This window comes from Rossellomorea aquimaris, from assembly GCF_020171925.1.
GTDB lineage: Bacteria > Bacillota > Bacilli > Bacillales > Bacillaceae_B > Rossellomorea > Rossellomorea aquimaris_F.
This window is the reverse complement of sequence record NZ_JAIVAR010000002.1, coordinates 1-461373: the sequence shown is the minus strand read 5'-3', so window position 1 is coordinate 461373 and position 461373 is coordinate 1. Positions and strand designations below refer to the sequence as shown.

Sequence of the window (461373 nt, the reverse complement as noted above, 5' to 3'; positions counted from 1 at the left end):
CCATCATGATGCAGTTTCGGCAATAGGTGCAGGGTTCTTTGCAGCGGAAACAGCGAAAGGTTGCGAAGAGATGTTTTTTTGTGTTGCCGCAGCGGTTGCAGAGATTGTTGGACACTCCTTTATTGTAGGTGATGTAGCCGTTCAAGTGGTGTTCGTGGAGGAGTTCGATGATGAATGGGATTTCGTCTGGGAGTAGGGATCGACCGGTGAGATGGTGTTGGAGTTGGGTGGAGAAGGGGAATGATGGATTGACTGGTATGGGTGGCGGTATTTTCAAGTTGGTGATTTTTTGGAGTCCGGATAGTGTGTTGTTTCGTAGCGGTTCTGGGGTTAGGTGGGTGGAGTTTGGTGAAAAGCGCATAATGTGGTGCCTCCTTTTTGCGTTTTTTTATATAGGGTGTCTTTGATGCGGGTGGTGCTTCAAATGTGGTGCCAGGCTCAAATTGGTGTTTTTGAGCCTGGCTCAGTTTGATACTATTGAGCCTGGCTCGATTTACCTGAAACGAGCCTGGCTCAACAACACCAATCTAAAATCTCCTATCTCGGCATCTCCCAATCTTTAATCCGCAATTTGGATTCAACATAGAATTGAATTTTTTGATGGGGATCTTCTCCGAGCGAATCATACAGTTTCTCTTTATCTGTTATTTTATCATCCTTCATGGTAATAAAACTTCTGTAACTGCTCCATTGATAGTCTTGAGGAGTTATAGAGCACTTAGCTTTGACAGGATTGAGATGGACATAGCTGCTCGTGTCCATGAGGTGCTTCCAATTTTTAATGAGCTTAGCAAAATAACGGTCTTGAAAAACGTGTCCGATATAATCGTATTTATTGTTGAAATATCTAGCATAGAGGGAGTGAATATAGTGAATGATCTGTGCTGGGGAGTGATCGATTGTTTCGATGACAAGGTGAATATGATTAGGCATGAGGCAATAAGAATGGAGTATAAACGGAGTTCTTTTCTTTGCTTGTAAAAGTAGGGATAAATATTTGTGGTAATCTTTCGACTCTCTGAACAAGTTGCCTTTTCTATTCCCCCGGGCTGTGATGTGATAAGTGGCACCGGGGTACCAGACCCTGAGCTTTCTTGCCATGCAATCATCCTTTCTTACTGTTTTTTTTTAATTTACTATTCAACATATTACTATTCGACATATTTTTTAATTCTCCTGCTTTTTGATTATTTCATTTGTCTTTTAATGATGTTGCTGGTGCCTGACTCAGTTGGGGTGATTGGGGCCTGGCTCATTTCAACCGATTTGAGCCAGGCTCAGATTACCGCTTTTGAACCTGGCTCAATACTGACGGTTTGAACCTGGCTCAAAGTGCCCCTTTTGAACCTGGCTCAACTCAACCAATCCCAGCCAGGCACCATTCATACAACACACAAATCCCCCAAACAAAAAAGCCAGACACCAACCAGCGCCTGACCTCTTCCACAATCTATCCACTAATCTTCTTCGCCCAGCCCATCCCCATCGAGCCTTCGCCCAAATGGGTACCGATCACCGGTCCGAAATAACTTACACTAAACTCTACATTCGGATACTTGCCAGCGAGTTCCTCCATCCACTCGACCGCTTCTTCTTCGCGGTTTGCGTGGATGATCGATGCTTGATAAGCTCCGCCATCTTTCACTGCGTCCTCCAATAAGCCTTCCACCCGCTTCAATGCCTTTTTACGAGTACGGATTTTCTCAAAAGGAACGATCACTTTATCAACAAAATGAAGCAATGGCTTCACTTGCAATAAGCTTCCGATGATGGCCTGTGCCTGCGATAAGCGGCCGCCACGCTGCAGGTGCGCGAGGTCATCAACCATGAAGTAAGCTTGGACCGTTTCCTTCATCTCATCTAATAAGCGGACGATTTCAGGGGCTTCTTTTCCTTCACGCGAAAGCTTTGCGGCTTCGATGGCATAGAAGCCCTGGATCATGCAGCTGATTTCGGAATCGTATGCGTAGACATCGATGCCTTCGACCATTCCCCCTGCTTGCACCGCTCCTTGATAGGTTCCGCTGATGCCGCTTGAAAGGTGGACCGAGATGACCGCGTCGTAGTCACGGGATAGTTTCTCGAATAGCTCCACGAATTCTCCTACCGGTGGCTGTGATGTTGTCGGCAGCTTGTCCTGGCTGACGACTTCTTCGTAGAATTCGTTTGACGTGATGTCGATTTCTTCGCGGTATGTTTCGCCGCCGAGGATGACGCTCAGCGGAATCATGTGTATGTTAAGGGACTCGCGCAATTCTTTCGGGATGTAGGCTGTACTATCCGTTACAATTGCCGTTTTCATAGTTGTTACCTCACTTATTTTAGATTTATATGGTCAACAGCCGGCGGGTCAGCCGACTGCTCGTCTACTCTAACCTATGTATCTTTATCATTTTATATGAAAGTTGTTTCGAATGCACCCATTTCACTGAATTTAACATTCGTATTACATCACAACGTTTCTCTCCTTAGGTTTTCGCCGATATCTTGATAGGAGAAGGTTCCCTCCTTCTAAAAAAATAAAACAAACGTCTGTTTAAGAGCGGAACCCCCGCTAGAACTGAGTTCTCCACACTTAATCAAACGTTTGTTTAAATTCACTACCTTGTCCCCATCTGCACACCAACCACCGTTTTCTTCGACTTTCTAGACGACAGGAACACCCCCGTAAATATGATGAACAGCCCAAGGATCAGGTTATGCGTTACAGGCTCTCCAAGCAGGATGAATCCCCAGATCATGGCCGTGCCCGGGATCAGATACGTGACCGTCGACGCAAATTCCGGGCTGCCGTTGGTCATGATGTAAAAATAAAGCAGGGTGGCGATGCCCGATCCGAAACATCCAAGGCCGATGATGCCGAACAGTGGTTCGACGGAAAGCAAGTCACCCACTGCGATTGGCTGGGTGATCAGCATGCCCACAAACCCGATTCCAGCACCGATCAGCAATTGAAACGTGGAGATCGTGACGACACTCGTGCCTACCAGGTATTTTTTTGTGTAATGGGACGAGAACGCATAGCTCATCGTCGCTAGGATCATCGTTCCGACACCGACAAAGTCCGAGCTAAAAATTCCGCTCACTTCAAAGTTCATCAACACAAGGATCCCGAAGAAACCGACCAGGATCCCGATCCACTGAAAGCTCGTCAGCACCGCTGAAAAGAGCAGGAATCCGATAAGTCCCGTCCAGATCGGGGTCGTCGCATTCAGAATCGATGCGGTATTACTATTGATCTGGGTTTCACTTAACGCGATCAGGGTCCATGGAAGAGCCGCATTCCCGATGCCGACAACGATCAGCTTCCCAATCGGTAAAGGCTTCTTCCCCATCCGCCGTCGCTGCATGAAAAAAATCGGAAGCAGTACGAGCGCTCCCGCCAAGCAGCGCAGGAAGACCGTCCCCCACACACCTGCCGGTTCCACCAGCCATTTAATGAAGACAAAGGACATGCCCCAGATGAGGCTCAGTCCGATCAGTGCTGTGTATAGTCTTGCCACTCACGCTACCTCCTTTTCCTTTTTCAATATAGGAAGGAAAATATAATTTAATAGAAAAATGGATGTTATATCGGATGAATGTATACGTTCCATCCTATCTTATTTTCCCCGGCAAAGGTAGCCCCATTTTCACATCATCCGTTACCTTTACAAACTTTTACAAAGAACACTACTTTTCAACCATTTCATTTCATCAATATAGTGCTAATATGTAAGTGTTTGCACCAAAATACATATTTTAGGGGAGATACTGTTGAAAAAAAATACGAAAAAAGTTGCTGGTACTGCTTTAGCACTTGGCCTTCTTATTCCTCAAGCCACTCCTTCCATTACATATGCAGATGTGATGGACCAAGATGTGGTAAAGCTTCGCATTTTTGAAACGACTGATATCCACGTAAACCTTGCCAATTATGATTATTATCAAGATAAAGAAACGAATAGCTACGGACTTGTAAAAACGGCTACCCTTATTAAGAATGCGCGTGAAGAAGTGAACAATAGCCTTCTATTTGATAACGGTGACCTGCTTCAAGGGAATCCCCTCGGTGACTATGTCGCAAAAGTTGATCCCCTTCAGGAAGGTGAGATGCACCCTGTCTATAAAGCAATGAACCTTCTTGATTACGATGCAGGGAACATCGGGAACCATGAATTCAACTATGGACTGGACTTTCTAGGAAACTCACTTCAGGGATCGAATTTCCCTTATGTGAATGCGAATGTCTATAAAGATGATAAAGATGGGGATCCAAGCAATGATGAGAACTATTTCACCCCATATCAGATCCTTGATAAGGACGTCGTCGATGAAGACGGTGAAACTCATACGCTGAAGGTCGGTGTCATCGGATTCACACCGCCTCAGATCATGCAGTGGGACAAGGCCAACCTTGAAGGAAAAGTAGTGGCCAAGGACATCATCGAAACAGCGAATAAATTCATTCCACAGATGAAAGAAGAAGGAGCCGACATCATCGTAGCCATCCCTCACTCCGGAATCGGCACTGTCACGGATGAAGGCATGGAAGAAAACGCGACCTATTCCCTTTCCAAAGTGGACGGGATCGATGCCATCCTGTTCGGGCATTCACATGGGGTCTTCCCTTCTGACTCGTATGCAGGGATTGAAGGCGTCGATGTGAACAAAGGAACGATCAACGGTGTGGCTGCTGTCATGCCAGGCTACTGGGGAAGTCACCTTGGTCTTGTCGACCTTGAACTCGAGCTGAAAGACGGGGAATGGTCCGTGAAGGGCTCTCAATCATCTACACGTGGGATTGTAGATAAAAACGGCAATCCTAGTGTAGAACGTGATGAAGAAGTATTCAGTGCAATTGAGGAAGATCACAACCACACAATCGACTGGGTCAGAAGTGCAGTCGGTGAAACGGAAGCTCCGATCAACAGTTATTTTGCACAGGTAAAAGATGATCCGTCCATCCAGATCGTGACGAATGCACAAAAATGGTATGTAGAAAAATTCATCAAAGGCACTGAATTTGCAGGACTTCCTGTGTTATCGTCGGGGGCTCCGTTCAAAGCGGGAACGCGCGGGGATGCTACTTATTACACGGATATTCCTGCTGGAGAGCTTGCAATCAAGAATGTCGCCGACCTTTATCTGTATCCTAACACGCTTCAAGCCGTAAAGGTCAATGGTGCACAAGTGAAGGAATGGCTTGAAATGTCTGCAGGTCAATTCAACCAAATCGACACCTCAACGTCCGAGGAACAGTCACTGGTAAATGGAGACTTCCGCTCCTATAACTTTGATGTCATCGATGGTGTGACATATGAAATCGATGTGACAAAACCTGCTCGTTACGGAACGGACGGAAAATTGATCAACGAAGATTCCCATCGAATCAAGAACCTGAAATTCAAAGGAAAGCCAATCGACCCAGAACAACAATTCATCGTTGCAACGAACAATTACCGTGCAAGCGGCGGCGGACACTTCCCAGGAATCGACGGGACGAACATCGCCATCGAATCGCCTGATGAGAACCGCAATGTCATCATCGACTACATCATGGAAAAAGGGACAATCAACCCTGAAGCGGACGGCAACTGGAATTTCGCTCCGATTAAAGGTGATGTGAATGTTGTGTTCCAAAGTTCACCTGAGGCTCAAAAATATATCCATGATTCCAGAACGTTTAAATATCTCGGCACGGAAGACAGCGGATTCGCAAAATACTCCATCAAGTTCAAGCAGAGCGATGCAACAAATCCTGGGCAGGAAAAGAAAGAGTCGAAAGGGAACTTTTTAACGAATTTCATTTCCTCTGTTGCTCAAGTTTTCAATTTCATAAAGTAATTTGATAGAGCCTCCTTTACAGGGGGTTCTTTTTTACAAGAGCATCGGCGTATTGATTAATAATTAGCTTGTTCACCAAAACCACCCCATTACCTTTTTCACAGTTTTGCTCCTGCCAACCGAAACCATTTAACTTTCATGGGTTTTCATCATATAATGGGAGGGTAGAATGTTAACCTGAAGAAAAATTATTATGGGACTGATCATGAATGTACAATAAAGAAGCTGTTTATAACGAATTATTGAATGTGATGCATACAGAGAATATCAAGCGCGATGAAATGCTGCGGGATCACCTTTATACGAAGCTCGGCGGGAAAGCGGACTTTTTCCTTACCCCGACAACGTACGAGGAAGTGCAGAATATCGTGAAGCTTTCCAATAAGGTGGACGTTCCGTTCACACTGCTCGGGAACGGATCGAACCTGATCGTGAAAGACGGCGGGATCCGCGGCATTGTCCTTCACTTGAAGAATTTCAAGGAGATCAAGTCAAATGACCAGCAGATTGTCGCTCAAAGCGGAGCTGCCATCATCGATGTGTCAAGAAGGGCACTGGCTGAGCGCCTTTCCGGGCTTGAATTTGCCTGCGGCATTCCGGGTACTGTCGGCGGCGCCCTCTTCATGAACGCCGGGGCTTACGGCGGTGAGGTTAAAGACGTACTTGATTATTGTTATGTCGTCGATCGTCACGGCGAGCTTGTCAAACGCACGGCAGCAGACCTCGAACTCGATTATCGTCACAGCAACATCTCTGAAAACGGGGACATCGTCCTGGAGGCGACTTTCAGCTTGAAGCCGGGTGAATACGAAGACATCAAGGCCGTCATGGATGACCTGACGTACAAGCGCGAATCCAAGCAGCCGCTCGAATTCCCATCCTGCGGGAGCGTGTTCAAGCGCCCTCCTGGTTACTTCGCCGGCAAACTGATCCAGGACAGCGAACTGCAAGGGACGAACTTCGGAGGTGCGGAGGTATCCACTAAGCATGCCGGGTTCATCGTCAACAAAGACAACGCAACGGCGAAGGATTACATCTCTTTGATCGAGCACGTGCAGAAGACGGTGAAAGAGAAATTCGATGTAGAGCTTGAGCGTGAAGTGCGGATCATCGGTGAGGATTTGGATTAATGAAATCAGGGTACCCAACTACGGGTCCCTGTTTTTTTATCTCTTCACTGCGTCCACAATCAAGGACACAACCTTCAACTCCCCATCCGAATTCCGGTGGTCAAAGCGCTTGGAGCGATAAATATAACCATCCTTCTCGTCCCACTCATTGTAAATAAACCGACCGTCTTCGTCGCAATATTCCAAGAGACGGACCTGGAATCCAGCTTCTTCAAACATCTCCGTTAACGTGTGATAGGTATGGACTATTTTATGACTCGCAGCTGGATGATCTGCCGGACCCGGTCCGCCGACCTGTACAATCCGTTGATATTCTTTATCGGGGAAGTTACCGTCAGGCACCGCGCAGCGCACGTAACCTCCTGGCTTTAAGTACTGATAGCAATTCCGTGCTGCACGCACGCCTTCTTCAAACGTCATGTGCTCCCACACATGCTCAGCGAGGATGGCTCCGATGCTATTTTCGGAGAACAGGGCAGCCCAGTCCTCCTCCTTCAACAGATTTAAATCTCCCTCCTGCGTTTCTACCCAACCGGGGTTATTGGAATATTCCCCTGCCCCGATGACCACTCGGATATCCTCTTCGGTTAACATATTAATCAACTCCCTCTAGAGTAGATTCTTTTTCAGGAAGAGATTTTCCTCCTGCATAAAAAAACAGCCTAATCGGATTAGACTGCAGAAGTTCGGATGTTATTTATTTTTCTGAACCGGCACAGGCTTAAGTTTACGGAAGAAGCGGATGTTCGTGTTCTGCGATTGCTGGACTTTCGCATCGATTTCAAACATTTCACGAGCCTTCACGTATAAAAGGGACACAGTCCAAGCCCTCCTTTTCATGGGATACTAGTTTCTCCTTACCCTTACACATTTTTCTAAAACTTACATTTCAAAAATTATAATTCCACAAAATTTTCCATTCATCTTTCTCCCGGGTCACATAACAGATTTGTGTGATTGTCAGCTTGCCGAATTGACTGTCATACATCATTTCCACTTGTGCAGACCTCACATCCTTGAATGCTAGCCCGCCTTTGCTGAACGTAAATTTCTTCACTTCTTCTACCTCGCCGACCTTCACTTTAAACGTATCAACGCCCATATGCCCGAGGAACACATGATTCTTAGTCTGGATATAGGTTGATTTACCGAATTTCTTCTTCATTTCAGAGTGGAACAGCTCCCACGAATTTCCGAAGTCCCCGTTCTGTTCATATGTGTAAAACGCCTCGATGACCTGCTCCGGCGGCTCCCCCCTGTCACTTCCGAGTACACTCACGAAAAGAAAAAGGAGGGTGACTCCTACCATGCCAATCAGTAAAAGAGGAATCGGATTCTTCCGTCTCCGCATCCTTTCACCCCTGTCTTGTACCTATAAACCATTTTTATGAAGGCACCGCGCCAGGTATGAGGTTTTTCAATAAAAAAAGCCTCCCTGATTGAGCGGGAGGTCTGCCTATAAAGTCTGTTGTGTTTGTTTTGATAGGATTTCTTCTTTTTTATCCCTCAAATAGGGTATATATTTTTCATCCTTCACCATCTCGAAAATGACCAAGGACTTTTCAATATAGTCCAGCGCGATGCTAAACTTCCCTTCCAATTCGTAGTTATAGCCGATATGATAATGGAGCTGCCCCAATCCGTACAGATTCTCTTCTTCAATGCACCACTTGATGGCTTCTTTGCAACGCTCCGTCGAAACCTCGTAGTTCCCTAACCGAGTATGCACCCTTGCCATATTATAAAGCATCCTTGTTTTGATCGACTTATCGATTAATTGGTCGGACATTCTCAAGCCTTTCTGCACTTTATTGTAAATGTCCAGCGCTTTCTCATAGTTTTCGCCAGTAAGCTCCAAGGCCCCAATACTAAGGAGGATTTCCATTTCCCGCTCGGACAGCGCTTTTTTACTGTCATATGTCAGGTGGAATGCTTCATAGAAGATCGCGATAGCCTTTTCCCTTTGTTGCTGAATTTCAAATGTATAAATCCCCCGATGCCACAGGAGCAGTTGCAGATTGTAATCATCCTTGAAGAAAATCGGGTTCTTTTCCTCCGCTTTCACCATCTCCATCATCTCTTCATATTGAAGCCTGATGCGCAGCTTCCGCAATTGGCGCTCGACTTCTTTAATATAATCGAGCCTTGGGGTGGTGCCGATTTCAAAGAAATAGTTCACATCCACACCAAGTTTTTTTGAAATTTGATAAAGGGCGGTGGCACTGGGATAGATATCGCCTTTCTCCATCCTGCTGATCAACGCTTGAGTGCAAATGCCTTCTGCAAGCTCCCCCTGTGTCAAGCCGACAATCTTGCGGAGCTCTTTGATTTTCTTGCCTATTAAGGAATAATCCACATTCACTCGCCCCTTTTTCCATCAAAATTAAATATTAATATATTTATATAAAATCAGGAATACTGCCAATCAACCAGAAATATACGCCACGGTCTCTGCTCAAGCCCTCAGATTCGAAATACATCCAAATTCATTCTGTGTTTTAATAAACACAACGACAAATTACAATACCTCTTGATGGCACTTTCCCTTAGTGGAAAGTGCTCTTTTTTTATTTTTTTCAAATGAACCATTATTAATCCTCCATCTTCTCGATTAGCTCCGCTTTCTTAGATGTAATGAAGGACACAAGTTTTTGACTATCATGCATGTCAAACAGCATGGCCGCTCGATCATAATGAGGGATTGATTCTTGATAAAATCCTTGGAGTTCCAAATTGTAACCGATTTGATAGTTCAATTGAGCAAATCCATAGAGGTTCTCCTCTTCAACATTCCAACTCAGTCCTTCTTCGCAATACGTAATCGACCTCTCAAATTGCCCTAATCTGGTCAGGACTCTGGCCATATTATATAGAAGTCGTGCGTTGATGGCTTTATCCTGCAATCGGCTTGTCATCCCAATTGCTTTCCTTACCCGTTCGTATATCTTCATTGCCTCTTCATACCGCTCGCTGCTGAACTTAATGATCCCCATACTGATTGATATCGTCATTTCGCGTTCAGTCATCGTTTTCTTCGCAGTATATGTCAGCATCAACGCTTCTTCCATCATGGCATATGCCTTTTCCCGATCCTTTACAACCTCTTGGACATAAATCCCCCGGTGCCAAAGGAGCAGCTGGCGGTTATAGGGATCCTTCATAAACAGCGGATTCTTCTCCTCCGCTTTGACGATATCTAAAATATCCTCATATAATAATTTTACTCTCAATTTGCGCAGTTGCCTTTCCACTTCCCGAATATAGTCCAGTCTCGGTGTCGATCCGATCTCAAAGAAATAGTTCACATCAACACCTAGTTTTTTTGAAATCTGATAGAGGACTGTGGCACTTGGGTCGGTATCCCCTTTTTCGATGTGACTGATCATGGCCTGCGTGCATATCCCCTCAGCCAGCTCCCCTTGCGTCAAACCCGCTATGTTCCTTAACTCTTTTATCTTTTTACCGATTATATGATAATCCAATCCACCACTTCCTTTTTAAAAAGGCGATTATTAATATATTTATATTTATTAAGAAATGTGCCAAAAAAGGATGACACCTCTAACTCCAGCACTTCAAACGGTCTATCTGTCCGAAATCATGGGTTCTAAATCTATGTTTTAATGGTGGTAACGACAAATTACAATACCTGTTGACGGCACTTCTCTTTGTGGGGAGTGCTCTTTTTTTAACGTTTTTCGGTTTCTCTTATCTTGTCCATGATCTGCTCTTTCTTCTTGATGATATAAGAATGATAGCCATGATTCTGCCTCATTTCAAAAATGATCAAGGACTTCTCTATATAGGGCAATGCATGATGATACTCACCTTGCTGTTCAAAGTTATGTCCGATGTGATAATAAAGCTCACCAAGCCCCCAAAGATGTTCTTCTTTCACACACCAGCGGATGGCCTCCTCACAATAGTTCGTAGACTCTTCATAATGCCCGGAACGACTCAGGCTACGAGCAATATTGTACAGGAGCCTTGTCTTGATGGACTTATCCGTTAAATGCTCCATCGTTTTCAGTGCTACCTTCACTTTCTCATAGTATTCCATCGATTGTTTGAGCTTCCCTACATTAAACGTAAACACACCTAACGTCATGAGGATTTCAACTTCCCGCTCACTCATTACCTTTTTTGGGGCAGCTGTTAGTTGATACGCTTCACGTAAAGATTTCATAGCTTTTTCATGCTCTTTTTCCACTTCAAATAAATAGATGCTTTTATGCCATAAGAGCAGCTGAAGGTTTGCGGGGTCTTTATAAAAAAGAGGATTGCTCTCCTCCAGTTGAACGACCTCCATCATCTCGTTATACTTTAATTTGATTCGGAACGTCCTTAACTGCCGCTCCACCTCTTTGACATAATCCAGCCTGGGTGTCGAACCTATTTCAAAGAAATAATTGACATCGACTCCCAACTTTTTTGATATTTGATAGAGAGAAGTGGCACTCGGATAGATGTCTCCCTTTTCAATACGGCTGATCAGCGCCTGGGTACAGATATCCTTTGCCAGATCTCCTTGCGTCAATCCAACTTCTTTCCTAAGCTCCCGAATCTTCTTACCAATTGCTGAGTAGTCCAAGTCCTTCCCTCCATTCTAGGATATTAGTTTATTTATACTAATAGGTTTCATTTGAATAACGTTCGACCTAGAACCATTTCCTTGAGTAAGATTTGAATCAGCTCACTAACTTATGTTCCATTACATACTGGCTTTATTTTATCAGATTTGGTTGACGTCACATATCTTCTAAAAAGCACCCAAATTCTATGCAATAAACCTACACTTGGGAAAATTACTGCATCCCTTGAAAGAACGACCATTTTTTGTAGATATCCGAGCAACCAAATCTGCACCACATTTAGGACAAATACCATTATTAATTTTCCCGCTCTTTAGCTCTTGTGTTTTCTTAACATTTAATTTATGTTCTTTACCCGCTCCACGGTGAGAAACCTCATTATTCTCCAGCCTAAGTCCTATCCCTTTTATATGAAATTCACTGATGTTCTTCTGCTGATGATTCGCTATTAAATATGGAAGATGCTTAGCAGACACCACATGAAAATTGGGAGATTCCACCGAAACTCGTTTTATGACAGCTCTTGACCCAAATACCACTACATTATAATAAGGGACTTTAATTTGTTCTCCAATAATACGTTCTATAGCCTTTATATGACCATGGTTCTGATAAAAAGGGTTATAAAATTTCTGTTTGCGTTTGTATATGACTTGGGTCCATTGCATACTTTGTTCATTGCCAAATATCCAACCTTTGTAGTTTTTAGTTTCAATGACGAAAATTCCAGCTTGCGAAATGACAATATGATCAATTTGGGTGGTCCCCCCACTACTTGAAGGCAATAATATGTCATGAAAAATTCTATACTTATCAGAATTATTCAATTTCCTTAGATAATATTTAACTTCTCCCTCTCCTATCTTACCTTTCACTGAAGGTGTAGAAAGAAGAACAACTCCAACAATCATTGTAATTACTATAATAATTCCCATAACTGTACTCCTTGAAATTTTTTCGATAGAAATTTATATTAAAAATACCACTTATTCAAAATTCTACCATATTAACTTATCGTTGGGAGATACTATTATGAATGACTACGTTAATACCATGCGAAGATTGATAGGAAATAAAACCCTCCTCACCGTTGGCTGTGGAGCCATCATTGAAGACGCCGAAGGAAGAATCCTCCTCCAAAGAAGAGCAGATGGAGGGAAATGGGGAATTCCTGGCGGATTGATGGAAATCGGTGAGACATTTGAAGAGAGTGCCATAAGAGAAGTTTTTGAAGAAACGAATTTTTCCATCAATCAGTTACAGCTATTCGGATTATACTCGGGGAAGAATGCATTTGCCACGTATCCGAATGGCGATCAGGTTTTCAGCTTACAGATTATTTTCTTTACCAGGAACTTTAATGGGATCTTGAACAGGAATCAAGAGAGTATAGAACTCGATTTCTTTTCACGGGAAGAACTGCCTCAACAAATAAATCCACATCAGGCACCTTTCATCTTGGATTGGGCAGGGAACGCTAAGCTTCCAATCATCAAATGAAATATTAATATTTTAATATTTTCGCAGAATAATAGACGTTTTAACCGCCTTAACGCATTTGTAAGTGGCTCATAACCCGAGAATCGAAATCCATGAAAAAAAGCAATATGCTTTAATAGTACTAACGACAAATTACAATACCTGTTGACGGCACTTCTCTTAGTGGGAAGTGCTCTTTTTTTATCTCATCTTACTGTTCATATAACTCGAGTGGCAATCCATCCGGATCTTCAAAGAAGGTAAAACGTTTCTGTGTGTAAGGATCCACCCTGATTTCTTCGGTCTTAATTCCTTGCCGCTTCAGGTTTGAGATAGACTCTTCTAGATCCTCTACTTCAAATGCTAAATGTCTCAGCCCCCTTGCCTCAGGATAACTCGGTCTTGAAGGGGCATCAGGAAATGAGAATAGCTCGATGACGTACTCTCCGTGCAAGGCAAGATCCAATTTATACGACCGCCTCTCCTCCCGATAAACTTCTTTGATCGGCTGCAGCCCGAGCTTCTTCACGTAAAAATCTTTTGACCGCTCGTAATTAGAGCAAATGATGGCTGTGTGGTGGATACGTTTTAGGTTCATGGCGATTCTCCTTCTGATTTTGTACATTGTATGTGTAGTGTCTGTTCTATTTGGTGCCAGGTACGTTTACGCTATTTTACGCCTGGCACACCCAACAAACAAAAAAAAGAAGCAGCCAAACAGCCGCTTCCCCCAAATAGATTATTTCATTGCATCCGTCAACACAGGCACGATTTGCTTCTTACGGGAAACAACGCCCTTCAACACGGCTGTGTTGTTTTCAAGCTTCACATTGAATGCTTTTTCCACTTCAGCTTGTTTGCTACCAAGTGCAAGTGCAGTCGAGTCGTTTTCAAGGATATCCGTTACGACTAGTAGGAACAGGTCCAATCCTTTTTCTTTGATCAACGTTTCAATCGCTGCTTCAAGCTCCACTTGACGGCCCAATACATCGTTTGTATCAACAACGTTCACTTGAGCGACTTCTACTTTAGCCGCACCCATCGAGAATTCTTTTGCATCAAGCGTCACAAGTTCCGCGATGGATTTAGCGCTCATGTCCGCTCCTGCTTTCAGCATTTCAAGACCATACTCCTGAGCGTCGACACCAGCAATTTCAGCTAGTTCATTCGCTGCTGCAACGTCTTCTTTCGTGCAAGTCGGTGATTTGAATAGAAGGGAATCCGAAATGATGGCTGAAAGCATCAAGCCTGCCATCTCCTTCGTTACTTCCACACCTTTTTCTCTGTAGATTTTATTTAAAATTGTAGCTGTACAACCAACCGGCTCAGCGCGGTAGTAAAGCGGATCCGCTGTTTCAAAGTTCGCAATGCGGTGATGGTCGATGACTTCAAGCACGCGCACTTCTTCGATATCATCCGCACTCTGCTGGCGCTCATTGTGGTCAACTAGGATGACCGTGTCTGTCTCGTTTGCCACTGTTTCCACTAAACGAGGTGCTTCCACCTTGAAATAGTCCAGTGCGTATTGCGTTTCGCCGTTCACTTCCCCTAGACGGACAGGCTCAACATCCATGCCGATCTTTGATTTCAGATCAGCATACACTAGTGCCGAAGTAATCGTATCCGTATCAGGATTTTTGTGACCGAAAATAAGTGTTTTACTCATAATCATTCTCCTTACTCTATGTATTTTAATGGTGTGATTTTTTACTCATTACAGTTACTTATAGTACCATATTTCAATTTTGTTTTCGTTAGTTTGTTGATTTTTGCAGGCAAGAAAATTGCGGTAATGGTACATGTTTTATCTTATTGTAAATTGGGGTGAAAGACAAATAAAAGGAAGGGATTTACCAGTTGGAGAGGCGGAAATATTTTTGGAACTTCGATTCTTTCTTCGCAAAAAATAAGCAAGGGATCGTCCCCTGCTCATTTATCATATTTTAGATTTCTCCGGAACCTTGTATCCAGCCCGTATAATCATCTTCACAGTTTCTTCCGGCATGGCCAAATGCCGAACGTCAGTCCCTCTGATCAGCTCCTGCGTATTCCCATCATCGAATGACAGGTCCCCCGCTAAATAGACTTTGAAAACATCAATCAGACTATTAAGGCGAATTTCTTCTTCATCCAGATGCTCGTCCGAACATTCCACTACAGACAAATTTTGAAATTCAAGAGCGTCTTTCAGCATCTGCAAAAGTTCAGCGTTTGTCGGCGGGTTCGGGTTTGTGATGTGATAAATTTTATCCTTTTCCGCCTTCTGAGGTGCCAGGCTCAGGATATCGGCGACATAGTCGACCGGGACCAGATTGGAAGTCCCGTTCTTGGCAGCGAGCAGCCTGTATTTTCGGTTTTCGATGTTTTTCCTCGCCGTCTTTCGTTTAAAAACAGATAGTGCCCGCATGAAGCCATAAAGCGTAAATTGTGAATCGGCTTCCCCTGTCTTTGAGTCCCCGACAATGATAGCCGGCCTGAAAATAGAAACCTCCATCTGGTCGCGGTAGCTGGAAACGAGATGCTCCGATTTGACCTTGCTCTCTTCGTACGGATTGTTGAATGTTCCGTCCGTTGGATACAGCTCTTCCACTCCGTGTTGGAGCGTCCCGACAGTATAGGCCGTGCTGACATAATAAAACTTCCTGGCATTCAGTTCAGTTGCCAATTCGAGAATATGCTTCGTCCCCTCATAGTTGGCGGCGAACAACTCATCGCGTAAATCCTGATCAAATTTCACCAGTGCCGCCAAATGGTAGACGGCATCGATTTTGCCTGTCAGCCACTCGATATCGTCGGATGACAATCCGGCCATCGGACTGGTGATGTCCCCTTGGAATATATGGACCCTTCTTTGTTCCGAGGGAGCAAATGAATCACGGAGGGTTTCCGCCTTCACTACATTCCTTACTATAATAAAGACTTCATTCTGTTTATCTTGTAACAGGTTCTTGATGAGCTTGCCGCCAAGAAAACCTGTTGCCCCTGTTAAAAATAAGTTCAAATACGTTCACTCCTGTTGTAGTATCGGTACATTGATTTCCCTATCATAGCATAATTCGGGATGTTGTTTGGTGATAGAGATGGTTTTTTGATTCAGAGAGGGGCTGTTGTATTGCAGAACGTTGTTCAGGTTGATAAATTGATGAATTAGAGTGGGCTTTTTGAACCTGCTCGGTAGGAATCTTTCGCTTTTACGCGATAATCTTCGAGTTTGGTGCGTTAATCTTTTACTTTAAGCACTTTATCTTCGAGTTTCTATCATTATTCTTTCAATTCTGCGAATAATTCCAACACTTGGAAAATAAAGGAATAAATACATCGTCAGTCGCAAACAGCTAAAAATCCTGCCGAGCTTCACCCGGCAGGCCTAATTAAAGTAGTCCGTTGCATGATGGATCAAGCTAAATCAATTAGCCGAAACGCGGTCCTACGGGAATCTTTCGTTTTCACACGATAATCTTCGAGCTCAGCACAATAATCTTCCACTTTCCCCACTTAATCTTCGAGTTCACAAAATTACTCTTTCGATTTCAAGAATAATTCCGACACTTGGAAAAATATGAATAAACCACAACCACCTACCCCACACCCAACTAAAAAAACCTGCCGAGCACTACCCGGCAGGCCAAACAAATCAATAACTACTATAAAACTTCTGCGCCATCTGAACTGTATGCGTGCTTCCACCGCGTTCTTCTACGCCCTCAAGCATCATCGCCAGCACAAATTCAGGGTTCTTTTGATCATAGGATACGAACCATCCATTCTCCTTGCCTGTTGTCCCTTGTTCGGACTTGATTTCTGCCGTGCCTGTTTTACCTGCAATCTCTCTTCCAGGAACCTGAGCCTTACCGGCGATCCCCTCAGATACGACCTTTCTTAGGTCCGTCCTCATCAGCGCCGACTGCTCGGGACTCAGCAGATCCTTTTTCCACACGCCTTGTTCCTCGTCCTTCAACAGAACAGGCTTCATCATAGTGCCGTCATTGATGATGCCCCCATAGGCACTGGCAAGATGGACAACACTCATCAGGACTTCCCCCTGACCGAATGCCGAATCAGCGAGCTGGATTTCATTCGAAATCGTTCCTTTATTTGAAATTTGTGACTTTCCAATCGGGTAAGACATCGGAATCTCCTCCCCGAACCCGAAATTCTTCAGTCCCTCAATAAACGTCTCCGCACCCATTTCAAGACCGACTCGTGCAAAGTAGATATTATCCGAGTACTTCAACCCACTTTCCAAATCCACAACACTGTCATTATCGAATACACGGACAACTTCATAACCGCCCCATGACTTATCCTTCTGCCATCTCTTCTCCTTGATTTCAAAGGTTTTAGCAGGATCAAGCTTACCGGACTTCAACCCGACGGAAGCCGTGATCCCCTTCATCGCTGAACCTGGTGAATAGGTCTTGTTGAACCGATTGCGTAGTGGCTGGTCTGGGTCGTTATAGATCTCATCAAACTTATTACCGGTCATCCCAAGTGCAAATTCATTTGGATTATAAGCTGGGACACTAATGAGTGCCAATGTCTCTCCTGTTTTAGGGTCGACGGCTGCAGCCGTTCCGACTTCATCCTTCATTTGCTCATAGATTTTCCGCTGCATTTCGGCGTCGATTGTTAGCGTAATGTTTTGGCCATTTTCCACCTTCTTTTCAGCTACAGTCACTTCTTCACCCGACTCTTTTGTCAGATAGATCCGCTGACCGCTTTGACCACGTAGTTTTTCTTCGTATACATCCTCCGCTCCACCAATTCCAAGTAATGATTGCGCGGTGTAACCTTTATCCTTTAATTTTTCTAGTTTTTCTGCATTAATTTTACCGAGGTATCCTGTTATATGAGAAGTTGCTTCACCATACGGATACTGACGGGCTTCCACTCGTTTTGAATAAAGTCCCGGCAGTTCTATGATGTCCAGTGCAAGCGGACGCTCGGTTATTGGCAGTTTCTTGATTGGTACAAAATATTCAGGTTTTACCCAGCTTTGGTTCAATTCCTTTTGAATTGCTTCAGGAGACATCTCCACTAATGAGGATAGTTTTTCTAAATCGCTCTCGTTAAACTCTTTAGGTAAGATACCGATTTGGAAAGCCTCGCCATTAATGGCCATTGGGTTTTCATTACGATCGTAAATTTCTCCACGTTTGGCAGCGATGCTATCGATGCCTACTTTATCTCCCTGTTCCATCTCGGGAAGAATGAATACCGGCTGCCAATCTATATACCAATTCTCTTCATCGTCTTTTTCTTCTTTTTGAAGAGTGATCGTTTCTTCATAGGAAATCTCACCAGCCATTGTATTCATTGAGATTGTGACAGGGAATTGGGCTTCCGTCTCTTTGTCCCATTCTTTATCTTCCTCTGTTTTTTCAAATTGTATCTTAAGGCCTTTTACCCCAAGATCCTCATATATATCGTTTGTTCGTTTTACAATATCGTCTTTCTGATAGGTCTCTTTTGCCGAAGATGATAAATACACATTGTACATCTTATCAAATTTCTTCTCATTCCACAGACCTACATATTCTTTCAGTCGATCGTCAGGCTGTACTTTTTCCTGGCATCCTGCGATAAAAAAAGTCAACACTGCAAACACACAAAACAACAAAAGCTTTTTACCCATATGTATCGACTACCTCCTTGTTTACCTATTTCTAATTATTTCAAATTGAAGTAACAATTTCAATTTTAGTGTATTCACTATTGTTGGACGAATGTTAAATAAATTCAATTCATTGCTTTTGACACTGCCAAATTCCCCCTCTCCTTCCTGCCACTCCTTTTACTTTTTTCAGTAAACCTGGTGCAACACCTATATTTTTTGCTATAATAGACTGTCGTAAGAGTAATAAGGAACAAGATCCTAAGATTATATCTTGCAAATATAAATCGATAGGTGGAATTAGATATGAGTCAAAAACCTTACAGAGTCCTTCTGTACTACAACTATGTAACAATTGAAAACCCTGAAGAAGTGACGGCAGCGCACAAGGATTTGTGCCAGGAGCTTGGTCTGATGGGGCGCATCCTGATTTCTTCTGAAGGAATCAACGGAACATGCTCAGGTACAATCGAGCAGACGGATGCATACATGGAAGCGATGAAAAATCATCCTTTATTCCATGACACAGTATTCAAGATTGACGAAGCGGATGAGCATGCGTTCAAGAAATTGAAGGTCAAACATCGTCCGGAACTCGTAACACTTCGTCTTGAAGATGATGTGGATCCACACGAAATCACGGGTGAATACCTGGAGCCGAAGGACTTCTTCGAGCAAATCCAACGCGAAGATACAATCGTTCTTGATGCCCGCAATGACTACGAGTATGATCTTGGTCACTTCCGCGGTGCGATCAGACCTGATATCCGCAATTTCCGTGACCTTCCTGAATGGGTCCGTGAAAATAAAGAACTACTTGGTGATAAGAAAATCATCACGTATTGCACAGGCGGGATCCGCTGTGAGAAATTCTCTGGCTGGTTATTGAAAGAAGGCTTTGAGAATGTTGCCCAGCTTCACGGAGGCATTGTCACATACGGACAAGACCCTGAAGTGCAAGGTGACCTTTGGGACGGACAGCTTTACGTATTTGATGAGCGTATCGCGGTGCCTGTTAACCGTAAAGAGCACGTTGTTGTCGGTAAAGACTACTTCGACGGCGAGCCATGTGAACGCTACGTAAACTGTGCACACCCACCATGTAACCAGAAAATCCTTTGTTCTGAAGAGAACGAGCATAAATATATGAGAAGTTGCTCTGACGAATGCCGCAGAAGCCCTGAGAACCGTTATATCATCGAACATGGTTTGACGGAGGAAGAAGTGGCTGAGCGTTTGGCAGTGATTGAGGCTGAGAAGCAAACTGTATAATGTGAGATTTCAAAAAATCCAGACCCTCTAGTTGAGGATCTGGATTTTTTTAGTTATTTTTCTTTTTTCCCTTACCTTGTTGACCAGGCATCTCTGGACCGGCTTGATTCATGAAGAACCACTTTCCATTCGACTTTACCCATCCATTGCGATCTTTCTCATCCGGGCGCAGCCACTTCGCATTCGAGTTGGCCCCTCCGAATTTCAAGGTTCCATCTTCATTCAAGTGATATTTCTTGCCGTTCCAATCGATCTTGCCTGTTTGCATTTCACCATTTTCGTTGTAGAAATACCAGTTGCCGTCACTGTATACCCAGCCGGTCAAGACAGGCTCTTCCTGCTCTTCTTCCTGAACGATTCTTCCTTCGACTTCTGGAGAGACAGGGCTGTTTTGATCAAGGTAATCCGTGAACACTTCGAAATCGACGACGAATAAATCAGTTTGGCGACCTTCTTCCTTCGCCTGTTTGAACATGGTGTAGCCGTCTCCGCCATTCGCCGTGAAGGCATTCGTTGCTACGCGGTATGTTTTATCGAGTTCAAGCTTCTGGAATCCATCAGCCGTATTCACCTCAACGGACCAAACCCGTTCACCCGCCGGCTTGTTCACATCGTATTTAAAGTTGATTCCTGATACTTGGAGGAATTCACCTGGTGCGTCCTCACCTTCCACTCGTGAAACGCTGTGCTCTAGGGCATCAAGGATTTCCTGTCCGGTAAGATCAAGCGTCACCAGTTGGTTTCCGAATGGCATCGTTGTCAATACTTCACCAAGCGTGATATCACCCTGGTCGATGGAAGCACGGATCCCACCGCCATTTTGAAGGCCGATGTACGTTTCAACAAACTCATTCGCTTTCGCTACCATTCCATCTGCAATCAAGTTACCAAGATTCGTTTCTTTACGGCGTACGTCTTGACGTTCGCCATCTAAAGCAACATCTGTCTTACCGACAATTTCACTCTTCAATTCTTCAAGTGGGGCTTTGTACTCCTGAACTTTTGCAAGAGCTGCCGCGTCCGCTTCGAAGTCTTTCAAGTTAAGCACTTCGCCTTCGTAGCCCGTCACCACACCTTCAGGATTGAAGGATACATCCAATAATCCGAGAAGGTTCAAATATTCACCCGCTTGAACGATGACTGTCGGCTCATCCTTCTCAATGACAACAGGCTCTTCAAGAACTGTATGAGAATGACCACCAACGATGACATCAAGTCCTTGGACTGCTTCCGCTAGCTCTAGGTCATTTGAATAACCCAAATGGGAAAGCGCGATGATTTTATTGACGCCTTCATTCTTAAGCATGTCGATTGTTGCATTGGAGCTTGCTACTGCATCTTCGAACACTACATTCTCCCCAGGGTTCGAGATGAATTTTGTATCCGGAGTCGTCAATCCGAAGATCCCGACTTTCTCTCCGTCCACTTCTTTGATCATTGCTGGATAGATGTGGCCACCTGCTCCAGGCGTTCCGATTTCTTTTTTCACCAATGGTTCAAGATCAGCATCACCAGTAACGGTCACGTTTGAAGAAACCATCGGGAAGTTCATTTCTTTTATAAAATTCGCAAGTGTTGCTGAATCTTTATCAAACTCATGGTTACCGAGCGTCATCGCATCATAACCTAGTTCATTCATGAACCAAAGGTCAGCGAGGCCTAAATATTGACGGAAGTAAAGTGTTCCCGAGAACACGTCACCAGCGTCTAAAAGAAGCGCGTTGTCTTTCTCTTCACGTACTTGTTTCACCGCAGTGAACAACTTAGGATATCCTTCAACGTGAGCATGCGTATCATTTGTATGCATGATCGATAAGTCGAATCCTTCATTTTCTTCCGGAGTCAGATCAAGCTGCGCAACATACGCGTCATGATCACTCGCTCTGCCGTGTTCCTCCATATAAGGAGAGTTAAAGTTCACGATATCAAACTCAGCTCCAGCTGCAAGGCGGTTTGATACAAGCATATGATCTAGCACTTGCGCATTCCCTTGATAATTGTAAGTGTAGCGTTGTTCTGCCGGGAGCGTTTCAACTAGGTTCGTCAAGACATCCCCTTTAAGTGTTTGAAGCGGCGCCGAGAATTCGAAGTCGTTCAAATCACCCAATACTACGACATTGGCGTCTTCGTTCTTTTCGTGGATATCACTCACGAACAAGTTGACGATTCTTGCAATCTCAAGACGTTGTTCTTCACTTCCAAGGACAGGAGGCTGATTTTTACCGAATAACGGCTCATCTCCACCTTTGGAATTGAAGTGGTTATTGATTACGATTACTTCTTCACCGTTAAAAACAAATTCTGCAGCTAATGGCTTACGGCTGTCTTCGAATGCCTTGTTCGTCGGATCGATTCTGCCCGGGTTCACTGTCAAGGAACCATCTTCATATGCAACTGCTGTTGTCGCATCACCTTTTTCTCCCTCAGCCAACGTCACGCGCTCAGGGTTGTAAAGATAGCCTACACGGATATTCCCGCCTGGGACTCCGCCGTCTTCTTTATCTTGTGGAGCGATCTCCGTCCACGCGTAGGTTGGTCCACCAAAGCTTGCAACCGCATCGCTCAGCGCTTTATAGTTCGCATCCGCTTTCACTGTCCCATCATCCGTCGTCCCGCTTTCATCGAGCACTTCGACAAGACCGATGATGTCAGGTGAATTCAAGTTTTCTACCATCGACTTGGCAAGCTTGTCACGTTTCTCCGTATCAGAAGCTGCAAAGTTTTCAATGTTGTATCCTGCAATCGTCAGTTCGTCTTGATTTTTTTCAATGGTCGTCACTTCCGGCGTGAATTCACGCTCGTTCAACTGTGGAAGATCCGCTTCATTGACCAAGATTTTGAAGTTACTATATGTGTAGCTGACTACACCACTTACGGTTCCGTTGAACTGATCACCTGTTTTCACGACAAAGTCGCGATTATCGAGTAATAACATCATTTTTTCAGGATTTTGATTTTCTTTTGTCAGAAGAGGAGCCCCTTCTTTTGTATAAGATTTCCCATCCACTTTTTCAGTGATAACCGGGATTTCTCCGTATTTTTGAGGTCCAGTCACCGTTGGGTCCTGAAGTGCAACGCGCATTCCTTCAAGACTTTCGTAGAAATCAATTCCGTCCTGTTCAGGATCGAATTCACCGAATTGATCGTTGTCGATCACCGCTGTTGGAGGAGTGACATCTTCCCCGATGACAAGCGCTTCCGGAAGGTCATTCCCACTCGATACGACAACAACATTACCGTATTGGGCGTTCAGCTCAGTCATGCTAAGGTCTGTCTGTAATTTTTCCCTGTACCCATCAAGGACCCACTCTTTCACCTGTCCATCGACCTTTACATGGTCACCGACCTGTACGCCGTGGGCAGGCTTGTACACAAGCAATGCCTCGGATGTGTCAGGATTTTCATCCGCATTCGGATCTTGCATGTAGAAATTGCTGGCATCATCGACATGAGTGACGATTCCTTCTACTTCTTTTACTTTTTCATATGCGTAAGGAGATGTATGGCTTTCACCTTGGATGTCATGGATGCTAAGGCCTTCAATACCGTCGTATGGAGTTGGTTCATCTGGTTGTTCGCCTTCAATGGAAATAGCCGTTGGTGACTTTAAACCAGGAACAGTGAAATATGCTTCAAGAGATCCTGTTACGATAACTTTCTTTCCTAGATTATCAGGATTTGAAACAAGCCCGAACTTTGCCCGCAGTGAAGACGGCAATTGAACAGGCAGGATTTTAGAAGGATCTTTTTCATCTACACGATCTGCAATCGCAAAATTCGTTTCACTTGTAAAAGGGCCTTCAAATTGATAACTATTGGTTCCTTTTGTGAAACCAACAATATACCCTGCCACCGTACCTGTCCCACTATTATTCTCAATCGCTTCCTGGACCGTCATATAATCAGCCGCAGAAGCAGTTAATCCGAGCGGAGCGATATATCCGACCAGCAAGGCAAAAATCGTCATTAATACAAAAAACTGTTTCTTCATGATCTTCAACCTAATTCCTCCTCTTTAATGGTTTGACCGTAATAAATGTTCCTCATCCGAGCGAACATGCTTGAACCGTATCTTTCTCCGTGAAAAATCAGCCTTTTTCCCCAAAAAGACTTCCGACAACTATTCACTTCACCCTATGAAAACACCTCCATGTCTTCATTCCAGTATCCGCTTAACTTGTAGAAATTTGGTTAAGCATCATTTCAAATATAGCATCTTTCCGTCGAATTTTAAGACATTTTCAATTATTTTACAAAATCAGAACTTTCGGCTTATAAAATTTACATAACGAAAGACTTTATACCTATTTTCTAGGTTATACCAATTTTTTTTCCTCATTCTTAAGAAAGTTGGTACGTCCTTGAGTTTAGTAAAGATGGAAATTGTAGTCATATTTTCACATTTAAATGGTATTTATTAGAGAGACACCAAGAAAGGAGTTTTGCGAATGAAGTGTACGAACTGCGAACACCTGAATGATGGAGGGAATTTCTGCGAAAATTGCGGGACGAGGTTGGTGAGGGTTGATTCACCAGTAAAAGCTGCTGCAGCTCATCCGGCTCCAGCCGTTGCTCAATCCGTTCCTCCTCCACAGCCGAATGTTCATGTCGAGAATGTGAAACAGGCTTCTAGCATGTACTTCCATTATTTTATGAAGGTCTTAAAGAAGCCGGTCTCGGAAACCACCAATGTCCGCGCCGACCAACTGGTGAATGGGCTGATTTCGATCGGGCTGTTTTCTGTCATTATTCCATTGATCATCTATCTCAGTCTTGATTACAAGCCAGATGGCGCATTCTTCTCTGTGTTAGTGAAACCCGCCTTCTTTTATGCTCTATTCATGATCCTGATTGCTTCGTATTCCTATGTTGCCATCAAGCTAGGTAGAGTCGAGGCGAAGTATGCGGATGTACTGGCACGGTTCGGCTCCATGCTCATTCCTTTTGTGGGCATTTTTGTCTTAGCTTTCGTCTTCTCTTTACTGGATATGTTCCTTTACCCGATTCTTTTAGGAGTAGGGTTCATGGGAGCCGTCTTCATTATTCCGGTCCTTGTCATTTCCAGCTTTAAAAAGGATCAGCCTAGCGGACTGGACACTTTGTACGGGACATTGCTGACGTATATCGCTATCTTCTTGACCTTTATTGCCATGGCCGCGATGATCATCTCAACTCTTATCAGCATGGTTGAAGACAAAATCGATTCTTTCTTTTCTCCATTTGGTTAACGGTTGCAGCCCCTTTGTCCTTTTAAAAGGGGCTTTTTCAGATTAATCATGAGAGGTGAGGACGATGAAATTTTGTAAACATTGCGGAGGCTCACTTCAGGAAGGCAAATCGTTTTGTCGACATTGTGGAGAGGCAGTGATCACGCCTGAAGGTGAAAATAAATTTTGTAAAGGATGCGGCGGCCTGCTCAAAGGCGAAGATTGTAAAGAATGCGTTTCGAACGACCAAGTCGAGGTGACAAGCAAGTTCTGTAAGGCGTGTGGGGATGAGCTAGAGGACGATGAAGAATGCCGTCGTTGTGCAGAGCCTTCAACCCGTTACTGCAAACATTGCGGGACAGCGATGGCTGAATCTGAAACGTATTGCGCGGGATGTAACGGATCAATGGATCACCAGCCGGTTATATATGAGTCCACACCGACCATAAAAAAGAAGAAACCTCGCCCACTCTTGATTTTCTTGGTGATTTTTCTGGTTTTCCTTGCAGGAAGTGCTACATACGGGTATTTCTATGTCAAGGACGCCTCCTTACCGTCACACACGACCGATACCTTGTTAACAGCATTAGAGAAGAAGGATGTCTCATCTCTTCAAAACATATTGGCAGATTCATCCGATACACCGTTGACGAGAACCGCTCTCAAGGATTTCCTCGAGCAGTTGCACGGTCATCCTGATGTATACGCTAAACTGGTGAAAGATCTAAAAAGGCAAGAAGACACTCTCACTACATCTACAAAAGATAAAATGGATCCTTTTTTATTTCAGTTAAAAGAATCCTCGGAGAAAAGATGGTTGTTCATCAATCAATATACCGTTGAATTGATCCCCGTCACATTCACGCTCGAGACAGACCGGGATGCAAAAGTGTTCATGAATGACAAGGAAGTTCCGGCTTCAGGGATAGAAGCGCGCATCGTAGAAAATGTGCTTCCAGGAAAATTCACTTTCAAAGCCATTAAAAACGGGGAATGGGGCGAATTCGAGACTTCAGAATCAGTATTTATTTGGGAAAACACCGATCAACCAATCCCACTCTTATTCGATGAACAGTACATCACCGTCACATCTGACTTTGAAGGGGCGGAAATTTATTTAAACGGGGAACCGTACGGAAATATAGAAGATTCCACACTAATGATTGGTCCGGTATCAGCTGGGGATACGGTGGCAGTGAGCGGAACATACAGCTACCCGTGGGAAGATGTGTACAGTGAAGAAGTCACCGCTTCCGCATCCGATACAATACAGCTTGACTTCCCAATCGGTACTTCGGTGGTCCTTGATGATCTCACGAGTGATATCATCAGTTATAACAGCTCCTACATCGAGGCCATCACACGTGTAGACGCCTCCTTATTAAGAAACGTAAAAGGAAAACTGCTCGAAGACCATAACAAAACACTCAAAAACCTGCAAAAAAGGAGCATCACATATGGCGGCTATTTGACCGATATGATCTTTGACAGACAGTCCTTCTCGATTGAAGAAGAGAACGGAGGATACAAAGCCAGCATCAATGTCGAAGAACACTACGCCAGCAGCTGGAACGACCCATCCGACCCCGATGTCGCCGATTTCATCCCTAAAATCTACTATTATACGTACTACTGTGAATACGACGAAGCCGAGGCGAAATGGGTAGTGTATGACGCAAAGGAGCATGATCGGTTGACGATTGTGGATCCGCTTTAACGCACTAAACCAGTGAGGGACGTACCTTTAGCCCGCTAAAGGTACGTCCCTCACTACGTTAACGTGTTAAATTATTGCATCCACTCCGGTTTGCCGAAGCCTTTGAATTCGTCATCAATGACTTTTTCGAATTTGTCCGATTCCACTACTTCCTTGATGTCTTTTGCGAGCTGTGAATCAACATCTTTCGTGTTCATGACGACGCGGTTACGGTATTGGTCCGGCATGTTTTCAAGCTGCAGGGCGTCGAGCAGGTCCATTTTCGCCGCCAGTGCGTAGTTCCCCGGTACGGCTGAGAGATCGACACTTTCGACCGCCCTTGGTAGCTGTGCCGCTTCGATTGGTTTGAACACCAGGTTCTTTACATTTTTGTCGATGTCTTTTTCAGAAACGGTCAAGGGGTCTGTCCCTTCCTTCAATGTGATCAAATCAGCATCTACGAGGATCTGGAACGCACGCGCTGCGTTGGTCGGGTCGTTCGGGATGGCGATGGCGCTGCCTTCCTTGATGTCTTTGAGTGCATCAAATTTCTCTGAATAGATGCCCATCGGTGCGGTCGGCACCACGATGACTTCTGAAAGCTCCATGCCGTGCTGCTCGGCGAATGTTTCCATATAAATCTTATGTTGGAACAGGTTGGCGTCAAGATCCCCCTGAGCGAGTGCGTTGTTAGGCTGGATGTAGTCGCTGAATTCTTTCACTTCAACGGTGTACCCTTTTTCCTCAAGTCCTGGTTTGATGGCTTTTGTCACCATGTCGCTGTAAGGACCGGATGTCGCCCCGATCGTGATTTCTTTTTTATCCTCTGAGCTTGCTTCTTCTCCACCGCACGCTGCCAGCAGGCTGACAGTCAGGGCGGCTGCTAAAAGTAAAAACCATTTTTTCATGAATTTTTCCCCCTGAATGATTATCGTTTATCTACTACTCTTGCAAAAATATCGCCCGTGTACTGAATGAGCTGTACCAGGCAGATCAGCACGACGACCGTGGTGATCATGACCGTATTGTCGTAGCGGTAATAGCCGAAACGGATAGCAAGGTCGCCGATACCGCCTCCGCCTACAATCCCAGCCATGGCGGAATATGCGACCAGGCTGATTGTTGTGATCGTGACAGCCTGGATGACGGCCGGCTTCGCTTCCGGCAGCAACACGTCCTTGATGATCATCCAAGGACTCGCCCCCACCGACACCGATGCTTCGATGACTCCCTTATCAATCTCGCGAAGGGCGGTCTCTACCATTCTTGCGAAAAACGGAATCCCCGCCACAGAGAGTGATACTGAGGCCGCTGTCGGCCCGATCGTCGTTCCCGTTAATAGTTTAGTAAGCGGTAATAGTGCAACCAATAAAATGATGAACGGAATCGAGCGGACCATGTTGACGACGAAACCGACGACCTTTTTAATGAACCCATTTTGCAGGAACAATCCTTTGTCGGTCACAAAAAGGAGAAAGCCTAGCGGCAGTCCCAGCAAAACCGCAATGACAAGCGAAATCCCCACCATATAGACGGTTTCAAGGAAAGCTTTATTCAACTCTGGTAAAATCGCAATCAAGGAATCAGGCAGCACGGTCCAGCACCTCCAGACTTTGTGTTTTGGCCGTTATGTAACGGATTGCGGCCTGTATTTCCGTATCCTCACCGATCAGTTCCATGATAAAAATCCCTAGCGGCGTTTCCTGGATGTATTCGATTTTGCCGTGAAGGATATTGCCACGTACCTTGTATTTCTGGAACACTTCCGACACAACGCTTTCCTCTGCGATCGAACCCTTGAACTGAATTTTGATCAGCTTGCCCCTCCGGCTATTCAGTAAATGAGGCGGCAACTCAAACTGCAGGATATTTTCTATGAACTGCTTCGTGAGCGGCTGTTTCGGGTTCGCAAACAAGTCATAAACCGCTCCCTCTTCCACGATTCTTCCGTCCTGCATGACGGCCATCCTGTCACAGATTTCCTTGACCACTTCCATTTCATGCGTGATGAGGACGATCGTGAGTCCCAGCTGTTTGTTCAGGTCTTTTAACAGTTTGAGGATCGATTTCGTCGTACTCGGATCGAGTGCCGAAGTTGCCTCATCGCATAGCAGGACCGATGGATTATTCGCGAGCGCCCTCGCGATCCCGACGCGTTGCTTCTGGCCGCCGCTCAGCTGTGCTGGATAGGCATCGGCCTTATCGCTCAACCCGACCATTTGAAGAAGCTCTGTCACCCTAGGTTCGATATCTGCTTTTGGCACTTTGGCCGCTTTCAAGGCAAAAGCAAGGTTTTCATACACCGTTTTCGCTTTGATGAGGTGGAAATGCTGAAAGATCATGCTGATTTTTTGACGGGCAAAGCGCAGTTCCCTGGAGTTCAACTTCGTCAAATCCTGTCCATCGATGATGATCTCACCTGATGTCGGTTTCTCCAGTAAGTTAAGGCAGCGGATCAACGAACTTTTCCCTGCCCCGCTGTAGCCGACGATTCCGAAGATTTCTCCCTTTTCAATCGTGACGGAGACGTTATCCACACCTAGCACCGTCTGCTTTTTTGTTTTGTATTCTTTTACAAGATTGTTGATTCTGATCATCATCCACACCCCTTTTCTTTTTCCATGTTGTCTTTTAAATAAAAAATGCTCCTTTCAATTACTGAAAGAAGCATCGCACTTATATCATCGACTTATCTTTCAGAATGAATCCCATTCTGCAGGAATTAGCACCGTTCCATATCGGAGGTTGCCGGACGTCACAGGGCCTGATCCCTCGGTCACTCTTGATAATTTGAAAGTATTTAATTTTTTGATTTTTTAATCATATAGGAGATTCTATATGGATTGTTTTGGAAAGTCAATAAGCGATTGGACGGGGATTTTATTGTAAGCGATTTCTTTGTTGGTGTGGTGGGGAAAAGTTTTTTTTAAAGTTGTTGGTATATTTTCGTGGCTCAGTTAAACACCGCTGCTGATTTCCGTGAAAGACTTCGCTTTCCGCGGGTAGCCCGTGAGCCTCCTCGTTCCTGCGGGGTCTCACATCAGCTACTCTTCCCGCAGGAGTCTTCATCTTGCACTCCAATCAGCAGCTGGAACCGGCTGTAAATAACCACTTCTGTCTTCTTCAAAAGCAACAACGTTTCAAAAAACAGCCGGTTAGAAAAAGAATCCCATTTTAAACAAACGTTTGATTAATCTTTAACTTCCTCAAAAACCAAGAACTCCTGGATTAAACAAACGTTTAACCAAAAAAGCCCACCTCGACGAGTAACTCGAGATAGGCTTTCCTCCATACTATTACAGTACCTCGTAATCCGTTACATTACGCTCCACCACACGCGCTCCCTCGACGCTCACAAGCGCGCCGCCAGCGCTTCCGAATACACCGGTTGCAATCAGGTTGTCCATCGCTGCCTTCACCTGGATCGTATCGATCGGATCAATCGGGTCATTGACGCTGATCTTCGCAGACTTCCCGGTTGCAGTTTTGAATTGTAGTTCGAGAACCTTTGCCATCTTGAAGTCCCCTCCTTTCTACTGGATTTTTCGTTCATTACGCGTTGATGTCAAAGTTCTGGATCTTTTCCACGTTGAAAAGATTTTTCTCCGAAAGACCAGCAAGCGACTGCGCCGCACTGTTCATCTCATCCGCAGTGGCCGAGCCCTTGATGTAGCTGTAGGACTTGTACTTATACTTCGGATTGCCCTTCTCATCGGTGCCATCATTAAACGCAAATCTCAGCTTCGTCGTTTTCAAATCCGCCGTTGCCATGGTGCCTCACCTCCTTTCACCTTTTATATAGGGTTTGGGGGAGGAAAAGGATACCTTGGGGTGGGAAATTTTTTTGGGGTGTGGGTAGGCGATGGCTGAGGTTCAGGTTGTGTGTGTGGATTTGGGAGTTTGCTATGCATAATTGAGGGGTTTTGTGCCTGGCACCAGATATCAGGTTTTTGGAGTGCCTGGCTCAAATCGAGGTTATTGAGCCAGGCTCGATTTCTTATATTTGAGCCTGGCTCAGATCACCGGTTTTGAGCCTGGCTCAATCAAGCCATTTTGAGCCTGGCTCGGACCACCGGACCACCAGATCAACGGACCACACCATCCCCCTACCCCAAACAAAAAAACGCCCTTCCCGGACCCAATCATCCAAAAAGAGCATTTCTACTAACTATTCACTTCACTACAACTCTCCCGCTTCACCAAATGAACCGGAACCACGACTTTCTTCGCCAACTCGCGTTTTGATTGGATCTGGTCGAGCAGCAGTTCGACTGCTGATTCGCCCATGAATTCCGTGTATACCTTGACGGTCGTCAGGGACGGCTGCAGGAATTTTGATGTCGCGATGTCGTTGAATCCGACGATCGAGACTCTTTCCGGGATCCCCACTCCTTCTTCGTGAAGGGCACGGATGGCTCCGATGGCCATCGAATCGGATGCGATGAAGAAGGCGGTTGGGACGTCTTCTTTTTTCAGTGCTTCCTTCATGAGGGTGTAGCCGCTCTCCGACGTGAAGTTGCCGTCGGTCCATATGTATGCCGGGTTATGGAGACCCTTTAATGAGAGGTATTCGCGGAATGTGGTTTCACGTTCGTCGCGGATTGGTTCCTCTTCAAGGACGTATTCTTTCCCTCCGATGTAGCCGATTTTCTCGTGACCGAGGCTCATGAGGTAATCGAGGACTTCTGTCATCGCCTTTCGGAAGTCGACGACGACGGAGTCATAGTCGTCCGACGGTGAGTAGTCGACGAGTACAAGCTGTCGGGCCGCTTTTTCGAAGGCATCGATTTCGGTTTGGCTGTATTTGCCGACGGCGATGATGCCGTCCAGTTCCGAAAGCCTGGATGGATCGATGGTGTTCCCGTTCTTGAATAGCTTGACGAGGTCGATATTCCGTTCCTGACATTCCCGCTCAACGCCGTTCCGGACCGCCATGTAGTACGGGTCTGCCATCTCCTGTTGATCGGAGTACCAGTAGACGAGTCCGAACTGGAGACGGTCCTTGACCTGCTGAGGGTCTTTCCTGTTTCGTAACGTTTTATAATTCATATCCTGGGCGATCTGGAAGATCCTTTTCTTCGTTTCGTCCGCCACGGATAGTGAAGCATCATAATTCAACACCCTTGATACTGTTGCCAGTGAGACTCCCGCTTTTTGTGCAATGTCTTTTAAAGTGGCCATCCCACTTCCCCCTTTAACGCCAATTTGTCCTGGGAGAGAAGCGGGCCGCTCGACTCTCTTCTCTCTTGATCTCTATTTGTTTTATCCCAATTGTTCTGTTTAAAACCTACCACTCTTTACTTTAAAACAAATCCCCCCGGATTTCCATTGATATCGGGGTTATTTCACTTCAGAGAGCTTCCAAACGAGCGATGCGAAATCGCCTTTGATCATCGTCCTGTCCGTTGTGACGGTACCGCTGAACATTGGTGGGATCAGAAGGCCGATGTTCATGAGTTCATCACCGTATGCCTGCTGTCCGGTCGCATCGATTTCGTACAGTGCGTCAGGCTTCAGTCCCTGAAGGCGGATGCGTTTAAGCGACGGATTCGGGACGGCCAATGTCCGGTAGAATGCCACGATCGCTTCACCCTTCTCAACGTCTGCAACCATCCAGGCGGTGTCATTGCCTTCGAACGGGCTGATTAATCGGTAAAAGGAGCCGAATTGAAGGGTTTTGCGGTTTTCTTTTACAAAATTCACTTGCTTCTTCACAGCGATCTTTTCTTCCTCTGAAAAACGGGTCGCGTCGAGCTCGTAGCCGAAGGCACCGAACATCGAGACATTGAATCTCGTATCGAGCGGTGTCGACCGGCCCGTCTGGTGATTCGGACAGCTCGATACGTGCGCCCCCATCGATGAAAGCGGATAGACGAGTGACGTTCCCCACTGGATTTTCAAGCGCTCGATGGCATCCGTGTTGTCGCTCGTCCACGTCTGCGGCATATAATAGAGCATGCCCGGATCGAAGCGGTTCCCTCCGCTTGCACATGATTCGAAAAGGATGTGCGGGAACTTGGATGTCAGCCTGTCAAGAAGCTCATAAAGTCCAAGCACATAGCGGTGTGACACCTCACCTTGACGATCGGCCGGCACGGAGTCCGAGCCGACTTCCGTCATGTTCCGGTTCATGTCCCACTTCACATATGATATAGGGGACGATGATAGAATCCCTGACAGTGTCTCGTCGAGGTAGTCCACCACTTCCTGTTTGGAAAGGTCGAGGATGAACTGGTTGCGTCCGTGGGAAAGGGGCCGGTCCTTCACACCAAGCACCCAATCCGGATGCGCCTTGTACAGGTCACTTTTCTCAGAAATCATTTCAGGCTCAACCCAAAGGCCGAAGCTCATTCCGGTTTCTCCGTTGACCTTTTGGCTCAGTCCTTCGATTCCGTTCGGAAGCTTGCTATGGTCGACGGTCCAATCCCCTAGGGAAGTGGTATCGTCATTTCGTCCCTGGAACCATCCGTCGTCGAGTGCGAACAATTCGATCCCGAGTTCGGATGCCGATTTGCAAATATCAAGGATCTTTTCTTCATCAAAATCAAAGTACGTCGCTTCCCAGTTGTTGATGAGGATCGGGCGTTCTTTCTCGCGCCACTCTCCCCTGACAAGCCTGGATTCATATAGGCGGTGAAAGCTTTGGCTCATCCCGTTCAATCCTTGATCGGAATAGACCATCACTGCTTCCGGAGCTTGGAACTCTTCGCCACTCTCGAGCTTCCATTCAAAGCCGAATGGGTTCATCCCCATCAACGCCCGCGATGTGTCATAAAGATCGACTTCGACGCCGCCGAAGAAGTTCCCGCTGTACACAAGGTTGAATCCGTATACTTCCCCGTGGGATTCGGTCGCATCCTTTGATTTCAAGGCGAAGAACGGATTGTGTAGCGAGCTCGACACCCCTTTTTTACTGTCGATCGACTGCAGGCCTTTCCTTAGTGGGTTCGATGCCACATGCCGTTCGCGGATCCACGATCCATGAAGATGGAGGAATTCGAAGTCGGCGTGCGGAAGATCCACCGATGTACTGAGCAAGCGCTCGATCACCACGTGGTCATCACCGACATTCCGAAGCTTCACACTCCGGACAATCGCATCCCGATCATGATACACCGTATAGAAGAGATCCATCTCGAGACCGGCGACACTATCCTTCAAAGTCACAACGAGCGTCTCTGCCTCATCGTCACTTTCCGTATAAGTAGCCGGCAGCCCTTCGAGACCCGGCTTTCCGTTCAAGATTTCATATTTTTTAAAAATAAAATGAGACGTCCTGCTTCCACTCGCATGCTTGATGACAAAAGCAGGCTCACGGTAATCACTCGTCCCGAATCCAGGGTACTCCTGCTTCAGGAACTCGAGTGAAAAGAGCTGGTTCCCTTCATAAGGGAACGCAGCATTTCCGAGCGGCTCGGCAGGAAGCTGGCGCAGATGGGAAAAATCGTCACGGTGCTTGACTTTTTTTCCATAATAGAGCTGGCCGGGCTGCTCATTTTCCGTCATGGAAAAAATATAACTGACATTCCGACCCTGCAGATGAAATTGTTGTGTTTCTTCATTAACATAGATTGGCATAGTGAGACATCCTTTCTAGTTGACTCGGGCTTCTCTTATTTCACTGCACTTCCTAGCATCCCTGAGATGAACTGACGCTGCAGTGCCAGGAAGAAAATGATGATCGGGATCGTCGCAATCGTGACCCCTGCCATGACCTGGCCGTAATCGATCCGGGAAAGTCCGAACAGACTGGACAATGCAACCGGGAACGTGTACATATCATTGGACGATAAAGCGATCAATGGCCATAGGAAGCTGTTCCATTGATACAGGAACAGGAAGATCGCGGTGGCCGCGAGTGCCGGCTTCATGGACGGCAGGACAATTTTAAAGAAAATCTTCCATTCACCTGAACCGTCGATCCTGGCCGCTTCAATCAGGGAAGTCGGGAAGGCCAGCATATTCTGCCTCATCAGGAAGATCGCGAATGGATATGCGAGATTCGGCAGGATGATCGCTTGATACGTATCGAGCCAGCCGAAGCCCGCCATCATTTTAAACAATGGGATGATCGTCGCGTGATACGGGACCATCATCGATAGCAGGAAAATACCAAAGATGAGGTTTCTTCCTTTAAAACGGAACTTGGCGAACGCATACGCCGCCATCGAGCAAATCAACAAGCTCAGGACCGTATACACGATCGCGACGAACAGCGAGTTGAACATGACTCTTCCGATATTGATCGATTCGTTCAGATTCGAGACATTCTCCACTAGCTTTTCGCCAGGCACAAGGACCGGTGGCTTCGAGAACATCTTACCGCTTTCGTTCGTAGCCCCGATCGCCGCCCAGTAAAACGGGAAAAGCGACACAAGGGCACCAAGGGCAAGGACACTATATAAACCAATTTTCTTTCCTAATTTAGACTGTCTCATTCTTGATCACCCGTTAGTTTGAATTGTATAAACGTCATGATTGCAATCAATACGACAATCACATACGCAATCGTTGAAGCATAACCAAAATCAAAGAAGCGGAATCCGGTCTGGTACAAGTACATCCCGATCGTAAGCGTCGCATCACTCGGTCCACCCTTCGTCAGCACGAACGGCTCATCGAATAACTGCAGCGTCCCGATCGTTGATAATACGACCGTGAACAGGATGACCGGCTTCAGCTGCGGGATCGTGATGGAGAAGAACTGACGCACGCGCGACGCTCCGTCCATGCTTGCCGCCTCGTAAAGCTCCTCAGGAATATTTTGCAGTCCGGCGAGATAAATGACCATGTTATAGCCGACCCATCTCCACGTCATCGCAATGATCAGGGATGCTTTTGCCCAGAACGGATCGTTCAGCCAAGGGATCGCCTTGAAACCAAGCGACGTCAGAAGCTGGTTGACCACCCCGTCATTCATCAGCATGATGGAAAAGATGATGGAGTACGCAACCAGGGATGTGACCGCCGGCAGGAAGAACGTCACCCGGAAGAATCCTTTCATACGTAGGAGTGCAGAGTTTAATAGTGATGCAAGCACAAGCGCCAGGATCACCATGATCGGCACTTGGATGATTAATAGAATAAAAGTATTTTTGAGTGCGGTATGGAAAATTTCATCCGACAGCAGCCGTTTGTAGTTATCCAGCCCGACAAATGTCAGGTTGGCGCCCTGCCCGGTCTGAAAACTGAGGATCAGCGATGAAATGATCGGGTACAGCATGAAGATGCTGAACAGAATGACGGCTGGTGCGATGAATAAATATGGGACATATGTTTTTGACTTCATACATCATCCTTCTCTCTAGCGTGATTTGAATATAGTTGTGTTTGGTTGGGAAGCTACTTTCAGCCCCATTAATTCCGCTGTTGATTTCCGTGCAAGACTTCGCTTTCCGCGGGTAGCCGGTGAGCCTCCTCGGCTTCGCCTCCGGGGTCTCACATTGGCTACTTCTCCCGCAGGAGTCTTCGTCTTGCACTCCAATCAACAGCTAGAAATGCCTTACATTCAGCAAAATATTCTCGTCAAAATCTAATAGGCAGGTAGATTCACAATCTGCTCTTTATTCCCTACCCTAAAGAATTTGATAAAAAAGAGAGACCTAGATCACCAGACGAACCTCTTGGCTCTAAATCTCTCTTTTCATCTTGCCTACTTTGAATTAGTTTGCTTTACGTTTCGTACGGTCTTCCAGTCTCTTCGCAGCATCCTTCAATGCTTTATCAGGTGCTGTACCGTTGAACGTGTCCGCTTGGGCCTTGATGGCTTCATCAAGTGCTACAGAGTAGTCCTTCGTGTAGTACGCAGTCGGTACATCCTTCATTTCGTTTGCGAAAAGCTCCCAGATCTTCTGTCCGCCGAAGAATTCATCTTCGCCTGTGAACACGTCAGAATCGTACGTTGTGTTGAGGGATGGGAACAGACCGTAGTCTTCCATCGCCATGATTTGTGTATCCGTATCCGTTGAGAAGTACTCAAGGAAATCGTACGCAGCATCAGCATTTTCTGAAGCCGCAGGAATCATCCAGCTGGATCCGCCAAGGTTGGAAGCGCGGTTTCCGCCTTCTTCAAACGCCGGCAACGTGAATACTCCCCAATCGCCTTTCGTATCTTTCGCTTGGTCGATGATCGTTCCATAATACCAAGCACCGAATGGAATCGTAGCGACCGATCCGTCAACCGTTGAAGAAACGACACCGTTCCATCCGTCAACATTCTTGATCAGATCCGCATCAGCGAATTTCTTCTGCATTTCCATCGCCTTCACGGCTTCTGGGCTCGTAAGGTCGATGTTGCCTTCTTCGTCAAAATAGAACACGCCTTGTTGGTTCAGCATCATCCTGAATGTCGGATCATCCTTGAACATATCAAGTGGCATCGCGTAAGAACCTGTTTTTTCTTTGATTTTCTTTCCTGCTTCAAGGAAGTCATCCCATGTTTCAATGTCTTCCGCTTTTACACCCGCTTCTTCAAATAAGCTTCTGCGGTAGAACATTCCACCAGGACCTGCATCGAATGGCATCGCGTAGTACGTGCCATCAACCTGTGCCAGGTCATTTTTGAAAGAAGGGAATTTATCTTTATGGTCATCGAATCCTTTTTCCGATAAGTCAAGGAATCCTTCAGGAAAAGCCTGTACGTATCCTTGGATGCGATCATCTTCGACTAACACGATATCCGGAAGCCCGACACCGCCGGCAGCAAGACCGGTCGAAAGCTTGTCATATACATCCAAGCGCCCGATGTCTTCCACTTTCAGCTTCACACCCGGATGATCCTTCTGATATTCCTTCACGGCATCATTCAGGGCGCCAACGTTAACGTTCCAGGCCCAAGCCGTCAGTGTCACTTCGCCATCCTTGCCAGCATCGCCTGAACTGCCCGAGCTGCACCCGGCAATCAACAACGCAGCAATGATGCTCATCATTACGACTAATTTCTTCATACCCTTTGTCCCCCTTGGTTTCTTAGATTAAAAGAGCTGTAACCGTTTTCTTTTACCGACAAAAATAAAACACCCATTAGAAAGCGTTTACATCTTACTTAAGATTTTAGTAAATTATCAGAATAGAGTCAACTATATTTTTAGTAAAATTTTTATTATTTTAGTAAAGTGAGTGGAATGTTGTGCTGGATGGGCTTGGGACGGGGATTTTTGAAGGTTGTGGGGATGGGGTGTTTAATGGTTTGGGTAAAAAGTTTACTAGAGCGGAGCGTTTGGTTTTTTACTGGTACGGCTGTGGAGGGAGAGAGGAATGGTGCCTGGCTCAATCGGAGTGATTTGAGCCTGGCTCAAAATAGGGAATCTGAGCCTGGCTCGTTTTGGGATAAGGATGATTGAGCCTGGCTCAGACTGGGGCCCGTTTAATAGTCGTTGCCAGGCACAAATCGGCTATTTTGTGCCTGGCACCGATCACCATCAAACCAAAAGGGACGATCCTTTATCTAACTAAAGGACTGTCCCTCACTACGTTAATTCAGTAAAGCTTTCCCTGTCTGTACAGGATGGTGGATAGCTTGGTGACGGAGTGGATGTAGCAGTTTTGACGGAGCGGGAATGGGTCTCCGAAGAATTGCGGAAGGACCGTATCCAGCGTTTCCTGCATTTTCTCATAGAGCATCCGGAACACTTCGTCTTCACTGTAGAACTGGGTTTCTCGTCCCTGTAGCCATTCAAAATACGAGACGATGACCCCGCCGGCGTTGGCAAGGATATCCGGTACGATGATGACGCCTTTATCGCTCAGGAATTTATCTGCTTCCGTCGTGATCGGGGCGTTCGCTCCTTCGACCAGGATGCCGGCCTTCACTTTCTCCATATTGTCCCCATGAATCTGATCTTCCAAGGCTGCGAGGATCAGGACGTCGACATCGAGATACAGGACGTCTTCCCGATCCGATATTTCCGCTTTAACGTCGATCTCCCGCAGCTGCTCTTCCGTTGTCGGCAGGTCCCCTTTGTTTCTCATCGTGAATTCGATGAGGGCCGGGATATCCAAGCCGTCCTCATTTCTGAGGGTCACGTTCCTGTCGCTGACGGCGACGACCTTGTTCTGGAGATGGGTGGATTGGTGCGCTTCAAGGGCCGCAACCGATCCGACATTCCCGAATCCCTGCACCGCGATGGTCAGGGGCTTGTCTTCATAAGTAAGGGCTGTTTTCGCAAAAATATTATCCGTTTTGGTGAGAAGGTTTTTGTGATTATGGATAAAATCATGGATCATATAACGGAATGTAAAGAACACCCCTTTACCGGTCGCTTCCCTGCGGCCGAGGGAGCCGCCGTTGACGACGCTTTTACCGGTGAAGCTACCCCTGTAAGGATAACCGGGATGGATGCTCTTATATTCGGCCATCATCCAGTCCATCTCCCGTTCCCCCGATCCCATGTCAGGAGCTGGGATATCCTTATCCGGTCCGAGGACATCGCTGAAGTATTGCACATATTTCTTCGCGATCAAGTTCAGCTCTTTATCCGAGTAATCGCGCGGATTGATGATGATGCCGCCCTTCCCGCCTCCGAACGGGACATCATGAAGCGCGTTCTTCAAGGTCATGAGCGACGCAAGATTGACCACTTCATCCTCATTGACGGATTCATGGAACCGGATCCCGCCTTTATACGGACCGAGTGCGTTGTTGTGCTGCACGCGGAATGCCGGGATCCGGTCGACTCGGCCGTTCTGGAGCGGCACCCTCAAATACGATTTATGTACATGATTCGGCGTCGACAGGATCGCCGTCAATGAAGTGAAGGCCTGTTCTCGCGCCTTTCCCTGTAATTCCGGTAGAAAATGTTCATCTTCCAGTAATGCGTCCAATGATCGCTGGACAATGTCTCGTGTTTGACTGATCATCGTTTCCCCTCCTGCTTCTTAAGTAAAAATTGGTAGTTATTATAAAGTTACCCAATTGTTGCGGAATAAAACGGAGATTCTTGCTGAGAAGGGAATATCACTGTTCATTTAGGAGGATTGCGGTGGGGGAAGTGGGGTGTACCTGGTACAATTCTGCCTGTTTGTACCTGGTACAAGTCAAACTGAATGTACCTGGTACAAATCAAGCTCCTTGTACCAGGTACACACTAAAAACAACACAAAGTCCCCCTCCCCCGGTGCCAGGCACAAAACACCCGATTTGTGCCTGGCACCAAATCAAAACAAAAACAGAGACGTACCTTTAGCGAGCTAAAGGTACGTCCCTCGATGCGTTAATGTATTAAAGCGTTTATTTGGTTGCTGCCGTGAATGTGTAGGTGGTGCTGGCACGGTAGGTTTCGCCCGTTTTTAGGATGATGGACGGGAAACCCGGATGGTTGACGGCGTCGGGGTAGCCCTGGGTTTCAAGGCAGATGCCCGTGTGCCTGCGGGCCGTGTTCCCGCCGCTCAGGCGTTCTCCGGTCAGGAAGTTACCGGTGTAAAGAACAACGGATTCCTGGTCGGTTTCGACGGTCATGATCCTTCCGCTTTCTTCATGCAGGAGCAAGATGCCGCCATCCTTTTTTAAGACGAAGGGATGGTCGTATCCGATTTCCACTTCATGAGACCGTTCCATGCCGGATTGGATGGTGCGTCCCTCTCTGAAATCAAAGGCCGTCCCTTCAACCGGACGAACCTCACCCGTCGGCAGGTTTTCTTCCGTAAGCGGGAGATAGGCATCCGCCTCCATCTTCAAGACGTGCTGTAAGATGTCGCTCTTTGCGTTCCCACTCAGATTGAAGTAGCTATGATTGGTGAGATTGAGCGGGGTATCCCGGTCGGTCTCTCCCTTATAATCAATGTGCAGGCGACCCTCGTTCGTCAGTGTGTAGGTCACATACACCTTTACATTGCCGGGATAGCCTTCTTCTCCGTCACGGCTGAGATGGGAAATCGTGACGCTCACTCGATCATCCTCGGTGGTCATGTCTTCCTCTTCCCAAATCACACTGTTAAAGCCGGTACTCCCGCCATGAAGGTGATTACTCCCCTCATTGGCGGTCAGGTGCACGGTTTCTCCTTGATGCGAATAGCTTGCACCACCGATCCTGCCTGCGACCCTTCCGGCGATGCTGCCGAAATAATGGGTGTGTTCGATGTATTCCTGCAGCGTATCGAATCCGAGGACAACATTTTCTAAGGTGCCATCACGGTCCGGAGTCAGGATCTGCGTAATCGCCCCTCCATAGGTGATGACGGTCACTTCCATGCCGCTGTCGTTTTTCAACGTGTATGAATGAACTTCTTTTCCACGGATTTCACCGAATGTCCCTTTTACAATATTCAACCTCTTACACCTCGACAATCTGGCACTCGTAAGGGGCAAGGCTGATTCCGTCGAATGTTTCCTCGTGGCCGTTATGATTCACGATGACCCGATAGTCCTTACCTTCTGCCGTCCTTGTGATGACTTCAACACCCGAATTGGATGCCAACGTCTTCAGCCCTGCCGCATCCGCGACCGTTTTCGCCAGTGTATCCATGATGTATCCTTGCACGCCTGCGCCGATATAATAAGCCTTCCCTTTGCCGAAATCATTCTCGGTTACGCAGGAATACTCATCATAGAAGCGGTCATCGTAGCGATGAAGCGTACGTGCCGTCAGAGGCTTCACAAGATCACGCCAGTAGACGGCCTCCGTTGCTTCCCCGCCTTCTGCTGGTACAACCGGGGCTGATGTGCCCGCCTGCAGCGACTCGGATTCTTCCACTTCAATACCGAGTAGCGGTGAAAGTTCACCCGGTACCATGCTGCCGAATACGAGGTTGTTATCGCGGTCCTTCACACCTGCGCGGAAGGACATGATGACGGTTCCGCCATTTTCCGTGAATTCCTCGAGTCGTCGCGCCAGATCGCTGTCCATCACCTTGGCAATCGGAAGCAGGAGCACTTTATATTCGGAGAAGTCCTGATCGTGTCGGATGACGTCGATTGTCGTATTTTGTTTATGGAACGGTTCATACAGACGAAGGATTTCCTCCGTATAATCGATGCTAGCGTTTTGCTGCTGATTTCGCCACGACCAAATCGAATCGAAGTCGTATAGTAGAGCGACATCCGCTTTCATAGGGGCGTCGAACAGCGTCTTGTATTCCTTCACTTCATTGAAAAATTGCTGTACTTCCTTGTATTTGCGTGTGGTCCGGTTGTTTGCATCAAGTATGCCGAGGCAGTATTGCTCCGCACCCTTGTTCATGCCGCGCCATCTGAAAAAGAGCATATTCGAGCATCCATGTGCAAAGGCGTGCCACGCCCATGCCTTCGCCTGATTAGGTCGGGGAAGGTACCCGATGATATCATGCCCTTGGGCACCCATCAGCTCCTCAACGATCCAGAAGTTCTCCTTTTTCAATCCACGAACATAATCAAGCGTCATGGATAGATGCGCAGGCGAAATCGGCTCATTCAGGCCGCCCCAGACCGGATAGTTATCATAGGAAACGAAATCGAGATCCCTTGAAAACTCGTTATGGTCGAACCACTTGTCAAAGAATCCACCCGGGAGGTTCGTCGTAACAGTTTGATGTGAACCTTTCAGCTCTTTCACTAGATTGATATGTTTGTGCGCAAAACCAGCGAGTGAAGCCGAGCGGAAACGTGCCCAATCGAGCATCATCGCCGGATTGTGGACAGTGACCGTCTGCTTTGGAACCGGGATCTCTGAGAAGTCGTTGTACGTCTGTCCCCAGAAAATCGTGCCCCAGCGTTCATTCAATTCGTCGATCCCTTTGTATTTTTCCTGAAGGAATCGTTGGAATGCATTCAGACACTGATCGCAATAGCACATATCGCTTCCTTCGTGTCCGAGCTCGTTGTCGATTTGCCAGGAAACGATCGCTTCTTCATCCTTGTAGTGAGTAAGAAGTTTTTCCACGATGCGCAGGGAATATTGTTCGTAGACGGATGAATTGAAGCAGTATTGGCGGCGTCCCCCGAAGGATTTCTTGTTGCCGTTGATGTCTTCGATCAGGATGCTCGGGTGCTTTTTTGAAAGCCAAGCTGGGAATGTTGCGGTCGGGGTTCCGAACATGACGTGGATTCCGTGGTGTTTGGCTCTGGCGATGACGTGGTCGAAGAAGGAGAAGTCGAAGTTCCCTTCTTGTTGTTCCATCAGGTGCCAGGCGAATTCGCCGATCCTGATCATGTTGACGCCCATTTCTTTCATGCGTGTCATGTCTTCGTCTATGAGTGAGTGGTCCCAGTGTTCTGGGTAGTAGTCGACGCCTAGGTACATGTTTATCACCTTTCTCCTCTTGGGGGTTGGTAGTTAGTTTATATTTGAAAATAATAAAATTGTCCCCTAATACCGCTGTTGATTTCCGTGGAAGACTTCGCTTTCCGCGGGCGGTTGGTGAGCCTCCTCGTCGCTTTCGCTCCTGTGGGGTCTCACCTAACTCGCTTTTCCCGCTGGAGTCTTCGTCTTCCACTCCAATCAACTGCTGGTGGGTAGGTCATATCGGTTAAAATTGAGACTTCATTTTTCTTCAAAACATTTAACCATGGAGCCGTCTCAACTTCCCCATGCTTTTGTTGAAGTAACAAAGAAACAATTACTCCCCATCCAACCCATCAACAAATTTCTTGAACGCCTCCATGCCTTTGTCGTCGCGTTTGAATACGCCGGCGTCTTCTAGGACGCGGGAGAATTTGTGGCCGAGTTCCTGGCGGACGATGGTGGTGACGTTTTCTTTGTTGATGTCGCTTCCGTGGCGTGCTTTCATGTCTTCTACCCACGGGAGGTGGATGTCGTTGACGTTGTTTTCGTTGCCGAGCAGGGCATTTTCGACCTCTTGCAGCTCAGCTTTCAGTCGAGCCGGGAGGACGGCGAGGCCCATCACTTCGATAAGGCCGATGTTTTCTTTTTTAATATGATGGACGTCCGCGTGCGGATGGAAGATGCCCATCGGGTGTTCGTCGTTCGTGCGGTTGTTGCGGAGCACGAGATCGAGTTCGTACCTGCCGTCTCTCATACGTGCGATCGGGGTGATCGTGTTGTGCGGCGTGTCGCCGGAGTGGGCAAGGATGTCGACCTCGGGGTCACTGTATCCTTTCCACTGCGCCAGGATATCGTCGGCCGCTTCAACAAGCGAATCCATCTCGTCTGCTGAGAGGCGGATCACCGACATCGGCCATTTGACGATCGATGCTTCCACGCCCCGGAATCGCTTCAATGAAAACCCATATTCGCTTTCCGCTTTCGCCATTGCGAAATCATAGCGTCCGCCTTGGTAATGATCGTGGGACAGGATCGAGCCGCCCACAATCGGCAGGTCTGCATTGGAGCCCGCAAAGTAATGCGGGAACTGGTGGACGAATTGCAGCAGTCGCCTGAAGCCGTCCTTATTGATTTCCATCGGGCGGTGTTCCTTCGATAGGATGATCGAGTGCTCGTTGTAATAGACGTACGGCGAGTATTGCAGCATATAATCACGATCGCCGAGGTTCAAGCGGATCATCCGGTGATTCGCACGGGCAGGGTGCCCGATGCGTCCGGCGTACCCTTCATTTTCAACGCACAGGAGACACTGTGGATATTTCTCGTCCTTCTTCGGCATCGCCCTCTCCATCGCGATCTGCTTCGGATCTTTCTCAGGCTTTGACAAGTTGATGGTGATGTCGAGCTCGCCGTATTCCGTCGGCGCTTTGTAGCTGATATTCTGCTTGATCCGCTTCGTCTGGATGTAATTGCTATCCTGACTCAATTGGTAAAAGTAATCCGTTGCTTCTTCCGGGTTCCGTTGATAGCGACTGAAGAATTCCGCATTGATCACGGACGGTCTCGCGATGAAGGAATTCATTACCTCTGCCGAGAAGATTTCCTTTTTATCAAAAAGATCGTCGACAATCCCTTCTTCCACTGCGTACTCAGTCAAAGCTTCAAGCAAGTCGGGGATCTGAAGATTGTCACCTTCCGACGTCCCCTCAGCCCGGTAGTCCTCCAAATCCAAAAGGGCGAGGACCCGATTGCGTGCATACACTTCATCTTCTTCCGTGATCAGTCCTGCTTTCAGTCCTTTTTCGACTAGTAGGTCAACTGTTTGGAAAATGCTCACGTTCTTCACTCTCCCTTTCCGTCTTCATAGCCTTTCGGATGGTTGCTGTGCCAATTCCAAGCGTCCCCGATGATCCGTTCAATCGATGTACGTGAAGGATTCCAGCCTAGCACGCTCTTTGCCTTTTCAGAAGACGCGATCAGCTTGCTCGGGTCACCGGCTCTTCTTTCGCCGACTTTCGCCGGGATCTCATGCCCCGTCACCTTGCGCGCGGCATCGATCATTTCTTTTACCGAAAAACCTTGGCTGCTGCCGAGGTTGAAGATATTGCTTTCCCCAGTTTCCTTCAAGTAGTTCAGTGCCAATAGATGGGCTTCGATCAGATCATCGACGTGAATGTAGTCACGGATGCATGTGCCGTCCGGTGTGTCATAGTCTTCACCGAAGATCGTGATATGCTCACGCTGCCCGAGCGCGACTTGTAGGATGATCGGGATCAGGTGGGTTTCGGGATCATGGTCTTCCCCGATTTCACCGGTCGTTCTCGCACCGGCCACATTGAAATAGCGGAGCGATACGAATTTGATGCCGTACGCCTCATCGCACCACTTCATCATTTTTTCCATCGCGAGCTTCGTTTCACCGTAGGCGTTGGTCGGTTTCGTTTCCATCTGCTCCGTGATCGGCACCTGCTCCGGTTCGCCGTATGTCGCGGCAGTGGATGAGAAGACGATGTTCTTCACGCCGAATTCTTTCATGACTTCGAGTGTCACCTGTGTTCCGTATACGTTGTTATCAAAGTATTTCAGCGGATTTTCCATCGATTCACCGACAAGCGAATTGGCGGCAAAATGGATGACACCGTCAATGCTTTCTTTTTCAAAAACAGAGCGAAGGAATTCCTTATCGCGGATATCGCCGTTATAGAAGATGGCGTCATCATGGATCGCCCCTTCATGTCCTGTCTGAAGATTATCCACTACGATCGTCCGGTATCCCTTTTCCACCAATTGATAGACGGCATGAGAACCGACATAGCCTGCCCCACCGAGTACTAATACGTTCATACGATCACCTCTTTGTTTAATTCTTTTGCTCCGTCACCGATACTTGCGGTATAAAACGTTGCTTCGTATCCGATTGCTTCCTTATATTCGTTCCCCACTTCTTCGATGAAGCGGTCCACATGTTCATTTTCCACGATTGCGATGGCACAGCCCCCGAATCCGGCACCGGTCATTCGTGCCCCGACAACCCCAGGCTGATTCCATGCCGCTTCAACAAGGGCATCAAGCTCCTTGCCGGTCACCTCGTAATCATCACGGAGCGACACATGCGAGTCATTCATGAGCTCACCGAACTGTTCGAGCTTCCCATCCTTCAAAAACGCGAGCGCCTTCAGCGTCCTGCGGTTTTCATAGACCGCATGCTTGGCACGCTTCCGTTCCGTTTCACTTGAGATGACACCTTTATGATTTTCGAACTCTTCTTCCGTCAAATCGCCAAGGGATCCGATGTCGACAACCCCCTTCAGGCTCTCGAGCGCAGATTCGCATTCCGACCTCCGCTCATTGTATTTCGAGCCTGCCAGTTCACGGCGTTTATTCGTGTTCATGATGATGATTTTATGGTCCTCGAGATCGATTGGGGCATATTGGTACTGAAGGGTATTCGTATCGAGCAGGATCCCTGCACCCTTTTTCCCCATGCCGATGGCGAACTGATCCATGATCCCGCTGTTGACGCCGATGAAATCATTCTCTACTTTTTTACCCGTTTCAACGAGTTCCAGGCGTTCGGCATCCAGATTGAATAAGCCTTGTAACAGCACTCCCGTCACGAGCTCGATCGAAGCAGAAGATGAAAGGCCAGCCCCATTCGGGATATTCCCGAAGTACAGGACGTCCATCCCGCGGTCAATCACATGACCCGCTTCTTTTAAAAAGCGGATCATCCCTTTCGGATAGTTTACCCAATCATGCCCCTCATCAAAGTCGAGACGGTCAAGATCGAACTCGATCACGCCTTTCTCTTCAAAATTCAGTGAATACATCCTGACAAGACTGTCTTCGCGTTTACGTGCAAAAGCGTACGTACCGAACGTGATCGCACATGGAAACACATGTCCGCCGTTATAGTCCGTGTGCTCCCCGATCAAGTTGATGCGTCCCGGTGCAAAAAAAGCCCTGCTCGCCGCTACGCCGAATATCTGCTGAAAACTCTTCGAAAGCCTCTCAAAATCCATTCCCATTCCTCCTATTTATAAAAACAAATCTTACTTTATCTACTCGTTCATCTTGCGGTTTGACTGATAGCGAGACGTTACACCCCATAAATCAGAAACCGCTTCCATTTTCCATGTTAAGTCATGTGATTCCCTACGTCAATAAACTTTTAGTAAAAGTTTTACTAAGTTTTATTTACCTGCTTTTTTCATCGGTTTCATCCATGTTTTGTAACATCGCTGCCGTTGATTTTCGCAAAAGACTTCGCTTGGTGGGATTGCTCGTCGTTACTTTTCCAAAGGTTACGTCTTCCTCGCCAATCACCAATTAGATCCATCACCTTTTAAAAAAACAGCCAGGCTAAAATCACCTGACTGTTCGATTGTCAACGTCTTACGCCCCGATTCCAACCGGAGAGAAGATCATATAAATGATGAGCATCGCGATCGTCGCGGCAAGTCCTACTGGATACACAAGCTTCCACGGCGTCATATCGACTTTATGTGATTCTTCCAGGACAAAATCGGTATTCCTAGGCTTGATTTTGCCGATGATCAGCATCAGTCCGGAACATAGGACGAACAGGATTCCAAGGATATGCAGGAAGTGAAGGCCTGTATCCCAGAACAGCTGCGTCACGGCGTAAATCGTGATGAAGACAAAGAGCGAAACCTTCGCCGCAATCGCCGGTACCCGCTTCGTCATGTACCCGATGATGATGATCGTAAAGATCGGTACATTATAGAATCCGTTTACAATTTGCAAGTATTGGAAGAATCCTTGCGGCGCTTTCTCGATCAGTGGCGCCAGGATCATTGCGAAAACTGCCAGTAGTGTTCCAAAATACTTCCCTGTTTTGACAAGCTGTTTATCAGATGCGCCCGGTTTCATGTAAGGCTTGTAAATATTCAAGATAAATAGCGTGACAGATGAGTTAAGTGCCGAGTTGAACGAGGACAGGATCGCCCCGAACAGTACCGCTGCAAAGAATCCGACAAGCGGCGTCGGCAGGATTTCATTCACAAGTCGAGGATACGCATCCGTCGGCTCAAGATTTTCACCGAACATGTTGAATGCGATGATCCCAGGTAAAATCAAGAAGAATGGGCCAAGCAGCTTCAATCCAGCCGCAATCAGGACACCCTTCTGTCCTTCCTTCAAGTTCTTCGCGGCAATCGCACGCTGCATGATGTGCTGCGCCGTTCCCCAGTAGAACAAGTTAACAAGGAGCATCCCCGTGAACATCGTGCTGAACGGCACCGGATCCTCCGGTTTACCAATCGCATTCAGTTTTTCTGGCGTGTTCTCCATGATGATGTCCACACCGCTGAACAGTGAACCGTTTCCAAGTACGAACAATCCGATCACCGGAATCATCAATCCTCCGATCAGAAGCCCGACCCCGTTGATCGTGTCCGACACAGCAACCGCTTTCAATCCACCGAAAATGGCATACAGTGAACCGATGATTCCGATCGTCCACACCGTGATCCAAAGAGCCGTTGTGCGGTCAACCCCAAGTACTTCCGGTACATTGAAAATCCCGCTCAGTGCAACCGCACCCGAATAAAGGATCGGCGGAAGTAAGTTAAATACATAACCGAATAAGAAAAGAATTGTGACAATTTGCTTCGTGCCAAAATCAAATCGTTCTTCAAGAAAATCAGGAATCGTCGTGATCCCGCCCTTCAAGTAACGTGGCAGAAGGTAAAACGCCACGATGACGAGCGCGATCGCCGAACCGACCTCCCAGCCCATCACCGACATATTGTCGGAATAGCCCTGTGCGTTCAGTCCGATCAACTGCTCCGTCGACAGGTTGGTCAACATCAGCGAGCCCCCGATGACCCATCCGGTCAAACTGCGCCCCGCAAGGAAATAACCATCTTGCGTATTCAAATCCTCGTCCCTCGTCTTCCAATAGGAAATAAAGGCCACGAGTAATGTAAATAATAAGAAGGAAACAACTGTAAATATCATGATGAAACTCCTCTCTCAAACTGCTATTAATGCGCTTTCATTCGTAATCTTTAAAGCTAGTATAAATGAAAGCGCTCTTATAGTAAAGTTTTTAGTAAAATATTAATTAATTTTTACTAGAAACGTTCATCTTGAATAATGAAAAAGAGGAAGCAGCGGGGCTTCCTCCTTCAAACAAAACCGTATGTATTCTAAAATGACTACCGTTCTCTTTGAATATCATAATATTTCTCCAGCACTTTACTTCTCACACGATCAATCTCTTCCCCGATTGCGCTTCCGGTCATGAATTCCTCACTGCATCCTTTTTTCACTACTTTAAATCCAGTACTTTGCAGATCCACCTCTTCATCTTCAGAGGTCTGGTATCCCCCCACTCCGTAAGCCTGAACACATTGATCACTGATCGGTGTCCTGTTTCCTTCTTCATCCACATAAAAATATTGATCCGTCACAAGTCCCGTACTCAATTCTTCCATGGAAGTGGCGAAGTACCCTTCCTCATTGATCGGATGGACACGGTAACCATCCTCGGTTTTGACCTCCGGGGCGCCTTTTACGTTGTAGAAGACATACGCTTCCCCTTCGTAGCCGGCTGGTAAGAGGTAGATATTATTAGTTTCTTCTTGCTTTGAGAAAAGGGCCATTATCCCGGCCACCAATGCTACGGAAACGATTGCGCTTGTAACTCCTCGGACAAGGGGACCCATTCTTTTTGCTTTTGCCAACAGCGAATGAACGCCTAACCAAATGATCCCCACCATAACAGTAAGAGGTACGATATAGAACGCACTCCATATTACACTCTCAAAAAATGAAAAATAATAAACATTCGCTGCCCGCTCCGGACCAGGGACATAGTCGAGGGCAGAAGCGATGACCGATAACAATAGTCCGATTAAGAAAGATCCAATGACCACTTTCGTAAACTTTTTCATAACGACTCCTTTATATCTATATTCATTAGTAGTTTAACAAAATTCGGCAAGCAGTCTAATACCTTCTTATAAAAAAATGCTGCCTATCTAAATGGCAGCAGTCTGGAATCCGTATTTTTTACCAAGCATCATAATGCAGTTTGTTGTTCTCAATCCATAGTTTCGAACTCGCTTCGCCGCCATCACCTGTTTCTACCGGTTCACCGGTATTAATTACGTTTGAGACTAGCTCGGAAGCTTCTTCCCTATTGACCCCGGTATAATGAACATACAAATCAATGAACAGTTCTTTATTCTTCACGCTTGCTGAAAACCCGTAGTTCAAGAAGGCGAGTGGCTTTCTGCCTTCTGCAAAAATGACGGATACATCAGAACTTGGTACGTAGTAATACCGCCCACCATGCTTTCTCGCAATCTCATCGATTTCCTCGTAGCGTTCCCCATAAGGCTTTCGGCTGAAGGTCGTTTGAAAACCGTCGGATGAGGTTTCCACAAACTGCATCGGGAAGGCTTCTTCCTCGGCTTCCCGAACTTTTTGCTCTTCAGCCTTCTTCCGTTCGGCCGCTAGACGCTTTTCCTCTTCACCCTTCTTTTCCTCTAGAGCAAGTTTATTCTTTTCATATTCCCTTGATGCGAGCTGGATGTCTTCCTGTAGCTTTTTGTTTCCATTACTGTATGGTAACTGTTTGACGGTTGCGGATAACTCTGAAGCTTTTTCGTTAAATTCGTCTTGAGGTACAGACAATTTTTCAGCAAGTGTCTTCAGTTCAGTAACTTGATTGAAAGCTTCTCGATAAAGCGCCAAGTTCTTTTTAACTATTTCAACTTGAGGTTGATAGCGATCACTGAAAAAGTCTTTGATGAATAAATGTTCCGAGCTACTTACCTGTTTTGTGAAATCAGATAGTTCCTCTTCTAACGCAACAAGTTGATTAGAAACCACTGGAGCAAGAGGGTCCCTCTCCACTTTTTCAGTAAGATCATTTATTTGACTCTGAAGGCGATTGGCGGCGGGAACGAGTCGATTGTATTCTTCAATACCGCCGATTTTGGCGTTCAGCTCTTGTTGGAGGGGGCTTTGACTACCTCCGCTTAATTCAAGCTGACTCACCTCGGCTGAATTCATTGACAACTGTGCCGATTCCAGATCTCCATCGTTTATAGTCGCTAGCATCCCATCAACTTTGGCATTTTCCATAAGTGATTGCATGTTGCCGTAGACAGACGCTACTTCAGCTTCAGCATCCGCCATGATTTGTTCCGCTTTTCCCTTCTCTATATGAGAGAGGCTGTAAATCGTCACCCCAGAAATAAGCATCAACCCCGCAAGACCTACTACCACTTTCAAAAGTTTCCCTTCATGAAATGCTTTTTTTAACATGCAGTACCCCCGCTTTTGTTCTTTTTATCTATTAGACGGTTCCCGAGCTAAAATGATTTCACTTTTTTCCAATTTTATTTAATTCGTTAACTGTTTAAAAAAATTAGCAACCTTGACAATCCCGACCAATATACTATAATTAATTCATTAAATTCCGATTATTTTAATATGATTTATAAGAAAAGGTGATTATTTGTTCATTGAAATTGAACACCTTAACAAACAATATAATGACAAGAACGGCGCACCCGTTGATGTGTTGAAGGACATCAACCTTGAGATCGATAAGGGCGAATTCGTCTCGATCCTTGGTCCGTCCGGGTGCGGGAAATCGACCCTGCTTTCGATTGTGGCCGGGCTCACGAAAGCGACGGATGGCATCATCACGGTCGGTGGAAATCCGATCAAGAAGCCCGGAAAAGATCGCGGCATGGTGTTCCAGCAGGCGGCCCTTTTCCCATGGCTGAACGTGCGTGATAATGTAACGTTTCCATTAAAGAAGGAAATGTCGAAGGCGGAAGCGAGAAAGCAGGCGGCAAAGTATTTGCAGATGGTCCAGCTCGGAAACTATCAAGACCACTATCCGCACGAGCTTTCAGGCGGGATGCAGCAGCGTGTCGCGATTGCTCGCGCACTGGCGATGGATCCGGAAGTGCTTCTGATGGATGAACCGTTCGGCGCACTCGACGAACAGACGCGATCAAGGCTCCACGGACAGCTCGAAACGATCTGGATGGAAACGAAGAAGACCGTGCTGTTCGTCACCCACAGCATCTCGGAATCCATCAAACTATCAGACCGGATCATCGTTATGGGTACGCGCCCAGGGACGATCCTCGCTGATATCAAAGTGGAGATCCCTCGACCACGTGAAGCTCATAAGGATGAAATGATCAAGATCGAGGAGCACATCATGAGCTATTTGAAGAAGGAAATCGACAAAGTGATAAGCGAGGAATTGAACCATGAACACAGCTCTTAAACGAATCATCTTCTTTGGACTCGTCATCGCCTTCTGGGAAGCGGGCTCCCGCTTCGGACTGTGGACAGAGGTTGTGCTCCCCTCTCCTACTTCCGTTTTCGACTCGCTTGTAACAGGCGTTTCAGACCGGACCCTCATCATCGATTTGATCGCCAGCTTCAAGCGGCTGCTCGTCGGGTTAGGCATTGCGTTGCTGATCGGAACTGGAATCGGCGTGCTGTTGGCTAAATCAAAAACAGCCGACGAAACGCTAGGATCCGTATTGTTGGCTCTTCAAAGCGTTCCGAGCATCGTCTGGCTGCCACTCGCAATCATGTGGTTCGGGTTGAATGAGAAGTCCGTCATCTTCGTCGTCATTCTGGGTGGAACGTTCGTGATGGCGTTGAACATCCGGATGGGGATTAAAAATGTGTCGCCGCTCTATTTAAAAGCGGCACAAACGATGGGATCACGTGGATTGGATCTTTTTATAAGGGTCATCTTCCCTGCTTCAATTCCTTATGTGGTGACTGGTTCACGCCTCGCGTGGGCATTCGCCTGGCGAGCGTTGATGGCCGGTGAGCTGTTGAGCACCGGACCGGGACTTGGCTATACGCTGCGGTACGCATCGGACTTTGGTGATATGAGTCTGGTTATTGCCGTTATGATCATCATCGGAGTTGTCGGCGCGATTGTCGATCAGCTGATATTCCAGCGTGTGGAGAAGTCGGTTATGAAGCGTTGGGGGTTGGAGTCTTAAGGTAGTGGAACGCCGCTGTGGCTTTGTCTCATTGTCGTCGTTGGAACACAAGATTTTGTGTTTTTGATAATAAAATCTCGTTTTTGATAATAAATCATTGGTTTTGGATAATATATTTCGTTTTTTGATAATAAGGTGGCTGTTTTTGATAATAAACCACCCCTACCACACTAATAAGCTAGTAAAAACTGGCGTAAAGTCAGCCATTCACCTATAAAAAACCATTAGGAGGCTACAAAATGAAAAAATTCTTTCTTTTTACTGCGATTTTCTTCCTGTTTGCGGGTATTTTAGCCGGTTGCGGAACATCCGACAAAACGTCCGGATCCTCTTCAGACAAAGAAAAGATCATCATCGGCTACTTCCCGAACATCAACCACGTCCCAGCGATGGTGGCAAAGGATAAAGGCTACTATGAAGAACAGCTCGGAGATGGCACGAAGATTGAATACAAAACGTTCCCGGACGGATCATCTTTCATGACCGCCCTGAAAACAGGCGAAATTGACGCTGGCCTTGTAGGACCTGGTCCTGCCATGAACAACTACATGACCGGTGCAGATGTGAAGATCATCGCTGGTGGATCCACCGGCGGTACGGTTGTACTGGCAAGTGAGCAAAGCGGCGTGACTTCCGTTGATGATTTTGCAGGCAAGTCATTCATCACACCAGCGGTCGGCTGCACGCATGACGTCCAAGTCGAGACATTCCTTCAAGAGCACGGCATCGAATCATCACGTATCGGAGGAACGATGAAGCACGTAACCGGTAACCCTGCTCAATACGCAGGCATGCTGAAATCAGGTAAAGTGGACATCGCCGTCGCTCCTGAACCATGGGCTGCGGTCATCCAGCAAGAAACGGGCGCGAAGGTCATCATCGATCATGACGAAATCGCATTCGGTAAGACACTTCCAGCATCCGTCCTTGTTGCTTCTGGAAAATCAGTGAAAGAGAACCCTGAGCGTATCCAAAGCATCGTGGACGCTCACAAACAAGCAACGGAATTCATCGCCGAAAACCCTGAAGAAGCAAAAGAAATCACCATCAAGGACATCAAAGAAGTAACAAAACAGGAACTAAGCAAAGAAGTCGTCGACCAAGCATGGGAGCGCATCGGATTCACGTATAAAGTAGACTCAGAAGCGGTTCAGGCGTTCGCCAACTCATCCTACGAACTTAAATTCCTAAAAGAAAAACCAGAATTCACAGACCTGATCGACAAACAATTCATCGACTGATTTTGAAGGTACGTCCCTCATCGCTTTAATGTGGTGAAGGGGCGGTCTTTTTTTGTAGGAGGGAGAGGTTATGATGAAGAGGGTTTGGTTATCGCTTTTTACAGTTTTGATGTTGGCGGTGGTTCTGGCAGGATGCGGGAAGGGCGATGTAGAAGCGACGTTTCCGATGAGGGTAGAGGTCGGGGAGCTTGAAGCCGTGGATCAGGACGGTAGCAAGGTACGATTATCAGAACTTAATAAGGACAAAATCGTCATCGCGGATTTCATTTTTACCAGCTGCGATACGGTGTGCCTGCCGATGACGGCGAATATGAAGAAGCTTCAGGATAAAATCAAGGAAGCCGGTCTTCAAGAGGATGTTCAGCTCGTATCGATTTCAATCGACCCGGAAATCGACACGCCCGAGACATTGAACGAGTATAGCCAACGGCACGGCGCAGACGATAACAACTGGACCTTCCTCACCGGCTACACACGGGACGAAATCGAGTCCTTTGCAAATGTCTCGTTTAAAACGCCGGCTGCAAAGGTGGAAGGCTCGAATCAGTTTATCCATGCAACCTCCTTTTTCCTCGTTAGTGAATCTGGGACGCTACTAAATAAGTATGAAGGAGTGTCGGGTCCTCCTTATGAGGAGATCATCAAGGATATCCAAAAGCTGAAATAGCAACGAAAGCCAGATTCCCTCCGCACTTGTCTGCGGAAGGAACCTGGCTTTTTATTTATTCTCCAGCCATGTGTAAAAACCGGCATCCTGTAACATCCGGTCTGCCCTGTTACGAGTGGTGCGAAATGAAACCTGAAGTCCTTCGTGTTTTAACACATGTACCAAATCAAGTAGTCCATACATCCCAAAGCGGTTGATGTACTCCAACCCTCTGATATCGAAGGATATGATTTCTGACTTTCTCACTTCTTCCCTGTAGGAAAGCAGGAACTCATCTAACTGCTCAATGGTGGAAGAATCGAGCTGTCCTGTCAGGGTTACGTTCATCGAGAATGAATCGACCCGGGTGTCTATTCGTAAACTTCTATTATAAAAACGGCTGTTACCCATATTGACGAAAGGATCTCTCCTGAAAGAAGGATGATAGAAGAAACACATCGTTTGTTTGGTTGAAAGATTCATAGGTAGCACCTCAATCTTTTGAGTTAGTGAGTAGTGAGTTCACATAGTATTTTTTACCCATACCCTCTCACACTTAAACATTCATTTGAAAATTTTTATGGTCTTAATAAGATTGATCTTTCCCGAGAATGACATCCACAACGGGATGCTTAACAATGCTCCCAGAATCGATACACTAAAGAATTTCCCTGCCTCTCTTTCATCCATTCCAATCATGCCACACTTCGCTAATACAACACAGTTTGACCATAGAAAAAAGAACAGGCTCTAGTCCCTGTTCTTTTTAACCTATCCCCTAATTGTACTCATACTTTACATCCGTTTCCATTTCACCCCAGATGCTCTTTTGCCCACATGTATGATTGAACGTGTCTTCATCTAAGAATTCGATGTTCCCTACCCCTGTACTTTTTGGATCAAGTTCGACCCTTCCGCTTTTATCGGTCCCTTTCATATAAATCTTTCCATCTATATCAGCTGTTGGGTACCCTTTCAAATTTCCACCAATACACATCTTGGAGTTGTTGCTGACATCTAACTTATTACCATTCCCCTTACCATCGATGGTCAGATTGCCTCCTACAAAAAGAATTGAATGATTTAAAAGGGTAAGCTGCTTCTCAACAGTCATATCGAGTTGAACATAAATATCCGATTCTGAGGCATCTAGATGCCCTTGGAAGTCAGCCTTTCCCTTCACTTCTATGTAGACTTTTTTTGCATTTTGCATATTTTTCTTTACGGTAAAATCTTTTTCGACGTGAATCTTGGAATAGTCAAAGTTATTGGCACTGCTTAGTGTTAAATCATTCTTCGCATAGAGTAAATCTTTATCTATCTTGCCATTATTCCCTGGATATGAGGAATTTTTGTCCAGGACAACCTTATCACACTGTACTTTCTTGTCTCCCGGGTCAATACAAGCTTGATCTATATCCGGCGGAAGCTTGATAAAATCAAATACTGGCTCTCCTTCTTCACTAAATCCGTCTTCTGCGTCAACAGGTATGGTCATGGACACATGTAAGTTCGTCATTTCACCCTCTTGCTCTCCCGTACTTGCAAATCCAATAATAAGCTTGCCTTCTTCCCTATTGAAAGCAAAATCTTGTATGGTGAATGTTGAAAGACCCTTATCGTCAATGCTCATGTAGTAAGGATTCACATCCCCCCCGCACGTTAAAGTACCCAATTGCTTCTTCATTTCACATTCCAATTCTTCAATAATTTCCATATTGTCGGAGGCTAAATCAGGATCAGAAGCAATCTTCTCTTCAATCGGTCCCTTACTCTTTTCATAAGCATCCTTAACGATCAACTTATATTGGGTTACCCCCATCTCCGCCAAAGCGGCCGACTGATAGTTCTCCTCCACTACTTCATTTTGCTTTGTGCTGCTATATGACCTTCCCATGAGATAGAGGGCCATGACCATGAACACAACAAGGATCATGAGAGTCAAAACCAGGGCATATCCCTTATTATTCAGTTTAGGAGTCAACTTAATCCCTCTCTCTCAGCCTGTAAAGCGTGGTATGTAATTCAAATTTATTATCCGGCTTCCTACTATCATAAACTGATAGATTTAAATCGAACTCCTCTGTTGCTGGAGTCACCTTATTACGTTCATTTGAAGAAATACATAGATTTCCGTTTGAAAATAAGGTGTTCTGCGGTGTCTTGTCTCCTGTTATAGGAGTATGGGTTACCTTGACTTCACACCGGTCGCTTACGACTTTGTACGTTTCCGAAGTCTGATGAATCCTGGTCATCTTCATGGCAATGATATTCGCTTCTTGCTGTAACGAGATGTCACTTTCTGCTTTTTTAGAATAAAAAAGCCCTTGAAAGAATACGTTCCACGTGACCAGACCTATAATCGTGAGAATTGATAAGGCCGCAAGCATTTCCACTAATGTTACTCCTTTTTCATTCCTCAAGGCTGCTCCCCCTCCAGTGAAACATATCCGAACGTCTCACTTACAAGTCTCCCTTTCTTATCCTTCAATTCGACCTGGATCAAGTAAGTCTTTCCTGCATCATTATCTAATGTAGGACTTTTATTTATTTTTATTAGTTTGTCGACAGAAGCTTCTTCAATAGTAAAAAGATAGTAGTCTTTACCATCTGACTCTGCTGATTGGTATCCATCCGGAGGCGAGCCCGTCCCGCTACTTAAAACAAATGACTTTACATCCTCACGATTGGACCACTCAACCAATACACCTTTAGCCGTATTCATCCCTTTTAATTTCATCGCATTCTGCTGGTTCATCATCCCGATCTGAGGAAACAAGTTAAAGATGGACACGAGAATGATCGACAAGATCGTAACAGCCGCCAATATTTCAACTAACGTAACTCCCTTTTCATTCCGAACCATCCGAATTCTCCTCACAGGTATTTTCTACTACTATTATATCATTCTAAAAAAAGGAATACGGATAATTACTCGGACTCATTTTTATAATTTTACATTTCCTCAATGTTTTTCCTGATAATTTTTAACTTTTCAACCGTACTGCTTTTTCATTTCTTTGATAAAATAGGGTAATGAATTGGAACAGACTATGGATAAGGAGGGGTATGGAATGAAAGTCACTGTGATTGGAGCTGGGTACGTTGGTTTGGTGACAGGTGCATCACTCTCTGAAATTTCCCACGATGTAACGGTCCTGGACATTGATGAGGAACGGGTCAACCTGTTGAAATCCGGCCGGTCCCCTTTGTATGAGAATGGCCTGGATGAACTCATTCAAAAGCAGCTGGAGAAAGGCACGATTTCGTTCACCACCCTTTACAGGGATGCCATCCCACAAGCCGAAGTCATTATTCTTGCAGTCGGGACACCATCGAACGATGATGGCACCTGCAATCTTTCCGCAGTCGAAGCGGCCGCCAACGCCATCGGTTCTCATCTGACCCTCAATGACACCATCATCGTGACGAAAAGCACCGTTCCTGTTGGTACGAATCAAAAAATTAAAGAATGGATCATGGACTCCCTCACAACGCCTGTTCATTTTTCCGTTGCTTCCATCCCGGAATTCTTACGGGAAGGCTCGGCTCTACAAGATACGTTCCAAGGCGACCGCATCGTCATCGGAACAGAATCTGAAGGGACCGCTTCTAAACTCGAAGAAATGGTCAAACCCTTTCAACTCCCTACTCTGCATACCTCGATTGAAAGTGCAGAAATGATTAAATATGCGTCCAATGCCTTTCTTGCGACGAAGATTAGTTTCATCAATGAAATTGCCAGCCTTTGTGAAAAAACCGGGGGCAATATTGAAGATGTCGCAAGGGGAATGGGAATGGACCATCGGATCGGGCCTCATTTCCTGCAAGCCGGTATCGGGTATGGAGGTTCCTGTTTTCCTAAAGACACGAAAGCGCTCGTGCAGCTTGCCGGAAATGTGGAACACTCTTTTGACTTGCTGGAATCCGTGATCCACGTGAATGCAGGACAGAGGGTGAAGCTTGTTCAAAAGGCTAAGGAACATTTCACATCACTAAAAGGAAAAAAAGCTGGCATCCTTGGTCTCTCTTTCAAGCCTGGAACTGATGATATTCGTGAAGCAGCTTCAATTGAAATCATCAATGAATTGGTTGCAAGCGGAGTGGACGTGACCGTCTATGATCCCGTGGCTATGCAAAAATCAGAACGAATCCTAGGTGAATTGGTTTCCTATGGCTCACATGTTTTTGATGCGATTGAAGATCAAGATATGCTTTTCATCGTGACAGAGTGGGAGGAATTCAAGCTGCTACGCTTGAAAACAATCGGAAAACTGATGAAGCATCCGGTTGTATTTGATGGAAGGAATTGTTTCAGCTTGGATGAAGCAAGGGAAGCAGAAGTAGAGTATCATTCAATCGGCAGACCATCCGTCAGTAATCTTCTACCAAAAAAAATCTGAACCTATAAATCGGTTCAGATTTTTTCTTTTACAAAAGTAACTTCAGACCACAATGGCAGCCCAATCGTAAATGAAGTCTCGTCTTCAGTCGACCGGCACATAATTTCCCCACCGTGCTTTTCAATCAACTTTTTGCAAATGAATAAGCCGATTCCGGTTCCGAGCTCCTTCGTTGTATAGAAAGGTTCAAAGATGGCATTGATTGTCCCCTCTTCGATCTGAGGGCCATTATTTATGATGGAGAGGTGCAGCATTCCCTCTTTAACCGTGGAATGAATCTTTAGCTCACGCTCTCCCGGCACTTGCTGAAGGGCGTCAATCGAATTCATGACCAAATTTAGGAATACCTGCCTCAGTTCATCCTTGTTACCCGAAACGTTCAAGTCTCTGTCGATATCAACCTTAACCGTCACATCCCCATCCAAGAGACTCGGATACAGGAACTCCACCAAATCATCAAACATATCTGCAAGGTTGATCGTCTCCCTCTTGCTCTCGATGATTTCCTTCCTCGACACATGAAGGAATTGTGAAATCCGATAATTCAATTGATCCAGTTCATGCTGCATAATATCGAGGTAAGGTAGGTCCGGATGGTCATGCTGGAGTAATTTCGTGAAGCCGATAATGGACGTCAACGGGTTCCTGAACTCATGGACAAAGCTCGAGCTCATCTGTCCCAAGATTGTCAATCGTTCCTTGTGGGTTTGATCGATATACAGTTCTTTTTCCTGAAGTTGCTTGTCCCGGATATCCGTGTATTGTTTGACGGCCAGATAAGAAAAGCGGTCAAATAATGAGTTGATTTCCTCCAGGTAACGCTGTAACGCATCCCACTCAATCCCAGAACGACTCACCCACTTGATGATTTCACTCTTCCCGACATTCACGTTATAGACAAACTCACTGATATTCACATTCGCTTCCACACGCTCTTGAGCCGTTTTATACGCAAGCATCCTGATTTCCTCTTCACTCAACGGGTTCCGGATCGCACGCTTCACCAACTCATACATCCGGAGTCCATTCCTCAGGACTTCTGTTTTATATAAATCTTCTTCTGAGATGACGATCTTATCTCTCCAATTATGTAAAAACTCGGTTGAATGCTCTTCTAAAAAATCTATGAGCCTATCAGAAGTACTAGTCATATACCGGCATTCCCTTCGCACCCTTATTTTCAACATTCTCTCTTTCCTATTATCATAACAGAAAAGCGTGTTAGCAGAGAGAATTATTCAAAATTTCAATTATTGTTGAAGGTACGTCCCTCGCTACTTTAACGTGATGAAGGAAGAAACTCATAAAAAAGAAGCCTTTTCTTGAAAGTCTTCTTCTCTCAGACTATTAAAGTTGATAGTGAGATGACTGTGGAGATTGGGACGGCATGAGACTTGAATAGATGGACGGTTCGGTTTCTCTACGCTTTTCTCCGATATTGGAGTCTTCATGTACGGAGACAAAGTAATTTAACGTGGCGAATGCCCTTTCCAACTGCGTTCTCAAAACCCTTACAGAACAGGATACCTCAAGCATGGAGCCGTTTTTAAAGTGAACATATGTTTTTCCATTTGAGTGGGAGAAATTCTCGATGTGGGTACAAAATAGCCAGGTGCATTCATAGTTGCGAGGAGACACGGTTGGAAATGCCAGGATGTACGGTTCTTTACTGATCATAACGGGTGTTTTCCTGAAATACGGCAGTACGTGTTTTACGGCTTTTACCCTGCCGTCATAAGAAGCACCGTTTCTCATACATGCTTCGTTCATGAGCTCCATGATCGACCTTTCACTGAAAACATGTTTACCTGTCTGATTCAAAATGACGGATTGATACCTTTCATGATAAGCAGGGTATACCGCCATCGTTCTCCACGTAATCAAATTTTCTCTTTGGTTCATCAATACACCATCCTTTTAAAGATTTTTAGAATCTTAATTTAATCTGAAAAATAAGAAACTTCCTTTCCATTATAACTTACTATACAGTAATTTCCAGTTATTTCTGTAAAAATTTACATTTTTTAGTAATCAACAACCTTAATTCCACCAAAATCACCCTTTTACTATAGTAAACTTTGTATTTCTCTTACCAAAAACGACATATTTATAAGTAAACAGACAATTTATCCTTTTGTTGAATACCCCACCTCCCCTGTATGGTTAAGTTACCCGGGAATAACCGAAAGGCGCGCCATTCAGAAGGAATATAGCTTTGAAGTCTTTCCATGACATTCAAAAACAATTCGACCCGATGATCCATAAAATCATCCACTCTCTTCACATTTACAATGAACAAGAGGAGTTTTACCAAACCGGACTGATCGCCCTTTGGGAAGCGTCGCAGAAATTTGATGCCAGGAAAGGGGAGTTTGCTCCATTTGCATACTCGTATATCAAGGGCAGGATCCTGACTGAATTGAGTGGCAAGGCGATGCATCTATCCCGTCAAACCTATCCAAAAGAAGAATTCTGGGAACTGGTGGAAGATGAATGTTCAGATGTACCATTAGCAAAAGAGACATTGCTTGCTTATTGTGAGCACTTGACGGAGGGACAAATAAAATGGGTGATGTATACGTTTATGAATATGTTCACTATAAAGGAGATTGCAGCAAAGGAGGGCGTTTCTCCAGGGGCTGTTAAGAAGTGGCGGCAGGGAGCCAGAGAGCGGTTGAGGGGGAATATAAAATATTAAAATGAAGCAAAAATAAAAAAACCTTTAAGGTTTTGAGATGTTGTATTGCTATTAAAAAAGATTCGGCAGCTGGCTGGCATTGTCATTAGAACAGAAGCCCCTATAGCTTTGCGTCACCATCTTTCAATGGCTTTGCCCTTTTCAATCTGAGTCTGAGTTAGACTTAACCTAAAATACGCTTACGATGAAATTGAAGAACCTTTATGTATATTCGATTCTCCTCACACCTGAAGAACTTGACCCCCACCATCTTTAAGGGAGTCCAAATCTCTTTCATATAATATACCGGCATCTGTGATCCCCCCTTCAAAAATACATTTAATTCCTTTTGTAGTACTATTATATCGAACAAAATAAGGATTATCTATAAAACTAAGGGAATATTTATAGACAAAAGCAGACAAGATTCTTCAATAGGCGGATGGTGACAAAGAGTCATAAATCAGTCTAAGTGAAGCTGTTTATCCAAAGTTTAAAGCATTTCCACACTGGTTATTTCTATTCGTTTCTTGGAAAGGATTGCACTTTTTTCCTAAGTAGCGATTGACGTTTTTTATAAGGAACAAAAAGACCCCTCATCTAATGATCAGGAGTCTTACTTTTATTCAGAGATTTATTTATTTGTAGATTAATACTTTACCAACCGTACCGTCAGCACTTTCACCAGTCACACGGAACTTGAGACCGTACTTTGGTACGTTACGTCCAGCATCGACCATACCTTTATTACTGTAGTCCGTGCTGTCGTCGAATAATGGAGTACGTTTTGTAAAGTTATCCTTCATCGTAAATATTCCTGGATAATCAAGGAACATCTTTTCTGATTTATTTAGGCTGAATGCTGCATCGTGGATTTGATAGCGAGTAGATCCTACCGTGCCATCGCTCCAAACATTTGTATGCTGATCTGCATCTACAACACCAAGGAATCCATCACCAGGATGTATACCTGTCCAGTTATTGTCAAAGCTATTATCCACATACCATACCAATAGACCCGGATCAAAACTCATCAAGCTATCCCCACGGCGAATATGTTTTAACCCTTCATCTACTCCGTTATGGGATCTCCATTCTAATAAATAATAATGGTCAGAATAGAATTTACCTTGGTCTATCTTGAAACCATTAAATGTGAAGGCAGAATTTCCTTCAGCGTCATCCGTAATCATTTTACTTCCGTCAACGTCGACTGCAATGTCGTCTACATAGAAACCTGGAAGTGCTACATATCCATCTGTCCAATAGTTGAATTCAAGTTCAACCTCTTGTCCTGCATAATCTGACAAATCAAATGATGCATCAACCCAACCACTGGAAGAACCTGTTATACCGTTCCCAGGATTCTGCTCAAACGGATCTTCAGTTGTCGTAATATTACCTTCAATCGATTCACCATTTACTTTCACAGACGCATAATCCCAATCCGTTTCAATATCATACCATGCTTTAAACGTTAAAGTAGCATTTGTTGCATTTGTTAAATCTAAAGTGGTAGTCATGGAGTTATCTAATTCATTTCCACTTCCACTGAAATATTCATTAGAACCACTAGTAGGAGTATTCACGATATTTTCTTTAGCAGGGAGATTTACACGGACAGCATCATTATTCGTCCCTTTAGTAACCGCTTCATCAAGAAGTACTTCAGTACCGTTAGCATTCACATCTTTTGCATCAATCGTTGTTCCACTTAGCCAGTTCCCTCCATGAATTGCCTGTAGCATTTCTTTCGCATAGGCACTCATCCCCGGTGGCTCAGTCCCAGGAATGTCTCCTGCCCAGCTACCGCTCGACATAAGGGACCAATAAGAAACTGCCTCACCAGCTCCCGTATATTGAGTATCGTATTCATCAGGAAGTCCTAAATCATGGCCATACTCATGAGAAAATACCCCAGCAGCTCCATCTTCGGGTTCGATTGTGTAATCCCAAGCAGCTAAAACACCGCCCCATCTATCACTATTAGATGTAACACCCGGAACAGCTACTGGACCTGTGCTAAGTTTTGAACGGTGTGACCAAATAGCATCTCCACCAAGAGTTCCTCCTCCTGCTTCTTCACCCACACCTGCATGAATGACCATCAAATGATCGATGATACCATCTGGCTCATTATAAACACCATCTCCATCATAATCGTCACGATCCCAGGCATCGTATTTAGACAAGTCTACATTCGGGTCTTGAGCGGCTTGAATCAATGCTTCATAAACCAGTGTACGTGGTTTATTATCATTTCCATCTGGAGCAGGGACGTTTCCTCCATAGTAAGCTGCTGGATGATTTGCAGTATACCAGCCTGCAACTGTACCTTCTACAGTGTAACTACCACCGGACTGTTCCTCATAATATTGTTTCATAGAAACAAATGTCTCTCCATTTGGCCCCTCATATCCATCTTCACCAAAGATCATATTATTAAAATGATCATGGGTATAATCTTCATACCAGAAATCTGTTTCCTCTTTTGTTATAGAGCTCTGCTCATAATCTGGGAAATCAATGGCAAGCACAAGGACCTTATCCTTACGAACTTCACCATCATAACCTTCTTCTTGAACACCATCTACTTTATTCTTTTTAGCTTGCCCCAGTTTGTTGCCTTTACCATTTGTAAGACTGCTATTTTTATCATTCTTTCCATCTTTCATTTTGACATTATCTAGAGATGGAAGATTATCTTTCGTTTCACCAGAATTATCAGCTTTCGCCTTCAGATATTTTGTTAATACTTTTTCAGCTTCAGCAGGAGTAGCCCCCTTAGCAATCTTTCCTTCCTTTTTCAACATCTCAATTAATCTCTCATCATTCGCTATACCCAGATCGACGGAAGACCCTTGATAAGTATGGGTTACACCCTTACTCTTCACCTCATTAAGTACCTTCTCCGCATCCACTGTCTGAGCAGTTGACATGGTAGGACCCACTGCCAAAGTACTAAGACCAAGCAGTGTCGCAAGTGCTGCGGATGCAGCTTTTCTTTTCTTCCCCAAACAAATTACCCCCTTAAAATAGTCAGAACGTAGTAAAAAGTTCCTAATAATCAGAATTCTTTATAAGGAACTTTTAATCCTCCTTTAGTTCGCTATTGTAATAAAACTGTAACATTTTAATAATAAAGGAATAATAAGGCTTAAACATGTTTGCATGCTAAGGATGGAACACAGGGACAGGTCTATTGCCCACGTGTTACTTTTCTCCTTTTCTGACCACCATTCAGCGAAAGTCTCTCAATACAATCTTGGTTGAAAACAATACATTATTATTAGCTTCCAAATAACATAAATTATCAGAATAACCAACACACCATCCACATCGTAACCGACATCCAGTAAACAACCTGTTCGATTGAAAATAACGAGCAACCTCGGTGGACATTGCATTGAAAAAACAAAAGAACGTAGTCATTCCCATATGCTTCACAACTGAATAGACAACCACCTCCAACAAACAGAAAGCGAGTGCATGGCCTGCCTTCTGGTAAATATACGTGGGGGCTGTCGAATGGGTAAGAGTTGAGATCAAAGAACGAGGAGATATCCGGATCCGGGTTCCATTTAAACCGTGGAACCCCTTCTTCAAATAACACCTTCAGGCTTTCTGTACAAGTCAAAACAAATAGAAAAACACAGTAACTTATTACGATCATTACGCGCATATCAATCACATCCTTGCCCTCATCCTACCCATGAGGAGTTTAAGGCTTATGATAGAAGAAACATTCGTCCGGTACATCCTGAGATGTGTACACAATTCGAGTAAAAAAAGACAATGGAATCATATAGATTCCATTGTCCTTAGTATTAGAATGAAGAAGTAATCAGTTCATCTCGGATAGCACCCTTGATTGATCTCTTAGCTCAGCTAGCTTCTTCTCATGATACGAAATACTCGCGTGTAATCTCTGCTTAAGCTTGCAATCCAAACAGCATTCCAGCAGTGCGTAATGATAGGACACCCTGAAGGAGTGCCATTTCACTTTTAGCATTGCTAACCCCTCAACCTTTTTCATATACATCCCCCTTGATATAACCATCAGTCACCTTACTAAAATTTTCGCAAGAACTTATAGTTTCATGGGGGTGGGACGCGGGGACGGGTCCCCACATCAGTCGTAAACTGGCTGGCATTGCCTTTTTTGACATTAGCCCCTATAGCTTTGCGTCACCATATTTCAATGGTTTTGCCTTTATCGAATTTAAACATTCTTAATGTTAATTTATGCGCTGTAATTGCCATCTATGTTTTGGCTGAACGATTCCAGTCTATACGCTTCTTTATACCCAACCGGAATACAGAGCAAAATGACTACGACTAGAGCGTACCATAACCTTCAAAAAAATCCATGCTTTATTCCCGAAAGAATATTCTGATAATAAAAAAAGACATCGCCTACCAAAAGGGGCAATGGACCTATCCCCCGTCCATCACCTACTACTCCAGATGGTTAATCCTATTATTACGGTGCACAGATGCCAATTGGGTTATGGGTGAACTGAAAGAATCATATTAAGTCTAAAGGATAGATTCCATCCCTAGAAGAAAGCAGTTTCCGATCGCAAAAGACCGTCCCTCTGGATCGAAATCTCCCTGCACCCTCCACATTTCGACAATATTAACAATATTTATTGATATATTTAAGGATTCATCATACCATTAAAATATGACGATATATTTCTAGGAGGAGCCATGTATAAAAAGGTCGAAACTCCCGAGGATGTAGAATATTTTAATGGAATATGGATGGAGTGCTGGCAAGAAAAAGGCTATGACTTTGAAATCAACCCCCATCATACTGCTAGATTCTTAATTAAAGATCCAAGTGATGTGTGGGTTGGGACGGTTGAAATACAACCTTACTCACTTGATGGAGAATTAGAAGTCAATCAGGCTTATCCATTCAACCATAAACCTCTTTTATTAGAAGACATGTTTCAAACTATCATAATCGATAAGGTTGCTATTCTTAAAGAATATAGAGGGAAAAATTTAAATACGCTCTTATCGGTTATTATTCATCACGCAGAATTACATAGTCAGAAATACTGTGTAGCGCTCCTTGAACGAGTATTTTATAAAGCTCTACGAAATGTTTACAAGGTTCCTTTTGAAATAATAGGGGAAATGAGATTTTATAAAGGAGATTATGTCATTCCATCTGTTATTAATCTTCAAACGATTTATTCCAATAAAGAACAGTTCGATTGGTTAGTCGATATTTCAGAGGCATATGGAATTTATAAGTAAGGAAGGTAACATGTTTATTCAAAGAAAACACGCACTTTCATTCATCATCATTTTCATGTTAATTAATTTCCTATGGAATACCTATTTCAGAGATTTGGAGATAGTCTATTACTTTGGGGGAGTCTTGCTCCAAATCATTGCGCCATTAATAGCTTTCTTATGGTTATTCTCAATTTATCGGAATACGGGCAATCATAATAAATATTTTTGGTTATCCCTATCTTTCGGTTGCTTAAGCTACTTATTTGCCTTGATTATGTGGACGCTCAATGAATTCATCTTCATTAATGGCCCCCTATATCATCCATTGATCCCAGATATCCTGTGGATTTGGCAAAATGTATTTTATTTAATTGGGTTAATCGTCTTAATGTATGTACACAAAAGTAAATTGTTTACACTGCGGATGTTTTTCGATATGGTCATTGTCATGTCAGTAGCTACTGCTTTTAGTTGGAAATTCATTATCAGTCCTTTGCTATCACAAAGTGCCACGGTTTCTTTTTTTCCGGTTTTGTTATATCCAATATTGGATCTGGGTATGCTTTTTGGAGCGTTTAGCATTTTCATCATTTCCCAACGGTTATTAAATAAAAGCTCTACCATACTTCTCATTACAGGGTTACTTATACAAATCCTCGCTGACACTCTGTTTTCCTACGAGAAAGTAATTGGCTCTTATGTTGTTGGAGGGTATAGCGAGCAACTTTGGGTGATTTCACTATTATTAATCGGTCTCGCCGGGGTGTATAATAAACCATCCAATTTTACAGAATCGAAAATTAAAGAGAGTAAAAAAATACATCTATTTCGCCATGGTCTAACTTACTCAAGTTTCGGCCTACTATTTACAGCGATGATTTTCCAATATTCCAATAACCAAATAGATAGTATCTTATTTGGTTTTTTTATCTGTATGGTTCTATTCATTCTGAGACAAGTCATCACACTGCTTGAAAATGATCGTTTAGTCAATGATCTTAAACTCTTAAATGATGAACTAGAAAGTAAGGTCCAAAAAAGAACTGAACAACTTGAAGAAACACTAAATAGCGTTGAATATATGGCATACCATGATATGCTTACAGAACTACCGAATCGAAGGTTATTGGAAAGAAAAATCTCAACACTAATCATGAACCAACAGGAAGGCAAGATTGCGGTTTTACTAATGGACTTAGATCGTTTCAAATATATCAACGACCATTATGGTCACCTCTTTGGTGACTTACTATTAAAAGAAGTTTCCAAAAGGCTAATAGAAAATGCACCTGAAGTAATGATTTCTCGTATTGGCGGAGATGAGTTTGCTTTCATCATTGAATACAAAAGCAATGAGAATATCAAAGAACTCGCGATAAATGTACTGGATGAAATGGCTAAACCGTTTAACATCGAAGGAAGGGTAATACATATATCACCAAGCATCGGGATTGCTTTATACCCCGAACATGGTAGCAACTTCGAAGAGTTACTCAAGTGCGCAGATATTGCCATGTATCAAGTAAAAGGAAGAGGTAAAAACAATTATCTGTATTATCACCCCTCTATGGGGGATCAGAAAAGAATCGAACTCGAAAATGCCTTGCGCAGGGCGATTGAGGCAGAAGAATTCAGCCTCCATTTCCAACCGCAGCTTTCTATAGACACTGGTAAAGTAATTGGAGCAGAAGCGCTGATTCGCTGGAAAAAACAAAATGAAGGGTTTATTCCTCCAAATAAGTTTATTCCGTTAGCAGAAGAAACTGGACTTATCTCACTCATTACGCTCTGGGTGATTCGAACGGCTTGCGAACAGATCAATAAATGGAAAAGCAAGGGATTACCCTTAGTAAAGATAGCCGTCAACATCTCTTCCCTAGATATCCAGAAACCCGACTTTGCCCATAACGTAATAACCATTATCAAGGAGACAGGAGTCGACCCAACGTACTTAGAGCTGGAAATTACAGAGAGCATTGCGATGGATGATTATGAAAACGTCTTAGAGAAGCTTTCCGCTTTAAGAAAAACGGGTATCAAAATTTCCATGGATGACTTTGGGACGGGCTATTCATCGCTACGCTACTTAAGTCAACTCCCTATTGATCGTTTAAAAATCGACCGCTCGTTCATTCACGCCATTCCTGCTAGCGAAAAAGATATGGCAATCGTCAAATTGATTGTTTACATGGCAAAATCGTTGCAACTTAGCGTACTCGCTGAAGGGGTAGAAACTGAAGTCCAAAAAAATTTCCTTCAACAAATCGGCTGCCATGAATTCCAAGGATTTCTCTTCAGTCCAGCCGTTTCAGCTGAAGAATTTGAAAGCATTTTGGCGTAACACAGGGATTTCCACTAAAGCCATAAGGACAGGTCGCTTGGTTCAAAAGGGTCAGTCTGGAATATCCCCAGACTCCTTGTTGAAAACTAACCCTAAAACAAGGAAAAACAAGAACCATAAGTATTGTCACAATGACTTCCAAAACTCTAAAGGCCCGTCCCTCGCAATAATTGAGGAACGGGCCTTTAACATAGTTAAGACTATTGTTCTTTTTGACCTTTTCTTTTACCGGGTTTATCTTTTGATTTGCCTTTTGCTTTACCTTTTTGATCGATTTTAATCACAACCGTAGTCAACGGCTCAATCGTCAACGTATCCTTCTTCAACTTAAACCCAGACCGTTCCTCAACCGGCTTAACACCCGCTTCGTCACTATCGACCAACACTTTCGCGCCTCGGAAGTCGTAATCGCCGATGGATAGCGTACGCTCCTTGTTATCAGCATTGACGAATACGTAGTAGGTGCCCGTATCGTCTGTTGACACGTTTTTGTATGCGAGTATCAAGTCCGTATCCTTGATTTCAGGGATATCGAGCATCGTCACGTTCTGGTCGACGAGCTCCTTATCACCCAGTCGGAAAGCATTTGTTGAACGTCTCAGCTTAATCAAGCCTTCCGTGAATTCCCTCGTTGTCGAGTTCACGGCGAATTCCTCTGCGTTCGTCGCTTTCTCCCAATCAAATTTATTGATGGCATCGGACGAATCGTAGGAGTCGTGGATGAAGTAGCCGAAAGGATTTCCGTCTTCATCTTTTAATTCGTGGTACTTCTGCTCCGGTACCCCCTCACCGAACCACTGCTTCGTTCTACCGTATTCCTGACCCGCATGCAGGAAGGCCGTTCCTTGCGATGTCAGGATCATGGAGTTCCCGAGGCGGATTCGCTTATGGATTTCCAGGTTATTTTCAGGAATGGCCGGATCCTTCTTAATTGATTGTGCAATCACATCGTACAGCGGTAGGTTATCATGCGCTGCGATGTATTGGACCATATCGCCTGGATCGTCATCGGCCGTGTTGCCCGGCTGGCCTTTGATGTTGTTGAAAATGGTGTTGATGTCACGCGGGCCTCCGGTGATGAAACGAGGCTCGCCTTCTGAACCGAAGCCGGATTTCAATTCGTTTCGGATTTCATCGGAGAATACGCCGACATCGTCGGTTTTGTCCATCCAGTCCTGATCGGCACCCATTCCTTTTAACTCAGGGTCTGCCAAGTGACCAGCGAACGTTCTCCATCCTTCCCCGATGAATAGAGCGTCGGGATTGACGGATTCAGCTGCGTCATAGGCGCTTTGTACCGCTGGATAGCTTGCGTCTCCCATCATATCGAAGCGCATGCCGTCGATCTTATATTCCTCGAACCAGTATTTCACTGAATCGACCATCAGCTTTTCAGCCATCTTATGATTCGTGGCCAGGTTGTTCCCGAAGCCTCCAAGGAAGTTGCCTTTGTCATCCTGGAATGCGTAGTAATTCGGCACAATGTCATTCAGCGTGCTTGTTTGTGCCATGTGCGTGTACACGACATCCAGCACGACACCCATTCCGGCATCATGGATGGCGTCGATCAGCTGTTTGAGCTCTTTTACACGAAGTTCAGGATCGGTCGCATCCTCTGAATACGCACCGTCCGGGGAGAAATAACTGTGCGGATCGTAACCCCAGTTATATTCGTTTCCTCCGGCTGAGTATTCAAGCTCCCGCTCATCCATCTTCGTTTCGTCACCGTAGTACCACGCCATAACCGGCAGCAGCTGCACGTGCGTGACACCGAGTGATTTGATGTAATCCAGCTTGTCGATGAAGGCTTTGTACGAGCCCCACCTTGCGTTCAGGTCATCTGCGATCGATGGATCCGACGTGAAGTCGCGGATATGTGTTTCGTAAATGATCGCATCTTCTCGTCTTTCATAGCCATCGATGTTTGCATGGGTGAAGCCTTTTGGGTTCGTCCCGCTTAAGTCGACGATCGCCGCTTTTCCGACTTTATCTCCGTCAGGACCCGCTTCCCCTTTCGTATTGACGGTGAAGGCTGCCATCGATTTGGCATAAGGGTCGAGCACCTTTCTCGTTACCCCGTCATTCGTGACTTCGTATTGATAGTAGTAGCCTTTCAGATCGGATAAGCCAAGCTCACTTGCCTTGACGTCCGCTGACCAGACTCCTTTTTCACCTTTCGTAAGCTCTACACTGCCGATTTCTGTTGCAGCATCTTCTTTATCATAAAATTTAGCGACGACACTGCTTGCTTTCGGAGCCCATAATTTCAATGTGGCATTGCCTTCTTTGTATGTCGCTCCAAGATCGTCCCCATCATATCCATACATGCTATCAAGCATTCTCCAGCCGGATGACGCTGAGATGGTCCTGCCGGAATACGTGATGGTTAGCGGCAGTTTTACCAAGCTGAATGAAGCCTTGACCTCTACCGTTTTATCGCCGGTGATCTCGACGCTTTCAATCGCCACATCACCATCATCACTGTCTTTAATTACCAGTTTTTCTTTTAAAGCTTCGGGCGTCAAACCGTCCGTCATCGTAAATCCGAGGCGGATTTTGTTTTCCGAGATCACCTCTGCGGATGTGATGCCGGATGCCACTTCCCAATACGGTGACACGTACACCGTATCGTCGCCCTGTTTGACCCAAAGACGATTGTACTTATCGAGCAGATTGAACGTTTTGTCGCCGCCGTCCTTGCCCGCATCGCCTTTTGTTTCATCCATGACGATGAAGCCAATTTGCTTCGCATTTTCTTTTAACGGGATATCGACATACGCACCGTATTGGTCTCTACCCGTTAAATCAGCTGCATCGGTTGGCCAGTTTGCTGGAGGCGACGCGACATCTCCCCAGTTCCAGACACCAAAATTGTCATAGTTGGCATCTTCACGGACGTAATGGATACGAACCGTATTCTCTGGCAGGTCGACCGGTTCAAACGTGGACACCTTGTCTGATCCTTGCTCGATCCAGATTTCGTTCATGTCCTCGGAGTTGATCGTAAACCCTTTGTCGCCGCCGTCTTTTTCACCATTTGTGCGGTTCACGACAAGGAAACCGATGTTTTTGGCTCCTTCTTTAAGAGGTACATCAACGTAGGCACCGTAGCGGTCGGTCTTTTCGAATGGAGTTGCTCCTACAGGCCAGTCAGCTGAAGGTGATGCCACATCATTCCATAGCCATGCACCATAATTTTCATAGTTGCCGTCCTCACGCTTGTAGTGGATGCGGATGTTGTTTTCAGGAACAGGCTCCACTTCAGGCTCGGTTCCGTCCCGGGATCCTCGTTCAGCTGCCGTGATGCTACCGCCTGCAACAGTCAAAAGCACGGTCCCTCCATCGGCGATTGCCGGAATAGGAACAGTCACTTCTTCCGCACCGGATGCCGCATACTCTTTTCCAGAATAGTGGTCTGTGATGACCGCATCTGGAGAATCAACGGTTACCTTGATTTCTGTCGCCTTTTCCCCAACATTCAGCCCTACATAAACTGACTCATCTTCATGCTTACGCGCAAACATGAGGAATTGATCGCTATTCGTTCCTCCAATGAACGTTCTTTCTCCCTTGGCAAAAACCTTCGAGTGCTCGCCGCGGAAGTTGAGGATCTTTTTATAATGATGGAGGATATCATTATTCTCCACTTGATCCCAGGCAAAATCATAACGGTTGTCATACTGCGGATAATTATTCTCTCCGCTTTGACCGATCTCTTCCCCGTAATAGACGACCGGCTGACCTTTCGCCGTCGCCTGGAGGGATGCCGCTACTTTCAGCTTGCCTTCATCGCCACCCAATGAGTAAAGGAATCCGTTCTCATCATGACTGCCTAGGAATTGGCCCAGTGTTGCAGTGTTATCGATTTTCCCGTTACGGGCCGTGAGTTTGTCATTGGCCGCTTTCAAGTTACCGTTCACGAACTCTGTTGCAATTCCTTTGAATCCAAAATCAAGCAATGAATCCATCATTCCGGATTCGAGATAGCCTGAGTCGTTGTCGACACTCGCTCCCCAAACCTCACCAATCATCTTGTGCTCCGGCATTTTCTCCGTAATCGCGTTCTTGAACGCCATCCATGTCGGCTTATCGACATGCTTCACGGTATCGACACGGAAGTAATCGATGGTGTTTCCTTTAGCAGTAGTCGCTTTGTCGATCCAGTCTGTCTGCCAATCGATGATCTGCTGACGGACTTCGGGATCTTCAGTGATGATATCCGGCAGGCCAGCCAGTTCCCCGACCACCTCATCAGAACCGACATCCGGTCCTTGACGGACGATATCGCTGAAACGCGTGCGGTCGTCATCCGTTGGATAACCAGCCGGACGCTCTGCTTCAGGAAGCTCCCCGTCCATTTCTTTCAAACCATAACCTGTATGATTCAACACCACATCGACCATGATCTTCATGCCACGGTCATGCGCTGCATCGATGAGTGTGTGGAATTCTTCCATCGATCCGAAATAAGGATTCAGTTGGGAGAAGTTACTCGCCCAGTAGCCGTGATAGCTGAAATACGGCTCTCCCGCTTCCCCTTTACGGACATCGTACTTCACATTCTCCACAATCGGACTGATCCAAATCGTGTTCACACCAAGCTCGTCCAAATAATCAAGCTTGCTTGTGATCCCTTCAAAATCCCCGCCTTGATGGGTACCACGCTTGGATTGATCAGCGTTCAAATCATACGGATCATCGTTCGACGTGTCGCCGTTGAAGAAGCGGTCTGTCAGCATGAAATAGATGATGGACTCATCCCAGTCAAAATCATTCTCACCGACTGCTTGTCTTGTTTTCACTTCGACTTGTGCCGTTCCTTCATAAGGGTTACCGTAGTTATCGACAATCGAAAGCGGGATGTCCTTCGTGCCTGCCGTCACATCATCATCGACTGCGATCGTCACTTCTTTCAAAGCAGGATCGATCGTCGTCTTTTCGGAACCGCCAAGTGACGAAAGATCCGCCGTGATTTTAGAAACCTCTAGTCCCTCAGTCAGCCCATCTACATGAACGGACAACACAGCATTTTCGTTATAATCGATATGTTGCGGCTCCACCGTCCCGCTTACCGTCAATTCCCCTTTTTGAAAATCAATATGGGACTTTCCATCCACCGTATTGTATGGGTCGCTCACTTCAATGGTTTGACCATTTCTCGTTACGAGGAACGAGTACGGTGTCTTGCCATTTGGAATATCTTCATATGAAACCACGAATCTTTCATTTTCGGGCTCATAGGTCATTTCCTTCGTTTCTCCATTTAATTTCAATTCCACTTTTTCAATTGAGTCCATCTCATCGCTTGCAAACAATCCTTTATCACGATAATAAAAAGTGGCATTCCCCTGATCGATGACCGGAGCCGACCCATCAGGAACAATCCGAATCTCTTCGACACCGCTTGTTACGTAAGCTTTGGTGATGGTGTCGTTTTTATTGACCTTAATGTAGCGGTCTCCGAACTCCCTCTGTGCGGTATCCCAGTTATCTGTGCTGCGGAGCACGAATCCAAATCGTTCCGTTTCAGGAGCCACCGCGATATTCGCCGTCGCCACTCCATTCTCATACGAATCAAAATTGAGTTGATCATTCCGCACCCCTGTATACCATGCCCAGATGTTCCAACCGTCGTATTTCTGGTCTTCGCGGATGTATGTGAATCGTACGGTGCGCTCAGAAGACATTTCTTCCCCGCCTGATGCCGCCGTGACCGTTTGTGCCGGGATGTATGGCATCCATAGGCCCACCACCATCAGCAGCGTCATAAAGATGGAAAAACGCCTTTTTGTCCCTTTCTTCATTGTGTTTCCTCCCCTTTGTTTTGGTTAGCCTGATGTTTGTGAAAACGTTTGCACAAAACGGCATAAAAAGAATCCGTCGACCATCATCCTTTTAAAAACGGGCATGCCTGAATCCTCCTACCTAAAATGCAAACGCTTGCAATTGTCTGTATTTTTAAATTTTACATGATGTTGACAGAGGGGGCAATATGACGAAAGACTCAGGATTATTTTTTGGAAATTATCTATACTAGGTATTATTTAAGGGAACAACAAACCATTTTCAGTAATGTGTTTATCTTAATATCACACCCGAAGTAATAGATGAATTGAAGTTGCAATCTACTTACAAAAAATTAAGCATAAACGATATAAAAAAGCTAACTTAAAGATTAATCTTTGAGTTAGCTTAATAGATATCAATTATTTCTCGTCTGAACCCAATCAGTCCCGAAGTTAAAGTATACTGACTTTCCTTGCATTGAGTTCCGGTCAATGCCCGCAGGAGGATTTTTCTTCATTTGCACTGTAAACCCTAATAAAATTGCTTCATCAGGCTTTATTTCTAACCCTAAACTACTGGCATCAAATTGATTGTTTACTAGCTGCGATAATTTCTTATTGTATAATCTATCAACTTGATATAGATCCCCTCCATTTACACCCCTTCTATTAAGCTCTTCTAACATAAACTGATTTACTGCATTTACAAAGGTTGCATAATCAACTTGATATTCAAAGTCTGTAATATTAAAAAAATCGAGAGCAAATTCATAACCTGCGTTTACAACCTCCATAATTTCATCCATTTCGGAAGCATTCTCAAGTGTTATAGGAATGGGAATTGGCCTCATACTAGAAGGGTCAACCCTTTTGATATCCCAGATTTTAACATTTGATTGCAAAGCAAATAATACATCATCTTCATACTGTTGTCCTGAAGTAACTGGAATACCATTGGAATCTACTGGAGTGGCTGTTAATGTTTGTAATCGTGCTTCTAATGTGCCTGTGTTCTTTAAGAATAACCCACGAGTATGTTTATCCCCAGGCGCCCACTCGCCAGTAGCCATTGCACCATAATTCCCAACTGAATTTTCAGAGTAAAACATGGGCCCTACATTTGGCACGTCATCTCGTTTAGCAGTAATTTCAAGCTCACCAGCTGTTACAGTATTAGCATTAGTTGCTCCGTCCTTAAATAATGCATATGTAGCTCCACCTATAGCCAAAGATGTAGCTAACAGACCAGTTGCAGAAAGAAGAGCAACTTTATTTTTTTTCTTCATGGTTAAAAACCCTCCCTACTATTAACATAAAAGGATGGTGTTTTACCACCACCCTACTATTCAGCATTAGCTAATTATTTTATTGCCATGCATTTGGTGCAGTGTCTGTTCCATTTGTATTATTTCTTGCTTGAACCGCCTGAACTACAACCTCAAATGATCCTGTGTCTCCTTGATATGAATTGTCCGCCCCAAGAGGAAAAGCATAATCTACATCAAATGTTGTTTGCCCTCCTGCAGGTACCCTGACTACATCAGTATCTAGTGTAAGGCTAAGTGGAGTATCCCCTCCAAATAAATCTCCTGTTTTGCTTGCATTAGTTGCTGTATCATCAATTTTCACCCATGCATCCAAAGTTCCATTATTTTCGACAGTCATTGAGACAGTACCACTGTCTCCTGGTGCTAAGTTGTCGAAATTCACTGCCTGAGAAACAATTGCTCCACCTGAAACATCATCTAAAGTTAATGTACCAGCTGTAAAAGTATTACCTGTGTTGGCTGCCGTATCTGTGAACAATGCAAACGTTCCCCCACCAATTGCTGCTGCTCCGATACCTGCAGCTAGTGCTGCTGCTCCTAAACTTTTCTTAAGACCCATAATAAATTCCTCCTCAAATTTTCAAATAATTTTTTATTGAAACCCCTACAAGAAAACGTATACTATGTATTTTCAAAAGGGGAAATCAAACTAAGTGGTTTTGGTACCTTCTTTTTCTTCAATGGCTGCAATGGCCTTCCAGGCTGTTAAGATGGCCCAGCCGATTAACATGATCCCTGGAATGATCAGGAATACAATCTTGCCTGCATCTGTGTTATAAAAGCTGAATACTTTTCCAATGAAGGGAACGGTAAAGCCTTTATATTCACCCACCACATTGTGAGATGGTATGGGTTCCCTATCATTTGCATCGTTGTTATCACCTTTCGTGACATAATGAATCTGGGAATCAATCGTTTTGACCTCTATTACTCTATGAGTAATTAACGTGTTGGGATCATCGATTGATTTAAATGTGAGAACATCGCCTTTTTTGTACTTAGTAGGATCGATGGTTTTTTCTATAGCAATAATCGATCCCGTTCTTATTGAAGGTTCCATCGAACCTGACAACACTGATTTTACCTGGTAACCGAAGATTTCAGGCTCTCCCCCTGACACTCTGGAAGAGATGACCGAGTAGAGTGCTAGAAGCATAAGAAGGATAAACAACGCATAAAGAGTCTTGCTGGTCCATTTCCATAACATTTTGCCTTTCAAAAGAAACACCACCTATTGGAATTAATTCACTTTAATTTCATTGTTCTGAAGCTTCTTTGAAACTTTCTTCATCCTTATTGATTTCTTCTGATTCTGAAGTGGTTTTTTCTACGTTAGCTTCTGGACTTTTAGTTGATGCCTCCGCCTCTTTTGTTTCATTTTGAATACTTTTTTCTTCGACAGTATTATCATTTGAGACTGCTTTCTTTTCTACTGCGGTTGTGGAGTTCTTCTGATCAGAAGTTGAAGAGCTTTTTTCAAGGTCCTTCCTTCCTGTTTCGGTGACTGTTTCTTCATTAGTTGAGGTTGCACTTGATTTACTTTCTTCACTTTTTTCTGTTTTATTTGTCTCAGTATCCTGGATTTTAGAAGCAGGGTTTAAGCATGCTTCAAGTTGTTCCTTTGAAATCGTGACTGCATCCTTGGCCCATATTTCCATTCTGTCTGGAAACTCGTAACTTTTAAGTTTTTCACCACCAGGATGCAGAGGACGCTGAAGGACCGTGAATTTATATGTACCAGGCTCTATGTTGCTAAAATTAGGTGTATGACTTAAGCGGTAAAGTTCATTCTTCTCTAATACTGGCAGCTCTTTTTGGTAAACAATTTCACCACGGCTTGTCGGATTAGGATCACCAGTCCCTAAAGGTTTCAATCTCAGCATAAATAAAGACTTTCCACCCATCTTTTCTCCGTCATTCACTATGTCGCTGTAGAATCCTTTCTCACATGAGAAACCATAATGGCTTTCATTTTTTTGATTATCACTGTCCTTTAATTTCCCATTCACCTCAAGATTCCAGAAGGTTAATGAGCTTCGATCCCAGCTTTCAGTCCACTGTGCTCTAATTTCATTTTTATTTGTTGCAGTGTCTGTATAAAGGGCATTTGTGTTTGTGACTACTGAAGTTGATATCAACACTGATGAGTACCATATGACTGCTGCTTGAGTACCTACCAGTAAAGGGCTGAGCTTTTTTCTACGTTTTTTCAATCTAGATTGTCTGATGAGGAATCCCTCCCTGCAATTTATTAAACATCCTGTTCGTTACTTAGGAGGATTTGTTCTCTTTAAAGAACTTTATAGTTAGAGTATAGTAGTCGATTTACGATTTGGAAATGTTCAAAATAGAGGATTTCATTAATTTTACAGAACATTTCCTCATTTTTCCTTCATAATACTACTTTATACTTAGTTTTTTATCTTTTATTAAGAACATTATGTTCTTAATAAAAGATAAAAGGTCTGAAAAACGTTTAGTTTTACAGACCTTTATTGTAATTAAATAGAGCGACCTACCTACGTGACAACATAATTAAATAGCTTGCAACATATTGAAGTGAAGCTTTAGACTTTTTAGCTGCTTTGAGTGCACCGTCCAGTTCACTGCTTACACTGGACATCGAACTCTCTTCACTTAATGAAAATAATACAGTCTCAAGCTTATCAGTAGTCTCAATGTTTTGTGATAACGCCATATCTAATTGAATTTCAAAGAAGGACATTAGATTAGGAGGTAATGATTGATCTCCCAGCATTGATTTTGCAAGCTCTATTAAATCCTTTACTTCATTATTTACATTAACGGCTTCATTGATCGCTTCTTCCACTCCTGATCCTTCACCATTATCGGTATTATTATCCATAGCTTCTATAATACTTTGCTGTGTTTTATTGTTTTTTTCTATAGCTTGACCGAGGATGGTAATAATGTCACTTTCCGCTTGTTCTTCTTGAATCGTAAAGGAAATGGTTTCAATTGTTTCATTTCCTGCATAATCCAGTATTTTAACTGTAATTGAATAGTCACCTGGCTCTTCAATATCAATTGCTTCGTCAAGATCACTCACGGTGACTCCTTCACCTTCATTTAAACGATAAGAAAAATCACGTACACCCGCTTCGTCATCAGTAGCAGTCAGCTGAATGGAAACAGCTTCACTATACGTATTTCCATTGGTGACACCTTCAAAAGAGAGTGTAGGTTTCACCCGATCAGTAGGTATCATCCCCACATGCAAGTCTAGAACTGGTGGCGGAACAGATACTTCATCACTAATAGTCGTTTCAAATCCAGGTCGACTCACAACTACTCGATATCTACCCTCTGCAACATCCCAAGCATATTTACCATCCTCACCTGTCATCTGTGGATTTTGAATAGGTGAAAGCATCCCCGGATATGCTTCATTTGTCATTGTCACCCATGATTCCAGTTCTGGATCAAAGTATTGCAATACAACGGTAGCCCCAGGCAATTCCCAATCGAGTGGAGCCCGACGATCGGGTGATTCTGATGTGCTAGAGTCAAGTGTTGCTTTCTCTGCATTATAGATAATTCCACTTGGATCAATCAGCACAATTTCAAAAGACTGAGCCTCTCCGGTTGTTCCTTCTTGATAAGTTGGTATTAATTGGATCGTTAACGGACTGCCCCATAGCCCTTCACTGGAAGGTATGAAGGTATGTGTCCAGTCTGTTCCGTTATGCGAATTCAATTCAGCCTCATAACGATTGTCATCCGAGTCCGTAGCAATCATACTGACAGAACTTGCATCTGGATATGTGGCTTCTACGGTTAATGGTGCTGTTCTGCCAGCCATAGGGATTCCATCTTGGTCCTCACCTACGCTTCCTCCTACAGAAATATTAGGTGGTACAGGAGCCTCCAATGCTTCAATTGTGTACTCCTCAGTGGCGAACGGTTCAGATGATCCTTCCTTATAAGCATTTACGGTGACTGGGTGAACACCATGTGTATTTGGTTGGACCCTCCAAGTAGTTTGACTAGTTTCCCCAATTTCTAAAGGACCAACTTCATAATCGGCATCATTATCCACAAGCACAATCCCATCACTCGTAACAATTTCCAACCTAACATTGTTTAGAATGTCTCCAGTGTTGTTATTTAAGTATGCAATCAGATTAGTAGGTTCAGATGTCCATTCTGAAGCATTTAATTTTTGTCTGCCGCTCAATACTAGCGTTTCACTGCCGCCAACACCTGTTCTTCCATAATAAGTAGTGATGGTTTTGGTTTCCCCTGGCGCCAGCGTAACAGGATTCCACCACATACCGACAGCACTATCACCTGTATTCTGATTTTCTCGAACTTGATAATCCCACTTTGTACTGTTTATAGATCCCCAGTTTGCAATCACAAAACGGTCAGGTTTTGTTGCTCTCTCTCCCCCCATCGTATAATGAGAACTGATTTGAGGATTATCAAAAGACTCAAATGCTTGCCAGAACTCAGGTACTTCATCACCTGTAAACTCCTTCTCATAATCAATTGAAACAACTTCGTCATTCACAGGGACTTTGAACGGTGCACTGTCATTGCCACCCACCATTGTATCAATCATTAGACGCAGACCTACATCATGATTACTATCTCCTGTATTGGTCATTGTGTAACGTACCTGGATGGCGTCATCTATCCCTGTAGCAGGATTAATTGTCGATTTTAATACTTGTTTAACAGAAACATCTCCCGTTTTCCACACTGTCTGATTCGTTTGGTCATCAATATTCTGAGGCGGAGAAACAACTTCCCCTTCCGGTTGATTCCCAAACACCTTTTCTTTTCCATCAACTTTTAAGGATGTAAAAGATGTTCCTGTAAAACTCCAATCACCATCATAGCCACCATAGATAATTGGGTACCAATTTGATGAAAACTTGTCTTTTAAACCAGCGGTGAATCGACCATCTGAACCAATATTTGCATGTACATGATCATTCCCTATCTCCCCATCCCCAAATGCCAACAAGCTATATGTGTTGGCACTGACTGATGGAAAGGGAATCTCTTTTTGAGGTAGTTTATCTTCTTTTCCTTCTGCAGACCCTATTGTGGGCAAGAATAGTGTAAAGATCAGAGCATATAAAGCAGCAATAGTAACAAATTTTTTAATTGTTAATTTCATTGAATTCCTCCTTAAATATCCTTGGCAAGTCTAAAGCAAATGCAAGCATGATACCCCCTTTTATCAGATTTAAAAATTCAAATAAGTAACTATAAAGAGAACGATACCGTTCTCTTTATAGGTTATAATTCATAACAGGTAAAAATTCAATAAATTTTCATTAAAGGTAAAAAATTGAATTTATAACTGGGTAGATTTTTTTATATATTTAATTAATTACTTTGGTCAAATGAAATTTACAGATTATCATTTTTTGACCCTGAGAATAGTGAGACTAGCGGATGGGGAATTACCTCTATTTGTATTAACTTTGTGAAGAAGCTAAATAACCTGAAAAGTGACAAGATTTATGTGGACCAATCCTTAAAGGTGTCAGGTACTGTTACAACTCCTTCTAAAGAAAAAGCTAAGTCACCTTCCAGCTCTAAAGCTGTAACGTATAAAGTAAAAAAGGCGATACCCTTTCTGCCATCGCCAAAAAATACAATACAACTGTCAGCAAGCTTAAAAAGGCAAATAAACTAATCAGTGACCGAATTTACGTCGGAGAAACCTTAAAAATTCAATAATGATCGAGGGATGGGACAGGGGGAAAGGTCCATTGTCCCGTTTCTTAGAAGCGGGACACGGTACCTGTCCCCGTGTCCCTTCCCAATACAAAAAAGCCAGTTCTATTATTAGAACTGGCTTTGGCATAATCAATAATTGGAGCGGGTGATGGGAATCGAACCCACGACATCAGCTTGGAAGGCTGAGGTTTTACCATTAAACTACACCCGCATATGGAATTGTACTTTGGCAGGGGCAGTAGGAATCGAACCCACACCAAAGGTTTTGGAGACCTTCGTTCTACCGTTAAACTATGCCCCTAGGATATAAATTTGTATCCTTTCGCTGATTCGCTATGAACGTAATGCTTCGTTTCGCTGCGCAAAGGTTAAGGAGGCTTGTTTTCACTCCGCTCTTGCTCCGTGAAAAAAGCTAAATGGAGGGGGGCAGATTCGAACTGCCGAACCCGAAGGAGCGGATTTACAGTCCGCCGCGTTTAGCCACTTCGCTACCCCTCCATGAGAGAAAAAATATGGCGGAGGAAGAGGGATTCGAACCCCCGCGGGCTTTAACACCCCTGTCGGTTTTCAAGACCGATCCCTTCAGCCGGACTTGGGTATTCCTCCGTATGTGTTGGTTGCTAGTCGAGGTTGCTGAGCTTTAGAGTAGTGATGCTCCGCTTCGCTGCGCAAGGTTAAGGAAGGATCTTTTCACTTCGCTGTCGCTTCGTGAAAAATCCATGGTGGAGGATGACGGGATCGAACCGCCGACCCTCTGCTTGTAAGGCAGATGCTCTCCCAGCTGAGCTAATCCTCCGTAAAAAAACAATCATATCGCTTACTGCGACGTATACTAATCTATCAATTTTTCGAAAAAAAGTCAATAACTTATTTAAAGATTTATTAATATACACTTCACTCCCCGTCCCCATAACAGCTATTTTTTGATAAGATAAATTGACAAATTCTTCGCAAGGAGGAGCAACATGGATTACTCTTTGATCGGTAAAAAAATAAAAGAATTGAGAAAGGTCGCCGGCCTTACACAAGGTGATTTGGCCGAAAACATCTGCACCCAAGCTTTGATCAGCCGGATTGAAAAAGGCGACATCTACCCCAGTGCGACAGCTTTATATCAAATCTCCATCAAACTGGGTGTCGACATCAACTACTTTTTTGAAATCGGTACGACTCCGAGGATAGATTATATCAAGGAAGTTGAGAGGCAGCTCAGGTTTCTACGGGACAGCCGTGATTTCGATGGTATGATTGACCTGGTCAAAACCGAAGAGAAGAATCCACTTTTCTATAAAGACAAGGAGAAGCTACAGCTTCTTTATTGGCACAAGGGGATTTATAAGTATGAAGTCGAGAAGGATGCAGAAGCATCCTTTTTAACCCTACAAAAAGCTTATGACCTCACTGCTCATGATAAAAAGGCCATGACAGAAAGGGAGATGCAAATTCTCGCAAGCACTGGAACCATTCATGTAGCCCTACATAATAACCAAGACGCTCTTTATTATTACAAGCAAGTGGAAGTTGCACTGAGGACTACTGAGCATTTGCAAGATAAATCAATTAAGACCCGATTGTTTTATAATATCGCTAAGGTCCTGACACGACTTGGTCAATATGAAAAATCTATAAAATACAGCAAAGCTGCCATCAACTGGTGTTTTGACGAAGAATTACTTTGGGGAGTAGGTGAACTTCATTATCAGATTGGTTACAATTTCGAGCTTCTAGCACACACTGATAAGGCATTTCCATATTACCAACAGGCTTTACATATGTTTGAAATTCGTGAAGATAGTGAATATGTAGATTTCCTCACATCAAAGATTGAAACGATTTCAAAGGGAATGTACGAAATCCCTCATGCAAAATATGTCTGAACTTCAAGGATTTAGATCGTATGTATATTCTCTTTTTAAATATAAATTAAATTTTAATCAAATAGAGAAGCAGGTGGAAAACCCCTGCTCCTCAAAACTCCTCCACTATTTCTTCCATCTTCCTCTCAAACTGTACCTTAAGCTCTTCTTGTCTCACAGATTCAGCCTCGCCTACACTAAGCCTACTTTTCTGATATTCATAGGCGATCTTCTGCCACTCTTCGAATTCTTCCGTCATCCCCTTTTCTTTAATGTCTTCTTTGAAGTAATTGATATACGCAATCGAGGCTCCGATCAAACTTGATTCAGCAGACTCATTATCGAAATGCTCCTTATACTCGGAGCCGTCCTGATAGCTTTCATAGGTTGAATGGACATATGTGCTTAGATCCGTGAATTCTGTCTTTTCGATTTGAAAAGCTTCGATCGGAAGGAAGTCATCCTTTTGATCTTCTGTTAAAATAAGCGGGCTTTCAGGGTCAGGGTATACCCGGCTGCCATCAGCGATTGCTTTTATCACATCTGTGTGACGACCATTCCCACTCAATGAAAAACCATTCAGGTCTTCTTCGCCTCCAAGAACGATCACTTGGTGAAGATCGGCAATCAAACCCACTGAGTAATAATATACTTTGGCTGGATCGGGACGCTCATAATCAGGTGGGAACTTCCTCGAAGTATAAAGGAATTCTTCAAGGAGGACTTCCAGCCGGTCCAAATCCCCCTTCAATTTTTCATTCTCCGGCCGCATTTTCTCCAAGACAGAAAGAACACCTTCAGCCACCTCTTCTTTCGACTGATAATAGTAGCCGTCATGTGAACCCATCGGATAGCTTTTATATCCATTAGTGAATTCATCATAAAAATAGGTGAGAAAATCCTTGATGTCTACCTCTTCCTGACTCATCAGTTCTTCCACTTTCTTATCCAGTTTTTTTTCTTCATCAAGTTCTGTCACCCCCGTTGGTGCCTCTACTACCGGCTCCTGAAGATGTGTCCGTCCTTCTTCCCACTTCTGTAAAAGAAAAAATGCAAATCCTGTGAAGAAGACCATCGCGACAGCAATTGACAGGATCCCTGGAATCAAATTGGGTCTTTTTTGGGTATACACCCTACTTCCTTTATCAAGTTCATCCAGCCAACGCCTCTTTGTTCGTCCGCTATATGGATTCTCCTTAAAAAGTTCCCGTAAAGACTCTTGAATCTCCCGTTGTTCCTGATTATTTCGCAAGGTAATCACATCCTTCCAATTGCTTTCTCAGTAGCTTCCGCCCTCTTTGAAGCCGTGTTTTTGCAGTGGAATGAGGAATCCTCAATAACTCAGCCGCTTCTGCCGTGCTCAACTCCTCATAATAGTAAAGGATGATTATTTCCCTGTATTTAATGGGAAGGGTCATAACCTCGGAAGCAAGTCCACTCTGATCATCTTTTCCGACCACCACTTCTTCTGGTGTCGGTTGGCTTTGATTCACCTTGAAAAACACCCTCTGCAGGAATGTCTCTCTCCTCACCGGCTTACGCAGGAAGTCTTTCGATTTATTGATGGTAATGGTATAAAGCCATGTTTTATACGAAGATTCACCTTCAAACGTGTCCAATTTTCTGTATGCGTTCAAGAACACCTCCTGGACAATATCCTCCGCCATCCCCCAGTCCTTGCAGTATGTATAAGCGAGATTGATGAGCTGCTTCCCGTACAGGTCCATAAGCTCACCAATTGCCACTTTAGATTCCTCCATGCATGCCACCCCATTTCTTTCAAAACCATTTTCTCATTCTGCTTATTAGACGTAGAATGATCCATTTTGGACTCAAAAGTTCCATGGATTTCAACATAAAGAGACATAAGGGCAGGCTCTTTGTTCCTAAACACCGCAGGGACAGGTACCACGGCTCGTAGTGAACCACGGTACCTGTCCCTGCGGTTTCTGGTTTCCTTAAGACTAGTGGCCAAATATGCTTTGAAGGGTTAAGAATAAAAGTACGACTGAAAGTATTATACCGAGTAACCCAAAGGTAGTATAAGAATAAAAGCGCTTTTTGCTTTTCGGAACTTTAAGAAATTGAATTCCCTTATAGCCAATATAAGTAAAAACAAAGCCCATGAATATGCAGTTAGGAAGATTGATCAGGTCCAGCAACAGTTCTTTATGATCATTGAAAAACAATCTTATCATCGCTATGGCTACCAAATTTGCCAAGATCATAACATTTGCCCACAGTAGGATAGACCGTCCCTTTGAAGCGGTATTCTTCTCCACAATCCCTCACTCCTTTGCATTAGCCTGATGGTGGGAAAACATGACTAAAACACTCTTCTAATATATGCAAGTAGCGATGTGGAAAGTGATTAAGGTTAATAATATTTATATAGGTATTAGCTGACAATACCTAAACGTTTACCCTCATTATATTTATTATTTAGCTGGGTGGTGGCCATGTATTGCGTATATGAAAATTCGTTTTTTGTAACAGTACGTTCTACCTAAATCTACGTAATTCTAAATCGCCACAAGCATAGAATCTCTAATCTACAACCCTCGCAAAAACCACGGCACCTGTCCCCATGGTTTCATTGGGTACTTCACTTCACCACCGTAAACAAACACCCACGCTGCATCTTCTCAACACGAAGCCAGCCATACTTCTCCAGACGCTTGATGGACCGCTGAATTCGGGATATAGAGTAATGGTCCATCTTATTCCCATTATAGAACCACATATAATCTCTCAGATTGCTAAGCGTTGCTATGTACTGATCCTTTTCCAGAAAATAGCCTCCCTCATACCCTACTTCTTCCCGTGAGTGCGTCAGAATCCATAAGTAAATCCGCAGATCTTCGGTGTGGCGAAAATTTGTTTCCTGAATCACTCCATTTGTATTTACTATCGGAGTGCCTAAGGGACAGGTCCCTTTGGTTCGGGGTCTGACCCCATTTTGGTTCATTTCAAGATATTCTTCATATATTTATGTAGATGCTAAAAAAAGGAGGATGTTGTATGAAAAAGGACAATAATTTAACTGATGAACTCAAGAAAAAAGACAAGGAATTCGATGAAAAGATGGAAAAAATGGATGAGGAGATAGAAGCATTAAAAAACACCATCCTAAAGGATCTCAAGAAGCCTTAAAATTCAAGGGGACAGGTCCAGCAGTCTTTGAACCACCGTACCTGTCCCCTTGGTCCGCGCCCTTGGTCCGCCCGCGCACCAGGTTTCCCCCCGTCCCACCAAAAAAACGGGACAAATCCATGTCCCGTTTTTCATTCGTTATGAAAAGGCTCATCCGACAGCTTGATTGACTCCGTCGGACAGTCTTCGTATGCTTCTTCAACGTCTTCGAGGTATTCCTCCGGGATGGGGGTTTTGCCCTGGTTGTCATCGAGGAGGACGAATGCCAGTCCTTCTTCGTCGTAGTCATAGACTTCAGGGGATGATGCCCCGCAAGACCCGCAGGCGATGCAGGTTTCCTGGTCGATGATAGTATATTTGCTCATCTCCGCTACTCTCCCTTCCTTATGGGATGCTTCTCCCTTTTTTCCTTATCCAAAATCAGTACAGCCCGTTCATCATGATGATGTTTATCTTTAGGAGTCGACATGCCACAAGACTTGCAGGCTCGGCAGGCTTCCTGGCGGTTCATCTTGTTTTTACACATGGTCATTCAGTCCCCCTTCATCACAAAAGTGTCAGACTGTGCTCGCTTCTTTCGTTTTCTTGTCTCCCATCACACTTGTACTATGAAGGGGCTGGACGCGCGCTGATGGATCCACATACTGCTTCGCATGACTGACGGCGACGGGTGCTTCCCCGAATCCTGTGGCGATCAGCTTGACCTTCCCTTGATACGTAGCAATATCCCCTACGGCAAAAATTCCTTTGATATTCGTTTCCATTTTATAATCGACGACGATTGAATTCTTTTCGATTTGAAGTTCCCAGTCTTTTATCGGTCCGAGTGAAGAGATGAATCCGTAATTAACGAGCACATCATCGACATCGAGGATTTCCGCAGATTCTTTCTTGGCGTGCTGCAGGACAACATGGGAGATCCTCGAACCGGTCATTCCGAGCTCTGTCACATTAAAAGGGGTCATGACCCTTACGCTGGAATCCATCAGTTGCTCCACGCTATGCTCATGCGCCCTGAATTTATCACGGCGATGCACCAGTGTGACTCTTTCCGCAATCGGTTCGAGCATGTTCGCCCAGTCCACCGCCGAATCACCGCCTCCACAGACAAGCACTTTCCTGCCTTTGAAACGGCTGAGGTCATCCACGAAATAATGGAGATTTTCGTACTGCTCATCCATTTTTTCGATACCCAAAGGACGGGGCTTGAAGGCGCCGGCACCCGCTGTGACGATGATTGTCTTGGTTCTGATCATTTCATTACTACTTGTCGTTAATAGAAACGACTCATCCTCTAGCCTTTCCACCTTTTCCACCGTCTGACCAAGGCTGACCGATGGATTGAACTGATTGGCCTGTTCCACCAACCCATCCACTAGATCCTTTGCCAGTACTTTCGGGAAACCGGCGACATCGTAAATATATTTTTCCGGGTACAGTGCTGAAAGCTGTCCGCCAAGCTGCGGCATGCTTTCAATGATTTTCACGCTCATTTGCCGCATCCCTGCGTAGAAGGCCGTAAACAACCCGGCAGGTCCACCGCCAATGATGGTGGCATCGTATATCCGTTCATCACTCATCTGCATAACCCCTTTTCAAAAACGTTTATCCTTTCTTAAGTAAAACAAGCAAATCTGTTTCGACAGCCGCATTGCCTGGCAAGGAACTGACCCCGACCGCACAACGGGCATGTTTCCCGCTATCGCCGAATAGTTCAACCAACAGGTCGGACGAGCCGTTAATCACTTTCGGCACATCAGGAAAGCCTGGTGCACAGCTGACATATCCCGTGACTTTGACGACCCGCTCAATCAACCGGAGACTCCCGATCGTCTCTTTCACGATTGCGAGCTGGTTCAAGGTCGTCAATCGCGCAGCTTCATAGCCCTCTTCAAGTGAAAGATCCTCTCCCACTCTTCCTCTATAAGGGAGGGTGCCATTCCACTTGCAGGTCACTCCGCTTACATACAGGAATGATTCGGCCTGGACCGCCCCAAGGTAATGCCCTGACGGCTTCGGTAGATCGGGTAACGATAAGCCGATCGATTCCAATCGATCTTCAACAGACATCAATTGTTCTCCCACTTCCAACTTCCTTCCCGACGGTTAGCTTCACGCGCTTCCGCTTAAGAGGTTTTTAATAGGTTGTTCTTTTTATTTTTGAATTTACATGGTTTGTGAGAATAATATACGTTGAGGTTTGCCTCCTTGTTGCAAAAAGAGCAATGCATCCCTTTAGGTGCTTTACGGATATGAGGGACATCCAATAGATCAATCGCCTTCGTCACATGCTTTTTACACGCCCACATTCTCTTCACCTCTCCCGTTTGGTATGGAACCTATTTATTCACAACTTGTTTCTGGATTTTATCAGGCTTTCTCTTTTTGACCACTTTCGTTGTTTCTTCATCCCAGGAGATCGTTACGTCGCCATTCGTCACAAATGTCTGGCATCCCAGTCGATATCCTTTTTGGAGCCACTCTTCGCCGAGCTTCCTACGCTCTTGCACTTTCACGTTGTCTAAATACTCGGCTCCATCTTCAATCTTGCAAAGGCAGGTCCCACAGATGCCTCCCCCACACTTATTCGGCAGATCGCCATCATATCGTAAAGACATTCGCAATATATTGGAGTTCTCAGGTACATCCAGCACTTTACCACTCGTAGAATAATTGATTTTAGGCATGAAGTATTCCTCCCTCGATTGTTCTTGGTATACAATATACCACATACACAATATTCTGACAATGATATTTTTAGTTATTTCACATTTTTCTGACTAATTTTTGCAGATCGATGAAGAGATTGATATACTTTTTGGTATACCAAAAGCCGAAATAAAAAAGGAGGCTCTATCATGTTATCAGTCGGATTAATAGGATACGGGGCGATCGGGAAGGATGTCGTCTCCTATTTGAAAGAAAACAAAGTCCCTGGGGCAAAAGTAGAATATATCCTTGTACGAAACCTGGATCAGTATGAGGAAGCAGTGCCTGATGGCTTCATCGTGACGGACGATGAAGAAACATTCTTCTCTTCGGGGTTGGATGTGATCATCGAATGTGCCGGTCACGAGGCAGTTTATCAGTATGCCGTAAAATCCCTGTCTTCCGGGAGTCATTTCATTACGGTATCAATCGGTGCTTTCTCTGACAGGGAACTATATGAAAGCGTCATTGAAACAGCAAAAAGGTCGAACAGGAAACTGATCCTCCCTTCCGCTGCGATCGGCGGACTGGACCGGATTGCGGCTTCTTCGATCAACGAACTGGAGGAAGTGAAGCTCATCACCAGAAAGCCGCCTGCTGCATGGAGGGGGACAATCGCGGAAGAAAGCGTCGATTTGGACACGATCAGTGAACAACATATCATCTATGAAGGGACTGCCCGTGAGTCGGCGAAGCTGTTTCCGCAAAGTACGAATGTATCCGCCGCATTGAGCATTGCGGGTGTCGGGTTTGATCAGACGGAGGTACAGGTCCTGGTCGACCCTGACGTTGAGCATAATACTCATCAAATCATCGCGAAAGGCTATTTCGGCGAGGTGGAGCTGACCATCCAGAACACCCCTTCAGCGGAGAATCCAAAGTCAGGGTATATCGTGGCGATGAGCATCTGCAAGGCATTGAATAATCTGATTTCCCCCGTTGTCATCGGGATCTAAACATACAAAAGACTGTGTCTTTCATTCAGACACAGTCTTTTCTCATTTCTTATTCGCTTTTTCTTTCTGATTCTCAAGGAATTGAATATAGGCCTTCTTCGAATTTTCGATATGGATCTTGGTCAGGAATTCGGCCATATCCACTTCTTGGTCCCGTACCGCCTTCATGATCTGGATATGTTCCTTGATGGATTCCTTTCGTCGACCCGGGGTTTCATAGCCCATATTGGCAGACATTTGGATGTAGTCGGTCAATCCGGACAGAATGTCGAACAGCTTCGGGCTTTTAGCCGCTTTATAAAGCAGGAGGTTCATCTCGATGTGTTCGGTGTCCGCTTCATCGGCCTCGCCTTTCTCCAATGCTTCAAGCTTCTCGATCTTTTCATTGAACTCCCCGATTAGGGTGTCATCCATCTTCTGTGCCGCAAGCCTTGCCGCCAACACTTCAAGTGAAGAGAGAATCGTGAATACTTCAATGACTTCTTCTTCCGAAATATTGGAGACGATGACGCCCTTTCGAGGGACGGTTTTGACGAACCCTTGTGATTCCAGTCTGAATAAAGCTTCGCGGATCGGCGTCCTGCTGATATTCAGTTGACTGGCAACCTCCCTTTCGATGAGGCGGTCGCCAGGTTTATATTCACCGCTCAGGATCAAATCCTTTAAATACAGATATGCGCGTTCACGGATGGATAGTAATTCCTCTTCTTCCCACTTCATTACATGATCTCCTCTTCCGATTAAAAAGTTGCTTTCTGTCTATTTTAGCAGAGACTCTGTTATTTTCACATAATTAAGAAATGTTGAAGTGTACAATTTGTAAAAAAATGACCTTCTTACATCTCTATTAAATTCTGCGTAAGCCCTCCGCTTTCCACAAGCGACTGGTGAGCCTTCCCGTCCGCACCTCACTCCGGGGGATCACCTTACCCGCTTTTCCCGAGGGAGTCTTCGTCTTGCACTCCAATCAACAGCTAGATTCGTTTTATGCTAGATCAGTTTTTATATAAAACAAAAACGACCAAGTAGAAACTTGATCGCTTTTCATCTCAATTCGATAGAAAAATCCCGCCATATACCAGTGCACACAAAATGACGACCGCTGGATGGATCTTTAATTTTTTCATGACGAGGAATCCTGCTGCGGTCAGGATGATGAGCTGCAGGAGACCGCTCTTTTCGAATGCCGTCAAGAAAAATTGATAAGCAAGTACGCCAAGCAGGATGGCGATGACGGGTTGAACGGAAAGGGTCATCAGCTTGACTTGCGGAGAATCTTTAAAGAGACTCACGAATTTAAAGAGGATGATGACGGCGATCGCGGATGGCAGGATGGTCGCTGCAAGGGCAATTACCACTCCAAGCGGTCCCCCTACCTCATAGCCGATGTATCCAGCCATCTTGGTCGCGACCGGACCCGGAAGGACATTGGCGATCGCAAACAGATCCCCAAACTCATTCAGTGTCATCCATTCATAGCGGTTCACCACTTCATTCTGGATGAGTGGGATGGTCGACGGACCCCCGCCGTACCCCAAGAGATTCGATATGAAAAATGCCCAGAAGATATCCCAATAAATCATACGCTCTTTTCCTTTCTCGGCTCGACGTGCAAGTCTTGTGATTCCATTGCGGCTCTCTTCTTATACCCGGCCACGATGAAGGCACCCAAGAGGCACGCCCCGATCATGATCCCCGGGTGAAGGTTCAAGAATTGGATCAGCACGAGCGAAGCTGCGCCGAGTCCAAGCGCGACCGATAGCCCAAGCCCTTTCCTTGCCTTGTCCGCAAACTTATAAGCCATTTCAAGAAGCATGACACCGATGATCGGTGTCACCCCCTGCACCATCCCGCTTACGATCGGGGATGTGCGGAATTGGTAAAGCAGACCAAGCATGAAGAGCATGCCGAACAGGGACGGAAGGATATGGGCCAGGATCGCCACCGCCGCCCCGATGCCACCATTGACCTTGTAACCGATATAGGCTGCCATCTTTGTGGCAATCGGTCCAGGAAGCGTATTGGCAAGCGCGAGCGTCTGTCCGAATTCTTCTTCCGTCATCCATTCGTACTTTTTCACCGCTTCATACTCGATCAGCGGAATCGTGGAGGGACCTCCCCCGTAGCCGGTCACTCCTGTTCTTGCAAATCCAATCGTAAGGTCCACATATGATTTCATCTTGATTCCTTCTTTCTATACATAGTGATTCAGGACCCTATCTCAGATTGATTATTTCTTAATGTCTGCATCCGTTACGACTTCATGATCCTGTAAATGGGCCTCGAGTGCCTGAAGGGCCGCTGTCCCGACGGCGGTATCCTGTTCACCATTTCCGCCGCTGATCCCGATTCCGCCGATGACTTCTCCGTCTACCACAATCGGAAACCCGCCGACGAAGACAGCGAATTTACCCGGCAGCATCTGCTGGATCCCGAATGCTTCGTTGCCTGGCAAGACGGGGCCATTCGGCTCCTTGTTGAATAAATGAGTGGAACGTTTGTGACCGGCTGCCGTGAACGCCTTCGCAATCGCAATCTCAGGACCCGTGATCCTTGCACCGTTCATTCGCTCAAGGGCAATCACATGGCCCCCTTCATCGACAACGGCGATCGTTTCCAGCACATTGATTTCTTCCGATTTCTTTCTTGCCGCTTCAAGCAGCACTTTTGCTTCTTCTAGTTCAAGTCTCAGTATTTGTTTCATAACAACATTTACCCCCAGAATGAATTTAGTATCCTACATAAACGGTCTTGATTTGTGTGAAAAAGTCCAGACCCGCTCTGCCCGACTCCCTGAACGTCGAGGTACTGGATTTCTTGATGCCTCCGAAAGGCGCATTCATCAGGTTACCGGTCGTCGTCCGGTTCACCTTGACCGTGCCGGCTTTGATGTCACGCGTAAAACGCTGGGCAGTCTTCAGGTTGGTGGTGACAATCGATGCGGATAGTCCGTACTCCACGCCATTCGCGATTCTCACCGCTTCTTCATAGCTTGACGCTTCGATGACCGCGATGACCGGCCCGAAGATCTCCTCCTGGGCAATCCTCATCGATGGCGTCACATCCGTGAAGATGGTCGGACTGACATAATAGCCTTTTGAAAAATCGCCTTCCTCCACATGCTCGCCACCATAAAGGAGGGACGCACCTTCCTGTTTACCGATGTCGATGTACTTCAGCACATTTTTCAATTGCTTCTCACTCGCCAACGGACAGATCATGACCCCTTCTTCAAAACCGCTGCCCATCTTAAGTGACTTTGTTTTATCAAGTAATGCCTTCAAGAATTTCTCTTTGACTTCTTTCATCACGATGACACGGCTGGTACCCGTGCAGGCCTGGCCGGACAGGTTAAAACCACCGTTGACCGTCAGCTTAGCAGCAAGCTCGATGTCCGCGTCCTCCATGACGATAAGAGGATTCTTGCCTCCAAGTTCCATCTGCGTCCTCGTATCAAAGGAAACATTCCTCTGGATCCGTTCACCGGCCCCGGTGGATCCCGTGAACGTAACGGCTTTCACTGCCGGATGGTCGACCAAGCTGTCTCCGATGTCACTCGAATGACCCGTGACGAAGTTCAGGACTCCTTGAGGAAGACCACCATGAACAAGGGCCTCCACTAACCGATAGGCAACGAGAGGCGTTTCGGATGAAGGCTTGAATACAACCGTATTCCCCGTGATCAGTGCCGGAGCAATCTTTCTTGCAGGAATGGATAACGGGAAATTCCAAGGAGTGATGACCGAAATGACACCTAGTGGCTCAAGCCGCGTTGAAACGTCCATGTCCGGGTCATCCTGCGGGAAGGTTTCACCGCTGTGACTCTGCCCTTCGACTGCATAATACTTCAATGTCTGGGCGGACCTAATCACTTCGCCGCGCGCCGCATTGACGGGTTTTCCTTCTTCCCTCGTCAACTCTTCCGCAAATTGATCGGCGTGATCGATCAGGTATTGAGCCGCCTTATCAAGGATCGCCGCTCTCTTTGACGGAGCAGTGGCCGCCCACGATTCAAACGCGCGATCTGCCGATTCGATTGCCCTTTTCACATCTTCTTTTGTCGATGCCTGAAAAACACCGACTACTTCTTCTTTATTGGCCGGGTTGATACTACCAAATGTCTTTTCGCTTGAAGATTCCTCCCACTGGCCATTGATCAGGTTCTTATATCGTTCCGCTTTTGCTACTATCACATGGAACATCCTTTCCTGTTTATTTCGGTTGATATGATGAACAAATGGCAGTTCCCCTCAAGGAAACTGCCACTTATTTATTTTTCATTTTGTTCTAAGTATCAAGCTTGTTGAACAAGGCTTCCGAGATCCTGTTCAAGATACTCTCTCCACAATCCGTCCATATACATGCGGCGCATCTTTGCACCGACGCGAACGATTTCCAGGCACTCCTGTTGAAGCTCAGGTGTGTCGGCATGCTCAAGGACAATCTTGAATCCGCGCTCACCATGAATTTCATCCGATACGATGTGAAGATCGAAGAACTCGATTTCTTCATCCGTAAAGCCATATTTCTCACGGAGGACAGGCGTTTGTTTGCGGTAGATATCAGGTACTTGGGATTCAAGTCCGACAACGAGCGCCGCCGTCGCAACCACGAAGTTCTCACGAGCAGCCACTGAGTAGCACCAGCTTTGAAGGCCCAATGTAGTCGCTGCCATATTCTTCGGATCCCTGACACGGTCGGCTGTCGTCCCGCACGCTTCAGCGAAACGGATCAACAAGTCCGTGTGGCGGTCTGCTGCAATCTCTTCCTCATACATATTTTGCAAGGTGAAGTCCTTCGCATCCTCGAACTTCGGATGATCCGGCGTATTGTGATAGATATAAGAAAGATAGTTGGCGAATGGCCCTACATAGTGGTAATGATTTTCAGCCCATCTGGCAAAATGCTTTCTCTCAAGCTTTCCTTCTGCCCAAGCTACTGTAAAAGGAGCCTTTTGACTATGATTCCCTTTGATCGCTTCTTCCAGCTCTTTACGGAATTCATCTTTCGATAATAGATTTGTCATGTACATTCTCCTCCTAAAACTGTGCTACAGATGTTTCTGCACATTGTATTGTGTATTTTGTATACCGAATAGTGGCGAAAAAACAACCATATCTTCTCTTCTGATTGTTACATCACTATCCAAGAGATACAGTCTCTTAATCAACTTTTTCAAATCCGCTATTTGGTATACCATTATCTTTATACTAGCCTATGAATCTAACTTTGTAAATATACTTTTCTGATTTTTTTAAAAATTCCTACTTCATTCTTCTACATGAAGATGATCGCAGCGAGCGTCGCAACCACCAGTCCCGTCATGACCGGGATGAAATTCTTCCTGGCAAGCTCCAGAACCGATACACCGCAAAAACCTGCTACCGCTACCAGCGATGACCAGGCGATCAATGTTCCTCCGCCCGTCCAGACTGATCCCATCTGCCCGATGGCGGCAAGTGTTCCCGGATCGATGCCTGCAGAGTTCGACATCGCCCCTGATAAAGCACCGACCAGTGGAAGTCCGGAGAAGCCCGATCCATCAAGCCCCGTCACGATTCCGACTAACAGGATTCCGAATGCACTAAAGAAAGCGTTTTCAGGAATCGATGCTTGAATAGACTGGACAAGATTGAATAAGAAGGCTGGCTTCGAAGCGTCATCGGCCAACGATAGAATCGAACCCGTGAAATCCGAGCTTCCCAAGAAAAAGAACCCAGCAATCGGAATCACCGGCCCCATTGCACGAAATGCGAAGACGAATCCATCGGTGATATGGTCCCCGATTTTATCAAGTGCATGGATCCTTCCGAATGCGACGGATGCCAGGATAAGCAGAATGGCCGCCACTCCTCCGATAAACGCAGCACCATCCCCGCCAGCAAACGTTCCAGCCTCACTGTCTCCGATCTTGGTCGAAAACATGAAAATCATGACGGCAAGCATGGAAAGGGGCACCAGAACGGCAAATACCTTTCCCCATATTTCTTTTCTCTGGCCGATTGTCGCTTCAGATGCAGCAGACACTTCAGCTTCCACACTATCTTTGTTCGCAGTCATCGCGTTCAATAGATTCACTGCATTTTGCGCTTCTTCACTATTCGGCTTCGCAATCGATTTATACATCATCGTATAGGCAACAGCCACCGCAGTCAAGCCGGTAATGACGGATAAAATCATCGCCTTATCCGCAACCTGCACCGTTTCCATCCCTCCGGATGTCGCCGTCAGCATCGGCGCCACCTGCATAATGTAATCCGATGACAGCGCCATCCCCTGACCAGCAATGGCCACGATCATGGCAGCCCCCATCGCAGGCAGTCCTGCGCGCATCGCCGCCGGTACAAGCAGTGCACAAATGAGCGGCACGGCAGGCGTCGGCCAGAAGAACAAGGAAATCACATACGTCACAACCATTAAAACAAAATAAGCAATATGGCCATTCACCATGACTTTTTGAATCGGCGTGATCATCCTTTGATCCGCCCCGAGATCTTTCAATGAGTTTAAAAGTGCAACCATAAGGGTAATGATTAAAAAGATACTGAATAACTCCCTGGCTGCAACAAGGTTGGCATTAAAGACCGCCATGAAACCACCTATGAAGGAGCCTTTATACACACCTGCAACCAGGAATGTCCCAACGATCGTCGGCAGGACAACCCCTTTTCGAAACAACATCGTAACAATGACAACCAACGTAACAAGAGCATAAAGCCAATGAGCAGCAGATAACTCCAAAAGCGTTCACCCTTCCCCTTTTTTTGTAGCCTACTTCACTAATCCAACTTCGATCCCCAACAATTCCCTTAACGATTCTGTCAGATTCTCGGTTGCCTCTGTTACAATCTGTTCCCCAATTTCTCTCGTTGCTTTTGTCGCGTCCCCGATGCATCCATTCTTCGTCATTTCCTCATAAGGGTAAAAGCCTTGAATGGCCTTTCCAGGTCTTAATTGTCTATATCTCCCCCCTTCACAGAAGTCTCCGGATGTAAGCTTGTCCGGCCTGACAAGATAAGGCGCCAAATACAGTGCCTCCGATACCTCACGCTCACAGCTGTGGCCATAGATCTGAGAGTGAATGTACTGGTTCATCGACTCTTTTGCTGAAGAGGTCGTCTTTGCATAATAAATCTCCACCTCTTCCTCCTCTGCAAGCACCGTGCTTGCCACACCCAAGGTTGCCTGGTTCCCGCCATGTGCGTTAAGGAACAGAAATTTCTCGATCCCTTGATGCTTCAACGATTGAACCATATCCCGCAGTATTGAAATCAACGTATCAGGCTTCAAGGAAATCGTACCCGGGAAGTTAAGATGATGCGGGGATACGCCCATGTTGATGGTCGGCGTAACCAGGACATACGGATACATCCTTTCCGCTACCTTCTTCGCCATTTCGGTCGCAAGGACACTGTCGCAGCTCTCTGCCATATGCGGCCCGTGCTGTTCATGGGCACCAACCGGTATGATGGCCATCCTCACCGTCTTAAGCGCCTCCCTTACTTCCTCCCATGTCATATTCGTCAGTAGATAAGAATTCAATTCCCTCTCCCCTTTACGTTAATACGGTATTTTGTATACCGTTATTCTTTAAAAAAATATCATCATTTCGCCTCTGCTGCTTCCTTCTTCCGTTTCTTCACATCGATTCCCTCTTGTGTCAGCTCGATATCTGCCTTAATGTTGAGCTGGCATGTCAGGCGATAGTGTTCCTTCGTCAGATCGCCAAGCATCTTTTCCTCTTTCCAATTCGGTGGAGCGAGCTCATCCGACCCCTTCAACACCCTACACGTACACTTCGTACACTTCCCCATTCCACATCCGTATTTCAGTTTTGGAAATTGTTTGATCCCAGCAAGGACAACCAAATTCGCCCCATCCTTCACGTCTTGCTCGATGATCTCCCCATCCACATGCAACTTTACATTTGGCATAAAACCACCCCTTCGCGTGACATTTATCACAATTTTTAGAATTTTCTTTAGTATACCGTTGAAACTTTCACGCTGTAAACCCTCCTGTTAGATTTTCTTACGAAGACTACAACCTCATCAACACGTAAAAAACCTGATAGATCAAGAGATTAAGACGATATTTTCGTTAATTATAAAAAAATTCTGAACAATGTGTTGATAAAATGGATGACTTGTTTTAGACTATGAATAACACGGTTTTGGTATACCAAATACAATTGATGACTGTAGAGGAGTGACTTGTTTATGGATAAGTATATCGTGCTGACCAATAAGGAAACCTTTCAAACCGTACTGGAAAATGACGGGTTTCAATCTGTAGAGACGTACCACTTCTATTTCTTTGACAAATTGAAATCATCCTACACCATCGCGAGAGTCCTGGATGATGATGCGAAGATCGAGCTGTACGAGAAGTATGAGGGGAAAGAATATGTCAATCATATCCGGATGAAATTCTTTGAATCATTCGAAACGATCGAAGCGGCCCGTGAAGAACTGTATGAAATCGTCAAAGCGAATGGAAACAGTGAAGACTCGAAGCATTCGAAGCTTGTTAAGTCTGATGAGTTAACTGTTTAATTCTGCTCTTTTTTGGTAAGCGGCGAGAGTCGGCTGCCGCGAATGAATGGTGAGACTCCTCTTTTTCAAGAGGAGTCTTTGTCCTGCAGGTAAAAGAGATAACTCTAACCTAAAAAACCTCCTTTTCATCAATTTGAAAAGGAGGATTTTTTCATATAATCAGTTGCAATAGAATGAGATACAGCATGGTCAAGCAAAGAAACGAAATCGTAAACACCGCGTTCCAATTGGAAACCTTGTAAGAGCTCGTCTTCACAATCGTGGACATGAGCCCGATCGTTGCGTTGTAAGGTCCCATCAAAAAGGCGGATACGGCACCGGCAAGCATCGAGACCGTCAAGATATAAGGAGAAATGTCCAGGCTATGCGGGTCGAGTGTACCTGCAAGCAGTGCCAGGGCCACTGCCGGATGAAGGCCGATGAACGCGAGCGCCAGTGGAATCAATGGGATGAATAAGACAAAAATCTCGATTCCGACCACATTTTTAAACGACGTAATCCACCCGTTCACTACATGATCCGTGCCGGAAAATTCAATGGCCGAGATAAAAAAACCTGCCGAAAGAAAAATAAAGAACTGGTCCTTCATTTTCCACAAATGATGGTTGTAATGATCAACAAGTCCCGTTGTGAACGTTCTTGCTTGTCCCAATAATAGACACCAAGCGAATGAAAAAGGAATCACCAAAAGGGATACCACGATAAGGAATGAGAGGGACAACGAGTGCTCCATAATGGAAATGACGATATTAAAGAGCAGGATGGCGATCAGAATATGAGACAGCTTGCCTGCTCCCTTCCCTTTACTCCCCTCCATCGTGGCAGCCGTTTCATCGATGGCCGAGCTTGTCCGAAAAGGTGTTCGATTTCGCTTGCGATACCCGCCCGTATACCAATCTAGTAAAAGACCGATGACGCTGAGAGGTAGCACATACGGGAGCATCGTCCCCCACTTCACCCCCGTCATGTCGATGACAATCCCCACAATCGGCGTGACCGGCGCCCACATCAAAGGCATCGAAAACCCGTGCGTGATCGCCCTGCTCATGAACCGCTCGCGATTTTCCAGCGGGAACCCGTCCGCTGCCGGCCGGACAGAAAAATAAGTCATCGGAAGTGTAGCCAAATTCATGAAAATGCTGAAAAAGTAAGAGATCCCGGACGTCAGGCTGTATAAGCTTGTAGAAGAGCGAACCCTTCTGGAAATGAATCCTTGGATATGGTCCGAATAGTTTCCGAGCTTAATTGGAAGTGCGAGCAGTGGAACCAAAGCGAACAGCGTCAAGAGATTCAGCATCGGCCCGAAAGAAAGAAGCATTTCCCTTGGTCCTGCATCACCTTGGATCAGCATGATCATTCCGAGGATAATGAAAATCCCCCCGATCACCCTTACAAACCTGCCTACTTTCCAAATCGTCATAAGAACAATGATCAAGCAGATCACCGAAATGATCGTTGAAAGTCCCATTCCCTTGAAAAGCTCATTCAGCAAGTAGAGAATGATTGAAACAGCCGATAACAATTGGATCATAAAAATCACCGCTTTTTTCTGATTATTCTTTATCTTATACTTACTGAGAATGAAAATCAATGATTTGGTATACATTATGGTGATCATCCGGTACGTTCAGGTGGAATCTTTAAATGGCCACTTGTATGCGATTGCTCATTGATAAATGCCGATGAAAGTTGTTATATAAGGGTTTTAAGCAGGTTTTGCTTCTTCATTACCCATCAATATGGTATACCATATTTAGTTTTTACACGGTTATTACGGTTTATTTTATAAAAATATAAGTATTTGGTATACCAAAAGGATTGACTGCAATCAAAAATCATCTTATAATGAAATTAATAAAACGTATTCATTAGGAGGGCTCCAAATGTTCCAATTCTTATTTGGGTCGAAGCATGCTTTAGAGAAGGCGAATCGTAAATTCGCGCGGTTGAAGAGGACGTTGAGGTTTTAAGGAAGAGGAAATACAAGGGAACAGGTATCGTGGTTTACGAACCACGATACCTGTTCCCTTCGCTTTTTCAATTAAATGTTTGTTTATACTCGAACTGCTTTAGTTGCATAGGGTTTATCACTTAATCAAACGTTTGTTTAAAAGGACATGTAAATGCCCCACTCACTACAGACCCTGTTGAAAATAATTGAACTCCTTCAACTTGTGGGGCGAGGTACCTGTCCCCTCGTCCCTTTAAACTATTAATGGTTCTGCTACATTCACTCCAAGGACTGCTTCACTGATGGAACCCATGAACTTCAAGCAGATTTCATTTTATCGACTTCTAGATTTTTCACCATTTTAAACATTGAGTTCATGTCCTGGTGATTATAGGCATCCACAAAGGCACTCACACGCTCTTCAGACTTTGCAAAATACCCTATATAGGTCAGTATACTCTGCCTCAAAATCCTTCCCTACTCCGTATAACTCCCTTCAGTATAGTATGTACGATCACCCATCGTTACCGACCCCTGGGATTTAACCAATCCGATTCCTTTTGCATAGTAGCTTGTAAACGTTGAAGTGTCTTCTCCATCTGAAAAATACGTATTAGTTTTAAAGACCAAGCAATTTTCAAACGTTTTTCCATCTATGGTTATGGTCTTAATTTCATCTAATGTGATTTCTCTTTTAGAGGTCTCATCTCTATATACATATTTCTTTCCTACCTTCATTTTCTCTGGAAAAAATATGTCGGGATCTTCTGTCCAATGAATATCACCATCGTCTATTACCCCTATTTCTTTTATCCCTTCCGATGTATCCGTGCTGAATAAGGAATAAAATATATCATTGGATCCGTTCTCTACTGATTTAAGTTTATAAACGGAATGGCCATCAATCGTTTCGATCCCTTCAGAAGTATACGTTGAAATACTCTCCTCCGGCATTTCACCTTCCTTACCATAGCTTTGCTTCAGTTTATAGGAGGTTCCTTCTTCAACCCCTACATACGGAAGCACTTTAATAGGTACAACCATACCAAGCACATTCTTCCCCATCGTTGTATAGAACAAAAAGCCTCCTAGTAAAACAAGTGTCATCAAGCTTATGCCCAATACTTTCTTCCGTTTGCTTGAAGTTCGCGGATGATCATTCTTTTCTAGTTGGGTCCCACATCCGCCACAGTAGGAACCTTCTTCTACTTGTTTTCCACAATTCATACAAAATTTCATTCTACTCTTCCCTTTCTTGTTGGTGATTACTTCTCATGGTGAGGTTTCATTCCATTTAAAAGTTCGAGGAGAATCCTCAAGGTATCTCCTCGATTTTCTCTATTACGGTTCAATCACATCGGTAATGTACCAAACACGATCAATCTTCATTAAATAGAACACAAGGTCCTGGATTTCACTGGATTGATCCGATTCACTGGATTCTGTTCTTACTTCTGCATGGACTGTCGCTTCCGTCCGCAATAAATCCATATCACTTCCCGTTATTTCCGCATGCATTCGGGAACCCTTATAGCCCAGTACATCTTCTGATATCGGCAGAAAGTCTACTAACAGTTCTGATACATTCACCCCAAGGAGTGCTTCACTGATGGAACCGGTGAACTTCAGCACAGATTTCATTTTATCGACTTCCGGATTTTTCACCATTTCAAACATCGCGTTCATGTCCTGGTGATTATAAGCATCCACGAAAGCATTCACACGATCTTCAGGCTTTGCAAAATACCCCATGTAGGTCAGGAAGACACCCGCACATACCATGACAACCAGAAACAACATCATTCTCTTCATACTGTTTCCTCTTCATTCAGTATTTTAGAAAAAAAGTGCTGTCCTCAAACATCAAAGGACAGCACTCAGTACATTCACATACTCTAAACAGCTACTTTGAACTTAGAATCCTAAATTAAACAATGACTCAAATTCATCCATGAAGTCCAGGACACTCGTGCGAATAATGAAATAGGTGATCAGCACTGAAACAGCAGATGCTCCCAGTGACCAGTAAACGCCCTTTGTTGCTCTTTGACTTTTCACCGCTCGGTCATATACGACTAGAGTAGGCATAAGGACGATGGCGATCAAGAGAGATACCCCTGTAAAAAGAAGGGTAAACTTGATTGAACCCATCAAGCCAAAAAGCATCGCTAATACATTCATCGCTGCCAATGGGACAAGGACCCCACCAAATCTCGCAAGTACCGTTTTAACAGTAAATGCTTCTGACATCAGTTTTGCAGCGAGGAACACACTCACGATGGCTCCAAGGATAAATAGTAGAGCAAACATCACTAATGCGGAATTCATTTGGAAGAATGGAAGGGATTGAGCCTCCATACCATCTCCGGAGAATAAGCTGCCAATGCCACCAAACATCTCTTTATAGTATTTATTAGCCAAAAAGTAGATGCTGAGTGACAGAGCCACTACAAAAATAGCAATTGTGATAATTCCATTTAAAAATTGAGATTCATTACTTGCCAATGCTTTAGAAGGATTCTTCAGTACTCCTAATGCATAGTTCCAGTACTTAGAAACGCCTTCCTTCGCTTTCTGCATATTTTCATTTGTATTCACGGGCGCAGTCTGTGCTGTAGCAGCTGTCTCTGCATGGGCAGCAGGCTGTGGCTGTCCCTCTGTTTCGACTAAGTTTGTCCCACATTTCCCACAGAATTTACCGCCATTCTGCTCATTTAAACAACTAGGGCATGTCATCATGTTCTTTCCTCCATTAAAGTTCATTTCGTTCCGTATCGTTGATCTCGATTGTTTCGATCGTATAAGTAAAACCGTTCTGAATGACCGTGTAAATCTTCTCACGATCATACGTTGTTTGTTCATTTAAGTGATTCGTAAAGATGAACTTCTCTTTCGTCCTGACCTTGAATACCTCAGCATCGACTTCCTTCGTTTCCACAATGGTGTTGTCTGTAAATTTATAAGAGTATTCTTTGTCCTGAAGATCACCTATGTATTCCTTCAATTCTTCCTCTGCGACACTCCCAGGCATCATGTAAGAAGCAATCAACGAATAGTCACGCTTATTCAGTGCCTGCTCATAGGCATCCCTGAAATCCAGGACATGCAGGGCCGCTTGCTGTTCGAATGTTGATACTTCTTCCATTACTGCTTCATTCGGTTCCTCTTCCACGGCAAACATGAATGGAAGCCCTCCAAGCGACACTTCATCCTGAGTGATTGGCTCCGTCTTCACTTTTTTTCCATCCGGTGTTTCCATCTCAGCAAACATCGTCACTTCTTCATCGACCGGGAAGGGTCCAAGGTATTTGTATTCCCCAAGCGTTGAGTTCGTACTTTTCCCATTCACGTAAAGGATCGCTTCAGGTTGATTGGTATCAATCTCATAAGCATTTCCCTCAAACTCCATTAAGTAAGTCGATTGATGATCCTCTGATGATTTCACTTCAATTTCCTCTGCCAAGGTAAATTCACCGAAGAGATTGGACGCTTCCGCTTTCACATTATATGTTCCAGGATAAGCATCACCAAGCTTTACAGGCTCCTCGCTCCCTTTTACATTAATTTTCCTATTTCCTACCTCGAAGGTAGCTGGCTGGATATTGGTCGTAAAGAACACCTGATTAGGAATCGCTTCGATCTTATATGTATCATAAAGTCCGAGAGCCTTGTCCCTCTTCACTTTAAACACATCGTTGCCATAACGATCCTTCACCAATGCATCCGCACTCGACTTACTCTCGGTAATGGACACAAGCTGATCCCTCATCGTTTCCCAATCCATCCCGCTAACAGAAGAAAAATACTGTTTCCTATCCAACAAAGCATCTTCATCAAACGTTATGTACTCAAGAAAACCATCTTCACTATGATTCTGCATCGCATCGTTCATGGATTGAATATCTTTCAAAGGATTATAAATAGAAGATAAAATCAAATGAGTCCCCGTTAAACCCGCAACTAAAAATCCAACCACAAACAACGATACCTTTGCCTTCTTCGACATTGGACGCTTCTCTAGAATATTCTCTTTCTGCGCCACAACTCGTTCTCTCTTTGCTCCACACCCTTCACAAAATGCCGGGTCATTCTCCAGAGCCGTTCCACACACTGTGCAATAACTCATACAGCAACGCCCTCCGTTTCATATTATAGTAATATAATTCCTTCACCCCCAAACGCTACCATTATACCATTATATTTGAATAATGATAGGAATAATTGGCTATCTTATGAAGATAGGTACGTATAAACTATATCGTTCATTATAAAAATGAATGAGGTATTACTATGAATACAAACGTTAGAAGTTTACTAGTAATTGAACTTGAATATGATTAAAGAGCAGCATGGGGAAGGTCCTATTGCTTCCCTTATATGGACCAGAGGGACAGGTACCGTGGATCACGAACCACGGTACCTGTCCCCTTGGTTCGTTAATCAATTTATATAAATAAAGGAAGCAAGGGAACTCCCCTTTGCTTCCTTTATTGTCATTGTCAGTCTTTATCTTCCTGGCCATCCACCCTCGTAAATGGATATTTCTGAATAGTAGGCTGTCCTTGGAATGTGACTATTGTATATACATTCAAGTACTTTTTATCTAAAGTAAGTTGTGCTTTCGCTTCAGTCGGCAAATTGACCATTAGAAAGCCTTCTGTCCAAGGCTGGACATCCCCTTCTTCAGAGTATTTATAGTACATTAATGTGTTCTCTGTACTGCTTGTTGGTTGTAAACTATAAAAACCATCAGTTGCAGCGCTATATGAAAATGAACCCTTGGCATTGAATGCAAATTCCCGAGCAGCTCCGTTTTCTCCCCATACCATGTCATTTGCATTAAGGTCATAAGCTGTTGCAGATTCAACCACTTTATTAATTTTAGCGTTATAAACATAGTAACGACCAACGTTCTCGTCTAAGAACAGGTACGTATTATTAAATCCTTTTTCTTTAGGGAAAGTATTACTTTCCGAATAGCTGAAAATGGTTTTCCCTTCTGAGTCAATAAGGTCACATTCCTCATTCGTACACTCTTTGAAGTAATCCCCTTTAAGTGCGTCTTTTAGAATAGATCGTTTTGGGCTATTTGGATCTTGAGAAGGATAACTACCTTCCTTGATCACTTTTACATCTGTATCTCCACTTTGATTTATTTCTACCGCGACTAGTTGAGAGGTAATAGTGCTACCATCGGCATTTCCTTCTACAATAGAGAATAATACATTCGTACCTGAAAATCCGAAGTAGTACGATTTACCCTGCAAATTCAAGAGGGAAGTAAGATCTATTTTCTTTTCTTTAACAACAAACTTATTATCTTTTACGACAGATAAATTAACGGTAAATGTGTTGGTCCCATCATAAAATAGAACATTTTTATCATATATAGGTGTGAAGATATAGGTAATACCATCCTTATCCGTTATATATGTGTTCTTTGTTAATCCTTCTTCTGTAAAAGCTTCTCCTCCCAATTGCTCAACTTGGCCTTCCAGATATAACATTTTTGCTTCTTGCGTATCATTCTCTTCAGCCTTTTCATCGCCTGTGCTTTCGACAGGGTGCGACTCAGTTTTATTTCCTTCTTCTTTGTCTACCCCTTGTCCGCATCCAACCAGTAAAAATAACACACAAATACTCATGAACCATCTTCCCATGATGCTTCCCCCTAAATAAGTATAAAAGACCTCCCAATATTACTATAATATTACTCTTGTGACAATTTATTTTTATTCTAATATAGTAAAAAATAAGGATGGACCAAGGGGACAGGTACCGTGGTCCGAGAACCATGGTACCTATCCCCTTGGTTCCCCTTACCTAATTATAAATTTACTAATTATACCTTTATGGTAAGATATATCCATAACGCTTACGGTTTTTTATATTAAAGAGTCCTTGAGCTACAGCACTAATATAGAAGGAGCACAGAAATGACCACCTATTGCAAACGTTGCAAAGAGTTACATTTGGAAGAACAATTATGTCCATTTCATGTTAAAGAATTAAAGGAAAATCAGCAGCTTCTTAGTGAATGTGCGAATTTCACGGCTGTTGCAGGACAATATCATTTAATAACTTCCCAAACGTTGGATGGGATTGCACAAAGGATTAATAGTGTCGCAGGTACCAATTTGAGTATAGAAGGCACCCACCAGTATATGAGGGACATCCAGGTTTTCAAGCAACTAAATCTCGATCCGTACTCTAAGTCTGGGGTTTTCAGTAGTACTCAAAGGGCAAAGGATTATTATGATCATGCAACAAAAGGACAATTGGGCATGATTAAAAACAAGTTAAACGGGACGGCACAGGAGATTGATTGGTTACGCTTCAAGCAAGGGAAATTATCAAGCTTATTTACAAAGTCCGAGCTTATTGGCGGAAATGCACCTGGAGTTGATGGTGAAACAATCAATCGTTTAACAGGAAATACAATAAGCAGGACGACTGTGAAAGCTGCTGAAAGCACTGTAGGATTAGGGACTAATGTAAGTGATGTCCTCAAGGCTTTAGAAAAAGGCACGTTAGATCCTAAGGATGTTTTAACAGGAATCGAGGGTACTAAAGATGCTGTACATAAAGCCTTAACTAAGAACATTGAAAAAGCACTGCAGAATGGGAATCACTCCTATGCTGACAAACTGAAACAGGCTCAGGAGCACCTAAAGATCCAGGAACTGAACAATACAGAAGGTGTGAAACAATCGACTAAAAGACTGACAGATAAAATTTCGGGTGGCAAGGGTCATTCAACCGTCACTCTCCAAGAGGCTGCTAAAAAAACCGCCCAAGGGGCAGTGATTGGGGCTGCTGTTGGGTTAACCGTTTCAAGTATTACAAACTACATGAAATTCAAGAACGGAGAAATAACGGAAGATGAAGCATTTCGTGAAGTAGGACAAGAGACGTTAAAAGGAGCCCTGGTCGGTGGCTCCATGACTGCTATGACACTCTTTATACCTGGTGGGCCAGTAGGGTTTATCGCCGGCATGGGGATTGGCATTTATCTCAATAAAACAGTCACCAACATATTGGATGAAGTGTATGGCAAAGGAGCATATGCTGAGATTCTCCATACATCAGGATACATATATGGCATGGCAGTATCACTTGAAGACAGCCTTAAGAAAATCCGGAAAGACGAACAGAACATTAGATCGAATAGAAGAACCATTAAGGTGAAATCAGACCAAATCGAGAAAAATTTTGATGCTTTCGATTTAGTAATGAAAGGGAAGATGTAAGCAATGGCGCAACAGGAATTAGTAATTGACTACAATTATTATCAGACTGAGCAATGCAGCTTTGAAGATTTAATGCTGGCCTCTAATACATTAACAACCGCCACAGAAGAGCAGTTCCAACAGATAAAGAATGAACAATGGTTCCATCGTGTATTTGATATGGTAACACTATCTCAGAAAAATGAAATGCGCATGGCCACGGAGATTGGAAATCTTGCTCAGGCCCAGCAAATCATGATTGACATCCTAGTGCGCTTATCTGAACGCGATTCAAACGTATCCGATTTAGTGAAGCAATCTTTTGATAAAATAGAACGACTATCAAGAAATGATGTTTTGTTGGCTAAAAAGCTGACTACCCTCGAAAAACGTTGCATTCTTGGAATTACAGATGAAACAGATATTGCAACCTTGAATGAAACAGAGCGAGAAATTTTAGGCGGCACGTTCTATGCGCTTATGCACCAATTTGATCAAGTTTCAACCGACCAGCAGCAATATGCCAATAACCTGATGAATTATCTGGATTTTCAAGCCCAAAATATCAATCTACATGAAGCGCTTGCTTCCATCAGCAATATTGAAGTTAAAAGATTGATGCTTACGAGCTGTCTTGAATATTGTTTTTTATCAAATCTTGACTTCAACTTCCCTGAAGGAATCGAGGGAATCATTGAAGAATTCGACTTTGGCAATAAAACAATCCGCGAAATAAAGGCCAGGATCAGTTCCCTATACAATCTCCGAGGAAAGCAAGGCTTTGTTGATAAATTCAATGCTTACGAATACGAGGAAGCCTATGAAGAAGAGTTTTATATCGAAATGCCTGAACGGCAAGTAGAGGAAGAAGTGATAGAACTACAGGAAGTGACGATTTCCAGTATTCTATTCATCCCGCCCGGAGAAAGAAAACTGTTCAAAAACAACATCGTTCACATCAGTGCCTATTTAAACTGTGAGGGTCATCTTGAGTTCGAGAATTGTATCATTCATTATAATGAAACCGATGCTTCAGATGAAATCACATTGTCAGAAGGGGCTAGTATATCGTTTTCTAATTGCCAAGTGAATTGCCATGGTTATGACCAGAACTCATTTATCCAAGCAAAAGGTGAAAATGAAATTCTCATAAAAAATACTGAGTTAAATAACTGCAATCATTTCCTGCAATTAAACGGAGAAGCTCTGTTAGAAATCAAGAACTGTTGCCTTTTCTCACCTGATGAAAACTTTATTAGTTCTACTAGCTGGGGCGAGGTAGTTACAGGTCAAATTTCTGATACAGCGATTCATTTTCTGAAAAATATTGATCGCGAATCAAACACCTTTTTCGGCGCGAGAGATGGCATTATCAATATTGATGGTTCCATCCTGGTTTCCAATTGTGAAATCCTTGGTCTTGAAGAGTATCAAAAAGAAAAGATGGAGTCCTTTACATTTAATATATCAAAAGGAGAATACAAGAATTGCAGTTTTACCAACATCAATAAATGCATTCAACGTGGAGAAGCGATCAGTGAAACGAGCTTTGACTCCTGTACAGAAACCATCGACACTCAGGTATTCCTTTCAGAGAATTTGAATATCGTGAACTGCTTATTCAATGCGTGCGAGAATATCGCAACCGGGGACAATATTGATATCAAGAACAGCCAATTTATTGACTGCAAGAATAGGGTTGCAAATGGAAGAGGAATAACCTTTGAGTTCTGTGAATTCTATAACCTCTCGAGTAATCATTCTAGCGGTATGGATGCTATCTTTGATTTTTCATGTGGAAAAACGTCAGCAACGAACCACATTTCAAAATGTTTATTTGATGGAGTTCAAATAGACCAGAGTTTCCTTATTCAAGGTTCTACATATGAAAAGATCCCTGAATATAAAGTTTACGTGAAAGATTGCGATTTCAGGCATTGTACAACAAATAGAAAAACGAACGTGATTGTGAGTAAATACAACCATTACTATGGCTTGTTTGATAGAAGAATCGAAACAACCCCCGTCTCCATCAGCAATTGCAGAGGTCTTGAGCATGTCAATGATGGCACAGGACATGCCGAAGAGGTCATCATCCGATCCGAAACTCCGACCGGAGTAAAAATCGGCGTAGCCGCAGCTGGCGCACTAGGAGGTTTGCCCGGACTTGCTATCGGAGTCGGAATTGCCAAACTCTTAAAAGACGATGATTTACGAGTAGAATAAGAGGAGCCAGGGGACAGGTACAGTGGTCCAACTCAAACTGGACTAAGGTACCCTTCCCCTTCTCTCTCAATCATCATCCATTTCTGCCAATAATTCAAATATCTCATCATAGTACCCTCTTTCAAAGACAAGCACCGTCTCGACTCTATTATACGTAATGAATAAACTAATACCTAATTCACAAGAAATATAGGTATCTGCTACGTCCATTACCTTTGGGTCGAGTTCCTTTAACACCCGTTTGGCCTCATTACTTTTCATACCCAAAAACCAAACACCAAGAATTTCTGGAGCTCCATTATCCATAAACTCGAAAGCGCTACTGACTCCGCCTTCTTCTCTGTAATAAATGCGTATATCTGCGCGCTTGTAATCCTCGGTATACACATCATCAAGGATAAGTGACGTGGGCTACTCACCTAACACTAACTGGATATCTTCAGATGCCATGCCCAGCTTTAGACTGTCTACACCTGTATACGGAGTTATCTTCATTTTATCCCTCCTATCATTTATGAGTAGGTTATATCAGGTATACTATAAAGACAGTTTCCTTGTTCACTTAAAATTGAACCAAGGTACCTGTCCCTATGGTCACTCCTGAAAAGGCAGAAACCAGATCCCTTTATCGAGCGTGTTGAATAAGGGGATCTGTTTCTGGATCACTACATCGCCAAATAAATCACTACCGGCAAAGTCACAATGCTCATAATAGTTGAAATCAAAGTGGCGCTCGATACACTCTGCGGTTCCGTCTGAAACTGGATGGCGTACATCGTTGTGTTGGCCGCTGTCGGTGTCGCTGCCATGATGATCATGATTTGCTTTGTCATGGGATCAAGCGGAAGTGGCATAACTAGGATCGCTGCAATCATGGGCGATACAATCAGTTTCAATGATAGGGATGAACAAAGCTTTTTCCACTCGATGGCTCCAAGTTTGATATTGGCTAATTGCATGCCGAGTGTGAGCATGATGAATGGAATCGCTGCATCCGCGATGAAATCGATCCCTTTCATGAACGTTACACCGAGAGGCACGTGTAAAAGCTGGAGGCCAATGCCCGCCATCGCTGCGTACACCATCGGCATCCGTTTCACGGTTTGTAACGCCATTTTCACCCCGTTGTTCCCTGCACTTCCCTTCGCTGCATAAAACACGCCAAGAGTGCTCATCAAAAGCTGCTGGATGACCATGAGGATGATGGCGATCTCGAGGCCCGCTGCACCGAAAAGAAAGAACGTCAAAGGCGTGCCGTAATTCCCGTTATTCATGAAGGCAGAGGACAAGACAAGGCCGCATCGTTCGGGCTCCGTGAACTTGTAGAGCCTTGACAGGATGGTTGCGAGCAGGATGATGATCACGCACAGGCCGACCATGTAAACGGTGAAATAGCCATACGCACCGTTGATGGTCTGTTCATAAAACGTCCGGAATACTAAAAAAGGGACCATGACGTAAATGGCCATCTTCGAAAGGTTCTTCGTATCAAGTGACAGGTATTTCTGCGCCACGAACCCTGTCCCGAACACAAAGAAAATCGGAAATAAAATAGTGATGAATGACATCTTGAACCCTCCATCGACATGAAAAAGACTGTTTCCGATAAACAGTCTTTTTCAGCATTCGCTTATAAATTAAATACGACGATCCTTTCTTCCGTCATTTCTTCAATCGCGTATTTAGGTCCTTCTTTACCCGATCCACTCTTCTTGACTCCTCCATAAGGCATCTGATCGACACGGTACCCTGACGTATCATTGATGATCAGTACACCGACTTCGATTTCATCGGCCGCTTTCATCGCAAATGAGAGACTATTCGTAAACAAACCAGCCTGAAGGCCATATTCGGAGTCATTCACCCTTCTAGTCACTTCATCTTCGCTTCCATAAGGCATGACGGCGACAACCGGGCCGAACACTTCCTGACGGCACACCTTCATGTCATCATGGACGTTTGTGAGGATGGTAGGTTGATAGAAGACACCCTCACGCTTTCCGCCTGTCTCGACGAGGGCATTTGCCGTTTCCTTCATTTTCTCCAGAAACTCCTCATAGATCTCTTCATGAACGTATACCCGCTGAACGGATATGCATACTTGACCGGCATTATTGAAGCTTTTCTGTGCCGTCACTGCCGCCGCTTCAGCCACATTCGCATCCTTATGGACAATCGTTGCAGAGTTGTTCCCGAGTTCAAGGGCGACCTTCCTTAATCCTGCCTTCTCTCTGATCAATTGGCCCACACGCGGACTTCCGGTAAACGTGAACATGTTGACATCTTGATTGTCTAGTAACCATCCGCCAATTTCCGCTCCTTCGCCTGTCAGGACATGCAACCGTCCTTGAGGCAGTCCGGCTGCCTCGAACACTTCCGCAAGCACCAGTGCTGTTAGCGGAGTAACTTCCGCCGGCTTAAGGATGACGCTATTTCCGGCGGCAATCGCCGGTCCGACCTTATGGCAGGCAAGATTAAGCGGGACGTTGAATGGGGTGATGGCGGCGATGACCCCGACAGGAACACGCTTCGTATAAGCTTGGCGATTCTCTGATCCGGGCGCTGCCTCAACAGGGATCCCTTCACCATGGATGCGCTTCGCTTCTTCAGCTGAGATTTCCAGTGTCTGAGCCGCCCTTGCAACTTCTCCCCTTGATTCTGAAATCGGCTTCCCGACTTCTTCCGCGAGGATCACGGCAAGCTCTTCCTGACGGTCCATCAACCCTTCAGCTGCTCTTTTTAATACGGTGTAGCGTTCATAAGGTGAGAAAGGAACTTTTACTGCCTTCTTAGCTGACTCAACCGCAGCATCCACATCTTCTTTCATTGAAACGGATACCGTCCCGATCACGTTCCCACTGTACTTATCGAATACGCTATCCCGTTTACTCGTTTCTTTCCATTGTCCTTCAACAAATAGTCCATACTTTCGAGTAGTTGCAATCGAACCCACTTAAACATACCTCCCAATTGGTTATAACGTTACGACCTTTTTGTTTAAAAGTAATTCTTCCGCTCGTCCTTGACTGCCGAAGACACGTATTTTCTCCTGGACTTTTTCCTTCATTCTTCTTCTGCCGTTCCCAAGTGAATCCGCCAGAACGAACTGGTCTGGATCTTCATTGAACACTTCTTGCACCCCTCTGGTGAAAGCCTGGCGCAGCTCCGTATCCACGTTGATCTTCGCCACCCCTAATGAAATCGCGCGTTGAACCTGCTCATCAGGTACATCGGAGCCCCCGGGGAGAACGATTGGACGTTTGACCGCATCGGCAATTTCCTTCAGGCGATCGAATCTCAAGTTCGGTACTTCTTTATAAATCCCATGAGCCGTGCCGATTGATACCGCAAGATAATCCACACCGGTTGCTTCCGTGAATGCCACCGCTTCCCTCACCTGTCTCTTCGTAAACCCATATGTCCCACTTTGTGAAGTGAAACAGTTTGTTCGTTTTATAAATAATACGAAATAGGAGACGGTACAAAGAATCCCGCTTGATCCGACCAACCCTACAAATGGTTCAGCTCACTCACTCCCACTACCCGTCAATATGCTCATGTAATGAAGGGGAAAATGTATTATCGTATCTGTTGAAGAACTTATTGGAAATCTTGGTATGTAAGGGGAATATGTTTTGAAGAAGTTCATTGTTTTAGTTTTATCCATAGCTGTTGCAGCTCCTATATCAGCTATCCTGCTTGTGCTTTCAGATGTTCTCTTGAAGACAGATGAGTACAGCCTTGCTATGATAGTAGGTTCCATTATGACAATTACATTGTACGAAATGATTATTTATTTAGTAGTTGGGATCCCAGTCACACTTATCATCGACTTTATCATTAAGCGCATAAGAAATAATAATAAATGGGATTACCTACTTACAGTTGCTTTGTATTTAATCCCTGCATTATTGGTGGCCCGTCTACTACTAGATGAAATATCGGTAGAGACTTTGACTTTTGTCTTAATTCCTGTGTATGTATATGTGCACGTTGTTTATTTTTTAGAAAAAAAATATGTGTGTTAATAAATAAGAGACCAAATCAATTTTGGTCTCTTATTCAATATTCTCTTTATTTCCAATAGCCTTGAACACTGAATGACTTTTGTCCGTAGATTGGAGGCCCGATCAGTTCGTAGAAGCCCCATTTCCCGATCTTGTCAGTAAGCAGGTGACTCATTGTACTATACTGTACTTCCCCTGCCCAAGTATGCACTTCACCAGGTACAGGAGTAAAGGACATTTCGTGATTAGGCGCTCTATCATGGATACCGTTAATTTGGAAGTAACCAGTCTTATAGACTTCCCCTGAATAACGGTAGTCAATTTCTGGAGCAGGGATCCCCTTTACGCTATGAAGGGGATTACCAGCTTCATGATTAACAGTAAAGGTCGCTTTTGTGCTTCCTTCACTTTTCGATTCTAAATAAACTTTTGACATACTTGTATTTGCAGTTACCCATTGTTTCGTCTTTTTGTGCTGTCCGCTTGTTGGATTATAATCTTTCTTAAACCGCACTTTACTTCCTCCACTTGGAGGGAAAGAAACTCGTAACCAGGTTCTTGTACGGAAATCATCTGAAAGGACATGTTGATCGAATCCGCGTCCATCACCATGGAATCGATGATAATCTGTGATTTTCTCTACTCCCGGAGGAGCAAAAGTAAACACATCCATAGGGATGAAAGTTGAATAGATGAACTCTGCACCAGGGCTTGGATCACTCCAGCTCTCCGCATGAACACTGTTTTCTTTCGCTTCCTTTAACGTTTTAATGGTTCTTGTAAGTTCATATTCTTTATCGAGTTCTTCGACATCTACTAAATTCGGTGATAGATTTTTCTCTTTAATCTTTTGTTTAACTTTTTCTTTTTCTTTTTCATTCAACTTCATTTTTCCTACCAAGGAATAGCGATAGGATGTTTCAGGCTTCAAGTCAGTGTCGATAATGAAATTTTTATTCCCTCGTAACGTTCCAAGTTCTTCATTATCCCTTTTCACTTTGTAGACTTTGTCATCATCAGGAACATTTTCAAAGTAAATTTTCGCTTCACTTTCAGTGAAAATAGCCGTTGTCATTCCATCATCCAAATTGGTTACTGTGTCAATCTGTGTTTCTTGACTGTCAGTAAGCGTTTGGATAACCATCTTATCAGTTACTCTTTCGCCTTCTTTAGCCTCAATGATGATTTCATAAGGATGGCCTGCTTGAAGATCCGGAATGTTGATGGACTCTTCCTTGACCGTGCTGTACTTCTTGCCATCCAATGAAATGACATACTGCTCTGCCACGTGGTTCCCCAAGGAAATTGAGACTGAATCAGTAGTCGTTTCTACATCCACATCTTTTATTTTAAATTCATTAAAACTTGCAAATAAATCACTGTTCAAAACGCCGAAAGATAGACTGGATACTAGTAATATAGTAATAATGATTCGGATTTTCTTCATAATAACCTCCTTATTGGATGACGCCTCTTATATAATCTTCAATTGATTGTGAAACAGAGGCTGTCCCGCCGACGATATAGATATTGTCTAAAAGACCTTCATATCCCAAACCTGTAATGTAGTCATTCACATTCCCAGGTAAAGCAGTTGGTTTCGTTAGCATCATTTGTGAATCCTTAAGACTGCTTAAAAGAGCAGCTGGAACCCCGTCACTTTCATTACTCACTAATACAATTTGTCTCTTCTGAAAATCAAGACCGTACCCAATATTGATCCCTACTTCATATCGATCTTGTCCATCTACCCGATAAACTGATCCGTATTGCTCCAATTCGGCCTCGACCGCTTGGCTAACCACTCCTGTGCCTCCTACAATCGTGAACTCATTAATATTCGGATGATCATTCAAGAACGTCTTAATGGAGCCAGGAAGAGAATCGGGAGTCGTATAAAGAATAGGCTGTTGCGTGTTACCGGCATATGGTGCAGCCATTAAACCGTCCGGATAGTTCTGTCCATTGACAATGATGGCAGAGTTGGAATGTTCGTTAATGATTCTTTCTGCGATGCTGGCGGAAACCGCATAACGATCCAACCCGGAAATTCGTTCAGTTGCTAATCCCATGGTGACCAGCTCATTCTCTACAGCGGAAGAAATACTACCTGTACCACCTAAAATAATCGCTTTGGTCGCACCAAGTCTTGTAATCTCAGATTTAATCGCAGCCGGCAGGTAATCGCTACGAGTTGTTAACAACGGTGCAACTTCCTTATGCCCAAGCACGACCCCCGGCAATCCATCAGCAAAGTTGTAAGCATTTGTAATGATGACTGTATCAATCGCATATCCTTCTTTTTCGATTTCCTTGCTTACATTAACAGCTGTATCAAAACGATCAGCCCCAGATAGTCGCATTACCCCTGGTGATACAACCGTTCTAACATCTGTAATATAGTTTTTATTTGTTAAAGCGGCATAAGTACTTATCGTGTTGCTGCCGAACAATAGATTTAAATTTTTCGAGAAACTACTGGATAACGATATGGGGGAGTTATGATTTAATGTATAGTTAAGTGCCCCATTGCTCGATCCACTAAAATTAATATTGAAATCATCTATGCCAAGACGTGTATGTGCAGCCGAAGGGCTTGTAATGTTCAACGAAGGTAATGTCGCTTGTCCCGTTAGAGCCAAGTCCCCGCTGATTGTAACTTCATAATTCGTTGAGATTTTGCTATTCGGCGAGATCGTAAATTCATATTCACCGACGGGCAGCGTATCCCCACTAATATAGGAATCGCCATCGCCTCCTGCTTCCGTAATGAAATAAACCATATCATTCCCATTTACAAAGTTGACGTTTAACACCCCTTCACTTGCATTAGAGAAATGATACGTATGATTTTGATAGCTTGGCAGATTCCCACTGTATGTAATCGAAGTGGTTGCTCCATGCACAGTAAGCGGATTGCCTTGAGAAATAATGAGGCAAAGCGCAACCGCAGCAAGAAATAAAGACTTAAAATGTTTCAAATTCCCAAACCTCCCATTTTTCATTTTTATTACAACTTCTTTACAGTAAAGGAAGTTCCGTTACAATTCAATGCAACGAATGACTTAATCTGGAATGAGAAATATGGATTATTAGAAGCAATCAGACACAGTGCTTTAGTAGTGATTTCTGATAGTTACTTCTTTCTCTGCTTCAATTTAGCTTACAAATTTTCCAGATGACATCCCCCTGATATTTCTAAGGTCACAAAAAAAGTACCTCTTTTAGAAGTACCTCCTCATGTTTTACCACCTGTAAATTCAGCTGATTAATACTATTTCGTTACTATTAACTTTATCTTCGTAAACACCGAAAGGACACCCTATTATGAAATTTTTTATTGGGTGGCTTTCTGGAAGAGTTTTAAGATGTAATTAAACGTTTGTATACATTTATTATATGCATTTAAAAGATACGGAGCATGCTAACCACATGACCCGTTGTACGGCTTTTGATGATGTCATTATACGTATTTATTAGTTGTAGATTCGTTTGGATGTCCCCTGTGTTGACACCCGTCTGGCTAGCTGGTTTAGACTGGTTGACCAATAGTTCCGCTGTCGATTGATACACCGGGGTCAAAAGAAAAAAGCTTACTCCACCACTGACCAGAATCGCTGTAAGGGTAATCAGAATGATGAGTCTTATACGTTTCTGCAATGTTTCCATTAACTCGCGCAAGCTGATGGTTTCTTCCATTATGTCCTCCTATTAAAGAAAAATATGTAAATAGTAGCAGATCTTGTTGTATTTTCATTGTTTTCTTGTCATAATTTTAATAGAAATGTAATATTTCCATACTTATCTATTAAACTACAAAATCTTGTAAAAATATAGTCTTGTTACAATATTGGAAAGTACTTCTTCAATTTATTTTCATAAGGGAGGAACTCGATGAAAAATTTCTTTTTGATTGTATTTGCACTTATTTGTATAGCGTTTCTATTCATAGGCAACAAACATTGGGACGAACGGATCGCGGGGGTTCCCGCGTTATCCGAAGGAAAAACTGCAGAAGAACCATCAGCAGCCGCTGAAGAAAATAATGTAAGGCCTCAACTATCCAACTGGCCGGAACACGCTCAGCAACGGTTCATGAATGCCATTGAAGAAGAGAGGGACTATAAGGTTGCAATCATAGGCTCCACCGCACTAGGTAAAGGCGAGGACGGCTGGAGTGAGCAGTTGAAGGAGAATCTGACGGTGACGTTCAATGAATTGGACATCAGGATCTACGAAAGCGAAACCACCTCGGTTCAATTCATGAATGACGCTGTGTATGGGGAGATTCTAGAGTATGGTCCTGACCTTGTTTTATTCGAACCATTTACGTTGGTCAATAATTTAAACCTCGTCCCATATGAACGTAATCATGAAGTCATTATGGGCTTTTATAATAATCTCAAGAGTGCGAACGGAGATGTGGAGCTGATCCTCCAGCCTTCCTATCCACTTGCCGGGGCGACGATTTATCCAAAGCAGGTAGAGAAGCTGAAGGAATTTGCAGAAGAGAATGGTTTCACCTTTCTGGACCACTGGACCGCGTGGCCTGAAGCAGAAGAGTTGGGAGACTATCTGACGGATTCGAATGAAAGTCCAAATGACAAAGGACATGAGCTATGGGCCGGCTTTCTGAAAGATTACTTCATCGCAGAATAGAATCTTATCCCACACTTATCAATAGTAAAAAATTTACTATTCAAATCTTCTCGTTTCTGATATGTTATCTAATAGGCTAATGACAAGGTGAGGGAATAACATGAGAGTTGAAAAACATCAAAAGAAAAAACGAAAGTGGCTTCGGGTCATCGGCATCATTCTGCTACTAGTGCTGGTTGGAGGCGGAGCTTATGTGTACAGCATCTATCACTCCTTGAACTCGGCAGTTGAGACGATGCATCAGCCGACAGACCGCGATAAGTCTAGCAAACGTGAGAAAGAAGTCCAATTCAAGGAGCGGGAACCATTCTCCGTCCTCTTGATGGGAGTCGATGAACGGAAGAATGACAAGGGCCGATCAGATACGATGATTGTTCTGACTGTGAATCCGGATACAGAATCCGTGAAAATGCTGAGCATCCCCCGTGATACACTGACGGACATTGTCGGCCACGGAACAAGGGACAAGATTAACCATGCCTACGCATTCGGCGGAGTGGACATGGCGATGGATACGGTCGAAGGATTGCTTGATATTCCGCTTGATTATTATGTGAAGATCAATATGGAAGGGTTTGAAGATATTGTCGATGCAGTTGGCGGTATCACAGTGAAAAATGATTTCGCCTTCAACTACGGGGGTTATACTTTCCCTGAAGGATCCATTGATTTGAGTGGGAAGAAAGCTCTTGCATACACTAGGATGCGTAAAGAAGACCCGCGCAATGATTTTGGCAGACAGTTGAGACAGCGCCAGATCATCCAGGGGATCATCCGTGAAGGGGCAAGCGTCTCAAGTCTCTGGAAATTCGATAATATCTTCGACGCTCTTGGAGATAACGTGAGGACGAACCTGACATTCAATCAAATGGTCGATATTCAGAAGCATTATAAAGATGCGTCGAAGGATATTGAGCAGATCAAGATTGAGACAGGCTCAGGGACAAGGATTGATAATATCTACTATTATCTCATTCCGGATGAAGAGCTAATGTCGATTAAGGAGACTTTAAAAGAGCACCTGGAATTATAGTGAATGAGGCAGTCCACCTGGGGTTAAGTATAAACCCAGGTGGACTGCCTTTTTTCATATACTTACCTATCCAAAATATAAAGAAGCCCTTCTCTATTGGACCCAATATGGGTAATAGAGAAGGGCTGTTCTTTTATTCTTACGCTAATTGACCTTCTTATCTTCTAGTATGACAAGACGGGCACACAGCTGAGGTGGAATCATACTGATCACCGCAGTTCCGACAGAACACAGCCCCCGCTTCACTGCTGAATACGTTGGTCGTGGTTGCCGCTGTTTCTGTTGCAGCTCCACCAATACTTTTTGATGATCCTGCTTTATTCTTCCTTACAAGTCTTACCACAGTGAACAATGTAATCACGTTGAGTAATAAGCTTGCCATGATGAGCAGGTTCGTCAATGAGGTTAATTCTTCAACCATGTAATCCCTCCTAACTTACTTTCTCGTTATCTGATGGTAAGTCTACGAACATTTTCTGTTTCCTGAATACAAAATAGGATACCGTGGCAATACTGATGGCTCCTAATCCTCCAAGAGAACCGGCGAATAATGGTGTATTATTGTACCAGCGTGCAACTAGATTCGTTGTCACGAGGAAGTCATTTACTTCGGTCGTCAATTCATTTTTCGCTGCATCGACTGCCGTGATTTTTAACGTTTGCTTTGAGTTTGAGCTTGGAATCGTAAAGGTATAATTCTCTCCGTCTTCATGATGCTCGACTTTTTGACCATTCACATAAAAAGCGGCATCCTGAAGGACTAGGTTATCCTTGATGGAGATGGTTACGTCTTTGCTATCCACTGCGTATTGCTTCCCACTTTCAATATCAATCGGAACGACGACTGGTGCCGTTTTGTCGATTCCAAATGAGATTTCCGCTTTCTTCGTTTCATCGATGTTCTCGTTGATATTGCCTGCGGCATCTTCAGAGTATAAAGCGACTGTGTATTTTCCGTCACCAGTGAACAAGTCTTTCTTCACCGTATACGTGTACTGACTCCACTGACCTTTACCTCCTGACTTACTGACCGTATAATCGATTCCTTCTTGTAAATCAGTAGGTGTGCCATTCTTCGTCATCTTCAAGGAAATCGATCCGTCCATCAGGCTATCCACATTCGTTTCCGTTAACACGACATCCTTTTCCTTCTGAACGTATTTGCCGATCATCCCTTTCAGCGCGTCATCGAATACGTATACAGAACCGTAACGATTAACAGAGAATTGAATCTGTTCTTTCGTTTCATTTCCGGCAAAATCCGTAAGTGTTGCGGTCAACGTATAAAGATCATCATTTTCCTTCTTCTTTTCAAAATTCTTGAACGTATACACCTGACCATTTACTTCCTTCGAATAGCTTCCAACTGGTTTGACAGAACCTTGGTTGGCTCCTGATAACTCAATCTTCACGCCATTCTCATTGAAATTGGTATCTGAATAAGCGATCACCGGAGCGACATCTCCATTGTTGGCCGATTTATCTTGAACCCCTGTAATGTTCAATTTCGGTGCTGTTTGGTCCACATAGAATTCATCCACTTTATAATCAGCGGCATCATTCCCTGCCATATCGGTGTAATCAATGTCAAAGCTATATAGGGCATCGGCACCGTATTGGATCGTAGCCGTATTCAAATCTCCGTTTCTAGTCCATTTGCTGGTATTCGGGAAAGATACTGCCTTGCCGTCGTCGGTCGCCTTGCCCGTCACACGGATACGTCCCGGCTCGAAATTATGTTCCTTGATTGTGATGGTTGCGGTTCGTGCCTTGTTATAGTAATTTCCATTAAGCGCAGAACCGTTGCTGTACGTAACATTGATCTCTGGTTTTGTCTTATCGATCGTAAATTTATCCTGCTTAACCGGTGGGGCAACGTTGTTGGCGTTGTCTTGATACTTGATATCAAATGTATAATCCCCGTCCGCTGCATACTTCACCGTAGCGGTATAGGTGGTCATATCAGGATTATCTTTATTCACGTGGCTCTTCCATCCAGATAAGGAAGGAATGACTCCATCAGTATTAGTAATCATATGGTCCACATCTTTAGCGTCAAAATTTCGTTCCGTCACTACAATGGTAGCTGTGCGATCTTCTTTATAGAAATCCTTATTAGCAGGATCTGGGGTGTTGTTATCATACGATACATCCACCTTAGGAATCGTCTTATCGATACTGAACTCCATCTCTTCTTCTGATGTATTTCCAGAACGATCCGTCACCTTTACCTTTACAGTAATCTCATTGCTGTTATTTGAGACAGTCAGATTCTTATTCATTTCGTAAACAAGATTTTTCTCTGTCTTTGTTTGTTTCCAACCTTTTGCATCACTGCCGGCTTCATACGTTCCATCATTCTTGATCGTGATGCTGCCGCTTTGATTGTTACCCGTATCATAAGGTGATACGACAGACCACTCAATTTCCCCTAAACCTGAATACGTATCAGTGACGGTCAAATTGACATTCACATTGTCAGCGTATAGGTCTAAACCATTTGTATCCTTCGTGGTCGTTTCCGCCTTCTCTAACGTGATATGTTTCTCTTTCTTATGCTGTGTTTCATTTTCTACGATCGTCCCATCAGGAGTTACATATGCTCCTGTGTTACTCACATTGTCCGTAGATTGCGCGAAGATTTGTCCCTTGAATGCTTCCGGCACATCAAAGCTTATTTCTTTTGTTGCAGGGATCGGAGCAATCTTCCCAATCTCTGATTCTTTTATCTTCTGGGTCTTCCCATTAGAGAGTACTTGATAGAAATTCCCATTCTCATAGTCTTTCAAGTAAACCGTGATGGATTTCACTTTACTTGTGTGCTCATTTTCCACTTGAGGATCTTCAGCCATCACCGTTACCCGGGTCTGCTTCTTGAAGTAGAATCCATACTCCGTCAACTGCACGGAATCGGTTAAGTCCTCTGTTTCCTCGATTTTTTTGTAACTTGTCTTTTGGTCTTTTACCGAGAATACATAATCCATGATTTCCGGATTGGTCTTGTCGATGAATATTTTCTTTTCAGTCGTTTGAGCATTTCCGGCATTATCGATTACATAGACCGAAACATTGTAGGATCCATCTTTATTGATGTTGATCTTTTTATCAGTCGTATGAATCTTATATGATTTCCTACTGATAAGCTTTCCTTCATCAGAGAGATCGTCCTTTTCATACTCATTCCCATTCACAATGATTTTAACGGTATTAATCCCCGACTCTTCATCCTGGGCAGTGATATCAAAAGTCACTTCGCCATTGTATTCCTGTCCTTTTGAGAATACACCTTTGTCTGGAATTACTTTGATCGAAGGCACAGGCTTATTTTTCTCTATCATAATCTCACTGTTGTCGCTCTCGATCTGCGAATTATCCTTTGTAACTAGATAAGTCTTTTTGTTCAAACTATTGTCGGTCACTTCCACATGGAATTTTCCTTTGTATATTCCATCAACCGTAAAGATCGCTTCTCCCGTATAATCATCTTTCTTCAGGGAATCTTTCACCTTTTTCGGCACTACCTTATCACCATCGGTCTTAAGTGCGATATCGTTGATCCCAGAAACCTCATCCTTCACTTTAACGGTTACTTGGATTTCTTTATTGAAAAATGTACCGAATGAAAGAAAATTAATTACTTCCGCAAAGAGGTTATCATTGACTTGCACCATTTGGACGGCTCCTTTACCTTCCACAAGAGTCGCAGGCGTTTTGTCTACATAGAATTCTTCTCTATCATAGTCCTCCGCTTTATTACCTGCTTTATCGATGAAATCAACGTCGAAACGATATAGAGCATCCGTTGAATAGTCAATTGTTGCAGTGTGGACCTCCCCGTTTGTAGTCCAGTCACTTGCAGACGGGAAATTAATTTCCTTCCCTTTTACAATAGCGGTACCGCTTATGCTTACACGGGAGGGGTCGAAATTATGTTCTTTGATTTTGATGGTTGCTTTTCTTACATCATCGTAGTAGTTCTTAGCCGCTGGTGTTTGGTTGTCATAGTCCACTTCAATCTCAGGAGCCGTTTTATCGAGTGTAAAACTGTGCTGAGGGAATGTGGCTGCTGCGTTTTGTGCTTTGTCTTTGTATTCGATATTGAATGCATAGTCACCATCCGCTGAATAGTTGACCGTACCAGTATGGGACGTTAAATCTGGATTTTCTGCATTCGGCGTACTGGTCCATTCGACCTGTACAGGTGTTTCCTCCCCATCCTTTGTAATGGAATATATTACTTCCTCGGGAGAGAAGTTTCGCTCTGTAATCACGATGGTGGCCTTACGATCTTCTTTAAAGAAGTCTTGATGTTTGGAATCATCTTTGTTGTTATCATAAGAAACATCAATCGTTGGCACAGTTTTATCAATACTGAATTTTATTTCATCTTCCGTGACGTTTCCGGCCCTGTCGGTCATTTTAACTTTTACTGCGATATCGTTACTGTTATGGTTGACCGTTAGCGTTTTTGTCATTTCCTGGACGAGATTTTTATCCTTAACGGTTTTCCAACCTTCAATATCACCATCTGTTGGATCATTATCCACCGTGAGTATTCCGTGTTGGTCTTTATTATCATCATATGGACCTTCTACAAACCATTCAATTTCACGGATCCCTGAGTATGTATCAGTGACTTTCAAGTCCACCTCTAAATCTTCAGCGTAAAGGTCCCTATCGTTATTGTCTTTGAATGGTGTTTCTTTTTTAGAAAACGCAATATGCGTTTCCTTTTCATGTTGTTCCTTACTCTCGATGATCGTCCCTGCGGATGTTACAAATCCACCTGTGTTGTTGACATGATCAATTGCTTTTGCAAATATTTCGCCTTTAAAATCCTCTGGTGTGATAAAGCTGATTTCTCCTTCCGAAGGTATCGGAGTAATCACGGGCTGGTTCGTTTCAGGATCCATCGTTACATCCTGAAGTTCTGACAGTGAGCCGTCACTTTCCACTACAAAATAGGTGCCATTGATATCTTTCAAGTAAACTTCCATGGATTTGACTCCACTTCGATAAGCACTATTATTCTGATAGTCTTCTGCTTTTACGGTTACCATTGTCTGCTTTTTGAAGTAATACCCATAGTTTGTCAGTCCAACATATTCCGAGAGAATGTCAGCTTCATCCAAGCTATCATACCCTCCCCCTTCATTTTCTGAAGAAAAAATGTATCCTAGAATTTCAGGGGCAGCTGTATCGATAAAGACCTTCTTAGTTTCCGTATGTGTATTTCCTGCATGATCCACAACACTTACTGTGATTTCAAAAGAACCTTCTTCACTGATTTCTTCAGTATTTGTTATTATTGTATATTGTTGCGATTTGGTTTCTGTCTTAGAATAATTTTCATTAACAGCATTTGTTCCATTAACGTCAATCGTAACGTTATTAAGGCCAGAATCTAAATCTTCAGCCGAAACTTCAAACGTTACGTCTCCACTATAAATCTGTTGATCTTTCTCATCATTATAAGTAGATACATCCTCTGCATGATTAATCCCGATTTCTACTTGCGGAGAGGTTCTTTCTATCATGACGATTCCACTAGTATTGTTTTCGATATTAGAATTGGCATCGGTAACGGATTTAGTCACTTTTCTCTTGACATTGTCAGTCACTTCGACTTCGAATGAACCCGTAAAGCGATCAGCATCAATCAAGAATTTCGCTTCAGCTGACACTCCTTCTTTTTTGAAGCTGTCGGAAACTAATTGAGGTACAACGTCCGGATCATCTGTCTTTAGAGCGATTTCCTTAATACCGGATGCATCATTCTTCACTCTTACCGTAACTTCGATGTTGTCATTGGAGTATGTGCCAAATGATAAAAACCTAAGAACTTTTGAGATATTATCTTTATCCACTATGTCAAATGTAATCGCTTCTCCATCAGCCAATGATGGTTCTTTCTTATCGATGTTTACATCGATTGTCTTTACCGCAGAAACATTGCCTGCTTTGTCCACGGCCCATACGCTGTACACGCCTTTAAAATCTGTATTTTCTTCAGGATCAACCGTTTCAAATGTAAAGCTATTAGTCTCTTGATCAAAGTTCGCCTCATCACCCGTTAAACTTTCCTCATTGGTGAGGTCTCCTTGAGCAAAATAAACCTTATCGATATCTGTTGAATAAGCGACGTCATTAAAGGTGTCTTCTGGGTTAGCAACCTCCCCGGAAACGGTCACTTTCCCGCTAAACCATTCTGAGTTTTCAAAGGTTACTTGGTCAGGCCCGTTAAGTACCATATTGCTGACAACAGGGGATTTCCTGTCAAAAAGAAACAGAACCTTTTCTTGTAGTTCTAATTCCCCTCTATTATTTCCGTTTTTCACCATGAAACTTTCAATCATTGTATTATCTTGGATAGAATATTTCCGGCCATTTTCAGTCCAGTTTTCTCCTGATAATTTCAAGTCATTGTATGGGTCTTTAGTACTCAAATTTACTGTTGCGTCATTTGAATAAACATTTATGGTAGTAATTTCTGTTTCATTAAGAGGTTCAGGTCCTTCAACAGTTAGATACGTCGTCCAGTCCTCTATTAAACTTTCCGCTTTTTCAAATTCCACTTTAATGTTTTTATTTTCCTCAATAGTATCTAAAGTGTAATCAAAGCTCCCAGATTCATCTTCATTATCCTTCAGTCCAGTCAGGGGCTGGTCGATATCATTCACCTTAATTGACTTTACCTTGTATAGGTCATCAGGAGTGATTGTCACATTCACGTCACCATTGTAGTCTACTTGATCTTTATCCAATGAGACTACGCCATTCCCACCAACAACTGACGATGAAATATCATATGAATTAACGGCAAATGTGACTTCGACTAAGTGATTCTCGGTGACTTCATTAAACGTGTATTTGTAGCTGTCAGGATCAATATTTGTAATATGTGAATCAGTCGTTAAATCAATGGATCCTTCATCTATTTTGATCTCTTTTACATGATGCCCTGTTTTAGGGTTGACGGTAAAATAAGTGCTTGACCCATGATCCACCTCGACAATTCCACCATTGGATAAAATCATCTGATCTTTTTCATCCATTAACTCACCGTTTCCATTACTGTTAAAAGTTATCGTATAACTTTTCAACATAAATTCTACGTCGATTGCTACATCTGTAGATATTGACGAGATGGTCCCTGTATAGTTTTGTTTGTCTGTTATGTCTTTACTTTCTCCACCTACGGTCACCGACTTGATTTCATAATTGGCAGCAGGGGTAACAGCGAAAGCTACATCTGCTCCTTTTTCAACTTGAACAGGCGTTGTATACTCTATTCCATCGAGTGAAATATCCCCTGAACCTGTCTTGTTTACATTCACTAAGAATGTTGTTTGAACAAACTCAACTTCGATTACGGTATCTGATGAAAGGGATGCAAGTGTTTCTAAGTATTGCTGTTTATCCGAAATCGTTTTGTTAGAATTGTTTATTTTAACCGTTTTAATTTCATAGTTCGGATCCGGTGTAATATTTACAACGGCGTCTTTTCCATCCTCCACTTGCATTGGAGCAGTGTAATCAGCTCCGTTGATCTTCACTTTTCCTGATCCTGTCTGCGTTACAGTCAGACTATGTGTAACTGCAGGTGGAGTAGGTTCAAACTTTGTCGCTGTTCCAGTTGCAACATCATAAATATAATGATCTGTTGTTCCTTGAGGTAATGTGAGCGAGAACTCATCTAAGCCCACGTAAAAGTAAAATGTATGACTCGTACTCATGTTTAGGTCCGTCACACTTTGAAAGGGAACAACCCCTTCAGCATCTGTCATTCCTGGTTCAGATAATCCAGATGTAGCTTCATCCACCCAAACCTCTGTACTGGGTACGGGATTGCCATTATTCACGATTTGCAACGTGAATTGATTTTGATATTGATCTGTCTTCGCAACTGCAGTAATGAACATGCCAAATTGGATGTTATACATAAACAACAGAAGCGCGATGGTAACGGCTATTATGCGTGTTACCATGGATTTTTTCTTTGTCCCCATTTCTCTCTCTCCTCTAATTAATAATATTCTCATTAAAAAGATTGACACCCTTCTTATATCACTTCTTTGGTGTGTATGAATTTCTCGTCTTTTATAATGTGGAATTCAACAGGTGTAGCTGGTTCTTGACCTTGTAGTTCTTGAGTAGGCTTCAGTACCGTTGTTCCGTAATCTTCAGTTAGTAGCATCGTACCCTCTGACCCTAATATTACCGTTCCATCAGATAAAAGTTCTGTCGCTGCAACTTCTTCCGCTCCTAATACTTCGGTATCTGAATTAATATAGCCCTCATCTAACAATATTTGAGTTTCTTCAGGTAATACATCCGTTGCTGGGGATAATCTCCCCCCTGCAACTGGATGGCTTTCTTGCCCAAGCAAAATGTCAGAACGTTCATTTATCAATGGCATGTCATCTTTCCGGCCATTTACATTCAATTTTCTCTGGTTACGAGCAATCGATTTCCCTAACTTCTTAGAAACCTCAGCTACAGGCTCCGTTAATTTCCCACGTTCTACATTGAATGCATCCGGCTTAAATCGCTTATCTCCCGTTTCACGGTTTTTCTCACGTATTGCTTCGATATGTTTTGCAGCATTCCTGCCTGTCAAATCACCAATGATCATACGGATATTCATCTTGAAAAACATCAGAACTGCCGCAACAAGCAGTACTCCTGAAAGGGAATAACCGATTATGGATATAATCAGCCAAGTCTTTGCATCCATCTATTCGATCCCCTGCTTTCTAAACGCATTTTCAATTGATTTTCCAGTAGATTCAAAACGACTGATCACTTCATTCTTTATCGCATCCGTTTTATCTGTTGTTGCCGCCACTTCATTCGTGCCTCGTTTCACTAGATCGAATACGGAACGAAGGTCGCTTTCTTCTATCCCATCAGCCTTCATTTTCCTTGCGTATGTTTCAATGGAATACATCGATAATTTATAAAGTTCCAACTTAACGATTTCACTTTCATCCGGATTTTTAGCAATCATATTGATTAAATCCTTCATGTTGTCCCAATATGGTTTGTACTTCCCTTTATCCGACGCTTCCTCAATGTGGAGTGTTATGTCCTGGTTGAACTTACCGATATCCCTATAGACCTTGGCCATTTCGAAATAAGCACGGTCTTGAGAACCATACTCCACAGTATCTTCAAACCACTGAATGGAACTTTTCATTCTTGTGATTTGATTATCACTGCTTTCAGATTTGCCATAATCATAGTAGTACCAATAAAGTTTGCCGATTTCGAAAGCAAGATCGGAATAATCCTCGTTTTCACGGATATCCGTCAAATGCGCATTAATCTTCTTCTTGAATTGTTCCTCCTCTTCGACCGAGAAGGCTGCATTGCCTTTGAACGCTTCAACCAATCCCAAATAGGCATCGTTTACATTTGGTTTTATATCTGTCGCCGTTAAATAATAGTCAATTTTGTTCGTATCCGTAGATGCTCTCTCCGCCATTTGAATCATCATGTTGTAATCGGAATTATTCGTTTTTACATTCATCGCTTGGGCAGTAACCCCGATCAGTAAGCTTAGTAATGATGCTCCTGCCACAACGCTGAATTTACGGAGTTTCGCTCTTTGTTTAGCCCTGAAGATATCATCAACTTCCTCATAATGATCCAACGCATATAAAAGTTCTGCACACGACTGATATCGATCTTCAGGATTAAGTTGTGTACATTTCTGGATGATCCGTTCCAGCCCACCTGATAGCTGAGGATTCCAGTGCCTGATAGGATAAAATTCATAAGGTGGTTCAGTCGGATCCTGGCCGGTCACTAAATGATAGAGTGTGACACCGAGGCAATAGACATCGGTTCTGGAATCAGTCTGGCCTTTACCTCCAAATTGTTCCGGTGCAGCATATCCTTTCGTTCCTAAACTCACGGTGTCCCCCAGGTTTTCTTCTTTAAATTCTCTCGCAATCCCGAAATCGATCAGTTTCAGATTACCATCGGGCTTTAACATGATATTGGCGGGTTTCATATCCCGGTAAATAATAGAGGGCTTTCTGGTATGTAAATATTCAAGCACTTCGCAAAGCTGTTTGGCCCACTCAATCACTACCTCTTGTGGTTGGGCCCCATACTCATCAATGATCTTATTCAGAGGTTCTCCTTCAATGTAATCCATGATGACATAAATGACGTCGCTTTCATCGATAATGTCCACAATTCTGGGTAAGGAAGGGTGATCTAGCCTCTTAATCATATTCGCTTCTGCAATCGCACTCTGAATGATGATTTCATTGTTTTTATCCTTTGCTCTTTTTTCAATTTCCTTTACTGCCCACTGTTTATTCAGACGTTTGTCCATTGCCAGGTAAACCTTGGACATCCCGCCTTTACCTATCAGTTTAAGAATCTCATATTTTCCGTCTATAACCGCTCCGACTACTGCCAATCGAACTCTCACTTCCTTACGTCATTTTTATAAGCGCCACTGATATATTGTCCGTCTCCTGTCTTCGCTTGTTAAGCTCAACCAATTCTTTTGCTTTTTCTTTCATGTCCGCTTCTTCGTTTATCATTGTCGGAGAAAAAGACTTATATATTTCTTGTCCAGTTATCATATGTCGGAAGCCGTCAGAACAAAGCATATATACCTCTCCTGGAACTGGCTTTCCCTCTATGAAATCCGGTTCAACCAGTTTTGAAGCTCCTATGCACTGAAGCAGTACATTCCTTCGCGGATCTTTCTCTGCTTGCTCAGGAGTCAGGGCACCCCTTTTTATCTCCCTGCCTACAACCGTTTGATCATCAGTCAAAATCGTGAGACTTTCATTGATTCTGTATACTCGCGAGTCTCCTACATGACCAATAAGCATAAATGATTTATCGATCAGAAGCAGTACAGTCAAAGTAGTGCCTAACTTAATATTGACCTTTTTACCATAAGAAGAAATCCGTTGGTTTTGGTCTCTTATGATTCGTTCCCAGTGAGATTGAATATTACTATAATCCTCTTTTCCAAGCTCTCTTGGGAGCTCATTGTTAAACCAAGAAGAAAACGCGTTGATCACACTAGCACTCGCCACTTCTCCTTTTGAAAGCCCCCCCATCCCGTCACAAATGACGGCCATGACGACTTTCCCGACGGATGTTTCCGCTACTTTAATACACATGGCGTCTTGATTAGTTGACTTCTTTATCCCTATATCGGTATACATTGCGGTTAATACTTCCATCTAAAGGACCTTCCTAACTATATGTAAAATAAAATCTCATATAAGAATTTCACCTTTTCCCGGAGAAAATCCAGCTTTCTTTTTCACAATAATTCCCAAATTATTCATTCTTGTGACAATGTTCTCCTACCTTTTTGTCGCTATGTATATAAACATCTCTCCATTGCTTTCTATATGCCTCATAATATTGGAAACAACTAAATAACACGCTCTCATAGATGAACAAGGGAATTTTATTACTTTAGAGGAAAATAATCTCGTTAAATGTTACAATAAAACATGTCAAAAGTCGAGTTTTTGTAACATTTGTAACATTGATTCACTAAACAAAATCGACATAAATAATATTTTTTAAAATTAATAGTATATATTTCCTATTCTATATTTATTATTGCAAAAGGCGCAATACATATTTCCATGAATTTTCAAAACAAAAAAAACCTAGGAGATTATTAGCCCCTAAGTGTAATTATTACATCTATCTTGATTCTTTCTTCTGTTCCTGCAGGAAGGCTGCCTCTTCCTTCGCCGTCATATTGCCGGTCGCCTTGCCGATCGTGCCGTTTTGTAGGCGCCACACCGCATTATGCTGGCTCGCAGCATTAGAGAAGTCCCCTTCCTTCCAGCTTGTTAAGATGTTCCTATATAGACTCTCATTATCATAATTATTGGCATCGAGCTGGGTCAGTAGAAAGTCGATTCTTTCATCCGTAATCTTAAAGAAAGACCACTTTTCATTTGCTTCTACCTTTTGATGGCTCATTGCGTGTATATATTGCTGGATATGTACCTCTTTCAAAGGTGGTTTGACGCTGTCGAATGGGTTTTTGCCACTTGCTTTTTCATCAGACCTTGCTTTATCAGAGGGTTGGCCGTCCACCGGCTCTGCTTCCGTTGAATCAGCGGTTGAGCTACTTTTACCCGCTCTTGATTCTTCGATAGGTTGACTTATGCCCCCAACTGCTATATAGACCCCAATGACCGTGATCAACAAGACACTCCCCAGGATGCCGAATATAAATTTTTTGTTCATATACGTACTCCCCTCTATATCTGCTCTAGTATCATTTCGATATTAAATCCTCTTTTCCCTCCACCATTCTACCATTTATTTCATAATTTTGTTATCAAAGCTGTATCGGTACATTTTCACCATACTCAAAAGCCGCCGACATCATTTGATATCGACGGCTTTATAACCTATCTTAAAACTTCCTATAACCAGCAAATCGTGGTGACCAGTACGTATTGTTCAACTTAGACACCGTGACTCCGTTATCCGACGCATGGATGAACTCACCATTTCCAATTAGGATGCCCATGTGGCTGATGCCAGCTTTGTATGTGTTCTTAAAGAAAACCAAATCACCCGGCTTCGGGTTGGAGATGCTCGTTGATTTACTATAATAGCCTTCCGTATTGGTACGAGATATGTTCACTCCGGCCTGATTGAATACATAGTAGATGAACCCACTGCAGTCAAAGCCGCTCGGTGTCGTTCCACCCCATTTGTACGGGGTACCGATATATTTCTTGGCAATGTCGATGACGTTCGTTGACTGGCTTGATTCTCCAGTTTGCTTAGTAGAGCCGATGGAAAGTTTCTGTCCTACAAAAATTGTGTCCGATGTAAGTCCATTCCAAGACTTTATCTGAGAAACCATGACGTCAAATCGGACAGCGATATGGGACAGCGTATCACCCGATTGGACGGTATAAGTACCGCCTGTTGATGCCGGTTCCGATGTCGTTGATGAAGCCGAGACCTTCAGGACCTGTCCAGGATAAATGACATCACTAGTCAGGTTGTTCCACTCTCTCAATTCTGCGACATACACATCGAACTGTTGACCAATCTTGGACAAGTAGTCTCCCGATTGTACCGTATATGTTTTTGCCTTAGTGGTGGATGGCGCACTTACTTCGAGCACCTGATTGACGTATATTGTGTCTGATGTAAGGTCGTTCCAGTTTTTTATATTCGAGACGGTTGTATCATATTTATAGGCAATCACCGAGAGGGAATCACCGGACTGAACGCGATAAGTTGCAGCACCAACGGATGTTGCGGCAAGTGACGAGACTAGGGCAGCGGTTGTAGCAGCAATGATTGTTTTCTTCAAAATGAACTTTCTCCTTCTTTATGTAAAATTTTCTTGCGTTACCATTATGAAAGAAGGAGAACGATAGTTTAATAGGACTAATAGGGTAATTCCCCACAAAATGGCTGTGAGCCCTGGTGTTATCGTGTTTAGTAATTGTTGGGTGTATTACCAATTTCAAAGTTGATAAACGTACTTAATGAGCATTGTAGCCCCCTTTCTTTAATGTTCTCTTCCAAGATATTTCAATTACTAAATGAAAACGCTAACCTTACACATTGACAACTTGTATATACATGAATACAATAGGAGTATACCTTGTATATACAACAAGAAAACCTAGAATTTTAAGCGTTTATATATGCTGGTTTTAAGGAAATAGTATCTCCAGCGTTGATTGGAGTGGAAGACGAAGACTCCTAACAGAAAAGCGGAAGGGCTTTGAAGAGAGGCGTGTGGCATAAGACGAATCGGCCTGGAAGGCGTTCTTTGCCTTCTTGGTCGGTTTGGCTTATGACATGTGCCTCTAAGCCCTGGAGCTGGACAATTCCTCGCTCAAAACTAGCGAAGCTCACCGCCCGCCCGCCCGCGGAAAGCGAAGTCTTCCAGGGAAATCATAAGCGGCGTTCAAAGGTTTTTTTACTTTTACTTCAGCATAAATAAACACGTTTCTCACAAACTATTCTAGGGAATTCCATTAATAGAAATGAAAGCGGGTACACAAACGCTTTCGATTATGATACGGATCCAACGAAGGATCCGATAAATCAGGGAGGGAATACCATGAGCGTAACCAAAGAATCCGTACGCGAAATCATTGCTGCGATCGGCGGCGAGGATAACATCCAGACAGCCACTCACTGTGTAACACGACTTCGGTTGGTATTAAAAGATGAGAAAAAAGTAGATAAGGAACGACTAGAAGCAATTGACATCGTTAAAGGGTCTTTCTCCTCCAACGGTCAATTCCAGGTTGTCATCGGACAAGGTCTTGTTAATAAAGCGTATCAAATACTAGCAGAGGAAACAGGCATCGAGCAGGCGTCCAAACAGGATGTAAAAGATGCTGCCAGCCAGAACTTGAATCCCCTACAACGGGCAATCAAGACACTGGCTGATATTTTCATCCCGATCCTGCCGGCAATCGTGACAGCCGGTTTATTGATGGGTCTGAATAACATCCTGACTGGCCCAGGAATCTTTTACGATGAAAAGTCATTCATCGATGTTCATCCGCAATGGGCAGACCTGACAAGCATCATTAACTTGATTGCCAATACCGCCTTCGTCTTTCTGCCAGGATTGATTGGTTGGTCGGCGGTCAAGCGATTCGGAGGAAGTCCATTACTCGGTATCGTATTAGGTCTTATGCTTGTACATCCGGACTTACTCAACGCTTGGTCATACGGAAGTGCTGAAAAAGTTCCGACTTGGAACCTCTTCGGTCTGGAAGTGGACAAGATCGGGTATCAAGGTCAGGTCCTTCCAATCTTATTCGCTTCATTGTTATTGGCGAAAATCGAACAGTTCCTGGATAAAAGGGTACATGATTCAATCAAGCTATTAGTGGTGGCACCGGTTGCCCTTCTGATCACAGGCTTTGCTTCATTCATTGTAATTGGTCCTGTCACATTCTTTATCGGTAACATGCTGACAGACGGCGTCATCTGGGTATTCGACCACGTTTCCTGGTTGGGTGGTTTACTATACGGTGGTCTATACGCCGTTATGGTCATCACGGGAATGCACCATACATTCCTAGCAGTCGATCTTCAATTAGTATCGAATGCAGGCGGCACATTCCTATGGCCAATCCTTGCACTGTCCAACATTGCACAAGGTTCAGCGGCACTTACCATGATTTTCGTAGCGAAGAAAGAAAACGAAAAACTTCGTGGTTTGGCCGGTACTTCGGCGCTTTCCGCATACCTTGGCATCACGGAACCAGCTATGTTCGGGGTCAACCTGAGATATAAATATCCGTTCATCTCTGCACTGATCGGATCGGCCATCGGCGGTGTGCTACTCGCCATGACCAAGACCAAAGCCTTCTCCATCGGTGTCGGCGGTCTTCCAGGTATCCTTTCCATCAAATCGGAATACTGGGTACCATTCGCATTCGGCATGCTAATCGCATTCGTCGTACCATTCGTACTAACATTGATCTGGTCTAAATTTAGTAAAAATAAGCCAGTATAAATTCCAAAGGTACGTACCTTCAAACAGAGAAGATAGTAGACCAACATGTATATACAAGTTAAAATAAGGGGGCGAGGTTGATCAGCATGGATGAATAGATTTCATTGCAGGTCTTCCGCTCTCTTTTTACTTTTTAAATCAAAACATTAGTGTGAGGACGACATCTTATAAGAAGAATGTTACTTCTCATTAATCCTATAAACTCTTCATTAATAACTGTTCTAGCTTTTGATTGGAGTGGAAGACGAAGACTCCTAACAGAAAAGCGGAAGGGCTTTGAAGAGAGGCGTGTGGCATAAGACGAATCGGCCTGGAAGGCGTTCTTTGCCTTCTTGGTCGGTTTGGCTTATGACATGTGCCTCTAAGCCCTGGAGCTGGACAATTCCTCGTTCAAAACTAGCGAGGCTCACCGCCCGCCCGCGGAAAGCGAAGTCTTCCACGGAAACCAAAAGCGTCATTCAAAAGACTTAATACACAACAGAAAGGTGTTTTATAAATGAATCAACCATGGTGGAAAAAATCAGTCGTCTATCAAATCTACCCAATAAGCTTCAACGACACGACCGGTAACGGCGTCGGCGACATCAAAGGCATCACACAAAAACTCGACTATCTAAAAAAACTAGGCATCGACGTCGTCTGGCTAACCCCGATCTACAAATCGCCTCAGCGCGATAACGGCTACGACATCAGCGACTACTTCAACATCCATAACGAATACGGCACGATGGAAGACTTTGACGAACTGCTCCAAGAAGCACACAAGCGCGGCATCAAAATCATCATGGACATCGTCATCAACCATACATCGACCGAAAACCAGTGGTTCATCGAATCACGAAAATCAAAAGACAACGACTATCGTGACTTCTACATCTGGAAGGACGGCAAGCCGGACGGTTCCGAGCCGACAAACTGGCAATCGAAATTCGGCGGAAACGCATGGCAATATGATGAAGAAACCGGCCAGTACTATCTTCATCTATTCGACGTCACACAGGCTGATCTGAACTGGGAAAACGACGAGGTACGAAGAAAGCTTTATGACATGATGCATTTCTGGCTGAAAAAAGGCGTCGACGGCTTCCGTCTTGATGTCATCAACCTCATCTCGAAGGATCAGGATTTCCCGGACGATGACGGATCAGTGGCTCCAGGGGACGGTCGTAAGTTTTATACTGACGGTCCGAAAGTCCACGACTATATGCAGGAAATGAATAAGGAAGTCTTCTCTCATTATGACATCATGACTGTCGGTGAGATGTCTTCCACAACGATCGACAACTGCATCAAGTATTCAAATCCTGACCGTAACGAGCTCAGCATGACGTTCAACTTCCACCACTTAAAAGTGGATTATCCTAACGGGGAGAAATGGTCGGTTGCAGACTTTGATTTTCAGAAGCTGAAAGACATCCTTTCGACCTGGCAGCGTGAAATGCACAAAGGCGGCGGCTGGAATGCCCTCTTCTGGTGCAACCACGATCAGCCGCGTATCGTGTCCCGATACGGCAACGATGGCGAATACCGCACTGAATCTGCGAAAATGCTCGCCACAACGATTCATATGATGCAAGGTACACCGTATATCTACCAAGGTGAAGAAATCGGAATGACCAACCCGAAATTCACCAGCATCGATGAATACCGTGACGTTGAGTCGATCAATATCTTTAATATGTTGAAAGAAGAAGGCAAATCCGAGGAAGAGATTCTAGAAATCCTACGACACAAGTCACGCGATAACTCCAGAACCCCTGTTCAGTGGAATTCAGAAGAAAACAGCGGCTTCACTTCAGGGACACCTTGGATCCCGGTTGCGAAGAACCATAAGGAAATCAATGTAGAAAATGCGCTCGAAGACGAGAACTCTGTATTCTATCACTATCAGAAGCTGAACCAGCTACGAAAAGAGTACAGCATCATCGTAGACGGCGATTACAAACTGATCCTCGACGATCACCCAGACATTTTTGCCTATGTGAGAAATGGAGATGGGGAGAAACTCCTCGTGGTCAATAACTTCTATGGAAAAGTAACAGAGTTTACCCTCCCGTCTGACATGGATATTGACGGGTGGTCTAGTGAGGTCCTTCTATCGAATTACGATGATCCAGCAAACCAATATCATAACATCATGCTTCGTCCTTACGAATCTGTGGTTTTCCGTTTCACTAAATAAATTGAAGGGTACCTGCAATTTTGCAGGTGCTTTTTTTGTGAAGTCAACTAGTGAATAAGTGAAGACTCACAACCATTAAACTCCATGTAAGATACTTTCAGCTATTATTAAACTCCCGGATTGCATTCTTTCTGCTTTTAAGACTAATGGCTTACCACTGTGGATCTATCAAATATTTTTCATCAAAACTTGATTGAACTTATCCGATCAATATTTGTTCACCTACAAAACTTTTATCAACACACCATCGTCTAATTAACAGGTTCATTTTTAACAAGAAACAACCTCTTACAAAAAACTGTAAAGAAAATACCGGAAATTTCGACACATTTCCCGAGAAATATGTCATAATATAGACACAACATCAGGAGGAGGGATTCCATGTCACCTACGAATCAACTGCAGAACCTGCTTTACGAAATGGAAAAAAAGCGTTCAGAACTACAATCCTTCGCTCTTGTCAATGGCTTCACCCATCCTGACACACTCAAGCTCAGTAAGGAACTTGATGAACTGTTCAACCTCTATCGGGAAACCAAAGATACATATACATAATGAAAAATGGACTGCGATCACCATCGCAGTCCATTTTTTTATTCGTTATTTTCTTGATCCTCTTTGCTCGCCAAGAAGAAAATCGCCGCCACTTTCCAGCCATCATCCTTCTTGTGGAAGACGGTCACTTGCTTCCCTGAGCGAGTCACTTCCTTCTCACTGTTCGGATCCTTTGTCGTTGCTTGGATTTCAGCGTACACATCCGCTTTCTTCCCTGCATAGTTAATAATCTTCACATTTTCAACCGAACGCTTCGAATCCACTGAATCAAAGATCTGCTTCACATAACGCTCTTCGTCTGCATACTTGAAATTCACAGGCGTTTTGGAAATCACACTCATATAAGACTCGAAATCCTCTGCGTTGAACGCATCGATATATTGGTTAAAGGCGTCAGTAATAGCCGTCTTCTCCTCGGCAGGAATGTTTTCCGCTTCTTTCAATGCACCCGCATCCTCGACAATTTCCGTCATTTGCGTAAGGGACGCCGCTTCATCGGTAGCCGGATCATTCTTTAACTCCTCATCCGTATTGACTTCTTCCGTATCTTTCTTCTCTTCCTTTGCTTCTTCTCCACCACAGGCACCCAACAGCAGCGTGCTCATTCCGATTCCAATCATGATTTTCTTCCAATGTTGTGTCGACAATACTCTTCACCCTTTTCTAAAATTTGCGCTATCTCCATTCTATTGAAAATATTCGCAACACTCAAGTTCAATCTGATTTCCATACAGCATTATGGTAAAATAATAGATGGTGATCATAATGACAAAAAGCAATAAATACAAACAAATCTTTGAAGACCTATCGGAAAAGATCCAAAATGGTACATACAAAACAAATACCATCCTCCCATCCGAGAATGAACTGTCCGTTATGTATGAGACTTCTCGTGAAACCATTCGGAAAGCGCTTACACTTCTCGCTCAAAAAGGCCTGATCCAGAAGCTTCGAGGCAAAGGTTCGCTCGTTCTCGACGTATCGCGGATGAACTTCCCTGTATCAGGACTGGTCAGCTTCAAGGAACTTCAGTCTTCCATGGGACGGGACGAGATCGTGACCACCGTCCATGAGTTCGGTCTAAGAACGGCAGGAGACACCCTCTCCTCCATATTTGAAGTGTCAGGCGACTCCGAGATCTGGAACGTCATCCGCTCCCGTAAAATTCAGGGAGAGAAGATCATTCTGGACAAGTCCTATTTTCTGAGGTCAGAGGTTCCCCTCCTTACTAAGGACATTTGTGAGAACTCGATCTATGAGTATTTGGAACAGGAACTTGAGCTGCCGATCGATTTTGCCAAGAAGGAAATCGTAGTCGAGGAATGTACGGATGAAGACCGCGAATATCTTGACCTTGAGGGCTATGACCATGTCGTCGTTGTGAAGAATTATGTTCATTTGAAGGATGCGACATTGTTCGAGTATACGGAGTCGAGGCACAGGCTGGATAAGTTCCGGTTTGTGGATTTTGCGCGGAGGAAGCATTAGGGGATTCCACTTCCTGTTATGGGGGGTGGGATTTTTTTGTGGGATTTGGGGTTGGGGAGGCGACGCGATGCCAGGCACAGTTTAAGCTTATTGTGCCTGGCACCCACCCACCAATCATCCAAAGGCTACACCCGCCCACAAATTGAGCCTGGCTCATATGCTCTCTTTTGAGCCAGGCTCAGATTGCACATTCCGAGCCTGGCTCAAACACCCCAATCTAAGCCTGGCACCAACCAACCAGCCACCCTCTTTAAACTACCCTCCAACTCCCAAAAACACAAAAAAACAGCCCTTCCTAAAAGGGCTGCTCTCCTAACAACAAATTACTCTACCTCTAACTCTATTTATCGCACCTCGACCCAGCCATTCTTAATCGCTGTCACAACGGCTTGCGTTCGGTCATTCACATTCATCTTCTGAAGAATGTTACTCACATGGTTTTTAACCGTTTTTTCACTGATATACAGTGCTTCACCGATGCCTCGGTTGCTCTTACCGTCAGCTAGCATCTGCAGGACTTCACACTCGCGGCGAGTCAGCAGGTGCAGCGGGCGGCGAACTTCGGATTGTTGGAATCCACCGGTACCTTGCGCGTTAGCCAATCGCTTGTACTCTGCGACGAGATTGTGTGTCACTTTCGGATGAACATAAGATCCGCCTTCAGCAACCACTTTGACTGCATCGACCAATGCTTCTGAATCCATTTCTTTCAATAAGTATCCAAGAGCACCTGTCTTTAGTGCGTGGTTCACGTAGTTCTCGTCATCATGGATGGATAGGATGATGACCTTTGTATCCGGATACTTGTCCATCAACTCGCGAGTGGCTTCCACTCCGTTCGTTTCCGGCATATTGATATCCATCAGCACGACGTCCGGCTCATGGCTTTCCACCAGGGTGATGGCTTCAGAGCCGTCGTCCCCTTCTGCTACTACGTTGAAAGAAGGTTCAAATTCAAGTATGCGTTTTACTCCTTCTCTGAATAACTGGTGATCGTCAATGATAACAATGTTTGTTGCCATGTCATTCGCCTCCCTAATCCTTCGAAAAAAGATTTACTTATTGAGGGGAACCCCGATGATAACGATGGTCCCTGCCCCTATTTTTGAGTCAATCGTGATGTCTCCTTCGAGAAGGTCGACACGCTCTTTCATCCCCATGATGCCAAAGGATCCGTTCTTCTGTGTTTCTACATCGAATCCTTTGCCGTTGTCTTTGACGACAACTAATATTTTGTCTTTCTTTACTTCTACTTTTACTTGAATATGCGATGCCTCGGCATGCTTCAATGCATTCTGGACGCATTCCTGGACCATCCGGAACAGAGCGACTTCATATTTTGACGGAAGCCTGATGTCTAGGCCGATGTTCACAAATTGAATGCTAGTCCCTTGGTTATATTCTTCGATCGTACTTAAGTATTTTCTGAGGGTCGGAATCAAACCAAGGTCATCAAGCGCCATAGGTCTCAGATCATAGATGATGCGGCGGACCTCGTAAAGCGCGGATCGGACCATCTTCTTAAGGTCTCTGATCTCCTTGATCGCTTCTTCGGATCCCTTCTCCCTGTACACACGGTCGATCAAATCGGATCTCATGAGGACGTTCGCCATCATTTGTGCAGGTCCATCATGGATTTCACGAGATAGCCGCTTTCGCTCGTCTTCCTGTGCCTCAATGATGCGTAGGCCGAAATCCTGCCTCTGCTTGGCATCCTCAAGTGCTTCATTCACTTGTCTCAGGTCACTTGTGAGGTAATTGAGCACAACGGAAATCTGTGTACATAGATGCTCGGCGCGTTCAATCGTGTCGCCTAAAGTCTGCAGGCGTCGTTGAAGTTCATCGCGGCGGTCGCGCAGCTGCTTTTCAAGCTGTCGGTTGATCGAAATCTTCACTTGCAGGTCATGGGCCACTTCATAGGCTTCCCTCACCTGGGACTCAGAGTAAGTCTGGAAATGCTTGCTCACTTCTGAAAGCCTGAGTCGGGCATGCCTTGATTTTCGGGTCAATTCATCCCCTTCATCAATGACCTTGATGACCATTTCTTTTACTTCAGCCAATTCTGTTGTCAGTTCTTCATAATCATTTCGGCATTGTTCACCAATCTGGAAGATTTCGTCCTTTGATTGGTCGACCGTATCCACCATTTTCTCAAGGATTGAATCCAGCATTTTTGTGTTAATTTTTTTCAGTGACATGGTACATCCCTCTTTACGTTCCACATATCGTCTTATCCCTAGAAGTTCACTTGAGTGATTTTCACCACATATTATTCGACTATACTAATAAATCGGTAAATAGTACAATCGTTGGAGCTGTTAACGTGTCCAACTACCTATTAACAAATATATATAATATACCTATAAAAATTTCGATGAAAAATCATGAATCTCCTTTATTCATCTAGGCATATTTTTCTCCTTCAACCTTATAAGGTTTTTCATAAGGTCCTTATGCCGGATTCGGAAGGGTCGGAATAAAAGAGACCATTCACCTACGAACATAAAACAGGAATAGAAAAAGTATTATGTTCAGCGTCAATTATACCATGTCATATATTGTCGGAGATTAAAGTTTCATTACATTGTATTACCATTATTTCATGTAGAACCATATATTCCCTTGTCGAATATTCACAATCTGTGCAAATTTATGCCCAGTCCTTTATAGTAGAAAGAGAAGAAAAATCAACAAACAATACCCTATTTACATAAAATCCAAACCTATTCGTCGAGAGGAGAATGCTATTTGTTACATCGCTATAATACCGTCAAAGGCTACGGAGAACATGAAATCAACATCGAACGCTCACGATTCATCGCTTACGTAAACCGTGCAGAAACCGAAGAAGAAGCACAAAGCTTCATTGCTGAAATCAAAAAAAAGCACCGGGATGCCAATCACAACTGCTCTGCCTATATGATCGGTGAAAATAATCTGATCCAGAAGGCAAATGATGACGGCGAACCAAGTGGTACTGCCGGAGTGCCAATGCTCGAAGTCCTGAAGAAACGAGACCTGAAAGACACAGTCGTCGTCGTCACACGCTATTTTGGAGGCATCAAGCTTGGAGCAGGCGGCCTCATCCGCGCGTACGGAAAATCGACATCAGAAGGGCTCAATACCACCGGGATTGTCGAACGAAAGCTGATGCGGATCATGAAAACGAAGTTTGACTATACGTGGCTTGGGAAAGTGGAGAATGAGGTGCGTTCTTCGCAGTATGAATTGAAGGAGATTCACTATCTTGATGCAGTGGAGGTCGAGGTGTATGTTGAAGAAAGCGCAAAAGAATCGTTTACCGACTGGATGACGGAACTGACGAATGGTCAGGGAGAGGTTGAAGAAGGGGAAGTGGAATACCTGGATACGTTAATACACTAAAGGTACGCCCCTCGTTTTTCTAAAGTGTTTGTAATGAAATTTTCATTTTACGTTTTGGGTGTTTAAGTAGTAAAATATTCTTTGGTGTAAATTTACTTACCAAGGGAATAAAAGGATTAAAGACAGTAATTAGGTATTTATGATTTAGTTGTTAAAGAAAAAAGCAAATCCTATCTACTAAAAGGAGTTTAATTTATGTCAATTGATCGTCACTATAAAAGAATGATTAAGAAGAAAAAGCGAAGAAGGCGCTTTTTATTTTTCCTTGTAATCCCTTCATTAATCATCGCATTTTCAGCAGCAGGATACGGTGCTTTTCTATATAAAAAGGCTGAAACTGTTTTTTCAAGTTCTTATAAAGATGATGGAAGAGATAAATCTGATAAGCGAGAGAAGGCAGTGGACCCAGATAAAGATAATGTATCAATACTTTTTATTGGGGTGGATGGAAGTAACAGTCGTCAGTATGGAGAGAAAACCAGATCAGATGCACTAATGCTTGCTACTCTTAATAAAGCGAAAAAATCCGTTAAGCTTGTTAGTATTCCTCGTGATTCTTATGTATACATACCTGAAGTAGAATATAAAACGAAGATCAATCACGCTCATTACTTCGGCGGCCCCAAAGCCACAATTGATACTATAGAAGAAACAATGGACATACCAGTAGATTATTATGTGAAAATGAACTTCTATGCCTTCATGGAAGTTATTGACGCATTAGATGGAATTGTCGTTGATGTACCTTACGAGATTTCTGAAAAGGATGCGGAAGATCATCATGATGCCATTCATCTCTTCCCAGGAAAGCAAATACTTGATGGAGAAGAAACACTGGCACTAGCACGTACTCGCAAGCAAGATAACGATATTGAAAGAGGTAAGCGGCAGCAGGAAATACTAAAAGCTATAACCAAAAAAGCAATATCTGCAAACTCACTTTCTAAATACGATGATATTATCGAAGCTATCGGAAGTAACATGGAAACAAACATGACTTTTGACGAAATGAAGTCATTTATCAGTTACGGCCTCAACGGAAAAATTAAAATGGATACTCTGACTTTAGAGGGACAAGATATGTATATAGATGGCACTTATTATTGGGAATTGGACGAGGAGTCTGTATCTGAAGTAACAAAGGAATTAAAGAATCACTTGAAGCTACCATAAATTACAATATTAATATATTAAATATTACATCTACCAAATTAGATAAAATAAGTAAAACTTTAATGTATTTACTTATTTTATCGCTGGTCCTCAAATGGCCTATGTGTATTAATTCCTCGTTTCCCTAGGCTAATTGTCTAAACACTTTGCTCCACCCTCACTAAGGGATTATTGAGCTTATCGTTTACGAATATCGCCGCTACAATTCATTAGGATTTGATTTAAGGGGCTTTGAACAATGCAATAGATTAGGCGGCTGACATATTGGGATTGGGATTCAAGCTGGAAATAGGTGTATTCTAATTAACCTTAAAGCACTCTAAAATAAATTAACCTCGACCACACAAAAAATAATAAGCAAGTGTCTATATTATTATTATTTTAATAAGTAGTTAAAGAAGAGAACATTAAATAACAAAGAGGCTGGGACAAAACTAAGATCTCTACAAATAAAGTCGAACAATATCAGTTTCAGTTTTTAATACCGCTAATGTTTTCCGTGCAAAACTTCGCTTTCCGCGGGCGATTGGTGAGCTTCCTTGATACATTCGCTCCTGTGGGGCCTCACCTAACTCGCTTTTCCCGCAGGAGTCTTTGTTTTGCACTCCAATCAACCGCTAAACAGAAGTAAAATCTCATCGTACAGTTATACAAATAATTTAAAACCCGAACAAATTTGTCGCCAATTCCACAAATTCGTTCGGGTTTTGCTTTGTCTAAAGCACATTGTCCCAGACTCGTTCTACTGTATCTATTAGCCGATAAACTTCAGTGCAAATTTTAGCTATTCCTTCTAGTTTTCACTATTTTAAGCAAAGGTTGATAATTTTGACCTACTAACCCTATACTTTCCACAAAAATTTCAATTGCCACAAGTAGAACTGCTATAAGGATAACAGCTCCCCAAAAAGTAGCTTGCGAAAATATTACTGCTGCGAGACCAAATAAAGCTGCGATGGAATAAATAATTAGGACTGTCTGTCTATGGGTATAACCAATTCTTAATAAACAATGATGTAAGTGAGACTTGTCAGGCTCTGAGAGAGGCTGTTTATTTACAAATCTTCTTATTATAGCAAAGAATGTATCAGAAATAGGAACACCGAGTATAATAACAGGTATGATTAGTGAAATAACCGTTATGTTTTTAAAGCCTAAAAGTGCAAGGACAGAGATCATATACCCTAAAAATAAAGCACCAGTATCACCCATAAAAATCTTGGCAGGATGAAAATTATAAAACAAGAACCCTAAAGTGCTTACTAATAACAATGATCCTATTGTAGCAACAAAAGCGTCTCCCATTGTTAGTGCCATCCCAGATATGGTAATTAATGCGATGGATGATACTCCTGCAGCTAAACCATCCAAACCGTCAATTAAATTGATTGCATTAGTTATTCCAACAATCCAAATAATTGTGAGTGGTATACTTAAATAACCAAATTCAATCTGACCACCAAATGGAAAGTTAATTAACTCAAGCTGAGCCCCTCCTAAAAATATTACAAGAAGTGCTGCAGCAAATTGTCCAATCAATTTAACTTTGGCTGATAACTCAAAAATATCATCAAGGATACCTGTTATTGTAATAACAAAAGCCCCTGCTAATATCCCTAATGCATATGGACTTACAGGTTTTAAAATAATATACCCAATGAAGAAGCTCAGAAAAATGGCGAGTCCCCCTAAACGAGGCATCAGTTTAGAGTGTACTTTTCTTTGATTTGGCTGATCTGTTGCTCCGATGAATATGGCAAACCTTTTGACCAATGGCGTTAGTACAATGGAGAGGATGAAGCAAGCTAATAAAACAATGACATACATTAAAGATCCTCCTTGACAAATATGTTACCCATTTATTTATAACAAAAACAGAACATTTTTTGGAAACGACAATTTTCTATACCCTGATGAATTATATCACAGCTAATTAATTATTGGAATAAAGAATATATTACTAGACTTTAAGGAATGTTTACTAGTCAACAATATAGGAAAATATTACAAATTTCAAGAAATTTCTACAAATACTAGATATTTAGTTATTTACCCAAGTAATAAAATAATGTATCCTATATAAAGGAAATTGAAAAGTTTGGAGGAACTCATCTATAATGCTTAAGATTATTAATAATAAGAAATTTGTAAAACTTTTCTTACTATTCATTATATTACAGCCAGTAATCGACATATTTACTACATTCAGCCTTGTGAAATTAAACAGTACAACAACATTTGGTATATTAATAAGGGTTCTTTATATGATTGTTAGCTTACTATTTATATTCCTTAATAAGAAAAACAGTAAACTTGCAAGGAATTCTTTTTATTATCTAATTTTACTTGGAGTTGCTGTATCGGCAAACCTATTAATTAATTATTTTACCAAAACGCCATTTTTCATTGGCTTAGAAATTAAGTTCTTCATCAAAGTTATCTATTTGAACATCGTATTCTTTAATTTATTACTGGTCTTTTCCTTACTAAAGAAATCTGGTGAAAATATAAAAAATAAAGCGATGGAGTATGTCGTCATCTCATCACTAATTATATCTTTTTCGATGATTGTTTCCTTATTGACATCAACAAGCTTGAAAAGTTATGAGTCGGCTAAAATCGGATATACAGGATGGTTCTATGCAGGCAACGAAATTGGTGCCATCATCTCGATTATCCTCCCTGTATTATGTTTGTATGCTATTACAAAGACACGCAAAATTAAACATATATATTATTGGATACCTTCTATTCTAGCTTCTTTTTCTCTGTTAATATTAGGCACAAAAGTGGGCTATGGTTCAATTTTATTGACACTATTGGCTACTGCTTTTATTTGTACAGTTCTTGTGTTTATTCGAAAAGATCTTCAAACTAAAATTAACATAGCAGTTTCTTATTCGCTATTGTTGATCTTATTGGTATCCACACCATTTACGCCTGTATTCAATAACATCAATGTTCATATGGAATTCTTAGGTATAGGAAATGAGACTACATCTGAACAGATCAAAGAAGAAGATTCTAATGTTAGTGAAAAACAAAGCCAGCAGAAGATTGAAAAAAAAGAAGAGACTAAAATTTCTAAGAAACAAGTTCAGAACCTGGTTTTGAGCAGCCGAGAAGACTATCTTGCCCATCATTTAAAAGATTATCTACAGTCACCTATATCTCAGAAATTATTGGGTTTGGGATTTGCTGGCAACTACTCCGCAGAAGACCCAAAAATGATTGAAATGGATTTCTTTGATTTGTTTTTCTCATTTGGAATTATCGGTTTTACATTGTTGATGGCACCTATGATATTCTTCTTAATTAAGGTTACACTTGTTCTTTTTAACAATATTAGAAACTTTTTTAGCCCTAACTACTTTCTTTTACTAACCAGTGTCATTTTAACGTTAGGTATTGCTTACTTTGCAGGACATGTTTTTACTGCACCCGCAGTAAGTATATATTTTGCATTAATATTAGCAATGCTTGCAATAGAATCTAAAGATTCACGGGAAGTAACTTAATATTCAACTAAATAAACCCAAAAACGAGGTCACTGAAAAAGTCCCTTCTTTACAAACAGCGTTTCTTTCTTCCATTTCCCTAAGAAAGAAACGCTGTTTTCTTATGAAATGGAGAGGGGTTGGATGCTTGACCATCGATTATCAAAGAACGTAAGTTAAAAAGGTGGATTGGATGATGTGGTTGTACCAGAAGTTCAACTTCTTCGTAAATCTCTATAAACTTTGGACTTTACTTTTATGTATGACGATTAAAAGGATATATACTATCATACTAATGGGCGTAATGCGTCCATCCAACTCGTCTATTTAACTTTCGTCTTTAAAAACCCATTTATACTTTATCTGTAGTTGATCTTATTGAAAACAGGCGTATAAATGACGTTTAAGTTTTTCTTAGAAATGGCAACATGTATGTATAGGGTTACTTCAAACCTTTAGTTAATCAATAAGTACTCGTCTTCCAGTTGCTTTCGTCTCGAAAGTTGGTCCATAAACTCGGATGGATAACATCACCCGCTATAATCAGTACTCTCCTGTCGAGGTGTTCAGAAATCGTTCTAAAAAAAGGCGCAAAATGATTTATTCCATTGATGAAACGATAAAGGAAAAGTTCAAGAATCTCCCTTATCAAGAATAGTGTTATACCCTGGAACAATAACCAAATCTTACTTGGTCAGTATTAAATTAAAAGAACTTATAAGGAAAAACCAATTTCAAAATAGTGATCGTTCTAAGGAGAGAGCGAATGTGCGATACAAATTTGAAGCGAAAAATAGCAAATTGAAGCACAGATAAGGATATGAGGTCGCCTCACCTTCCGGTCTAATAGGCATCCACATACAAAGAGCCAAGGCATATTCACCGCTAATACAAAAAGAATAATTAAATTAATGGATCTATATAAAAGAGAAGATCTCCTTCTCCATAGAAAAAACGGCCCTTTTGGAAAAAAATCCACTCCAAAACAGGCCGTTTTTCATTCAATTGTATATAAGAGGCGATAGTTCTTCAGTGACCTCCCAAAAAAACTATGATATTCGGGATTTCATTTAAAAATATCTACTAATACAGGTTTAATACTTTCCACCTCATATTCATTAGCTTTATTTAATGAACTACTGACCATGGACTCTTTTTCTTTCGTGTCTAATAATAAATATTGTTTCATTTTATCTACTAACGCTTTACTATTTCCAGGTGGAAACAGAAATCCATTTTGTCCCTCAACAATATAGTCTTTCAATCCCCCTAAGTTACTTCCAACAACTGGAGTACCGCAAGCCATCGCTTCAAGGCCGACTAATCCGAGGCTCTCTCCTTTTCGCATAGTTGGAAAAACGAAAATTTCTATACAATTATAAATATCCGCTAGAGATGTTTGAGGAAGTAGACTAAACCTGATTATTCTGTCCTCTATCCCTAACTCTTTTGCTTTTTTCTCAAATTGAACCCGGTCTTTTCCGTCTCCAACAATAATAAACTTTACGTGTTTAAAAAGCGGATCTTCTTTAATTAATGATATAGCATCCAAAAGGATGTCCCAACCCTTACCTACATCTAATCTACTAACAAATCCTATATATCGATAGTCCATGTCCAATCCGTAAACATCATAAAGTTCCTTTTTATTATTCTTCGGATGAAATATCTTCTTATTCACTCCTCCTGAGGGGAATACTTCAATCGGAGTTGAAGTTAGGCGATATTTTTCTTTCACTAAATCTTTATAATAGAAAGAGGGTGTAATGACTTTATAAGAATTCTCCAAAAGTTTTTTTACATACTTTTGGTACTTCTCTTGAGAGGAAACCTCTGGGACAACATCAGATCCATGTACATTGGTTACAATCTTAATGTTCTTTTTCAACTTTTTAAGTATTAGTAAAGGTAAAGAATTGTGTGCTGCGTAGTGCACATAGGTATAATCATATCGATTAACTAAACCTTTTAATAGGATCTTTATAAAATAGTAAGCATAGCCTGTAATTTTCCCTCGTTTTGAAGTTGCTTTCTTTAAGACCGTTTTATCAACTTGAACATCTGCAGATTCTAAGATCTTCTCCGTGTTTTTGACAAACACGCCATAACTAGGCGCTTCTTCACTCGGATACATATTAGCTATCAAATGTATTTTCATTCAAGTTCACTCCCCTTTTTTATCCCTTGAATCTCTCTCGAGGAACAAGGGTGTCATTCTTAAGAATTCGCTCTAAACACCAATAGAATATAACTGGGATTTAGGTATGTCAATTAATAAAATCAGATTTTATTTGTTATTTCTCTTTAGTATCATCCTTAGTGGATCAGACTTCAAGACTAACAAAATTAGTAAATATATAACCAACCCTACAGTCGATAAGAAGAAAACTTTTAAAAATACATTCATCGTTTGAAAATATCCAACATTTTTCAAAAAGTATAAAATAAATCCTACTGGAACAACTGATACAAGCACTTTTAAATACTCTTTACTTAAAAATCTCAAGTTAAAACCATCGACAATTTTATATAGTATGACAAAGCTTATTGTAGTATATAAGAACCCTATTACAGATGAAGATAGAGCCAAACCTTTATATCCTATTAATGTTGAAAAAATTTCATTGAATATGACATTCAGTATTATATTAAAGTACCCTATTTTTAGTATTAAGTTTCCTTTTTCTAAGGTATAAAATCCTTTGGCGATAATTACATGTATTGAAAAAAACAGGATAGAACCTAAGTAATATAACGCTACTTCACTAGTAGCAATGGTCGCTGTCCTGTCAAATGCCCCTCTTTCAAAAACAATTTGAATGACTTCCTGCATCATCACTGCCATAATTGTCAATGTAGGGGCAAGAAGCAAGATCATGACATTCAATCCTTTTTCAATACCTGACTTAAATAATCTATCATCATTGTTTGCTCTGGCACGTGATAGAATTGGGAATATGATCGTTGCGATTGTTACACTAAAAATAGCTTGAGGTATACTGACAATACGTGAAGCATAATTCAAGTAAGAGATGACCCCTTCTCCAAACTGACCGGCAAACAGAAAGTTAATAGTAAGATTGATCTGTCCTACCATTATGGTAAGACCTACAGGCAAGAAAATTTTATAATAATCATAAACTTCTTTTTTATCTAAAGGCTGTTTCCAATTAATGAAGTTCTTAGGCTTCAAGTAGAATAATTTAATAAAGAACGAGATAACCGTTCCAACTAAGTATCCTAAAGCTAAAGAATATCCCCCCATCGAACTGTGTAGAATGACAGCACTCCCCATTGTACAGAGGACTACTATGGTTTGAGAGAATGTAGCAAATGAGTATTTGTTTTTAGAATCAAAGTACCCTTCATAAATCGCGTTTATCCCCACTAAGAAGACTGAAGCAAAATAAAGCGATGCTGTCCAAATCCCCAAGTTTATCGCTTCACTATTGAATTCAGGATACATAAAATTAAAATACAAAGGAGACAGTGCCGCTCCAATAAATGAAATAAGTAAACCTATGATAAACGTACCCTTAACTATATTTGTTAAATGTTCTTTTCCCCTGTTGAGTTTCTCGTGCTTTATATAACTGGGAACAAAAGCATCTTTCATTCCTGTCAACATAAATAATATGAATGCATTCGGTATAATCATTGCAGCATTATAAGCATCCACTATATAAGTAGCTCCAAAATAATGAGCAATGACTAAATCACGAAACATACTCGAAAACTTCAAAAACAATGTGGAAATAAAGAAGATAATACTAACAAATTTCAACTTAGACATGTAAGATCCCTCTGGTTTCATTTTACTAAACATACTCATTTTATCACATCTTAATTAGAATGTAGGTAATTCTAATACATTATATTCTTTTAATATCAACCTACCACAAACAAAAAACTCGTCAGATAGACGAGTTTTTTGTTTCTATTACTTACTTATATAATATCATTTATTGATATACTGGTACATCAAAAGTTTTAGGTTTTAATCCCAGCCTCTGGTAATATACAGAGAAATAATTTACTGCTTGCTTCTCAGCCCAACCTATGTCGGTAGCATATTGGTGGCTAGCAGGGATTTGAGGATTCCACCTCATCTTATATAAGGTGTTTTGAGCGTTATCTTTCCTGTAAATATACTTCTCACCAATAAACTTCGCTCCCCCTATAATTGCTTGTTCTACAGAGAACCATTCTTGTTTATAAGCAAATTCTGCGGCACATATCGATGGAGATCCTTCACATGTATCAATAGCTGCAATTCCATATACGTTATACACAGTTCTTTCAGGAACAGGATTTCCATCCACTTTATTTACCTTATATCCTTTTAAGAGTGTAGATTCGAGAGAAGTACCTGCACCAGTCTCATGAATTGCATGAGATACAAGATAGATTTCATTAATTCCATGTAGCTTTCCGGCCTCTACAAACGCGTTACCTTTTCCTGTTAAATTACCTCTATTAGTTAACATTTCATTATTTAATTTCTCCCCCTGCACACCAGCTGATTCTGATAAAAGCAGGAATTGGAATCTTGAATGTTCATCATTAACAAAATTGACTGGATTCATAAAGTAAGAGACATCATTTTCACTTGCATATACCCAAGGTCTATATGCAGTATTGTAGCCACCATTACCATTTGGCATGAAGGTTCTGTAGTAGTTGATTTGATACCACTTTTCATATTTCCCATCGACTTTAGTAACTTGTTCCCCAAGTATTTGAACCTTTTCTCCGTTTCTTAATGGTGGGTTTTCTACATTTGTATAAGTTCGAGCGTTTAGCTTCCAACAGTCTGTACTAGGTCCTCCACGCACATTCCAACCATCTTCAAAAACATAACCGTAACCATCTTTAATTTGTCCAAAAGCATCCGAATGAACATAAGCTTTATATTTGGTCGTGTCATATAGCGGAGCAGCTCTATCTAATTGGAAATGTAGAGCAGTATCAAAAGTGTATTCTGAATAACTATTCCTTACAATAGGTCCGATTTGGACACCAGTTTTATAGACATAACCGGTTCTCCCGCCAATGACAATTTCTATCCAGTTACCTTTAGTAGAAACAAACGGGTAGGTCTCCCCTTTTTCTATAGATGCAAATTTGATTAAGCTTCCTGTACTATTGTCATAAACAGGCAAGTTTTGGATAGCAACGAAAGTGTTATCACTTTGAGTAGGATTGACCGCCGGAATAAATTTAGCCTTATTCCCAATTGTCGTTTCCTTCTTCAAGATATACCCATATGAGCTTCCATACTGAATTTTGTGCCAGTCGTTTCTTGAATCTACAATTTCAAACGTTTGACCTTGAATAAGCTCTGCCATTTTTCCAGCATTTAAATCCGGTGACGAATATACATTAGAGACTGAATTAGTAATTTCAAAAAAATCGTCTGACGGCAAGAATTCAATAGAAGTGACTGCTGGACCATAAATATAACCTAATCTTGATCCTATATCGACTCTATACCAATCTCCTACTTTATCAATTACCTTAACACCTACACGAGGTTCTAAAGTTGCAAACTTCACTAATGACCCAGAAGTGTTATCATAAACGCTCATAGTTGAATCTGATTTCGCTTCTCTTGTTCCATTTAATTCAGTATTCAAATTCTTGATTGAAGGTGATAGCACTGGTTTAGTCGATTCTTTCCACACGAAGCCAAAACCATTACCAACTTTTATCTTTAACCAATTACCATAATACTCTTCAATAAGATATTCTTCGTTCTTTGGTAACTCTCCTATCTTAACTAACTTTCCTGTACTATTATCATATAGTGCTAACTGTTTAGGAATCACCTTAAAATATTTATCCGTTGAAACAAAATCCATTCTGGTAGATGGTTCATATATATATCCAACTCTACCAGCGAAGGAAATTTTATACCAATTTCCGACTTGATTTATTATCGGATAGCTTACATCTGGATAGATAGAGCCGAACTTCACCAAATTTCCTGAAGAATTATCGTATACCGTTATGGTTTCTTTGGCCCTTACAATTCTTCCATTATTTGTATTGCCACTCAAGTTATTAATAGAATTTTCCAGTACGGGGCTTGTGGAATCTTTCCATACAAACCCGTACCCTTCTCCAAACTTTATTTTCAGCCAATTACCATAATACTCTTCTATTGGATATTCTTGACCTACCTGAAGTTCTCCCACTTTTACCAAGTTCCCAGTGCTGTTATCATAAACAGTCAGTTGAGCAGTAGATACTTTAAAGTACTTATCTTTAGGAGAAAAGTCCAACTTCACAGCAGGCGCATATACGTAACCAACTCTCCCGGAAAAATCAATCTTATACCAGTTACCAGTTTGATCGATGATAGGGTATTTAATATTTGGATCAATCGAGCCAAACTTCACTAGTGAACCCGAAGTATTATCATACACCGATACATAACCTTGTGTTAAAAAACTCCTGTTACTGTTCATAAGATTATTATTTATATTTTGTATCTCATGAGAGCTGACCGGAGATGTAGATGCTTGCCAGACAAATCCATACCCGTTTCCAAATTTAATCTTTATCCAGTTCCCATAAAAATCTTCTATAGGATAAACTTGTTTGGGTTGTAGTGCTCCTACGTTTCTCAATTTCCCTGTACTATTATCGTAAACGGATAAATACTGTTCACTGTTAATTTTAAAGAATTTATCTGATTCAATATAGTCTCTTTTAGTTGAGGGTTTATATATATACCCTTTCCTTCCAAGAAAATCTATTTTCAACCAACTTCCTTCTTCTGAAACAATTGATAATGGTACACCCTTTAAGATTGTCCCCATTCTCACAAGGCTGCCAGATGAATTATCATAGACAGTCAAGTTTGTAGTTCCATACGCCTTAAATAATTCGCTATTTTCTCCAGAAGATATGTTAAAAACGTTTTCACCTGTTGAAGGAATAGTAGCTTCTTTTAAAACATAACCATAGCTTTGACCCATTTTTACTTTAATCCAATTGCCGGCATCTTCAATGAATCTATAAGACTGATTATTTGCCAATTCACCTACTTTTACCAATTCACCAGTACTATTATCATATAAGGAAACGACTCCGCCTTTTGGAGTAAAGTAGCCTGCTTGATCAAACGTAAGCGTATAAGTCTTAAGAGAAAGTGTTTTCGAAGATTTTTCAACTTTAGCCTGCTCAGTAGTTTTAAGGGATTCATTGATTTCTACCGACTGTAGTTCAGTTGTTAGATCTTGTTGTTTTACTTCTTCAGTAGTTTCATTCACTTTCTTTATTACTTCAGCTTCTTCAATAGTGAATTCAGAAGGAGTATTTTTATCCTGTGTATTTCCCTCCGGTTCATCGTCTGTGACTGTTTCACTAATATCAGCAGTTTCTTTCTTAATTAGAATATCAATCTTTTTAACATATGCTTTCTTGTTACCTATTAAGATTACATAATAATCGGCATTTTCTCCAAATACCGGATAGCTTACTTCTTCAATAGCTGTTCCTATTATTTTCTCAAATTTATTAGTTTCGTATAGTTTTGCTTCTGCCTTAATTATAACTTGTTCAGTAGCTTCATCCACGTAAAATACAGCTTCTTCAGTAGTGGCTTCAGTAGCCATAATTGAAGCTTTCGGAATAACATATGTTGATAACCCTACTTGAATAGAGTATTCTTCACCGTTTTGATATACAAATAGATTTTGACCTTCAGTCAAATTGATACCATTTTCTAGAGCTAGTTCGTTTCGTACCTGTATCTTAATTAATTGATTAGACTCTTCTACGAATTTTTCCGTCTCTCTAAGATTAGTCTCTTCGTCCGTGGCCGCATAAGTCATTGCGGGTAGCATTAACATCAAAATCATTAACCAAGTAAGACTTCTCAAAAACCGTTTTCTTTTTCTTTTGAACCAGAAATACAATGTTGCATCCCCCTAGATATTTGATAAATTTTTGTAACATGCCTTAATATAGTATATTGTGGATAATATTAACTATCAATGGGGAAATATTAACATTTTAGAACTAATTGATGAATCCTGAAGAATTTTGTTCTAAATTGAATAAATATTTAGTCACTAAACAATAAAAAACCCTCAGTGATTTTTACTGAGGGTTTTAAGTGTTATGTTAACTTTAATCAGGATCATACTGGTTAAATAACTTTTTCATATAATTTATTAGATCTTCTCTAAGCTCTTCTTTTTGAAGGGCAAACTCCAAAGTAGTTTGTACAAAACCTAATTTTTCACCTACATCATACCTGTTCCCTTCAAATTCATAAGCAAAGACTCTTTGAATTTGGTTTAGCTTCTCAATAGCGTCGGTTAATTGAATTTCTCCGCCAGCGCCTACTTGTTTTTCCTCAAGGAACTTAAAAATTTGAGGAGTAAATACATACCTACCTATTATTGCCAGGTTTGAAGGTGCAGTACCTTGTGGAGGCTTTTCTACAAATTCTTTAACTTGATATAGTCTGTTCATTTGTTCAACAGGGTTGATAACACCATAACGGTGAGTTTCAGTTTCAGGAACTTTCATCACACCAATTACAGATGACTCGGTTTCTTCATATTGATTAATCAATTGTTTCAAACACGGGGTCTCTGACTGAACTACATCATCTCCCAAAAGAACGGCAAATGGCTCATCTCCTATGAATTTCTTTGCACATAATACAGCATGCCCAAGACCCATTGGAGACTTTTGCCTGATGTAGTGGATATCCACTAAGTTAGTTGCTTTTTGTACTTCATCAAGCAATTCAAATTTTCCTTTTTCAATCAAGTTATTCTCAAGTTCGGGATTACTATCAAAATGGTCTTCAATGGCTCTTTTACCTTTACCTGTTACAATAATAATATCTTCAATCCCTGCTTCGATTGCTTCTTCGACAATGTATTGGATGGTCGGTTTATCGACAATTGGCAGCATCTCTTTCGGCATTGCTTTAGTAGCAGGTAAGAATCTAGTTCCTAATCCGGCTGCAGGGATAATTGCTTTCCTTATCTTTTTATACAATAATCTTCACTCCTAGGAACATAAAGTATTCAAATTCATTATACCTAATTTACCGGAAAATATAAAACCAGAAAGCTTATCATTTTAGTAATATTTGGATTCTTCAGCAATAACTAAACCTATTTTTTTGTTTTCTTTCCAAATCTTATCATAATAGTTTAGAGGTACTTGTCCTTCAAGGATATAAGGACTTATTTCTATCGTAAAGCTTGGATATCCCGTCTGTTTGATGAACCAATCCTGAAAAGCTGCTGAAGGTTGATATACCGCCCTCACTAACGAATAACCAGTAATATCCCCAATTTTAGAAGCCAATTTATAATCTCTTCCATAATTATCCGTCTGGTTGAAAAACCAATAAATAATCTGTCCGGAAGAATGATATGTTGCTGAAGCCTTGAAATTATGCTTGTTTACAAAATTGGCCATAGCAATTGCTTCAGGTTCTGTGAACGGGGCAGTACCTTTATAATTTTTATAAGAAGGCCTCCCTGCATTATTGGATATATTTCCCCAATCTGCCGGGAACTGTCTATTAATGTCGACACCTCTAATATTTGCTTTCCATGAAGAGAAATCTGTGCTCAAATTATTAATTCTTAAAACCTCACTAGGGTTCATTGCACTTTTATACCCTTTCTGTACTAGTGTGACACCATCAGGATTAACCATCGGTACAAACCAAATACTCGTTTCATTCAATATCTTTCGTACATTTTTACCTTCAAATAATTGATTATTATGATAGGCATAAGCATAATTATCTAACATACTCATAACAACATTTGTTGTCATGTGCTCCCTTGCATGAGTTGATCCATCAATTAAAATTTCTTTATTTCCTTTACCAAGTTTTAAAGCATATAGTTTTCTACCATCGATCGACTTACCAATCGTAGTTAACTCAGTATTATCAGGATACATGCTCGCAATGGCATATAAATCCTTTTCCATTTGTTCATAAGAATATACTTGGCGGGGATTGACAATTAGAGAAACCTGTTTCTTTGTTCCCGGAGCATAAATAAACCCTTTTCTCCCGGAGAAATTAATTTCATACCAACTTCCAAGTTTATCTTCTATCCTAAAGGTAGTATTGGAACCAATTTTTCCTATTGGCATAAGTTTTCCATATGAGTTATCATACACACTTAATTCATCGATAGAGGTGACAGTATAACCAATATTTTTTCGAGAAGAGAAATGAGGCAGTGTATTTGATCGATATGGAGACGTTGACTCTTTCCAAACATAAGCATGTTTCCCCATAAATTCAATTGTATGCCAATTCCCAGCATCTCCAATTCTTTTATAGACTTGGCCCTTAGTTAAAGAGCCAACTTCTATTTGTTTACCATTTACATTCATAATAATTTCAGTATTATCATGTATAACTTCAAAATACTGGTCACTAGGTATAAATTTTAATTTCACTGCGTCCTTATAAATGAATCCCTCAATATTAGAGAAATTCACTTTATACCAATTACCCACTCTGTTAATATAGTTGAATTTACTATTCTCCCCCAGAGAAGCAATAGGTTTAAGAGTACCTGTTGAATTATCATATACTGTTGCACGTTGAGATAATGTAAAGGTGTTCCCGCCACTAACGTTGTAAGAATTTTTCTTAGTGATGACGTTAGGGATTGTAGCCTGTTCCCAAACGTATGCTTTTCTCCCCATTACATGAATTACATGCCAATTCCCCGCATCTCCGTCTCTTTTGTAAACCATTCCTTTTTCAAGATATCCTATTTCTTTCTGTCTCCCATTTTCATTTACCACTATTGGTACTATCTCTTTATCTATTTCAAAATACCGATTATGTTGTGTAAACTCTGGTTTTAGAGCTGTTTGATAAATATACATTTTTCTTCCAGCGAAAATCACTTCAAACCAATTCCCAACTTTTTTTAGCACCTGAAGATTCACACCAGAATTTAAGCGGGCTATAGAAACTAATTTCCCTGACGAGTTATCATAAATATCCAAATCTAACACAGTTTGAGCTGTGAATGTTTCTGTAGGCTGATTATAAGTTGGATGAGCAATGTTCGAAACATAGGGATCTGTGGCAGATTTCCAGACATAGGCTCTATGCCCCATCACTTCAATTACATGCCAATTCCCCGCATCATCGGTCCTCTTATACACGTGTCCTTCTTTTAAGTAACCAATTTCTATTTTTTTCCCGTCTTTGTTTATTATTATAGGCACTTCAGGTTGATTCACTTGAAAATACTTATGAGAAGATTGAAACTCAATTTTAACAGCTGATTTATAAATATACGCTTTCCTTCCTAAGACATTTACTACATACCAATTTCCACTAGACTCGATATACTTTAACTCTTGTCCTTTAGTCAGTTTTGCGATCGCCGTCAGTGAACCAGTTGAATTATCATATGCAGTAGCATCTTCTATTAACTTAAAAGTATGTACCGCTTCTTCACTTATGTAATTCTTTGAAGAAATATCCACTAAGGTAGCTGCTGGTTTCCAAACATACGCTGTTTTCCCTGCAAGTTCAACTTCATACCAATTTCCGACAGTCCTAATCTTTCGGAAAATCTCTCCCAATTCCAATTTACCTACTCGGATTAAGCCCTCACCATCATTAGAATATAACGAGGTATTTCTATCATTAATTTGAATATAGTCATAATCGGTATCACGTTTCACAAAATTAACTGAATTTAATGGTAGGAACCCTCTACGCCCTGAAATCTGGATTTCACCCCAACTATTCTTAACATTAGAAAAGCTGAGTGTAGTATCCTTGTTTAGCATTGCAAGTTTTCCAGAACTTAAAGAATTCTCTTCGTATATCGTGATATCTTGTATACTAGTAAAATCTTGATTTAGATTGTTTTCTTCATTTTTGGAAATAGGGACTTCTGTAGAGTCTATAGCCTGAGTAGCTTCTTTCCAAACATACCCGAGTTGATTCCCTATTTTGATTTCTAACCAGTTCCCTAAATCCCTGATCAAACGATACTTCCCATTTTCCTGCAATTTACCAATAGGAAGCAACTGATCGTTTGAGCCTTTTACATAGATTGAAACATTTGATACAAGCACTTTAAACGCTCTCTCTTTTTCGAAGGAATACTGATAAGTATTAGGTTCGCTCTCGGGATTTACTTTCAAACTTTTTACTATCAACTCTTTATTTTGTTCTTTAGAAATTTCATAAGGCTGCTGGCCTATAATAACTTTCCCTTCTGCATTTACTTCTGCTTCCATCTGATTAAGAACCTGAATAGTACTTCCATTCTCTGTTCCTACTAATGTATCACCATTGGCTAAAACTACTTTAGTATAACTTTCATTTACTTCCTCTACCTCTTCAGATTTTTTTAATACCTTGACTGTAGCCGCATTTAAATAAAATAAATTTTTGTTAATTGAAACGGAATAGGTATCGTCTTTGAAATAATTGCCATAGAACACTGAACCCTTACTAATATTAATTACGGAACCATTATCACTCGTAGCTTCAATATCACTAGACGTTTCAAATTTCACATACTCTGCTGCCTCTGCTTGATTTACATTTGAAACTATCGTTATTAGTAATACGAGAACTACTAGAACGTGCTGATACTTAATTCTCAAAACTTTCTACACCCCTCATGTTGTTATTATAGTTAACCAACGTAATTTTATATTTACAATATAAGAATTTCAAGTAAATATTTTCATTATATGACACTCCTATGTATTTCTAAAAATAAAAAAGCTTGATCTCAGAATCTCCCTTCCACTGCAATCAGCGGCTATGAATTATCATTTGTAAAAATTAAAAACCGAACTAACTCCCTTAAGGAAGTTAGTTCGGTTTTCACTTGGACTAAAACACTGTCCCAGTCCCTTTTTATTTAATTTCTGCTTGTTAAAACCGCAATCAAGAATTTTGGTAGAAGTATTTGTCTTTTCCATCTCCAAGGCTCTTTCAGTAAACGATAGAACCATTCTAAACCAAATTTCTGCAAAAATTCAGGAGCTCTGTCTATATTCCCTGCAATAACATCAAATGATCCACCTACACCTTGGTAGATACTAGGGGATGAAGTGTTCATATTTTCCAAAATCCAGTTTTCCTGCTTTGGACTACCTAAAGCTACAAATATGATATCAGGGTTAGCGTTATTAATTTTCTCTTTTATATACTCTTGATCTTGTTCATATCCATCAATTACTCCAACAATTCTTATAGAGGGAAAGTCCTTTATCAGTTTATCTTTAGCTGTTTCAGCCACACCCGGTTTTCCTCCATACAGGAAAATACTTTTACCATTCGATTCACAAACTTTACAGAGATGCATCATCAAGTCAATTCCTGTAACCCTCTCTTTTATCTTTCCGCCCTTAAGTTTGGAAGCGACCACAACACCTATACCATCAGGGATTTGGTAATCAGCATTATTAAGCAGAGTTAGAAGTTCCTTATCTTTTCTGGCTTTCATAATTTTTTCCGGGTTAATTGCAACAATAAATGATTTCTTATCATTCTCTATATCATTCAAGATTGATGTGGAGATCTGTTCATAATTAAATGTACAGACATCCACCCCCAAATAGTTCTCTTTCATATTATCACCTATTCTGGCAGTTAAGAATTGTTAAATGCTTTTTAATATTTTTAAGAGTTTTTAGAGTCTCCCAGGACTCTAACTTCAAATCCTTGTTTCTCCCAACTTTCACGGTTTATACAATTCTTGGTGTCAAACACCATCTTCGTCCGCATGTCATCCGCAATTACAGAAGGATCAAACTTCTTAAACTCATCATGATCAGTTAGTATAAGAATAATATCTGCATGTTCTGTTGCTTCATGGATGTTTTGAGTTTGGCGTTCCAAATTATTTTCTTTTATATGAGGATCATATACCGAATAATCAAGCCCTAATTCTGCTAAATGTTGAAGAACTTCAATGGCTGGACTTTCACGCATGTCATCAATATTACCTTTAAATGCAAGACCTAATACCGCTACACGTCCGTGAATAATTTGTTTATCTTCTAAAAGTGATTGTACTTTTTTAGCTGTGTATAATGGCATACCATCATTTGTATTTCTGGCTAAATGGATGATTTGCGCTAAATCAGGTTTTAATTCAACCAGGAACCATGGATCTACAGCTATGCAATGCCCACCAACTCCAGGTCCAGGGGTATGGATATTTACTCTGGGGTGAAAATTTGCTAATTTAATTGCTTCCCAGGCATTTACTCCCATTGAATCACTAATTTTGGCTAATTCGTTTGCAAAAGCAATGTTCACATCACGATAAGTGTTTTCAATTACTTTAACCATCTCAGCTGTAGTTGCATCTGTTAAATGGATTTCTCCTTTAACAAACAGTTTATACAAATCCTTTGTTAGCTCAGAAGATTTTTCATTAATCCCACCTACAATACGATCATTATTGACTAATTCTTCAAATACTTTTCCTGGAATAACTCGTTCAGGGGAATGCGATATATATAATTCTTCTCCAATATTAAGACCTGTCTTTTCTAACTCAGGCATCATGACTTTTTCAACAGTAAGTGGGGGGACAGTTGATTCAAGTATGATCAGATTTCCTTTTTTTACATACGGAACAATTGCCTCTGTTGCATTACGAACATATTCCAAATTGGCTGACTTATCATCGCGAATAGGAGATGGGACAGCAATAATAAATACATCAGCTTCTTCGGGAGTAGTAGCCACAGATAAGTTACCACTGTCAATTGCAGTTTCTAATTTCTCTGGAAGACCGTTTTCTTCTATATGGAGTTGTTTATTTTTAATTAAACTGATTGCTTTCTCATTAATGTCTACACCATGAACCTTCATGCCATGATTCGCGAACATCACGGCAGTTGGTAAACCAATGTATCCAAGTCCGACTACACACATTTTATTGAACATCTGTAAATCTTCCTTTCACCTTTAATCTATACAACACAAGTATATTTTTCATGCATTATCTATCAATTTCTTTATTTTGCACTATGAATTCTATTACGTCAATATGTTTCCCTTACCAACAAAAATTACAACATTTAATAAGAAGTTTATTTTTCGCAAATAGAGTAATACATTAAGCAAATAAGCTTTTATAGCAACGGATAAATTAGAAGTAAATAATTCCCCTCTATTCAAATTCGATGACCTTCTGTATAATGTAATATTGTGTAATTAAATCTAGACTACAAGTACATTCATATATATTTTTTCTGTTTTTTAAGATTTATTATTTTTTGGAGGGAGTAATAAAATGAAGGTCCTAATAACAACCGTTTTCACTTATCCACATTTAGGGGGACTATCTACACATGTACAAACTTTAAAAGAAGGCTTAGAACAAAGAGGACACGAAGTTGATGTCTTTTCGTTTAATTTATTGCCTGAATGGAAACAAAAGGGACTCGTTCAAATCCCTAGTTTCCTTTTGAATAAAGTGAAAAAAGGCTTGGGCTTCACTTTGACGCATGATATCCGACAAAACCTATTGACTCAATATATTAAAAAACATAATAAAAATTATGACATTATCAATGCACAAGATCCTTACGCTACTCTTGCTTCTATAGATACTGGCATTCCAACAGTTTCAACTGTACATGGTTATTTATCGTTTGAAGCAATAAGCAGAGGAACAATTATTGAAAACAGCAAGTATGATCAGAGGATTCGTGAAATTGAAATACAAGCATATCAAAAAACCTTAAAAAATATCACTGTTGACACTCGCATTAAAAACTATATTAAGGACTGCGCAGACGTCGATGCTCTAGCCATTAAAAATTTTATTAATGTAAACCAATTTAAACCAAGTAAAGATAAGAAAGCAGATCTACGTGATAAATATGGCTTTAAACAAGACCAGGACTTATTGTTTGTACCACGTCGCTTAACGAAGAAGAACGGGGTAATATACCCGTTGCTTGCTTTAAAAGAAGTGTTAAAAAAGAAATCAAATGTTCAATTAATATACGCAGGTACCGGGGAAGAAATGAAGAACCTTAAAAACTTTGTCGAAGAGAATAATCTTACCGAGAATGTTCACTTATTAGGTGCAGTCGATCACAAAAAAATGACAGACTATTATGCTCTTTCCGATGTTGTCCTAGTTCCAAGTGTTTTTAGTTCCGGTGTCGAAGAAGCTACTTCAATTTCTGCTCTCGAGTCTATGGGGTCAGGCTCTCCACTTATTGCAAGTGCGATAGGAGGGTTAAAGGAAATAGTAGAGCATAATGTAGATGGATTGTTAACCGAAGAAAAGAATGTTGAAGACTTGACTGAATCTATTTTATCATTGTTATCTAACCCTGCTTTCGGTGAGAAACTTGCTGAAAATGCCCGACAAAAAATAGAGAGAGAATACTCTCATTTAAGTGCAGCTAAAAAGTTTGAAGAAGTATATATGGTAAGTTTAGGTCAAAAATAAACTTTTTTAGCCAAGGGTCTTCCTGGACCCTTGGCTTTACTTATGACTCGTATTTGTTAAAAACGACTAGGCTACTCCTGCTATTAAAATTTTGCAATTTCATTCTTACTTAGTGAATTTTTAATAAATTCACATTACTATGTTCCTAATATATATGATAGAATGACATTACATTCTACCAATCTATGACAAAAAAGGAGAAAAACAAGTGAAAAAAACGTTGGTTACTGTCGCAGCTACTGCTGTGTTTTCAACTTCTTTTGTTGCTGAAGCCGCCGCCGCTACCTACAAAGTCCAATCTGGTGATTCCCTATGGTCTATTGCACGAAAACACGATATGACAGTCTCACAATTAATGATACTAAATAAACTTCAATCGGAAATCATTTACCCTTTGCAAATAATAAACGTATCTGATACACAGGTAAACAATCCTGATACTTCTTCCAAAAAAGAAACTGAATCTTCCATTCAACCACAAACTAAAACTTATACTATTCAATCGGGAGATACACTTATTGGGATAGCGAACCGCTACTCTATCGAACTAGGTGCTCTAAAGGAATGGAATAACATTACAAGTCATATTATTTATCCTGGTCAAAAACTAGTTGTTTCATCCATAAACAACACAGAAATCGGCAACACAAACACCTATCCTTCTCAAACAACTACACCAACTCAAAAAGATAACAAGATTCAAATCAGTGCAGATTATTACGAAATAAAACCGGGAGATACTTTATCTCATATTAGCATTCGAACAGGATTATCGGTCACTGAAATTAAAAAGATGAATGGTCTCTCGAATGACAATATTTATGTTGGGCAGAAAATAAGAATAAGCGCTATTCAAAAGGACTCTCCTACTGATTCAAAGACTGTTTCATCTACCGGTTTTAATACCAATACTTTGGTTAAAGTAGCAACATCCCTAACTGGTACACCGTATGTCTGGGGTGGATCTAATTTGACAGGCTTTGATTGCAGTGGATTCATTTATTACGCATTCAGCCAAGCGGACGCTGCTGTAAAGAGACTTTCAAGTGGAGGATACTATAATCGTTCTTATTATGTAAATACTCCTTCTGTAGGTGATCTTGTATTTTTCGAAAATACATATAAAAAAGGAATTTCCCACTTAGGGATATACCTAGGAAACAACCAATTCATTCATGCAGGAGATAACGGAGTCGAGGTCACTAACCTGGATAACCCTTATTGGAAATCCAAATTAGATGGATTCAAACGTTTCTACGAACTGTAAAATTATTTGGTTTCATAGGAAGAAGGAAGGTGCTCAAGATTTGAGCACCTTTCTTCTTATGCAAGAGCATTCAATTCTTTTATTCTATTTTTAATGAACTGAATATACTTATCATCCTGTTGCAATTCAAACACAATGACAGCCCTCTCCATATAGCTCTTTGCCAATTGAGGATTATTCAATAACTCTAGGTTGTATCCCTTGTGATAATGTAACTCTCCCAACAAGTAAAGGCTATCTTTATCTAAGCACCATTTGATGGCATCATCGCAATATTTATTCGAATCCTCAATGCGGTTCATTCTCGACAATACCCTTGCCAGATTATAGTACAAGCGTGTTTTAATTGTATAGTCATTCATATGGGGAAGCAGTTGCAGATGTTCCTTGATTTCTTCAAAAACTTCCAGAGCCTTATTCAGATCCTCTTTGAAATAGATGGCTCCAATTGTCAAAAGGATTTCCAATTCCCTTTCCAGCATGATCTTCCCTTTAAAGTGTGTGAGATGAATGGCGTTCTGAAGAGTTTCCATGGCTTTATCCAGTTCTCTGTTCACTTCATATAAATATATTCCTTTATGCCATAATAAAAGCTGTAAATTTTTATTGTTTTGCATAAATAAAGGGTTATTTAATTCCGCTCTTACAATATCCATCATTTCCTCATATCTGACACTTCTCCTAAGAATCTGCAATTGTTGAAATACTTCCTCGACATAGTCCAACCTCGGGGTTGTACCAATATTGAAAAAGTAGTTCACATCCACTCCTAGTTTCTGTGAAATCTGATATAATGTAGAGGCGTATGGGAACACATCCCCTTTTTCAATCTTGCTGATCTGCGCTTGTGTACAAATCCCCATTGCCAGTTCTTCTTGAGAAAGACCACTGTTCTTACGCAACTCTTTTATTTTTTTACCAACTGCTGCAAAATCCATACTAATCTCTCCTAAATATGCCTAGAGTTATATTTTACGAAGAAAATAAATGATAAATCTATATATACGCTTTAAAGTTAGGTAATTTGGCATTATAGCTGATTTCTTTGTTTAATTAAAATATGTTTTAATAATTATAACAGATACATCTTAATTTTATCGAATATTCAATCGAACAAGAAAGGGAGGAAAGTCCTATGAAAAGACGTTTTCTTACAATCCTTACCGCTTCTATCATTCTTCTTGGTGTTACAGGATTCTCGAATAACCCAGTAGAATCAGCGAGCTTCCAAATTCAAAAAGCCGAACTGCCAGATAACCCATATTAATATTTTACTTCAAAGCTTCCTGAGTGAGGAGGCTTTTTTTATAGAAAAGATTCTTATACGAATATGCTTAGAGTTATGAAAAAGAAGATATGTCTACATAACAGCCTTTATATTGCATTTTTTAAACTGACACTAACCATAAGTCAAATTACACACAAACAGAAAGCATGATAGGATAATAGTACAATATCAGAAAGGGGGCTTCATGATGAAAGATCTCAACATGAAAGTAAATCCTCTATATTCCGAGGTAGATTTGTCGATTCAGTTTCATTTCGAATTCAGTCAAGGTGAAAACAAGATCGGTGAAGCACTTGTTTCAACGTACTCCATCGCAAACAATTCTGAAACATCCGGACTCTCAGGCGTAATCAGTTACAGAAAAGAATCCAAATGTGCCGTGATCGACCGTTTTGAAGTCATGAACGACATCACCACCCCTTGTATGAACAAACTTCATCATTTCTTACATGTCATCGGCATGAAAGAAATCCACAACGGTTATGATTTATATCAAAAAGCATAAATAAGAAGAATAAGAAGGTACGTCCCTCATCGCGTTAACGCGATGAGGGACGTACCTTCTTTTATATAAGTGTATTAACAATGAGGAGGCTTGCGATTCTACTCGTCATATCCCGAATATCAAGCGTCGGATCGATCTCTACGATATCCATCGTCTGGACTTTCGGATGACGGATCGCTTCCTGGACCGCTTCCGAGAGCGTATCCGGATCCATCCCTCCTGGTCCGATCGCCGGGCAGCCCGGGGCGTACGCCTGGTCGAGTACGTCCATGTCGACGGATAGGTAGATGGTGTCGACTTTGGGGTCGAGGTGGGCTAGTGCCGACTGGATTAGTTCTGTGATGGGGCGTTGTCTGACGTCCTTCATCGTGTAGACGGTCACGCCTTGTTCAAACGCATAGTCATGATAAGCTTTGGCGTTCGCGTAGTTGCGGATCCCGATTTGGATCAGGTGCTCGCCTTTTACGTTCCCCTCTTCGATTAGTCTCCTGAACGGGGTTCCGTTGGTCGGACCGCCGTCTTCCGTGTTTCGGAGATCGTGGTGGGCGTCGAGCTGGATGATGCCCACCGTTCCCTTTGTTTCCTTGATCGCTTTCACGGTCGAGGTGGTGATGGAGTGATCGCCGCCGAGAATGACGGTCAGGGGTGCTATGCCCGCTTCGATGACTTCTTTCGTTGATTGGTAGATTCGTTGGTGGCACTCTTCAATTGATGTCGGGTGCATCGTGATATCACCGAAATCGATGATACTCTTATTGCTGATGTCCGTTTCTTCTTCTATGTTGTACGTCGTAAAGGAGTTCAGGCATCTTCTGATTGCGTCCGGTGCAAAGCTCGCGCCGGAGTGAGAGATCGACGGCTTTGAAAGGGGGGCGCCGATGATGGCGACCTCCCCTTTCACTCCTTCACTGTATGGTTGTAACAACTCCGCCGCCTTTGTCGTGTATCGATCCTTAAATTGCGCTTTCCCCGCAGGCTTAATGTGTTGAAATGTGCTCATGAAGCTTCTCCTTGCGGTAGATGATCCGTCCGTCTTTGATGACAGTATTCGTATGGTTCACGCCGTAGTGATACGGGACGTAATGATAGTTCGGTGCATCCCAGAGGACAATGTCTGCTTTGCGACCTTTTGCTAGTTTCCCAGCTTGTTCTCCGCGGTTGATCGCATACGCAGAGTTCACCGTGACAGCGTTCCAGATTTCTTCCGGTGTCATCTTGAGCTGTAGGGATGCCAGATTCATGATGAACTGCAGATTCTCTGTCGGCGAGCTTCCCGGGTTGAAGTCCGTGGACAGAGCGACTGCCGCTCCCGCTTCGAGCATGCCACGTGCGTTGGCGAACTTCCCTTTGTTTAAGTAGAATGATGTGCCTGGCAGGAGGACGGCGATTGTGTCCGTTTTGCCTAGTGCTTCTATTCCTTTTTCGGATGCACCGACTAAGTGATCTCCGCTCGTCGCCCCGATTTCGGTCGCCATTTCTGTGCCGCCTAATGGATCGATTTCATCCGCATGGATTTTGACGGAGAAGCCTTTTTCCTTTGCCGCCTTTAAAAATTGGCGTGATTGTTCGACCGTGAAGACACCTGTTTCACAGAAGATATCAACAAATTCGGCGAGGTTTTCCTTTTCAATATCGGATAGCATATCGAGCATTTCTTGGAGGAATTCATCAGAACGGTCTTTGAATTCCGGTGGGATCGCGTGTGCCCCCAAGAATGTGGATACAAGGTCGGCCGCGTGGTCTTCGTTCAGTTTTTTTGTGACACGGAGCTGCTTCAGTTCCGTTTCTTTGTCGAGGCCGTACCCGCTTTTGGCTTCGACGGTGGTGACGCCGTAAGAGATCATCCTGTCGAGGTGGAAGCGGGCTTTTTTCAGCAGTTCTTCTTCAGATGCTTCACGTGTTGCTCCTACCGTGGAAAGGATCCCACCGCCTCTCTTTAGGATTTCTAAGTAAGGAACACCTTGCTGCTTCAGTGCCATTTCGTGTTCACGCGAACCGCCGAACACAAGATGGGTGTGCGGGTCGACAAGACCTGGGGAAACGAGCTTCCCTTCCGCGTTGATCCGCTCGGTTGCTTTGTAAGTTTGGGCATCTTCGTGCGTTCCAATCCAGTCGATGAGCCCGTCTTTGATTCCGATGGCCGCGTTCGTCAGGATTGGGAGTTCACTCATTTCTTTCCCTTTTAAAGGACCGTCCCCATGGTCCATCGTAAGCAATTGTCCGATGTTTTCGATGATCGTGTCGAATTGTTTGGTCATCCCTTATTCTCCTCCTTTTTTCATCGGGATTTGAATGTTGTGCTTTTCAGCTGTTTTTTCAGCGATATCATAGCCTGCGTCTGCGTGACGGATGACGCCCATACCAGGGTCGGTGGTCAGGACACGTTCGAGGCGTTCTTGAGCGAGGTCCGTTCCGTCGGCTACAACGACCATACCAGCATGCAGGGAGTACCCCATTCCGACTCCGCCGCCGTGATGGAATGAAATCCATGAGCCGCCTGCCGCTGTGTTGATGAGTGCGTTCAGGATCGCCCAGTCGCCTACTGCGTCACTTCCGTCCTTCATGCTTTCCGTTTCGCGATTCGGTGATGCGACCGATCCACAGTCAAGGTGGTCACGTCCGATGACGATCGGAGCTTTCAGTTCGCCTTTACGTACGAGTTCATTAATGGCAAGACCCATCTTCACACGCTCACCGTAGCCCAGCCAGCAGATACGGGAAGGCAGCCCCTGGAACGATACCTGTTCCTGAGCCATGTCGATCCAGCGGTTGAGTGCTTCATTTTCAGGGAATAGCTCTTTGATCAAGCGGTCCGTTCTGTAGATGTCCTCAGGATCGCCTGAAAGCGCTGCCCATCTGAACGGCCCTTTTCCTTCGCAGAACAACGGGCGGATGTAAGCAGGGACGAATCCTGGGAAGTCAAATGCATTTTCGACGCCTTCGTCTTTTGCGACCTGACGGATGTTGTTGCCGTAATCGAATACGATCGAGCCGCGTTTTTGGAACTCGAGCATCGCTTCCACGTGTTTGGCCATGCTTTTCTGTGAAAGCTGAGTGTATTGAGTTGGGTTTTCTTTTCTGAGTGTTGCAGCCGCTTCTAATGTATAGCCCTCAGGGACATATCCGTTTAGCGGGTCATGAGCTGACGTCTGGTCGGTCACAATGTCGATCTTAACGCCTCTTTTCAAAAATTCATGATGAACTTCGGCTGCGTTTCCTAGTAACGCGATGGACAGAGCTTTCCCTTCGTCCCTTGCTTCATATGCCATAGCGATGGCTTCGTCGATGGAGTCCGTCTTGACGTCGCAGTATTTCGTGTCAAGGCGCTTCTGGATGCGCTCTTCATCGACGTCGACCGCGATGACGACCCCACCGTTCATCGTGACGGCGAGTGGCTGCGCGCCACCCATCCCGCCAAGGCCGGCTGTCATGGTGATCGTTCCTTTTAAGGAGTTGTTGAAGTGCTTCTTGGCTAATGCCGCAAACGTCTCGTATGTTCCTTGCAGGATCCCTTGTGTCCCGATGTAAATCCAGCTTCCCGCCGTCATTTGACCGTACATCATGAGGCCTTTTTGATCAAGCTCGTGGAAGTGCTCCCAGTTTGCCCATTTCGGCACGAGCACTGAGTTTGAAAGCAGGACCCTTGGAGCCGCTTTATGCGTTTTGAACACACCGACTGGCTTACCGGATTGGACAAGCATCGTTTCGTCATTTTCAAGGTTTCTGAGCGTGTTGACAATCGCATCGAACGACTCCCAGTTACGCGCCGCTTTCCCAATGCCGCCGTAGACGACGAGCTCTTCTGGGATCTCGGCTACTTCAGGATCAAGATTGTTGTACAGCATGCGGAGAACCGCTTCCTGCTCCCATCCCTTGCACTCGATTTCCGTCCCCTTTTTCACATTGACGATCCGTTTGTTTGCATTAACCATTTGTTGTTTCCTCCTTTGTTTTAGTGATGGATGTTAGTTGGAATTGTTTTAGCCAGCTTGCTGCTTTTTCAATATCTTTTGAAAAAATCCGGTCCTTCGTGATGGAAGGAACAATTTTTCTAGCTTCTTCATAAAATTTGCGGGTCGTGCTAGCGAGCAGGTCCGTGCCGCGGTGCTCGACTGCCTGCAGGTTGCAAATCAATTCGACGGCGAGGACCCTCCTTGTATTTTGTAAAATTTGATACGCATGTCTCGAGCCGATTGTACCCATACTCACGTGATCCTCTTGGTTCGCCGATGATGGAATGGAATCGACACTTGCCGGGTGAGCAAGCGTTTTGTTTTCCGAGACGAGTGATGCCGCGCAGTATTGCATGATCATCGCCCCTGATTGAAGACCCGGTTGCGGGCTCAGGAATGCTGGCAGATCGTTCAGCTGCGGATTGACGAGCCGCTCGATTCTGCGTTCCGAGATGTTGGCGAGTTCTGCTACGGCAATTTTCATGAAGTCCATTGCAAAGGCGATCGGCTGACCATGGAAGTTGCCTCCGGAAATGATCTTTTCCCCGTCTTCAAAAATCAGCGGGTTATCGGTCGCTGCGTTCATTTCAATTTCAAGCTTTTCTTTTACATAATCGAGTGCCTGCCAGGAAGCGCCGTGCACTTGCGGGATGCATCTCAAGGAGTAGGCATCCTGAACGCGGATGTCGCCCTGTTTGGTTGTAAGTTTACTGTCCCGTAAGTATTCTCGGATTCGTTTGGCCGTTGCAACTTGCTGAGGATAACCTCTTACTAAATGTATATCTTCGTCAAACGCATCCATGATTCCTTGCAGACCTTCCATTGTAAGACTAGCAATCATCTCGCTTTGGTATGCAAGCTCTTCCGCTTCAAGGTATCCGATGACGCCCATCGCCGTCATCGCCTGGGTGCCGTTGATGAGCGCCAGACCTTCCTTCGCCTGCAGCTGGACTGGGAAGATGTTTTCTTTTGAAAGGACCGGCAGGGTTTGGTGGATTTCTCCTTTGTAATGAACCTCTCCTTCACCCATGAGCGCCAGTGCCAGATGGGATAACGGTGCGAGGTCGCCGCTTGCCCCGAGCGATCCCTGCTGCGGAATCACCGGATGGATTTCTTTATTCAGGAACTCCACCAATCGTTCAACGATGACCGGCCTCACACCGGAGTAGCCTTTCAAGAGGGCATTGGCCCTTAGCAGTAACATCGCCCTCGACACCATTTCAGGGAACGGATCGCCGACACCGCACGCATGGGAGTGGATCAGATTGAGCTGAAGCTCCTCCACATCGTCCGAATCAATCAGCACATCGCTGAACTTCCCGAAGCCCGTCGTAATCCCATACACCACGCGCTTCTCCTTCACGATCCTCTCAACCGCTTCCCGGCTCTTCTTCACCCTCTCCATACTTTCAGGGGAAATCACAACCTCCTCCCCCTCATAAATGATCCTCCTCGCATCCTCCAAACGCAACGAACACCCTGTCAACACAACCATCTATATCACCTCTATCAATAAATTTTTGCTTTCCCACTTTAACGCACAGCGGGACGTACCTTTAGCTGGTTACCGCGTTCCCCTAGTGCGGGACGTACCTTCAAAACGTTTCAAACAGAAAAGGAGGCTCGACCCGAAGACAGAGTTCTGCCTCGGGTCGAGCCTCCTTTTGACTGGTTTCTATAGGCTCTTTCCTATTCAACTATTAAATATGATTGATGCCTAAACCGATTGTTTCATGTTCCAATCCTTTAATGGGCGCGCCAATCGTTCCATACAGTGCAACTGCTATCCATTCGCCTTCCTCTTCGTTTGCATAAGGCGTTCCCCTTACGATTGAGAAGCGAAGGCCGACCGTTCGGAGGACTTCCCCGATCTGGGTGTGTCCCCTGGTCACCCCGGTGAGGGCTTCCATGGTCGCGTGATACAGCGCATGCATTTCCCGATAAAGATCTTCTCGTACAAGATCGCTTCGTTTTGCTGCCGTTTCGATGGCAGCGACAATCTTCTGACTGTCCATGGAGCCGATTTTGCCTGTGCAATAGCTCCAGTTCAACTCATTAAAATGCCGATTCCACTCTTCCTCCTCACGATCAAGGAGCAGAAGGAGCATGGCATTCTTTCCAATTTTGGTAGCATCCATTTTATCCAAGTGGCACTTCCACCTTAACAAGAAAATTCTAAAAATACTAATAACTACTTATATTGTATGAGGTACCTTTCATCAGGTCAACGAAAAATGTCGTGATTTTAGAAACTTAGAGAGGTAGTTTGGTAGTGTGGTAAAGGGTTGGGAGGTGGTTGGTGGTAAGATTGAATCATTAAAAATAGACGTCCCTGACGTTCAGGTTCGCCTCGGTGGCAACGTATGATCAATCTTCTTGTTTCCTGCCTTTTCCTTTATATACATTTGGATTCTTCAAGAAGTATGTGATGCTCCCATCGTCACATTTATGACTAAGATAGGAGAGGATATCAAGTCTGTCTTCTTCTGATAAAGTATCTGTTCGGGGAAATCGGACTCGGACATTCAATTTTTCCTGGCCATCTTTATTTTCCAGTACAACCTTACAATCGAGAGGTTTCTTCTCCCGATCATCTACACGGACATACTTGAACGGAATGGTGTGCCTCGCATCGATCGGTACGGCAAACAAAGCGCTGAATCCGACCGTCTCCAGGATTTTATCCGAATAGAGGATCCCTTCTAGGGCATGTGAAAAGCCCGGCGGCCTGCTGACTACCACCAATCGGTTATAATACTGCTGCCCTTGAAATAAGACGAGGTGTTTCTTTGTGATCGTTTCAATTTTTTTGGACACGTGGAAATCTTCGAATATGAGAATGAATTCTTTATCCATTACTTCCTCCTTCTGAGCTCAATTTTAGATGATTAGCACCTAGGAGTAATTTCCTATTTATTACAATTCGACAGTAAATTCCGTTTTCCTGTATAAAATATAATCTTTTTACAAATTCTTTAAAATTTTTCAGATAGGGATTTTTTAAGGAGGATCATCTCTTCTTTACGATCCAGATACTCTTTATATAGGGTAAGATCTTGATTTGGAAAATAGGAAAGAGTCCGTTCTTTATCGATGAGTGGATTGTCAATCCCTTCAAGATAAAAAGGGTAACTGCTCCATAGGTAAGACGCTGAGGAAATCGTAAGCCCGGCTTCGGTCGGATTGAGGTGGATGTATTTGCTGAGGCCGATAAAATAAGAAGTTGTATCAACATAGGTGGCTCCGAATCTGCCATGAAATAAATGGCCGACACAATCATGGTGGTTATTAAAATAAATGGCGTAACGGGTATGCTGTGTGTGAAGGATCTTATTGAGCGGGACTACATCACTTTCGAGAAGCAAGTGAAGATGGTTAGGAATGAGGCAGTATGCGTGGAGTTTAAAAGGATATTTCTCTTTCGTGTCGAGGAGATAGGATAAATATTTACGCTTATCATCGTCTTCAAGGAAAATATTTTGTTTTCTGTTGCCGCGGCAATAAACATGATACGTGCCCGGCTTCCATTCTCGTGCCTTTCTTGGCATTGAATCACACTTCTTTTAAATTAACTTATTTTACCCCAACTCTTTCGACACTGATCACCAAAATTCCTGCCTAATCCCAAAATCAAGGTACGTCCCTCACCGCTTTAACGTAATGAAGGACGCTCCTTCTTATTTTTGCTTCTTCTTTCCGGTGTAGACGATTCGGCCGTTTTCCTTGATGAAGCAGGTTAGTTTGCTGCCGATGCTAAGTGGCTTTAGAGAATGCTCTGGATCCTGATGGTATAGACTTCTTTCCCTGTCCCTAGTGTTTAGGAAAAGGTGTATCCGTTTTTTTCCGTAATCTCCTGCCCGGAAACGACTCGTTCCATTTTTGGATATCTTGATGCTTGTTTTAGTCGAATCAAATTCGTTATCGCTCCAATTCTGCTCCGTTTCATTTGCTGCTGTTTTTCCTTTACCGTGTTTGTCATTATTGCAACCGATCTCCCTCATTCTTTTCTCCACCCCTCTGGTTTCTATAACAACAAATGATAATTTTTTACTTTTATTATACACAAACTAGAAAATAATGGAAATTTATTTTAGTGGTGTCGACATTTCGAAATCTCACTTACCTTTTCAAATCGTGGAATAATCCGTTATCCCCATTCAAAAGGATTATCTTGATGAAAAAAGGGATAGTCGGTGAAGCGTATGGAAATCGAATTGCACGAAGAATTACAACGTTATCGCAAGGAAGTACTCGAATTAAGTCAGGGGGAAGCTGCTGAAAGATTGAACATCGGATCGAGCAGCCTGTCCAACTATGAACGTGGCATCCGGGAAATTCCTTCAAAGATGCTCCCGAAATTCAAGGAAGTGTACAAAATCCCCACAAAGGAAATGAACCGCATCCTATATGGAGAGAACACGGATGAATACAACTCGGACCCAATGGTACTCCGCGAGTCTTTTGAAAATGAAGAGACTGCTGCCATTATCCAGATGCTGGACGAACACCCGAAATTGAAAAGGGTTCTCGCTTCCCTCACATATCAGACGGATAAGCGAAAAGAAAAGTTTTCTAATCAAGTAAGCCAACTGTACAACTTTATACGTGAATGGTAATGGGAGAGGGACGTACCTTTAGCGTGCTAAAGGTACGTCCCTCATTGCTTTAACGTAAAAAAGCACTCTGGATTCGGGTTGGAATCAGAGTGCTTTTTCGCTTTGAAATGTATATTCGGTTTGTAGTTCTTGTTTAAGCCAATTTAACATTTTATTCGCATCCATATTCCCCTGCTGGCCTTTGTCGAATGCTTTTTGCATGACGGAGAGGAGATGCTGTTCCTTGCTGACTTTTTTGTTCAAAAAGACAACCTCCTACAAATTCTGACTGTTTCTATTACTTTAATACACCGTTTGTCAAAAGTTCAAACATTAATTAATTGATATGTTACCAGATTTATACAAGCATTTAAATATATTTTGTGAAAACTTAGTGACTTTTTTACTATATCTACTTAATGTTTTTCACCGATATAAATCGGGTAAAGTGTTACACTTTATCTGAAGGTTTTGAAACAAAGGCAAAATCATCGAAAGGTGATGACGCAAAGCTATAGGGGCTATCCGATGCCAGCCAGCTACCATAACCAGGGAGGGATTAATTTGTCGTTTTTAACCCCGGAAGAAATCATGATCAAGAAGAAAAACAAAAGAATTTTAATGTACATTGGAATTTTTACTGGAGTTGCAATAGTAGTGGGAGGAACTACAGTTCTCGCCTACGGGTTATAAAAAGTGTGATAAAAAGGCGTCTTTTGACGCTTTTTTTTATTGGATTTTTCTATTATTCTACAATATATGGAAAGTTTCTCTTTTTTTCGATAGAATATTAGTTGAGCCTATACGACCTTGGAGGAAACCGCTATGTTGAGAGAAATCAAAATGTTCAAAGGACTTAAAGATCCTTCATTCTTTTTCTACAACCTATCCACCACTGAAAACTTAAAAGGGTACGCTAAAAACCTACTTTACCTTATTCTGTTATCCGCCCTCGTGTTTGGGTTGATTTCCTCTTTTGGACTAGGAATGGATTCTCTTTCCAAAGAGTTGAATACCCTCTCCCCCGCCTCATTTGAATTAGAAAAGTTCTTGTTTTTCATGGGTAGAGTCCTCACCGGCATCTTCTATTCCATCATGACCCTATTCATCCCGAGCGTCATTTTTTGGACGATTTCTGAACAAGGAGAATACCGTAAGCTCGTCATCGTCCAAGGGTTAGTTCTCCTGATACTTCTCCTTGAAAAACTGACCTACATCCCACTATCCCTATTCCTTTCACTGGATTGGTTCTCATCCCCGCTTTCACTCGGGGTCATCGCCCAGTACCTAACGATGAATGAGTGGGTCATGTATTTCTTAGGCAGCTTCTCGTTATTTAAAATCTGGATTTTCTACATTCAATATAAAGGGTTGAAACGACTCACCGAACAGAAGAATTGGCTGATTTGGACCGTCATCCTTCTGACCAACCTCTTTTTCTGGGCAATCACGGCATTTTTAGCCTACATCGATTTTTCAACATTACTTTAATGTCTAAAGGCTGGGATCATAATGAATAGAAAAAAACACCTATATACTGGTCTTGCTTTATCTCTCTTGTTCGTTGGAACGAATGGCTACCTCATTGAGAAGGCCGAGAGCAAAGTCGACCGTGAAGTCCGCATAGAAGAATGGGAATCACTAGGGAAAGATGAATTGCAGAAAGAACTCCCTAAATCGGGGGTCGTCACATCAGCCGAGGAAACCTACTTATACTTCAATGACGAATTCGGCTCTTTCAAGAAATTCCTTGTCAAAGAAGGCGACGAAGTGAAGGCGGGGACACCGCTATATGAATATGAAGTCACCGATTACACTGGACAGCAGGATGTCCTCGAGTCAGAGGTCGACCAGCTTGAAGATGAAATCGACAGTATCGAGGATAATATCTCAGATTTGGAACGTATGGAGCGTTCCCTGCCATCTACTTCCTCAAATGAAGAAGAAATCCCGCTTGAAGCGAGTGCCCTTGAAACAGAATATGATATCAAAAGGGAGATTGCTTCAAGGGAATTGGAAAAGGACCGCCTAAATAATCAAATCGATAGTCTGGAGCGTCAAATTTCCGACTTGAAATCCTACGAAACGACGCTGACCGTTGAAAGCGGCGGTGAAGGGATCGTCAAGGAGCTATCTCATTCCGTCCAGAATCCGTTAATCACGATTGCTTCAAAGTCAACGGTCGTGACGACTGACCTGACGGAAAAAGAGATCATGGACGTTGAGGAAAACATGGATGCCAAGGTGCAGTCAGAGCTTGAAAAGAAAACGCTGAAAGGGTTGGTTTCACAAGTATCTTCCCTACCGAAACGCGATCCGCACCTTGATACCGACAGCATGTACCCAATCAGCATCACGCTTCAGGATGAGGACAATAAGCTCCTATCAGGACACCATGTACTGGTATCGGTCATCACGGATGAAGTAAAGAACGCGTTGGTCGTTCCAATGACTGCAGTTGAATATTCCAGTGCCAAGAAATACATCTGGGTGTTGACGGATCAAGGTACCGTGAAGAAGAAAGCCGTGAAAACCGGCCTTCAAGTGGACGGCAAGGTACAGATCAAATCCGGTGTGAAAGCTGGCGAGTATTATATCATCGATCCAGAAGATGTCCCGGCACTTCAAAACGGCGCTTCGTTCATCACTGCGATGGATTGGGATCGGATCAAGCTGAGAGACTTGAAGAAGCTGGACAGGGAGACTGTCATCGAGAATCTTTTATTAGGGATTCTGGAGAGAAAATAAATCGATTTTGGGATCCGCTCTGAGGTGAGAGCGGGTCTTTTTTTATACATAGTCTCTTGGGGAGTGTTGATACTAACGGTATCATAACTTCAATAGGAGGAGATTAGTCTGAAACTCTTCAAAAGCGTCTTCATTGCCATCATGTTAATTTCATTGGTTGCCTTCTCCCTGCCAGGCTCATGCGGTTTCGCCGCGACTATTGCGAAGAAAAACGTCATCTTCATGATCATGGACGGAACGAATTCTGATATCATCACCCTGTCCCGCTGGTATAAAGGCTCAGGGCTCAACCTGGACAAGATCCTTGTCGGAGGTGTCCGTACTTATTCCAGTGAATCCGCCATCACCGACTCCGCAGCAGCTGGAACCGCCATGGCGACCGGTGGGAAAACGCGCGCTGACTATATTGGCATGAACGCGGATGGAAAACCGGTCCTGACCGTGCTCGAGGCTGCCAGACTGTCCGGATATGCAACCGGCATCGTCTCAACCTCCCCCGTCCAACACGCCACGCCTGCCGCTTTCACCTCCCACACCCTTAACCGCGATGAATTCGGCGACATCGGCGAACAGCAGGTCTACCAGGAACTCGATGTCGTCCTCGGCGGCGGCGCAGCCTGGTTAAAGCCTCAATCGAATAAATCCGCCAAAAACGACGACGGCATGCTCAAAACCAGCCAAACCTCCCGCCAAGATGGCGAAAACCTCCTCGCCTATTTGAAATCCTCTCCCCTTTACCACTTCACCGCATCGAGGGACGTACCTTCTAATCTTGATGCTCCTAAGAAGGTGTGGGGTGCGTTTGCGGAAGAGGACCTGGCTTATGATTTCGACCGTAAAGGATTAAAGCTGGATGAGCCAACGCTTTCCGAGATGACATCGGCGGCCATCGAGCATTTATCAAAGAAAGATAAGGGATTCTTTCTCATGGTCGAAGGCAGCAAGGTCGATTGGGCAGCTCATAAGAATGACCCAGTCGGAATGATTAGCGAGGTTCTCAGCTTTGACCGAGCTGTAGGTGAGGCGCTTGAGTTCGCTGTACGAGACGGGAATACAATGGTCGTGGCCGTCACTGATCACGGGAACAGCGGGCTGACTCTCGGTAATCACGATACGGATAAAACATACAAGGGCCTGCCGAGTGCTCAGTTTATCGATCCATTGAAAAAAGCGAATATGACGGTTAAAGGAGCCACTTCCCGGTTGAAGGATGATCGGTCTAATTTGAAAGCTGTTTTGAAATCTTATGGATTAACGAGACTCAGCAAAAAAGAATACTGCAAGATGAACGAGGCAAAGAACGTTGAGGACTTAGAGGATGAGATGGTCAGATCCATGGCAAAACGGGCGAATCTTGGTTTCACGACCCATGGTCATACGGGAGAGGATGTATTTTTATATGCGTATGGACCCGGTAAACCTTCAGGGTTGGTTGAGAATATTGACCTGCCTCATGTAATGGCTCGGTATCTTGGGTTTTCATTGAAATCAACGGCGTTTTCTGCGTGGTATGTGGACGGAATGGAACTTTTTGAGGATGCGGGTTATGAAGTGCGGATTGATAAGCGTGATCCCACTAATCCTGAATTGGTTGTGGTGCGTGGGGATGAGGAGCTTCGGTTTCCGGAGAATAAGAACTTTTATAGGAGGAATGGGGAGGTTGTTAGGTTGAAGAGTGTGAATGTTTTTGATGGGAAGAGGTTTTTTGTGCATTGGGGAGGGGATTGAGTGAATGGCGTTGCTGGATTCTTGAGTAGGGTGCCAGGCTCAAATGGGGTGTTTTGAGCCTGGCTCAGATCGACTATTTTGAGCCAGGCTCAATCTAGTGATTTTGTTCTTGGATCTAGGTGCACGCCCCGCCATTTGTACCTGGTACACCCCACCACCATTCGACATTTCCCGAGAAATATCCCCTCCCTTTTCCCCAACCTCCGCAGTTTTCCCACTTTCATTCCATTCCCTACCCTTTTTGCGTTATAATAAAAGAATGCGATTTTATAGATGGGAGAGATTGATGGATGGCGATTCGGATTGAAGAGTTGAAGGATAAATTGATTCCGATGAGTCGGTCGATACAGGGTGAGTTGAATCCGGGGACCGACGATGGACGAAATATTGTCTCAAAAGGGCTTCTTTTGTTTCGCCAGAACCTGGTTTCGAACGTGAAGGTGCGGGATGATGAAGCGAGTGCCGATGTTCAGGATGTGACTCCTGTATCGGTGCGGCTCGACTTGCAGTTCCCCCTTCTGAGCAAATGCTCCTGTCCCCATTCCGGCTGGTGCAAGCATCAGATGGCCACTTTTTTCATGATCTACAACAAGGTGGCGCGGGTGAGCGAATGGATTCAGGACTGGCGCAGCCAGGAATCATCCGCTCAGGTTGCGGACGATACATCCTCCCTGGACGATTTATTGAAGAAACACAGCAATACCGGGGGACTCCGGAAAGCAAGTGAACTCTTGGAGGAACGCATATCGCGTGGCGATACACCCCAGGAGTGGTGGCAGTTTTTTGAGAACCTTTTACAAAAGGAAGACCTTCAGCTCCTTGAGAGACAGCCTTATTTGATGGATGTGATCATCCAAAACATTTATAAGCGTTTCAAGAAGGAAGAGCCTTTCGAACGCGAATGGAAGCCTCTATATCAGCTGTTCGCCACCTACTTCCTGACGGTGGAAGTGGATTCCTTTTTGCAAAAGAGGGAGATCGAGCTGAATCGCGAGCAGTATGCTCTGTTCGATTACCTGCTTGATCAGATGGAAGATGCGGTGGAGAAGCTGTCGGTTCATGCGATGCCGTTCAGTTTCGACCCGTTCATTTCCTTTTTAAAAGAAAAGTCGACCGAGATGAGCACGGATCAGAGTCATAGTACGATGATCAAAGCCGAGGTGTATCGCTTCCTCTGGTATTACCTGTTCAAGCAAAAGGCATGGCGCCGTGCGGAAGTTGAAAGATTGGAAGCTCACAACACAGACGATGATGCCTTTGTTCATATCGCCCTCCTTCATCAGTATCTGTTACTTGACGATTTGGAGAAGGCTGAGGAGATGGTGGAGCGAATCGGGACGGAGCTGGTGGTTTATTCAGAATTCTGGTTGGTGAAGTTTGTACTTTCGAAGCGATATGAAGCACTGCTTCTATTATTGAAGGCGATATTAAAAAGGCTTCCCTCCTATATCGGTGAACGTGACCATTACGAAGCGTCAAGCTTTGTGCGTTGGTTTGTCCGGAAGCTGCCTTCTGAGTGGCTGATGGAAAGGGATCCCGCTTTCCTACGGGAGCTACTGCTTTCGATGCTGCCGTTCAGCTATTACAGCTACACGGATTTCCTGCTCAACACGAAAGCCTACCGGGAATGGGTCGAGCTTCAGAAATATATGGGCTATAGCATCCCTGAAATGGAGAACCTCGGACTTCAACAGGTGTATAAAGAGTCACCGGAGCTTGCGCTGCCGCTCTATTATCATGGCGTGATTGATGCGATTGAACAGAAGAACCGTGACAGCTACAGGCAGGCCGTCAAGTACATGAAGAAGATCCGGACGATCTACAAAAAATTGAAGCAGACCGATAAATGGGATTCCTATCTCGATTATATCCTTGAGAAATACAAGCGTCTTCGGGCGTTCCGAGAAGAATGCAGAAAGGGTAAGTTGACTGATGCTTAAATTGTCTTCCGTGAAAATCAATGTTGACGCAACTAAATATAGCGATCGATTTTTCCTGACTGCTGAAAACGGGGATGGAGACCTTCTCAGGCCTTCAGAATGGAAGGGTCAGCTGTTCCTTTGGCATGAGGATACGCATTACGGGATGCTCCTGAACGATACCGTCGTGGATGATGGGATCGTTGTATCACGATGGCAGCTACTCACCCTTCTCGCTCAGGAGCATTTCAGTGCGATGGTCGATTGGGACTGGAACGAGACCGGCCAGGCATGCAATGCCATCGCTCCGGTCATCTACGAAGCGATCGAGGACGGACGCTGGCTCCCCCGCTTCGATGAATGGCAGGAAAAAGGGCTACAGTTCCATATCCCTGATGAAGTATGGGAAAACTTCACCGATGATTTCTGGGAGCAGGACCTCCTTGAAGGTACGTCCCTCGCTACGTTAACGCGGCAGTGGTTTGAAGGATCGTTGAATGAGGCGATGGCTGCAGGCCGATCTCAAGCCATGAAGCGAATCCAGAAGCTGAAGGAGAGTACGCTGACGTCGGAGGAGCTTCAGGCTTATTTCGATGAGGAACGCTGGAGTGAATGGATCCGTGGTGATGAGGATGGAGAGCTTCCGTTTACGATCGGGCTCCGCATTTCTGAGCCACTCGATGAGGATGAAACGTGGCAGCTCGAGACGATTTTGCGTGACCGTAAGAAGGAGAAGCGCGTGATATCGCTTGCCGAGGATACGGTCCCTACCCCTTGGAAACGATATTTGCCGAAGGTACGTGAAGAGCAGGAACGCTGGTTGAAGATGATGCCGATGCTGAAGGAACAAGACGGTTCGTTGACCGATTCCCTCAGTGAACATGATGCGTGGGATTTCCTTTCTGTTCTGAGTGAGAAGCTTATCGATCTTGATATCGACATCCTCCTCCCTTCCTGGTGGGAAGCGATGAAGGATGCACAGGTGCTCGTGAAGGCAAAATTGAAGAACACCGATACGAGTTACCGCCCTTCATTCGTCGGGCTGAACGCGATGCTCGACTTCGATTGGCGACTGTCGATGAATGGGGTCAATTTATCCGAAGAAGATTTTAATAAGCTCGTAGATGACCAGAGGCGGCTCGTAAAAATCAGAGGTCAGTGGATGAAGCTCGATCCTGCGATGATCCGACGCATCCAGCAGATGATGACGAAAGCGAAGCAGGAAGGGATTTCGATTCAGGATATGCTCGAACAGGAGCTGGTCCCTCGTGATGATGACGAAGGGGACATGGAGCCTGATGACGAATATGATCCTTATCAATACGCCCGTATCCAGCTGGAGCTTAACCGCTCGCTGAAAAAGCTGGTCAGCCAGCTGACAAATGTTTCGTCGATTCCTTTAGTGGAAACACCGGAAGCATTTCACGGCGAGCTTCGCCCTTATCAGCAGCTCGGTATGAGTTGGATGCTGTTTTTACGGAGATTCGGATTTGGGGCGTGCCTGGCAGATGATATGGGGCTTGGTAAAACGGTGCAGCTCATCACCTACCTGCTTCATGTGAAAGATGATGAAAAGCCTGATACACCGGCTCTCATCGTTGCACCAACCTCCGTTCTTGGAAACTGGCAGCGCGAGATCGAAAAGTTCGCACCTGATTTGAACGTTCATCTTCATTACGGGTCATCCCGTGCAAAGGAAGAGAAGTTCACCGAGAAGATTTCCGGCATGGATATCGTGCTCACCTCCTATGGCTTGTCCCACATCGATTTTGACGAATTATCGCAGGTCGAATGGAGCTCGATTTCACTCGATGAAGCCCAGAACATCAAGAATGCAAATACGAAGCAATCGCGTGCGATCCGCAAGCTGAACGGAAAGCATCATATCGCACTGACCGGTACACCGATGGAAAACCGCCTGTCAGAATTATGGTCGATCTTTGATTTCTTGAACCATGGCTATCTCGGTGGCTTCACCCAGTACCAGAAGAACTATATCGCCCCAATCGAGAAGGACGAATCCCAGGATAAGGTTCGCGAGCTTCAGGCTAAAATCAAGCCGTTCCTCCTTCGCCGTACGAAGAAGGATCCTGAAGTCGAGCTCAACCTTCCTGAGAAAATTGAGCAGAAAGAGTACTGCAGCCTAACAGCTGAGCAGGCGGCACTGTATGAACAGCTTGTACAGGAAACGCTGACGAAGGTGGAAACACTGAGCGGATTCGAACGAAAAGGCTTGATCTTACAGATGCTGAACCAGTTGAAACAGCTTTGTAACCACCCTGCCCTTTACCTGAAAGAACCGAATCCAAGGTCGATCCTGACCCGTTCGGAAAAAATGCAGAAGCTGAAGGATATTGTGGAGGCAGCCCTCGAGTCTGGTGAGGCTGTGTTAATCTTCACGCAATATATCTCAATGGGTGAAATGATCCAGGAAGTCATGAAAAAGGAATTCGCCATCGACGCTCCGTTCCTGAACGGAAGCATGGCAAAAGGAAAACGAGATGAACTCGTCGAACGGTTCCAGAACGGCGACTTCCCCGTCTTCCTTCTTTCCCTGAAGGCCGGCGGAACAGGCTTGAATCTAACAGCCGCAAACCACGTCGTCCACTATGACCGCTGGTGGAATCCGGCCGTCGAGAACCAGGCAACGGACCGTGCTTACCGGATCGGACAGAAACGGTTTGTCCATGTTCATAAGATGGTGTCATCCGGGACGCTTGAAGAGAAGATCGATGCGATGCTTGAGAAGAAGCAGGCATTAAATGATGAGATCATCAGGAGCGATCAGTGGGTCACCGAGCTATCCGATCAGGATTTGCAGTCGTTGTTGGTGTTGGATTAGTTAGTTGAGTAAAGCCCCTTTCCGGTTGGAGAGGGGCTTTTTTTGTTGATCTATTCTGAGGGGGAACTTGACCGAACTCAGAGTATAAATCTTGAAATGGGAGTTATAGAAAGAAAATTGTAGTTATAAACCGGTTTCCAGCTGTTGATTGGAGTGGAAGACGAAGACTCTTGCGGGAGAAGTAGCTTAGGTGAGATCCCGCAGGAGCGAAGCGACGAGGAGACTCACCACCGCCCGCGGAAAGCTAAGTCTTCCACGGAAATCAACAGCGGTGTTAAACAGGGCATTTAAATTAAATTTGATCACTGATCCCCAAACCCGACAATTCAAGCCCTCACAACAGCCTAACAAATTCTCTCAAACACAAAAAAACAGCCGATCTCAAAAGAAACCGGCCCTAACATGAAGACATATTGGGGAACTACATTTACTACACTACTTATTCACGCAATTCTATATCTAACGAGGGCTGTTAGAGGAATGACGCGGTGAAAACAATTCGATTGGAATTTGAGACAACGTACTTATAGGTTGGATGAAAACATGTTCGTGGAGATGGTTCTAGGATGGAGTTAAACGTGTGGAAATCTAGGATGGAGATTACTACGAAGTGTTACTACGACGTCGTTTGCAGCGGTGCCTTGGGATATTCGTATCCTTGTTCAAGCGCCGTCACCCGCTGCGAGAGGTAGAATAGCTCAACATTGGTTCGTGCCACTTTCTTGATCAGTTCCTCGTTCAACTTTTCAAGCCGGTCGATTCGCTGTTCGAGCGATTGCAGGGTCGCCATATGGTCCCCTCCCTTCTCATTTTTGCTTTGCTCAATTAAAATGGTAGCTCGACCGTTTCTTTCGGGGCCTGCCCGCTATCAGTCTGCGTTGGCTTCGGATCAAGGAACCGGATCGATTCAGCAACCACTTCGGTGACATAGACTCGCTTCCCCTGATCATTTTCATAATTCCTTGTTTGGATCCTGCCGGTGATACCGACGACCGATCCCTTACGGCAATACTTTTCCATGTTTTCCGCCGCTTTATTCCATAATTTGCACAACACGAAATCGGCTTCCACCTGGCCCTGCTGATTCTTAAAATGACGATTGACGGCAACGGTCACACTCATGACCGTCCTGCCTTCCATCGTTCTCCTTGCTCCCGGATCTTTTGTCAGCCTGCCTACGAGGGTCACTTGATTTATCAACTATCAAAAACACTCCTTTCTCCCTGGAATGTTTTCATCTTACAATCTCTTTTCTACTCTTGTAAAACAGTGAATTTCCATAATTCACGTGCAAAACACGTGCAAATTCAGCAAATTACCTTAGGGGAATTTCCAATATTCTGCGGTTTAACAGTACGGAATATCGGAAATTCACCTTTTTTAACACAATTTGATGTTATGAGTTCTATTCCCTCTATGATATAATTTTTTTAACAAAAACCTTTTTATGGGAGATGTTCGTTCATGAAAACCTTTAAAGTGATTTCACTTCAGGTAGTGGATAATGATGACCTTCAGGATTTCGACATCGAGGACGGCTTGATCATCAATAAAGAGGATGAGAATAGGACCTGGCTAGTGGAGACTTATATGCCGGAGAAATACATTGATTTTTTCCGAAGGGCACAGCAACAGTCGGATGACTTGGAAATTCAAGTCGTCATTTCACACAAAGCGAACGATCCTGCCGCTTTCATGACATCCATCCGAGGGATCAAGAAAATGAATGGCCGAATCAGTGTTTTATTCGAAGGTCATTTAAAGAAGCAGCGCAATGAATACGCTGAGCTACTATTGGATGACTTGGTGCAAAAAGGCTATTCCGGTGAACAACTCATAAAGGAATTCCGTGAAAAGATGGTGTCCAAGCCTCGCATTCCAGCAACATCGAAGCCTAGCGTCCGATAATATTACGAAATATCGTTATATCCGCTAGAGTCCATGATAACTTTTTGCTATAATGGTTTATAGTTAATTTGTTTTTTAAAGAGTAGGTAGGTGTCCGCGATGATTGGGGAAAGAGTGAAAAAGTACAGGCAGGAAAAACGAATGTCCATGACAGAATTGGCTGAAAAGGCCGGCGTGGCCAAATCATATTTAAGCTCCATTGAACGAAACATCCAGAAGAACCCATCCATTCAGTTCTTGGAAAAAGTATCTGCCGCTTTGGGAATCTCGATGGACGCTTTATTGCACGATGAATCAGAAGAGAAACAAGTCGATCGAGAATGGCTCAAGATCGCAGAAGAAGCCATGGATTCCGGCATTACCAAGGAGCAATTCCGCGAATTCATCGAGTTTAATAAATGGAAATTGGGCAATAAATAAAGTCTTGCTTCATCGCAAGACTTTCATCTTTTATACTGCTTTGTATTTTGTCTCTTTATTCTTGTTACTTTCTAAATAATCTCTGATTTCTTCCTTGGATATACCTGCATAGAATGCTTCCTTGATTAGTTCTACCCACTCCAAATCCAGCTCTTTGTCCACTTTTATTCCCTCCTAAAATACATGTCAGTATTTCAGGCAGTCCAGCCATCATAATATACCGCGTTTTCTCTTTTTTATGTAAATGCAGCATACAGTAGATCTGTGACTTTGCGTCCCTACCTTTCGATAAGTTTGCCTTTCTCTGACGTATCCTTTGTCCTAAGACCATTATACTTATTTTCATTGTTTTTCTTTGTTGTTTTTTGTCTTTTCTGACAACTTATTTACCACTTTTTTCTACAAGTATCTCTTTCATTTTCACTAGACTTGAGTAAACCCTCCATTTAGTGGATTGCTGGGTTTGAAACAATGTCGAATTACTGAGTAGATTATTGAATTTTGTTACTGCATTTAAGGTAAACTTCTATGTTCTTTTTTAAAGGCGGGACTTTCGGTTTGATATTTCGGTAGGGTCTGGAAGATAGTAGTATTTGGCGTGTTAAGTCATTCCCACAGGATGGACAAATCCAAATTCCTGTTTCACTACTACTATAAGAAGATCTGGTACACCTTGAGCATATTTTCTTATACATTCTACACTTCCTTCCTTTGTTTTAAGGAAATTTTTGAAAGCTTAATCGGTGGTGCGAATTGTACGTTCTTTCTTTTAGTAAAGATGTATAGGCTTATGCCAGCGACAATAAGTATGATTCCGGCTACGATTAACTTGTAGTAAATAGTTCCAGTATAAGGTAATACTCCATCTCCGTTGCCTGGAGAAGCTATTCCCAACGGTCCTTCAACAGAGAAGTTGAATTGGAATTCGGTCGATAAACCTTGGAATTCGTTACCGAGTTCATATGGAATTTCTACTAGGAAATGAAGTATCTCAGAGGAGTTGCTTTTCAGCTCCCGGGCATCTAACTCATTCAAGTCCTTTAATTTTCCTTTCACTAAAACCTTATCCTCATTGCTCACTTCTATTAATAGCTCATTGTAAAAATTTTCTGATCCTTTTAGGAACTCAGTAGAGTAGAGATAACTGAAATCGTCTTTCCCTTTGTTATAGATCGTTACCACCCTCGACATCTTATCCCCAGGCTCTACATTTGTAAGGTAAAATAAGGTGGTAGAGGGGCTGGTTGAGATATCAATATTTTTTTGTTCACTTATGATACTTCCTTCAGCTTCCACCAGACCAGGAAACAAGATGAAGATTAATAAGAATAGGATCGATATCCCTTTATATTTTTCTCCCATATAAAGTCTCCTTTAGATAGAGTATTAACACTTTTGTTCGTTTTAGTGAACTATACGTTCAAGTATACTTATCAATGATTCTTTTTAAAAGTTCTAAAATTCTTTATTTTCTAACTGAAATTACACTCATTCGTTCTCTATATTGAACATACTGCTGTATACTCTCTTTTTTGTTTTTTATAAAAAATAAATTGTTCTATATAATGAATTTAATTAAGCGTGAAAGGATTGATTTATATGGTAGGTGATGTCTTAAAACATTATAGGGATGTTAGAGGGATTACCATAAATGAATTGTCTCATTTAGCTGGGATTTCGAAGTCTTATATAAGTTCCATAGAGAGAGGAATTCAAAAAAATCCAAGCATCAGAGTCCTCCAAAAACTAGCGGACACCTTAGAAATTTCACTCAGTCAGCTTTTAGAATTCAGAACGGAGGAAACGGTGATTGATGAAGAATGGCTTCAACTTGTACAAAGAGCAATAGAAGAAGGACTTACAAAACATGAATTCCTCGAATATATTCAATACATTCATTTCAGAAGGAGTCAAGTTAGTGAGAAGTAATTTACTGACTATATTGAGTATTTTTCTATTAGTAGGGGGCAGTTCTCTTCTTGGATATTCTACCTTGCAACTTTTAGGGCAAGAGGTGCAGGCAAAAAAATCTTTACTTGATGCAAAAGCCATTGTTAAACCAGATATTGATATCATTGGGAATAAAGAAAATGAATTAACTTATTCTTTTTCGCAAGATGACACAATCGGAATACTTACCATCCCCAAACTAAATAAGGAGTTGCCTATCATTGAAGGCACCGATGAAGAAGAGTTAGAAAAAGGTGTAGGTCATCATCCAAAAACTAAATTACCGGGACAAAATGATCGGATCTTCTTGGCCGGACATCGAGACACCGTATTCAAACAAATGGGCAAAATTGAAAAAGGAGATCAACTGCTCCTTGAGATGAAATCGGGAACTTATCGATATGAAGTATTTGAGACGGTCATTGTCAAAGAAACCGATGTATCTGTGCTACAACCCACCACACCTGAAGAAATCCTTACATTATCCACTTGCTATCCCTTCGAATACCTCTCAAGTACCGAAGAACGCTACATCATCAATGCAAGACGAATAAATTAAAGCGTAGAAGCACATAGCCTCTACGCTTTAATTCTTACTCGTCCTTATTATCCTTATCCTTCATATCAATATCATCTTCAATGATATCTTCTTCAGGCGTGTTGTTATCTTTTGTTGCATCTTTGTCAGTCGGCGTGTTCTTATCCTCTGACTCAGGGTAGTTCTCTTCATTCATATCGTTGTCGTTCATGTCATTGTCATTCATATCTTCATCCATATTTCCGTTGTCCTCCATATTGTTATCTTCCGGAGGAGGCTCCTGGTCATTCATGTTACATCCGACGAGAAGCATGGCTGCAAGTGCAGATCCACCGAGGATCGATAGTAGCTTTTTACTCATGATGGTTGACTCCTTTCGATGTGTATTAGGTTTAGTGTAAAGACCAACATGTGGTCTTTCGTGGTTAGCTTTCCCTGAAGTTGTGGTTTTTGTGCATGTTTGGAGGATTTTTTTGTGGGGCGTTTTGAATTGGGGATTGGTGTGGTTGGCGGGATGGGATGGTGGTGGTGAGCCTGGCTCATTTTTGTGTTTTTGAGCCTGGCTCAACTTCCCGCATCTGAACCTGGCTCGATTCCTTACTTTTGAGCCTGGCTCAATCCCCCGCTTCTGACCCTGGCTCGATCCCAACAGCACCAACAACTTTACCTCCACAACTAAAAACAAAAAAACCGGCTCCACCAGTGACCCAATCGCCACTCCAGAACCGGTTCCAACCATCTTTATTCTTCCTTCTCACCCAACGCAAACATCATCTCAAGCTCACACGCCACTTCTCCATCAACCGTCGCGACGCCTTTTCCTTTACCGATTGCGCCCTTGAAGCGGGTCATCTCCACTTCAAGCCTCAATTGGTCGCCAGGCTTCACTTGACGCTTAAAGCGGCATTTGTCGATGCCCGTGAAGAATGCGAGACGACCTCTGTTTTCTTCTTTTTTGAGCATGGCCACGGCACCGACCTGTGCGAGTGCCTCAACGATCAGGACTCCAGGCATGACGGGATAATCCGGGAAGTGTCCGTTGAAGAACTCTTCGTTTGCGGTCACATTTTTGATGCCCACCGCTTTTTGGCCTTCTTCAACCTCAAGGATGCGGTCAACGAGCAAGAATGGATAGCGGTGGGGGATGATGTCTTTGATCTCATTAATATCAAGCATAGTATGTACCTCCTGTAATCTTTCCTTTCTCCATTGTACAAAAATCAGCAAGAGAATGGAATAGCAGACAAAGGCCCGTCCCTCACCACTTTAAAGCGATGAGGGACGGGCCTCCCACAGTTATTTCTTTTTGACTATATCAACAACATGCTGCCATGTTTCTTTTTTGAATACGTCGGTTGGGTTTCCGTCTCCGATGACTCCGTAGCCGATTATTGCGCCAAGGGAAAGACTGGCTGCAAGAAGGAGAATGACGAGTAGGATGCGGAGCCAGATCGGAAGCATCCGGACGCGCACCCAGCGCTTTGGTTTTGCCTCTTCCTTTTGCTTTTCCTTCTTCTTTTCCGCTTTGACTGTTTCTCTTGTTTTCGCTTCTTGTACCAGTTCTTTTTCACTCATAGCTTAAGACTCCTTTTAACGTATACCGTTCACGAGCCCCATCATTTGGTCGGCAAGCGTGATGGAACGCGCCTGGAACTGATAGGATCGTTGAACATTCAGCATATCTGTCATTTCTTTTCCGACATCGACATTTGAGGCTTCTAGCGAACTCTGAACCATCTGGATCCCGGTCCTCGCACCGCCGGTCAGGTTGGTCAGCACTTCATCCGCACCGACTCCCAATTGGTCCAGGTTATCAGGAAGGCCTACAAGGTTACTTCCATATTGACGTAAGAATTGCGGTTTTTCAATGGAAACTATTCCTAAGTTGACTCGTTGTTCAGTACCGGGTCCCGTGATGTTGAGTACACCGTCAGCCCCTAAACTGAACTCCGTTGCGTCCTCTGAAAACGTGATGTAATCATCTTTTTCATCAAGGACAGGAAAGCCGTCCGCATTCACGAGCATCGACTCGCCGTTCCCCATCGGACTGACGAAGAACGCTCCGTCCCTCGTATAGCGGACAGCATTCGAATCTCCCTCTTGTGAAAGCACCTTGAAAAATTGACGCTCATCCGTCAAGGCAAAGTCCAGGGAACGTCCCGTTGAATTAAGCGATCCCTGAGACAGGATCAATTGCGCCTGTGACAACTTAGCCCCTGTACCGGACCTGATCCCGAGAGGAGTGAGCCTTCCGATTTCCTCCTTGGTCCTCTCCTGATTCCCGATATTCTGAACCAACAAATCGGAAAATGTCGCTTCGCGGCGCTTGTAGCCGATCGTATCAGCATTCGACAAGTTATGACCGATCATATCCAATTGTTTCTGCAGTTGACCCAGCGTGTTCGTCGCTGTAATCATCGTCCGGTTCATGTCCATTCCCCTTTATTATAAAAGATTTCACTAGGAATTTCTAACGTAGTGGCATTTCAGCAGCCTCGAACCCGTTCAGCCTAGCCATTCACCCGACCGATTTCATTCGCTGCCTTTTCCATGCTGCGGTCATACGCCTGAAGCACTTTCTGATTCGCCTCGAATGCCCGGTAAGCGGTCATCATATCGGTCATCGTGCGGGAAGCATCGACGTTCGAACGTTCAAGGAACCCTTGTTTCGTTGTAAAAATGACCCCATCTTCTTCATAGGCATTCCCTAGCGGAACATTGCCTTCTGTCGTATAGAGACCGTCACCCTGCTTAATCATCGTGTTTGGGTTATCGGAATAACCGATCCCGAGACGGACAGCCACCGTGTCACCCACTAATATGTTCCCCGTCTCGCCCACTTTGAAATCATCCGTTTCGAGCTGAATCCGCTCGCCGTTCTCATCCAACACGTAGTATCCGCTATTTGTTGTCATGAAACCATTTCCGTTCACCGTCAAATTCCCATTACGGGTATACCGTGGACCATCCGTGCCTTCGACTGTCAAAAACACCGATCCGGTCACACCCGTATCTTCATCAACCGGCATCCGCCCATTGATCAGGGCGATGTCCGCTTTCCGCCCGGTTTCCTGAACATCTCCTTGTAAAAAGTTCGGCGTTGTCTCCTGCATGTAAACGCCTGTATTTAAATAGCCTACCCGCTGATTATTCGGGAGCGTTAAATTATTTTCGGTCGGAATCGATGTTGAGCCCATCTGCTCTAGTAGCATCTCAGGAAAAGCACGCAGAGATGCTTGATCCGCTTTATAACCTGGAGTATTTGCGTTCGCCAAATTATTCGTCAGCATTTCTGTTTTGCGCTGCTGGGCAAACATTCCGCTTGCCACTGTATAAAAACCACGAAACATCCTTTACACCTCTTTTTGCATTTTCACTCTTCCATCCTACTATCGGTAAAATCGGGCCAACCTTTATCGTTAATCAGATTCAGACGATTTTTTTACGAGAAATCTTATCGATGTTTTCAAGCATCAATCCCGTTCCAACTGCCACGCAGTCCATCGGATTTTCCGCTTTGAAGACCGGTACCTTCAACTCTTCTGCAAGAAGCTGATCCATTCCGTGCAGGAGCGCGCCCCCACCCGTGATGATCACGCCTCTGTCGATGATATCCGCTGACAGTTCAGGTGGCGTTTTTTCAAGGACATTCTTAGCTGCCTGCACGATCACGGCAACCGATTCTTTAAGCGCCCCTTCGATTTCCTTCGAAGTCACGGTAATCGTCCTCGGCAATCCTGACACCATGTCGCGTCCGCGGATGCTCATTTCGTTCATGAACTCTTCCCCTTCTTCACGTTTGCTTGAGAAGACCGTCCCGATATTGATCTTGATATCTTCCGCTGTACGCTCACCGATCAAGAGCTTGTACTCTTTCTTGATATAGTTCAGGATTTCATGATCGAATTTATCGCCAGCCATCTTGATCGACTGGGCCGTTACGATGTCACCCATCGAAAGGACCGCCACATCCGTCGTTCCGCCACCAATATCGACAACCATATTCCCTGTCGGATTGAAAATATCCATGCCGGCACCGATCGCCGCCACCTTCGGCTCTTCTTCAAGATAGATCTTCTTGCCGCCGCTTTTCTCAGCCGCTTCCCTGATCGCTTTCTGTTCTACACTCGTAATATTCGTCGGGCAGCAGATCAGAATTCTAGGCTTCGATAAGAAACCCTTTACATTCAGCTTATTGATGAAGTGCTTAAGCATTGCTTCCGTAACGTCAAAATCTGCGATGACGCCATCCTTCAGCGGGCGGATCGCCACGATATTCCCAGGAGTACGTCCCACCATGCGACGAGCTTCTTCACCTACGGCCAACACCTTATTCGTATTCTTATCAAGCGCCACAACCGAAGGCTCGTTCAAGACGATCCCTTTTCCCTTCACATGAATCAGGACATTCGCCGTCCCAAGGTCAATTCCGATATCTTTCGCAAACATTTTCTGTTACTCCCTTCTCTATTTCCAATTCATTTATATATAAGATAACGTCTAAGTATCATTACGTTAAAACGGTAAGGTAAAACTTTCACCCAATATATTATTTTACCACAAAAATGTCGAAACGAAGCTCTCTTTGTCAAAAAAATGTATTTAAATTGTTATTTATTTGAAAAAATTTGGTGGATTTATGGTTCATTGTTACTGTTTTATTGAGATGTGATTTTGTTGGGGCGAGTTGGTTGACTTGACTGAGCGCTCGGTCAAGTCTAATTATAAAAGCGGTGCCACGCACAAAACCCATGATTTGTGCCTGGCACCACTCTTTTCCCACAAAATAAAAATACACCAAGCGCAATAATTGCGTAGCTTGGCGTATGTTGACTAGCTGTGGAGCTCTTCTTTTTTATACTTCTGCTTCGTGGCTTCCCCACCTCGTAGATGACGGATTGATTTATGATAATCAAGTATCGTTTTCACTTCATTTGCTAGCTCTGGATTGATCTCTGGCAGGCGTTCAGTTAAATCCTTATGGACAGTACTTTTGGACACGCCAAACTCCTTCGCTATGACACGAACGGTTTTCTTCGTCTCCACGATATACTTGCCAATCTTGATTGTTCTCTCTTTGATGTAATCGTGCACACCACTCGACCTCCCTAAATTGGATGTGAGAAGCGTGAAATGAGACTCGCTGGATCATCATGTATTTCTGCAGACCGCATGAGCGGCAGAAAGCTTTATTTAAAGGCTAGGCTTCCTGATCTTACAACGTATGGACAGGTTATTCGGCTTTATGAAGTAGTAAAATGTAACGATTCCTCACCTCAAACACTCTCTATTTTGATAGGTTTGTATCATTTTATTAGCCGAGGTCCCCAGATATGCACAAAAAAGACAATAAGGACAAGGTTTGGTGTGAATTTTCTGAAAATATATTGAGCATTCGTTCACTTTGGCTTTTATTGAGTGAGCGATCGGTGGTGTTATTGTGTTGTACCAGGTACATTTCGAACCCCTTATACCTGGTACGTTGCGACCGATTTGTACCTGGTACACCTGCCTCATTTTGTACCTGGTACAATAACTCCAATTTGTACCAGGTACAATTAAGCCTCTCTGTACCTGGTACACACCTTCACCAACCCCAAAACGAACCACCATACCTGTCCCCCCGGTTCACCTCTCCCCGCGGCTGACACGAAGCAGTTCTCCCCATGTGTCGATCCCGCGGTCACGCAGGAGTTCGAGCAGTTCGACGAAGAGGTAGGCGGTGGTGAGGGCGTCGTTTAGGGCGCGGTGGCGCGGGTACATACGGGTGCCGAAAATCTGGGCGTAGCGTTCGAGGTCGCGCATGTCGGTTGACGGGGCGAGGCAGCCGATCAGGTTCAGTGTGTCGATGCTCGGTGACAGGTGGAGCTTGGTGCCTGCCCTTTTCATTTCACTTTTCAGCACAAGTTCGTCAAAGCTGACGTAATGCCCCGCCAGGCAGTCCGCTTTATGGTGGTGCAAGAAATCAAAGAATAGCATGATCGCTTCACCGGCTTGTGGAGCTTCCTCGACATCGTTCGACTCGATTCCAGTCAGCTCGGATATTTCCTGAGAAATAGGTCGATTCGGATTTGAAAATAATTGGAAGTTAATTTCGTCGTGGACGCGGTAGCTTTCCACTTTCACCGCCCCTATTTCAAGGAGGCGATCTTCTGCATTCACCCTGAAGCCGGTCGTTTCGGTATCAAATACGATGAAGGTCAGATCCTCAATCTTCCGGTTCAACGGAACGGTCTCATAAGCTAGGGGACAAGATAGTTTCTTTTTTGAAAAAATGATTCGTGTCGCCTCCTTTCTATGATAGTGAAAAATGCGAGAGCATCATGTGCTGGAATTCCCGTATCGTTTTCACGTTGTGATACAGACTCTCTTTTTCCCTGGTGGAGAGTGCGGCAAGCTGGACGACATACCCTTGATGGCTCTGTTTCATCTCCATATTAAGTTTCATGATTTCCTCGAACGCTTCAATTAGTTCTTCTCCAAACAAAGGGGAAAGAGACCCTTTTTTCACGAGGAATTCTATTTTTTCAAGCGTCGATCCGGAGAGGTTTCCATGGGCGAGATTCAAGAGTTGAAGAGCGTGGTGAAACGGGAACAGGATCTCCTTTTTGATTGAAAATGCCTTCCGTTGCATCCCTAGAAGCGACCGGATCGAGGAATGAAGGACGGGGGCAGGCTTTGTTTTCTCTGCCTGAGCCATCCTGACAAACAGAATCTTGGAACCCTTCCATTGACGGTGTAAGAGGGCTAGGAACGATTCATGCAGCGTATCGTCCCCACCCAGGAGACGGAATGAAAAGAAGTTCTGACTCATCATCAAGGTCTCCTCCGATGAACGGACGCCCCATTTCCTCACCTTTTCTTCCCACGTTTCGAGACTTCCCCGCCATTCCGGGTGATTTGACATCATCCCTCCGTCACAGCGACTCATCCCTGCCTGTTCAAGCTTTCTCACTACCTTTTCAGCGAACACCTCGAAATAGTCCTCACTCTCCTTATCGCGAGCCTCATACACGAGGAAGTGGTCTTGATCGGTGAGGAGGAATTGCTCCTTCCTGCCGGCCGACCCCATCATATAAAAGGCATAGCTGCAAGGCTTGTCCCTCCCTTCATCCAGGAGCTCAGCTTCTGCTTCCTTCAACACTCTTCGAACGAGTCGGTCCACGAGACTAGTAATGAATCCGAGCACGTGATCGACGGGGGCTTGCGCCTTCCAAAGCTGTTGAAAGACCGACTCAAAGGCCGTTTTTATTTTTATAAGTGGAAAACTTGGGTCTTCAATCTTCTTGGCACTCGTCAATGCTCCGGTATGATTGGCTTTCATCACATCGTACAGGGTGATGATCCCCGTTAACCTGCCCTGATCGGTTACTGGCAGGTGTTTGATGGAGTGGTCAAGCATGGCGGCAAGCGCCTCGTAGAGATACGCTTCCTGACCGATGACGACAGGACTCGCTGTCATCCCGTCCTTCACCGGGCTGTTCAGGGCGATACCACCCGCTATGCACCGCGATACGAGATCCCGTTCTGTCAGGATCCCGGAAATGGTCCCGTCGTCCACGACCACAACCGAGCTGACCCGGTTCTTCCCCATCAACGCTGCCGCTTCTTGAATCGAATCCCCGCTTCCGATCGTGATGATGTCCTCCACCATGATGTCTTTCACTCTTTTTAAAATAGTAGAGCGTTCCTGGACCCGGTAGGAGGCCCCTACCTGATTTGATAGAGAGTGGTAGATATCCTGGAGTCTCTTGGATGTTTCGGTTAAGAGGAAACGGTTCAGGGGTGAATCATCCCTGAACTCATTCAGACCACTGAATGGGACGAGGCACAATAGACTGTCCTCTTTCGCCTTCACCTCGACGGAAGCGTATAAGCCCGTTTCTTTCTCCATAAAAGAATAGAGGGAGGAAAGACCAACGACTCCTCCTGTTGGAATGATTTCAAGGACTTCTCGATCCATGAACATCACTTCCACTTCCCCTACCACAACGAGATAGAGCCCCCTCCGTGTCTCATCGCTCTTCAAAACCGTCTGACCCGCTACCGGAGTGACCTTCTGGCATCCTGACAAAAGCGAAAGAGCTGTACCACGCTCCATCCCCGAGAAAAAGGGATGAAGCAGTACAGCTTCTTGAAAATGTTGATCAGGCTTTGAAGTTGACATCGTCATCCACCCAAACATCCCCGTCTTTGAAGGTCATTTGCTCCGGATAACGGAGGTTCGTCACCTCATCCTGAAGCTTCTGGGACGGTGCCTTCGTCATGAGCGATACGATGATATTGGCAAGGAAGCCGGCGATTGCCCCGAATACCCCTGCACCTGTATCGATGATTCCAAACACGTTCACGCCTGCACGCGCCATGAAAATGTACGTGAGGGTGACGGCAAGGCCGACGAGTAGGCCGGCTGTGACCCCCTGTGCATTGGATCGCTTCCACCAGACGCCAAGGATTAGTGCCGGGAAGAACGTTCCGGATGCAAGTGCGAACGCCCACGCCACGATCTGGGTGATGACCCCGGGCGGATTCAATGCTACGATGCCTGCGGCCAATGTGGCAAGCACGATGGTCCAGCGAGCGACGGCGAGACGGTTTTTCTCGGTCGCATTCGGTTTGAAAACGCGGTAATAAATATCATGTGCAAACGAAGACGAAATCGCGATCATCAATCCGCCTGCAGTCGAGAGTGCCGCAGCCATCGCACCCGCCGCGACGAGACCGATGACGAACACGCCAAGGTTGGCGATTTCAGGCGTCGCCATGACGACGATATCATTCGAAATGACGATCTCTTTCCATTGCAGGATGCCATCCGCATTCGCATCGGCGATCTGCAGCTTTCCGGTATCGACCCACGAAGCCGTCCATGCAGGCAGTTCACTGATTTTACTTCCTGCCACCTTCGTCATTAAAATGAAGCGTGAAAACGCCGCATAAGCCGGTGCCGATAGATAGAGAAGACCGATGAACAGTAGTGCCCACGCTCCTGACCAGCGTGCCGCTTTCATCGTTGATACGGTGTAAAAGCGGACGATGACGTGCGGAAGACCAGCCGTTCCGGCCATCAACGTGAACATGAGGGCAAGGAACTGCCACTTCGTCCCATTCGTAAACGGTGCAAAGTACTCCGATACGCCCAGCTCACGGTCAAGTTCACCAATTTTTCCGACAAGCTCACCGTACGAAATCCACGGAGCCGGATTGCCCGTGATCTGGAGGGACATGAAGATGATCGGGATCAAATATGCGATGATCAGGACGATATACTGCGCGACCTGCGTCCATGTGATCCCCTTCATTCCCCCGAAGGCAGAGTAGAATGCAATCAGCACGACCCCGATGAGCGTCCCGACTTTTGCATCGATTTCAAACAATCGACCGATGACGACCCCTGAACCGGATAGCTGACCGATCGAATAGGTGAAACTGATGATGATCGTACAAAGCGCGGCGATGACGCGGGCGGTATGACTGTTGTAACGGTCGCCGATGAACTCCGGTACCGTGTAGCGTCCATACTTCCGCAGCTGTGGCGCGAGCAGGAAGGTCAATAATAGGTAACCGCCTGTCCACCCCATGATATAAGCAAGCCCGTCATAACCGAGGATCATGACCGTTCCGGCGAGCCCAATGAAGGAAGCCGCGCTCATCCAGTCGGCCCCGATGGCCATTCCGTTAAACACCGGCGGGACACCGCGTCCTGCCACATAGAAGTCCGATGTCTCCTTCGCTTTGTTATAAACCGCTATGCCGATATATAATGCAAACGTAGCCAGTATGATGGCAGTTGAAACGATAAATTGTACATCCATGGACCGATTTCCCCCTTAATGTGCATGTCTCTTTTTTTAATGATCGAGTGTCTTCCCGTAGCTCACTTGTTCATTCTTGCTTTCATCGATTCCATACTTGCGATCGATGCGGTCGGATACCACCGCATTCACATAAAGCAGGAGTATGAAGATGAGAATGGCCCCTTGAGCCCCCATGAAATAGTGGAACGGAAACCCGTTGAACGTGAATGATGACAAGCTTTCAGCGAAAAACACGACAACAAAAGAGCTGATGAACCAAATGATTAAATATAAGGCCATAAAGCGGTTCTTTTCTTTGAAATACCGGTCCGCCTGCGCGCGGTCAATTTTCTTCATACATATCCCCCTTTTTTAAAAAAGAAATCTCTTACCTCAAACTGAAGATGAATTTCACCGTTTCAAAAAACGGCATTGGAACGAGAGCGATCTGGACGATGAAATAAACAAACATGGATGCAAACGGAAGCACGAGAAATACTGCTTTCTTTTTCTTGATGGCAGACACGATGCTGGCCCCTGTAATAAAGAGCAGCAGGATGAAATAGATCACTGTTTCACCTCCTGATAGCGTTTTCATAAATGGTTGAATTTTCTGAAACTTCATTAATGACCTTATTATCATTTATCGGGAAAAGCTTTTTCAACAAAAAAATTCCGACAATACGGAACTCGGTTTTTGGAATCTATTTTAGGAAAATAAGAATTTGGGAGGGGCTTGTTTCTATACAGGTGGTAAAGAGTAGGGGAAATATTCTACTGAGATAATAACTGATTGTCGAAAACAGTCATAAAAAAACTGACCAGCATCTGCCGGTCAGTCCGTGTATTAGTCTTGATCTTCAGTACTTGTGTCAGCGTTGGATTCTGCATCGTCTGCATCACTATTGGACTCAGCGTCCTTTTGTTCTGCGTCGGACTGGCTTGCATCCTGCTTTTCTTCAACCGCTTCACCGTCAGCACCTTCTTCAGCTGCTGCGTCTTCTTTCACAGCATCTTCCTGGGAAGCTTCCGGCTGGTCGCCTGATACCTTTTGCTCATCAAGCTTTGCTTCTTGAAGAGTCGCAAGGGATTTATTGAAATAATTGATTGGATTGACTGCTACATTGTCTTTGCGGATTTCAAAGTGTACGTGTACACCCGCATCTTCATTGAATAAAGATTTTCCTGCTTTTGCAATCGCTTGACCTTGATCCACAACATCCCCGACAGCTACTTCAAAATCTTTGACTGATTGGTAACGAGTGACGATACCCTTACTGTGCTCGATTTCAATGGTGTTGCCAAGTAAAGAATCTTCCTGAACCTTCGTGACTGTACCACTCATCGCAGCAAGTACATCGAATTCTTTTCCATCCTTCGAAATGTCGACACCTTGGTTCGGATAATACATATTTCCATAAACGACTAAAGCGGCTTCCTGTTCTTCGGCAGAAGCTTCAGCATCGTAGAAGTTTTTTTCGATGACTGTGTCTTCCGGGTTCGAAACAGGCATTACGAAGTTTTCCAGTGAACGGTTGACCTCTTCAGCAGGCTGATTGAACTCGTTATCGGTCGGAACATCATAGCTGTAATCCTCCGCATTCTCATTCGCATCATTTCCTGCCTGGTACCACAGAATTCCTGTGATAATGATTGCTGCACTTGCCAGATAGATTGCTGGGTATGCCCAACGTCTTTTCAAAAATTTTGGAGAAGTGTATTTCTTTTCTTCCTCTCTCATTTTCATCACCTCAGCAATCATTCTGAACAGAATTCTGAAAATATATACACACGTCCAAAAAAATTTTTAATTCTTATCTTTCGACAAACGTGATTGGATTATGTATGGATTCACAAACTTTTTTCTGGAAACTTCATAGAACTGCAATATTTAGCACCCTGAGGAATCGTTTTCACATGATACAATGAGAAGGGATTTTTACCAATATCAAGAACCGAAAGGACGATCGACTGTGAAAACACTGCTTAAATACGCCCTTACAGCCTCGCCTTTTCTATATATGATGCTCGTGTGGATCATGTCCAGCAACCCGGATGATGCCGTCATCCGCTTTCCAGATGAAGGGTTGGACCGCTTTATTAAAGAATCCCTTCACCTGATCGAATTCGCGATTCTCTACGGATTGTTCGTACTCGCCCTGCTCGCAAACGGCAAGCTTGGCTATACCCTCAATTTCACCGTCGCACTGGTCGCAATCTTTTACGGCTTCGTTGATGAGATCCATCAATCATTCGTCCCGTATCGATCGGCCACGATGATCGATGCCGCGAAGGACTTGATTGGGGTGACGGTATTGTTCTGGATTGTGAACCGGACATACTTCAAGAATCCGGATCATGCCGTAGCGAGGTTTATGAAGAGAGTAGAAAGGGTTTTTAATTAAAAAAGATGGATTCCCCGGTTGTTGGGGAATCCATCTTTTTATGGGATTTGTTGGGTGGCGTGTACTAGGTACAGGGGTGCTTGTTTGTACCAGGTACAATTTTGGGTGTGTGTACCTGGTACATTGGCCGCTTTTTGTACCTGGTACAACAGCCTCGACCTGTACCAGGTACACCAGAAAACGGGGGTGCCTGGCTCATCCTCCCCCGCCCTATCCGGTGCTTGACACAATCCCTATCATTTGTACCTGTCACAAAAACGCCTCTCTGTGCCTGGCACCAAACAAAAACTCCTAAACTACCGCTGCGCCGTCACCTTCTGCAGCAGCTTTTCTGATCCGGTAATTTCCACGTCCTTATAATAGTGGGTCACGATCTCTTTATAGTCCATGCCTTCCTTTGCCATCCCATTGGCTCCGTATTGGCTCATGCCGACTCCGTGTCCGTATCCTTTTGTGGAGATGACGATGTGGTTGTCTTTTAAGTACCAGGAGAAATCCGATGAGCGAAGTTCGAGCTTATCCCTGATTTCGCGGCCGGTGAACGATTTTCCGTTGATGTCGACATTGGCGACACGCTTGCCTTCGGTTCTCGAAGTGATGGTGCCGACCGATCCATCCTTGGCGAGTTTCACCCCAAGTTTTTGTTCGAATTCTGCAATCGAAATGATCTTTTGATCAGTGAATTTCGGTGATTGTTTATCCCATGGGCTATTTACGCTGCGGAGATAAGGAATTTCATTACTCCAGTACGCTTCTGAGTTTTCCGTGTATCCGTTACTCGTTGAGAAGAATGCGGCTGTTATCGGCTTACCGTCGTATGTGAGCACCTGGCCCTTCGTTTCAAGAACGGCTTCTGAGATCTTTTTGAGTTTCCATTCATAGTCGGCTCCCCATAGGCTTGAGAGCTCTGACGGATTTTTGAATACCTGGTGGGAAATCGTGTCGGTGACATCTGCTCCCTTTGGTACGGAAGGGTCCTCCGACATCATTTGATTCACAATGAATGTCCTAGCAGCAAGCGCCTGGGCCTTTAAGGCTTCCATTTCGAAATCTGCAGGCATTTCACCAGCCACTACCCCCACGACATACTGCTCAAGTGGCAGCTTCTCGATGACTTCCTTTCCGGACCGGTAGACCGCCACTTCAACTGAGTCGGCAAGCTGCTCGATGCCCGGTGCCTTCTCCAACTTCTCATGTAAGCTGGTCTGTTCGTTGTCCGATGAAAACGGAAGCACAAGTAGGGTGGGTACGATAAAGATGATGCAAATGAAGATTGAGAAGATGATCACTACTGGTTTTAATTGCTTCATGTTCGCTGCCTCCAATGAAAGTTTAAATAGGAGATTGCCTTCGCACAATTCTCCATTCTTTTTCATATGTATGGTAGTGGACAAGCATTTATGATTGAATTTTATTTTGGGTTGAAGTGATATGAATTAGAACAATTTAAGGCAAAAAAAGATAAAAATCAGCTAAAACGGACGTGCATTCATAAAAATGGAGCTGATTAGGGAGAAGACCCGCTTCTTCCACAAGATTCTGCCCCCTCAAAACACCTATATTATCAAAACCAGCCCTCTTATTATCAAAAATCCAATTATATTATCAAATGCAGGCAGCTTTTTATCAAAAATCAGATTTTATTATCAAATCCGTTTTGGAAGGACGCCACCACCCCACCGCCACTCCCAACTAAACCACCCGCTCATTCTATCCCATAAAAAAAAGGCAAGCTCTCCACTAAAGAGAGCTTACCATTTTTCAACCTATTTATTATGCGTCTTTCAGCATGCTTTGATCGTTTGCTGGTGTTTCTTCGATTTCCTTGACGCGTTCGATGTCTGCACCGAGCGCTGCAAGTTTTTGATGGAAGTTGACGTAGCCGCGGTCTAAGTGCTTCAGTTCGGTTACACGAGTGTAGCCGTCCGCTACTAGGCCTGCGATTGACAGGGCAGCTGCTGCACGAAGATCGGTTGCCGCTACTTCGGCACCTTGCAGGGCAGTCGGGCCATTCATGATCACTGAGCGGCCTTCGATCTTGATATCAGCTCCCATGCGGCGGAATTCTTCCACGTGCATGAAGCGGTTTTCAAAGACAGTCTCCGTGAGTACACTTGTACCCTCCGCTGCAAGTAGCAACGCCATCATTTGTGACTGCATATCCGTCGGGAAGCCAGGGTGAGGCATCGTCTTGATATCGACAGACTTTAACTTGTCAGGTCCGATGACACGCAGACCTTCCCCTTCGTCGATGATCTTGACGCCCATTTCTTCCATTTTTGCCACTAATGAAGATAAGTGTTCAGGAATCGCACCTTTTACAAGGACGTCCCCTTGTGTGATGGCTGCTGCCACCATGAATGTTCCCGCTTCGACGCGGTCAGGAATGATGCTGTGCTCGACGCCATATAGACGTTCGACACCTTCAATGCGGATCGTTCCTGTTCCAGCTCCGATCACGTTTCCACCCATTTTATTAATAAAGTTAGCCAAGTCGACGATTTCAGGCTCTTTTGCAACGTTTTCAAGGATTGTCGTCCCGTCTGCAAGGGCTGCTGCCATCATGATGTTCTCAGTGGCACCCACGCTTGGGAAATCCAGATACACTTTTGCACCTTTCAATCTTCCATCGACTTCCGCTTCGATGAATCCGTTACCGACCTTCACTTTTGCCCCCATTGCTTCGAAGCCTTTCAAGTGCTGATCAATTGGTCTTGAACCGATGGCACATCCTCCTGGTAATGCGACACGCGCTTTACCCGTACGACCTAGAAGTGATCCCATGACAAGAACGGATGCACGCATTTTGCGAACATATTCGAATGGGGCTTCTACAAATAACTCCCTTGATGCATTCACGACAACTTCATCATTATGGAACTCAACATCTGTATTTAAATGACGTAATACTTCATTAATCGTATATACATCGGAGAGTGGTGGTACATTGGTGATTTTGCTTTTTCCTTCACTTGCTAATAATGTAGCAGCGAGAACAGGTAAAACGGCATTCTTTGCTCCTTCAACTTGCACTGTACCGCTTAAACGCTGACCGCCGCGGACGATAATTTTTTCCAAGAGTATTCCCCTCCGCGTCCAATTTCTCTATATTAATATTCAATCGTCAGGATGGGTGTGCCAATGACAAAGGTTGTCTTGGTGCCCATTCCGCTTTTCCGTAGACCTAGTTGTATGTTCATTTCGCTATTTTTTGTTGGTATTGACCGTGACATTTGCTTTGAATAAGCCGAAACGGATTGAAAATCTTCTTCCCTTAATGATTCCGTTTCCTTAGCGTCAAGAATCGACATCATTTCGACAGCCTGATTCGACAAAACTTCCTCAAGCGTATCATTGAATTCGCCTTTTATACAAGAGAAAATCAAAGGTTTAGTATTGAAAATGATTTCCATGTTCGGAATAAATTGTTTCTTTAGATAGTTACTTGTATTTACTCCAAGTGACTTCTGATTTCCACGGATCTCATACATAATGTACGAAACCGCATGTTGATTTCCGAGGGTATGCTGGATGGTAATGGTTTCTTCCCCGTGAGAAGTCTTGCGAGTCCCCACAACCTTTACCTCTTCGCCCTCATCCTTCGTCATCCATTTGAAATCAGAAAAAGTTTCTTGCATATTCTTACTATATTGGGCAAATCCTTTATTCGTGAAGCTGTTTATGTTTTCTCTTGCATATAGAGACCATTCAGTCACTTCACCGTTCGTTTGAGAAATGGCGTGATCAAGCTTTTCGATGTCCAATAATTGATTGGCTTCGATAGTGTTCTTCCCATTTATCATAGGCAGGAAACCTAATCCAACAAAAAATATTAATAAAATGTAAAAATACCGTCTCATTTTCCATTCCTCCCCTTAGGTAAAAGTCTTTCCTTATAGAGGGAGAACATACTTTGAAAATGTCGTCATCTTTTTACAATTTTTTGTTGCGGGAAACTCCTTGCGCCATGTGAAGAATTTTCAGATGATTTTCCATAACGTTAAATGAACCTTTTTCACAAAACCGGCCATGATCAGAGGGAAACGGTGCTCTTTACGCCTCATTCACGGCTTTTACAGCTGATTTCATGAAAACGGATTCAACTTGAAACTTTTTCACAAACACGCAAATACAAACCTTATCTTACTCAAAATAAGATGCAATGAAAACATGTAGGAAGTCCTATTTTTTGTAAAAGGATTGTCTTGCATTTTTAATCTGGTATGATCTGTGCATCTCAATCATCATGGTTTGGCTATTTCCCCACCTTTTCCTGCGAAAAAAGCCTTATTGGAAGAACGCCGGCAATTGCTGCGACCACAGATAGTAATCCAGCAGGAAGCGGCTGACGGCAGATCCGATCGCGATGGTCAGCAGGATGTATAAAAGCCTGCCCTGTGCGACGCGGTTCTTCTTCAACAATTTATCAAGCTGTATGGCTTGCAGCGACCAGAATGTCACTCCGAATACAAATAAATGCACGAGCATGCTGATCAATGCCTGTTGGCTGAAGCTATCCACCATATCGCTCTCTCCAATCCCAAAAAATTCAACACACATAGACCATTTTATCACAACCTCAACTACGATAAAATGAAATTCAACCGTGTGGTAAAAATTATTATTTCCCCTCACATACCGATCATCGGTTTCCTTCATTAATATATAGACATCTGCCCAGCACCAACTTGAAGGTACGTCCCTCATCACTTTAGAGTGATAAAGAACTTTATTTACCCCTCCCCCTATTAATTAGCGGGAGGGGTTCGCTAGTTTTGCCTTGGGGCAATGAGGGACTCTAGTAATTTTTGTGCTGATACCTAGCTAAAGTGTTGATATACAGCGCTTTTTATTGTTTTTTTATGTAAAAATCTAGTAAAAAGGGCTTTTCTCATAGTACCTTGTCCTGGCAAGACACATATACATGTAGTGTAAAAAGCTTATTAAAACCAGGAGGGAAAAAGTATGAACAAAGAGTTAATGTCAAACATGATTGGCAGTGTTGTCAAAATCAACCGTGGTGGTCCAGAAGCTAGGACAGGCTTGTTATTAGCAGCTGGGGACGATTATTTCGTGCTTCAAACGAAGGAAGAAGGCGTTCTATACTATGCTTCAATTCACGTGAAGAGCATGACCCTGAATGCAAAGCAAGGAATCGATTTTGAAAGTGATACGTCCGAAACACCGGAATGGAGCAGCGCAGCTGATTTCACATCGATGCTGTCTGGATTGAAGCACCAATGGGTATCCATCAACCGCGGAGGTCCGGAGAAGCATGAGGGAGTCCTTGAAGATGCAAACAGTGAATTTATCACTTTGATCCTGAACGAGGAAGTCATCCGTCTAGCCACATACCACGTGAAGAGTGTAGCGGTCCTCGTCAAGAAAAAGGAAGAAGAAAAGACTGAAGAAGCACAAAACAATAACAGCGCTTCAGAACAAACGAAAGAGGAAAACACCTCTGACTCGAACAAAGAAGCCGACAACTCTAAAGAATCCAACAGCTCCAAGAATTCAAGCAGGTCCAGGAACTCCAAAAACAGAAGCACTAAAAATGTCGACATGTATTATTACGAAATGCAAGGCTTGAATTTTTAATAGGAAGAAGACATGTAACCAATGATTTCAGCATCCTTCCATTTTGGTGAAGAATGCTGATATCATTTTAAGCCATTTATTCTTTATAACATGCTCTGTATCAGTAACGTCATTATTATAGGAAGGAGTGAAAAAGCATTGAAAAAAGCATATTCAGCTTATATCGGAGAACCAGTACTCGTGAACTTGACCGGTAAGCGTCAAATCAGTGGATATCTGATCGATGTCGGTAGCGAGGTGCTGATCATTTACAATGGTCAGGACTATATCTACATTTCGACCATCCACATCAGGACGCTTCACACAATTTCGAAGAAAGAACTCGACATTGAGACACCTGCCACCGACCCTATGTTGAATCAGGAGGACGAGCTTGCTCTGAGGAGGATCCTCACGACAGCCAAGGGTATGTTCCTTGAACTGTACCTGACTGGGAATCAGTCCGTCCACGGATATATCACGGGGATCATGAACAACTACTTCTCCTTCTACTCGCCAGTCTTTAAAACCATGTATATCTCCCTGCAGCACCTGAAATGGGTCATCCCCTACTCAGGAAATACCCCACCTTATGCACTGGAAAAGGACAAACTGCCGTTTCACGCAAGTCATCTCTCGCTCGCCAGGACCTTTGAAGTCCAAGTCGAAAAAATGACAGGTGATCTTGTCGTGATCAACCTCGGTGGGAATGAAGAGTCCGTCGGTAAGATCGAAAAGGTGGAAAACAATATCATTCAGCTCATCACCGCAAAAGGCCAAGCCACCAGCATCAACATGCACCACATCCAAACCATCCACCAACCGTAGTTGCTTCAGTGCATTAACGTGGTGAGGGACGTACCTTTAGTGCTTTAACGGGAGCTGGGACGTATCTTATGGAAAGTGTCGTACCTCGAAGTAAAGGCAAATTCCCTTGAAACGAAACACTAAGTCGCCGAAGCGTGGTGCCCCTTTACCACACTACCGTGGTGAGGGACGTACCTTCAACGCTTTAACGCAAGCTGGGACGTACCTCCCAAAACCGGACCCATAAAAAAACCCTCTCCAATCAGGAGAGGGTTTTTCTTTATTAGAAGTTACGTTCGGAAACGTTAATTCTGTTCATGGCACGCTTAAGGGCAAGTTCGGCACGTCGGAAATCAACGTCATCCTGCTGTGCCTGCATGCGGCTTTCAGCACGGCCTTTTGCTTCTTTCGCGCGTTGTACATCGATAGCTTCTGCTGTTTCGGCAGACTGTGCTAGAATTGTCACCTGTTCAGGGCGGATTTCTAGGAATCCTCCGCTGACAGCTACAAGCTCAGTGTTACCGCCTTTTTTCAGGCGTACAGCACCGATTTGTAGTGGAGCAACCATCGGAATGTGTCCAGGTAAGATTCCAAGCTCACCGCTTTGAGCTTTCGTGCTCACCATTTCCACTTCTGAATCGTACACTGGGCCATCGGGAGTGACAATATTGACTTTTAATGTCTTCATTTTCTTCCCTCCTGGTCCCTGATTATACCTCTACGCCCATTTCTTTAGCTGCTTTTAATACGTCCTCGATCGGACCTACTAGACGGAAAGCATCTTCAGGAATGTGGTCGTATTTACCGGCTAGGATATCTTTGAATCCGCTAACCGTGTCTTTCACTTCTACGTAAGAACCTTTTTGTCCTGTGAACTGTTCAGCCACGTGGAAGTTTTGAGATAAGAAGAATTGTACGCGACGAGCACGTGCAACTGTCAGCTTATCATCATCAGAAAGTTCGTCCATACCAAGGATCGCGATGATATCTTGAAGCTCTCTGTAACGTTGTAGCGTCTGCTGAACGCTACGCGCAACTTCGTAGTGTTCTTCTCCAACGATGTCAGGAGAAAGCGCACGTGAAGTAGATGCAAGTGGATCCACCGCAGGGTAGATACCCATCTCGGAAAGCTTACGCTCAAGGTTCGTTGTCGCATCAAGGTGAGCGAATGTTGTTGCAGGAGCGGGATCCGTGTAGTCATCGGCAGGTACATAGATCGCTTGGATCGATGTAACGGAACCAACGTTTGTAGACGTGATACGCTCTTGCAATTGACCCATTTCAGTTGCAAGTGTCGGCTGGTAACCAACGGCAGATGGCATACGGCCTAGTAGGGCAGAAACCTCTGAACCTGCTTGCGTGAAACGGAAGATGTTATCGATGAACAGAAGAACGTCTTGTCCTTGCTCATCACGGAAGTATTCAGCCATTGTAAGACCCGTCAAGGCAACACGCATACGTGCACCAGGCGGCTCGTTCATTTGTCCGAATACCATCGCTGTTTTCTTGATAACGCCAGAGTCGCTCATCTCGTGGTAAAGGTCATTACCTTCACGCGTACGCTCTCCAACACCTGCGAATACAGAGATACCGCCGTGCTCTTGAGCGATGTTGTTGATAAGCTCCTGGATTAATACGGTTTTACCTACACCGGCACCACCGAATAGACCGATCTTACCACCCTTGATGTAAGGAGCAAGTAAGTCTACTACTTTGATACCTGTTTCAAGAATCTCAACTTCCGTGGAAAGTTGATCGAATGTCGGTGCTTGTCTGTGAATCGGGTCGCGACGGATGCCTTCTTTAAGAGGCTCGTCTAGATCGATTGATTCACCAAGGACGTTGAATACACGACCTAACGTTACATCCCCTACTGGTACAGAGATTGGTGCTCCTGTATCGATTACGTCAGCTCCACGTTGTAAACCGTCCGTTGAAGCCATCGCGATCGTACGTACAGAATCATCACCTAGGTGAAGGGCAACCTCTAATGTAAGTTCAGCTCTATCTGCAATTTGGACCTTTAAAGAGTTGTAGATATCAGGAAGTTGGCCGCTGGCGAACTTGACATCAACAACTGGACCCATTACTTGAAGAACGTGTCCTTTGTTCATCTCTTTCCCTCCTAACTAGCTTTTGACAAAAACTTTATGAAAAATTGTCGGTCAACACGGACCGTTATCGTTCTATTCTAGTGCAGCTGCCCCGCCGACGATCTCAGTGATTTCCTGAGTGATCGCAGCCTGACGCGCGCGGTTGTATTTAAGTGTAAGGCTACTGATGAGTTCTTTCGCATTATCGGTCGCATTTCTCATCGCTGTCATACGAGCGGCATGCTCACTTGCTTTACCGTCGAGTAACGCACCGTAAATCAAGCTTTCAGCGTATTGAGGAAGCAACACTTCCAGGATTTCTTCTGGAGATGGCTCGAATTCATACGAAACCAGCTTGCCGGAAGTATTCAGGTCGGTTAATGGTAGAACTTTTTTCTCCGTAACATCCTGTTGGATGGCACTTACATAGTGGTTGTAGAACAAGAATAGTTCATCGTATGCCTCTGCAGAGAACATACCAACCGCTTTGTTCGCGATGTCTTTAACGTCTGCGAAACTTGGCTGATCCGGAAGACCAATCACGGATTCGATGACGTTATAGCCTTTTTTACGGAAAAAGTCAGCTCCAACACGTCCTATAGCGATAATGGCAAATTCATCATTCGAGCTGTGACGCTCGTTAATTCGATTGTTAACAGTACGGATTACGTTACTGTTATAAGCCCCCGCCAAACCGCGATCTGAAGTGATCAACAGATACCCGGTCTTTTTAACGGGGCGGGAGACTAGCATCGGATTCGTTACACCCTGACTACCTGCCGCAACGGATGTCACCACTTCCTGGATTTTCTCCATGTAAGGGACGAATGATTTCGCATTCGACTCAGCACGGTTCAATTTAGAAGCAGATACCATTTCCATTGCTTTTGTGATCTGACTTGTCTTTTTGGTAGAAGTAATACGAGTTTGTATATCGCGTAACGATGCCACTGGTTCTCACCACCCTTTACAAATTGTTAGACACAGGGAGGCTCGCCATTACTGTGTAATGCGGCTTTCCCCATGGTTTGCCCTTTTAAAAGGCTTATCCTTACTCAGACTTAATGAATGTCTTCTTGAATTCAGTGATCGCTGCAACCATTGCATCGTCTTCAGGAAGACCTTTTGTCGTGCGGATGTGGTCTAACAGTTCTGTATGGTTGTGATCTAACCAGCTTAGGAATTCACCTTCGAAACGACGAATGTCTGTTACTGGAATCTCATCTAAATGTCCCTTAGTCAATGCGTAAAGGATCATAACTTGTTTTTCAACTTTAAGTGGTTTGTTAAGATCTTGCTTCAGTACTTCTACTGTACGCGCACCGCGATTAAGTTTCGCTTGTGTCGCTGCATCAAGATCTGATCCGAACTGAGCGAATGCTTCTAGCTCACGGTAAGCTGCCAAGTCAAGACGCAGTGTACCGGAAACCTTCTTCATCGCTTTGATTTGTGCGGATCCACCAACACGTGATACGGATAAACCTGCGTTGATCGCCGGACGTACACCGGAGAAGAACAGGTCAGATTGTAAGAAGATCTGTCCGTCCGTGATGGAGATAACGTTTGTTGGGATATAAGCGGAGATATCTCCTGCTTGTGTTTCTACGAATGGCAATGCTGTGATGGAACCGCCACCTTTAGCATCACTCAATTTCGCTGCACGCTCAAGTAAACGGGAGTGCAAGTAGAATACGTCACCAGGGAATGCTTCACGACCTGGAGGACGACGTAGTAATAGGGAAAGCTCACGGTAAGCAGAAGCCTGCTTAGAAAGATCATCATAAACAACAAGAACGTGCTTGCCGTTATGCATGAACTCTTCACCCATTGTGATACCAGCATAAGGTGCCAAGAATAGCATTGGAGCTGGTGAAGCAGCTGATGCCGTTACAACGATTGTGTAATCAAGTGCACCGTGCTTACGTAATGTTTCAACTGCGTTACGTACAGTTGATTCTTTTTGTCCGATCGCAACATAGATACAGATCATGTCTTGATCTTTTTGGTTCAAAATGGAGTCGATCGCAACAGATGTTTTACCTGTTTGACGGTCTCCGATAATTAATTCACGTTGTCCACGACCTACCGGTACAAGAGCGTCGATCGCCTTGATACCTGTTTGAAGCGGCTCGTGTACGGATTTACGATCCATAACACCAGGTGCTCCGCCTTCAATCGGACGAGTTTTCGTTGTAGCAATCGGGCCCAACCCATCAACAGGTTGTCCAAGTGAGTTTACTACACGACCTACTAGTTCTTCTCCTACTGGAACCTCCATGATACGTCCAGTACGACGAACCTCATCGCCTTCACGAATGTCACTGAATGGTCCGAGAATGATGATACCAACGTTGTTTTCTTCTAAGTTCTGTGCCATACCCATGACACCGTTAGAAAATTCAACAAGCTCTCCAGCCATGACATTGTCGAGGCCATGAGCACGAGCGATACCGTCACCGATTTGGATAACTGTACCTACGTCGCTTACTTTCATCTCAGACTGGTAGTTTTCAATTTGCTTTTTGATCAGCGCGCTGATTTCTTCCGCCTTGATGCTCATGAATTTCACCCCTCATTTATACGAAAGTTAACGAATTAGTTCACGCTCAAGACGAGTCAATTTACCTTGCAGGCTGCCATCATAAATGCGGGTTCCGATTTGGACCTTGATGCCGCCAAGTAATTGTTCGTCTGTCACATTGGTAATTCTTAATGATTGTTTTCCGACTTTTTTTGCAAAAGAAGATGATAGTGCTGACTTTTCATCTTCTGTCAGTGGACGTACAGAATACACAGTCGCATCTGCAATCCCGCGTGCTTCATTGGTTAATTCGATGTAAGCCTCAACCAAACCTGTGATCTCGCCCGTACGGTGACGGTCCGTCATGATCATCAGTGTGTTCAGGACAAACGGTGAAGCCGTTTGAAAAGCTTCCTGGATGATTGATTTCTTCTTCGCCAGCGTAAGCTTCGGATTCTCGAAAAGAGCACTTAACTCTCTGTTCTCCAAGAATACCGCTCTTACCGTACGCAGCTCCTCTTCGATCGCTTCAAGCTGATTATGTTCGTTGGCAAGATCGAAAAGCGCTAACGCATAGCGTTTTGCAACTGTAGAGTAGCTCATCGCTCTTCCCCTACCTCTTGAATATAATCGTTAATTAACTTCTGTTGATCCTCAGCAGAAAGTTCTTTCTCGATGACCTTAGAAGCAATAAGGACGGATAGTGATGCAACCTGCTTTTGCAATGCTGCAACCGCTTGTTCCTTCTGAGTTTCGATTTCGCGCTTCGCAGACTCTTTCAAACGTTCTGCTTCCTGGCGGGCAGTAGCGATGATTTCTTCACGCTGCTCCACGCCTTGCTTCTTGGAGTTCTCGATCATAGCTTGAGCTTCCGTGCGTGCTTCTTTAAGAAGTTGACGTTGCTCCTCTAGAACCTTGTTTGCTTCTGTACGGCTTTCTTCAGCCGCAGAAATTTCACCAGCGATGTGGTCTTCACGTTGCTGCATGATTCCCATCAATGGACCCCAGGCAAATTTCTTCAGTAGCGCCATAAGGATAAGGAACATGATCAACTGGAAAACGATATCACCCGTATTAAGGCCGCCGTGACTAGCTGCCTCCCCGATAACGAATGCGTTAGTTAACATACTCGATTCACTCCCTTCAAGAATCGATTGGATCTTTTTTTATGAATTGAACAATCTATACTTGCAAGAAAACTTTTCAGTACACAGGAATGGCGAAGATAATCGTCAAGACGAACTTCGCCATTTAACATGTTTGTGTCAGTTCTATTAGCTTCCAAGAGCGATGAAGGCAATAACTACACCGATGATCGGAAGTGCCTCAACTAGGGCGATACCGATGAACATTGTAGTTTGAAGAGTACCTCTTAATTCTGGTTGACGTGCAATTCCTTCTACTGTACGACCTACGATAAGACCGTTACCAATACCAGCTCCTAGTGCTGCTAAACCAACTGCGATTGCTGCTGCGATAAGACTCATTCTAAAGTTCCTCCTTTAATGTATAAGAAAAATATTTTTACATATATGTTTGTCCACCGTAATGAACAGGTATATATTAATGGTCATGACTTACTTTGTGAGATAGATAGACCATTGTTAACATACAGAAAATGAATGCTTGGATTGCCCCGATAAAGATCGAGAATCCTTGCCATGCAAGCATTGGAGCGATTGCCCCGATCTTGCTGAAGATACCGCCATTAACGGCCATACCTGCGATTAGCGCCAGCAGGATTTCACCGGCATAGATGTTCCCGTAAAGACGAAGACCCAATGTAAGAGTGTTTGCAAACTCCTCGATGACCTTCAATGGGAATAGCCACCACATAGGTGAGAAAAAGGTGTCCTTACCGTATGCACCGAACCCTTTCATCCTGATTCCATAATAATGGGACAGTGCCACGACCATCACCGCCAGAGTCAATGTGACCGCCGGATCGGCTGTCGGAGATTTCCACCATAACTGGTGATCCACCACAACTGAGAACGGAAGACCCAGCATGTTCGATACAAAGATGTACATGATGAGTGTGAGACCTAAAATATGAAAACGCCCACCCGTTTTCCAGTCCATATTACTCTTGATGATTCCTTTAACAAAGTCCATGACCCACTCGAAAAAGTTTTGCATTCCGGTAGGCTTAAGGGCTAAGCGTCGTGTCGATATGACAGCGATGAGAAACACAATGGCAGATGCGACCGTGATCATCATCACATTGGCCAGGTTAAACGTCAGGCCCATAAATTCGGCTAAAGGTGCTTCATGATTCAAATTACTTCACCTCTCTTCCCCGCTATTTATTAGTTTTGAAACTGCTGAAAAAATAATCTATCATAATGACGATGTAAGCTGTCATTAATCCAATAATAAGACTTAGGAGATGAAACATTTCGGGAAATCGGGTTACAATGATGACGCCCAAGGCCGCTGCAGCCATCCGGGAAGTCGTCCCAAGGGACCTCACTTTCTTTCCCGCCACTACGGCATCACCGAACTTGGTGACTCTCTTCGTCATGCCCCAGTGCATATACAGGCTCAAAGCTGTTCCTAAAGCTAACCCTAAAAATACTGATTGGTGGTCGGTAAATCCCCAACCCAGGACGTAAATAGCCAGCAGGTACAATATGTATTTACGCTGTCTATTAAACATTTGATGGAGTTCCGGCATATCTTAATATTCTCCTAAGATAAATGTCGTAAAGTACGAAGCATCGCAAAAATTCCTGTTGCTAACCCAAGAAGTAATCCGATGATTAAAAAGAGTGGTGCAGAGTCTGCTTGCTGGTCAATCCACCTGCCGAGAAAGATCCCCACTAATATGGAGCCGACAAGTTGCGACAAGATCGCTGTATAAATCGCCATCGCCTTATACGGGCTTTGATTTTTTTGACCCATTTCAACCCTTCCTATTCAAAAGAAATTTGAACGTGAGGCAAGCTGTGTGAAAATGAAAAAATTCAGAGTTTACAAGGATTCAACCCTTGTGAAAACCTTATCATTTTACACCCTTTGTAAGCATACAATAGGGCAATATCGATGTCAATGAGTTCAAGTTAAAAAGTTCACAACCTCGCCACGCGTTTGTCGAATGTTCACATTTTTTACACATTTGTAAGAAATGCGGAGGTGGCTCGACAAACCGTTCACCAAATTAGATGTTAAATCAAAATGGGGACAAACCGAGCATAAGACTTGACTCATCTCTTCACACATCTTCCATTATAAAGTAACCCCTACTCACGAGAAACCCTACATTTTAATGTAAATATATCCATATACCTACATGAATGCCTGCACAGCAGTTTTTCCTGTCCGGTGAAGCTTGGCTTGGCCTCGCTAGATTAGAATAATTATCATAAGAGCATAAATTCCAAATTAGGAGCATATTTTTTGTTTCAGGAGCATAAATCCGAGATTAGGAGCATATATTTTAAATTTGGAGCATAAATCTCCAGAAAGGATCATATATCATCGACTTCCCTCTTAGACCTCATCAAAACTACATCTTCAACTCCCAAATCATGCATGTTCTCATCAATGAAACTACGTTGACTTCAAAAAATCTTTTGACAAGCTGATCTTTCAAACAAAATTAATAGAAAGTAACCTTTTCATAAGAATTCCCGATTATATTTCCACTTAAAAACAAGGTCCGCCCCTCACCGCTTTAAAGCAATGAGGGACGGACCTTCTATTTGTCGTTATTCTGGTTTGAACGACTTCGGACGCTCATCCAGTTGGCCGAATTGGTAGCGGATTGCCTGGGCAATTCGGTAGGATGCTTGTCCGTCTCCGTATGGGTTTGTCGCTTTGGACATTTGGCTGTGAGCCTGTTCGTCAGTGAGCAGCTCTTTTGCCAGCTTATAGATGTTTTCCTCTTCGTTTCCTGCAAGCTTCAGCGTGCCGGCTTCGATTCCTTCCGGACGTTCAGTCGTGTCGCGAAGGACAAGGACCGGAACACCAAGGGAAGGAGCCTCTTCCTGAACGCCGCCTGAATCTGTCAGGATCAGGTGAGCCCTTGAAGCGAAGTTGTGGAAATCGATGACATCGAGTGGTTCGATCAAGTGGATTCGGCTATCGTTACCGAGGACCTCATCCGCCACTTCACGAACAGCAGGATTCAGGTGGACAGGATAGACAACTTGAATATCATCATGTTCTTCCACTAAACGCTTGATCGCACGGAACATATTCCGCATCGGCTGACCAAGATTTTCACGGCGGTGAGCTGTCAATAGAACAAGGCGATCGTCCCCGACTTTTTCAAGGACCTCATGCTGGTACTCGTCTTTAACCGTCGTTTTCAAGGCATCGATTGCTGTGTTACCCGTGATGAAAATACCGTCCTCTTTCTTATTTTCATTCACCAGGTTTTGAGCCGATTTTTCAGTAGGGGCAAAATGTAAATCTGCCATGACACCTGTCAGCTGGCGGTTCATCTCCTCAGGGAATGGAGAGTACTTGTTCCACGTACGAAGACCCGCTTCGACGTGACCAACAGAAATCTGATTATAGAAAGCAGCGAGGCTCGCCACGAATGTTGTCGTAGTATCACCATGAACAAGCACGATATCAGGCTTCGCTTCCTTCATGATCTGATCGAGGCCTTCCAAACCGCGTGTCGTTACGTCGATCAACGTTTGACGGTCCTTCATGATATTCAAGTCATAATCAGGAGTGATATCAAAAATGGAAAGTACTTGGTCAAGCATTTCACGATGTTGCGCCGTAACGGTTACAATCGTTTCGAAGCTTTCAGGGTATTTTTTTAATTCAAGAACAAGCGGAGCCATCTTGATCGCTTCCGGTCTCGTTCCGAAAATCGTCATTACCTTAATGGGAGTACTCATTTTCACACTACCTTTCTTATTTAGTTCCAAACAAACGGTCACCAGCATCGCCCAATCCAGGAACGATATAGCCTTTTTCATTCAACTTTTCATCAAGCGCTGCGATGTAGATGTCAACGTCAGGATGCTCAGCCTGGATCGCTTCAACACCTTCAGGACATGCAACCAAGCACATGAATGTGATGTTTTTCGCACCGCGTTTTTTCAGGGAGTTGATCGCTTCAACGGCAGATCCACCGGTTGCTAACATCGGATCCACAAGGATGAAGTCGCGCTCTTCAACGTCGCTTGGAAGTTTTACGTAGTATTCAATCGGCTTTAGAGTCTCAGGGTCACGGTATAATCCTACGTGTCCGACCTTCGCTGCCGGGATCAATTTCAGGATGCCGTCGACCATTCCAAGACCTGCACGAAGGATTGGAACGATCCCCAGTTTTTTACCTGCAAGCGTCTTTGCCGTTGCCTTGCTGACCGGTGTGTCGATTTCGATTTCTTCAAGTGGAAGCTCACGCGTGATTTCGAATGCCATCAGTGTGGATACTTCATCGACAAGTTCACGGAATTCCTTTGTACCTGTGTTTTTATCACGGATGAATGTTAACTTATGCTGGATTAATGGATGATCAAATACATATACTTTGCCCATTCGACTCTCTCCTTTTGATTTCGATTTATGTAAAAAATTGTTGGATACTGTTTTACATCTTTGACTATTGTACATAAAAGAGGTTTTAAGAGCAATAAAAGTTGGGAGGGTGTAATGAAATCGTTATGTTTTATACGGAAAAAAGCGAGCCCTTCTTTATACCGCTTTTGATTTCCGTGGAAGACTTCGCTTTCCGCGGGTAGCCCGTGAGCCCACTCGTCGCTTGCGCTCCTGCGGGGTCTCACATTAGCTACTTTCCCCGCAGGAGTCTTCGTCTTCCACTCCAATCAATGCTGAATTTGTTGGAACAATCTTCCATCAGACACCATTATCATCACCCACAATACGCCCTTTCTATTTCCCCACAAAAAAACCTCCCCAAAAGAATCAAATCTTCCAAGGAGGTTTCTACCAATCTATTATTTCTCAGGATATAAAGAGAATCTGCTTGTTAAATCCGTTACACGTTTGCGCGCTTCTTCAAGCTTGGTTTCGTCTTCGTGGTTTTTGAGGGTAAGGGCCATGATGGACGCGATTTCGTCCATTTCTTCCTTACCAAAACCGCGGGACGTAACGGCCGCTGTTCCGATGCGGATACCGCTTGTGACGAATGGGCTTTCCGGATCGAATGGGATCGTGTTTTTGTTGACGGTGATTCCGATGTCATCAAGGACTTTTTCTGCAATTTTACCAGTCAAGCCTAGTGAACGAAGGTCGATCAATAGCAGGTGGTTATCCGATCCGCCCGATACAAGGTCGATGCCTTCTTTTACGAGACTTTCACCGAGGTGGGCTGCGTTATCGATGATGTTCTGGGCATATTCTTTAAAAGAATCCTGCAGCGCTTCACCGAACGATACCGCTTTTGCCGAAATGACGTGCATCAACGGACCACCTTGAAGTCCAGGGAAGATGGACTTGTCGATCTTCTTGCCGAATTCCTCTTTGCAAAGGATCATTCCGCCACGAGGACCGCGAAGTGTTTTATGAGTTGTCGTTGTCACGAAATCTGCGTAAGGAACCGGGTTTTCGTGAAGGCCGGCTGCGACAAGACCTGCGATATGCGCCATGTCGACCATCAGGTAAGCACCCACTTCGTCCGCGATTTCACGGAATTTGGCAAAATCGATCTTTCTAGGATACGCACTTGCACCCGCTACGATCAATTTCGGCTTGTGCTCAAGCGCCTTTTGACGGACATCTTCATAATTGATGAGGTGGCTTTCCTTGTCGACTCCGTACTCAACGAAGTTGTACTGGATGCCACTGAAGTTGACCGGACTTCCGTGCGTCAGATGTCCACCGTGGGAAAGGTTCATCCCAAGCACCGTGTCACCTTGCTCAAGGACTGTGAAGTAGACTGCCATATTGGCTTGTGCTCCAGAGTGCGGCTGCACGTTCACATGCTCCGCTCCGAATAATTTCTTCGCACGATCGCGAGCCAGATTTTCCGCTACATCGACATGCTCACACCCGCCATAATAGCGACGGCCTGGGTATCCCTCTGCATACTTGTTCGTGAGGACGGAACCTTGTGCTTCCATAACCGCTTCACTGACAAAATTCTCAGATGCAATCAACTCGATTTTCGTTCGCTGACGCTCTAATTCATCTTGAATCGCTGCATAAATTTCCGGATCTTGCTTGGCAATCTTACTCATACATATCCCCCTTTTAATCATCGGCCCATTCTAAGCTGCGCCATCTTGATTCATTCAAATCCATTCTATCATGATTATCGAGAACGCGAAATAAAAACGTGTAGGCAAAATAGAATGTTCGTGTTTTGGGCGCGGAAGCCGGAGTAGGAATGGGAAATAATACGCTGTTTCCGTTTAATTTTGTGAGTGGTCGGTTCTTAATTAAGAATCGATTGCACCTGATCTGAAGTCCGGCTTTGTCGAAAAATCGCCAGTTCGCACTTATTTAAACTATTTCGCACATATATAAAATAAACCGCTCTTAAATCCGGAATTTCGCACTTATCCTAAAAATTCCGCACATAAAACCCGCTCTTACACCAACCACCCTAAGTGAGAAACAATCAGAACATCCACAAAAAAAGCCCGCCTCCCAATGCTCAAAAGCATCGACAGACGGGACTTCCCCTCTAACTTATTCATATACAGCCCGAACCCCGCCGATCAGCTTCGGACGGGTCTTAGCCAACGTCACATGCGCGTCGCCGAGACTCTTCTGCGAAACCCGGACCGGCACCGCAACATGCTTCAGCTGCATCCCGATGAATGTATCGCCGATATCGATCCCTGCATCCGCTTTGATGAACTCTACCATGACAGGGTCTTCAAAAGACCGGTACGCATGGGTCGCCATCGCACCGCCGGCCGACCGGGCCGGAATGACGGTAACTTCATCAAGCCTTAGACGTTCCGCTGTTTCACGTTCAATGACGATCGCACGGTTCAAATGCTCACAGCACTGAAAAGCAAGCGATACACCGGTAGAATCGGCAAATTTCTTCAACTCACAGTAAATCATCTCTGCCACATCAAACGTGCCGGCCGTCCCGATCCGTTCACCGATGACTTCAGAGGTTGAACAGCCAACAACGAATACTCCACCTTTTTTGAGCGAAACCTTTTCCTTGAATTCCTCTAGGATGCTGCGGAGCTGTTCCTGTAATTGTTCGATTTCCATAAAAACCACTTCCTACTGTTTGTCTTCGTATGCCGTGATTTTACCGATTCGATTGGCATGACGTCCGCCTTCGAATTCAGTCCCAAGCCACGCTTTGGCGATTTCACGCGCAAGTCCAGGACCGATGACGCGCTCCCCCATCGCCAGCATGTTGCTGTCATTATGTTCACGCGTCGCCTTTGCACTGAATACATCGTGCACAAGCGCACAACGGATACCTTTTACCTTATTGGCGGATATGCTCATCCCGATACCAGTCCCGCAGATCAGGATCCCACGGTCGAATTCACCGCTCGCCACTTTTTCCGCTACCGGCAACGCATAATCCGGGTAATCGACTGACGTGTTGCACTCGCAGCCGAAATCCTCATATTCGAGCTCAAGTTCTTCCAATAATGATTTGATTTCTTCCCTGATATTAACCCCACCGTGATCTGAAGCAATTGCAATTTTCATCCATCGTCACTCCCCATTTTTGACTAGTGTTTGTTACCTTTTATTTTGACATACCCATCACAATAGATAAAGTTTTTCATCTTAGGACAAAAGCCTTCTTTAGAAGGTACGTCCCGCGGTGCATTAACGCGTCACCGCAGGGCGGGACGTACCTTCATAAAACACAATCCCAAAGAAAAAGCACAGACTAAAAGTCCATGCCATTTCAAACGATTTTTATAATCGGAAACGGGTGATCGTCCCCTTCAATGATTCAGCTTCCTGCTTGAGGTTCAGCGCGAGCTGCTCCACTTCGCCCATGACGGACGCCTGTTCCCGCGTTGCTTCCGATACTTCTTCCGCACCCGCTGATGTTTCTTCCGCGATTGCCGCTACTTCCTGTGATTGTTGGGAAGTCAGCCTGATGCTCTCCATCTGTCTGTCAACCAATACAGAGATGGTCTTGACCGAGTCAGCTACTTCATGAATCGTACCGGTCATCGCTTCGATCACTTCATTTGTTTTCGAGCCTTTTTCAGCTTCTTTATTGGCTGACTCGACTTGATTTGAGATCTGTCCAACGACATTCCCGACTTCCGTCTGGATATTCTTGATCAGATCCGATATGCCCTGAACGGCCTTGCCACTTTCATCCGCGAGCTTCCGGACTTCTTCCGCTACAACGGCGAACCCTTTACCATGCTCACCGGCGCGCGCAGCTTCAATTGAAGCGTTCAAAGCAAGCAGGTTCGTCTGATTCGCGATATCGCCGACCAATTGGATGATTTGCTCCACTTTTTTCGCGTTATCTTCAAGGCGCCTGACGACTTCCAATGAATCTTCGTTCCCTTTTGCAAGCGTGGAGATTCCCGCTACAAGTGAATGGATCACTTCTTTGCTTCCCTGAAGCTCGGTGACCATATTCTTGGACAGCTCCTCGGAAGACTTCGAATGATTCTGGACTTCCTGGGCAATCCCGATCACATCTTCCACCGATTCAGCCGTCGTTTGGATCGACATGGCCGAGCTTTCGGCACCTGCGGAAATTTCACTGATGGTCCTTGAAATCGAATCAGCCTGGTGGGAAGCCGTTTCAGAAGCCTTTGACAGCTCCACTACATGGGCATTCGTCTTCGTGAAATTTTCATCGATGCTTGAAACCATATCCCGAAGATTATGTAACATGCGGTTGAATGCCAAACCGAGCGAACGGATTTCGTCATCGGATTTCGGCACTTCCACTTCCACCGAGATATCCCCTTCCGCTGCTTTCAGCGCGGCCTTTTCCAAACGTTGAAGCGGTTTGACAATAAAGCCTGCTGCAAAAAAGGCCAGGAAACCGGACCAGAATACTCCCATCCCAAGCGTCATACTCGTAAACAAGAACTCATTCATATCCGGTGCGAATGTCGGCTTGATGAAATAAATGAAAAATGCCGAAGTCGAATACGTGACCAGCGCCAGAATCGTCGTAAAGAATACCAGTTTCTTTCTTAGACCGGACTTATACCTTCTCTCTTTCCCCATCCCTTTTCTCTCCTCAGAAAATCATTCTTTTTCTAGCTTGTCGATCAATTGCTCGATCAGCTCATCCAGCTCCCTGTATGTATATCTGTAAATATCGACACTGCCCCCGAACGGATCGGACACATCCATGTCCTCAGGATCCTCGAGCACATACTCCTTCAAGGTGAACACCTTATCGGATGCCTCGGGATGCTGATCCATGATCGCCCATTTATGATGGGTCGTCATCGTGAATACATAGTCCGCCCACTCAATATCCTTCTTCCGGAGCGAGCTGGATTGGTGCTCATGCTTTATATCGTTCTCTTTCAGCACTTCTTTAGCCTGAATCGAAGCATCTCCACCATCCATCGCAAATACGCCTGCTGATTTCACCTCGAACCCGCTTCCCGCTCTATGCTTCAAGACCGCTTCCGCCATCGGACTGCGGCACGTATTACCCGTACAAACAAACAAGATTCTCATCATCTCATCCTCCTTATAGCCTATTATAAAATATTTTCCAATCCCCACAAAGCACATTCACAAAGAATATAAAAAGAAAAGCGGAGGCGGCTTGGGCAGAGGCGACAAGCATAAGACAGGGCAGCCTTAAAGGCGGTTTTTGCCTTTTTGGATGGCATGGCTTATGTCTCGAGCCTCTAGCCGCCGGAGCTGGACAATAAGAAAAGCGGAAGGGCTTTGGGCAGAGGCGGGTGGCATAAGACGAACCGGACTCGAAGGCGCACTTTGCCTTCTTGGCCGGGTTGGCTTATGACATGTGCCTCTAAGCCCTGCAGCTGGACAAAAAGAAAAGCGGAGGCGGCTTGGGCAGAGGCGACAAGCATAAGACAGGGCAGCCATAAAGGCGCTTTTTGCCTTTTTGGATGGCATGGCTTATGTCTCGAGCCGCTAGCCGCCGGAGCTGGACAATAAGAAAAGCGGAAGGGCTTTGGGCAGAGGCGGGTGGCATAAGACGAACCGGACCGGAAGGCGCACTTTTCCTTCTTGGCCGGGTTGGCTTATGACATGTGCCTCTAAGCCCTGCAGCTGGACAAAAAGAAAAGCGGAGGCGGCTTGGTCAGCCACGACAAACAAAAGATGATCGGGCCGAGAAGGAGCCTTTTGCCTACTTGATGCATTTAGCTTAAGACCTCGAGCCGCTAGCCGCCTACGCTGGACAAAAAGAAAAGCAGAGGCCGCTCCCTCATCCCCAAAACAAAAAAACGCCCCACCACTCTAAAGCAGTGAGGGACGTACCTTACAAAATGGGCTTTCTAAATCAGATTGGCAGCAGGAGCTTGATGCCGAAGGCGAAGAGGATGCTTCCGCCGAGGGCTTCGCTGTAGGTGCCGAGCACACCTTGGAACTTTCTTCCGAGGAGGAGGCCCATCCAGGTAAGGACCGTGGCGGCGATTCCGAAGCAGGCTAGTGCGACGGCTGTCCTTGCTCCGAAGATCCCGAGCGTCAGGCCGACCGAGAAGCTGTCCAGGCTCACACTCAGCGCAAATAACAGGAGTCCGAAGCCGACCGGGGAAATCAAGGTTGTTTCTTCTTCTTTGAAACTTGAAATGAACATCTGGATGCCAAGCACAATCAAGAGGATGCCCCCTGCGTAGGTCGCGAACGCTCCGAATGTTTCGGATAGGAACTTACCCGTCATCATCCCGAGGAGCGGCATCCAGACATGGAACAATCCAACCGTCAATCCTATGTAAAAAATCTGCTTCAGCCTGAGCTGAAACATCCCCATTCCAATCCCGATCGAAAAGGCATCCATCCCGAGAGCAAATGCCATCAACATCAACGTAATCAATTCACCTATAAGTGTCGTCATCCTGTTTCCTCCTCTGGACGTGCCTTCAAGACAAACTTATGCACGTCCAAAACGAAATAGAATGAAAAATTGCCCTCCTTGTGCTAGAGACCAGCTCCCATTAAAAATCAGTGAACCCAACCCTTTATCCACACAAAAACAAAAAAGATCCCCACGACTGGAGATCTTTTTTTCCAACAATATAAAAATACATCAAGCCTTAATCACCCGATACCCCGCAGCCTTCTGAAGCCGGTTCATAATCGCAAGCCCGACCCCTTCTTCCGGGAACATCTCGGCAAAGATGATATCCACATCGCTATTATTGAATGTACGGAGTGCGTTGTACAGACCATGTGCGACCGTATTCAAATCATCTCTTCTACCAACGGAAAGCACGACATCGGCACGATATTCTTCAACAAATTCATCCGTGGTCAGTACACCTGCCTTCAACCCTTCAGCCCGCTTTTCATCCACGAGCTTTTGAACGTCTTCACGCGTTCCGTCAACGAGGTAAACCGGTGCATCCGGGGCATAGTGCGTGTACTTCATACCCGGAGATTTCGGGGCACCCTTCCCTTCTTTCAAGGAAGGATCGACCGCCACTTGACCGACGACTTCATGAAGCTGCTCTCTCGTCACGCCACCGGGACGAAGGATGACCGGCACCTCACCTGTGCAATCCACGACCGTCGATTCGACGCCGACACCCGTTTCCCCGCCATCGACAACACCAACGATCCTGCCTTCAAGATCGTCGACCACATGCTGCGCGGCTGTCGGGCTTGGTTTTCCAGATCGATTCGCACTTGGTGCCGCAATCGGGAGTCCCGCCTCCTCGATGATGGCGAGTGCAACCGGGTGGTCCGGCATCCGGATCGCAACGGATTCCAGTCCTGCCGTCACCTTTTCTGAGAGGACTCCTTCTTTTTTATGAAAAATAAGCGTCAACGGTCCCGGCCAGTAAGCAGAAATCAACTTTTCTGCAGCTTCGGGTACATCATTGACCAATTCACTTAATTGCTGTTTATTTGATATGTGGACAATCAGTGGATTATCGGACGGCCTTCCTTTTGCCTTGAAAATTTTATCAACGGCCTCATCGCTTTTCGCATTCGCACCAAGACCATAAACAGTCTCCGTTGGGAACGCAACGACTTCGTTTTCCTGCAAAAATCGTGCTGCATCCACAATTTGTGGATAACTTTTATTCTTATCCACATCATTTTCCACAATCCAGCGTTTCATCATATCAGTACTCCACCTTTTTATCTCAAACATACATCTACTCACGTTCATGTGGATAAACACTGAATTATCAAGTGTTCCACAAGTAAACCCTTTTGAAATTATAAAAGAAACAAAACATTTTCTCAAGTATTATCCACAAAACCTGAACAAATCACCCCCATCTGTGGATAACCCTGTGGACGAGTGTGAATAATTCTGAAAAAAGAGACATTTCGACAAACAGGCCACCCTGACAAGTTTTTTGTCGAATCACCAATAAAAAAACCGGACCATTTTTTCGAAAAATGATCCGGACTGCCCGTCAGAGATTTCTGACCCACGATGCCTGTTTTGTCGAAAATTTGGTTCAAACCCTATAATTGAAGGCTCATCGTGAGCAAGTTATCCACTGTGGATAAGTGTTTCGCATGAACAAAATCCTTCAGTTCGTCCACAAATGATTGTGGTTCCTGTTGAAAACCCAGCACCTCAAAAAAGTTCAATGACGCTTTCCGATTAGTGATCAAGTAAAGCTGGGTAAGCTCTTTTGATTTTGCCAGCTTGAAAATTTCCTGGAAGAGGGTGAAGATTTCCTCGCTATCAAACTGAGGTGTGACGACAAGTGAACGAAGCAGTCCGGTCGTTCCCCTCATCTCGATTCCGAGCGTCCCGATTAAATTCTCATCCTCATCCTCCACGACAAGGAAGCAATCAATCGTCCCCTTCACCCCTTCTGTACTGAGTCCCGCTTTTACCAAAAATCCGATCACCTTATAAATATCCTCCTGCGTCGCCTGCCTGATCCTCTTCGTCATTTTTGTCTTCCTCCTTTTTTTCTAGTATCCTTACTCTTACTTTATGAGAGGGAGGAAAGATTAGAACCAGAATTTAATAGATTTCTATTTTTTAATAGAAGCCAAATAAAAAAGCCCCATCCTACTGGATGAAGCCCTTCTCTCACTTAAACAATCCCTTGAACAAGTCAACAACGAAGAACCGTTTCTCTACTTCTTGCCCATCGCCTTCTTCCACAAACACTTGCTCTTTTGCAGCAGGCTCCTCATTCTTTGTTTGCAACTCTTCCATTACGTTATTTTCATTGATTGTAGATGAAGGAACTTCAACAACCTCGGTCTCTTCCGATTGTTCAACGGATGTGCCTTCCACTTCCGCACTCTCTTCCATAACCTCGTCTTGCTGATTTACTTCCGTCACCACATCATCATCCGCTTCCACAGCCTCGTCTTCCGCATCCACTTCCGTCACCACATCACCGTTCGCTTCCACCGTCGTTTCAAATCCAGGACTCCTCACTGCGTTGCCAGTTGAAAAATCAAGGAAGCATAGCGGCGGATACAGGACGCACCACCAATTGGCGCCTTCCCCTTTTCCAAGCGTGATCAGAACCGCTTCATATTCACCGGCCGGATAGAGATACTGCCCATAAAGCTTCGTCGGGAACTGGACTTTTCCGAACTCGATGTGAACGCTTTGATTCAATCCTTCCGCTGCCACAACATCTTCCGCAATTTGCTTAAGCTCTGGCAGTCCCGCTTGAATGACCGCTTTCGCTTCATCCTGGGATGTCAGATTCCCAACCCACTTCGTAATCTCTTTATTCACTTCATCACGGACCAACCGCTTCACGTTCTGATCACTTTCCAAGTCACTGTTTGCAAGGATTCGCAAGCGGATCGCATCCTCCGGAATCACCATCGGCTCCTCGGCTGCAATTTCCTGTTTCGGAATATATAAACTTAAGATTGTCCCTAAAGTTAGAATCAAGATATACATTAATACCGCGTGTTTTGTTTTCATCTTCTCTCCACCTTCCCCTCAGTAAATCAGTGTGGACAAGATGGGGACATCTTAAACTAGTAAATTGATATTTTTTTACTCAAACCCTCGGTCAAGGCGATTTGATAATATATTCTTGTTTTTGATAATAAATCTATCGGTTTTGATCATATAATCGGATTTTTGATAATAACGCCTTCACTTTTGATAATATAGGCCCCCTCGCCCCCTATTCACTGCCTATTATTCTACTAAAAAGGGATTTCTCATCTAAATGGAGCCTATTTTCATTAAAAAAAGACCCCTTTTCCATAAAAAAGGAGCCTTCATTACAAATTCTATCCCTTACAGCAAAACACCATCCGGTCCTTGCCGTTAATATCAAACACCACTTCGGTCTCCGCTTCTGGGAACGTCTCCCGGAGCATATCCGCAACCGTTTCACCCTGACCGGCCCCGACTTCGAAGCCAATCAGAAATGCATCGTTCATTACAGAGGGTAATTCGTCCATGAACCGTCGATACAGATCGTACCCGTCTTCCCCGCCGAATAACGCGAGCTGCGGTTCATGATCGACGACCACTTCCGACATCGTTTCGCGGTCACCGAGCGGGATATATGGAGGGTTCGATAGCATGATATCGAGCTTTACGCCATCGTCCATCAGCGGCTTCAACAGATCTCCCTGGTAAAAGGAGACTTCAGCCCCCAACCGCTGACTGTTTTCCTTCGCGACACAGAGTGCTTCCTCGGAGATATCCACAGCCATCATCTCAACCGGCCAAGCCGTTGACTCAAGCTTCAGTGTAATCGCGATCGCTCCACTTCCAGTTCCGATATCCGCAGCCCGGAGTGAACCGCCACGAGGAAACAGCCGCTTCATTTTTTCCAGCCCGTAATAGATGAGCTCTTCCGTTTCCGGTCGTGGGATCAATACGTGCTCATTTACTAGAAACGTCCGACCGTAAAACTCCTCAAACCCGATGATATGCTGGATCGGGACGCCGTCCGCATGCGATCGAACCCCCTGCTGGAACTCTTCCCATTTCTCCGCAGAAATCTCCATCCGCTGTTCCGCCAAGAGCTGCGAACGCGACATGTCCAAGAGGTGCCGCAGGTAGATTTCTCCCGCATTTTCATCCCGATTCTGTTTCTTTAAAAAAGAAGAAGCCCACTTCAGGGCTTCAAATACAGTCACGTTCATCTTATACTTCTTCCATTCTTTCAAGGAGCTTGGATTGATCTTCGATGATCAGGGCATCGATGACATCATCCATTTTCCCTTCAAGGATCTGATCAAGCTTCTGGATCGTCAAGCCGATGCGGTGGTCGGTCACACGATTTTGCGGGAAGTTGTACGTACGGATACGCTCGGAGCGGTCACCCGTTCCAACGGCGGACTTACGGTTTGCATCGTATTCAGCCTGTGCTTCCTGCTGGAATTTATCGTAGACGCGGGCACGGAGTACCTTCATCGCCTTTTCTTTGTTCTTGATCTGTGATTTTTCATCCTGACAGGAAACAACGACACCTGTCGGCAAGTGAGTCAGACGGACGGCTGACATCGTCGTATTGACCGATTGTCCCCCAGGTCCACTTGACGCGAACGTATCGACGCGGATATCTTTTTCATGGATATCAACTTCGACTTCTTCCGCTTCCGGAAGGCACGCCACCGTCGCCGTCGACGTATGGATACGGCCACCGGACTCTGTTTCAGGGACACGCTGCACGCGGTGTGCGCCGTTTTCGTACTTCATTTTCGAAAAGGCACCGTTACCGTTGATCATGAAGATGATCTCTTTGTAACCACCGACGCCCGCAGAACTCGCTTCCATGACTTCGATTTTCCAGCCTTGGGACTCGGCATAGCGGCTGTACATGCGGTAAAGGTCGCCCGCAAATAGAGCGGCTTCGTCTCCGCCGGCTGCTCCGCGCACCTCCATGATGACGTTCTTGTCGTCATTCGGGTCTTTCGGAATCAATAATATTTTCAAACGCTCTTCCAGTGCATCAATCTGCTCTTCAAGCTCGGATACTTCTTCTTTAACCATTTCACGCATCTCAGCATCAAGCTTCTCATCCAGCATCGCCTTCGCATCTTTAAACTGCTGGCTGATGTCTTTATATTCACGGTATGCTTCCACCGTCGCTTGAATATCTGATTGCTCTTTGGAATATTCTCTTAGCTTCTTAGGGTCATTCACAATTTCCGGATCACTTAAAAGCTCATTCAACTTATCATAGCGATCTTCCACTGCTTGTAAACGATCGAACACAGCTATTCACCTCAATTTTAATCCATAACAGTCTAATTATATTATATGGTGTGGGTAAACACAAGAAGGTTCGGATTGGGGGTAGATGGCTGAGGTGAAAAAAATCAGTAGTTCTTACAAATGATCAGTGGGGGCTACGCCTTCCAATCCAATCAACCGCTGGAACTAAAAAAGGCAAGCAGAAACCCTCTTCCACTCGCCGATTGAATCATAAGTTTATCTTTCCGTGATCTTTACGTTGACGTTGTAGCGAGGCAGCGCTTTTTGAAGTCGTTTTTTAAGTTTCGCTTCCTCTTTGGCTGTTTCTTTTGTGGTCATTTCTTGTTTGGTATGGGCGGTCACCCACATTTGATCACCGTTGATCCATACTTCATCGGGTTGGTATGCGGTATATTCCTTCACGACTTCCCTCGCTTTATCTTCATATATACCCATGCTAGTAGAAGTCGTCCCCTTACTGTTCGTCAGGTTCGGAAAATTCGGATTCTGGTTCATGCTATCGCCGTTGTTCACGTCTTGCGTTTTGGTTTCCATTTTAGGTTTGCGCGTGTCAATGAACTTTGTACCACCGCCGTCGTTGTGCATGCCGTACTCAGACTCCTGATTCACGCTGCCGCAAGCGGTCGCAATCAAGAAGATCACCGTAAAGAAAAGAGCGAGCATCATTCTTTTCATCATCGTCAAAACACCTCCTGATGTTACTTTTTCCATCAAGGGAATGCTTATACGAGGGGAAAATTGGGTTCTCTTTTGAAGGAACGTCCCCGACCGCTTTGACGCGTTAAAGCGGTCGGGGACGTTCCTTCAAAATAAAAAACCGCCATCGACTGGATAGCGGTTTACAGGGTTTCATAGCCTATTTTTATGATTCCTTCACCATATCAGGCGTTACGCTGATGCCCTTTGGGACTTCATGGTGGTGACGGCATCTTGGTTCATACGCTTCGGATGCGCCGACGAGGATGATGGGATCATCGTAGCCTGCCGGTTCACCGTTGATCAGGCGCTGCGTCCGGCTTGCCGGTGAGCCGCAGACGGCACAAACGGCTTGAAGCTTGGTCACTTGTTCGGCAATGGACATGAGTGCCGGCATCGGACCGAATGGTTCACCGCGGAAATCCTGGTCAAGTCCTGCAAGGATGACGCGGTATCCGCTGTTCGCAAGCTTTTGGACGACATCCACGATGCCTTCGTCGAAGAATTGGACCTCATCGATGGCGACGACGTCCACCTGCGGATTCAAGTCCTCAAGAATGACATCCGAACTCTCGACCGCCTTCGCAATGACCGAGGTGCCATTATGGGATACAACGGATTCATCACTATAGCGATTATCTAATTTTGGCTTATACACAGCAATCTCTTGTTTTGCAAATTGAGTGCGTCTCACTCGGCGGATCAGTTCCTCTGACTTACCAGAGAACATGCTGCCGCAAATGACTTCCACCCAACCGGTTTGCTTCATGACATACATGAAAGCGCCTCTCCTTTCTAACCCCTTTTATAGTAAAAGCGTCCCTTTTTCGAAATATTCAGTAAACACAACCCCTGATTGATTCCAAAAAGGACCTGCCGCTCAAGCTTTATTTATAATAAGCATTCCTTTATGTACGGAAAAAATGCTTTATAAGTGCGAATTTGACAGAAAAAAAGAGGCACAGCTTATCAAAAAACCGCCTCAATTTTGTCTTTACGTAATAAAAAACAGGCAAGCAGTAGATCCTTGCCTGTTTTTATCCAGTGAAGAGAAGACTTCGGAGAGTCCGTCCCATTCATATGCTAGGCACATAGACGGTATGGACGCCCCTGATCTTCTGACTCTTCATTATTGTTGTTTTTGTTTAAGACCGTATTTTTTGTTGAAACGGTCAACACGTCCACCAGCGTCAGCGAATTTCTGACGGCCTGTGTAGAATGGATGGCATTCAGAACAAACCTCAACGCGCATTTCTTCTGCTACAGAACCAGTTTCAAATTCGTTACCGCATGCACAACTAACTGTGATCGTGTTGTACTTTGGATGAATTCCTGATTTCATTACTTTCATCTCCTTCCGCCCTGAATCATCTGAAACAGAGTAATTTATTACGAAGATATATATGCGATATGAGCATAAGCATGGTAGTAGTAGCCAGCCCCTTACCGCATCCATTTTTAAAAACACATTGACTATATTATAACAAGGACAAGCCAGTTTTGCAACCTGTTAAACTGGAAATTGTTGTGTTACGTTACTTCGAACACAGTGACCAGTTTAACGCTTCTTGGCTTCCTCTGTCAACATCTCGAAAAATTCGTGGTTCGTTTTCGAGTGTTTCAGCTTACGCATAAGCTTTTCGGCGAAGTCGTGCTGATCGGACATCGCTTTACGGATCGCCCATAGCTTATCAAGGTGATCCTGCTGGATGAGGAGCTCTTCCTTACGCGTACCGGAACGACGGATATCGATCGCAGGGAAGATGCGGCGTTCTGCAAGTGAACGGTCAAGGTGAAGCTCCATGTTCCCTGTTCCCTTGAATTCTTCATAAATGACGTCGTCCATGCGGGAACCCGTGTCGACAAGTGCTGTCGCAAGCACCGTCAAGCTTCCACCTTCTTCAATATTACGCGCCGCACCGAAGAAACGCTTCGGACGGTGGAACGCAGCAGGGTCGATACCACCAGACAGCGTACGCCCACTTGGCGGGATCACCAAGTTATAGGCACGTGCCAGACGGGTGATGCTGTCCATCAGGATGACGACGTCACGTTTGTGCTCAACAAGTCGCATCGCACGTTCAAGGACAAGCTCTGCCACTTTGATGTGGTTTTCGGGAACCTCATCGAATGTGGACGATACGACTTCCGCTTCGACTGAACGTTCGATATCGGTTACTTCCTCTGGACGCTCGTCGATCAAGAGGATGATCAATTCCGCTTCCGGGTGATTCGTCGTGATCGAGTTCGCGATTTCTTTTAAGAGCATCGTCTTACCGGCTTTCGGCGGTGCCACGATCAAACCACGCTGACCGAAACCGACCGGCGCCATCAGATCCATCACACGCGTCGAAATCTTATTCGGCGTTGTTTCAAGCATCATTTGACGATCAGGATATAAAGGAGTCAGGGCAGGGAAGTGAACGCGTTCCTTCGCTGCTTCCGGCTCTTCCCCGTTCACCATTTCAACATGAAGAAGTCCGAAGTAGCGCTCGTTCTCTTTCGGAGGACGCACTTTACCGGATACCTTATCTCCATTTCGAAGATCAAAACGGCGGATCTGGGAGGCAGAAATATAAATATCCTCCGAGCTCGGCGAATAGTTGATCGGTCTCAAGAAACCGAAGCCTTCGGATTGGATGATCTCAAGGACACCTTCCATAAAGAAGAAGCCTTCTTGCTCGGCACGCACCTTCAGGATGGCAAAGATCAATTCTTTTTTTGTTAATTTACTATAATAAGAAACTTTGTATCGTTTAGCCAGCTCATAAAGCTCTTTCAGCTTCATATTTTCCAGGCTGGAAATTGTTAACTCTTCCATTATGACACCACGCTTTATTAATTTGATTAGAGCTTTGAATTAGTGAATTGATATAAGGTGATTTGCATGTTGTCTTGTATACCCGTCCCGGGGACAAAACAATCTATGTAGCATGACCTTTTAAAAAAATGAAGAAATAAGGTGAAGCATTAAAAAAGAGAATGCTGAAGAAAAAACCTTATCTATTTTAACCATACTTATGGAAAAAGCGCAAGGTACCCTTTTACACTGTTGAGAACTATTCATAACTTTTCGCTTTTTCTATGAAATTGTTTGGTTTTTTGTGAAAAAACAGGAAGGTGTTGATTACCTGTGAAGGGTTGGTGTGGTTGATAAGATGGAGGAGGGGAAAGGCTGTGCTTTCTCCTCCTCTATCTTTATGAAGATTTCTCTTATTACATCTGTTGGCTTTTAATGCCGCAGTTGATTTCCGTGGAAGACTTCGCTTTCCGCGGGTAGCCCGTGAGCCTCCTCGTCGCTTGCGCTCCTGCGGGGTCTCACATTAGCTACTCTTCCCGCAGGAGTCTTCGTCTTCCACTCCAATCAACTGCTGGATCTGGTGATAAATCTATAAGGAAGCGGTTCTCAAAACCTCACCCTACTTCTTATTTTATCACCAAGTTCGGTTTCTTTTGCAGGCTGTGGCGGCCGTCGATGAAGCGGACGGTTCCGGATTTTGCTCGCATGACGATGGAGTGGGTCAGTCCGTGTGTGCCTTTCAGTTGGACACCGCGGAGCAGCTCTCCGTCTGTTACGCCTGTAGCGGCGAAGATGGCGTCGTCTCCTGTGACGAGGTCTTCCATGCGAAGGATTTTATCTACGTCAAGCCCCATGCTGATGCAGCGATGAAGCTCGGCATCGTTCTGTGGAAGCAGCTTCCCTTGGATTTCCCCACCGAGGCATTTCAGGGCAACAGCGGCAAGGACGCCTTCAGGTGCTCCGCCCGATCCGAATAGGATATCGACACCGGTGTGGTCAAACGCTGTGTTCATCGCACCAGCGACATCCCCATCGTTGATCAATTTGATGCGGGCACCCGCTTCCCTCAACTGCTGGATGATGTGCTCGTGACGTGGACGGTTCAATACCGTGGCCACCACGTCTTCGATGTCTTTATTTTTTGCTTTTGCCACCGCTTTCAAATTATCGATGACAGAAGCGTTGATGTCGATCTTGCCGACGGCTTCAGGGCCGACCGCGATTTTATCCATATACATATCCGGAGCGTTCAACAGGTTCCCGTGATCGGCAACCGCCAGGACCGCAAGCGCGTTCCAGCCGCCGGAAGCGACGATATTCGTACCTTCGAGTGGATCGACCGCTACGTCTACGCGCGGACCATAGCCTGTCCCAAGCTTTTCCCCGATATAAAGCATCGGTGCTTCGTCCATTTCCCCTTCGCCGATGACGACGGTCCCTTTCATTGGTACCGTATCGAATACGTCACGCATTGCCGAAGTCGCAGCATCATCCGCTTCGTCCTTCTTCCCGCGTCCCATCCATCTCGCAGATGCAAGGGCAGCTCCTTCCGTAACCCGAACCAATTCCATTGATAAACTTCTTTCCATGTATACAGCCTCCCGAATTCCCTATTGTGTAAGATCCTTTCATATCCTTTCCTCTTAACCTCAAAAGAGGCGCCGAGATGACATAAAAGCATCTTTCTCAACCAATAAATCTCTAATTGTATAACATATTAACAGATTTATTGTAACACATTAATCGGTCCGGAGAGACTTTTTTTCTAAAAAAGGGGAGCCAATCCTTCTCATAGATGAGAAAGATTGCAAAAAGCCCGCACCCAAAAGGGGAGGCGGGCTTCCCATATCCTTTAGGATTTCATTTGTTCCAGTTCTTCGGCGGTCATCTTTTCACGCCAGATCGTTGCGCCGAGCCCTTCAAGCTTCTCGACAAGATCGCTGTAACCGCGGTCGATGTGCTCAAGTCCCGTCACTTCGGTGATCCCTTCTGCCATCAGGCCTGCAATCACCAGGGCGGCGCCTGCACGCAAGTCACTCGCCTTCACTTTGGCACCTTGCAGCTGGACAGGACCGTTGACGATTGCGGAACGGCCTTCAACCTTGATCGTCGCGTTCATGCGTCTCAGTTCATCGATATGCTTGAAACGGGCAGAGTAAATCGTATCCGTTACAACAGCGGAGCCTTCCGCTCTATTCAACAGCGCAGTGAACGGCTGCTGAAGGTCGGTAGGGAAGCCTGGATAAACGAGTGTCTTAATATCGACGGCTTTCAGCTTGTCCGCTTTCCCGATAAAGATTTGGTCATCATTCGTCTCAACGGGAACACCCATTTCACGAAGTTTGGCAATCACCGATTCCATATGTAGCGGAATGACATTGTCGATCAATACGCCTTTCCCAGCGGCAGCGGCAAGGATCATGAAGGTCCCTGCTTCGATGCGGTCAGGGATGATCGTGTGACGGCAGCCATGAAGCTCTTCGACACCATCGATACGGATGACATCCGTCCCTGCTCCCTTGATCTTCGCTCCCATATTACTGAGAAGCGTCGCCACGTCGATGATTTCAGGTTCTTTTGCGGCGTTTTCAATGATGGTGCGTCCCTTGGCACGGACGGCAGCCAGCATGATATTGATGGTAGCGCCTACGCTTACGACGTCAAGATAGATGCGTGCACCTTTCAATTCATCGGCGCGCAGGTAAATCGCTCCCTGTTCATTCGTGACTTCGGCACCGAGCGCTTCGAAGCCTTTGATGTGCTGATCAATCGGGCGCGGTCCCAGATGGCATCCGCCAGGCAGACCGATGACTGCTTTCTTGAAGCGTCCGAGCATCGCCCCCATCAAATAATAGGAAGCACGGAGCTTTTTCACTTTGCCGCTCGGCAGGGGCATGGAGACCATTTCGCTTGGGTCCACCCTCATTTCACCGTCTTCGAAGCTGACCGTGCCGCCGATTTCTTCAAGAAGACCCTGAAGTGTACGTACATCGGATATATCCGGTAGTCCCTCGATCGTGACCGGGGAATCTGCAAGGATCGTAGCCGGTATCAAGGCGACAGCACTGTTTTTCGCACCACTGACTTTTATGGTACCTTCAAGTGGATATCCACCTGCAATCTTAAGCTTTTCCATTTTAATCTCCCTTCCACTGTCAAATGTAGATGAGTGGGGTCTCTCAAAGTAAGTACCCCTTCCTTCAAACACCGACAAAAAGGATTATTTTTCCATTAGAGGACGATCTAAGAAGTGTATTGTCTACTAGTTTATACATATTTCGTCAAAACATGTATAGGATTTTAGGATTTTTTGTTATCGGTTCATTTGGCCTATTTTCATATATTCAAAATGACCGTTCTTCTAACACCGCTGTTGATTTCCATGCAAGACTTCGCTTTCCGCGGGCGGTTGGTGATCCTCCTCGGCTTCGCCTGCGGGTAGAAAAGCGGAGGCGGCTCGCACAGCCCCGACAAGCATAAGACGAATGGGCTGAGAAGGCGTTTTTGGCCTTCTTTGACCATTTAGCTTATGACCTCGAGGGGCTAGCCGCCGGAGCTAGACAGGTCTCACCTAATACGCTTCTCCCGCCGGAGTCTTCCTCTTGCATTCCAATCAACACCTGGAACCGATTTGAAATTTACTGATCGTGTAGAATGCCTTATCAAATCAACCATACTGATTGATTACCCTATCGATTATTCCAATCCTTCAAAAAGGCTTCGATCCCTTTATCCGTAAGCGGATGGTTGAATAGTTGCTTTAATACTTTCAATGGCACGGTGGCAATGTGTGCGCCTCTTAGTGCCGCTTCTGTTATGTGCTGCGGATGGCGTGTCGATGCCGCGATGATTTCCGTTTCGAGACCGTGGATCGCGAAGATTTCAGCGATCTTTGATACGAGCTCGAGGCCGTCATGACCGATGTCATCAAGCCTGCCGAGGAAAGGTGATACATATGTAGCACCCGCACGAGCCGCCAGGAGTGCCTGGTTGGCACTGAAGATCAGCGTGACGTTTGTCTTGATTCCTTCTTTTGCAAAAGTGGATGTTGCCGTGAGTCCGTCCGGTGTCATCGGGAGCTTGATCGTGATGTTCGGTGCGATCTTCGCAAGCTCGCGACCTTCCTTGATCATGCCCTCCGCATCGGTTGCGATGACTTCCGCACTGACAGAGCCTGGGACTAGGTCGGTGATTTCCTTTAACCGATCCTCGAACGTGACGCCTTTTTCTTTTGCCACCAGTGATGGATTCGTTGTTACACCAGAAACGATCCCCCAATCGAACGCTTCCTTGATTTCGTCCATGTTTGCTGTATCAATGAAAAATTTCAAATTTCCCGCCCCATTTCGACAAAATTTTCAATCTTTTTTAAATGAACGGAAAGGACTGACCCAACAAGGGCAATACCCTTCCATGGCGCCAGTCCTCTCCCACTGCTACATTCTTTTTCTACCACGTTTGGAGAGATTTACACTGTTTCCAGCCACTTTCCAAACATTCCCTCTATTTGCTTACGCTTGGTTAGAAGAACCGAATTCGCGCATCTTGCCGATGACAGTCGCTTTGATTGCTTCGCGTGCAGGACCCATGTATTTACGTGGATCGTATACTTCAGAATCCGCAGCAAGCACTTCGCGTACTTTCTTCGCAGAAGCGATTTGGTTTTCTGTGTTTACGTTGATTTTAGCCGTACCATAAGAGATCGCTTTTTGGATATCTTTAGTAGGGATACCAGTTCCGCCGTGAAGTACTAGAGGTACTCCTGTAGCTGCACCGATTTCTTCCATTTCCTTGAATCCAAGGTTTGGTTCACCTTTGTAAGGGCCGTGTACTGAACCTAATGCAGGAGCAAGAGTGTCGATGCCAGTACGTTCAACCAATTCTTGACATTCTTTAGGATCTGCATAGATGACACCATCTGCCACTACGTCATCTTCTTGTCCGCCCACTGTTCCAAGCTCAGCTTCAACAGAAACACCTTTAGAGTGAGCATACTCAACCACTTTGGAAGTGATTTCGATGTTCTCTTCGAAAGGACCGTGAGAAGCGTCGATCATGACAGATGTGAAGCCAGCGTCGATCGCTTCTTTACATTTGTCATAGCTTGAACCGTGGTCAAGGTGGATTGCGACTGGAACCGTGATGTTCAAGTCTTCCATAAGACCCTCTACCATTTTCACAACTGTTTTGAAGCCGCTCATGTAACGTGCAGCACCTTCAGAAACACCAAGGATGACTGGTGATTTCTCTTCTTCAGCCGCTTGAAGGATCGCTTGAGTGAACTCAAGGTTGTTCAGGTTGAACTGACCAACAGCATAGCTGTTTTCTTTTGCTTTGATAAGCATGTCTTTCATTGAAACTAAAGGCATATTAATTTCCTCCTTTTATTCAGTCAGTGTGCCATTTTTGGTAACCATAATGGAAGTTTCACACCTACATTGTTAACAATTTCACTTGTATCATACCAAATCAAAAATGATTTTACCAACTGAAGAGGCCGTTTGTAAAAAATACTACTATTTTCACTATTCTAACTATGAGATCAGGCCGGGATGTATTGCCTTACCGCTTTTCTGATATCATCAATGTCGAAAGGCTTCGCGAAATGAGTCAATGCACCCAGGTCCTTTGCTTCCTGGATCATATCGAGCTCCCCATACGCGGTCATGATGATGACGCGGATATCCCGATTCTTCTCTTTCATCCTCTTAAGGATCTCGATTCCATCCATGCCCGGGATCTTCATATCGAGCAGGACCAAATCAGGGGAATGCTGGTCGGCGATTTCCAGCGCCTGTACACCATTAGCAGCCTGGAAGGTTTGATAGCCTTCCTTTTGCAACACTTCATTTAATAGAATCCTAATGCCAAACTGATCATCTACTATAAGTATCTTCTCATTCATAGCCATAATCCCCTTTACGATAAAATAGTTGTCTATATGTATAAAGCACAGAAGCTGTTATGATTCGATTTCGTTCTTTATCAAGTCCAGTCAAAACAATCATACCTTTACTACTTCCACCAAGTTCCTCTGAAATCCTGCTTTTTCTCCATTATTTTACTTGGACCCTCATTCCCCTTTATAATAAGCGATACAGCAGGAATTGTCGAAAGCAATCGTTCGACAAGATGAAGGAGAGATCACATGATTAAAATGTTCACAACCCAGCTGCCGGGTTTATTTAAACGCATATCTGAAAAACAGGAATTTGAAATCGAAGATGCGGCAAGGCTGCTCGCACAGGCGGCTGTCGGCGAAGGGTCCATCTATATCAAGGCGTATGGGGAGATGGAAGCCGTCACGGCCGAAGCCTTGTATGGCGCAGAGCCATTACCTTCTATTAAAAAATATGAAGAGTCCACTGTGTTGACGGAAGCAGACCGCGTTCTTATCGTGACGCGGCTGTCCTCGGATCGGGAGGCGGTTGAGTTCGCTGAGGGGCTCGCCGACGAAGGGATCCCATTCGTTGGGATTTCCGGTGTCGTCCCTGACGGGGAAAGGGGCCTTGATGAACTTGCCGACCTTCACCTTGATACGAAGGTCATCAAGGGGCTGCTACCGGGAGAGGAAATCGGCGAACGCGTCTGCATGCCAACAAGCATCGCCGCACTCTACATCTACTTCGCCATCGGATTCGTCATCCGCGAGATGCTCGAAGAATACGAATAAAAACGAAGGTACGTCCCTCATCGCTTTAACGCGATGAGGGACGTACCTTCTTTAGGTTGCTTTGACTTTCTTGGCGTGGATGTAGGTGACGGCGAGTGCGAGGACGAGGACGCTCCCTTTGATGATTTCGAATGCATAGTAAGGAAGGTTCATCATCGTCAGGCCGTTGAGGAGGACGCCGATGAGCGCCGCCCCGAAAAAGGTACCGAGGATGTTCGGTTTCCCGGCACCAAGGACGGAGTAACCGACGAACACCGCGGCGACCGCTTCCATCAGGAGTGGTGCACCGGCGTCCATCTGCCCCGAGCCGACCCTTGCCGTGAACAAGATCCCGCCGATTGAGGCGAAGACGCCGGACAGGACGTACGCTGCAAGCTTTACGCGCTTGACGTCCACCCCTGATAACCGGGATGCTTCCATATTCCCTCCTGTCATGTAGAGGATCCGCCCCCAGCGGGTGAAATGCATGACCACGTACATCACCCCGACCAGGATCAGCATGATCCAGACCGGTACCGGCAAGCCTAATAGTTTTCCCTGCCCAATCCATAAGAACGTCTCGGAAAACGTCCCCGGCGCCGTTCCGCCGCTTGCCATCGGCATATTGTTATAGATGGAGTACCCTTCCGTATACGTCCGGTGGATACCCGAAATGATGTACATCGCCCCAAGCGTCGCCAATAGATCGGGGATGCCGAGCTTTACGATCAGCAGCGAATTGAATAAGCCGACCCCGGCCCCGACAAGAAGCGGGACGAGGAGCACGACCCATAGCGGCGCTTCATACCAGACCATCAGCGAGGCCGTGACGACCGTCGAAAGTGAAACCGTCGAACCGACGGACAGATCAAAGCCGTCGACAACGAGCGTGAACGTCACCCCGAGAGCCACCAGCGTGACAATCGAAATCGACCGGAGGATATCCGATAAGTTTCCGTACGTGAAGAAAAATGGATGATAAAGGCTGAAAAAAATAAGAATGATCGCCATCAAAGCGATGGCGCCGTATTTAAATAGTAAGTCTAACGTCTTCCCTTTCATTGACTGCCGTCCCTCCCGAAGCGTATAGCAATATCGTTTCTTGTGTTGCTTCCCCTGCATTCAGTTCCTTGACGATCCGTCCATCAAACATGATGAGGATCCGGTCTGAAATCGCGAGGATCTCTTGGATTTCACACGAAAAGTAAAGAATGCCCTTCCCTCTTTGAGCAAGCGATTGAATCAGGTTGAAAATGTCTTTTTTCGCCCCGACATCAACGCCCTTCGTCGGTTCATCAAACAAAAACACCGAAGCATCGTCCGTCAGCCATTTGCCGATCGAGACCTTTTGCTGATTCCCCCCGCTCAAATCATTCAGGAGCACATCTTCATGTGCGGTGCGGATGCCGAGGGATTCAATATGTTGGAGGGCAAGCTTCCTTTCCGCCCGGCGATTGATCCATAATGTTCTCGATAACGTTTTTAAAGTAGGAAAGCTGAGATTATGCTGGACCGATTCATGGATGAACAGGCCTTCTTTCCTTCTCTCTTCCGGAACGAGGGCAATGCCGTTCTTCACGGCATCACGCGGAGACCTCAAGTTGATCTCACTTCCCTTCATTAAAAAAGAACCTCTTTCAACCGGGGAAGCACCGAATAATGATTTGGCAAGCTCCGTCTTGCCTGCCCCGACAAGGCCTACGACGCCGACCACTTCGCCTTCTCGCAAAGAGAGGTCGATCCCGCCGAGCTTCCCTCCATCATCAAGACCCTTCACTTCAATAAGTTGCTCGCCAATCTCAGCCGGCTGCTTAACGAACTCCTGCCGGAATGATCCGCCAAGCATCGTGTCGACGACCTGTTCGGGTGACGTAGCCGTTGTTTCTAGGGTATCAACCGTCTCACCGTCCCTCATCACCGTAATCCGATCAGAGATCCCGAACACCTCCGGAAGCCGGTGGGAGATGAAGACGATCCCGACGCCTTCCTTTTTCAATTCCTCCATCACATCGAATAGCCTGTCGGTTTCCGCAAGACTGAGCGGCGCCGTCGGTTCATCGAGGATCAGCACTTTCGCATCTTGCAACAGCGCCCTTGCAATCAGGACCAGTTGCTTTTCGGCGAGACTGAGCGATGAAGCGGACGACCCCAGTGATAGATTCCCTGCCCCGATCCGCTGAAGCACCGTGCCCGCCTCTTTTTCCAAAGATCTTTTGTTCAGAAAAAAGGAGCCACCGGTCGATAAACGGTCGAGCAGGATGTTTTCCGCCACGGACAGCTGGTGCACAATCGCCGTGTCCACTTCCTGATAGACACAGTGGATCCCATGCAACTTCGCTTCTTTCGGAGTTTGATAGAGTTTCTTTTCAGCGTGAAGGCAAATATCCCCTTCATCCTGTGTATAGGCACCCGAGAGGATCTTCATGAGCGTGCTTTTTCCTGCGCCATTTGCGCCAAGCAATGCATGGACCTCTCCCTCTTTCAAGTGGAACTGCGCATCCTTCAGCACCTTCACACCCGCGAAGGATTTACGGATCCCACTCATCTCCAGCAATGTGGACATCGTCTTCACTCCCTTCCTCTTATTCAGTGAAGGAGGCTTCGAGCTCCTTCAATTCCTCGTTGTATCCTTGCTCGCTCGCACCCCAGCCATCAACGTGTTCATGAAGCTGATCGGTTGTGACCGCTTCTTCAGGTAGTTGATCCTGCTCGATGAAGACCGGCTCAAGCTTGACGGTTGCAGGGGTTTCCTCACCTGCGAGCTTCTGGTACAGGAAACGGACCTGGACGCGTCCGATATCTTTCGGATCGACCGCAGCCGACGCCACCCACGGACTTCCTTCCTTCTGGATGATCTGAAGGTCTTCATCACTCATATCGATCCCATACACCTTGATTTCATCTCTCCCCGCTGCCTCGATTGCCCGCACGGCACCTTTGGCGAATTCATCCCACGCAGCCCAGACCGCGTCGATATCGCCTTTATTCGGGTACTGCTTCAGGATCGCTTCCATCTGTGCCTGCGTATCGAGTGCCGTATTCTGGGTCGCAGCCCCGAAAGCCGCCACTTCTTTGATATCAGGATTCTGTTCAAGGAATTCTTTATAAGCCGCCTGACGCCTTTCCATCGGGGCAAACCCCGCTACCCAGATCTTGACGATTTCACCTTTCCCGCCTAACTCCTCCGAAAGCTTATTCAACGTCTGTTCCGCCATTTTGCGGTCCCCCTGCTCGAGGACCGTCACACCCTCGGACTCGACATCCGCATCAAACACGACGACAGGGATCCCCTGTTCCTTCGCTTTTTCCACACCGGACTGCAATGCTTCCTTCGTCCCATGGTCGATCAGGATGCCATCGAATTTCTGGTTGATGGCGGCATCAAGGTTCGATGACATCTTCGCCAGATCCCCTTCTGACGTGAAGACTTGCACCTTCCCGCCGAACGATTCGACCTGCTCCTTCACCCCTTCGATGTACTGAGCGGAAAACGTGCCTAAATTGATCTGCATGATCAAGGCAACCTTCTTCCCTGCAAGCGGATGATCCGATGAAGCCTTCCCCGCTTTTGCTTCCGCATTCGATTCCTCCGAAACCTTCGGCTGACACGCAGCCAATAAACCAAATACAAGTGTGATGATGATTAGAAATACCGTTGTTTTTTTCATTGCTTACTCTCCCTTTTTTTAAAAATTTGTTCGTCCATCGGGGTGTCTATGATTCGATTTGAACGCCGTGAACGTAGCAGGAACAGCCAGTTTTTTGCAAAATAAAAAACCTCTCTTCCTAAGGGAAAAGAGGTTTATGTATAAATAAACGTACTCTTATCACTCAGGAAATCCATCCTGCAGGTCTTAGCACCTTTCCGTTTAAGAAACGGTAGGTTGCCGGGCATCATCGGGCCAGTCCCTCTGCCAACTCTTTATAAGAGAAATATGAAATTGGTAAAAACTTCGCATGCGTATAATCGATATCTTACTTAGTTGATGGAAAATTGTCAATATTCTTTTTTAAAATTTTTGTTGGGGTACACAACTGGGGATCGGAGAGGTTGTTATGCTTTGAAGTTGGGTAATGTGCCGGATGTTTGGTTGTTTTTGATTGGGCGTGGTTTACTATTGCTCGATTGCGGCATTCTTTTGCTCGAAAATGGTTTGTTTGTGCTCGAATGTGATCACTTTCTGCGCGAAAATCCCCTCGTTTTGCTCGAACGTGACCATATTATGCTCGAACTGTCGAATTTCCAGCACGTTGATTGGGGTAGATACCCTCATGTGTATAACTCGAAGTGATGATTTCGAGCTGGCACGGGTATTCAGGACGCGGATCCCTCACGTAACGGGTATCCGGGTCTCGTTATGCGCGAAATCTAGCATATATGCGCGATTTTCTCGATATATGCGCGGAATCCGGATTTTATGCGCGGAAATTCAGATTTATGCGCGAACTGTCGATTACACGACAATATTCGACACGACCGAACACAAATATACCTAGATTGGTATTACTGCAGCGCGACACAACACAACACATCCCACCCAGACCATCACCAATCCACACAAAAAAACCGCCCCCCAAAACCAGGAGAGCGGCCCAAAACATATAATTTATTTCCCACCAAACGCAAGACTTGCTTCAACAAAGTCCCTGAACAATGGCTGTGGACGTGTCGGGCGAGATGTGAATTCCGGGTGGAATTGGGATGCCACGAACCATGGGTGATCTTCCAGTTCGATGATCTCGACAAGGCGTCCGTCAGGGCTTGTACCAGAGAAGATGAAGCCTGCGTCTTCCATTTGCTCACGATAGTGATTGTTGAATTCGAAGCGGTGGCGGTGACGCTCGTACACCACTTCCCCATCGTAGGCTGTATAGGCTTTTGTGCCTTTTGTCAGCTTACATGGATATAAACCGAGGCGAAGCGTTCCACCAAGATCTTCGATGTCCTTCTGTTCTGGAAGAAGGTCGATGATTGGATATGGCGTTTCCGGATTCAGCTCAGCAGAGTGTGCTCCTTCTAGACCAAGCACGTTGCGTGCATATTCGACAGAAGCGAGCTGCATGCCGAGGCAGATGCCAAGGAAAGGCACTTTGTTTTCACGTGCATATTGCGTCGCGACGATCTTTCCTTCAACACCGCGGTCCCCGAATCCACCAGGAACAAGGATCCCGTCGACGTCGCCAAGTTTTTCGGCTACGTTTTCTGCGTCAACAAGCTCAGAGTTCAGCCATTTCACTTCAACGTCGCTGTCGAAATTGTATCCGGCATGACGAAGGGCTTCCACGACTGAAATGTACGCATCCTGAAGCTCGACATATTTTCCGACTAGGGCGATCTTTGTCTTGCGTGATAGATTCGTCACGCGCGCCACAAGTTCATTCCACTCTGTCATATCCGGCTCACGGCACTCAAGGTGAAGGTGCTTGCACGTCAATTCATCAAGCTTCTGCTCTTGAAGGGCAAGTGGCACAGAGTAAAGCGTGTCTGCATCCATCGCTTCGATGACGGCATTTTTATCAATGTCGCAGAACAGCGCGATTTTATCCTTCATATCCTGTGTCATTGGCATTTCTGTGCGAACGACGATGACATTTGGCTGGATCCCAAGGCTGCGCAGTTCCTTAACACTGTGCTGGGTCGGCTTCGTTTTCATTTCGCCCGCTGCCTTGATGTAAGGAACGAGTGTACAGTGGATGTACATTACGTTTTCACGGCCAACGTCACTCTTGATCTGACGGATCGCTTCAAGGAATGGAAGGGACTCGATATCCCCGACCGTTCCACCGATTTCCGTGATGACGACATCCGAGTTCGTCTCGCGGCCGGCACGGTATACGCGTTCCTTGATTTCATTCGTGATGTGCGGGATGACTTGGACCGTTCCGCCCAGATAGTCGCCGCGGCGCTCTTTTTTCAGAACCGTGGAATAGATTTTACCAGTTGTCACAGAGCTGTATTTTGTCAGATTGATGTCGACGAAACGCTCATAGTGACCCAAGTCAAGATCCGTCTCTGCGCCATCATCGGTTACGAATACTTCACCGTGCTGGTACGGGCTCATCGTACCCGGGTCCACGTTGATGTATGGATCGAATTTCTGGATGGTCACCGAGATTCCGCGGTTTTTTAATAGTCTACCAAGGGATGCTGCTGTGATCCCTTTTCCAAGTGACGACACAACGCCGCCTGTTACGAAAATATACTTAGTCATGTATATATCCCCCTTTTGATTGATGTGATTTGATTCAAAAAAAGTAGAGGGTGTCTCCTATGTATCCTTGTCATGAAATTATCTTGTCCAAGATGGAGTCGTCCATCCCTCTAAAATAATTTCATGGGCAAAAACAGCTAAAAGACAGCCTCTTATTTAAATAGTTGTCAATTGTAAGGGGAAGAGAACAAAGGTTCAGCCTGCATCCATTCTGCAAGCCATCCTGTAAAAAATAAAAAACGCCCCTCTTGCCGAATGGCAAGGGGAGCGTTTGAATACTCTATCCGTCCTTTTTTAAGGAGCCCAAATAAAATACTACCTTCCTGACTGATAGAAGTCAAGCATAGAATGAGGTCGGGATAATCTTCCTAATTCACTGAATAATTAAAGATTTTCGTCCTCTTCTTCATCCGTCTCTTCTTCGTCATCTTCATCGTCTAGCTCATCGAACTCATCGTCGATTTCCAAGTCCTCATCGTCTTCATCGACATCAATATCGTCGATGTCGTCTGACTCATCCACATCGTCGTCATCGTCATCCGTGAGGTCATCATCGTCGTCCGAATCATCAAGATCATCATAGTCAAGATCGTCATCGAGATCCTCATCATCAAGATCTTCGAAATCATCCAGGTCAAGATCTTCGTCCGCTTTCTTCTTGGACTTTTTCTTTTTGGTAGATTTCATCGTCGGTACCGTCTCTTCTTCGATCTGATCAACCGGATACCATTCGCGAAGTCCCCAGCGGTTTTCGCCAAGCGCGATGAAACGTCCATCGATGTTCAGGTCTGTATAAAATTGAACCATGCGGCTTTTGACCTCTGATTCAGAGATTTCAAGTAAACTTGTAATTTCCTTGAGCACTTCCTGGAATGTTATGGCTTGCTTCTTCTCCACCATGATTTCGTGTGCCAATTCAATAAAAGATGTTTGACGCAATTCTTCCTTCGATAACTGTTTAAGACTCACTTTACGCACTTCCTTTCTCTATTTCACACTCTCCCTTAGAGAGCCGCTAAAGCACCAATCCGTCGCCCGGTTTCTCTAACCTGACAGAATGCTAAAAACATGACAACATGCTGCAGCTTGAAGTGGATTGTTCCCAACCCCACCGCAAAAATGGCATAATCCTGCCATTATCATTTTAAAACATACTATTCATTATAAACAATATGAGAGACTTTATGCCATATATATATCGCTTTTCTCTCATTTTTTTATTCTTGTGAATTCAGGATGCCGCTATCTTCAGGGTCTTCTCGATCACCATACCGGATCGCCTTATATGCTTCATAGAAGAAATAGAATGAGAGCAGGAAGAAAGGCACGGCCCCCAATTGAAAGTGATATAAAACAATCGAACCATAAAGGCCCGCCCCGATCAGTGCAACTCGCAAAAGTGTCCTCACAACGTCACATCCAGTACTTATCTCTAATCTAGCCAAATCATCCACTACCATTATATAGCATAATCACACCAGCTACTATTACATAGGGGTAAAGAATTGTAACTTTTCTGTCTTTTCATGATAGACCAGTTTGAAGGTTTTTAAACTCCACGTCCCGATACGTTCATGACTTCAGCACAATAAAGGACTGTCCTTTATCACTTTAAAGCGCAGCGGGACGTACCTTCCACTTCACTCCAAAAAGACTGCCGTCTTGTACGACAGCAGTCTTCTTTTTAATACGTTACATATTCCTGCGGTATTGTCCCCCGACTTCGTAGAGGGCACGGGTGATCTGCCCGAGGCTTGCGACTTTGACCGTTTCCATGAGTTCTTCGAAGATGTTGCCTCCGTCGACTGCGGCTTTCTTCAGGCGCAGGAGTGCTTCTTCGATTTTATCTTCATGGCGGCCTTGGAAGTCACGCAGGTTCTTGATCTGCGTTTCCTTCTCTTCCTTCGTTGCACGGGCCAGTTCCATGCTATCCACCTCATCCTCAGACGGAGGGTTCGGGTTCAAGTACGTATTCACCCCGACGATCGGAAGCTCACCGTTATGCTTCTTCATTTCATAATACATCGACTCTTCCTGGATCTTGCCGCGCTGATACTGCGTTTCCATCGAACCGAGTACGCCTCCGCGGTCATTCAAGCGGTCGAATTCAGCGAGTACCATTTCTTCCACAAGATCCGTCAGCTCTTCAGCAATGAACGATCCTTGAAGTGGATTTTCATTCTTCGACAGGCCGTGTTCCTTCGTGATGATCATTTGGATCGCCATCGCGCGGCGCACCGATTCTTCCGTCGGCGTCGTGATCGCTTCGTCATATGCATTCGTGTGAAGCGAGTTACAGTTATCCTGCAACGCCATCAACGCTTGTAGCGTCGTACGGATATCGTTGAAATCGATTTCCTGCGCATGAAGCGAACGCCCGGATGTCTGGATGTGGTACTTCAGCTTCTGACTGCGCTCATCCGCTCCGTACTTGTCACGCATGACCGTCGACCAGATGCGGCGTGCCACGCGGCCGATCACCGTGTACTCAGGATCAAGCCCGTTCGAGAAGAAGAACGACAGATTAGGCGCAAATTTATTGATATCCATTCCGCGGCTCAAATAGTACTCAACATACGTGAAGCCGTTTGCGAGCGTGAACGCCAGCTGCGAAATCGGATTCGCACCCGCTTCCGCGATGTGGTAGCCGGAAATCGAGACAGAATAGTAGTTTCTCACTTTGTGGTCGATGAAGTACTGCTGGATGTCACCCATCATGCGAAGCGCGAACTCCGTCGAGAAGATGCACGTATTCTGGCCTTGATCTTCTTTTAAAATATCGGCCTGAACGGTTCCACGCACGACTTGAAGCGTCTGTTCCTTCACTTCCACGTACTCTTCGACCGTCAGCACGCGTCCAAGCTCTTCTTCCTTCGCACGGATCTGCTGATCGATCGCCGTGTTCATGTACATCGCCAGGATGATCGGTGCCGGTCCGTTGATCGTCATCGATACCGACGTCGATGGTGCACAAAGATCGAAGCCTGCATACAGCTTCTTCATATCATCGAGCGTACAGATGCTCACGCCGCTCTCGCCGACTTTCCCGTAGATGTCAGGGCGGTGATCCGGATCTTCACCGTATAATGTAACCGAGTCGAACGCCGTGCTCAGACGTTTCGCATCATCATCCTTCGACAAGTAATGGAAGCGGCGATTTGTCCGCTCAGGCGTCCCTTCACCCGCGAACTGGCGCTTCGGATCTTCTCCTTTTCGTTTAAAAGGAAACACGCCGGCTGTATATGGGAATGAACCAGGTACGTTTTCCTTGTACACCCATCTTAAAATTTCGCCATAATCCTTGTATTTCGGAAGGGCCACTTTCGGAATGTCCAGACCGGACAGGCTCTTCGTCTTCAGTTCGGTCACGATTTCCTTATCACGGATCTTCGTGACGAAGCGGTCCTTGCTGTACGTATCCTTCAGGTTTTCCCATTTTTCCAAGATTCCTTTGGATTCCGCCGTCAGCTTGTTTTCCACTTCATCCTTCAACGTGTTCAGTGACGTAAGGACCTCATCATTCTGCTCTTTCTCACGCAGGGCTTCGATCGCACCTTCGATTTGGAACAAACGGCGTGCAAGATTCACTTGCTCTTCCGCTTTTTTATGATAGTTGCGGACGGTATCCGCAATTTCCCTTAAATAATAACGGCGGTTGTTCGGAATGATGACGTTCTGCTTCTCAACATCAACGTTCTTAGAAAAACCTGTCTTCCAATCAAGCTTCATCTTCTCATTCACAACGTCCACAATCGCTGCAAAAAGCGCATTCGTACCCGGGTCATTGAACTGACTTGCAATCGTCCCGTACACCGGCATCTCATCAAGATCTTTGTCAAACAGCATGTGGCTGCGCTGATATTGCTTCTGAACCTGACGGCGCGCATCCTCTGAGCCTTTGCGCTCGAATTTGTTGATGACGATGAGGTCGGCAAAATCGATCATATCGATTTTTTCAAGCTGTGAAGGCGCACCGAATTCGCTCGTCATCACATACATCGACATGTCACAGATTTCAGCGATTTCCGCATCGCCCTGCCCGATCCCACTCGTCTCGACGACAACAAGATCGTAGCCGGCCGCTTTCACGACATTGATCGCATCCTTGATTGCGAGTGACAGCTCGGTCTTTGATCCACGCGTAGCCAGGCTTCGCATGTAAACGCGTGGATTGAAGATCGCGTTCATTCGGATCCGGTCGCCAAGAAGGGCACCGCCTGTCTTTTGCTTCGTCGGATCGATTGATAGAACCGCAATCTTCTTCTCAGGAAGTTCGTTGATGAAGCGACGGATCAGTTCGTCCGTCAGGGAGCTTTTCCCTGCTCCACCAGTTCCCGTGATCCCGAGTACCGGAACCTTTTTGGCAAGCGTCTTGATCTCTGAAAAAACCGTCTGGGCCGTTGCCGCCACTTCTTCATTCGCCCCAACCTGATATTCTGCCAATGAAATCAGCTTGGAAATCGCATTCACGTCTCCAGCCGAAAGCTTTTCAACCTCGGAGTTGACACTTCCTTCAATCGTCGGGAAGTCACACTCCTCGATCATCTGGTTGATCATCCCCTGCAAACCGTGCTTCCTTCCATCTTCAGGTGAAAAGATGCGGGCGATCCCGTATTCATGGAGCTCCTTGATTTCACGCGGGATGATGACCCCGCCGCCGCCACCGTAAATGCGGATATGGGAAGCTCCTCTTTCTTTTAATAAATCATACATGTATTTAAAATATTCAACGTGTCCGCCTTGATAGGAGGAAATCGCAATCCCCTGTACGTCCTCCTGGATCGCAGCATTCACCACTTCTTCCACGGAGCGGTTATGGCCAAGGTGAATAACCTCCGACCCGCTCGCCTGGATGATCCGTCTCATTATGTTGATCGACGCATCATGTCCGTCAAATAGGCTCGATGCCGTCACAAAGCGGACATGGTGCTTCGGTTTATATACTTCAACCGTGCTCATATTACTCCCCCTGTTCTCCTTTGTTTTTCAAAGCCTGTGATCCCTGTAAAAAGAAGGTCGACCTGAAGCTCGATGTACTCCTCTAGTGAATACCGTTTCTGTAATGCCCAGCGGCGGAATCCCCACATCTGCCCCTGGACGAATACATTTTGCGCAAGCATATGGATCCTCTCGTCATCTAGCTCGAGTTCCCCCGTTTCGACGCAGCGGACGATCAACTTCTCCACCATCGCGACCATCTCAAGCTCTTTCCGGAGCACATACGGCAGCGCATCCTTCGATAACGACTTCGCTTCCTGATACATGACGAGAACCTCATCCTGCATCCGGTCCATCACCTGAAAGTAATGGGCGATGCCGATCCTCAAGCCCTCGATCGTCCCTTCATCGGTATCGAGCTCCTCTAGCTCCAGTCGTACCTGTTCATAAATACTGTCACAGACAAGATACAACACATCTTCCTTCGTTCGTATATACTCATAAAGCGTTCCGATGCTGAATCCGGCGGCCTTGGCAATCTCCCTCGTCGTGGTGCGGTGAAACCCTTTCTGTTTAAAAAGAGAGACGGCTCCCCGGATCATCTGATCGCGCCGCTTTTCCACTAACCGTTCATCTTTGACGGAAGCATGCACTTCCCGTTTATTATCCATTTCTACCGACCGCCTTTATTTCATTCTCCCATTGTCCCTTATGCTCATCGCCTTCTCCGTCCCCCAACGGATCGGGCGTTATTTATGTGTGTACATACCCCTTTATTGCTTCTTGTAGATTGGAACAGTTCGTGCCGAAAAAACTTACTTCGTCACCATCCGTGATATGACCAGACGCTGGATTTCCTGCGTCCCCTCATAAATTTGGGTGATCTTCGCATCACGCATATAGCGCTCCACCGGATAATCCTTCGTATAACCGTAGCCTCCGAAGATTTGAACCGCTTCCGTCGTCACCTTCATCGCCGTGTCGCCTGCCATCAGCTTCGACATCGCCGATTCTTTTCCGTACGGAAGACCTTCCGACTCAAGCCAAGCCGCTTGATAGGTTAATAGACGGGAAGCTTCGATGGATGTCGCCATGTCAGCGATTTTAAACGAAATCCCCTGATTCGCTGCGATCGGCTTACCGAACTGCTCGCGCTCTTTCGCATAGTCGATTGACGCATCCAGTGCCCCTTGAGCGATCCCGACTGCCTGAGCGGCAATTCCGTTACGGCCGCCATCAAGCGTCATCATCGCAATCTTGAAGCCTTCCCCTTCTTTTCCAAGAAGGTTCTCTTTCGGTACTTTACATTCTTCAAACACGATTTCCGTCGTTGGAGACGAACGGATCCCGAGCTTTTTCTCTTTTTTCCCAACAGAGAATCCTTCAAAGTCCTTCTCGACGATGAACGCACTTGTTCCGCGCTGACGGGAAGCAGGATCCGTCAAAGCAAAGACGATGTACGTATCCGCGATTCCGCCGTTCGTGATGAAGATCTTCGAGCCATTCAGAACGTAGTGGTCGCCTTCGAGGCGCGCCGTCGTTTTCATGCCACCCGCATCGGAACCGGAACCTGGCTCCGTCAAGCCGTACGCCCCGATCTTCTCACCCTGTGCCATCGGACGAAGATACTTCTGCTTTTGCTCTTCCGTACCGAATTTATAAACCGGCCAGCCAGCAAGTGACGTGTGCGCGGACAAGGTTACGCCTGTAGATGCACAAACCCTTGAAAGCTCCTCGACAGCGATACAGTAAGCCAGATAGTCGCTTCCGATCCCGCCATACTCTTCCGGCCAAGGAATACCCGTCAAGCCAAGCTCCGCCATCTTCTTAAAAATATCCATATCGAAGCGTTCTTCCTCATCGCGCTCTGCAGCAGTCGGTGCCACCTCATTGCGTGCAAAATCGCGTACCATCTTGCGAATCATTTCATGCTCTTCAGACAACGTAAATTTCATGATTTTTTCTCCCATCTTTGTTGGAATGTGTTTTTAAAAGCTATTTTAAAAATGGCGTTTTCTATCAGCCACTAGTTTAATCACCGCTGTTGATCTCCGTGGAAGACTTCGCTTTCCGCGGGTGACCCGTGAGCCTCCGGGGTCTCACCAAACCACTTCTCCCGCAGGGGTCTTCGTCTTCCACTCCAATCAACGCTCGAAACAGCCAATTCTTAACTTCGAGCTTCATCAATGTATTTTCAGAACACCTTTTAAACCAATAAATTCTTCCCGATGACCATCCTCTGAATCTCGCTTGTGCCTTCGTATATCTCGGTCACTTTCGCATCGCGGAATAGTCTTTCTACCGGATATTCCTTCGTGTAGCCGTAGCCTCCGTAGACCTGGATGGCTTCGGTTGTGACGTCGACGGCTGTTTTGGAGGCGAAAAGTTTGGCCATGGAGGCTTCTTTTCCGCAGGAAATACCTTGTGAGCGCAGGTCCGCCGCTCTGTAAACCAAGAGCTTCGCGCCTTCAATGGCAGTCGCCATGTCCGCTAGCTTGAAACCGATCCCTTGCTGCGCGGATATTGGTTTGCCAAACTGAACGCGTTCTTTCGCATAGGCCGTGGCATGTTCGAATGCCCCTTCCGCGATGCCGAGTGCCTGTGCGGCAATCCCGATTCGGCCGACATCGAGGTTCGCCATCGCGATCTTGAAGCCTTCCCCTTCTTTACCAAGGAGATTTTCCGCCGGCACTTTCATATCTTCAAACGTGAGCTGGACCGTCCTGGAACCGTGAAGACCCATTTTGTGCTCATCTTTTCCGATGATCAGTCCCGGTGTCCCTTTTTCCACGATGAACGCCGATACCCCGCGGCTTCCCTTCGTTGGATCGGTAACAGCGAACACGATATAGGTATCCGCTTCGCCCCCGTTTGTAATGAAGACCTTCGAACCGTTAATCACATAATGATCGCCGCGCTTCTCCGCCTTCGACTTCAAGCTCTTCGCGTCAGATCCCGCACTTGGCTCCGTCAGGCAGAATGCGCCCAGATACTTCCCTGAAGCAAGCTTCGGGATGTATTTCTGCTTCTGTTCCTCATTCCCAAAATACAGGATCGGATTCGTCCCGACCGACGTATGCACCGATAGGATGACCCCGATCGTCGCGCTGACCTTCGAAAGCTCATTGATTGCGATGATATACGAAGTGAAGTCCATTTCGGAGCCGCCGTATTTTTCTGGAATCGTGATCCCCATCAGGCCAAGCACTGCCATTTTATCTAAGATCTCACGAGGAAAATGGCCCTCTTCCATTTTCTCGACATAAGGCTCTATCTCTCCTTGTGCAAAATCACGCATCATCTTGCGCATCATCTTCTGTTCTTCCGTGAATCGTAATTCCATGATTGTCCCCTCCCGGATGTTCGTGTTCAAAGTGAAGCGACTCTCTTATTCGTACGAGTAGAAACCTCTTCCGGTCTTCTTCCCAAGCCAGCCTGCTTTGACGTATTTCCTGAGCAGTGGGCATGGACGGTATTTATCGTCACCGAAGCCGTCATGAAGTGTTTCCATGATGTAAAGGCAAGTGTCTAGTCCGATGAAATCGGCAAGCGTAAGCGGCCCCATCGGATGATTCATGCCGAGCTTCATCACTTCGTCGATCGCTTCCTTGCTTGCAACCCCTTCGTACAGCGTATAAATCGCTTCGTTGATCATCGGCATCAGGATGCGGTTCGATACGAATCCAGGGAAATCTTCCACTTCAACCGGTACTTTGCTCAGTGACTTCGTCATGTCTTCAATCGATTGATACACTTCATCCGTCGTCGCCAGTCCGCGGATGATCTCCACAAGCTTCATAACCGGCACCGGATTCATAAAATGCATCCCGATGACCTGCCCTGGACGCTTCGTCGCCGCCGCAATCTCCGTGATTGGAAGTGAAGATGTATTCGTTGCAAGAATCGCATGTTCAGGCGCAATCTCATCAAGCTGAGCGAAGATCTTTGTTTTGATGTCCATGTTCTCAACCGCTGCTTCGATCACTATATCCACATTCTTTGCATCGTTGATATCCGTCGAAGCCGTCAGCCTGTTCAGCGTTGCCGCCTTATCGTCTTCACTCATCCGGCCTTTGTCCACTGAACGGGAAAGATTCTTTGTGATGACGCCGATCCCTTTTTGGACGAATTCTTCTTTTAAATCATTTAAGTAAACGTCAAATCCAGCCTGGGCACATACCTGTGCGATCCCTGAGCCCATTTGTCCGGCTCCGATGACCATGACTTTTTTTATGTTCATTGTGTTTCTCCCCTTTGTTTGAAAAATAGTGCTTCTATACCGCAGTTGGTTTCCGTGGTAGACTTCGTTTTCCGCGGGTAGCCCGTGAGCCTCCGGGGTCTCACATCAGCTACTCTTCCCGCAGGAGTATTCTTCTTCCACTCCAACCAACTGCTGGAACTAGTTAAATTAAAATTTCTGGTTTTGTGTACCTGGTACATTTTGGTGTTTATGTACCTGGTACAACGGCTTTCTCGATGCGGTGCCAGGCACAACTAATCCTTCAAATGGTGCCTGGCTCAGATGACCCGGTTTGAGCCTGGCTCATTTCCCTTTATCCGAGCCTGGCTCAAAACAACGCATCTGACCCTGGCTCAAAACACCCAAATCGAGCCAGACACCGCCACTTAAGCACACAAACCCAAACCTAAAAACTCTTTTAATCTATCAATCCAAAACCAGCAACCTACTGCTTCGCAACCTCGATCATAATCGCATCGCCCTGGCCGCCTCCGGAACAGATCGAGGCGATCCCGATTCCGCCGCCGCGGCGTTTCAGTTCGTATGCGAGTGTGAGGATGATGCGTGCTCCGCTGGCCCCGATCGGGTGACCGAGGGCGACTGCACCGCCGTTCACGTTGATTTTTTCAGGGTCGAGGCCTGCGATCTTGCCGCTTGTCAGTGCCACTGCCGCGAAGGCTTCGTTTATTTCAAACAGGTCGATGTCGTCGAGCGACTTGCCTGTTTTCTTCAATAGTTCATTGATGACGAGGCCAGGTGTCTGCGGGAAGTCCTTTGCTTCCACGGCGATTGCCGTGTGGCCGAGGATCGTTGCGAGCGGCTGTTTGCCTTCTTTTTCAGCGCGTTCTTCGCTCATCAGGATCATGGCGGCCGCTCCGTCATTGACTCCCGGTGCGTTTCCTGCCGTGATCGTTCCATCGGATCCGAATACCGGTCCTAGCTTCGCCAATACTTCGAGTGACGTATCCTTACGAGGTGCTTCATCACGGTCGACAACGACCGGATCCCCTTTGCGCTGCGGTACTTCGACTGCCACGATTTCTTCGCCGAGCTTGCCATCTTCCGTCGCTTTCACTGCAAGCTCGTGGCTGCGAAGCGCCCAGCGGTCCTGTTCTTCCCGCGATAATTCGAATTCTTTCGCGGTCGCGTTTCCGTATGTGCCCATGTGGACGTTGTTGAAGCTGCATGTCAGGCCGTCGTGAACCATCAGGTCTTTCACACTCGAGTCACCCATCTTGAAGCCCCATCGTGCTTTAGGCAAAATATACGGTGCGTTGGACATCGATTCCATCCCGCCTGCGACGATGACTTCCCCGTCACCGGCACGGATGATCTGGTCGGCCATCGTGACGCTCCTCATTCCGGATGCACACACTTTATTGATCGTTTCCGTCTTTACATTCCAAGGTAGCCCTGCATGGCGCGACGCCTGGCGGGAAGGGATTTGTCCCTGTCCTCCCTGCAGGACCGAACCGAGGATCACTTCATCGATGTCTTCTCCTGTGACACCTGCTCTATTCAATGCTTCCTTCACGGCAAAGCCGCCGAGTTCGGAAGCTGTAAAACTGCTTAGTCCGCCTCCAAACTTGCCGAAAGGAGTTCTGGCTCCATCTAAAATGACTGTTTTCCCCATATCAATCTCTCTCCTTTTTCTTTCAGTTTGAGAACCAATTTGTATACGCTTTCAAATTTCCGGATAAGTAATAAATTTCGGGGAAGGTTCCCCGGGGGTACTTGGTATTCATTCGGGCTCCCATCATTTCGACTGAACGCTCGCTCGACCAATTCCCAAAAGATGAAGGGACAAATTCCGTCCCTTTCCACTATCTTCATTGTACTTCAAAATTGTGTAAAACGGTATGACTTTTTAGAAAGTTTTTATTTTTCAATCTTATTATTTTCCTAGAATAATAAAACAGGAGTGAAACGCCATCATGATGGTTATGTTGTTTCACTCCTGTTGATTTCTTTTCATCTGAAAAAGTTATTGTGTTATGCGACTACTTCATCGTTCCGATTGCCGCAGATCGCTTTTTCAAGAAGCTCGGCAACGTCCAGTGTGGAGACGTTTTCTTCGACTTCCTTCGCTTTCGTACCATCGGACAGCATCGTTAGGCAGTACGGGCAGCCGGAGCTGATGACGGACGGGCTGACGGCAAGCGCCTGCTCTGTACGGGATACGTTGACGCGGTGGCCCGTATCTTCTTCCATCCACATGAGTCCCCCGCCGGCTCCACAGCACATTCCTTTTTCGCGGTTACGCTCCATCTCGACGAGTTTGACGCCGGAGATCGATTTCAGGATTTCACGCGGTGGATCGTACACTTCGTTGTAGCGGCCGAGGTAGCACGAATCATGGAACGTGATGGTTTCGTTCACTTCGTATTGCGGCTTCAGGCGGCCATCCTTCACCAAGTCATAGAGAAGCTCGGTGTGGTGATAGACTTCCGCTTCGAGTCCGAAATCCGGATATTCATTTTTGAAAATGTTATAAGCATGCGGATCGATTGTGACGATCTTCTTGACTTCATTCTTTTCGAATTCGGCGATATTGTTCGTCGCAAGCTCTTGGAACAGGAATTCATTCCCCAAGCGGCGAGGTGTATCGCCTGAGTTTTTCTCTTTGTTACCGAGGATCGCGAATTTCACGCCTGCTTCGTTCATCAATTTAGCAAACGAAAGCGCGATTTTTTGGCTTCGGTTATCGAATGACCCCATGGATCCGACCCAGAATAAGAATTCGAAGTCTTCTCCCGCTTTTTTCATTTCCTTGACCGTCGGGATGTGAACGTCTTCCCTTGCTTCGCGCCAGTTTTCGCGCTCTTTACGGTTAAGGCCCCAAGGGTTACCTTGACGCTCGATGTTTTGCATCGCGCGCTGTGCATCTGCGTCCATTTTCCCTTCCGTCAATACAAGGTAACGGCGGAGGTCGATGATTTTGTCAACGTGTTCGTTCATGACCGGACATTGGTCTTCACAGTTACGGCACGTAGTACATGCCCAGATCTCCTCTTCCGTGATGACGTCCCCGATCAATGATGGACTGTATGCAGCACCTGCTGCCGCTTCTTCAGCTGCCTGTGTCGCACTTGCCATCGCAAGCTGGTTTCCTTTCGTCCCGTTGAATGCGAATGTCGGCACCCACGGCTTCTTTTGCGTGACGGCCGCACCGTGATTCGTCAGATGATCACGTAGCTTGACGATCAAGTCCATCGGCGACAGCATCTTCCCTGTGCCAGATGCCGGACACATATTCGTACAGCGTCCACACTCCACACATGCATAGAAATCAATCATCTGATGCTGCGTGAACTCTTCTATTTTTCCTACCCCGAAGCTTTCGGCAGACTCGTCTTCAAAGTCGATCGCCTTCAGTTTCCCAGGGTTGTCTAAACGGTTAAAAAATACGTTGGCTGGTCCTGCGATCAAGTGAGCGTGCTTGGATTGCGGCACGTACACCAAGAAAGCAAGTAAGAATACAAGGTGGATCCACCATGCAATGTAGAAGATGACGATTGATGCCGTCTCCCCGATTGCCCCGAGTGATCCTCCGATCAGTGACGCGACTGGTTCGGTCCAGGCAAGCTCTTCACCGTGCCAGATTAAGCTCATTCCGTTCCCGACCAGGACGGAAAGCATCAAGCCTCCGATGAATAAGAGCACGAGCCCTGATTTGAAGCCCCTTTTCAGACGGACGAGCTTTTCCACATAACGGCGGTGGAATGCCCATACGACTGCGACCAGGATCATCAGTGTGACAAGTTCCTGGAAGAACGTGAAGCCTGGATACAGTGGTCCCAGTGGCAGATGGTTGCCCGGTGCCAGCCCTTTGATGATGAAGTCGATCGCCCCGAACTGTACCAAGATGAAACCGTAGAAGAACATAACGTGGATTGCACCACTTTTCTTATCCTTCAATAGCTTCTTCTGTCCGAAGACGTTGACCATGATTTTTTCAAAGCGTTCCTTGAATCGCTTGTCGAATTCGACTTTCTTACCAAGCTTGATATATTCAATTCTCGTTTTGACCACATACACAAACAAACTCAGCGCGTAAACGGTTACAAAAATGAACGCAATCCAATTGAGAATGAGTAATCCATTCATCTCAAGTCTCTCCCCCTTTTCTGGCTCGCAAATGAACGTCCCCTTTGTTCAAACTTTTACAAACCAAATTAATATTCTGAAAAATGTCCTTATGTCCATTATATAATGAATGAGCATTCAGTCAACGATTTTTTTACAACTCCTGTATGAGAACTTACATACTCCCTGAATCGCTTGAAACGTTCAAGAAAAGGTTTCGCCCGATCATCATTCAGGGAATAACAAAAAAGTGGAGCACAATGCAGAAATACGGACATACTAACTTTATTGATGATGAGAGAGTGATGTACATGTGGTTATTTTATCTCCTGCTGATCATGGGGCTCGTGATCCTTTGGATGGTGGTCGATTTCAAGCTCGGCCGCAGCCGATTCATTCGCACACGCACAAGACGCAATTATAAAGATCGTTATAGTGATATATCTTTGATTTCCCGTGGACCTGAACTGTTCGATAAGATGTTCACGGATATCAAGAATGCTAAGTCCTCCATTCACGTCCTGTTTTATATCGTTCAGAACGATCATCTCGGCTACCGTTTCATGGATCTGTTAGAGGAAAAGGCGAAACAGGGCGTGAAGGTCAGGTTGCTGATGGATCAGATCGGAAGCATGCAGGTACCAACGTCCAAGATCCGGACCTTGAAGACGGTAGGCGTGGAGGTCGCCTTTTGTCAGAAGGTGAAGCCGCCCTTCCTTTTCTTCAGCTCCCAGCAGCGGAACCACCGGAAGATCACCGTGATTGACGGGACGACCGGCTATCTTGGGGGTTACAATGTCGGAAAGGAATACATCGATGAAAATGAGAAACCGGAGCTGTCACCCTGGAGGGATTATCATATGAGGCTTGAGGGCGAGGGTGTGCACGACCTGCAATCGGAGTTCGCTGTCGACTGGCACCGTGCGACGAAAAAGGATCTTCAGCATGAAGAAATCTATTTTCCACCTGCCGGGAAGGGAAAGGTGAAGCACCGCATCTTCCCTACGGAAGGAGTCAATATCGAAGGGTTCTTCGGTGAGTTCATCGATGAGGCGGAGAAATCGATTTTCATCGGGACCCCGTATTTCATACCGACCAAGTTCCTGTTGGAGAAACTGTTGAATGCACTCGACCGCGGGGTGAGTGTCTCCATCATCGTCCCGAACCAGGCGGATCATGCCCTTGTGAAAGAAGCGGCGTTTCCTTATTTCAGGCCACTCCTTGCAAAAGGGGCAAACGTCCATCAGTATATGAACGGTTTTTATCACGGGAAGCTCATGATTGTCGATGATCATTTTTGTGACATCGGGACGGCAAATTTCGATCAGCGCAGCTTTCATCTGAATCTTGAACTGAATAACATAATCTACGATAAACATTTTATTGAAATAGTAAAAAAAGAGGTCGACAAGGACATCCAGGCATCGGAGCGGCTGACGGCTCACGATTTGGATAATGTGTCGCTATTGACACGAATGAAAGAAAGGGTCGCATCGACGATTTCGATTCTGCTTTAGGAGGGATGCAGCATGAGGGTACGACTGGGATTTGTGGCTAATGCTCTGGCATTATGGGAGTGCAGTCCCGCGAAGACGATGACGTATAGGAGATTCACCGAGCTGCCTTCCGCAGAACGCATGGATAAGCTGATCGACGTCACACGCATGAATCTCCAGCATACAAAGCGCATCCTGTATTACTGTGCCGCCCATGAAATCAATGTGTACAGGCTTTCGAGCTCGCTTGTCCCGCTTGCGACGCATCCTGACGTCGAATGGGATTTCTATTCCCCTTTTAAGAAAGAGTGGAAGGAGCTCGGTGACTTGATCAGGAAGTTCGGGATCCGCGCAAGCTTCCATCCGAATCAGTTCACGCTGTTCACAAGCCCGAAGCAGCATGTGACGGATAATGCTGTGAAGGACATGGTGTACCATTACAGGATGCTTGAGTATATGGGAGTCGAGAAAGAAGCGGTGATCAATATCCATATCGGGGGGACGTACGGGGATAAAAAGGCGGCACTCGAGCGATTTCACGAGAACGTGCAGGCGATACCTCCCGAGGTGAAGGACATCATGACGCTCGAGAATGATGACAAAACGTACAATGTGGCAGAGACGCTCACCGCCTGTCAGAAAGAAGATATCCCGATGGTGCTTGATATCCACCACCATGAGGCGAACCCTTCGGATGAGCCGCTTGAAGATTATTTGGAGGATATTTTCGCTACATGGGAAAGACGGGATCTTGTCCCGAAGATCCATATCTCATCCCCGAAGTCCGAGAAGGCCTTTCGTTCCCATGCCGACGATGTGGACCCCGATTTCGTCGAGCCGTTTTTTAAAACATTGAAGAAAATCGGCCAGGACGTGGACTTCATGATCGAAGCCAAAAACAAAGACCTCGCCATGCTCAAACTGACCGAGGACCTCTCCGCCATCCGCGGCGTCAAGCGCCCAAGCGGCGGAACACTCGAATGGTGATACCCATCATAAAAAAGGACCCGCCCCCTATCGTGAACTGCACCCCAATTGTTAGACACAATCTAATAATTGGAGGTGCAGTTTTTTATGACCAAATTCACTTCAGAAGAAAAGTTAGAAGCTACGATTAGTTATTTAAAAGGGCATAAAAGTTTTACTACATTGGCAAAAGATTTGGGTACTAGTACAGCTGTAGTTAGAAATTGGGTGAAACAATATGAACATCATGGTACAGAAGCCTTTAAGAAATCCTATACAAGCTATTCTGCTCAGTATAAACTAGACGTACTAACTTATATGAACAATAATAGGACGTCACCTAATGAAACTGCAGCTATTTTTAACATTCCTGATCCAAGTAACATAAGGAAATGGAGAAGGTTATTTGAAGAAAAAGGGATAGACGGCCTACAACCAGGAAAGAGGGGGCGTCCATCCGTGAAAAAGGAAACAAAGAAAGCCAAGTCTATTGATAATTCGTTAGAAGCATTACAAGAAGAAAATGAACGGTTACGTATGGAAAATGCCTATTTAAAAAAGTTGAGAGCCTTAGTTCAAGAAAAGGAAGCATTACAAGGAAGATCCAAGCGCAAGTAGTGCATGAACTAAGGAACGAATTTCCTATTAGTAAACTTATCAAAATTGCAGGTATTAAACGTAGTACTTATTATTATTGGACTAAGAAGAGAGAAGATAAATATATTGAAATCAAATCATTGATTTCTACTATCTTTCACGAGCATAAAGGTAGATATGGTTATCGCCGTATAACGCTAGAGATACAGAATCGTGGTATTATTATTAATCACAAAACGGTGTACCGGTTAATGAAAACCCTGGGATTAAAATGTCTTGTCCGTATGAAAAAATATCGTTCTTATCAAGGAAAGGTTGGCAAAATTGCCCCTAATATTTTAGAACGTAACTTTGTCGCAACTCAGCCTAATGAAAAATGGGTAACGGATGTAACAGAGTTCCATTTATTTGGTGAAAAATTATATCTATCACCTATTCTGGATTTATATAATGGTGAAATAATTTCTTATAATATAGAGACTCGACCCGTCTATCCACTAGTCTCAAAGATGTTAGATCAAGCAATAGATTGCTTAAAAGAAGGAGATACCCCTATCCTCCATTCAGATCAAGGCTGGCATTATCAAATGCGTCAATTTTCATATACATTAAATTCACATGGAATAAAACAAAGTATGTCTCGTAAAGGTAATTGCCTAGATAATGCGGTCATGGAAAGTTTCTTCGGGGTATTAAAGTCAGAATTATTATACCTACAAGAATTTGAAAGCATGTCTCATTTTAAGCTTGAACTAGATAATTATATCTACTATTACAATCACAAACGAATTAAAGCAAAGTTAAAAGGCCTGAGCCCAGTACAATACCGAGTTCAGACCTCTTTAGTTGCTTAATTATAAGTGTTTAACTTTTTGGGTTCACTTCATCGATGGGAGCGGGTCCTTTCATGCTTTACAGTGATGAGGGACGTACCTTCAAGTCACCTCTTCTTTAACCTATGTAGAGCTGGTGCAGTGCGTCGCACGGAACCGATAGACGGCGGGCCGAGCACGGCACCCTTCCTATTTCAACACCGACTCGATCCACGGCTGAATCGCCATGAATGCCTTGAACCCCAAATAAATCCCGACGATCCCGGCGATTCCCGCCAAGGCAGGCGGTGCGGGGATCGGAAGCTTGAACAGGGCAAAGATGAATCCTACTACAAATCCAGTCACAATGGCCAATACTACAGTCTTCATGGATAACCTCCTAGGCAGTTCCGTATGGGTCTTCCCCTATTATACGTTAAACGGAGGAAATTATTAAAAAGGAAGGTACGTCCCTCGTTGCGTTAAAGCGATGAGGGACGTACCTTCGATGAGTTACATTTTTTCTGGAGCCGCTACACCGATGAGGGCGAGTGCGTTCTGGAGCGTCACGCGCACCGCTTGAACGAGTGCAAGGCGGGCCGTTGTGAGCTCACGGTTTTCTTCGTCGAGAACTTTGTTGGCGTTATAGAAGCTATGGAACGCTGATGCCAGGTCGTTGATGTAGTTCGCGACACGGTGAGGTGTACGCTTCTCTGCAGCATCGGCGATCATTTGTGGGAATTCTCCCAGTTTCTTCAGAAGATCTACTTCTTTTTCCGTTCCGATCAGGCTCAGGTCAAGGCGGTCTTCTGATGCAAGACCGGACTCTTCCGCCTGGCGCAGGATCGAACAGATACGGGCATGTGCATATTGAGCATAATACACAGGGTTTTCATTGGACTGAGACACGGCAAGATCCAGGTCGAAGTCCATATGAGTATCCGCGCTTCTCATCGCGAAGAAGTAACGAACGGCATCGAGGCCGACCTCTTCGACAAGCTCACGCATCGTCACGGCTTTCCCCGTACGTTTACTCATTTTCATCTTCTCGCCGTTTTTGTAAAGGTGGACGAGCTGGATCACGGCCACTTCAAGCTTTTCGCGGTCAAAGCCAAGTGCTTCGATCGCCGCTTTCATACGAGGGATATATCCGTGGTGGTCCGCTCCCCAAATGTTGATGAGTACATCATGCCCACGCTCGAATTTATCCTGATGGTATGAAATATCAGGAGTCAGATACGTATATGTTCCGTCGTTCTTGATCAACACGCGGTCTTTATCGTCGCCAAGCTCAGTCGAACGGAACCATGTCGCACCGTCTTCTTCATAGACATGACCGTTTTCACGAAGCTTGGAAAGTGCCGCATCGATCTTGCCGTTTTCATAAAGGGACGTTTCTGAATACCACACATTGAATGGCACACGGAACATCTCAAGGTCCTTCTGAAGCTTGGACATTTCCACTTTCAGACCGTATTCACGGAAAAATTTATAGCGTTCCTCTTCGCTTGCGTCCGCATACTTGGAACCGAACTCCTCCGCAAGCTGCTTACCGATTCCGATGATATCCGCACCATGATAGCCATCTTCAGGCACCGCCACATCTTGGCCAAGCGCTTGGAAGTAACGAGCCTCCACTGATTTTGCAAGGTTATGGATCTGGTTACCGGCGTCATTGATGTAATACTCACGCGTCACGTTGTAACCAGCCTTTTCAAGAACATTACAGAGGGAATCACCGACAGCCGCACCGCGGGCATGTCCAAGGTGAAGATCACCGGTCGGATTCGCCGAAACAAACTCGACGTTGACACGCTCACCGTTTCCAGCATCTGTTTGCCCGTACTCGTGGCCCTCATCAAGGATCATCGGGATCAGGTCAGTCAAATAATCATTATTCATGAAAAAGTTGATGAAGCCAGGTCCGGCGATTTCCATCTTCTCAATTGAAGCCTTTGATTGATCGAAATTTGCCATAATGTCTTCTGCGATCATGCGTGGGGCTTTTTTCGCCACACGAGCCAGCTGCATCGCCATGTTCGTGGAGTAGTCTCCGTGGGATTTTTCCTTCGGTGTCTCAAGGATGATGTCCGGAAGCTGATCTTCGGTAGCTAGTCCCGCTTTCAGGACGCTTGCCTTGATTTCGGATTTCAGATTTTCTTGTACTTTCTCGACGATATTCATACGCCTATTCTTCCTCCTTAAAGTTGATCGACATTTCATAATCTCCGACCGAGCTTCCCTGCATGATCAGCTCATACGAAAGGTTGAAATCCCCTTCCGCCTTCGACAGATGTTTTGTATGTGAAAGTTTTTTTGTTTTCGTCTTCAGTAAGAGGGTCCCGAGCTCGCTTTCATAGGAGCCGTTCATCTCTTCCCATTCGTTGAACACCATTCTCATCTTGACGGCACCGCTTCTCAGGATCAGTGCCTGCGTGTCCGTCACTTTGACGACCGTGTGGATGGTCCCCTCCTCCTGTACTTCATCGTACTTGAGGAAAAACGCATCGTCTTTTTCATAAAATCGGCCGAACGATACGAGTTCAAATGCATCGCTGTCGTCACCGATCGTAACATTCGTTTTCAAGTGAATTTTGACAGGGGTCGATTCAATGCTGTTGTCTGTCAAACCACTCACATCCTTTTCTAATTTAAAGTCCGAGCCTGGAATATCTCCGCCCCGCTTAAATGGACGGTCTTCCTTCTAACTAATTAAGTATAAGAACTATTGGATGAAAATGCAATGAAAGGAGGGGAGTTTTGGGTTGGAAGTTTGTGAAAGTCCGTTTGGGAAGTCTTCTCTATTCTGAAATATAATTCTATGTCTTTGATCGCCGCGGTTGATTTCCGTGGAAGACTTCGCTTTCCGCGGGTAGCCCGTGAACCTCCTCGTCGCTTCTTACGGAGGGCACTGTCTAGCTGCAGGGCTTAGAGGCACATGTCATAAGCCAAACCGACCAAGAATGCAAAACGCCTTCCAGGCCGATTCGTCTTATTCCACAGGCCTCTTTTCAAAGCCCTTCCGCTTTTATGATAGGAGTCTTCGTCTCCCACTCCAATCAACTGCTGGAGCCGGTTAATACTCCAAACTTCTCCTCTGAAGGCTGCACAGATACGTACAGAACAATCCTCCACACCTTCCTATCTTTTCATAAAAGAAATAGGATCACCCCACTACAAGGCAATCCTATTTTTCAAAGATATTATTTCACCCAGCCAAGTAGCATTTCACGGATGAGTTTGCTGGCTGTGTTGGCTGTTTGTTCGGATGGGTCGTAGATTGGTGCGACTTCGACTAGGTCTGCACCGACGACGTTCACATCGGAGTGTGCAATCGCGTGGATGGATGCAAGCAGCTCCTTGGACGTGATTCCGCCGCAATCCACGGTTCCTGTCCCAGGTGCATGGGCAGGGTCCAATACGTCGATGTCGATTGTGACATAGACAGGACGGCCTGCAAGCGTCGGAAGGATTTCCTTCAACGGCTCGAGCACTTCGAATTTCGAGATGTGCATACCGTTTTCCTTCGCCCACTGGAATTCTTCCTTCATGCCTGAACGGATTCCGAACGAGTAGACATTCTCGGGTCCGATGTGTTCAGCGATTTTGCGGATCGGCGTCGAGTGGGAAAGCGGCTCTCCCTCATACTCTTCACGAAGGTCCGTATGGGCATCCATATGGATGATCGCCAAATCCGGATATTTCTTCGCAACGGCCTTCATGACCGGCCATGAAACGAGGTGCTCCCCGCCCATTCCGAATGGGATTTTCCCGTCACCCAACAGCTGATCGATATAGTCTTCGATCATGTCGATGCTACGCTGTGGATTACCGAACGGCAGTGGGATGTCCCCTGCATCGAAGAACTTCACTTCCTCTAGTTCGCGATCAAGATAGGCACTGTATTCTTCAAGGCCGATCGACACTTCGCGGATACGGGTGGGACCGAAACGGGAACCTGGACGGTAGCTGACCGTCCAGTCCATCGGCATGCCGTACAATACAACCGAACTCTCCTCATAAGAAGGATGGCTCTTTATAAACACATTACCTGAATAAGCTTCATCAAAACGCATCATATTCAACCTTTCTTTGTTGAGGGTGCACCTTTTGAAGGTACGTCCCTCGTTAGTTTAAAGCATTACCTCGCTGAAGGACCGTCCCTCAACACGTTAATGCGTCACACCAGTGAAAGCACGCCCCTTGCCCCTTTGGCGCGTGTGGGGGCGAATCGCATCGCTGGTTCTTCGGTTTCGATTATTTCGTCAGGTCTTTGACGAATTTAGGCAGTACGAATGCTGCGTTGTGTAGTTCCGGTGTGTAGTATTTCGTTTCGATTTCGTGGAAACGGTCTTCCGGCACTTGAATTGGATCGTGTTTCTTCGATCCGATCGTGAACGCCCACATGCCGCTTGGGTATGTCGGGATGTTCGCTGTGTACAGGCGAGTGACAGGGAAGATTTCCTTTACATCACGCTGTACTTGACGGATAAGGTCCGCTTTGAACCATGGGTTATCGCATTGCGCAACAAAGATCCCGTCTTCTTTCAGGGCTTTGGAGATCCCTGCGTAGAATCCTTTTGTGAACAGGTTCACGGCTGGTCCTACCGGCTCAGTGGAATCGACCATGATGACGTCATACTCGTTTTCACTTTTCGCGATATGCATGAACCCGTCGCCCACTTGGACATCGACGCGCTCGTTTTCTAGCTCACCCGCGATTTCAGGAAGGTATTTCTTAGAGTACTCGATGACTTTCCCATCGATATCGACCAATACGGCTTTCTTCACGCTTGGATGCTTGAGGACTTCACGGATGACACCGCCGTCGCCGCCTCCGACAACCAATACTCTTTCCGGATTCGGGTGCGTGAATAGAGGCACGTGGGCCACCATTTCATGATAGACGAATTCGTCTTTCTGGCTTGTCATGACCATTCCGTCTAGGAACAGCATGTTGCCCCATTCTTCTGTTTCAGCCATTTCAAGGTATTGAAAATCTGTTTGCTCTGTATGTAAAGTCTTCTTGATTTTCATCGTAATTCCGAAGTTTTCTGTTTGTTTTTCTGTGTACCAAAGTCCACTCATTGTTTCAACTTCCCTTCTTTTAATTATTTTCTGGCTATAAACTGCCCAATCGCCGCTTTTGATTTCCGTGGAAGACTCCGCTTTCCGCGGGCGGTTGGTGAGCCTCCTCGGCTTCGCCTGCGGGGTCTCACCTAACTCGCTTTTCCCGCAGGAGTCTGCGTCTTCCACTCCAATCAAACGCTGGATCCGTTTGAAAACTAAATAGCTATTATGTTTATTCTAGCTGAATACCTGTTAGTGCAAATTATTAAATATGCTTAACCTTCCAAATACAAAAGTCACTTAACATCACAGGTGTTATTTACAAAATAAATAACGTCATCGTCAGACGTCATTTTTATCCTTCCCTATCATCATAAATACAAACATGAGAAAAAGTATAGTGGAATCTAGCAAAAATTCAAGTGAAATTTTTTCTATTACTTATACGTTTAAAAACTCTCCAAACCTCTCATACTGTTTAGTAACATGCAAACTCGACTTCAAGGTACGTCCCTCACCGCTTTAACGCATTGAGGGACGTACCTTCGAGAGTCGGGGAACGGATTTTCATAGAAAACTATTTTATAGAGAAGGCGGGAATCGGGATGGAATTGATCACTCGTTCGGGGATGGAGAAAACAAAAAAATATGCAAGGGCAGCCGTCATTCTGTCTCTGGTTTTTTCTGTTCTTGTGCTGGCGGGTCTGATCGGGGTGCTGACGTATGCAAAGGTGCAGGGTCCCCCTCCACTTGCAGTGCCGCAGTCGACGCTGATTTATGATGGGGAAGGCAAGGTGATCGGGGAAACGAATACTGGCGAGAAACGGTATTGGGTGAACCTCGAACAGATATCGCCCGCTCTGATCGAAGCGACCATCGCCATCGAAGACAAGAATTTTTATCAGCATTACGGTTTTGATTTCAAGCGGATCGCAGGGGCGGCCCTGGCGGATTTGAAGGCCGGAGCCAAGGTCCAGGGGGCAAGTACCATTTCCCAGCAGTACGCCCGCAATCTTTTTTTAACCCATGATAAGACGTGGAAACGGAAGATCTCCGAGGCGCTCTACACTCTCCGGATCGAGATGAACTATTCGAAGAAAGAGATTCTCGAGGGGTACCTCAATACGATTTATTACGGCCACGGCGCCTACGGCGTACAGGCCGCAAGCCAGTATTATTTCGGAAAAGACGCGGAAAGCCTGACGCTTGCAGAGGCGGCCATGCTCGCAGGGGTGCCGAAAGCGCCTTCCTATTATTCTCCGATTAACTCAATGGAGAATGCCAAGAAGCGTCAGGGGATCATCCTGGATGCGATGAACGAGGATGGTTTCATCACCAAAAAAGAAAGTGACACCACGAAAGCCAAACATGTCAGAATCACCGGTCAGCATGCCCATCAATCAGTCGAGACCGCTCCCTATTTCCAGGATGTTGTGAAGAACATCCTCCGCACGGAACTCGGACTCGATGATCGCACGATTGAAATGGGCGGGCTCAAAGTGTACACGACACTGAACACGAAGCATCAGGAAGTAGCCGAAAAAGTGGTGAAGGAACAAATCGAAGAAGAGTCCGATATCCAGCTTGGTTTTGTATCGATGAATCCGAAGAATGGGTATGTCACCGCAATGGTCGGTGGCCGGGATTACGAAGAAAGTCCTTTCAACCGGGCCGTACAGGCCATCAGGCAACCGGGATCGACCATCAAACCGCTCCTCTACTACTCGGCACTCCAACAGGGATTCACACCCGCTACTACGATGAAAAGTGAGCTCACGACGTTCACGTTTGACGAAAATAAAACCTACTCACCGCATAATTACAATAATAAGTACGCAAACGACGAGATCACGCTTGCCCAGGCGATTGCACTCTCCGATAATGTGTATGCCGTGAAGACCCATCTGTTCATGGGACAGGACACGTTGACGAAATCGGCGAAAGAAACATTCGGCCTCACCACACCGGTGAAGAAATACCCGTCATCGGCACTCGGGACTTCCGGTGCGAGGGTGATCGACATGGTGAATGCCTACAATTTATTTGCCAACGGCGGCTATAAAGTCAAGCCCGTCTTCATCACACGCGTGGAGGATTGGGCCGGGACGATCATTTACGAAGAGGAATCCAAGAAGGAGCAGGTGCTCGACCCGGATACCGCCTACGTCATGACGCATATGCTGACGGGGATATTCGATCCGAAGCTGAATGATTATTCGACTGTCACCGGGATTCAGATCAGGAATGATGCGACACGACACTACGCAGGCAAATCAGGTACGACCAATACGGACAACTGGATGATTGGTTTTTCCCCGCAGCTGACAGCCGGGGTGTGGACGGGCTACGATAAAGGCAAGGACATTTCGTTGATCACGGATAAACTGTATGCGAAGAAAATATGGGTGAACTTCATGGAGGAAGCCCTGAAGGACGAACCAGTGAAGGCATTCAAACCGACGAAAGGGGTCATCGGCGTCGCCATCAACCCGCACAATGGTTTGCTTGCCACGAAGGATTGCCCTGTCCAGCGCTTCACCTACTTCGTGAAGGGCACCGAACCGACAGAGCATTGTAAAGAACACCTAGGCGACCACGATGCACCGAACGAAAAAGAACCGGCACCGAAAGACAAAAAGCCGTGGTACAAAAAGTGGGCCGACTGGATATTCTGATGAAAAAGTTGAAGTTACGTCCCTCATCGCGTTAAAGCGATGAGGGACGTACCTTCTTTCGTGTGTTAAAGCATCAATTTCATTCCTTCATGGGTCGCCTTGAAGCCGAGCTTCTCGTAGAACCGGCGGGCGTCTTCCCGCTGCTTATCCGTCGTGAGCTGCACGAGACTGCAGCCGCGTTCGCCTGCACGGGCAATCGCCCATTCGATCATCTCTGAACCGATCCCGCTGCCACGCACGGCGGAAGACGTCCTCACCCCTTCGATCGTCATCCTCCAGCTTCCCTGATGAGTGAGGTGTGGAGTGAACGTCAGCTGCATCACCCCGACAACGCGTGTCCCTTCACAAGCAACGATCAGCTCGTTATTTGGGTCCTCATCAATCGCCTGGAATGCCTTCGAATAGCTCTCCGGTAGCGGGTCCGTGACCATCTCTCTTTGCCTTCCCAACACATCATCCGCAAGCATGGCGACTATGACGTCGAGGTCCCCTTTCCTTGCTTCCCTGAATGTGATCATCTTCATGCAGGTCACCCTTCCTTTATAAGCTGAGTCTACTACCATGTTAGCTCGTACAGCATCATAAGGAAATTCGAACCTATTTATACACTTCTATAATGATTACTTATGTATCTACAAGGTGACTCAACCCATATAAAAACGAAAAACCCCGGGCTTGTGCGAACCCGGGGTCTTTCATGTCCTAGTTTATGTGCAAACTGTGCTTTAAGTTTACTTTTTTTCCAAGATAAGTACAAGATGTGAAAGTCACTTTCAAAAAAATGTCACACTTTGTTCACAAACACCAGGTATGTCACAAAAAAAGAAAGAAGGTACGTCCCTCATCGCGTTAAAGCGGTGAGGGACGTACCTTCGAAAGTGGAATTTATTCCGCTCCGAGTGCTTGCTTGAGCTCAGGCTTGGAGCGGTCCCACATGCCTTGGTCGTGGGTTTTGAGGAAGTCTGCCAGGATCCCTTTGGATTTGTCATCCATCTGATCGACGATGATGTGTCGTTTGATGGATTTGTCCATATGGTTCACGTGTTCCGGCATCGATTTGTAGCCTCTGCGTTTTTCACGATTCATGACCATTTCACAAGCTGTCACCCCGGCGTAATAAGGGCCATCCTCCACGCGGTCGATTGTGACCCAGATGAGCCAGTATGGCTTGCCGCCTGCGGAATCTTCACGGTTATTCGTGAATTTGATTCCCCTTTCCATCGGGCTTCGGGCATGCATTGCACCGACTTCGATCGTCGCTTGACCTTCTTCTACATCGATCATGACGGGGGAAACATGGTCAAGACTCAGTGAACCGACTCCGAAACCGCCATGTCCATCGGTCGGGTCGCTTTTTATGATATTAAATCCGATATTCTTTTTCTTTTCCATCGTATCGAACTCCTTTAGCTAAAGATTGAAAGAATCGTTCCAAAAATGGTGCTGAACGCCTGGCCGGTCGCACTCATTCCCGTGTTCAGGACTGGCCAGATCGTATATTGGTCAAGCGGCGTGATGACCAGGATCAGAAACAGCAGGATTCCGTACTGCTCATATTGGCTGAGCTTCGCCCGTACATGCGGAGGCGAAAGATCCTCGATGATGCGATAGCCATCAAGCGGAGGGAACGGCAGCAGGTTGAACACGAATAAGAGGATATTCAACTCGACGATCATCTGAAGAAGATCGGCCACAAATGGCGGGATTCCTCCGCCGGTCAACCCCACTGAAAAATAAAACAGACCGAAGGCGATGAAGGCAATCAGGAAATTACTTAAGGGGCCCGCAGCAGAAACCAGGATGCCCGCGAGACGCGGATTCTTGAACCGGGAACGCATCACCGGTACCGGGCGTGCCCATCCGAAACCGGCAATCAGGATCAAGATCGTCCCGAACGGATCCAGATGCTGCACGGGATTCAGCGTCAGGCGCCCCTGGTCCTTCGCTGTCGTATCCCCGAATTTATACGCCACATACGCATGGGCAAACTCATGGACCGTAAAGGCGAGCACGAGCGCAATGACCACGAACGGAAGCTCTTCCAGCCGGAAGACCGATATGGACTCAAACAAACTTCTAAATGTATCCAAAATATGTACTCCTTTTAAAAATGGTTTACTTTCTTATTCCATAGTATGCAGAAAAAGTCCTGCAAGACTTTCATTCATACAGGCTTGCTTCCCCGCTTCACTCCGATTACAGTTAAGAAGGGTTCCACCCACGATTGTACCAAAATCAGAGATGAGGAGCGAATTAAAATGCCTTATGTAACCGTTAAAATGCTTGAGGGACGTTCGGAAGACCAAAAGAAAGCACTCGTGGAAAAAGTCACGCAAGCCGTGAGCGAAACGACCGGTGCAGCAGAAGACAAAATCGTCGTATTCATCGAAGAAATGACGAAGGGGCACTATGCTGTCGGCGGGAAGAGATTGAGCGATCAATAGTCTTTGTGAAAAGAAGCCCTCATGCGCATCAGCACCTGAGGGTACTTTTTATAAAGGCACTAATAAACTCCGCTGTTGAAAACTACCTTTCACTTAACAAAGCCATTGACCAAATAAAAAGGACCGCCCCACATTTGGAACAGTCCTCAAATCCTCTATTGAACAACCTTCATCTTCTTCAATCCATCAATATAAGCAAATGCCTCATCGATTTCTTCTTCCGTATACTTCTGCTTGCTCTTCAGCGTGAATACCTTCTCGCAGACTTCCTCTTTTGTAAGATTATCAAAATATAAGACCGTTGAAACAAGTTCGAGAAAGCGTGCAGACTGCGTGTTCATGTCAACCAGGCAATCCTTGAGACACGGAATGTCTTTTTCATAAATCGAAAGGAAGTCTTCCCCTTCCTTCGTGACCGTGTAACGATATTGGTAGTAGCCGCCTTTTTTTTCGCGCACTTCCGAGATGAAGCCCATATTGCAGAGCTCCTCGACGCGCAGGGTGAGCTCTTCTGAATAAGGGCCGTAGAAATGAAATTGGAATTTTTCCTGAAACGGGAAGGAAAGCTTCTTCGCGATGAAGATCATCTTCTGGAGCTTCTTCCTCCCTACCACTTCACCGGACGCTAAAAAGGCACTCATCAGTTTTGCATGTTCTTTCAACAATGTACGTCATCTCCTACTCCTAGTATTGCATTCAGTAGATCCTCCATCGGCCATGATGTTCCGGCTGTCCCGTGACGTGTGACGCTATTGTGGCCCGACCGCAGTGGTTCCGGTCCGGGCCTTGCACGTTCATCGGTAAAAACAGCACTCTTTTCTATGGAAGTTCCAGAATCGTACGGATCTGTTTCTTTATATTCTTCTTCGTTGATTTGTCATATAGTAAATCCACTGGATAGTATAATTTATGGTCGGTTCTGCGCTTGCCGGAAATGGAATCGACGATATCCGATTCCCTCGACAGCTCCCGAAGTTCATCATTTTTCATTAATAGGTGGATCGGAAGACGTTCCTCTTCCTCACCCGGACGGTAGAAATCATACGGAAGATCAGAAGACGAGTCGACAACAAGATAATAGTCGGGGTCGATGCCCGCTTTCTTGAATAAGGTCTCGAGCTCACTGTGCTTCTTGTATTCCTTCGCCGGGTCGAACTCCACGTATTTGAAGAGATTGCGGTTCATGAATCGCTCGCACAGATCCCTGAGAATCGCGTCCTCTTCTTCCTGCCAAATTTGAAAATAATACATGATCACCGATTCATCGAGCTTCAAGTAATCTTCAAGTGCCACATCCCCCGTGAACAGGGAATAGAAATGAAGGGGCTTCTGTTTAAACGAATATCCCTTTTCATGAAGTTCCTTCGCTCTATGTAAAATTTTCGTCAGGATGACCTCTGCACTTCTCGTGACTGGGTGGAAATAGATTTGCCAGTACATCTGATAGCGGCTCATGATGTAATCCTCGACGGCATGCATCCCGCTTTGTTTGATCACGACCTGATCTTCACGCGGTCGCATCACGCGCAGGATCCGCTCCATATCGAAGTGACCGTAGCTAACTCCGGTGAAATACGCATCACGCTGCAGATAATCCATGCGGTCTGCATCGATCTGACTTGAGATCAGGCTAACGACAAGCTTGTTCTCGTACGTTTTCGCAATGACTTCTGCCACATGTTTAGGAAAGTCCTTCCCTACCTTTGAAAGGACCGCGTTCACCTCTGTGTCACCCACGATGATTTCCTGGGTAAAATGCTCATGGTCCAGGTGGAACACCTTTTCAAATGAATGGGAAAAAGGCCCGTGCCCTAGATCATGGAGCAGGGCGGCACATAAGGACAGCAGTCTTTCTTCCTGATTCCATTCAGGGCGGCCATCGAACACATCATCGACGATGCGGCGGATGATCTCGTACACCCCGAGGGAATGGTTGAAGCGGCTATGCTCAGCACCATGGAAGGTCAAGTACGTCGTCCCGAGCTGCCTGATCCTTCTGAGGCGCTGGAACTCCTTCGTACCGATCAGATCCCAAATCACGCGATCCCTTACATGAACATACCGATGAACAGGGTCTTTAAATACTTTTTCTTCATGTAATTTCTGCTTGGAATACTCCATCTTTTACCCTCTTCCTAAACTAGCATATTTCTATTATAGCGACTTTGTACCCGGCCATCATCTCGAAATTTGTCGAAAAAAATAGCATATTGTCCCCCAAACAAATCATACCGGGCACTCCATCAACCTAAAAAAATTTCTTCCATTTACACCATCTTGACAAAAACTTTACATCCTCACCCTACTACTTCTCCATCCCTTAAATACTTTCCTCCAAACCAGGAAACTAAACCCATCCAAAACGCACATCCCTCACCGCGTTAAAGCACCGAGGGACGTACCTTTAGCGGTTTAACGCGATGAGGGACGTACCTTCAAAAAGAAAAAACTCCCTAGTCGGAAGTTTGGATTGAGTGTGCTTATTTTTTTATTTTTTTCGCGATTTTTTCCATGAGTTCTTCTTCCGTCAACGCCGCTACCGGACGATTATTGACAAACGCGAATGTCTTTTTCCGTCCTGGACCGCAGTAGGATTGGCACGCAACATCGATCGGTGCGTCCGGGTCCATGTCCTTTAATTTCGGGATCAAGGTCTTTAAATTAACGGCCTGACAATCATCGCAAACCCTGAATTCGTTTGCCATCTGTCGACAACCCTTTCTATCTATTGAAATCATTTCATTCTAATCAAACATCGCTTTATAGAATACAGTTTTCTGCAAGGATTTGCAAGAGAGTGTGGTTTCCAGGTTGTGGTGATTACCCTTTGAACGCCGCTATTGATTTCCGTGCAAGACTTCGCTTTCCGCGGGTAGCCCGTGAGCCTCCGGGGTCTCACATAAGCTACTTTTCCCGCAGGAGTCTTCGTCTTGCACTCCAATCAAACGCTGGAATCAGTAAATACCTATGTTAGTTACTGTCCTTGATGAACAGTATTCATTTTTTTTATTACAAAAGAACAAAAAGACATACTTCCCTGCAACGAAACTACCAACTTCAAAATTTTTTTAGCATATTCGTATAAAAATCTATAAAACTGACCATCCTTTTATCAACGAGCCAATTTCAAGAAATCAAGGGAGTTGAGATGGTAATGATGAAAACAAGACAAGATGCTTGGACGGATGAAAATGATCTGCTATTAGCCGAAACCGTCCTGCGGCACGTACGCGAAGGAAGTACCCAGCTGAATGCGTTTGAAGAAGTCGGGGACAAATTGAATCGCACATCGGCAGCATGCGGGTTCCGCTGGAATGCAGTGGTCCGCCACCAGTATGAGAAAGCCCTTCAACTGGCAAAGAAACAGCGGAAGCAGCGCCACCGCCTGCTCGGTAAAGATCAGGGTGGAAAGAAGAAGCTGCTCTATAAGCCACCTACCCCTTCCATGGAGGAGCTGGATGCTATGTCTCTATCAATGGCGGAGGCGGAGGAAGAAATGGAGTACCAGATCGAGGATTATGTACCAGCTACCGAACAGCTTACGCAACAGGCCGCCCAAGACGAGCCTGAAGTAGAAGAAATGACGGAACTAGCAGAGGAATTCGTTGCACCACAAGCACCGGCGACGAAGCATATGGTGAACCCATCGGCCCTCCGCGGTGAAGTCACACTCGAAAAAGTGATTGCCTTCCTGCAAAACATGGCAAGCACCAGCATGAACTCGGATATCGTGAAAATCGAGAATCAGAGATTGAAGCACGAAATCGCCGAGATTAGAAGAGAAAACAAAGAGCTTGAAAAGAAAGTAGCCGAGCTCGAAAGCAATTCCGTCACGATGCAGGAAGACTATGAAACCCTTATGCAGATCATGAACCGCGCGAGAAAGCTTGTCCTCTTTGATGAAGAAAGCGAAGCGAAGGCGCCACGGTTCAAGATGGATCGCAATGGCAATTTGGAGAAGGTCGCAGAATAACCGGTGTACCGCTCCATGAAAAACCAATGAGTGTTCCCAACAGGGAAATCCCCCTTTTCCAAGCCAGTATGCTTTTTTTAAAAAAGAGTGTACTGGCTTTTTTATTTCCTCCAGCAAGTCACTCACACTCTACCATTCTCCGATTCCGTCAGCCGACCCATACCACAAATGACAGCACCACAACCAACACCCCTGTCAAACCAACGGCCGGGACCACAAGAATCCTCTTAAAACGCGGCCAGACTGATTCCGCCGTCGCTTCATCATACGGGACCACCGCAAAAAATGGGGCATCCAGCATCTTTCCGTACAGACTTTTCAACCATGAACGTAAGAATAAGACAAAACCGACGAAGACTAGCCATTTCACCCACACCGGGAAGACGATGATCGCTGAAGTGGTGACGAGCGTCATCTGGATGTATAGTTTCATATAACTTCCACGCAAGAACCCTTTCATGAGCAGGTCCAGAAGACCGTCTTCCCTGGACCGACCCTTCTTGAACAACCTCTGTGAGTGTTTGAAGAACAGCAGCGGGGAATTACGCTGGTTGAACGAGCTTTTCTCCACCTCCATCGAGTACGTCAAGATGAGCCTGATATACCGGACACGCTCCCTGCGTTCGATTTCCAATTCCTTCGTGAACCACCGATTGGCTTTCGTCACCTGCTTAAGATGGAAAAGGATGAGGAACCCGATCACGCACAGGGAGATCAGTCCCGAGGCGATAGGGCCCGTGGCAGCGAGGCTGACCGAAGCGAGTACCAGAAACACGAACATGACCGACTTCACGAGCACGCGGGACGTGAATTTTTTTACCGTGAAAAATAAGAGCCTAAACGCTACGACCAAGAACAGCAGTGAAAAGAGTTCCATCGCCGCCAACCCATAGATTCCTTTGAAAAGTGGTAGAAGGACGAGGATGGCCACCCCTGCGACTGCCACCGAACCCGCAACCGAGTAAAGGAACCCATATCTCTTGAACGGGTGGAGGATCTCTTTTTTCTGAAGCAGATACAATAAATCTGCTTCTTTCAGAAACGTCCTGATGTTCCCGCTAGCCGACAGGGACAGAATGAGCACCAACAGGACCGGGTAGGGGATCGCGGCATTCCAATACAGTTGACTGTATTGCCACATATCCACATAGAGGAAGGGAGCGGCAATCACGAGCGGGATGACGAGATATACGACAATCGTCCAATCCAATACGGATTTCACCACGCCCCATTGATAGCGCCACTCTTCCAAAAGCCTCCGCATGAACAACCCGCTAGCCTGCATCGTATTCACGCTCCGTCAGCACATCAAAGCAATCGAAGAGCGACCCCTCTTTCAATCCACTGTCTTCCTGGACCTCGTCCAATTTCCCCTGCACGACGAGGCGACCATTTGAAATGAGCACAAACCGGTCACAGATCTTCTCTGCCGTATCGAGCACATGAGTCGACATCAGGATGCCTGCCCCGCGCTCTTTTTCCTTTTCAATCAGCTGCAAAAGCTTCTTCGTGGCACTCGGATCGAGTCCCATGAACGGCTCGTCGATGATATACAGATCCGGCTTCTTCAGGAATGCCAGGATCAGCATCACCTTCTGCTGCATCCCTTTCGAAAAATTCTCGGGATAATGATGGATCCGCTGCGAGAGCTGAAATAGATCCAGAAGCCTTTTCGCCTCCAATTTGAATTCCTCTTCATCCACCTCGAGTGTGGACTGGAGAAAGTCGATATGCTCCCATAAAGTCAGGCGGTCATAGAAAATCGGCCGCTCCGGTATGTATGCATAGTCCTTCAAGTCGACCGAGCCGTCCACATGCGGAAGGACCCCGAGTATCGCCTTCACCGTCGAGCTTTTCCCGGCACCATTCGGCCCGATCAGCCCGACAAGTTCCCCAGGCCCGACCGCGAATCCGATATCCTTCAATACAGGCATCCCGTTACGATAGCCCGCTTCCTTTAAATCAACCGTTAAATACACGCTGTTCTCCTCCAATCAATCGTAACTATTCATACGATTTCAAGGAGTGAAAGTTTCATTTTTTTCCAATAGAAAAGATCCAGTGACCGCTGGCCGCTGGATCTTCCCATCATTTCAATACTTTGTCGTTCCGCTCGACGACTCTTTGGTAGTAGGCCTCATACATCGCATACTCCCCGCCTTGAAGGGCGCTCGAATAAATCTCTCCGCTGGACGATTTCAACGCTTGCAGGAACCTCAGCATGACATCCGCAACGGACAATTCCACTCCCAATAACTCTGAAAGCGAAGCCATCACTTCTGGCCTTATGTTCGGGAACGTGAATTTCGTCACTTCCCCTCGGAGCCCCGTGTCATAAAAGGTCCTGATCAAATCCGCCCGTTCCGATCCGCTTCCGTTCACACACAGATAAATCTGAACCGCCACGCCATTCCGGATCCGGCGCTGCGAGATCCCGGCAAACTTCCGGTCCCCGATACTCAAATCATAACTACCTGGACAATACGACTCCGTGATTTCCTTCGCCTCGATCTCGACATCGAAGTCCTTGAACATCTCACGGACAAGAAGCCACATCGCATCATAGCCGCGATTGATATCGATCCCCTTATCGGAATCAGGGAACACCAATGAGAGATTCAGGACCCCTTCGTCCAGTACAACCGCGAGACCACCCGAGTTCCGCACAATATATTGATAACCCGCTTCCTCCAACACGCCTAACGCATCGGATAGAAACGGCAGCTTCGTATCCTGTATCCCAAGCACCACCGTCCGATGATGGACCCATGAACGCGCCGCCGGGTCGGACTCCCCCGCTCCCACAGCCGTACACAACGTATCATCCATCGCAAAAGACTGCAGAGCACCGAACATCGGCCCGAGACTCGACTGATCGATCACCCTCCACTTTTCCTGACGAAGCAGTGCATATGCTTTTTCCTTATCCATACCGTTTCTCCTTCACTGAAAACATGCGGGATTATTATATCATAAGTTGGTGTGGGGGAGGAAAAGGTTGGCGGGGGGATTTGGTTGATGGCGGGGTTGTGGGTGCCAGGTACAGAATGGGGGTTTTGTGCCTGGCACAATGAGCCCTATTTGTGCCTGGCACTGAGCGCAATCATTGAGCCTGGCTCAACCAAGCCAAAACGAGCCTGGCTCAGATTCCCCATTTTGAACCAGGCTCAAAACACCCGATCGAGCCAGGCACCCTCGTTCCAACGATGTACCTGGTACAAAAACGCTTACGTGTACCAGGTACACCATCCCCCTTTTGTACCTGGTACACCAACACCCAATTGTACCTGGTACAAAACCACCCCACTGTACCAGGTACACACCCCAAACCACACCCCCGCAACAATACCCCACAAAAAAAGCCGGACTCCCCAAAAGAAGTCCAGCTCCCACACTCCTTACAGCGCCTGTGCAGCCGTAATCAATGCTAGTTTATATACATCTTCCTCGTTGCATCCGCGGGAAAGGTCGTTTACAGGGGCGTTCAATCCTTGAAGGATCGGGCCGACTGCTTCGAAGTTTCCGAGGCGTTGAGCGATTTTGTAGCCGATGTTCCCTGCTTCGAGGCTTGGGAATACGAATACGTTTGCGTTTCCTTGGATGTCTGCGCCAGGTGCTTTTTTCTCGGCAACGGACGGTACGAACGCTGCGTCGAATTGGAATTCTCCGTCGATTGTGAGCTCAGGTGCTTTGTCCTTCGCTACCTTCACGGCTTCGACGACTTTTTCGGTTTCAGCTGATTTTGCTGAGCCTTTTGTGGAGAAGCTGAGCATCGCGACACGAGGGTCGATATCGAACATATCCGCCGTTTTGGCACTTTCGATCGCGATTTCGGCAAGGTCCTGGCTGTCAGGGGAGATGTTGATCGCACAGTCAGCGAATACATACTTCTCATCGCCACGCACCATGATGAATACGCCGGATGTCTTTCTTACGCCTTCTTTTGTCTTGATGATCTGAAGGGCTGGGCGGACCGTGTCAGCCGTTGAGTGTGCCGCTCCACTTACAAGGCCGTGTGCTTGTCCTGTGTAAACAAGCATTGTACCGAAGTAGTTGCCGTCTAGAAGGATCTTCTTCGCATCTTCTTCCGTCGCTTTTCCTTTACGGCGTTCAACGAAGCTCTTCACAAGGTCATCCATGCCGTCGAATTCAGCGGGATCGACCACTTCACAGCCGTCAAGCTTGACGCCTGACTCGTCTGCAACCGCTTGGACTTCTGCTGTATTTCCGACGATGATCGGTGTCAGAATGCCGTCGCTTGCAAGGCGTGATGCCGCGCGCACGATGCGCTCATCCTTGCCTTCAGGGAAGACGATCTTCAATTCTTTGCCTTTGATTTTATCTGTCAGTGTTGTAAATAAGTTACTCAATAGAGGAACCTCCTTGATTTATACATATCCATTCTTAGAATACTCTACTCATATAGGAATTCAAGGAAAAGGCAGAATGTTATCGGTTACAAGTTAAAAGTCTTTGTTTTCAAACTATTCCTCTTTCCCTCTCATCAATTCCTTACCCCGGTTGGCATCGGGATACTCCACTATGTAAGCCCTCTTTAGTGTGTTCTGTAAAAGCGCTTCCTATCCTTTATTTGTGCCATTTTAACGACATTTGGGTTTCGTATTCTTTCTCTTTGTCCAAACTATGATATAGTAAATTCGGAAGGTGATTTTCGTTGTTGGGATGAAATCCTTTTTTTACATAACCGATGATGAAATGAGCCAGGTGGATAAAGATGTTAAGGAGTGATTGAACATGCCAGAACCAGCACAAACGTTGGATGGTTGGTACTCACTGCATGATTTCCGTGCGATGGATTGGACGTCATGGAAGATGCTGCCCGCTGAAGAGAGGGACGCGGCGATCAGTGAATATCACCGTTTCTTAGATAAGTTGAACAGTACGCAGGAAGCGAAGGAAGGAAGCCACGCCCTTTACACGATCGTGGGTCAGAAAGCGGATTTCATGCTGATGATCCTTCGTCCGACGATGGAGGAATTGAATGAGCTTGAGAACGAATTCAACAAGCTGAAGATTGCTGAATTCACGATTCCGACATTCTCATACGTGTCCGTCGTCGAGCTTGGGAACTACATGCCGACAGAAGGCGATCCGTATGACAATCCGTATGTGAAGGAGCGCATTTATCCGATTCTGCCAAAGGCGAAACACGTCTGCTTCTATCCAATGGACAAGCGCCGCCAAGGCAATGATAACTGGTACATGCTCCCGATGGAAGATCGTCGCGAAATGATGAAGAGCCACGGTATGATCGGTCGTCAATACGCGGGCAAGGTCAAGCAGATCATCACCGGTTCAGTCGGATTCGATGACTACGAATGGGGCGTGACGCTATTTGCCGATGACGTCCTTCAATTCAAGAAGCTCGTATACGAGATGCGCTTTGATGAAGTAAGTGCTCGTTACGGTGAGTTCGGTGCATTCTATGTCGGGAATCTGTTAGAAGAAGACAAGATTGCGAAGTTCCTTGAAGTCTAATTCGATTTTTAAAAAAGCACGTGGATCCTGGATCCCGTGCTTTTTTTCATGCTAGAGGAAGGCCCCCACTCAAATAAAAACAACCTCCCAATAAATAAGAATATCTTTTCCCATAAAGACATAGACATTGAATAGTGAGACATAAAGCATCTTCTGAATAGAGGTGGGAAGATGGGTGTGATTCCTTATAACGAGAAGGAAGTGAAGCTCCTTGCTCGATTGATGAGGGCTGAAGCCGAGGGTGATGGTGAGCTTGGGATGTTGATGGTGGGAAATGTCGGGGTCAACCGTGTAAGGGCGAAGTGCCTTGATTTCAAGAACATTAGCTCCCTGCAAAAAATGGTGTTCCAGAATCCCGGTGGGTTTGAAGCCACCCAGAAGGGATATTTCTATCAACGTGCGAGGGAGAAGGATATCTCGCTTGCGAGAAAGACAATCAAAGGCAGCAGATACCACCCGGCGGAATATTCATTGTGGTTTTTCAGGCCTGAGGGCGGATGTCCTGGCCAATGGTACAATCAATCGAATTCCGGCCGTTATAAAGCCCACTGCTTCTTTGTTCCGACCAGGGCGGATTGTCCAAGTGTCTACTGATGAAGATCAGGCTTTTTAGTTTCGTATTTTCATGATTATGAAGGAGGTCAATCACTTGTCGAATAACCAATCCAACCCTTATTACGGAGGGTATAACCAATCTGCGTATGATCCGTATCGTCAATTTTACAATACCGGAGTGCAGGGGCAGCCCCAGCAAGGGCAACCTCAATACTATCAAACGCCTCCCGCGCAGCAGAACGCAAAGGCACCGACGCAAAATGTTCCGGGCATGCTCCCGATCGAAGAGTCCTATATCGAGAACATCCTGCGCCTGAACAAAGGGAAGGTCGCGACTGTATACACCACATTCGAGAACAATACAAAATGGAATGCAAAAGTCTTCAAGGGCATCATCGAAGCCGCCGGGCGTGATCACCTCATCCTGAGTGATCCGGAGAACGGAACGCGCTACCTCATCCCGATGATCTACTTGGATTACATCACATTCGATGAAGAAATCGAGTACGAATACCCATTCGGGGCAGGCGGACTGACCAACTACTCACAACGATAAAGAACGACCCTAAAGTGTTCAAATCATTTTGGACACTTTTTCACATGAAAGGCCCGTCCCTCACCGCTTTAAAGCGGTGAGGGACGGGCCTTCGTTCATTGTGTATCAGGCGATTACATCGTTTTCGCAGCGAAAACGATGAGCAGCACCCAGCCTGCGAGGAAGCTTACGCCGCCAAGTGGCGTGATGGCCCCCAGGATTTTAATGCCCGAGATGCTGAGCACATACAGGCTACCCGAGAACAGGATCGTACCGATCAGCATCAGCCAGCCCGACCATGATAATAACGATGTCGGGGAAACCGTCCCCATCAACACACCGATGATCAGAATCCCGATCGCATGGAACATCTGATAAAGAACAGCTGTGTTCCATGTGTCTATGTACTTCTGCTCGATCTTGCCTTCAAGTGCATGTGCACCGAAAGCGCCGAGTCCAACCGACAAGAATGCACTCAACGCTCCTATGATGATGAATGTCTTCATCTCTCTCCCCCTCCCTTCTACTAACGGTCTATTGTTTCAAATGGACCCGACACATCAAAAATCGAATAGCGAGTCCCCATTCGCTCCATCATCCGTTTCCAGCGGTTCTTCCTTCTGGACCGACACCGGCCTCTCTACAGACTGTTGCTGCTGAGGGGTGAAAGGCACCATTTGCTGAGTCTGTACGGGTGCAGTGAACGTCCCGCCTCCATTGTTTTCTTCAAGGAGGACTTCACACAACACTTTGATCGAATGTATATGTTCTCGAATCTGCTGGGATTTCTCCGCAGATTTCGCTTTACCCAGTTCTCGTTCAATGCTCTTGATCACACTTTGATGAGGGATATTCATCCACGCGCCTCCTTTCATGTGCACGAGATTTCATTTGTTACCACATCATAATCCTAATTCTAAATCAAAGAATAATCAAATATGTTTCGATGAAGATTTAGGTGAAAACTTCAAACAAGGACGGCCCGAAGAACGGAGGACCACCGCGGAAGGCATCGCTTTCGTCTTGAAGCCATATCCTTTGCATCCCCGTGGATGGGCAGGCTCCCACGTTGTATAAAAATAGCAACATTTAAAGCAATTGACTGCTTGCTCCTTATTCAATCCTCTCGCCTCCCACGGGGCCGATCATTGCGCGGGGATCACGATGTTTCACGTGAAACAAATCCCCTATTTCACGCACCAGTCGATTGGTTCAAGCCCCTTTTCTTTTAAAAATTGATTTGCCCTTGAATACGGTCTGCTTCCGAAGAACCCCCGGTGCGCAGATAGTGGACTTGGATGCGGAGCGGTGATCACCCCATGTTTACTTTCATCGATCAACGCCCGTTTGCCCTGGGCCGGTTTTCCCCATAACAGGAACACCATCGGTTCCTCCCGCTCATTGAGGAGTGTGATGACCCGGTCCGTGAACGTCTCCCATCCATTACCGCGATGGGAATGGGCCTTCCCCTCTTCGACGGTCAACACGGTATTCAGAAGGAGGACACCCTGTTTCGCCCACTTCACTAGCGACCCGTGCCGGGGGATGCTGCACCCGATATCTGCCTCAAGCTCTTTATACATATTCCGAAGGGACGGAGGCAGCTTGACCCCTTTTTTCACTGAAAAACTGAGCCCCTCCGCCTGATTCGGCCCATGATAGGGATCCTGTCCGAGTAAGACCACCTTTACATCATGATACGCCGTATAATGAAACGCATTGAACACATCGTCCATGGATGGATGCGTGTTCTTCGTTTCATATTCATTTTTCAGCCATTCTCTCAAGTTTAAATAATACTCTTTCTGAAGCTCCTCTCCCAGAACCTCAGACCAATCGTTTTGAAAAACGGAAGACACGGTCAGACACTCCCCTCTAGTCCTCAAATGTAATAATCACATCATAACCCAACTGTTCAAAAAAGCCCTTCAATGACTTCTCGGCATTTTTCTCGGCTGCGGTCAGGATCCCTTGCTCGACCGCCTCCTGACTGATCATGTCCTTCGCCACTTCAGCAAGGGCGAATCCTTCATTCCAGTCAACATCATTCCTGAAGATCCCTTCGACCGAAAACGTTTTGATCCCGTCTGTATCAATCGAAGGCTCCTGAAGGATTTCCGCACGGGGCAGCGTGAGTTCGATTTCCTTCTTCACGTCATCCACGACTATATCGTCCCCGTCCACTTGCTGTAAATCCACTCCGGCAAGGACCGTCCCCGGTACCACCATCAACAGCTTCCGCTTTGTCCCCGGAAGATCGGCACTGATTTCTTTCCCGAATAGCTGATTGTCCTCTTGTTCGATGACGGCTTTCACAAAGCCCTGTGCAGTGGCGAGTGAACTCATGTCCTGGATCCGCTCGACAAACGAGCCCCTTTCCTCTGTAAATGTCGAGCCTCCGAGCCATGCATACATCCCGGCTGCCGTCCCCCCTACCAGTATGATGATCACGAGGAGGAGGATCAGGAATCGATTCTTCCAGAGTCCGAGGATCGAGCGTCCCGGCATACGGAAATTCCGTTCTCTTCTATGTTTGACAGCCATTGTGGCACTTGTTTCTCTTTCATTTGCTTTCAACTCTTCCAATATTGCTTCCATCTGCTGGATCTTTTCATATTGAGTACTCAAGAGCGTTCACCTTCCTTCTCTCTATTATAAGGAAATTTGTCGAATCTTGGAAACAATAATTCTCTTTAATAGAGTTACTAGATTATGGAAGTTTCACTGTTTTTGCAGCGGGTAAGACAGAAATAAGATGTTCAACAGAAGGGGCTTCATGAAATTCAACCTGGAGAGCACCATCAAACGTTTATTAGAGGAGGTCTACTAATCAATGTATAAAGTGGAACTTGCAGAAAATGTAGTCGGAGCCAAGACGAAAATCGAAGCATTGACAACTGAAGGTTACTCAAAAGACGAAATCTATCTGTTCGCACACGACAAACATCGCTCGGAGGATCTCACCGAAGGGACAGGCACGGAAACCATCGGGATGAAGGAACAAGGTTGGATCGAAAGCGTTGGCAATCTGTTCAAAAGCCGCGGAGATGAACTCCGTGACAAAATGAAAGCCGTCGGCATGAACCGGACCGAAGCAGATACCTACGAAGAAGAGCTGGACAAAGGGAAACTCGTCATCGTTGCCACCAAAGAGGCAAACACAAACAACCCAAAACCATTCTGACCCCGAAGGTACGTCCCTCATCGCGTTAAAGCGGTGAGGGACGTACCTTCATCATGGTGGGTAAGAAAAGTTGTAATTCCACCTGCGGTATTATATCCTTTATTCAGACGAATTTGGACATGAAACCATAGGAGGTAATTACCCATGACATTGAAAAAAACCTTAACGATTGCAGGATCGGATACAAGCGGCGGAGCCGGCATCCAGGCAGACCTGAAAACATTCCAGGAGCACGGTGTGTATGGAATGACGGCACTGACGACGGTCGTGACGATGGATCCGAACAACCACTGGCACCATAACGTCCATCCCCTTTCGATCGATACACTGGAAGCACAATTGGAGACGGTCCTTTCCGTAGGGATCGACGCGATGAAGACCGGTATGCTCGGAACGGTCGAGATCATCGAGCTTGCGGCGAAAAAAATCGACCAGTTCGGTTTGGATAAAGTCGTGATCGACCCGGTCATGGTTTGTAAAGGGGAAGACGAGGTCCTGAACCCTGAAACGACCGACGCCATGAGGGAGCACCTCCTGCAGCGCGCAACGGTTGTGACGCCGAACCTATTCGAAGCTGGACAGCTTGCCGGGACAGGTCCGATCAAGACGATCGACGGCTTGAAGGAAGCGGCTAAGAAAATCCACGACCTTGGTGCGAAGAACGTTGTCATCAAAGGCGGCAAACAACTGCAACACGACAAGGCGCTTGACCTTTTCTATGATGGGAACGAATTCACGCTCCTAGAAGAAGAAAAAGTGGAAACGTCGTATAATCACGGTGCAGGCTGTACGTTTGCAGCAGCCATCACGTCCAACCTTGCCAACGGGCAAGAGGTGAAGGAAGCCGTTGAAAACGCAAAATCATTCGTCACGGCTGCCATCAAGCACGGATTCAAACTGAATGAATATGTCGGCCCTGTGATGCACGGAGCTTATAACCGTTTCGAGAACTAATCTCGGGAAGGCTTTCGGGTGCCAGGCACAAAACGACCGTTTTGTGCCTGGCACCCTTTTTTACATCCCCCTCTCGAACAGACTTTTCGCAATCGCTGAAGAACTTTAGTAAAATGGTACATAATACGTAAGAGTCTTTTCTGTACCTAAGGAGGAAATGGAATGGAACCGATCAAGATTGCCGACGTGCAGGGATTGATCAATCAATTCGCCCGTCAGGATGTCTATATACATTTGGAAACGACGAACGGAGCCTATGCCGCTCACTTCAACGAAGGCTTCTTCAACGCCGGTGCCTATATCCGGAACGCGAAAGTCAACTATGAGCATGGAAAAATCATCGGGGACGGTCCTTTCCGTGTCGGATTGAAGATCGAACTCGGCTGGATTTACGCAGAGGGCCTCACCCACTACGAGATGGATGAGCACGGACGCCTGTTGATGGCCGGTCACGGATCGGATGGAAAATTGGCCGTCGCCCTCGAAATCAGCCCTGTACCGTTCAGCTGACTTCAGCTCGCTAGAATCAAATCGGATAAGTACATGTAAGAAAAGGAGAGTCAATAATGGAACAAGAAAATAGAGTCCTTGTCATCTTCCCGCATCCGGATGATGAAGCATTCGGTGTTTCAGGTACGATTTCAACGCATATCAATAACGGTACACCCGTCACATACGCATGCCTTACGCTCGGTGAAATGGGACGCAACCTCGGGAACCCGCCGTTCGCGACACGCGAGTCGCTTCCCCTCATCCGCAAGAAAGAATTGAAAAAAGCCGCGGAAGCGATGGGCATCACAGACCTTCGCATGATGGGCTACCGTGATAAAACGCTCGAATTTGAAAACGACGAAAAGCTTGCCAACATGGTGACGGGTCTGATCGATGAATTGGATCCTTCCCTGATCATCAGCTTCTATCCAGGCTACTCCGTACACCCGGACCATGAAGCGACGGCTCGTGCGGTCGTCCGCGCAGTGCGCCGACTTCCGAAGGAATCACGCCCGAAACTGCACTGCCTCGCCTTCTCCAAGAACTGCCGTGAAGAGCTTGGGGAACCGGATATCATCAACGATATCACCCCTGTCCGGGACCAGAAGATCAATACGCTGAAAGCTCATATCTCTCAAACCGCATGGATGCTGAAGGACCTTGAGAAAGGCCTTAAAGTGAACGATCCGGAAGCATTGAAATGGGTGACGACGGAGAATTTCTGGAGCTATCAATGGGATAACGACCAGGTGGAATAAGGACGAAACAGCAAAGCATGGGACATTCGATGAATGTCCCATGCTTTTTTTATTTTACGCTGTTCCACGACTATTTTTAGCGAAATGGCATATATTTTTATAAAAGTGAGTGATTACTCACTTTACAAATCCAACCAATCGTCATACACTATAAGTGAGTAATCACTCACTATTAGACCGACAACCTCTCGAAAGGTGTGTAGACCATGGATTCGATCATTCAGTTAAACGCAATATCAAAGTCATTCAAAAATCAGGATGTGTTAAACGACATCTCGCTGGATATCCAGCCAGGGGAAATTTACGGACTGCTCGGCCCTTCCGGTTCCGGAAAGACGACCATGATCAAAATGATGATCGGCCTCGAGCTTCCGTCGGAAGGAAGCGTCACATTCAAGGGCAAAGAGCTGAAGGCGAAGGACCTGTACCCTTCCATTGGGTATATGGCGCAGTCCGATGCCCTCTATGAAGAGCTGACGGCGAAGGAGAACCTGTTGTTCACCGCTTCCCTTTACGGCTTATCAAAATCGAAACGAAAAAAGCAAATCGAGAAAGTGATGGAGATGGTCGACCTCCTCCCCCATCTCGACAAACCTGTCAGTCAATACTCAGGTGGCATGAAGAGGAGACTTTCGCTCGCGATCGCCTTGCTGCACGACCCCGACGTCCTTTTCCTCGATGAACCGACCGTCGGGATCGATCCCGTACTGAGAAAAGAGATCTGGGATGGGTTCCACGCCCTCAAGGAAGAAGGCCGGACGATCATCATCACGACACACGTCATGGATGAAGCGGAGCGCTGTGACAGGCTCGGGCTCCTGCAGCACGGGAAAATCATCTCGAGTGACACACCGGATGCGATTAAATCGCAATACGGCGTGAATTCCATCGAAGATGTCTTTTTGAAAAATGGAGGTGTTTCCCTTGAGAATTAGTGGATTCGTTCTGCGCATCATCCGACAGCTTTTCCGTGATAAACGTACACTTGCGCTGATGTTTTTGGCTCCCCTTTTGATCATGACGATGCTTTCGCTCGTGTTTTCTTCCAATGACTATGAAGCGAAAGTGGCGGTCGTCGATGTACCTGCCCCACTTGAGGCAAAGCTCGATCTTAGCGGATTTGAACGCTATGACAAGAAGGACGAAGCACTCGACGCCATCAGGGACGGCGATCTGGACGGATATGTCACCTTCAACACCTCCGGGACCCCAGACATTGTCGTGGAAGGCAGCGACCCGACGGTGAATGGAGCCGTCATGAAGGAAGTGCAGACGTTATTTTCCTCGGACTCTGCCAATCTATCAGATCGAGTGACGTTTTTATATGGAAATGAAGACATGGGGATGTTCGATTCGTTCGGTCCAGTATTGCTTGGATTCTTTGTGTTCTTCTTCGTGTTCCTCGTGAGCGGGGTCTCTTTTTTAAGAGAAAGGACGACCGGGACACTTGAACGGCTATTAACGTCACCGATCAGGATCTGGGAGATGGTCGTCAGCTATGTGCTCGGGTTCGGGATAGTGACACTGCTGCAGGCGGCGTTGATCTCGTGGTATGCGATCTATATCCTCGACATGATGATGGCAGGAAGCTTCTTTAACGTACTGGTCGTCATCGTCCTGTTATCCTTCACAGCCTTGACGCTTGGGATCCTATTGTCCGCTTTTGCCAAAAATGAGTTACAGATGATGCAATTCATCCCGATTGTCGTGATTCCACAGATTTTCTTCTCGGGATTATTCAATCTCGACACGATCTCGGAATGGCTCAGCTGGGTCGGCCCGTTCACGCCGCTCTATTATGCGGCCGGCGCGCTTCGCGATGTGATGATCCGGGGATTCGGGTTCGGCGATCTGCTCTTCAACCTGGCCGTCCTTGCAGGCTTCTCGCTGCTCTTCATCATCCTGAATGTTGCAGCGCTCAAAAAATACCGTAAAATATAAGGTACTAAGACTACGTTAGGGGTTTATGAATGGCTGAGGAAAAAGATATCTTTCAACAATTATTCGAACAAGAAGAAGCCTTCACGGAGAAGCAGCAGAAAATCGTGGAAGCCGCGATCGAAATGTTCGCGGAAAAAGGCTATGCCGCCACTTCCACGAGTCAGATCGCGAAGAAAGCAGGCGTGGCGGAGGGTACCATCTTCCGCCACTATAAAACGAAGAAGGACCTGCTCCTTTCCATCGTTTCACCGACCATCGCGAAACTGATCGCCCCATTCGTGATCCGTGATATCAATAAAGTACTGGACGCCAGGTACGACCGTTACGAAGATTTCCTGAAGGCAATGATCCTGAACCGGCAGGAATTCCTGAAGGACAATATGTCCGCCTTCAAGATCCTGATCCAGGAGATCCCGTTCCATCCCGAGCTGAAGGAGCAATTCAAAGAACACATCGCAACAAAAATCTTTGAAAAATTCACCCTGCTCGTCGACCATTACAAGGAAAAAGGCCAGATCATCGACCTTCCTTCGCCGGCAGTCGTCCGCTTCTCGGCCACGAGCATCTTCGGCCTCCTGCTCGTCCGCTACGTGTTCCTCCCTGAAGAGGACTGGGATGATGAGAAGGAAATCGAGATGACCGTGCAGATGATCATGAATGGTGTGGGGAAAGAATGACCCTTGCTCAAAAGAGCGCTGACTTTGTCAGTGCTCTTTTTTATGGGGAGAAATCGCTTTTCCACTTTAAAGTGCCGCGGGACGTACCTTCGAGTTTTGGTTTAACTGCCTCGCAAATGGTAAGGCTTCGTTTCACCTGCAAGCAACGCGGGTAAACTACTGAACATAGTAGAAGGAGGGATACGATTGAATTTTCCATTTCATGAGGGAACGCTTGAAGGACAGCATATCCTGATCACCGGGGCGACCGGCGGGATCGGGTATGAAGCGGCCAAGGCCGCGGTTGAGGCCGGTGCGCGTGTGACGGTGACAGGCAGGAATGAGGAGAAGTTGAAACGATTGAAGGATGAGTGTGGCGGGGATCGGATCCATGTGGTGACAGCAGATCTTACCTTAAGAGAAGCGCGCACTGAATTAGCGGATTCCGCTGCCGGTACATTCGGTCCGGTCACCGGTCTCGTCAATTCTGCCGGGATCGGCGGCGGGGACACTGTCGAGAATCTCTCGGATGAAGACTTACGAAGCATTATGGAGCTTAATTATTTTTCACTGGTCGCTCTCACACAGATTGTCTATGAGGGCATGAAAAAGGAGAGGAACGGAGCCATCGTCAACATCTCCTCCCTTTCCGGATTGAGGGGCACTCACGGCAATGCTGCGTACAGCGCCTCGAAATTCGCCGTGACGGGCTTCACCCAGGCATTCGCACTCGAAGCGATCGAGCACGGCGTCCGCGTGAATGCGATCTGCCCCAGCTATGTAGACACCGAAATGGGGAGGAACGCCATCAAGTCCAAAGGCGAACGACACGGGCGCAGCTACGAGGAGCAGCTGGAGCTTGCCAAGGAGAGCATCCCTTCAGGGCGACTGACTTCCCCTGAAGAAGTCGCGAACACGATCATCTTTTTGTTGAGTGATGCCGCTCGGAACATCGTCGGTGAGTCGGTCAAAATCTCCGGGGGCAGTGTGATGAGGTGATTTTTCGTGCTTTTCGCCCGCCTTTTACGTTGGGGGCGGGCTATTTTCACTGAATTCACTTATTTTCGGGTGAATTTTAAGAGAATTCATAGTTTCTAAAAGCCAAAAGCAGCTTGCCGAATCCGTATATGATTAAAAACGGAGGTTTTTTGTCAAAAATCTAACTATATTATCAAAACCGGACCTCTTATTATCAAAAATCCAATTATTTTATCAAAACCACATCCGAGACGACCAACTCCACTTCCTACGCGCCTCCTCAATAACTATTTCTCCCTTCAAAGGAAAAATTAGTTCATTCCACCCTTCATAAAAATCCCAATCCATGGTTTAATGAATAGTACATTGGAACGATATTAAATACTGAGGTTGTCATTTTTTTGATGAAGGTTTCTTTATATACTAAAAGCAGGATCAGTATTCTTCGCTTTTTTTTTCGCTAATAAACCGAACATACGTTCTAATGGTGGTGAAAGAATTGGACTCAATAAAAGAGAGATTTTATCGTAGTTATCCGGATTTAAGAGGCAATAAAGCCGTAGAATCGTTTATGACCCGACCCGAACACCAGGAACTTGTACAGGATTTTTTGACTTCGCGGAGTGCTTCAGCAGAGAACTCCCTGAATGAAGCGTTCAAGGCCCATTATTTCGGTATCCGATTCACTTCCTATGTCAGTTCATCCATCTATTTTCATAGCGTCAATTTTGATAAAAAAATCCGCCTTCATCGCGGAAGGCAGCTCCTGACCCTCGATCAGCCGCTTGGGGAAGAAGGCGACGGGAGCTTGAAGGACATGCTTCCGGATCCCGATGGACAAATCCCCTTAAAGGAACAGAGCCTTGATGAGGCAATCAGCAACGACAGCCTGCTCGAAGCCTATAGGAAACTTACGCCAAGACAAAAGAGGATCCTTGATTTAGCTTATATCGAAGAGATGACGGATACCGAGATTGCTAGAACGCTTCTCGTTTCCCGACAGGCGATCTCCAAATCCCACAGAAAAGCGCTGCTATCATTAAAAAAAGACTTGCAGAAAGGAGGGTCTGTATGAACGCCCTATATGACATGGTCAAGGAAGCGCAGCATAATGCTCAATATGAAGTGAATGTGGTACGGACTTTCGAGCCTAAAATCAAAAAATCTCTGCGCTTGACTCAGCTCGAAAACAGGGACGATCTCGAACAGGAACTCAAAATCAAACTGATAGGATATGTTCGTGACTATTCCCTTCAAGACGTCCCCGGCTTATTCGACTTGATAAAGGAGAACGAAAGGAAACGCATTACAGGCTAGGAGGGACATACCTTCAGCCAATCAAAAGGAGGACACACAATGGAGTATACCGTCTTCGTTCAGTTGCTGGGTAACTTTGGCTTTCCGGTTGCCGTCACACTGTTTTTGCTTGTGAAGTTCGAGAAGAAGCTGGAACAGCTCGAGCTCGCCATCCTCGCTCTATCGAAGGATGTTTCCAATCAGGAAGAGAGGAAAAGGAGATAACTGAAAAAAGAGAGATTCCCCCGTTCATCATCATCGGAGTCTCTCTTTTAATAACTCTCCCCCCAGGTAAATAGCACTGTTTTCACCCAACGGAACCCCAATCTAGTACTTTCAAACAAGCAACCCCTCCCCTCTTTTCATAGTTAATAGAGTAGGAGGTGAAAATCCAATGAAGAAAATCATCTTGTTTGCCGACACGGGTATTGATGATGCGATTGCGTTGATTTATGCGCTGAAGCATCCCCATCTTGATTTGATGGCGGTCGTTTCGGGTTTCGGGAACACGGACCGCGACCGGAGTGCCCGAAATGCGGCGTATCTATTGAAGCTTGCAGGTCGAACGGATATCCCTGTGATCACGGGGAGCAAGCGGCCGCTCAGTGGTGAGACACCGATCTTCTTTCCTGAAATCCACGGCGCAGAAGGGCTTGGTCCGATTTCTCCCCCTGCGTCACCGGAGCGGTTCAGCACCAGGACCAATTTCAGCACGCTGTTCAGGCTGCTCAAACAGCATCCCGGCGAGATCACGATCGTCAATGTGGGAAGATGCACGTCCCTCGCCATCGCCTGGTACCTTGGCCCGGACGTCATGAAGCTCGCTAAAAACACGTATCTTATGGGCGGGGCATTTTTGGAACCTGGAAACGTGACGGAAGTGGCAGAAGCAAACTTCCATGGAGATCCAATCGCTGCGGACTTTGTTTGCCAGAACGCCCCGAATCTGACCATCATCCCGCTGAACGCAACCCGAAACGCCTTATTGACTCCCGCCTTGGTTGATTTCATCGACAGCCGGGCCGTTTCCCCCCTTCAACAGATCATCAAACCGATCCTCGACTTTTACTATGAAGCTTACCAGGAGCTGGAGCCTGGAATCGAAGGCACTCCTCAGCATGATTTATCGGCTGTGATGGCAGCGCTTGAAATTCCGGGATTATTTTCGTATATGCGTAAAAAGGTGAAAGTGGAGGACAAGGATGGCTATGCAACCGGCCTTAGCATCGCGGATTTCCGTCCCGGTGTACCCCCGTGTGATGGGGCAGGCTGTGCACGGATTGCGACAGAGATGGATGCCGGCGTGTTCACGACGAATGTACTCGATATTTTGACCCGTGGCTAAGTGGACAGACGTGCATGAAAAGGAGAACCATGTTCGCAAAACCAAAGTGGAATCACAAAGATAAACACCCCCGCACCAAAAAAGCCTCTTCCATCACGATGGAAAAGGCTTTTTTCATGCTATTCTTCAAGCGTCAAGGCATTCAAATCGACCTTATACAGCTTATCATCATTCTCTTTCGGGATGCCTCGTCCGTCCGTGTTATTGGAGACGAAATACAGTGTATCCCCCTCCACCAATACGTCACGGATCCGACCAAGACCTTCGATCACACTACGTACCTCTTTCGTAGCGGGGTCGAACATCTTGACACTCTGCCCGGCAATTGATGCAAACAATAGTTTACCCCTCCAGAAATCCGCCCCTGAGGGTGCCCAGGAAGGTTCACCGGAGTGGACGAGCGGGGAAATCATCCCATCCGCCATCTCGTCTCCTTTTATGACCGGCCAGCCGTAATTCTTCCCGGCTTGGAGGAGATTCACTTCATCGTACCCGTTCGGACCGTGTTCCGTGCCGTACATCGCGCCATCTTGATCCCAGGCGAGACCTTGCGGATTACGGTGTCCGAATGAATAGACAGGGGAATCATCGAACGGATTATCCTTTGGGATGCTTCCATCCAGCTCCAGGCGGAGAATCTTGCCGCCGAGGAAGGACAGGTCCTGTGCCTTCTCCTCCTTGGTTGCGTCCCCGGTGGTGATATACAGCTTCCTGTCCGGCCCGATTTCAAGCCTTCCTCCGTGATGATACTGAACACCGCTCGGGATTTTATCGAGGAGCACATCCTTTTCCTCCCACAGGTCCCCGTTTTTCTCAAGCAGGACGACGCGATTATAAGGGGTACCGCTGTCATCCTGGTACGTATAATACGCGAAAGCCTGCTTGTTCCCATTAAAATCAGGGTGAAGGGCCAGTCCCAACAGTCCCGCTTCCGGCTGACTGGCGAGCGGCATTGAAAGGTTCACCTTCTCATCGGTCCGTTTCCCGTCTTTGACATGGACGATCCCGCCAGTCCGCTCCGTCATGTAGAAATCCTCGCCATTTTTGACGATCGACCACGGGATGGAAAGATTTTCGGCCAGCACTTCGTAATGGGATTCCCGTTTGCTGACGGATTCGCTTTTTTCTTCTTGCTGTCCTGATGCGCATGATGCCAGAATGAGAAGAAGTCCGATTGCGAAAATCGGTCTTCCTTTGCTAAAAATGGATCTCATCGGTCACCTGCTCCTTCTCTTTTTTTCATCAGTATGGACAAATCAGAGAGAATCCAACCTATTTCACGGCAGATGCAAGAGCCTCCCTGATTGCTTTCGCCACGCCGTCTTCACGGTTCAGTGCCGTCTGATAATCGCAGTACTCCTTCACTTCATCGAGGGCATTGCCCATCGCGACCGCTCTCCCGACCACCTTCATCATCGACAGGTCGTTCAGATTGTCGCCCATCGCCATGGCGTCTTCCGCTTTCAGCCCCTTATCCTTCAATAGCTTCTCAAGAGCGACGCCTTTCTGTGCCTCGATGCTGTTCACTTCAAGGTTCTCCTTACCGGATGACGTGACCGCGATCCCATCGAAGTTTGCTAGCTTGTCGTTTGCTGCCTTCAGCTGATCTTCATCAAATGAAAAGACGAGGAACTTGTAGACGAGCTGGGATTCGTCGTTGAATACACTCCCGTAATCTTCGACAAGCTTGATATGCCCTTTTTCAAAACGTTCACGGGCTACCTGCCTCACGTATTCCTCTGATACACCAGGGTTCGCGGTCTTGAAAATATCCACGATCAGCTCCATGCCCATTTCGGCATTTTCGGTATACGTCCCTTTGTCTGTATACACTTCGAAATAAATGCCCGTGTCATTCAATGCAGAGGCGATTTGCTTGGCATGGGAAGACTGGATCCCCGCCTGATAGACAATTTCCCCGGCTTTGTTCCGGACTTCCGCTCCGTTCACGCAGATGATGTCACAGGAAATACCGGCTTCCTGAAGCACATATCGGGCTTCCTCATAGGAACGTCCCGTTGCGACCATCACCTCGATGCCCCTGCTCTGTGCATCCAGGATCGCCCTTTTATTCGCTTCACTGACTTCCTGATTTTCATTCAATAATGTTCCATCCATATCGGTCGTAATGCTCGTAATCATAATCCGTCACCTTTCCTTCTGTCATGTCTTAAGTTGATTTCCTATTAGTATGGGCAATGGATGCGACGATTCATGCCCTTTTTCTACTTCGATCCGTTCTGTAGACATTGTATCAGAACGGTTCACGATTTTATAATCATACCCCCTTGGGACGCTTTTTAAGAATCCAACCATAACCTTACAAAAACGGACAGGCATTCCTTTCGTCAGACACGAATTTCAACAAAATTTGCGTTTTTGAAAGGGTTTTCACAAAACGTTATCGAAGAATAGAAATTGGGATGGTTTTATAGTGGCTCTCACCGCTCTATGCGGCGAGGGTGTATGAAAACGGAAAAACAAAGGGGGTAATCATGTGAAACCACTCATTTCATTATCAAACAGGATCATGCAAAGGTATTTGCCCGATCCGTTTCTGTTCGTCGTCATTCTGACCTTGGCTGTATTCGGGCTGGGACTCATCTTCACGGACAGCACAAGCCTGCAGATGGTCCAATTCTGGGGAGAGGGCTTCTGGGCGCTGCTTGCATTCTCCATGCAGATGGTATTGGTGCTTGTAACCGGCTATGTACTGGCAAGCAGCCCGGTCTTCAAACGGTTCCTAGGCTTTCTTGCTTCATTTGCAAAATCACCGGGTGCAGCCATTGTCATCGTCACGGTCGTCTCGATGATCGCAAGCTGGATCAATTGGGGCTTCGGGCTCGTCATCGGTGCATTGTTCGCGAAGGAACTTGCGAAGCGCGTGAAGGGTGTCGATTATCGCTTACTCATTGCGAGCGCCTATTCGGGGTTCGTGGTGTGGCACGCAGGGTTTTCGGGGTCGATACCATTATCCATCGCAACCGAGGGACATCCATTCCAGGATTTGATTGGCGTCATCCCGACCACTGACACGATCTTTGCTTCCTTCAATTTGATCATCGTTGCGGCCATCTTCATCATTTTGCCGATCACAGCGAGGTTTCTCATGCCTTCAAAGGAAGAAACGGTAACGGTCGACCCGTCGGTATTCAATGAAACGGCAGCTTCGGTTGAAGCGGGTGCCATGACGCCGGCTGAAAAAATGGAAAACAGTATGCTCCTCTCGATCGTCATCGGGATCCTTGGGATTGCATTCCTCTTCTATTATTTTGTGAACAAAGGGTTTGCCCTTAATCTTGATATCGTCAATTTCCTATTTTTATTCCTTGGGATCCTGTTCCACGGAACGCCGAAACGCTTCCTTGCCGCGGTCCAGGAGGCCATCAAAGGGGCGAGCGGGATTGTCATCCAGTTCCCTTTCTACGCCGGGATCATGGGGATGATGACCGCTTCGGGACTGGCAGCGGTCATGTCGGAAGCATTTGTATCGATTTCAAATGATGTGACGTTCTATTTCTTCGCCTTCCTCAGTGCCGGAATCGTCAATTTCTTCGTTCCGTCAGGCGGAGGCCAATGGGCGGTACAAGCACCGATCATGCTCGATGCTGCCCAAGCACTGGATGCATCGGTGGCGAAAACAGCGATGGCTGTCGCATGGGGTGACGCCTGGACGAATCTGATCCAGCCATTCTGGGCATTGCCGGCCCTGGCAATCGCAGGACTAAAGGCCAAGGACATCATGGGCTACTGTGTATTCATCCTTGTCATCAGCGGAATCGTCATCTCGCTTGGATTGTTGGTTTTATAGTTTGATGGAGAGGGTAAGGATTGAATTACGCACAACGTTTTCATCATAAGGTTCGGGTAAGGACAGGAGAGCTGGTTCGACCGCGCCTCCGTCTGGAAAAGCGGAACTGATCCGGCCAATAGTCTCATCACCCACCCGCGTATTCCTTAGCCTTGCAGGAACCAGCTGAGAAAGTTGAAAAACGGAAAACGCTTACCCGGCCAAAGGAAGAAATTCCAGCTGGACAAACTTATATGTATACATTAAAATGAATAATGTTTCATTCAAGCATACTAATCATCAGAGGTGAATCATGAAACAGCAACTGCAAGAACAACAACCACAACACTATCCGCTTGTTAGTCATTTACGATTTTTGATTCCATCATTAATAGGAATTTTTCTATTCATCATACCGATCCCACAGGAAGACGGGATCACGATTCCGATCGCCATCTTATCAGGGTGGCTGCAGGATAATATCGGTACCTACGTGCCGGCGATCATGACCGTCCTGATTGCCCTGACCGTCATCGGGACGTTCATTACGAAAGCATTCCATCCGGAAGCGATTAAGAAATCGCCATTTTTCTATAACCTTTTCAATGTACCGATGGTCTGGGTGGCAGTAAGGGTCCTCGGGGCAGTGTATGCGATCATGACCCTATTCAAGCTTGGTCCTGAGTGGGTATGGTCCGATGCGACCGGAGGACTTCTCCTGAGTTCTGAAGGACTTCTCACGATTTTGTTCTCGGTGTTTTTATTCGCGGGATTATTCCTGCCTTTACTATTAAACTTCGGATTGTTGGAATTATTCGGGGCGTTACTGACAAAGGTGATGAGACCGTTGTTCGGTCTGCCTGGACGCTCTTCCATCGACTGCCTTGCTTCATGGCTCGGTGACGGGACGATCGGTGTCCTCCTTACAAACAAGCAATACGAAGAAGGGTACTACACGAAAAAAGAAGCAGCCATCATCGGGACGACATTCTCGGTCGTGTCGATCACGTTCAGCCTTGTCGTCATTTCCGAGGTGGGACTCGACAAGTATTTCATCCCGTTTTACCTGACAGTCGCAGCATCTGGCTTGATTGCAGCCATCATCTTGCCGCGCATCCCGCCACTATCCCGTAAACCTGATACGTACTACAACGATCAGGAAGGGAAAGATACGATGGAAGTCATCCCTGAAGGCTATACTCGCTTCGGTTACGGTTACAAATCAGCACTTGTACAAGCAAAACAAAACAATAGCGTATCGAAATTCATCACCGATGGAATGAAGAACGTACTCGATATGTGGATGGGGGTCGCCCCGATCGTCATGGCGATCGGTACGACTGCACTGATTGTCGCAGAGAACACGCCATTCTTCGAGTGGATCGGCATGCCGTTCATTCCGATCCTTGAGCTCTTGCAGGTTCCTGAAGCAACGGCAGCATCCAAATCGATCCTTGTCGGTTTCGCCGATATGTTCCTACCTGCCATCTTTGGAGGCGGGATTGAAAGTGAACTGACTCGCTTCGTCATCGCGTCCCTATCGGTGACACAGTTGATTTACATGTCCGAGGTCGGTGGATTATTGCTAGGTTCCAAGATTCCTGTTGATTTCAAGGACCTTGTCATCATCTTCTTGCAACGTACATTCTTGACGCTGTTGGTCATCGTCGCGATTGCACATATGATTTTTTAATGAAGAAACCGGATTCCTTAGAGGGATCCGGTTTTTTGTAGGTTTTAATAAAGTCGTTGCATCATCCAAAAGAGCAAACCTCCCTCAGTAAGGTACGCCCCTTTATCGAACCTAAAAAAACTGACGCATGGATATGCGCCAGTCTTCCAACCCTCTATTCAACTTCCCTCCAGCGTGGTAGCCTGACATCCACCCTTGTGCCTTTACCGACTTCGGATTCGATGTGAAGGCGTCCCTTGTGGTCCTCCACAATTTTCTGGCTGATCGTCAAGCCGAGTCCCATCCCTTTTTCCTTCAGTGTGAAAAAGGGTTCGCCGAGCCTTTTCAGCCGATCCGGCGGGATTCCTTCACCTTGGTCGACAACCGAGATGGTGATATGTGTGTCGCTTACGGTCGATTCGATCATGATGTCCCCTTCGGTCATCGCATCGATGGCATTCTTGACGATGTTGATCAGCACCTGGATGATCTGGTTGCGATCACCGTGCACGTGCATCGCTGTTTCCGGTTGTTCCCTGTGGATGTTGATCCCGTTCATGAGCGCTTCATGCCCCATCACCTTGATGATGTAATCGAGGACGTCCCTCATGTCGAATGGCTCGAATTCCCTCATTTGCGGTTTGGACAGGATCAGGAGCTCACCAACGATTTGGTTGATGCGATCCATCTCAGACGACATGACCGTCAAATAATTTTGTGCCACATGCTCATTCTCCTCAAGGAGCTGGATGAACCCTTTGATGCTCGTGAGTGGATTTCTGATTTCATGGGCGATCCCAGCCGCCAGCTCGCCGACGACAGATAGCTTTTCTTTCCTCAATAGCATCTCCTCGGCCAGTTTTTGCTGGGTGATGTCTCGGCCGATGATGACGAGCCCTTGCCTGTTTTGTTCTTCATCGAATAAGGGGACCTTGATGACATCGAACGTCTTGAATTCACCACTCGGAATATAAAAGCCTTCCTCACATCTCGTCATGCCCCCAGCCTTCCATGTTTCTTCATCCGACTCTATGCAATAGTCAAAGGCATCCTTGAAAAATGGGACGAGTTCACCCAGTTCCCGATCGGTTTTTCCAAGGTAGTCTATATGTTCGAGGTTATAGAGCTCCCGGCCAAATTGATTGACCTTCTGCCAGCGACCTTCCCCGTCCTTGAAGCAGATGAAATCAGGCAGTGCATGGAGAAGGGTGGATAGCTGACTTTCTTCTCCCATCACATGATGGTACTCCGAGAACAAGGTCTTCGTTGACCTTTTCACCCTCACCAGAAAGACAACCCCGACGATCATGATCAGTATGGAAAAAGCAATGCTCCAAGGCCGTGGCAAGAAGAGCACGACGAGTACTTGCAGCAGGAACAGCATGCAAATGAGTGCCACCGGAATATTGTATTGTTGAAATGTGGATTGCAGCTTTTTCTCGTTCATGACGCCACCTGTACGACCCTTTTCTTTCTATCGTACCACAAGGACGAATGTACTGGAAAACTTTCCTGAAAAAACAGAAAAAGACTGATCCCTACATAAAGGAATCAGTCTTCAATGGATTACTTCGCTTTTAATTTTTCCAGCATATCCGCGGTCATTTTAGCAAGGTCATAGTCTGCCTTGAAGCCCCACTCGGCTTTTGCCGCACTTGAATCGATCGCATCCGGCCAGCTTTCCGCGATTGCCTGGCGGACAGGGTCGACATCGTAGTCGAGCTTGAAGTCCGGTTGATGGACGCGAATTGCCGCCGCCACATCTTCAGGTGCGATGCTCATCGCGGACACATTGAATGAGTTGCGGTGCTCGAGCTTCGATGGATCAGCTTCCATCAGGTCGATGATCGCTTGAAGCGCATCCGGCATGTACATCATGTCCATGTACGTACCTTCACCGATATAAGATGTATATGCATTGTTCTTGATTGCTTCGTAATAGATTTCGACCGCGTAATCCGTCGTTCCTCCGCCTGGAAGGGTTTCATAGGAAATCAATCCAGGGAAGCGCAGTCCTCTTGTATCCACGCCGAATTTTTGGAAGTAGTAATCGGAAAGAAGCTCACCCGATACTTTATTCACACCGTACATCGTCGTCGGACGCATAATCGTATCCTGTGGTGTCTTATCCTTAGGCGTCGTCGGTCCGAAAGCACCAATCGAGCTAGGCGTAAAGAACTGACAATCCAATTCCCTTGCCGTTTCAAGGGCATTCACCAATCCGCCCATATTCAGGTTCCACGCAAGAAGCGGTTTCTTCTCTGCGGTCGCCGATAATAAAGCGGCAAGGTGGATGATCGTGTCGACGTTGTTCTTTTTCGCGATATCAAACATTTTCTCTGCATCCGTCACGTCCAGCTTTTCGAAAGGACCGTTATGGACCACATGGCTGTCCGTTTCACGGATATCCGTTGCAATGACATTGTCTGAGCCATACACGCTTCTAAGCTTCGCGGTCAGCTCAGAACCGATTTGTCCTAAAGCTCCTGTTAGTAGAATCTTTTTCATACCTTTTCCTCCTGCTAAGAAAGCACCCAGCCGAGTAAACAACACTCGTTCACGCCGGCACGGTACCGTAGATATTCATTCGTCTATGTTAGATGATACCCATTTCTTTTCCGACTTTCTCATATGCGGCCACCGCTTGGTCAAGCATCTCTTTCGTATGAGCAGCCGATGGCATATTCCTCACACGGCCAGTTCCACGAGGGACGGTCGGGAATACGATCGATTTCGCATATACGCCTTCTTCGTACAGACGCTTACTGAAGTCCTGGGTCGCCTTTTCTTCTCCGATGATGACCGGTGTGATCGGTGTTTCACTGTTCCCGATATCAAAGCCAAGCTTTTTAAGCTCTTCTTTCAAGTACGCACTATTTTCCCACATCTTATCCTGAAGCTCCGTGCTGTTCATCAGAAGGTCGAGCGCTTCCGTACAAGCCGTCACGTCCGCAGGTGTTAAAGAAGTGGAGAACAAGAATGGACGGGAACGTACTTTCAGCCAGTCGATCAGGTTCTGTGTACCTGCCACATATCCGCCGACTACCCCGATCGCTTTCGAAAGGGTACCCATTTGGAAATCGACTTTGTCCTGAAGTCCGAAGTGCTTCACCGTTCCAGCACCTTTGCCTAGGACACCAGATCCGTGAGCATCGTCCACATAGGTCATCATGTCGAATTCTTCCGCAATCTCTACGATTTCAGGAAGCTTACATACGTCTCCATCCATCGAGAAGACACCGTCCGTGATGATCATGATCTTATTGTATTGGCCCGATTCCTTCGCTTCCTTCGCCTTTGCACGAAGGTCCTCCATATCGGAATGGTTGAAACGGATGATTTTTGCCCTTGATAGACGGCAGCCGTCGATGATCGAGGCATGATTCAGTTCGTCTGACAGGATCGCATCATTTTTGTCCATGACCGCTGAAATCGCCGCCATATTACAGTTGAATCCGGACTGATAAGCGATGGCCGCTTCGGTTCCCTTGAATTTCGCAAGCTTTTCTTCAAGGTTCACGTGCAAATCAAGCGTACCGTTGATCGTACGTACGGCACCCGCACCGACACCGTACTCCTTGACTGCTTCGATCGCCACCTTTTTCAGGCGTTCATCTGTTGCAAGCCCGAGGTAGTTATTTGAAGACAGGTTCACAAGCTTCTTTCCTTTGATCGTGATGACCGGCCCGTTCGCCCCTTCTAGCGGATCGATTTCATTGTAAAGTCCGCGGGATTTCAGATCTTCGAGGTTTTCTTGTAAAAATGAATCAAGTGTTTTACTTGTCATGGGTACATCCTCCTTTTATGTAAGCGCTTTATAAACAATTGTCCACTCCAAAAATACAGTTAAAATCAGATATTTCTTTATATTTCCTTGTTTTTAATCTACTTCTTAGTTTAACATGTTTTTTCGAGATGGACAAAAAATTTTCACTCTTTTTAGTGTTCCCGATAGAAGGGAAAAAGTACGGAATTTCTTTTTAATTGCGGTTTTAGGAAGTTTTTTCGCGAAGGACTTCGCTATACGCCTGTAGCACGTGAACAACAGGGGATCTATCCCTTTGAAGGGCTAACATGACCTATTAAAAAGACGACCCTGATCCATTTGCATCAGGGCCGCCTTCTATGAGTTGTCATTATGACAGGGTTACAACTTCTTTATAAATCAGAATCGATTTTTTCCAACAAAGTATCGATGCTCGCATGATCCTCTGGCGATTCGTCAATGTGCTTCCATACAACTTTCCCTTTTTCATTGAAAAGGAGGGTCGCTCCCTGGATATAGACGTCCTGGGTTTTCATCGATTTCTGGACGAATTGTTTCTGTTTGCTATCATCGGGAAAGAAGTTCTTCACTTTTCCTGTCACAAATCCAAGTAACGCCATGCTCAATAGCTTCCATTTCGGCATCGTGACGGTGCCTGCCTTCTTGTATCCTGTACGGGTCGGATCACCGTAGATCGTAAATGGGAACGGGCCGAATTGTTCAAGGAACTGGGAAACAAAGCTTCCTTTCGATGGCGCGATCACAATCAGCTGGATTTCTCTTCTTTCAAATTCTTCGACGCGCTCACGCAACTGCGTGAGGTAATTCCTGCAAATCGGTCAGCCGAGGTGGCGGACAAAGATGACGGCCGACTGCTTATCTTGAAGAAGCGTGTTGATGTTGACTTCTTCTTGCGAGTCGGGACGCTCGAGCGTAAAGTCCATGATCATGACCTCCTAATCGTTGTAATCACATCATACCCAAAGTGTCGTCATACATTCAAAGCATACGGTTTGGCCGACTCTCTGCACCGCAAAAAAACGAAGGCGTTCATCCCTTCGCTTTTTCGAGTCTATTAATATGCTTCAATCCTTCGCGCTTGCTGAGCGGGGCGAGCGATTCCCTTTCGATGAAGTTCTGAACAGCATCGGGATTCGTTTTAGAGTACTCCCTCAATGCCCATCCGATCGCTTTTTGGATGAAGAACTCCTTCGATTCATTGTGCATGAGGATGTACCTGAACAGCCGTTCTTGATCCGTCTTGTCTTTGTACCTCAATTGGTGAAGGATCGCCGTCCGGTTCAACCAGAAATCCTCGGCACGGACCCACTTTTCAAGGTAGTCATCCGCATTTTCCTTCTCATGGATCCTGCCAACCAAATGCGGGGAAATATGATCGATCGTATCCCACCACGATTTTGCCAGGATGATTTCTTCCATCAGGGGCAGATGCTCTCTTGTCAGATACCGCGCTTGCTTGTCCATCAGATTCATGGCAGCGTATTGACACTCACGCTGCGGCTCCTTCCACAAGGAACGGACAATGTCCGGCAGCTCTTCGACAGGCGGCTTGCCGTTTTCCTTCAGGAATTCCCTGATGACGACCGTCCTTTCAGGCGTCTTGATGCCAAAAAACGCAAACTGATTTCGCATATACTGCTCCATCGCTTCGCGGTTTTCCTCGTTCCGGTGCTCCCTCAAGGCCGAAACCAATCGGTCTGCATAGTCATGACCCATTCTGCTTCTCCTCCTTTTCATTGCATTCGAAACAAGTGACCCTTCCCCCGTCCGTTTTTACACCGTTGAAAAAACCATCCAGGCAAAAAATCGGTTTCAGGCAAACGTCACAGTTCGCTACAAACTCCTTCATCCCTGTTCCCTTACATAATAAATATAATCAGTCGATACACTTCTCTCACCCAACTGCCAGAGCATCGCCGCGATGTTGCCGCGATGATACGTACCATGATTCACGAGGTGATGGAGGATCTCCCTTCTCGTATTCTTGAATGCCTCGCCATTCGACGTTGTGTAGTTCACGGAAACAAGCTCATCCGACATGTCACTGAGCCAGTCCAATATCTCTTTATGCAAATCGGAAAAATCAATCTCACATTCCCCGACGGTCTCGAACATGTGCTTCTTAAGGGGAACCTGCTCCCCCTTCAGCCTCGAAAACCACAAGGCATCGACTTCATAGAGATGAAAAAGTGTCCGTTCCACTGATGGAAACACGCTTCTGATCTCTTTATGGAAAATGTCCCCCGGCAGTGTCTTCAAATGCCCCAACAACTTTTCCGTGGCCCACACATGATACGCAAATTCCATATTCCACCCACTCCTTTTTATTAGTAGTTCGATCCAAGTGGGGGAAATTCCTTTTTCAAAAGAGGGACGGGGGGACAGGTACCGTGACCCGTTTTTTGATTGTACTCCTTCCGCTTCTGGCACTCCATCCGAAATCGAGGGCCGGTAAAAAGCCATCAATCTACTAAAAAGTGCTACTAGACAATTATTTTAGGCCCGTTTCGATCGATTAAGTGCTTTTCACCATCAAAAATGATGCTTAGGACCACAAAACCAATGATCAATGGACAAAATTGAGGGGGGATATGATCAATGATCAGGACTTATTATCAAAAACAAGACTTTTATTATCAAAGATCAAATTTTATTATCAAAACCGAGGCTCTTATTATCAAAACTCAAATTTTATTATCAAAACCGAGGCTCTTATTATCAAAAACCTAAATATATTATCAAAACCAAACCCTTCATCATCAATCCCCAAAAACAGAAAAAAACAATCCCCTCAACTTGCCAGGGGATTGTTTCTTTTTGAAAATGGTTTTGATAGGACGTACTCAAGGAGCCTTTTGCTCTGCGGCAGGGAGACTCCTACAATCGAGCCGAGGCCGAGCGCGATGACGACGGTTCCGATCCCGACCGGTCCACCGAGCATCCAGCCGAGGATGAAGACGAGGATTTCCATCCCGTTCCTCACCCATTGGACCTTCCAGCCCGTCTTTTCGACGATGAGGAGCATGAGGCTGTCCCTCGGACCTGCCCCTAGACCAGCCGATACATACAGTCCGACTCCATACCCCAATACGATGATCCCGACTGCGAACACAATCGCTTGTGCGAAGAGGGACTCTGGGTCTGGGATAAGAAAATTGAATACATCTATGAAAATACCAATGAAAAACATATTTAAAAATGCGCCGATCTTCGGGAATGACCTTGTGCCGATGCCGGTGACCAGCAGGATGACGAATCCGGCAATGATGGACCATGTGCCGATCGTGAGACCAAGCTGTTTGAACAGTCCGTAATGAAACACATCCCAAGGGCCGATTCCGAGGTCTTTTCCTTTGATCGTCAACGTAATCCCAAGGGCGAGCACAAGCAAGCCGACAAAGAAAAACGTCCAGCGAATCACGAATTCTCGTTTCATGAAAATCCCTTCCCAATCTGTATAGATTCCTTTATACTCGGATAACTTTAACACAGATAGGGGAACAAAAAAATTTCATAAAACCGATCGGGTTGGTGAGGTATTTCATCGGTGTTGGACACTAACTTCCGTCGCTCAGTAGACTGCCGCCTCCTCAATCTTTACTGTCAGTTAGAAAGCGCATGGATCATCCGGTTCCCACAAACGAACCCGAACTGACATTCACACTACAAATCATTCACTCAACCATAATCAGCTCAATCACTTCCCGGTCCGGCCCCTCGTAAAAAACCGCCTTCCAACCGTTTGGAAGATGGATCGGCCCTTCGACCGGTTGCACGCCTTCACCTGAGATCCGTTCCATCTCACCTTCCAGGTCATCCACTTCCAAAGCGAAATGGATACGGGATGGAGAAGGGGCAGGATCAAGATCCTCAATCAGTTCAAGCCACTCTCCATCTTTTTGTAAAAATAAGATCTTTTCAACCCCTATGACAGTTGAAAATCCCTCTTTAAAGCCAAATACACGTTTATAAAATTCCTTGGACTCTTCAAGGCTGCGGACATTGATCCCGATGTGGTGATGATTCATTTTAAGCCCCCGCCCCCCATTATAAAATCAGGTTCATATCGCCGAACTCATGCCACAAGTACCCCATCCTCATCGCGTGGCGGTATGCCCCGAACAGGTGCTCATCACGAACGAAGGCGCGCAGGAGGTCGAGGTGGCTCGCCTCCGGTTCATGAAGGCCCGTGATCAAGCCATCCACGACGCGGAGGGGCGTATCCTTTGTGATATAGGTATTGGTCACGCCGGCGTCTGCGACGATCTCTCCCTGGTGGTTTGCCGCCACGGTCTCAAGGGTGCGGACGACCGTCGTCCCAACCGCAATCACCCTGTTTCCTTCCTTTTTCGCCTTCAGGATGGCATCTGCCGTCTCCTGCGGGAGGTGGTATGCCTCAGGGTGGTTCACCGGGTTCGGCCATATATCGTTGCCGTAATAACTGAGTCCCGCATGCAGCTGAAGTGAAACGACAACGACCCCTTCCCTTCTAAGACGTGAAATCAGTTCCCATGTAAACGCCCGCCCGGCAGAGGCCATTTCGACTGAGCCCGGGACCGACCCATACACATTCTGGTAGAATTCGAGCGGCCACGGCTCTTCGATGTATTCATAGCGGATGGGCTGCCCATTTTGAAAAAGGAAATCAAAGAACCGAGGACCTTCTACATTGAAAGCCAGTCGGACGAGTGGCACTTCACTGCCTTTCCCCGACATGGAGGCAATGACCCCGTCCCCGAATGAGATTGGCGTGTGTGCATCGAACATCGATCCGATCACCAACGCGTCCCATTCATGAGGGTTCACCATTCTCGACAATCGGACCTCCAGCTTCCGATTGCCTTGTTTCCCCTGAAGCGATGCCGGGATCGTCCTGCTGTTATTCACGACCAGGACGTCCCCTTTCTTCAATTGTGACGGCAGCTCATCAAACCGGTTATGCCGACAGGCCCCACTCCTTCTGTTCAATACCATCAGCCTGACTTCATCCCTTTTCTTTCCCGTCAGTTCGATGGGCGCTTGCGCATTCAGGTGGGACGGAATTTCAAATAACGCGTCATTCATGATCCTCACCCCGACTCCACTGAAATGCCTGTGCTTCAAAACGCCTTCCCGAAACATCGGAAGAAGCGTCCGAGGCAAGATAAAGGAAGATATCCAGATGATCACCCGGATCGGCGAGAGGGTAATCACAGTCCGGGACGGCCCGATCATGCATGCTGGTGTCCATTTCACCAGGGTCCACCATGTTCACCCGTACGCCGGTTTCCTGAAGCTCATCCGCCCACGTCTGAGTAAGTCCTTCTACAGCAAACTTCGATATTCCGTATGCACCCCACTCGGCAAAACCGGTTTTCCCCGCTTCAGACGTCAAATTGATGATCGAGCCTTCCTTTCTCATCAGCATCCCCCGCAACACGCGCTTCGTGACGATGAAGGGGTTGAACGCGTTCACTTTCAGCACGTCCATGAAATCCTCTTCCGGGTAATCCGCCAAAAGCCTCGGCCCCGGTCCGAAGATGGACGCATTGTTGATCAATACATCGATCTTGCCGTAATTCTCCTCCGCGATTGATACAAACCGATCGACATCCCCCGGTACGGATACATCGGCGGTGACGGCGACCACCTCCGCACCGAGATCACGGAGCTCCTCTTCAACCTGTTTGAGCGGCGTTCCATTCCGTGCACAAATGGCAAGCTTCGCCCCTTCTTTTGCAAATCGCAGTGCCAGTTGCTTCCCAAGCCCTTTCGACGCTCCTGTGATCATTACAACTTTCACGTTTTCCATCTTTTATTCCTCCCGTTTTGTTTTCTTGCTTCATTGTATGAGAACGGATCATCATGCAAATCGGCAATAAGGGAGGAAACGGACTAGAAAATATGACCGGTATTCGTTTCAGACTTATAGAGTAGACCCTTCACAAACACGAACATTAACACTAGATATTTTATTTATATTCGTGTTATACTGAAATCGAACTTAATTATAGCAGTGACTGGCGAAAACGTGGATGTAACCACAAGGGAGCTGCGACTTACGATTTAGCATCAGCCATTATGCCGTTCGCCTGGGCAGGGGGCAAGGGTCTTCGTATGCCCTTGTCTCTTTTTTATTAGGCTCTTCGATCAGTGTTTGACTTCAGGGAATAACAGCCTTTTACCATTTACAGGAGGGATTGCAGTGGAACCATTGATTCTAGACGGAAAAAGAGTAGCGACAGAAGTGAAGGATCGTTTGAAGTTGAGAGTATCTGCCCTAAAGGAAAACGGGATCACGCCATGCCTGGCCACCGTGCTTGTCGGCGATGACCCTTCATCGGAAACGTATGTGAAAATGAAAGGGAATGCCTGTCAGAAAATCGGGATGGAGTCCCGCAGGATTCACCTTCCAAAGGAAACGACTACAACCGAATTACTGAAAGTACTGAACGAATTGAATGACGATGAGGATGTACACGGCATCCTGCTTCAGCACCCAGTCCCTAAACATATCGACGAGCGCGCGGCCTTCGAAGCGATCGCCATCGATAAGGACGTCGATGGCGTGACGAGCCTTGGCTTCGGACAGACATCCTTCGGGTTCGGGGAGTATCCATCATGTACACCTGCAGCCATCATGAGTATCATTGATTTTTACGATGTATCCGTTGAAGGGAAGCATGCCGTCGTGATCGGCAGAAGCCCGATACTCGGCAAGCCGGTATCCATGATGCTGTTGAACCGCAATGCTACCGTCACGACCTGTCATTCATACACCGAGAACCTTGCGGAAATCGTATCGCAGGCCGATATCGTAGTGGCCGCAGTAGGAAAGCCCAACTTCATCCAGGGCGATTGGGTGAAGGAAGGTGCCGTCATCCTTGATGCCGGATATAATAAAGGGAACGTTGGCGATGTCGATTACGAATCCTGCTACGAAAAAGCGGGAGCGATCACACCTGTTCCTGGAGGGGTCGGACCTGTCACGATCTCCATGCTATTGAAGCAAACGGTCGATTCTGCAGAGAAAACAGCCAGCCTTCTTCAAAAGGCTTAACTGAACGGACCTAAGAGATTATCCCTGATTGGGGTAATCTCTTTTTTGTTTCTTTTCCATTTTCATGCTAAATTCTCTCCCTTTGGGAAAAATTATGAAGAAATAGGAAGTGAAAAGGAGAAGATTCATGGATACTCAGCATCAAGCATTCAATCAAGCACCCGAGCCCCTGTGGCGTGAAACCGTTCAGCTTCCCACATTCCCGAAGCTCTCTGAGAACATCAAACCCGATGTGACCGTCGTGGGCGGCGGGATTGCCGGGATCACGACTGCCCATTTGCTTTCAACGGGCGGAAAAAAGGTGGCACTGATCGATGCCGGGCGGCTCCTGAACGGGACTACGGGCCATACAACCGCTAAAATCACGGCCCAGCACGGCCTCATTTACGATGAACTGATCAATCATTTCGGAGAGGAATTCACGAAGAGCTACTTCGAAGGAAACAGCAAAGCCCTCTCCTTCATGGAGGGTACGATCGAATCCGGTCAAATCGACTGTGACTATCAAGTGCAGGACGCCTACCTCTATTCAACTACGGACATGTATAAAAAGAAAATCGAGAAAGAGTTTGAAGCCTATCAAAAGCTCGGGATCGATAGTGAACTGGTCGAAGCGCTGCCGATCGATCTCCCGGTGAAGAACGCCGTCGTAATGAAGAAGCAGGCGCAATTTCATCCCCTGAAATACTTCAAGGTATTGATCGATGGCATCATCAATAACGGCGGACAAATTTTCGAAGGGACGCTCGCCACCACCATCAATGAAAACGACAGGACCCAGGTTGTGACGGAAGATGGGTATCACCTGGACAGTGAGTACGTTGTGATTGCGACTCACTTCCCTTTTTATGATGGGATGGGCGTTTATTTTGCCCGTATGAAGGCTGACCGGTCCTATACGATCGCCGCGAAGACCAGAAAGACGTTCCCTGGGGGGATGTATCTGAGTGCCGAAGACCCGACGCGATCCCTCCGATCAACGTTCGGTGCTGACGGGGAGGAATTGGTTCTGATCGGGGGCGACAACCATAAAACAGGGCAGGGAACGGATACGATGAACCATTACCGAGCGCTCGAAGACTTTGGGAATGATGTGTTCGGAATCGACGAAATCAAGCATCACTGGTCCGCACAGGACCTCATCACAATCGATAAAATCCCATACATCGGACCCCTGACCGAGAAACACCCTTCCATCCTTGTTGCCACGGGGTTCAGGAAATGGGGGATGACGCTCGGGACACTTGCTGGTCAGATCCTGTCAGACCATATACTCGGCAATCACAATCTCTATAGGGACCTCTTCAAGCCATCACGCTTCAAGGCAGACCCGGGCATCAAGCACCTGGCGAAGGAAAATGCCAATGTTGCCGCACAGCTCATAAAAGGAAAGCTCGATATGCCGACGAAGAGAGCAGAAGATCTGAAGAAAGGCGAAGGGGCCGTCATCCTGGTGAACGGCAAGCGATGCGGGGGATATCGGGATGAAAACGGAAAGCTGTCCATCGTCGATACGACCTGCACCCACTTAGGGTGTGAATGCGCCTGGAACCACGGCGACCGGACGTGGGATTGTCCTTGCCATGGCTCCAGGTTCGCAACCGACGGGTCCGTGATTGAAGGACCCGCCAAAAAGCCTCTCAGCACGGTCGATGCCAAGGAGTAGCAAATCAACAATATAGCCCGGGAAATATCGCGGATTCTCACGGAATATGTCATGTTTTGGCGGTTCCCTGGCAAAGAAATGAAGGAATACTTCATCATGAAAGTCCCCACACTATAAAGGCAAGAGTATTCACTTAGGAGGGGAAAGCATGGGCCGTAAAAAACAGGGTAACCATAACGCACAGGCGAACACCAACGCCAAAAGAGGGAATCGTACAAGCTCCGAGTTGGTGGAATTCACAACCGGAGACGCAAAACCTCAGAAGAACCGTCCTCAAGACTAAACTCTTACACAAAGAACCCTTGAATGTTCAGGGGTTCTTTTTTTGAAGGAAAGAGCCCCCCTTCTATCGAATACAAGGAATGAGATTCTTTATAGGGGGTATGGATTCATGCAAGAAAACGTACTGTTTCAACAATTGTCATTCATCCGGATGCGCACCTTGGCCCTGTTGGATGCAACAACCGAAGAAAAAGCGGACGACATGCCAGATGGATTCCGCAACTCGATTCGCTGGAACCTCGGTCACATCCTTTTTTCACACGAAAATCTCCTGTATTCATTTTTAGGGGAACAAGAAAAGAAAGCACTCCCCGATCACTATGGCAAGCTGTTCGGCTACGGGACGAGCCCACTCACCTGGAAAGAAGAGCAGCTGACTCCGCCTTCACTGTCAGAACTACGGGAATTGCTTGAAGAGCAACCGAAACGGATCGAGAACGTATTTTCAGGTCGCCTTGACGAAGAGGGGGAAAAGCCATTCAACCTTGGAGTGGTCACCTTGACGACCCTCGGGGATGTCTTCGCATTCGTCAATTGGCATGAAGGCCTTCACCAGGGGACCATCACGTCCATCAAGCGGTGCCAGGGAATTCAGGATCTGTTTGAAAAAGTCGAAGAAAACGTATCGTGATCCATAGAAAAAAAACGTGCTCGCCATATCGGTTGCGACCACGTTTTTTACGTTTATTTACTTCCGTGAAACAACATGAGGAAGTCACCATATCCTTCCGCTTCAAGGCGTTCCTTCGGGATGAACCGGAGGGCTGCGGAGTTGATGCAATACCTGAGACCCTTCGGACCCGGCCCGTCCGTGAACACATGACCGAGATGCGAATCGCCTTCCCTGCTTCTCACTTCGACGCGCGTCGACTTATGCGAAAGGTCATATCGCTCCTTCACGCTCGCATCCATCACCGGCTTCGTGAAGCTCGGCCATCCACACCCGCTGTCGTATTGATCCTTCGACGTGAACAGCGGCTCCCCGCTCACCACATCAACATATAAACCTTCCTTGGTGTTATCCCAGTATTCATTTTCATAAGGGGGCTCGGTCCCATTTTCCTGCGTAACAAAATACTGCATATCGGTCAGCAATACGCGCAAATGAGACCGATCCTTCGGCCAATGAGTCCGCTTGAACTCTTCCCTCCCGGATCCCCTCTTATATAGCGCATAGCGGAAGGCATTCTTCTTATAGAAATCCTGGTGATAGTCCTCCGCTTCATAGAATGGCTGTGCCGGAAGGATCTCCGTCACGATCGGGTCCTTGAATTTCCCGCTCGCTTCAAGCTCTCCCTTCGAATCCTCTGCCACGTTCCTTTGCGACTCATTATGATAAAAGATCACTGTCTTGTAGGAATCACCGCGATCCTTGAACTGTCCACCATCATCCGTCGGGTCGATGTTCTGCCAGAACAGGTCCACAAGCTTCTTATAAGGGAATCGTTGGGGATCGAATGTAATCCGGACGGCTTCGACATGACCCGTATCGCCAGATATGACGTCTTTATAGCTCGGATCTTCCGTCTCCCCGCCTGTATAGCCGGAAGTGATCTCGAGGATGCCTTCCTGCTCGTCAAACGGTTCAACCATGCACCAGAAGCATCCCCCTGCAAACGTCGCTGTCTCCTCTTTCATCCTATCCCTCCTTCGTTTCACGTGGAACAGTCCTCACCCTTCGAAATACAGGTGATAATGAAGCTGACACCCTGGGTTGAAGGATGCCTGACACTCTGGGCAGACCGATTGGCAGTTCATGTATTGAAGGATCGTCAATTCATGGCCGCATCCACCGCACAGGACAGCAGGCGTATGCCATTCCTCCCTGGACCACCGTATCGCTTCATGATCCGCCGTCTCCTCATGACACAGATGGCACGGATAATAGGTATCGCAGCATTTGAATTTGATCGCAATGATATCTATCTCACTATGATAATGACGGCACCTCGTATGAGTGTCCACGTCCACTCCCTTGACTTTTACATGTTGAGGCATCATTCCAACACCGCTCCTTCTCACCGTTTTTTCTCTCCTGTTCATTGTTCGCCGAGTCGGCCTGATTTCCCTGTGAGGAGTTTGTTAAACTTTATTAAAAATCATGACTGAAATGTGAGTGATCCGTTGATCATGCGTGCTCAAGGATGCCCCGTAAATCACGGTATTCATAGTCAGGCTCCACCCCGAGTTCATCCATCGTCACACCTTTCCGGTTGATCCAGGCAGTATGGAATCCAAAACTCGACGCACCGGCAATATCCCATGTATTCGAGGACATGAATAACACTTCTTCCCTTCTGACACCGAGCTTATCGAGGACAAGCTGGTACGACATCGGAGTCGGCTTGAACTGCTTGATTTCATCGACCGATAAGACCTCATCGAGCAAGGAAGCGAACGGCGACTGCTCCACAAGCGGTGACAGCATATCGAATGATCCATTGGAGAAAATCGCTGTCTGATGGGACTTCAGCTTCTCAAGGACTTCCTCCGTCTCATCGTAATGCTTGAGCTTCAAGTAAGAAGCCATCAATTCTTCCTCCGCATCCCGGGAAAGCTCCGCCCCAGCCTCCTTGCACGCATAACGGAGGGCATCCTTCGTGATCTCTCTGAACGTCGTATACCTGCCCATCAGCTGACGCAGAAAGCTGTACTCCAGCTGCTTCTGCCTCCAAATCCCACTGATGCTCTCGCCCTTTCCGGGAAACAGCTCGTTGCACTTCTCCATCACCGAATGTACATCGAATAATGTCCCATACGCATCGAAAATAAACGCTTTGATCTTTGGCATGTCTTATAACCTCCTGCTTTTGTTTTCTATAGAATTTTTCGCAAAAATGGTGCTCCTTAACCGGAACGGAGCTTTTCTTGATTCTCTTACCCTTATGATAGTCCATGTATGTTTGGAAACAAAACACCGTGCACAAAAAATTCTTTCCAGCATCTACCCAACAAAGGATTCTTCCACCACCTGAGAGGGTATAGTAAGAAAAAACAAACAAAGAACAGGGGAATAAAATTGGAAAAGCAAAAGAAAAAGTGGTATCAGAAGAAACACTGGTGGATCGGAGGCGCAGTCATCCTGATCCTGTCCGGGATCATGCTCTATCATCGGGTGAAGCCCCTTCCTCCAGGGATTTCCCATGAAGGGGACACGTTCACCCTTTCCGACAAGGATGTAGAATTCCTCTATGACCTAACATACGACCAACACGGAAAGGAAGTATATGATCAATCCATTTTTGATGAAGTATACAAGACAATCGAGGAAGCAGACGATTTCCTCGTACTCGACCTGTTTCTCGTGAACGGGTACACAGACGGCAAACGATCTTATCCTAAAATCAGCGAAACCTTATCTAGGAAAATACAGGAGCAGATGAAGAAAAAGCCCGACTTGAAGGTCGTCTTCATCACCGACCAAGTCAATACGACCTATCGCTCCCATATCGCCCGTCAGATCGACCCGCTCGAGGACTTGGGTGCGGAAGTCATCTATACGGACCTAAACCGGCTCCGCGACCCGAACCTCATATATTCCGGCATATGGCGTGCTGCGCTTGGCTGGTTCGGGCAGGAAGGGAAAGGCTGGCTCCCCAACCCGATGGCAAAGTCCGCTCCCGACGTGACGGCCCGCTCATACCTGAAGCTCCTGAATATCAAGGCGAACCACAGGAAAATCGTCATCTCGGAGGATGAAGGACTTGTCCTGTCAGCCAATCCCCATGATGCGAGCGGATTCCACTCCAATATCGGCTTCAAGGTAAAGGGGGACATCCTGAAGGACATGGTGAAGGCAGAAAGGGCAGTGGCGGCTTTTTCCGGTGGAAGCGAGAAGGCATTCCCTACGGACAGGGAATTGTCTGAGTGGATCAAACCTGCGGGCAAAGGGCAAGGAGAAAGTGTGAACGCACGGATCCTGACGGAAAGCAAAGTCCAGGATCACGTCGTAACGGCCATGGACAATGCGCAGAAAGGCGATGAAATCTGGATCGGGATGTTCTACCTCGCTGACCGCGATATCATCGATGCCATCGAGGATGCAGCCGACCGCGGCGTCGATGTCCGCCTCATCCTGGATCCGAACCAAAACGCCTTCGGTCAGGAGAAGATCGGCCTGCCCAACCTGCCGATCGCCTCAGAGCTTCATAATCTCAATCACGAGCACATCACGATCCGTTGGTATGACACGAACAAAGAACAATTTCACACCAAATTCATCTATGTAAAAGGCAAGAAGGAATCCACCATCATCGGCGGATCCACCAACTACACATCGAGGAACCTTGACGACTACAACCTTGAGGAAGCCATCGAGCTCGCTTCATCCAACAATAGTAATCTCGTCACTTCCGTCGACCAGTATTTCAAACGGATCTGGGAAAACAAAGACGGCACCTATACGGTCGCCTATAAAGAATACCAGGACAAGCTCCCTGCATTTAAATACATCATGTACATCCTACAAAAAATCTTCCAAGTCACCACTTATTAAGGTTTTAACTGTTGATGGAACGGGAAAAGAATAACCATCAGCAAGTATTAAAAAAACAAAACTTGGAGGTAATAATCATGGGATTCATCTTATATTTAATCGTAGGAGGCATCATCGGCTGGCTGGCCGGACTGATCCTAGGTAAGGACGTACCAGGCGGCGTCATCGGAAACATCATCGCCGGAATCATCGGAGCCTGGATCGGCGGCGAATTACTCGGAAGCTTCGGCCCATCACTTGCCGGAATGGCCATCATCCCCGCACTGATCGGAGCCATCATCTTCGTATTCCTACTAAGCTTGTTATTACGTAGCATGAGGAAAACGTCTCATTGATTTAGATTTGAAACTCCCCTGGATGGGTCCAGGGGAGTTTTTTTGCTTGGTGTGAACTTTAGAGTGGGATGCGGACCGGTGCTGGTGAAGGGGCCGGTACCGGTTTTGTGGTGATATGCGTTGAGACGCTTTCGTTTTGGGCCGGTTGGATCTGATCTTTTGATGGCGTGTCTTGGCGCATGGGCTATGATGGGAGTAGATTAGAATAGAGTAGATTAGAATGATTCTTGTTAGAGCATAAATCCGGGAATTGGAGCATATTTTTGAGATTTGGAGCATAAAACGGAGAATTGGAGCATAAATTTCAAATTTGGATCATATATCCCGTATTTGGAGCATAAAACCGGAGATCGGGACATATTTTCGTATGTGGAGCTTATTTTCCTCGTGATCGGAGCACGTTTTTCATATTTTAAGCTAATCATCCTCGCGATTGAAGCATGTTTTTCATATCTAAAGTCCAATAATCCCCACGATTGAAGCATCTTCCCCCAAAATGGACCACAGATCCTGCCTCCGCCCCCAATCTCGACAAAAGGAACGCCACACACACCTCAAAATCTTACCGTTCCCCGAACGAAAGCCGTCTCAATCCTTCCAACATTACTGGGAAATCCCAAAACGAACATACTGCCCTCGGTTTCTTCGTTTTTGTGCTTTAAAATATTTCGTATTCCAAGATTCTAAAAACAGAATGGCTCGTCATCTGCGTTTCAGGGTGCAATGTTCATTACAAATGATGAAGCTATCTTGATAAAAGCGGCCGTTAACCCAAGAAAAAAAGAGTGACAAATCAATACGATTCGCCACTCCTTTTTATGTGTAATTTTTCGTACTGGTAAATATTTTTCAATACGTCATCGACTTACGCGACCTACGCTTATTCCGGAATTTTTTATAAATCGGGTAAATGATCGGTCCCCATTTGATCAGTCTTCCAATGAAACGTTTCATAAAAGGCAACCTCCTTTGTTACTACATTCTTTACCCGTTATGTAAAGAGGACAAACCCCCTTCAGGGCCCGCATCCCTCATAAACACTAGTATTTTTTTACAAAACAGGAAGTTATCGAATCGACTGATTCTTAATAGTTGCTCAACATTCCCTTTACAATCGGTTGCTACCCTAAAATTAATCTAAAGGAGGTTGAATGATGAAAAAGTGGATCAATAAAGTACTAATTTTTGTTTTGGCATTATCCCTCATCCCGTTTTCTGCACAAGCTCTTGAAAATCCGTTCCCATCACTCGGGGAAAGAGACGGAGGAATCGGGGACGGCACGAATTTTCTGGATGACGCGCCGGTTATATCACTTGATACGAAGGTGAATCAGATCATCTATCCGCTCTTCTCCACCCCGGCAATCAAAAAGAGTGGCGAAACGCTCACCTTGAAAATCGACACGCAGGGGAAAAAAGCCGGAGAGTGGAGCGTGAAGCTTAAGCAAACCAACCACTCTTCCATCACCAAAGACTATACGTTGCCAGTTCAATCCGTGAAAGAAGGAGCATCCCATTGGAAAGATAGTTCGTCCATTCAAGATGTGACCGTGCAAATCCCGGAAGGCACTCCTGAGAAGCTATATGATTTAGAGGTGACTTATACAGGGAATGGACGGCGCATCACGGACAAGCAGCCTCATTCTGTAAAAGTGATTGATGAGTATAAAAAGGATTTCGATTTCTTGCACGTGACCGATACCCATATCGGATCACCGCGTAACCTTGGTGACCCTGAAGACCCTTCTTCGCTCAGCCTCGCATTGGCAAGGGAAACAGGCATGTGGAATCCGAATCCTGAAAAGCGCTGGCTCTATCTTCAAAAAGCGATAAAAGAAGTCAACTTGAAAAATCCTGATTTTGTCGTGATCACCGGAGACTTGATGTTCGGTCAGTTGAATCCGCAGGAGTATATTTATGAATACGAAGAAACGTATAAGATGCTTCAAAAGCTGAATGTTCCCGTTTATATCGTCCCTGGGAATCATGACTATTATGCCCAGGACTTTACGCTCGCGGACGGCGCAAAGTATTGGGAAAAGTATTTCGGGCCTCAGTATTTCTCTTTTGATTACGGTCCTTATGCACACTTTATCGGGTACAATTCCTTTGACTGGCATAAAATCGACCGCAGCGGAAATGGAACGGTATCAGTCCCTACCTGGGGCGGACAAATCCGTGAAGAACAACTGAACTGGATCAAACAGGACCTTCAGAAAAATGCCGAAACGGCTCAGAGTGGCCAGGTAAGGGGTCTATTCTCTCACCATAATCCGCTTTGGCGCGACCGTGACATTTGGCCGCAGGATGATCCGGACGTACAGAAATTCTGGAAGCAATACGATGAACAACACAACCCGCAAAGCCTTGGCACGCTGCTTCTTGGTGAAAAGCTCGGGATCAAGTATGATCAGCAGTGGCACGGTGAAAACGCACAGGCATTGGTCGATGTGATGAAAAACTATGACGTGACGGTCAGCCTGCACGGACACACGCACATTGACGACGTCACGACGCAGGATGGCATCCTTTATACAACGACCACGGCGATCGAACTAACTGGTAAGCCTTGGGTCGGCTTCAGGGACTTCAAGGTGAAAGACGGACAGATCGCGTCTTATCAATACGATGAATCCGGTCATTCGATCCCTGTCTACCAGAACGGCGATACTATCGGCGGGGTGATGTCACTGGAGGCGGACTACAGTCAACCAAACGACGGCAGTGCCCAGTCCCAGGAAGTCACCGTGACGAATCGACTGAATAAGCCGCAAAAGGTCACGATCCCTCTCTATATGAAAGAGGGAACCTATAAAACAACCAAAGGAACCATCACGCAAAATGTACAATCAGATGGCAAGCAGGATCTTCAAGTGGTCATCACCGTACCTGCAAACAGCGAAGAAACCTTCAACGTCATCCAATAGCAAACCCGAAGCCCCTCCCCGTCCGTACCGGTGAGGGGCTTTTTCCGCTGAAAGCCGCATCTGATTTTTTAAAAAATGTGAAACAATCCCACTGTAACCTTGGTTATATAAAGTAAAGGGGGATCCATATGAAAAAACGGTTAAGTGGGATCGTGGTTTCCACCACGTTACTCATCACATTGACTGCCTGTTCATCAAACGAACCGAGCGTAAACACATCCGGACCGGATGCATCGGCCATCACCATGGATGAATTTGCGCAAATAACGAAGGGCATGGAGCTCGAGGAAGTCTTCGACATCATCGGTGGAGAAGGGAAGCTTCAGGGTGAGTCTGGTAAAGAAGGTACAGTTGCACATAAAGTGAGTTATGTATGGGACGGAGCGTCTGCCAACTCCTTCGTTTCAATCAGTTTTCTAAACAATAAGGTCAATCTCATCAAGGATGTGAACATGAGGTAGCCCATCCGTTCATGAAGTAACGCCCGTGCGAATGAGCAACGGGCGTTTCCAAAAAGGTGTTCATTTACCGCTCTTCGTTTCGGAAATCTTGCCCAAGAAGAACCCATCCACTTCATGAAGCTTCCCTCTCCAAAGGATCTTTCCCTTTGAAGGAGTGGGTTTGCTATCGCCGCAGTAGACCTTTGTATTCTTCAGGTGAATGAAGTGGGCTTCCGCATTGCTTTCGTCGACTGATTCTCCTGCTTTAGCGAGCTCTTCGCTCAATTTCTGGGCAAGGTCGCTGCCATCTTCAAAACTCTCACTCAAGGCATCGAAGTATTCCATCGCTGATACGATGGTTCCCGAAATGACCGAACCCTTCACATTCAGTGTAATGTCCAGCGTGAAATCATGTTTGTTGGCTGCTTGGACAAAAAACTCCAGGATACTGTCTTTATCTGCGCTTGCTCCTAGACTCATGTTTCCATCTCCCTTCCGGCATTCCAGTTACGAGGAAGTATCGTCATCGCTTGAGAGTGTCGTTCCACCCTCGTCATCGTCGTTCTTTGAGGATTTTTTTGATTTGGAGGACGTACGTGTCGAACGCTTCTTACTCTTCGTTGAAGAAGATTTCGTTTTCTTCTTGCTCTCTTCACGATCTTCCTCGTCTTCGTCATTCTTTGCTTTTTTACTTGTCTTCTTCACGTTCTTTGCATCATCCTCATCGTCTTCCTCGTCTTCATCCGCGTCCGTTTCCTCATCATCCTCATCTTCGTCTCCATCCTCAGAGGCTTTAGCCGCTTGGCCGTCCTCGTCCTCGTCTTCCTCATCCTCATCACGATCATCTTCACTCATATCCGCAAGCATATCTTCCAATCTCTGAAGCCGCTCCTGAAGCTGTTCATTTTCTTGTTTAAGAGCTTCGTAATCTTCGTTACGGGACTGGGTTTCCTCCGCGGTCGGGGCAGCATTCAAGGCTGTTTCATTCCTTTCTTCGACGCCATCCCCATGGTCTTTGTCTCTCTTGAACAGGTTGGATGTGGATGTCTTTAACGACGTCACTGCACTACGGGATTTTTCTTTTGCCGCGTTTCCAAACTCCCGGCTTTTGCTTTTCAGCTTTTCCTGGTCGATGGATTCCAATAGTTTCTTGCCGTTTTCCGGTGTCGCCAAGTAACCGACCGTTGCGCCTAGTACGCTGCCCGCCACCGTACGCGTGATTGGCCCACTACTCCTTTTCTTCTTTTGACCGGTTGATTGATCCTTACCCTCGTTTTCCATTGTTGTTTCTTCTACCTTTGTGTTTTTTTCTGCCATGATTATGGCCTCCATTCCTTTGGTTAAGTTGGTTGATTAGTAGATTTCAAGCGATTCTCGTCCAGCTTTTTTTCAAGGGATTCCAATCGTTCCTGCAGCTGTTTGTTTTCTGCTTGAAGCGCCCTTGTCGAGTTGTCCGCGGCTTTGGAGCTCAGGTAGGGATCGTTTTCCCACCAGTCCATCCCGATTTCCTTTGCCTTATCGACAGAGGCGACAATCAAGCGGATTTTGATCGTCAAGAGTTCGACATCGGCAATCCCCACCGTGATATCACCGGCGATGACCACCCCTTTATCCAAGACTTTTTCCAACACATCGACTATCGTACTTGACTGCATGGAGTGTTCCATCGCCATATTGCGGTCCTCCTTTGGACCCGAGGGGGCTTTTCTACATGAGGTTCCCAAGGGGTCCGAGATCTATGTTAAGGTCTTCTGCTTCAAGACCGAATACATCCTTCAGTTCTTCCATTTTTTCTTCGAGGTTCATCAAGGCTACGCCGAGGTCCTCGATCTGTTGATCGGTTAGCGTGCCGCCTTCCACCCGTCTCATGGCGTGTCTTTCGACGATCTGCCTCAATAGCTCGATGACGGTGAGCACAAGCTGGGCTAACCCTTGTTCTGCACTATCTTTGTCAAAATTTATGCGTCCACTAGTTCCGTTGACCTGTGGCATGCTCCAATCCCTCCCTTTCCTTATCAAGTTGTAAGGAGTTGATTTCCTTACGGGTCCCCGATTGGTGCTGCACAAGCGTCTCAACGGACGAGATCAATACCCGTAAATCCAGATAGACGAGATCGACGCCTGCAATTGAAATGATCAGGTCTCCCTTTATGGCTACGCCTTTATCGAGGATGACATCCAAAATATCTATAAGTGCTACATCCTTGTTTTCGATCGATTCCCTCACTGTCATGGCTCACAATCCTTTATCAGGAGAAACTGGAGAAGTGATACGGCGGCCATGGACCTGAAGCTTCAAAGCTCCAACCGGACTCTTCCAGCTCCTCTTTATATCGCTTCACTTCCTCGGTGAATGCGTCGACCCTGGGCTCCGGGATCAGGAATACGCTGTTCCAGGCCATATTCTCCTGGCGTCCGGTGACATCCTTCCCCCAATTCTTCTTCACGTTGCCTTCGAGTGCTTTTTTCAATAACTTTTGATGAATATCTTCACAGATCCTGTTCTTCTCCTGCTCGAGCTCCCGATCGATGAGCTGGTCGATTTTCTTTTTCTCGAAGTACTGCCGGCCGCGGGGCAAACCGTTTATTTCTTCCCGCTTTTCCTGGATGGCCGGGTTGCTTTCACTTACCATTTTCCTTACCTCTTTGTCATTGCAATAGATTTTAAGATTCCACTCTTCATTTCCCCTCAAATGGGAGAAGGTCGTTTCAAGCCTGTGAATATTGCTTTCGATTGTCGTCTTCAGGCTGTCTTCACTTTTATAGAGCGTACAGAAGGTCAGAGGGATGATTGTATACATCTTTGACACCAGCAGCACCGTTTCATGATGGTGAAACGCCTTCTCCTGCAGCCATTCCATATCCTGTTCGATCTTTTCCTTTACTTCTTCTTCTGAAAATTGTTCGGGATCCAGCTGACACACAATGGCCGTCACATCTCCGACCCCAATCGTAAATAGCTCGTTTTCCCCATCAAACCCTTTCAGTGAAGGAAGGGTTTGGTCACTCGCTTCCTTCGTGGGGATGAGACCATATAGATAGAGTAACTTGTCCATATTTTCACCTTCACTTCTTTTTCGTCAATGTGTCCCATTGCTCCATTTCACGCTGCTTCGCGATTTCATATCTGGTCAAAAGCTCTTCCTCTTTCTCTTGAAAGGCTCTTTCGGGCATTTCACCGAGTTCATACATCATCTGAAGCTGAATAAGCTTTTGCTGAATCGTTGGAAGGTCATACAATTCCTTGTCTGCTTCTTCCTTGATCTTTTCCCCGACTTTTATGACCATCGAGATCGGGGCACTGACCAATTTATGAATCATCCCGCTTCCTCCACCTTCAAACGGATGTTGACGAAGTTATATGCTGGCCACGGTCCGCTATAATGAAAGTCGACTTTGTCCTCCCATTTTTCAAATGCTTCATTCACCAGCTGATCGAAGGCTTCCTCTTTGGTGCGATCAATGAGGAACGCAGCATTCAGAAGCATCGTTTCACTGGAAGGCTCGTTTAGCTTCGCCGCCTCGGACACTTCGTCAAGTGGCGTGAAGATTTCCTCCTTCATCTCTTCCTGCAGGGAGCTGAAAAGCTTCTGAGCCATCCCACCCAATTTGATGCGGTCGTAATAGGCGGCAGATTCCGATTTTCCCTTTACGGATGAAGACATCTTCACTAGTTCCGGGTGCTCGTTCACCATTTCTTCAAGGTACTCTTTCTTGGCGATGACTTTGAGGCCCAGCTCGATCTTTCCTTTGATGGCAGGGAAGAGCTTTTCAAATTGGGGATAGAGGTTCTCAAGAAGGACCTCGACATCTTCCTTGCTCTGGAATACATTCCCGAAGCTGATGGGAATGACGGTGTCGTGCTCTTTCATGACCTTGCTCACCGTCTGTTGGTGCATGAGCAGATTATGTTTCTTAGGATGATAGATTTTCATCGGCACTTCAGTCGCCACCATCGCGGCATCTTGATAGTGAATGGTGAACACTTCACGCTTCACTCCCTCTACTTCAACCGATCCGAACCGTTCTTCCTCCCCGCTCCGGATCGCACAAAATACATAAATTCCCTTCTCTCCATTCATGAAAATGACTCTCCTTTATTGATCAATTACGCTTTCGCAAGCTTCTAAAATCAGCTTTTCCGCCCGTTCTGCCGGGTCGTCGGCTTCGATGCCACGCTTTACGCTATGTCCTGTTATATCGATGCATAGACGTCTGAAATCCTCGTTCCCGCCGTCTATGGGAATGTCCAACTCAATGGCGAGCCTTGCAATCATGAGCGATGCCCGCAAGCTCGGCCCATGTTCATTTTCCTTTGTGCAATAGTCTCGAAGTGTCGAGATGATCGACGTGATGATCCGTGCCTCTTCGATGACCAGATCGGCTTTTTCCGATACGATCAGGGCTTCGCGCTCCCGGTCCTTAAAATCGATCGGGATGGTGATCATCCGGTCCAACAGGGCATCCTGCGTGTCATATACCCCTGCGTACTCTGCCGGGTTACTGGTGAAAATCACCCTGAATTCTGGATGGACCTTCACAAAAGGTTCCGTCAGTTTCGTTCCGTATAAAGGGATGACGCCCTCTTCCAAAATGGATAAAAAGATGTTATTCGTCGTCGGCTGCGATCTTGTGAATTCATCGTAGACGAGGGTATAGCCCTTCTTCGCTGCTTCTAGCAAACGGCCGTCCCTCCACGTCTCCGTTACGCTTTCATCCTTTTTATAAACGGAGCGTACATACTGGTCTACAACCTTTTTACTCTCATATCCCGTGAAATCCCCGATCAAATCCTTGTTATTCAATTCATGATTACCGTGTATGAGCATGACCGGACGCTTTCGTTTCTTGGCCAGACTGAGCGCAAAGGAGGTCTTCCCGGCTCCCGAGGGACCGGTGAAATGGACGGGATATCCGACTTTCAGATAGTGAAGCGAACGAGTCATCAACTCCTTCGTTTCTTCGTCCTGGATCATTGCCCTGCTGTCTCTTTTGATACGGTTACGTAAGACTGTCACGTTGTTTTCCCTCCTGCTCCCCCTGCGTCTACATTTCTTGGCCGATCGCGCTCCTATACCTGACCTCGAGGCGCTTGAAGGAAGTTACTTCTTTGTCCTGATCCAGAAGTGCTTCGTACGTGCCAAGCATTTCATCCTTGGCATATTTCTTCATGTATTCCTTTTCTTCGATTACTTCCACAATCACCCGCCAGCCCTCTTCTCGGGTTTCAACAGAAGTGATTTTATGGACGGGAGCAACGTTTTCATTGAAGAATTCCGTCACATTCCCCATGATCTCTTTGATTTTCATAAAGCCCTCCTTGCCCTGGCCGTGATAAAAGGGAGGGGATGGCCACTGCCGGATTCCCCTCATTTATCCTTCATCAGACCCGACGTTAAATACTGAACCGGGAACTTCTTTCGTTATCCTGATTGCTAAGGCCCTTCTCTTCCACCTCATCACGAAGGAGCCCCACCGCCTCTGCGTAGCGCAACCATGTATCCACGCTTGCGATCACAACCCGTGCCTCGACGGTCAGGATTTCAATCCCGACGACCGAAACCCGCGCAAAGGCGTCAATGACGATCCCCTTGTCTAAAATCCGGTCGATTACCTCTGCTAAACTTGAACTGTCTGTCGTCTTTTGGATGGCCATTTAGTTGATCTCCTTTCAGTGCTCTACCTTGAACTGATCGTCTTGATCTCACTCGATGATTTGATAGTGGTCGAGCTTTTGATCTCTGTGGAGCTCTTGATCTCCATTGAGCTTTTGATCTCATCCGCTCCTTTAAGATGCGAAACGCTTTTCACACCGTCACTCTTCGATGAAGAAAGTTTATCCTGGAATTCTTCACCGGCTTCCTTGGCTTTCCCTAGCTTCTCCCTGACTTTAAGCAGGACGTCCTGTACTTTTTCCTTTGCTTCCTCTGCCTTCGCATGGACCTTTTCGGCGTTATCTTCCTTGGTGGATTCAAGGTGTTCGGAAGCCTCATCCGCCTTGGACTGAATCCCGTCTTCCACCTTATCCTGGACACCTTCCACAAACTTCTCCTTGGCTTTTTCCTTGAGCTTGTCCTTGACCTGTTCAGGGGTGTGCTCGACGATCGTTTCAACCATTTTGCCGGCCGCCTTTTTGGCTGCTGACTTTCCCATGCTATCCCCCCTTCGGAAACGCCCATTGGAGTTGAACCGTTACTTTTTTGACTCTACAAGGCTTGAGAGCATCTCTTCAATCCGCTCCAGCCGCTCATTGAGATTCTTGTTTTCTTCCTTGATTTCTTCAATTTCATCATGCTGGGCGACAGATTCTTCCCCACTTTCACCTTGGGGATCTTCTTTCTTCCTGGTAAACGGCAATCGACCGTTTTCATATTTACTCATATACCCGGTGGCCGTCTGTCTCAACGTGATCAGGGCCTGCTCGGTAATGAATTCCTGCGCAGTTCGCCGGAGTTCAGTCCCCGCCATCCGCACCACTTCGGATTTGCCAAGGCTGCCGGCAATCTTTTTACTCGTGCCCGGATGGGTGAGCAGCCCGACACCAGCACCGACCACCCCACCGATGATCGCGTAATTGACATTCACTCCTGATTTATTGTCGTCAGTTGCTGCTGCTTGAGTCTGTTGATCTTCCCTATTCGTTTTTTCCTGCTTTTTTGTTTCTGCCATCTTTCATCCTCTTTTCTAAAAACTTATATTATTCAAAAAATTAAACCCAAAAGTCTTAACCCTATATGCTGAATGATGTACCTCTTTCATTTTCCTGCCGCTGAAGGGCATCTTCACCCGCTTCATCCCGGAGAAGGCCGACTGCCTCGGCGTAGCGGAGCCAAGTGTCGACACTGGCGATGACGACCCTCGCTTCGACAGTGAGGATTTCAATTCCAACAAGCGAAACCCTGGCAAACGCATCAATCACGATCCCTTTATCCAAAATCCGGTCGATCACTTCAGCGAGGCTGGAGCTATCCGTACTCTTTTGAATAGCCATCCTTTCCCTCCTCTCATTTAATGGAGATTGTTTGTTCATCATCCGTTTGTCCGACGTCGCAAATGGCAAATTTCAATACGGTTTGTTATGTGGTTTAGTGGGTGTATACCTCGGATGATCAGGGTCAAAACCCACGATCTTGATGATTTGAAGTAAACCTGGATTTTTTATACATGTTTTAGGGAAGGAGTGATGGTTTTGTAACAAGGGAAGACTAGGATTTACAACGATTTTTCTACGGGGGAAGGAAGGCACAAAACAATTAAGTCAAATTGGTTACATTTCGATGTATATTGTTTCGGGGAGGGGAGGGGGTAAAGGAGCGGTTGATGACTTTGTATAATAACATCGTTGCGCCTGCAGGAACTTGCGTTTTTCATGGGAAAAATGTTCTAATCAGACACCAATTTCGTTTTTTCTTCAAGAAACGGTGCCATTTCAACAAATCGTCTCCGTGCCGAGTCGTTCATGCATGGTTTATTATCGAAAACTGTTTACACAGGACTTTTATTCTCAATGTTTGCCTCATATTATCAAAAACACGCCGATTTGATCGAAATCCAGCAAGCAAACCGTCCCACTATGAACACACTTAGATCATGATCCCGCTCACCAAATTCTGACCATTTAACCTGCACAACTTATAGGGATACCACCAACATTCACAACCGAATTCCGGTTTTCTGCATTTAATCTGCACAACCTATGGGTATACCGAATACATACACAAAGAAATTCACGAGGTGAAAAGATGGCAGATTCAGATTACAAGAAAAATAGTATATCCCTGACCGGGGCAGTCGGCCTCGGTACAGGCGTGATGATCAGTGCAGGGATCTTTGCCCTGCTCGGTCAGGTGGCGGAATTATCAGCCGCCTGGTTTCCGCTCATTTTTATTGCCGGGGGAATCGTGACCGGATTCAGTGCGTATTCATATGTGAAAATGAGCAATCAATACCCATCTGCGGGAGGCATCGGCATGTTCCTGATGAAGGCATACGGCAAGGGGACGATCACTGCTTCGGCCGCGCTGTTGATGGCGTTCTCGATGGTCATCAATCAGAGCTTGGTCGCAAGGACCTTCGGGACGTATACGCTACAGCTGGTCGACGGGAAGCAGTCCGACTACCTCGTACCATTATTGGGGGTTGGGTTATTGACGTTCGCTTTCCTGGTGAATATATCAGGGAATAGCTTCATCCAGACGTTCACGGGCATCGCTTCACTCATCAAGATCGCGGGACTGGCCGTATTTGCGATTGCCGGACTTTGGGTGGTCGGCTTCACGTTTCAACCGGCAGAAGGGGGAGCGAATCCACCTGACCCTTCGATGGCAAGCTATATCGCGGCCGTTGCCCTGACCATCCTATCGTTCAAAGGATTCACGACAATCACCAACAGCGGCTCGGAAATCAAGGAGCCAAAGAAGAATGTCGGAAGGGCCATCACGATTTCCATCCTGATCAGCCTTGTTGTCTATCTTTTGCTTGCGTGGGCCGTATCGAGCAACCTCTCGCTCACCGAAATCATCAAGGCGAAGGATTACGCCCTAGCTGAAGCGGCACGCCCTGCGTTTGGGGATACCGGACTTTGGTTTACCGTCATCATCGCGATCATTGCGACCATAACCGGGATCATCGCGAGTGTCTTCGCCGTCTCCAGGATGCTTGCCATGCTGACGGACATGAAATTGATCCCCCACAAGCATTTCGGCATGCCGGGGAGGGTCCAGAAGCATACGCTCGTCTACACGATTGTTGCAGCCATGATCCTCACCATTTTCTTTGACCTGAGCAGGATTGCATCGATGGGGGCGATCCTTTATCTGGTGATGGATATGTTGGTACACTGGGGCGTCTATAAACATCTCAGAAACAAAGTTGACGCCAACCCGATCATCGTATTGACCGCACTCATCCTGGATGCCATCGTACTCGCAGCATTCCTTTGGGTGAAAGTGCAATCCGATATGCTTGTTGTCGGTGTTTCCATCATCTTCATGGTCCTCATCTTCATCGGGGAATACTTCTTCCTCAAAGACAAAGACCTCGAACAGGACCACTCGCACCACTAATGAAAAAAGTACGTCCCTCATCGCGTTAAAGCGATGAGGGACGTACCTTCGATTATTTATTCATTTGTGATAGGAAGTCCCCGAGCAGGTCTTCCATCGTTTCTTCCTTCGGTTCTTTATCTTCCTCCGGTTCCCTTGATTTCATGGCACTTTCCCAATCGAAATCATCGAGGTCTTCGTCGGTGGAATGTGTTCGTTCTTCCACTTCAGGCTCCTGTTCGTCATCCCCGATCACTGAATCAAGCGACCATTCGCGAGATGTGTCTTCACCTGCGGCCGTCTCCTCCTGAAGGTACAGTGCTTCATCTATATCTAATGCACTGCTGCTCAATGAGGCCAGCAATGAGGCGGTACGGACAGGGTTCGTTAACAACTGATACACGATACTTCCCACTAATGCTTCCGAGTGCTCATGCTTCAGCCAGTCGCGCTGAGCCTTATCGAGCGCCTTCGGCAGCGGGATCGTAATGGTTTCCCGTTGCTTCATGGCAGACTCATTGACCCCGTTCACGACAAGCTCGGCGATTTTACTGGAGAAATTCCGCTTCTCCGTTTCCTTTAGCTTCTGCAAACTCTTCAGTATGTGATCAGGTGTATCAGAGGGGAGACGAAATGTGATCGGCTGCCCCCTTGACATCCCCTTTTCTTTCATAAAATCACCCTATTTGGTTTTCGCTAATTTTTTCTCGTCTTCTCTTTTATGATCTTGCTTTTGATTCTTTCTTGAGAAATCAGCGATTAGTTTGTAATAAGCATTGGCCATCATCCAGATGCTTTCGTTCTCGTCTTCAAAGAAGTCGATGTTGTAGCCATCCAGATTGTTGTTCAGCGTCTTGATGTATTCTTTCAGCACGCTTGAACCGCCTCCGATGAAGTAGCAGATCTCCGTTTGGGAGTTTTTCTGCCACATATTGCGAAGATGGCGGTATTGCTTCTTGGCAAGCTCTACAAGAATACGGTCGACGATCTCGTGGACGCTCGTGCGGCTTCCCTTCACCATGATATGGTTGCGGTCATTCTTCTTCGTGATGATTTCCACGACATCACGGCGGCTGTCGAGCTCGATCCCGTATTTTGAACGGATTTCTTCACGGATCATCTCAAGGGATTCAGAAACACCAAGGTTGAAGCCCTGTGCTTTATCATCGTCCACCTTGCGATTTTTGATCACAGCGATATCCGTTGAAAGTCCACCGATATCCTGGATGAGGATGCGCTTATCGATCAAATCTTTATTGATGATATTTCCATTGTTGTCCATCACAAGGTTAATGAACGCTGCGAATCCTTCTGGATACACCTTCACTTCATCAAACTTGATGTTCACTTTGATGCCTTGGTGGCGCGGAGTCACAAGGAACTCGACCTGATGCACGGATCCAAGCAGCTTCGAACGGTAGCCGACATCCTTTCCTTCTTTCACTTCACGTAGTGGAAGTCCCGTACCAAGTGTGTAATTCGCTTCTATGACGTTATTATTCTTCTTGAATAGTGAATCCTGTTCAGCAGCATCAAGCGCAAGGGATGCAAACAGCATGACCAATGTTTGGTCTTCTTCCGATTTACTGCTTCCCGGATCCAACTCAGTGGAATTATTGCTCTTCGTCGCCAGATTACCCACACGATAGATGGCATTGTTGTCCTGGAGGGCAGGGGAGTGGACGCGGATATGTAACCCATCCAGTGGATCTTGCTTGTCCAATTCTTCTATACCAATGATCGGACGATCTTCAATATCTCGTGCAATCACATTCGGGATATTCATTTCACTTTCCAATTTACCAAAAATACCTTTAAGGGAATCATTACCTACATCAATTGCGGCGATTCGAGAGTTTGTCAAAAAAATCATCCTTTCATAGATCAGTTAAAATTTATCAAAAAATTTAAACTCTTAATGAAAGATTAAATCACTTCTGCTCCCTGGTCAATCCTACTTTCAACTCTATCACACAATTGTAATGTTAGACCTATTTGTATACATTCTTGTATCGTTGTAAACAAATCCGTACACATCCTTATAAATCAACATGTACACGACTTTGTATACTTGTATACATTTTTGTTTACATTTGTGTACGTTATTGTATACAAGTATACAAATTTGTAAACAACCATATTTTACATATAAATTAGTTCTTTTCGATTCTCTTAAACTACCAATCCACCAAAAACCATTTGTAAGATTCACCCATTTTTACATAAATAAAACCAATCAAAATAAAATTTGATAGAAAATGAACCATCAACTTAAGAGAGGAATTAAATGATGGGACGAGAGGAAGGGAGAAGCTTGGATCGAAAAAAATCTAATGAGGAAAGAAAACAATCCAATCAACAGGCAACGCCCATGATGAGCATCGTGGACAGTGGACCCATCGTGTAGAAAAACCTTCAATCGCATGAAAAAGAGGGAGAAGCAAGCGATCATGCCCTCCCTAAATCCATATTTACCCAAATACTGACGCAAAAGCCGTGCCTCACTACAGAACGACTTCCAATTGAAGATCCCTCGGTTCACGCTGGTAGATCTCTTCAATCAATTCTGTGGCAGGGACACAGCCCATCTTTCTGTAAAAACCGATGGTCGCCGTTGAAGGATGAGCCCCGATATACAGTTTCCCTGCGCCGAGCTCCCTTGCAGCGGCCATCGTCTCCCTGAATAATTCCACACCGATCCCCTTGCCCCTCCAAGGCTTGCTGACATGAAGATACGACAGCTCCATATAGTCCACTTCCCTTCCGAACCTTCCTGCCTCGATGACCGAGAACCCAACCACTTCAGACTGCCATTCTGCGGTCACAACAGCTCCGCCTTCCTGGATCACTGAGGCGAAATGCTCCACGAGTTCACGTTTCCGTTCCGGGGTCCAATCATCAATGAAAGAATCTTCCCTTTCTACCCATGCACTCCCCTCTTGAACCCAGACGCTTTGTGTTTCTTGCTTACGAATGAATGAATCCAGCATGTTTTCCTTGAGTTCGCTTCGATTCAATCTCTTGTATACAACCATGAAGCCCCCTTCCCTCCTTTTATGCAGACTTTGTTTTTACCTGATCTTCTTTTTCCCAGTTTACCGCTTTTTCCAATACGATCGAGACGAGCACCCCGACGATGAATCCGTTTGAAACGATCGGCTGGACGAAAACCGGAAGTGCCGTGAACAGACGGGGGTCCAGGTTCATGATCGAGATCCCGATCAACACCGGGAATGCCAGCCTGTAGATCGTGACGGAATTGAATTCAGTCCCATTCAGGCTTTTAAGCGATGTCCCGAAGAGCTGGAGGTAGGCTGTGAACAGGACGGCGTTTCCGATGGTGATCGGCAGGGTGGCCAGGATCCCACCAAGGAACGGGATGATGCCGAGGAGGGACATCAGGGCCCCGCCGATGAGAAATGGCTTCATTTTGAGGATCCTCGTGCTTTCCAGGAACCCGATCGAGGAAGCGAACGGCGCATAGGACACGAGACCGGATATGGCAGCGACGATCGAATACATCCCGGATAAGAGATAAGATGAATTGACCCTTTTCTCTGATGGGGATTCATCATAGAGCTTCGATGCCGCCTGAACCGAAGCAAGCGTATTGCTTAAGTTCATCAGGCATGCCAGGAACGTGACGAACACGATTCCCGCATTTAAATTTGGCGCACCAAACGGAAACAGCAAGAAGAATGAGCCGCCACCCGCGACGCTCCCCGCCGATTCAGACGGGAATAGCACCAGGTACCCGATCCATCCGGTGACCATCCCGATCAAGATTGAAAAGTTACTGAGCACAGCCGTCCCCTTCACCTTCAAGATGCTGACCAGGATCACGATACCGATGGAAAACAGACTCATCGGCAGCACCAATCTCCCCTCTTCCGTCACGGTCAGCATCCCTTTGAAAAAGATTAAGATAAGCTGAAAGGTCAGCAGAAATAAATACACGCTCATGACCATCGGGGTGAAGATCCTCTGAATCAACGGCAGGAGCCTGAGCGCGCCCATCAGGAGGACAACGGCCCCTGATAGGAGCATTCCCGTCGCAATCCCGCCGCCAATTGAAGTAAGGCTCATCCCAAGTGACGGAGCCGCTGCGCACAGGTTCAATACGACTCCCCACATGACACCTGAATGGCCTTCCATCAATGGATACTTATGCCCGATCAATCCTTGCAGCATGCAGGCGATCCCAGTAAAGATGAGTGAACTCCTCACGATCACGGCGATCTCATGGGATCCCAAATCAAAGGCCATCCCGACAGAAATCGGGACGACCACTGTATTGGCAAAAATAAAAAACAGCCATTGTACGGACGAAAAGACCGTTTCGGCAGCTTGTAAGTGTTTCATAGGCCCATCCTTTCATCCATTGTTACAGTAATGTATTCGATAAGGGGTTGATGAAATCCTACATGGAGAAAATCCATTCAAAAAGAAAAAAGACACCTGTTTTCGACAGGTGTCCATCAGCTTTTAGGTGGCTCTTCCATCCACCCGTGCTTGATCATGATCTTTGCTCCATCATGACCGTAGTTGAAAATATCCTCAAGAATCAGCATCATCTTTGCAGGCAGGTCATTGCGCAGACTGAAGGCCGTTCCTATCGATCCGCTTCCGACAGAGAAACTGCAGAACAGGCTCACGCAATACATCATCAGCTTATCCGAGAATGGGGACGTCTTTGAATCAGAGACGTTTCCATTCGTACCGATCGGGATTTGCAGTTTACTTTTCCTCATGATTTCACTCAAGTCATCCACGATATCCTTTGCTATTTTGCTGCCCCGCTCGAAGAATTCTCTGGCATCCTTCTCCTGGGCAACCTGTGCGAAGCCTCTCACCATGATGATTCCGGTTATATTGGACTCGATTCCATGGAACAGGTTTGAGATCTCCACCGTATTAAGGTGGCGCGTCTTCGATATTGGGGTGAGTCCCCCTAAATAGCTGGTGCTTTTAATGAACTCGGCGGTCTTTGGCATCGGGACGAATGGCGCCCTGCTTAACAGCCCTTTTTCAAGCAGATAAGCAGTGCATTTCGCATAACATCTTTGCGTGATGATCGTCAGCTCCTGAAACAGAACAATCACATCTTCACGGTAAGACATCGTGATATTCAACGTGTGCATCCCCATGCTGATTTCCTTCAGTATCCTAACGAAGGATATATCAAATCCATTGTCAAACAACTTAGGGGCCTCAAGGTTTACATCCTCTGCGGTGAAGCCGATCGGGGGAGCGGCACCCTCTTTTACGAGCATGTCTTTTATTCTTTCAGGATAAGGGCTGATGTCATTATATAAATTCTTTAGAATGGCTTCAGCCTCTGCATCATCCGCATGCTTGATCAGATGCTCGAGAATCCTTTTAACCATGGTTTTCTGCTGATAGGTGATCCACAGTACACCTAACTCCGACGACGTGAGAGCCGGTTGATCGGGCATGTTCACAACCTCCATACTTTATTCCGTAATATTACCCTGGATATTAGTAGTATGGACTGTAGGAAAATAATCATTCATTTTTGTGAAGGGTATTAAGTATAGTAATAAAAGGGCTTTTCCATCTACAAAATCCCACATGTTTCAAACACAATAGACGGTCTCATACCAGTTGCCACTCCCTCGTTTCACACATCCACCTTACCGTATGTTGTACAGTTCCTGTATAATGACCGTATAGACTTGAATGGAGGAACGCAGTGATGAAGGTTGACGCTCTTTTGTTTCGTTTTTTTATCATATGGTATGTGTGCGGGGTCGTCCTCTTAAGCTTCGATCTCCTTCCCCCGTGGCTGGAATGGGCCAATGCCGTATTTCTGATCACGGCCGGCATTCTGGCGGTACGTTACTTCATACATAAATTCGGTTCCACCTACGGCTTGCTGATCAGCACGGTCATCTTCTTTTTCTCCTATTTCATCGAATATCTCGGCTCGACACACGGAATCTTGTTCGGGGACTATCACTACACCGATCAATTCGCCCCAAACGTATTCGGCGTACCGCTCGCCATCGGGTTTGCATGGCTGATGGTGATGGGCACTTCGCATGTACTCGCTTTACGGATCTTCCCGAATGACCGGCTCCTCTATGCTGTAACCGGGGGACTGATCGCGGTGGTCATCGACTTGATCATCGACCCTGTCGCATACAAAGTGAAGGAATACTGGATATGGGAAGAGCCAGGCTTATATTACGATATCCCCGGCAGCAACTTCATCGGCTGGTTCATCGTGGCTTTCACGCTGCATATCCTTATCCTAGCAGGGTCAAAATTCGAGAAGACACCGGTCGTTAACCGCGATTGGGACAGGCGTATGGTCATCCTGTTCATCCTCATCATTTCAATGTTCATCCTGCTCGGCCTCCTGGACGGTCTATGGCTTGCAGGGGCCTTGACGGCAGCGTGTTCACTGGTGATTCTAATGATGGATCGGAAAGGAGGAAGGTCATGATCAAAGCGAAGAAAAGCCCGGCGTTCAGGACGATGTTTTCCTTGTATCACCGGCGGCTCATGAAACGTTCATTCCACCAGATTTATTGGCGCGGGCATGATGGGATCGGGGAGGGTGCAGCCATTTTCACGCCCAACCACAGCTCCTGGTGGGACAGCCTGATCCTGTTCCAGCTCGACCGGCATGTGCTGACCCAGGACCTTCATGCGATGATGCATGAGAAGGGCATGAAGGAATACCCTTTCTTCCGCCTGATCGGAGGGTTCTCCATCGATCGCTCACACCCGAAGGAAATCGTCCGTTCCTTGAACTACGCAAAGGAGCTGCTTCTTGAGGGTAAAAGCGTCTGCCTGTTTCCTCAGGGTGATGAATTTCACTTGGAAAAACGGCCGCTCGGGTTTCAGAGCGGCGTCATCTACCTCATGGAACGCTGCCCCGAGATCCCGGTCATCCCGCTCAGCTTTTACTACACATTCGGTCATCATCAAAAGCCCGAGGCCTATCTATCAGCAGGTGCCCCCGTTTACCTCCGCGACCTGGACGGGGATTCCCGGAAATCGAAGAACGCTCACTTTGAACAACTGTGCACGGAGCAACTGGACCAATTGAAGGAACTAGTCGTGGCGGAACAGGTTGAACGTTTTACAAAATTGCTTTAGGAGGTGCCGTTATGCTCATCGTGGTCATTATCATCCTCGCAATATTTTTTCTATGGACGGCCTTCAACAGCCTGTTCATGCCAAAACTCCCTGTAAACGGACGGTTGTCACATGTAGCAAAGGTATCGATCCTCGTTCCTTTGCGCAATGAAGAACGCAATGCCGCACCGCTTGTAAAGTCGCTGCGAGCCTTGACGTACCCTGAGCTTGAATTCGTGATGCTCGATGACCAATCGACCGACCTGACGCTTTCAATCCTTGGAAAGGAAGCCGGGGGTGACGACCGGTTCCGCTTCCTTTCAGGCAAGGAGCTGACAGAAGGATGGGTCGGGAAGGTCCATGCGTGCGATCAGCTGCAGAAGGAGGCGCATGGGGAATACCTGTTGTTCCTCGACGCGGATGTCCGCCTCCAGCCACAAGCGGTCGAGAACAGCCTTTCACTCATGCAGTCCCGGGGCGCAAAACTCTTGACGGGCTTTGCCGCATTCGAAGTGCCCTCGTTCCTCAGTAAGCTTCTTGTGCCGATGCAGCAATTCGTCGTGTTCTTTCATCTGCCACTCGCACTCGCCAATCGGACGATGAGGCCCTCGACCACGGCAGCCCACGGCGGGTTCATGCTTTTCGAACGGAACGCGTACCGTGAAATGGGAGGACATGAGGAGGTCCGTTCTTCGCTCGTGGAGGACGTCCATATTGCCCGGAAAATGAAGGGGAGTGGACATCGCGTGTTGCTTGCCAACATCACCGGCCAGATTTCATGCCGGATGTATGAACGGAACGGTGAAGTGTGGGAAGGGTTCCTGAAGAACATCTATAACGGGATCGGCCGCTCCGCCCCGATGGCTTTCGGCCTGACGCTGTTTTACTTCTTTTTCTACGTACTGCCCCTCCCATGGGTACTGTACGGGATCTTCACCGGTCAGCCCCTTTATGTTGTGCCTTATATCCTGATTGTCCTGCAGCGGATGATCGTGGACATCATCACCCACCAACGCTGGACACTGGCATTCCTCATGCCGCTATCAGCGCTCGCATTCATCGCCATCCTGAACGCATCGATGTGGACTTCATGGCGGAAAAAATCGTATCAATGGAAAGGACGTCATTACTCATGAAGAAAGTGGCCATCATCGGCGGCGGCCTCGGCGGGCTCTCAGCCGCCATCACGCTTCAGAACGCCGGATTCCAAGTCGATGTGTATGAAAAGAACGACCATTTCGGCGGGAAGCTGATGGGGGTCAAACTTGGCGATTATCACTTCGATTTCGGACCCAACACCATCACGATGCCGCATGTGTTCAACCGCGTCATCGAACAGACCGGAGAACGGGCAGGGGACTACTTCGAGATGATGAAGCTCCAGGATCACACACGCAACATCTTCCCGGACGGATCCCATTATGATTTTACAAGCAGGATGGATCGAGCGGTCTCGCAGCTCGAGAAACTAGATCCCGCCGGTGCCGAACGCTATCCGGCATTCATCAGGGAAATCACGTCACTGTACGAGAAGGCAGAGCAACACTTCTTCCCGAGGACCTTTCAATCGTGGACTGACTATCTATCGCCATCGTTGGCTGCAGCCATGATGCGGGTGAGGCCCCTCCAGACCCTGGATGCGTTCTTCCGCCAGTATTTCTCGGACCCACGCATCCTGAACGCGTACGGCCGCTATGCGACCTATATCGGTTCCTCCCCCTACCGGACACCGGCGACCTTCGCGATGATCGCCTATCTCGAAATGGTCGAGGGGGTCTACTACGTGAAGGGCGGCAATGTGAAGATTGCCGAGGCGTATGTGTCACTTGCCGAAAAGCTCGGGGTGAAGCTTCACAGTGGGACCGAAGTGAAGAAGGTGCTCCTTCGCGGGAAGAAAGCATGTGGAGTGGAGCTGTCTTCAGGAGAGCAAATCGGTGCAGATTATGTCATCATGAATGCCGATCTGCTGAAAGCATATCCTGAGCTTGTCGCAGAAGAGGACCGCCCTTCGTTCACAGATAGGAAAGTCGCCCGGATGGAACCGTCCATTTCAGCGTTCGTCATCCTTGCAGGTGTCAGGAAGCGGTTCCCGCAGCTCAGGCACCATACGGTCTATTTTTCAAGGAACTACCAGCAGGAATTCAACGACCTTTTCGCGCATAAGCACTATAGCACGGACCCGACCATCTATCTCAGTAACTCGTCCTACAGTGACAAGGACCGATCACCGAAGGGCGATAACCTGTTCATCCTCGTGAATGCCCCGGCACTGCCGGGTAGCGGGAAGCTCCAGGTCGATCCTTCTGCATATAAGGAATTGATCTACCGAAAGCTTGCCGAGCGGGGGCTGGATATCCTCCCGCACATCGAAGTCGAAAGGGTCATCACCCCGGCCGAAATTGCCGACACATTCGGTGCCCACCGCGGTGCCCTGTACGGCCTGTCCTCCAATCGGGTGAAGGATGCATTCCTGCGACCGGGAAATGCGAGCCGGGACATCTCCGGCCTCTATTTCACCGGTGGAAGCACCCATCCAGGAGGCGGATCGCCGATGGTGACGATGAGCGGCATGAACGTCGCGAAGATCTTGATGGAAAAGGAAAACCACCAGACCCGGTAATCGGGTTGGTGGTTTTTTTGATGCAGTGGGGGCGTGAAGGTTTGGTTGGGTCTTGTTTGGGATCAGGGCGGGGCGGTTTGCCGGGCTTTGGACGTTGCGGATTTTGTCGAAAAACCGGTAGTTCGCACGTATATCGTGATTTTCGCACTTAAATTAAAAATTTCGCACTTATCTTCGAAATTCCGCACTTATATCAGAAATCTCGCACATAACCGTCCCGCCTCCTCACTTATTGCAGGTCATTCTCCATCAATCCACTCGTAGATGCCCCGTCAACAACAAATTACAAAGAGGATCAGCAAGCTTCACTCCACACCTTTTAAAAAAACCATCCACTTTTAAACGATTTCATCCAAACCCCACGATTTCGCCCACCCTTCCACCACCCGACACACCACCATCCTTCAATCACAAAAAAAAAGCCCACTTCATCATCAAAGTGAGCTTAATTCCACCAGGATTTCCTTCTTGGCTGCATCATCGACATAATGCTTCTGGCCAAATACGCGGTGCTTTTTCGACCGGATCGTCGGAAGGATCTCGCGGTACAGGTAGGCGGCACTCTTCACCGGGATCCGGGAAGAAAGCGGATATTCATTCATCGTCTTGAACGATTCCCTATAGTGCGACTCGGCGTGGCCCGCGATTTCCTCCCAGAGTTCGACGAAGGATGCATCGACGATCCCGGCGCTGAGCGTCGCTTCCGTCACACCGTGGCGTTCCATCAATTGCCGTGGCAAGTAGATGCGGTTCCGCTCGAGGTCCTCGCTGATATCGCGCAGGATGTTGGTGAGCTGCATCGCGAGGCCGAGGGAAATCGCGCCTTCTCTTAACACCCCCGTCTTCCCAGGTGCAAGGATCGGGAGGAGCATCAAGCCGACCGTGCTGGCGACGTGATAAGAGTAATCCAGAAGCTCTTCAAGCGTTTCATACCGGTTGATTGTCAGGTCCATCTCCTGCCCCTTGATGAGGCCATGGAACGCCTCTGTGTCCATCTCATAGCGATTGAACACATCGTGGAGTGCGATCCAGGAGGGGTTTGTATGGTCAAAGCGTCCCTCGAGGAACAGCTCGAACTCAGCCTTGAATTCAGCGAGCTCTGCCTCGGGGTTGTTGCCTTCATCCACAATGTCATCCACCTTGCGGCAAAAAGAGTAGACCGCCCAGACGGCATTGCGTTCATGCTTCGGTAATAAGGAAAAAGCTTTATAAAACGTTTTGCTATGATGCGAGATGACGTTCTCGCACTGTTTATACGCTTCACTTACACTATACATGGACATTCACTCCTTTTATGGCATGATCTTTTTGATCGTTCAACAGTTGATCGGCCATCAGCTTCGCTCCCTGCATGACCAGCGGAATGCCTCCTCCAGGATGGACGGACGCCCCTGCTGCGTACAGGTTCTCGATGCTGAATGGTTTGACCTGAGGCCTGAATACGCCGGATTGAAAAAGCGTGGGGGCGACACCGAAGCTTCCTCCTCGATGGAGGCCGGATGCTTCTGCATCCTGCGGTGTCCGGACTTCCATCCATTCGATCGCGTCCCGGAGACCCGGGAACGCGCGTGCTTCAAGCTTGTCGATGAGAGAATCCATCCATTCCCGCTCGTTCCTCCAGTCGATCTCTGTGTCGGATGGGACCGGGACGAGGGCATACAGGACACCCTTTCCTTCCGGTGCGAGACTATCATCGATCTTCGATGGATGGAACGTATAAATCGCAGGATCGGCCGGGATTTTCTTTTCCTCGAACACATCCTTCATATGATCCGAGAAGCTCTCGCCCATCACATAATGATGGACATTCACCTCATCGAACACTTTGTTCAAGCCAAAATAGAACAGAACGCACCCTGATGAAGGTTCATACTTCCGTGTCGGCTTCCGCTTGATCAGCGGATCGATGCCCGGGAAATCCCCGTTGAAGACGACCGAATCGAAATGCTTCAGCCCACTTTTCGTTCTCACACCCGTCACGCGCTTGCCTTCCCGGGGGATCTCCGTCACCTCACTGTTCAGATGGATGGTGACTCCCCGTCTCCTGAGCTCTTCTTCAAGGACCGGGACAAGGCTCGCGTAGCCGCCCTTCAAGTAGTGGATGCCATATTCATGCTCAGCGAAGGACACGAGTGAGTACATCGCAGGTGCCTGGAAGGGGTTCCCGCCTATGTACAGGGATTGCAGCGCGTAGATCGCCTGCAGCCTTTCATCCTGGAAGTACCGGGACATCAGGCTTTTTACAGATTGATAGGGTCTGAGTTTAAAGAGTGATTTCAGATTGGTAGGCTTCCAGAAGTCAAACGGATTGACGAATGACTCTTCCAGGAAGGATGTCTTGCCGATGGTGAATCGTTCTTTTCCTTCTTTTAAAAATAACTGAAATCCCTCGATTTCTCCAGGAAACACCCTTTTCATTTCGGCCAGGTGGCGCTCGGGCTCACGGTATTTCGTGAAGGTCAGTCCATCCGGGAATTCCAGGGAATAGAACGGGTCACAAGGGATGAGCTCATACCGGTCACGGCCGATCCCCGCTTCTTCCAAGAGCTCCTGGAACATGTCGGGCAGGAGCACGATCGTCGGTCCCTGGTCGATCCGGAATCCGTCACGTTCCTCGAATGCAAGCCTTCCGCCAAGTCTGGCTTCTTTTTCATAAATGGTCACGTTCACACCCTGCCTTGATAATAGCAGGGCACTGATGAGGCCGCCGATGCCGCCTCCGATGATGGCTGTATGATTCATGCTAACCCCTCCACTGCAGGAAGGGGGGAGGTAGGGATCGTTCCCTTGCCGTCCGCTTCCAGGATGCCATTGACTGTGATACGGGCCGATTCGAGGATGGTCGGAAGGCCGCTTCCAGGGTGTGTCCCCCCGCCGACGAGCCAGCAGGAATCGAGCTCTTCGAAGCGGTTATGCGGCCTGAACACCATCATCTGGGAAAGCTGGTGACCAAGGTTGAAGGTCGCTCCCTTATAAACATGGATGTCCTGCTCCCAATTGTTCGGGGTAATCATTTTTTCCACCTCGATATGCTTTTCAAGATCCTTGAACCCGGTCTTAGCTTCGACCGTATCGAGGATGAGGCGGCGGAAGGTTTCCTTTTCGCTTTCCCAGTCGATTCCGCTGAAATTATTCGGGACGGGAGCAAGGACATAAAGGGTGGACTTTCCTTCCGGTGCAAGCGTCGGGTCGGTGACGCCCGCGTTTTGTATATAGAGAGAGGAATCCTCTGACAGGATCTTCAGCTTTGTGATTTCCTCTACGTTTTTTTGATAGTCTTTCGAGAAGACGATGGTGTGGTGGGGCATATCCTCGTAAACCGTGTCGAGACCGAGGTACAGCATGAACGTGGAGCAGGAATATTTCTTCTTCTCCAGCTTCTTCGGCGAGTATTTCTTCAGCTGTTTAGGACCGACGAGATTCGTCATCGCATGGGCGAAGTCACTGTTGATGATGACTTCATCCGCTTCTACGCGTTCACCATTTTCAAGGGTGACACCTTTCACTTTCCTGCCGTCCGTCCACAGGCTCTTGACCCCGCAGCCGGTATGGATATAACCCCCGCACTCTTCCGTTACGCGTGCCATCGCGTGCGAGAGCCGGTTCACGCCGCCGATCGGATGGAAGATCCCGTAAGCATGTTCCATATAGGAAAGAATGGAAAACGCGCCCGGACATTCCCATGGCGACATGCCGAGATACTTGGACTGGAACGTGAATGCGAGCTTCAGTTCTTCTTCGGTGAAATAACGTGAAAGCACGTCATATAAGGAACGATTGACCTCAAGCTCCGGCAGGGCCTTTAGCACCTTGGGCTGGAAGAGATGCATGAAGCGATCCATCTTCGATTGCAGGACCGGGGTCAGCGCCTCCATCTTCCTTGCCGTCTCGTTCATGAACCGTTCATAACCTTCTCCGTTACCGGGAAAATGGTGTTCGATTTCAGCCTTCATCCGGTCCTTGTCCTTCGACATGGTCAGCTTGCGGTTCTCAAAAATCAAATCGTACATCGAGTGAAGCTCGACCATCTCCATATAATCGGCCGGATCCCGATCCGCCGCAGCGAACAATTCTTCCACAATATGAAACATGGAAAGGAAGGTCGGCCCCATATCAAACTTAAAGTCTCCGAGGGATATTTCTGCATTCCGTCCGCCTACGTACGGCTGCTTTTCATAAACATGCACATCATAGCCTTTACTTGCGAGAAGCATGGAAGCCGCCAAGCCTCCAGGGCCCGCCCCCACAACGATGATCCGCTTCTTCATCCAGTATGCCTCCTAATCGTACAAAAGTTATACAATCATTATACATTTTATATAAATGAATTGCCACATATAACTATTCCCAATTGTTCGCTGTCTCCTAAAACCCCTATATATCATTAGATTCAGCCTTGTCTAAAAATATGCGGACGAAGATTATACAACTTGTACAACAAGATCCTACACAAGGTACGTCCCTCATTACGTTAATTCGCTAAAATGTGGTGGATTCCTTTTTCTTTTTACATGTGTATGGACAGGGGTAGTGTTTTTATGTGGTGATAAGCTACGGTGAAGAGTGGGAACCGGATTGGGAGCGTGGGCCCTTCAAAAAAGCAGAATGCCCTGTCTGAGCTCATTCAGACAGGGCATGTGTTGTATTAGGATACTACTAGATTAAGATGGTCCAAGACCCGTGATACTTCGAGGTCGTCCTTCATTTCTTCTATCGGCCACCATTTCACGTCTTTCAAGATTTGTTCATCCGGCCCATATTCAGGGTCCCATCCAAGCTCCGGTGCAGCGGTGCCTTCGATTTCAGCCGCCAGGACATGACATTCACCCGCGCTGTAGTCGTACGAAAATAAATGCCTGCCCGGTTTGATCGTCAGGTTCACTTCTTCACGAACTTCACGGACGATTGTGTCTTCCATGCTTTCCCCTTCTTCCATTCCGCCACCGGGAAGCGACCACCAGCTCTTCCCTTCCCGCTGCATGTTCACCATGAGGATATGGTCGTCCTTGATGATGGCGGCACATGCCCGAGGACGATTACTTGCCTTCAGATCATCCTGCATCATCCGATACACATCCTCGATGGAATACCTGTGGGGATCACTCAATTTCCCAGTGGCCACCCACTCCTTCGCCAGGCGGATCGCACGAGGATAATCCTCTTCCATCCCTTCATGGACGGGATGCGCTTTCGGATCACTGATCGAAAAATCATAATAATAGCCGAGGACGATGGGTAGATACTCGAGCGGGGCGTACGGCCCTTCAACGGTGATTGGCTTCCTGCTCAAATACGGGGTCGTCCCCTTCAGATTCGTACTTCCGCCGTACTTGTCCTTCGCCGCAAACTTCAGATTGCGGATGCCGCTCATATAGAACGCACCGAAGCAAAGCGGACATGGTTCCAATGAAGAATACAGCGTGTAGCCCTTCACCTCATCATGCACCCGGTTATCAAGCTTCAACAACGCATTCACCTCGGCATGGGCGAGTTCATTGTAGCAAGCGACGGCACCGGATGTTTCTTTTTTTGTCGAGCTTTTCCCCCTCGACACGATCCGCCCCTCTTCATCCACCACGATGGCGCCGATCGGACGCGACCCCTCCTGAAAGGACTCCCACGCCGTTTCAAGGGTTTGTTGCCAAAGATAAGGAATGTCATCCCATTTCATTGTTTCTACCTCTTTTTTAGTTCAATACTATCACATATTTAGAATTTTATGGCAAAAAATAAAAAGATGAAAGAACGTGTCTTTCATCCATGGTGAGGGTCTATTTTTTTGACTTCTCCTTATTCAGGGCTTTCTTCCGCAAATACAGCCACATCGACAGATACGTTGCAAGCAGCAACACTAAAAAGACTGGCACGGATAGGACATTTTGGATCAACATGACGATCCCCTCCTGTCTATTTCAAACTTTCGAGCGGGAATGGGAACAGTAAATAAAAGATGATGACAACCCCGATCGAGACACCGATGGCTCTCAGTGGATTCCGGTAATGCAAATACAGTACACTGAACAAAACGAGGTTCAACGGGATGTTCCACCAGCCATTCCAGCCGTGATCATACACATACATGCCTTTATGGGCGAAAAGGGCCTCAAGGATCGAATAAAATGCCGTCCAAATGAGGACATACAGAACCTGCGCCCCTCTTCTTACGGGAAATCGCTGCAGATAGATCGTCAGCCCGACAGGACAGATGAAAAAAGTGAAGGCCGTATTGATGATCGAGTGATTGAGCCAATCGGCCGTCACACCACGGAAGGCCCACAGTGTGTGATCATAGTAAAAATAATTGTACAGAAAATTGACCAGCATGAAGAACAAAAGGGTCGGATACTGCTTCCGCCATTGCGACCAATCAACGAACCTATACGCAAACAAGATCCACACCACAATTACAAGCAACAAATACATCGTTCAACACCTACTTATGAGTACTCTCACCATCATTGTCCGTTTCAACGGAATTTATACATAGAGTCATAGGGTTGGGCATTCGTGAACAGAGCCATCACAAAAAGAGGAGGAATCATCATGAAAATCGGACTCATCGGCTTGGGCGACATCGCCAAAAAAGCATATTTGCCCGTTCTTTCACAAACGAAGGGAATCGAACTTGTCCTGTGCACACGGAACGCGGATACGCTCCGCGAATGTTCAGAGACGTACAGAATAAAGGAGACCGCACAATCGGTGGAGGAGCTCTTATCAAAAGACATCGACGCCGCCTTCATCAGCACGGCGACCGAAGCCCATTTTCATATAGCGGAAACGCTTCTTGAGCATGGAGTCCATGTCTATATCGACAAGCCGATCTCGATGAACCTGGATGAAACCCAGAGGATCGCAGCCCTTGCCGAAGAGCGGGGTGTCATCGCCATGGTCGGCTTCAACAGACGATTCATCCCGATGGTGAAAGAACTCAAGGAAAAGGGAAGGGCGAGCCTCATCCTCATGCAAAAGAACCGATTCGCTTCCCCTGACATCGTGAGACGATTCGTCGTCGAGGATTTTATCCACGTCGTCGACACGCTCCGCTTCTTACTCGATACGGAAGTAAAAGAGGTGAAGGTCGAAAGCTTGAAAAACGGGGATCAACTACATCACCTCATCATCCAGCTGATCGGTGATGGCAGTACCGCCATCGGAATCATGAACCGGAACGGCGGCGTCACCGAAGAAACGATCGAATATCATACCGGACACCATAAATATGTCGTGAACAGCCTGGTCGAAACCACCCACTATCACAATAAAGAGACCAGCTTCTCGAAATTCGGGGACTGGGAGCCCACCCTGTATAAGCGCGGCTTCCATCAGCTTTGTAACCATTTCCTTGATTGTGTCAGGCACGGAAAGACGCCCGACCCTTCGATCGCCGATTCACTCATCACCCATGAAATCTGCGAGAGGATCGTGGCGGAAATCGATCCGGAAGCTTGATCGGGACGGAGGCCTGTTGAGGCCTCCGTTTTTTAGTGGGACTGATGAGTCGGCGGACGGCAGGTTTCGGTTTTGATAATATAATTGGATTTTTGATAATAAGGTAGCCGTTTTTGATAATATAATTCTATTTTTGATAAAAAAACCTTCCGTTTTGATAATATCCTCTCTTACAGACCGTTCCGACCCCTCAAATCAGCCCCACACAAGTGGATTGTCACAAAAAATCACGGTTTCAAGTCGAAAACAGACATTTTTTCATAAAAAACGCCAACTAACGACCAAAACTAGACGATTCCACCCGCACAAGCCAAGCAGCCACATCCGATAGGCAAACACCCCGACACCACTAAAAAAACCGCGGAGCATCCCCCGCGGTTCCTTACTGATTGACGGCCATACGTCCAAGCGGGCCGCTTTCCTCGATGAGATCCTGCAGGCTGTAAACAGAAATCGGAAACATCGGGAAGCCGACCACATACGGCGTGATCTCATACAGTTGAAAATAAATCACAAGCGCCTTGTCCGCCAGATAAAAATCCTGGTCGGGACGGATGCCGGTGAATTCACCGAGGAGCGGGACGTCCCGCTCCTTTATTTGCAGTGCGACCAATTCTGAAATCCTGCCAACGTAGTCGCTTCCGGGATTGAACAGATCTTTCAGCGAGCACCTTTTCCCTTTTTCAAGGTCAAAGGTCAATGACTTGATATACGTCATGCCGTGCGCTGCATGTTCATGATACGTGTAGTTCGATAAAGAGACGCTCAGGACGTTGCGCTCATTCGTTTTCACTTCATAGGATCCGAGCATTTCAGCCACGGTCGAAGGCATGTTGCCGACCTGCTCCTTGATCAGCCCCTCGGTTTCATGGACGAGGCTATGGTTGATGGATCGCTGAAGTTCACGATTCTGCATCTCCACGACCTTCGGGTAATAGACCGTCTGATTCGATCCATTGCTTACGACCCTCGTGTTGATCCTGACGGGAAAAGAAATCGGCACCTCGATCATCCCCTGTTCTTTTTTACCCCATTGTATTCAGGGGAAGATGACATGTGCGTCAAGCGTCCTTCCCTCCAGCCAAGCCGTCAAATCAGCCTCGGGTAGCGGTGCGGAGTAGAAATAGCCTTGAATCTGGGGATGTTCGATCATCTTCGTGATGAACTTGACCGGTCTCCATTCATGGAAAGCGACGTATACGAAACACAGGTGGCAATCACAACCGACAAGGCCACCATCGGGAACGAATAGTCCCCTTGCAGGATCGTTACCTGTAAAAAGAACATACCTTCGCACCTTCTTTTTTTAAAAAATAGATTCCAACCAATTCGGCACCATGACCGTTGCCGCTGCACGTTAAAGCCCCTCGGTTGTCACTCTCACGCAAACAGTCACACCAGAAAAAGGATCATCTACTAGTACTAATCGGGACAGTCACTATTTTTTTCAGAAAGTAGTGGGCAAAAGTATCCTGCTTCAACCATATAATGATGGTACCGTGCTCATAGAGAGAGGAGATGCCAATCATGAAAGAACGTGCCTCTGAAGTCGTCGGCAAACAAATCATCCGGTCCATCCTGAACGGAACCAGGCGCATCCATGAAACCCTCCCACAGGAAAGGGAGCTGGCCTTACGCTTCCAAGTGGAAAGGCCCACCATCCGAGAGGCCTTGCAGCGCCTGGAAAAAGAAGGCTGGATCACCATCCAGAAAGGCGCTCCCGCCGTCGTCAATGACTACTGGAAGCAAGGAAACATCATGACCATCGCCAACATCCTCGAGCATCACGAAGTCATACCCGATGAATTCATCGAGCACATGCTCGAACTCAGAGTATCCCTGATGCCGGCAATCATGAGGGACGCCGTCAAGCGCCAGCAATTACGGGTCATCGCCCTCTTCGTCGGAATAGAAGAGCTTGAAGACGAACCGGAAGCCTATGCAGCATTCGACTGGCGCCTGCAAACCGGCACGGCTAAACTGACCTCGAACCCCATCTACCAGCTCATCCATAACAGCTGCAGCCAAATCTATCACAAAGTCGCGGGTACCTATTTCCTCGATCCCTCCAACCGGGATGCCGCCCGTTCCTATTACGACAAGCTCCTGGACGCAGCCCTGCGCGGGGACGAATCTGCCGCAGAAGCTACGGTCCGAGCGATGATGGGGGAATGGGTGCTGCGGGGGTTTGGGTGTTGGATGAGGGTGTTGGATGAGAGTGGAGGGGATAGGTTTGGAGGATTTAGGCTTGGATGGTATGGGATTGGATTGATGGGCTTGTATGGGGTTAATGGGCTTGGTTAGGCTTGATGAGCTTGCGCTTGGATTGGCTTAGATCGGAGCGGATTGGGATTGAATGGGTCCGGTCTGGTTATTGATCCTTGGTTTCATTGGTGGTGTCTCTTTTTTGCCTGTCCACTTGCTTTTACCTTACGCGAGCTTCGAACGAACCTCGTTCTTTTTAATTAGAATCATTCTTAATAGAGCATATAATTGGAAATAGGAGCATAAATCTTAGATTGGGAGCATATATTCCGTAATTGGAGCATAAATGTCAGATTAGGAGCATATATTCCAAATTAGGATCATAAATCCCCGAAACGGAGTACATCCCCACCCCCTCGCTTATCAAAACCGGGCAACCCACCCTCTTCACCATGAAAAAAGCACCATCTTACCAACTTTATTGGGACAAACCACCCCATTCCAATACAAAACCGTCCCCCAGCCCCGCACACTACTTCCAAACCCAACGCAAAACACCCACCCACAACAAAAAAAGGCATCCACCCCCATGAATGCCTTCGCCACAACCTATCCTCACGTCACATCAAAACCATCTCTCACTTCCCACCTTCAAAACCAACCGCAGCCTCCACCACCCGACCCAACCGCTGGACGCCTTCCACGATGTCCTGCTTGCTCGCATAGCTGAACGATAGACGGAGATACTCGATTCCTTCTTCCCGGTCCAAAAAGAAATATTTTCCCGGGACATAAGAAACGCCTTCGGATAACGCCGCCGGCAGCATTCCAGACGTATCGACCCCCGGCACCCTGACCCAGACAAAATAACCGCCTTCGGGTACATACCAGCTCACCTCAGAAGGCAGCTCCCTCTTCAATTCAGAAAGCATTAACCGGCATTTCTCCTTATATACCTTCCTCAACGAAGCGAAATGCCCGTCTAGATCTGACATGCCTAGAAATGCAGCCACGCTCGCCTGGGCAAAGGGATGGCCGAGGTCCTTCTTGAACCAGGAAAGTGCACGGATGAATTCAGGACGAGCCGCGATCCATCCGATCCGGAGACCGGGCGCGACGACCTTCGAAAGCGATCCGACATAGAGTACCCGGTCACCACCCCTACTTTTCAGAGGGACCATGCCCTTTTCAAAATAAACATTTCCATACGCATCGTCCTCAATGATCAGGAAGTCATACTCTTCCGCGAGCCGGATGATGTGGTCGCGCCGTTCCTCCGTCATCGTCGTGCCCGTCGGATTCTGGAATGAGGGAATCGTATACAGGACCTTCGGAAGCGTCTCGCCATTCCTCCTGCGATCCTTCAACACTTCTTCCAGCCGGTCGGTCCGGAGTCCATGCTCATCGACTTCGACAGAAATGAAGTGCTTCGTATAGTTCTGAAAGATTTCAAGGGCCTCCATATACGTAGGTGACTCAAGGGCGACGACGGTCTCATCGTCAACGAGGACCCTGGCAATCAGGTCGATTGCCTGGCACGCACCCGATGTGATCAGCATTTCCTCGTCGTTTACTGACACGGAGCATCCATTCATCAGCTGCTGCAGGAACACGCTCAACTCCTCCATTTTCCTGCTTCCGATATAGTGAAAGGGCAAATCCTTCTCTTCGTCCAGAAGCTCTGCGACGGCTTCCTTCACCCCATCAACAGGGACAAGACCCCGATCGGGATAGCCCGAGCTGAGCCGGATGCACCCGTCCGGGATCTTCGGAAGCCATTCGCCCGGCGGTTCGTTCTCCAAAGCCGGTTTGATCTCTTTTGAAAAATACGATTCTGGTTTCATCTGATCGTTCACCTCTCCTTTCAGGGGTAGCGGTATGAAAAAGAACCTTTGATCTGACCATGGATCAAAGGTTCTTTTTTAATCAACTTCCCGGAATACCGGGATCATCTTTATTTCAGCAATAAGCTTCTTCTTTTTCGATCAGCCCGAGCGTCCTCGCCGTGGAGGCGTGGATTTCCTTGAAGAGCTCAGGGTTTTCGGAAAGTTTGATCCCGTATGATGGGATCATTTCCTTGATCTTCTGTTCCCACTCATTCATATGCTGCGGGAAGCATTTTTCCAGTACTTCGAGCATGACGTTGACAGCCGTTGACGCACCCGGTGATGCACCGAGAAGGGCAGCGACCGAGCCATCCTCCGAACTGACGACCTCTGTACCGAATTGGAGCGTACCTTTTCCTCCGTCTTCGGTGTCCTTGATGACCTGCACACGCTGGCCGGCCACGACTAGGTCCCAATCCTCAGCTTTCGCATTCGGGATGAACTCGCGCAGTTCTTCCATGCGCTGTTCTTTCGATAAAAGCACTTGCTGAATCAAATACTTGGTCAGTGACATGTTCTTGGCACCGGCTGCAAGCATCGTAAAGACATTATTCGGCTTCACCGATGTAATCAGGTCAAGGTTCGATCCCGTCTTCAGGAACTTCGGCGAGAATCCGGCGAACGGACCGAATAAGAGAGATTTTTTATTATCGATGAATCGTGTATCAAGATGCGGGACGGACATAGGTGGTGCGCCGACCTTCGCTTTTCCGTAGACCTTCGCATGATGCTGCGCCACGACGTCCGGGTTGTTGCACACCATGAATAGTCCGCTGACCGGGAAGCCCCCGATCTGCTTCGATTCAGGGATCCCTGTCTTCTGGAGCAGGTGCAGGCTTCCTCCACCGCCTCCGATGAAGATGAACTTCGCCGTGTGGGTTTCGATCCTGCCGTTATCAAGATCATGGACCTTTACTTCCCATGAACCATCCGCCGTGCGCTTGATGCCTTCGACACTGTGTCTATAATTCATCTGTACGCCTTGACTCTCGAGATGGTCAAATAACATCCGTGTCAGTCCGCCGAAGTTCACGTCCGTTCCGGAATCGATTTTGGTAGCCGCAATCGGTTCATTCGTCGTACGCCCTTCCATGATGAGCGGGATCCATTCCTTCAATTTCTCCGGATCATCCGAGAATTCCATGCCCTCGAATAACGGACTAGCTGACAGCGCTTCCAATCGTTTTTTCAAAAACGCCACATTTTCTTCACCTTGGACCAGGCTCATATGAGGGAGTGGCATGATGAAATCCTGTGGATTGCGGATGAGATTGCTTTTGACAAGATGTGACCAGAATTGCCTTGATACTTGAAATTGTTCATTCACTTTGACTGCTTTAGAGATGTCGATGGAGCCGTCTGGCTTTTCAGATGTATAGTTAAGCTCACATAACGCCGCATGACCCGTGCCAGCATTGTTCCATTCGTTCGAGCTTTCCTCGCCCGGTTCACCGAGTTTCTCGAATACATTGATTTCCCACTCTGGAGCCAACTCTTTCAATAATGACCCCAACGTCGCACTCATGACTCCTGCACCGATTAAGATAACGTCTGTTTTCTTCTGTATGCTGCTCATGATAACCTTCCTTACTTTTTATATTTTCTAAAAGAGAGCAGGCGTCCTGCTTAGATGTCACAAAAAGCAAGGCGTCACTCCAGGAACACATATTTCTGTCTCAACACTGAAGATACCATAGTCTATTATAATAATTTATGGTGGAAAATATCTACTGTTATCTGATAATTATAAACTATTTAAAGCTTATAAAAAAGGGGTAAGTCTTTTCCACATGATTCTGGACGAGATCCCTGAACTATCTGATAATTCCGATGATTCCTTGAGGGACCTCACTTTCACGGGTCTTCCCGTCAAAAATGAAACCTCCCCCGACGGCTGCATCAGGGGAGGCTCAAAGGAGATGGAAATGGATCTGCATCCTGTTTCCATTCAACGCTATTATTATATCAATATTGTTTTTTTACCCTTTTCGATCATCCGTCTCCATGTATTGATTTTCATAATGGATGAATTCATGATCCTGGTAGGCCGCAAGCACGCCATGATAGCTGATGTCGAGTCCCACTTCTTCCTCTTCTTCCGTTGAACGGACCGGAATCCAAAGGCGGATGAGTGATAACCCGAGCCAGGTCAGGCCGAAGCCCCATACGCAGAGAACGACAAGACCGACAAGCTGGACACCGAGAAGTTCCCAGTTCCCTGTGTAAAAAAGACCACTCTCGGTTGAAAACAGACCGACAGCAATCGTGCCCCAAATCCCGGAAACACCGTGGACCGGGAAGGCACCGACCGGATCATCGATTCTTCTTGATTCCAGCCAGTCCGTAGCAAACAGCATCAATAGACCGGCTACCGCCCCGATGAAGATGGCTGCATCATTGCTGACGAAGGCACAGCCGGCCGTGATCCCGACAAGACCGGCCAACGAACCATTGATGACGGCCGAAGCATCCGACCGTTTATAACGAAACAGCGTATAAAGCAACGTCGCCGCCCCACCCGATGCGGCCGACAGCATCGTCACCACGGCGATATGCCCGATTTTCACATCCGTTGCACTCAGCGTACTTCCCGCATTGAATCCGAACCAGCCGAACCAAAGCAGGAAAGCACCGACGGAAGCGAGCGGAAGATTACTCGGCAATGCGATCGTACTCGTTCCGTGAGGGGTGAACTTCCCTTTACGGGGACCGATGAACATCGCTGCCGCCAGCGCCGCGAAGCCTCCGAGCGCATGGATGACGGCGGAACCGGCGAAGTCGAGCATCCCGAGATCACCGAGCCAGCCGCCTCCCCATACCCAATGTCCGCCGATCGGATAGATGATCGCCGTCATCAGGACGGCGTACAGGATGTAGGCACGGAAATTGATCCGTTCCGCCACCGCACCCGACACAATCGAAATAACCGCAATGACGAAGGCCGCCTGGAATAACCAGAACGTATCAAGCGAAAAGGAAAAATCAAGATGGGCAAGATTCCCCCTCTGCATGAATCCACTCGTCCCGATCATCCCGAGTAGGTCCGTTCCGTACATGAGCCCGAACCCGATAAAATAGAAACAAAGGGCGCCGATCGTAATGTCGACGAACACCTTCATAATGATATTGACATTATTTTTATGCCTCACAAAGCCTGCTTCAAGAAGGGCGAAACCACCCTCCATCAATATGATCATCGCGGCTGTAAGGACAACCCAAATCGTATCCAACCCAGCATTAAGTGTCTCAATCGTCATCCTATTCACCCTGACCCTTTCTGTATTGGATGATATCGTCCGTGATCCCGCTCGCCACCTCGACCGTTTCTTCAGAGGCATCACCACCGCAAATGGATAGGACACGGTCAATCTGCACAATTCGCTGTTTGATCCCATCGATCTGCTTTAAACGCTCTTTGACATGGACCATATACTCCACTGCCTGGTGGTGACTCGGAGCCCTGCCTGCGAAAAATTTTCGCACAGGCGACAACGATTGATAGAACGCTTCTTCCGCCCTCCGTTTATCCTCATACCCCTTGATCTTCTGCTTCAACACATCGACTTCCTGTTCCTTCAGTCCCTTGATCTCCCGAAGCATCTCTATAAGCTCATCACAAGAAAAGTCCAACTCCCGATTCAACTCATCACGGATTTTCATGTAAACTCTCCTAACAATTTTATGTCATGTTTTCTAACATAATATCAATTTACAGAAAATTTGTACAGAAATTGGATTAATTTTTCTAAAAAATGAGGAGATCTTCATACCTAGTCCATTTTGCTACTTCGAATCCTTTATATGCATTCTCCGGAAAGTGGTTGTTTCACGTGGAACACTCAAACGTTATTTTTCACAAGGAACCTGTTTTGAAATGCGTGATTAACGCAAGCATAAACACAACCGGAAATACCACAAACATGAAAAAAAGCGTCACTTTCCTTAACAATGAACTCGCTTTGATCACCTTATTTCCCGTTTCAGTTTGGTTCGATTGAACTGCCTGAATAGGATGAGTTCACTCAGGAAATCCACTTCGTCCTTTCTCTGCCTTTTCAGCTCTAAAGCTTCATCGGAGTTCTTCCATACGAGAGACAGGATACTAGTGATTGCTAAAATAAAATAACTCAGTCCTGCTAAGAGGGTTTCTATATTCATGCGAGATTCCTTCCCCGATTCTTTTGATGACACAACATCAATGTTCCTCATGCTATCATAGATCGAATGACTGCCCTAGCAACGGGCACAAGCCGCGCATCTTACTATCTGCTACAGTGTATCTAGGGTGGTGAGAATATTCTTTTCATTCTCCTCATTCTTTCTTTTCTTTCTTATGTAGACAGAGCGGGTTCAATCTTCCCTCACACCTGATTCACATCAAAAGGACAAAAAAATCCATCTTTCGTTCAAGCCAGTCCGTCCGCTTCCTTATCATCTACAGGAAGCACGGTGAAAATGAACCCATACCGACAAGCTACCGCCTTGATCAAACCATGAGTTTCAAGCCTTTTGATGGCCCTCTTGATCTTTGAAGAGTGGTAATACTCCTTTTTCTGCCCATTATAAAACCAGAGATCCTCCCGTAAATACGAGATCGACCGGACGTATTGCCCTTTCCTAAGTACCATCCCCCCACACTTGACACCATCCTTCACCATCGCCTCGCTGGCGAGCAGTCCATACAACCTGAAATCTTCCGCACGATGAAACAATTCACTCCGTCTAAGCTTTCTCGGACATTTCGTCCAACCATCTGTCATCATGACATCCACCCCTATAGATTACTTCATCCTTTAAATATGGATTTGAATGAGGATTGGATACTTTTTTTGAAAAAAACGGAGGGAAAAAAACCGGAGGGAGAAAACCGGAGGGACAGGTACCGTGGTTCGGGATAAACAACCTGGTTAACGGGATTAAATGGTGGTTGATTCACCCAGGAAGCCGGGATTTCTCGTTGAATGGGTTTTCTCGATGTTTGGGAGGCTGTTTCACAATGAAGTTTCGCCTCTTGGGGCATTAATCTTTTAGTTTTGGTTGATAATCTTCGAGGTCAGACCGATAATCTTTGAGTTTGTACTGATAATCTTTCACTTTTGACCATTAATCTTTTAATTCCGCCGATTATTCCGTCACTTGGAATAATAACCCAATAAATCCCCCGCACTTCACAGACTTTCCCCCGACCTTCACACCAAAACCGAAACCATTCCGATAGGAACCAGAGGGACAGGTACCGCGGTTCGGAATCCACGGTACCTGTCCCCTTGGCTCCCCCCTTGGATCTGAACACAAAAAAAGGCCCGCGAATTGGAGAAAACGAACACTCCAATTCAAACGACCTTTTTCACACACATTATTTCTCATTAAGAATACTTTCTTCCAACACGTCGAATTTATTATCGTAATGCAATTCCAGATGTCTCTCGCCCCACGCGCACATCAAGTCGAGAATATGCTTTAATGACCAGCCATACTCCGTTAATGAATATTCGACCTTGGGTGGAACCTGATTGTAGACTTTCCTCTCGATCAATCCATCTTCCTCAAGTTCCCTTAATTGCTGGGAAAGCATCTTCTGGGAAATGCCGGGCATCATCCGCTTCAATTCACTCGGACGTTTCGTCCCCAGGATCAAATGACACATGATGACAACCTTCCACTTACCGCCAATCATTTCCAGGGTCGCTTCGACCGGTATATGATACTTCTTCATTGCAGCCTCCTTATGGGTTCAAACCCTTGAACTCATGCTATTCCTACCGTTTGGTTCCTATTTCACCAACCGGTTACTATCTCACTCAATGGTAGTATTATCACCCAAAAGTGCGTACTTCTCAAACATTTCCGCCTGCTCCATAATGACGTTACGGTCCAATGCGACCTTCTCATAAAAACAACTCATAAAGGAGAATGAATAAATATGGATTTACAATTGAAAGACAAATTGGTACTCGTGACCGGCTCAACTTCCGGAATCGGGAAAGCGACTGCTGTCAGCTTCTTAAAAGAAGGGGCAAAGGTCATTATCAATGGGCGTTCGGAGGAAAATGTCACTAAAGTCGTAGAAGAGCTCTCCACCATGGGAACGGTGTACGGAATCAGAGCGGACGTATCCATTAAAGAAGAGACAGACGATTTGATCTCGAAAATCGATGAAATCGGAGACCTGGATGCTCTCGTAAATAATACAGGCGTCTTCACCGTGAAGCCATTCACAGAAGTAACAGACGAAGAATGGCTCGAATATTATCAAATCAACGTCATGAGCGCAGTCCGTCTTTCAAGGGCGTTCCTACCTAAGATGATGGAACGCAATCAAGGAAGAATCATCAACATCGCAAGTGAAGCCGGAATCAAGCCGTATCCCGAACTTATCCCTTATGGCGTTTCAAAAACAGCCCTGATCACGTTATCAAGAGGGCTAGCTGAAGTGGCAAAAGGAACAAACGTAACGGTCAACTCTGTATTACCGGGACCAACCTGGACAGAAGGCTTCGGAACGTTCATCACCGATCTTGCAAAAGAGAACGGACAGGAATTGGATGCCTTCATCACGGACTACTTTAAAAAAGATCAGCCTACTTCACTCATTCAACGTTATGCCACAGTAGAAGAAGTAGCCGACACCATTGTCTTCCTGGCATCCGAAAAAGCTTCCGCGATCAATGGAGCTGCTCAAAAAGTCGAGGGTGGAATCATTCAGCATATTTTGTAGATTACGGTTTTAATTAGTGCGAACGTCCTCTCGGGGCGTTCTTTTTTTATCTGACAACGTAAAGATGCTGTTTAAGAGTTTTTAGGCTCCAGAACAAGCCGCGCGCTTACTATTTACTACGGTATAACTAGGGTGGTGGGAGTTTTCTTTTCTTCCTTATGGTGGATGATTCATAGAAGGCGGGATTTATCGTTAAATGAGTTATCTCAAGCCATGTTTGGGAGGCTGGTTCACAATAAAGTGACGATTTTTCACCACTTGGGGCAGTAATCTTTTAGTTTTGGTTGAAAATCTTCGAGGTCGGACAGATAATCTTTGAGTTTGTACTGATAATCTTTCACTTTTGACACTTAATCTTTCAATTCCAGCGATTATTCCGTCACTTGGTAAAATAAGTAAAAATTATTAACACACCTAATAAACTAACCTTTAAAAGATGGATAGACTTTTCACGAAACCAGAGGGACCACGGTACCTGTCCCCCTGGTTCGCTCGGCGGACCCCGCGCATGAAAGCCTGCTGTATGGGGTGCCGAAGGAGGAAGTGGGGATATTTTATAAATGGGATCACGGCTAGACCGTCTCGGACTGAGGCGGTTTTTTTATAGGTACATTACCCATACCCGTGCATAGGATAAAATGAAAATGCCTTATGAAGGGATTGAGGAAGATGTATATAGACCCGAATATGTATTCATGGCAGCAATACTATCCTTATTATGCGAATGGTCAGTATGTTAGACAGCCTGTTCACCCTGCATACCCCAATGGCGGAGCGTATGCAAACCACTTTTATGATCCGAGGTTTTTGTATGAAAATCGTGCTATTCCATTAAAAGACTACGGTCCCAATCCACTCTCACTGAATATCAATGAAGCAGCCAAACAGAACAATACGTACCGCACAGCCCTGTGGACGGGAGAACACTTGCAGGTCACGCTGATGAGCATCGACGTCGGCGATGATATCGGACTGGAGGTCCATCCTGACGTTGATCAATTCCTTCGTATTGAACAAGGTCAGGGAGTCGTCCGGATGGGTAAGGATAAAAATAATTTGACTTTTGAACGCAGTGTCGGTGATGATTCAGCCATCTTTATACCTGCCGGGACGTGGCATGATGTCATCAACACAGGCAGCACCCCGTTGAAACTGTACTCCATCTATGCCCCACCGAACCATCCATTCGGGACGGTCCATCCGACCAAAGCGGATGCGATGGAAAGTGGGAATGGAAATGGAAATAACAAAGTACACGGAAAGACTCCGGATGAATGGGTGAAGCACACGGAATTTTTAGTGAAAGAAGGCTTGGAGGACGTAAAACGAGGCATCAACGCCACGCATATCCTTCAGGAATTCATCCTCATGGGAGTACTTGTAGGGAAAGGCTACACCCCTGAAGATGCGTACAAAACGGTTGAAGAGTGGGAGCGGACCGGGGAATCGAAACTGCTACAGCAAAGTAAAAACATGGGTCGTTAAGTGTTCATCGGGCTTCACAATTAACTAAAAAATGGTCAGACTCCCGAGGAAACCTTTACAGTTTCTTACGGAGTCTGACCATTTTTTGTTATTTATATGCTTTTTCAAGCCCTCATAACCGTTGATCACCGCAGCGACCTGGAGGCCGACTGCCACTGTCAGATAAAACCACTGAAAGTTGAAGGCGTTGTTGAAGAGCACCTGGATCCAGTCGATGAATGTCGGGTTCATCGTTGAATGAGTAGTTTAAATCCATGCTTGGGAGGCTGTTTCACAATGAAGTTTTGCCTCTTCGGGCAGTAATCTTTTAGTTTTAGTCGATAATCTTCGAGGTCGGATCGAAAATCTTTTAATTTCCACTGATAATCTTTCACTTTTGACCATTAATCTTTCAATTCCGCCGATTATTCCGTCACTTGGAAAAATAATACAGAACCCAACCCACATTTATTAAACTACCCTTAAAAAGATGGACAGACTTTCCCCTGACCCTCTCCCCCCAAAACCAAAATCAAACCAAGTCTGGCTCTTTCAACAAAAATAAAAGCCGGAAATCATTTCCGGCTTCCGCTAAGATTAAATCTCGTCTGTCAGTAGATAAAATAATTTATCATAATCCTCTTGGGTTGCATCGTCAGAGAATGCATTTTTAAAAAGCCCATAAGCCCTTTCATCATGTTCTTCCAGCCAATTGAAAGATTTTTTTGGGCCAAGATACCAACAACCCTGCAATTCAAAGTAGAGTTCCAGGCTGTCCTTAAGCGCCCAGAGACGCCTGTAATTCCCTTCGAGGTCACCTTTTTTTGAGCGCAAAACCATTTTTCTCAGCCAGGTCTGTAAAAACTCTCTTTCTTGCTTCGATGGTTTTTTAGGGCCTTCATTGAACAGGCGCTCGATATCCGATAAGAACCCTCTGGCAAGACCCCTTTGATCGAGCAATATCCTTCCTTCATGGACTCGTATAAATGACGAGGGAGTGTCCATTCTTTCAGTACGATAAATCCAAGCATCTAATTGTTTACCTTCAAAGAACTCCACATCGGTTGCATCATCTTCCACAGCATCCGAAAAACAGAGAATGTCCAAATCGCTTTCTTCCGTAAAATCGCCTCTACTGTATGATCCGTATAGGATGATGGTATGACAATCATATTTTTTCATTAATAACTCTTTCACTTTATTCAATAGATTTTCGCTCATCCGTCTACTCTCCCGACTACTCAGTTGTATCAACATCCATTTTTTTCAATTTTATCACACAAGGGCTGAAAAAAAGCAGGTAAATTCATAATCGAATTAGCCTGCTTTAGTAAAAATCCCACGACCTACAACACAATATCGAGTTTCTTTTCCCTTACCCACAACCATCTGCCAATAGCAGCAGCCAGGATGATCAACACCCCATAAAGGACCGGCACCAGCCAGATCGGAAGCGTCATTCTCACGATTCCCGAGAGAAGGTACGGCAACCCGAAGATGAGAAGCGCGAGCACGACCGGGATGTGCCCTCCGATCAAGGTGATGAAATTCGGAGCGAGGTTCGAGATCGCCATTGAGACGACGGCGAGGATGAAGCCGAGTACATAAATGGCTGCGACCGACAGCACGATGTATTGAACGAACGTCAGGTTATGCCAATAAAACCCTCCGATGAACGAATTGATCGGGACATCGAAAAAGGCACCTGGATCATTTAACGAATACAGGCTCAGATAGACGGCAAGCAGGACGGTCATCACGATGAACGCCGATAGCATGCCGGCTGCGAACTTTTCCAGGAATAATCGCCGACCGGTCTCCGTTGAGTATTGAAGGTCCGGCATCCGCTTGCTCCTGTCGCTCAGGAACAAGGGGGACACGACAAGCACAACGCTGATCAAGACGACAATGGAGATGCTCCGAAAGATTTCTTCCATGTTCATCAACGACTGTTCCGTATACAAGTTAAACTGTCCCGTCTCCTTCAGTTCGTTTAACTGCTTTTTCATGGATGGATTCGCACTGCTGAGTTGATTCGTCATGATCATATCTTGATTAGATTGGTACTCCAGTAATCGCTCCCGCTCCTGAAGCTCCCAGAATAGATTTATTCCTTCTTCAAAGAGGACTTTTTCTTTCATCCTTCCACTATGCTCCTTGAACTCACTATACGACTCGATTCCAGCTTTTTTAAAATCGTCCCGGCTCTGAATGAACTCATCCGCTTTTGCGACTTCCTGTTCATATCGCCCCCTGAAATCGGCTTTTTCTGCGTCGTCCATGTGCGGACCGTATTCTTCGACCATCTCGACCCCGATCCGGTAAGAGTCGAGGGCCGGCCTGCCATTGGGGAAGACCGATATGTCAAAACTAATCAATAAATAGTAGAGGACCAAATTAACAAAAGCGAGTACGAGAAGGATCTTCCAATTAAAGATTTTCTTTATTTCCATCCATACGATGTTCATAGCATTTCTCCTTAAAGGATGTCTTGTTTCTTGAATTTTTTCATAGAACCATAGCAACACAGGATAAAGAACACTGCCCACGCGATGAGCGTATGTATTTCATAGTATTTGAACATCGTGATCCCGCTGGTTGCCATCCACCACTGATGCGGGTTCAATACGAGTGTCGACAGGGTGAACCCGGCAAGGATCTTGAATACGGACGACCCCGGCATGAAGCCCTGTACGATCAGCAAGGCGATGAAGATGACCGAAAAGGCGATCATCGCGAAATAACTGTTCTTCAGCATCACGGACAGACTGAAGGTAAAGAGGCTGAACAACAGCATGCAAACGTACGTTACGATGATGCCCAAAATCAAATAGGTCAAAAAGGAGAAATCCCACCAAGCGACATACGGAAACTGCGTCTCCCAATTGAATCCGCTGTTGATCGAGCTGTGCCATAGATGGGCATAGTCGAACACGGTAAAGTATGCACCGAGGGTAGCCGCCAGGATCACGGCCGTTACAATAGAGGATGTGATCAACGATGCAGCGAGTTTATCGATCATCAGTTTTCTGCCTCTCCGCGTCGTAAAGGTGACGAGCCCCGTACCATTCTCGAATTCAAAGGTGGCGATCAGCGCCGTCGAAAGGACAACCAGGATCAGCGCCTCGATGACGATATGCCTGAACACCTTCTTGAACAAGAGGCCGTGCATCGCATACTGCTGCCCTTCGAAAAACCACTCTTTGTATTCTCCATTCTCTTTCAACTCGGCAAACCGGTCGGAGAATGCCTTGAATCCGGACCGAAGCATCCCTGCAGCATCACCCGTCAGCCGGTAGCCAGCGATTTGCTTTTCACCCAACATTTCAACATCGAATCTGGCATAAGCCTCGTCCAATGAGCCCGCCCGGCTAGCATACATGTCCTTAAGATGAAGAGTGTAAAAGGACTGCAGCTCCTCTTCGGTATAGGAATGTTGCCGTCCGTAACTTAAGTCCGCAAACAAATCTCCCGCACGTTCATAGGTCAAGCCGGACTTTTCCTGTGCGACAGCATTCAGCCGGTCCAAATCCATTGATATTTCCTTGTTCAACCCTTGAAGGGAATCGTCCGTAATCTCCGTCCCGTACGTTCCGGCAATCCCGTTCACCACACGAAGCTCTTCTTTCACATCGGAACTATTGATAATCAAAAAGACATTCCAAGAAAGGAATAAAAGTCCTAATAGTAGGACGACCGGTGACAATAGCGCTTTTTTACATTCCAGAAAAAGTATTCTCATGAGGATCTACCCGTCCAGTCGATCCCGGTATTCATATAAGAAAACATCCTCGAGATTCGGCACCGCCTGCGTCCAGTCCTGCTCCACATCCCCATCGTGAACGAAGCGCACCCGGACATTCCCCTCTTCCTGTTTCTCACCTAGAAGTGCGTACTTGGTCCTGAAGGCTTCCAGTTCCCCGTTTGACATCGTCGTTTCAAACGTCTTTCCCTCAAGCGTTTTGCAGATGGATTGGGCTGTTTCGTTATATAAAATTTCCTGATTCTTAATCATGATCACTCGATTCGCGATCGATTCGATGTCCGACACGATATGGGTGGAGATGATGATCAGCCGGTCCCTCGATAGGCCGGTCAGAATCTGCCGGAATCGTGCCCGTTCCTTTGGATCGAGCCCTGCAGTCGGCTCATCCAGGATCAAAATTTTCGGGTCATTGAGGAGAGCCTGGGCAATTCCGACGCGCTGGATCATCCCTCCTGAGAACTTCCGCATCTTCTTATTGGCGACATCAGCGAGCGCCACTTGCTCGAGCAGCTCATGAATCCTGCTCACAGCCGTTTTCTTATCGATTCCTTTCAAAGCGGCAAGATACAGTAAGTACTGCTTTGGTGTGTAGTGCTTGTAAAAACCGAAATGCTGCGGCAAATAGCCAAGGACGTCACGGTAGCCTTCATCAAGCTCGACAATATTGGTCCCGTTATAAAGGATCTCTCCCTGGGTCGGGGAAATAAGCGTGACAAGCATCTTGATCAGCGTCGTCTTACCGGCGCCATTCGGGGCTAGGAGTCCGTAAATCCCCCGGTCAAATTCAAGGTTGATCCCATTCAGGGCGGTAAAATCGCCGTATTTTTTCCCTGCATCTTTCACGACTAACATGTCACAAAACCCCTTCCGCCGGTCTCATCCGGACCAGCTTGCTTAAGTAATAGATGAAGCAGATGATGCTAACAGTGAGGACAACTGCGTACACAACGACCGGAATTGTCATCAGAAACCGGGTATAAGCCTGTTGGTCGATCAGACCAAGGAGGATATTCACACCGACCCAGCCACCTCCCGCCTTAAGGACGGCTAGTCCGGACCGTCCCCTCGTGAAGATCATCAGAAACACGATCGAGAATATAAATAAGGCAGTCATGGAAATCATAAACGCCCTCAGAAACTCAAAAGAATGTCCATTCCAAACAAGAAACGCGATGATGACCATATTCATCAAAATCGACAGGACGCTGAAATGAAGCATCCGAAATGCAGAGACCTGATAAAGGTTGTACTTTGCCGTCATCTCCACTTCAAAAACCGCGCTCTGCCGCTTATGGAAAAGATCATAGAGCGACAATGCCATGAACACTAGGGGGGATATCAGAAATAATGTGCCGTAAACATTTGCCTGATCAGTCCCCTTCGATAGAGCAGTCGTTAAAAACATTAGCACCGCTGTGACGGAAAGGATCAGGAACACCCCGTCCCTCGGATTCGCAAACAGATACCGGAACCCCAGCTCCTTCTGCAAGTCCCACATAAACGAGAAGAAGGACTGCCTCGGTTTCATCCCCCTACGGATGATCATCTGCACTTCACGGTCGACCCTCTCATCATCAAGAAAAGGTAGTTGGAATTTCTCTTTACTCATGTTCATTCACCTTCATTTCTTTTTTGATGTAGTTGATTCCCGAATAGTACCTCGTCTTCACGGTGGAAAGCGGGATCTCCAAGAGGCCTGCAATCTCCTTCAGCGTATACTCCCCGAATAGCTTCAAGCGGAGGATCTGCTGCATGCCCGTTTCCAGTCTGCCGACGATTTCTGCAACCTGTTCCACATCGTGTTTATACTCGAACCGGACGGTCAATTCTCCGATCCCTTCCAGATCGTTGCCCTCGAGCGGCTCTGTCAGTTTACGAGACTGATAGTGCTTGGAACGGAAATAATCCACCACCCGGTTGGAAGCGACCCTATAGAGCCAGGTCCTGAACGAAGCTTTCTTCGGATCATAATTCCCGATCGACTTAAGCGCACTGATGAAGATTTCCTGCGTCAAATCATAGGAGAGCTCTTGATCGACCGTCTGCTTGTATACAAAACCATACATTTCCCGATAATAGGTAGAAATCAATTCATTGGCCGCATCATGGCTTCCACTTTTCTTTATTCTTTTAATCAATCGTTCTTCTATGCTCATCATCTCACTGCCTTCTACCCATATATTCGGAAAGGAAATGGAAAAAGTTTTGGAATTGGAAGATTTATTTTATTATCTCTTATTTTATATAGATTTGATTGGGAATACCGCTGTTGATTTCCGTGCAAGACTTCGCTTTCCGCGTGTAGCCCGTGAGCCTCCTCGTTCCTGCGGGCTAGAAAAGCGGAAGTCGGCGTTTTGCTCCCTTTGAAGAATGTTCTTCGGGCTTTAGAGGCGTTTTTTGACTCAAAAGTTGAAGGTTAATTTTCAAACGGGAGCAGACCACTGGAGCTAGACAGGTCTGGCATTGGCTACTTCTCCCGCAGGAGTCTTCGTCTTGCACTCCAATCAAAAGCTGGGTTGGGTTCATAATCAATTACATTCTCTAACTGAGCTAACTAAAAAGAAGAATGCTGCAGTTCTTCAACAACAGCATTCTTCCTTTTCGTTTCAAAAATATTCTGCGCTCAATCCAAGATAAATGAGGAACGAAATGACAGCGAATCCCGAGAAGAACAAACCTTTTTGAAAAAGGGACCATTTCTTCATCCATCCCCACCTTTTCTTATCAAGGTCAAACCAATAGTAGTCAATTATTACCGCTAACACAATGATTATCAACGCTGACATAAATCCCACACGATCGCCTCTCAACCATTTATTTACATATACGAGTTACTTGGAAGAACGTTTCATTTTATTTTCTTTCTTAATGGTAAAGGGCCTAATGCTTCTGCCTCTATTCCCGAGCCTTCAATTTCCCCAATACCGTGGTCAATGTTTGATTAAACTGTTCTAACTCGCTGGTATCCATGTCGAGGTTCTCCAATAATCGTGACGGGATGCAGCTGGCTTTTTCTTTCAACCCTGCTCCTTTTTCGGTCAGGCTGATGATGACACTCCGCTCATCTTCTTTCGACCGTTCCCGGATCAAGAGGCCGTTGTTCTCCATCCTTTTCAGCATAGGGGTGAGCGTCCCGGAATCGAGGAATAACTTTTTCCCTAATTCTTTGACCGTGATCTTCTCCTTTTCCCAAAGGACCAGAAGTGCGAGGTACTGGGGATAGGTCACCCCAATTTCCTCCAGGAGGCTTCGGTATAGCTTTGTGATTTCTCTTTCAGCTGTATAGATTTTGAAACAAATCTGATTTTCTAATAAAAGTACATCATCCATATCTGTCGTATCCTTCCCTGAACTGATTGTTGAGATTATCATACAAAACCCGTTAGTATTTATCAAATTTAATTGTACACAACTTAATTGTTGACAACCATTAATAAGTGCATTACCATTTAGTTGTGCACAATTAAAAAATCTCATTTTACAAGGAGTGTTGGAAAATGGATGCATTATATACAGCAAAAGCAACGGCTGAAGGTGGCCGTGCAGGTAAGGTAACGAGTAGCGATGGCGTATTGGATCTTGGATTGGCGATGCCGAAATCACTTGGTGGCAGTGGGGCTGACGGAGCGACGAACCCTGAACAGCTTTTCGCAGCCGGCTATGCCGCTTGCTTTGACAGCGCATTGAACCTGGTGGCAAGACAGGCAAAGAAAAAGATCGAATCCAAAGTGACGGCTGAAGTATCAATCGGAAAAGATCCCGCTGACGGCGGCTTCAAGCTTGGGGTAGTCCTATCCGTTGCAGTTGGCGGAGTGGAGCTCGCTGAAGCGGAACAGCTCGTTGAAAAAGCACACGGAGTCTGCCCGTATTCAAAAGCTACAAGTGGGAATATTGAGGTAGATTATCAGACGACTGCTTTATAATAGTCGAAGATATGAAATAGAATAACAGGCTCCAACGGTCGATTGGAGTGCAAAGATAGAAAAAAAGGGACTGAACTTCAGAGTCAGTCCCTTTTTCCGTCTCGTAGCTCTTATCGTACTGACCGGAAGAGAAGGGATCCGTTGAACAGAAACGTTCAATCTGTTTTATCCGAAAGATGGGAAGGATGCTGCTGAAAAGTATAATCTTTTTCCAATTCGTGTAAAATACTCTTGACCTTATTGGAAAAGAGGCAAATAGGATGTTTCATGCTGCTCTCACAATTCTCATCTTAATAGTATCCATTGTCAGGGGGAAATGGAGTAGATGGAAGGATTTTTTGCCGACTATTTACTATTTCTCATTCTTTAATATGTTTTATCAATATATCTCCCTTTCGATAAAGAAAGTATGGGAATTGGAACAAGTGTTTATCAGTCAGTTCATAACGGACTTCGTATATACGTTTATCGCTTATCCCGCTCTGGTTGTTATGTTTCTTCATAAGTTTCCAGATCATCTCAGGTCGAAGGTATTGTATGTGGCGCAGTATATTCTCGTTTCGGTTTTCATTGAGTGGATTGCTTATCAATCAGGAAACATCGTGTATTTCAACGGTTGGACTATATGGTGGACAGCCTTTTTTTATTCTACGATGTATCCGATGTTGTATCTTCATTACGTAAAGCCTTTAACCGCCTATGTTCTTTCATTCATCCTCATTGCTTTTTATTTCTATATGTTTGACGTTTCTATTTTATAGGGATACATAGAGGACTGTGGGGATGGCTATTCTATAAAGGATATGATGTGTGTATGGGAGTTTTTTCTATGAGCCTAGGAGTGACGTTCTTTGCTGTTCTTCTTCTTTCCATTCTATTGCTATTCACGTTACCGCTAATGAAAAAGTGGTTTCAGCCAATTGAGATCTTCATTCTATTTATGTTTACATCCTATTTCTGTCAGAATATGTTCTATACCCTTTCTTCCCCTTATGACCGTATCAGTGTAGTGGAAGAACATTTCCCTTTTTGGACTGTCCGATTTCAGTATGGGGTTGTTTTTTCCATCACGCTTCTATGGCTGATGGTTGTCTATCGAACAGAATGGTCACTAGTGCGCAAGCTGGCCTTTACGTTTGCATGGATCATATTCGGGATTGTCGTTGAAAAGATTTACTTGCAAATCGGTGTGCTTCGATCCGATAGCATTAGCTGGTACCCTTCTGTGGATCTTTTCTTTTCGATGATTGTCGTTCTTCTCACACTAGCCTTCACGAACTTTCTCGGTAGCCTATTGAGAAAGGAGAATATACTATGAACGATTTCCTACATAACGCATACGAAATCCTCAAACCACTATTCCCGAAGCAATTTGATGAAAACGAATGGTTCACCATTACGATTTCTCTATTCGTCCTTTTCTTTTTTCTATATGTACACAAAAAGGCACATGCACTTCTTCGGACTGAAATCATCGCTATACTTCTATTTAATCTCTTATATACCACAGTAGGGGACTACTTCTTGGCCATGGATCCCTATGATTTTTATGATACGGTCGATCATGACAGTGGGGAGCTGATGGACGTACTATTGCAGAACATCGCGTATCCTTTTTTTCTTCTCATTCTCATGCACTTCTATGCAAAGCACAAACCAAACATCGTTCTCTCAATCGCTATGGGCGCATTGCTTCTATATGGGTTGGAATGGGTGTCCGTTGAATACTTCAACCTATTCACCTATAAAACGTGGAAGCCCTGGTATTCCCTCGTTTTTTATATTCCGGTCATGGCACTTAACATCTTGTTCTATCACAAGTTTCATCAGTATGTGTACAGGAAGATTTCATTAAAATCAGCAAGCCAATAGAGAAGTGTGGGGATTTAACCCACGCTTTTTTAATTTGTAACGACCGACGATTCGATTACAAAATTGAAGCTAGCGGAATTAAACGTTGTATTTTACATCGGATATTTTAGTATGTTAACCCACAAAAGGAAAGAAGGAAAAATTTGAAAAATACGTGTATAGTTATTGATGTGGGGGTGGAATTTCTTGCAATTATTTTACGTTCTAATCCTTGTTTTAACATTATTTGTTCTTGTAAATGGATTGTACTACTTGTTCATAAAAAGAACGAAGAACAAAATCAGTTCTGTTTTAGGCTTATTGTTCCTCTCGGCAGGGGCCGTTGGATTTCTTACGTTCATCTTCTTGATGTAAAATACATAAAACCGCCCTGTCCATTAATTAAAAGCGATATTTAACGTACGATTTGAAAGTAGAAAGGGGAAACAAAAATGAGCGAAATCAAAGACCTCATGACCAAACTCGACCAATTCATCGAAGACCGCAACTGGGGACCGTACCAAACCCCGAAGGACCTGGCCCTCTCGATCTCCATCGAAGCGGCAGAACTACTGGAGGACTTCCAGTGGATCAGCAGCGAAGAAGCCCTTCAAAAAAATGAAGAGAACATCCGCGAAGAAATCGCCGATGTCCTCATCTATTCATTGATGTTCTGCTCCAAGCTTGATTTGGACGTGAAAGAAATCATTGAAGAAAAGATGGTGAAGAATGCGCGGAAGTATCCGGTTCCGGTAGAACGGACATGAAGAAGAGAGGAAGCTGAATCATTTGTTTCTTACCGTTAACCAAAAAAAGAACGTGAAGCTCATCACAGGATGTGCCGCCTTATATGGTGGCCTTTCTTTTCTATACAGTTTGATCCGAGGCTATGAAATGAATGTAAATGCAATCATCCTGAGCATGTGCACAGGGTATTTGTTCTACCTCACTTCGCGGACACCTATAAAAAAGAAATGATAAAAGGACGGTACTGCGACGAGTACCGTCCTTCACGATCAATCTCTATCCCTCGCCACTTGCGTATCCCTAATATTCTTCTGAATCGTAATGGCTGCAAACAGACTGAGCACGAATGACATGCCGTAGAATCCTTTTTCACTCAGGATGATACTGCCGGCATTATATAACCCGATTGCCATCAAGGAAATCGCGACAATCACGGCGAACCAGCTGAGTCCGTAATAGATCCCTGAAACAGGGATATCCTCGTCCTTGTCCCTGACCGCTTTTTGCAGGGAAACCGCTGCATATAAGCCGAAGACGAGAACCGCGAAGTAGTAGCCCTTCTCGTTCAGCTCCATCCCGGCATTGAACAGACCGATCAGATACGCGGACACTCCTACCACCAGCGCCACCCAGCTTGCCCCTTTAAAGGCAGACGTCGGTTCTCCTTATTTTCGTTCCACCTTGATCTTCGGTTTCGTACCATCATTCTTCATTAACGGATTCTCATTGAAATCAGACATGGACCGCTCCCCTTTGCTTTCATTTAACGTGCAGATGCTTCCCTTTTTATCCTACCAATCATTATAGCAATTTTTTACAGATAATGTATGCGATTATTGCGGGAAATCTTCATACACCAGCATTATTTTTACAAGAAAAGGACAATACGGAGTGTCGGAACGACTGGTACCCTTGCACTTTTCGTCAAAACCCATTAAAGTATATACTGGTTGAAATCCATCCCGGTGGGGAAAGGATAAGACTGGACATTTCACTTTTTAATTTTGGGAACTCGGTTTCCCTGAAGGAAAGGGTTTACTATACTATGACAACAAATTTTTGGCATGAGTTGCCACGGCCGTTCTTTGTATTGGCACCGATGGAAGCCGTGACCGATGTCGTGTTTCGCCATGTGGTGAGTGAAGCGGCGAGACCTGACGTGTTCTTTACAGAGTTTACGAATACAGAAAGCTACTGTCATCCTAAGGGTAAGGACAGCGTGCGCGGGCGTCTGACGTTCACGGAAGACGAACAGCCGATCGTCGCCCACATTTGGGGGGACAAGCCTGAATACTTCCGCCAGATGAGTATCGGGATGGCTGAGATGGGCTTCAAGGGAATCGATATCAATATGGGTTGCCCTGTGCATAACGTCGCAGCGAACGGAAAAGGCTCAGGCCTGATCAACCGTCCGGAAGTTGCAGCGGAGCTCATCCAAGCTGCCAAAGCGGGAGGACTTCCCGTCAGCGTGAAGACGCGCCTCGGTTACACGAAAGTCGAGGAATGGCACGACTGGCTGAAGCACCTGTTGGAACAGGACATCGTCAACTTGTCCATCCACCTTCGTACAAGGAAGGAAATGAGCGAAGTCGATGCGCACTGGGAGCTGATCCCCGAGATCAAGAAGCTCCGTGACGAAATCGCGCCTCATACGTTATTGACGATCAACGGCGACATCCCTGACCGTGAAAAGGGACTCGAACTTGCCGAGAAATACGGTATCGACGGCGTCATGATCGGGCGCGGGATCTTCCATAACCCATTCGCGTTCGAAAAAGAAAAGAAAGAGCATACGAGCGAAGAGCTCCTCGACCTTCTGCGTTTGCAGCTGGATCTTCACGATCAGTACAACAGCGAACTCGAGCCTCGTCCATTCAAACCGCTCCGCCGCTTCTTCAAGATCTACGTCCGCGGTTTCCGCGGCGCAAGCGAACTGCGAAATCGCTTGATGGAGACGGAAACGACCGATGAAGTGCGTGCGTTGCTTGATGAGTACGCAAGTGTCGTGAAGGAAGATGAAGGCTTTTCGGTTTCTAACTAAAATAAAAAAAGAGGTCAGCCCCCAGTGAGTATTCACTTACTGGTAAGCTGACCTTTTTTCATATTTTGAGTCTTCGAATTCCATCTAGAAGGATATTTCTTTTCAACAAGGTTCGAAAGCCAAATCGCAGCGGCAAACACAATCAGATAAACCAGGAAGGATAGATATAGCTTCCATCCAGTATAGGTGAACACATGGAATTGCACGGATGTCCATTCGATCGCGATCGCTGCCCCTGCCCAGAAAACAACAAACAATAAAAATTTCAACCCATTAGGTTTGTAATGTTGATACGAGTTCACGACAAAATAAGGAAGAGTGGGGTATGTGATAAAGTGCAATACCAGATCAAATAACTCATGCGTTTTATGATCGATCGTGAAGTAAAGCTCATATGGTTTCACCGTAAGGGTTATATCCGCAAGCAGTGCAAGAAAGACATTGAACGACCAAATGATTGTGATCGTAACAGCCGACATGCGTTTCGGCAACATAAACAGTAGCGCCCAGGTAATGATGGTGGAAATGATGATAAACAGTTCATTTTCATCAAACGTCACAGGAAGAGGAAACATCATATGTGATTCACCTCTTTGCTTCTATGCATAGCTTTTTCTAAATAAAATACATAAACAGCCATTAATAATACAATGAGAATGTATCGCAAATAAGAATAAAACACATTCCAGTTGACCCATTCCAAGTAGTGAATGGATACGAAATAGACTTCAATCGAAACGAGTGCTGTTAAAAGGATGGACACTTGGATCAATTTCTTTAGAAGTGACCTTCCGGAGAACAACAGATAAATGATCCATAGGAGCAAAGCGGGCTTAAGTGACAACTCAGGAATCTTTTGTGTCCAGAAAACCAATTCATTGTAGGGATCCTGGGTTGTTAACTCTAAATTTAAATTTATGATGACGCCTGTATTTGTGAGAATGATATTGGATAAAAAATAACCTCCAATGACATGAACAATATTCATCTTCTTCATCAGAACATACAATGAAACAAAAGATAGTAGTGCTAAAATTAGATAGAGCCATAACGAAATCATCGCAGTCACCCATTTTTATTTAGATGGAAATAGGTTTTACATAATAGGAGGAAATTACACGGAATGGAAGAAAAGAAGCTCTGATGAAGCACGTTTATTCAAAGAAAAGAAGAAGTTTATCTACAGATGGATAAACTTCTTCTTTTCTTTAGTAGAGAAACTCGTTTCCACTGATCCTAAAGATTACCCAATTACCACGGTAAGCTGCCATCCTTTAGTTCCTTGTCCCAAATTCCCTTTAATTCATTTAGTACGTTTACTGATAGGCTTCCTTCTGATGCAGTGATATTCTGATGTAATTGCTGACTATTTTTCGCACCGGGGATGACGGTAGACACCGCTTCATGTGAAAGGATGAATTGGAGGGCTGCTTGTACCATCGAGCGATCCTCCCCGAGAATGCGACGGACGTCCTCGACTAACATCCCTCTTCTCTCGATTTCTTCTTCACTCCATCTGCTCCTGATTCCACTGAATCTACTTGAGGCATCATACTTTCCTGTAAGCCAGCCCGAATCAAGCGGAACCTTCACAATGACCCCAACACCTTGCTCTTGAGCTAGTTTCATTGCGTCAGCGGGTTCCTGATGAAAGACGTTGAACATCACTTCAATGATCTGACTGCCCGTCTTAGTCAAGAGCTCAACCATCTCTTTTCCTGTGTCCACAGATGCGCCATACGCCCTGATCTTCCCTTGTTTTTTCAAGTTCTCAAGCACTTCAAATTGCGGGGAGTCCCCGTGAAGGCTTGAGAAAGGAGGGTTATGTAGCAGAAGACTATCAAGATAATCCGTTTGCAGTCTTCTTAAACTATCTTCCACCGATGAAATCAATTTCTCCGGTTCGAAGTTTTGCTCATCATTGGGGTGGTGCCCACATTTGCTGCTGATCACGACTCGATCTCTTTTTTCCCTGAAGGCTTTTCCAAGAAGCTCTTCACTTTTACCCGATCCATAGTTAGGGGCGGTATCAAAGAAATTGCACCCAGAATCCATCGCCTGATCCACTAAATAGATGGCTTCTTCATCGGTCATGCTACCCCAATCCTTCTGATTGCCTAGTTGCCATGCGCCAAATCCTACTTCGGATACTTCAATTCCGGTATTCCCGAGGTACCGAGTTTTCATTATTGATCTCCCCCTTGTTACCTATCCAAATCTTCACTTCCCGACGATCTCATCCATTACCCAGTTCGTTCTCGCACCGGACTCTCCGGTACTCGGACACCCATCCTTATCCTGTGTCAACTCTCTTACAATTGTTTCGACTAGCGGCTGGTGGACATGCTCCGGACGTTCAAAACGCCACTCCTGTTGCCCTTCAACGGTTGTCAATATGACCGGATCATCCCCAAATGTCGAGAAGCTGATCTTCCCCTTGCTTCCGACAATTTCATTGTGATCCACGTCTTCAAACGCCGCGAAACACCACTTTCCAACCCCATGGACCCCGGATTGAAACTGATAGGTACCCGTCACCATATCTTCCGCCTCATAGTATCCGGCTTGATTCGAAGAAAATCCTTTTGCTTCCTGGATCGGTCCAAGCAGGAAGTCGAGGATGTCGAGGGTATGGCTCGCCAAATCAAAGAACAAACCGCCACCTGCTATGTCAGGCTGTACCCGCCACGGAAGATGATCGGGATCCTTCACATCGTCCCCGGGTTTTTGGTACTGAGTAGAGGAGACAAACCGAACGTCCCCGATTGCCTGCTCCTCCAGTAATTCTTTTATCTTCAAAAAACGCTCCTGTGCCCGGCGGTAGTATGCCACATACAAAGGAACCCCGGCCTCTTTACAAGCTGCCACCATCTCCCGGCATTCCTCTGCGTTCCGGGCCATCGGCTTTTCCACATAGACGGGTTTCCCCGCAGCCGCTGCCTTGAGGGTATATTCCTTATGGGAACCGGGAGGCGTAGCGATATAGACCGCATCCACCTCCGGATCGTTTATGAGCGCATCGGCATCATCGTACCACTTCCGAACCCCATGCCGTTCAGCATAGTCCTTCGCAAGCTCCCCTGTTCTTCGCATGACTGCAACCAGCTCTGAACCTGCTATCTTCTGAAAAGCAGGTCCACTTTTTTTCTCCGTCACATCGCCGCAACCGATGATTCCCCATCGGACTTTTTCGTAGATCATGAGTACGTTCCCCCTACTGATGTCGTTATCAACCATCATACCTGATTTTTCTGAATAATGGCTACGATTGATGCGTGAACGTATGCTGTTTATCTTTTGTCATCCCCATGCCATAGATCATAAACAGGGCAATGAACCAAAGGGGCGTCAGCAATAAGGCCGGACGCGTTGCATCAGAAACCAGCATGATCACGAGAATCACGGCAAACATCGTGAGCACGACGTAATTCACAAATGGCGTGAATGGTGCTTTGAATGTTGATTTCAAGTGCAAGTCTCGACGTGTTTTCTTATACTTCAGATGGCAAATAAGGATGACGCCCCAAACCCAGATGAAGCAAATGGCACTGATTGTTGTTACGATTCCAAAGGCTTGTTCCGGGATCAGTTTGCTTAAAAGGGCTCCCACGGATATGACCAGGGTGGACATGAAGAGCCCATTACTCGGAACAAAATTACGATTCAATTTTGCAAAGCGGGACGGTCCTTGGTTATTTTTACTCAAATTATATAAAATCCGGCTAGTGGAAAACATGCCGCTGTTACAAGCAGAAGCAGCCGATGTCAGCACCACGAAATTAATGATCCCGGCCGCCAAGGGAACGCCGATTAATCCAAAGGTTTTCACAAACGGACTTTCCGATGCATTGAGGCCCGTCCATGGATTAATGCATAAGAGGACGATCAGCGCACCAACGTAGAAAAACAGGATCCTCAACGGAATTTTATTGATGGCCGATGGAATATTCTTTTTCGGATCAGATGTTTCCGCAGCCGATACGGCGACTAATTCCACCCCGACATACGCGAAGATGACCATCTGGAATGAAAGCAGGAATCCTGATATCCCGTTTGGAAAGAACCCTCCATGGTCCCACAGGTTCTGGACCGTGACCGTCCCTGCGTCCGTCTTGAAACCCATCACCAACAGCACAACGCCAACCCCGATCAACGCAAGGATCGTCATGACCTTGATCAGTGCAAACCAAAACTCCAGCTCCCCAAAGAGCTTCACCGTCAACAGATTGAATCCTAATAAAATGATCACGCAGATGAGCGCAGGGACCCACTGCGGAATCTGAAACCAATAGTTCACGTACACCCCGACGGCAATCACATCAGCCATCGCCGTCATGATCCAGCAGAACCAATACGTCCAGCCCGTCACAAAGGACGCCCGCGCCCCGAGATATTCCTCCGCCACGTTTGTCAACGATTGATACCCCGCCTTCGACAACAGCAGCTCCCCAAGTGCCCTCATCACAAAAAAGAGCGCAACACCCACGATTAAATAAGCAAAGATGATCGAGGGACCCGCAAGCTGGATCGCTTTCCCGGAGCCTAAAAATAACCCCGTCCCGATCGTACCGCCAATCGCAATCAGCTGAACATGGCGATTGGATAAATCCCTCTTTAATTCTCGTTGTTCCAACCTTAACTCCTCCTTAAATGGTACAGAAAGCAATAAAAAGAGCATAAAAAAAGAGACTGGATGCGCTCCAATCTCATGGTCATAAGAATAACAAATACCTTTTCGTACGCCTGCAGCAACAACCGCCGGCACACCAAAATAAATATCCGATACTCTTCTGTCCTTTTGCCTGAGATTATGAACCCTTCGGCGCCGCGACAACATTCGCGGTCTCTCCAGAAGCTGCTCCTGCTATAGTATGATCCATAGCAATCATAGCTTTCTATGTGATTAATTTGTTTGGTTACTCGTTTTGCTTTTAATAGTTGATTATTTTAGTAGGAGTTGGGTGGGTTGTCAAGAGGGGGCAAACTTAAATGTATCATCATTAACATTAGTAGAGAAACAAGTTGATGAGGAATTTCCAATGGATTTCAAGAAGCCGAGACCAATGCTCTTGCTTTAAGTTGGAACCTTCCAATATTTTCATTTACAATAGAAACTAAGTAAATTGGATATAGGTGAGGATTATGAATATAGGTGAGAGATTGAGACAACTAAGAGTTCATAAAGGACTTACACAAGCTGAACTAGTTCAAGGAATTTGTTCAATTACGTATTTAAGTAGAATTGAGAACGGAAAAATAAAACCATCCACTCAATTTATAAAAAAAGTCTCGACTAGGTTGAATACTCAAGTAGAAGATTTATTAAACACCAGTTCACAAAACAAAGAAAATCGAATTGTTACGATTTTTAATCATTATAAAAGCCATAAAAAAATGACAGATGAAGATGTGTCCTTTTTATCATTACAAACAGTTGAAATGCATGGCTCAGAAATTATGGCAATGGTTTTCGGTACCCTTATTCGACACTTCCATAAAGAAAGATTATTAGAAAAAACAGAAGAACTTTATATCAATTCAACCCATTATATTGCAGAACAATATTATAGGGATAGCGAACATGAAGATTCATATTTCTTTTATTATGTATCATGTGGTGTGTACTTTTATGAAAAACAAGATTTTATAAGAGCAGACTCGTACTTCGTTAAAGCTGAAAGGCATATTTCCGGTAATGACTTAGAAGAAATGGGCGATCTATACTATAACCTCAGCATCACAAAACAAAGAATAATGGAAAATAAGTCTGTTGCTCTCCAGTATGTAGAAAAGTCTTATGAGATATTTAAGAAGACTCAAAATAAAACCAAATTAAAACAAGTTTTAATTACAAGAGGAGTTCAATATCACTTAGTGGGTGACTATGGAAAATCCTTATCAATTTTGGAGGATGCTACCCAGTTAGTAGAACCAGATGAATATCATCTTCAGGCTATGATTTACTATAATATTGGCAGAGTTCACCAAAAGCTGGAACAACATAAAGAAGCAATTGAGTATCTTCAAAAAAGTATAAAACTAAATGAGTTACTGGGAATTGAAGAAGAAAAAATTTATGCTTACCGAAGCTTAATTGAAATCTATATTGATTTAAAAGAATGGAATCAAGTTCATCACTTATTTGAATTGACCTTAAAAATCTCCGAGAAGTATAACCTGACTTATATGAAAATTGAATCACTCGCCATTAGGGCATATGCATACAGGATTAGAGGAGACTATTACACCTATGAAAAAGAAATGCAACGAATAATAGAAGAAGCTTTAAAGGAGAATCAAAGGTTCTTAGCCAAGAAGTTCTCAAAAGAAATAGGGGATTATTTTTATGAGCAAAGAGCTTACAAGAAATCTGCGGATTATCTAAAATTGCATATTCAGTTAGTGGAAGAAGAACTAGGTACTAACTCCTAGTAACCGCCGCACGATAGAAACAAAGAGTAAAATTTATCTATTTTTTCACAATAATTATGTGAATTTTACTAATGGTTTTTAACAATCCTCTTTTAATAAAATATATATGTAGGACAAAGATAATAAAAAAGGGGTTAATTACATGAAAAAGGTATTGTTACTAATGTTGATCTGTGGAGTAATGAATTATATGGATTTGGACACTAAGCATGAAAGCAGTGAAATCATTAGCGTGGCTACTAGTGAATCACAACCAAAACCATTCTCTTAAACGGACAAAGGTTAATTGCCTATTAATTTAACAAATTTGTCTTTATAAAAGTAAGATTAATAATAATTGTATAATAAGGAAAACACGAACCTAAATTACTTTGAGGCATGAGTATGATGATCATACTCATGCCTTTTAATTCTCCCTCATTCCTATGATAAGGCTTGAGGGAGATGAACATAATTAAGTTCTTAATGACAACCTCTCTTCATTCTTAAGTTAAACTACTCTGCGGCTTTTTGTGACTCTCTCAAAGGGATGGATAATTGCAGACTAGAATGATTCATTAAGATATATAGAAAAGAAATCGCCAGAAGGCACCCTGATAATGTGAATACGAATGTTACACTGAACATTTCGGTTAACATCCCGTAAAGAAGCGTTGAACAACCAAATAATAAGGAGGTCATGGCACTTTGGATGCTATAAATCTTTGGTAGATCATGAGATGTTGCATTCTTTTGTAGGTAGGTATTCAGAGTAATGGATTTAAGCTGTTCCAGGAATCCACTCATGATTGAAAGACATAAAGCAATCCAACCAATGGAGTTTTGTCCAAAAAGAATAGCGACAATACTTACTCCAAAAGCACTTATCATCAATACCTTCTTCATATGATTTTCTATGAACTGGTTATAACGGGCGCAGAGTAACCCCCCCACTATGATTCCGATGAAAAATGTAGTATTTAAGTATCCCCACCATGCCTCAGAGGCATGTAAGACTTCTTCTACGAATACATATAGAATGGCGGCGATCCATACTACATTTGCTACGGATTCCAAGAAAAGGACAATATGAATACTTCTTACTAAAGGTGTCTTCCAAATTATTTTCCAATCACTAATTAATGAAGCTACTTTGTTTTCACTCGTTTTCTTTTCAAATGGAGAGCGATCGATGATACCACTCATGAGTAGAGTAGATAGTAAATATAACGTAAAGGTTATCCAAATAACAGAGGTTCCACCCATCTGCGCTACTAAGATTCCACCAATTGCCCATCCCCCTAACTGGATTGAATCCATTAAGAGGTAAACAAAGTTATTCGCCTTGAAGATTTCTTCTTCTTTTACTAACCTTGGAAGCATGGATTGAGTCGCTGGTCCAGCCCATCCATCTAAAAAAGAAGTGAGCAAAACAAATAAGGTGAAATATGTAAATAAGGTGTCCTGTGATGTTTGTGAGAAGATTGCCAAGATCAATATAATCAACGTCTTGGCTGCTTGAGCGTTTAATAACAATGTCTTCAACTTATATCTATTTAATAATAAGGGTGAGATCATCCCACTAGTAAACCTCCCCATTGTGCTTAAAAACGGCACAAGGGCAAGATAGACAACAGACTCAGATATACTATAAAGAATGGAAATTAAGCCAACTAAATATAATATGTCACCAAAATTGGCACAAGTCTGCCCAAGCCAAAGTAACCGAAAGGAACGACTTTTCATTGTTACTCTCCTTTTTCTATTTATTTTAGAATGCTTATAAACCCGGAAAACATACAGCAACGAACTGAAGGACGGACACATCAGATGTGAGTTCGTAATTGTATGTTTTCCGAGAAATACTAATTAAGTAGAGTGATTGACGGTTACTTGGATAAATAAACGTTTTGGTATTCAGAATATAACAATGTAAGAAGGTACTCTTCTGAGGTTGTAATAAGTTCTTGCATCCTGGTTGTAAGCAAATTCCAACTTTCTGGATTTTCTCTTAAAGCGGTAATGGATAACTTTGTTCTGTTTAATAAAATTGACGTGCTACCATGGATCTTTATATCTTCGTCTTTAATTCCTAATCGTTTACGAAGACTAAGAATTTCTACAGCGACGATGATGCTATGGACTACCATATGTACAGGCCTTTTTTCACTTCTGATAGCTGAAGGCACCCAAGTGATTTCATCATTAATTTTTACACTGTTTGTATAATGACCGTAACATTGTTCATCCAGATAAGTTAAAATATGAACCATTTCATGTACAAGGGACTCTACAACATCCATGTCAGTCCAGCTTTCAGCTGGTTGAATCCAAATCATTCCGAGAGCATTAGCAGCAGACGCGCTCCCAGGAATCGTCACATCTCTTGTAAGTAATATCGTATCTACTACCATTTGAAAGATATCCGCTAGTTGACTGTCATTGCTTTTAATATACTGTAATGCCATTTGCACACGATTTTTGCCATCAAATTGGTTCGTCTGGTGACGACCATTTTCTTCAATCAAATCAAATTCTTCTAATAATAGTCCGGCTCTTTTTCTATTTACTAACGAGTCGTCGTCAGATTCCAAAATATCGGGTTCAAGTTCATTTCTGTAGATTATTTTCTCATTCATTAGACCATTATGACTTTGTAAAGCCGATTTTATATCCTTATATGTAGGTGCATCACTATTTAAATAGGGGTAACCTAACTTATAAATGGTCGTTAAAATGTCTTCATACCCTGCTAATGTAATCACTTGTATCCTCCTGACGAATTTGATTCAATTTTCTTTCACACTGATCTAGGATAAGTAGGGCATTTTCTGTAAGAATGTTCTCACGTTTATGCACAGAACGAATAGATTGGATCGATTTCCTTACCATTGGAATTAAATCCTTTGTATCCGGGTGAACATGATGTTCCCCTTCGTGCCCGATGACATACTCTCTTAATAGAAGAACTTCAGTAGCAACAACAGCACTATGAAAAGCTTTGTCCATTGGACGAAGTTGGGAACGGATCGCTGATAATCCATAGGTCTCTTTCTCGTTTAACCTCTCCTCACTTGTAAATAACCCGTATCTCCATTCATTTAAGAATAATAAAGTATGACCAAGCTCATGTATTAAAAACTCATAAATATCATTATCTGTCCAGTTTTCTCTAGGATTGATCCAAAGCGCCCCTACTAAACTACTAGCTGTTCCACCCACTGCAATCTTTGAAGAACTGAATATAATAGAATCTAACGCTAAATTAAATATCCATTCAAAAGGTGGATACTTTTCCCCAAGATTTTTAATCGCATTTTTCACACTTGAATAGATGGAATCATACCGTCTGGTTTCTTCTAAGGACATATCGTAATATGTGTCATCTATTGAAGTTTCAATACTAAACACATTAATGAATTTCTGGATCCTTTCCTTATCTAAAACGAAAGAAGGGAATAACTCGTTTGCAAAAGGGAGATGTGGCTGCATCTCATTGATTAATTTAAGGTATGATTTTCTTAATGAATCCCTTGTATTGAGAGATTCTTCATTTTCTTTAAATGGCATTGATAAAACCTGTAATGTTTCGATGTTTTCTTTTTCTCCCATCACTAATAACATGTCGTTCACCCTCCAAAATAATTATTATTTAGTTAAAGACCTTCACAACATTTAAGTCTGTGAAGGTCTTTGATATTAATTGCTGTCAGTTGCGAACATACGTCTTACAGTAGAGTTATAGTTCTTAAGTTCATTCTTCATTTTATTTGCTTCTTTTTGTGCATTATCAACATCGTCCATCGTAATTTCTTGAGATACTTGGTTTAATAATTCATTTAGACTCATTTTAAATTCCTCCAATTATTAGTTACTGTCTGTTGCAAACATACGTCTTACAGTAGAGTTATAGTTCTTAAGTTCATTTTTCATTTTATTTGCTTCTTTTTGTGCATTATCAACATCATCCATCGTAATTTCTTGAGATACTTGGTTTAATAATTCATTTAGACTCATTTTTCTTTCCCCCTTTCTCTTTGCTACCCAAAGTATAAATTGAATCAATAGTTAATAAGAAGAAGTTAAATTAGTGTATTTTATTTGGTATTTCTTCAACATTTTCAAGGACAAAATTAACAACTTTTTATATTCCTTTGTTGTGACATTACAACTTACCTTTACAAATGAAGGTTTAAGCAAATAAATAAATGATTATTTTGAAGAAAGTCCAAATGATATTGCATATATCCCTCGAGGTTACCTCGATAAAATGGATTTAAGACTTATCAATGGAGGTGATTGGCATGACGGAGCAACTCGTCATCGGAGGGGTGTTCGCGGCAGGGTTACTGTCCTTTTTCAATCCATGTATTTTACCGCTCCTGCCGGTGTACATTGCGTTTTTATCAGGATCACAGGCTTCTGAGAATGAACACACACGTGTTATCCGGGTCGGCTTCTTGCGACTGCATCCTGTTCTGATCATAAGGACCCTTTTATTCGTGTTTGGCATATCGACCGTCTTCATCCTGCTCGGATTCGGGTTAGGCGTTTTGGGACGATTCGTAACCAGTCCCACATTCATCAGCGTTAGTGGTGCAGTGGTGATTTTGTTTGGGATCTATCAGACAGGGTTGATTAAATTACCTTGGCTTGAAAGAGAGAGAAGGTTTTCGCTGAAGGGCGGAAACAATGGCGGATACGTAAGCGCATACCTGCTGGGACTCACATTCAGCTTCGGGTGGACACCTTGTATCGGTCCCATCCTGGGAGCCATCTTAAGCATCGCAGCAGGCGAAGGGTCGCCTGCATACGGCGGCTTCTTGATGCTCTTTTACACATTGGGGCTCGCCATTCCATTTCTCGTGATGGCGATCTTCTCGGATCTCTTGCTGCAACGGATGAGAAAGCTCAACAAATACACGGGCTATATCAAAGTATTTTCTGGTATCCTCCTCATCATCATGGGGGTACTGCTAATGACGGATCAGCTGAATGCAATTGCCGTTTGGTTTGAAAAATTTTAATCTGGAGGGTTTCTAATGAAAAAAAGTATATTTTTAGCCGCAGTGATCAGCGCTCTACTTCTCGTATTAAGCGCGTGTGGACAAGAGAAAGACATGATGGAGAAAGAAGATCAAATGCATAGCGAAGACATGAAATCTGAAGACAGCATGAAAGATGGCGAAATGCAAGAGGATAGCATGGGCATGGACGACGACAAAATGATGAAAAACGATGGTGATCCCGCTCCTATGTTCTCTTTGGAGGATCTGAATGGAGATGTGGTCAAACTTTCAGATCTTAAAGGAGAGAAAGTGTACGTTAAATACTGGGCTTCATGGTGCTCCATTTGTCTCGGTGGGCTTGAGGAACTGAATGCGCTGGCAGGGGAAGAGCAAGATTTTCGTATCATCACCATCGTCACGCCTGAATACAAAGGCGAGCAGTCTGCCGAAGATTTCAAAGAGTGGTTCAATAGTCAACCATACGATCATCTGACCGTACTTTTGGATGAGGACGGGAAATGGGCGAGGAAATTCGGGCTTATGGGCTACCCTAGCTCTTACTTCATTGGATCGGACGGCATTCTCGCAAAATCTTCACCAGGTCATGTAGATAACAAAACCATCACATCGAATTTTAAAGAAACCCATTAAGAAACGGGGAGATTTCACATGCGAAGTTTTTTAAAGAATAGCATCATGGTTGCCACCTTGGCTTTACTGCTGACAGCTTGTGCAGTCATGGATCAGGCATCAAAAGACTCTTCATCAGGAGTCTCACATGGTTCTGAGAATCTACCAGCTAATCCTAACGATGATGTGGATTATTCAACGAGCAAGCTTGAGGATATCTATTTTGCAGGCGGCTGTTTCTGGGGAATGGAAGCATATATGTCGAGGATTTACGGCGTTTATGATGTCACTTCGGGTTATGCTAATGGAGAAGGAAAAAATCCGTCCTATCAAGACGTGATAAAAGGAGATCGAGGTTTCGCGGAAACCGTTCACGTTCAGTATGACCCCGAAAAGGTCACATTGGAAAAACTAGTGAAAGATTACTTCCGGGTCATTGATCCGACAAGTGTGAACAAGCAAGGAAACGACGTCGGAACACAGTATCGAACAGGAATTTATTATAAGAATGAAGAAGACAGTAGCATCATAGTAGATGTAAAATCAGAAGAACAGCAAAAATACAAAAAGGAAATCGTGACGGAAGTTTTACCCCTCACGAACTTTTATTTGGCAGAGGAGTACCATCAAGACTATTTAGAGAAAAACCCGGATGGTTACTGTCACATCGATTTAAATAAGTTGGATGAACAAGAAACCGTCATTGACGAGTCGGACTATTCAAGACCGAGCGATGAGGTCTTGAAGGATACGTTAACCGACAGCCAGTACGCTGTTGCCGTATTAAACGATACCGAGAGAGCCTATTCAAACGAGTATTGGGATAATTATGAACCCGGCATTTATGTCGATGTGGCAACCGGTGAGCCTTTGTTCTCCAGTCGGGATAAGTATGACTCCGGCTGCGGGTGGCCCAGCTTTACAAAACCGATCATCCCTGAAGTGGTGACGTATCATCAAGATACGAGCTTCGGAATGGAGCGTACAGAAGTGCGCTCGAGGGTCGGTGACATTCATCTTGGCCATGTGTTTGATGACGGACCCAAAGATCGTGGAGGAAAACGTTATTGCATCAACAGCGCATCCATTCAGTTTATTCCGCTTGAAGACATGGATGAAAAAGGCTATGGCCACTTAGAGATGGCCGTCGAACAATAAATTAACATGATAGGGACGGGGGTGATGAGACGATGTATACACTATTGATTGTCGAGGATGAGGATCTGATTCGCAGGGGGATTGTTCAGTTCGTACCCTTTGAGCAGTTGTCCATTTCTCAAATTCATGAAGCAAGTAACGGATTGGAAGGACTTCAACTCCTACAGTCGCATAAAATTGATCTGATTCTGCTCGATATAAATATGCCGAAGATGAACGGCCTTGATTTTGCAAAAAAGGTCAAGGAGCTTCAGCCGCTGGCCAAAATTGCGATCATCACAGGCTATGATTACTTTGATTATGCGGTGACCGCCTTGAAGCTTGGTGTCGATGATTACGTCATGAAGCCGGTCTCCCGCAAGGATGTCAGCGCAGTACTCTCCAAGCTCGTTGGCAAGCTGAAGAACGAACAGGTGCAAGCGGAAGTATATGAAACAATTACTTCGTTTCAGTCCAAACAGTCCGCGAGTGAAGACAATGACCTAAAAACAGAGATTTCCCGACTGATTGAAGAAAACCTGAATAACCCCGAATTGTCACTGTCCTTTTTAGCTACAGAGGCAGGCTTCAGCTCCGGACACATGAGTGGTGTATTCAAGCGTCTGTTCACGGTTCCCTTTCAAGAATATGTCGTCACGCTACGGCTCGAACGGGCAAAACTTTTACTTCTTACCTCGAGTAAGAAAATGTACGAAATAGCCGAAGAAATTGGCTTCGATAACCAGAATTACTTCAGCACCGCTTTCAAGAAAAAGTACGGCTGCTCACCACTTCAGTACCGGGAAAGGGTTAGGGACGAATGAAACAATGGTTAAAATCACTTCGGGCACAGATCTTTCTGTTCACAATGTTGATCAGCATCATCACGATCAGTATACTCGGCATCATTGTCTACTTCGGAAGCTCGAAAGTGGTCCTGCAGCAGTCGATCCAGACGTCCAAGATGGCCGTCGAGAAAGGCAGCGCCAGTGTCGGCATGTACATTGAACGATTGAATGTACTGTCGGAACTCCTGGCAAAAGATCCTTCCACAAAGCAGGCGTTGTCTTCTGAAGATCGGTCCGGAGAAAGTAACTTGAACACAATCATCAATAACGTCCTGGATTCGGACCCTAATATCCAATCGGTCATCGTGATCGGAAAAGACGGGTATGTGATGTCGAATGAGAAGGACCTGAACATGACCCTTTCCTCTGACATGATGAAGGAAAAATGGTATACAGCCGCTTTGAAAGAGCGGGGCATCCCAGTGCTTACGTCGGCGCGCATGCAGAAATTTTCCATGGACCAGGATAATTGGGTGATCTCCATCAGCCGGGAAGTGCGTGACGAAAGCGGTCAGCATTTGGGCGTCGTGCTGTTGGACATTCAATATAAAGGTATTGAAGACGCCTTTCATGACCTGATGCTAGGTCAGAACGGCTACGCCTTCATTTTAAACAACAGCGGAGAACTCGTTTACCACCGGGACCCGTCTTACTTCACGGATAAAGGGAAAAAACAGGAACTACTGGACATATGGAAATCGAAAGAAGGCTATGACGGAGCCAACAACACGCTCGTCCATAAAGCTAACATCCAGAATTCCGACTGGGTGCTTGTTGGGGTCAGCTCATTGGATGGCCTGAGCCAAGTCCGGAAACAGCTGCTCGGTACGATCCTCATCGTCGGGATTGGTTTGTTTGTACTCGTTCTCATTGTGACCCCACTGGTCGCAAAGCGTATTACAAACCCTATCCATCGACTCGAAAAAGCCATGCAAAAGGTACAGCACGGCGTACTGGATGTCCATGTTACCGAGAGCGGGATCGCTGAAGTCGAACACCTCTCAAAGCACTTCAATGTCATGACGAAAGAAATCAAAAGACTGCTGAAAGACATCGAGCAAAAGGAAAAAGATCTACGGTCGTATGAGTTGAGCGTGCTGCGCGGACAAATCAACCCGCATTTTCTTTACAACACACTCGACACAATCGTCTGGATGGCAGAGTTCAACGACAGCGAACGAGTAATCATGGTCACCAAAGCACTCGCCCAATTTTTCCAACTGTCCCTAAGCGGAGGAAACGAGTTCACCACCATTGAAAATGAACTCAATCACGTCAAACAATACCTAATCATCCAAAAGGAACGCTATGGAGAAAAGCTTAACTACACCATCGATGCAGACCAGGAAATCCTAGAGGTGAAAATTCCGAAAATCATCCTCCAGCCGCTTATCGAGAACGCCATCTATCACGGCATACGCGAAAAATCCGTGAACGGGCATATTCAGATTTCAGCCAAGAAAGATGAGTCCTCAATCAAATTGATCGTTGAAGACGACGGCGTTGGATTTGATCCTCAAACGCGATTAGAACAAGTTTCGGATGAACAGTCGATCCGTTTAGGCGGCATCGGCATTCGGAATGTGGATGACCGGTTGAAGCTTTATTATGGGGAAGAGTATGGTGTGACGGTGGATTCTGTTGTTGGGGTTGGTACGAGGGTTGTTGTGGTGTTGCCGGGGGATTTGGGGTGATTGGTTATTGAGAAAAAACAGACGGCAGAACTGTATTGGCCCGTCTGTTTTTGCTTTATAAGTTTTAAGAGTTCAGCTTCCCAAAGACTATTTTATTCTTTAAATTTCTATGAAAAGTACTTACTCAATGTAAATCTATTGCTCACTCACATAAAGATTTCCTTACTATATGTAGAATACAAATTCTTCATTCCCTAGCTTCAATTTGGTACCTGAGAAAATTTCAACTTCCTGATTCACAGGAATAGCTTGGTTATCAAGATATGTCTTATTTGTTGAATTATTATCGACAATAAAATAGCGATTGCCCTTAGTAATGATGTCAGCATGACTACGACTGATTGCGTTATTATCTGACACAAAATAATCGCAGTAGCTTTTTTCCTTTCCGATACGGAAGGAAGGTTTATTAACACTTATTTCTTCTTGAGATTTTTCTCTAATTAAATAAGGAAAAGTTGGTTCCTCGTAGTAATTCACTCCAAGTACAGTAGTACCGCCAACATCATCTTCTCCCAGTACTGTAGTCCCGATTTCATTTCCACCTAGAACAGTTGTTTCATTAAGAGCTGGTGTTCTCCTTGAGTCTATATAACCTTTTGTTGTAAGCTCCGAATTACTATTCGGAGAAATATGATTTTGTATGTTCACTAGAATACTAGGTTGGATACGAGTTAATGGATAACCGCATTGCCCACAGTATTGTTTATTATCATTATGTACCTTTTCACAATTTGAACAAATTTTCGAGTCCTCTTGGGTCACATTTGAAGAATTTGTTTGATGGTTTAGATGATGTACGAAATTATTTTCTTTTGCAGATTTAGTTAATTTTATGCCACTCTTACTTTGTGAGTATTTCGTTGATTCGACAGGTGTTAATGACGACATATTATCTTCTTTTACTAATGGTTGATCTGATAATTCTATTATCAACTCTTCAAAGCTATTTAATGAAAATTGTTTAGCGCTAAAGTATTCTAAATAATCTGAGACATAATCCAGATTTTCTTCCTTATTAAAGGCAAATTTATATGGTAACTCACTAAAAAATGGAGCTAGATCCTTTGTTGTGTGAGGATTAACTACAGGGTAATAAATACATGTTATTTTTGTTGTACTAGGATTAATAAAAATATAATCTGTATCAATCACTAAATTATTGATATTCATTAAATTTTTCTCACACTGCTTAATTACATTAATAATATTAAAAACAACATTTAAGAAATTTTGTTTATTAATAATTCCATTAATGTAAGTTTTTATGGGCATACTATCAACAATAGAATATTTCAATACTTTACCACTAAAACTCTTTTCTTTTTTAACTGGACTAAGGTTCTTGATTACTCCTGTAAAAATATTTTTATATTCTCTTTCATTTATGATTTCATTTTTAGTTAATTTATTTTCAACAATATACTTATTTGCACTTCGCTTAATTCTTATTCTCCCCATAATAATCTCCTGTTATTTTCTATAATTTAATGTTCTAAGTTAAAAATGGACTAAACGGTAGTTTCATACACATTCCGATTATCTCACTAAATATAAACTAGGATGATGATCCGGCCCCTTTCTGCTACCGCAATGGTGCCTCATTCTTCACTTAAGGTAGAGACGATAAAATTTGGAACCTCGGGACTAGCTTTCTAAGAAAGATGTCCTTACAAAAGAGGTTTTTCAATAGTAGTAACTCAAGCTTTTTTTAAGATTATTATTGTTCACCTCTAAAACGATTCCCTGTAAATTATATGTAATAACTCCATACCTAATTATACACAATTTCTTCCTGTTTTTTATAGTTTTCAATAAAATATACCTCATTACCAGTTCCTAAGTCCCGATTCAATATTCGTTGTTGGAGATATCTTATCGGTTAACTTTTATTAATAAGTACCATAGGTATTATAAAATCTGAAGATAAAAATCTAGTTTTGATTATTACAGTAAACTCCTCTAACAAGTGTATTTAGTTTTATTAAGAAAAATAAAAATCTTGAGATGCATTAAACATCCCAAGATTTTCTTTGATTTTACTATTACTATTTTTATTGTGCAGACCTAAAACCACTCTGTAATTGTTCATCCACTGAACTAAAGGCTTCAGCTGATGAAACAGTTGCATCCCCTAAGCTTTTAACTAATTCCGGGAACTGGTCAAGGCTTTGTTTCATCGTAGTGTACATATCGAAATATGCATCCTGCGACAACCCATCCCAACCGTCAATGATTTCGCTGATTTTAGCATCAATGAGGCCAAGGATATCAGAAAGGTCTCCGGCATACTTAATAAGTTCATTTCCTTGCGATCCAAGTTGTTCAGGTGTAACTCTAATATTTGCCATTTTGTCATTCCTTCTTTCTTTTCATTTTATATTAGCAACAGCAATTTGCTGAAATGCCCTAAATCTTGGTTCTTTCAATATGATTTTCAACCAAATCATCATATTCTTTCGATGCAGCATCAAGTATGTCTTTTAAGGTATCAAGCAATGCAGCATACTTTTCAATATTATCTCTCCAATTTGCATTGACCATTTTATGAAAAGCTGACCCCGCTGGTGTTGTCCAACCGCTGGCATTTAAATCAACAAGGCTATTGTCCAGCTTTTTTGACATCTCTCTCAAGTCTTGAGCAATGTGGGCATATCGATTTCCATATTCCTTTAAGGCAGTTGTATCAAAAGCAAGATCGGTATTACGTTCATAAGATAAGGCCAAATCAGCCACCTGCTTCTTCATAGAATTTTTCTAATTCAGGTTTTAACTTATAGGCTTTCTGACGTTCCTCTTTGGCTTGAGATGCCTTTCCTAATGTACGATAAATATCCGCTCTAAGAGTATACACTTCAGCAATATCCTTACTTATGCCAGATATAAAATCTAGCAATTCTAGAGCTTTTTCATATTCTTCACTATCCTTCAAGCACATCACTCTATATAAATATATATCGATAGCAGCGGGGTTTTCCAAAGTAGCTAAACGGTATATAGAATTTGCCTCGCGATATAGCGGTTTTGCCTCGTCAAGCTTGCCCAGTTGCCGTAAGCAAAACGGTTTATAATATAGAGCAGCGTAATAATAGGAATCTTCTCCATCATTTGTTGCGATAGCAGAAGCTATTTCAAGCGCCGTATTATATTCCTTCTTCGCAAGATGCATATTCATAAGCATGAACCTAGCTTCACCTTCGAAAAAATCTTGACTTTCGAGCGCAATACATTCATTACAACATGTAATAGCACGCTCGACATCATTCTTTTCTGCCGCGATTTGTGCTTCAAGCATGATGAAAGCCCTCTTCGCATCTTCGAAATACTTCATCTGTTTGGCAGTATTCAATAGTTGGTAAGCGAGGTCGAATTTTCTATTTAAAGCGACGCACTTAACATATTCGTACATCAATTCTGCATCTTCCGGGAAACGATCGGATGCTGACTTGGCAAATTCAACTGCTTCTTGAAGCTTATCCTTGTGTATTAACAATTGAGTTTTCAAATGATAGCCATCAAATAATTCTGGAGAATTCTTAAGTAACTCCTCGATGCTCTCTTCGGCATTGTCAATCATATCTAAGCGAACCAAGGTAGTAATCTTTTTTACTAAATAATCTGGTCTTGACGGATTCTTGATACAGGATTTTTGAAAATATCTAAGTGCCATTCGATCATCGTTGAGGTGCTCATAGGCCATCCCCATAAAGAAGAGCATTTCATCACTATCGTATCCTGTCGAAATGGCCAAATTATAATTCTCTAATCCCTCATGAGCCTCGTCATTCATAAAGCAGGCATTCCCACACAGAAAATATAATGCACCACTTTTTTCGATTAAGAGAGCTTTCTTGTACATGTTCTTTGCTTCTCTGTATTCATTTGCTGCCATGTGCAGGTCACCGTAATTTTTATAATTATCCACTAACATAGGATCAATTTCTATTGCTCTATCAAACTTTTCTTTGGCAGCTGGAATATTACCCGCTTTTAAAAGAAGTGCTCCTTGTTGATTTAAATCCTTGGATTCCAGTCTCAATTCAGTTGCTTCCATAACGGCCTCCTATCTATCTTCAACAATTACCTTTATTGGTGAATGATTTTCAATTTCCGAAACGAAATTCACTTCAGGAGCAGCACTTGTTCGGAAAAAGCATAGACCACTAGTAGTCTTATCAGTTGTCGCTTGTGAAGGCAATACTCCATCTTTGCTGTAATTAAACCATTCAACACTTGCAGTTCCATAAATGTGTATTCGTTGTGATTTGCTTTTGTATAAGATACGATCAATATCTTTATACATAAACTTGTTTATTTCCATCCGAGTAACTTTCTTATCATAATATCGCTTGGGTCGGTATAAAACCAAATAATCATTGTGGAATCGCAATTCAATGGGGGATGGCGCATTTTTGCTTCCTCCTGCAGTAAAGACCCATATAACCACTGGAATAAACAGGACTTGAGTTGTCCAGGACAGTTCGGAAAATAAATTGTCCTGAAATACCATAGATAGTACAATAATAGATGCTATTACAATTAATAGTACATTTCTAAGCTTACTCATTTTTTCATTTTTTGGAACCAAGATATTTTCATAAGTTGAAAGTACATGATTTGGCTGTTCATTCGGCTGCTCCATATTCACACTCCCCATTATACGTTTCTTGCAGGTATATTAACTTCTGGTATATATACATCTGGTGTCGATATATTAATACCGGAACTATTTGACAGTTTGTTCATGATGTCTGGGTTGATAGGATTATCACTTTTAGATGTCAAAAAATCAAAAACAGTTTTTCCTTTATCGAACATACCTTTAAAATCACCAACTTTAATTGCACTGTATGGATCTCCTTGAGCAATTGGTAAATCCACTATCGTAACGCACGGAAAGGCAATTTTTTCTTTGCCAACCTTGAATAGATTATCAATAGTAAACCCACCTTGTATACTACCCTTAAATACGTCCAATATATTGCTGCTTGATGAAAATGTATTCTTATTAGTTTGAATAAAATTTAGCACAGGATTTGTAGAAGTACTGGCGGCTTCCTTAAAATTGAAAAATCGTCCCTGCATGTTTCTCCAGAAATCAGCACTAACTGCCTTTACAAAGTCCTTTCCTGTTTGTTGCCAGCCTCCGAATCTGACTGCTTCTCTAATGTCATAACCTATATCGATCACTGACGTTTTAATCTTGCTTCCCATAGTCGAAAGGCCCCCACTAGATAACACATCTCTGATACTAATATTCTTAATATCATCCAGACTTCCTGTTGCCCACTTATATCCATTTTTCATAAGATTAGTGCCGCTACTATATATGGATACAACACTACAAACTGTGTTCACCCAATCAATTCCTGTTGCGACACCATGCCAAAAACGGCTATTCGTTTCCTTACGAAGGTAATCTTGCATTGTATTGGTATCACTTCTTCTTTTTCCGGTAGCAGGATCATCGCGCAGCCACGCAGAATGTAAACCGCGACCCTCATTAATTATATTGGCCACCCCGTTGATTGCTGCTATAGCACCTGCTACAACACCGGCAATGATAAAGATCAATGCTCCCCCGGTTACAATGGCACCTATTATCGCCAAGACACCAATAACCACCTCTACAAATCCAACCGCTATCCCCTTTAAAAATTCTTTTCCGCCGTCAACGTTATACCATGCATCAATGGCATCCTTTATGGCGTCTCTTCTAGCAAAAATCTGATCTTTCCCATCTCCCAACCATCGGCCGAGGGATGTCTCGTTTCCAACACTTGTAAGGAAATAGTGGATGGCATTCTCTACTTTGCTGTTTTTAATGCCGTGGTTATCTTTAAATGAGGCCGTCAAAGATGAAACCCTTGATTTCACACTTTTATCTGTGGATTCACATTGCTCTTTTAAATCAATTAATTCAGCCGAGTATTTTTCAAATTTATTCGCTTCTGCCCTTAAAGCAGAGATTTTATTGTTTGCTTTGCTCTTGGCTGTAGAAAGATTAGAAGACCATGTACCGTTGTACCTGTTTAGTTTTTTATAGACGTTGTCATATACAGCATCAGCGTATCGATCTAATTTTCTGGCAACAGCTTTTGCCTCGCCGGAGGCATCCTTAAGACTGCCATAGGATATGGAAGCTATACTCACCGCTACTCTCCTCCACCTAATAATTTTTTTGCTAAAGCTGCCTTTTCCTCAGCTTTCTTTTCCTTATATTTGCGATAATAATAATCTTTGTCTGAAATTGCTTCCGATTTCAAATGTCTCACTCGAGCAATTTCATCCTCCAATTCGTCCTGGGTTGTACTTAGATCACGGTCCGCCCCAACAGATTTTTCTTTTTCGTTAGCTAAGGAGTTCGCACTGGAGGCAAAGCGGGAATTATGTCGAACCCCTTTGGTTAAATCATCTATTAATCTATCTAGTCTATCGTTCACATCCAAGATTTCATCAAATAAATCATAATGAAGATTATCTAAAATCTTACCTAAATCCTTCAAATTGTCCTCATAATCCTCTGCTTTGTTTTTATTTTTTTTGTATAGATTATAATAATACGAACTGCTAGCCAACACACCTCCCCCTTTCGTTAACCTTTCGAAGACATATTGAACTGTTGACGGATTTGGTCATCAGCTGCTTCATAATCTGCTTCAGAGGTGACCAACGCATCATAGATTTCCTTTAAAGTTTCCCCAAAGTCATCAATTTTCTTAATCAGGAGCTTATATTGGGTTTCGAATTCATTTCTGCCTTTACCGACCCAGTTCTCATTGATTTTCTGAGTGATTTTAGAAACCTCTAGATTGACATCGTTAAATGAATGTACGATTTCCTTAATTTGTGCATGAGTAGCATATATTTTAGCTGTATCAATAGTACCATCAACAACTGCGTTACTTGACTTTTTCGCCATAGCCAACACCCTTATCAAAGATTTTGATTTTACTAAAAGTACTGCCTTCGAAACGATAACCATTGGACTTGTCGAAGGACGTTTCCGTTCGTATTCTGCCAGGGACATCAAACATTTTATTTTCTGACAATGGTGCAAAAAGTATAGCTTTTCGTTCATCTTTAACTGCCTTTAACACTTCAGATGAATTGAATCCAACTGGTTGATTTTCCACCGTAGTGAGCAGAACAAATGCACCAGCTTCATTCGCACCTTTAATTAACTCTGCAAATGATTTGCTATCATTCCTGTCATTACTTATTCTTTTGTATGCTTCGGTATTATTGAGGACCAGAAGCTGATATGGCCTGTCTTCAATCTCTTCCATTTCATCATGTCGCCTTCTGGAAATATCTTCACAGAAATCATTTACCAGCATTAGAGCCTCAGAAGTATCACTTGTGTACCTTCTGACGAATCCAAAAGTTGAGGACTCTCTTAATGACTTGCATTTATCGTCGATTACGGTTGCTTCTACATTATGGAATACAATCGTTTCATTCAGCATTTTTAGTAAATTAATGGTGAATTGTTCTTTACTTTCTATATCACCTAACAAAGTCATAGAGCCGCCAGTATTCATGTTCATAATGGAATACTCTACAGTAGCGAAATCCATACCAATCGGCAATAGACCTTTTTTTCTAAATTCATTTCCGCTTGTTTTAAATTCCTCATGAAGCATAAGCTTTTCAGGCACCATTGGAATGATACGGGCCTTACTAGAACACTGTGAATTACGTGTTTGGATAAACTGCTTAAGCTCCAGGCTTCTTTCGGCCTCCTTGTCGCTGTGACCAAATATCGCAGTTTGATACTCAAGAATTCGTTTATCCAGCATTAGCAGCCCTCTGCCTGTATTTTCTTTAGGAGTTTGCTTACAATGTCCAAATGCTGTACTATACTCACCTTTATCATTGCAGTTTAGCACAAGCTTCCTGCCAAAGTTTGCCTGGGTACGATAGTTTAATGCATTTGATGTTGCTGCAGTTATAACAAACGATATTCCAACACCTTGCGCTTCCCGGCTTAGGCTATTCAATTCCTCAGCCTGACTCGGGAAATACTCCTTAAATGCTGCCATATTGTCAATAACCACAACAACCATAGGAATATCCTTATATCCTGCATCAAGATATGCTGAGAAGCTACCTACACCTTTGCTTGAAAGCATGGTTTTGCGTTCAACCACCATAGAGTTAAGAAGCTTAAAGAGATTTTTGCATTTTTCCTCTTCATTTGATAAAACCACACCACCAACATGGGCAGAGTTTTCAAAGATTTTCAATACCATGCTTCCGCAGTCTACTAAATATAGATTTACTTGAGAAGGATCATACTTTTTGATTAATCCGTAGGTAACAGTTTGCAACATCGTTGTTTTTCCGGTTTGTGCTGAACCTACAATAAATATATTTTCCTTGGAGGGATCTATAACAACTTGACCTTGTCGTTGTTGTTCAGGGTCATCATAAATACCGATTGGCACAGAAACTTTGAAATCACGATCGATTCCATAGTCAATCATATCTGTATTAACTACATCTGCTAGCGAAGGCAGACAAATACCTGGAAGCTGTTTTATTCCTTTAACCACACAAAAATCATGGACATAGTCAACAATCGTTTCAAGTTGGCTCTTTGATTCAACTGCTGTTTGTGTTTTAGAGTTTGTATATACAAGTTTTTTCTTGCCCCATATGTTTCTTTCGTAAATTTGGAATATTCTTTCGTTCATATCATTTCCGGTAGGAACACTTCCACCACTATAAGCCGATTGGAATAAATCAAAAACTTCATTATTTCCTACTTGAAAATAAGCGCGCCCAGGCTCTACAATTTCTGCCGCAAGAGGTGTTTTAATCACCTCGTTACTGTCTTCCTTTGTTTGAACCTTAAGACACAATTTAAATTTTGAGTTACTCCATATTTGATTGTCTACAACGCCCGCTGGCTTTTGTGTAGCTAGAATAAGATGAATACCCAAAGTTCTTCCTATACGTGCAGCTGAAATAATCTCTTTCATAAAATCAGGGTGTTCTGCTTTCAGTTCTGCAAATTCATCCACAATCATGATTAGATGCGGGATCGGTTCGTCCACCTTTTGGGACTTATAAAGTTTAATATAATCATTAATATGGTTGACTCCGCAGGCTGAGAACATTTCTTGTCGCTTAACTAGCTCCGCTTTAATTGACGATAACGACCTCTTTATCTCGCGTCCATCTATATTGGTAATAGTCCCCATTAGATGAGGCAGGTTTTTAAATTGATTTGCCATACCTCCTCCTTTGAAGTCAATAATAACAAAACCAACTTCATACGGGTGAAACAACGATGCCATTGAGAGAATGTAAGTCTGAATGATTTCACTTTTTCCCGATCCTGTAGTACCCGCTACTAACCCGTGAGGACCATGCGCTCCGGCTTTATCGCTTAGATCCAGCTGAACAATTTGGTTCTTTCTCTTTACTCCTAATGGAGCAGCCATACTATCATATACTAATGACGAATTCCACCTTTCTGTTAAGTTTAAATCCTCAACAGACATGATACCCAAGAGCTCAAACATGGATATATTTTTCGTTAACTCCCCTTCTAATGAAACCTCGTCAACAGTAACGGCTCCTAGTCTTAACGCTACCTCTAAAGCAGTTTTGGTAGGTATTTCAGGATAGGCAAAACTTGAAACCATATCTCCTTTCTTTGTCTTCACGACACTGCCTTTCTGCTTCGAATCAATTCGAATGATTTCTGTACAGCCTTGTGGCAAATATTCTTCGTACTCTTCAAAAAACACAAATGTAAAGCCATAGTCACCAGAATTCTTTATAAATTTTGATACGGGATGTTTACTAATCGCTGATGAATCTGTAACAAAAACAATGTAATGTTCTTCAAAAGTCACAAAATTATTTTTACGTTTCGCATTCTCCCTTGAAGAAAGAGTGATATACAAATTCTCTAATAAAACATTCTTACTTTCTTCATCACAAATAATGTTCCTTACATCAAGTTTACTGTTTTTAACATTATGTAACCACCGCACCCAACTCATGTCTTGGACATTTTCCTGATTAAAGATATAAACGAACTTGACCTCACCGTAAAAATGGCGAATTGCCAAATCAAGTGTAATATTCTTGATCATTTGCTCAAGTTCTGGTTTTTCGCCTACTACACCAATACCGCATGAAGAATTAAAATCAGCGATAATAGGAGCATGATCAATATATCGATATTTTTCTGAAACCTGCTGTGGAAGATGGGCGATGGGATCCTCCAGATCAACGATTTCTTGCTTGTTGAACTCAACCTGATTACTAGATTCTATGCGACCCTTACCTAAATTCACATGTAAGAAATCTGGATCCTCAAGTGATTTTTCAAACAACCTTTTACCGAAATAGTCTACTTCCTTGATATTGTTTTCCAGAGATTCATTTATCAAGTTTCGGATACGCAGCTCATGTGCACGTGCCTGCTCTATTTCTATGCCCTTATCGTTGATATATTGTTCATATCTACTTATCCGTTCAGTATATTCTTTTTTATAATTTCTCTTTTCGGTTACATAAGTGGCGATGGACATAAATACACCTAAAGACATAGAAACAGCACTATAAATGACAAAAGTATTGCCGCCTCCCATTATACCTCTTAGTACAATAGTCAGGGCTAACATCACCAAAGCTGGAATTAGTGACACCAGTATGTTTCTTTTAGGCTTGTGTGGTTTATGTTCAGGCTGCTGAATTTCAATATCCATTTCTGGAATCTCATATTGTATCCGTGTGTTACGATTAAACTTCGGATAAATCAAATGGCTTGTTTGTTCGTATTGATCTTCATAGTTCAAATTGTTGATCGTCAGATTGGCATTTTTAGATGTATAAAGCTTTCCTTTTTTATAATAAAAACTAAATCCAACAATAGCGAAGAAATCATAATCCTTAAGCTCATTTTTCTTCTCTACACGCGAACCATTTAGAAAAACACCATATTTAGTATGGTTATCCATTAAGTACCATCTATTATTTTCGTGAGAAAGTGTAATTGTATCGGAGCCTAGATAATAATCGCTTGCATATATTTCGCAATCAATACCGCCTCCTATACGTATTTGTTGATTGTCCGAGATATCAATAATTCTGTTATACTCTTTATTTTCGTAATCAAAGTCAAGCATAAACGAAAGAGAGAATACTTCGTTATCTGACTGCTGGTACTTCAGTGTAAGTTCGTCACCATGGTTAAGTTGCTTGGTCATCAATTTCCTGACGTCACCAAGCGACAAATATAAATTATCAGAGCAAAGGACATTCCAACTCTCATTATTTTTGGTGAGGATCAACTCGATCTGACCAAAAAATAATTCTTTGCGAAGTCTTACATCACAGTCTGATCCGGTACCAATCTTCAACTCCGCTGTTTCGGAATCTAGTTCGACTTCTTTATAAAGATTTCTACTTGTAATAATTAGTTTGTATCTGCTCTCCATACACTTCTCCTATTGTGTAAAGTTAATTACAGTCCCATTTATAACGCCAAATTCTGACAGTAGTTTATTCCCTTTAAGCAAGGCTATTGGATTTTCGGATTTTAAATAACAATCTTTTACATTTGAAACATCAATATTTAAATCATATGCTGCATTAAGGGCTATCACTAGCTCATTCGCAGATATATTCAACGGTATTTCTAAGTCTGTTGTAAATTTTTTTTTGTGAATCTTTAGGATTACAATCGCTTTATCATCAGCCATACTTATCTCCTCATACTACTAAAAATGACAACCTTTGCACTCCACTATCCTTCGAGAATTCTTCACATCTCATTTGGTCATAATACTCAAAATGACTAATATAATCATTTACAGTGAATCTGATATCAGGGGAGATTAATGCATTTTCTTTCTCTCTATCAAAATCATTGCAGACAAATGTGTATTTTTCCGAATCCACTCCGTCAATATTATCAACCAAAATATTAGTTGCATGGACGGACGACCTGTTCTGCTTGGTAACAATCACTACTTTATCTGCGATACCTATTAAATTTGCCTTGTACTCATCAAATGTAGGGTCAGCATCTATGATTATATAATCATACTCTTTAGATGCCTTTGCTGACTGAGCAATGGTTTCATAAATTGAATATGGTAGTCCTAACGACATCAATGAAGCTTTGAACGGAGGGAGATAATGAAAGTCTTCTCGCATAATAACATGTTCTATTTCTGGGTAAATATGATCATCGGCTGTGGCAAGTTTTAAATATACTTCAGAAGATGTAATTGCGCTTTGATTTTTAAGAACTCTTTGAAAATATTGCAATCTTCCTGCGTTTATATACAATACCCGCTTATAGCTTTTAGTTAAGCCGTGGCTCATACCCAATGAGAGCGTCGTCTTGCCAACACCCCCAGAAGCAGAGTACACAAGTATAATTTTGCAGTCTTTTTGTTCATCAGAAGTTTGTAAAACTCTAGAGCTATTACCAACTATTTCATTAAATATGACTTTTAAACTTGTATATTTAAAGATACGAACAATAGCTATATCTGACGTTTGTTCCTTCTCGTATTGTTCCGTCATAATGAAAGTATGTTTAATATTATGACGTTGAAGCGCAGTGCTATATAAACCCTCGCTCACAACAAGAATATCTACATTTTGGGGTTTAGAAAATAAATCTTCAAAATATCCTTCGTCTGTAACAATTTCTAGATTAACTTTATCAAAATACTCTTCTACGAATTTGAGTTGTAGAGAAGTAATATATTTTTCATCTGTATCTGCGATTATTATTTTCGGTTTATACACTTGTCTCAACCCCCTACTTAATACGAACCTTAAAGTCACTGTTCGCTAATCGAATAACATCACCATTTTTTAATGAGACTGGCTTGTATGGTTGAAGACGTATGTTATCTAAATATGTACCGTTTGTGCTTTCTAAATCTTCAAGAAAATAACTTTCACTGGTTCGTATTATCTTACAATGGATTCTACTAATTGCATTATTATACGAAATAAACCCATCAACCTCTGTATCACTTTTTCCAATTAAATATTTTTCTTTATTCACTATCAGTTCAGGTGATACAGGGCTACTTAACGACTCAAGTACCATTACCGATTTCTGTATTTTGTAATCTGCATTATTGGGGTTTGGTGCGATGGCCATAATTTTGCTTGACAACTCTTCAAGTGAAAGTGTGCCGTTTGATAATTCTGCATAAAACTCCTTAATCTTCTGAGTACCCAATAAAGGCAGGTTATTAATAAGTTTAACAAGGTTCATTCTTAATTCTGTCTCAAATGACGAAAAATCCTTGAGGACAATTATATTTGTTGGTACATATATAAGGCCTACCGAAAGATTGCTTGGGTTAATAAATATTTTATCGAAAGAAGTATCTATTTTTTGGTAAGATAAGAATCCATTACTCTTTACTCCAATAATAGCATTCAACAAATTGGCTACAACGATTACAAAACCATTTTCATCAAGCGAAGGAAGCATTGAAGTAAACGTTCTATGTCCAGAAGTTAAGTAATATAGTTCAATTTTCCCGTTGTAATACATCTGCATGCACTTTATGAATTCTGTATTGTTCTGGCTCTGTAATACCTTATATTCTGTTAGTGAAAAATCATTATTATCATTTAAAATATAAGCAATATTGGTTGTTGAACCACTTGTTATTTCACGTATCGTTCCGTATTCTGTTAATACTCCCATTACACACACCTACCATGTGACTTTTAACCAAACTAGGTTCTTTTTCGACTAACAATAAAAACATATGTATAACTATCTAAATATTAATTCTTTAAGACTATTCAAACATAAGAAACATATCAAATCCCATCCTATTTTATCATAAAATTTCATTAACTTGTAAAACTTTTCTTTTTAACCAATAAAAAAGTACTATGTAAAAATTAAACAGTACGGTTTCTTTCTTTACTATCCTCATCTTTTTTTAAAAAAGCTCTATCTAGGTTCTTGCAATAAACTTAATTCTTTTAGTGGAATAAAAAAATGGTAATTATACCAATTTTAACAAGTTATAATTGTTGCTTATTGTGCGACTTATAACAAACCAGTAAGATTCGCTATACAAATGGATGTAAGTATATATTTCTTTAAATCGTAATGCTGTTCAGAGATTTATGCAGAAACATCACCTTCAATGTAGCGTAAGGCAAAAAAGAAAATCTCAAGGGAAATCTGTCAATGTCGCGCCAAACTTATTAAAGAGAGATTTTACTGCTAGCCAACCCAACCAAAAATGGGTGACGGATATTACTTACATCCAATATGGTCCAGACATCTTGTATTTATCAACGATCCTGGATTTATTTAATAATGAAATCGTTGCTTACAAACTTTATACTCACCAACAAATCCCTTTAGTAATTAATACCTTGAGTGAAGCGCTCGAAAAACGAAGAAACCCTAAAGGAGTGATCATCCACTCGGATCAAGGCAGTGCCTATGCTTCTTATGAATATCAAAATCAGATCAAAGAGAACCATTTAGTCAGTAGTATGTCACGCAGAGGTAACTATTGGGACACCACAGTCATTGAGTCTTATCATTCGAACCTAAAGTCAGAGGAAGTAAGAGAACGGGAAGAACATTTTATGAGGTATTTTAACGAAGAGCGTATCTAAGCAAAATTAGGCTACCACACACCAAGAGAGTTTGGTGTCATGGCAGCCTAAGAAGGTGTTTTATTACTGTCTCATAGTCTACTCACCTGGCTTTTTATTTAATTTAAACCTTACTCACTTATGATACGGTTCCCCACGATTAATCCGAAACGCCCGATAAACCTGCTCCACCAGAATCAACCGCATTAACTGATGAGGAAACGTCATTTTTGAGAAAGACAATGTCTCATTTGCCCGCTTCATTACCTCATCACTTAACCCGAGTGATCCTCCGATGACGAAGGCGACCTTGCTTTTCCCGTAGGTGGCCAGCTTGTCCAGGTTGTCGGCTAGTTCCTCGGATGAACGCATTTTTCCGTTTATGGCGAGGGCGATGACATGGTGGTCTGGTGAGATCTTGGAGAGGATCCGTTCGCCCTCCTTGTTTTTGACCTGCTCCATTTCCGAATCGCTCAATACTTCGGGTGCTTTTTCGTCTGCAAGTTCGACGATATCGATCTTCGCATAGGCTCCGAGGCGCTTGACGTATTCGCCGATTCCTTGCTTTAAGTACTTTTCTTTCAATTTACCAACCGTTACAATTGTGATATTCACACTTCATCCTCACTTTACAAACATTTTACAAACACATTATCCACAGAACTTATCCACATATCCACATTATCAATCCACATACTGTATGAGAATATTAGTTCGCCACAATATATATTGCGTTATTCCCACAATATTCACAGGTTGTGGATAACTGTTCTTCTTTTGATAATTCTTTTAAATCAGGGGCGACTTCGTGCTCGTCTACAATGATGTCCATGGCAAGCTCCACGTGATCTAAACAGCAATAAATCATTCGTATGACCTCCTTATTTTTAGCATTCTTCATCGTCGATTATTTATCCACAGGTAATCATATCACGTAAAGAAAAAGCAGGAAAGGTTGTTTCCCCTTCCTGCTTTTTAACTTATCCACAATTACATGCGGGATTCATCCGTAAGCTTCATTGTCAGCTCTTTCTTTTCACCATTTCGGTAGTATGTGACCTTCATTTGATCGTTGACGTCTTTTTGATTGTAAAGGTGTTTACGCAGTTCGATCAGATTCTCGACCTTTTCACCGTCCAATGCGACGATGACGTCCATTTCCTTCAGCCCCGCTTGAGCAGCTGGCGAATTAGGAACAACCTGTCTGATCATGACACCGTAGTTGACGTCTTTCGGAAGCTTTAATGTTTCCTGCTGGTGGTAAGCTGAGATCTTGTTCACGTCTTCAAGCATGACACCCATTGCCGGACGTTTCACTTCACCATACTTCTCAAGATCTTCGACGATCGGCTTCGCGTAGTTGATCGGGATGGCGAGTCCAATTCCCTCGACCGCTTCCTGAGCGATTTTCATCGAGTTGATCCCGACAAGCTGACCAGAAATATTGATCAAGGCGCCACCGCTGTTACCAGGGTTGATGGCTGCATCCGTCTGCAGTACCTCTGCATTCCAGTCTTCCATTCCGTCCTGATTGATGTCGACCGGGATCGTCCGTTCCGTACCTGAGACAACACCTTGTGTGACAGAACCTGAGAACTGAAGACCTAGCGGGTTCCCGATTGCAATGACCGGTTCCCCGGCCTTGAGTTCATCAGAGTTACCGATTTCCACAACATCCTCTTTATCAATCTTGCTTCCATCGATTTCAACAACGGCTAGATCCGTCCAGACATCGGTACCGCGGAGCGTTGCAGGGAGCTTCGATCCGTCTGCGAGCGTCACCTCAAGTTGATCCGCTCCCTCGATGACGTGGTTGTTCGTCACGATATACGCTTTATCGCCGGCTTTCTTATAGATGACCCCGGAGCCTGTCCCAGCCTGTTGATCCTGCGTTCCACTTTGACCCCAGAAGCTTTGCGAGCGAATATTCGAGATTCCAACGACGGAATCACTCGATTTCTCAACCGCCTTCGTCACGTCTGTCGTCACGTTGACGGAAACATTCTTTGTCGTACCATTATGGTACTCTTCATCCGTTGCCTTCAAGTCTTGATCGGGCTGGATCGAATACGGCAGCACATCAAGATTATGTAGTTGAGGAAGCGCCACAAGGATCAAAATCGCCCCAAGAACCACACCGAGCAATCCTGCCAGGAACATGCCGCCCCGGTTGCCCTTTTGCTTGACCCTGCCTTCTCTATTATAATCCTGATCATCATAATATCCCATTTACCATCTTCCTTTCATAGAATATGCCTTTTGTTATTTTATCTTTACAAGCCCGATTATAGTCAGGCTAAATTAAAAAATGATGAAAAACAGCTAAGAATTATGGGAAGGTTGGTTTAATTTTCAAATAGTTGAAAAGTTGTTCAAACTCCGCTGTTGATTTCCGTGCAAGACTTCGCTTTCCGCGGGTAGCCCGTGAGTCTCCTCGTTCCTGCGGGTTCGAAAAAAAGCGGAGGTGGCTCGCTCAGCCCCGACAAGCATAAGATGAATGGGCCGGGAAGGCATTCTATGCCTTCTTGGACCATTGAGCTTATGACCTCGAGGGGTTAGCCGCCGAAGCTAGACACGTCTCACATTAGCTACTCTTCCCGCAGGAGTCTTCGTCTTACACTCCAATCAACAGCTGGAACGAACTAAATAGTATGTTTAAAGCCTTCACAATCCTAAATAAGTGATGTAGGAATCGACATATTTTTTCCCAAGAGCTTCTCTAATTACATACACAAAAGGTGAAAGCCATCACAGCCTTCACCTTTCTCATTCCTCAAATGGGACCCGTCTAAACATAAGAATGGGTCAAATGGCGACCAATGGGGTCGGGACCTTTGGATCTGTATCGAACAGATCGACTTGTTCACCGACGCTGACTCCTTTTGACTCAAGCGTTTGTGCTACACTCATGCGCGCCAGGTCTTTCATGTTGTTATCCAGGCTCAGATGGGCAAGGTAGATGCCCTTGGTCCTGTCGCCGATTACGTCGCTCATGGCGATTGCGGCATCTTCGTTGGATACGTGCCCAACGTCACTCAGGATCCGGCGCTTGATGCTCCACGGATAGCGTCCCATCCTTAGCATTCCGACGTCGTGATTGCTTTCGAACACATATTGATCGGCGTTTGAAATGATGCCTTTCATCCGGTCGCTCACATACCCCGTATCCGTCACGAGGACGAGCTTCCTGTCCCCTTGGTGAAACACGTAAAACATCGGTTCGGCTGCATCGTGGGAGACACCGAATGATTCGATGCTCAACCCGCCGAAATGCTTCGCCGTTTCCATGTCGAACGTGAATTTCTGTTCGGTTTCGATTTTACCGATCAAGCCGTCCATTGCGTTCCATGTCTTCTCATTCGCATAGACCGGGAGCTTGTACTTTCTTGCAAGGACGCCAAGCCCTTTAATATGGTCGCTATGCTCATGAGTGACGAGGATGCCTGACAGGTCTTCGATTTTCCGGTCGATTTGACTGAACAATCCTTCCATCGCCTTGCCGCTCAAGCCGGCATCCACAAGGAAGGAGTGCCCTTCTGATTCAACATAGATCGCATTCCCCGTACTTCCGCTCGCGAGTACACTAAAATGCATGGCCATTCCTCTCACTCCAGTAGTTCTATGATTTTTTCCCTTCGATGATGTTCCCATCGATGGCGTTGATGAATAAGTCTTGTTTCTTCTCGCCTTTTTTCACCGTGAAATGCCAGGTCGGCGCCATCACCACCTGATAATCGGATAGGACATCGGTCGAATATCCGGCTTCAAATGACGTGACCTTGCTTTCGGACGCGATCTTGTTGCTGTCGGCAAGGATCTGCAAGGCATCCAGTGGTGAAAGGATCTTTCTTTCTTCCCCGAAACTCTTTATATCTTCCATCATCGTCTGTTTATACGAGACGATCTCGTTCTCATTATTCAAGGCAAAAACAATTTCTGCATTCGCATTTTGAAACAGTGTTTTGCCATCATACGTCTGATTGTAGCTGATGGTCTTCTCGTCACCGTTGTATTCACGGTACGTATATTGATCGCCGTCCATGACGTATTCCTTGATGAAATCCTTCATCTCATCCTTCAATTGCTCATCGGAAAGCTGTTCCCCGAGTGGATAAGGATTCTCCAGGGTGGAATACAATGTATTTTCCGTTAAAATGCTGATCTCCTGCTTTTTCATATCCTTTGTTTCTTCTTTTGTGAATTTCTTCGTCTTTGCACTGATGTACGATTCGATCAGCGTTGATTTGGAAGAGGAGGTCACTTCAGAAGGATAGGAAATGTTCAATGATTCAAGGGACTGCTGATTATCGGCACCCGACAGGATTTCAGGCTCGGAAATCTTCTTGATGAAGATGGACAGCAGAAAGATGTCCAAGATCAAGAAAACGACGATGAAGATCGTTTTCGTTTTACTCCAATCCATTTTCCAACCCCCTAAACTCCTCCAAAGGCAACCTTAGCCAGGAACCACTGTATTTATAATACCATGAAGGCTTGAAATCATATAGGAGGATGTCATCATGTGTCATATCCCTCGTCAGCTTGTAGCCGATGGCAATATCCTCTACATCACCAAGGTTCAGATCACTTTCCTCGAGTGCCTGCTGGACCGTATATCCGGACGGCAGCTGGACTTGCACAAGCTCGAAGATGGACGAATAGTCGTCACCCAATTGATAGAACGGACGTTGATACTGATGGATCGTATCGAGTCCCCATGTCTCAGAGATCTCGGTCATTCCGTAATTATCACTGAAGACCGGGAAATCATAGAGGAACATCCTGAAGCTGACGCGGCTTTCTTCCTTGCTCATCGAGAAGAATTTGAATTGATCGGTCCAGCCGCCGTGTTCGTTGACGAACTGGATACTGTTGTCGATGAGTTCACTCTCGGAAATGCTTTGTGCCACATCGACACCCGGATTGACGAATGAAAGGATGCTGTATTCATCATTGATTTTCATCAAACTTGATGAATCCCTGTACACTTTCTCTGCTCCATTCGTATTCCCGCTCACATTGATTGGGTCCTTGAACAGCGCCTTCACGAAATCTTCCTCGTTCAATTGTTCCGTGGAGTATTTGTAATTATAGTAATCTCCTTCTTTGACAGGGAGAAGGATCGTCTTCCGGTCGTTCACCTTGTATTTAAAGTATTCTTCGTAAATATCACTGTAAATCGCCTTTTGGACGAACTTCCTTTCAAGGGATTGAAGCTTTGAAAGGTCGATCTTGCTTTCCACAACCTCTTTCTTATCATCCTCACCATAAAGGACAAAATAGACGGTTCCGTTATTCGCTTTGTCCAAGTCCATGTCGATGATGATCCGGTTAAAGGAAGCCTTCGGCAGATTCTTCTCATCGAACTTTACAATCCCACCGTAGGTTGAGAGGGGGATGCTGTCCGGGAAGACGAGGTCGATCCGGTCCTTCCCGTGGACCAACTCCTCGATCTCGTTCCGTGAATATTGATTGCCGAGGTCGGTCGTATCGAATAACCGCCAGCTGCTCATTTCGTACAGGATCTTATCGATTTCATCACCGTCATTGCTTCCGGAGATTTTATTTCCATGATTGTAGAAAACCTTGTACGGCTTGATCAGCTCCAGCTTCTTTCGTTCATCCCCGATCGTTACCTCAAATGCTTCGGTGCTTTCGATGACATCATAATCAGGTTGATACGTCCACAGATTCCACGTAAGAAAAATACTCATGGCCACTAGCAGCGTCAATAATACCGATTTTATATTTTCATATTTCATGACCAATCATCCTCTTGCGCGGGATCATATGGGAGCGTGAAGGTGATCGTGGTGCCTTTGCCTTCTTCACTTGTTGCCCATATTTCACCACCGTGTGCTGATATCATTTCCTTCGCGATCGCAAGGCCTAGCCCTGTACCGCCCATCTGTCTGGAACGCGCCTTGTCGACGCGGTAAAAGCGTTCGAAAATCTTTTCCAAGTTTTCTTTCGGAATCCCGAGTCCCTGGTCGGACACGCTGATTTCGATGAACCCATTGTTCTCTTTTACATCAAACGTGATCGTACCGCCCTCGGGTGAGTACTTCAATGCATTCGAAATGATGTTATCGAGTACTTGTGTGATCTTATCCTGATCGATTTCAACGAACATCGCTTCATCAGGAAGATGACGCTCGAACGTGACATTGACGTTCTTCGTCATTTCAAAACGATCGATGATCCCGTGGAACAGAAGGACGAAATCGATCCAATCCGTATTGAATCGGTAATCCTTGCTATCCATTTTCGATAACTGCAGAAGATCATTGACGAGGCGGATCATCCGCTCCGTTTCATTTTGCGTGACATTCAGGAATTGTGGGGCGATCGTTTCATCCTGCCAGGCACCTTCTGCCAGCGCCTCTAAGTAACTGCGCATCGTCGTCAATGGGGTCCTTAGCTCATGTGATACATTCGCAACGAATTCACGGCGTTCAAGGTCGATTTTTTCCTGCTCGGTAATATCATGCAGGACCGTGATCAACCCGTTCACAAAGCCGGTTTCCTTTTGGATGATCGAGAAATTCGCCCTTAAAATATACGGCTTCTCATTCGTGCTGTAGTCTAAAATAATCGAGTCCTGCTCATTGGAGAGGTCTTCAAATGTATATCCTTCATCAAGTCCAAGCAGCGAAACGATTGGCTGGGAGAGCACTGTTTCACGTGAAACATTCAGCATGTTCACCGCCGGATCATTGATCAGGATCACGCGCCCCTTTCGATCGGTCGCGATGACTCCATCCGTCATATAGGAAAGGACGGATGAAAGCTTCCTTCTTTCGCCTTCGGTCGTTGCCTGTGCTTCCTGTAGCCGCTTCGTCAGGTTATTGAAGGTCATCGCCAGCTGCCCGATTTCATCATAGCCATAGACTTTAACTTTACGAGAGAAATTCCCTTTCGCCATTGCAAGCGCCTGCTTCCTCATATCGGAAATCGGCCTTGTGATCGTCTGTGCCAATAGCACACCCAGTATCGCTGTGATGGCAAGGGCGATCAACGTTCCATTCGTAAAGATCTTATTGATTTCATTCATCTGATTGTAGACGTTCTCAATTTTGGCAACGAGGAAGATCGCACCGATGATTTCCTTGTTCTTCTCAATCGGCGACGCCAGTACCCAGACGCGATCTCCGCTTTGTTTATCGATGAAGATATCGTCATACGGGCCGCCCCCTACGAGCACCCGCTTGACGAGGATTTCATTCGTGGGCCTCCCGACAATGCCTTGATTGTTATCGTCGGACGTCCCGATGACCTTGCTCTTATCATCGACGACGCGGATTTCAGAGATGTCTGAAGGACTGTTATCACTGTCTTCCAATAGATTCTTAATTTCATGTTCTTTCGTTGGATCCCCCTCGGCCCGTTCCTTGATCATCTCTTCCCGGACCGAATATTCAAGTAGATCCACTCTGCTCTTGATGCTGGTCTGGAAGTTATCGACCAGCTTATGCTCCAGTTCCCTGACAAAATAGACCCCGATGATCTGCATCGCCAGGAGGATCAGGAGCACATAAATCATAACGAACTTCAGGTGGATCGAACGCGTTATACCGACTTTCTTCATTCAACCTTACTCCTGTTCAGGATTTCGCAAGTAATAACCGACTCCTCTACGAGTTACGATCCAAGTAGGGTGGCTGGGATTATCTTCAATTTTTTCACGAAGACGTCTGACGGTCACGTCCACCGTACGGACATCCCCATAATAATCATATCCCCACACCGTCTGAAGCAGGTGTTCACGGGTCATGACTTGTCCAATATGCTTCGCCAAATAATGAAGAAGCTCGAACTCACGATGAGTCAATTCAATCGTTTCCCCACGCTTCGACACAACATAGGCATCCGGATGAATCGTCAATGAACCAATCGTGATCTCATTGTTCTCATCCTCTTCGTTCGCCTGGGAAGCAATCGCCTGATGACGTCTCAGGTTCGCCTTCACCCGTGCAATCAATTCACGCGTAGAGAACGGTTTCGTCACATAATCATCGGCACCAAGCTCAAGCCCGAGCACCTTATCAATCTCAGAGTCTTTTGCCGTCAGCATGATGATCGGCATCTCATACTTCTTACGGATCTCCCGGCACACTTCCATGCCGTCACGATTCGGAAGCATGATATCAAGAAGCACTAGATCCGGCTTCACTTCCTCCGCCATCTTCACCGCTTCATCTCCATCATATGCGCAATGAACCTCATAGCCTTCCTTCTTCAAATTAAACTGCAGAATATCCGCAATCGGCTTTTCATCATCAACAACTAGAATCTTTTTATCCATATCAATTGATCTCCTTTGACAATTAAATTCGGTCTTGAAGTATTTTGCTTAGTATAGGATTCTTCCTTTAAATTTATCACTTTCTGCGCTTTAATTCATCTTTTACTCTAGGATTGCTTGATTTTACAAGAAACTTCATTCAACGATTCCTCCGGTGTTGTGAAGAGTAACCGGTTCACGCCGTTGCCCCCAGAAACGAATAAACAAAGTACTCCTTCTTGTTTACCATAGTTCATCCCTTTTTACGAATGAAAACCAACATACAACAAAAGGACTGACAGCAAAATGGGTGTCAGTCCTTTATCGTGCGTTCTTACTTTATTATAAAACATCCAATGGATTGATCAGAGATCCATTTTTATAAACTTCAATGTGAAGATGAACTCCCGTCGATTCTCCGGTAGAGCCCATGATCCCGATTTTCTCCCCACGGCCGATGGTCTGTCCGGCCGATACGGAAATGGAACTAAGGTGGGCATAAATCGTCTTGTATCCGTTTTGATGGTCGATCACGACTTTATTTCCGTAGCCGCCATCGTCCCAGCCAGCCGATACGACCACACCGTTATCAACGGATTTGATCGTCTTGTTGCTCGGACGGGCGATATCGATCCCTTTGTGCATCTTACCCCAGCGCTGACCTTGCTTCGAGGAAATATATCCTCCGTTCGTCGGCCATGCAAAGCTGCCGGATCCCCTTGATGGAGTTTCTTTCGTCCCTTTAATGACGATATACTTAACAGGTTTCTTCAGTTCTTTTTCTTCCTTGATATCCTTCTCGGTTTGGGAACCGTTCACTTCCGTTGCCGTGAACGTAACGGACTTCTCGCCGTCGACACCCTCCTGCTTTACTTTCGTATCGCCCTTATTCATAGAAGAATCTTCAATCACTTCTTTATCATAAGCCACTTTTTCAATCTTATTGACTTCCTTCTTCACGATTGTATGAACATACGGCTTATTTACCGTCACATTCAGTTCAGAACCGATCTTCAAAGCGCCCTCTTCGTCCAGCTCTGGGTTCAGCTTCAGAAGCTCGGCAGTCGTCAATTTATGATCCTGTGCGATCGAACCAAGGACATCGCCTTCTTCGACCTTATACTTCTTCTCTTCAAGGCTTCCTTTAAGAAGTAGCTTGACCGCTTCATCAGCAGATAAGATTTCCTTAGGATCTACCTGGGCTTCTTCTGTTTTGACGTTTTCTTCAAAAGAAACATCCAATAGACGTGTTTCGTTTTCCTTTAAAGCGGGTAAAGTAGAATCAGCGTCAGATTTACGCGCTTCTAATTCGTTCAGCTCGTCTTCCGACACATAGTTCAGCTTGACCTTTTTTAAAGCTTTTTCAGCTTCTTCTTTGTCCTTTACATAAGCAACCGGCTTATCGTCGACGAACAATGCATACGCATCCGCTTCGACAGCCATGGACTTAGAAACATTGTTCAAGACTTCCCGGTTATTTATCTTTGCAGAGAATACATTCTCCGGAATGTACGTGATATCGTTATTCCACGTCATCTCATACTCTTTATGATCTTCTTGGGCATTCTTAAGCCTCTTCTCAAGCATATCCTTCACTTGATCCTGATCGGTCACTGCCCCTACATAATGACTATTTATGTAGACATGATAAATAGTTTGCAGTCCTTTATTATCTGAATCATCCGCCGCAACAGATGAAAATGTCAATGTTGATAGTGCTAGCGTCGTAATCGCAACCTTCTTCATAAACTGCGACGGGCGCTTTGTATATTTCTCTAATTTCGGTAATAATCGTTCTCCAAACTTCATTGTCTTGCCTCCTGTAAACTAAAAAGCAAAAATCACTGTGTTGGTCGTTCATTATGCCTAATTTTAGTAAATATTCTTGTAAATTTGTACTTTACTAATTTACCATAATTCGACGAAATACGGGTAAAAGTATTAGGATTGTAACAAAACTGTATAATAAACTGACAATTCAATGAGTCATTCAGATGATTTTTCACCTGGAAAGCCCGTGAAACCTAGGAAAAATGGTATAGAGGAGAAATGTTCTTATGTAAGGAAAAAGTGGAAATTTGGAGATTAATGTAACAATCATGTTACAAACACATAATAAAAAAGTACTACGAGAGTCAAAGTCATCGCAGTACTTTTTGTAAGATGGCTCAGGACGGAATCGAACCGCCGACACATGGATTTTCAGTCCATTGCTCTACCAACTGAGCTACTGAGCCGTATATAGAATCAGGATCACCCGCTATGCGATCGAAATCGCTGGAATGGATGATTCATCATGCCAAAAATAAAATGGCGGTCCGGACGGGACTCGAACCCGCGACCTCCTGCGTGACAGGCAGGCATTCTAACCAACTGAACTACCGGACCAAAGTTTTTTGCGCTAGCAAAATAACTGTCATTAATTTGCGTTAGCAAAATATTTTTTTTAAAACACCAATATACAAACTATCATTCTTATAAAAGAAGATATGACCCGTACGGGATTCGAACCCGTGTTACCGCCGTGAAAGGGCGGTGTCTTAACCGCTTGACCAACGGGCCATGTAAAAATGGTGAGCCATGAAGGACTCGAACCTTCGACCCTCTGATTAAAAGTCAGATGCTCTACCAACTGAGCTAATGGCTCAAAACCTTTTTTGTGACCAACTTAATGGCTCCAAAATCTATATCAACACGAAAGTTTCGCGATGGCTTTCGTGACAACGAAATTAATATTATCACGTATGAGCGAAAGGGGCAATAGATTTTTGTAGAATTTTGTTGAAAATTATTTTGTGGGGGATAAAGACGCGGAAACAGCCTTTAAAAGGTACTGTTTCCACGTCTTTGTTATTGAGGATATTCCAAAGTGTAGATGGTGCTTTTTTTATCTCCTTCCCTTTGGACTTTTAGATCTCTAAATAGTCTTGTGGCCAAAGATGGGGAATCAATTTTTAAAAAGGCTTGAAGCTCTTTGCTTGTTATTTTTTCTCCAAACAACAAGCAATAATCGTTCATAGCACTCTTGTGCGCATCCTTGGAAACCCAACTACAACCATTACATTTCCATCGCCCATGTCTTCTTTTAAGTGCATACTTATGACATCTTTCACAGCACACACCCATTATGATCTCTTCCTTTGCAATACCATATGAGTCAAGTATGGATTGCTTTAAAGGAGTATGCATCCTTAGTAGTCGCTTAGTTATTTTTTTCAATTGTTTTTCCTGAACTTCAGTGGCTTGGATATAGTAATCTTCAAGTTCCTTGATTTTTTTGGAAAGACTTGTTGGACGAATAACCTTTTGGCTAAAGTGCTCATGATTTGCCCTTATTACCGCATTAACATTACTCATAACGACTAAACCGTGAATGGGAAGTATCGGCAGCTGATTTGAATCCAACCATTTTCGCAGCATTGTTTCCTGACGATTCAATTGATATAAAGGATCGGGAAATGCTTTCTGCTTCCCGTTCTTTGTTTGAACTGCTTGGTTAAACTCACCATCAAAATTGATGGTGCCTGCCAAATTCTTTATTTCTAGAATGAGAATATATTTTTTAGTGAGGATTAGGGTATCAATTTGGAAAAACTGATTGTTAATAGGGATTCTTATATCGTGAAGGATGAGGAAATCTTGGGTTAAGAGGGGTTGTAAATAAAAGTCGATTGACTTTTCTCCATTGAAGCCGGCTTGAAATTTTGAAAGGTCATTTTTTAAGAGAATTATTTTTTCATGTTGTATGGGCAATCGTTCAAGGATCGCCTGCAGCTTTAAGATGATTTCAGGGACTTGTCTTTCTTTGAGAATCATTCCATCACTCCAATCATGATTTTTCTATGTTTTTATTCGACTTTTTTTGAAAAAATCCTGCTTTTTCTTCTATTTTGCTAATGAAAGGTAGATTTCAAAGAAGATTTGCATTAATTTTAGTTCAGAATAGAGATAATTTACTTCTAGAACCTTCTAATAGTATTTTTATTATCGATAATGAAGTATTTATTATCGATTTTAAAAGGTTTATTATCGAAAATCGCACTTTTATTATCGAAAAAAATTCCTAGAGTAAATGTATTATCAAAAAGGAAGTAAATTTATTAATTCTAACCACTTATTATCAAAAAAACGACTTTATTATCAAAACCTTTAATTTGTCGCTTTTAATACCTGCCGGCGTATCGCAAAAACCCTACCATCATCGTTCACCGCCCCAATCTAAGCCAGACCTATCCCCCATACAGGCAAGATCCAGCACCACACCAACAAAAAAACCACAGCCCACCACCCCGGCTGCGGTCCATCCCAAAACTAATACGTCAAACTAGCCGCCACAATCAACCCAACCACAATCGATACCGAAAACAAGCTGAATCCGATCGCGACGTTGCCTTCTTCCACTTTCTTCGCCAAGCTGACCTTCGGCGTCAATACGTATTCGATGATCCAATAGGCGATGACCTGGGTGGCGATCCCGATCAGCCCCCATACGAAGGCGTCCAGCAAGTTGACGCTGTTCGCCCAGACGGTGTAGATGACGATGGCCAAACCGATCGCTTTTCCCCACAGTTTCAGCGCGACGGCGATATTCCCTTCGCGGATGAGGGTGGCCTCAGAAAATTTGGTGGTAAAGGCGAATACGATGACACCGAGGAGCATGAGGCCGAGACCGGTGCCGACATGTGCAAGAAAACTGATAAGTGCTTCACTTGTTATGATTTGCATGGATTTCTCTCCTTTTTAGTCTTCCTCCACACCGATCGGGAGGAAGTATGATTCGTTGTCGGTGATGGCATTGCCGGCACGATAGCCGACCGCACCTGCGACCCCGTTTATGACGAAACTGCCGGCCATCAGGCTTGCCTCGACGACACCCTCATCTGTGCGGATGCCGTGTCGGGGCAGTTCGATATATTGTTGATAAACCGGCAATGATTCTTTATATGTTTCCTTTGGATCCTCCAGCACGACCCTGCCTGAGGCTTCGATGATTTTGACCGTATCGCCTTCCCGTCCGAACGCGGGCTTCTGCACGTAGGTCGTACCGGTTTCCTCAAACACATCCGGATCCAGGTACGTTGGTAGAAAGAAGGATGAGATCCACTCGTGCTCTTCTTCCGAGTAAAATTCGCTTCCCGACTCGTGCAATCCCCAGATGAGTGCCTGCACCCCTTTTGACTGCATCAAGAAGGCGGATGGCGGGTTCAACACCGCGACCTTCCCTTCCAACACGAGCTCCATCAATTCTTGTCCGACCCTTTCACCCGTATCGGGATCGGCGTCATCGACCAGATGCTCGATCGGATAGGTCGGGCGGTACAGCACATCGATCCGCTCCCCGGAAGGTGTATACACCCCGGCTTCGCGGCCGCTCCGGATCTGCAATTCATCGAGGCTCACAAACTCGGAGTGAACGCCCGCCAAAGACTGAAGATACCGAGTCGTCAAATGATCCTCTTCATGATCACTGTGCGAGGAGAAGACGATCTTCGGTGATCCGTCCCGCCCAAGTGTCCGCCAAGAAGCAAGCAGGGCACGCCGAATCTCCAGGCCGAGCTGTGCCTCAAGATCCGCATTGGGATCACCATACGAAAAGTGCTCGCACACTTTCCCGTTCACATGGAACAGCTCTTTAATGAACGTCGGGGTGTCACTATTGAATTCCAACAGTTTCACACCGCCATCCATTCCCATGACAAAATCGAACCGGCCGACGATGCACTCCTGGGGAATCGATTTAATTCGTAGATATGAGAGGGATTCCTCTGGAAACCCGAGCTCCAGCAGCGACTCATCACTGAGCTCGCGGAGCAGGTCGGCCGTTTTCCGGTATACGTTATAAACTTTCTCAGACGCATCTCGGATCGCCGTCACAACCTCACGCTTCTCTTTTTTCACATCCAAAAGGGCATATTCCATCCCGAACAGGTCATGCCAGAAATCCGGGATCTCTTTATAAAAAGCGTTTCGCTTTTCACGATGGGAAATAGCCATATCAACCACCGAATCCGCCTTTCGATCCGCTGCCGATTCCGGATTTATAGCTTTTCGAGTACGATTTGTAGCCCGAATAGTTCCTCAGGCTGGATTTATTTTTAAACATCCTGCCCGCAAACCAGAAATAGCCGAAGTGCGGGGAACGGCTGTCATCACAGTAGTACGTACCGCTGTCGTCGTCCCAATCCCAATCGTCGCAGTCGGTGTCCGTCGGCTCCGGCGGGATGTCCTGGTTATTGCCGCAGCCCGTCACGGATATCGCCATGACAGATGCTGCGACGCCTGCCATCAGTTTCTTCGTTTTGTTCATCGTGCTTCCTCCTTCAGCGTTTCACCTGTCGCTTTCACATATAGGATATAAACGGATCGGTCTTCATCGATTTCTGCAGAGTCCCGTTCATACTCATGGCCATCGATATAAATATATACAGAACCGATCACACTCAGAATATCGAGATGATCCTCGTATGTTTCCTGTTTCAGGATCGGGTGATTCTTCCTCTGGTCCAACTCACGGATTTCGAGTAAAAGTCCCGGCGGCGGGAACAACGGGTCGGTGACAGGCTCCTCTTCATACGTATCGACATAGATAAGAAAGAGATTCCCTTCCTTTGCAGAAGAGCGCTGCTTGTATGTAATGCCTTCTTTGACAAAAAACTCACATTCCCTGCGCGCGAGGATCTGGCCGAGTTCGATATCCGGATAATGAAAGATGGGTTCAAAGCCATTCATGCCTTTCAGAAGCCGGTACTCCAGTATGGGTCTTGTCATCTTTACTCTCCTCCTTAAAATTCACTTTTCTCTATTCGCATCCGGTTCCATTACCCTTTATACGATTGAACAACGGAATGGTTTCATTTACAACCCCATTATTGGTATGATTATACTATGATTTCTGAATAAGGAGCGGTTATATGGCCATTTTTATGAGGCTTTGGAAACATGTATCCAGGATGGATTTCGGTTTTATTTTATTGTTGTCCATTATCATTATTTTAATGGGTACATTCGGTATTTACTTGTTGGAACCAGAAAGCTTTCCTTCTTTGTTTGATGGTTTCTGGTGGACGATGACGACGTTGACCACGGTCGGATACGGGGATTATTATCCCGTGACAGTGGGAGGGCGCCTGCTCGGGATCTTCCTGTTCATCTTTGGGATCGGGATCATCGGACTTCTGATCAGCAAGACGGTGGATGCCATCACGACGTTTCAAAAATACAAAAGGGAAGGGAAGCTTGAGTATACGATGAATGATCATTTTATTTATATCAACTGGTCCAAGAAAACGGAAAAAGCCATCACGGAAGTACTGGCTCATTCAGAGGAAGCGGAAATCGTCCTGATCGATACACTCAGTGAATCGCCGATCGAGCATGAAAAGGTTCATTATATTCAAGGGGACCCATCGGATGAAGACATCCTGATGCGTGCGAATATCCTCGATAGCAAAAGGGTGGCGATCTTCTCCGATTCGCGGATAGAGGACCCGTCGCTGATCGATGGCAAGACGCTCTTGATTGCTTCAGCCGTCGAAGGGTTATCGAAGACGTATGAGAGGGAGCTTCATACGATTGTCGAGATTTCAGAGGACCGCCACATCCCTAAATTCAAGCATATCTCCGTCGATGATTTCATCCTTTCCAATGATTCAGTTTCGTTCCTGATGGCAAAAGCAACGATCCATCCTGGAACGACGAGCCTGTTCCGTCAGCTGTTGAGCAAGCGATACGGCAATAACATCCACGAACTGGAGCCGAAACCGGAATGGAAAACGATCAAGGAAGCATCCGAGGATCTATTGAGTAAAGGGGCGATTCTCCTCGCCGTTAACGACAGCATGGATTTCACCGATGCCATCAACCGCGAGTTGGTCCAGTCGGACACCCTTTATATTGTTTGTCATGACCGTGTGTACGAACAACTGAGCTAAAACGAAAAAAGAAGCTGACCCGTTGGATCAGCTTCTTTTTTTCATTCTTATCGTACACTCCACACGCTGCGGACAACGTTCGTTTGGGAACGGTCTGGTCCGACAGAGAAGATGCTAAGTGGAATTCCTGTCAATTGGGACACGCGCTCTAGATAGTGGCGTGCATTTTCAGGAAGCTCAGACAGCGACTTGCAGCCTGTGATGTCTTCCGTCCAGCCTGGAAGCTCTTCGTATACCGGCTCGCATTCAGCCAGGATGTTGAGGTTCGCAGGGAACTCTTCCATGATTTCGCCTTTGTATTTGTAAGCGACACAGATTTTCAATGTTTCGATGCCAGTCAAAACGTCGATTGAGTTCAAGGACAGGTCAGTCAATCCGCTGACACGGCGGGCATGACGGACAACGACGCTATCGAACCAGCCGACACGGCGCGGACGTCCAGTCGTTGTACCGTATTCACGGCCGACTTCACGGATTTGATCTCCGATTTCGTTGTTCAATTCAGTTGGGAAAGGTCCATCCCCTACACGAGTCGTATACGCTTTTGACACACCCACAACGTGATTGATTTTCGTAGGGCCGACACCAGAACCGATCGTCACTCCGCCCGCTACCGGGTTAGAAGATGTAACGAATGGGTATGTACCCTGGTCGATATCAAGCATAACACCTTGAGCGCCTTCGAACAGGACGCGGCGTCCATTATCGATTGCGTCGTTCAATACAACGGATGTATCGACAACGTACTTCTTGATCTGTTGGCCGTACTCGTAATACTCATCAAGGATATCCTCGATTTTGAAGCCTTCCGTTTCATAAAAACGCTCAAGAAGACGGTTTTTCTCTTCAAGATTGCGTGCAAGCTTCTCTTCGAACGAAGCACGGTCCAGTAGATCCGCGATACGGATTCCGATACGTGCCGCTTTATCCATGTAAGCAGGTCCGATCCCTTTTTTCGTTGTACCGATCTTGTTGGCACCTTTACGCTCTTCTTCCACCTCGTCAAGCTTCAAGTGATAAGGAAGGATGACGTGGGCACGGTTACTGATGCGCAGGTTTTCCGTTGTGACATCACGATCGTGAAGATATTTAAGTTCTTTTACCAATGCTTTCGGATCGACCACCATACCATTACCGATGACCGAGATTTTTTCATTATAAAAAATACCTGAAGGAATTAAATGTAATTTATACGTTTCACCATCGAATTTGATTGTGTGACCCGCGTTATTTCCACCTTGATAACGTGCGATAACTTCTGCATGTTCAGAAAGGAAGTCAGTGATCTTTCCCTTTCCTTCGTCTCCCCATTGCGTACCTACTACTACTACTGAAGACATATTAAGCACCTCCGACGGGAAATAGTATTCCCTCTTTTTTCAAACAAACTCATTTTATCAACAGAGAGGGTGAAAGTCAATCAAAACACGAACATTAAAATAGGTATTATTGTTTATGTTCGTAAAAACAGAGGTGCCCGCTCCCGCTTGAAGGTACGTCCCTCAACGCTTTAAAGCGACATAGTAGTCAAAAATAAATAGCCCGGATTTAAAAATTTTGATATGTTTGAGTAAGGATTTTGAATTTTTCAACCAATTAAATAATGAGGTGAGAGAGTAGGATGATTAGACGTTTTTTTAGTTATTACCGTCCTCACAGGCGGCTGTTTTACATAGATTTCGCTTGTGCGGTGCTTGTCGGCCTTCTGGAGCTCGGGTTCCCGATTGCCGTGTCATGGTTCATCGATTCCCTGCTCCCTGAAGGGGATTGGGGGACGATCATTGCCGTGAGTGCTGGGCTATTGGCGCTTTATATCATGAGTTCTGGGATGCAGTTCGTCGTCAACTACTGGGGCCATAAGCTCGGGATCAACATCGAGACCGATATGAGGCGGGAGCTGTTCCATCATGTTCAGAGGCAATCCTTCCGCTTCTTCGATAACACGAAGACCGGTCATATCATGAGCCGTGTGACGAATGACCTGATGGATATCGGCGAGCTCGCCCACCATGGTCCCGAGGATTTATTCATCGCGATCATGACGTTCGTCGGGGCCTTCTGGATCATGCTGACGATCAATGTGAAGCTCGCGCTTGTCGCCATCATCATCGTACCATTCCTCGTCTGGTTGATTTCGTACTCGAATATCAAGATGAACGCAGCGTGGACGAAGATGTATGGCAACATCGCCGACGTGAACAGCAGGGTGGAGGACAGCGTATCCGGATCGCGCGTCGTTCAGTCATTCACGAACGAGCAATACGAAATGGACCGCTTCCATGAAAACAACCAGTTCTTCCGTCGGTCAAAACTAAAGGCCTACAATGTCATGAGCATCAATTTGTCGGGGATCTATATCACGACCAGGCTGATGACGCTGATCATCCTTGTGTACGGGGCATGGCTCAGCTTCTCCGGTGCCCTTACGTACGGAGAGCTTGTCGCGTTCATCCTTTACGTGAATGTCCTGTTCAAGCCGATCGATAAGATTTCAGCCCTTCTTGAGCTTTATCCGAAAGGGATGGCCGGCTTCAAACGGTTCACGGAACTGATGGACATCGAACCGGATATAAAAAACCGTCCAGATGCCATCGAGGTGGCGAAATTAAAAGGGAAGATCGCGTTCAATGGTGTCCACTTCGGCTACGAGCCTCAGCGCCCGATCCTGACCGATCTATCCTTCAGCATCGCGCCGGGGCAGACCGTTGCCTTCGTCGGACCATCGGGTGCAGGGAAAACGACGATCTGTTCCTTGATCCCACGCTTTTATGACGTGGAGGCAGGCTCGATCACCATCGATGGGATCGACATCAGGGACATGACGAAGGAATCGCTCCGCTCCAACATCGGGATCGTGCAGCAGGATGTGTTCCTGTTCACGGGGACACTCCGCGAAAACATCGCTTATGGAAAATTGGACGCCACCCAGGAAGAGATCGAAGAGGCATCCCGCCGTGCTCACCTGACCGATTTGATCGCTTCCCTTCCGGATGGATACGATACAGAGATCGGGGAGCGCGGCTTGAAATTATCCGGAGGTCAGAAGCAGCGATTATCGATTGCAAGAATGTTCTTGAAGAACCCGCAGATCCTTATTCTGGATGAAGCGACGTCCGCCCTCGACACCGAGACCGAAGCGATCATCCAGGATGCACTGAACGAACTGGCAAAAGACCGGACGACACTCGTCATCGCCCACCGTCTTGCCACCATCCGCAAAGCGGACCGGATCCTCGTCGTGACGGAGAACGGGATCGCGGAGGACGGGACGCATGAAGAGCTGTTGGCGATTGAAGATGGGATTTTCACGAAGCTTCATGCTCATCAGCATGCGACGATTATGTAGGGATGGTGTTTGGCCGTTGGTGTTTGGCCGTTGGTGTTTGGCCGTTAGTTGGGTTGGGTTTGCGATTGGGCTCGGTGCGGGGGTATCGGTGCTCTTAGAGAGGGTTGAAAACGGGTTTTGATAATATAATTGGATTTTTGATAATATCATAGTCGTTTTTGATAATATATTTCGTTTTTTGATAATAAGAGTGTGGGTTTTAATAATATAGAGCCCAAAAATACCCCAATACCTATCACAACAACCTAGACTTACATTCTAGAATGCAACTTTTACAACGTATCTCCCAACAAAACCATTAATTTGCCAAAAGATTTTTTAAAAAAGCTCAAATAATCGGTTCCAGCAATTAATTGGATGCCAAAACGAAGACGATGACTGCTGCAGGTCTAGCTCCAGCGTCCAGAAGCTAAGATATAAGTCATTCCTCCTAAAAAACAAAAAACCAAGCGTGCACCACACGCTTGGTTTTTTCGATTCACTATGCACCAGGCGGAACGCCCGAATCATCAAACCGCCGCTCCAAGTTAACGAATTTATTGTATTCCTTGACGAACGCGAGCGATACGTTCCCGACAGGACCGTTACGCTGCTTGGCGATGATGATTTCGATGATGTTCTTGTTCTCGGCATCATGGTCGTAATAGTCTTCACGATACAGGAAGGCGACGATGTCGGCATCCTGCTCGATACTTCCCGATTCACGGATGTCGGACATCATCGGACGCTTGTCCTGACGCTGCTCGACTCCACGGGAAAGCTGAGAAAGGGCGATGACCGGCACCTGTAGCTCACGGGCGAGTCCTTTCAAGGAACGGGAGATTTCAGAAACCTCCTGTTGACGGTTCTCTCCTCCGCGGCCATTCCCTTGGATCAATTGCAGATAGTCGATCAGGATCATGCCGAGGCCGTGTTCCTGCGCGAGGCGGCGGCATTTCGAGCGGATTTCGCCGACCTTGATCCCCGGGGTATCATCGATAAAGATCCCGGCATTCGAGAGGCTCCCCATCGCCATCGTCAGCTTTCTCCAGTCTTCGTCGGTCAGTTCACCGGTACGGAGGTTTTGTGCGTTGATGTTCCCTTCGGCACAAAGCATACGCATGACAAGCTGCTCTGCACCCATCTCAAGGGAGAAGATCGCGACGTTTTCCTTCGCTTTGACCGCTACGTTCTGGGCGATATTCAGGGCGAAGGCGGTTTTACCCATCGATGGACGGGCTCCGACGATGATCAAGTCATTTCGCTGGAATCCGGCCGTCATGTGGTCGAGGTCCGCGAACCCGGTCGGGATCCCGGTTACGTCCCCTTTACGGTTTGTCAGGGTCTCGATATTGTCATACGTACGTACGAGTACATCCTTGATATTGTGGAAGGCTCCGGCATTCTTTCGCTGGGCGACTTCCATGATGTTTTTCTCCGCTTCACCGAGGAGGGCATCGACTTCGTCTTCACGGGTATATCCGTCGGTTGCGATGTCGGTCGCCGTCCGGATCAATCGGCGCAGCAAGGACTTTTCTTCTACGATTTTTGCATAATATTCTATATTGGCAGCCGTCGGTACGGAACCGGCGAGCTCACTCAGATAAGCAACGCCGCCGACGTCCTCGAGTTCCTTCGCGGCAGCCAGTTCCTCTGTCACCGTGATGAGGTCGACCGCCTTACCGGCGTCCCCAAGCTTCAGCATGACATTGAAAATCTTTTGATGAGAGTGACGATAGAAATCTTCAGGGATCAAGCCTTCAGAAGCCGTCGTCAGCGCACTCGGCTCCAGGAAGATCGCACCGAGTACCGCTTGTTCCGCCTCGATATTCTGAGGTGGGATCCGTTCTTGTAACATCTCGTTCATCTATTCATGACCTCCATTTCGAAAAACCATTGGAAGATATTTATTACCGAAAAAATGTGATCGGGAAAAAATCCAGATCACATTTTGTATCAATCTATTCTCATTTTATCATGTTTTTCGCTCAATGAAGTTACCAAATTTCGTAAGTTGTGAAGTTTATTCTTCCGTGACGTGGACTTTTAGGGTAGCCATCACGTCTGTATGAAGCTTCACTGGTACATTTGTGAAGCCTAATGAACGGATTGCGTCGTTCATTTCGATCTTGCGCTTGTCCACTTTGATCGCGTGTGCTTTTTTCAGCTCATCGGCGATCTGCTTGCTTGTGATGGAACCGAAAAGACGTCCGCCTTCACCGGATTTCGCTTTCATCTCGACCGTCAGTTCCTCAAGCGTCGCTTTTAAGTTCTTCGCTTCTTGAAGCTCTTCCTCTGCAAGCTTCTGTTCTTTCTTCTGTTGACCTTCAAGCTGTCCCATATTGGCATTCGTCGCTTCGACAGCCAGACCTTTTTTCAACAGGAAGTTATGTGCATATCCATCAGCGACATTTTTCACTTCGCCTTTTTTCCCTTTACCCTTAACATCTTTTAAGAAAATTACTTTCATGTCTCTTTTCTCCCTTCGAAATATTCATCTAACGCTTCTTTCAGCTTATATTCTGCCTCACCGACCGACAGATCCTTCAATTGCGTCGCGGCATTTGTTAAATGGCCGCCTCCGTGCAGGCTTTCCATGATGATCTGGACGTTCACATCCCCAAGGGAACGTGCGCTGATCCCAATCACATCAGGCTCTCGTTTTGAAATGACGAAAGAGGCGATGACCTCATCCATCGTCAAGAGCGTGTCTGCCGCCTGTGCGATCAGGACGGAATCATAGATGGTATTGTCGTCGGCCTTCGCAATCGCCACACCTTCATGGTAGAACTCGACCGATTCAATGAGGCGTGCCCGTTTGATATACGTTTCAACATCCTCTTTCAGGAACTTCTGGACAAGGACCGTATCCGCACCTTGCGCACGGAGATAGGATGCCGCATCGAACGTCCGCGACCCGGTCCTGAGCGTGAAGCTTTTTGTATCCACGATGATCCCCGCCAAGAGGGACGTCGCTTCAAGCATCGAAATCTTTTCATGCTTCGGCTGATACTCTAAGAGTTCCGTCACCAGTTCCGCCGTCGAGGAAGCATATGGCTCCATATAGACGAGCAGCGGATTTTTAATAAAGTCTTCACCGCGCCTGTGATGGTCGATGACGACGACTTTATCGATTTTGTTCAACAGCTTTTCTTCAATGACAAGCGACGGCTTGTGTGTATCCACGACCACGAGCAACGTATCGTCGGTTGCCATCTCGAGCGCTTCTTCCGGTGTGATGAACCTGGAGTAAAGATCGGAATTGTTCTTGATCTCCTTCATCATCCGTTTGACGCCATTATCGATTTCATTGAAGTTCAGCACCACATAGCCTTCGCGCTGATTCATCTGGGCGACCTTACGGATCCCGATGGCCGCTCCGATCGCGTCCATATCGGGATGCTTATGCCCCATGATGATGACTTTATCACTTTCAATCATCGTTTCCCTCAAGGCATGCGAGATGACGCGTGCGCGTACACGGGTCCGCTTTTCCATCGGGTTCGTTTTACCGCCGTAGAACTTCACTTTCCCGTTCGTCTGCTTGATGGCCACCTGGTCGCCTCCGCGGCCAAGGGCAAGGTCAAGGCTCGACTGTGCCAGTGTCCCGAGCTCTGGAAGGGACGAAACCCCCGTCCCGACACCGATGCTCAGTGTAAGTGGGACATTTTGCTTGGACGTCGTATCCCGCACATCATCCAGGATGCCGAATTTCTCTTTTTCAAGCACTTGTAGGATCTTCTCATTGATGACGGCAATGAACCGTTCGGAAGACACCCTTTTTAAAAATACCCCGTATTCCTTCGCCCATTTATTCAAGATCGACGTGACCATGCTGTTCAAGCTACTTCGGGTCTGGTCATCCATCCCCTGAGTCAATTCGTCATAATTGTCCAGGAAGATGATTGCGATATTCGTGCGTTCTTCATGATACTGTTTCTCGATCTCCTTCTGTTCCGTCACATCGAAGAAGTATAATAGCTTTTCTTCGAGCTTCAATATGACGTGATACTTCCGTTCGTTCATCGTGATGATCTCGGAATCCACTTCCTGTTTGATGAGGGGCACAAGGTTCTCTGCCACATCATAAAGGGACCTTCCCACGACCGAATCCTCATTGAAGCAGGACGCCAGGAAAGGGTTCGTCCATTCTATGTAGTACTCATCATTGATCAGCATGATCCCGATCGGCATCTCCATCAGCGCCTCTTCACCGACACGCTTCACCCGGTAGGACAAGGTGGAGATGTACTCTTCCGTTTCCTCGTGTGACCTTTTTTCAAAATAAAAGGCGAGAAAAAACGCACCTCCAAAGACAATCAACCCGATTAACGAAATAATCCATTTGTAAAAAGCGACTGATACTAACAAAAGAGCTGTTAATATAGCTAGACCGTACAAAGGGTACCGGATCATTCGCTTATTAAAATAAGATGGCATGATTTCAGCTCCTGGAACTTAAAATTGAAAGATCTATGACTTACGTTGTAGGCGTTGTCTAAGATTGAATCCTAAGTCAATTATACCTAAAATTCTCACGAGATAAAGGAGGGGAATGGAAATGATGGTCAATAAGATCAAAATCCCCTTCGACCATCCCTTATGATGACCCAGGAAATAAAGGAATGACAAGCCCTGGACGGCAAGCAGCGTCTGAAGCACATACAGGACATTCATGACCGCATTGAAAAGGTACGTCCCCTCTTCAGGCTGTGCGAATATCGGGACGATCAGGACGATCAGGTAGTACCATAGGATGCTTTTCGGAAGGACCCATTTCCTGAACGGCTTGAATGCCGGTACCGTGACCCCCAGCTTCTTCAAAAGGGGAAAGTTCACCCAGATGAACAAGAGGGCGGTGGCAGCAGCGATCCCAAGGAACATCGCAGGCGTCAGGGTCTGGATCAAATCGATGGAATCATTCATGCTTTCCTTCAGTGCCTGATCGGTCTCCTGACCCAATCCATTAAATAATGACGTATATGTATCCCTTGATTCATTCAAGCTCTCCTCGACCATGTTGACACCTAAGAGGGCAATCGAGCTGACGAACCCGAGCACAATATTGATCAATAACGCGAACGTAGCCGCCATGAAGATCCTCATCTTATTCCAGTGATTCCTGATTCCCCATCCCATCACAAGAGCCGTCGATCCAACGGCAAAGGCAATCGGAAGCGCAATCGGTCCTCCCACGATGAAGCCGAGTATGAGCGAGCCGAGGAATACAAACAAGGAATTCCTAAGCGAGTATTTGGAACTGAAGAGCATGAGTGGCAATGGTAATATAAGTGATGCCGCAATCCCGATGATCGGTACATAGACCGCCACCAGCAATAAGACCGTGAAGAAGGCAAGTAAGAGTGCCCCTTCCGTTAACACAGAGTTATTTTTCAACATTTAACGCTCCCAACATTAATTCAAACAACTTTATCAGGATAATCATATCAATTTTAACGATGAATTTCATCTTAACCGCTTGTTTATACATCTTTCCCTTATTCAAAAAAATAAGCCCCGGCGTCATCCTTCTTACCATTAGTATATACTCCCTGCCAAAGGGAGTATTCCTTTTCTGGTCAATGAAGGATGATGCCGGGGCATCTCATGGCTTACTGAATTTTAAAACGCTCGATCGAATCCTGCAGCTCCTGGCTCAGGTCGGTCAGCTGTTCCGCTGCTTGCGTGACGGAATGAATCGCTCGTAGCTGCTCTTCTGAAGAAGCGTTCATCTCTTCGCACGAAGCCGACGTTTGTTCAGCGGTCGATGCCATCAATTGAATCACATTGACCACTTCATCTTTATCAAGATTGATCTGGCGGATTTGTTCATACATCTTCTCAATTTCATTTTGCATCGTTTTCATCAGGGCAGACGTTTGATCGAATACTTCATTCGTATTCTGGATGACCCCGAATTGAACTTCGAACGTTTCCTTCGTCTTGGCCATTTCATCGACTGCCTGATTGGACCCCTGCTGAATTTCATTGATCGTGCTCTTTACTTGCTCTGTGGCCCGTACAGACTGATCGGCAAGCTTCCTGACTTCGTCTGCCACCACGGCAAAGCCCTTACCATGTTCGCCAGCCCTCGCCGCTTCGATGCTTGCATTCAGTGCAAGCAGATTGGTCTGGGCGGATATGTCAGTGATCGTCTCCATCACCGACTCAATCGTCTTCACCTTCGATTCCAAGCTTCCGATCACTTTTTCCATGGAAGAAATATACTCGTTTGACGTGTGATACGCATTCACCAATTCTTTCACTTGGTGCATCCCGGTTTGGTTGATTTCATCCGCCTTGCCGGCCATGTCGGCCATCACTTTCGATTGATCATATACTTCATTGATCCGCGTACCGAGCAGCTCTGACTTCTGGTGTGCCTGTTCGGAATCCGAGGCTGACTGCTGTGCGCCATGAGCGATTTCACTGACGACCGTCGCCATTTCTTCACTCGACGCATTCGTTTCCTCTGAAACCGCACTCAGGCTTTCCGCTGATTGACGGACATTCCAGACCGATTCCTGAACGACCTTGAGTGTCCCCCTCATGCTTTCAATCATCTTGTTCAAATCGGCGGCAAGAAGGCCCGTCTCATCCTTCGACTTGATGGTTGTCTGGATGGAGAGATCACCCGTCGCCACTTCCGTCACCGTTTTCTGAAGCTGCTTGATCGGCTGGGTCATCTTATTCGATACAAACGCAACCATCACCAACATGACCACAAGCGCCGCTCCACCGGTTAAGATCAGCATGCGTTCGATTTCCTTCGACGATTGAAGTAAAGCGTCCCGCTCGTAGGCAGACCCCACTTTCCAATTCGTCTTAGGCACCGTATTGTAGACGAGGACCTTCTTCTCGCCGTCCAACTCATAATGAATCGTGCCTTCCTTCTTCTCCGAATCCAGCATCTTTTTAATGAACGGGAGGTCGGATAGATTCTCACCTCGCATTGTCGGATGGACAATCGCCGTTCCATCGAGTCCGAATAAGAACGGATATCCTTCATAACCTAGCTCCATATCGGCAACGCGATCAGTCAATCGAGTCAGATTCACATCCACACCAATGACACCGATGATTTTATTATCGGCCACCACCGCCTTGGACGCCGTGATGATATACTCCTCCGTCGCCGTATCGATGTAAGGCTCACTCCATACAACGCCTGATTTCGCATCCACCGCCGCTTTATACCAATCACGGCTTGTCGGGTCAAAGTCAGCCGGCAGATCGACCGCAGGAACAATCTTCAATTCCTTATTCGGAGATGCGACATAAATGGAAGTCGCCTCCTCATACAAGCCGAGATAATTGTTAAAATCCGACTGAATATCCGCATATAACTCCGTATCCTGTACTGCATCCGTCTCAGGATCAAGCTGCGCTTTCGAATAGTTCTTCAACACATTCGACACCGAATACTGATTCAGGCTCTTCTCATACTGCTCAAGAAAAAGCTGAACCGAACTATTCAGCTCCTTCACCACTCCCTGCGTCTGGCCGATCACCTGATTCTCCGTCTTCATCCTTGTCTGCCAGCCTGTGATCGCAATGATTGCGATCAGTGACGCAATAAATAGGATGGAGAAGACCATGATCAGCTTCGCCCTTATCGAGGATAGCTTCAGAGAGCCACTTTTGTGCCGTTTCTTCTTTTCTTTCTCTTTTTTCATTACAATACCCCCTAAACCTATACCTTTTCTCCTGTACTTTATCGACAGGTTTCGTCAAGGTTTAATAGGGTTTTGGGGAATGGACGGGGTATACAGTAGGACTATTTGACTATTTTAAGAGGGCGAGAAGCGGGCGTTGGTATTGGTGGCGGATTCGGTCTCGAAACGGGGTCTGATTGGGCCAAGGAGGAGGCACGGAGGCGATTTGATAATATAATTGGATTTTTGATAATAAAACCATTGTTTTTGATAATATCTTTCTAGTTTTGATAATATAACAACTTTCCACACCGTATACACCTGGTTTTTCATTAAAAATAGACAAGATAAGGTCTTAACATCAAGTAACTGCCAGTTTATCAGTTAAAAACCAATATAAATGATGAAAAACCTCTCTAAAAGATCCAAAAACGTCAAAAAAAGCAGCAAGGACAAAGTCCCTGCTGCTTTCACCGGTCAATTATTCACCGCTAACGTATGGAAGTAGTGCCATAGTACGAGCGCGCTTGATTGCACGAGTCAACTTACGTTGGTACTTAGCGTTAGTTCCAGTTACACGACGTGGAAGAATTTTTCCACGCTCAGAGATGAATTTCTTTAGAAGATCCACATCTTTGTAATCGATGTGAGTAATTCCGTTTGCTGTGAAGTAGCATACCTTACGGCGTCTACGTCCACCTCTACGTCCTCCTGCCATGTGATTCGCCTCCTATCATTTTGGATTATTCGTATCGTTCGTTTAGAATGGCAGATCATCATCAGAAATGTCGATCGGCTGACCGTCATTTGCAAATGGATCCTCATCTACACGTGTATAGTTATTGTTGTTGCGCTGTTGATTCTGATTCTGACTATAAGGATTTCCTTGGTCACGCTGACCTCCACCCGAATAGCCCGGACTTCCTCCACGATCGCCTTGGCTCGCATTTCGCGGTTCCAAGAATTGAACACTTTCCGCCACGACTTCCGTCATGAACACACGGCGTCCATCTTGTCCTTCGAAATTACGCGTCTGGATGCGACCGTCAACGCCAGCTAAGCTGCCTTTTTTAAGAAAGTTTGCTACATTCTCTGCAGGGCGACGCCATACAACGCAATTAATAAAATCTGCTTCACGTTCTCCTGATTGATTCGTAAAACTACGATTCACGGCAAGTGTGAACGATGCAACAGCCACTCCATTCGGAGTATATTTTAATTCAGGGTCTTTGGTTAAACGCCCTACTAATACAACTCGGTTCATCATCAGAATCAACCCCTTCCTTCTAGCATCCTATTCCTTAAGAAACAGGTAGAGAAGTTGTTTATTAAAACGTTCGGATTATTCTTCTTCTTTAACAACGATATGACGGATAATGTCGTCACTGATCTTAGCCAAACGATCGAATTCGTTAACGGCTTCAGTGTTAGCGTTCATTTTCACTAGTTGGTAGAAACCATCACGGAAATCGTTGATCTCATACGCTAAACGACGTTTACCCCAATCTTTTGACTCGATGATCTCCGCACCGTTTGTTGATAAAACGTTATCGAAACGCTCAACAACTGATTTCTTTGACTCTTCGTCAATGTTTGGGCGGACAATGTACATAACTTCGTACTTTCTCATCTGAATGTCACCTCCTCGTGGTCTATGCGGTCCTTTCTTTGTGAAAGGACAAGGAGCAATGCGTTCATTACTCACGAAATAAAATTATAGCATAGTATTTCTAGTATTGCAATATGCCGTAGGATTTCTGATAGATTTTATTAACATATGGTTTTAAATACCGCTATTGATTTCCGCGGGAGGCTTCGCTTTCCGCGGGCGAGCGGTGAGCCTCCTCGTCGCTGCGCTCCTGCGAGGTCTCAACTGTCTCGCTTTTCCCGCAGGAGTCTTCGCCTCCCACTCCAATCAATAGCTAGAATCGTTTTTAAATAACAGAACGTCAACGTATCCTAACAAAATACTACTTGCTGTCTAACCGAATAAATTATCCAAATAAAAAAGACCGGAGTCACCCCCGGCCTGTTAAAACTCTTATACATTAAAACGGAAGTGAATGACATCTCCGTCTTTTACTAGATATTCCTTACCTTCAAGGCGGACTTTTCCGGCTTCTTTGGCCGCTCCCATTGTTCCTGCTTCTACCAGGTCATCGTAGGATACGGTTTCGGCGCGGATGAAGCCTCTTTCGAAGTCGGAGTGGATGACTCCGGCACATTGAGGGGCTTTCATGCCTTCGCGGAATGTCCATGCGCGGACTTCCTGTACACCTGCCGTGAAATAAGTAGCAAGGCCTAGAAGGGAGTAGGTTGCGCGGATCAACTGATCAAGACCGGATTCTTCGATTCCAAGCTCTTGAAGGAACATCGCTTTCTCTTCATCGTCTAGCTCTGCGATTTCAGATTCGATCTTCGCACAAACAACGATGACTTCCGCGTTGTCTTCTTTTGCAAATTCACGAACTTGTTGAACGTATTCATTCTCAGAAGGATCGGCAATTTCATCTTCGCTTACGTTCGCCACGTATAGGACCGGCTTTGATGTAAGAAGGTGAAGTTGCTTCACAAGCTTCGCTTGCTCTTCGGAGAATTCAACCGTACGTGCAGGTTGCTCTGCTTCAAGGACCTCTTTCAGTTTCACGAGGATTTCATGCTCGAATACCGCTTCTTTATCTTTTTGCTTGGCCATCTTCTGAACGCGCGCAAGACGCTTATCGACCGTTTCAAGATCGGCAAGGATCAATTCAAGGTTGATGACTTCGATATCCGCGATCGGATCCACTTTTCCGGCTACGTGCGTGATATTGTCATCTGCGAAACAGCGGACAACCTGACAGATCGCATCGACCTGGCGGATATGGGAAAGGAATTTATTCCCTAGTCCTTCACCTTTACTTGCCCCTTTGACGATTCCTGCGATATCAGTGAATTCAAAAGCCGTAGGGACGGTTTTCTTCGGATCCACGAGTTCAGTTAATTTATCTAAACGGTGATCAGGCACCTCAACAATGCCCACGTTCGGATCGATTGTACAGAAAGGATAGTTAGCAGATTCTGCTCCTGCTTTCGTGATTGCGTTAAAAAGCGTTGATTTACCAACGTTCGGCAGCCCAACGATACCAGCTGTCAATGCCATATTCGGTCACTCCTCATTATTGTTCTTATCTATGAAAAATCGTGATTGATGATACTACTTCTAAATGGTCGAACCCTTCACAATTATAGAGATAATGGCGCAAAAAGACAAGTAGCCGTTATCGGTGCAGCGAAATGAAAAAAGACACCCTCCGTCATGAGAAAGGTGCCTGATAAAGATGAGCGCAGGACAGTCAAAAGGATTACGCCATAAGGGATATGGGTATGAAAGTAGTAACTATTCCTGAGAAGTCTCGAGAACTTTTTTCATTTTTTTCGTGAATTCCCTTCTTGGGATCATCACGCTGTGTCCGCAGCCAACGCATTTGATACGGATATCCATTCCCAGCCGGATGACCTTCCAGCGGTTTGTCCCACAAGGGTGAGGCTTTTTCATTTCTACGATATCATTCAGTTGAAATGTCTTTTGCTCCATTTGCCTTCCTCCTATTGCTCGAATTCTCTTTTCTTTTCATTAACGGGCAGTGCCTCATTCTCTTCTGTTCTCGAATACATTACCATTCGAGGGAATGGAATTTCAATGCCGTGCTTATCGAGGATCAGCTTCACATCTTTGCGGATCATCCTGGCGATATACCAGTGCCTCATCGGGACGGTCTCCGCCACGATGCGGATCACCACGTCGGAAGCACCGAGTGTCTGGACACCCAATAGTTCAGGTGGATTCACGAGATCCTCGTATTTTTGTGGAAGGGTGATCAATAGGTCCTGAATGACTTGTTCAGCTTCTTCAATGTTCTCCTCATAGGCGATACTGACATCGACGACGGCAATACTATTATGGATGGAGTAGTTCGTCACTTCGGTGATGTTCCCATTCGGGAAAATATGAAGTTCCCCGGTCCAACTTTTGATTTTCGTCGTGCGAAGACCGATTTCTTCGACATTCCCTTCGGCTGAACCGATCCGGACATAGTCACCGACCGAGAACTGATCTTCAAAGATGATGAAGAAACCGGTGATGATGTCGCGTACAAGGTTCTGCGCACCGAAACCGATGGCGAGACCGACGATCCCGGCACCCGCGATCAGTCCTTTGATATCGATGCCGATCGTAGAAAGGATGGTCATCAAACTGATGAAATACACCACATATGCCAGCACATTTTCAAGCAGCTTCAAAAGCGTCGCTTCACGGCGCTGTGAGAATTTAAGCGGTGCCTTCGAACGCACCCTGAATACATTCCGGATCGCCGTACGGCCGAGCTTCAACGCAATGTATGTAATCAGCAAGATGGCGACGATTTTGATCGCCCCTTGCCCAAGATCGATCCACATCTGATTATCAATCAATTTATCAAAGGCTTTATTTGCCTGATCTTCAAATTCAGCTTTTGTATCATTCATAAGTTCATTCACCAACTCCATATACTGAGTAATCTTATTCTAACAAGTTTCCCTATGCTTGGGTAGTTCTAACCTACATGGCAAGAATAATAGCGAAATTTTTTATTTTATGAAAAATGGCCCGGTCTTATGTATGAAAAAACGAATTCGTCCGTATACTGTTAAAAAGAAATCGTAGGGCAACCTCGAGTGCCCAGCCTTCTCGCAAAATGGAGTCGATTCATTTATGTATTCGTCCCGATGGGAAAATAGGTTTATAAACCTGACCGTCAGCGCGTATTCCCAATATACATGTTCCTGCAAACCTACTATTCAAAGGAGTGGAAGTCATGAATATAAAAAAAGGATTATTTGAACGGAAATCCGAACCATTCAGGGTCTATCATCAAGATGAGCATGCAGCCAGGGATCTTTCTGTTCAACTATCCACCATGCTTCCGACTCTCTATCGTACTCGTCCGATTGTGTTCGTATGCATCGGGACGGATCGTTCAACGGGGGATTCATTAGGTCCTCTGGTGGGCTCCCTTCTGGAAGAACAGACGATGGGGATTTTCCATGTATACGGGACCTTGGATGATCCGATCCATGCCGTCAACCTTGAAGAAAAAATGCGGGAGATTGGTAAAAAGCACGTGAATCCCTTTATCATCGGGATTGATGCCTGCCTCGGAAGATTGAAAAGCGTCGGGGCGATCCAACTGAGCAACGGACCTTTAAAGCCGGGTGCAGGTGTCAACAAAGAACTTCCGGAGGTCGGGGTCATGCATCTGACAGGAATCGTCAATGTCAGTGGATTCATGGAATTCTTTGTCCTTCAGAATACACGATTGAACCTCGTGATGAAGATGGCGAAAACGATGGTGGAAGCGATCGTGCTAGCCGAAGAAATCATCGAACGCCGTAATGCCGTAAATATTGAAAAATGGAGAGAAGAACTCCATTGATATAAGAAAAACGGGAGTGCTGCCACTCCCGTTTTTTCATGTTCAAATCAACTATATAGTTGGGTTGCGTGGATGACTCCGATCACCATCGCCACCACCACGATTCCAGGTAACAAGTTGGCTACTCGTATCTTTGTCACACCGAGCAGGTTGAGTCCGATCGCGAAAATCATGATACCGCCCGTAGACGTCATCTCGACGATATAAGCATCCATCAATTCCTGAGGGACCCACTGGTGGATTTGAGTGGCAAACAAGGCAATCAACCCTTGATACAGCATGACCGGGACTGCAGAGAACATGACGCCGATCCCGAGCGTCGTCGTTAAAATCAAGGATGTGAATCCATCAATGATCGACTTTGTATAAAGGACATCGTGATCGCCGCGTATACCGCTGTCAAGGGCTCCAATCACGGCCATTGCCCCGATTACGAAGATGAGGGTCGCCGTAACAAACCCTTGCGAGATACTCGTTTCCTTTTTGCTTCCGAGTTTTTTCTCGAGCCATGTCCCGACTTCGTTCAGCTTATCTTCGAGATTCATCCACTCCCCCCATGCTGCACCGAGAGCAAGCGAAATGATGACGACCAGGAAGTTTTCACTTTTGAGTCCCATTTGCAACCCAAGGACCACCACCGCCAATCCGATGGCCTTCATCACCGTTCCCTTCATATTTTCTGGGATGCGGTGAAGAAAGATTCCGAGCACTGTGCCAATCACAATACAGATTCCATTAACGATCGTTCCTAATAGTACCATACCTTTTCCCCTTATCCAGACTAGCGTCTTTCTTCTTTTTATGTACATGACAGTTGAGTAAAAAAGGGAAGAGGACTGACCATCAATATAGAAGGCAGCCCTTTTATTAGATCATCTATTCTCTTTTTACCGATCCTGCAATAACTCCAGAATCCGATCCAAATCTTCTTTCGAGAAAAATTCAAGCTCGATTTTCCCTTTTTTCTTGGACTGTTTAATCGTCACGGTTGTACCGAAACGCTCACGCAGCATGCTTTCTTGTTCTTTAATGAATACATCTTTGTTCGATTCCGGTTTCTTTGTTTCACGTGAAACATTCCCGTTCATCTCACCGACGATTTTTTCGAGCTGTCTGACGTTCAGTGATTCTTTGAGGATGCGATTCACCAGTGCCGATAGGTTCTTCTTATTCTTCAGCCCAAGAAGTGCCCGGCCATGCCCCATCGTCAATTTCCCTTCCGAAATCAATTCCTGGATAGGTTGAGGCAATGAAAGGAGACGGATATGGTTGGCAATATGCGGCCGACTTTTTCCGAGGCGCTTTGCCACTTCCTCCTGGGTGATCTTCAGCTTATCCATCAGCAACTGATATGCCGCCGCTTCCTCGATCGGGGTCAAATCTTCCCGCTGAAGGTTTTCCAACACGGCAAGTTCCATCATCTGCTGTTCATTCAATTCACGGACAACGACAGGCACAGTTTCAAGCTTCGCAGCCGTCGCTGCTCGATAGCGTCGTTCACCTACGACGATTTCATAGCCTTTAATGGTTTTCCTGACAATGATCGGCTGAAGGATCCCGTGTTCAAGGATCGATTCCTTTAATTCTTCGATTGCAGCAGGGTCAAAGATTTTCCGTGGTTGATAAGGATTCGGGCGTATGTCCTTCAGCTTCACTTCTTGAACGTTTTCTTCATTCTGAGTGGTTTGTACATTTTGAAAGAGGGCGTTAATGCCCTTCCCTAAACCTTTAGCCATTCGCCACCACTTCCTTTGCCAATTCTAAATACACTTCCGCTCCCCTGGATTTTGCATCATAGATGATGATGGGTTCACCGTGACTCGGTGCTTCACTCAAGCGGACATTACGCGGGATGATTGTGCGATATACCTTATCTTGAAAATACTTTTTCACTTCTTCGATTACTTGGATCCCAAGATTGGTCCGGGCATCAAGCATCGTTAAGAGTACACCGTCGATCATCAAGTCATGATTGAGGTGTTTCTGGACCAGGCGGACGGTGCTTAACAGCTGACTCAATCCTTCCAGTGCGTAATATTCACACTGAACGGGGATCACGACAGCGTCGGAAGCCGTCAACGCGTTAATGGTCAAAAGCCCAAGAGACGGAGGGCAGTCAATAATGATATAGTCAAACTCTTCTTTTACTTTTTCCAAAGCTTTCTTCAATCGTACTTCACGAGAGATGGTGGGGACGAGTTCAATTTCGGCTCCCGCCAATGAAATGGTTGCAGGCACAATCGACAAATTCTCTACTTTCGATTGCTTGATCGTGTCCATCACATCGACATCATCGACTAACACGTCGTAGATGCATTGCTGAACATCACCTTTTTCCACTCCAACACCGCTCGTGGCATTTCCTTGGGGATCGATATCGACAAGCAGCACTTTCTGTCCTATGTATGCCAAGCACGCACCCAGATTGACAGATGTGGTCGTTTTACCCACGCCGCCTTTTTGGTTGGTCACCGCTATAATTCTTCCCAAGGTTGTCACCTACCTTTTGACGTCCAAGTATGGTCGTTTTTTCTCCACAGTATTCTTCTATTCTATCAAAATTCGGGGAAGAATGTCTGTTTCTTTTTTTGAAAATATTGAAAGCTCATTCGGAACATTCCTGTCTTCCTTAGAAGCCAAGGAAAACATTGGTGAAATTTGTCATATTTCCGTGGAAATTATTTTTCTGTCCTCATTAATAAGTGAAGGGATGATCATTGACCGTTCCTTACGTTGGGTGTAACTCACAAATATTCTATTTGTTTTATATAAGTGATTATATCCTTTAAATCACCACTCGATATTGATGGCTCTTCAATGTGTCTTACTCATTTTTAAGAGCTCACACAGTTCCCACCGGTTACAGCTGTTGGTTGGAGTGAAAGACGAAGACTCCTGCGGGAGAAGTGGCCCATGTGAGACCCCGCAGGAGCGTAGCGACGAGGAGGCTCACGGGTCACCCGCGGAAACGAAGTCTTTCACGGAAACCAACAGCGTGATGTACAGGACAATCATGAATACTTTTCGTAAAAGTAAAAAAAGCAAGAAACAATCTATCTCTGTTTCTCGCTTTTTATGAATCTATTTCTTTTTAGGAATGCGGATGGTAAATTGATAGAATTCGTCGTGCTCTTCTTCCTCGGCGTTGAGGTTGATGCCGCTGTCGGACACCATGGAGAGCGATTGACGGATTGTATTGACGGCGATACGCATGTCCTTTGAAAAAGCTTTGCGCCTCGGCTTCGGTTTCGGTGCGGAGCCTTCCTGCATTTTCACGACTCTGTCCTCTGTTTGTTTGACATTGAGGTTTTTCTCAATGATTTCTCCGAGCAGCTGGATCTGTTTCTCGGGATTTTTCAGAGGGATGAGCGCACGTGCATGCCGTTCAGTGATCTTCTTATCCAATAATGCATGATGGATTTCTTCAGGAAGCTTTAGGAGACGAAGCTTATTTGCCACCGTTGACTGTCCTTTTCCTAAGCGCTGAGCAAGTGCTTCCTGTGTCAGGTTATGCAATTCGAGCAGCTTCCCGTACGCGATCGCTTCTTCAATGGGGGAAAGCTCTTCCCTTTGCAGGTTTTCGATCAAAGCGACTGAAGCCGTTTCAGTATCGCTGAGATTTTTGACGATGGCCGGAACGGTTTCCCAGCCGAGCTTTTGTACTGCTCGATACCGTCGTTCCCCTGCAATGATTTCATACTGATCAACATCCGCCTGCCTGACGACAATCGGCTGGATGATGCCATGTGTGTGTATCGTTCTGGATAGCTCTTCTATCTTTTCATCATTGAAGACGGTTCTTGGTTGAAAGCGATTAGGAACGATTTGAGCTACCGGTATTTTCTTAACCTCATCTCGGTCTTCCACTACACTTGATTCTTCAGATTCAACATCTTGCTCCTTTTCACCTAGGCCAAAAAAACGAGAGAAAGGATGCTTCATCTTCCTACACCACCTTTAAGAAACTCCCTATAATAGTATTCTTTACACGATGACAAGTTCCTGCCTCGTATCGACAAATCCCCACGGACCAGTATACCAGAGTGATGAGGTACTGGATCCGGGGTCCACTCTTATTCTAGCGGCAATTTATTTGGGGTACCCGGTTTTCTCGGGTATTTTTTAGGTGTTTCTTTTACTTTTTTGATCTTGACGATATTGCGTTCACTTTCTTCTTCTGGAAGGACAAATGAATATACTTTTTCGGTTTGTCCCCCAAGGGTCGCGACTGCTTTCTTCCCGACGTTCAATTCTTCATTTGCGTTGGATGCTTTCATCGCGACGAAATATCCATCTTTTTTCACAAGCGGGAGACAGAGTTCACTTAAGACTGACATTCTGGCAACTGCCCTTGCCGTGACGAGATCATATGTCTCACGATGCTCCTTCTTCTTGCCGAACGTCTCTGCCCGGTCATGGAAGAAGTGTGTATTCGTAAGTCCCAATTCGTTTGATAAATGATTCAGGAATGTGATGCGCTTGTTCAATGAATCGACGATGGATATATGTAAATGAGGGAAACAGATCTTAAGCGGGATGCTTGGGAATCCTGCACCTGCTCCTACGTCACATATTGTTTTCACTTCGCTGAAATCAATGAAGAATGCTGCACTGATTGAATCATAGAAGTGCTTTAGATAGACTTCTTCCTTATCGGTGATCGCGGTCAGGTTCATCTTCTCGTTCCACTCGACAAGGATTTCATAGTATCGCTCGAATTGATCTAATTGGGAGGGAGAAAGGGAGATCCCCTTCTCCTCGAGCATGGATTGGAATTGGTCTATATTCATTGTATAACCCTACCTTTATCTATTGGTCGCCTGAAACCTTCGCAATTTTCCCTTGTTCGATATAAACAAGCAGGATCGAGATGTCGGCAGGATTGACTCCTGAAATCCTTGACGCCTGCGCCAGGGAAAGAGGACGGACTTCGATCAGTTTCTGCCTTGCTTCCGAAGCCAACCCGCTGATTGCTTCGTAATCGATGTTCTCAGGGATTTTCTTGTTTTCCATCTTCTTCAGTTTATCGACTTGTTGAAGGGATTTTTCAATATAGCCCTCATATTTCACTTGGATTTCAACCTGCTCTTCCACATCGGCAGTCAGCTCGGTCTCACTTGGTACAAGTCGCTTGATATGGCTGTAATTCATTTCAGGGCGCTTCAATAGATCGATCGCCAGGATCCCGTCCTTCAACTCACTTCCGCCTGCTTCGCGGATGACGGCCTGCGTTTCTTCGACAGGCTTGATCCGGATGCTTCCGAGACGCTCTTTCTCCGCTTCAATCGCTTCTTTCTTGGCCGTGAAACGTTCGAATCTTTCCTCGGAAATCAAGCCGATGCGTTTTCCGATGTCCGTCAGACGGAGATCTGCGTTATCGTGACGGAGTAATAATCGATATTCCGCACGGGAAGTCAGTAAGCGATACGGCTCATTTGTACCCTTCGTGACAAGATCGTCGATCAATACACCGATATAGGCATCGGAGCGGCTCAAGATGACCTCTTCTTTATCAAGGGCACGGCATGCAGCGTTGATCCCGGCCATCAGACCTTGACCTGCAGCTTCTTCATATCCGGACGTCCCGTTGATCTGGCCTGCAGTGTAAAGGCCCTTGATCTTTTTCGTTTCGAGTGTCGGCCACAATTGCGTCGGCACGATTGAATCGTACTCGATGGCATAACCGGCACGCATCATCTGTACTTTTTCAAGGCCAGGAATGGTAGAAAGGATTTTCTGTTGTACGTCTTCTGGAAGACTTGTCGATAACCCTTGGACATAGACTTCCTGCGTGTTCCTTCCTTCCGGCTCAAGGAAAATTTGATGACGGGGCTTGTCATGGAATCGGACGACTTTATCTTCAATGGACGGACAATAACGAGGCCCTGTCCCTTTTATCATACCTGAATACATCGGCGAACGATGTAGATTATCGTCGATTAGTTTATGAGTTTCTTCGTTTGTGTACGTCAGCCAGCATGGCAGCTGATCCGTGATATATTTCGTTGTTTCATAACTGAAAGCGCGTGGTACATCATCACCCGGCTGGATTTCGGTTTTCGAATAGTCGATTGATGAGCTGTTCACACGCGGCGGCGTACCGGTCTTGAAACGGACAGTATCAAAGCCGAGCTCGCGAAGATGATCCGCTAGTCGGATGGATGGCTGCTGATTATTCGGACCGCTTGAATATTTCAAGTCTCCAAGAATGATTTCACCGCGCAGGAATGTCCCGGTTGTGATGACGACCGTTTTCGCCCGATAGGCGGCACCGGTCATGGTCACGACCCCTTTGCATTCACCGTCTTCGACAATCAATTCCTCGACCATTCCTTGAAGTAGGGTCAGGTTCTCTTGATTTTCAAGCGTGCTCTTCATTTCATTCTGATAAAGGAATTTATCTGCCTGTGCCCTTAAAGCACGAACGGCAGGTCCCTTCCCTGTATTCAACATCCTCATTTGGATATGCGTTTTATCAATATTACGACCCATCTCGCCACCGAGTGCGTCGATTTCACGCACCACGATTCCTTTTGCCGGACCACCGACGGATGGATTACAAGGCATAAAGGCAACCATATCTAGATTGATGGTCACCATTAACGTTTTCGCTCCCATACGGGCAGAAGCGAGTCCTGCTTCGACACCAGCATGTCCAGCACCAATGACAATGACATCATATTGTCCTGCGTCATATTGCATGGTCAATTGTTTCCTCCTTGAAGGACGGGATCTCCCATCCTGATAAATTTATGTTTATTTCCCTAGGCAGAATTGAGAAAATAACTGGTCAATCAGGCTTTCATGGACACTTTCACCAATGATTTCACCTAATAACTCCCACGTTCTTGTCAAATCGATCTGGGCGATGTCGATCGGAGTTCCCATTTCTACACTATTGATGGCTTCGTTGATGGCATCGGATGCCTGATTCAACAATGCAATGTGGCGGCTGTTCGAAACATAGGTGATGTCCCCAGCTTCGATCGAACCTGCAAAGAAGAGGGATGAAATGGCTTCTTCCAGTTCATCGATCCCTTCCTCCTCAAGTAAAGCCGTCGTTACAAGCGGATGCTCCTTTGCTAGCTCCCGCACTTTATCCATATCGATCTTGCGTTCAAGATCCGTCTTATTCACGATCACGATGACATCCATGCCCCTCACTGCTTCGAAAAGCTGCTCATCTTCATGAGTCAGTTCATCCGCATGATTCAGGACTAGAAGGATAAGATCCGCTTCCTTCAACACTTGTCGGGACCTTTCCACACCGATCCGCTCAACGATATCTTCCGTTTCACGGATCCCTGCCGTATCGACAAGGCGGAGCGGCACCCCGCGTACATTCACGTATTCCTCGATAACATCCCGGGTCGTACCCGGAATATCGGTCACAATCGCTTTATTTTCATGAACAAGGCTATTCAATAATGAAGATTTACCAACGTTCGGACGTCCGATGATGACGGTGGATAGCCCTTCCCGCAGAATCTTCCCTTGTTCGGATGTCCTGATCAGTTTATCGAGTTCATCACGTACATGCCTTGATTTCTCCATCAAGACATCATGCGTCATCTCTTCGACATCATCATATTCAGGATAATCGATATTCACCTCGACGTGAGCAAGGGTCTCCAGGATCTCCTGACGCAGCTTCCTGATCAAATTGGATAGGCGACCTTCCATTTGATTCAATGCGACATTCATCGCTCTATCGGTTTTCGCCCGGATCAAATCCATGACGGCCTCCGCCTGCGATAAGTCGATCCGTCCGTTCAGGAACGCCCTCTTCGTAAATTCACCGGGTTCCGCCAATCTTGCTCCGTGCTTAAGGACGAGCTGAAGTACCTTATTCACAGAGACAAGGCCTCCATGGCAATTGATTTCAACGATATCTTCACGGGTAAATGTTTTCGGTCCCTTCATGACTGAAACCATCACTTCCTCGACAACCTGGTCGGTACCCGGATCGATGATATGTCCGTAATGAATCGTATGGGAATCGAATTCCTTCATCGACTTCCCCTTCATCCCCCGGAACACTTTCGCACCGATATCGAAGGCTTCATCCCCACTCAAACGGACGATGGCGATCGCCCCCTCACCCATCGGTGTCGAAATCGCTGCAATAGTATCAAATTCCATTCTTATCACCTCTCTTTTTTGTCTAGTTGAAATTTATATGAACGAATGAAATTTAAATGAGTATAGTTACCCCAAATTATTAGAATATCACAAAGCCTTTTAAATCAAAAGAATGTAGTTTTTTCACGCTTGTGATTATCCACAGGTAATTTATATGATCTCTATTATTTTAACTTATCCACATGTGAATAACAATAAACCGGGTTAAAAAGGAATATCCACAAGGAGGGTGGGAGGATTTCTATGGGGACGTTTTCTGGAGGAGTTATTTTGCAGTGGTGAGTTTTGGGGTTAGTAAGGGGCGGCCATCAATGTCGGAGGTTTATTTTGGGGGAATTGAGTGGGAGATTGGTTTTGGAACGATGTTTCTGAACAGATAGGAAATAAATTTGTTTTGGAACGATGTTGTAGTGATGAATCGAATGGGAATTTTGTTTTGAAACGATATTTTTTGGCTAAATTGAGGCAAAAACCAGCGTTTGAAGGTCGTTTTTAAATGTATTGAGGGAAAAACTAGCGATCGAGCTCCGTTTTTGATGAAAGTAGTCTCTATGAACACTAATTTGAGAGGTTTTATTCTTCATGAGGTCGATTTATTATCAAAAACTGTGGTTTTTTTATCAAAAATCCAAATATATTATCAAAAGGGGGAAGTTTATTATCAAAAATACGATTTTATTATCAAAACCGACATTCCGACATTAACTAACAAATTCCGCAGGCCACACGCCACGCCCACGCCCCGAACATACCGCATCCACCTCATCAACCAAAAAAAGACGATCCCTCCAAAAGGAATCGTCTCCACCAACGCTTATTTCGGTGCGATCACAATATACCGGTTCGGTTCCCTGCCCTCGGAATAAGTGTCCACTTTTTTCGCATGTACCAATGCGGAGTGGATCACTTTCCTTTCATAAGAAGGCATCGGTTCCAATGAAACGGGGCGGTTCGTTCGAAGCGCTTTGTCGGCAAGTCGCTCTGCCAGGTTGGTCAATGTTTGGCGGCGGCGCTCCCGATAGTTTTCTGCATCCAACAGGATGGTAAGGAACTGATCGGAAACTTTGTTCGCGGCGAGTTGCGTCAAATGCTGAAGGGCATTCAAGGTTTGTCCCCTTTTCCCGATCAACAGTGCCATTTTTTCACCGGACAAACTGAATTCGACATCTCTTCCATTCTGTTTGACTTCAACGGAAGCTTCCACGCCCATTTCTCGGGCCACCGAGATGAGGAAGTTTTTCGCTTCCTCGACCGGGTTGATGGCTTTTGTCACCTGAACGACTGCCGGTCTTCCACCGAATAGGCCGAACAGGCTTTTTTTACCTTGATCTAACACTTGAATTTCTGCTTCTTCTTTGGTGATGTTCAGTTGAGACAAGGCTGATTCAATGGCTTCTTCAACCGTTTGACCAGTCGCTTTCACTTCTCTCACTTTTTCTTTCCTCCCGAACCACCAGCTTTGGCTTTCGCCGCTTGTACTTCCCTGATATCCGGACCTTTGATGAAGTACGTTTGAACGATCATGAAGATATTACCGATTACCCAGTACAATGCAAGGGCTGACGGGAAGTTGATGGCAAAGATCACGATCATCACCGGCATGATGTAAAGCATCATTGCCATTTGAGGATTTTGATCTGCCGTACCAGCCATCATCAGCTTTTGCTGGATGAACGTTGTAATACCGGCCACAACGGCTAAGATAATATCTCTTTCACCGAGGTCGAACCAAAGGAAATTATGTTCTGCAATTTCTCTCGTACGAACGATTGAATGGTAAAAACCGATCAGGATCGGCATTTGGACGATCAGTGGGAAACATCCCGCTAAAGGATTGACCCCATGAGATTGGAACAATGCCATTGTTTCCTGTTGTAATTTTTGTTGAGTTTGAGCATCTTTGGAACTGTATTTTTCACGCAGCTTTTTCATTTCCGGCTGCAATGCCTGCATGGCTTTAGAATTTTTCGTTTGTTTGATCATTAAAGGTAAGATGGCTAAACGGATGATCAACGTTACGATGATGATGGCCAAACCGTAAGAACCGTTGAACCAATCTGCAACCATCGTGATTAATTGTGATAGCGGCCAAACGATATATTCATTCCAGAACCCTGTACTTTCAGGTGTTATGGGCTGATTATATTCCGAACAGCCTGATAAAAGTGCCATTAGCCCAATAATTGCCATAAGGGCTATCATTCTCTTTTTCACCCTAATTTTCCTCCCAACTAATATGTTCTGCTGGACTCCTTTCATATATGTTTCTGTCATTACGTGAAATCACTCGTAAAGTCCGGCAACTTTATATGAAAAAAAAAGAGTCTCTACTAATAGTCAAGGACATGTCCCCTTAACACGCTTACAAAAGTGCAATCTCTCGTATTGTAACATCTTTTCAAAGTCTTGTGATGTTGAAACATGTCTAAATTATAAATACTTTTTTACTTTTTCCTATCATTTTTGCCAATAGAAGACTTTTTCAATACTTTCCCTCTTTTTAAAACATGGGTAAGACTGCTTTTTACTTCATGGTAATTCATATCGGCCGCCGGTTTTCTGGCGATGATCAAATAATCGTGCTGATCTTGAATGTCTTCACGCAGCTCAAGGAAAGCCTGCCTCACATACCGTTTGATTTGGTTCCGGCAAACGGCATTCCCGATTTTCTTGCTAACGGAGATCCCGATCCGGAAAGGCTGGTCTTCTTGCTGCTTTAAGGAATAAAGAACAAATTGCCTGTTTGCAAATGATGTTCCTCGTTTAAATATCTCTTGAAATTCTTTGTTTTTCTTCACTCTTTGTTCTTTACGCATAAGCCACACCTATTTTTTGGTTTTTCCATAAGTCTTTCATTTATTTAAAGATCTTAATCATTATGTCCAGTTACTAGAAAAAAAGACCACTGAGTCAGTTCAGTGGTCTAAGCAGATAATACTTTTCTTCCTTTAGCACGACGACGAGCTAAAACTCTACGTCCGTTTTTAGAGCTCATACGTGCACGGAAACCGTGTACTTTACTTCTTTTACGTTTATTTGGTTGAAACGTTCTTTTCATCTATTGACACCTCCCTGAAGGGTTCATCTTCATAAGTTAAAGACATTCTCCACTATTATAAAGACGACAACCATAAAAAGTCAACACTCTGATCATTTTATTTTTGGATATCTAAAATTTGCTAGTTATTTGGTTTACTTTTTAAAAACGGTTAGCTCCTACGATCACTAACCGTTCAATTGCGCTCCAGGCATTTGCTTTCCGCGGGTAAGAATTCGAGATCCGAGACTAGCACATAGCTGTCATGATTTTTATTCCACATCTAATAGGGTCTGATTAAAAGAGAAAATCTTTCTACTTTTATTAGTAGTGACAATTTATAATACCGCTGTTGATTTCCTAACTCTGCAAGCGGTCATCCCCTAAAATTTTATAATAATTTCTACAAGACTAATCTTCATTTTCTATAATGAAGTCCTTCTTAAGCAATTTAATGCAGAAAAATACAAGTTAACTGTGAGAAATCATTCCTTAGACATCTACATCAAATTGTAAACACAACCTCACCAATTCCCCCCAAATAGTTATAGCTCTTTTCCTCTTTATAAAGGAGTGAATTTCTGGTAGTGGCGATTTTATGCTTTAAAAGTGATCAAGTGAATCCTACGGGTTGCCCAATTGAGTCCATTCCAATCACTTATTTATTGCTGGATGAAGAAACGATCGAAGAATTAGCTTTCTTGCACGGAACTAATAAGCGTCATTTTACAGTGAATGCTAACTAACATCCTAAATCCATTTTGCTACCTCAATACCCTTCTACAAAATCTCCCCCATCACCCCAAAAATCTCACTGTGGATAGTTTTCGACATGATTTTTAATTATCCACAGCACCTATTGACAGGTTTTTCACAAGTTCTACCCTTGTGGACAATTAAATTCCACAAGGGATGGGGGTTGTGGATAAAATTTAAAAACCATTGCACCCCTAAGGATATTTTGATATGATTATTGTGTTTTCACTCTTGATAACTGCAATTACGTAATTTACTTATCCACAAAATGTGGATATCGTGTGGGTAACTTATTCAGATGGTTTGTAAAACCTTGTCCACAAGTGGTGGATATTGTCGACTGACCATTTTCTTTCCTTATTATATATATTTTCCACATTCAGTCCTTTGCATTTTTATAAAATAGAACGTTTTAACACGTGAACAGGTTATACAGAGGTTGTACAAAAGAGAAACCGGACGAGCACTGCCCAGATCCTGCAATGTATTGGAGAGGCAACTGATGATGTCTGCGTACCAAGACCGCTTAAGGATTCTAGTGCTCATGATCGACAATAATAGAGAAAAGGAGGGATCAGGTTTGGAGAATATCGGGGATCTTTGGAGCAAGGCCTTAGAAAATATTGAAAAGAAAATCAGTAAGCCAAGTTTCGATACTTGGTTGAAATCGACGAAGGCACACTCCATTCAAGGTGACACTCTTGTGATTACGGCTCCGAATGAATTTGCTCGGGATTGGCTCGAAGGCCGCTACTCCCAGCTTATTTCCGGGGTCCTGTATGACATAACGGGAGAAGAGCTGGTCGTTAAATTCATTATTCCCCAAAATCAAGAGCCGGAAGAATTTGATATTCCAGTACCACCCAAGAAATCATCAAAAGAGGATGACCAGTATGATCTCAATCAGAACATGCTGAATCCTAAATATACTTTCGATACATTTGTCATCGGCTCTGGCAACCGCTTTGCCCATGCCGCATCCTTGGCAGTGGCCGAAGCTCCCGCCAAAGCTTATAATCCCTTATTCATCTATGGGGGAGTTGGACTTGGAAAGACTCACTTGATGCATGCGATCGGCCATTATGTGCTTGAACATAATCCGGCTGCCAAAGTGGTCTACTTGTCTTCCGAGAAGTTCACGAATGAGTTCATCAACTCGATCCGTGATAACAAAGCAGTCGATTTCAGGAACAAATACCGCAGCGTCGATGTGCTGCTGATCGATGATATTCAGTTTCTTGCCGGCAAAGAACAGACACAAGAGGAATTTTTCCATACCTTCAATACATTGCATGAAGAAAGCAAACAGATCGTCATTTCCAGTGACCGCCCTCCTAAAGAGATCCCGACACTGGAAGATCGCCTGCGCTCCCGCTTCGAATGGGGCCTTATCACCGACATCACTCCTCCAGACCTGGAAACGAGGATTGCGATTTTAAGGAAAAAGGCGAAGGCTGAAGGCTTGGATATCCCGAATGAGGCGATGCTATATATCGCGAACCAGATCGACACGAATATCCGTGAGCTCGAAGGCGCCTTGATCAGGGTCGTGGCCTATTCTTCGCTGATCAACAAGGATATCAATGCAGATCTCGCGGCAGAAGCATTGAAGGACATCATCCCAAGCTCCAAGCCGAAGGTCATCACGATCCAGGAGATCCAGCGTGTCGTCGGCGAGCATTTCAATGTGAAAATCGAGGACTTCAAAGCAAAGAAGCGGACGAAATCCATTGCCTTCCCTCGTCAGATCGCCATGTATCTCTCAAGGGAAATGACCGATTCGTCCCTGCCTAAAATCGGCGAGGAATTCGGCGGCCGTGACCACACAACCGTCATCCACGCCCACGAAAAAATCAGCACACTCCTAGGAGCAGACGCCGTCCTCCAGCAGCAGCTGAAAGAAATCAGGGACTCGTTGAAGTGATGAAAGTAATGAAAAGATAAATTAGTCAGGGTAGATCTCGAAAACATTTAATACTAGTGTTGCAAAGGCTCTTTTTAGGGACTCAATAAACTTTCCAACCCAATCCAGCATTTGATTGGAGTGCAGGACGAAGACTCCTGCGGGAATAGCGAAGCAGGAGAGACCCCGCAGGCGAAGCCGAGGAGGCTCACCGCTCGCCCGCGGAAAGCGAAGTCCTGCACGGAAATCAAATGCGGCATTCAAGGGTTTTATCTTAATGATGGATCCCACCCTAAAAGTGAATACTGTTGATAACCCAGACCAATTAGCACACAGTCTGTCCACATGTGGATAGGCTGTGTTTCCGTTCAATTCACACACTTATCCACATATCAACAGGCCCTACTAGTACTATTACTATTTTTAAATAAATTATTAATATATGATTCAGTCCTAAAAATTATGTGCAAATTGGAGGAAATAATCATGAAATTTGTTATTCAGAGGGACGACCTTGTCCAAAGCGTCCAAGATGTCATGAAAGCCGTGACGTCCAGAACAACGATCCCGATCCTTACTGGAATCAAAATCATCGCGACAGAAGACGGAGTGACATTGACAGGATCTGACTCCGATATTTCGATCGAATCCTTTATCCCTGCTGAAGAAGAAGGAACCGATATTGTAGAAATCCAAGAAACGGGTGGAATCGTCCTTCAAGCCAAGTTCTTCAGTGAAATCGTTAAGAAACTTCCGAAGGATACGGTTGAAATCGAAGTCCAGAATCATTTCCAAACCGTCATCCGTTCCGGAAAAGCTGAATTCAACCTGAATGGATTGGATCCGGAAGAATATCCTCACCTGCCTCAAATCGAGGAGGGGAATGGAATCAAAGTATCGACCGACCTTCTGAAAACCATGATCAGACAGACGGTCTTCGCAGTGTCCACCTCAGAAACACGCCCTATCTTGACAGGTGTAAACTGTCAGATTGAAAACGGCGAATTGAGCTGTATTGCAACAGATAGTCACAGGCTTGCAATGAGGAAGGCGCCGATCGAAACGAACGATGAAACGTCTTATAACATTGTCATTCCTGGTAAAAGTTTGAATGAATTGAATAAAATCCTTGATGATACGGACGAGCCTGTAGAAATCGTCATTACGGAGAATCAGGTGCTGTTCAAAGCGAAGCATCTTCTATTCTTCTCAAGATTGCTTGAGGGGAACTACCCGGATACTAGCCGTTTGATCCCGTCCGATTCCAAAACGGAATTGACGCTTGCGACGAAAGAATTCCTTCAGGCGATCGATCGTGCATCCTTGCTTGCGAGGGAAGGTCGAAATAACGTCGTGAAGCTTTCGACGCTTGAAGGCGGAATGATCGAGGTTTCCTCCAATACCCCTGAAATCGGTAAAGTCATTGAACAGGTCCAAAGTCAATCGATCGAAGGTGAAGAACTGAAGATCTCGTTCAGTGCGAAGTACATGATGGATGCCTTGAAAGCGATCGAAGGGACGGAAATTCATGTGAACTTCACGGGAGCGATGAGACCATTTGTGTTAAAACCGCTTCATGATGATTCCATCCTTCAATTGATCTTGCCGGTTAGAACATACTAAGTTTGATAGAGGCTGATACCTCCCTTGAGAGGTGTCGGCTTTTTCTTTTATAAAAAATAAACTTTTTTAAATGTTATGGCAGGAGGATGCGAAGTATGTGGAATCCTGTCACATTGTTCTTCCTGGATTTATTCACCTGCGATTGAGTCGCTGAATCCCCTCCGTGCCCCCTTCTTTACCCGCCTCGAAAATCCTGCCACTTTTCGTTAGTTGTGACTTGTCCTCATTTAGAGTAAAATAAGGTATTAGAGACTTTATACGGAAAGTAGTGATTTTAGTGAAACAAACGGTCACGATTTCGACGGAGAATATTACATTGGGACAGTTCCTGAAACTTGCCGATGTCATTCAATCCGGAGGTATGGCGAAATGGTTTTTAAGTGAGTACGAAGTATACATAAATGGTGAACAAGACCAGAGAAGAGGAAGGAAACTTACGGTCGGGGATAAAGTTGAAATTCCGGAAGTAGGGGTCTTTGTGGTTGCTGGAGAATAATAAAGGATGTTATGTCCATGTATATTGAACAGTTGGAATTAAAGAATTATCGGAACTACGAATCGATCGAGGTGGATTTCGAGAACAAGGTAAACGTCATCCTCGGGGAGAATGCCCAGGGAAAGACAAACATCATGGAGTCCATCTATGTCCTTGCGATGGCGAAATCCCACCGGACGTCAAATGATAAAGATTTAATCCGTTGGGACGAGGAATATGCTAAAATAAAAGGTAGGATTCAAAAGCATAACGGAGGATTGCCACTGGAGCTCGTCCTGTCGAAAAAGGGCAAGAAAGCAAAGTGCAATCACCTTGAACAACAGAAACTCAGTCAATACGTCGGTAATATGAATGTTGTCATGTTCGCGCCTGAAGATCTCCATCTTGTCAAAGGGAGCCCTCAAGTAAGGCGTCGTTTTATTGATATGGAAATCGGGCAGGTTTCGCCGGTTTACTTACATGATATCAGTCTTTACCAAAAAATATTACAGCAGCGGAATCATTATTTAAAACTTCTGCAGACGAGAAAACAGACGGATCAAACGATGCTTGATGTCCTCACCGAGCAATTCATCGAGGTGGCAGTCAAAATCGTGAAGAAGCGGTTTGAATTCGTACAGCTTCTCGAAAGCTGGGCGAAACCGATCCATTCAGGGATATCAAGGAACCTCGAGACGCTCGAAATCCTTTATAAACCTTCTTTGGATGTATCAGATGATCAAGAATGGTCGAAAATGGTAGAGGTATACGAACGAAAATTTGAAGGGATCCGCGAGCGTGAAATCGATCGGGGCGTCACCCTTTCAGGACCGCATCGGGATGACCTGCAGTTCATTGTGAACGGACGTGATGTTCAGACGTTCGGTTCCCAGGGACAGCAGCGGACGACAGCCCTTTCTGTGAAACTGGCAGAAATCGAGCTCATCCATTCAGAAATTAAGGAATATCCGATCCTGCTCCTCGATGATGTGTTATCGGAGCTTGATGATTATCGACAATCCCACTTGCTCAATACCATACAAGGCAAGGTGCAGACATTCGTCACCACGACCAATGTGGACGGGATCGATCATCGGACACTGAACGAGGCAACGACATTCGAAGTGGAAGCGGGAACTATGAAAAGACTGAAATGAGGTGGTACCTTGTACATTCATGTCGGAGAAGATGTCATGGTACGAACGGATGATATCATCGCAATCATCGATCGGGATACCGTACAGTTTTCAGAAGAACTGCAGCTTTTTTTAAAAAATAAAGATAATCACCTTTGGAATCTTGCAAAGGGTTCATATAAATCTCTCGTTATTACGAAGGATCAATTGTATCTGTCTCCATTGGCATCAAGCACGCTCAAGAAACGATCAAAGAAATACTCAAACTATGAGAATTTATTATAGGAATACAAGTCCGAAAGGTAAGAAAGTGTAGGTGAATCGGCATGGCTATGGAACAAAAACAAGCACAAGGTCAATCCTATGATGAAAATCAGATTCAGGTTCTAGAAGGACTCGAAGCCGTTCGAAAACGACCGGGAATGTACATTGGTTCAACAAGCGGTAAAGGCCTTCATCACTTGGTATGGGAAATCGTGGACAACAGTATCGATGAAGCGCTCGCTGGACATTGTAACGAAATCGAAGTCATCATCGAGGAAGATAACAGCATCACGGTTACCGATAACGGCCGCGGGATTCCGGTCGGGATTCATGAAAAGATGGGACGCCCTGCGGTAGAGGTCATCATGACCGTACTCCATGCAGGCGGTAAATTCGGTGGAGGCGGATATAAAGTTTCTGGTGGTCTCCACGGCGTTGGGGCTTCGGTCGTCAATGCGCTTTCCACTGAACTTGAAGTGTATGTCCACCGCGACGGGAAAATCCATTATCAAAAGTTTGAAAAAGGGGTTCCAAGCTTTGATCTTAAGGTCATCGGCGAAACGGACAAGACGGGAACGGTCATCCACTTCACGCCTGATCCTGAAATCTTCACGGAAACGACTGAATATGACTTCGAGACACTCGCGAACCGTATTCGCGAATTGGCTTTCCTGAATAAAGGCATCCAGTTAAGCATCGAAGACAAGCGCGGCGAAGGGAAGCGAAAGGATTACCTCTATGAGGGTGGAATTAAATCTTACGTAGAGCACCTTAACCGTTCAAAAGAAGTCATCCATGAAGAACCGATCTTCATCGAAGGCGAAAAGGACGAGATCACGGTTGAAATCGCCCTTCAATACAATGACGGCTTTGCCAGCAACATCTATTCCTTTGCGAATAACATCAATACCCATGAAGGTGGTACTCATGAATCCGGGTTCAAGACGGCTTTGACGCGGATCATCAATGACTATGCCCGTAAGAACAACGTGTTCAAGGAAAGTGACGCCAACCTTTCCGGTGAGGATGTACGTGAAGGATTGACGGCCATCATCTCGATCAAGCACCCGGACCCTCAGTTTGAAGGACAGACGAAGACAAAGCTTGGGAACTCAGAGGCAAGGACCATCACGGACTCCCTCTTCTCTGAGCACTTGGAAACGTTCCTGCTGGAAAATCCGGTCGTCGCAAGGAAAGTGGTCGAAAAAGGCCTCATGGCTGCCCGTGCCCGTATGGCTGCGAAGAAAGCAAGGGAACTGACACGCCGTAAGAGTGCGTTGGAAATTTCGAGCCTTCCTGGTAAATTGGCCGATTGTTCATCAAAGGATCCAAGCATCAGTGAAATCTATGTCGTTGAGGGTGACTCAGCGGGTGGATCTGCCAAGCAGGGCCGTGACCGTCACTTCCAGGCGATCCTGCCACTGCGCGGTAAGATCATCAACGTTGAGAAGGCACGCCTTGATAAGATCCTTTCAAACAATGAGGTCAGGGCCATCATCACGGCACTCGGTACAGGAATCGGGGAAGACTTCGACATCACGAAAGCAAGGTATCATAAGATCGTCATCATGACCGATGCCGATGTCGATGGCGCCCACATCCGTACACTGCTATTGACGTTCTTCTATCGTTACATGAGGAAGATCATCGAAGCTGGATTCGTCTACATCGCGCAGCCGCCGTTGTACAAGATCCAGCAAGGCAAGAAAATCGAATATGCATACAACGACAAAGAGCTCGATCGCATCCTTGCGGAAATCCCACCTACACCGAAACCTGGTATCCAGCGTTACAAAGGTCTAGGGGAGATGAATCCGGATCAATTATGGGAAACGACCATGGATCCAGAATCAAGGACCCTCCTGCAAGTAAGCCTGCAGGACGCCATCGAAGCCGACGAAACCTTCGAAATCCTCATGGGTGACAAAGTAGAACCAAGACGTAACTTCATCGAAGAGAATGCAGCTTACGTTAAGAATTTGGATATCTAAGTTGGTTTTGATTTTGTAATAGATGTGTAGCAAATGATCAGGGCGATCTTTGGCTATACTACTAAGTTGATTGGAGCGGATGGCGCTCGACTCCTGCGGGAAATGCTGGACAGGTGAGACCCAACAGGCGCATAGCGCCGAGGAGGTGCACCGCCCGCCCCGCGGAAAGCGTGCGCCCGGAGCGGAAATCAACGGGCCCGTTTTAACAGAACATTTTTGAGAAAAACAGGATAGACACACCAATCTATCCTGTCTTTTACATAGCGGACAAGGTTAACAAAGAGAAAGGTCCAAATCTTTCTTCAAAAGGAGGTCCCTTACACTATGGCAGAAACACCAAGTTCCAATGTTAAAGAGATTAATATAAGCAATGAGATGCGCTCATCCTTCCTTGATTATGCAATGAGTGTCATCGTATCCCGTGCCCTTCCGGATGCGCGCGATGGATTGAAGCCAGTTCACCGCCGTATCCTTTATGCCATGAACGACCTTGGCATGACGGCAGACAAAGCATACAAAAAATCCGCCCGTATCGTCGGTGAAGTAATCGGTAAGTATCACCCGCACGGTGACTCAGCGGTGTATGACACAATGGTCCGTATGGCGCAGGACTTCAACTATCGCTATATGCTCGTGGACGGCCATGGTAACTTCGGTTCCGTCGATGGGGATGCAGCGGCAGCGATGCGTTATACAGAAGCGCGCATGTCCAAGATCTCAATGGAATTAATCCGTGATATCAATAAAGATACCATCGACTATAAAGATAACTATGACGGTACGGAACGTGAACCGGAAGTCTTGCCGGCCCGTTTCCCTAACCTATTGGTCAACGGCTCCTCAGGGATTGCGGTCGGGATGGCAACGAATATCCCACCTCACAATCTAGGGGAAGTCATTGACGGAATCATGGCACTCAGTAAAGATCCGGAAATCACGATCCAGGAATTGATGGAATATATCCATGGCCCTGATTTCCCTACTGCTGGATTGATTGTCGGCAGAAGCGGGATCCGCCGTGCCTACGAAACAGGTAAGGGTTCGATCACGATGCGTGCCCGCGTTGAAATCGAACAGAAGAGCAATGGCAAAGAAACGATCATCGTTCATCAGATTCCTTATCAAGTGAATAAAGCGAAGCTGATCGAAAAGATCGCAGACCTTGTTCGTGATAAGAAAATCGACGGAATCACCGACCTGCGCGATGAATCCGACCGTAATGGAATGCGCATCGTCATCGAGGTTCGCAAGGATGCCAATGCCAATGTGCTATTGAACAATCTTTACAAACAGACGGCCCTTCAGACAAGCTTTGGTATCAATCTCTTGGCCCTTGTAAATGGCCAGCCGAAGGTATTGAACTTGAAGCAGTGCCTGGTAGAGTACCTGGAACATCAACGCGTCGTCATCCGCAGAAGAACCGAGTTCGAATTGCGTAAAGCGGAAGCACGTGCACATATCTTGGAAGGTCTGCGCATTGCGCTTGATCATATTGATGAAATCATCGCCCTCATCCGCGGCTCTCAAACGACCGAGCTTGCGAAACAAGGGTTGATGGAGCAATTCTCATTATCCGATAAACAAGCACAAGCAATCCTTGATATGCGTCTACAGCGCTTGACAGGTTTAGAGCGCGAGAAGATCGAAGACGAATACCAAGAGCTTGTGAAGCTGATCGCTGAATTGAAAGCGATCCTTGCTGATGATGAAAAAGTCCTTGAAATTATCCGTGAAGAGCTTCTGGAAATCAAAGAGCGCTTCAATGATGACAGAAGATCTGAAATCGTAGCGGGCGGAATCGAGAACATTGAAGATGAGGACTTGATCCCACGGGAAAACATCGTGGTTTCCCTCACGCATAACGGCTACATCAAACGTCTTCCTGTTTCAACATACCGCAGCCAAAAACGCGGAGGAAGAGGAATTCAAGGGATGGGCACGACAGGCGATGATTTTGTGGAGCATCTCCTGACAACATCCACCCATGACACGATCCTGTTCTTCACGAATAAAGGGAAGGCGTATCGTGCAAAGGGATATGAAATCCCTGAATTCAGCCGTACGGCTAAAGGACTTCCGATCATCAACATGCTAGGCGTGGAGAAGGACGAATGGATCAACGCGATGATCCGCATCGAAGAATTCGTTGATGACTGGTATCTATTCTTCACGACGAAGCAGGGGATCTCGAAGCGTACGCCTGTTTCCGATTTCGCCAATATCCGTACGAACGGACTCATTGCCATCAATCTGAAAGAGAATGATGAATTGATTTCCGTTAAGCTGACTGATGGCGAGAAGGATATGATCATCGGGACGAAGAAAGGGATGCTGATCCGATTCCCTGAAACAGATGTCCGTTCAATGGGACGAACAGCAACCGGAGTCAAGGGAATCACGCTTTCCGGTGATGACTATGTCGTAGGCATGGAAATCCTTGATGAGAAAAATGATATCCTCGTCGTTACCGTCAACGGTTTTGGTAAACGGACACCGGCTAGTGAATATCGAGTCCAGACCCGTGGCGGGAAAGGGCTGAAAACATGTAATATTACGGACCGTAACGGTGAGCTCGTATCAGTGAAAGCTGTCACGGGCGAAGAAGATCTCATGATCATCACCGCACAGGGAGTCCTCATCCGTATGGATGTCAAAGATATCTCGACAACCGGCCGTAACACACAAGGTGTGAAACTCATCAGACTTCAAGAGAATGAATTTGTTTCCACGGTAGCCAAGGTGGAAAAAGAAGAAGAAGAAGAGACAGCAGCACCAGTCGAAACGGCTGAAGGAGAACATGAAGCAATCGAACATGTTGAAACTGAGGGCGATTCAGAAGAATAATGTTTAATAAAAGCTATCCCTTGTATGAAGCTTTCTTCAGAAGGGATAGCTTTTTTTATCGTAAAAAAAATGCTTTAAACGTTAATCTTCTCTGTAGGTGCCTGACTCATGCGGAAATTGCGGGCAAGGTGAAACCCCTTAGGGCAGTGCCCTAGCAGGCTTAACTCACATACTGCGGAAAGCGGGCAACTGAAGAGCAAATCAATCTTGACTCCATTCTTCAAAAGCATCAAGTTTACGTAAACACCATGTTTAAAAGACTTACAATCTCATAATAATTTTTTCCTAAAAAACAAACTATTGTGAAAAGTATTTGGTAAAATAAAGGAATAGACAAGGATGATTCGAGGTGCAATGAAATGAAAGTACATCGTGATGACGTTCAAGCAGGTTGTATTCTGGAGGATGATGTCATGGGGATGACAGTCAATCCAATTATTCCGAAACAGACGATATTGACCGATGAACATATAAAGATCCTTCGTGCATTCAATATCACGGAAGTAACAATAGAGAAAACAAGGGTAGACGGACGGAATGTGAGGCCGAAGACCTCCTCTTCGGCTGCCGCGAAGACCGACAGCGAAGAGGTGGACAGTGAGTACATATATGAAGCGAAGCCAAATCAAGGGATGGTATCAACGTATTTGAATAGCGTTGAGGAGTTCAAGAAGGAATTCATCAACTGGCAATCAGGAATGCCGATCAATCTAGCCAAGATCAGGGAAATCACCCTCCCTCTCATCGACCTGATGCAACAGAATAGATCGATTATCTACTCTTTGAATCAATACTCTACGAAAAAAGAGTATATCTATCATCACCCGGTCTCGGTCGGTGTACTTAGTGCGATGATCGGGAAAAGGCTCGGCCTGAATAGCGGGCAGATCAATCAACTGGCAATGGCTGGTATCCTAGCGGACTGTGGAATGTCCAAAGTGTCCTCAACGATCCTGAATAAAGAGAGGCCCCTTTCAGAGCATGAATTCCAGGAAATCAAACTCCATACCGCAAATGGCTATAAAATGGTGAAGGACTCCCCTTTATTGAAGCCCGAAGCGAAGCTTGCAATCTTCCAGCATCATGAACGATTTGATGGAACCGGTTATCCGACATCTGAAAAAAGTGACCGGATCCACCTCTATTCCCAGATCATCGGAATAGCGGATGTATTCCATGCCATGACCTCAGAGAGGCTTTATCGAAGCAAACAGCCGATCTTCAAGGTACTCGACATGATCAGCAGGGACCTCTTCGGTAAGTTTGATATAAAAGTAGTGAACGCGCTCATCGGGATAGCGGGTGACTTGGACATAGGAACGGCGGTTAGGCTGTCGTCAGGTGATTACGGGGAAGTGGTCTATAAAAAAGCTAATGCCTTTACCAAACCGATCATTAGACTAAATAACCGTGATGAGCTGCTGGATCTTTCCAAGGAACGCAATATTTATATAACAGAAGTGCTGGGATAGTTTCCAGTTTCAACGATATGGACCAAGGTGAAGAACTTCTTGGTTCATATTTTAGTTATAAAAAAATCCTTCTGCCCCTGTCGTAACAAGGTTTCACCGGTAATATCGGCGGCAAGTAATCTTTTTTGAAAATACCCCTTGCTAAACAACTTAATAGTATGTATAATATTATTTGTTGTCCGAAAGACATTACATATTGATTCGACAAAAAAGTTTTTGCGAAATAATAAAAAAGTGTTGACGAAAAACGGACAAGATGATATATTATAAAGGTCGCTTCAAACGGAGCGCGAAACCATTTGAACCTTGAAAACTGAACAAAACAAGACAATACGTCAACGTTAATTCTAGATTTACCGTAACGAATATCGTTACAAAAAAGAGCTATTCAAACTTTTATCGGAGAGTTTGATCCTGGCTCAGGACGAACGCTGGCGGCGTGCCTAATACATGCAAGTCGAGCGGATCGATGGGAGCTTGCTCCCTGAGATCAGC

At 45.2% G+C, this 461373-nt stretch carries 420 protein-coding genes, 9 tRNA genes, 1 rRNA gene, 2 pseudogenes and 8 riboswitches (1 of these 440 only partly in view); of the genes and pseudogenes, 116 read left to right on the top strand and 316 right to left on the bottom strand.

What is annotated here, in order from left to right; genetic code table 11:
* On the bottom strand, positions 1-4 hold the 5' end (the start) of the coding sequence (locus tag LCM10_RS09865; protein ID WP_224876397.1) for a DEAD/DEAH box helicase. The gene continues 1157 nt to the left of window position 1, outside the view; 4 of the gene's 1161 nt are visible here — the first part of the coding sequence; its start codon is at positions 2-4; its stop codon lies beyond the left edge, outside the window.
* Positions 5-70: 66 nt separating this feature from the next.
* On the opposite strand from LCM10_RS09865, the gene LCM10_RS20650 reads away from it, so the two are divergent.
* A complete protein-coding gene (locus LCM10_RS20650) occupies positions 71-196 on the top strand; it encodes a hypothetical protein (RefSeq protein ID WP_263621453.1) in 126 nt (41 codons plus the stop codon).
* A 341-nt stretch (positions 197-537) separates the two neighbouring features.
* Here LCM10_RS20650 and LCM10_RS09860 read toward each other — a convergent pair whose 3' ends face one another.
* The 3 genes from LCM10_RS09860 to LCM10_RS09850 all read right to left on the bottom strand — a co-directional run bounded on the left by LCM10_RS09860 (position 538) and on the right by LCM10_RS09850 (position 3503).
* Complete coding sequence (locus LCM10_RS09860; RefSeq protein WP_224876058.1) at positions 538-1101, bottom strand: transposase; 564 nt, start codon at positions 1099-1101, stop codon at positions 538-540.
* A 349-nt stretch (positions 1102-1450) separates the two neighbouring features.
* Positions 1451-2302: a DegV family protein gene (locus LCM10_RS09855; RefSeq protein ID WP_224876057.1), complete on the bottom strand. Its 852-nt coding sequence runs from the start codon at positions 2300-2302 to the stop codon at positions 1451-1453.
* A gap of 298 nt (positions 2303-2600) precedes the next feature.
* Complete coding sequence (locus LCM10_RS09850; RefSeq protein WP_224876056.1) at positions 2601-3503, bottom strand: DMT family transporter; 903 nt, start codon at positions 3501-3503, stop codon at positions 2601-2603.
* A gap of 250 nt (positions 3504-3753) precedes the next feature.
* Between LCM10_RS09850 and LCM10_RS09845 the strand changes: the two genes are divergently transcribed.
* Both LCM10_RS09845 and murB read left to right on the top strand, forming a co-directional pair.
* Positions 3754-5826, top strand: coding sequence for a bifunctional 2',3'-cyclic-nucleotide 2'-phosphodiesterase/3'-nucleotidase (locus LCM10_RS09845; RefSeq protein WP_412103392.1), 2073 nt, complete (start codon positions 3754-3756; stop codon positions 5824-5826).
* A 209-nt stretch (positions 5827-6035) separates the two neighbouring features.
* The gene (gene murB, locus LCM10_RS09840) at positions 6036-6956 is read left to right on the top strand and encodes a UDP-N-acetylmuramate dehydrogenase (protein ID WP_224876055.1); all 921 of its coding nucleotides are present in this window, start codon (positions 6036-6038) and stop codon (positions 6954-6956) included.
* A gap of 36 nt (positions 6957-6992) precedes the next feature.
* Here the strand turns inward: murB and LCM10_RS09835 are convergent, their stop codons facing one another.
* From LCM10_RS09835 to LCM10_RS09810, 7 genes are all read right to left on the bottom strand, one after another.
* On the bottom strand, positions 6993-7550 hold the full coding sequence (locus tag LCM10_RS09835) for a class I SAM-dependent methyltransferase (protein ID WP_224876054.1): 558 nt from the start codon (positions 7548-7550) through the stop codon (positions 6993-6995).
* A gap of 99 nt (positions 7551-7649) precedes the next feature.
* Positions 7650-7775, bottom strand: a complete 126-nt coding sequence (locus LCM10_RS20645; protein ID WP_263621451.1) for a hypothetical protein — start codon at positions 7773-7775, stop codon at positions 7650-7652.
* A gap of 70 nt (positions 7776-7845) precedes the next feature.
* Positions 7846-8307, bottom strand: a complete 462-nt coding sequence (locus LCM10_RS09830; protein WP_224876053.1) for a hypothetical protein — start codon at positions 8305-8307, stop codon at positions 7846-7848.
* A gap of 105 nt (positions 8308-8412) precedes the next feature.
* Entirely contained in the window at positions 8413-9312 is a 900-nt protein-coding gene (locus tag LCM10_RS09825) for a helix-turn-helix domain-containing protein (RefSeq protein ID WP_224876052.1), read from the bottom strand.
* A gap of 235 nt (positions 9313-9547) precedes the next feature.
* Complete coding sequence (locus tag LCM10_RS09820) at positions 9548-10438, bottom strand: helix-turn-helix domain-containing protein (RefSeq protein WP_224876051.1); 891 nt, start codon at positions 10436-10438, stop codon at positions 9548-9550.
* Between the two features lie 206 nt (positions 10439-10644).
* Positions 10645-11547, bottom strand: coding sequence for a helix-turn-helix domain-containing protein (locus tag LCM10_RS09815; protein WP_224876050.1), 903 nt, complete (start codon positions 11545-11547; stop codon positions 10645-10647).
* 186 nt (positions 11548-11733) lie between these two features.
* The gene (locus tag LCM10_RS09810) at positions 11734-12483 is read right to left on the bottom strand and encodes a nuclease-related domain-containing protein (RefSeq protein WP_224876049.1); all 750 of its coding nucleotides are present in this window, start codon (positions 12481-12483) and stop codon (positions 11734-11736) included.
* Positions 12484-12580: 97 nt separating this feature from the next.
* On the opposite strand from LCM10_RS09810, the gene LCM10_RS09805 reads away from it, so the two are divergent.
* Positions 12581-13048: an NUDIX hydrolase gene (locus tag LCM10_RS09805; protein ID WP_224876048.1), complete on the top strand. Its 468-nt coding sequence runs from the start codon at positions 12581-12583 to the stop codon at positions 13046-13048.
* A 190-nt stretch (positions 13049-13238) separates the two neighbouring features.
* On the opposite strand, the gene LCM10_RS09800 is transcribed toward LCM10_RS09805, so the two are convergent.
* The 4 genes from LCM10_RS09800 to LCM10_RS09785 form a co-directional block, all read right to left on the bottom strand.
* Complete coding sequence (locus LCM10_RS09800; protein WP_224876047.1) at positions 13239-13625, bottom strand: VOC family protein; 387 nt, start codon at positions 13623-13625, stop codon at positions 13239-13241.
* A 141-nt stretch (positions 13626-13766) separates the two neighbouring features.
* Positions 13767-14693, bottom strand: coding sequence for a manganese-dependent inorganic pyrophosphatase (locus LCM10_RS09795; RefSeq protein WP_224876046.1), 927 nt, complete (start codon positions 14691-14693; stop codon positions 13767-13769).
* A 270-nt stretch (positions 14694-14963) separates the two neighbouring features.
* Positions 14964-16028 carry an SDR family oxidoreductase gene (locus LCM10_RS09790; protein WP_224876045.1) on the bottom strand — a complete coding sequence of 355 codons (1065 nt, stop codon included), beginning with the start codon at positions 16026-16028 and terminating at the stop codon, positions 14964-14966.
* Positions 16029-16661: 633 nt separating this feature from the next.
* Positions 16662-18662: a penicillin-binding transpeptidase domain-containing protein gene (locus LCM10_RS09785; protein ID WP_224876044.1), complete on the bottom strand. Its 2001-nt coding sequence runs from the start codon at positions 18660-18662 to the stop codon at positions 16662-16664.
* Positions 18663-18947: 285 nt separating this feature from the next.
* Here LCM10_RS09785 and LCM10_RS09780 point away from each other — a divergent pair, with 285 nt between their 5' ends.
* Entirely contained in the window at positions 18948-19913 is a 966-nt protein-coding gene (locus LCM10_RS09780; RefSeq protein WP_224876043.1) for a rhodanese-related sulfurtransferase, read from the top strand.
* 49 nt (positions 19914-19962) lie between these two features.
* On the opposite strand, the gene LCM10_RS09775 is transcribed toward LCM10_RS09780, so the two are convergent.
* The gene (locus LCM10_RS09775; RefSeq protein ID WP_224876395.1) at positions 19963-23904 is read right to left on the bottom strand and encodes a 5'-nucleotidase C-terminal domain-containing protein; all 3942 of its coding nucleotides are present in this window, start codon (positions 23902-23904) and stop codon (positions 19963-19965) included.
* Positions 23905-24361: 457 nt separating this feature from the next.
* On the opposite strand from LCM10_RS09775, the gene LCM10_RS09770 reads away from it, so the two are divergent.
* Positions 24362-25141 (top strand): zinc ribbon domain-containing protein, encoded by a 780-nt coding sequence (locus LCM10_RS09770; RefSeq protein ID WP_224876042.1) that lies wholly within the window; start codon positions 24362-24364, stop codon positions 25139-25141.
* Positions 25142-25205: 64 nt separating this feature from the next.
* Positions 25206-26837 (top strand): TcaA 3rd/4th domain-containing protein, encoded by a 1632-nt coding sequence (locus LCM10_RS09765; protein ID WP_224876041.1) that lies wholly within the window; start codon positions 25206-25208, stop codon positions 26835-26837.
* 71 nt (positions 26838-26908) lie between these two features.
* Here LCM10_RS09765 and LCM10_RS09760 read toward each other — a convergent pair whose 3' ends face one another.
* The 19 genes from LCM10_RS09760 to LCM10_RS09665 form a co-directional block, all read right to left on the bottom strand.
* A complete protein-coding gene (locus LCM10_RS09760; protein ID WP_224876040.1) occupies positions 26909-27724 on the bottom strand; it encodes a MetQ/NlpA family ABC transporter substrate-binding protein in 816 nt (271 codons plus the stop codon).
* A gap of 20 nt (positions 27725-27744) precedes the next feature.
* Positions 27745-28410, bottom strand: a complete 666-nt coding sequence (locus LCM10_RS09755) for a methionine ABC transporter permease (protein ID WP_224876039.1) — start codon at positions 28408-28410, stop codon at positions 27745-27747.
* The gene (locus LCM10_RS09750) at positions 28400-29413 is read right to left on the bottom strand and encodes a methionine ABC transporter ATP-binding protein (protein ID WP_224876394.1); all 1014 of its coding nucleotides are present in this window, start codon (positions 29411-29413) and stop codon (positions 28400-28402) included. Before LCM10_RS09750 ends, LCM10_RS09755 begins: the two co-directional genes overlap by 11 nt.
* Before the next feature lie 89 nt (positions 29414-29502).
* Positions 29503-29608, bottom strand: a riboswitch (SAM riboswitch).
* A gap of 504 nt (positions 29609-30112) precedes the next feature.
* Positions 30113-30331 (bottom strand): DUF2922 domain-containing protein, encoded by a 219-nt coding sequence (locus LCM10_RS09745; RefSeq protein WP_224876038.1) that lies wholly within the window; start codon positions 30329-30331, stop codon positions 30113-30115.
* Between the two features lie 37 nt (positions 30332-30368).
* Positions 30369-30587 carry a DUF1659 domain-containing protein gene (locus LCM10_RS09740; RefSeq protein ID WP_224876037.1) on the bottom strand — a complete coding sequence of 73 codons (219 nt, stop codon included), beginning with the start codon at positions 30585-30587 and terminating at the stop codon, positions 30369-30371.
* A 393-nt stretch (positions 30588-30980) separates the two neighbouring features.
* The gene (locus LCM10_RS09735) at positions 30981-31997 is read right to left on the bottom strand and encodes a LacI family DNA-binding transcriptional regulator (protein WP_224876036.1); all 1017 of its coding nucleotides are present in this window, start codon (positions 31995-31997) and stop codon (positions 30981-30983) included.
* A 159-nt stretch (positions 31998-32156) separates the two neighbouring features.
* Positions 32157-34394, bottom strand: a complete 2238-nt coding sequence (locus LCM10_RS09730; RefSeq protein WP_224876035.1) for an alpha-galactosidase — start codon at positions 34392-34394, stop codon at positions 32157-32159.
* Between the two features lie 35 nt (positions 34395-34429).
* Positions 34430-35254: a carbohydrate ABC transporter permease gene (locus tag LCM10_RS09725; protein ID WP_224876034.1), complete on the bottom strand. Its 825-nt coding sequence runs from the start codon at positions 35252-35254 to the stop codon at positions 34430-34432.
* Entirely contained in the window at positions 35251-36105 is an 855-nt protein-coding gene (locus tag LCM10_RS09720) for a carbohydrate ABC transporter permease (protein ID WP_224876033.1), read from the bottom strand. The genes LCM10_RS09725 and LCM10_RS09720 overlap by 4 nt, the downstream gene beginning before the upstream one ends.
* A 373-nt stretch (positions 36106-36478) precedes the next feature.
* Positions 36479-37762: an ABC transporter substrate-binding protein gene (locus LCM10_RS09710; RefSeq protein WP_224876032.1), complete on the bottom strand. Its 1284-nt coding sequence runs from the start codon at positions 37760-37762 to the stop codon at positions 36479-36481.
* 532 nt (positions 37763-38294) lie between these two features.
* Positions 38295-39674: a Glu/Leu/Phe/Val family dehydrogenase gene (locus tag LCM10_RS09705; RefSeq protein WP_224876031.1), complete on the bottom strand. Its 1380-nt coding sequence runs from the start codon at positions 39672-39674 to the stop codon at positions 38295-38297.
* Between the two features lie 370 nt (positions 39675-40044).
* Positions 40045-41082: an aldose epimerase family protein gene (locus LCM10_RS09700; protein ID WP_224876030.1), complete on the bottom strand. Its 1038-nt coding sequence runs from the start codon at positions 41080-41082 to the stop codon at positions 40045-40047.
* A gap of 4 nt (positions 41083-41086) precedes the next feature.
* Positions 41087-43030, bottom strand: coding sequence for a beta-galactosidase (locus LCM10_RS09695; protein ID WP_224876393.1), 1944 nt, complete (start codon positions 43028-43030; stop codon positions 41087-41089).
* 316 nt (positions 43031-43346) lie between these two features.
* Positions 43347-44849 (bottom strand): UDP-glucose--hexose-1-phosphate uridylyltransferase, encoded by a 1503-nt coding sequence (gene galT / locus LCM10_RS09690; protein ID WP_224876029.1) that lies wholly within the window; start codon positions 44847-44849, stop codon positions 43347-43349.
* Positions 44850-44854: 5 nt separating this feature from the next.
* Positions 44855-45856, bottom strand: a complete 1002-nt coding sequence (gene galE, locus LCM10_RS09685; RefSeq protein WP_224876028.1) for a UDP-glucose 4-epimerase GalE — start codon at positions 45854-45856, stop codon at positions 44855-44857.
* The gene (locus tag LCM10_RS09680) at positions 45853-47034 is read right to left on the bottom strand and encodes a galactokinase (RefSeq protein WP_224876027.1); all 1182 of its coding nucleotides are present in this window, start codon (positions 47032-47034) and stop codon (positions 45853-45855) included. The genes galE and LCM10_RS09680 overlap by 4 nt, the downstream gene beginning before the upstream one ends.
* A gap of 373 nt (positions 47035-47407) precedes the next feature.
* Positions 47408-48994, bottom strand: coding sequence for a solute:sodium symporter family transporter (locus LCM10_RS09675; protein ID WP_224876026.1), 1587 nt, complete (start codon positions 48992-48994; stop codon positions 47408-47410).
* A 200-nt stretch (positions 48995-49194) separates the two neighbouring features.
* Positions 49195-49932: a DUF6843 domain-containing protein gene (locus tag LCM10_RS09670; RefSeq protein WP_224876025.1), complete on the bottom strand. Its 738-nt coding sequence runs from the start codon at positions 49930-49932 to the stop codon at positions 49195-49197.
* 118 nt (positions 49933-50050) lie between these two features.
* Positions 50051-51313: a hypothetical protein gene (locus LCM10_RS09665; RefSeq protein WP_224876024.1), complete on the bottom strand. Its 1263-nt coding sequence runs from the start codon at positions 51311-51313 to the stop codon at positions 50051-50053.
* A 193-nt stretch (positions 51314-51506) separates the two neighbouring features.
* Between LCM10_RS09665 and LCM10_RS09660 the strand changes: the two genes are divergently transcribed.
* From LCM10_RS09660 to LCM10_RS09645, 4 genes are all read left to right on the top strand, one after another.
* Complete coding sequence (locus LCM10_RS09660; RefSeq protein WP_224876023.1) at positions 51507-52295, top strand: ABC transporter ATP-binding protein; 789 nt, start codon at positions 51507-51509, stop codon at positions 52293-52295.
* Positions 52279-53034 carry an ABC transporter permease gene (locus LCM10_RS09655; protein ID WP_224876022.1) on the top strand — a complete coding sequence of 252 codons (756 nt, stop codon included), beginning with the start codon at positions 52279-52281 and terminating at the stop codon, positions 53032-53034. Before LCM10_RS09660 ends, LCM10_RS09655 begins: the two co-directional genes overlap by 17 nt.
* 239 nt (positions 53035-53273) lie before the next feature.
* Positions 53274-54275: an ABC transporter substrate-binding protein gene (locus tag LCM10_RS09650; RefSeq protein ID WP_224876021.1), complete on the top strand. Its 1002-nt coding sequence runs from the start codon at positions 53274-53276 to the stop codon at positions 54273-54275.
* A 70-nt stretch (positions 54276-54345) separates the two neighbouring features.
* Complete coding sequence (locus LCM10_RS09645; RefSeq protein ID WP_224876020.1) at positions 54346-54942, top strand: SCO family protein; 597 nt, start codon at positions 54346-54348, stop codon at positions 54940-54942.
* Positions 54943-54993: 51 nt separating this feature from the next.
* On the opposite strand, the gene LCM10_RS09640 is transcribed toward LCM10_RS09645, so the two are convergent.
* The 4 genes from LCM10_RS09640 to LCM10_RS09625 form a co-directional block, all read right to left on the bottom strand.
* The gene (locus LCM10_RS09640; RefSeq protein WP_224876019.1) at positions 54994-55404 is read right to left on the bottom strand and encodes an STAS domain-containing protein; all 411 of its coding nucleotides are present in this window, start codon (positions 55402-55404) and stop codon (positions 54994-54996) included.
* A gap of 295 nt (positions 55405-55699) precedes the next feature.
* Positions 55700-56905, bottom strand: a complete 1206-nt coding sequence (locus tag LCM10_RS09635; protein ID WP_224876018.1) for a hypothetical protein — start codon at positions 56903-56905, stop codon at positions 55700-55702.
* A 1-nt stretch (position 56906) separates the two neighbouring features.
* Complete coding sequence (locus tag LCM10_RS09630; RefSeq protein ID WP_224876017.1) at positions 56907-57344, bottom strand: type II secretion system protein; 438 nt, start codon at positions 57342-57344, stop codon at positions 56907-56909.
* Positions 57341-57787 carry a prepilin-type N-terminal cleavage/methylation domain-containing protein gene (locus LCM10_RS09625; RefSeq protein WP_224876016.1) on the bottom strand — a complete coding sequence of 149 codons (447 nt, stop codon included), beginning with the start codon at positions 57785-57787 and terminating at the stop codon, positions 57341-57343. The genes LCM10_RS09630 and LCM10_RS09625 overlap by 4 nt, the downstream gene beginning before the upstream one ends.
* Positions 57788-57995: 208 nt before the next feature.
* Between LCM10_RS09625 and LCM10_RS09620 the strand changes: the two genes are divergently transcribed.
* Positions 57996-59324, top strand: coding sequence for a UDP-glucose dehydrogenase family protein (locus LCM10_RS09620; protein ID WP_224876015.1), 1329 nt, complete (start codon positions 57996-57998; stop codon positions 59322-59324).
* A 14-nt stretch (positions 59325-59338) separates the two neighbouring features.
* On the opposite strand, the gene LCM10_RS09615 is transcribed toward LCM10_RS09620, so the two are convergent.
* Together LCM10_RS09615 and LCM10_RS09610 are read right to left on the bottom strand one after the other, a co-directional pair.
* Positions 59339-60475 (bottom strand): sensor histidine kinase, encoded by a 1137-nt coding sequence (locus tag LCM10_RS09615; protein WP_224876014.1) that lies wholly within the window; start codon positions 60473-60475, stop codon positions 59339-59341.
* 196 nt (positions 60476-60671) lie between these two features.
* Positions 60672-61226, bottom strand: a complete 555-nt coding sequence (locus tag LCM10_RS09610) for a competence protein ComK (RefSeq protein ID WP_224876013.1) — start codon at positions 61224-61226, stop codon at positions 60672-60674.
* Positions 61227-61539: 313 nt separating this feature from the next.
* On the opposite strand from LCM10_RS09610, the gene LCM10_RS09605 reads away from it, so the two are divergent.
* Positions 61540-62022 carry a sigma-70 family RNA polymerase sigma factor gene (locus LCM10_RS09605; protein WP_224876012.1) on the top strand — a complete coding sequence of 161 codons (483 nt, stop codon included), beginning with the start codon at positions 61540-61542 and terminating at the stop codon, positions 62020-62022.
* Between the two features lie 61 nt (positions 62023-62083).
* A riboswitch (cyclic di-GMP riboswitch) is annotated at positions 62084-62169 on the bottom strand.
* A gap of 470 nt (positions 62170-62639) precedes the next feature.
* Here the strand turns inward: LCM10_RS09605 and LCM10_RS09600 are convergent.
* A complete protein-coding gene (locus LCM10_RS09600) occupies positions 62640-65018 on the bottom strand; it encodes an immune inhibitor A domain-containing protein (RefSeq protein ID WP_224876011.1) in 2379 nt (792 codons plus the stop codon).
* An 827-nt stretch (positions 65019-65845) separates the two neighbouring features.
* Positions 65846-66037, bottom strand: coding sequence for a hypothetical protein (locus LCM10_RS09595; protein ID WP_224876010.1), 192 nt, complete (start codon positions 66035-66037; stop codon positions 65846-65848).
* Positions 66038-66136: 99 nt separating this feature from the next.
* Positions 66137-66223: riboswitch (cyclic di-GMP riboswitch) on the bottom strand.
* Between the two features lie 491 nt (positions 66224-66714).
* Between LCM10_RS09595 and LCM10_RS09590 the strand changes: the two genes are divergently transcribed.
* The gene (locus LCM10_RS09590) at positions 66715-67272 is read left to right on the top strand and encodes a hypothetical protein (protein WP_224876009.1); all 558 of its coding nucleotides are present in this window, start codon (positions 66715-66717) and stop codon (positions 67270-67272) included.
* A gap of 10 nt (positions 67273-67282) precedes the next feature.
* Positions 67283-69595, top strand: coding sequence for a putative bifunctional diguanylate cyclase/phosphodiesterase (locus tag LCM10_RS09585; RefSeq protein ID WP_224876008.1), 2313 nt, complete (start codon positions 67283-67285; stop codon positions 69593-69595).
* A 200-nt stretch (positions 69596-69795) separates the two neighbouring features.
* Here the strand turns inward: LCM10_RS09585 and LCM10_RS09580 are convergent, their stop codons facing one another.
* The 11 genes from LCM10_RS09580 to LCM10_RS09525 form a co-directional block, all read right to left on the bottom strand.
* Positions 69796-75399: a pullulanase gene (locus LCM10_RS09580; protein ID WP_224876007.1), complete on the bottom strand. Its 5604-nt coding sequence runs from the start codon at positions 75397-75399 to the stop codon at positions 69796-69798.
* A gap of 398 nt (positions 75400-75797) precedes the next feature.
* Positions 75798-76667 carry a CalY family protein gene (locus LCM10_RS09575; protein WP_224876006.1) on the bottom strand — a complete coding sequence of 290 codons (870 nt, stop codon included), beginning with the start codon at positions 76665-76667 and terminating at the stop codon, positions 75798-75800.
* Between the two features lie 79 nt (positions 76668-76746).
* On the bottom strand, positions 76747-77268 hold the full coding sequence (locus LCM10_RS09570) for a TasA family protein (protein ID WP_224876005.1): 522 nt from the start codon (positions 77266-77268) through the stop codon (positions 76747-76749).
* A gap of 90 nt (positions 77269-77358) precedes the next feature.
* On the bottom strand, positions 77359-77928 hold the full coding sequence (sipW, locus tag LCM10_RS09565) for a signal peptidase I SipW (RefSeq protein ID WP_224876004.1): 570 nt from the start codon (positions 77926-77928) through the stop codon (positions 77359-77361).
* A gap of 37 nt (positions 77929-77965) precedes the next feature.
* On the bottom strand, positions 77966-78922 hold the full coding sequence (locus LCM10_RS09560) for a hypothetical protein (RefSeq protein ID WP_224876003.1): 957 nt from the start codon (positions 78920-78922) through the stop codon (positions 77966-77968).
* A 302-nt stretch (positions 78923-79224) separates the two neighbouring features.
* Positions 79225-81858, bottom strand: a complete 2634-nt coding sequence (locus tag LCM10_RS09555; protein WP_224876002.1) for a hypothetical protein — start codon at positions 81856-81858, stop codon at positions 79225-79227.
* Positions 81859-82564: 706 nt separating this feature from the next.
* Positions 82565-82638, bottom strand: a tRNA-Gly gene (locus tag LCM10_RS09545).
* A 16-nt stretch (positions 82639-82654) separates the two neighbouring features.
* Positions 82655-82728 (bottom strand) — tRNA-Trp (locus LCM10_RS09540).
* A 116-nt stretch (positions 82729-82844) separates the two neighbouring features.
* Positions 82845-82925: transfer RNA gene (locus LCM10_RS09535), tRNA-Tyr, on the bottom strand.
* Between the two features lie 15 nt (positions 82926-82940).
* A tRNA-Ser gene (locus tag LCM10_RS09530) sits at positions 82941-83033 on the bottom strand.
* A 114-nt stretch (positions 83034-83147) separates the two neighbouring features.
* Positions 83148-83223 (bottom strand) — tRNA-Val (locus tag LCM10_RS09525).
* 169 nt (positions 83224-83392) lie between these two features.
* On the opposite strand from LCM10_RS09525, the gene LCM10_RS09520 reads away from it, so the two are divergent.
* On the top strand, positions 83393-84304 hold the full coding sequence (locus tag LCM10_RS09520) for a helix-turn-helix domain-containing protein (protein ID WP_224876001.1): 912 nt from the start codon (positions 83393-83395) through the stop codon (positions 84302-84304).
* Positions 84305-84395: 91 nt separating this feature from the next.
* Here LCM10_RS09520 and LCM10_RS09515 read toward each other — a convergent pair whose 3' ends face one another.
* Both LCM10_RS09515 and LCM10_RS09510 read right to left on the bottom strand, forming a co-directional pair.
* Positions 84396-85535, bottom strand: a complete 1140-nt coding sequence (locus tag LCM10_RS09515; RefSeq protein ID WP_224876000.1) for a hypothetical protein — start codon at positions 85533-85535, stop codon at positions 84396-84398.
* The gene (locus tag LCM10_RS09510) at positions 85525-86043 is read right to left on the bottom strand and encodes a sigma-70 family RNA polymerase sigma factor (protein ID WP_224875999.1); all 519 of its coding nucleotides are present in this window, start codon (positions 86041-86043) and stop codon (positions 85525-85527) included. The genes LCM10_RS09515 and LCM10_RS09510 overlap by 11 nt, the downstream gene beginning before the upstream one ends.
* 1261 nt (positions 86044-87304) lie before the next feature.
* Between LCM10_RS09510 and LCM10_RS20635 the strand changes: the two genes are divergently transcribed.
* Positions 87305-87436 carry a hypothetical protein gene (locus tag LCM10_RS20635; RefSeq protein ID WP_263621450.1) on the top strand — a complete coding sequence of 44 codons (132 nt, stop codon included), beginning with the start codon at positions 87305-87307 and terminating at the stop codon, positions 87434-87436.
* 131 nt (positions 87437-87567) lie between these two features.
* Here the strand turns inward: LCM10_RS20635 and LCM10_RS09505 are convergent, their stop codons facing one another.
* From LCM10_RS09505 to LCM10_RS09485, 5 genes are all read right to left on the bottom strand, one after another.
* Positions 87568-87801, bottom strand: coding sequence for a ferredoxin (locus LCM10_RS09505; RefSeq protein WP_224875998.1), 234 nt, complete (start codon positions 87799-87801; stop codon positions 87568-87570).
* Positions 87802-87806: 5 nt separating this feature from the next.
* Positions 87807-87968, bottom strand: a complete 162-nt coding sequence (locus LCM10_RS09500; protein ID WP_224875997.1) for a hypothetical protein — start codon at positions 87966-87968, stop codon at positions 87807-87809.
* A gap of 25 nt (positions 87969-87993) precedes the next feature.
* Positions 87994-89022, bottom strand: coding sequence for an NAD(P)/FAD-dependent oxidoreductase (locus tag LCM10_RS09495; RefSeq protein ID WP_412103385.1), 1029 nt, complete (start codon positions 89020-89022; stop codon positions 87994-87996).
* 19 nt (positions 89023-89041) lie between these two features.
* On the bottom strand, positions 89042-89521 hold the full coding sequence (locus tag LCM10_RS09490; RefSeq protein WP_224875995.1) for a RidA family protein: 480 nt from the start codon (positions 89519-89521) through the stop codon (positions 89042-89044).
* Positions 89522-89775: 254 nt separating this feature from the next.
* A complete protein-coding gene (locus LCM10_RS09485; RefSeq protein WP_224875994.1) occupies positions 89776-90123 on the bottom strand; it encodes a 2Fe-2S iron-sulfur cluster-binding protein in 348 nt (115 codons plus the stop codon).
* A gap of 171 nt (positions 90124-90294) precedes the next feature.
* Here LCM10_RS09485 and LCM10_RS09480 point away from each other — a divergent pair, with 171 nt between their 5' ends.
* Entirely contained in the window at positions 90295-91101 is an 807-nt protein-coding gene (locus LCM10_RS09480; protein ID WP_224875993.1) for an aspartate dehydrogenase, read from the top strand.
* 42 nt (positions 91102-91143) lie between these two features.
* Here the strand turns inward: LCM10_RS09480 and LCM10_RS09475 are convergent, their stop codons facing one another.
* From LCM10_RS09475 to LCM10_RS09435, 9 genes are all read right to left on the bottom strand, one after another.
* Positions 91144-91821, bottom strand: a complete 678-nt coding sequence (locus LCM10_RS09475) for a GntR family transcriptional regulator (protein WP_224875992.1) — start codon at positions 91819-91821, stop codon at positions 91144-91146.
* A gap of 329 nt (positions 91822-92150) precedes the next feature.
* Positions 92151-92684, bottom strand: coding sequence for a chromate transporter (locus LCM10_RS09470; protein WP_224875991.1), 534 nt, complete (start codon positions 92682-92684; stop codon positions 92151-92153).
* Complete coding sequence (locus LCM10_RS09465; protein WP_224875990.1) at positions 92681-93280, bottom strand: chromate transporter; 600 nt, start codon at positions 93278-93280, stop codon at positions 92681-92683. Before LCM10_RS09465 ends, LCM10_RS09470 begins: the two co-directional genes overlap by 4 nt.
* A gap of 51 nt (positions 93281-93331) precedes the next feature.
* Positions 93332-93805, bottom strand: a complete 474-nt coding sequence (locus tag LCM10_RS09460; protein WP_224875989.1) for a GlcG/HbpS family heme-binding protein — start codon at positions 93803-93805, stop codon at positions 93332-93334.
* 25 nt (positions 93806-93830) lie between these two features.
* A complete protein-coding gene (locus tag LCM10_RS09455; protein WP_224875988.1) occupies positions 93831-95303 on the bottom strand; it encodes an aldehyde dehydrogenase family protein in 1473 nt (490 codons plus the stop codon).
* Positions 95304-95395: 92 nt separating this feature from the next.
* On the bottom strand, positions 95396-96127 hold the full coding sequence (locus tag LCM10_RS09450; protein WP_224875987.1) for a TenA family transcriptional regulator: 732 nt from the start codon (positions 96125-96127) through the stop codon (positions 95396-95398).
* A 251-nt stretch (positions 96128-96378) separates the two neighbouring features.
* A complete protein-coding gene (locus LCM10_RS09445; protein WP_224875986.1) occupies positions 96379-97842 on the bottom strand; it encodes a hypothetical protein in 1464 nt (487 codons plus the stop codon).
* Positions 97843-97872: 30 nt separating this feature from the next.
* Entirely contained in the window at positions 97873-98643 is a 771-nt protein-coding gene (locus tag LCM10_RS09440; protein ID WP_224875985.1) for a creatininase family protein, read from the bottom strand.
* Between the two features lie 62 nt (positions 98644-98705).
* A complete protein-coding gene (locus LCM10_RS09435; RefSeq protein ID WP_224875984.1) occupies positions 98706-99035 on the bottom strand; it encodes a 2Fe-2S iron-sulfur cluster-binding protein in 330 nt (109 codons plus the stop codon).
* Between the two features lie 285 nt (positions 99036-99320).
* Here LCM10_RS09435 and LCM10_RS09430 point away from each other — a divergent pair, with 285 nt between their 5' ends.
* Positions 99321-99656, top strand: a complete 336-nt coding sequence (locus tag LCM10_RS09430) for a hypothetical protein (protein ID WP_224875983.1) — start codon at positions 99321-99323, stop codon at positions 99654-99656.
* A 151-nt stretch (positions 99657-99807) separates the two neighbouring features.
* Here LCM10_RS09430 and LCM10_RS09425 read toward each other — a convergent pair whose 3' ends face one another.
* The 7 genes from LCM10_RS09425 to LCM10_RS09395 form a co-directional block, all read right to left on the bottom strand.
* Positions 99808-101262: a hypothetical protein gene (locus LCM10_RS09425; RefSeq protein WP_224875982.1), complete on the bottom strand. Its 1455-nt coding sequence runs from the start codon at positions 101260-101262 to the stop codon at positions 99808-99810.
* A 663-nt stretch (positions 101263-101925) separates the two neighbouring features.
* The gene (locus LCM10_RS09420; RefSeq protein WP_224875981.1) at positions 101926-102075 is read right to left on the bottom strand and encodes a hypothetical protein; all 150 of its coding nucleotides are present in this window, start codon (positions 102073-102075) and stop codon (positions 101926-101928) included.
* A gap of 9 nt (positions 102076-102084) precedes the next feature.
* Positions 102085-102846, bottom strand: coding sequence for a hypothetical protein (locus LCM10_RS09415; protein ID WP_224875980.1), 762 nt, complete (start codon positions 102844-102846; stop codon positions 102085-102087).
* 102 nt (positions 102847-102948) lie between these two features.
* Positions 102949-103419 carry a hypothetical protein gene (locus LCM10_RS09410; RefSeq protein ID WP_224875979.1) on the bottom strand — a complete coding sequence of 157 codons (471 nt, stop codon included), beginning with the start codon at positions 103417-103419 and terminating at the stop codon, positions 102949-102951.
* A gap of 102 nt (positions 103420-103521) precedes the next feature.
* Positions 103522-104346 (bottom strand): DUF6574 domain-containing protein, encoded by an 825-nt coding sequence (locus LCM10_RS09405; RefSeq protein ID WP_224875978.1) that lies wholly within the window; start codon positions 104344-104346, stop codon positions 103522-103524.
* A 13-nt stretch (positions 104347-104359) separates the two neighbouring features.
* Positions 104360-105733 (bottom strand): TcaA NTF2-like domain-containing protein, encoded by a 1374-nt coding sequence (locus tag LCM10_RS09400; RefSeq protein ID WP_224875977.1) that lies wholly within the window; start codon positions 105731-105733, stop codon positions 104360-104362.
* Between the two features lie 373 nt (positions 105734-106106).
* Entirely contained in the window at positions 106107-107267 is a 1161-nt protein-coding gene (locus LCM10_RS09395) for a hypothetical protein (protein ID WP_224875976.1), read from the bottom strand.
* Positions 107268-107579: 312 nt separating this feature from the next.
* Here LCM10_RS09395 and LCM10_RS09390 point away from each other — a divergent pair, with 312 nt between their 5' ends.
* Both LCM10_RS09390 and LCM10_RS09385 read left to right on the top strand, forming a co-directional pair.
* The gene (locus tag LCM10_RS09390) at positions 107580-108857 is read left to right on the top strand and encodes a hypothetical protein (protein WP_224875975.1); all 1278 of its coding nucleotides are present in this window, start codon (positions 107580-107582) and stop codon (positions 108855-108857) included.
* 3 nt (positions 108858-108860) lie between these two features.
* Entirely contained in the window at positions 108861-111062 is a 2202-nt protein-coding gene (locus LCM10_RS09385; RefSeq protein WP_224875974.1) for a hypothetical protein, read from the top strand.
* A gap of 66 nt (positions 111063-111128) precedes the next feature.
* Here LCM10_RS09385 and LCM10_RS09380 read toward each other — a convergent pair whose 3' ends face one another.
* From LCM10_RS09380 to LCM10_RS09365, 4 genes are all read right to left on the bottom strand, one after another.
* On the bottom strand, positions 111129-111329 hold the full coding sequence (locus tag LCM10_RS09380; RefSeq protein ID WP_224875973.1) for a hypothetical protein: 201 nt from the start codon (positions 111327-111329) through the stop codon (positions 111129-111131).
* A 398-nt stretch (positions 111330-111727) separates the two neighbouring features.
* Positions 111728-112630: an AEC family transporter gene (locus tag LCM10_RS09375; protein ID WP_224875972.1), complete on the bottom strand. Its 903-nt coding sequence runs from the start codon at positions 112628-112630 to the stop codon at positions 111728-111730.
* A gap of 62 nt (positions 112631-112692) precedes the next feature.
* Entirely contained in the window at positions 112693-114015 is a 1323-nt protein-coding gene (locus tag LCM10_RS09370; RefSeq protein ID WP_224875971.1) for an aldehyde dehydrogenase family protein, read from the bottom strand.
* A 21-nt stretch (positions 114016-114036) separates the two neighbouring features.
* The gene (locus tag LCM10_RS09365; protein WP_318247485.1) at positions 114037-114459 is read right to left on the bottom strand and encodes a class II fructose-bisphosphate aldolase; all 423 of its coding nucleotides are present in this window, start codon (positions 114457-114459) and stop codon (positions 114037-114039) included.
* A gap of 238 nt (positions 114460-114697) precedes the next feature.
* On the opposite strand from LCM10_RS09365, the gene LCM10_RS09360 reads away from it, so the two are divergent.
* Positions 114698-115090, top strand: coding sequence for a hypothetical protein (locus tag LCM10_RS09360; protein WP_224875969.1), 393 nt, complete (start codon positions 114698-114700; stop codon positions 115088-115090).
* 46 nt (positions 115091-115136) lie between these two features.
* On the opposite strand, the gene LCM10_RS09355 is transcribed toward LCM10_RS09360, so the two are convergent.
* The 3 genes and pseudogenes from LCM10_RS09355 to LCM10_RS09345 form a co-directional block, all read right to left on the bottom strand.
* Positions 115137-116516 carry a hypothetical protein gene (locus tag LCM10_RS09355; RefSeq protein WP_224875968.1) on the bottom strand — a complete coding sequence of 460 codons (1380 nt, stop codon included), beginning with the start codon at positions 116514-116516 and terminating at the stop codon, positions 115137-115139.
* A gap of 10 nt (positions 116517-116526) precedes the next feature.
* On the bottom strand, positions 116527-118050 hold the full coding sequence (locus tag LCM10_RS09350; protein WP_224875967.1) for a cell wall-binding repeat-containing protein: 1524 nt from the start codon (positions 118048-118050) through the stop codon (positions 116527-116529).
* A 460-nt stretch (positions 118051-118510) separates the two neighbouring features.
* Positions 118511-118768, bottom strand: a pseudogene (locus LCM10_RS09345) (Wzz/FepE/Etk N-terminal domain-containing protein); the annotation flags it as partial.
* A gap of 195 nt (positions 118769-118963) precedes the next feature.
* Here LCM10_RS09345 and LCM10_RS09340 point away from each other — a divergent pair.
* Together LCM10_RS09340 and LCM10_RS09335 are read left to right on the top strand one after the other, a co-directional pair.
* The gene (locus LCM10_RS09340) at positions 118964-119728 is read left to right on the top strand and encodes an SGNH/GDSL hydrolase family protein (RefSeq protein WP_224875966.1); all 765 of its coding nucleotides are present in this window, start codon (positions 118964-118966) and stop codon (positions 119726-119728) included.
* A 100-nt stretch (positions 119729-119828) separates the two neighbouring features.
* Entirely contained in the window at positions 119829-120761 is a 933-nt protein-coding gene (locus LCM10_RS09335; protein ID WP_224875965.1) for a LytR family transcriptional regulator, read from the top strand.
* A 157-nt stretch (positions 120762-120918) separates the two neighbouring features.
* On the opposite strand, the gene LCM10_RS09330 is transcribed toward LCM10_RS09335, so the two are convergent.
* The 7 genes from LCM10_RS09330 to LCM10_RS09300 all read right to left on the bottom strand — a co-directional run bounded on the left by LCM10_RS09330 (position 120919) and on the right by LCM10_RS09300 (position 134103).
* On the bottom strand, positions 120919-121182 hold the full coding sequence (locus LCM10_RS09330; protein WP_224875964.1) for a hypothetical protein: 264 nt from the start codon (positions 121180-121182) through the stop codon (positions 120919-120921).
* Positions 121183-121192: 10 nt separating this feature from the next.
* On the bottom strand, positions 121193-128770 hold the full coding sequence (locus tag LCM10_RS09325; protein ID WP_224875963.1) for a hypothetical protein: 7578 nt from the start codon (positions 128768-128770) through the stop codon (positions 121193-121195).
* A 53-nt stretch (positions 128771-128823) separates the two neighbouring features.
* Positions 128824-129498, bottom strand: a complete 675-nt coding sequence (locus LCM10_RS09320; RefSeq protein WP_224875962.1) for a hypothetical protein — start codon at positions 129496-129498, stop codon at positions 128824-128826.
* Positions 129499-131196 (bottom strand): serine/threonine protein kinase, encoded by a 1698-nt coding sequence (locus tag LCM10_RS09315; protein WP_224875961.1) that lies wholly within the window; start codon positions 131194-131196, stop codon positions 129499-129501.
* 16 nt (positions 131197-131212) lie between these two features.
* Complete coding sequence (locus LCM10_RS09310) at positions 131213-131980, bottom strand: PP2C family protein-serine/threonine phosphatase (protein ID WP_224875960.1); 768 nt, start codon at positions 131978-131980, stop codon at positions 131213-131215.
* Positions 131981-132458: 478 nt separating this feature from the next.
* Positions 132459-133013, bottom strand: coding sequence for a DUF6241 domain-containing protein (locus tag LCM10_RS09305; RefSeq protein WP_224875959.1), 555 nt, complete (start codon positions 133011-133013; stop codon positions 132459-132461).
* A 172-nt stretch (positions 133014-133185) separates the two neighbouring features.
* The gene (locus LCM10_RS09300) at positions 133186-134103 is read right to left on the bottom strand and encodes a C40 family peptidase (protein ID WP_224875958.1); all 918 of its coding nucleotides are present in this window, start codon (positions 134101-134103) and stop codon (positions 133186-133188) included.
* A 762-nt stretch (positions 134104-134865) separates the two neighbouring features.
* Here LCM10_RS09300 and treP point away from each other — a divergent pair.
* The 3 genes from treP to LCM10_RS09285 all read left to right on the top strand — a co-directional run bounded on the left by treP (position 134866) and on the right by LCM10_RS09285 (position 139018).
* Positions 134866-136281, top strand: coding sequence for a PTS system trehalose-specific EIIBC component (gene treP / locus LCM10_RS09295; protein WP_224875957.1), 1416 nt, complete (start codon positions 134866-134868; stop codon positions 136279-136281).
* A gap of 496 nt (positions 136282-136777) precedes the next feature.
* Positions 136778-138463 carry an alpha,alpha-phosphotrehalase gene (gene treC / locus LCM10_RS09290; protein ID WP_224875956.1) on the top strand — a complete coding sequence of 562 codons (1686 nt, stop codon included), beginning with the start codon at positions 136778-136780 and terminating at the stop codon, positions 138461-138463.
* A gap of 381 nt (positions 138464-138844) precedes the next feature.
* A complete protein-coding gene (locus LCM10_RS09285) occupies positions 138845-139018 on the top strand; it encodes an aspartyl-phosphate phosphatase Spo0E family protein (RefSeq protein WP_224875955.1) in 174 nt (57 codons plus the stop codon).
* A gap of 38 nt (positions 139019-139056) precedes the next feature.
* On the opposite strand, the gene LCM10_RS09280 is transcribed toward LCM10_RS09285, so the two are convergent.
* On the bottom strand, positions 139057-139665 hold the full coding sequence (locus tag LCM10_RS09280; RefSeq protein WP_224875954.1) for a nuclear transport factor 2 family protein: 609 nt from the start codon (positions 139663-139665) through the stop codon (positions 139057-139059).
* A gap of 118 nt (positions 139666-139783) precedes the next feature.
* On the opposite strand from LCM10_RS09280, the gene treR reads away from it, so the two are divergent.
* Complete coding sequence (gene treR / locus LCM10_RS09275; protein WP_224875953.1) at positions 139784-140506, top strand: trehalose operon repressor; 723 nt, start codon at positions 139784-139786, stop codon at positions 140504-140506.
* A gap of 344 nt (positions 140507-140850) precedes the next feature.
* On the opposite strand, the gene LCM10_RS09270 is transcribed toward treR, so the two are convergent.
* Both LCM10_RS09270 and LCM10_RS09265 read right to left on the bottom strand, forming a co-directional pair.
* Entirely contained in the window at positions 140851-141528 is a 678-nt protein-coding gene (locus LCM10_RS09270) for a response regulator (protein WP_224875952.1), read from the bottom strand.
* A gap of 33 nt (positions 141529-141561) precedes the next feature.
* Entirely contained in the window at positions 141562-142704 is a 1143-nt protein-coding gene (locus LCM10_RS09265; RefSeq protein WP_224875951.1) for a sensor histidine kinase, read from the bottom strand.
* Positions 142705-143254: 550 nt separating this feature from the next.
* Between LCM10_RS09265 and LCM10_RS09260 the strand changes: the two genes are divergently transcribed.
* Positions 143255-143890, top strand: a complete 636-nt coding sequence (locus tag LCM10_RS09260; RefSeq protein WP_224875950.1) for a YigZ family protein — start codon at positions 143255-143257, stop codon at positions 143888-143890.
* A gap of 195 nt (positions 143891-144085) precedes the next feature.
* Positions 144086-145063, top strand: a complete 978-nt coding sequence (locus tag LCM10_RS09255; protein WP_224875949.1) for an LCP family protein — start codon at positions 144086-144088, stop codon at positions 145061-145063.
* A gap of 780 nt (positions 145064-145843) precedes the next feature.
* Here the strand turns inward: LCM10_RS09255 and LCM10_RS09250 are convergent.
* Positions 145844-146890 carry a glycosyltransferase family 4 protein gene (locus LCM10_RS09250; RefSeq protein ID WP_224875948.1) on the bottom strand — a complete coding sequence of 349 codons (1047 nt, stop codon included), beginning with the start codon at positions 146888-146890 and terminating at the stop codon, positions 145844-145846.
* A 290-nt stretch (positions 146891-147180) separates the two neighbouring features.
* Here LCM10_RS09250 and LCM10_RS09245 point away from each other — a divergent pair, with 290 nt between their 5' ends.
* Positions 147181-148581: an O-antigen ligase family protein gene (locus tag LCM10_RS09245; protein ID WP_224875947.1), complete on the top strand. Its 1401-nt coding sequence runs from the start codon at positions 147181-147183 to the stop codon at positions 148579-148581.
* Between the two features lie 1045 nt (positions 148582-149626).
* Here the strand turns inward: LCM10_RS09245 and LCM10_RS09240 are convergent.
* The 7 genes from LCM10_RS09240 to LCM10_RS09210 form a co-directional block, all read right to left on the bottom strand.
* Complete coding sequence (locus tag LCM10_RS09240; protein ID WP_224875946.1) at positions 149627-150718, bottom strand: glycosyltransferase family 4 protein; 1092 nt, start codon at positions 150716-150718, stop codon at positions 149627-149629.
* A gap of 129 nt (positions 150719-150847) precedes the next feature.
* The gene (gene murJ, locus LCM10_RS09235) at positions 150848-152353 is read right to left on the bottom strand and encodes a murein biosynthesis integral membrane protein MurJ (protein ID WP_224875945.1); all 1506 of its coding nucleotides are present in this window, start codon (positions 152351-152353) and stop codon (positions 150848-150850) included.
* A gap of 169 nt (positions 152354-152522) precedes the next feature.
* Complete coding sequence (locus tag LCM10_RS09230; protein ID WP_224875944.1) at positions 152523-156485, bottom strand: N-acetylglucosaminidase; 3963 nt, start codon at positions 156483-156485, stop codon at positions 152523-152525.
* A gap of 214 nt (positions 156486-156699) precedes the next feature.
* The gene (galU, locus tag LCM10_RS09225; RefSeq protein ID WP_224875943.1) at positions 156700-157584 is read right to left on the bottom strand and encodes a UTP--glucose-1-phosphate uridylyltransferase GalU; all 885 of its coding nucleotides are present in this window, start codon (positions 157582-157584) and stop codon (positions 156700-156702) included.
* Positions 157585-157668: 84 nt separating this feature from the next.
* The gene (locus LCM10_RS09220; RefSeq protein ID WP_224875942.1) at positions 157669-161205 is read right to left on the bottom strand and encodes a M14 family zinc carboxypeptidase; all 3537 of its coding nucleotides are present in this window, start codon (positions 161203-161205) and stop codon (positions 157669-157671) included.
* Positions 161206-161468: 263 nt separating this feature from the next.
* Positions 161469-162182, bottom strand: a complete 714-nt coding sequence (locus LCM10_RS09215; RefSeq protein ID WP_224875941.1) for a WecB/TagA/CpsF family glycosyltransferase — start codon at positions 162180-162182, stop codon at positions 161469-161471.
* A gap of 50 nt (positions 162183-162232) precedes the next feature.
* On the bottom strand, positions 162233-163510 hold the full coding sequence (locus LCM10_RS09210; protein WP_224875940.1) for a nucleotide sugar dehydrogenase: 1278 nt from the start codon (positions 163508-163510) through the stop codon (positions 162233-162235).
* Positions 163511-163859: 349 nt separating this feature from the next.
* On the opposite strand from LCM10_RS09210, the gene LCM10_RS09205 reads away from it, so the two are divergent.
* Together LCM10_RS09205 and LCM10_RS09200 are read left to right on the top strand one after the other, a co-directional pair.
* Entirely contained in the window at positions 163860-165032 is a 1173-nt protein-coding gene (locus tag LCM10_RS09205) for a glycosyltransferase family 4 protein (RefSeq protein ID WP_224875939.1), read from the top strand.
* A gap of 208 nt (positions 165033-165240) precedes the next feature.
* Complete coding sequence (locus LCM10_RS09200) at positions 165241-166299, top strand: LysM peptidoglycan-binding domain-containing protein (RefSeq protein WP_224875938.1); 1059 nt, start codon at positions 165241-165243, stop codon at positions 166297-166299.
* A 56-nt stretch (positions 166300-166355) separates the two neighbouring features.
* Here the strand turns inward: LCM10_RS09200 and LCM10_RS09195 are convergent, their stop codons facing one another.
* Positions 166356-167237, bottom strand: coding sequence for a helix-turn-helix domain-containing protein (locus LCM10_RS09195; protein ID WP_224875937.1), 882 nt, complete (start codon positions 167235-167237; stop codon positions 166356-166358).
* Positions 167238-167434: 197 nt separating this feature from the next.
* On the opposite strand from LCM10_RS09195, the gene LCM10_RS20630 reads away from it, so the two are divergent.
* Together LCM10_RS20630 and LCM10_RS09190 are read left to right on the top strand one after the other, a co-directional pair.
* Positions 167435-167566, top strand: a complete 132-nt coding sequence (locus LCM10_RS20630) for a hypothetical protein (RefSeq protein WP_263621447.1) — start codon at positions 167435-167437, stop codon at positions 167564-167566.
* A gap of 205 nt (positions 167567-167771) precedes the next feature.
* Entirely contained in the window at positions 167772-168092 is a 321-nt protein-coding gene (locus LCM10_RS09190) for a hypothetical protein (RefSeq protein WP_224875936.1), read from the top strand.
* A gap of 61 nt (positions 168093-168153) precedes the next feature.
* Here the strand turns inward: LCM10_RS09190 and hutG are convergent, their stop codons facing one another.
* The 8 genes from hutG to LCM10_RS09150 all read right to left on the bottom strand — a co-directional run bounded on the left by hutG (position 168154) and on the right by LCM10_RS09150 (position 176046).
* Positions 168154-169092, bottom strand: a complete 939-nt coding sequence (gene hutG, locus LCM10_RS09185; protein WP_224875935.1) for a formimidoylglutamase — start codon at positions 169090-169092, stop codon at positions 168154-168156.
* Complete coding sequence (gene hutI, locus LCM10_RS09180; RefSeq protein WP_224875934.1) at positions 169070-170350, bottom strand: imidazolonepropionase; 1281 nt, start codon at positions 170348-170350, stop codon at positions 169070-169072. Before hutI ends, hutG begins: the two co-directional genes overlap by 23 nt.
* Before the next feature lie 3 nt (positions 170351-170353).
* Entirely contained in the window at positions 170354-172024 is a 1671-nt protein-coding gene (gene hutU / locus LCM10_RS09175; protein ID WP_224875933.1) for a urocanate hydratase, read from the bottom strand.
* Positions 172017-173540 (bottom strand): histidine ammonia-lyase, encoded by a 1524-nt coding sequence (gene hutH / locus LCM10_RS09170; protein ID WP_224875932.1) that lies wholly within the window; start codon positions 173538-173540, stop codon positions 172017-172019. The genes hutU and hutH overlap by 8 nt, the downstream gene beginning before the upstream one ends.
* Before the next feature lie 205 nt (positions 173541-173745).
* Complete coding sequence (gene hutP, locus LCM10_RS09165; protein WP_318247484.1) at positions 173746-174192, bottom strand: hut operon transcriptional regulator HutP; 447 nt, start codon at positions 174190-174192, stop codon at positions 173746-173748.
* Between the two features lie 220 nt (positions 174193-174412).
* Positions 174413-174901, bottom strand: coding sequence for a hypothetical protein (locus LCM10_RS09160; protein ID WP_224875931.1), 489 nt, complete (start codon positions 174899-174901; stop codon positions 174413-174415).
* A 119-nt stretch (positions 174902-175020) separates the two neighbouring features.
* The gene (locus tag LCM10_RS09155) at positions 175021-175593 is read right to left on the bottom strand and encodes a transposase (RefSeq protein WP_224875930.1); all 573 of its coding nucleotides are present in this window, start codon (positions 175591-175593) and stop codon (positions 175021-175023) included.
* A 129-nt stretch (positions 175594-175722) separates the two neighbouring features.
* Complete coding sequence (locus tag LCM10_RS09150; protein ID WP_224875929.1) at positions 175723-176046, bottom strand: hypothetical protein; 324 nt, start codon at positions 176044-176046, stop codon at positions 175723-175725.
* A 201-nt stretch (positions 176047-176247) separates the two neighbouring features.
* On the opposite strand from LCM10_RS09150, the gene LCM10_RS09145 reads away from it, so the two are divergent.
* A complete protein-coding gene (locus LCM10_RS09145) occupies positions 176248-176661 on the top strand; it encodes a helix-turn-helix domain-containing protein (RefSeq protein WP_224876390.1) in 414 nt (137 codons plus the stop codon).
* An 84-nt stretch (positions 176662-176745) separates the two neighbouring features.
* Here LCM10_RS09145 and LCM10_RS09140 read toward each other — a convergent pair whose 3' ends face one another.
* Positions 176746-176904: a hypothetical protein gene (locus LCM10_RS09140; RefSeq protein ID WP_224875928.1), complete on the bottom strand. Its 159-nt coding sequence runs from the start codon at positions 176902-176904 to the stop codon at positions 176746-176748.
* A 207-nt stretch (positions 176905-177111) separates the two neighbouring features.
* Positions 177112-177187, top strand: a riboswitch (cyclic di-GMP riboswitch).
* On the opposite strand from LCM10_RS09140, the gene LCM10_RS09135 reads away from it, so the two are divergent.
* From LCM10_RS09135 to LCM10_RS09110, 6 genes are all read left to right on the top strand, one after another.
* On the top strand, positions 177169-177333 hold the full coding sequence (locus LCM10_RS09135; RefSeq protein WP_224875927.1) for a hypothetical protein: 165 nt from the start codon (positions 177169-177171) through the stop codon (positions 177331-177333). Its footprint overlaps the riboswitch before it by 19 nt.
* Positions 177334-177465: 132 nt before the next feature.
* The gene (locus LCM10_RS09130; protein WP_224875926.1) at positions 177466-178131 is read left to right on the top strand and encodes a hypothetical protein; all 666 of its coding nucleotides are present in this window, start codon (positions 177466-177468) and stop codon (positions 178129-178131) included.
* Positions 178132-178152: 21 nt separating this feature from the next.
* Positions 178153-179388 (top strand): efflux RND transporter periplasmic adaptor subunit, encoded by a 1236-nt coding sequence (locus LCM10_RS09125; RefSeq protein ID WP_224875925.1) that lies wholly within the window; start codon positions 178153-178155, stop codon positions 179386-179388.
* 141 nt (positions 179389-179529) lie between these two features.
* Positions 179530-181116, top strand: coding sequence for an alkaline phosphatase (locus LCM10_RS09120; RefSeq protein ID WP_224875924.1), 1587 nt, complete (start codon positions 179530-179532; stop codon positions 181114-181116).
* A gap of 290 nt (positions 181117-181406) precedes the next feature.
* Entirely contained in the window at positions 181407-183056 is a 1650-nt protein-coding gene (locus LCM10_RS09115) for an SWIM zinc finger family protein (protein ID WP_224875923.1), read from the top strand.
* Positions 183049-185877, top strand: coding sequence for a DEAD/DEAH box helicase (locus tag LCM10_RS09110; protein ID WP_224875922.1), 2829 nt, complete (start codon positions 183049-183051; stop codon positions 185875-185877). Before LCM10_RS09115 ends, LCM10_RS09110 begins: the two co-directional genes overlap by 8 nt.
* A gap of 616 nt (positions 185878-186493) precedes the next feature.
* Here the strand turns inward: LCM10_RS09110 and LCM10_RS09105 are convergent.
* Both LCM10_RS09105 and ssb (LCM10_RS09100) read right to left on the bottom strand, forming a co-directional pair.
* Entirely contained in the window at positions 186494-186667 is a 174-nt protein-coding gene (locus LCM10_RS09105) for a hypothetical protein (protein WP_224875921.1), read from the bottom strand.
* Positions 186668-186702: 35 nt separating this feature from the next.
* On the bottom strand, positions 186703-187077 hold the full coding sequence (gene ssb / locus LCM10_RS09100; RefSeq protein WP_224875920.1) for a single-stranded DNA-binding protein: 375 nt from the start codon (positions 187075-187077) through the stop codon (positions 186703-186705).
* A gap of 264 nt (positions 187078-187341) precedes the next feature.
* Here ssb (LCM10_RS09100) and LCM10_RS09095 point away from each other — a divergent pair, with 264 nt between their 5' ends.
* Positions 187342-187785, top strand: coding sequence for a YwpF-like family protein (locus LCM10_RS09095; RefSeq protein WP_224875919.1), 444 nt, complete (start codon positions 187342-187344; stop codon positions 187783-187785).
* Between the two features lie 99 nt (positions 187786-187884).
* Complete coding sequence (locus LCM10_RS09090) at positions 187885-188205, top strand: helix-turn-helix domain-containing protein (protein WP_224875918.1); 321 nt, start codon at positions 187885-187887, stop codon at positions 188203-188205.
* Between the two features lie 30 nt (positions 188206-188235).
* Here the strand turns inward: LCM10_RS09090 and LCM10_RS09085 are convergent, their stop codons facing one another.
* Both LCM10_RS09085 and LCM10_RS09080 read right to left on the bottom strand, forming a co-directional pair.
* A complete protein-coding gene (locus LCM10_RS09085) occupies positions 188236-188367 on the bottom strand; it encodes an anti-repressor SinI family protein (RefSeq protein WP_224875917.1) in 132 nt (43 codons plus the stop codon).
* 32 nt (positions 188368-188399) lie between these two features.
* A riboswitch (cyclic di-GMP riboswitch) is annotated at positions 188400-188514 on the bottom strand.
* A gap of 387 nt (positions 188515-188901) precedes the next feature.
* Positions 188902-189567: an LPXTG cell wall anchor domain-containing protein gene (locus LCM10_RS09080; RefSeq protein ID WP_224875916.1), complete on the bottom strand. Its 666-nt coding sequence runs from the start codon at positions 189565-189567 to the stop codon at positions 188902-188904.
* A gap of 237 nt (positions 189568-189804) precedes the next feature.
* Between LCM10_RS09080 and LCM10_RS09075 the strand changes: the two genes are divergently transcribed.
* Both LCM10_RS09075 and LCM10_RS09070 read left to right on the top strand, forming a co-directional pair.
* Positions 189805-190134 carry a helix-turn-helix domain-containing protein gene (locus LCM10_RS09075; RefSeq protein WP_224875915.1) on the top strand — a complete coding sequence of 110 codons (330 nt, stop codon included), beginning with the start codon at positions 189805-189807 and terminating at the stop codon, positions 190132-190134.
* Entirely contained in the window at positions 190124-190714 is a 591-nt protein-coding gene (locus LCM10_RS09070; protein ID WP_224875914.1) for a class D sortase, read from the top strand. The genes LCM10_RS09075 and LCM10_RS09070 overlap by 11 nt, the downstream gene beginning before the upstream one ends.
* A 34-nt stretch (positions 190715-190748) precedes the next feature.
* On the opposite strand, the gene LCM10_RS09065 is transcribed toward LCM10_RS09070, so the two are convergent.
* The 13 genes from LCM10_RS09065 to LCM10_RS09005 form a co-directional block, all read right to left on the bottom strand.
* Entirely contained in the window at positions 190749-191054 is a 306-nt protein-coding gene (locus LCM10_RS09065; protein ID WP_224875913.1) for a hypothetical protein, read from the bottom strand.
* 380 nt (positions 191055-191434) lie between these two features.
* Positions 191435-191869, bottom strand: coding sequence for a 3-hydroxyacyl-ACP dehydratase FabZ (gene fabZ / locus LCM10_RS09060; RefSeq protein WP_224875912.1), 435 nt, complete (start codon positions 191867-191869; stop codon positions 191435-191437).
* 120 nt (positions 191870-191989) lie between these two features.
* A complete protein-coding gene (locus tag LCM10_RS09055) occupies positions 191990-192268 on the bottom strand; it encodes a DNA-directed RNA polymerase subunit beta (RefSeq protein ID WP_224875911.1) in 279 nt (92 codons plus the stop codon).
* A gap of 15 nt (positions 192269-192283) precedes the next feature.
* Positions 192284-193123, bottom strand: a complete 840-nt coding sequence (locus LCM10_RS09050) for a flagellar hook-basal body protein (protein WP_224875910.1) — start codon at positions 193121-193123, stop codon at positions 192284-192286.
* Between the two features lie 80 nt (positions 193124-193203).
* Positions 193204-194043 carry a flagellar hook-basal body protein gene (locus LCM10_RS09045; RefSeq protein ID WP_224875909.1) on the bottom strand — a complete coding sequence of 280 codons (840 nt, stop codon included), beginning with the start codon at positions 194041-194043 and terminating at the stop codon, positions 193204-193206.
* Positions 194044-194122: 79 nt separating this feature from the next.
* Entirely contained in the window at positions 194123-195142 is a 1020-nt protein-coding gene (locus LCM10_RS09040; protein ID WP_224875908.1) for a rod shape-determining protein, read from the bottom strand.
* Positions 195143-195526: 384 nt separating this feature from the next.
* Entirely contained in the window at positions 195527-195787 is a 261-nt protein-coding gene (spoIIID, locus tag LCM10_RS09035; RefSeq protein WP_032086905.1) for a sporulation transcriptional regulator SpoIIID, read from the bottom strand.
* A 534-nt stretch (positions 195788-196321) separates the two neighbouring features.
* Entirely contained in the window at positions 196322-196972 is a 651-nt protein-coding gene (locus LCM10_RS09030) for a PolC-type DNA polymerase III (RefSeq protein WP_412103391.1), read from the bottom strand.
* 16 nt (positions 196973-196988) lie between these two features.
* On the bottom strand, positions 196989-198860 hold the full coding sequence (locus LCM10_RS09025; RefSeq protein WP_224875906.1) for a DUF294 nucleotidyltransferase-like domain-containing protein: 1872 nt from the start codon (positions 198858-198860) through the stop codon (positions 196989-196991).
* Positions 198841-200508 carry a sodium:solute symporter family protein gene (locus tag LCM10_RS09020; RefSeq protein WP_224875905.1) on the bottom strand — a complete coding sequence of 556 codons (1668 nt, stop codon included), beginning with the start codon at positions 200506-200508 and terminating at the stop codon, positions 198841-198843. The genes LCM10_RS09025 and LCM10_RS09020 overlap by 20 nt, the downstream gene beginning before the upstream one ends.
* Positions 200509-200544: 36 nt before the next feature.
* The gene (locus LCM10_RS09015) at positions 200545-200847 is read right to left on the bottom strand and encodes a DUF4212 domain-containing protein (protein WP_224875904.1); all 303 of its coding nucleotides are present in this window, start codon (positions 200845-200847) and stop codon (positions 200545-200547) included.
* 31 nt (positions 200848-200878) lie between these two features.
* Positions 200879-201061: a hypothetical protein gene (locus LCM10_RS09010; RefSeq protein ID WP_224875903.1), complete on the bottom strand. Its 183-nt coding sequence runs from the start codon at positions 201059-201061 to the stop codon at positions 200879-200881.
* A gap of 276 nt (positions 201062-201337) precedes the next feature.
* Positions 201338-202231 (bottom strand): M23 family metallopeptidase, encoded by an 894-nt coding sequence (locus tag LCM10_RS09005; RefSeq protein WP_224875902.1) that lies wholly within the window; start codon positions 202229-202231, stop codon positions 201338-201340.
* Positions 202232-202463: 232 nt separating this feature from the next.
* Here LCM10_RS09005 and LCM10_RS09000 point away from each other — a divergent pair, with 232 nt between their 5' ends.
* The gene (locus tag LCM10_RS09000; protein WP_224875901.1) at positions 202464-202895 is read left to right on the top strand and encodes a VanZ family protein; all 432 of its coding nucleotides are present in this window, start codon (positions 202464-202466) and stop codon (positions 202893-202895) included.
* A 296-nt stretch (positions 202896-203191) separates the two neighbouring features.
* On the opposite strand, the gene spoIID is transcribed toward LCM10_RS09000, so the two are convergent.
* From spoIID to LCM10_RS08980, 4 genes are all read right to left on the bottom strand, one after another.
* Complete coding sequence (gene spoIID, locus LCM10_RS08995; protein WP_224875900.1) at positions 203192-204205, bottom strand: stage II sporulation protein D; 1014 nt, start codon at positions 204203-204205, stop codon at positions 203192-203194.
* A gap of 463 nt (positions 204206-204668) precedes the next feature.
* Positions 204669-205973, bottom strand: a complete 1305-nt coding sequence (murA, locus tag LCM10_RS08990; protein ID WP_224875899.1) for a UDP-N-acetylglucosamine 1-carboxyvinyltransferase — start codon at positions 205971-205973, stop codon at positions 204669-204671.
* 32 nt (positions 205974-206005) lie between these two features.
* On the bottom strand, positions 206006-206755 hold the full coding sequence (locus tag LCM10_RS08985) for a YwmB family TATA-box binding protein (protein ID WP_224875898.1): 750 nt from the start codon (positions 206753-206755) through the stop codon (positions 206006-206008).
* 427 nt (positions 206756-207182) lie between these two features.
* Entirely contained in the window at positions 207183-207419 is a 237-nt protein-coding gene (locus tag LCM10_RS08980; RefSeq protein WP_224875897.1) for a DUF1146 family protein, read from the bottom strand.
* Positions 207420-207860: 441 nt separating this feature from the next.
* Here LCM10_RS08980 and LCM10_RS08975 point away from each other — a divergent pair, with 441 nt between their 5' ends.
* A complete protein-coding gene (locus LCM10_RS08975) occupies positions 207861-208493 on the top strand; it encodes a hypothetical protein (RefSeq protein ID WP_224875896.1) in 633 nt (210 codons plus the stop codon).
* Positions 208494-208631: 138 nt separating this feature from the next.
* On the top strand, positions 208632-209300 hold the full coding sequence (locus LCM10_RS08970; protein WP_224875895.1) for a DUF2642 domain-containing protein: 669 nt from the start codon (positions 208632-208634) through the stop codon (positions 209298-209300).
* Between the two features lie 262 nt (positions 209301-209562).
* Here LCM10_RS08970 and LCM10_RS08965 read toward each other — a convergent pair whose 3' ends face one another.
* The 32 genes from LCM10_RS08965 to LCM10_RS08810 form a co-directional block, all read right to left on the bottom strand.
* Positions 209563-209967 (bottom strand): F0F1 ATP synthase subunit epsilon, encoded by a 405-nt coding sequence (locus LCM10_RS08965; protein WP_172251473.1) that lies wholly within the window; start codon positions 209965-209967, stop codon positions 209563-209565.
* A 22-nt stretch (positions 209968-209989) separates the two neighbouring features.
* Positions 209990-211393, bottom strand: a complete 1404-nt coding sequence (gene atpD / locus LCM10_RS08960) for a F0F1 ATP synthase subunit beta (RefSeq protein WP_224875894.1) — start codon at positions 211391-211393, stop codon at positions 209990-209992.
* Between the two features lie 72 nt (positions 211394-211465).
* The gene (locus LCM10_RS08955) at positions 211466-212323 is read right to left on the bottom strand and encodes a F0F1 ATP synthase subunit gamma (RefSeq protein WP_224875893.1); all 858 of its coding nucleotides are present in this window, start codon (positions 212321-212323) and stop codon (positions 211466-211468) included.
* Between the two features lie 100 nt (positions 212324-212423).
* A complete protein-coding gene (gene atpA, locus LCM10_RS08950) occupies positions 212424-213932 on the bottom strand; it encodes a F0F1 ATP synthase subunit alpha (RefSeq protein WP_224875892.1) in 1509 nt (502 codons plus the stop codon).
* A gap of 27 nt (positions 213933-213959) precedes the next feature.
* On the bottom strand, positions 213960-214496 hold the full coding sequence (locus tag LCM10_RS08945; RefSeq protein WP_224875891.1) for a F0F1 ATP synthase subunit delta: 537 nt from the start codon (positions 214494-214496) through the stop codon (positions 213960-213962).
* Positions 214493-215020, bottom strand: a complete 528-nt coding sequence (gene atpF / locus LCM10_RS08940; protein WP_224875890.1) for a F0F1 ATP synthase subunit B — start codon at positions 215018-215020, stop codon at positions 214493-214495. Before atpF ends, LCM10_RS08945 begins: the two co-directional genes overlap by 4 nt.
* 147 nt (positions 215021-215167) lie before the next feature.
* Positions 215168-215380 (bottom strand): F0F1 ATP synthase subunit C, encoded by a 213-nt coding sequence (gene atpE, locus LCM10_RS08935; RefSeq protein WP_032086923.1) that lies wholly within the window; start codon positions 215378-215380, stop codon positions 215168-215170.
* Positions 215381-215456: 76 nt separating this feature from the next.
* Complete coding sequence (gene atpB / locus LCM10_RS08930) at positions 215457-216173, bottom strand: F0F1 ATP synthase subunit A (RefSeq protein WP_224875889.1); 717 nt, start codon at positions 216171-216173, stop codon at positions 215457-215459.
* Positions 216174-216195: 22 nt separating this feature from the next.
* Positions 216196-216570, bottom strand: a complete 375-nt coding sequence (locus LCM10_RS08925) for an ATP synthase subunit I (RefSeq protein ID WP_224875888.1) — start codon at positions 216568-216570, stop codon at positions 216196-216198.
* Between the two features lie 14 nt (positions 216571-216584).
* Positions 216585-216797: an AtpZ/AtpI family protein gene (locus tag LCM10_RS08920; RefSeq protein WP_224875887.1), complete on the bottom strand. Its 213-nt coding sequence runs from the start codon at positions 216795-216797 to the stop codon at positions 216585-216587.
* An 806-nt stretch (positions 216798-217603) separates the two neighbouring features.
* Entirely contained in the window at positions 217604-218752 is a 1149-nt protein-coding gene (gene wecB / locus LCM10_RS08915) for a non-hydrolyzing UDP-N-acetylglucosamine 2-epimerase (protein WP_224875886.1), read from the bottom strand.
* Positions 218753-218768: 16 nt separating this feature from the next.
* Positions 218769-219398, bottom strand: coding sequence for a uracil phosphoribosyltransferase (gene upp, locus LCM10_RS08910; RefSeq protein WP_224875885.1), 630 nt, complete (start codon positions 219396-219398; stop codon positions 218769-218771).
* 419 nt (positions 219399-219817) lie between these two features.
* On the bottom strand, positions 219818-221059 hold the full coding sequence (gene glyA / locus LCM10_RS08905; protein ID WP_224875884.1) for a serine hydroxymethyltransferase: 1242 nt from the start codon (positions 221057-221059) through the stop codon (positions 219818-219820).
* A 454-nt stretch (positions 221060-221513) separates the two neighbouring features.
* Positions 221514-222056 carry a TIGR01440 family protein gene (locus LCM10_RS08900; protein WP_224875883.1) on the bottom strand — a complete coding sequence of 181 codons (543 nt, stop codon included), beginning with the start codon at positions 222054-222056 and terminating at the stop codon, positions 221514-221516.
* Positions 222057-222068: 12 nt separating this feature from the next.
* On the bottom strand, positions 222069-222512 hold the full coding sequence (rpiB, locus tag LCM10_RS08895; RefSeq protein ID WP_224875882.1) for a ribose 5-phosphate isomerase B: 444 nt from the start codon (positions 222510-222512) through the stop codon (positions 222069-222071).
* Between the two features lie 216 nt (positions 222513-222728).
* Positions 222729-224018: a methyl-accepting chemotaxis protein gene (locus tag LCM10_RS08890; RefSeq protein WP_224875881.1), complete on the bottom strand. Its 1290-nt coding sequence runs from the start codon at positions 224016-224018 to the stop codon at positions 222729-222731.
* Positions 224019-224039: 21 nt separating this feature from the next.
* Positions 224040-224486, bottom strand: a complete 447-nt coding sequence (locus LCM10_RS08885) for a low molecular weight protein arginine phosphatase (protein ID WP_318247483.1) — start codon at positions 224484-224486, stop codon at positions 224040-224042.
* A gap of 793 nt (positions 224487-225279) precedes the next feature.
* Positions 225280-225834, bottom strand: coding sequence for a manganese efflux pump MntP family protein (locus LCM10_RS08880; RefSeq protein ID WP_224875880.1), 555 nt, complete (start codon positions 225832-225834; stop codon positions 225280-225282).
* Positions 225835-226026: 192 nt separating this feature from the next.
* Entirely contained in the window at positions 226027-227067 is a 1041-nt protein-coding gene (locus LCM10_RS08875) for an L-threonylcarbamoyladenylate synthase (RefSeq protein WP_412103384.1), read from the bottom strand.
* A 353-nt stretch (positions 227068-227420) separates the two neighbouring features.
* Positions 227421-227861: a GNAT family N-acetyltransferase gene (locus tag LCM10_RS08870; protein ID WP_224875879.1), complete on the bottom strand. Its 441-nt coding sequence runs from the start codon at positions 227859-227861 to the stop codon at positions 227421-227423.
* A 142-nt stretch (positions 227862-228003) separates the two neighbouring features.
* The gene (gene spoIIR / locus LCM10_RS08865; protein ID WP_224875878.1) at positions 228004-228864 is read right to left on the bottom strand and encodes a stage II sporulation protein R; all 861 of its coding nucleotides are present in this window, start codon (positions 228862-228864) and stop codon (positions 228004-228006) included.
* 317 nt (positions 228865-229181) lie between these two features.
* A complete protein-coding gene (prmC, locus tag LCM10_RS08860; protein ID WP_263621446.1) occupies positions 229182-230048 on the bottom strand; it encodes a peptide chain release factor N(5)-glutamine methyltransferase in 867 nt (288 codons plus the stop codon).
* A 1-nt stretch (position 230049) separates the two neighbouring features.
* On the bottom strand, positions 230050-231123 hold the full coding sequence (gene prfA / locus LCM10_RS08855) for a peptide chain release factor 1 (RefSeq protein WP_224875877.1): 1074 nt from the start codon (positions 231121-231123) through the stop codon (positions 230050-230052).
* Between the two features lie 216 nt (positions 231124-231339).
* Positions 231340-231801 (bottom strand): hypothetical protein, encoded by a 462-nt coding sequence (locus tag LCM10_RS08850; RefSeq protein WP_224875876.1) that lies wholly within the window; start codon positions 231799-231801, stop codon positions 231340-231342.
* A 184-nt stretch (positions 231802-231985) separates the two neighbouring features.
* Positions 231986-232597: a thymidine kinase gene (locus LCM10_RS08845; RefSeq protein WP_224875875.1), complete on the bottom strand. Its 612-nt coding sequence runs from the start codon at positions 232595-232597 to the stop codon at positions 231986-231988.
* 351 nt (positions 232598-232948) lie between these two features.
* The gene (rpmE, locus tag LCM10_RS08840; protein ID WP_224875874.1) at positions 232949-233161 is read right to left on the bottom strand and encodes a 50S ribosomal protein L31; all 213 of its coding nucleotides are present in this window, start codon (positions 233159-233161) and stop codon (positions 232949-232951) included.
* Positions 233162-233377: 216 nt separating this feature from the next.
* Positions 233378-234640 carry a transcription termination factor Rho gene (gene rho / locus LCM10_RS08835; RefSeq protein ID WP_224875873.1) on the bottom strand — a complete coding sequence of 421 codons (1263 nt, stop codon included), beginning with the start codon at positions 234638-234640 and terminating at the stop codon, positions 233378-233380.
* Between the two features lie 605 nt (positions 234641-235245).
* Positions 235246-236208: a class II fructose-bisphosphatase gene (gene glpX, locus LCM10_RS08830; RefSeq protein WP_224875872.1), complete on the bottom strand. Its 963-nt coding sequence runs from the start codon at positions 236206-236208 to the stop codon at positions 235246-235248.
* A 263-nt stretch (positions 236209-236471) separates the two neighbouring features.
* Positions 236472-237755 (bottom strand): UDP-N-acetylglucosamine 1-carboxyvinyltransferase, encoded by a 1284-nt coding sequence (locus tag LCM10_RS08825; protein ID WP_224875871.1) that lies wholly within the window; start codon positions 237753-237755, stop codon positions 236472-236474.
* A 553-nt stretch (positions 237756-238308) separates the two neighbouring features.
* Positions 238309-238950: a fructose-6-phosphate aldolase gene (fsa, locus tag LCM10_RS08820; RefSeq protein WP_224875870.1), complete on the bottom strand. Its 642-nt coding sequence runs from the start codon at positions 238948-238950 to the stop codon at positions 238309-238311.
* 180 nt (positions 238951-239130) lie between these two features.
* Positions 239131-239988, bottom strand: coding sequence for a class IIb fructose-bisphosphate aldolase FdaB (gene fdaB, locus LCM10_RS08815; RefSeq protein WP_224875869.1), 858 nt, complete (start codon positions 239986-239988; stop codon positions 239131-239133).
* A gap of 173 nt (positions 239989-240161) precedes the next feature.
* Entirely contained in the window at positions 240162-240524 is a 363-nt protein-coding gene (locus LCM10_RS08810) for a response regulator (RefSeq protein ID WP_224875868.1), read from the bottom strand.
* A gap of 243 nt (positions 240525-240767) precedes the next feature.
* Between LCM10_RS08810 and LCM10_RS08805 the strand changes: the two genes are divergently transcribed.
* Entirely contained in the window at positions 240768-241292 is a 525-nt protein-coding gene (locus LCM10_RS08805) for a DUF2529 domain-containing protein (RefSeq protein ID WP_224875867.1), read from the top strand.
* A gap of 51 nt (positions 241293-241343) precedes the next feature.
* Here LCM10_RS08805 and LCM10_RS08800 read toward each other — a convergent pair whose 3' ends face one another.
* From LCM10_RS08800 to LCM10_RS08735, 14 genes are all read right to left on the bottom strand, one after another.
* The gene (locus LCM10_RS08800) at positions 241344-242333 is read right to left on the bottom strand and encodes an ABC transporter permease (protein WP_224875866.1); all 990 of its coding nucleotides are present in this window, start codon (positions 242331-242333) and stop codon (positions 241344-241346) included.
* Positions 242302-243834 (bottom strand): sugar ABC transporter ATP-binding protein, encoded by a 1533-nt coding sequence (locus LCM10_RS08795; RefSeq protein ID WP_224875865.1) that lies wholly within the window; start codon positions 243832-243834, stop codon positions 242302-242304. Before LCM10_RS08795 ends, LCM10_RS08800 begins: the two co-directional genes overlap by 32 nt.
* A gap of 19 nt (positions 243835-243853) precedes the next feature.
* A complete protein-coding gene (locus LCM10_RS08790; protein ID WP_224875864.1) occupies positions 243854-244939 on the bottom strand; it encodes a sugar ABC transporter substrate-binding protein in 1086 nt (361 codons plus the stop codon).
* Between the two features lie 153 nt (positions 244940-245092).
* A riboswitch (SAM riboswitch) is annotated at positions 245093-245202 on the bottom strand.
* A gap of 184 nt (positions 245203-245386) precedes the next feature.
* Positions 245387-245545, bottom strand: coding sequence for a hypothetical protein (locus tag LCM10_RS08785; RefSeq protein ID WP_224875863.1), 159 nt, complete (start codon positions 245543-245545; stop codon positions 245387-245389).
* A gap of 333 nt (positions 245546-245878) precedes the next feature.
* Positions 245879-247483: a CTP synthase gene (locus LCM10_RS08780; protein WP_224875862.1), complete on the bottom strand. Its 1605-nt coding sequence runs from the start codon at positions 247481-247483 to the stop codon at positions 245879-245881.
* Between the two features lie 384 nt (positions 247484-247867).
* Positions 247868-248452, bottom strand: coding sequence for a DNA-directed RNA polymerase subunit delta (gene rpoE, locus LCM10_RS08775; protein WP_224875861.1), 585 nt, complete (start codon positions 248450-248452; stop codon positions 247868-247870).
* Between the two features lie 248 nt (positions 248453-248700).
* Positions 248701-248892: a hypothetical protein gene (locus tag LCM10_RS08770; RefSeq protein ID WP_224875860.1), complete on the bottom strand. Its 192-nt coding sequence runs from the start codon at positions 248890-248892 to the stop codon at positions 248701-248703.
* Between the two features lie 283 nt (positions 248893-249175).
* The gene (gene icmF / locus LCM10_RS08765; protein ID WP_224875859.1) at positions 249176-252442 is read right to left on the bottom strand and encodes a fused isobutyryl-CoA mutase/GTPase IcmF; all 3267 of its coding nucleotides are present in this window, start codon (positions 252440-252442) and stop codon (positions 249176-249178) included.
* Complete coding sequence (locus LCM10_RS08760) at positions 252439-253092, bottom strand: TetR/AcrR family transcriptional regulator (RefSeq protein ID WP_224875858.1); 654 nt, start codon at positions 253090-253092, stop codon at positions 252439-252441. Before LCM10_RS08760 ends, icmF begins: the two co-directional genes overlap by 4 nt.
* Positions 253093-253236: 144 nt before the next feature.
* Positions 253237-254376 (bottom strand): acyl-CoA dehydrogenase, encoded by a 1140-nt coding sequence (locus LCM10_RS08755; protein WP_224875857.1) that lies wholly within the window; start codon positions 254374-254376, stop codon positions 253237-253239.
* 251 nt (positions 254377-254627) lie between these two features.
* Positions 254628-255764, bottom strand: a complete 1137-nt coding sequence (locus tag LCM10_RS08750) for an acyl-CoA dehydrogenase (RefSeq protein WP_224875856.1) — start codon at positions 255762-255764, stop codon at positions 254628-254630.
* A 45-nt stretch (positions 255765-255809) separates the two neighbouring features.
* Positions 255810-256661, bottom strand: a complete 852-nt coding sequence (locus LCM10_RS08745; RefSeq protein ID WP_224875855.1) for a 3-hydroxybutyryl-CoA dehydrogenase — start codon at positions 256659-256661, stop codon at positions 255810-255812.
* 445 nt (positions 256662-257106) lie between these two features.
* Positions 257107-258294: an acetyl-CoA C-acetyltransferase gene (locus LCM10_RS08740; RefSeq protein ID WP_224875854.1), complete on the bottom strand. Its 1188-nt coding sequence runs from the start codon at positions 258292-258294 to the stop codon at positions 257107-257109.
* Between the two features lie 359 nt (positions 258295-258653).
* Positions 258654-260768, bottom strand: a complete 2115-nt coding sequence (locus tag LCM10_RS08735; RefSeq protein WP_224875853.1) for a 4Fe-4S dicluster domain-containing protein — start codon at positions 260766-260768, stop codon at positions 258654-258656.
* A 239-nt stretch (positions 260769-261007) separates the two neighbouring features.
* Between LCM10_RS08735 and cls the strand changes: the two genes are divergently transcribed.
* The 3 genes from cls (at position 261008) to LCM10_RS08720 (ending at position 264660) form a co-directional block, all read left to right on the top strand.
* Entirely contained in the window at positions 261008-262264 is a 1257-nt protein-coding gene (gene cls, locus LCM10_RS08730) for a cardiolipin synthase (RefSeq protein WP_224875852.1), read from the top strand.
* Positions 262265-262276: 12 nt separating this feature from the next.
* Positions 262277-263230, top strand: a complete 954-nt coding sequence (gene uvsE / locus LCM10_RS08725; protein WP_224875851.1) for a UV DNA damage repair endonuclease UvsE — start codon at positions 262277-262279, stop codon at positions 263228-263230.
* Between the two features lie 87 nt (positions 263231-263317).
* A protein-coding gene (locus LCM10_RS08720; protein WP_224875850.1) for an IS3 family transposase occupies positions 263318-264660 on the top strand; the annotation gives its coding sequence in 2 pieces (ribosomal slippage) (positions 263318-263762 and positions 263762-264660; 1344 coding nt in all).
* Between the two features lie 168 nt (positions 264661-264828).
* On the opposite strand, the gene LCM10_RS08715 is transcribed toward LCM10_RS08720, so the two are convergent.
* From LCM10_RS08715 to speE, 5 genes are all read right to left on the bottom strand, one after another.
* Positions 264829-265008 (bottom strand): XapX domain-containing protein, encoded by a 180-nt coding sequence (locus LCM10_RS08715; RefSeq protein ID WP_224875849.1) that lies wholly within the window; start codon positions 265006-265008, stop codon positions 264829-264831.
* Between the two features lie 123 nt (positions 265009-265131).
* Positions 265132-266802 (bottom strand): arginine--tRNA ligase, encoded by a 1671-nt coding sequence (gene argS, locus LCM10_RS08710; protein WP_224875848.1) that lies wholly within the window; start codon positions 266800-266802, stop codon positions 265132-265134.
* A 4-nt stretch (positions 266803-266806) separates the two neighbouring features.
* Positions 266807-267256, bottom strand: coding sequence for a DUF1934 domain-containing protein (locus LCM10_RS08705; protein WP_412103383.1), 450 nt, complete (start codon positions 267254-267256; stop codon positions 266807-266809).
* A 565-nt stretch (positions 267257-267821) separates the two neighbouring features.
* Positions 267822-268694 (bottom strand): agmatinase, encoded by an 873-nt coding sequence (gene speB / locus LCM10_RS08700; protein ID WP_224876386.1) that lies wholly within the window; start codon positions 268692-268694, stop codon positions 267822-267824.
* 181 nt (positions 268695-268875) lie between these two features.
* Entirely contained in the window at positions 268876-269706 is an 831-nt protein-coding gene (speE, locus tag LCM10_RS08695; RefSeq protein ID WP_224875846.1) for a spermidine synthase, read from the bottom strand.
* A gap of 587 nt (positions 269707-270293) precedes the next feature.
* Between speE and LCM10_RS08690 the strand changes: the two genes are divergently transcribed.
* On the top strand, positions 270294-272363 hold the full coding sequence (locus LCM10_RS08690) for a transglycosylase domain-containing protein (protein WP_224875845.1): 2070 nt from the start codon (positions 270294-270296) through the stop codon (positions 272361-272363).
* Between the two features lie 65 nt (positions 272364-272428).
* On the opposite strand, the gene LCM10_RS08685 is transcribed toward LCM10_RS08690, so the two are convergent.
* The 3 genes from LCM10_RS08685 to LCM10_RS08675 all read right to left on the bottom strand — a co-directional run bounded on the left by LCM10_RS08685 (position 272429) and on the right by LCM10_RS08675 (position 274453).
* Positions 272429-272881: an N-acetyltransferase family protein gene (locus LCM10_RS08685; RefSeq protein WP_412103390.1), complete on the bottom strand. Its 453-nt coding sequence runs from the start codon at positions 272879-272881 to the stop codon at positions 272429-272431.
* Positions 272882-273248: 367 nt separating this feature from the next.
* A complete protein-coding gene (locus tag LCM10_RS08680; RefSeq protein WP_224875843.1) occupies positions 273249-273755 on the bottom strand; it encodes a YwhD family protein in 507 nt (168 codons plus the stop codon).
* Positions 273756-273769: 14 nt separating this feature from the next.
* Positions 273770-274453 (bottom strand): site-2 protease family protein, encoded by a 684-nt coding sequence (locus tag LCM10_RS08675; protein WP_224875842.1) that lies wholly within the window; start codon positions 274451-274453, stop codon positions 273770-273772.
* Between the two features lie 168 nt (positions 274454-274621).
* Here LCM10_RS08675 and LCM10_RS08670 point away from each other — a divergent pair, with 168 nt between their 5' ends.
* Complete coding sequence (locus LCM10_RS08670) at positions 274622-274807, top strand: 2-hydroxymuconate tautomerase (protein WP_224875841.1); 186 nt, start codon at positions 274622-274624, stop codon at positions 274805-274807.
* 155 nt (positions 274808-274962) lie between these two features.
* Here LCM10_RS08670 and LCM10_RS08665 read toward each other — a convergent pair whose 3' ends face one another.
* From LCM10_RS08665 to LCM10_RS08655, 3 genes are all read right to left on the bottom strand, one after another.
* The gene (locus LCM10_RS08665; RefSeq protein WP_224875840.1) at positions 274963-275472 is read right to left on the bottom strand and encodes a YwgA family protein; all 510 of its coding nucleotides are present in this window, start codon (positions 275470-275472) and stop codon (positions 274963-274965) included.
* 154 nt (positions 275473-275626) lie between these two features.
* On the bottom strand, positions 275627-276928 hold the full coding sequence (locus tag LCM10_RS08660; RefSeq protein WP_224875839.1) for an HD domain-containing protein: 1302 nt from the start codon (positions 276926-276928) through the stop codon (positions 275627-275629).
* 359 nt (positions 276929-277287) lie between these two features.
* Entirely contained in the window at positions 277288-277512 is a 225-nt protein-coding gene (locus LCM10_RS08655) for a DUF1450 domain-containing protein (RefSeq protein WP_224875838.1), read from the bottom strand.
* A gap of 452 nt (positions 277513-277964) precedes the next feature.
* Between LCM10_RS08655 and LCM10_RS08650 the strand changes: the two genes are divergently transcribed.
* Positions 277965-278780 (top strand): RsfA family transcriptional regulator, encoded by an 816-nt coding sequence (locus LCM10_RS08650; RefSeq protein WP_318247490.1) that lies wholly within the window; start codon positions 277965-277967, stop codon positions 278778-278780.
* Positions 278781-278928: 148 nt separating this feature from the next.
* Here the strand turns inward: LCM10_RS08650 and LCM10_RS08645 are convergent, their stop codons facing one another.
* From LCM10_RS08645 to pta, 4 genes are all read right to left on the bottom strand, one after another.
* On the bottom strand, positions 278929-280044 hold the full coding sequence (locus LCM10_RS08645; protein ID WP_224875836.1) for an ABC transporter permease: 1116 nt from the start codon (positions 280042-280044) through the stop codon (positions 278929-278931).
* 10 nt (positions 280045-280054) lie between these two features.
* Positions 280055-280759, bottom strand: coding sequence for an ABC transporter ATP-binding protein (locus tag LCM10_RS08640; RefSeq protein WP_224875835.1), 705 nt, complete (start codon positions 280757-280759; stop codon positions 280055-280057).
* A 109-nt stretch (positions 280760-280868) separates the two neighbouring features.
* Positions 280869-281711 (bottom strand): biotin/lipoate A/B protein ligase family protein, encoded by an 843-nt coding sequence (locus LCM10_RS08635; RefSeq protein WP_224875834.1) that lies wholly within the window; start codon positions 281709-281711, stop codon positions 280869-280871.
* A 467-nt stretch (positions 281712-282178) separates the two neighbouring features.
* Positions 282179-283150, bottom strand: a complete 972-nt coding sequence (gene pta, locus LCM10_RS08630) for a phosphate acetyltransferase (RefSeq protein WP_224875833.1) — start codon at positions 283148-283150, stop codon at positions 282179-282181.
* A 385-nt stretch (positions 283151-283535) separates the two neighbouring features.
* Here pta and hemQ point away from each other — a divergent pair, with 385 nt between their 5' ends.
* From hemQ to gerQ, 3 genes are all read left to right on the top strand, one after another.
* Positions 283536-284279, top strand: coding sequence for a hydrogen peroxide-dependent heme synthase (gene hemQ / locus LCM10_RS08625; protein ID WP_224875832.1), 744 nt, complete (start codon positions 283536-283538; stop codon positions 284277-284279).
* Positions 284280-284450: 171 nt separating this feature from the next.
* Entirely contained in the window at positions 284451-284873 is a 423-nt protein-coding gene (locus LCM10_RS08620) for a cell wall hydrolase (RefSeq protein ID WP_224875831.1), read from the top strand.
* A 37-nt stretch (positions 284874-284910) separates the two neighbouring features.
* Complete coding sequence (gene gerQ, locus LCM10_RS08615; protein ID WP_412103389.1) at positions 284911-285390, top strand: spore coat protein GerQ; 480 nt, start codon at positions 284911-284913, stop codon at positions 285388-285390.
* A 113-nt stretch (positions 285391-285503) separates the two neighbouring features.
* On the opposite strand, the gene LCM10_RS08610 is transcribed toward gerQ, so the two are convergent.
* The 4 genes from LCM10_RS08610 to LCM10_RS08590 all read right to left on the bottom strand — a co-directional run bounded on the left by LCM10_RS08610 (position 285504) and on the right by LCM10_RS08590 (position 287997).
* On the bottom strand, positions 285504-285875 hold the full coding sequence (locus LCM10_RS08610) for a DUF423 domain-containing protein (RefSeq protein WP_224875829.1): 372 nt from the start codon (positions 285873-285875) through the stop codon (positions 285504-285506).
* Positions 285876-285929: 54 nt separating this feature from the next.
* The gene (locus LCM10_RS08605; RefSeq protein ID WP_224875828.1) at positions 285930-286226 is read right to left on the bottom strand and encodes a YwdI family protein; all 297 of its coding nucleotides are present in this window, start codon (positions 286224-286226) and stop codon (positions 285930-285932) included.
* Positions 286227-286556: 330 nt separating this feature from the next.
* On the bottom strand, positions 286557-287228 hold the full coding sequence (locus tag LCM10_RS08595; RefSeq protein ID WP_224875826.1) for a uracil-DNA glycosylase: 672 nt from the start codon (positions 287226-287228) through the stop codon (positions 286557-286559).
* Between the two features lie 16 nt (positions 287229-287244).
* On the bottom strand, positions 287245-287997 hold the full coding sequence (locus tag LCM10_RS08590) for a DUF4230 domain-containing protein (RefSeq protein ID WP_224875825.1): 753 nt from the start codon (positions 287995-287997) through the stop codon (positions 287245-287247).
* 205 nt (positions 287998-288202) lie between these two features.
* Between LCM10_RS08590 and LCM10_RS08585 the strand changes: the two genes are divergently transcribed.
* The 12 genes from LCM10_RS08585 (at position 288203) to LCM10_RS08530 (ending at position 296973) form a co-directional block, all read left to right on the top strand.
* Entirely contained in the window at positions 288203-288553 is a 351-nt protein-coding gene (locus LCM10_RS08585) for a general stress protein (protein ID WP_224875824.1), read from the top strand.
* Between the two features lie 144 nt (positions 288554-288697).
* Positions 288698-289507 carry a pyridoxine/pyridoxal/pyridoxamine kinase gene (gene pdxK / locus LCM10_RS08580; protein WP_224875823.1) on the top strand — a complete coding sequence of 270 codons (810 nt, stop codon included), beginning with the start codon at positions 288698-288700 and terminating at the stop codon, positions 289505-289507.
* Positions 289508-289669: 162 nt separating this feature from the next.
* Complete coding sequence (locus tag LCM10_RS08575) at positions 289670-290017, top strand: YojF family protein (RefSeq protein WP_224875822.1); 348 nt, start codon at positions 289670-289672, stop codon at positions 290015-290017.
* Between the two features lie 56 nt (positions 290018-290073).
* A complete protein-coding gene (bshB2, locus tag LCM10_RS08570; protein ID WP_224875821.1) occupies positions 290074-290757 on the top strand; it encodes a bacillithiol biosynthesis deacetylase BshB2 in 684 nt (227 codons plus the stop codon).
* Positions 290758-290963: 206 nt separating this feature from the next.
* On the top strand, positions 290964-291692 hold the full coding sequence (locus LCM10_RS08565) for an ABC transporter ATP-binding protein (protein ID WP_224875820.1): 729 nt from the start codon (positions 290964-290966) through the stop codon (positions 291690-291692).
* Positions 291682-292698, top strand: a complete 1017-nt coding sequence (locus tag LCM10_RS08560; protein WP_224875819.1) for an ABC transporter permease — start codon at positions 291682-291684, stop codon at positions 292696-292698. Before LCM10_RS08565 ends, LCM10_RS08560 begins: the two co-directional genes overlap by 11 nt.
* 29 nt (positions 292699-292727) lie before the next feature.
* Positions 292728-293375 (top strand): TetR/AcrR family transcriptional regulator, encoded by a 648-nt coding sequence (locus LCM10_RS08555; RefSeq protein ID WP_224875818.1) that lies wholly within the window; start codon positions 292728-292730, stop codon positions 293373-293375.
* A 186-nt stretch (positions 293376-293561) separates the two neighbouring features.
* Positions 293562-294353 (top strand): SDR family NAD(P)-dependent oxidoreductase, encoded by a 792-nt coding sequence (locus LCM10_RS08550; protein WP_224875817.1) that lies wholly within the window; start codon positions 293562-293564, stop codon positions 294351-294353.
* 478 nt (positions 294354-294831) lie between these two features.
* A complete protein-coding gene (locus LCM10_RS08545; RefSeq protein ID WP_224875816.1) occupies positions 294832-295407 on the top strand; it encodes a sigma-70 family RNA polymerase sigma factor in 576 nt (191 codons plus the stop codon).
* On the top strand, positions 295404-295649 hold the full coding sequence (locus LCM10_RS08540) for a hypothetical protein (protein WP_224875815.1): 246 nt from the start codon (positions 295404-295406) through the stop codon (positions 295647-295649). Before LCM10_RS08545 ends, LCM10_RS08540 begins: the two co-directional genes overlap by 4 nt.
* A gap of 39 nt (positions 295650-295688) precedes the next feature.
* Positions 295689-295853: a YvrJ family protein gene (locus LCM10_RS08535; protein ID WP_224875814.1), complete on the top strand. Its 165-nt coding sequence runs from the start codon at positions 295689-295691 to the stop codon at positions 295851-295853.
* 169 nt (positions 295854-296022) lie between these two features.
* A complete protein-coding gene (locus tag LCM10_RS08530) occupies positions 296023-296973 on the top strand; it encodes a nucleoside hydrolase (RefSeq protein WP_224875813.1) in 951 nt (316 codons plus the stop codon).
* Positions 296974-297092: 119 nt separating this feature from the next.
* Here the strand turns inward: LCM10_RS08530 and LCM10_RS08525 are convergent, their stop codons facing one another.
* Complete coding sequence (locus LCM10_RS08525; protein WP_224875812.1) at positions 297093-298187, bottom strand: PQQ-dependent sugar dehydrogenase; 1095 nt, start codon at positions 298185-298187, stop codon at positions 297093-297095.
* A gap of 58 nt (positions 298188-298245) precedes the next feature.
* Positions 298246-299115 carry a Cof-type HAD-IIB family hydrolase gene (locus LCM10_RS08520; protein ID WP_224875811.1) on the bottom strand — a complete coding sequence of 290 codons (870 nt, stop codon included), beginning with the start codon at positions 299113-299115 and terminating at the stop codon, positions 298246-298248.
* Positions 299116-299470: 355 nt separating this feature from the next.
* Here LCM10_RS08520 and LCM10_RS08515 point away from each other — a divergent pair, with 355 nt between their 5' ends.
* Together LCM10_RS08515 and LCM10_RS08510 are read left to right on the top strand one after the other, a co-directional pair.
* Entirely contained in the window at positions 299471-300784 is a 1314-nt protein-coding gene (locus LCM10_RS08515; protein ID WP_412103382.1) for a short-chain fatty acid transporter, read from the top strand.
* Positions 300785-301076: 292 nt separating this feature from the next.
* The gene (locus LCM10_RS08510) at positions 301077-302456 is read left to right on the top strand and encodes a YjiH family protein (protein WP_224875810.1); all 1380 of its coding nucleotides are present in this window, start codon (positions 301077-301079) and stop codon (positions 302454-302456) included.
* A 154-nt stretch (positions 302457-302610) separates the two neighbouring features.
* On the opposite strand, the gene LCM10_RS08505 is transcribed toward LCM10_RS08510, so the two are convergent.
* The 10 genes from LCM10_RS08505 to LCM10_RS08460 all read right to left on the bottom strand — a co-directional run bounded on the left by LCM10_RS08505 (position 302611) and on the right by LCM10_RS08460 (position 312013).
* A complete protein-coding gene (locus LCM10_RS08505; protein ID WP_224875809.1) occupies positions 302611-303882 on the bottom strand; it encodes an ATP-binding protein in 1272 nt (423 codons plus the stop codon).
* Positions 303883-304001: 119 nt separating this feature from the next.
* Entirely contained in the window at positions 304002-304943 is a 942-nt protein-coding gene (locus LCM10_RS08500) for an L-threonine 3-dehydrogenase (RefSeq protein ID WP_224875808.1), read from the bottom strand.
* Positions 304944-305031: 88 nt separating this feature from the next.
* The gene (locus LCM10_RS08495; RefSeq protein WP_224875807.1) at positions 305032-306222 is read right to left on the bottom strand and encodes a glycine C-acetyltransferase; all 1191 of its coding nucleotides are present in this window, start codon (positions 306220-306222) and stop codon (positions 305032-305034) included.
* Positions 306223-306593: 371 nt separating this feature from the next.
* The gene (locus tag LCM10_RS08490; RefSeq protein ID WP_318247482.1) at positions 306594-307013 is read right to left on the bottom strand and encodes an AhpC/TSA family protein; all 420 of its coding nucleotides are present in this window, start codon (positions 307011-307013) and stop codon (positions 306594-306596) included.
* A gap of 238 nt (positions 307014-307251) precedes the next feature.
* Positions 307252-307938, bottom strand: a complete 687-nt coding sequence (locus LCM10_RS08485) for a DNA alkylation repair protein (RefSeq protein ID WP_224875806.1) — start codon at positions 307936-307938, stop codon at positions 307252-307254.
* Positions 307939-308067: 129 nt separating this feature from the next.
* Positions 308068-308529 carry a DinB family protein gene (locus tag LCM10_RS08480; RefSeq protein WP_224875805.1) on the bottom strand — a complete coding sequence of 154 codons (462 nt, stop codon included), beginning with the start codon at positions 308527-308529 and terminating at the stop codon, positions 308068-308070.
* Positions 308530-309013: 484 nt separating this feature from the next.
* A complete protein-coding gene (locus tag LCM10_RS08475) occupies positions 309014-309658 on the bottom strand; it encodes a YczE/YyaS/YitT family protein (RefSeq protein WP_224875804.1) in 645 nt (214 codons plus the stop codon).
* 238 nt (positions 309659-309896) lie between these two features.
* The gene (locus tag LCM10_RS08470) at positions 309897-310250 is read right to left on the bottom strand and encodes a VOC family protein (protein ID WP_224875803.1); all 354 of its coding nucleotides are present in this window, start codon (positions 310248-310250) and stop codon (positions 309897-309899) included.
* 19 nt (positions 310251-310269) lie between these two features.
* Complete coding sequence (locus tag LCM10_RS08465) at positions 310270-311286, bottom strand: S-adenosylmethionine:tRNA ribosyltransferase-isomerase (protein WP_224875802.1); 1017 nt, start codon at positions 311284-311286, stop codon at positions 310270-310272.
* The gene (locus LCM10_RS08460) at positions 311279-312013 is read right to left on the bottom strand and encodes an SDR family NAD(P)-dependent oxidoreductase (protein ID WP_224875801.1); all 735 of its coding nucleotides are present in this window, start codon (positions 312011-312013) and stop codon (positions 311279-311281) included. The genes LCM10_RS08465 and LCM10_RS08460 overlap by 8 nt, the downstream gene beginning before the upstream one ends.
* Positions 312014-312207: 194 nt before the next feature.
* Positions 312208-312306: riboswitch (ZMP/ZTP riboswitch) on the top strand.
* Between the two features lie 94 nt (positions 312307-312400).
* Here LCM10_RS08460 and LCM10_RS08455 point away from each other — a divergent pair.
* The 4 genes from LCM10_RS08455 to LCM10_RS08445 all read left to right on the top strand — a co-directional run bounded on the left by LCM10_RS08455 (position 312401) and on the right by LCM10_RS08445 (position 315840).
* Positions 312401-313261, top strand: coding sequence for a bifunctional 5,10-methylenetetrahydrofolate dehydrogenase/5,10-methenyltetrahydrofolate cyclohydrolase (locus LCM10_RS08455; RefSeq protein WP_224876383.1), 861 nt, complete (start codon positions 312401-312403; stop codon positions 313259-313261).
* 127 nt (positions 313262-313388) lie between these two features.
* On the top strand, positions 313389-314927 hold the full coding sequence (locus tag LCM10_RS08450; protein WP_224875800.1) for an FAD-dependent oxidoreductase: 1539 nt from the start codon (positions 313389-313391) through the stop codon (positions 314925-314927).
* A 148-nt stretch (positions 314928-315075) separates the two neighbouring features.
* Positions 315076-315210: a hypothetical protein gene (locus tag LCM10_RS20625; RefSeq protein ID WP_263621444.1), complete on the top strand. Its 135-nt coding sequence runs from the start codon at positions 315076-315078 to the stop codon at positions 315208-315210.
* 108 nt (positions 315211-315318) lie between these two features.
* The gene (locus LCM10_RS08445; protein WP_224875799.1) at positions 315319-315840 is read left to right on the top strand and encodes a DinB family protein; all 522 of its coding nucleotides are present in this window, start codon (positions 315319-315321) and stop codon (positions 315838-315840) included.
* A gap of 53 nt (positions 315841-315893) precedes the next feature.
* Here LCM10_RS08445 and msrA read toward each other — a convergent pair whose 3' ends face one another.
* The 3 genes from msrA to LCM10_RS08430 all read right to left on the bottom strand — a co-directional run bounded on the left by msrA (position 315894) and on the right by LCM10_RS08430 (position 318000).
* The gene (gene msrA / locus LCM10_RS08440; RefSeq protein WP_224875798.1) at positions 315894-316847 is read right to left on the bottom strand and encodes a peptide-methionine (S)-S-oxide reductase MsrA; all 954 of its coding nucleotides are present in this window, start codon (positions 316845-316847) and stop codon (positions 315894-315896) included.
* Positions 316848-316880: 33 nt separating this feature from the next.
* On the bottom strand, positions 316881-317207 hold the full coding sequence (locus tag LCM10_RS08435; RefSeq protein WP_224876382.1) for a CHY zinc finger protein: 327 nt from the start codon (positions 317205-317207) through the stop codon (positions 316881-316883).
* A 130-nt stretch (positions 317208-317337) separates the two neighbouring features.
* Positions 317338-318000: a haloacid dehalogenase type II gene (locus LCM10_RS08430; RefSeq protein WP_224875797.1), complete on the bottom strand. Its 663-nt coding sequence runs from the start codon at positions 317998-318000 to the stop codon at positions 317338-317340.
* A gap of 228 nt (positions 318001-318228) precedes the next feature.
* Here LCM10_RS08430 and LCM10_RS08425 point away from each other — a divergent pair, with 228 nt between their 5' ends.
* From LCM10_RS08425 to LCM10_RS08410, 4 genes are all read left to right on the top strand, one after another.
* On the top strand, positions 318229-319704 hold the full coding sequence (locus LCM10_RS08425) for a phospholipase D family protein (RefSeq protein ID WP_224875796.1): 1476 nt from the start codon (positions 318229-318231) through the stop codon (positions 319702-319704).
* Positions 319705-319781: 77 nt separating this feature from the next.
* Complete coding sequence (locus LCM10_RS08420) at positions 319782-320039, top strand: GlsB/YeaQ/YmgE family stress response membrane protein (protein WP_224875795.1); 258 nt, start codon at positions 319782-319784, stop codon at positions 320037-320039.
* Positions 320040-321190: 1151 nt separating this feature from the next.
* A complete protein-coding gene (locus tag LCM10_RS08415) occupies positions 321191-322966 on the top strand; it encodes a metallophosphoesterase family protein (RefSeq protein ID WP_224875794.1) in 1776 nt (591 codons plus the stop codon).
* 128 nt (positions 322967-323094) lie between these two features.
* Entirely contained in the window at positions 323095-323427 is a 333-nt protein-coding gene (locus LCM10_RS08410; RefSeq protein WP_224875793.1) for a hypothetical protein, read from the top strand.
* Positions 323428-323487: 60 nt separating this feature from the next.
* Here the strand turns inward: LCM10_RS08410 and gvpU are convergent, their stop codons facing one another.
* From gvpU to gvpA, 14 genes are all read right to left on the bottom strand, one after another.
* A complete protein-coding gene (gvpU, locus tag LCM10_RS08405) occupies positions 323488-323886 on the bottom strand; it encodes a gas vesicle accessory protein GvpU (RefSeq protein ID WP_224875792.1) in 399 nt (132 codons plus the stop codon).
* 27 nt (positions 323887-323913) lie between these two features.
* A complete protein-coding gene (gene gvpT / locus LCM10_RS08400; protein ID WP_224875791.1) occupies positions 323914-324723 on the bottom strand; it encodes a YtxH domain-containing protein in 810 nt (269 codons plus the stop codon).
* Positions 324724-324746: 23 nt separating this feature from the next.
* Positions 324747-325079 (bottom strand): gas vesicle protein, encoded by a 333-nt coding sequence (gene gvpJ, locus LCM10_RS08395; protein WP_224875790.1) that lies wholly within the window; start codon positions 325077-325079, stop codon positions 324747-324749.
* Positions 325080-325113: 34 nt separating this feature from the next.
* Entirely contained in the window at positions 325114-325398 is a 285-nt protein-coding gene (locus LCM10_RS08390) for a gas vesicle protein K (RefSeq protein WP_224875789.1), read from the bottom strand.
* Positions 325376-325639: a gas vesicle protein gene (locus LCM10_RS08385; RefSeq protein WP_224875788.1), complete on the bottom strand. Its 264-nt coding sequence runs from the start codon at positions 325637-325639 to the stop codon at positions 325376-325378. Before LCM10_RS08385 ends, LCM10_RS08390 begins: the two co-directional genes overlap by 23 nt.
* A 16-nt stretch (positions 325640-325655) precedes the next feature.
* Positions 325656-326462: a GvpL/GvpF family gas vesicle protein gene (locus LCM10_RS08380; protein ID WP_224875787.1), complete on the bottom strand. Its 807-nt coding sequence runs from the start codon at positions 326460-326462 to the stop codon at positions 325656-325658.
* A 10-nt stretch (positions 326463-326472) separates the two neighbouring features.
* Positions 326473-326727, bottom strand: coding sequence for a gas vesicle protein GvpG (locus LCM10_RS08375; RefSeq protein ID WP_224875786.1), 255 nt, complete (start codon positions 326725-326727; stop codon positions 326473-326475).
* Positions 326724-327488, bottom strand: a complete 765-nt coding sequence (locus LCM10_RS08370) for a GvpL/GvpF family gas vesicle protein (RefSeq protein WP_224875785.1) — start codon at positions 327486-327488, stop codon at positions 326724-326726. The genes LCM10_RS08375 and LCM10_RS08370 overlap by 4 nt, the downstream gene beginning before the upstream one ends.
* A 15-nt stretch (positions 327489-327503) precedes the next feature.
* Positions 327504-328424, bottom strand: coding sequence for a gas vesicle protein GvpN (gene gvpN / locus LCM10_RS08365; protein WP_224875784.1), 921 nt, complete (start codon positions 328422-328424; stop codon positions 327504-327506).
* 28 nt (positions 328425-328452) lie between these two features.
* Positions 328453-328716 (bottom strand): gas vesicle protein GvpO, encoded by a 264-nt coding sequence (gvpO, locus tag LCM10_RS08360; RefSeq protein ID WP_224875783.1) that lies wholly within the window; start codon positions 328714-328716, stop codon positions 328453-328455.
* 85 nt (positions 328717-328801) lie between these two features.
* A complete protein-coding gene (gvpJ, locus tag LCM10_RS08355; RefSeq protein ID WP_224875782.1) occupies positions 328802-329062 on the bottom strand; it encodes a gas vesicle protein GvpJ in 261 nt (86 codons plus the stop codon).
* Between the two features lie 23 nt (positions 329063-329085).
* Positions 329086-329559, bottom strand: coding sequence for a gas vesicle protein GvpQ (gvpQ, locus tag LCM10_RS08350; protein ID WP_224875781.1), 474 nt, complete (start codon positions 329557-329559; stop codon positions 329086-329088).
* A 39-nt stretch (positions 329560-329598) separates the two neighbouring features.
* Complete coding sequence (gvpT, locus tag LCM10_RS08345; RefSeq protein WP_224875780.1) at positions 329599-330075, bottom strand: GvpT/GvpP family gas vesicle accessory protein; 477 nt, start codon at positions 330073-330075, stop codon at positions 329599-329601.
* 61 nt (positions 330076-330136) lie between these two features.
* Complete coding sequence (gvpA, locus tag LCM10_RS08340) at positions 330137-330397, bottom strand: gas vesicle structural protein GvpA (RefSeq protein WP_224875779.1); 261 nt, start codon at positions 330395-330397, stop codon at positions 330137-330139.
* A gap of 751 nt (positions 330398-331148) precedes the next feature.
* Between gvpA and LCM10_RS08335 the strand changes: the two genes are divergently transcribed.
* Positions 331149-332471, top strand: a complete 1323-nt coding sequence (locus tag LCM10_RS08335; protein ID WP_224875778.1) for an APC family permease — start codon at positions 331149-331151, stop codon at positions 332469-332471.
* Positions 332472-332523: 52 nt separating this feature from the next.
* Here the strand turns inward: LCM10_RS08335 and LCM10_RS08330 are convergent, their stop codons facing one another.
* The 5 genes from LCM10_RS08330 to LCM10_RS08310 form a co-directional block, all read right to left on the bottom strand.
* Complete coding sequence (locus LCM10_RS08330) at positions 332524-333123, bottom strand: hypothetical protein (protein WP_224875777.1); 600 nt, start codon at positions 333121-333123, stop codon at positions 332524-332526.
* Between the two features lie 9 nt (positions 333124-333132).
* Entirely contained in the window at positions 333133-334314 is a 1182-nt protein-coding gene (locus LCM10_RS08325; protein ID WP_224875776.1) for a ParM/StbA family protein, read from the bottom strand.
* Positions 334315-334954: 640 nt separating this feature from the next.
* On the bottom strand, positions 334955-335485 hold the full coding sequence (locus LCM10_RS08320; protein WP_224875775.1) for a GNAT family N-acetyltransferase: 531 nt from the start codon (positions 335483-335485) through the stop codon (positions 334955-334957).
* Between the two features lie 19 nt (positions 335486-335504).
* On the bottom strand, positions 335505-336812 hold the full coding sequence (locus LCM10_RS08315; RefSeq protein WP_224875774.1) for a uracil/xanthine transporter: 1308 nt from the start codon (positions 336810-336812) through the stop codon (positions 335505-335507).
* A gap of 116 nt (positions 336813-336928) precedes the next feature.
* Positions 336929-337906: a DUF3231 family protein gene (locus LCM10_RS08310; protein WP_224875773.1), complete on the bottom strand. Its 978-nt coding sequence runs from the start codon at positions 337904-337906 to the stop codon at positions 336929-336931.
* A 260-nt stretch (positions 337907-338166) separates the two neighbouring features.
* Between LCM10_RS08310 and LCM10_RS08305 the strand changes: the two genes are divergently transcribed.
* Genes LCM10_RS08305 through LCM10_RS08290 form a run of 4 tightly spaced genes read left to right on the top strand, consistent with a single transcriptional unit; the run spans position 338167 to position 342177 of the window.
* Positions 338167-338919: a carotenoid biosynthesis protein gene (locus LCM10_RS08305; RefSeq protein ID WP_224876381.1), complete on the top strand. Its 753-nt coding sequence runs from the start codon at positions 338167-338169 to the stop codon at positions 338917-338919.
* Positions 338916-339578 carry a lysophospholipid acyltransferase family protein gene (locus tag LCM10_RS08300; protein ID WP_224875772.1) on the top strand — a complete coding sequence of 221 codons (663 nt, stop codon included), beginning with the start codon at positions 338916-338918 and terminating at the stop codon, positions 339576-339578. The genes LCM10_RS08305 and LCM10_RS08300 overlap by 4 nt, the downstream gene beginning before the upstream one ends.
* Positions 339579-339589: 11 nt before the next feature.
* Positions 339590-340693 (top strand): glycosyltransferase, encoded by a 1104-nt coding sequence (locus LCM10_RS08295; RefSeq protein ID WP_224875771.1) that lies wholly within the window; start codon positions 339590-339592, stop codon positions 340691-340693.
* Positions 340690-342177, top strand: coding sequence for a phytoene desaturase family protein (locus LCM10_RS08290; protein WP_224876380.1), 1488 nt, complete (start codon positions 340690-340692; stop codon positions 342175-342177). Before LCM10_RS08295 ends, LCM10_RS08290 begins: the two co-directional genes overlap by 4 nt.
* Positions 342178-342611: 434 nt before the next feature.
* On the opposite strand, the gene LCM10_RS08285 is transcribed toward LCM10_RS08290, so the two are convergent.
* The 5 genes from LCM10_RS08285 to LCM10_RS08265 all read right to left on the bottom strand — a co-directional run bounded on the left by LCM10_RS08285 (position 342612) and on the right by LCM10_RS08265 (position 348600).
* Positions 342612-343454 carry a phytoene/squalene synthase family protein gene (locus LCM10_RS08285; protein ID WP_224875770.1) on the bottom strand — a complete coding sequence of 281 codons (843 nt, stop codon included), beginning with the start codon at positions 343452-343454 and terminating at the stop codon, positions 342612-342614.
* Complete coding sequence (locus LCM10_RS08280; protein ID WP_224875769.1) at positions 343447-344919, bottom strand: phytoene desaturase family protein; 1473 nt, start codon at positions 344917-344919, stop codon at positions 343447-343449. The genes LCM10_RS08285 and LCM10_RS08280 overlap by 8 nt, the downstream gene beginning before the upstream one ends.
* Positions 344916-346445: a phytoene desaturase family protein gene (locus tag LCM10_RS08275; protein ID WP_224875768.1), complete on the bottom strand. Its 1530-nt coding sequence runs from the start codon at positions 346443-346445 to the stop codon at positions 344916-344918. The genes LCM10_RS08280 and LCM10_RS08275 overlap by 4 nt, the downstream gene beginning before the upstream one ends.
* A 377-nt stretch (positions 346446-346822) precedes the next feature.
* Positions 346823-347848 carry an NUDIX domain-containing protein gene (locus LCM10_RS08270; RefSeq protein WP_224875767.1) on the bottom strand — a complete coding sequence of 342 codons (1026 nt, stop codon included), beginning with the start codon at positions 347846-347848 and terminating at the stop codon, positions 346823-346825.
* Between the two features lie 236 nt (positions 347849-348084).
* Positions 348085-348600 carry a CBO0543 family protein gene (locus LCM10_RS08265; RefSeq protein ID WP_224875766.1) on the bottom strand — a complete coding sequence of 172 codons (516 nt, stop codon included), beginning with the start codon at positions 348598-348600 and terminating at the stop codon, positions 348085-348087.
* Positions 348601-348720: 120 nt separating this feature from the next.
* Here LCM10_RS08265 and LCM10_RS08260 point away from each other — a divergent pair, with 120 nt between their 5' ends.
* Positions 348721-349629 carry a Gfo/Idh/MocA family protein gene (locus LCM10_RS08260; RefSeq protein ID WP_224875765.1) on the top strand — a complete coding sequence of 303 codons (909 nt, stop codon included), beginning with the start codon at positions 348721-348723 and terminating at the stop codon, positions 349627-349629.
* Positions 349630-350011: 382 nt separating this feature from the next.
* Here LCM10_RS08260 and LCM10_RS08255 read toward each other — a convergent pair whose 3' ends face one another.
* The gene (locus tag LCM10_RS08255) at positions 350012-350632 is read right to left on the bottom strand and encodes a DUF3298 and DUF4163 domain-containing protein (RefSeq protein WP_224875764.1); all 621 of its coding nucleotides are present in this window, start codon (positions 350630-350632) and stop codon (positions 350012-350014) included.
* Positions 350633-350758: 126 nt separating this feature from the next.
* On the opposite strand from LCM10_RS08255, the gene LCM10_RS20620 reads away from it, so the two are divergent.
* Positions 350759-350881, top strand: coding sequence for a hypothetical protein (locus LCM10_RS20620; RefSeq protein ID WP_263621442.1), 123 nt, complete (start codon positions 350759-350761; stop codon positions 350879-350881).
* A gap of 275 nt (positions 350882-351156) precedes the next feature.
* Positions 351157-351933: a GntR family transcriptional regulator gene (locus LCM10_RS08250; RefSeq protein ID WP_224875763.1), complete on the top strand. Its 777-nt coding sequence runs from the start codon at positions 351157-351159 to the stop codon at positions 351931-351933.
* Between the two features lie 539 nt (positions 351934-352472).
* On the opposite strand, the gene LCM10_RS08245 is transcribed toward LCM10_RS08250, so the two are convergent.
* The 7 genes from LCM10_RS08245 to LCM10_RS08215 all read right to left on the bottom strand — a co-directional run bounded on the left by LCM10_RS08245 (position 352473) and on the right by LCM10_RS08215 (position 359436).
* Complete coding sequence (locus tag LCM10_RS08245; protein ID WP_224875762.1) at positions 352473-353678, bottom strand: PLP-dependent aminotransferase family protein; 1206 nt, start codon at positions 353676-353678, stop codon at positions 352473-352475.
* Between the two features lie 115 nt (positions 353679-353793).
* Complete coding sequence (locus tag LCM10_RS08240) at positions 353794-355296, bottom strand: malate:quinone oxidoreductase (protein ID WP_224875761.1); 1503 nt, start codon at positions 355294-355296, stop codon at positions 353794-353796.
* A 403-nt stretch (positions 355297-355699) separates the two neighbouring features.
* Positions 355700-356977 (bottom strand): ammonium transporter, encoded by a 1278-nt coding sequence (locus LCM10_RS08235; RefSeq protein ID WP_224875760.1) that lies wholly within the window; start codon positions 356975-356977, stop codon positions 355700-355702.
* Position 356978: 1 nt separating this feature from the next.
* On the bottom strand, positions 356979-357380 hold the full coding sequence (locus LCM10_RS08230) for a hypothetical protein (protein ID WP_224875759.1): 402 nt from the start codon (positions 357378-357380) through the stop codon (positions 356979-356981).
* A 303-nt stretch (positions 357381-357683) separates the two neighbouring features.
* A complete protein-coding gene (locus LCM10_RS08225; RefSeq protein ID WP_224875758.1) occupies positions 357684-357878 on the bottom strand; it encodes a hypothetical protein in 195 nt (64 codons plus the stop codon).
* 248 nt (positions 357879-358126) lie between these two features.
* Positions 358127-358483, bottom strand: a complete 357-nt coding sequence (locus tag LCM10_RS08220) for a hypothetical protein (protein WP_224875757.1) — start codon at positions 358481-358483, stop codon at positions 358127-358129.
* A gap of 593 nt (positions 358484-359076) precedes the next feature.
* Entirely contained in the window at positions 359077-359436 is a 360-nt protein-coding gene (locus LCM10_RS08215) for a winged helix-turn-helix transcriptional regulator (RefSeq protein WP_224875756.1), read from the bottom strand.
* Positions 359437-359643: 207 nt separating this feature from the next.
* On the opposite strand from LCM10_RS08215, the gene LCM10_RS08210 reads away from it, so the two are divergent.
* On the top strand, positions 359644-360438 hold the full coding sequence (locus LCM10_RS08210) for an SDR family NAD(P)-dependent oxidoreductase (protein WP_224875755.1): 795 nt from the start codon (positions 359644-359646) through the stop codon (positions 360436-360438).
* Between the two features lie 669 nt (positions 360439-361107).
* Complete coding sequence (locus LCM10_RS08205; protein WP_224875754.1) at positions 361108-361923, top strand: cupin domain-containing protein; 816 nt, start codon at positions 361108-361110, stop codon at positions 361921-361923.
* 576 nt (positions 361924-362499) lie between these two features.
* On the opposite strand, the gene LCM10_RS08200 is transcribed toward LCM10_RS08205, so the two are convergent.
* The 7 genes from LCM10_RS08200 to LCM10_RS08170 all read right to left on the bottom strand — a co-directional run bounded on the left by LCM10_RS08200 (position 362500) and on the right by LCM10_RS08170 (position 369040).
* The gene (locus LCM10_RS08200; protein ID WP_224876379.1) at positions 362500-363099 is read right to left on the bottom strand and encodes a nucleotidyltransferase domain-containing protein; all 600 of its coding nucleotides are present in this window, start codon (positions 363097-363099) and stop codon (positions 362500-362502) included.
* 149 nt (positions 363100-363248) lie between these two features.
* Positions 363249-364370: a hypothetical protein gene (locus LCM10_RS08195; RefSeq protein WP_224875753.1), complete on the bottom strand. Its 1122-nt coding sequence runs from the start codon at positions 364368-364370 to the stop codon at positions 363249-363251.
* 11 nt (positions 364371-364381) lie between these two features.
* Positions 364382-365644: a hypothetical protein gene (locus tag LCM10_RS08190; RefSeq protein WP_224875752.1), complete on the bottom strand. Its 1263-nt coding sequence runs from the start codon at positions 365642-365644 to the stop codon at positions 364382-364384.
* Between the two features lie 6 nt (positions 365645-365650).
* The gene (locus tag LCM10_RS08185) at positions 365651-366520 is read right to left on the bottom strand and encodes an ABC transporter ATP-binding protein (protein WP_224875751.1); all 870 of its coding nucleotides are present in this window, start codon (positions 366518-366520) and stop codon (positions 365651-365653) included.
* A gap of 1 nt (position 366521) precedes the next feature.
* Entirely contained in the window at positions 366522-367277 is a 756-nt protein-coding gene (locus LCM10_RS08180; RefSeq protein WP_224875750.1) for a hypothetical protein, read from the bottom strand.
* The gene (locus LCM10_RS08175) at positions 367270-367827 is read right to left on the bottom strand and encodes an RNA polymerase sigma factor (protein ID WP_224875749.1); all 558 of its coding nucleotides are present in this window, start codon (positions 367825-367827) and stop codon (positions 367270-367272) included. The genes LCM10_RS08180 and LCM10_RS08175 overlap by 8 nt, the downstream gene beginning before the upstream one ends.
* Positions 367828-368563: 736 nt before the next feature.
* The gene (locus LCM10_RS08170; RefSeq protein ID WP_318247481.1) at positions 368564-369040 is read right to left on the bottom strand and encodes a MarR family transcriptional regulator; all 477 of its coding nucleotides are present in this window, start codon (positions 369038-369040) and stop codon (positions 368564-368566) included.
* A gap of 125 nt (positions 369041-369165) precedes the next feature.
* Between LCM10_RS08170 and LCM10_RS08165 the strand changes: the two genes are divergently transcribed.
* The 5 genes from LCM10_RS08165 (at position 369166) to LCM10_RS08145 (ending at position 372209) form a co-directional block, all read left to right on the top strand.
* Positions 369166-369591 (top strand): organic hydroperoxide resistance protein, encoded by a 426-nt coding sequence (locus tag LCM10_RS08165; protein ID WP_224875748.1) that lies wholly within the window; start codon positions 369166-369168, stop codon positions 369589-369591.
* A 260-nt stretch (positions 369592-369851) separates the two neighbouring features.
* Complete coding sequence (locus tag LCM10_RS08160) at positions 369852-370352, top strand: CBO0543 family protein (RefSeq protein WP_224875747.1); 501 nt, start codon at positions 369852-369854, stop codon at positions 370350-370352.
* Between the two features lie 68 nt (positions 370353-370420).
* The gene (locus LCM10_RS08155; protein WP_224875746.1) at positions 370421-370909 is read left to right on the top strand and encodes a hypothetical protein; all 489 of its coding nucleotides are present in this window, start codon (positions 370421-370423) and stop codon (positions 370907-370909) included.
* Positions 370906-371463 (top strand): hypothetical protein, encoded by a 558-nt coding sequence (locus LCM10_RS08150; RefSeq protein ID WP_224875745.1) that lies wholly within the window; start codon positions 370906-370908, stop codon positions 371461-371463. The genes LCM10_RS08155 and LCM10_RS08150 overlap by 4 nt, the downstream gene beginning before the upstream one ends.
* Before the next feature lie 431 nt (positions 371464-371894).
* Positions 371895-372209 (top strand): nucleotide pyrophosphohydrolase, encoded by a 315-nt coding sequence (locus tag LCM10_RS08145; protein ID WP_224875744.1) that lies wholly within the window; start codon positions 371895-371897, stop codon positions 372207-372209.
* Between the two features lie 249 nt (positions 372210-372458).
* Here the strand turns inward: LCM10_RS08145 and yiaA are convergent.
* A pseudogene (gene yiaA, locus LCM10_RS08140) lies at positions 372459-372929 on the bottom strand (inner membrane protein YiaA).
* A 305-nt stretch (positions 372930-373234) separates the two neighbouring features.
* Here yiaA and LCM10_RS08135 point away from each other — a divergent pair.
* Complete coding sequence (locus tag LCM10_RS08135) at positions 373235-374230, top strand: tRNA dihydrouridine synthase (protein WP_224875743.1); 996 nt, start codon at positions 373235-373237, stop codon at positions 374228-374230.
* A 32-nt stretch (positions 374231-374262) separates the two neighbouring features.
* Here LCM10_RS08135 and LCM10_RS08130 read toward each other — a convergent pair whose 3' ends face one another.
* The 5 genes from LCM10_RS08130 to LCM10_RS08110 form a co-directional block, all read right to left on the bottom strand.
* Complete coding sequence (locus LCM10_RS08130; RefSeq protein ID WP_224875742.1) at positions 374263-374808, bottom strand: hypothetical protein; 546 nt, start codon at positions 374806-374808, stop codon at positions 374263-374265.
* On the bottom strand, positions 374805-375290 hold the full coding sequence (locus tag LCM10_RS08125) for a hypothetical protein (RefSeq protein ID WP_224875741.1): 486 nt from the start codon (positions 375288-375290) through the stop codon (positions 374805-374807). The genes LCM10_RS08130 and LCM10_RS08125 overlap by 4 nt, the downstream gene beginning before the upstream one ends.
* Positions 375291-375481: 191 nt before the next feature.
* The gene (locus tag LCM10_RS08120) at positions 375482-376417 is read right to left on the bottom strand and encodes an aldo/keto reductase (RefSeq protein ID WP_224875740.1); all 936 of its coding nucleotides are present in this window, start codon (positions 376415-376417) and stop codon (positions 375482-375484) included.
* A gap of 33 nt (positions 376418-376450) precedes the next feature.
* Positions 376451-377431, bottom strand: a complete 981-nt coding sequence (locus LCM10_RS08115) for a Gfo/Idh/MocA family protein (protein WP_224875739.1) — start codon at positions 377429-377431, stop codon at positions 376451-376453.
* Between the two features lie 61 nt (positions 377432-377492).
* The gene (locus LCM10_RS08110; RefSeq protein WP_224875738.1) at positions 377493-378863 is read right to left on the bottom strand and encodes an amino acid permease; all 1371 of its coding nucleotides are present in this window, start codon (positions 378861-378863) and stop codon (positions 377493-377495) included.
* Between the two features lie 147 nt (positions 378864-379010).
* Positions 379011-379092, bottom strand: a riboswitch (glycine riboswitch).
* Positions 379093-379372: 280 nt separating this feature from the next.
* On the opposite strand from LCM10_RS08110, the gene LCM10_RS08105 reads away from it, so the two are divergent.
* On the top strand, positions 379373-380662 hold the full coding sequence (locus LCM10_RS08105) for a helix-turn-helix domain-containing protein (RefSeq protein ID WP_224875737.1): 1290 nt from the start codon (positions 379373-379375) through the stop codon (positions 380660-380662).
* Positions 380663-381157: 495 nt separating this feature from the next.
* Here the strand turns inward: LCM10_RS08105 and LCM10_RS08100 are convergent, their stop codons facing one another.
* The 5 genes from LCM10_RS08100 to LCM10_RS08080 form a co-directional block, all read right to left on the bottom strand.
* Positions 381158-382387 carry an MFS transporter gene (locus LCM10_RS08100; protein ID WP_224875736.1) on the bottom strand — a complete coding sequence of 410 codons (1230 nt, stop codon included), beginning with the start codon at positions 382385-382387 and terminating at the stop codon, positions 381158-381160.
* A 143-nt stretch (positions 382388-382530) separates the two neighbouring features.
* The gene (locus LCM10_RS08095; RefSeq protein ID WP_224875735.1) at positions 382531-383406 is read right to left on the bottom strand and encodes an aKG-HExxH-type peptide beta-hydroxylase; all 876 of its coding nucleotides are present in this window, start codon (positions 383404-383406) and stop codon (positions 382531-382533) included.
* On the bottom strand, positions 383384-384265 hold the full coding sequence (locus LCM10_RS08090; protein WP_224875734.1) for an aKG-HExxH-type peptide beta-hydroxylase: 882 nt from the start codon (positions 384263-384265) through the stop codon (positions 383384-383386). Before LCM10_RS08090 ends, LCM10_RS08095 begins: the two co-directional genes overlap by 23 nt.
* A 75-nt stretch (positions 384266-384340) precedes the next feature.
* Positions 384341-384490 carry a hypothetical protein gene (locus LCM10_RS08085; protein ID WP_224875733.1) on the bottom strand — a complete coding sequence of 50 codons (150 nt, stop codon included), beginning with the start codon at positions 384488-384490 and terminating at the stop codon, positions 384341-384343.
* 18 nt (positions 384491-384508) lie between these two features.
* Positions 384509-384658, bottom strand: coding sequence for a hypothetical protein (locus LCM10_RS08080; protein ID WP_224875733.1), 150 nt, complete (start codon positions 384656-384658; stop codon positions 384509-384511).
* Between the two features lie 287 nt (positions 384659-384945).
* On the opposite strand from LCM10_RS08080, the gene LCM10_RS08075 reads away from it, so the two are divergent.
* The 5 genes from LCM10_RS08075 to LCM10_RS08055 are packed head-to-tail and all read left to right on the top strand — an operon-like array spanning position 384946 to position 389959.
* Positions 384946-385668 carry a cytochrome c biogenesis CcdA family protein gene (locus tag LCM10_RS08075; RefSeq protein ID WP_224875732.1) on the top strand — a complete coding sequence of 241 codons (723 nt, stop codon included), beginning with the start codon at positions 384946-384948 and terminating at the stop codon, positions 385666-385668.
* 15 nt (positions 385669-385683) lie between these two features.
* Positions 385684-386301 (top strand): TlpA family protein disulfide reductase, encoded by a 618-nt coding sequence (locus LCM10_RS08070; RefSeq protein ID WP_224875731.1) that lies wholly within the window; start codon positions 385684-385686, stop codon positions 386299-386301.
* Between the two features lie 18 nt (positions 386302-386319).
* Positions 386320-387438 (top strand): peptide-methionine (R)-S-oxide reductase MsrB, encoded by a 1119-nt coding sequence (msrB, locus tag LCM10_RS08065; RefSeq protein WP_224875730.1) that lies wholly within the window; start codon positions 386320-386322, stop codon positions 387436-387438.
* A 32-nt stretch (positions 387439-387470) separates the two neighbouring features.
* A complete protein-coding gene (locus tag LCM10_RS08060) occupies positions 387471-388241 on the top strand; it encodes a response regulator (RefSeq protein ID WP_224875729.1) in 771 nt (256 codons plus the stop codon).
* Positions 388238-389959 (top strand): sensor histidine kinase, encoded by a 1722-nt coding sequence (locus LCM10_RS08055; protein WP_224875728.1) that lies wholly within the window; start codon positions 388238-388240, stop codon positions 389957-389959. The genes LCM10_RS08060 and LCM10_RS08055 overlap by 4 nt, the downstream gene beginning before the upstream one ends.
* 165 nt (positions 389960-390124) lie before the next feature.
* On the opposite strand, the gene LCM10_RS08050 is transcribed toward LCM10_RS08055, so the two are convergent.
* From LCM10_RS08050 to LCM10_RS07995, 12 genes are all read right to left on the bottom strand, one after another.
* Entirely contained in the window at positions 390125-391420 is a 1296-nt protein-coding gene (locus LCM10_RS08050; RefSeq protein WP_224875727.1) for an FHA domain-containing protein, read from the bottom strand.
* A gap of 593 nt (positions 391421-392013) precedes the next feature.
* Positions 392014-392310 carry a WXG100 family type VII secretion target gene (locus tag LCM10_RS08045; RefSeq protein ID WP_224875726.1) on the bottom strand — a complete coding sequence of 99 codons (297 nt, stop codon included), beginning with the start codon at positions 392308-392310 and terminating at the stop codon, positions 392014-392016.
* A gap of 58 nt (positions 392311-392368) precedes the next feature.
* Positions 392369-392707 (bottom strand): WXG100 family type VII secretion target, encoded by a 339-nt coding sequence (locus LCM10_RS08040; RefSeq protein WP_224875725.1) that lies wholly within the window; start codon positions 392705-392707, stop codon positions 392369-392371.
* A complete protein-coding gene (locus LCM10_RS08035; protein WP_224875724.1) occupies positions 392688-394013 on the bottom strand; it encodes a tetratricopeptide repeat protein in 1326 nt (441 codons plus the stop codon). The genes LCM10_RS08040 and LCM10_RS08035 overlap by 20 nt, the downstream gene beginning before the upstream one ends.
* A gap of 9 nt (positions 394014-394022) precedes the next feature.
* On the bottom strand, positions 394023-394601 hold the full coding sequence (locus tag LCM10_RS08030; protein ID WP_224875723.1) for a hypothetical protein: 579 nt from the start codon (positions 394599-394601) through the stop codon (positions 394023-394025).
* A gap of 14 nt (positions 394602-394615) precedes the next feature.
* A complete protein-coding gene (locus LCM10_RS08025) occupies positions 394616-396112 on the bottom strand; it encodes a hypothetical protein (protein WP_224875722.1) in 1497 nt (498 codons plus the stop codon).
* A gap of 2 nt (positions 396113-396114) precedes the next feature.
* A complete protein-coding gene (locus LCM10_RS08020; RefSeq protein ID WP_224875721.1) occupies positions 396115-396537 on the bottom strand; it encodes a hypothetical protein in 423 nt (140 codons plus the stop codon).
* Between the two features lie 17 nt (positions 396538-396554).
* The gene (locus LCM10_RS08015; protein ID WP_224875720.1) at positions 396555-396881 is read right to left on the bottom strand and encodes a WXG100 family type VII secretion target; all 327 of its coding nucleotides are present in this window, start codon (positions 396879-396881) and stop codon (positions 396555-396557) included.
* The gene (gene essC / locus LCM10_RS08010) at positions 396862-401421 is read right to left on the bottom strand and encodes a type VII secretion protein EssC (protein WP_224875719.1); all 4560 of its coding nucleotides are present in this window, start codon (positions 401419-401421) and stop codon (positions 396862-396864) included. The genes LCM10_RS08015 and essC overlap by 20 nt, the downstream gene beginning before the upstream one ends.
* A gap of 9 nt (positions 401422-401430) precedes the next feature.
* On the bottom strand, positions 401431-401685 hold the full coding sequence (locus tag LCM10_RS08005) for an EsaB/YukD family protein (protein ID WP_224875718.1): 255 nt from the start codon (positions 401683-401685) through the stop codon (positions 401431-401433).
* A 10-nt stretch (positions 401686-401695) separates the two neighbouring features.
* Positions 401696-402745, bottom strand: a complete 1050-nt coding sequence (locus LCM10_RS08000; protein ID WP_224875717.1) for an AAA family ATPase — start codon at positions 402743-402745, stop codon at positions 401696-401698.
* Between the two features lie 13 nt (positions 402746-402758).
* Entirely contained in the window at positions 402759-403667 is a 909-nt protein-coding gene (locus LCM10_RS07995; protein WP_224875716.1) for an FHA domain-containing protein, read from the bottom strand.
* A gap of 401 nt (positions 403668-404068) precedes the next feature.
* Here LCM10_RS07995 and LCM10_RS07990 point away from each other — a divergent pair, with 401 nt between their 5' ends.
* On the top strand, positions 404069-404605 hold the full coding sequence (locus tag LCM10_RS07990; protein WP_224876377.1) for an IS3 family transposase: 537 nt from the start codon (positions 404069-404071) through the stop codon (positions 404603-404605).
* 114 nt (positions 404606-404719) lie between these two features.
* Here LCM10_RS07990 and rlmH read toward each other — a convergent pair whose 3' ends face one another.
* From rlmH to LCM10_RS07900, 18 genes are all read right to left on the bottom strand, one after another.
* Complete coding sequence (gene rlmH / locus LCM10_RS07985; RefSeq protein ID WP_224875715.1) at positions 404720-405199, bottom strand: 23S rRNA (pseudouridine(1915)-N(3))-methyltransferase RlmH; 480 nt, start codon at positions 405197-405199, stop codon at positions 404720-404722.
* 94 nt (positions 405200-405293) lie between these two features.
* Entirely contained in the window at positions 405294-405452 is a 159-nt protein-coding gene (locus tag LCM10_RS07980) for a CxxH/CxxC protein (protein WP_175989858.1), read from the bottom strand.
* A gap of 122 nt (positions 405453-405574) precedes the next feature.
* On the bottom strand, positions 405575-406813 hold the full coding sequence (locus tag LCM10_RS07975) for a S1C family serine protease (RefSeq protein ID WP_224875714.1): 1239 nt from the start codon (positions 406811-406813) through the stop codon (positions 405575-405577).
* A gap of 576 nt (positions 406814-407389) precedes the next feature.
* Positions 407390-408184 carry an MBL fold metallo-hydrolase gene (locus LCM10_RS07970; RefSeq protein WP_224875713.1) on the bottom strand — a complete coding sequence of 265 codons (795 nt, stop codon included), beginning with the start codon at positions 408182-408184 and terminating at the stop codon, positions 407390-407392.
* 19 nt (positions 408185-408203) lie between these two features.
* Entirely contained in the window at positions 408204-409007 is an 804-nt protein-coding gene (locus tag LCM10_RS07965) for a two-component system regulatory protein YycI (protein ID WP_224875712.1), read from the bottom strand.
* The gene (locus LCM10_RS07960) at positions 408994-410346 is read right to left on the bottom strand and encodes a YycH family regulatory protein (protein ID WP_224875711.1); all 1353 of its coding nucleotides are present in this window, start codon (positions 410344-410346) and stop codon (positions 408994-408996) included. The genes LCM10_RS07965 and LCM10_RS07960 overlap by 14 nt, the downstream gene beginning before the upstream one ends.
* Complete coding sequence (walK, locus tag LCM10_RS07955) at positions 410343-412172, bottom strand: cell wall metabolism sensor histidine kinase WalK (RefSeq protein WP_224875710.1); 1830 nt, start codon at positions 412170-412172, stop codon at positions 410343-410345. The genes LCM10_RS07960 and walK overlap by 4 nt, the downstream gene beginning before the upstream one ends.
* Positions 412173-412178: 6 nt before the next feature.
* Positions 412179-412889: a response regulator YycF gene (yycF, locus tag LCM10_RS07950; RefSeq protein ID WP_224875709.1), complete on the bottom strand. Its 711-nt coding sequence runs from the start codon at positions 412887-412889 to the stop codon at positions 412179-412181.
* Between the two features lie 321 nt (positions 412890-413210).
* Positions 413211-414677, bottom strand: coding sequence for a M23 family metallopeptidase (locus LCM10_RS07945; RefSeq protein ID WP_224875708.1), 1467 nt, complete (start codon positions 414675-414677; stop codon positions 413211-413213).
* 355 nt (positions 414678-415032) lie between these two features.
* Positions 415033-415105, bottom strand: a tRNA-Phe gene (locus tag LCM10_RS07940).
* Positions 415106-415179: 74 nt separating this feature from the next.
* Positions 415180-415256, bottom strand: a tRNA-Asp gene (locus tag LCM10_RS07935).
* Between the two features lie 102 nt (positions 415257-415358).
* Positions 415359-415430, bottom strand: a tRNA-Glu gene (locus tag LCM10_RS07930).
* Positions 415431-415439: 9 nt separating this feature from the next.
* A tRNA-Lys gene (locus LCM10_RS07925) sits at positions 415440-415515 on the bottom strand.
* A gap of 203 nt (positions 415516-415718) precedes the next feature.
* On the bottom strand, positions 415719-416684 hold the full coding sequence (locus tag LCM10_RS07920) for a nuclease-related domain-containing protein (RefSeq protein WP_224875707.1): 966 nt from the start codon (positions 416682-416684) through the stop codon (positions 415719-415721).
* A 495-nt stretch (positions 416685-417179) separates the two neighbouring features.
* Positions 417180-417593, bottom strand: coding sequence for a DUF350 domain-containing protein (locus tag LCM10_RS07915; RefSeq protein ID WP_224875706.1), 414 nt, complete (start codon positions 417591-417593; stop codon positions 417180-417182).
* Between the two features lie 15 nt (positions 417594-417608).
* Complete coding sequence (locus tag LCM10_RS07910; RefSeq protein ID WP_224875705.1) at positions 417609-418862, bottom strand: glutathionylspermidine synthase family protein; 1254 nt, start codon at positions 418860-418862, stop codon at positions 417609-417611.
* A 1-nt stretch (position 418863) separates the two neighbouring features.
* Entirely contained in the window at positions 418864-419175 is a 312-nt protein-coding gene (locus LCM10_RS07905) for a hypothetical protein (protein WP_224875704.1), read from the bottom strand.
* Positions 419172-419636 (bottom strand): hypothetical protein, encoded by a 465-nt coding sequence (locus LCM10_RS07900; protein ID WP_224875703.1) that lies wholly within the window; start codon positions 419634-419636, stop codon positions 419172-419174. Before LCM10_RS07900 ends, LCM10_RS07905 begins: the two co-directional genes overlap by 4 nt.
* Positions 419637-419779: 143 nt before the next feature.
* Between LCM10_RS07900 and LCM10_RS07895 the strand changes: the two genes are divergently transcribed.
* Entirely contained in the window at positions 419780-420799 is a 1020-nt protein-coding gene (locus LCM10_RS07895) for a potassium channel family protein (RefSeq protein ID WP_224875702.1), read from the top strand.
* A 47-nt stretch (positions 420800-420846) separates the two neighbouring features.
* On the opposite strand, the gene LCM10_RS07890 is transcribed toward LCM10_RS07895, so the two are convergent.
* Positions 420847-422139 carry an adenylosuccinate synthase gene (locus LCM10_RS07890; protein WP_224875701.1) on the bottom strand — a complete coding sequence of 431 codons (1293 nt, stop codon included), beginning with the start codon at positions 422137-422139 and terminating at the stop codon, positions 420847-420849.
* A gap of 281 nt (positions 422140-422420) precedes the next feature.
* On the opposite strand from LCM10_RS07890, the gene LCM10_RS07885 reads away from it, so the two are divergent.
* Positions 422421-424145, top strand: a complete 1725-nt coding sequence (locus LCM10_RS07885; RefSeq protein WP_224875700.1) for an ABC transporter ATP-binding protein — start codon at positions 422421-422423, stop codon at positions 424143-424145.
* 481 nt (positions 424146-424626) lie between these two features.
* Here LCM10_RS07885 and dnaB read toward each other — a convergent pair whose 3' ends face one another.
* The 11 genes from dnaB to LCM10_RS07830 all read right to left on the bottom strand — a co-directional run bounded on the left by dnaB (position 424627) and on the right by LCM10_RS07830 (position 436288).
* Positions 424627-425991 carry a replicative DNA helicase gene (gene dnaB, locus LCM10_RS07880; RefSeq protein ID WP_224875699.1) on the bottom strand — a complete coding sequence of 455 codons (1365 nt, stop codon included), beginning with the start codon at positions 425989-425991 and terminating at the stop codon, positions 424627-424629.
* A gap of 156 nt (positions 425992-426147) precedes the next feature.
* Positions 426148-426594 carry a 50S ribosomal protein L9 gene (gene rplI / locus LCM10_RS07875; RefSeq protein WP_224875698.1) on the bottom strand — a complete coding sequence of 149 codons (447 nt, stop codon included), beginning with the start codon at positions 426592-426594 and terminating at the stop codon, positions 426148-426150.
* Entirely contained in the window at positions 426591-428564 is a 1974-nt protein-coding gene (locus LCM10_RS07870; protein WP_224875697.1) for a DHH family phosphoesterase, read from the bottom strand. Before LCM10_RS07870 ends, rplI begins: the two co-directional genes overlap by 4 nt.
* 33 nt (positions 428565-428597) lie before the next feature.
* Positions 428598-429524 carry a YybS family protein gene (locus tag LCM10_RS07865; RefSeq protein WP_224875696.1) on the bottom strand — a complete coding sequence of 309 codons (927 nt, stop codon included), beginning with the start codon at positions 429522-429524 and terminating at the stop codon, positions 428598-428600.
* A gap of 212 nt (positions 429525-429736) precedes the next feature.
* Positions 429737-431800, bottom strand: coding sequence for a methyl-accepting chemotaxis protein (locus LCM10_RS07860; protein WP_224875695.1), 2064 nt, complete (start codon positions 431798-431800; stop codon positions 429737-429739).
* Between the two features lie 460 nt (positions 431801-432260).
* The gene (gene rpsR / locus LCM10_RS07855; RefSeq protein WP_175989837.1) at positions 432261-432497 is read right to left on the bottom strand and encodes a 30S ribosomal protein S18; all 237 of its coding nucleotides are present in this window, start codon (positions 432495-432497) and stop codon (positions 432261-432263) included.
* Between the two features lie 42 nt (positions 432498-432539).
* The gene (gene ssb, locus LCM10_RS07850) at positions 432540-433046 is read right to left on the bottom strand and encodes a single-stranded DNA-binding protein (RefSeq protein WP_224875694.1); all 507 of its coding nucleotides are present in this window, start codon (positions 433044-433046) and stop codon (positions 432540-432542) included.
* A 75-nt stretch (positions 433047-433121) separates the two neighbouring features.
* Positions 433122-433409: a 30S ribosomal protein S6 gene (gene rpsF / locus LCM10_RS07845; RefSeq protein WP_224875693.1), complete on the bottom strand. Its 288-nt coding sequence runs from the start codon at positions 433407-433409 to the stop codon at positions 433122-433124.
* 411 nt (positions 433410-433820) lie between these two features.
* Positions 433821-434921 carry a redox-regulated ATPase YchF gene (gene ychF, locus LCM10_RS07840; protein WP_224875692.1) on the bottom strand — a complete coding sequence of 367 codons (1101 nt, stop codon included), beginning with the start codon at positions 434919-434921 and terminating at the stop codon, positions 433821-433823.
* Positions 434922-435158: 237 nt separating this feature from the next.
* Complete coding sequence (locus LCM10_RS07835; RefSeq protein ID WP_224875691.1) at positions 435159-435356, bottom strand: DUF951 domain-containing protein; 198 nt, start codon at positions 435354-435356, stop codon at positions 435159-435161.
* Positions 435357-435367: 11 nt separating this feature from the next.
* Positions 435368-436288, bottom strand: coding sequence for a mechanosensitive ion channel family protein (locus tag LCM10_RS07830; protein WP_224875690.1), 921 nt, complete (start codon positions 436286-436288; stop codon positions 435368-435370).
* A 329-nt stretch (positions 436289-436617) separates the two neighbouring features.
* Between LCM10_RS07830 and yyaC the strand changes: the two genes are divergently transcribed.
* The gene (gene yyaC, locus LCM10_RS07825; RefSeq protein ID WP_224875689.1) at positions 436618-437235 is read left to right on the top strand and encodes a spore protease YyaC; all 618 of its coding nucleotides are present in this window, start codon (positions 436618-436620) and stop codon (positions 437233-437235) included.
* A gap of 47 nt (positions 437236-437282) precedes the next feature.
* Here yyaC and LCM10_RS07820 read toward each other — a convergent pair whose 3' ends face one another.
* The 11 genes from LCM10_RS07820 to rpmH form a co-directional block, all read right to left on the bottom strand.
* On the bottom strand, positions 437283-437996 hold the full coding sequence (locus LCM10_RS07820) for a DUF554 domain-containing protein (RefSeq protein WP_224875688.1): 714 nt from the start codon (positions 437994-437996) through the stop codon (positions 437283-437285).
* A 126-nt stretch (positions 437997-438122) separates the two neighbouring features.
* Positions 438123-438971: a ParB/RepB/Spo0J family partition protein gene (locus tag LCM10_RS07815; RefSeq protein ID WP_224875687.1), complete on the bottom strand. Its 849-nt coding sequence runs from the start codon at positions 438969-438971 to the stop codon at positions 438123-438125.
* Positions 438964-439725, bottom strand: coding sequence for a ParA family protein (locus tag LCM10_RS07810; RefSeq protein ID WP_224875686.1), 762 nt, complete (start codon positions 439723-439725; stop codon positions 438964-438966). Before LCM10_RS07810 ends, LCM10_RS07815 begins: the two co-directional genes overlap by 8 nt.
* 591 nt (positions 439726-440316) lie before the next feature.
* Positions 440317-441177, bottom strand: coding sequence for a nucleoid occlusion protein (gene noc, locus LCM10_RS07805; RefSeq protein ID WP_224875685.1), 861 nt, complete (start codon positions 441175-441177; stop codon positions 440317-440319).
* 131 nt (positions 441178-441308) lie between these two features.
* Positions 441309-442025: a 16S rRNA (guanine(527)-N(7))-methyltransferase RsmG gene (rsmG, locus tag LCM10_RS07800; protein ID WP_224875684.1), complete on the bottom strand. Its 717-nt coding sequence runs from the start codon at positions 442023-442025 to the stop codon at positions 441309-441311.
* 19 nt (positions 442026-442044) lie between these two features.
* On the bottom strand, positions 442045-443937 hold the full coding sequence (gene mnmG / locus LCM10_RS07795; protein ID WP_224876376.1) for a tRNA uridine-5-carboxymethylaminomethyl(34) synthesis enzyme MnmG: 1893 nt from the start codon (positions 443935-443937) through the stop codon (positions 442045-442047).
* Positions 443938-443991: 54 nt separating this feature from the next.
* The gene (gene mnmE, locus LCM10_RS07790; protein WP_224875683.1) at positions 443992-445377 is read right to left on the bottom strand and encodes a tRNA uridine-5-carboxymethylaminomethyl(34) synthesis GTPase MnmE; all 1386 of its coding nucleotides are present in this window, start codon (positions 445375-445377) and stop codon (positions 443992-443994) included.
* A gap of 814 nt (positions 445378-446191) precedes the next feature.
* The gene (gene jag / locus LCM10_RS07785; protein ID WP_224875682.1) at positions 446192-446809 is read right to left on the bottom strand and encodes an RNA-binding cell elongation regulator Jag/EloR; all 618 of its coding nucleotides are present in this window, start codon (positions 446807-446809) and stop codon (positions 446192-446194) included.
* Positions 446806-447591, bottom strand: a complete 786-nt coding sequence (spoIIIJ, locus tag LCM10_RS07780; protein ID WP_224875681.1) for a YidC family membrane integrase SpoIIIJ — start codon at positions 447589-447591, stop codon at positions 446806-446808. The genes jag and spoIIIJ overlap by 4 nt, the downstream gene beginning before the upstream one ends.
* 230 nt (positions 447592-447821) lie before the next feature.
* Positions 447822-448193 carry a ribonuclease P protein component gene (gene rnpA / locus LCM10_RS07775; protein WP_224875680.1) on the bottom strand — a complete coding sequence of 124 codons (372 nt, stop codon included), beginning with the start codon at positions 448191-448193 and terminating at the stop codon, positions 447822-447824.
* Positions 448194-448300: 107 nt separating this feature from the next.
* Complete coding sequence (gene rpmH, locus LCM10_RS07770; RefSeq protein ID WP_224875679.1) at positions 448301-448435, bottom strand: 50S ribosomal protein L34; 135 nt, start codon at positions 448433-448435, stop codon at positions 448301-448303.
* A gap of 1315 nt (positions 448436-449750) precedes the next feature.
* On the opposite strand from rpmH, the gene dnaA reads away from it, so the two are divergent.
* From dnaA to LCM10_RS07720, 9 genes are all read left to right on the top strand, one after another.
* Complete coding sequence (dnaA, locus tag LCM10_RS07765) at positions 449751-451094, top strand: chromosomal replication initiator protein DnaA (protein ID WP_224876375.1); 1344 nt, start codon at positions 449751-449753, stop codon at positions 451092-451094.
* A 465-nt stretch (positions 451095-451559) separates the two neighbouring features.
* Complete coding sequence (gene dnaN, locus LCM10_RS07755; protein ID WP_224875678.1) at positions 451560-452696, top strand: DNA polymerase III subunit beta; 1137 nt, start codon at positions 451560-451562, stop codon at positions 452694-452696.
* Positions 452697-452973: 277 nt separating this feature from the next.
* The gene (yaaA, locus tag LCM10_RS07750) at positions 452974-453192 is read left to right on the top strand and encodes a S4 domain-containing protein YaaA (RefSeq protein WP_224875677.1); all 219 of its coding nucleotides are present in this window, start codon (positions 452974-452976) and stop codon (positions 453190-453192) included.
* A gap of 17 nt (positions 453193-453209) precedes the next feature.
* Complete coding sequence (gene recF, locus LCM10_RS07745) at positions 453210-454328, top strand: DNA replication/repair protein RecF (RefSeq protein WP_224875676.1); 1119 nt, start codon at positions 453210-453212, stop codon at positions 454326-454328.
* A 9-nt stretch (positions 454329-454337) separates the two neighbouring features.
* A complete protein-coding gene (gene remB / locus LCM10_RS07740; RefSeq protein WP_224875675.1) occupies positions 454338-454592 on the top strand; it encodes an extracellular matrix regulator RemB in 255 nt (84 codons plus the stop codon).
* A 47-nt stretch (positions 454593-454639) separates the two neighbouring features.
* Positions 454640-456562: a DNA topoisomerase (ATP-hydrolyzing) subunit B gene (gyrB, locus tag LCM10_RS07735; protein ID WP_224876374.1), complete on the top strand. Its 1923-nt coding sequence runs from the start codon at positions 454640-454642 to the stop codon at positions 456560-456562.
* A gap of 324 nt (positions 456563-456886) precedes the next feature.
* Positions 456887-459406 (top strand): DNA gyrase subunit A, encoded by a 2520-nt coding sequence (gyrA, locus tag LCM10_RS07730; RefSeq protein WP_224875674.1) that lies wholly within the window; start codon positions 456887-456889, stop codon positions 459404-459406.
* 359 nt (positions 459407-459765) lie between these two features.
* The gene (locus tag LCM10_RS07725; RefSeq protein WP_224875673.1) at positions 459766-460878 is read left to right on the top strand and encodes an HD-GYP domain-containing protein; all 1113 of its coding nucleotides are present in this window, start codon (positions 459766-459768) and stop codon (positions 460876-460878) included.
* 396 nt (positions 460879-461274) lie between these two features.
* Positions 461275-461373, top strand: a 16S ribosomal RNA gene (locus LCM10_RS07720); the annotation flags it as partial.

What these genes read in the sequence shown, in the direction of transcription:
- LCM10_RS08585 (WP_224875824.1), top strand. Translation starts at nt 288,203, where the DNA reads ATGTATAAAGTGGAACTTGCAGAAAATGTAGTCGGAGCCAAGACGAAA.
- LCM10_RS08435 (WP_224876382.1), bottom strand. Translation starts at nt 317,207, where the DNA reads ATGCCTCAACATGTAAAAGTCAAGGGAGTGGACGTGGACACTCATACG.
- LCM10_RS20630 (WP_263621447.1), top strand. Translation starts at nt 167,435, where the DNA reads ATGAAAAGACGTTTTCTTACAATCCTTACCGCTTCTATCATTCTTCTT.
- LCM10_RS08040 (WP_224875725.1), bottom strand. Translation starts at nt 392,707, where the DNA reads ATGAAGAAGCAGGTGGCTGATTTGGCCTTATCTTATGAACGTAATACC.
- LCM10_RS08385 (WP_224875788.1), bottom strand. Translation starts at nt 325,639, where the DNA reads ATGACAGTGAGGGAATCGATCGAAAACAAGGATGTAGCACTTATAGAT.
- gvpT (WP_224875780.1), bottom strand. Translation starts at nt 330,075, where the DNA reads ATGGCAGAAACAAAAAAGCAGGAAAAAACGAATAGGGAAGATCAACAG.
- LCM10_RS07910 (WP_224875705.1), bottom strand. Translation starts at nt 418,862, where the DNA reads ATGGCTATTTCCCATCGTGAAAAGCGAAACGCTTTTTATAAAGAGATC.
- LCM10_RS09155 (WP_224875930.1), bottom strand. Translation starts at nt 175,593, where the DNA reads ATGCCAAGAAAGGCACGAGAATGGAAGCCGGGCACGTATCATGTTTAT.
- LCM10_RS09795 (WP_224876046.1), bottom strand. Translation starts at nt 14,693, where the DNA reads ATGAGTAAAACACTTATTTTCGGTCACAAAAATCCTGATACGGATACG.
- LCM10_RS09495 (WP_412103385.1), bottom strand. Translation starts at nt 89,022, where the DNA reads ATGCAGATGAGTGATGAACGGATATACGATGCCACCATCATTGGCGGT.
- LCM10_RS08470 (WP_224875803.1), bottom strand. Translation starts at nt 310,250, where the DNA reads ATGAATCATCACCACATCGGGATCAATGTCCGCAGCCTTGAAGAGTCC.
- LCM10_RS09710 (WP_224876032.1), bottom strand. Translation starts at nt 37,762, where the DNA reads ATGAAGAAATTAGTCGTAATGATGAGCATCATTGCTGCGTTGTTGATT.
- LCM10_RS09730 (WP_224876035.1), bottom strand. Translation starts at nt 34,394, where the DNA reads ATGCCAATCTATGTTAATGAAGAAACACAACAATTTCATCTGCAGGGT.
- LCM10_RS08085 (WP_224875733.1), bottom strand. Translation starts at nt 384,490, where the DNA reads ATGAGTCTAAATGAATTATTAAACCAAGTATCTCAAGAAATTACGATG.
- LCM10_RS08800 (WP_224875866.1), bottom strand. Translation starts at nt 242,333, where the DNA reads ATGAAAGGGAAGACGTTAGACTTACTATTTAAATACGGCGCCATCGCT.
- rplI (WP_224875698.1), bottom strand. Translation starts at nt 426,594, where the DNA reads ATGAAAGTAATTTTCTTAAAAGATGTTAAGGGTAAAGGGAAAAAAGGC.
- LCM10_RS09750 (WP_224876394.1), bottom strand. Translation starts at nt 29,413, where the DNA reads ATGATCAGAATCAACAATCTTGTAAAAGAATACAAAACAAAAAAGCAG.
- LCM10_RS09720 (WP_224876033.1), bottom strand. Translation starts at nt 36,105, where the DNA reads ATGAAGTCAAAAACATATGTCCCATATTTATTCATCGCACCAGCCGTC.
- fabZ (WP_224875912.1), bottom strand. Translation starts at nt 191,869, where the DNA reads ATGCTTGATATTAATGAGATCAAAGACATCATCCCCCACCGCTATCCA.
- uvsE (WP_224875851.1), top strand. Translation starts at nt 262,277, where the DNA reads ATGAGGGTACGACTGGGATTTGTGGCTAATGCTCTGGCATTATGGGAG.
- LCM10_RS08925 (WP_224875888.1), bottom strand. Translation starts at nt 216,570, where the DNA reads ATGCCGGAACTCCATCAAATGTTTAATAGACAGCGTAAATACATATTG.
- LCM10_RS08685 (WP_412103390.1), bottom strand. Translation starts at nt 272,881, where the DNA reads ATGATCACATTCAGGGAAGCAAGGAAAGGGGACCTCGACGTCATAGTC.
- LCM10_RS08845 (WP_224875875.1), bottom strand. Translation starts at nt 232,597, where the DNA reads ATGTATGTCATGAAGCAAACCGGTTGGGTGGAAGTCATTTGCGGCAGC.
- LCM10_RS09740 (WP_224876037.1), bottom strand. Translation starts at nt 30,587, where the DNA reads ATGGCAACGGCGGATTTGAAAACGACGAAGCTGAGATTTGCGTTTAAT.
- LCM10_RS09195 (WP_224875937.1), bottom strand. Translation starts at nt 167,237, where the DNA reads ATGGATTTTGCAGCAGTTGGTAAAAAAATAAAAGAGTTGCGTAAGAAC.
- essC (WP_224875719.1), bottom strand. Translation starts at nt 401,421, where the DNA reads ATGGAGAGCAGATACAAACTAATTATTACAAGTAGAAATCTTTATAAA.
- pdxK (WP_224875823.1), top strand. Translation starts at nt 288,698, where the DNA reads ATGACATTGAAAAAAACCTTAACGATTGCAGGATCGGATACAAGCGGC.
- LCM10_RS08740 (WP_224875854.1), bottom strand. Translation starts at nt 258,294, where the DNA reads ATGGGGAAAACAGTCATTTTAGATGGAGCCAGAACTCCTTTCGGCAAG.
- LCM10_RS08250 (WP_224875763.1), top strand. Translation starts at nt 351,157, where the DNA reads ATGAAAGAACGTGCCTCTGAAGTCGTCGGCAAACAAATCATCCGGTCC.
- LCM10_RS09105 (WP_224875921.1), bottom strand. Translation starts at nt 186,667, where the DNA reads ATGGCGACCCTGCAATCGCTCGAACAGCGAATCGACCGGCTTGAAAAG.
- LCM10_RS08265 (WP_224875766.1), bottom strand. Translation starts at nt 348,600, where the DNA reads ATGTATTTGTTGCTTGTAATTGTGGTGTGGATCTTGTTTGCGTATAGG.
- LCM10_RS09855 (WP_224876057.1), bottom strand. Translation starts at nt 2,302, where the DNA reads ATGAAAACGGCAATTGTAACGGATAGTACAGCCTACATCCCGAAAGAA.
- LCM10_RS07960 (WP_224875711.1), bottom strand. Translation starts at nt 410,346, where the DNA reads ATGAAATATGAAAATATAAAATCGGTATTATTGACGCTGCTAGTGGCC.
- LCM10_RS08035 (WP_224875724.1), bottom strand. Translation starts at nt 394,013, where the DNA reads ATGGAAGCAACTGAATTGAGACTGGAATCCAAGGATTTAAATCAACAA.
- LCM10_RS08280 (WP_224875769.1), bottom strand. Translation starts at nt 344,919, where the DNA reads ATGAATCATACAGCCATCATCGGAGGCGGCATCGGCGGCCTCATCAGT.
- LCM10_RS09805 (WP_224876048.1), top strand. Translation starts at nt 12,581, where the DNA reads ATGAATGACTACGTTAATACCATGCGAAGATTGATAGGAAATAAAACC.
- LCM10_RS09725 (WP_224876034.1), bottom strand. Translation starts at nt 35,254, where the DNA reads ATGAGACAGTCTAAATTAGGAAAGAAAATTGGTTTATATAGTGTCCTT.
- LCM10_RS08225 (WP_224875758.1), bottom strand. Translation starts at nt 357,878, where the DNA reads ATGAATATAGAAACCCTCTTAGCAGGACTGAGTTATTTTATTTTAGCA.
- LCM10_RS20650 (WP_263621453.1), top strand. Translation starts at nt 71, where the DNA reads ATGTTTTTTTGTGTTGCCGCAGCGGTTGCAGAGATTGTTGGACACTCC.
- LCM10_RS08750 (WP_224875856.1), bottom strand. Translation starts at nt 255,764, where the DNA reads ATGGAATTACGATTCACGGAAGAACAGAAGATGATGCGCAAGATGATG.
- atpF (WP_224875890.1), bottom strand. Translation starts at nt 215,020, where the DNA reads ATGTTAACTAACGCATTCGTTATCGGGGAGGCAGCTAGTCACGGCGGC.
- LCM10_RS08450 (WP_224875800.1), top strand. Translation starts at nt 313,389, where the DNA reads ATGGATACTCAGCATCAAGCATTCAATCAAGCACCCGAGCCCCTGTGG.
- LCM10_RS09250 (WP_224875948.1), bottom strand. Translation starts at nt 146,890, where the DNA reads ATGTATGTCATTGTTTTATTAGCTTGCTTCATCCTCTCCATTGTACTA.
- rsmG (WP_224875684.1), bottom strand. Translation starts at nt 442,025, where the DNA reads ATGAATATAGACCAATTCCAATCCATGCTCGAGGAGAAGGGGATCTCC.
- LCM10_RS08210 (WP_224875755.1), top strand. Translation starts at nt 359,644, where the DNA reads ATGGATTTACAATTGAAAGACAAATTGGTACTCGTGACCGGCTCAACT.
- wecB (WP_224875886.1), bottom strand. Translation starts at nt 218,752, where the DNA reads ATGAGTACTCCCATTAAGGTAATGACGATTTTCGGAACGAGACCGGAA.
- LCM10_RS08240 (WP_224875761.1), bottom strand. Translation starts at nt 355,296, where the DNA reads ATGAGCAGCATACAGAAGAAAACAGACGTTATCTTAATCGGTGCAGGA.
- LCM10_RS09160 (WP_224875931.1), bottom strand. Translation starts at nt 174,901, where the DNA reads ATGGATAAAGAATTCATTCTCATATTCGAAGATTTCCACGTGTCCAAA.
- LCM10_RS07885 (WP_224875700.1), top strand. Translation starts at nt 422,421, where the DNA reads ATGATTAGACGTTTTTTTAGTTATTACCGTCCTCACAGGCGGCTGTTT.
- LCM10_RS09355 (WP_224875968.1), bottom strand. Translation starts at nt 116,516, where the DNA reads ATGAAGAAAATCCGAATCATTATTACTATATTACTAGTATCCAGTCTA.
- rho (WP_224875873.1), bottom strand. Translation starts at nt 234,640, where the DNA reads ATGGAAGAGTTAACAATTTCCAGCCTGGAAAATATGAAGCTGAAAGAG.
- LCM10_RS08150 (WP_224875745.1), top strand. Translation starts at nt 370,906, where the DNA reads ATGAACGATTTCCTACATAACGCATACGAAATCCTCAAACCACTATTC.
- LCM10_RS07725 (WP_224875673.1), top strand. Translation starts at nt 459,766, where the DNA reads ATGAAAGTACATCGTGATGACGTTCAAGCAGGTTGTATTCTGGAGGAT.
- LCM10_RS09650 (WP_224876021.1), top strand. Translation starts at nt 53,274, where the DNA reads ATGAAAAAATTCTTTCTTTTTACTGCGATTTTCTTCCTGTTTGCGGGT.
- LCM10_RS09585 (WP_224876008.1), top strand. Translation starts at nt 67,283, where the DNA reads ATGTTTATTCAAAGAAAACACGCACTTTCATTCATCATCATTTTCATG.
- LCM10_RS09705 (WP_224876031.1), bottom strand. Translation starts at nt 39,674, where the DNA reads ATGATCAGTCAAACACGAGACATTGTCCAGCGATCATTGGACGCATTA.
- LCM10_RS08755 (WP_224875857.1), bottom strand. Translation starts at nt 254,376, where the DNA reads ATGAAATTTACGTTGTCTGAAGAGCATGAAATGATTCGCAAGATGGTA.
- LCM10_RS09665 (WP_224876024.1), bottom strand. Translation starts at nt 51,313, where the DNA reads ATGTTAAAAAAAGCATTTCATGAAGGGAAACTTTTGAAAGTGGTAGTA.
- LCM10_RS08170 (WP_318247481.1), bottom strand. Translation starts at nt 369,040, where the DNA reads ATGATAATCTCAACAATCAGTTCAGGGAAGGATACGACAGATATGGAT.
- LCM10_RS09040 (WP_224875908.1), bottom strand. Translation starts at nt 195,142, where the DNA reads ATGTTTGCGAAAGATATCGGAATTGACCTTGGGACGGCGAATGTCCTG.
- upp (WP_224875885.1), bottom strand. Translation starts at nt 219,398, where the DNA reads ATGGGCAAAGTATATGTATTTGATCATCCATTAATCCAGCATAAGTTA.
- LCM10_RS08795 (WP_224875865.1), bottom strand. Translation starts at nt 243,834, where the DNA reads ATGTCCACATTGCTGGAGATGAGTGGGATCCGTAAATCCTTCGCGGGT.
- LCM10_RS08380 (WP_224875787.1), bottom strand. Translation starts at nt 326,462, where the DNA reads ATGGACAAGTTACTCTATCTATATGGTCTCATCCCCACGAAGGAAGCG.
- LCM10_RS09025 (WP_224875906.1), bottom strand. Translation starts at nt 198,860, where the DNA reads ATGTCAACTTCAAAGCCTGATCAACATTTTCAAGAAGCTGTACTGCTT.
- hutH (WP_224875932.1), bottom strand. Translation starts at nt 173,540, where the DNA reads ATGGTTGTGTTGACAGGGTGTTCGTTGCGTTTGGAGGATGCGAGGAGG.
- treP (WP_224875957.1), top strand. Translation starts at nt 134,866, where the DNA reads ATGAGCGTAACCAAAGAATCCGTACGCGAAATCATTGCTGCGATCGGC.
- speE (WP_224875846.1), bottom strand. Translation starts at nt 269,706, where the DNA reads ATGAGTGGACTTTGGTACACAGAAAAACAAACAGAAAACTTCGGAATT.
- LCM10_RS08420 (WP_224875795.1), top strand. Translation starts at nt 319,782, where the DNA reads ATGGGATTCATCTTATATTTAATCGTAGGAGGCATCATCGGCTGGCTG.
- LCM10_RS08260 (WP_224875765.1), top strand. Translation starts at nt 348,721, where the DNA reads ATGAAAATCGGACTCATCGGCTTGGGCGACATCGCCAAAAAAGCATAT.
- LCM10_RS08535 (WP_224875814.1), top strand. Translation starts at nt 295,689, where the DNA reads ATGGAGTATACCGTCTTCGTTCAGTTGCTGGGTAACTTTGGCTTTCCG.
- LCM10_RS09150 (WP_224875929.1), bottom strand. Translation starts at nt 176,046, where the DNA reads ATGAGGGAGATCGGTTGCAATAATGACAAACACGGTAAAGGAAAAACA.
- LCM10_RS09455 (WP_224875988.1), bottom strand. Translation starts at nt 95,303, where the DNA reads ATGTTCCATGTGATAGTAGCAAAAGCGGAACGATATAAGAACCTGATC.
- gvpO (WP_224875783.1), bottom strand. Translation starts at nt 328,716, where the DNA reads ATGAAAATCAAAGAGATCATGGGGAATGTGACGGAATTCTTCAATGAA.
- LCM10_RS09045 (WP_224875909.1), bottom strand. Translation starts at nt 194,043, where the DNA reads ATGTTTCGTGGTTTTTATACAGTGGCAAGCGGAATGTTTGCCCAGCAG.
- LCM10_RS09775 (WP_224876395.1), bottom strand. Translation starts at nt 23,904, where the DNA reads ATGAAGAAACAGTTTTTTGTATTAATGACGATTTTTGCCTTGCTGGTC.
- gyrB (WP_224876374.1), top strand. Translation starts at nt 454,640, where the DNA reads ATGGAACAAAAACAAGCACAAGGTCAATCCTATGATGAAAATCAGATT.
- LCM10_RS08215 (WP_224875756.1), bottom strand. Translation starts at nt 359,436, where the DNA reads ATGAAGAAGTATCATATACCGGTCGAAGCGACCCTGGAAATGATTGGC.
- LCM10_RS20625 (WP_263621444.1), top strand. Translation starts at nt 315,076, where the DNA reads ATGGGCCGTAAAAAACAGGGTAACCATAACGCACAGGCGAACACCAAC.
- LCM10_RS09125 (WP_224875925.1), top strand. Translation starts at nt 178,153, where the DNA reads ATGAATAGAAAAAAACACCTATATACTGGTCTTGCTTTATCTCTCTTG.
- LCM10_RS09680 (WP_224876027.1), bottom strand. Translation starts at nt 47,034, where the DNA reads ATGGATTTTGAGAGGCTTTCGAAGAGTTTTCAGCAGATATTCGGCGTA.
- LCM10_RS08185 (WP_224875751.1), bottom strand. Translation starts at nt 366,520, where the DNA reads ATGTTAGTCGTGAAAGATGCAGGGAAAAAATACGGCGATTTTACCGCC.
- LCM10_RS08285 (WP_224875770.1), bottom strand. Translation starts at nt 343,454, where the DNA reads ATGTATAGTGTAAGTGAAGCGTATAAACAGTGCGAGAACGTCATCTCG.
- LCM10_RS08175 (WP_224875749.1), bottom strand. Translation starts at nt 367,827, where the DNA reads ATGATGAGCATAGAAGAACGATTGATTAAAAGAATAAAGAAAAGTGGA.
- LCM10_RS08965 (WP_172251473.1), bottom strand. Translation starts at nt 209,967, where the DNA reads ATGAAGACATTAAAAGTCAATATTGTCACTCCCGATGGCCCAGTGTAC.
- LCM10_RS08090 (WP_224875734.1), bottom strand. Translation starts at nt 384,265, where the DNA reads ATGTTATTAGTGATGGGAGAAAAAGAAAACATCGAAACATTACAGGTT.
- dnaB (WP_224875699.1), bottom strand. Translation starts at nt 425,991, where the DNA reads ATGAACGAGATGTTACAAGAACGGATCCCACCTCAGAATATCGAGGCG.
- LCM10_RS07860 (WP_224875695.1), bottom strand. Translation starts at nt 431,800, where the DNA reads ATGAAAAAAGAGAAAGAAAAGAAGAAACGGCACAAAAGTGGCTCTCTG.
- LCM10_RS09135 (WP_224875927.1), top strand. Translation starts at nt 177,169, where the DNA reads ATGCCAGCCAGCTACCATAACCAGGGAGGGATTAATTTGTCGTTTTTA.
- LCM10_RS08080 (WP_224875733.1), bottom strand. Translation starts at nt 384,658, where the DNA reads ATGAGTCTAAATGAATTATTAAACCAAGTATCTCAAGAAATTACGATG.
- LCM10_RS09320 (WP_224875962.1), bottom strand. Translation starts at nt 129,498, where the DNA reads ATGGATGCAAAGACTTGGCTGATTATATCCATAATCGGTTATTCCCTT.
- LCM10_RS08635 (WP_224875834.1), bottom strand. Translation starts at nt 281,711, where the DNA reads ATGGATAAGGAAAAAGCATATGCACTGCTTCGTCAGGAAAAGTGGAGG.
- LCM10_RS08790 (WP_224875864.1), bottom strand. Translation starts at nt 244,939, where the DNA reads ATGAAAAAAACAACGGTATTTCTAATCATCATCACACTTGTATTTGGT.
- fdaB (WP_224875869.1), bottom strand. Translation starts at nt 239,988, where the DNA reads ATGCCTTTAGTTTCAATGAAAGACATGCTTATCAAAGCAAAAGAAAAC.
- LCM10_RS09615 (WP_224876014.1), bottom strand. Translation starts at nt 60,475, where the DNA reads ATGACTAGTACTTCTGATAGGCTCATAGATTTTTTAGAAGAGCATTCA.
- LCM10_RS09265 (WP_224875951.1), bottom strand. Translation starts at nt 142,704, where the DNA reads ATGTCACTGAAAAAAATTAACACAAAAATGCTGGATTCAATCCTTGAG.
- LCM10_RS09555 (WP_224876002.1), bottom strand. Translation starts at nt 81,858, where the DNA reads ATGAAATTAACAATTAAAAAATTTGTTACTATTGCTGCTTTATATGCT.
- LCM10_RS09695 (WP_224876393.1), bottom strand. Translation starts at nt 43,030, where the DNA reads ATGTACCTAGGCGTCGACTACTACCCAGAACACTGGGACCACTCACTC.
- LCM10_RS07995 (WP_224875716.1), bottom strand. Translation starts at nt 403,667, where the DNA reads ATGGGAGTATTAACAGAATACGGAACGATACGTGAAATAACAAGTGGT.
- yyaC (WP_224875689.1), top strand. Translation starts at nt 436,618, where the DNA reads ATGAATATAAAAAAAGGATTATTTGAACGGAAATCCGAACCATTCAGG.
- mnmE (WP_224875683.1), bottom strand. Translation starts at nt 445,377, where the DNA reads ATGGAATTTGATACTATTGCAGCGATTTCGACACCGATGGGTGAGGGG.
- LCM10_RS09620 (WP_224876015.1), top strand. Translation starts at nt 57,996, where the DNA reads ATGAAAGTCACTGTGATTGGAGCTGGGTACGTTGGTTTGGTGACAGGT.
- LCM10_RS09810 (WP_224876049.1), bottom strand. Translation starts at nt 12,483, where the DNA reads ATGGGAATTATTATAGTAATTACAATGATTGTTGGAGTTGTTCTTCTT.
- LCM10_RS08660 (WP_224875839.1), bottom strand. Translation starts at nt 276,928, where the DNA reads ATGGAGTATTCCAAGCAGAAATTACATGAAGAAAAAGTATTTAAAGAC.
- LCM10_RS09835 (WP_224876054.1), bottom strand. Translation starts at nt 7,550, where the DNA reads ATGTTAACCGAAGAGGATATCCGAGTGGTCATCGGGGCAGGGGAATAT.
- gvpJ (WP_224875782.1), bottom strand. Translation starts at nt 329,062, where the DNA reads ATGGCCATCCAAAAGACGACAGACAGTTCAAGTTTAGCAGAGGTAATC.
- LCM10_RS09375 (WP_224875972.1), bottom strand. Translation starts at nt 112,630, where the DNA reads ATGTCATTCATCACTATTTTATTTCCGATTTTCTTTGTGTTCGGGACA.
- LCM10_RS08900 (WP_224875883.1), bottom strand. Translation starts at nt 222,056, where the DNA reads ATGGAAATCGAACAATTACAGGAACAGCTCCGCAGCATCCTAGAGGAA.
- LCM10_RS08060 (WP_224875729.1), top strand. Translation starts at nt 387,471, where the DNA reads ATGTATACACTATTGATTGTCGAGGATGAGGATCTGATTCGCAGGGGG.
- LCM10_RS09075 (WP_224875915.1), top strand. Translation starts at nt 189,805, where the DNA reads ATGGTAGGTGATGTCTTAAAACATTATAGGGATGTTAGAGGGATTACC.
- LCM10_RS08650 (WP_318247490.1), top strand. Translation starts at nt 277,965, where the DNA reads ATGAAAACAAGACAAGATGCTTGGACGGATGAAAATGATCTGCTATTA.
- LCM10_RS08105 (WP_224875737.1), top strand. Translation starts at nt 379,373, where the DNA reads ATGAATATAGGTGAGAGATTGAGACAACTAAGAGTTCATAAAGGACTT.
- LCM10_RS08445 (WP_224875799.1), top strand. Translation starts at nt 315,319, where the DNA reads ATGCAAGAAAACGTACTGTTTCAACAATTGTCATTCATCCGGATGCGC.
- LCM10_RS09830 (WP_224876053.1), bottom strand. Translation starts at nt 8,307, where the DNA reads ATGCGGAGACGGAAGAATCCGATTCCTCTTTTACTGATTGGCATGGTA.
- LCM10_RS09330 (WP_224875964.1), bottom strand. Translation starts at nt 121,182, where the DNA reads ATGGTTGAAGAATTAACCTCATTGACGAACCTGCTCATCATGGCAAGC.
- LCM10_RS09470 (WP_224875991.1), bottom strand. Translation starts at nt 92,684, where the DNA reads ATGATTTATTGGGATATCTTCTGGGCATTTTTCATATCGAATCTCTTG.
- gvpJ (WP_224875790.1), bottom strand. Translation starts at nt 325,079, where the DNA reads ATGGCGATGGAACACTCCATGCAGTCAAGTACGATAGTCGATGTGTTG.
- atpA (WP_224875892.1), bottom strand. Translation starts at nt 213,932, where the DNA reads ATGAGCATCAAGGCGGAAGAAATCAGCGCGCTGATCAAAAAGCAAATT.
- LCM10_RS08410 (WP_224875793.1), top strand. Translation starts at nt 323,095, where the DNA reads ATGAAAAAACGGTTAAGTGGGATCGTGGTTTCCACCACGTTACTCATC.
- LCM10_RS09500 (WP_224875997.1), bottom strand. Translation starts at nt 87,968, where the DNA reads ATGACCATGTGTAAAAACAAGATGAACCGCCAGGAAGCCTGCCGAGCC.
- LCM10_RS09395 (WP_224875976.1), bottom strand. Translation starts at nt 107,267, where the DNA reads ATGGGAAGATGGTTCATGAGTATTTGTGTGTTATTTTTACTGGTTGGA.
- LCM10_RS08810 (WP_224875868.1), bottom strand. Translation starts at nt 240,524, where the DNA reads ATGAATGAGAAGATACTTATAGTAGATGATCAGTTTGGCATTAGGATT.
- LCM10_RS09145 (WP_224876390.1), top strand. Translation starts at nt 176,248, where the DNA reads ATGGAAATCGAATTGCACGAAGAATTACAACGTTATCGCAAGGAAGTA.
- LCM10_RS08460 (WP_224875801.1), bottom strand. Translation starts at nt 312,013, where the DNA reads ATGGAAAACGTGAAAGTTGTAATGATCACAGGAGCGTCGAAAGGGCTT.
- LCM10_RS08330 (WP_224875777.1), bottom strand. Translation starts at nt 333,123, where the DNA reads ATGAAAGAAAAGGGGATGTCAAGGGGGCAGCCGATCACATTTCGTCTC.
- LCM10_RS08690 (WP_224875845.1), top strand. Translation starts at nt 270,294, where the DNA reads ATGGAATTGATCACTCGTTCGGGGATGGAGAAAACAAAAAAATATGCA.
- LCM10_RS07820 (WP_224875688.1), bottom strand. Translation starts at nt 437,996, where the DNA reads ATGGTACTATTAGGAACGATCGTTAATGGAATCTGTATTGTGATTGGC.
- gerQ (WP_412103389.1), top strand. Translation starts at nt 284,911, where the DNA reads ATGAAGGAGGTCAATCACTTGTCGAATAACCAATCCAACCCTTATTAC.
- LCM10_RS09770 (WP_224876042.1), top strand. Translation starts at nt 24,362, where the DNA reads ATGAAGTGTACGAACTGCGAACACCTGAATGATGGAGGGAATTTCTGC.
- LCM10_RS08680 (WP_224875843.1), bottom strand. Translation starts at nt 273,755, where the DNA reads ATGGAAAAGAAAAAGAATATCGGATTTAATATCATAAAAAGCGACCCG.
- LCM10_RS09405 (WP_224875978.1), bottom strand. Translation starts at nt 104,346, where the DNA reads ATGATGACATGCCCTAGTTGTTTAAATGAGCAGAATGGCGGTAAATTC.
- LCM10_RS08195 (WP_224875753.1), bottom strand. Translation starts at nt 364,370, where the DNA reads ATGAACATCGTATGGATGGAAATAAAGAAAATCTTTAATTGGAAGATC.
- LCM10_RS08045 (WP_224875726.1), bottom strand. Translation starts at nt 392,310, where the DNA reads ATGGCAAATATTAGAGTTACACCTGAACAACTTGGATCGCAAGGAAAT.
- LCM10_RS07895 (WP_224875702.1), top strand. Translation starts at nt 419,780, where the DNA reads ATGGCCATTTTTATGAGGCTTTGGAAACATGTATCCAGGATGGATTTC.
- LCM10_RS08275 (WP_224875768.1), bottom strand. Translation starts at nt 346,445, where the DNA reads ATGAAGAAGCGGATCATCGTTGTGGGGGCGGGCCCTGGAGGCTTGGCG.
- spoIIR (WP_224875878.1), bottom strand. Translation starts at nt 228,864, where the DNA reads ATGAAAACAAAACACGCGGTATTAATGTATATCTTGATTCTAACTTTA.
- LCM10_RS09055 (WP_224875911.1), bottom strand. Translation starts at nt 192,268, where the DNA reads ATGAGTGAAAAAGAACTGGTACAAGAAGCGAAAACAAGAGAAACAGTC.
- gvpU (WP_224875792.1), bottom strand. Translation starts at nt 323,886, where the DNA reads ATGAGTCTAGGAGCAAGCGCAGATAAAGACAGTATCCTGGAGTTTTTT.
- walK (WP_224875710.1), bottom strand. Translation starts at nt 412,172, where the DNA reads ATGAAGAAAGTCGGTATAACGCGTTCGATCCACCTGAAGTTCGTTATG.
- LCM10_RS09255 (WP_224875949.1), top strand. Translation starts at nt 144,086, where the DNA reads ATGTCAATTGATCGTCACTATAAAAGAATGATTAAGAAGAAAAAGCGA.
- LCM10_RS09305 (WP_224875959.1), bottom strand. Translation starts at nt 133,013, where the DNA reads ATGAACAAAAAATTTATATTCGGCATCCTGGGGAGTGTCTTGTTGATC.
- LCM10_RS07890 (WP_224875701.1), bottom strand. Translation starts at nt 422,139, where the DNA reads ATGTCTTCAGTAGTAGTAGTAGGTACGCAATGGGGAGACGAAGGAAAG.
- gvpT (WP_224875791.1), bottom strand. Translation starts at nt 324,723, where the DNA reads ATGGCAGAAAAAAACACAAAGGTAGAAGAAACAACAATGGAAAACGAG.
- LCM10_RS09285 (WP_224875955.1), top strand. Translation starts at nt 138,845, where the DNA reads ATGTCACCTACGAATCAACTGCAGAACCTGCTTTACGAAATGGAAAAA.
- LCM10_RS07815 (WP_224875687.1), bottom strand. Translation starts at nt 438,971, where the DNA reads ATGGCTAAAGGTTTAGGGAAGGGCATTAACGCCCTCTTTCAAAATGTA.
- LCM10_RS09580 (WP_224876007.1), bottom strand. Translation starts at nt 75,399, where the DNA reads ATGAAGAAAGGGACAAAAAGGCGTTTTTCCATCTTTATGACGCTGCTG.
- LCM10_RS08375 (WP_224875786.1), bottom strand. Translation starts at nt 326,727, where the DNA reads ATGATTCATAAATTGGTCAGTGCCCCGATCTCGATGGTCATAAAAGTC.
- bshB2 (WP_224875821.1), top strand. Translation starts at nt 290,074, where the DNA reads ATGGAACAAGAAAATAGAGTCCTTGTCATCTTCCCGCATCCGGATGAT.
- LCM10_RS07905 (WP_224875704.1), bottom strand. Translation starts at nt 419,175, where the DNA reads ATGAACAAAACGAAGAAACTGATGGCAGGCGTCGCAGCATCTGTCATG.
- icmF (WP_224875859.1), bottom strand. Translation starts at nt 252,442, where the DNA reads ATGAGCACGGTTGAAGTATATAAACCGAAGCACCATGTCCGCTTTGTG.
- LCM10_RS09645 (WP_224876020.1), top strand. Translation starts at nt 54,346, where the DNA reads ATGATGAAGAGGGTTTGGTTATCGCTTTTTACAGTTTTGATGTTGGCG.
- LCM10_RS08300 (WP_224875772.1), top strand. Translation starts at nt 338,916, where the DNA reads ATGATCAAAGCGAAGAAAAGCCCGGCGTTCAGGACGATGTTTTCCTTG.
- LCM10_RS08465 (WP_224875802.1), bottom strand. Translation starts at nt 311,286, where the DNA reads ATGAATGACGCGTTATTTGAAATTCCGTCCCACCTGAATGCGCAAGCG.
- treR (WP_224875953.1), top strand. Translation starts at nt 139,784, where the DNA reads ATGACAAAAAGCAATAAATACAAACAAATCTTTGAAGACCTATCGGAA.
- LCM10_RS09610 (WP_224876013.1), bottom strand. Translation starts at nt 61,226, where the DNA reads ATGAACCAAAGAGAAAATTTGATTACGTGGAGAACGATGGCGGTATAC.
- hutU (WP_224875933.1), bottom strand. Translation starts at nt 172,024, where the DNA reads ATGGTTAATGCAAACAAACGGATCGTCAATGTGAAAAAGGGGACGGAA.
- LCM10_RS09205 (WP_224875939.1), top strand. Translation starts at nt 163,860, where the DNA reads ATGAAGGTCCTAATAACAACCGTTTTCACTTATCCACATTTAGGGGGA.
- LCM10_RS09210 (WP_224875940.1), bottom strand. Translation starts at nt 163,510, where the DNA reads ATGTTCAATAAAATGTGTGTAGTCGGACTTGGATACATTGGTTTACCA.
- galE (WP_224876028.1), bottom strand. Translation starts at nt 45,856, where the DNA reads ATGAACGTATTAGTACTCGGTGGGGCAGGCTATGTCGGTTCTCATGCC.
- LCM10_RS09765 (WP_224876041.1), top strand. Translation starts at nt 25,206, where the DNA reads ATGAAATTTTGTAAACATTGCGGAGGCTCACTTCAGGAAGGCAAATCG.
- LCM10_RS09215 (WP_224875941.1), bottom strand. Translation starts at nt 162,182, where the DNA reads ATGAAAGAGAACTATTTGGGGGTGGATGTCTGTACATTTAATTATGAA.
- treC (WP_224875956.1), top strand. Translation starts at nt 136,778, where the DNA reads ATGAATCAACCATGGTGGAAAAAATCAGTCGTCTATCAAATCTACCCA.
- LCM10_RS08785 (WP_224875863.1), bottom strand. Translation starts at nt 245,545, where the DNA reads ATGAGGGTATCTACCCCAATCAACGTGCTGGAAATTCGACAGTTCGAG.
- LCM10_RS08945 (WP_224875891.1), bottom strand. Translation starts at nt 214,496, where the DNA reads ATGAGCTACTCTACAGTTGCAAAACGCTATGCGTTAGCGCTTTTCGAT.
- LCM10_RS09240 (WP_224875946.1), bottom strand. Translation starts at nt 150,718, where the DNA reads ATGAAAATACATTTGATAGCTAATATGTATCCGAGTGAAGAAGCGCCT.
- dnaN (WP_224875678.1), top strand. Translation starts at nt 451,560, where the DNA reads ATGAAATTTGTTATTCAGAGGGACGACCTTGTCCAAAGCGTCCAAGAT.
- noc (WP_224875685.1), bottom strand. Translation starts at nt 441,177, where the DNA reads ATGAAGCATCCTTTCTCTCGTTTTTTTGGCCTAGGTGAAAAGGAGCAA.
- LCM10_RS09015 (WP_224875904.1), bottom strand. Translation starts at nt 200,847, where the DNA reads ATGAAGAAAATTGACCGCGCGCAGGCGGACCGGTATTTCAAAGAAAAG.
- LCM10_RS08220 (WP_224875757.1), bottom strand. Translation starts at nt 358,483, where the DNA reads ATGATGACAGATGGTTGGACGAAATGTCCGAGAAAGCTTAGACGGAGT.
- LCM10_RS09120 (WP_224875924.1), top strand. Translation starts at nt 179,530, where the DNA reads ATGTTAATTTCATTGGTTGCCTTCTCCCTGCCAGGCTCATGCGGTTTC.
- LCM10_RS09335 (WP_224875965.1), top strand. Translation starts at nt 119,829, where the DNA reads ATGAGAGTTGAAAAACATCAAAAGAAAAAACGAAAGTGGCTTCGGGTC.
- LCM10_RS08605 (WP_224875828.1), bottom strand. Translation starts at nt 286,226, where the DNA reads ATGAATATCCCTCATCAAAGTGTGATCAAGAGCATTGAACGAGAACTG.
- LCM10_RS08920 (WP_224875887.1), bottom strand. Translation starts at nt 216,797, where the DNA reads ATGGGTCAAAAAAATCAAAGCCCGTATAAGGCGATGGCGATTTATACA.
- msrA (WP_224875798.1), bottom strand. Translation starts at nt 316,847, where the DNA reads ATGAAAGAGGAGACAGCGACGTTTGCAGGGGGATGCTTCTGGTGCATG.
- LCM10_RS08335 (WP_224875778.1), top strand. Translation starts at nt 331,149, where the DNA reads ATGGCAGATTCAGATTACAAGAAAAATAGTATATCCCTGACCGGGGCA.
- LCM10_RS08575 (WP_224875822.1), top strand. Translation starts at nt 289,670, where the DNA reads ATGGAACCGATCAAGATTGCCGACGTGCAGGGATTGATCAATCAATTC.
- LCM10_RS08100 (WP_224875736.1), bottom strand. Translation starts at nt 382,387, where the DNA reads ATGAAAAGTCGTTCCTTTCGGTTACTTTGGCTTGGGCAGACTTGTGCC.
- LCM10_RS09115 (WP_224875923.1), top strand. Translation starts at nt 181,407, where the DNA reads ATGGCGATTCGGATTGAAGAGTTGAAGGATAAATTGATTCCGATGAGT.
- LCM10_RS07915 (WP_224875706.1), bottom strand. Translation starts at nt 417,593, where the DNA reads ATGCAAATCATAACAAGTGAAGCACTTATCAGTTTTCTTGCACATGTC.
- LCM10_RS08500 (WP_224875808.1), bottom strand. Translation starts at nt 304,943, where the DNA reads ATGAAAAAGATTCTACTAACAGGAGCTTTAGGACAAATCGGTTCTGAG.
- LCM10_RS09310 (WP_224875960.1), bottom strand. Translation starts at nt 131,980, where the DNA reads ATGGAAGTATTAACCGCAATGTATACCGATATAGGGATAAAGAAGTCA.
- rpsR (WP_175989837.1), bottom strand. Translation starts at nt 432,497, where the DNA reads ATGGCAGGAGGACGTAGAGGTGGACGTAGACGCCGTAAGGTATGCTAC.
- LCM10_RS08235 (WP_224875760.1), bottom strand. Translation starts at nt 356,977, where the DNA reads ATGACGATTGAGACACTTAATGCTGGGTTGGATACGATTTGGGTTGTC.
- LCM10_RS09190 (WP_224875936.1), top strand. Translation starts at nt 167,772, where the DNA reads ATGATGAAAGATCTCAACATGAAAGTAAATCCTCTATATTCCGAGGTA.
- glpX (WP_224875872.1), bottom strand. Translation starts at nt 236,208, where the DNA reads ATGGAAAGAAGTTTATCAATGGAATTGGTTCGGGTTACGGAAGGAGCT.
- LCM10_RS08505 (WP_224875809.1), bottom strand. Translation starts at nt 303,882, where the DNA reads ATGAACGAGAAAAAGCTGCAATCCACATTTCAACAATACAATATTCCG.
- LCM10_RS09785 (WP_224876044.1), bottom strand. Translation starts at nt 18,662, where the DNA reads ATGGGTAAAAAGCTTTTGTTGTTTTGTGTGTTTGCAGTGTTGACTTTT.
- recF (WP_224875676.1), top strand. Translation starts at nt 453,210, where the DNA reads ATGTATATTGAACAGTTGGAATTAAAGAATTATCGGAACTACGAATCG.
- LCM10_RS08115 (WP_224875739.1), bottom strand. Translation starts at nt 377,431, where the DNA reads ATGATCTACGAAAAAGTCCGATGGGGAATCATCGGTTGCGGCGATGTG.
- LCM10_RS08290 (WP_224876380.1), top strand. Translation starts at nt 340,690, where the DNA reads ATGAAGAAAGTGGCCATCATCGGCGGCGGCCTCGGCGGGCTCTCAGCC.
- LCM10_RS09435 (WP_224875984.1), bottom strand. Translation starts at nt 99,035, where the DNA reads ATGCCAAATGTAAAGTTGCATGTGGATGGGGAGATCATCGAGCAAGAC.
- LCM10_RS08070 (WP_224875731.1), top strand. Translation starts at nt 385,684, where the DNA reads ATGAAAAAAAGTATATTTTTAGCCGCAGTGATCAGCGCTCTACTTCTC.
- LCM10_RS08885 (WP_318247483.1), bottom strand. Translation starts at nt 224,486, where the DNA reads ATGATGAGAATCTTGTTTGTTTGTACGGGTAATACGTGCCGCAGTCCG.
- LCM10_RS07830 (WP_224875690.1), bottom strand. Translation starts at nt 436,288, where the DNA reads ATGAATGATACAAAAGCTGAATTTGAAGATCAGGCAAATAAAGCCTTT.
- LCM10_RS09640 (WP_224876019.1), bottom strand. Translation starts at nt 55,404, where the DNA reads ATGAATCTTTCAACCAAACAAACGATGTGTTTCTTCTATCATCCTTCT.
- LCM10_RS08495 (WP_224875807.1), bottom strand. Translation starts at nt 306,222, where the DNA reads ATGACAAGTAAAACACTTGATTCATTTTTACAAGAAAACCTCGAAGAT.
- murJ (WP_224875945.1), bottom strand. Translation starts at nt 152,353, where the DNA reads ATGTCTAAGTTGAAATTTGTTAGTATTATCTTCTTTATTTCCACATTG.
- LCM10_RS09245 (WP_224875947.1), top strand. Translation starts at nt 147,181, where the DNA reads ATGCTTAAGATTATTAATAATAAGAAATTTGTAAAACTTTTCTTACTA.
- LCM10_RS09050 (WP_224875910.1), bottom strand. Translation starts at nt 193,123, where the DNA reads ATGAACCGGACGATGATTACAGCGACGAACACGCTGGGTCAACTGCAG.
- LCM10_RS09130 (WP_224875926.1), top strand. Translation starts at nt 177,466, where the DNA reads ATGTTGAGAGAAATCAAAATGTTCAAAGGACTTAAAGATCCTTCATTC.
- prmC (WP_263621446.1), bottom strand. Translation starts at nt 230,048, where the DNA reads ATGAACGTGACTGTATTTGAAGCCCTGAAGTGGGCTTCTTCTTTTTTA.
- murB (WP_224876055.1), top strand. Translation starts at nt 6,036, where the DNA reads ATGTACAATAAAGAAGCTGTTTATAACGAATTATTGAATGTGATGCAT.
- gyrA (WP_224875674.1), top strand. Translation starts at nt 456,887, where the DNA reads ATGGCAGAAACACCAAGTTCCAATGTTAAAGAGATTAATATAAGCAAT.
- LCM10_RS08475 (WP_224875804.1), bottom strand. Translation starts at nt 309,658, where the DNA reads ATGAAACGAGAATTCGTGATTCGCTGGACGTTTTTCTTTGTCGGCTTG.
- LCM10_RS09450 (WP_224875987.1), bottom strand. Translation starts at nt 96,127, where the DNA reads ATGACAAATCTATTATCGAAAGATGAATTCCGTAAAGAGCTGGAAGAA.
- LCM10_RS09860 (WP_224876058.1), bottom strand. Translation starts at nt 1,101, where the DNA reads ATGGCAAGAAAGCTCAGGGTCTGGTACCCCGGTGCCACTTATCACATC.
- LCM10_RS09595 (WP_224876010.1), bottom strand. Translation starts at nt 66,037, where the DNA reads ATGAAAAAGGTTGAGGGGTTAGCAATGCTAAAAGTGAAATGGCACTCC.
- LCM10_RS08370 (WP_224875785.1), bottom strand. Translation starts at nt 327,488, where the DNA reads ATGAATGGAGAGAAGGGAATTTATGTATTTTGTGCGATCCGGAGCGGG.
- LCM10_RS09520 (WP_224876001.1), top strand. Translation starts at nt 83,393, where the DNA reads ATGGATTACTCTTTGATCGGTAAAAAAATAAAAGAATTGAGAAAGGTC.
- LCM10_RS08985 (WP_224875898.1), bottom strand. Translation starts at nt 206,755, where the DNA reads ATGAGACGGTATTTTTACATTTTATTAATATTTTTTGTTGGATTAGGT.
- LCM10_RS08120 (WP_224875740.1), bottom strand. Translation starts at nt 376,417, where the DNA reads ATGAAAACTCGGTACCTCGGGAATACCGGAATTGAAGTATCCGAAGTA.
- LCM10_RS08390 (WP_224875789.1), bottom strand. Translation starts at nt 325,398, where the DNA reads ATGCCACAGGTCAACGGAACTAGTGGACGCATAAATTTTGACAAAGAT.
- rpmE (WP_224875874.1), bottom strand. Translation starts at nt 233,161, where the DNA reads ATGAAATCAGGAATTCATCCAAAGTACAACACGATCACAGTTAGTTGT.
- LCM10_RS08190 (WP_224875752.1), bottom strand. Translation starts at nt 365,644, where the DNA reads ATGAGAATACTTTTTCTGGAATGTAAAAAAGCGCTATTGTCACCGGTC.
- LCM10_RS09800 (WP_224876047.1), bottom strand. Translation starts at nt 13,625, where the DNA reads ATGAACCTAAAACGTATCCACCACACAGCCATCATTTGCTCTAATTAC.
- LCM10_RS08005 (WP_224875718.1), bottom strand. Translation starts at nt 401,685, where the DNA reads ATGGCTGATGATAAAGCGATTGTAATCCTAAAGATTCACAAAAAAAAA.
- LCM10_RS08155 (WP_224875746.1), top strand. Translation starts at nt 370,421, where the DNA reads ATGAGCCTAGGAGTGACGTTCTTTGCTGTTCTTCTTCTTTCCATTCTA.
- LCM10_RS07900 (WP_224875703.1), bottom strand. Translation starts at nt 419,636, where the DNA reads ATGACAAGACCCATACTGGAGTACCGGCTTCTGAAAGGCATGAATGGC.
- LCM10_RS07970 (WP_224875713.1), bottom strand. Translation starts at nt 408,184, where the DNA reads ATGGCCATGCATTTTAGTGTACTCGCGAGCGGAAGTACGGGGAATGCG.
- LCM10_RS08015 (WP_224875720.1), bottom strand. Translation starts at nt 396,881, where the DNA reads ATGGCGAAAAAGTCAAGTAACGCAGTTGTTGATGGTACTATTGATACA.
- LCM10_RS08205 (WP_224875754.1), top strand. Translation starts at nt 361,108, where the DNA reads ATGTATATAGACCCGAATATGTATTCATGGCAGCAATACTATCCTTAT.
- LCM10_RS08480 (WP_224875805.1), bottom strand. Translation starts at nt 308,529, where the DNA reads ATGGAATTTGCGTATCATGTGTGGGCCACGGAAAAGTTGTTGGGGCAT.
- LCM10_RS09020 (WP_224875905.1), bottom strand. Translation starts at nt 200,508, where the DNA reads ATGGATGTACAATTTATCGTTTCAACTGCCATCATACTGGCTACGTTT.
- msrB (WP_224875730.1), top strand. Translation starts at nt 386,320, where the DNA reads ATGCGAAGTTTTTTAAAGAATAGCATCATGGTTGCCACCTTGGCTTTA.
- LCM10_RS08510 (WP_224875810.1), top strand. Translation starts at nt 301,077, where the DNA reads ATGAAACAGCAACTGCAAGAACAACAACCACAACACTATCCGCTTGTT.
- LCM10_RS09745 (WP_224876038.1), bottom strand. Translation starts at nt 30,331, where the DNA reads ATGGCAAAGGTTCTCGAACTACAATTCAAAACTGCAACCGGGAAGTCT.
- LCM10_RS08805 (WP_224875867.1), top strand. Translation starts at nt 240,768, where the DNA reads ATGATTAAAATGTTCACAACCCAGCTGCCGGGTTTATTTAAACGCATA.
- LCM10_RS08655 (WP_224875838.1), bottom strand. Translation starts at nt 277,512, where the DNA reads ATGGCAAACGAATTCAGGGTTTGCGATGATTGTCAGGCCGTTAATTTA.
- LCM10_RS08485 (WP_224875806.1), bottom strand. Translation starts at nt 307,938, where the DNA reads ATGGGTCATGACTATGCAGACCGATTGGTTTCGGCCTTGAGGGAGCAC.
- LCM10_RS08520 (WP_224875811.1), bottom strand. Translation starts at nt 299,115, where the DNA reads ATGATTACGAGCATTACGACCGATATGGATGGAACATTATTGAATGAA.
- LCM10_RS08075 (WP_224875732.1), top strand. Translation starts at nt 384,946, where the DNA reads ATGACGGAGCAACTCGTCATCGGAGGGGTGTTCGCGGCAGGGTTACTG.
- LCM10_RS08745 (WP_224875855.1), bottom strand. Translation starts at nt 256,661, where the DNA reads ATGAACATAAAAAAAGTCATGGTCATCGGAGCCGGACAAATGGGCTCA.
- LCM10_RS09095 (WP_224875919.1), top strand. Translation starts at nt 187,342, where the DNA reads ATGAAAACCTTTAAAGTGATTTCACTTCAGGTAGTGGATAATGATGAC.
- LCM10_RS08305 (WP_224876381.1), top strand. Translation starts at nt 338,167, where the DNA reads ATGAAGGTTGACGCTCTTTTGTTTCGTTTTTTTATCATATGGTATGTG.
- LCM10_RS08050 (WP_224875727.1), bottom strand. Translation starts at nt 391,420, where the DNA reads ATGGGGAGAATAAGAATTAAGCGAAGTGCAAATAAGTATATTGTTGAA.
- LCM10_RS09110 (WP_224875922.1), top strand. Translation starts at nt 183,049, where the DNA reads ATGCTTAAATTGTCTTCCGTGAAAATCAATGTTGACGCAACTAAATAT.
- LCM10_RS08760 (WP_224875858.1), bottom strand. Translation starts at nt 253,092, where the DNA reads ATGGATAATAAACGGGAAGTGCATGCTTCCGTCAAAGATGAACGGTTA.
- atpD (WP_224875894.1), bottom strand. Translation starts at nt 211,393, where the DNA reads ATGAACAAAGGACACGTTCTTCAAGTAATGGGTCCAGTTGTTGATGTC.
- LCM10_RS08540 (WP_224875815.1), top strand. Translation starts at nt 295,404, where the DNA reads ATGAACGCCCTATATGACATGGTCAAGGAAGCGCAGCATAATGCTCAA.
- LCM10_RS08645 (WP_224875836.1), bottom strand. Translation starts at nt 280,044, where the DNA reads ATGCGGAGGCTTTTGGAAGAGTGGCGCTATCAATGGGGCGTGGTGAAA.
- hutI (WP_224875934.1), bottom strand. Translation starts at nt 170,350, where the DNA reads ATGACCAAACAATTCGACACGATCATCGAAAACATCGGACAATTGCTT.
- LCM10_RS08715 (WP_224875849.1), bottom strand. Translation starts at nt 265,008, where the DNA reads ATGAAGACTGTAGTATTGGCCATTGTGACTGGATTTGTAGTAGGATTC.
- LCM10_RS08230 (WP_224875759.1), bottom strand. Translation starts at nt 357,380, where the DNA reads ATGAAAATCCGTGATGAGTTGAATCGGGAGTTGGACTTTTCTTGTGAT.
- LCM10_RS08890 (WP_224875881.1), bottom strand. Translation starts at nt 224,018, where the DNA reads ATGGGGAAAGAGAGAAGGTATAAGTCCGGTCTAAGAAAGAAACTGGTA.
- LCM10_RS08975 (WP_224875896.1), top strand. Translation starts at nt 207,861, where the DNA reads ATGAACAAAGAGTTAATGTCAAACATGATTGGCAGTGTTGTCAAAATC.
- LCM10_RS08160 (WP_224875747.1), top strand. Translation starts at nt 369,852, where the DNA reads ATGTTTCATGCTGCTCTCACAATTCTCATCTTAATAGTATCCATTGTC.
- LCM10_RS08980 (WP_224875897.1), bottom strand. Translation starts at nt 207,419, where the DNA reads ATGGTGGATAGCTTCAGCCAACAGGCATTGATCAGCATGCTCGTGCAT.
- LCM10_RS07945 (WP_224875708.1), bottom strand. Translation starts at nt 414,677, where the DNA reads ATGAAGTTTGGAGAACGATTATTACCGAAATTAGAGAAATATACAAAG.
- ychF (WP_224875692.1), bottom strand. Translation starts at nt 434,921, where the DNA reads ATGGCATTGACAGCTGGTATCGTTGGGCTGCCGAACGTTGGTAAATCA.
- speB (WP_224876386.1), bottom strand. Translation starts at nt 268,694, where the DNA reads ATGCGTTTTGATGAAGCTTATTCAGGTAATGTGTTTATAAAGAGCCAT.
- LCM10_RS08270 (WP_224875767.1), bottom strand. Translation starts at nt 347,848, where the DNA reads ATGAAATGGGATGACATTCCTTATCTTTGGCAACAAACCCTTGAAACG.
- LCM10_RS09005 (WP_224875902.1), bottom strand. Translation starts at nt 202,231, where the DNA reads ATGAGAGAGGAAGAAAAGAAATACACTTCTCCAAAATTTTTGAAAAGA.
- LCM10_RS08620 (WP_224875831.1), top strand. Translation starts at nt 284,451, where the DNA reads ATGGGTGTGATTCCTTATAACGAGAAGGAAGTGAAGCTCCTTGCTCGA.
- LCM10_RS08315 (WP_224875774.1), bottom strand. Translation starts at nt 336,812, where the DNA reads ATGAAACACTTACAAGCTGCCGAAACGGTCTTTTCGTCCGTACAATGG.
- LCM10_RS08670 (WP_224875841.1), top strand. Translation starts at nt 274,622, where the DNA reads ATGCCTTATGTAACCGTTAAAATGCTTGAGGGACGTTCGGAAGACCAA.
- argS (WP_224875848.1), bottom strand. Translation starts at nt 266,802, where the DNA reads ATGAATATCGTCGAGAAAGTACAAGAAAATCTGAAATCCGAAATCAAG.
- LCM10_RS09325 (WP_224875963.1), bottom strand. Translation starts at nt 128,770, where the DNA reads ATGGGGACAAAGAAAAAATCCATGGTAACACGCATAATAGCCGTTACC.
- LCM10_RS09410 (WP_224875979.1), bottom strand. Translation starts at nt 103,419, where the DNA reads ATGAAGAGAATGATGTTGTTTCTGGTTGTCATGGTATGTGCGGGTGTC.
- gvpA (WP_224875779.1), bottom strand. Translation starts at nt 330,397, where the DNA reads ATGGCTATTCAAAAGAGTACGGATAGCTCCAGCCTCGCTGAAGTGATC.
- yycF (WP_224875709.1), bottom strand. Translation starts at nt 412,889, where the DNA reads ATGGATAAAAAGATTCTAGTTGTTGATGATGAAAAGCCGATTGCGGAT.
- spoIID (WP_224875900.1), bottom strand. Translation starts at nt 204,205, where the DNA reads ATGAAGCAATTAAAACCAGTAGTGATCATCTTCTCAATCTTCATTTGC.
- LCM10_RS09735 (WP_224876036.1), bottom strand. Translation starts at nt 31,997, where the DNA reads ATGGCCACTTTAAAAGACATTGCACAAAAAGCGGGAGTCTCACTGGCA.
- hemQ (WP_224875832.1), top strand. Translation starts at nt 283,536, where the DNA reads ATGCCAGAACCAGCACAAACGTTGGATGGTTGGTACTCACTGCATGAT.
- gvpQ (WP_224875781.1), bottom strand. Translation starts at nt 329,559, where the DNA reads ATGGGAAAGTCAGCAGCCAAAAAGGCGGCCGGCAAAATGGTTGAAACG.
- LCM10_RS08610 (WP_224875829.1), bottom strand. Translation starts at nt 285,875, where the DNA reads ATGAAGACATTCATCATCATAGGAGCGTTGAGTGCATTCTTGTCGGTT.
- LCM10_RS07865 (WP_224875696.1), bottom strand. Translation starts at nt 429,524, where the DNA reads ATGTTGAAAAATAACTCTGTGTTAACGGAAGGGGCACTCTTACTTGCC.
- LCM10_RS08780 (WP_224875862.1), bottom strand. Translation starts at nt 247,483, where the DNA reads ATGACTAAGTATATTTTCGTAACAGGCGGCGTTGTGTCGTCACTTGGA.
- LCM10_RS09065 (WP_224875913.1), bottom strand. Translation starts at nt 191,054, where the DNA reads ATGAGTAAAAAGCTACTATCGATCCTCGGTGGATCTGCACTTGCAGCC.
- glyA (WP_224875884.1), bottom strand. Translation starts at nt 221,059, where the DNA reads ATGAGTAAGATTGCCAAGCAAGATCCGGAAATTTATGCAGCGATTCAA.
- cls (WP_224875852.1), top strand. Translation starts at nt 261,008, where the DNA reads ATGCAGAAATACGGACATACTAACTTTATTGATGATGAGAGAGTGATG.
- LCM10_RS08870 (WP_224875879.1), bottom strand. Translation starts at nt 227,861, where the DNA reads ATGACGAAGAGGATCAGGCAGGCGACGCAGGAGGATATTTATAAGGTG.
- atpE (WP_032086923.1), bottom strand. Translation starts at nt 215,380, where the DNA reads ATGAGTCTTATCGCAGCAGCAATCGCAGTTGGTTTAGCAGCACTAGGA.
- LCM10_RS09590 (WP_224876009.1), top strand. Translation starts at nt 66,715, where the DNA reads ATGTATAAAAAGGTCGAAACTCCCGAGGATGTAGAATATTTTAATGGA.
- LCM10_RS09675 (WP_224876026.1), bottom strand. Translation starts at nt 48,994, where the DNA reads ATGATATTTACAGTTGTTTCCTTCTTATTATTTACATTACTCGTGGCC.
- LCM10_RS08310 (WP_224875773.1), bottom strand. Translation starts at nt 337,906, where the DNA reads ATGCCCGATCAACCGGCTCTCACGTCGTCGGAGTTAGGTGTACTGTGG.
- LCM10_RS08530 (WP_224875813.1), top strand. Translation starts at nt 296,023, where the DNA reads ATGAAGAAAATCATCTTGTTTGCCGACACGGGTATTGATGATGCGATT.
- LCM10_RS09760 (WP_224876040.1), bottom strand. Translation starts at nt 27,724, where the DNA reads ATGAAAAAATGGTTTTTACTTTTAGCAGCCGCCCTGACTGTCAGCCTG.
- LCM10_RS09415 (WP_224875980.1), bottom strand. Translation starts at nt 102,846, where the DNA reads ATGAAATTTTGTATGAATTGTGGAAAACAAGTAGAAGAAGGTTCCTAC.
- LCM10_RS08030 (WP_224875723.1), bottom strand. Translation starts at nt 394,601, where the DNA reads ATGGAGCAGCCGAATGAACAGCCAAATCATGTACTTTCAACTTATGAA.
- LCM10_RS09475 (WP_224875992.1), bottom strand. Translation starts at nt 91,821, where the DNA reads ATGAAGTGGGAAGAAGAGGAATTACTATCCATCCGTGAACGCGCATAT.
- LCM10_RS08165 (WP_224875748.1), top strand. Translation starts at nt 369,166, where the DNA reads ATGGATGCATTATATACAGCAAAAGCAACGGCTGAAGGTGGCCGTGCA.
- LCM10_RS08850 (WP_224875876.1), bottom strand. Translation starts at nt 231,801, where the DNA reads ATGATGAAAAGAATGATGCTCGCTCTTTTCTTTACGGTGATCTTCTTG.
- LCM10_RS08565 (WP_224875820.1), top strand. Translation starts at nt 290,964, where the DNA reads ATGGATTCGATCATTCAGTTAAACGCAATATCAAAGTCATTCAAAAAT.
- LCM10_RS09670 (WP_224876025.1), bottom strand. Translation starts at nt 49,932, where the DNA reads ATGAAAAAGTTTACGAAAGTGGTCATTGGATCTTTCTTAATCGGACTA.
- LCM10_RS09460 (WP_224875989.1), bottom strand. Translation starts at nt 93,805, where the DNA reads ATGAAACAAATACTGAGACTTGAACTAGAAGAAGCAAAAGTGCTGCTT.
- hutG (WP_224875935.1), bottom strand. Translation starts at nt 169,092, where the DNA reads ATGAGCACATTTCAACACATTAAGCCTGCGGGGAAAGCGCAATTTAAG.
- LCM10_RS09570 (WP_224876005.1), bottom strand. Translation starts at nt 77,268, where the DNA reads ATGGGTCTTAAGAAAAGTTTAGGAGCAGCAGCACTAGCTGCAGGTATC.
- LCM10_RS07835 (WP_224875691.1), bottom strand. Translation starts at nt 435,356, where the DNA reads ATGGAGCAAAAGACATTTCAACTGAATGATATCGTAGAAATGAAAAAG.
- LCM10_RS08825 (WP_224875871.1), bottom strand. Translation starts at nt 237,755, where the DNA reads ATGGAAAAGCTTAAGATTGCAGGTGGATATCCACTTGAAGGTACCATA.
- LCM10_RS08555 (WP_224875818.1), top strand. Translation starts at nt 292,728, where the DNA reads ATGGCTGAGGAAAAAGATATCTTTCAACAATTATTCGAACAAGAAGAA.
- LCM10_RS07965 (WP_224875712.1), bottom strand. Translation starts at nt 409,007, where the DNA reads ATGGATTGGAGTAAAACGAAAACGATCTTCATCGTCGTTTTCTTGATC.
- rpsF (WP_224875693.1), bottom strand. Translation starts at nt 433,409, where the DNA reads ATGAGAAAGTACGAAGTTATGTACATTGTCCGCCCAAACATTGACGAA.
- LCM10_RS08135 (WP_224875743.1), top strand. Translation starts at nt 373,235, where the DNA reads ATGACAACAAATTTTTGGCATGAGTTGCCACGGCCGTTCTTTGTATTG.
- LCM10_RS08055 (WP_224875728.1), top strand. Translation starts at nt 388,238, where the DNA reads ATGAAACAATGGTTAAAATCACTTCGGGCACAGATCTTTCTGTTCACA.
- LCM10_RS08245 (WP_224875762.1), bottom strand. Translation starts at nt 353,678, where the DNA reads ATGAAACCAGAATCGTATTTTTCAAAAGAGATCAAACCGGCTTTGGAG.
- LCM10_RS08875 (WP_412103384.1), bottom strand. Translation starts at nt 227,067, where the DNA reads ATGATGAAACGCTGGATTGTGGAAAATGATGTGGATAAGAATAAAAGT.
- LCM10_RS08430 (WP_224875797.1), bottom strand. Translation starts at nt 318,000, where the DNA reads ATGCCAAAGATCAAAGCGTTTATTTTCGATGCGTATGGGACATTATTC.
- LCM10_RS09780 (WP_224876043.1), top strand. Translation starts at nt 18,948, where the DNA reads ATGAGTCAAAAACCTTACAGAGTCCTTCTGTACTACAACTATGTAACA.
- LCM10_RS09510 (WP_224875999.1), bottom strand. Translation starts at nt 86,043, where the DNA reads ATGGAGGAATCTAAAGTGGCAATTGGTGAGCTTATGGACCTGTACGGG.
- LCM10_RS08735 (WP_224875853.1), bottom strand. Translation starts at nt 260,768, where the DNA reads ATGAATGGATTACTCATTCTCAATTGGATTGCGTTCATTTTTGTAACC.
- LCM10_RS08880 (WP_224875880.1), bottom strand. Translation starts at nt 225,834, where the DNA reads ATGACGACACTTATAGGTGAATTGATTACGTTGATGTTGATGGCATTT.
- rpiB (WP_224875882.1), bottom strand. Translation starts at nt 222,512, where the DNA reads ATGAAAATTGCAATTGCTTCAGATCACGGTGGGGTTAATATCAGGGAA.
- LCM10_RS09340 (WP_224875966.1), top strand. Translation starts at nt 118,964, where the DNA reads ATGAAAAATTTCTTTTTGATTGTATTTGCACTTATTTGTATAGCGTTT.
- ssb (WP_224875694.1), bottom strand. Translation starts at nt 433,046, where the DNA reads ATGATGAACCGAGTTGTATTAGTAGGGCGTTTAACCAAAGACCCTGAA.
- LCM10_RS09090 (WP_224875918.1), top strand. Translation starts at nt 187,885, where the DNA reads ATGATTGGGGAAAGAGTGAAAAAGTACAGGCAGGAAAAACGAATGTCC.
- LCM10_RS08125 (WP_224875741.1), bottom strand. Translation starts at nt 375,290, where the DNA reads ATGATTTCGTTATGGCTCTATCTAATTTTAGCACTACTATCTTTTGTT.
- LCM10_RS07920 (WP_224875707.1), bottom strand. Translation starts at nt 416,684, where the DNA reads ATGATTCTCAAAGAAAGACAAGTCCCTGAAATCATCTTAAAGCTGCAG.
- LCM10_RS09400 (WP_224875977.1), bottom strand. Translation starts at nt 105,733, where the DNA reads ATGAGTTATTGCACAGTGTGTGGAACGGCTCTGGAGAATGACCCGGCA.
- LCM10_RS09625 (WP_224876016.1), bottom strand. Translation starts at nt 57,787, where the DNA reads ATGGTTCGGAATGAAAAGGGAGTTACGTTAGTTGAAATATTGGCGGCT.
- LCM10_RS07870 (WP_224875697.1), bottom strand. Translation starts at nt 428,564, where the DNA reads ATGCCATCTTATTTTAATAAGCGAATGATCCGGTACCCTTTGTACGGT.
- LCM10_RS09270 (WP_224875952.1), bottom strand. Translation starts at nt 141,528, where the DNA reads ATGGCAACAAACATTGTTATCATTGACGATCACCAGTTATTCAGAGAA.
- LCM10_RS20635 (WP_263621450.1), top strand. Translation starts at nt 87,305, where the DNA reads ATGAAAAAGGACAATAATTTAACTGATGAACTCAAGAAAAAAGACAAG.
- rnpA (WP_224875680.1), bottom strand. Translation starts at nt 448,193, where the DNA reads ATGCGTAAAGAACAAAGAGTGAAGAAAAACAAAGAATTTCAAGAGATA.
- LCM10_RS08130 (WP_224875742.1), bottom strand. Translation starts at nt 374,808, where the DNA reads ATGATGTTTCCTCTTCCTGTGACGTTTGATGAAAATGAACTGTTTATC.
- LCM10_RS08180 (WP_224875750.1), bottom strand. Translation starts at nt 367,277, where the DNA reads ATGAGTAAAGAGAAATTCCAACTACCTTTTCTTGATGATGAGAGGGTC.
- LCM10_RS09575 (WP_224876006.1), bottom strand. Translation starts at nt 76,667, where the DNA reads ATGAAGAAAAAAAATAAAGTTGCTCTTCTTTCTGCAACTGGTCTGTTA.
- LCM10_RS09505 (WP_224875998.1), bottom strand. Translation starts at nt 87,801, where the DNA reads ATGAGCAAATATACTATCATCGACCAGGAAACCTGCATCGCCTGCGGG.
- LCM10_RS09655 (WP_224876022.1), top strand. Translation starts at nt 52,279, where the DNA reads ATGAACACAGCTCTTAAACGAATCATCTTCTTTGGACTCGTCATCGCC.
- LCM10_RS09485 (WP_224875994.1), bottom strand. Translation starts at nt 90,123, where the DNA reads ATGCCTAAAATCAATTATTCTACGAGTGGTAAAGTGCTGGATGTACCT.
- LCM10_RS09465 (WP_224875990.1), bottom strand. Translation starts at nt 93,280, where the DNA reads ATGAAATCATATGTGGACCTTACGATTGGATTTGCAAGAACAGGAGTG.
- LCM10_RS07975 (WP_224875714.1), bottom strand. Translation starts at nt 406,813, where the DNA reads ATGGGATATTATGATGATCAGGATTATAATAGAGAAGGCAGGGTCAAG.
- LCM10_RS08320 (WP_224875775.1), bottom strand. Translation starts at nt 335,485, where the DNA reads ATGGTTGTATACAAGAGATTGAATCGAAGCGAACTCAAGGAAAACATG.
- LCM10_RS09480 (WP_224875993.1), top strand. Translation starts at nt 90,295, where the DNA reads ATGTTATCAGTCGGATTAATAGGATACGGGGCGATCGGGAAGGATGTC.
- LCM10_RS09080 (WP_224875916.1), bottom strand. Translation starts at nt 189,567, where the DNA reads ATGGGAGAAAAATATAAAGGGATATCGATCCTATTCTTATTAATCTTC.
- LCM10_RS08295 (WP_224875771.1), top strand. Translation starts at nt 339,590, where the DNA reads ATGCTCATCGTGGTCATTATCATCCTCGCAATATTTTTTCTATGGACG.
- LCM10_RS08145 (WP_224875744.1), top strand. Translation starts at nt 371,895, where the DNA reads ATGAGCGAAATCAAAGACCTCATGACCAAACTCGACCAATTCATCGAA.
- LCM10_RS08525 (WP_224875812.1), bottom strand. Translation starts at nt 298,187, where the DNA reads ATGAGATCCATTTTTAGCAAAGGAAGACCGATTTTCGCAATCGGACTT.
- LCM10_RS08415 (WP_224875794.1), top strand. Translation starts at nt 321,191, where the DNA reads ATGATGAAAAAGTGGATCAATAAAGTACTAATTTTTGTTTTGGCATTA.
- LCM10_RS07980 (WP_175989858.1), bottom strand. Translation starts at nt 405,452, where the DNA reads ATGATTTATTGCTGTTTAGATCACGTGGAGCTTGCCATGGACATCATT.
- mnmG (WP_224876376.1), bottom strand. Translation starts at nt 443,937, where the DNA reads ATGCAATATGACGCAGGACAATATGATGTCATTGTCATTGGTGCTGGA.
- rpmH (WP_224875679.1), bottom strand. Translation starts at nt 448,435, where the DNA reads ATGAAAAGAACGTTTCAACCAAATAAACGTAAAAGAAGTAAAGTACAC.
- LCM10_RS09385 (WP_224875974.1), top strand. Translation starts at nt 108,861, where the DNA reads ATGGCGCAACAGGAATTAGTAATTGACTACAATTATTATCAGACTGAG.
- LCM10_RS09425 (WP_224875982.1), bottom strand. Translation starts at nt 101,262, where the DNA reads ATGTATACCAAATCATTGATTTTCATTCTCAGTAAGTATAAGATAAAG.
- LCM10_RS09430 (WP_224875983.1), top strand. Translation starts at nt 99,321, where the DNA reads ATGGATAAGTATATCGTGCTGACCAATAAGGAAACCTTTCAAACCGTA.